Below are 445693 nucleotides of genomic sequence, written 5' to 3' on the forward strand. Positions count from 1 at the left end.
CGCGCCCACGTCCGTCGCCACCGGCCTGATCGCGGCGGGGGCGGTCGGCTTCAGCCTGCAACGGGCGAACCGTGAACTCCGCGAGACCGGTCCGGCGCTGGCCGGGCTGACGGCGGCGTTCGTCTTCGCGGTGCAGATGGTGAACTTCCCGGTCGGCGCGGGGACGAGCGGTCACCTGCTCGGCGGCGCGCTCGCGGCTGTGCTGGTCGGGCCGTGGACCGCCGTACTGGTGATGGCGACGGTGCTCCTGGTGCAGGGACTGTTGTTCGCCGACGGCGGGTTGACGGCGCTGGGTACGAACATCACGTTGATGGGCCTGATCACGGTGCTCGTCGGATATTTCCTGACGCGGTCCCTGCTGAAGGTGCTGCCGCGCCGGGTCGGCAGCGTCGTACCCGCGGCGACCGTCGGCGCGCTGGTGTCGGTGCCGATCGCGGCCCTGGCGTTCACCGGGCTGTACTCGATCGGCGGCGCGGTCGACATCCCGCTCGGCAAACTCGCGACCGCGATGGTCGGCTGGCACATCCTGGTCGGGATCGGCGAGGCCGTGATCACCGCGGCCGTGCTGAGCGCGGTCGTCGCGACCCGGCCGGACCTCGTGTACGCCGCTCGGCACCTGCAGCAGGACCTGGTCCTGGTCGATGCCGACGGCAACACTTCCACGGTGTCACCGGACAAGCCGATCGCCGCGAAGCCGGCCGGCCGCTCGCTCGGAGTCGGGATCGCCGTGACGCTGATCGTCGCGGGCGGGCTGAGCTTGTTCGCGAGTGCGCACCCGGACGGGCTGGAGTTCGTCGGCGCCAAACTCGGATTCGAGAGTGCGGCGAAGCACTCGGCGGTCGCGGGCAGTCCGCTGGCCGATTACGGCGTACACGGGATCGGCAACGCACAAGTATCCGGCGCACTCGCAGGGATCATCGGCGTACTGGTGACGATCGTCGTCGGCCTCGCGATCGCCAAGCTCGCCTCTCTCCGGACAAACAAGGCGTCATGAGTGGGGACGGCCTGCTTGTCGCGGTGGACAGCCCGGTTCACCGCGTCCCGGCGCAGGTGAAGGTCGTCGCGCTGTTCGTGTTCGTGCTCGCGGTCGTCTCCACCCCGGCCGCGATCTTCTGGGCGTTCGGCCTGTACGCCGTGATGCTCGTCGGGGCCGTTGCCGTTGCGAAGTTGCCGGCGACTGTGGTGTCGCGGCGGCTCGCGGTCGAGACGCCGTTCATCGTGTTCGCGTTGTTGCTGCCGTTCGTCGCGACCGGCCCGCAGGTCGACGTACTCGGGCTGCACCTGTCCCAGTCGGGTGTGCTCGGCGCCTGGAACGTGCTGGCGAAGGGCACGCTCGGGGTGATCGCGGCGATCCTGCTGTCCGCGACGACCGCGCCGCGCGACCTACTGGCTGGGCTCGAGCGGCTGCGCCTGCCGGCCACCCTCGTGGCGATCCTGTCGTTCATGGTTCGGTACCTGAGCGTGGTGTCGGACGACTTGCACCGGATGCGGGTCGCCCGGGAATCCCGCGGGTACACCGGCGGCCGGGTCGGTCATCTGAAGGCGGTCGCCGGGGGAGTCGGCGCCCTGTTCGTGCGGAGCTTCGAGCGAGGCGAGCGCGTCCATCTGGCGATGCGCTCGCGCGGTTACACCGGACGAATGCCGCTGCTCAGCGTCTCGGGCGCGACCCGGGCGCAGTGGCTCGAGGGTCTGGCGATCTCCCTGGCCGCGGTGACGATCGCGGTCGCGGCTAGGGTGGTGAGCTTGTGAGCGGTCCTGCGATTCAGGTCGAGCGGCTGGTGTTCGCCTATCCCGACGGGCGGCAGGCGCTGTTCGGCGTCGACTTCACCGTGGAGCGCGGCGAGCGCGTCGCGCTGCTCGGCCCGAACGGAGCGGGCAAGACCACGCTCGTACTGCATCTCAATGGCATCCTCGGGTCGGTCGCCGGTGGGACCGGGAGCGGACGCATTCAGATCGGTGGCACCGGCGTACATCGCGAACACCTGACGGCGATTCGACGCAAGGTCGGGCTGGTCTTCCAGGACCCGGACGACCAGCTCTTCATGCCGACAGTCCGCGACGACGTCGCCTTCGGGCCCGCGAACCTTGGCCTGCGCGGCTCCGAGCTCGCCGATCGCGTCCAGGAGGCTCTCGTTCAGGTCGGTATGCAGGACCACGCCGACCTCGCCCCGCACCACCTGTCGTTCGGTCAGCGCCGCCGGGTCGCCGTCGCCACGGTCCTCGCGATGCGTCCCGAAGTACTGGTCCTCGACGAGCCGTCGAGCAACCTCGATCCCGCGGCCCGCCGTGAGCTCGCCGACATCCTCGCCGGGCTCGACGTGACGCTGCTGATGATCACCCACGACCTGCCGTACGCGCTGCAGCTCTGCGAACGGAGCCTGCTGATGGACGGCGGCCGGATCGTGGCCGACGGCAAGACCCGGGACCTGCTCGGCGACGCCGACCTGATGGCCGCGCATCGTCTCGAACTGCCGTACGGTTTCGACCCCCTCTCCGTGCCCGGTCCGGAGCGTTCCTGAAGATCACCGCGGTTGGTGACAGCTAGTTGGTGACCGTCACCTGGAATCCACGGTGAATTTGTTACCAAGCCCTTGTGTGTTACTCGCGGGTCAGCGAAGGTGACGTTGAGTACTTCAGTCGCTACCTCCCGCTCAGGCAAAGGCGGTCCGCCCCCATGAAGTCATTCGCCAGTCTGCTTTCCGCCGCGGCCCTCGGCGCCGCAATCCTCCTCAGCCCGGGTGTCGCGCATGCCGCGGCGCCGAACTACGTCGCACTCGGCGACTCGTACGCCTCCGGTGTCGGGACCCGCACCTACATCTCGAGCAGCGGGTCCTGCCAGCGCTCCACGAAGGCGTACGCGTACATCGACGCCGGCCGGATGGGCGCGAACCTCACGTTCGTCGCCTGCTCCGGCGCCAGGGTCGCCGACGTCACCGCCAATCAGCTGTCCTCGGTGACCAGCTCCACCAACATCGTCTCCGTCCAGGTCGGCGGCAACGACGCCGGCTTCTCGTCGGTGATCACCGAATGCGCCAAGCCGTCCTGGCTCGGCGACTGCAACAGCGCGGTCGCGAACGCGAACTCGATCATCAACAACACGCTGCCGGGCCGGCTGAACAGCCTGTACTCGTCGATCCGGAGCCGGGCGTCGTCGGCGAAGGTCGTCGTGGTCGGGTACCCGCGCCTGTTCAACGGCACCGACTGCAACGCCGGCACGTTCTTCAGCCCGGACGAGATGACCAAGCTGAACGGGACCGCCGACCTGCTGAACTCGAAGGTCTCGGCGTCGGCGGGCGCGGCCGGCTTCACGTTCGTGAACCCGACGTCGAAGTTCATCGGGCACTCGGTGTGCGGCAGCCCGGAGTGGATCAACGGCCTGTCCAACCCGGTCAGCGAGTCCTACCACCCGAATGTGACCGGCCAGGCGGCGTACGCCGATCTGGTCGAGCCTGCCCTCTGACGACTTTTGTCTTTAGGGATGCGCACAGGCCCGGTTCGTGGTGTCATGCAAAGGTGGCGCGGAGGTCTGTGGACTGGTTACTGGCAGCCAGGATGCAGGCCAACTGCCTCGCGCGTCCGGTGAACGAGGCCGGCCCCGGAGGGGTGGCCGACGTCGTACGCCGGGCGGGGGGACTCCAGGCCCAGACCTGGCGAGGAGCGTCGTACGCCGTCCGCGCCCGATCGACCGCGACCACGCTCGCCGACGTCTCGACGGCCCAGGCGACCGACCGCTCCGTGATCCGCGGCTGGTTCATGCGCGGCACTCTCCAACTCGTCGCGACCGAGGACGCCGGCCCGCTGCTCGGCTTGCTCGGCCCGAAGGCGATCAAGGACACCGAACGCCGGTACGGCGAACTCGGCCTGCCGGAACGCATCCGCGCCGAGGCCGCCGACGTACTCGAGGACTGGCTGCTCGCCCACGGCCCGAGCAACCGCGCCGAACTGGCCGACGTACTGGTCCGCGCCGGCCTGGTCGCAGAACCGAAAGGGCAGGCGATCTACGCCCTGATCCGCCACACCGGACTCCTCGGCCGGCTCTGCTACGGCCCGGGGGAGAGCTGGGTCGCCGTCAGCGACTGGCTGGGCAAGCCATTGGTCCTCGAGGGCGATCCCGAGGACCTGGCCCGCCGCTACCTGACCGCTTACGGCCCAGCTACCGCACGCGACTTCGCGACCTGGTCCGGCTTGCCGTTACCGCTCGCTCGCCGAGCCGTCGAGGCGGTGGCCACAACCTCCTTCGAGGTCGAGACCACCGCCCTGCACGCCGTCGAGGACCTCCCGGGCTGCCAAGACATCCGCATGCTCGGCGAGTTCGACGCCTACCTGCTCGGCTATCAGAACCGCCACTTCGACCTGCCGACCTCGATCTTCCCGGGCGGCGGCATGCTGCGTCCCGCAATCGTGCAAGCAGGCCGCCCCATCGGCACCTGGCAGCACGCCACCCTCGCGGTCGACCTCTTCGAACCAGCGGACCTCACCCAGGAACTCGCAGACATCGACCGCTTCTCAGGCCACTGACACGTACTCGCGGAGATGCTCGGCCGTGATGGTCGGGCTGCTCTCGACCAGGTCCGCGGGGGTTCCGGTGAAGACGACCTGGCCGCCGTCGTGGCCGGCTCCCGGGCCGATATCGATGAGCCAGTCGGCATGCGCCATCACCGCCTGGTGGTGCTCGATCACGATCACCGTGTTGCCCTGGTCGACGAGCGTGTCGAGCATGCCGAGGAGCTTGTCGACGTCGGCGAGGTGCAGTCCGGTCGTCGGCTCGTCGAGGATGTAGATCGACCCGGTCCGGCCCATGTTGATCGCCAGCTTGAGCCGTTGCCGTTCACCACCCGAGAGTGTGGTCAGCGGCTGCCCGAGCCCGATGTACCCGAGCCCGACCGTCGCGAGCCGATCCAGGATGGTCCGCGCCGTCCGTGCTGTACTCGGTCCGAAGAACTCGCGCGCCTCGGCCACCGTCATCCGCAGTACTTCGCTGATGTTCTTGCCGCGCAACCGATACCCAAGCACCTCGGCCGTGAACCGGGCCCCGTTGCAGTCCTCGCACACCGACGCAACCTCGGCCATCATCGCGAGGTCCGTGTACACCAGCCCGATGCCCTTGCACGTCGGACAGGCGCCGACCGAGTTCGCGCTGAACAACCCGGGCTTCACCTTGTTCGCCTTCGCGAACGCCGCGCGGATGGGATCCAGCAGCCCGGTGTACGTCGCCGGATTGCTCCGCTTCGACCCGCGGATCGGTTCCTGACCCGCGATGATCACGCCGTCCCGCCCCGCCAGCGATCCGTGGATGAGCGAACTCTTCCCGGATCCCGCGACCCCGGTCACCACCGTGAGGACGCCGAGCGGAACGTCCACGCTCACGTCGCGCAGATTGTGCAGCGTCGCGTTCTCGATCGCGATCTTCCCGGTCGGGCGTCGTACGTCGTCCCGCACGGTCACGCGGTGATCGAGATACTGCCCGGTGAGCGTCCCGGAGGTCTTCAAACCGTCCACGTCGCCGGCGAAGCAGAGCCGCCCGCCGGACAGCCCCGCACCGGGACCGAGGTCGACGACGTGATCGGCGATCCGGATCGTCTCCGGCTTGTGCTCGACGACCAGCACCGTGTTGCCCTTGTCCCGCAGTTGGAGCAGCAGGTCGTTCATCTGCTGGATGTCGTGCGGATGCAGGCCGACCGTCGGCTCGTCGAAGACATAGGTGACATCGCTCAGGCTGGACCCGAGATGACGCACCAGCTTCACCCGCTGCGCCTCACCTCCGGACAGCGTCGACGACTCGCGATCCAGGCTCAAGTATCCGAGGCCGATCGTCACGAAGGACTCGAGCAGGTGCCGGAGCCCGTCCAGCATCGGCCCGACCCCCGAATGGTTGACCCCGGCAACGAACTGGGCGAGGTCGCTGATCTGCATCGCCGAACACTCACCGATCGTCCGGCCGTCCACGGTGACACTCCGGGCCGCTTCGTTGAGCCGTACGCCGCCGCAGTCCGGGCACGTCTCCTGCCGGATCGCGCGCTCGGCGAACGCTCGCGCGTGGCTCTGCATCGACTGCGGATCCTTGCTCAGGTACTGCCGTTTCAGCTTGCTGATGAGCCCTTCGAAGGTCAGATTGCTCTTGCCGACCCGGATCTTGATCGGCTCCTGGAAGAGGAACTGCTGCCACGCCTCGGCCGGGTAGTCCTTCAGCGGCAGGTCCGGGTCGAACAGGCCCGACTGCGCCATCAGTTGCCAGTGCCAACTGTCGACCGAGTACCCGGGCGCCTTGATCGGCCCCTGGTTGAGGGTCTTCTCGCGGTCCACGAGTTCGTCGAGGTTGAACTCGGTGGTCCACCCGAGCCCTTCACACACCGGGCACATGCCTTCGGCCCGGTTGAAGCTGAAGACCGAGGGCGGTCCGGCGTACGGCGTACCGGCGCGGCTGAACAACACTCGGAGCATGGTGTGGGCGTCGGTCGCCGTACCGATGGTGGAGCGGGCGTTGGCGCCGATCCGTTCCTGGTCGACGATGATCGCGGCGGACAGGTTCCGCAGCGCGTCGACGTCCGGCCGGCCGAGGCTCGGCATGAAGTTCTGCACGAACGCGGTGTAGGTCTCGTTGATCAGCCGCTGGGACTCGGCGGCGATGGTGTCGAAGACGAGTGAGGATTTGCCGGAACCGGAGACTCCGGTGAAGACGGTGAGCCGGCGTTTGGGGATGTCGAGCGAGACGCCGCTGAGGTTGTTCTCGCGGGCGCCGCGCACCTGGATGACGTCGTGACTGTCAGCAGGAAGCATCCTTCAATGGTCTCATTGAACCGCCCATGCGAACTTTGCTCTGCCGCTGCACCTCCAGCCTTGGAGAAAAGCTTCAAGGCCGTCAGGAAGGTTTGCGAGCGACCCGGGCGACTTCGTCGAGCAGACCCTGGAGCTGGCCCGCGAGCTGGGTGCGGGCGGTGGGGGAGAGCGACGCGACCAGCTCGGACTCTCGCGTGAGCACCTGGTCGACCGTCCTCTCGATCAGGTCGTGGCCGGCCTGAGTGAGCGTGACGACGACCGCGCGACTCCCGTCGTCCGCGGGTCGCCGCGTGACCAGCCCGCTGTCCTCGGCCCGGGTGACCCGCTGTGAGATCGCCCCGGCGGTGACGAGCGTACGGCGGGCCAGTTCGCGCGTACTGAGCTCGTACGGCGTACCTGCGCGCCGCAGCACGCTGAGCAGATCGAGCGTCGCGGGATCCACGCCGGCGTCGGCAAGGACGCGGCGCCGGTCGTCGGCGAACAGCTTCGCCAGCCGCCACAGGGGAGTGACGATCTCGATCGAGTCGGTCGGCGTACCGGGGCGTTCCCGCTGCCAGGCACGGGCGATCTCCGCGGCCGGGTACGGACTCGGGGCGTCCAGTGGGTAGTTGTCGCTCACCGGACCCATGCTACGTTTAGGTCTAAACATTTAGAGCTAAACGTGAGGAAGTCGAATGAGGACGATCGTGGTGACCGGGGGAGCGAGCGGGATCGGGCGGGCGACCGCGGAGCGGTTCCGCGCGGACGGCGACGAGGTGGTGATCACCGGCCGGCGCGCCGACGTACTCGAGAAGACCGCCGCGGACCTCGGAGCCAGGGGAGTGGTGTGCGACGCGACCGATCCGGCGCAGGTGGAGCGACTGCTGGACGAACTGCCCGAGCGGGTCGATGTTCTGGTCAACAATGCCGGCGGCAACACCGACTTCGGCCGTCCGGACGGCGATCTCGCACAACTGAAGGCGAACTGGCTGGCGAACCTCGACGCCAACCTGATCAGTGCAGTCCTCACGACGACGGCCCTGGCGCCCCGACTCACCACCGCCGTCGTGCATCTGGGCTCGATCGCGGGTGCCCGCGGGGCGGGTTCGTACGGCGCTTCGAAGGCGGCGCTGGCGATGTGGAACGTCGACGCGGCGACCGAGCTCGGGGCCCGAGGGGTGACCTCCAATGTCGTCGCGCCGGGCTTCACCGCGGAGACCGAGTTCTTCCAGGGCCGGCTCACCGCCGAGCGCCGCGAGACTTTGCTGCAGGCAACGTTGACCAAACGCGAAGGTCAGGTCGAGGACATCGCCGGCACCATCCACTTCCTCGCATCACCTGCCGCCCGCCACCTGACCGGTCAGGTCTTGCATGTGAACGGCGGTGCCCTGGTTACGCGCTGATGCGTGACAACGTGTGCCAGGTGTGACAATGGGCACCATGCGTCCCACCGTCAAAGATGTCGCCAAGCTCGCCGGGGTGTCGCCGAAGACGGTGTCGAACGTGATCAACGGCGTCGTGTTCGTGCGTCCCGAGACCCGGGCCCGGGTGGAGAGTGCGCTCGCCGAGCTCGACTACGTGCCGAACATGAGCGCACGTGGGCTCCGCAACGGCCGCTCCGGCATGATCGCGCTGGCGCTGCCCGACCTGCTCCGGCCGTACTCCGCTGAGATCGTGCACCTGGTCGTCGAGCTCGCCCACGAGCGCGGCTTGGGTGTGCAGATCGAGCAGACCGCGGCCGAGCCCAAGCGCGAGTTCGAGCTGCTCTCGAAGGCCCGCGCGTACCTGGTGGACGGTCTGATCCTGAACCCGGTGAACCTCGACGACAGCGCGGTGATGACGGCCGGTCCGCTGCCGCCGCTTGTGCTGATCGGTGACGTCGACCAGGACGTCGTGAGCCAGGTCGCCATCGACAACGTCGCGGCTGCGCGGGACCTGACGAAGCATCTGCTGGCACAGGGCTGCAGGCGCATCGCAGCCGTCGGTACGCCGGAGATCCCGCGCGGCTCCAGCGGCGCTGGAGTCCTCGGCGGCTCGGCCGAAGCCCCGGGTACGGCGGCGTCGCGGCTGCGGACCAAGGGGTACCGCGAGGCGCTCGAGGAGGCCGGCGTACCGATCGATCCGAGCCTCGAGATCAGCCTCGACCGCTGGCGGCCCGAGGGTGCCGCGACCGTGGTGGGGAAGTACTTGGCTGAGCACGAGTTGCCGGACGCGTTCTTCTGCTTCACCGACACGATGGCCTCCGGGACCTTGTCCGCACTGTGGAGCGCGGGTATCGACGTACCGAAGCAGACGCTGGTGGCCGGGTTCGACAACATCCTCGACAGCCAGTTCATGATCCCGCCGCTGACCACGATCGCCTTCGACCGGCGGGAGTTCGTCGCCGCGGCCCTCGACCTGCTGGCCGAGCGGATGGCGGACAAGGATGCGCCGCCGCGCAGGGTGATGATCCCGCACCGCGTGGTCGAGCGCGCCAGTACCGCACGTTAACGGATACGTTTCCACAAAATCCCACATCGGAGTCTTGTGCCGGTCATTCTAACGATGTAATTTTCGGGTCGCCCCCGAAGGAGACCGCATGAGTGAAGATTTCTCCCGGCGCAGCCTGCTCAAAGCAGCGGCCGCGCTGGCCGGTGGTGGGTTGCTCGTCGGCTGCGCGCCCGGTGCGTCGCGTACGACGACCAACCTGAACTACTGGCACCTCTTGACCGGTGGTGACGGCACGGTGATGGCAGGCCTGGTGGACGCCGTCAACGCCGCGAACCTCGGCTTTCGCACGACCCAGACGGTGCTCGCCTGGGGACCGCCGTACTACACGAAACTCGCGATGGCATCGGCCGGCGGCCGCGCCCCGGACGTGGCGATCATGCACGCGTCCCGAATCGCGGGCTATGCGCCGGGCGGCCTGCTCGAGCCGTGGGATCTCGACCTGCTCGCCGAGGCCGGCCTCCACAAGGAGGACTTCCCTGACCGCGTCTGGGAGAAGTGCCAGTACGACGGGAAGCTGTACGCGATCGCGCTCGACACGCACCCGTTCGTGCTCTACTACAACACCGATCACGCTGAGAAGGCCGGTGTCACGGAGGCTCTGCACTCGCTGAAGAGCCCGGAGGAGTTCACCGAGGTCGCGACCAAGCTGCAGAAGGTCACCGGGAAGCATGGCCTGTCGTACGGCTACCTCGGTGACGGCGCCCAGATGTGGCGGCTGTTCTACACCCTCTACAGGCAGACCGGCGCCGACATGAAGCTCGTACCCGGCCGGCAGGCCGAGGTCGACAAGGACGCCGCGGTGAAGACCCTGACCTTCATCCGGTCCCTGCTCAACGACACGATCGCCTCGCGCAGCGGCGACGGCGGTACGGCGACCAGCGAGTTCCTGCACGGCGAAAGCGGCATGTTCTTCGGCGGTGTCTGGGAGCTCCCGGTGCTGAAGGAAGCGAAGCTGCCCGTCGACGCGGTACCGATCCCGACCATGTTCGGGACGCAGGCGGCGTACGCCGACTCACACACGTTCGTGCTGCCGCGGCAGTCGAAGGTGTCGCCGGAGCGCCGCAAGCACGTCTACACGATGGTGGCCGAGCTGCTGAAGCGGTCGGTGAAGTGGGCCGGCGGCGGCCACATCCCGGCGTACCAGCCGGTCGCGACGAGCGCGGAGTACCAGGCGCTGAAGCCGCAGTCGAACTACGCGGGCATCCCGGCGTACGTGAACTACGACCCGGACGTGTGGTTCAGCGGCGCGGGCAGCGACTTCCAGAACTACTTCGCCGAGAACGTGCAGAACGTGTTCCTCGGCAGTGGTGATCCAGCGGCCGGGTTCGACGGGTTCGTCGGCCGGCTGAACAAGTTGCTCGACCGTCCGCAGCCGGTGTGAGAGGAGAGGCACAGATGTCTACTGCTATCGACACTCCGGCCGCGACGACGGCGGAGGTCACTGCTCAGGGCAAGGCTCGGGCGAAGCGTGGGGAGACCCTCGCCGGGTGGGCCTTCGCGGCGCCGTTCGCCGTACTGTTCGTGCTCTTTCTGGTGGTGCCGGCCATCTACGGCCTGTACCTCAGCTTCACCGGCGAGACGCTGACCGGTGCGGGGAGCGGACTGGTCGGATTCTCCAACTACGCCGACGCGTTGCGGGACCCGGACATGTGGAAGTCGCTCGGGAACACCGTGTGGTTCACGGTGCTGAGCACGGTCCCGCTCATCGTCCTGTCACTCGCGTTCGCACTGCTCGTGAACCTCGGCCTGCCGGGGCGCTGGCTGTGGCGGCTGTCGTTCTTCCTGCCGTACCTGCTCGCGTCGACCGTCGTGGTGATGTTCTGGAGCTGGATGTACAACCCGAAGCTCGGGTTCATCAACGGCGTCCTCGGCGAGTTCGGCATTGCGCCGGTGGCGTGGTTGCAGGACCCGAATGTGGCGATGATCTCGGTCGTGGTCACCACGCTGTGGTGGACGATCGGGTTCAACTTCCTGCTCTACCTGGCGGCGCTGCAGAACATTCCCGAGCAGCAGTTCGAGGCCGCGGCACTCGACGGCGCGGGCAAGTGGCGGCAGCTGTTCTCGATCGTGATCCCGCAGCTGGCACCGACCACGGCGCTGCTGGTCACGTTGCAGATCCTCGCGTCGCTGAAGGTGTTCGACCAGATCTACATGCTGACCAACGGCGGTCCGGCCGGGAAGACGCGGTCGATCGTGCAGTACATCTACGAGTCCGGCTTCACCGGCTACCGGTTCGGTTACTCGTCGGCCATCTCGTACCTGTTCTTCGCGCTCATCGTCCTGGTGTCGCTGGCGCAGTACAAGCTGATCAACCGCAGGAGCGCCTCGTGAGCACTTACACCCTGAGTCGTTCGATCAAACAAACGCACAAGCCAGGCGAAAACCCCTGGAGCGTGTCCAGAATGGCCGCGCTGCTCGTCCTTGCGGTCCTGGCCGTAACGTGGCTGGTGCCGTTCGCGTGGGCGGTGCTCACGTCGCTGAAGAGCGAAGCGGACGCCGGTGCGTCGCAGATCACGCTGAACCCGCCTGACGGTCTCAGCTTCGAGGCTTACCGCAAGGTGCTGTCCGCCGGCGACATCCCGTCCTGGGCGTGGAACAGCTTGATCACGTCGGTGGCGATCACGTTCATCACGGTCGCGACGTCGGCGCTGGCCGGGTACGCGTTCTCGCGGGTGAACTTCAAGGGCAAGCGATTGTTGTACGCCGCGATCATCGCGGCGATCATCATTCCGCCGCAGTTGCTGATCGTGCCGTTGTTCCGGCAGATGCTGGCGTTCAACCTGGTCGACACGTATTGGGGCATCATCCTGCCGCAGGCGTTCGCGCCCGCGATGGTCCTGATTCTCAAGCGTTTCTTCGACCAGATCCCGGTCGAGCTGGAGGACGCGGCGCGGGTCGACGGCGCGGGGCGGCTACGGGTGTTCTGGTCTGTCGTCCTGCCGTTGTCGCGGCCGATCCTCGCCGCGGTGGCGATCTTCGTGTTCATCGGGGCGTGGAACAACTTCCTGTGGCCGTTCATCGTGACCACGGACGCGGACCTGATGACGTTGCCGGTCGGCCTGCAGACGGTGAAGAGCGCTTATGGGCTGCAGTACGCGCAGAACATGGCGTCCGCGATCCTGGCCGCGCTGCCGCTGGTCGTGGTGTTCCTGTTCTTCCAGCGCCAGATCATCAAGGGCATTGCTACCACTGGCTTCGGTGGTCAGTAACGGTGGCCAGTAAGGATGGTCGTAACACAGGCTGGACAGGAGTTCCGGCACTCGGGATTCCGGTCACCATCCCTTGAAAAGACCGTCACTCTCAGCGAGGGTTGCCTGATCCAACACTCGGGGAGAGTAACGATGAGAAGGGGGAAGTGTGTCAGCGATGAGTAGGCTCGCCGAGCAGTGCCGTGATGTGAGGAGTCACGGCAACGCGGGACTCGGCCGGGCTTCGATCCAACCGGCGGTGTGTACCGGCATCCACGAGGTGAGCTCGTCGATTCCGTCGGTGCGGCCGCGACGCGTGGCGATGCTCAGACTGAGCAACGGAATGACGACCACGCTGCGACTCGGCGACGGTGCCCAGGCGCCGGCGCCCGGCACAACCGTCTACGTCCAAGGTGGCCGGGGCATGGGTGATCAACCCGCCTCAGGTGGGGTCATCCTCGCGTCCAACGAGCCAGTTCGGGCGTCGGCGGTCTGAGTCAGCGAATCGCCGGTCTCAGGTGTCCAACGCCCAGCTGAGGCCGGCTAGCTCTCCATCGGATCGGTGAACTCCCTGATCTCGATGGGTGAGTACCTTGCCTCCGGCAGCCGCGCGGCGATCTCCGTCGCCCGGTCGAGACTGCAGTCGACGATGTAGTAGCCGGCCAGGACTTCCTTGGCCTCCGTGAACGGCCCGTCGGTGACCGCCGCGACGCCGTCGTTCACCTTCACCACGCGCGCGTTCGCGGTGGTGAGCCCGATACCGTCGACGAGTTCGCCCTTCGCCTTCAACTCCTCCGAGAGGACCCGGTGCTGGTCCAGCACCTGCTCGATGCCTTCGGCGTGCAACGTGTCCCAGGTCTCGTCGTTCCCATAGATCAGCAGCATGTATTTCATCGCTTGCCTCCATTCACCCGGGTACGTCGGAGCCCCGGACATCTTCTCGACATCCGGGGCCCAGCGTAGTGACTACCAGGTGGCGCCGGCTGGCGCGCGCACCGTGGTGTTGAGCCGGTTGAACAGGTTGGTGAGCCCGATCATCAGGATGATCGCCGACAGTTCCTTCTCGTCGAAGTGGTCGGCGGCGGCGCTCCAGATCTCGTCGGTGACCGCGGTCGGGTTGTCGGCCAGCCGGGTCGCGGCCTCGGTCATCTCGAGGGCCGCGCGCTCGGCGTCGGTGAACAGGTCGGAGTCCCGCCAGGCCGCGACCTGGTGCAGCCGCTCGTCGGTCTCGCCGTTCTTCAGGGCCGACTTGACGCCGCCGAACACGCACGGCGAGCAGCCGTTGATCTGGCTGGCGCGCAGGTGCACGAGTTCGAGTGTCGTACCGTCGGTGCCGGACTGCCCGATCGCCTTGTAGATGTTCTGGATGCCCTTCGTGGCGTCGGGCAGAACCATTGCGGGGTTGGTCATCCGTGCTTGCATGGGAGGTTCTCCAAAGTGTGATCCGTTGATTTCACTCCCTTGACGGATGCTGTGCGGCCGATGTGACAGCGAACCGCAGATCTCTTTCCAGCCGGGTCTCCACCGGTACGGCGGGATCGGAGTACTGACCCGTCAGGCAGATCGGGCCGGTGTACTTGAGCTGCCGCAGCGTCGCGAACACGGCCGGCCAGTCGGACAACCCGTCCTCGGCCTCGACGAAGTTCGTCTTCCAGCCGCCGTCCGCGCGGACGTAGTGGACGTTCTTCAGGTTCACGATGCCGAGCCGGTCCGCGCCGAGTTCCAGTGTCACCGCAGGATGATCACCGGCGAGCGCGTCATGAGCCGCATCCCACACGAGCTTGAACCGGTCGGGCAGCCCGTCCAGCAGCTGCAGTACGCCGAGCGTCGACGACACGTACCGCCCGTGATGCGGTTGGACTCCGACCTGTACGTCGTACCGCTCGGTGAGTACGACGGCCTGTTCGAGCAGCTCGCGGTTGCGTCGTACGGACGCGGCGTACCCGTCGGGGCCGAGGTCGGACATGATCCGGATCATCGGTACGCCGGATTCCGCGCACGCGGCGAAGACCTGCTCGGACAGGTCGCTCGCCACGCTGATGGGTTCGATGCCCTCGGCCCGTAACTGGGCGGTGAACTTCGGCAGCTCGGCCTCGGCGGTCGCCGGTGTCACGTACGCCGTGTCGCGCACCGGGACCTCGGCGCCGGCGAATCCGAGTCCGGAGATCAGCCGGCCGAGCTCGTCACCGGGCAACCCGATCCAGGGTTTGGTGAAGACGGACCACAGATACGACATCAACGGCCTCCCAGGCCACTCATGGTGATTCCACGGACGAACCAGCGTTGGGTCAGGAAGAACAGGACGATCAGCGGGATCGTGGTGACGGTGGCTGCCATCAGGAGCAGGTTCCACTGGGTGCCGTTGGTGTCCTGGAACACCTGCAGGCCGACCGATGCGGTCCGGGTGGCGTCGCTGTTGGAGATCACCAACGGCCACAGCAGGTTGTTCCACTGGCCGATGAACTTGAAGACCGCCAGCGTCGCGATGGCCGGCACCGCGAGCGGCACGATGACGCGGACGAACGCCTGCCACCGGTTGGCGCCGTCCAGCCGGGCGGCTTCCTCGTAGTCGCGCGGGATGCCGAGGAAGAACTGCCGGAGCAGGAACACGCCGATCGCGGTGAACGCGTGCGGCAGGATCATGCCCGGCCAGGTGTCGATGCCGTGCAGCTTCGCGACCAGCACGAACTGCGGGATCAGCGTCACCTGCGACGGGATCATCAGGGTCGCGAGGTAGATGCCGAACAGCCAGCTCCGGCCGGGGAAGTTCAGCCGCGCGAACGCGTACGCCGCGAGCGCCGCGGTGACCGTTTCGAGCAGCGTCGTACCGGCCGCGAAGTAGATCGTGTTCAGCAGGTACTTGCCGAGCGGGACGAGCTCGAACGCGCGGGTCAGGTTCTCGGGGTGCCAGCTGCTCGGCCAGAACGACGGCTTCGCGGCCATCGACTCGCCGTCGGACTGGAACGCGACGAGCACCATCATGACGACCGGGACCAGCGTGATCGCGGTGACCAGGAAACAGGTGAAGACAACCAGCTTCCGGCGGATTTCAGTTGTCATAGTGCACCAGCCTCCGCTGGAACAGGAACTGACCTGCGGTGATCAGCACGATGAAGGCGAACAGCACGAGCGACTGCGCGGCGGCGTACCCCTGGTCGTAGTTCTCGAAGCCGGTCCGGTAGATGTACATGACCAGCGTGGTGGTGCGGGTGCCCGGGCCGCCGTTCGTCATGATCAGCGCCTGGTCGAAGACCTGGAACGATCCGATCACCGACGTGACGATCACGAAGAACAGCGCGGGGGACAGCATCGGCAGCGTGATGTGCCGGAAGCTCTTCCACGGCGACGTACCGTCCACACGGCCCGCTTCGTACAGCTGCTGCGGGATGGCCTGGAGGCCGGCCAGGAAGACGACCATGCCGAAGCCGAAGCTCTTCCAGACGCTCATCAGGATCAACGCGGGCATCGCCCAGGTGTCGGAGATGAGCCAGGCCGGCCCGTTGATGCCGAACCATCCGAGCACGGCGTTCACCAGGCCGTCGTGCGGGATGTACAGCCAGATCCAGACGAACGCGACCGCCACCGTGATGGTTGCGTACGGCAACAGCAGGAGGCTTCGGAAGATGGCGATCCGTTTCAGGCCCTGATGGAGGAGCAGTGCGAGCAGCAGGCTCACCAGGATCGTCAGCGGGACGCTCACCAGCGTGAAGTACGCCGTACTGCCGAGCGCCGTCCAGAACGTCGGATCGGGGCCGAGGCGGGCGAAGTTGTGCAGGCCGGCCCAGGTCGGTGCGCTGAACAGGTTCCAGTTCAGCAGCGAGATGACGCCGGCGGCGACGACCGGTCCGGCGGTGAAGATCAGGAAGCCGATCAGGCTGGGCAGGATGAAGAGCCAGGCGGTGAGCGCTTCGCGGCTGCGCCAGCGCGGCGGCGGGGCGTGCTTGACCGGTGCCGGTGCGGTGGTGACGGGTGCGGTGTCTGTCGTGGAGATGGCCATTGTGCTCACCCCTTTCTGGCTGTGGCTTGGCGGACGGTGTCGAGATGCTGCCGCATCAGTACGTCGAGACGGGGCGTCAGGCCGTTGATGGCGTCCGGGACGCTGACCTGGCCGAGGAACGTGCGCGGGAGATCCTGACCGAGCAGCTGCTTGACCTGGTTCCAGTTCGTGGTGACGTCGAAGGCGTGTCCGCCGGCGACCTTGCCGGCCAGGATGTCCTGGACGATCCCGAGGTTGTCGGGCGGCGGCTGGAACGCGCTCCCGGCGCTGAGCCGGGCCGGGTTGTTGCGGCCGGCCTTGGCGTAGATGTCGAGCGCGCCGGTACTGGTGAGCGTCTTGAGCAGCTTCCACGCGAGATCGAGCTGGGCGCCCTCGCGTACCCCCGATGGAATGGCGAAGCTGGACCCCGAGACGCGCGGCGTGCTTCCGTTCGCGCCGGCCGGGAACGGGATGATGTCCCAGTCGAACTTGGCCTTCCGGGCGTTCACGACCTGCCACGGCCCGTTCTGCATGAACGCGACGTTGCCCTGCATGAAGTTGGACAGTGAGCTCTCGGTGACCAGGTTCTTGATCGGCGGGGTGACCTTGTCCTTCACGAACAGGTCGATGACGAACTGCAGCGCCTCCATCGCCTCGGGGTCGCCGAGCGCGCTGCGGCTCGCGTCGGCGCTCATCACGTTCCCGCCGGCGCAGTAGATCCACGACACGAGGTCGTCGATGGCCGGCGCGCAGGTGAAGCCGTACTGCTCGCCGGGTTTGGTGAGCTGCTTGGCGAGGTCGCGGAACGTTGCCCAGGACATCGGTTCGGTGCGGGACGGCAGCGGGATGCCCTGTTTCTTGAGCAGGTCCTTGTTGTAGTACAGGACGGTCGGCGCGACGTCGAAGCCGATCGCGTACGTCTTGTTGTTGAAGCCCGAGATCTTCCGGCTGGTGTCGTAGAAGTCGTCGAGCTTGAAGTCGGGATCCGCGGCGATCAGGTCGTCGAGCGGCCGGTGCGCGCCGCGGGCGGCGTACGTCGGGATCAACTGGCCGTTGAGCGCGGTGACCAGGCTCGCCGTACCGCTGACGAGTTGCAGGTCGAGTTTGGTCGGGTAGCCGCTCGACGGGGTCAGCGTGGCGACCGACTTCACGCCGAGCTGCTGCTCGACGTACTTGCCGAAGTCCTCCCAGACCTTCTTCTCGGCGGCGCTGCTGGACCACATCGCCCAGGTGGCGGTGCCGGCCGGCGGCCCCGACGAACAGCCGGCCGCGAGCGCGATGCCGGCCAGACCGCCGAGCTGGAGCACGCTGCGGCGGGTCAGGTTGGTGCTCATGGTTCTCCTCACCGGTAGAGCAGGTCGATCGACTCGGCGCGGATGCGCTCCTCGTCGACCTCGACGCCCAGTCCAGGGGCGGTGGGGACCGTTGCGACGGCCTTGGTGATGCTCAGCCCGTCCACGTACAGATCGGTCAGCAGCTCCGGTCCGTTGAGCTCGGCGGGCAGGGCGAGCTCGAGCTGACTGAACACGTGCAGTGCGGCGGCGAACGCGATGCCGCAGTCGGTCAGGCCGCTGGCGAGGAGTTCTACGCCGCCCGCCAGCGCTGTCTGGGCGGTCTTGAGGGCGTTGCGCAGTCCGCCTGACTTGCAGACCTTGACGACGACGAGATCCGCGGCGTTCAGGCGGATCGCGCGGGCGAGGTCCTGCGCGGAGAAGCTTCCTTCGTCGATCGCGACCGGCAGGTCGATGAGCTCGCGCACACGCTGCATGGCGAGCGTGTCGGTGCTCGGGACGGGTTGCTCGACGCAGTGGATCGTGCGGATGTGCGCCGTCCGGTCGCGGAGTTGCTTGAGCGCCGCCGGGCGGTACGACTGGTTGGCGTCCAGCCACAGCGGTTTGCCGTCGGCAACTTCCGCGACGGTCTCGATCGCGGCGGTGTCCGCGTCCAGGTCGCCGCCGATCTTGACCTTGTACGCCGCATAGTCGGACGACTGGAGCGCGTGTTCGCGGACCGTTTCCTGGTCGCCGACGCCGATCGCGGAGCAGAGCGGGATCTCGTCGTAGATCTTGCCGCCGAGCAGCGCGTGCACGGGGACTCCGGCGAGTTTGCCGGCCGCGTCGTGCATCGCGACGTCGACGGCGGCGCGGGCGAACGGGAAACCGTTCGAGACGGCGGGGCTGAGGCGTTTGGCGGCGCGCTGGTGGAACAGCTCGACGTCGAACGGCGTGAGTTCGAGCAGGATCGGGGCGAGGTGGCGGCGGATGACGACCGCCATCGTCTCGGCGGTCTCGTAGCTCCAGCTGGGGAGCGCTCTCTGCTCTCCCCAGCCGACCACGCCGTCCTCGGTCGTGAGCTTCACGAAGATCACCGCGCCGGCCTGGTCCGGGGCGGCGTCGGGGGAGCCGACCGCGCCGCTTCCGAGCACGAACCGCCGCGCGAACGGCACCGCAACCGCAAAGACCTCAACCTGGGTAATGCGGGACAAGGAAATCAGTCCTCTCGCTGCTTGGCGTGGGCGGGTCAGGCGGCGATCGACCAGAGGGCGGGGTCGACGAAGCTGGGGCCGCGGGTGCCGTCTTCGAGCCACTGGAGGGCGTCCTTCAGCACGTAGCCCGCGAGCGCGAGGTGACCCTCGGCGGTGTCGCCGGCGATGTGCGGGGTGAGCAACAGGTTCTCGGCTCGGAGAGTGCTCTCGGCGAGTTTCGGCGGCTCCGGGTCGTAGACGTCGAGCGCCGCGTAGATCCGCCCGGAAACGGCGTGTTCCAGCAGTGCTTGCTGATCGATCGCCGGCCCGCGTGAGGAGTTGACCACGACCGCGCCGTCCGGGAGCCGCTCGATCAGCTCGCGCGTGATCATGCCCTTCGTCTCCGGCACATTTGGCACGTGGATCGTCAAGAAAGCGCTCTCGGACGTTTCCGGCAGCTCGGCCAGCCGAACCCCGAGCTCGGCGGCGCGCTCGGCACTCAGGTACGGGTCGTACACCACCACGTCGCAGCCGAACGGCTTGAGCAGTGTGATCAACGCACGCGCCGTACTGCTCGCGCCGATGATCCCCACCTTCGCGCCGGCCAGCTCATGCCCGCGGTACTCGGTCTGCTTCCACCCGCCGCCGCGAACCGCACCATCGAACCGGGGCTGCCTCCGGGCCAGCGTCAGCATCGACGCGAGGCAGTACTCGCCGACCGACCACGCGATCCGCGGACCTGCCGAGAACACCCCGACGCCTTGGTCGAGGATCACCGGATCGATCAGGTTCTTCACCGTCCCCGCGGCATGCGCGACGACCTTCGGACCGTTGCCGTCGGCCCACAGTTCCTTGTCGAGGTGCGGCGTACCCCAGCTGGTCAGCAGCACGTCGGCGCCTTCGGCGAGCCCCGGTACGGCGGCCGGGTCGAGCGCCGGCGGCCTCGCGGGCGAGCCGGGGCCGGTGGTGTGGTCGGCGGTTGCCCAGACGACGTCGAAGCGATCTTCGAGCAGGCGGCGGGTCTCCGGGTCGATCACGTCGGCGGCGCGTTCGGGGGAGAAGAGGGCAGCGAGTTTCGGCACCGTGTCGGCTCCTTCGGTGGGTGGTGCTCCGACGGTAGGCGCTTTCCGTTATGCCGGTCCAAGCCTATTTACGTATGGACCGATACCGTGCTTGCATGGCCGCCATGGACCTGTCGCTCCAGCAACTCCGTGGATTCGTCGCCGTCGCCGAGGAACTGCACTACGGCCGCGCCGCTCAGCGCCTGAACATGACCCAGCCGCCGTTGACCCGGCAGATCCAGGGCCTCGAGCGCACGCTCAACGTCCGCCTCTTCGATCGCACCGGCCGCGGCGTCCGGCTGACCGCAGCCGGGGGAGTCTTCCTCGAACACGCCCGCCGAGTGCTAGCACTGCTAGAAGTCGCGCCTGAGGCGACCCGGCGCGCGGCGGACGGGACCACCGGAACGCTCCGCCTCGCGTTCACCGCGATCGGCGCGTACGCCGTACTCGCGGACTTCCTGACCATGGTCGGGAAACGAACGCCGGGGGTCACGGCCGAGCTGACCGAGCTGGTGAGCCCGGCACAGTTCGACGCACTGGCGAATCTCGAGATCGACATCGGCCTCGTGCGGCCGCCGATCCCGGCGCAGTTCGAGTCGCTGCTGGTCCACTCGGAGGACCTGGTCCTCGCCGTGCCCGCCTCGCATCCACTGGCACAGGGCGACCGGGCGGTGTCGTTGGTGGACGTGACGGACGACTACATCGGGTACAGCCCGGAGGGATCGCAGTACCTGCACGACATCTGTGCGGCCATGATCGGCATGGATCGCTACGCCGTCAGCCAGTTGGCCTCGCAGGTGCCCACCATGCTCGCGCTGGTCCGCGCCGGCTTGGGCTGTGCGTTGATCCCGCGTTCGATCATGGCGATGGGCGTCGAAGGCGTCCGTTACCGCGAACTGGACGCGGCCGACGCGCACTCGGTCACCCTCCACGCCTGCTGGAGCCCCGACAACCCCAACCCGGCGCTGCAACGCCTGGCCGAATCTCTGCGGCTGGACCCGCACCTCGCGACTTGACCTAGAGCGAACTCTAATTCGTACGCTCGATGACATGAGTGCACAACACAAGATCGGCTCGGGTTTCGGGCACGACAGCACCGCGGACGACGTACTCGCCGGGATCGACCTGACCGGCAAGCTGGCGATCGTCACCGGTGGATATTCCGGTCTCGGTCTAGAGACCACCAAGGCGCTGGCGAAGGCCGGCGCGCATGTCGTCGTACCGGCGCGGCGGCCGGATGCGGCGCGGGAAGTTCTCGGCGAGGCCGAGGTGGATGAACTGGACCTCGGTGATCTGAAGAGTGTCGAGGCGTTCGCCGAGCGGTTCCTCGCCTCGGGGCGGTCCGTGGACATCGTGATCGACAACGCGGGGATCATGGCGGCGCCGGAGACGCGGGTCGGGCCGGGGTGGGAGGCGCAGTTCGCGACCAACCACCTGGGTCACTTCGCGCTGGTCAACCGGTTGTGGCCGGCGATCGCGGCTGACGGTGGCGCGCGGGTCGTGTCCGTGTCGTCGACCGGGCACCGGCGGTCGGACATCCGTTGGGACGACCTCGAGTTCCGGCTGGGGTACGACAAGTGGGAGGCGTACGGGCAGGCGAAGACCGCGAACGTGCTGTTCGCCGTCCAGCTCGATGCTCTCGGCAAGGAATCCGGCGTACGGGCGTTCGCGCTGCATCCTGGCGGGATCCTGACCCCGCTGCAGCGGCACCTGGAGAAGCAGGAGATGGTCGACTTCGGCTGGATCGACGAGGACGGCAACGAACTGAACCCGGCGTTCAAGAGCCCGGCGCAGGGTGCGGCGACCCAGGTGTGGGCGGCGACGTCCCCGCAGCTCGACGGGCTCGGCGGCGTTTTCCTCGAGGACTGCGAGGTCGCCGAGGTGTCGAGCGACGACGCGCCGGGAGTACGCCCGTACGCGATCGATCCCACCGAGGCGGAGCGGCTGTGGACGGTGTCGGCGCAGCTCACCGGGGTGAACGCGTTCGGGTAAGCTGACGCAGTTCTCAAAGGGGTTCGTTGGTCTGTGTCTGTTTCTTCTCCTGCCGAGCTCGGCCTCATCGTCGAGCGGTTGCGCGCGTCCGGATGTGTGTTCGCCGAGGACGAGGCTGCGCTGATCGTCGAGACCGCGCGCGACGCGGCCGAGCTCGCCGCGATGGTCGACCAGCGGGTTGCCGGGTCGCCGTTGGAGTACGTCGTCGGCTGGGCCTCGTTCCGCGGGTTGCGGATCGCTGTCGATCCCGGGGTGTTCATCCCGCGTCGGCGTACCGAGTTCCTGGTCGCCGAAGCGCTGCGGGTCACCCTTGCGGGTTCGGTCGTGTTGGACCTCGGCTGCGGCTCCGGTGCCTTGGGCGCCGCGGTCGCGGCCGAGCGCGAGGTGTCGTTGTACGCCGCTGACATCGAGCTGGCCGCGGTGCGATGTGCTCGCCGAAATCTGGAGCCGTTTGGCGGGACGGTCTATCAGGGCGATCTGTTCGCGGCGTTGCCGGAGCGGTTGCGTGGTGAGGTCGACGTACTGCTGGCGAACGTTCCGTACGTGCCAACCGACGAGATCCGACTACTCCCGCCGGAGGCCCGGCTGTATGAGCCGCACGTCACGCTGGACGGGGGACCGGACGGCCTCGCGACCTTGCGTCGCGTGGTCGCCGGCGCCGCGGAGTGGCTCAAGCCGGGCGGTCATCTGTTCGTCGAGATGAGTGATCAGCAGGCGCCGGTCGCGTGGGCGGTGATGGTCGACCACGGGCTGGATGCCGAGATCACCACGGACGACGACCTCGGCGCCAACGTCGTCCACGGCCGCTGCGGCTCAGGTTGTCGGGTAGTTGTCGAGGGCGGGACCGAGTAGGTCGAAGGCGCGATTGGCGTCTCCGGCAACGATGCCGGCGATCTCTGCGTTGGGAACGCCTGCCAACGTGAGTTCTTGGATGCGCTGGAACAGGATGCGGTGCACGGTACCGAGCAACCCGGCGGTCGTGCGTACGGCGATGTCCTCCGGCGCTGCGCCGACTTCCGCCGCGAGGGCAGCGGCCAGGGCCTGCTCGCGTTGATCGTGGAGACTGCGCAGGCAGACGGTCAGCGTAGGACTGTCGGCGATCATCCGGGTGAACTCCGGCCCGGCGAACCCCGCCACTGGGTCCTGCGCGGCGACCGCAGTGTCGAACGCGCGCCGCAGCGCCGCGTAGGCCGATTCGCCGTCCGGACGCGAGGTCACCGCGTCGGCCAGCGAGGCGACGAACGCGGCCTGGTGGTCGAGGGCCAGATCCTCCTTGCGGGCGAAGTAGTTGGTCACGGTCTTCTTCGCGACCCGGGCCGCGTCCGCGATCTCGGCGATGGTCGTCTCCTCGAAACCCCGCGCGATGAAGAGCCGGGTCGCCTGGTCGGAGATCAGTTGCCGGGTCTCCTGCTTCTTGATCTCGCGCAGCCCGAGCGGAGCGGTCGTCGTGGTGTCCATGAAGAAATCATACCCCCGACGTAAAAGTATGTTGACAGCACACTCAGACTCTGGTTAAAGTTACTCCCGTCGTAAAAATACTCCGAAGGGAAGTAGTGGATGCGCACTCCGAAACACGGTGCGGCCGGCTCGGCGTTCGATCGCCGGGGCAACCAACGGCAGACGGCGCAGACCCGCGTCGTGCGCTACCAGCAGCCGATGACCCGCCGCCTCAACGCGCGGCGCGGCAACCGCTGATCGCAGTTCGTCCGTACACCGAGTTCTCCGGAAGGAATCCCCTGAAGATCAACGCATCCACCCTGTCGCTCACCGTCGACGACGTCGCCGCCTCGCACGCCTTCTTCACCAAGCACCTCGGGTACTCCGAGGAGGTCGCGGCGGAAGGTTTCGCGAAGCTCACCCGTGACGACGACGCCGTCGATGTCGTCCTGCTGCAGCGCGGCATCGAGATCCTGCCGCCCGAGCAGCGTGACCAGCGCGCCGCGGGCCTGATCCTGGCGTTCACGATCAGCGGCATCGAGGCCGAGGAGCAGCGCCTGCGCTCCGAGGGCGTCACGATCTCGATGCCGCTGCGCGAGGAGCCCTGGGGCGAGAAGCTGTTCCAGGTCACCGACCCCAACGGCGTCGTCGTGCAACTGGTCGAATGGGCTTAGACCCGACGCTGTACGTGGAGTAGATACTCCCGGCGGTTCAAGGGGTCGTGGTCGGTGCGCGGCCGTTCCGGGATCAGGCCGGTCACCGGTTGGTAGCGCTCGAACGCCGACTCCAGGACCCCCTCGCCGCGGGTGAGGGCGGGGAGCTGCTGCTCGAGTTCGTACACGGCGGCCGCGGGAATTTCTCCTTCCAGGGTTGAGGTTTCCGCGGCCAGCGCCGGGACCTGCGGGATCGCCCGGAGCCGGGCGAGGGCCGCGAGGACGGCGCGGGTCGTGTCGGTCGGGATCTCCAGACGGAAGCGGTGCATCGGCTCATGCACCGTCGTACCCGCTTCCTGGAGTGCGGTCATCAGGACCAGCGGGGTGAGGAACCGGAAATCGCCTGCCGTACTGGACATGCTCTTGTCGAACACGGCGTGCGCGTGACTCTGGCGGGCGGAGTACCCCGAGTGCGTCATCACGACGCGGGCGTCCGGGATCTGCCAGCCGTGGATGCCCTGGTGCAGAGTTTCGCGGACGGTTTCCTCGACGGCCTTGATGAACGCGAACGGCATCGAGCCGAGTTCCACCTCGAGTTCGAAGCTGACGCCGGCGTTGACCGGGGCCGCTTGGACGCGGAGCCCGACGGTGGCGAGGAACGGGTTCGCGTCCTTCTTGTTGAACTCGACCGCCTGCCCGGTCCCGGCGATCCGCTCGATGCAGATCGTGGTGGTCTCGCGGAAGTCGACCTCGATCCCGAAGTCGGTGGCCAGCGTCGACTCGATGACCTCCTTCTGGACCTCGCCGTACAGCGAGACGTAGGTTTCCTGGCGCAGGTCGTCCTGGCGGAGGTTGATCAGCGGGTCCTGCTCCGCCAACTGCGTGAGCGCGACCCGGAGGTTGCCCTTGTCGGAGCGCTTCCGCGGGGTGATGACCGTCTCGAGCGTGGGCGGTGAGAACGCCGATCCCGAAACAATGTGCTGCTCTGTGGCGGAAACGTTCCGGAAATCGGTCAGGGTGTCGCCGATGCGGATTTCCGCGAGGCCCCAGAAGCGGCCGATCTGGCCGGCCCGGATCGTGGCCGCGGGGCCTTCGCCGACGACCTCGAGCGCGGTGATCTTCCCGTCCGCGTCGCCGTACCGCACACGCTCGCGCACCTGGGTCGTCCCCGAGAACATCCGTACGTAGGCGATCTTCTCGCCGGCCGGTCCGCGTTCGACCTTGAACACTGTGCCGTCGAGCGGTACGCCGGTGGTGCGGGCGCGGGGGAGCAGTTCCCGGATGCCGTCGGCGAGCGCTTCGGTGCCCGCGCCGGTGATCGCGGATCCGAAGTACACGGGGTGGACGATCGCCTGGTGCGTCTGGGCGATGAGCGCCTGGTGCAACGACAGTGGTTCGTTGTCGACGTACCGCTGCAGGAGCGCGTCGTCGTGCCGGGTGAGGACCTCCACGAGGGCGTCCTCCTGCACGATCGGCTTGAACGTCGCCTCGGGTGTGCCGAGGTACGCCGCTTCGCCCATCGGGACGATCTCCTGGGTGAGTTTCGCGGCGATCTCGCGCAGTACGCCGTCGTACCGCGCGCCGGCGCGGTCGAGTTTATTGACGAAGATCAGGGTGGGGATGCGCAGGCGGTGCAGGGTGCGCATGAGTACGCGCGTCTGCGCCTGGACGCCTTCCACCGCCGAGATGACCAGGACCGCGCCGTCGAGCACGCTCAGCGCGCGCTCCACCTCGGCGATGAAGTCCGGGTGCCCCGGGGTGTCGATCAGGTTGATGCCGACGTCGCCGATCGTGAACGCGGCGACCGCGGACTTGATCGTGATCCCGCGCTGCCGTTCGAGCGCGAGCGAGTCGGTCTGGGTGTTCCCGTCGTCGACGCTGCCGACCTCGTCGATGACTCCGGCGGCGTACAGCAGCCGCTCGGTCAGGCTGGTCTTTCCGGCGTCAACATGCGCCAGGATCCCAAGATTCAGTACTTCCACGCCGCTTCATGTCCTTAGAACAGGTGCCATCGGTCTCCGCAACAGCCATGAAGCGAGGTCGCATGACGGACTCCTTAACCAGACACCTGTTCTTCAGTACGCCCCGAGTACACCAACCCTGCCCACCCGCGAACAAACCATTTAGCCCCCACCTACACCCACCCGTAGGCTGACTCAGATGCTCGACGACCCCATCGCCCTCGCGATACCGCACGTTGGTCCCGTCGTCCGCGCGACCCCGGTCAACGGATTCGTCGGCAACCAGACGTTCCGCCTCGAAACGCGTGATGCCGTCTACTACCTGAAGGCCGGCGCGACGGTCGCGGAAGAGGCTGATGCGTGTCGGCTCGCGCGGTCGGTTGGCGTACCTGCGCCTGAGGTGGTGGCGTCGTCTGCGGAGTACCTGATCATGCGGGAGCTTCCTGGGCGGCCGCTTATGGCGGGCTCACCGGACCTCGGCGCGGTGCTGCGGGTGGTTGGGGAGAGCGTTCGGCGCGTGCACACGATCGTCGACCCGTCGGCGGTGTGGGGGAATCGGTTGTGGGGTGTGCTCGACGGGCTGGACGTGTTGCCGGTCGAGCTTGCGGCGCGGGTTCGGGAGGTGATGCCGGGCTTTGTGGACAGCGTGGCGGGGGTGGTGCCGGCGTTGCTGCACGGGGATTTGCATCTGCGGCACGTGTACGCCGCGGGTGCCGAGCTGGCCGGGATCCTCGACTGGGGCGACGCGGCGTACGGCGATCCGCTGTTCGACCTTGCGCGGTTGTCCATGGCCGGGCCGGAGGTGACGGCCGCGTTTCTGGCGGGGTATGGCGCCGTCGACGCACCGGCCCGGACGCTTTCGATGTACCGCGCGCTCTGGTCGCTGATCGCGTTACAGGCTGAGCATGCCGCGGGTGGCGACTGGATTCAGCCGCATCTCGACACGATCGCGCGCGAGGTCAGTTGATCAGGGTGCCCAACGGAGTGCCGTTGAGGATGGCGGAGGCGGCGCCGGGGCGGTCGATGTCGAAGACGTGCAGGGGGAGGTGGTGGTCGCGGGCGAGGATGAAGGCGGTCTGGTCCATCACGCCGAGGCCGCGGTCGATGACCTCGGCGTACGTCAGGTGGTCGAACCGCCGCGCGTCGGGGTGCTTGTTCGGGTCGGCGTCGTACACGCCGTCGGTGCCGTTCTTCGCGACCAGCAACGCGTCCGCGTCCAACTCCACGGCGCGCTGCACCGACGGGTAGTCCGTGGTGGTGAACGGCTGCCCGTTGCCGCAGGCAAGCAGTACGATCGAGCCCTTCTCCAGGTGCCGGAGCGCGCGCAGCCGGATGTACGGTTCGGCGAGGTTGTCGATCGGGATCGCGGTCATCAGCCGTACGCCGTGCGCACCGAGCGCCGCGAGCCGCCCGCGCAGCAGAACCGCGTTGATGACCGTGCCGAGCATGCCGATGTTGTCTGCCTCGACCCGGTCGATGCCCCAGTCGTCCGCCCGGTTGCCCCGGAACACGTTCCCGCCGCCGACGACGACCGCGACCTGGACGCCGGTGGCGCGCAGCGCGATCACCTCGGTCGCGAGATGCGTGAGCCGGTCACTGGCGAAACCGAACTCGTTCGGGCCGGCGATCGCCTGGCCGGACAGCTTGAGGACGAGCCTGCGGTACATGCCGCTCCGTTCTGAAGGCGGGAGGCACGTCCGAGCGCGGCGTACCGACAGCAGATCTATCACGGACCTGTTCCTCCGCGCGGCACGGTCTGGAAAGCTGGCGGCGTGACCGAGTTCAAGGCGCAGAATCTGACCGGGGCGCGCTTCGAGGAGTCGACGCTCCGGAACGCGGTGTTCCAGGACGTCGATCTCAGCGGCGCCTACTTCGACGACGTGGACCTGAGCGGTACGACGATCCGCAACGCGCGACTGGTCGACGTGTCGCTCGACGGCGACATCCGCAACCTGACGGTCTGGGGCATCGACGTCGTCCCGCTGGTCGACGCGGAACTGAACCGCCGGTACCCGGGCCGCGAGCTGATGCGCCCGACGGACGCCGACGGCTACCGCGAAGCGTGGGACCTGCTCGAACAACTGTGGTCCGAGACCGTGACGAAGGCCCGCCGGTTGCCGCCGGAGCTGCTGCACGAGTCGGTGGATGGCGAGTGGTCGTTCATCGAGACGCTCCGGCACCTCGTGTTCGCAACGGACGCCTGGGTACGGCGTGCTGTCCTCAGCGAGCCCGAGCCGTGGCACCCGCTGGACCTGCCCCACGACGAGATGCACGACATCCCATCCGTGCCGCGCGATCGCGCTGCCCGTCCGTCCCTCGACGAGGTGCTCGAACTGCGGACTGATCGGATGACGGCGGTACGGACGTTCCTAGCGGACCTCACCGACGATCAGCTGACCGAGCAGACGACGCCCGTGCCGGGGCCTGGCTACCCGGCGTCCGAGAGCTACGTGGTCGGCAGATGCCTCGGCACGATCCTCGGCGAGGAGTTCGAGCACCGCCGGTACGCCGAGCGCGATCTCGCGACCCTGCACGAGAGAACTGTCGGTGCGGGGTCCTAACCTCGGCCATTGACTGGATTGCAGGATTGGCGGAAGCTTGCGCAGAAGCTGCATGCGAGGTTCTTGATCGACGCTTATGCAGACGGCGTGCGCTTCGTCGCGGGAGTCGGCGAGGTGTGCCAGGACGCCGTACCTGACGTGCGGCTCGGCGCGTCCTTCGTGGATGTCGCCACTCGGGACGCGGACCTGGCGGGACGGATCGAGGCGGCGCTCGCGGCCGGGGGCAAGGTCGTGTACGACGAGGAGGCGCCGGCGTTCATCGTGCTCGCGGATCCCCAGGGCAACAAGGTCTGTCTGTGTACGTCGGAAGGCCGCTAAACCGGGAGCGCGGTACGGCGTGCTCTGCTACGGTCGTGCTGACTCGAGGAGGTGTGTGATGGCTTGCAAGGTTATTCGATCCCGCGCCATTCCCTCCTCGACTGCTGTCTGCTGACAGCTCTTCCCGGACCGATTGGTGCGTCGCGGCGTCTGGCCGCGGGTCACGTGCGCCCGCGAACTGGTGCGCACTCCGTGCCGATCGAACCGGAGATCCCTCATGTCCTCCGTGGACATTCAGCTGCATGCTGCCCTCGCGCGCGCCGTCGCCGGCGTGCCGCATGAAGAACTGCGCGGCCGCGTAGCCGCGCTCTCACACCGCTACCGCACCGAACAGGTCGCCGACACGAGCCCGGCGATCCGCGACGCGCTCGACGCCCTCGCGTACGCCGTCGTACGGATGCCGGCCACCTTCCGCGCGCTCCACGCGGCGCTCTCGATGGCCGAGCGTCACGTCGACTGGCCTTTCACCACGCACCTGGACTTCGGCGGCGGGACAGGGGCGGCGGCGTGGGCCGCCGCCTCTCTTTGGCCGGCGATCAGCACCGAGATCGTCGAACGTCAGTCCGCCGCCATCCGCCTCGGAAAGCAACTTGCCGCCGGCAACGTCCCGTCCAGCTGGCGCTGGACATCCGCCGACCTCCGCGACTGGAGCAGATCCGGGGGACCGGTGGACCTCGTCACCATCGGCTACGTGCTGAACGAGCTAGCCGACGTGAGCCGTCGCGACCTGATCTGGGCCGCCGCCCGACAGGCGACGACGATCGTCCTCGTCGAACCGGGTACCCCGAGCGGTCATCGCCGTACCCTCGCCGCCCGCGATCTCCTGATCGAGCAGGGATTCACGATCGCGGCGCCCTGCCCGCACCAGGGACCATGCCCGGTCGACTGGTGCCACTTCGCCGCACGCCTGCCGCGCACCGAACTCCATCGCGTCCTCAAGGACGGCACCCGCAACTACGAGGACGAGAAGTTCACGTACGTCGTCGCCACCCGGTGCCCGGTTCGCCCGGCGGCGGCGCGAGTGCTGACCCGGCCGATCCGTCGCAAGGGTCAGGTCGTCCTCGACCTCTGCACCGCGACCGGCACGGCGGAGCGGGTCGTCGTACCAAGATCCTCTCCGTCGTACCGGACCGCTCGCAGCGCATCGTGGGGTGATGAATCGCCGACCATCAGGCGATGACAAGCCGCGCGATCGATCCGTCGACCAGGGTGAAAGTGAAGTCCAGGTCGGCGGTGCCGCCCGGGAAGTTGCCTTCGAGGTGATGGGTCGCGACGTAGGTCTGTTCGTCGACCTGCCGGGCGCTGGTGAGTTCGGTCGTGTAGCTGTACTCACGGGCCGAGCTCGCCAGCCAGGCGCGGATCTCCTCCTGGCCGCGATAGGTCTTGCCGTCATCGGTGACCTCGGCGTCCTCGGCATACCAGCGCATCGCCGCCGGGACGTTCCGGGTGACGTGGCTGATCAGGTACTTCGTAATCGTGTCAGGCAGCATGCCGACGACGCTGCGGCCTCTCGGTGGGGGAGACGCAAGGAGTTGACTCTCTCCCCGGGGGAGGGTGCAGGCTGAACGGCGTGCGGAGCGGACTGACAATCGGCGAGTTCGCGCGGGCGACACATCTGAGTGTGCGCACGCTGCGGCGGTACCACGAGAACGGGTTGCTCGAGCCGGCGGCCGTCGACCCGTCCAGCGGCTACAGGTACTACGCGGTCGAGCAGATCCCGTCCGCGCAGGTCATCCACCGGTTGCGTCAGCTCGACGTACCGCTGGCAGAGGTCGGCAAAATCATCGCGACCGACGACCCGGACCGGCGCGCGGAGCTCGTCGCGGTGCACCTCGAACGGCTGCAGGACACGCTCGAACGGACCCGAGCGGCCGTGACCTCGCTGCAACGGCTGCTCAGGCCCGCTGCAGGGGACCTCGAGGTCGAGCTCCGCTCGCAGCCTGCCACGCTGGTTGCCGGCATCACCGACGTCCTGAGCCTGGACGAGGTTCTCCCGTGGTACGACGGTGCGATGGCCGAGCTGAACGCTGCCGTCGCCGTGCCGGCCGGTCCGCCCGGCGGGCACTACGACAACGAACTGTTCGCCGAGGGCCGCGGGAGGGTCCTCGTCTACTACCCCGTGGCCGAGGCGCCGTCACACGGCCGGGTGCGCCCGGTCGAACTGGCCGCCGTCGAACTCGCAGCGACGGTCCACCACGGACCCCACGACGACATCGACGTCACCTATGGCAGGCTCGCGACCTGGGTGCACGAGCACGCCTTGGCCGTTGCGGGTCCGGTGCAGGAGACGTACTCGATCGGCCCGCGAGACGACCCGGACCCGAGAACCTGGCGCACCGGCATCGCCTGGCCGGTCTTCCGCGTGAGCTGAGCGGTCTCAGAGCTCGTAGCCGCCGGAGGCTTCCAGGGTCTGGGCGGTGATCCACCCGGCGTCGGGGGAGCCGAGGAACGCGATGACCTTGCCGAGGTCGTCGGACTCGCCGATCCGGCCGAGCGCGGTGCGTTCGGCGATCGGCGGGATCAGCTCGGGGTGCTGGGCGAAGGCGTCGTCGCCCAGGCGGGTCCGGGTCACGCCGGGAGCGACGGCGTTGACCCGGATCCCGCGGGCGCTGAGCTCCTTCGCGAGATAGCGGGTGAGCACGATCTGCGCGCCCTTCACGCTCGCGTAGACGGAGTACCCGGGCGAAGGACGCGCCGACGCGAGTGCCGACGTACTGCTCGTGTAGACGATCGAGCCGTGGTCGGCGATCAGCGGGAGGAGGGTCTGGGTGAGGAAGTACGGGCCTTTCAAGTGGACGTTGACCATCTGGTCGAACAGGTCCGCGGTCGTGTCCTCGAACATCACCGGAGGTTGCCCGACACCGGCGTTGCTGACGAGGAAGTCGAACGACGTGCGGTCCCATTGCCGCAGTACGTCGGTCAGTGCGGTGCGGAAGTCGGCGAACGTGTCGGGGCGGCCGACATCCAGCGGCAGCGCGACCGCCGTACCGCCGTCCTTCTCGATCCGCTCGACCGTCTCCAGGCCGCGTTCGCGACTGCCGCGATAGGTGACGACGACGGCAGTGCCGCGTTTCGCGAGCTCGAACGCCGCGGCCTGGCCGATGCCGGAACTCCCGCCGGTGATCACAGCTACATGCATGATCGTGCACAACTCCTACTGGTCAGGAACAGGTACCTCACCAGTAGACGTTTAAATGCAGAGGGAGTGTTAGACCAATGCTCGCGACGACTTGCCTGATCCTGCTCGATCGCGGCTCGGCGGCGTGCCGAACTCGCGCCGGTACTCGCGGCTGAACTGGGACGGGCTGTCGTAGCCGACGGCGTACCCGGCACTCGTCACGTCCTCGCCGAGCCCGACCACGCGCAGCCGCGCCTCCTGCAGGCGGATCTTCTTCTGGTACTGGATCGGGGTCAGCTCGGTCACGGTGCGGAAGTGCCGGTGGAACGCCGACGTACTCATGCCGGCCATCGTCGCGAGATCCTCGACGCGGAACGGTTCGGTGTAGTGGTCGCGGATCCAGCGGATGACGCGCGCGACGTGCGACAGGCTGCTGTCGGCGAGGCCGATGTCGCGGACGGCGGCGCCTTGTGGACTGCGGAGCAGGCGCCAGAGGATCTCGCGTTGGACGAGCGGCGCGAGTACGGGCGCGTCCTCGGGTTGGTCGACCAGGCGGAGCATACGGATGACTGCGTCGATCAGGTCCGTCGACGCGCGGTCCACGCTCAGGCCGCGGACGGGTCCTCCCGGTTTCTCGGCCGCGTCGAGCAGAAGCTCCGCGATGACCTCGGGCTTCAATTCAAGACCGACGCCGAGGCAGGGTACGGCGGGCGACGCCTCGACGAAATGGCCCGTGACGGGCAGGTCGACCGACACGACGAGGTAGTCGCCGGCGCCGTACTCGAAGACCTGCTCTCCGAGGGCCAGCCGCTTCCGCCCTTGCGCCACTAGCGCGAACGTTGGCGAGGCGAGGCTGGACGTCGGCGGGGTCGGCGCGGTCACCACCGACAGCAGCAGTCCGTCGACAGCGCCTTCGCGCCCGATCGCTTTCACGATCAGGTCGCGCAACTCCGCCAATGCATCCATCGCGACGGGTCAGGCGTCGAGGAAGGTGGTGACGGTGTCGAGGACCAGGGGAGTGCGGGCGAGGCCGGTGAAGTGCGTCGTACCGGGGAAGATCGCCAGCTGCGAGGCCGGGACACCGACGAAGTCACCGTTGACGTCGCCGCCGCGGAGCTGGTGGAAGCGGACGACGTGCTCGAGCTTCACCGCGTCGGAGTCGCCGAACGTCAGCAGGGTGGGCGCCTCGATACCGCGGATGTCGTCGTCGCTCCATCCGGTCATGCCGCGGTCGTAGCTGCCGAGCTTGTCGAGCAGTGTCTGGAGGTGCTCGTGATCGGGGTGCGGGGACTTCGCCAGGTAGTCCGCCTCCATCGGCGTACCGGCGATCATCTCGACCTTCATCGCGCCGACCGCATCCGCGTTCTCGTCACGATCGCCGGACGGGTTGAACGAGACCGACGAGATGACGGCTTTCCGGACGAGCTCCGGGTATTCGATCGCGAGGTACAGCGCGACCGCGCCGCCGACGCTGAACCCGAACAGGTCAGCCCTCGGTACGTCGAGGCGCGCGAGCAGCGCCACCACGTCCGAGGCCAGCTCCGCCGTACCGAGTGGGCGGTCGATGTCGTTCGTGTACCCGTGACCCTGGAAGTCGGCGGCGATGACCTTCCGCCCGGCCGACAACCCTTCGAGCAGTTCACCGAACTGCAGGTCGATGTTGAACAGGCCGCCGTGCAGCAGCACCAACGGCGTACCGCCTTCGCCGTGCACCTCGTAGTACATGCGCAGCCCGTTGACGTCGGCGTACCCAGTCTGCTTTCTCACGGCTCTCCCACCAGTAGACAAAACGGATGTCCCGCCGGATCCGCCAGGACGAACAACGGCTCGTCCACCGACGGTACGGCGTAGTCGAGGTGCATCTGCATAGGCACGTCGGGGGACGGCCACGTGGACGGCGTCAGCTCATCGACCTGGTTGATCGCCAACTGCATGCGACGCGGGTAGGTGCCCATGGCGGTAACCCTAGTCAGTGCGGAACGAGCGTCGGTAGGTGTTTGGGGGTACGCCGACTACACGGTGGAAGTGGCGGCGGAGGGTGGTGGCTGTTCCGAGGCCGGTGGCGGCGGCAACCTCTTCTATTCCGTCGTCGGTGGACTCGAGGAGTTGCTGCGCTCGGCGGACGCGCTGGGTCAGGAGCCATTGGAGTGGCGTCTGGCCCGTGACCGAACGGAACTGCCGGCCGAGGTGCCGTGGGCTGGTGTTGGCGCGCTTCGCCAGGTCGGTGACGGTCAACGGCTGGTCCAGACGCTCCTGCGCCCAGGCCAGCAACTGCGCGAGCGAGTGATCGCCGTTGACCTGCACCGGAGTCGCCACGAACTGCGCCTGCCCACCAGCCCGATGCGGCGGTACGACGAGACGCCGGGCGACCGTGTTCGCGATCGTCGCGCCGTGGTCGAGATGGATCAGATGCAGGCACAGGTCGACCGCCGCAGCCTTGCCCGCCGCCGTCAGCACGTTGCCGTTGTCCGTGTACAGCACGTCCGGATCCACAACGGCCTTCGGATACCGCGCGCTCAGCACGTCGGTGTGCGCCCAGTGCGTGGTGGCCCGCCGTCCGTCCAGCAACCCGGCCGCACCGAGCACGAACGCGCCGGTGCACAACGACGCGATGCGCGCCCCGGCCTCGTACGCCGCCCGCACTGCCTCGGCCAGTTCGCCCGGCACCGGCTCGTCCACGTCCGCGAGGGCCGGCACGAGCACGGTGTCCGCCCGCGTGATGGCGTCGAGCGGATCGGTCGGCTCGACCATGAACGGTCCGACCTGTGCGGCGCGCGGTCCACACAGGCGTACGTCGTACCACTCGTCGACCCCGAGCGGCGGATTGCCGAAGATCTCGTACGCGATCCCGAGCTCGAAGTGGAGCAGGTGTCCGGCGGTGGCGAGCGCGACGGTGTGCATGTCCGAAAGTGTACGGATGGTGTCGTTCCGGACTCTCACGCCGGTCCGTGGAAACCGGCGAGACTCGTCTCCATGAACGCAATCGTGGTGTACGGCGCCACCGGTCACACCGGCCGCTTCGTCGTCGAGGAGCTCCTCCGGCAGAACCTTCCCGTCGCTGTCTCCGGACGCAACGCTTCCGCTCTCGCTGCGCAGTGGGGCGACCTCGACGTACGCCCGGCCGCTGTCGACGACCCGCACGCACTCGATGTGGCCCTGAAGAACGCCGTAGCCGTGATCAACGCCGCCGGACCGTTCGCCACGACCGCCGACCCGATCATCGACGCGGCCGCCCGCGCGGGCATCCCGTACGTCGATGTCGCGGCGGAGCTCGAGGCGAACGTGTCGACGTTCGCGCGAGAGAGCGCTCTGCCTGTGATCCCGGCGATGGCGTTCTACGGGGGACTAGGCGACCTGCTGACGACCGCGGCGCTGGGGCAGCTGACCAGCGCCGACGAGGTGCACGTGGCTTACGGGCTGAGCAGTTGGCATCCGACGCCGGGCACGCGCGCGGCAGGTCAGGTTTCGCATGACCGGCGGGACGGGCGCCGCGTGCGGTTCAGCGGAGGCAGGCTGCAGTACCACCAGGACCCGCCGGTGCAGGAGGACTGGGTGTTCCCGGATCCGCTCGGCCGGCGCCGCGTGATCGCCGAGTTCACGATGGCCGACGTGGTCACGATCCCGACGCACATCGCCGTACCTGAGGTCCGCACGTACATGACGCTCGAGGCCGCCGGTGATCTCGCGGACTCGGAAACGCCGGCGCCGTCCGCGGTCGACGAGCTGGGGCGGTCGGACCAGACGTTCGTGGTGGACGTCCGGGTGCGGACCGGCGGAGAGGAGCGGCGGGCGACGGCGACCGGGCAGGACATCTACGCGATCTCGGCGCCGCTCGTGGTCGGCGCGGTACGCCGGATCCTCGGCGGTGAGACGCGGTCGTCCGGGGTGGCGTCGGCGGGGGCGATGTTCGACGCGGTCGAGTTCCTCAAGGATTTACCGCTGACGCTCGACCTGCCGTAAATCGCTTTCCTGCGGGAGAATGTTACGCCTGCTGTGTTCTTCGATACCGCCCTTGAAGAGCTGGAGGCCGCCCGCCATGCCCAACATTCCCCACAGCAATCTCCATCGCCGTGACTTCCTCCGGCTGACGGCCGCCGGTGCCGTCGCGGGAACGGCGGGGAGCGCTCTCTCCGCGTTCCCTGCGTACGCCGGAGGCACCGACAGCATCGACTACACGGCGCGTAAGACCTTCGACGACTGGGATCGGCTGTTTCAGGAGGGTGGGCCGGGGCAGCCGGATCAGCCGAATGACAACACGAACCGGGACGGCCGGTCCGGCATGCTCGCCTGGAGCCAGTCGTACGTGCTGCTCGGTCTGGTCCGCATGTACGAGAAGTACCGCGACACCTACTACCTGGACCGCCTCATCGACAACGTCGACCAGGTCCTCGCGGTCCGCGACAGCCAGCGCGGTGTCACGGACTACCGGGGTCTCTCGCTCCCCGCCTGGCGAGCCGACCACCCCTACACGACCGGCTACACGACCCTTGCCGACAGCAACGGTCAGCCGCTGCTCGACCTCCGCGAGGCGCTCTCGTACGCCGAGGACACCACGGTCACCGTCACCGCCGGGACCCGCCCGGACACGTTCACCGTCCAGCTCGTCAACACGTTCGTGAACCGCACGGTCACGCTCTCCGACCTCTCTCTGGACCCGGCGAGCCCCGACTACGCCGTGAGTCGCATCTACGCAGCAGCCCCCGGACCGCTCCAGCTCACCGCCGCCGATCGACGGCAGACGCCGCGTGCAGGCGACGTACCGCAGCTCGGCACCTACGAGATGCACTGCAAGCCGGTGATCTTCGCCGTACACACCGGGATGATCACGTACCCGATCGCGAGCTTCGTCCGGCTCGTGGCCGGCTCCCCGGTACTCCGCCGGCGCTTCCACCGGAAGGCGGCCGAGTACCTCACCGCCTGCCGCGAAGCGGTCGCCGTGCACGACTGGGAGTACGAGAGCGACCAGAACGGCGGTCACCTGATCTGGCCGAAGGGGCAGCCACTCGCGTACGACGGGTGTGAGCAGCCGATCAACCAGTCGGTCGGCCTCGGGCAGACGCTGGTCGAGCTCGCGCTGGCAACCGGAGAGAGCGGTTACCGGCGGAAGGTCGCCGCGATGGGTCGGATGCTCGCCGATCAGCTGACGGTGGACGCCGGGGACGCCTACCTGTGGCATTACTGGCCGGCGGGCGGCCGCATCTACGAAGGGTTCACGAAGACGGGAAACCCGGAGAGCGATCTCTCGCTTTTCACGCCGTCGGGTGGACCGGCACGGCAGTTCGAGGACATCAGCCACGGCGCGATCGACGTCGAGTTCGCGGTCCGGGCGTTCCGCGCCCGGCTCGCGTTCACCGGCCGGGACATGGAGCGGATCGCCCGCACGTTCACCCAGAACGTCGTGACAACCGACGCCGACGGGCTCCCCGCCGTACACACAACTGTCGGCGGCACCGCGATCGGCGCGGCCTCGGTCGCACACCAGGCCCCGCGCTGGATGCAGGTGAGCCCGTGGGACCCGCAGGTCCACGCACACTGTCTCGCGCTCTACAACCGCTACCAGCCGACACCAGAGCGCGACGGACAGCAAGCGATCGGGTTCGGCTGGCTGCTCGCGAACGTCGCATACCTCAACTGGGGAGCCCGGTGACTACCCGTACCTGATACACGCTAGGTGTCGTGACCTAGTCTGGTGGGGTGGAGGGGGATCCGCTGCTGCGGCGGTCCGTGGGGATCGTGATCGCCGCATTGTTGCCATGGGCATGGTTCGTGCTGCGCGACCGGTTTGGCGTCGTCACTGACGTCATCGCGATCGTGCTGCCACTGGCTGTGCTCGCCACCGCTGTCCTCGCCCTCGTTGTCGCGGGCGCAGCGGGTGCCGGGGGCGCCTGGCGTGTCCCGCGTGACCAGCGGGTCTCGGTGCGCCGCCGGAGGCGCAGGGTGGCGGTCGTGTTCGCGCTGTCGGCGCTGATGGTCGGGATCGTCGCTACGTTCGGGCCGTGGATCCCGCACGGCACCGGCACCGTGGACAAGAGTCGCGCCGTGCGGATCGCCGCCGCCAACATCGGCAGCGGTGAGCTCGACGGCGCGGACAACCTGCTCGCGCTCAAGGCCGACGTACTCGTCGTCTCCGAGATCGGCCAGCCGCTGACACAACGGTTGTCGGAGTCGTACCCGGAGCACGTCGCCGTGTGGACGGGCCCGTCGATCGGCGTGTTCAGCCGCTGGCCGATGACGGTCCTCGAGCGGACCGGCCCGGATCTCCCCGGGTTCGTCCTTCGGGTGCACGCGCCGTCGGGCGAGTTCGATCTGATCGCGGCGCACGTGCCGCGTCCGTGGTGGCGGACCAGCGGTTCGACGTACAACTCGTCGACGGACGACGGGACGCCGTACGAGACGACCGTCGCCGGGCATCATCGGCTGATCGAACAGATCGCCGCCCGTATCCAACGCGACGATCACCCTGTCGTAGTGGCCGGCGATCTGAACACCACGGACCGCGGCCGCGACTACCGGGTCCTCACCGAACACCTCAACGACGCGATGCTCGACAGCTGGGGCCGCCCGTCGCAGATCGGCAAGTGGTCGGAGCTGCTGGTGCGGATCGACCACCTGTTCGTGAAGCCCGGCTGGTGCTCCGACGACAACGACTGGTACCCGATCCCCGCGTCGGATCATCATGGTCTGATCTCGACGATCGGACCCTGCGTATGACGACCGAACTCGACCAACTGGTAGCCACCCTCGACGGCCTGCGCGCCGGCGTACTGAAGAAGCTGGCCGGCCTCAACGAGACCGACGCACGCCGCAGCACAGTCGACTCCGGCACGAACGTCGCCGGGCTGATCCAGCACCTGACGTTCGTCGAGTCCCTGTGGTTCGAGGAAATCGTCGCAGGCGGTACGGCGACCCGCGGCAAACGCACGATGCAGGTCGAACCCGGCCTCTCGCTCAGGACGCTCCGTGCCGAGTACAAGGCTGCCTGCGCCGCGTCCAACGAGATCATCGCGAAGCTCGCCGACCCCGAGGCCCCGGTGACCCGCAACGGCAAGACACACAATCTCCGCTGGGCGATCCTCGCCGTGATCGGCGAGACCTCCCGGCACGCCGGCCACGCCGACATCATCCGCGAGCAGGTCGACGGCACCACCGGCCGTTGACCCGCTCCGTGTGGCATCTTGTCGTCGCCGATCCTCCGGAACGACAGAATGGACGCCGATGACGCAGTCGCCGACCGAACGAGCCTCGCACCGCAATCCCTCGGACGACGCCTGGTGGCGCAAGGCCCTCGACGCCACCGGAGCCACCATGCAGCTTCGCGCCTACGAGGACACCGGGCGGGACGCGAGCTGGTCCGATGCCGTGATGAACGCGAGCGCAGCGGTGAGCATGCCAGGACCCAACGGTCAACGCTGGACCGGCCTCCCGAAGGGTCCGCTGGGCAACCTCGCCGACGGGTTCGCGCAGCGACTCTCCGAGGAGTACATGTTCGAGAAGGGGCGCATGGGATTCCTGATCGACAACACGGACTTCCTGCCCAACGTCCGCGCCCAGATGGCCCGCGGGGACGTCGACAAGACCCTCGAGTCCGCGGCCAAGAACATCGTCACCTCGGCTGATCCGGGCGAGCACGGGGAGCGCTGGCACCACCCGGACCCCGACGCGGTCAGCGACGTGCGCAACGCGATGAGCCAGCAACTGCTCGACGGGCGGTACGGGAGCCCTCCGGCGGCCGGAAACGAAGCCGTCGCCGATCAGAACTTCGGCTTCCAGCTCGGCTACGCGACGGCCGACGCCGGAGTCAAGGCGATGAACGAGTTCCTCGCGGAACGCAAGGGCTCCGAGCTCGCTCGGAGCGTTCAGCACACGCTCGGGGCGCAGCCTTCGCCACGAGTTGCTGCCGAAGGCAAGCGAACCGACGGCGCGGCTGCCCGGCAGGCGACCGCCGGTGTGACGGCGGCGAAGGAAAGCGGCACCGGGCCTCGCGGCTGACTTCTTCGGGTTGGCATGGCACGATTCCGTTGATGGGGACCAGTACGACGGACGAGCAGCGCCTGCAGGACCTGGCGCGGCTGCGGCGTGTCAAGGACCGGATCGATCGGGAGTACGCGCAGCCACTGGACGTCGAGGCGCTCGCGCGGGGCGCGCACATGTCGTCGGGCCACCTGAGCCGCGAGTTCAAGCGCGCTTACGGAGAGTCGCCGTACGGCTATCTGATGACCCGGCGGATCGAGCGGGCGATGATGCTGCTGCGGCGCGGCGGGATGAGTGTCACCGACGTCTGCTTCGCGGTCGGCTGCCAGTCGCTGGGCACGTTCAGCACCCGATTCGCCGAGCTGGTCGGGATGCCGCCGAGCGTCTACAAGGAGAACGCCGGCGACGCCACGCTCGGCATCCCGTCGTGCGTGGCGAAACAGGTGACGCGACCGATCAGGAATCGAGAAGCATCTCCGTCGCCCGGCAGCTAGGTTGACGCCCATGGAGATCAAGATTCTCGCCAGCTTCCTGCCGCACACCGACCCTGAGGAGTCGCTGAAGTTCTACCGCGACATCCTCGGCTTCGAGGTCCGCACCGACGTCGGGTACGGCGGCATGCGCTGGCTCACCGTCGGCCCGGCCGGCCAGCCGGACACCGGGATCGTGCTCTGCCCGCCGTTCGCCGACCCCGGGATCACCGAGGACGAGCGCCGCACGATCGGCGAGATGATGGCGAAGGGCACGTACGCCACCGTGGTGCTCCAGACCGACGACATCGACGGCCTGTTCGAGCGGCTGCAGGCGACCGACGCCGAGGTGATCCAGGAACCGGTCGACCAGCCGTACGGCGTCCGCGACTGCGCGTTCCGCGACCCGGCCGGCAACCACATCCGGATCAACCAGGCTTCCTGAAACGACTCTGGGAGAAGACATGAGCCGCGAACACGTTGCCGACAGCCACGACCTGATCCGGGTGACCGGGGCTCGGGTGAACAACCTGAAGGACGTCAGCGTCGAGATCCCGAAGCGCCGGCTGACCGCCTTCACCGGGGTGTCCGGGTCGGGCAAGAGCTCGCTCGTGTTCGGCACCATCGCGGCCGAGTCGCAGCGGCTGATCAACGAGACGTACAGCGCGTTCGTCCAGGGCTTCATGCCGAACCAGGCCCGCCCGGAGGTCGACGTACTCGAGGGCCTGACCACCGCGATCATCGTCGACCAGGAGCGGATGGGCGCCAACCCGCGCTCCACGGTCGGTACGGCGACCGACGCGAACGCGATGCTCCGGATCCTGTTCAGCCGGATCGCGAAACCGCACGCCGGCCCGCCGACGGCGTACTCGTTCAACGTCCCGAAGCGGACCGCGACCGGGTCGATGACCGCCGACAAGGGCGCCGGGGAGAAGAAGGTCGTCCGCGAGGCTGTGTACGCCGGCGGCATGTGCCCGCGCTGCGAGGGCATGGGCTCGGTCACCGACTTCGACCTGACCGCGCTGTACGACGAGAACAAGTCGCTGAACGAGGGCGCGCTGACGATCCCCGGCTACAGCATGGACGGCTGGTACGGGCGGATCTTTCGCGGCGCCGGGTACTTCAACCCGGACAAGCCGATCAAGAAGTACACCAAGAAGGAACTGCACGACCTGCTGCACCGGGAAGCGACCAAGATCAAGGTCGAGGGCATCAACCTCACCTACACCGGCATCATCCCGGCGATCCAGCGGTCGTTCCTGTCCAAGGACGTCGACGCGATGCAGCCGCACATCCGCGCGTTCGTCGAGCGGGCCGTGACGTTCACGATCTGCCCCGACTGCAACGGGACCCGGCTCAGCGCCGAGGCGCGGGCGTCGAAGATCAAGGGCAAGAACATCGCGGACCTGTGCGCGATGCAGATCACCGACCTGGCCGCGTGGATCCGCGAGCTGAAGGAGCCGTCGGTCGCGCCGCTGCTGAAGGCGCTGGGCGACGCACTCGACTCGTTCGTCGACATCGGCCTCGGGTACCTGTCGCTCGAGCGTCCGGCCGGCACCCTGTCCGGCGGCGAGGCGCAGCGGACGAAGATGATCCGCCACCTCGGGTCGTCGCTGACCGACGTCACGTACGTGTTCGACGAGCCCACGATCGGCCTGCACCCGCACGACATCCAGCGGATGAACGAACTGTTGCTGCAGCTGCGCGACAAGGGCAACACCGTCCTCGTCGTGGAGCACAAGCCGGAGGCGATCGCGATCGCCGACCACGTGATCGACCTCGGTCCCGGCGCGGGCTCCGGTGGCGGCGAGGTGGTGTTCGAGGGGACGCTCGACAAGCTGCGTACCAGTGGCACGTTGACCGGGCGGCACCTGGACGACAAGGCCACGGTCAAGTCGTCCGTGCGGTCCGCCTCGGGTGCGCTGAAGGTCCGCGGCGCCTCGACGAACAACCTGCAGGACGTGGATGTCGACGTACCGCTCGGTGTCCTGGTGGTCGTGACCGGGGTCGCCGGGTCCGGGAAGAGTTCGCTGATCCAGGGGTCGGTCGCCGATCTCGAGGACGTGGTGGCGATCGATCAGGGCGCGATCCGCGGGTCGCGGCGGAGCAACCCCGCGACGTACACGGGGCTGCTGGAACCGATCCGGAAGGCGTTCGCGAAGGAGAACGGCGTGAAGCCGGCGCTGTTCAGCGCGAACTCCGAAGGCGCCTGCCCGGCGTGCAAGGGCGCAGGCGTGATCTACACCGAGCTCGGCGTGATGGCGACCGTCGAGGCACCATGTGAGGAGTGTGAAGGTCGTCGCTTCCAGGCGGCTGTGCTCGAGTACACGTTCGGTGGGAAGAACATCGCCGAGGTGCTCGCGATGCCGGTGTCGGAGGCGTTGCCGTACTTCGCCGAGGGGGACGCTCGCACCCCGGCGGCGGAGAAGATCCTGGAGCGGCTGGCCGACGTCGGGCTCGGGTACCTGTCGCTCGGTCAGCCGCTGACGACGCTGTCCGGCGGTGAGCGGCAGCGGTTGAAGCTGGCGACGCACATGGGGGAGAAGGGCGGCATCCTCGTCCTCGACGAGCCGACGACCGGCCTGCACCTGGCTGACGTCGAGCAGCTCCTCGCTCTGCTGGATCGCCTGGTCGACTCCGGCAAGTCGGTCATCGTCATCGAGCACCACCAGGCCGTCATGGCCCACGCCGACTGGATCATCGACCTCGGTCCCGGCGCCGGCCACGACGGCGGCAAGGTGGTGTTCGAAGGCACCCCGGCCAACCTGATCAAGAAGCCGAAGACACTGACCGGAAAGCATCTCGCGGAGTACGTCGCCTGACGCTACTTGGACTCGACGTCGGCACTCTTCCAGGCCGTGTCGTCGATCCCCAGCGCGTGCTGCAGGTACGCCAACGTCACGCGCCGAACCAGGTCGAGCCGTTCCGGACTCTCGTCGGTGGTCTCCCGGGCGTCGTACCCCGGGATACCGCCGAGCGAGTGCTCCCCGCCGGGCACCGTGAGCAGGCTCTTCGGGCCTGGGCTCAGGTGGTACGGATCCGTCATCCACTCCGGACCGCGGGTCGAGAGCGGTGAGTTGTCGTTGTCCCCGGCAACCACCAGCGCGGGCGTGCGCATGTGGTCGAACCGTGGGTTCATGAACGGGTAGTGCTCAGCGGCGTACGGCGTGAGGTCGCTCCCTCGTCCCGCGGTCGCGAGCAGCACGCCCGCCTTCACGCGTGGATCCGACAGGTCGGTCTCAGAGTCGCCCACTTGCAGCCCAAGCAGATTGCCCGCGGTCTGGCCGCCGAACGAATGGCCCGCCACCGCGATCCGGTCCCGGTCGATCGTGAGGGTCAGGGCCGCCTCGACGAGGCAGAACTGGTCGAGCACGCGCCGTACCTCGTCCACCCGCAAACGCCAGCCCCGCGGGTCCGCGTCGTGGGTGTGGTTCGGTTGCACGACGGCGAATCCGTGCGCGGCCCAGTAGTCCGTCAGCGGCCCGTAGGCCTCCATCGAGGAGCCATACCCGTGGGAGAACACCACCACGGCCAGCGCGCCGTCGCGCTCCGCCGGCGCCGTCACGCGCGCCTGCAGTTCGCCGCCGGTACTACGAGGAGCAGGAGCTGCTCGCGCCGGAACGCAGTACGAGCGGCCAGCGGCAGTACCCGGACGACGCGGTCGATCGCGTCGAGCTGATCCAGCAGCTGTACGCCGCCGGCCTGTCGAGCAAGGCGATCGTCTCGTTGCTGCCCTGCGTCGTCGACGGTGACGCCACGCCGGAGCTCCTCGACCGGCTCGCCGTCGAACGGGACCGGATCGACCGGCACATCGACGGCCTCGTGAGCGCGCGGAACCGGCTCTCCGCAGTGATGGCAGCCGCCGGGAAGAATCTGCGTACCGGCGAACGCTGCCGCAACTGATCAGGAATCGAGAAGCACCGGGCCGGGGTCCCGAAATAGCGTGAGAGTCACTGAACCACAGGGGTAAAAGCCCCCCGAAATTGGAGACGAAATGACTGGCACGCAAGGCGTCAACACGATCCTGCACCCCGTGACCGACCTCGAGAAGGCCAAGCCGGTGTACAACGCTCTGCTCGGGGTCGAGCCGATGGCCGACTCGCCGTACTACGTCGGGTACGAGGCCGAAGGCCAGCAGATCGGGCTGGTCCCGAACAGCGACATGACCTCCCCGATCGCGTACTGGCATGTGGCCGACATCGAGGCCAAGATCAAGGAGATCACCGAGGCCGGCGGCACGCTCAAGGACGCACCGAAGGACGTCGGCGCCGGGCGGCTCGTCGCCACCCTCACCGATCCCGACGGCAACGTTCTCGGCATTCTCCAGGACCCGTCTTGATCATGTGCCACGTCCCGGAGGAGTACCGCGCGGCGCTGTTCGGCGTACCGCACAAGCCGGAGGAGCCCGTCGACGAAATCCCGGTGTGCGCGGACGAGCAGCTAGGGCATGATCTGGTGCATGGGCGACCCGATCCGGCACGTGCTGTTCGACGCTGACGGCGTACTGCAGGATCTTCCCGGCGGTTGGTACGCGGCCATGGAGCCGTACCTGGGCGACCGGGCCCGAGACTTCCTCCACGAGACCTGGTCCGACGAGATGCCGATGCTCGCCGGGCGTGGTGACTATCTGCCGGTGCTCGCGGCGTCGCTGGAGAAGTACGGCGTGAGCACACCGGCGACCGAGGTGTACGACGCGGTGTGGAAGAACATCGTGCTGATCGAGGAGTCACTCGACATCGTGCGGACCCTGAAGCGGAACGGGTACGGCGTACACCTCGGCACCAACCAGGAGTGCTACCGCGGCGCGCACATGCGGGACGTCCTCGGGTACGACGACCTGTTCGATGTCAGCTGCTACTCGTACGACCTGGGCGTCGCGAAACCCGACCCGGCCTTCTTCACCCGCGCCGCGGAGCGCATCGGCGCCGACGTGGACTCGATCCTGTTCATCGACGACACCGCCAAGAACATCACCGGCGCCCGCACCGCCGGCCTCCACGCCGAACAATGGGACTTCACCCAAGGCCACTCCGTCCTCCACACCCTGTTCTCGCGACACGGCGTCGCGGCCGCCTAACCGAATCCACCTGCAACTGTGGTGGCTACTCGACGACGAGTTCGACAGGGATGTTGCCGTGGGTGGCGCGGGAGTACGGGCAGATGTTGTGGGCTGCTTCGATCAGTTTCCGGCCGGGTTCGCCTTGGAGGTGGTCGGGGAGTTCGATCCGGAGTACGGCGGCCAAGGTGAACCTCTGGCCGGTCGGTACGAGGCTGATCTCAGCGGTCACCGCGACGTCCTTGGCGTCGAGGTTCTGGGCTTGGCCGATGCGGTCGAGGACCGTGGAGAAGCAGGCGGCCCAGCCTGCGGCGAGCAGTTGTTCGGGGTTGAGGCCGTCGCCGGTGCCGCCGAGCTCCTTCGGCAGGGCGAGCTGGACATCCAGTTGCCCGTCGGCGGTGACGGCGCGGGCGTCGCGTCCGGACGAGGTCGCTGCGGCTGTGTACGTGGGGTTCAGCGTGGTGGGGTTCATGCGGACAACGATCCGGGGCGACAGGGGAGTGGCTCAATTACCTCTTTGTTAATGGATGCGCGGCGTGCGCCCGCCGTACGCTGATTGTGTGACCGTGCTGGAAGAGCCGCAGACCGTTGGGGAGATGCTCCGCTTCTGGCGGGTGCACCGTCGGTTGAGTCAGCTCGAGTTGGCACTCGATGCCGAGGTGTCGACCAAGCATCTGAGTTTCGTGGAGACGGGTCGCGCGCAACCGAGCCGACAACTGTTGGTCCATCTCTCGAACCATCTCGATCTGCCGCTGGCTGAGCAGAACCGGTTGCTGCTCGCGGGCGGGTTCGCGCCGCGGTACCTCGACGAGCCGTACCACTCCGACGCGATGCTCCCGCTCCGCGAACCGCTGCGCCAACTCCTCGATGCGCACATGCCGAACCCGGCGCTGATCGTCGACGGCCTCTGGAACCTGATCGACGCGAACGACGCCGCATCGCTGCTCTGGGAGGGCGTCGACCCCGAACTCCTGAAGCCGCCGATGAACATGCTGCGCCTGGCGCTTCACCCCGGCGGCCTACCCAGCATCTCGTCGATGACCGCGGCCTGCAGCGTCCCGCTCATCCACCAACTGAAACGCAAGAGCCGCGACACCGCCGACCAACCACTGGCAGACCTCCTCGAAGAACTCGAGCCCTACCTCCCCTCCGCACCACTCACCGGCGCGACCCAGCAGCCCATGGTCACCCTCGACCTCCAAACCCGCCTGGGCCCCGTCCGCCTCTTCACCCTGATAGCCACCATCGGAGCCCCCCTAGAAGTAACAGCCGCCAACCTAGCCATCGAAACCTTCCTCCCCACAGACAACACCAGCGCCCAACGCCTGCGCGCCCTGGCAGAACCGCAATGACTGCTGCCATGGATCAGGCCGTTCTGCGCACCGCTCGCGCCGCCCTCGTGGAACTCTGCGAATCCGGTTCACCGGTCGTACGCCCCGAAACCGTCGACAAAACCCTCGCGGTCGCCGTACGCCGCTGGCTGTCGCTCCACCGCCGGAGCGAACGCACCCAAGACATCAACACCCGCACCAACGACCTGGCCAAGGGCCTTCTCAACGCCTTCGAACCCGACCCCACGCTCGCCGGCCCCCTCAAATCCGACTACCACCACCTAGCCACAACCCTCGCCAACGTCTTCTCCACCGCGTAGCCGGATCTGAGGTTTCCGGAACGTTTTCGGCAGCAGGCGGCGAAAAAGTTCCGAATAGCCACGGTGCGAGCAGATCAACGGGTGGCGATCTCGGTTGCGGGCAACTCCACGCTCCTGGAACTCTGCACAGCTCCAGGAGCCGACGCCGCGACCGGGCGCCTCAGCCGTCCGTACGCCGACGTCGCGCGAATTGCCCGTACCGACGGAGGAACGCACCTTCAGCTCCCACCGGACAGATGATCACGCTCCTACGCGACGCGTATCTAGGCTCGGTGGCGTTGGAGGAGTTGGCGGGATGACTCGAAGCCGAGGCGCTCGTAGACAGGTACCGCCTTGCTGCCCGAGTGGACCGTTATGTGCAGGGCGCCGGCGTCCATTGCGTGGTCCGACGCGGCCTTCACGAGTGCTGACCCGATGCCTCGGCCTCGCGCATCCGGTAGGACGAAGACGCTCTGGATATCCGCGGACATCCGGCTCGTCGCCCCAGGTTTCGGAGGGCGTGCGACGAGCGCGACCCACGCCATGCCGACGAGCTCCGGCTGATCGAGCCGCGCGACATATGCTACGTGCGCGTCGTCACGAGCCGCCCACCACTGCCCGAACTCCGCCGCGAAAGCGTCGACCGCCCGCTCCTCCAGCTCCTCGTCACTGCTGTTCAACCACAGCAACCGCGCGAGCCCTGCAACATCATCTGCATCAGCCTGACTGATCCGCACGACCTGAAGTCTTTCATGGAACGAGATCCCAGTGCGGGCGGTCGGTTTCGAGCAGCCGGAGCCAGATCTCGCTGATCGTCGGGTACGCCGGGACCGCGTGCCAGAGGCGATCCAGCGGAACCTCACCGGCGATCGCTATCGTGGCCGCATGCAGCAGTTCGGCGACGTCGGGCCCGACCGCGGTGAAGCCGATCAGGATGTTGCGCTCGGCATCGACAACCATCCGTGCCTGACCTCGGTAGTCGTCGGCATGCAGCGCCGCCCCGGAGACCGCTCCGAGGTCGTAGTCGACGATCCGGATGTTCTTACCGGCAGCCGCTGCGGCTTCGGCAGACAGGCCGACCGCGGCGACTTCGGGATCGGTGAAGATCACCTGCGTCGCCGCACGCTCGTCGGCTGTGACCGCATGCCGTCCCCACGCACTCAGGTCGAGCTCCTCGCCACGAGCTCGTACGGCGATTGCGTCGCCCAGCGCGCGACCTTGGTACTTGCCGTGATGGGTGAGTAGGACACGCTTGTTCACATCGCCCGCGGCGTACAGCCAACCCTCGCCGACAGGATCACCGGCATCATCGACAACAGCGAGCGTGTCATCAACGCGCAGCCAGTCTCCCGGCGTGAGACCGACGTGATCCAAGCCGAGGTCTTTCGTGTTGGGCGTGCGTCCGGTCGCGACGAGAACCTCGTCAGCTTCTACAGCCGCGCCGTCGGAGAGAGTCAGATGTACGCCGTCCGCATCCCGACGAGCCTCATCGACCTCGACGTCCACGTGAAGTGAAACGCCCGCAGTACGGAGAGCGGCCGTCACATGTTCACTGGCGAACGGCTCCACCCCGGGCAGCAGCCGGCTCTGAGAAACGAGCGTCACCTGCGAACCGAGCGCACTGAAAGCGGTGGCCATCTCGGAGCCGACGACGCCGCCACCGATGATCGCCAACCTCGCCGGGATGTTCCGTACAGCGGCTGCCTCGCGACTCGTCCACGGTGCCACGTCGGCCAATCCGCGGATCGGCGGCACGTGGGCGCTGCTGCCGGTGGCGATCACGACCGCGTGACGTGCTTGCACGGTGATCGTCGTACCGTCGGTCTGGGTGACGGTGACGGTACGGGTCCCGGTGATGCGGCCGTGTCCGCGGACCAGGTTGATGCCGGCGTGGTTCAGCCACTCGACCTGGCCGGCATCGCTCCAGTTGGCCGCGAATCGGTCGCGTCGTGCGAGCACCGCGGCTGGGTCCAGTTCGCTGGTGACGGTTTGGCCGGCGGCCGGCAGTGCGCGAGCGGCTCGTACCGCCGCGGCGTCGCGGAGCAGGGCTTTGGTCGGCATGCAGGCCCAGTACGAGCACTCGCCGCCGACGAGTTCGTGTTCGACGATCGCCGCGGTCAGTCCGCCTTGCACCACGCGGTCGGCGACATTCTCACCGACCGGTCCGCCGCCGATGATCACGACGTCGAAGAGCGTCTCCGTCATGTCATTTCACCTTCGCGGCGAGGCGCTGCAGACGGATCGCGGAGATCAGGAAGAAGATGCCGCCCAGGATCGCGTACCCGGCAACGTTGGTGAGCGAGGCATTCGCGCCACCGGCCATCACGATGAAACTGCCGCCGGCGAGGACCGAGATGCCGCCGCTGAGAATCATCGCCCACTGACCACCGAGCCGGTAGCGCAGGATCGCGACGACCAACTGGACGATGCCCGCGGTGATCGCCCACGCGCCCCACACCCGCAGCACACTCGGGATCCCGGACCCGGCCGCGACGCCCAGCCCGATCGCGGTGAGCAGGCTCAACGCCATGTTGACGTAGAGCGGCGCCTTCGGGCGCGTCGTACCCGAGGAACGGAAGTCGATCACGGCCGCCGCGACGTCGAACAGCGGGTAGATCACCAGGAGAGCGGTTGCTCCCGGGTTGATCTTCTTGGCGATCGCCATCATCAGGACCGCCCAGACGATCGCGAACCCGAAGCGGACGTAGTACAGCGTGCGCAGCGCCTTCGTACTGTCGGCGGCGCCGGCCACCGGGCCGGCAGTGGCTGCATATGAACTGGACACCAGTTGCCTCTCATCTCACGTAGATAGAACGATCGGTACACCTGGAGCGTGCCGCACGCTGTCTCCCGTTGTCAAGACCGATCGTTCTATCTGCTAATCTCGGAGTACTTGAGGAGATCGGGAAGGAGAGGCGGTATGTCGGAAGCACGGTCGCGACTGCTCAGCACGGCCACTGGGCTCTTCTACGCCGAAGGCATTCGCGCTGTGGGCGTCGACCGCGTCATCTCCGAGGCGGAGGTGACACGCGCCACGCTCTACCGGCATTTCCCGAGCAAGGACGACCTGATCGTCGCGTACCTGACGCAGGCCGACGAGGCGATCCGGGCGCAGGTGAACACCGCGCGGGCGCAGGACGCGACCCCGGCCGACATCATTCGAGCGGTCAGCCGCTCCATCGCCGACGACATCCAGAGCGCCGGCTTCCGAGGCTGCGCCTTCCTCAACGCCGCCGCCGAGTACCCGGACCCGGCGTTCGCCGTACACCAGGCGGTCCTCAAACACCGTCAGTGGTTCCTGTGGACGATGGTCGAACTCTTCACCGGCCTCGGGAAGATTGACGCAGAACCCGCCGCCCGCCATTTCGTCATGCTCCGAGACGGGGCCATGGCCGCCGGCTGCCTGACTGACCCCAAACCCGTCTGCGAAACCTTCCTCCGCGGAATAGAAGGCCTCCTCACCTACCGCAGCCGCGAAGAACAGAAGGTCTAGCGCCGGGTGCTGTCAGGGATGGATGACGATCTTCAATTGGCGTTTGGTGTTGTGGGGTTGGCGGCTGAGGTTGCTGTTGGGTATTTCGGTGCTGGGGTCACGGCGACGTTGAAGGCTGACGGTACGCCGGTGACGGAGGCTGATCGGGCTGTCGAAGGGCTGCTTCGGGAGACGTTGTCGGCGGCTCGGCCCGGTGATGCGTTTCTGGGGGAGGAACTGGGGAAGCTGGGGGAGTCCGATCGGGTCTGGATTCTCGATCCGATCGATGGCACCAGGTTCTTCAGCGAGGGCGACCCGAACTGGCGGATCCAGATCGCTCTGGAGGTTCGCGGGGTCACCGAGCTCGCGGTCGTCGCGTCTCCCGCACTGGGGCGGTGTTGGTGGGCGACGCGAGGCGGCGGTGCGTTCGAGTCGTCCTGGCCGCGTGACGAGGCGCGCCGTCTGCAGGTCGGTACGACGGCGTCGCCGGAAAACGCCGTACTAGTTGCTCTGGACAACGGCTCCGGAGCACGCCTGCCCAACGCTCGTCCGCCGTCGAGCCCGCTGCCGTTGATCGAACTCGTTCACGGCGAGATCGACGCGTTTCTCGTCGAGCGCTACCACAAGTGGGACCACGCCCCGTGGATCCTGATCGTGGAAGAGGCCGGCGGCCGCTTCACGAACCCCGCCGGCGGCAACTCGGGCGACCAAGGCGGCGGCCTGTACTCGAACGCCGCCCTCCACAACCACCTACTCTCTGCCCTGCACTACCCATTCCATCGCTGACAGCGCACATCGGGGTGCAGCCGTCCTGCCTCAGCCGGCGCCGTCCTGCACTGGATAGTCGATGATGACCACACCGCCGGTGGCGTAGTTGACGACATCGGCGGACGCCCGCTGGCCTTGCGACGACGTCCGCGCCGCGGCCATGGCGGCGGCGTCAGCGAAGTCGCCTTCGAAGACCGCGAAATACGGCGTTTCTCCGTTGGTCGCCGCCACGTCGAAGCTGTAGCGCCACGCAAGCAGGCCGGGCATTTGCACGGCCAATGGAAGGTGGTTGGTCACGTAGTAGTCGCGGAAGTGGTCAGGGTCGGCGGGCTTGGGATACAGGACCAACAACTTATGCATGACTGCCTCCTGCATCGCTGGGTGCGGGACAGAGGGATTCGGGCGCCGACGGAGGTGGGTCCAGTACCGCGGTCAGTTGCATCGTCATATGCGCACGTTATGGCTTGATGTGCGGTCGAGGGAAAGACCGGTACGGGATAGACTCAGAACGAATCGTTATCAATCGGCAGGGAGGGTATGTGGCGCCGGATACGGTGAGCCTGCGGTACTTTCTGGTGCTGGCGCAGGAGTTGAATTTCACCCGCGCGGCCGCACGGATCGGTATCGCGCAGCCCGCACTCAGTGCCCGGATGCGCCGATTGGAGGCGGAACTCGGTACAGCCCTGCTGGTTCGCAGCACGCGTAGCGTCGTATTGACCACGGCCGGTGCGGCTTTGGCGGAGTCCGCGCCGCCCGCGCTGGCGGCGCTGGACCGGGCATGGGACACCGCCCGGAATGCGGGGGCCGGTGAACTGGGCACGCTGCGCATCGGATACAGCCTCAGCACGGGGGCCGAGACGGCACCGGCCCTGGTGGACAGGCTCATTCGCAGCAGCCCGGGACTCGAGGTCGGCGCGGTCCCGATGGCGACACCGGAGATCTCCCCGGCGGTGGCCGAAGGCCGCATCGATGCGGGGATCACCCGCGGTGAACAGCCTGGTCGTGGCGTGCGCCGGTTCCTGCTGCGGCGTCAGCGCGTCGGGGTCCAATTGGCACAGCATCATCCGCTGGCGGAACACCCGGAGATCGAGATCGCCGATGCGGCCGCGTATCCGCTGCGACTCCCCGACCGTGCGGCCAACCCCGTGATCCACGATCAGCTGTCCGCACTGTTCCGCGACACCTGGCCAGCCCCCCGATTCCACACGCTCGCAGTCTCTTTCGACATGTCTCAGCGCGACCTGCGCGACGGGCTCACCCTCGCCCCGGCCGGAGAAGCCGCGGCCACGGCACCACCGGCCGGTATCACCTGGCGACCGCTGCAGGGCGCACCCACCTTGACGATCCACCTGGTCCTCCCGCGCGTGCAGTCACCACTACACCGCCGCGTCCGCACCGTCGCCAAAACCCTGGCACACGAGCTGCACTGGCTGCCGGACTGACGCGCAGCAGGTCACGCGAGACGGACGTCTGCGGTGGCGAGGCAGTCACCGGACGAACCGTTCCGGGCGGAAGTCTGCGAGCAGTTCGGCTCGCTTCCCGCTGACGATCTCCGATGCGAGCAGCCGGCCGATCACTGGCCCGAGTGTGATGCCGACGCCCGGTTCGCGGCGCATCGGCAAATGGCGTGAGACGAGCTCGGCGATGTCGGCAGCACCGGGGCCTGCCGCGTTCACGACGACGTCGACGTCGAGACGGGTCCCATCGGCCAGCGCAACGGTCCAGGTGCTCCCGTCGGCGTCGAGATCACGGACCGCGGTGCCGAACCGGTGCTCGGCGCCGGACGCAACGGCCTGACGGATCAGGCAGTCGACGAGCTGACGTCCGTGCACCCAGGCTTCGTCGGGGTAGAACGCGACTGGAACCTCGTCAGGTATCGCGACAGCAGGTTCGAGGTGGCGGCGTACCTCAGCTCCTGTGCGCACCTCAATCCGGTAGTCCCAGCGTGCCAGCAGCTCTGCTGCTTTCAGGAGCTGTTCCGGATCGTCTGCCCAGCGCAGATGGCCGCTGGGATGCCACCACGAGCCCAGCCCGATGACCCCGGCGAGTTCACGATGCGCTGCCAGGCCCGCCACGTTCAGGTCGAAGTAGGACTTGCGCGCGGTCTTGTTGCTGGCGTTGACCCACGAGAACGACCAGTTCGTGACGCCTTCGCCCGGGCGGCCCGCGTCGATGAAGATCACCTTGGCGCCGAGCCGGGACAAGTTCCAGCCCACGCAGGCTCCGAGGATGCCGACCCCGATGACAGCAACGTGCTCCGTCATGGCCGACGGTCCTCTCCGTCCAGATTGTTGACAAGGGTTTTTGCCCAGTGATCGGCCTGCTTGCCGAGGAGGTTGTCGGTGAGCCGGCCCATCGCAACGAGCAGACCGATGGATCCGGCTGTGATGAGTACAGCGAGCAACATGTCCTTCATCGTCGAAGAGATCGACGTACTGAGACAGTGGCAAGAATGCCGATCTCCGATAGATTCTAGCCATGCATCGAGTGGCAGTTCTCGCGGTCGACGGGATCCACAGCTTCGACCTGGCGATGCCGTTGCAGGTGTTCAGTACGGCGCATTCGCTGCAGAAGGCGCCGGGGGAGTTCTTCGGTCCGCGGCTGTACGACGTACGGGTCTGCGGTGATGGTCGTGACCTGGTTGTCGCCGGCGTCGGGGGAGTAGAGATGTACCGGCTCACGCCGCCGTACCCCTTGGCTGCCGCGCTCGACGCGGACACGATCGTGGTCATCGGCGTACCTGCAGGCCGCGAGCCGCTGACCGAAGCGCTCGATCTGCTGCGAGAGGCGCACCGGCATGGCATCAGGATCGCCTCGATCAGTGCCGGCGGCGCCGGGGTGATGGCGGCGTCCGGATTGCTGGACGGTCGAAGGTTGGCGACGCACTGGTCCCGCGCGCACGTGCTGGCCGAGCGATACCCGCAGGTGATGGTCGACACCGACGTGCTCTACATCGACCACGGCGACGTACTCACGTCAGCCGGCGCGGCCAGCGGCATCGACATGTGCCTGCACATGATCCGTCAGGACTTCGGATCCGCTGTCGCCGCCGATGTCGCTCGGCACATGGTCGTGCCACCACAACGCGACGGCGGCCAGGCGCCGTACATCGCACATCCGGACCCCGGCGACGATCATGGATCGCTCGAGCCGACCATGCGCTGGCTGCGAGAACGCCTGGGGGAGCCGGTGACCTTGGCGGACATCGCGTCGTACGCCGGATTGAGCCCGCGCACGCTGAACCGGAGATTCCGCGAACAGACCGGTACGACGCCACTGCAATGGTTGCTGCGGCAACGAGTGCATCATGCGCAGGAACTGCTGGAAACCACCGACCTGTCCGTCGAGGAGATCTCCAGACACTGCGGTTTCGGTACGTCGATCGCGATGCGCCAGCACTTCGCCAAACACATCAGAACCTCACCGATGACGTACCGCCGGACGTTCCGCGCCCGCGCCGATCCTTGAGAGTCACTGCTGATGACGGAGCCCCGCCGCGACGTGCGGCGGGGCTCCGTACCTGGGACGACCTAGCGAGCGGTCGGCACCGGCTCACGATGGCCGGTGTCGATGGCGAGGTCACCGACGTAGTTGGAGCGCAGGGTGAAATGGTCCCGGCTGTTCGCCTTGACCCACTCCGCGGCCTTTGCGCCGGCTGTTTCAGCCTGCGCCCGGGTCTCCCAGGTGCTGATCGAGACGAAGGCGTTCTTCTCGACCTGGGCAACACCGTAGGACACGAAACCCTGGCTCTCCTTGAACAAGGGAACCATCCCGGACTTCGCCTGGCCGACGACCTCGTCGAAGGTGCCGGTCTTGATGTCGTACAGAGCGACGCGCGTACAGCGCATGGTGTGCCTTCCTGTGGTGGAGCGGCTCGGGTAATCCCGCGAACCAGTTCCACTACTGAACCTACGCTAGTAATCCAATACTGGCAATCTATTTCCTAGATCTGTCCATCTAGTATGCTCTGCGTCATGGCCTGGGGCTTCCTGACGAACCACGCGCAAGCACTGCTGTGCATCGCGCACGATCCGGGCGTGCGGTTGCGGGAGATCGCGATCGCGCTCGGCATCACGGAGCGTGCCGCCTTCGGCATCGTGACCGATCTGGTGGACGCCGGATACGTCATCAAAGACAAGAACGGCCGCCGCAACCGCTACGCAGTCCAGGTCGACAAGCCACTGCCGGAGGCTCTGCTCAACCAGCGAACGGTCGGCCAACTCGTAGACCTCCTCGCGCACACCGAACTGGAGACACACGACGACACCTGACGGAACCCCAGAGCAACGTCGACCGGTTGGTCAGGTTGTCTTGAGGACGTCTTCGACGATCCTGTTGAACGCGTCGCGGGCTGGGGCTTCGTCGTCCCTCAGCGTTGCCAACGCACAGGAGGAAGGCGGCAGGTCACGGAGCGGAACGGCGACCACGTCGGGGTGCTGGAAGTGCTGCGCGAACGGTACGACGGTGGGATGGACGAGTTGACCACGCGCCAGCAGGTAGAGGAGCTCGGCGTTGTCGTCGACGGGTGCGTCGACGAACCGGATGAGCCGGCCCGATGGCGTCCTTGCTGGACAAGTCGCCTCGGCCAGCTCGGCGGGGACGCCGTGGGGTCGCCGGACGTCGTGACCTACGAGGTCCTCCGTGGTGAGGTCGGTGCGGCCGGCGAGCGGGTGGGTTCTGCCGACCATGACAACGCGCTCGTCGGTACTCAAGACCGGACCGACTGCGATGTCGGGTTGGTCGAGGGGCAGCCGCGTCATGACCAGGTCGATCTCGCGTCGGCGCAGAGGACCGAGCCGGTCATCGAACGGCGTCGTGGTCAGCTGCACCTTGGCGCCCGCGTAGACCGCCTCGTACCGTTCGATCGCTCGGCTCAAGACGTCCACCCCGGAAGCAAAGTTGAGCAGGCCCAGACGCACCACACCTGGTCCGCGGCCTCGAGCTCGGGCCCTCCGCAGTACCCGGTCCAGACCGGCGACCGCAGGACCCAGCTCGGCGTACAACTCGCGTCCAGCCTCGGTGAGACTGACGACGCGACTGGTGCGGCGGAAGAGCAAGTCACCGCCGAGCTTCCGCTCCAGGACCCGCAGCGTCTGGGAGACGCGCGAGGTCGTCAGACCGAGCCGTTCGGCGGTGCGGCCGAAGTGCAACTCCTCGGCGAGCACCAGAAACAGGCGCACTTCTCGCAGCTCGACCTCGGGAATCATGTACCGACGCTACACGCTGCGTGGAACAGATCGTCGTTGATGCTGTCAGCTCGCGCTGCCAGGCTCAGAGCCATGAAGCCCGGGAGCGTCATCACGGTAGGCGTGCTCACACCACACGCCGCTGAGGGGCAGCGCGCAGAGTGGCGGTGCATGGCTGCGACGCACGTTCGCGTCCACGTCTCGAGGACGCAGAACCCCGCATCCCCTGGAGCTGAACCGCCGAACTCTGTAGCCGACCTGCTCGCGCGGACCACGCCGGCCGCGCTCGATGAGGCGGTATCGACGTTGCCATGGGCCGCACTGGATGCACTGGTACTCGCATCGACGAGCTCGGGCTACGCCATGGGCCACCGCGACGAATCGGCACTGGTACAGCGGCTCTCTGAGCGGTGGTGCCTGCCCACGTCCGCCACCGCGATGTCGGCGGTGTCGGTATTGAGGGCGCACGACATCAAGCGGGTCAGTCTCATTCACCCTCCGTGGTTCGGGTCCTCGCTCAACGATCTCGGCGCCGAATACTTCCGCAGCCAGGACTTCGAGGTCGTCGAGGCCGTGATAGCGGAGCTTCCGAACGACCCGGACCGGATCGAGCCGGCCTCGGTCGTCGACCGGATCTGTGACCATCTCAGCCCGCGCGCCGAAGGTGTGGTCATCGGCGGGAACGGGTTCCGGGCGGCTCGAGCCGTCCACGCGTTGGAGAGCAGGATCGGACGTCTCGTCCTGGAGGCGAACCAGGTCCTGCTGAGATCCGTCCTCGACAGCGTCGGGGCAACGATCGCCATCAACGGGTTCGGAAGGCTGCTCAACGATCTCCCTGACCCAGCACCACGAGGAACGAGAGGTAATCATGCGAAACGTCATCCTGTACATGTCCATGTCGCTGGACGGGTTCGTGGCCAGCGACCGCGAGCATCCCGGCGTCGCGGTCGCCGACCCTGAGGTGAAGGAGTGGAAGCTCGAACGGATCAGGAAGGCCGGCGCCCACCTGATGGGTCGCGTCTCGTACCAAGAGATGTCGTCGTTCTGGCCGCAGTCCGACGACCCGTACGCCGCGCCGATGAACGACATCCCCAAGGTCGTGTTCTCCAAGACGCTCAGCGACGCCGAGGCCACGTGGCCGATCACCCGCGTCGCGCGTGGAGACCTTGCAACCGAGATCGCCGGCATCAAGGCCGAGCCGGGCTCTGATGTCATCGTCTGGGGCGGAGCCGGCTTGGCCGGGGCGCTGGCCGCAGCGGACTTGATCGACGAGTACCGTCTCCTGGTCCAGCCGATGGTCCTGGGGCAAGGGAAGGCCCTCTTCGGCCAACTGCCGGAGTCGCGACACCTGGACCTGGTCGAAGCCACGCCGTTCCCCAGCGGCATTGTCGTACACATCTACCGGCCGCAGGACACCTGAGCCGCATGGTGCGGGTCTGCCGACTAGAAGGAGCGTTTGGTGCCGAAGACCGATTACGACGAATTCGCTGAGGTGTACTCCGCGGACAACGAGGTCAATCTGCTCAACGGCTACTACGAACGACCGGCGATGGTGAGCCTCGCCGGCGACGTGGACGGCCGTCGCATCCTCGACGTCGGCTGCGGCTCCGGCCCGCTGTCGGCGGCGCTGCGCGACAAGGGTGCGATCGTGTCCGGCTTCGACCTGAGTGCGGCGATGATCGAACTGGCCCGTCGAAGGCTGGGGGAGGACGCCGACCTGACCGTCGCCGACCTGGCCAAGCCGCTCCCGTACGACGACGCCGCCTTCGATGACGTCGTGGCTTCTCTCGTCCTGCACTATCTGGAGGACTGGACCGAGCCGCTCGCGGAGTTTCGCCGGGTGCTGAAGCCGGGCGGACGCCTCATCCTGTCGCTGAACCACCCGATCGTCTACACGGCGTTGAACCCCGACGGCGAGTACTTCGACGTTGCCGAGTTCACCTTCGACGCCGAGCACGCCGGCCGTACGGTCGTCTACTCGATCTGGCACCGGCCGTTGCAGGCGATGTCCGACGCGTTCACGGCGGCGGGTTTCCGGATCTCGGTCATCAGCGAGCCGCCGATCTCCGCGGACACGCCGGCCGAACTGCGTCCGAAGGACGTCGAGCACCCGGCGAGGTTCATCAGCTTCATCTTCTTCGTGCTGGAGGCGTGCTGACGTTCACGATCGGAGCGCCACGGTGCCGTAGGGTTCTGGCCGTGTCTCAAACCGACGTACTCGTCCTGCGGCCGGCTGCGGGTCCGCGGCGCCAGGTCCTCACGATTGCCGCCGTGATCGCCGTGGTCCTGGTTGTCGCTGGCGTCCTGGCCGGTGGCCGGCCCGCGCTGATCACCTGCATCGGCCTCGTCCTGCTGCTGGCCGTCACCATCGCCGTCTATCTGTGGCGCTCCCGCATCGTCGTCACCCCGGCCGATATTTCGGCGCGCGGCCTGACCTTCCACCGCCGTCGCGACCGCGCGCTGGCCGCCTCGGTGCTTCGGGCAACGGTGGTCCAGCCCGGAGCTGTCTCCGAGACCATCGTCGTCCTCGACGTCGGCGGACACGCCCTGCTGACCATCAACGGCGCCCTCTACGCACCCGCCGATCTCGACCGGCTGGTCAACCACCTCGGACTGCCCACCGGCAGGCCGGACGGGCCAGTCACCATGGCGCAACTGGCCCGCGAAAGGCCCGGGGCCGTGAGCTGGATCGGGCGGAACCTGATCGCGTTCACACTGCTGTGCGCCCTCGGCTTCGCCGTCGCCGCGGTGCTTCTCGGAACCGTGGTCGCAGCCCTGACAGACTGACGGCTAGCCGGTTGCGACTCGAACGGCGCTCAGGATGCTCGACAGGCTCTCCGGGTGGGCCATCTTCAAGTCTGCGAGATCACTCGGCCGGAACCAGCGAAGATCGTCGTGCTCCTCCGGTGCGGCGTTGACAGGTTCCCCGTCCCAGCTCGTGACGAGGAAGCCGTGCACGTCGAGGGTGGGGTCATTGACCGTCAACGGGATGGCCACGGGGTCGCGGACGCGGACCCCGAGTTCTTCGAGGCATTCCCGGCTGACGGCCTGGTGAGGCAACTCACCGGGCTCGACATGTCCGCCGGCGGAGAAGCTCCAGCTGTCGGGATACCACCGACGCGACGGGTGGCGATGCACCATGAGCACGAGACCGTCGCGCACCAGCACAGCAACTGAGATCGGAATCCGGGCGACCATGGCGGCACACTAGACGACGCCTCCGACAACCCTCGCTACGAGCGAACCGCCTAGAGCCAGGGCGGGTCGTATCGGCCCACATAGGCGCGTCCGCGTTCTGTCGGATCTGCCCAGGACTGCTGCGATTGCCGATGCACATGCACTTCAGACGCTGTCGGTGCCATCGGTAGGTCCTAGCCAAGCGGTCCGGACGACTCGCGCGTAACCTGCTGCGGGTGATCGACGTACCGGAGGTCTTCGCCCGATCCACGGTGGAGCGCGAAGGCGACGCCGGTACTGCGTGGCTCGCCGGGTTGCCCGCCTTGGTGGCTCAGCTGCTGGCTCGATGGGAGTGTGAGCCGGAAGGCGGGCTGCTGTACGGCGGGGTTGGGGTGATCGTCCCTGCGCGGCGGGGAGACGGGGGAGACGTCGTACTGAAGGTGTCGTTTCCTCATCCAGGCAACGAGTTCGAGCCCGACGCGTTCGTGGCGTGGGGCGGTCGTGGGGCCGTCGTACTGCACGAACGGGATGACGAGCATTTCGCGATGCTGCTCGAACGGGCTCAGCTGGCGACTCTCGCGATGGTCGACGACGAGGACGAGATCGCCGCTGTCGCCGGCCGGATCAGTCGTCGGCTCGCCGTCCCGGCGCCATCGCACCTACCTCGGCTGCAGGATCAGGCGGCTGCTTGGGCGGAGCAACTGGAACGAGACTCCAGCGAACTGACACATGGTTTGTCGCGCGGTGCAGTGGATGCCGCCCGGGCGACCGTTCGCGACCTGGCGCAGGCGCAGCCGGACGTGCTCATCCACGGTGATCTCAACGCGAGGAACGTCCTGCGAGCCGACCGCGAACCGTGGCTGGCCGTCGACCCCAAGGGCTACGCGGGCGACCCGGCGTACGACGCGGGCGTCTTGCTGAAGACCCGCGCGCTGACCATCCTCACCACTGCAGACCCGGCCGCCGGGTTGCGGCGCAGTCTCGACATCTTCGCCGAATCCGCGGAGCTCGACCGTGAACGCGTCGCACGCTGGGCTCAACTACACGCCGTACAGTCCGCCTTCTGGGGCCGGCGTCATGGCTTCCGCAGAGGCCGCATCGGCGCCGAGCAAGACCGGCTGATCGCGTTGGTCGACGGTCTGGTGGAGCTGCTGACGGCGTGAGTGGTCAGGTTTGGGCGTTCGGGTAGGTGACGGCTCGCAGGACCTTCGCCGGTGCGCCCGCCGCAACGGAGTACGGCGGAATGTCTTGCGTGACAACGCTGTTGGCGCCGATCACGCACCTCTCGCCGATCGTTACTCCGCTGGTGACGACCACGTTCGCTCCCAGCCAGACGTTGTCGCCGATCCGCGTCGGCCCCTTGGAATCGAACCCCTGCCACGGCACCGGCCGATCCGGATCGTCGAACCGATGATTGGCATCCGTCACGAAGCACCCGTTCGCCAGCATGCAGTGCGACCCGATCTCCACCAGGTCGAGAGCCGCGACCATCACCGCGATGTTCAGGAACGTTCCCTCACCGATCCGCACTCGCGCCTCGTCGCCCATGGTGATCCACACGTTGGGCTCGAACATCGTGTTGGCTCCGACCTCGAGCCGCCCGTCCTGCAAAGCTTCCAGCACGTTCCCGTGCAACGGCCACCGCGCGAACGCCCCGCGCCGCATCAGCTCCCAGTGGATCCGCCCCCGGTTCCACGGCAACGAACTCCGCTGATACCAACGCCACTTCTGCACCCAGACCGTCAGCTGCCCACGAAGCTCCTCCACAGTCGCCCAGGCTACGCGGCAAGGTCTGCTCTCAGTTGGAGTCGAAGGTCAGGCGCATGACGCTTCTGGCGCCGGCGGCGCGGATCGTGACGAACCCCCGCGCCTCGTATGAGGCGAGGCGTCCCATCCAACTGTCGTTCTCCTCAGCCCTGCGACTGGCCAGCGCGTGCGGCGCCAGACTGGTCTTCGGGAACGCATCAAGAGCCGTGGCGCCCGACTCCCGCGCATGCTCTCCATGGGCGGCCTACACCGGCAGCTTCCTGCCAGATCGGCCGCTAGGTAGGCCGACCTGGCAACGATGGCCCCGTGAGGTCATCGTTGCGGCTCGCGAACCCGGCCGGATTCCTGTGTGTACTCGCCCTGTTTCTCTTCCTCCCGTTGGTCGCCGTCTCGTGCGACACAGCGGATCAGACAGGCAACAAGCACCACGGGACGATCGAAGCGACGTACACCGGCACCGCGCTGCTCCGGAACGAGACAACCGTCAAGCCGACGGGGGAGTTCTCCGGCGAACCGGATCAGAACACCAGAATTTACAGACCCATCAGCAAGATCGGTACGCCGACCAGGTGCCTCGCCGTCGCGACGACAGTACTCCTGCTCGCCGGAGCCGCCACGACACTGATCCGCGCTCCCCGGGCGCGAACCCGGGCAGCACTGGCACTGGCAGCCACCGCCCTGGTGTGCGTGGTCCTCACTCAGATCGCGGCAACACATCACCTGAGAGCGGTCATCGAGCGGGACTTCACTCCATGGATGACGGAATTGGACGGCGTAGCACCGCTGCTCCGACGATCCGACGAGGTCGTACGGGTCAGGATGGGCTACCCGGCCACCGCGATCCCGCTGGCTGCCATCGTCGGTCTCAACACGTTCACCATGATCCGCCGCCGCAAAGCAACTACTCGGAGTTGAACCGCCGACCATGGACCCGTGAACAGCGTTTGCCGCAGCGGTTGCCACTCCAGGAGTTGTCGGGTACCGGCTTGTGTTCGACAGGTTCGAGATGGGGCCTGGCTCGGTGGAGGACAGACAGAAACTAGGTCGTGTCTCGGTCAGCACGCGGGATAGCCTCCGTCGCGTGACGCGGGACGAGGCACGGAGCTTGGTGGCGGCGCTGGCTAGCGGGCGGGCACGATGGTTGGCGGAGACCGTGCCGGCACTGCAGGCCGAGGGAGTATGGCTGGTTGGTTCACTCGGGTCCGGAAGGCACGATGAGTGGAGTGATGTGGACATCATCGTTGTCGGCAGGGAGCGTGTGCTCGACGAGACGCTGCTGACCCTCGAGATGCCGGGCAACGGGCCGGTCGGCGGTGGGTACGTCGGGGCGATGTACGACATTGGTTCGCTTCCACTGTGGGTCGACTGGTACTGGTGGCCGTCGGGTTCGCCGTTGCCTCGAGAATCTCGGCTGGTGGCCGGTGCGGGCACAGCTGGGAGACTCGATCTGTCGGAGACGCTCGAACTGGTGGGCCGAGGTCTGCCAGGGCCTGTACCGGACCCCGATGTGTTCGCCCTTGCCATGTTGCCTTTGGCGGCAAAGCACATCGCTCGTGGTGACTTGGAGAAGGCTGCGGCGATGGCGTCGATGCTCAACGCGCCCTCCGACGTCGGAGTCGGTGCCGGGCTGTCCGTCGTGCTCTCGCGGGTTGAAGGACACGAGACGGCTTCTGCTGCGGTTCGCCGCTATCTGGAGGTTGTGAAGGCCATCGCTGGCCCGGGTCCTTGGGAGTAGCTCGTCGAGCCGACGGTCGTGTGGCTGCGTAGGCGAGGAGAAGTTGTCGGAGGTTACTGCCAGACTTGCGAACCATGACTTCCACGGTCCTTGGCCCAGCACTGCTACCGTCTCACTTGAATCGCGGTGACCGCGTCCGTTTCGTCTCGCCAGCCAGCACACCCGACCGCGAACTGGTGGCGAACGGCGTGGACCTTGTCACGGGTTGGGGCCTCCAGGTCGAGCTCGGCGATCACGTCTTCGACAGCCTCGGTTACCTGGCCGGCGCCGACGAGGACCGGCTGGCCGACCTCAATGATGCCTTCCGTGATCCGGGAGTGCGTGCGGTCTTCGCGACCCGCGGCGGAAAAGGGGCCTACCGCATCGCCGACGGTCTCGACTTCGACGCCGTACGACGCGATCCGAAGCCGCTGATCGGCTTCAGCGACATCACCGTCTTGCACCTCGCGCTGTGGAAGCAGGTCGGCCTGGTCGGCATCCACGGGCCTTCCATGAGTTGGTACGAGCCGAACTGCGGTCCCGAGTGTGCCGAGGCCTTACGCCGCGCACTGATGACTACCGACGAGATCGTCGTCCGCCAGGATCCGAAGGAGCTGGGCGCCGGCCTGACCGTAGGCGAAGCTGCCACAGGGTTCCTCATGGGCGGCAACCTTGACACCGTTCGCTGTGCCATCGGCGCAGACCTGTGCAGCTTGGACGGCGGCATTCTGCTGATCGAGGTGAACCATGGCACAGGTCTTGGCATGGTCGACCGTCAACTGACCCAGCTGATGAGATCGGGCCTACTCAACGGCCTGCGCGGTGTCGCCGTAGGTCAGATCACCGGGTTCGAGGATGACCTGAGCAACGGATGGACCGTGCTTGACATCCTCCGCGATCGTCTGGCGAAGCTCGACGTTCCAATTCTCGCCGGCCTCCCCATCGGACACGGTCTCCAACCTGCCACCGTCCCACTCGGCACCCTGGCGACAATTGACCCGGCAGCAGGCACGCTGACCGTCGCGCCGGGCGTTCGCTGAGCGCCCGGCGAGTCCCTGCACCTGAAGCAACTCGCTCATCGGCGCGTGGCGACGTACTCAGCGTAGGTGGCAGCGGCGCCTCGGGCGTGGCGTTCGATGGTCTGGTTGGTGTAGCCGAGGGCTTCGGCGATGATCGCGATCGGGGCAAGCTTGGTGAGCTCGCGCAGTGTTCCCAGGCGGGCTGCTCGGGGGCTCAGGAACGGGAGTTCATGAGGCGGGAGTAGAGGGGAAGCGGACGCGCGGCTCATCCGGGCGGATTTGCTGACGGCTGCGACACCTATCCTCGACACTGAGCAGACGCGGGAATCGGCACAGATGAGGGGGACGGCTATGTACGCAGTAGTCGGTGTATGGGAGATGGACCCGGCCCGGGGTGAGGCGCAGCAGTCCGCGTTGGAGGGGATTGTTGCAGGCGTGAGCCAGCTGCCCGGCCTGGTGAAGGGCTATTGGAGCGACTGTGAGGACCCGGCACGTTCACACACGTTCATCGTCTTCTCCGACCGCGAGGCGGCCTTGGCCTTCGCGGACAGTGTTCGTGGCAACATCGCGAACCAGGCACGCTCCGGAGTTCGAAACATCAGCTTGGACATCGTGGCTGTCAAGGCCACGACCTGAACCTCCAGCGGTGCAATCCCGATCTTTGAGCGCCGATAATGGACATTATGTCAACTAGTAGTCTGCATATTGCATCAGATGAATCAGGTACGTAGCCGCGGAACCACTACCCCGCACAACGGCACCGGCGGGGCTCTGACCTGCCCAAACGGCGCCGCTGCCTGGCTGCTGTGGTGCCGATCGCCGGCCCCGCGGGGCCGAAACGCTGCGCGCGACGGCCGGTCGCGACAAGTCGATGACCTGCAGAAACACCCGTAACGATTCATCTGATGAATCGTTGATTCAACGGATGTAACCGGATCTTCGGGGTGTTTGATGCAGCTTGACGGCTCTGGCCGGATCCACCTGGTGCAGTCATTGCCGGTGCTCCGGCCCGACGAGCAGGTGCTCCAGATGATGCTCGACGGCTGGCGCAACCAGCAACTGTCGCGCAACCTGCAGTTCGCCACGATCGAACAGCGGTTGCGCTGCGTACGGCGCTTCACCGGCCACGTCAACGAGGACCCGTGGAACTGGACGCCGTCGATGGTCGAGGAGTTCTCCGCCGACCTGCGCGCGGTCAAGCACGTTACCCACTCGACTCTGCGTGGCTACCACTCCGCGCTTCGGGCGTTCACCTGCTACATCAGCAACCCGGACTACGGCTGGGACCGCGTTTGCGAGCAGTACTTCGGCACCCACCCGGCACAAGTCTTCTTCGACTGGAACACCGCTCCCCACGTCCAGGCCTATGACGGGCGGCCGTCCAAACGGCCGTACACGCGAGAGGAGCTCGACGCGCTGTTCGAGCATGCCGACAAGGAGGTCGAGCGCATCGGCAGGTCCGGTCGGAAGGGCTGGCAGGCCGCCTACCGTGACGCGGTCATGATGAAAGTTGCCTACGGCTACGGGCTCCGGTTCAACGAGCTGCGTCACCTGCAGACCGTCGATTTCGCCCGCAACCCCCATGCCCGCGAGTTCGGCTCCTTCGGCGTGTGCAAGGTCCGCTACGGCAAGTCCAGACGTTCCTCGCCATACAAGGGCCGGAGCGTGCTCACAGCCTGACGCCGGGCATCCTCGAGGACTGGCTAGCCAACGGCCGCGGCGAGCCTGGCACCCTGGACCTCTTCACGAGCGAACGGGGCGGACTCGTCGTCGAGTCGACCCTCCTGCGCCGGCTTCGGCGTTACTGCTCCGAGCTCGGGATCCCGGAAGGTGTCGATATTCACTCCTTCCGCCGCTCCTACGCCACTCACCTCCTCGAAGCAGGCTGGGATCCTCGGTTCGTCCAGGACCAGATGGGGCACGAGTACGCCTCGACCACTGGGATCTACCAGTTCACCTCCGACGAGTTCCGTCGATCCAGGCTTCGAACGGCCTTGGACCGTACGGTTGGTGAAGCACTGCGACGCACTGGGGACGGAACATCATGAGGCGCAAAGTCCACTACACCTGGCGCCTGGCCGAGCTGATGGCCGCCCGGGGCCTGCACAACACCACCGACCTCATTCCCCTGCTGGCCGAGCGCGGCATCGCTCTGTCGCGCCCGCAGGTCTACCGGCTCGTCAACCAGCGACCCGAGCGTGTCTCTCTCCAGGTGATCGCCGCGATCTGCGACATCTTCGACTGCGGCCCCGGCGACCTCCTCACCCTGACCGCCGCGGACGTCCGCGCCCGCAAGACCGGCACCACTACCCCACCCAATGTCGTCGAACTCGACCGCACTGTCCGTCCGCGCCGGGCGAACATCCTCGACGAGTAAGCCAGCCTGGGGACCGCCATGGACACCAAGCCGGTCGGCCTGACGCCTCGCTCGACCAGCCGCGGCCGGCCGCGGCTGACGTCCGGCTCCTGCACCTGCGCACGCTGCGGCAGAGAGACGACACGGCTGCAGGCACGCTGGCCCGAGGGCCAGATCTGCTTCACCTGCCGGTTCGACGCGATCCACAACCGCGGCAACTGCCCAGGTTGCGGCCAGGAACGTCTACTCCCGGGACCATCCGACGCATCCGGCACCCCCGTCTGCGGACCCTGTGCACGGATCCCCTACGACTTCCACTGCTCGCGCTGCGGCCATGAAGCCGGCCACCACCGCGCCAAACTCTGCGCCCGCTGCGCGCTCCACGACGACCTGACCGACATTGTCGGCGGCGCTCCGAGCGATCCCGCACTCGTCGCTCTGATCGACGCACTCTGCGCCTCAGCCCGCCCGGAGTCGATCATCGTCTGGAAACGCTCGCCGAAGTTCAAGCCCTGCTGCGTGGCCTCGGCGACGGAACCATCCCGCTGACACACGCGGGCCTCGACGGCGCGGCAACGCACGGGCCGGTGCACTCGGCCAAGCAGGAGATCACCGAGACCATCAAGTTCCTCGTCTGGCTCCACGAGACCTATCAGCGGACCGCAGCCACCTGCACCCAGCCTGACATCGACGAGTGGCTCGCGACCGGACCGACCACGAGGACCGCGATCCGCACCTTCTTCGTCGTGCCAAGATGTCCCGGCTCAACACCAAGGTCGCCGTCCAATACCGAGCAGCCCGCACCAGCCCATCACTGACGCAGGATCAACGGCTGGCATGGATCCGCGAGCTACTCACCGGCAACAGCGAGTCCCTCCCCTGCCGGGTGGCCGGAATGCTGCTTCTGCTCTACGCCCAGCCACTCGTCAAGGTCGTCACCCTCGAGTTGCGCGTCGTCGACGACCAGCCAAATGGCATGAGCATCACGCTCGGCCAACGACCAACCGACGTGCCCGCGCCGTTCGCTCAACTCCTGCGCGACCACATCGCGCAACGCCCGAACCTGCGCACCGGCTCCGGGCCAGACAGTCCCTGGCTGTTCCCCAGCACCCTCGCCGGACGACACCTCCACCCCAACACCGTGATGGGCCGGCTCCGTGGCCTCGGCGTCAACCTGCTCGGGGCGCGCAACCGAGCGATCGGCGAACTCGTGCTCGAGGCTCCGCCGTCACTCGTTGCCGAAGCACTCGGCTACAGCGCCAAGGTCGCTTTCCTGCACGCTGACAAGGCCGCCGAGCCATGGGCCCGCTACGCCGGCCGGCAGATTGACGGGCCTTGATCGGAGCGTCGAGGCCACGGTCGATGAGCGTTGCTGGACGACCGGACTACTGCCCGGCGGCGGTCAGAAGGCGGGTGCCGGCGAATGGCGCTCAGCTGTCGCGTTCGGCGCTAACGATCAGGAAGTTCGGCAGTGCGACGTAGGACTCGATCGCCTCGATTCCGCTGTCTCGTGCGACCTGTGGATCAAGTCTCGGTTCGCACAGTTCAGTCACGCGACACCCGAGACCGATGACCTCGTTGAGGTAGGCAGACAGCGGGCGGTGGAAGTCGGGTGCGTGGCCCTCTGGCAGCTCGTACTCATCCAGGTAGCGATCAAGTTGGTAATGACCGTGATCCCGCCACGTTGGGTAGAGATTCTCGAACGCCGGATGGGTGATCGAGAACACGAACCGGCCGCCCGGCTTCAGTGCGCCGACGCACGCCGCCATCGCCGACTGCCAGGCGGGTATGGCGAGCAGCACCATGCTGCAGACCACCGCATCGAACGGCTGACCAACCTCCGGCAACGTCGAGAGATCAGCCTGCACGAACCTGATGCCCTGACGCCGCTCCTGCTCGATCTTCTGAGCGCGCGCCAGCAGCGCGGCAGCCGGCTCCACACCAACGACCTCAGCTCCGCGTTCGGCCAACAGCCGGCTCAAATAGCCTTCGCCACTGCCTGCATCGAGGACTTTCCGACCATCGACGGGCCCCAGCATCCGGAGCAGGTTCCCATTCATCAAGTGGCGCTTGGGAAAGTCGCCCTGATCGTCGTACGCCTCAATCGCGTCAGTCGGCATCGCCGCCCAGGCTGCGATCGCCTCTGAGTTACTGATCGTGGACATGTGGACACACCTCTCCGACGACAGATGGGCAGGGACAGCCATGTAACCTACCGCCCCGCCAGCCAGCTCTGCATGCGGTTTCACCACCGGGCTGACGACCACCGGACGCCGAATGCGCACGATATTGATACGCAGAGTGTCGGGTACTGGTCTGCAACCGCGCGGTCCGGCCAGGGGCTGAGAGCCCGGTGTCTATACCTTGCTCGCGACCACCATGTAGTTCTCGGCCTCAAGATCGAAGGTGCTCACTTCCGTCCGGAGTCCGACCCGGTCCAGCTCGACTTCGAGTTCCTCGTACCGGTAGGGCCAGCACGACAGCAGTTCCGAGCGGACAAGAACCAACCCAGTCGCATCAACTTGCGCGATCGCAATCTCGATGTGGTGCTCCTCCTCCCAATGCGGCGCAATCTCCCAGCGGTAGACCACGACGGCATCGCGACCGTTCCGGCGGACGAGTCGGTCACTGATGTCGAGCCGGGAACCTCTGGCCCTCACGAGTTCCCAGGTGCGGGATGTGAGAACCAAGCGCCCGCCAGGGCGCAGAAGCCGTGACATCGACTCCAGAGCAGCACCCCTGCCTGTCGCGCCCGCGGCATGGTGAAGCGAGTTGCCAACGCAGAACACCATGTCGAACGTGTCGTCCTCGAAATGGTCGGGCAACTCTTCCCAGTTCGCCCGCACGGCCCGGACGGATGCCCCGAACTCCTCAGACAACTCTGCAGTCCGGCGAACCATCGCTTCGCTGGCGTCAGTTGCGACAACCTGCATGCCACGACCGGCGAGGCCAACCGCCAACTGTCCGGTTCCGCACGAACAGTCGAGGACGTGAGCGTTCGACGGCAGGAGACCGAGGACGTCATCGAACGACGCAGCGAACTCGGCTGGAGGCAACTTTGCATCTGAGATGAGCCATTCGTACACCTCGGCAAGCACGTCATAATCCGTCACAACCACCACCTCCGTCACGCGGCCGACTCACGGTGGGACGTCAGTCCATCAGCGGAGCGAGCCGGGCACCAACGGTTTTCGCAAGGACAACCCGTCCGCGCATGCCCGCGGATAGCGCCAGCTGATCCGCTCCGACCGCTCCCCGACCTGCCTGGCAGGGATCCTTCACCGGGCATCGTCAATATTCCACGCGCTCAGATTCGGGCGCAGTTCACGAGGGTCCGTTGTAGGCGCGAGGACGACCTACCAGACGAGCTCGTCGAGATAGTTATGGCCGGACAGCAGGCGGACAATGCGGTCGTGGGCCGCTTCGCGGTCGTCAGCATATGGATGGTGCGCGTAGAGCGTGAGCTCTCCGTACATGTCGTAGAAGTTCAACCGCTCACGCAGATGCTCGCGCTCGAACAGCTCCGGATACGCGCCGCGCAGCAATCCGGGAATCTCGGTGAGGGTGGTCTCGTCGAGCCCTTGCTCATTGGGCGTGGGTGGGATGTCTCGCGCCTTCGCACACCAGCGCAGAATGATATCGAGCTCGACATCAGCCGGCTGAGCCAACGCTTCGGCGAAGTCGATCAAACCGGTGACACGTCCTTGATCGACCATGAGGTTGGCCCCATGCAAATCACCATGAACGAGGACAGGTGCGTCGGCGGCGAACAACGCCAGACGTTCCCGGACCCAATCGGCAACATCGGCGAGCAGGCGCGCGTCATGACCGGGTACCCGCCGGGCAGCCTCGACCTGCTGAAGCGCCGCACCCACTACGGGTGGGTGGAATGCAGCCCACGGCTTCGTCCCGTCGAGCGCGGCGGCCAGCCAGGGCGGCAGCAGATCGGCCGGGACAGGCACCCTGTGCAGGGCACGCAACGCAGAGCCGAGACTTTCGATCATTGCTTGGCGGGTTGCCGAGTCCGCCGTCGGCCATGCCTCGTGCAGGGTTCGGCCGGGCAAGCGTTCGGAGACGTACCACGGACCGTCCGGCCCGTCGCCGTGGGCGAGGTGTCGGGCGTGTGGGACCTCGCTACCGGCAAGCAGGTTGATAACTGTTGCCTCGTGGCGATAGGCGTCGCGGTGTCTTTGGTCGTTGATCAGCCGCACGACGTATTCGTCCCCCACCCACACACGGCTGACCCAGCCAGCCTTGGAAAGAAAGCGCCCGGTTGCTGGCAGACCGGCGGCCGTCAGCGTCCTCATCAGCACCGGATCGGTAGCCGGCCCGACGAGCGATGTTGATCGGGTGATCGCAGTGCCCCTTAGAACGACTGGCAGGAACATCAACGTACCGACGTGATCCGAACAGAACGATCGGTTTTGCCCAAGCAGACCTCGTGGTGTGGCGCGATCGGAAACCGGTTGACGGCGGATGTCCCGATCGTTCGAATAGGGCAGTGAGCCCGCGCGCTGACCAGGCCACCATCGACACCCCGCTCGTCCGAGAGCTGGTGGATTCTCAGTTCCCGCGGTGGGCCACATTGCCGCTGGAACCGGTCGACTCCAGTGGATTGGTGAACGCGATCTACCGCCTCGGTTCCGACCTGTCCGTACGGCTGCCGCTCCGGCCCTCGATCGCCGACATAGTGCAACGGGAGCAGGCGAAACTCGTGGCACTCGCGCCGTTCCTGCCTGTGGCCATCCCTTCTGTCGAGGCGATCGGCTCACCCACCGACGCGTTCCCGGGCGAGTGGTCCGTCCACCGCTGGCTCGCCGGTACGCACCCCTCCCCCTACGCGCTGGTTGATCCGCGTGGGCTGGCGACGGACCTCGCAGCCTTCGTCGACGCATTCCGGCGGATCGACCTGCCAGACCGGCCGCCGGCCTATCCGGGCGAGCGCCGGACGCGAGCTCCGATGGTCTCGATGGACTCCTCAACGCGAGACGCGATCGGCCAGCTGGACGGCCTGATCGACACTCGCGCAGCACTGGCGTCGTGGGAGGAGTCGCTCGCGGCGCCGTACGACGGGCGCGAGGTGTGGGTGCACTCGGACCTGACGCCGAGCAACTTGCTCCTGTCGGCGGAGGGCCGGCTGACCGCGGTACTCGACTTCGAGACGTGCGGTGTCGGCGATCCGGCGTGCGACTTGTTTCCCGTGTGGTACCTGCTGCCCGCGACCGTCCACGACGAGTTCCGCGCCAGGCTGGACGTGGACGACGCGACATGGCTCCGCGGACGCGGGCGCGTGCTGTCCAGGCCGTGATCGTGTTGCGGTACCACAAGGACACCAACCCGGCGCTCGCGAACTACGCGCTGCACGCCATCAGCAAGGTGCTCACAGCTCCTCGATGAGGTCTCCGAGCGTCGAACGGACCAAAACTGAACCCGTTGATCAAGTCAGGGATGATCGCGAAACCGCGTGGCACTACAGTGCCCGGCGTAGAGCGGGAGTGATCGAGTTGAGCAATCGCAGCTCGGCGGCGAGGAATTCCAGGGAGCCTGCGGCGCCTGCCGCGTCGATCGGCCAGTGCTGCACCTGCTCGACGACCTTCAGCTTCGCCTGCTGCAGTGCGGGGATGATCGTCGGCCGGTCGTTGAGTCCGTAGGCGTCGACAAACACCCGAAGCCGGTGAGGCAGGTCGGGCAGCGGATCGAAGCCGGTCTCGGCGAGCTGACGGTCCGACTCGAGCGGCAGGAACGCCCAGGCGGCGGATGCGAGATCGAGCAGCGGGTCGATCGGCCCGGCCGCATCCCAGTCGATGAAGGCGACCGGCACACCGCCTCGATAGACGGTGTTCCACGGGCCCAGGTCGCCGTGCGACACAATCTCGCCGGGATTGGGCGCGTGGGGATGGAAGCCGTAGCCGGTGTGCTCTGGTTGGAAACCGCGGGACGCCTCATGCAGGTCGCGCAGCAGTTGCGCTGCAGCGGCCAGTGCGTCGTCGCTCCGTGCGTACGCCGGGAGTGGGTTGCCACGCCCCGGCTCCCACTCCGGATCCGCGAGTACGTCGCCTTCGAGGAACGTCAGCACCTCTTGGGACCCTTCGATGCCCACGACCCGAGGTGCTCCGAGGAAGCCGACGGACTCGAGGTGCTTCAGATACTCGTGCACAGCCGGCGTCCACGAGCCGACCGGGCGGAGCAGCTCGGAGCCGCGGCGCTCGAGACCGCTCGTCGTCCGACCGCCCGCAAGCTCATCCAAGGCTCGCTGGACCCGGCTTGATGTGGGAGGCCGCGACCCGAGCGGCGAACCCACCGAGGTTCGGGATGTTGATCGAGAAGCGCATGGTCACGCGCCCAACCGTAGTACGACGACGAGCGGGGATCGCGTCACCCGAGCATGAATCTCCGGTAATTCCGGTGCGGTGATGCGCTGCGCGGCCTAGATTGCGGGGCGTGAACCTTTCGCAGCTTGGTGTACCAGTTGGGCCGATGGTCCGCGTTCACGGCGGCTTCGCCAACCGGATGTATCGGCTCGACACCGACCAGGGCTCGTTCGCGGTGAAAGAGCTGAATCACGTCGATCGGCGCTGGACCTATCACATCGACGACGTGTTCAGGTTCGAGCGGGCGGCCTTCGCCGCCGGGATCCCGATGCCGGAGCCGATCTCGGCGAGCGACAACACGATCGTCCACCGGTGGGTCGACGGAGAGAAGTTGCCCGAAGCACCGGTGTCGGAGGCGTACGCGTTCGAGATCGGCGAAATCCTCGCCCGCATCCACGGTCTCGACGTCGAGTGGCCCCACCCGTCGGTCGAGGAGCCGACGGCACGGGACTGGCCCGAGCTCGCCGAACGGGCTGCGGCGACCGGACAGCCGTGGGCCGACGAACTCGCTTCCCACGTGGAGACGTTCCTCGCGATTGCACAGTTCGTCGACACGTGCGAACGGCCAGGTCCCGTCGTCCTGACCCACAAGGACATCCAGCCGTGGAACCTGCTCGCTCGAGACGGTCGGCCGGTGGTGCTCGACTGGGAACTTTCGGGGATGCTCGACGTGTCCAGCGAGCTCGGCTCGACCGCGCTGAGCATCGCGAAGGGGCCTGGCTTCGACCACATCGAGCCCACTGTCTTCCGCGCGGTTCTTGACGGGTACGTCGCAGGAGGCCGAACGTTGCCGCCGCCTGGTCCAAGCTGGTTCGTGTTCATGATCGGCGGCTGGCTGGGGCACACGAGATGGAACATCCTGCGCTGTCTCGCCGGCACCGAGGCGAGCACCGGTCCTGACCTCGCGCTGTCGGAGGAGTCGGCGGGCGACGGCGTACGCGGCCTCCCCGACATGTTCGCCCGACTCCCGGAACTCGAGACGCTGCTTGTTGGGTGAGACTTGGGTGATGGTGACTACGCCGCGCTCGATCATCGACTCGGTGGTGCGGTCAGTTTGTGGTCGCGACGTCGAACGGCTTGTTCCTCTGGCCGGTGGCGGGATGAACGAGACGTACCGCGTTGAGCTTGCCGGTGATCACGCGGTGGTCGTGCGGATCGCGCGTCAGGATGTGCCGTGGTTCGTCGACGAGGCGGACCTCATGACGCAGGCACGTGCGGTGGGCGTTCCGACAGCCGAGGTGTTAGGTCTGGAGCACCTGGATCACGACGGCCAGCTCCTGTCCTTCTCAGTCCAGCAGTTCCTGCCGGGCCGTTCGCTCGACGAGCTCATCGGTGAACTGAGTCCCGCTGAGCTCGAGCGGTTGGTCCTGGACGCCGGTGAGATTTTGGCGCGCGTGCACAGCGTGGACCTGGAGGACCAGCGAGGCGTCCGGCACGTACTGCGGTTGCCCGAAGAGCATGAGATCATCCAGGTTGCAGGCATTGTCAGGGACGCGCTCAGCTCGGCGGAGGCCGCTGTCGTGGAGCGCGGTGCTGACTTCCTGCGCCAACAATTGACGACCCGTGGGGCTCCCCCGGTGTCGCTCGTTCATGGCGACTTCTGCCCGAAGAACCTCCTGATCCACGACGGAGCGGTCGCCGGCATCATCGACTGGGAGTTCGCGGGCCGTACGGCGCCGGCGTACGACTTCGCCCAATGGGAGGTGGATGCCGGCGACGTGTTGCAGGACCGATTGGATCTCGTACGTCGTGGGTACGCGCGGATCGCTGATCCCGAGTCGGCCGAAGCGGGTTGGACGCCGGCCTTCGCCGTCGATTGGGCGCTCGAAAAGCTCGGATGGAAGAACCCTGCCTCGCCGGCACAGTTCCGACGCTGCTTGGACGTGATCGCTCGCTACACCACAGCGGTCAGAAGGTAGGTGGCGGGGATGCTCATGGCCTGCTCCCCCAGACCTGGGTACATCTCCTGAACCCGCCGTTCAAGAAGAACTCGACCGGCTCACCGTGACGATGCGGCGCCAGCCGTTCCCAGTACTCGCGGTTCTGGCTGACGACCTCGGAAACTCGCAGCTCAGACACAGCGCTGACCGTCTGACAAAGGCAAGAATGTTCGGCAGGCCTCGACGTTGTGGAGTTGGATGTCGTTTCTGCGGTGCGGTTCCCAGTTTTCTCTGGTCAGGCGCCAGCGGTTGATGAGGGCTGGTTCGCCTTGCCTGGTGTCCCAGTCCGAGCCGTTGGGCTCGTAGCCGAGGGATCTCGAGATCGCGTTGGAGCTGTGGTTGTCCACGAAGGCGTCGCTGCCCGCTTCCTTCGCACCGAGTCCGTCGAATCCGAGGTGCAGGATCGCTGCCCGCATCTCGCGTCCGAGCCCGCGGCCGCGGTGATCGGCGGACAGCCAGGAGAACGTCGTGAAGGTCCCGAAGGTCGAAAACTTCACCCCGCACAGGTCCTGCATGCCGACGGGCCGGCCGTCGACCATGACCACGAAGTACAGCCGCCAGGCGTCATCGTCGACCCTCCCCCGGCCTCGCCAGATCGACTGTAGCCACTTGGCCACCCGGTGGTCGGGATCGGGCTCGTAGAGCGACATCGGGTCGTCGTACGGCAGCGGGTCGGCGTGGGTCTTGCCCGCGCGTACGTCGTCCGCGAGCTGGTCCAACAGCTCGTCCGTGGCGCCGCGCAGTTCGAGCGTCGGCGTGCTCACCCGTACGTCGAAGGGAGGGTAGGACTTCATGGCGCAATCACTCTGTTCATCGACACGATGCGATCCAAGCGCATCCCGGAGCGATCACGCACGTGCTTTTGCGGTGTATAGGCTGCCTTGATGCAATCCGAGGGGCAATCGCGTTTGGCTGACGGCTGGGATGCCAATGCTGGGGCGTGGATCGAGTGGACCAGGCGAGGGCTCGACAGCTACAGCACTCACAAGTTGGGCTTCCTGCCGTTGATCCCGCCGCCTGGCCGGCTCACCGTGGACGTCGGCGCCGGCGAGGGCCGGGTCAGCCGTGAACTGCGGGCTCGCGGGCATCGCGTCCTGGCGATCGACCGGTCGCCGGCCATGGTTCGCTCCGCGGCGACACACCCTGAAGAACCTGTGCCGGCCGTTGTCGCTGACGCCGTGCACCTCCCGGTCCCCGATGCAGCGGCCGACTGTGCCGTGGCATTCATGAGTTTGCACGACATCGACAATGTCGTGCCGGCGATCGCGGAGATCGGCCGTATTCTCGCCGTCGGCGGCAAATTGGTGATGGCGATCGTGCATCCGCTCAATTCAGCGGGTGGTTTCGACCGAGATGCGGCCGGTGCGAATCCGCCGTACATTATTCCGGATTCATACACCGGAGCCAGGCACTACACGAACACGCGCACCCGAGACGGCCTGTCGATGACGTACCACGGAATTCATCGGCCGTTGCAGACCTACACCGAGGCCATCGCTGACGCCGGGCTGGTGATCGAGCGGCTTCGGGAACACGGGTCCGATGATCCCGGGGACAAGTGGTACCGGATTCCGCTGTTCCTGCACATCGTTGCTTCCGTTCAGCGTTGAGGTCCGCTGTGGACGTGAACGTGTAGGTGCTTGGAATCCTGGTACTCACCGAGATTGGTCAGCACCGCGGCTGCCCCGGTGGTTCGCTCGGTCTCGGCGGCGATCGTCTGCACGACCTGGAGCAACCGGCGTACGACGGGTTCGTCAGCCGAAGTCACCGTGGTGAAGGACGCGATGTGCCGTTTCGGCACGATGACGATGTGGTTCGTCCAGAACGGCCGGGTGTGATGAAACGCCAGCACCACTTCGTCCTCGTACACCACATCGAGGCTGCCTGGATCAGGAATCGCCACATCGCAGTAGAAGTCGTCGCCACTGTACGGGACTGATTGCACCCCCAGAGGATAGCCACTCCCCCTTGTGAAGGCGATCACAAGGGACGGTATGGTGATGCGATGACGCGCGACGGTGGCCGGCGACGTACGGCGCGCGTGCGCGAGTGGCTGGACCGGACGAGCGAGACAAGGAATCCGGCGACCACCAACGATCTGGCCGGACCGTTCCGCTTCCTCTTCTGGCTCGCGCGGTCGCAGTCCCGACAGATCGCGTTGGGCGGAGTGCTGGGCACTCTCTGGATGGTCGGCCTCGCGGTGCCTCCATGGGTCCTGTCCCGTGCAGTTGATCGAGGACTTGTCGCCGGCAACACCGGTGCCCTGATCAGGTGGGCAGTGGTATTGCTGGTCGTCACCGTCCTGAACGCGTTGCTGGGTATCGCTCGGCACCGAACGATGACCAAGGTCCGGATGGACGCATCGTTCCGCGCAGTCCGAGCCGCGGTCGAGCACACCTCCCGCTTGGGTGCCTCGCTGCCGGGGCGCGTCAGCACTGGAGAGGTCGTGACAGTCGGCATCTCCGATGTGTACACAGTCGCGATGGCGCTGACGGTCGCCGGTCCGGGCGTCGGCGCGGTCGTCGCGTACGCCGTGGTTGCCGTCGTACTGTTCACCACTTCCCCGCTGCTGGCCGCGGTCGTGCTCGCGGGCGTACCGCTGCTTGCTGTCGCAGTCGGACCGTTCTTGCACCGCATTGAACGGACCGGCGGCGAGTACCGCGTGCACCAGGGACGGTTGACGACTCGCCTGGTCGATGTGTTGGGCGGGCTTCGCGTGCTGAACGGCCTTGGCGGGAAGGAGTTTGTCGCAGAGCGGTACGAGCAGCAGTCGCAGGGACTGGTGGGCCATGGCTACCGCGTCGCCGGACCCGCGAGCTGGGTCGGTGCGTTGTCGACCGGTTTGCCGGCGCTGTTCCTGGCCGCGGTCGTGTGGTTGTCGGCGCGGATGGCTGCCACCGGCGCGATCACGATCGGCGATGTCGTCGCCGTCTACGGGTACGTCGCCGTACTGGTCGTTCCCGTGTCCGCCTTCATCGAGGGTGGTGGCGATATTGCCCGCGCTCGCGTGGCCGGGCGACGCATCATCGACCTGCTGAACCTGCCGGTTGCGCGTCGCAACGACGGGGTCGTCCCGGGCGGCTGCGGTCCGTTGGCCGATCCTGCCTCGGGAGTGATGGCTCGTGCCGGCCTGTTGACGGCTTTGGTCGCTGCCCGGCCGGCGGAGACGAGGACGGTGATCGAGCGGCTGGGCCAGCTGAGCACCGATGCGAGGGCGACCTGGGCGGGTGTGCCGATCGACGACGTCGCGCGGGAAGAGTTCCGGCGCCGGTTGGTTGTTGCCGACAACGATGCGGAGGTGTTCGCCGGCACCGTTCGAGACGTTGTCGCGGGCCGGCTCGAGCCTGACGACAGCCGGATCCGCGCGGCTCTCCGCGTCGCGGTGGCCGAGGACATTGTGGAGGCGCTGCCCGGCGGCCTGGACGCGACGATCGCCGCCGGCGGGAGTGATCTGTCCGGCGGGCAGCGGCAGCGGATCCGGCTCGCCCGCGCTGTCTATGCCGCACCGGACGTTCTGCTCGCCGTCGAACCGACGTCCGCGGTCGACGCGAATACGGAGGCGGCCATGATCGACCGGATCCGGGAAGCGCGGCGCGACACGACAACGGTGATCACGACGTCGTCGCCGCTCGTGCTGGACCGTGCCGACGAGGTCGTCGTACTGGTCGACGGCAAGACGTCATCGATCGGGACACATGCGGAACTCCTCCGCAGCGATTCGTACTATCGCGATCTCGTCTCCCGTGCCCAGGACGACCGATGAGCAGCCAGCTGCCGGTCGCCGGCACCGCCGAAGTCCGCGCCGCGGCGCGACGTGACCTCCGCGTGGAACGACGTACCGTGGCTGGCCTTGTCCTGGTCAACGGACTCGCCTCCGCGGCAGGTCTGATCGGTCCGTGGTTGCTCGGCCGCATCATCGACACGATCCAGTCGGGCTCCGGAGACGTGCTCAGCACGGTCGACCGCCTAGCCTTCGGCGCTCTCGTGTTCACCGTCGTGCAGACCATGCTGGCGTGGTGGGCGTTGAAGATCGGTTACCGGTTCGGCGAACGTACGGCGGCACGCGTTCGGGAACGGTTCTTGCGGCGGACTCTGGCGCTGCCTCCACGCGTGGCAGACCATCTTCCGGCCGGCGATTTGATCTCTCGCGGAAGCACTGATGCCTCCGTGGTGGCGTTCACCTTGCGATCGGCTGTGCCCGAGGTTCTCGTGGCGCTCGTCCACGCTCTGTTCCTCATCGTCGCGGTGCTCGTTCTGGACGTGCGGCTCGGGCTGTGCGGACTCGTGTCGTTGCTCGGCGTCGGAGCGGCGGTGCGCTGGTACGTGCGACGCGCACGGCCCGCTTATCTGGCGGTTGCCGCGACTGGTGCGGACATGGCCGACGTCGTCGCCAGCACGGCCAAAGGCGCCCGTACGGTCGAACTTCTCGGACTGGAACGTCGCCGGTCCGAGGTCACCGAAGCCGCGGTCACTCGAGCCCGGTCCGCGCGCCTGAGCGCACTGTGGTTGCGGACGGTGCTGTTTCCGTGGGCGGAGGTGTCGCTGGCGCTCCCGGTCGTGGGAGTCCTGCTGATCGGCGGTGCGCTGTACGCGAAGGATCTGGTCAGCCTCGGAGTCGTGGTGACTGCCACTGTGTACCTTCGCCAGCTCGTCGGCCCGCTCGACACGTTGATGCTCTGGATCGAGCAGCTCCAAGGCGCCGGTGCCTCCTATGCACGCGTCGAAGGCCTGGCGGATGTCCCCACTGAGTCCGAGCCTGCCGCGGCTCAGAACGCCGACGGCGATCGCATCCGGGTGGACAACGCCCACTTCAGTTACACGGGCGCACGCGACGTACTTCAAGGAATCGACCTCGTGGTGCAGCCCGGCGAACGGTTGGCGATCGTCGGCACTTCGGGAGCTGGAAAGTCGACGCTCGCGCGGCTGCTCGCCGGTCTCGACCGCCCGCACACAGGGTCGGTGACCATTGGCGGTACGCCGGTTGCGGACCTGCCGCCCGACCAGCTCCGCGAACACGTCGTGCTGATCACCCAGGACCATCACGTGTTCCACGACACCGTGCGGGACAACCTGCTGATCGCGAAACCGGACGCGACGGACGAGGAGTTGCGCGGCGCGCTCGCTGCGGTCGGAGCCACGTGGTGGGAAGACCTGCCGCACGGGTTGGACACCGAGGCCGAACTTGACGACGCCGCCGCCCAGCAACTCTCCCTGGCACGAGTTGTCCTCGCTGATCCGCACACCCTGATCCTGGACGAAGCCACCGCGCTCCTGGACCCGAAGACGGCACGGCAAACCGAGCAATCGCTGGCCGGGGTCCTCAATGGTCGGACCGTGATCGCGATCGCCCATCGCCTGCAGACAGCGCACGACGCCGACAGGATCGCGGTCATGGAAGCCGGCGAACTCGTCGAGCTCGGCACCCACGACGAACTCGTGAGCGCAGGCCACGTCTACGGCCGCCTGTGGCAGACCTGGCACAACCCTTAAGCCGGCAACCTGTTCCTTGGGCCTGATGGGCTGTAGAAACGTGACGTGCTGAGCAAACGTGTGATCGCGGGGTTGCAGCGGCGTGTGACTGGATTATTGGAGGAGCATCAGGTTCCGGGGATCGCGGTCGGGATATGTGATGGGAAGTCGATGCTGTGGTCGGCCGGGTTCGGGAGTACGCGGGCCGGTGGTGGTGAGCCGGTTACTCCGGAGACGATGTTCGGGGTCCAGTCGTGCTCGAAGATGTACACCGCGGCGGCGGTTCTTCTCGCGGTTGAGGAAGGGTTGGTCGACCTCGACATTCCGATCGTCGAATATCTGCCGGAGATTCGTCTCAACAGTTCCTTCGAAGCTCGACCCGAGCGTCGGATCACGCTGCGGCATCTCCTCAATCACACCGCTGGATTCACGCACGAGGCGCCGGTCGGTTCGAACTATCTGGTCGGCCGGGAGTCGTTCGAGGCGCATTGCCGCAGCATCTACGACACGTGGTTGCGGTTTCCCGTCGGTCATCACTTCCAGTATTCGAATCTCGGGATCGATCTGGCCGGCTACATTCTGCAGCGGCGCAGCGGAGTGCCGTTCGACCGCTTCGTACGCCGGACATTGTTCGAGCCACTGGGATTGACGCGTACGACGTTCAACGCACCGGAGATCCGGCGGGAAAAGGATCGGGCGATCGGGCATACCGCGGGCTATACGCGGATCCCGGTCCGGGTTCCGATGGTTGCCGCGGGCGGGCTGTACACGAGTGTCAACGACGCGTGCCGTTTCCTGCAGTTCCAGTTGGGAGATCCTGCGCACCTGGCCGAGATGCACCGACTGCCGGGCCGCGACCGCGGATACGGGCTCGGTCTCGCGGTCACCCACGCGCACGGGATCCCTGTGCGTGGGCACGGGGGTGGTGGGTTCGGGTTCCTGTCGGACATCTACTGGGCGCCGAACGCGGGCATCGGTGTCGTCGTACTGACGAATTCGACTGCGCACCCGTTCCAGTGGGAGCTCGCTGCTGAGATCTTCCGTGAGGTTGTGCCGCACAGCCCTCCGCGAAAGGTCGCCACTCCCCCGGAGGTGTCCGCTGGATCGTTGGCAGGTTTGGCGGGCAACTACAGCGGGAGCGGGGCGGATCAGGTCACGTTCGAGGTAGAAGGAGATCGTGGCGTCCTGGTCCAAGATGACGCCCGGCATCCAGTGCGGTTTGTCGGTCCCCTCGACTTCATGATCGAGCACGACGAGCTGTTTCGGTTCCGCGATCTGGATGACGCGGGACGTCCGGCGTACCTCGAGCGCGTCGAGGACGGACACGTTCGGTTTCGGAACGACGTACCGGAAGCCGCGCCGACCAAGCCGGCCAGGCCGGACGGGCCGTGGAACCGGGACTACGCGATTCGGGTGTCCGGCGTCCACGACGGGACCGCCCGGCTGCGCAAGGAGAACGGCGTACACCTTTTCGACGACTGGCGCGGTGGAACAGTCCGCCTGCGCCGCCACCGTCCCGGTCTGTACATCTCGGCAACCGGCGAAGCCCTCGACCTGACCCGCACGCCACCGACGTACGCCAACGTTCACCTCCACCAGCTGTGACAGGCTGCGCGGTAGGTGACGAAATTCTGGTGGGGTGTGTAGGAATGGCGGGGTGGGGTTCGTTGGGTGGGTGTAGGTAGGTCAGCAGAGTGGACTGGAGATCGTGATGCAGTATCTGATTTCTGTGCTTGACGACAGGACCGGGTCGTCTACTCCGGACGAGGACGCGGCGATTGACGCGTTCAACGAGCGGCTGGTGGCGGACGGGCACTGGGTGTTCGCGGGTGGGCTCAGCGCCCCCAGCGACGCGACCGTGATCGACGCTCGGGGTGACGGCGAGCCGATCTTCACCGACGGGCCGTATGTGGAGTCGAAGGAGCACATGGCCGGGTTCTGGGTGTTCGAGGCGCCGGATCTCGACGTGGCGCTGAAGCTCGCCACCGCGGCGTCGAAGGCGTGCAACCGCCGGCTCGAGGTGCGGCCGTTCCTGTGAGCGACGTCCAGGAAGCGATCACCCGGGTCCACCACGAGGAATGGGCGCGGGTGGTCGCCTCGCTGGCCAAGCGGTTCGGTGACCTCGACATCGCCGAGGAGGCGGCCGCCGAGGCGTTCGCGACGGCGGTCGAGCGCTGGCCCGCGGACGGCGTACCGCCGAACCCCGGCGCCTGGCTGACCACCACCGCCAACCGCAGGGCGATCGACCGGATCCGGCGCGAGAACAAACGTGACGACAAGCAGAAGGAGGCTCAGATGTCGTACGACGAACCGCCCGAGCCTCTCGGCGTGATCGACGACGAGCGGCTCCGGCTGATCTTCACCTGTTGTCACCCGGCGCTCGCGATGGAGACGCGGGTGGCGCTGACGCTCCGGCTGATCGGCGGCCTGACCGTGCCCGAGATTGCCCGTGGGTTCCTGGTCCAGGAGACCGCGATGGGCCAGCGGATCACCCGCGCGAAGGCGAAGATCAAGGCGGCCAAGATCCCGTACCGGGTCCCGTCCGCGGAGGACCTTCCGGGACGCGTGTCCGGCGTACTGTCGGTGCTGTTCCTCGTCTTCAACGAGGGCTACCTGGCGACCGGCCCGGACACGGATCCGGTCCGCCACGAGCTGACCGCCGAGGCGATTCGGCTCACCCGCCTGATCCGGGCGCTGCTGCCGGACGACGGCGAGGTCGCCGGTCTGCTCGCTCTCATGCTCCTCACCGAGGCCCGACGTACCGCCCGTGTTTCGGCGACCGGCGAACTCATCTCCTTGCGCGACCAGGACCGCGGCGCCTGGGACACGGCACTGGTTGCCGAGGGCCACCGTCTCGTCCGCGAACGCCTCGCGACCCGGATCGCTCCGGGCCGCTATCAGATCCTCGCGGCGATCAACGCCGTCCACACCTCGGCCCGCGACGCGGCGGACACCGACTGGTCGCAGGTCGTGGCGCTCTACGACCAGCTCGTCCGGGTCGACCGGTCACCGATCGTCGCGCTCAACCGCGCGGTCGCGGTCGCCGAGCTCGACGGTCCCGAGGTCGCGCTGGCGACGATCGATCGGCTGGGCGACCAGCTGTCCGGGTATCACGCGTACCACGCTGCCCGAGCCGACCTGCTGCGGCGGCTGGGTCGCAGTCAGGAGTCGCGGGCTGCGTACGACGCAGCGATCGAGCTGGCCGAGAACACTGCCGAGGTCGCGTACCTGAGCCGTCGACGCGATCAGTTGGTCAGCTGACGGCCGTACCGCGCAAGGTAGTGCCAGACGTACTTGATCGACTGCGCCGGATGGTCGCGGGCGGCCTTGCCGAGCAGGTCGGGGGTGAGTTCCGGGCCGAGCGAGCGGGCGAGGTCGACGATCTCGGGGCCGCGGTACGCCGGGTCGAGCCTGGCCGGCTCCGCGCGAAAGCCCGGGTGGTATTCGATCGGGCAGCCGAGCTCGCGAGCGGCATCCTCTACGGGCGTGCCGATGAACGACGGGTCCAGGAGCACCGCATCGACGTCGGTGGCTAGGTGGACCGGGCCGTGGACCTGCGCCTCGACGTAATCGTCCAGGTCGTCGAGACGCACCGCGTCGGCCAGCTGACACAGCTGCGGCAGGACGCTCCGGTCGCCGAAATCGGCCGGATCGCGCGCGGAGTCCGGGAAGCAGAAGGTCGCCCGCTCGATCGCGTCGGGTTTCAGGCGGAGGTACGACGACCCGAAGCGGATCGCTCCGCCGTACACGTCACGCCGCCGATTCCACACCCCGTACACGGGTCGATCCAGCTCCGGTCGCTCGTCGTATCGCCCGGAGAACAACCGGCTCTCCCACTCCCACCGGTCTCCCCCGCGGAACGCCGTCAGTCCGCCGTTGGAGATGCCCGTTGCGAACTGCGACCGGTAGACGCCGTCCTCAGCGATCGACTCGATCACCGTCCGCGCACCGTGCGGCCAATTGGGATGGAACTGCACGGTGATCATCAGAACGGGCCCGTCTCGCGGCCGTCGGCGTCGACCATGATGAAACGAAGCTGCTCGTCCTGCCGGCCGCCTGCGAGCCAGTGCGCGAACGCGATCCGTGCGGTCGGCGGCATGTCGAGCGTCGTCGGGTCCGTCGTCAGATCGAACCACCGCAGATCGCCCTCGGCGCATTCCGTCGGTACGGGCGCCGCGGGGCGGAGGTTGGCGGTGAAGTAGTACGTCGTACGCACCTCGTCGCCGGTGTCGCGTACGGCGACGTACCGCAGCGCGAGGTCGGTCAGTTGGTCGGCCGTGACGCCGATCTCCTCGTCCAGTTCCCGGAGCGCGGCCGCGGTCGGGTTGGTGAGTTCGTGTGGCTCGAGGTGACCGCCGATGCCGACCCAGGAGTCCGCGATCGCGCGTGATCCGCGGCGGTAGAGGAGCAGCACGCTCCCCTCCCGCACGAGGAAGACCGACGTCAGGTGCCGGGCCGACCGGAGTGGCACGTCAGACGTTGATGTTGAAGCCGAGGTCGAGGTCGGACGCGGCCTGGCCGCCGCGGATGCCCCAGTTCGAGGTCGGGTGGTCCCGGACGAGGATCGTCACGTGGTCCGCGGGGATGCCGAAGGGCTTCAGGTTGCCGACGATCTCGGCGTAGAGCTTGCGCTTCGCGTCGATCGAGCGACCGGCGAAGCAGTCGACCGTGACGAGCGTGAAGTACTCGGGCTCGGTCAGCCGCGGCGAGCAGGCGAACCGGTGCGGCGCGTGGACGACGAGACGGACGTCCTTGTCCTGCGGTGGAATCTGGAACGCCGTCACCAGCGCACCGTGCACCGCCTCGATCAGTCCGGCTTCGTCAGCCTCGGAGTACTCCCGACGAACTTCGATCTGCGCACTGGGCATCTACAAAATCCTTCCACAATCGACAACAACACCCCGACCCCACCACGAAGCCGACACTCCGGCGAGTGAATATTGTCGGTGGTGGCGGGGAGAGTCGGGTGTTATGAGTGCGAAGATTCCGCGTGGGGCTGCGGTTGTGGTTGAGGCGGGCCGGGTCCTGGTGGTGAAGCGGTACCTGCGGCAGGGGGCGTCGGCCGAGTGTGTGATGTGCGAGTACGGCGACGTACCGGGGCCGCGGTGTGCGGGGCATCGGTACGCCGTACTTCCTGGTGGGCATGTGGAGGCGGGTGAGTCGGCTGCGGGTGCTGCGCTTCGTGAGCTCGAGGAGGAGACGACGCTCACGGGCACGCTGGACCGGTTGCTGTGGACGGGCACGCACAACGGGCGGCCGGCGTACTACTTCCTGGTCAGCGACGTGAACGGCGTACCGGAACTGTCAGGTGACGAAGCGGTGGAGCATTCTGCGACGAATCATTTCGAATTGCGGTGGGCCGACGCGGCGGACCTGAAGGAGTTCGGGATCTACCCGGCCGAGCTGCGGCAGCATTTGACGCGCCTACTTGAGCTCAGAACGTAGTTTCGGCGACGGCGTCGGCGATCATGCGGTGTCCTTGCTGCTCGAAGGATTCGTCGCCAACCTGGTAGGCCCAGACGGCGGTGCTGATCGCCTCGCGGAGCCGGGCGCGCTGCCAGGCCGCGGGTTCGCGTGGGTCCGAACCGTAGCCGGTGAGGAACGCCGGCTCGAGGCTTGGCTCGGAGCGGAACTGCTGCGCGGCCAGGCGGGCGAGGTCGGTGTACGCCGGGCGCAAATCCGCCCGGCCGAAGTCGATGACGCGGACCGTGCCGTTGTCCATGAGCCAATTGCGGGGCTGCCAGTCGCCGTGCGTCGGTACGAGGGTCGCGGGCGGTGTCGGCCAGGCTTTGATCGTTGCCCGGAGCAGGTCAGCGAGGTCCGGCGCGATCCGGTGCGGCTTGTCGAGTCCTGCGAGCGTGCGCTGGTTCTCACGGGCTTCGTAGTTGTCGTCCGGTACGGCGGATTGCCGATGAAATGCCGCGAGCAGTTCGCCGGCCTGGTGATAGGTGCCGGGAGCCCATTCGTGCGGCGAACCTTCGACCAGTTCGCCGGGGAGGAAACGGGTCAGGAGGAGCTTCGCGTCCTCGTCTGCGTGGATCAGTTCGGACGCGCTCCCTCGCGTGGTCCACGGTCGCAACCAGTTGCGGTGGGCACGGATTTCGCGGGCGAGATGGTGGTCGGTGTGATCGCCGGCCTTCGCGATGTAGCGCTCCCCGTGGTGCTCGAGCTCCAGGACGAGCGTGCCGATGAGACCCCAGCTGTGGTCACGCACGATCGCCGCCGACGGTAGCCAGGCGTCAAGGAGCTGTTGCTGTCGCTCGGTGAGTCCCACGCGCACGAGAGTAGCGCAAGAAATGTGCCGGAAAAGGTGGACGAATTACTTGAAAGGATTTATCCTGGCCGAATGCAGAATTCACAGGAGAATGCGTCCCTACCAATTAATTTATCATTGGGAATTGCGGAAAGCAAGTCCGGCGAATTCTGGTCGCTCGGCGGGGTGCCGGTCCGGCGGATCGGGTTCGGTGCGAAGCGGCTCGCGGGCGGTGACGGCGGCGGGGCCGACGTACAGGACCGGGCGATCGCGCTGCTGCGGCGGGTCGTCGAGCTCGGGGTGAATCACGTCGACACCGCGGCGTTCTACCCGAGCCACGGGCTGGCCGGCGAGACGCGGTTCGAGAGTCTGGGGTGGGCGAACGACGTGATCCGTCGCGCGCTGGCGCCGTACCCGGACGAGTTCGTGCTCGCGACGAAGGTCGGGCCGACCGACCACGGACTGGCGCGGCCGGACGAGCTGCGGGAACTCGTGGAGAACGATCTCCGCGTTCTCGGGGTGGATTCGCTGGACCTCGTGTACCTGCGGCAGACGGGGTTGGAGTCAATCGCGGAACACTTCGGCGCCCTCGCCGAATTGCAGGCGAAGGGGATGATCCGGCACTTGGGTATGTCGAACGTGCGGGTAGCGCATCTTCAGGAGGCGCGGGAGATCGCGCCGGTGGTTGCGGTGCAGAACCGGTACAGCGTGGGATTCGGGCGGGCGAACGACGAGATCCTGGAGCTGTGCGGTGCGTTGGGGATCGCGTTCATCCCGTTCTTCACGCTGACCGCGGAGTCGCGGGAGGCCGGCGGGGTGCCTGATTCCGGGCCGGTGCAGGAGATCGCGGATCGCCACGGGGCGACGGTCGCCCAGGTGCGGTTGGCGTGGACCCTGAGCCGGGGCGATCACGTGCTCGCGATCCCGGGTACGTCGAGCTCGCGCCACCTGGAGGAGAACCTGCGCGCCGGCGAGCTCACGCTCTCCCCCGAGGACCTCGCCGTACTGGACGCGGTCGTCGACTGACCGATCCGGCTCGAGCGTCAGTTGTAGAACCGGCGGACGCTCGAGCCGATCCGGGTCACGTCGGTGCCGTAGATGTGCAGCGAGATCGCGGTCTCGGCGAAGGTGTTGTGGACCCGGTGGATGTCGCCCGGCGGCGCGAACGCGCTCACTTCGCCGACGTGGTTGTCACTCTCACCGATCCGCCGCAGATCGGCGTCGAACAGTTCCTCGTGCTCGACGCCCTGGAGCACCCCGACCACGCACCAGGTCACATGATCGTGGATCCGCGTCAGCTGCCCGGGCCGCCACACCACCGCGATGATCGAGAACGAACCGTCTGGCTCGACGTGCAGCGTGTGACTCTGGTAGCTGTCGGGAGATCCGAGGCGCTGTTCGGCCGTCAGTACGTCGGGGCTCGGAAAGTTCGCGCGCAGCTGAGCACCGACGTGTTGCGCCGTCTGGCTCCAGTCGGAGTGCTGCTCGATGGCGTCCCGGACGCCGGTGATCAGGTCGGTGAGTTCGCTGGTGGTGATTGCTGTTGTCGTCATGTCTTGAGCCTGCTCCGGTCAACCCATAACGTCTAATGCCAAGTTTCGTCCTCACTCATAGATAGAATTGATACATGCTCGATGTCACGAGGTTGCGCGTGATCGACGCGGTCGCCCGTCACGGCTCGGTGACCGCCGCCGCGCGCGAGTTGCACTACTCCCAGCCGTCCGTCACGCACCACCTCGCGCGTCTGGAAGCCGAGACCGGCGCGCAACTGCTGCAGCGGGTCGGGCGCGGCATCCGGTTGACCGAGGCCGGACGGCTGCTCGCGGACCGGGCGGCCGAGATCATCGGCCGGATCGACGCCGTGGATGCCGAGCTGGCGGCGCACGTCGGCCTGAGCGCGGGCCGGATCCGCCTGGCGGGCTTCTCGTCGGCGATCGGAGCGCTCGTTCCGGCCGCTTTGGCCCAATTGGCCGCGAAGCATCCCGGCCTGGAGGTCAGCCTCGTCGACACGCATCCGCCCGAAGCGTTCGAGCTGCTCCGGACCGGGAAGGTCGATGTGGCGATCGTCTTCCGGTACGACGAGACCGCGCCCGAGCCGCCCGGCGTACGGCTGCATCATCTGGTCGACGATCCGCTGTACGTGCTGTCGAGCGGACCGTCCACGCTGGCCGGCCTACGCGACGCGACCTGGATCGCCGGGTGCGATCGTTGCCGCAGCCATCTGATTGCGCTGTGTGCCGCGGAGGGCTACGAGCCGCGGATCGGTTACACGTCCGACGACATGGTCGTGATGCAGGCGCTCGTGGCAGCCGGACTCGGCGTGACGACGATGCCGGGCCTCGCGCTGCGCACCCACCACGTCGAGGGCATCACCGCGAGCGAACTGCCCGGCTCGCGCCGGCACGTGTACGCCGCGACGTACGGCGAACCACCCGACCCACCGCCGATCGCCGCCCTCGTCAACGCACTCCAGCAGTCAGCGCTGCAGGACTCAGCCGGGCGGTGACATACCTCCTGGAGCTGGTCAGAAGGTGACTTCGTCGGTTTTCTTTACGGCGGCGGTTCGGCCTGGGGCCCGGTGGTACTGCCAGTAGAGGTTGGTGTGGGCGATGACCTTGTCGGGGGTTGGGGCGCCGTACTCGGTCAGGTCCTCGGTGGTGTGTGCGTCGGCTACCAGGGTCACGTCGTAGCCGCGGACCATCGCGCCGTGGATGGTCGAGCGGATGCATTCGTCGGTCTGGGCGCCGCTGACGATGAGGTGGCCGATGCCGGCGCGGGCGAGGACGTCCTCCAGGTCGGTCGCTTCGAAGCTGTCGGCGTACGTCTTGTGGACGAGCGGCTCGGAGCCGTCACGGGACAGTTCGGGCACGAGTTGCCACTGGTCGCTGTCCTTCACGAGGTGCTCGCTGGAGTGCTGGACCCAGACGACCGGGACTCCCCCGGCGCGGGCCTTGCCGACGAGAGTGCTGATGTTGGCGACGACGCGATCGCGCTCGTACGACTCCCCCACGACACCGTTCTGGACGTCGACCACGAGCACCGCCGTGTGCGGCCGATCGGACAGCGTGGACATCCGGCACCTCCCTCTCGAACCCCTCACAAGCGTGTACGTCGAAACGCTAGACTCGGCCGTCGACAGTTTTCGTCACGTCTTCGTCCAGCTGCGCAACCGCAGCCGCACGGTCGGTACGTCGCCGTCGTCGAGATCCTCCGCCCGCCGTACGGCCGCCTTCACCGGCAGGACGTACCGCCCGTCTTTCGGGAACATCGACGTGTCCCAGACGCTCGCACCGATCTCGGCCGTCACCGGGATCATCCCCCACCCGTACGTGACGAAGTTCGACTCGGCCTCGAAGTACGCGCTCTCCTCGTCCGGGACCGTGATGAAGTACCAGGGCGCCGGCCCGCGCCAGTACCAGATCTCCCCCGCGAACTCGATGTCGTTCATAGCCACTCGTCCAGCACCTCCATGAACTCGTCGAGGTGTCCGTACCAAACCGAATGCCCCGCACCCGGCACCGACCGCACCCAGAATCCCATCTCCTCCAGCTCCCGGGCGCGCTCCGGCGACACGTAGCGGCTCGGATCCGCCCGAACCACCAACGACGGCACCACAGGCACCTCGACCGCCTGCCCGACATACGAGCGCTCGCGCAGCCCCGCGGCCGACGCAGGCGGGTCCGTGGACGTGCCAGAGAGGGGTACGTCGACATACACCGCCCGACCGGGCCGCAACCGAGGCAATCCGTGGGACAGCACGATCGCCCCGAGCGAGTGACCGATCGCGAGCGCAGGCGGAGCAGCATCCCGTGGACGAGGAGCGCCACGCGGTCACCGGATCCCCAGGTGAGCATCAGCCAGGAACGTCGTCACTGTGATGATCGCTCGCGGCGAGCAGGCGCTGAGCGACCAGCTGGCAGGCGGCTCGGAGTTCGGGGCCGCCGATGATCCGGAACGGGGCGCGGATCTCGGACAGTTTGCCGGCGTACCAGTCAGGTTCGTCAGTGCTGGCCAGGAGTCGCGTGCGGTTCTCGTCGATGGGTTCCAGGCGGCCCATGCTGCGCGGGATCCAGCACGCAGCGTCGTCGAGCGGCGCGTCGATCTCGACCTCGATCGGGTACCGCCAGCCCATCGCGAGGTGTTCCTCCACGGCGGCCAGCGGATCAAGATCGGCGGGTGGCACGAACGACGCCGGCTGCGCCTCGACCTTGGTGATCTTGTCGACGCGGAGCACGCGCCGGGCGTCCTTGGCGTGCGACCAGCACAACAGGTACCAGCGGCCCCGGCGTACGACGACCGCCCACGGGTCGACGTCCATCGGCCACTCGTCCTCGTGGCGGCGGTAGTGGATCGTCACGCGCCGCGAGTCCGCGCTGTGCGACACCAGAGCGGCGGTGATCTCGGGATCAGGGGTCCGGGCCCCGGGATCGGGTCCGCGCGCAGAGACCCGGCGGATCGCGTCGGTCGACCGGGCGACGGCCTCGGGCAGCACCCGGACGATCTTCCCGAGCGCGTCCTCGACCGGATCCGCAGTGCCGCGCGGTCCTTCGAGCACCGCCATCACCAGGCCCAGCGCCTCGGTCGGGCTGAACATCAACGGCGGCAGCCGCAAGCCACGTCCGACCCGGTAGCCGCCGTACGGTCCGCGGACCGACTCGATCGGGATGTCGGCCTCGCGCAGGATCGCGACATACCGGCGGGCCGCGCGTTCGGAGACCCCGAGCTTGTCCCCGAGTTGCTCCGCGGTGATCCCGGGACTGTTCTGCACCAGCTCCAGGACCATCAGGGTCCGCGCCGTCGGGCTCACGTCGTACGCCATCAGTCACCATTCCGGAAGAAGGCCGTCCGGAACTGAGGGTAGCCCGTTTTAACTGCTCATACCGTGAGCGGTTTGTCTGCGACGATCGGGGCATGCGGGCGGATCGGTTGGTGGCGGTGCTGTTGCTGATGCAGGCCCGGGGCCGGGTGACCGCGGCCGAGGTCGCGGCGGAGCTGGAGATCTCGGTGGCGACCGCGCGCCGCGATCTGGAGGCGTTGTCGACGGCCGGTATCCCGGTTTATCCACAACCGGGGCGCAACGGCGGCTGGCAGTTGGTCGGCGGTGCTCGGACCGACCTGAGCGGGCTGACGGCGACCGAGGCGCAGGCGTTGTTCCTGCTGGTGGGTCCGGCGGCGTCGATCGCTCCCGACGCGAAAGCGGCCCTGCGCAAGCTCGTGCGGGCGCTGCCGGACACCTTCCGCGAGCACGCGCAGGCGGCGGCCGAGGCGGTGGTGATCGACCCGGCCCGCTGGGGCGAGCATGTGAAGGAACGTCCAGAGCTGGTACGTCGTCTGCAGGACTCCGTCGTACGCCGGGAACGCGTCCGATTGGTCTACTCGGGACGCGGCCGGGATACGTCGGAGCGTGTTGTCGATCCGCTCGGTCTCGTGGACAAGGACGACGTCTGGTACCTGATCGCGTGGACCGAGAAGGGACAGCGGACGTTCCGCATCGACCGGGTGGTTGACACCGAAGGAACCGGCGAAACCTTCGAGCGGCCGGACGGATTCGAGCTGTCGACGGCGTGGGCCGAGATCGTCGAGCGGATGGAGGAACGGCGATCGGGGCTGACGGCAACTGTCCTGATGGACGAGCGGTTCGTGTGGGTGATGCAGGACCGGCTCGGCCGCAACTGCGAGGTCGACGGGACCGACGGCGACCGGGTCCGGCTCAAGGTCACCGCGCCCACTCCGCTGATGATCGCGCAGCACCTGGCCGGCTGGGGCGGGTCGATCGAGGTCGTGGACCCGCCGTCGGTGCAGGCGGAGCTGGCGCGTCTTGGCCGGGAATTGACGCAGCGCTATGCCGCGGTGGACCACCTGGATGAGTAAGGTGCCATGGTTCAAAGTGTCCCGAAACCGCCCCTCAATCAGCCTCAGGAACCATCCGTGACCACATCCCCTCCCCAGCCGCCGCAGAACCCGTACTCAGGTCAGCCGGCCGGCGGTCCCCCACAGCAGCAGCAATTCCCGCAGTACGGCCAGCCCCAGCAGCCGGGTCAGCCCGGTCAGGAGCAGTACGCGGGCCAGCAGTACGGCGGTCAGCAGTACCAGCAGCAGCCGGGCCAGACCTTCCCACAGGACGGCGGCCAGCAGTACCCGCCGCAGGGCCAGTACCCGGGTCAGCAGTACCAGGGCCAGCAGCAGTACCAGCAGGGCCAGGCGTTCCCTCAGCAGGGCCAGGCACCGCAGGGCCAGATGGCTTGCCGCTTCTGTGGCGGCTACCCGGCGGCCGAGGCCACCGTGCGCGGCCACCAGGGCCTGATCATCATCATGCGGTTCCTGAAGCTGCAGGGCCCGTTCTGCCGGACCTGCGGGATCGCGTCGGTGCGCGACATGACCGCGAAGAGCCTCTGGCAGGGCTGGTGGGGTATCGGTTCGTCGATCATCAACCCGATCACGATGCTGATGAACATCGGCCCGATGCAGAAGTTCAAGGGTCTCCCGGAGCCCACGCCGGGTCAGGGCCGGCCGATGGACCCGGGCAAACCGCTGTTCCAGCGGCCGGCGATCCTCGGTCTGCTGCTGCCGATCGCACTGATCGCGGTGATCGTGTTCGCGAACCTGAACTCGACCGAGTCGAAGGCCAAGATCGGCGCGTGTGTCGTCAACCAGGGCACGTCGGTCAACCCGGATGTGAAGGTCGTCGACTGCGCGTCCTCGGAGGCCGAGTACAAGATCGTCGACAAGATCGACGACTCGACCGACGACAGCCAGTGCGGTGAGGACGCCGAGGCGTCGTACGTCTACCGGAGCGGCTCGACGAAGTACACGCTCTGCCTGACCCCAGTGAAGTAGCAGTGAAGTAGCGAGTGCGGGGGTCCCGGCGACGGGACCCCCGGCCCTCAGCTGTAGTAGCCGTCCACCGGCACGCGCGCCTCGTCGTACAGCGCCGGTCCTTCCAGCGGTACGTCGGGGAAGCCGCCCGTCGACTTGAGCCCGTCGAGCTGCTCGCCCGACAGCGCGAACACGACCTTGCCGAGGCCGGACCTCGCGAGCGCTCCCGAGCACATGCCGCACGGCTGGCAGCTCGTGTACATGGTGGTGCCGGCCGCGACCTCGGGCGACAGTTGCTGGGCCGCCCACACCGCGAGCTTCAGCTCCGGGTGGAAGCTGATGTTCCCCTCGGTGATCGTCGTGTTCCGCTCCTCGATCAGCACGCTGCCGTCCGGGCCGACGAGCAGCGAAGCGAACGGCGGGTTCCCGTCCTTCCGTGCCTCCCCGGCGAGCGCGATCGCACGGCGCAGGAATCCTTCTGCCTCAGGTGTCACGTCGTCTCCAGTCCAGTTCGTTGTGCCGCGATCGTCGCCAGCGCCTGCCAGGCCGCCTCTGGCCGCTCGGTCTCAGTAGGGTCGCCGACGAACGGATCGAGTACGACGCTCTCCGCGCCGAGTTCCCGCAGTACGGCGAGATCCTGCAGCACCTGCTCGATCGAGCCCTCCCCCGCGACCCGATCATCCTCGCGCAGCGGCTTGTCCGTCAGCCGGAGCAGGATCCGCGGCGCGAAACCCGGCACCGGCCGGTTCTCCGACGCCGCGACGGTCCGCAGCCGATCCAGCCCGTCCCGCAACTGCTGAATCGTTTGCCGCAGCGGATGCCACGCGTCGCCGTACCGGACGGTCCGCCGCAATCCCGCCGTACTCGAACCGCCGACCCAGATCGGGATCGCGCCGTCGCCGTAGTCCGCCGAGTCGGCCCACACGCGCCGCACCTCGGCCAGCACCTCGTCCGTACGCCGACCGCGGTGCGCATGTTCCGCGCCGAGCGCCTCGAACTCCTGCCGGGCCCAGCCGACCCCGACGCCGAGCACCAGGCGACCGCCGCTCAACGCGTTGAGGTTGGCCGCCATCCTTGCCACCAGCAACGGATGCCGGTACGGCGCGATCAGCACCGTCGTGCCGAGCCGGACCCGCTCGGTGATCCCGGCCAGCCAGCTCAGCGTGGTGAACGGTTCGTAGAACGGCGCGGGGTACTGCTCCGCGACGTCCGGTGTGATCACCACATGGTCCGACACCATCAGCAGGTCGTACCCGAGCCCCTCGACGACGCGCGCCCAGTCCCGCAGCCGCGCCGGATTCGTCCCCGGGCCGAAGTTCGGCACATTCACCCCAATTTCCACGCCCTCAGGCTATCCAGGCGACGGCCCAGTTCTGAAGACAATCCTCCCGGCGTATGACGCCAGCAGCCGGGGAATCGCCGGTAGATTGTGCCCATGACCGAGAGTCTCGATCCGACCGACTGGGCGATCCTCACCGAACTGCAGGAGGACGCCCGGCTGTCGCTGACGCAGCTCGGCAAGCGGGTCAACCTGAGCGCCTCGGCCACCACCGAGCGGGTACGCCGGCTGGAGTCGATCGGTGTGATCACCGGGTACCGCGCCGAGGTAGACCTGACGAAGGTCGGGTACTCGGTGCTGGCCGTCGTACGGCTGAAGTACCCGGGCAACAAGCACGAGCCGCTGCACCGCCTGCTGGCCGAGCGGCGCGAGATCCTGGAATGCCTGCGCACCACCGGCGACGACTGCTACACCCTGAAGGTCGCCGCCGCGTCGATGCCTCACCTCGAAGAACTCGTCAACGAGCTCACCGACTTCGGCAGCACGACAACCAACCTCGTCTACTCGCAGACCCAGCGCTACCGCGGTCCGCAAAAGCCGGTGGCCGATCAGGGCTGAGGATGAGAGCGTGGCCCGGTGCTGACCGTGCTGGGGATCGACGTCTCGTCTGAGCTGTTGGATCGATGGGTCGATTGGCTCGCGCCGGATGAGCAGCCGTTCTTCGTGACGAAGAAGCAGGCGACTGCCTGGACGTTGGCGACGGACGATCGGGAGCCGAGTCGGGAGGACCGCGACACCTACCGCACGTACGCGGTCGACCGGAAGGCTGCGCGGACCGCGTGGCTGAGCGAGGCGGCGTACGACGACCTGCCGAAGGCAACGCGGGCGGCGTTGGTTCGGGCGCAGGTGGACTACGACCGCGGGGCCGTTCCGACAGTGCGGAAGTGGGCGCGGATCGTCGGACCGGAGGTTCGGCAGCAGGCGGACGGGCATCGGTTCGTCTGGTGGAAGTCGCTGCTGCGGGAGCCGGCGCGCGTGCTCCCCGAGGTCGTGAGTGAGGATCTCGGGCCGAGCCGGCATGCCGAGGTTCGCACCTGGCCCACATCGCTGCCGCGCGTGCGCGAGCTGGCCGGCACCTTTCCGGACGGCAGCGGACCGAACTGCTTCGGCACCGTGATGGCGGCGTGCGGTGTCGAAGGCGCCGAGTCTGTCTGGATGGTGCGCGAGCCGTTCGAGGAATGGCTTGCGAACCACACCGAGCTTGGCGGCAAGGACGACGTACCGGGCACTGTGTTCGTGTGGCGTGACACTGCGCGGCTGGTCCAGCACGCGGCCCTGACCATCGGCGACGGGTGGATGGTGCACAAGCCGTCGCAGTCCTGGATGACGCCGCGGAAGGTGCGCACGGTCGCCGAGGTGAAGCGCGCCACGCGCACCGCCGGCTGGCGGCTCGAACGCCATAAGCTGATCGGATGAGGTTGCTGGTCACTGGGGCCGCTGGCCTCCTGGGGCGCGAACTCCTGCGCACGGACGGGCACGAGATCGTACCGGCGTACCACTCGCAGGTCGTGCCGGGTGGAGTGCAGCTCGACGTACGGCGACATGACGCGGTGCGTGACGTGATCCGCAGCGTCCGGCCGGACGGCATCATCCACACCGCCTACAAGCAGGACGACTGGCGGACCACAGCCCATGGCGCGGTCAACGTCGCAGCGGAGGCGGACGGCGCGCGTCTGGTGTTCGTGTCCAGCGATGCGGTCTTCGGTCCGCGGGAGGCGCCGTACACCGAGCACGAGTTGCCCTGCCCGATCACGCCGTACGGCGCGGCCAAGGCGGCAGCCGAGACGGCGATCCGGGCGATCAGTCCCGACGCCGTCATCGCACGCACGTCGCTCATCGTCGGATCCGACGGTCACTCGGAGGAGGAGCAGCGCGTACGACGGTTGGCGGCCGGTGAACCTGGCGTGTTCTACACCGGCAACATCCGCTGCCCGGTGCACGTCTCCGACCTCGCGTCGGCGCTGCTCGAGTTACTCGTCTCCGATGTCATCGGCGTCACCCACGTGGCCGGCCCCGAGGCGCTCAGCCGCTTCGACCTCGGGCGGTTGATCGCCCTTCGCGACGGTCTCGACCCGCAGACGCTGCCGTCCGTGCCAGGTACGCCGTCGAACATCCGGCTCGACAGCCGCGGCACCCAGGACGTACTGAAGACCCGACTCCGGCCGGCGAGCGAGTTCCTGCTCCCCTGACCGCTGCAGGGCTCAGTCGTCGTTGACGGTTGTGGTGACCGGGGTGCCGAGTTCGACAGTGCGGCTGACCGTGCAGAGGCGGTCGTGGGACATCTTCACGGCGCGCGGGAGCGCCTCGCGGGCCTTGTCGCCGTCCTCGCCCTCGGGGAAGTGCACGGTGAACTCGACCGCGAGGTTCTCCATCCGGTTGCCTTCCTCGGCGTCCCGGATCTTGTCGCCGCGGACCACCGCGCTGAACTCGGTCGGCTCGGCCCGGCGGCTGACCACGATGTCGACGTCGATCGCCGAGCAGGTCCCGATCGCGGCCAGCAGCAGCTCGACCGGCGTGAAGTCGGTGTCCGCACCGCCCGAGCCGATCCGGATGCTTCCGCCGCGGGCGTTCCGCACCTCGTAGCTGCTGTTCGCCAGGCGCTCGAAGGTCACCTGCCGGAGTGTGTCTGCCATAGTGTCGCTGTCCCGTCGCATTCGGTTGCTTGTGGCAACTTCAAAGGTTCTCGAGGGCCTCGAGCACCGGGGTGTCCCCGGCGACGAGCTCGAGCGTCCGGCCGATCGAGGCCGGAGTGTCACAGAGGCCGGCCAGCACCAGCGCGACGTCGTCGCGGGTGATCCGGCCGCGACCGGTCTTGTCGGCGAGGTACACCGTGCCGGTCCCGGGGTCGTCGGTCAGGCTGCCGGGCCGCAGGACCGTCCAGTCCAGGTCCCTGGCGCGGAGGTCCTCCTCGGCGGCCCATTTGGCCCGGAGGTAGATCGTGAACGTCTCGTCATCGGTCAGCGACGGGGCGAGGTCCGCGCCCATCGAGCCGACCTGGATGTGCCGCCGTACGCCGGCCTGCTCGGCAGCGTCGGCGAACAGCGCGGCCGCACCGCGGTCGACGGTGTCCTTGCGCGCGTTCCCGCTGCCCGGCCCGGCGCCTGCCGCGAAGATCGCCACGTCCGCGCCCGCCAGCACCTTGGCCACCGCGTCGACGTCAGCCTGCTCGAGATCCAGTACGGCGGCCTGCCCGCCGGCCGCGGCGATGTCGGCCTCGTGATCCGGGTTCCGCACCACCCCGACCACCTGATGCCCGTCAGCGCTCAGCAACCGCGTCAGCCGGAGCGCGATCTGACCGTGTCCACCCGCAATCACGACTCGCATACCCCGAGCCTATCCCCGCACGTTCGACGATCTGCACCTCGACAGGACGTGTCCCTCCATCCGGCCGGGCCGCACGCTCAGCCGACCTGGCGATTCGTCGCAGTGGACGTATACGTACTGTCGAGCTGCCGGTTGCTACCCGCGCAGGATCGGCCGTAAGGCATCCAGAACGGCGGGGTCCTCGATGGTCGACGGGACCGGTTCGTCGCGGCCGTCGGCGATTCCGCGCATGGTGCGGCGCAGGATCTTGCCTGAGCGGGTCTTCGGTAGCGCGTCGACCACCGACACGTCCCGGAACGCCGCGACCGGCCCGATCTCCCGGCGTACGGCGGCCACCAGTTCGTCCCGCAGTACGTCGTCGGACACCGTCGCGCCTGCCTTGAGTACGACGAGTGCCCGCGGCAACTGCCCCTTCAAGGCGTCGTGTACGCCGATCACCGCGCACTCCGCGACCGCCGGGTTGGCCGCGACAACCGCCTCGATCGAGCCTGTCGACAAGCGGTGACCGGCGACGTTGATGACGTCGTCGGTGCGGCCCATCACGAAGATGTAGCCGTCGTCGTCGATGAACCCGCCGTCGCCGGTCAGGTAGTAGCCGTCGTACTCCTTGAGGTAGCTGTCGATGTAGCGCTGGTCGTCGCCCCACAGCGTCGGCAGCGCGCCCGGCGGCAGCGGCAGTTTGATCGCGATCGCGCCCTCCTCGTGCGGCAGCAACTCCTTGCCGTACGCATCGAGGATCTGCACGTTCCAGCCCGGCATCGGCACGGTCGCCGAGCCCGGCTTGGTCGGCAGCGGCTCGAGTCCGCGCGGGTTGGCCGCGATCGGCCAGCCGGTCTCGGTCTGCCACCAGTGGTCGACGACCGGTACGCCGAGATGCTCGTGCGCCCAGTGGTACGTCTCCGGGTCGAGCCGCTCCCCCGCCAGGAACAACGTCCGGAACGTGTCCAGCGCGTACTTCGCCAGCTCGGCCGCCTCGGGATCGACCTTCTTGATCGCGCGGATCGCGGTCGGCGCGGTGAACAGCGCCTTCACGCCGTGCTGGGAGATCACCCGCCAGAACGCGCCCGCGTCCGGCGTGCCGACCGGCTTGCCTTCGTACAGGACCGTGGTCGCGCCGGCCAGGAGCGGCGCGTAGACGATGTACGAGTGGCCGACGACCCAGCCGACATCGGACGCGGTCCACCACACGTCGCCCGGCCCGATGTCGTACACGTTGCGCATCGTCCAGGCGAGTGCGACCGCGTGGCCGCCGTTGTCGCGGACGACGCCCTTCGGCCGTCCCGTCGTACCGGAGGTGTAGAGGATGTAGAGCGGGTCGGTCGCCGCGACCTGCACCGGGCCGACCGGTTGGGCCGTCGCGGTCAGCCTGGTCCAGTCGAGATCGCGTTCGCCCAGTTCGGCCGGGGCCTGTTCGCGCTGGAACACGACGGTGTGCTCGGGCTGGTGCGACGAGATCTTCAGCGCCTCGTCGATGATCGGCTTGTACTCGACGATCCGGGTCGGCTCGATGCCACACGAAGCCGCGACGATCACCCGAGGCCCGGCGTCCTCGATCCGGGCCGCGAGCTCACGCGGCGCGAAACCGCCGAACACCACCGAGTGGATCGCGCCGAGTCGCGCGCAGGCCAGCATCGCGACGACCGCCTCCGGGATCATCGGCATATAGACGATGACGCGGTCGCCCTTGCCGACACCTAGCGCTGCTAGCGCGCCGGCGAACGTCGCCACCTCGTCCCGCAGTTGCGCGTACGTGTAGGTCCGCCCGGTCTCCGTGACGGGTGAGTCGTAGATGAGCGCCGTCCGGCCGCCGTCACCGGCCTCGACGTGGCGGTCGAGCGCGTTGTACGACGTGTTGAGCACCCCGTCGGGGAACCAGTGGAAGATCGGCGCATCGGTCGCGTCGAGCGCCCGGGTCGGCGGCCTCGTCCAGGAGATCGCCTCGGCCGCCTCGAGCCAGAACCCGTGCGGGTCGTCCAGGCTCCGCCGGTAGCTCTCGTCGTACCCGCCCATACCAGCGCTCATTCCTGGGCCTCCGTCCGTCGGCTGTTCACCATCGTGGCAGGGTTGAGGCATGACGGTAAGCCTCGACGACGTGAAGCAGGCCGCGGAGCGGATCGCAGGGCGGGTACGGCGTACGCCGGTGATCGAGGTGGCGCCGGGACTCACGTTCAAGCTCGAACTGCTCCAGCACACCGGCTCGTTCAAGCCGCGCGGCGCGTTCAACCGGCTGCTGACCGCGAAGGACAGCGGTGAACTGACCGGTCAGGGCATCGTCGCCGCGTCCGGCGGTAACCACGGGCTGGCGGCGGCGTACGCGGCGCGCGAACTCGGCGTACCCGCCCGGATCTTCGTCCCCGAGACGACCCCGGCCGCGAAGCTCGGCAAGCTGCGCACCCTCGACGCGGACATCGTGCAGGTCGGATCGGAGTACGCCGAGGCGTACCAGGCGGCACTCGCGGCGCGGGACGAGACGGATGCGCTGCTGGTGCACGCCTACGACCAGCCGGAGGTCGTCGCCGGGCAGGGCACGGTCGGCCTCGAACTGCTCGAACAGGCGGGCATGTTCGACACGGTCCTCGTCGCGGTCGGAGGCGGCGGCCTGATCGCCGGCATCGCCACCGCGATCGGCGACAACGCGCAGGTCATTGGCGTCGAGCCCGCGCAAGCACCCACCATGCACCGCGCCCTTCAAGCCGGAGCCCCGACCGACGGCCCGGTAGGCGGCGTAGCAGCCGACTCCTTGGGCGCACGCCGCCTAGGCACCCTCGCCTTCGAAGCAGTCCAGGGCCATCACGTGCAGTCCGTCCTCGTCGACGACGATTCGATCGTTGCCGCTCGCAAGCAGCTCTGGCACGAGTACCACCTGGCGACTGAACACGGAGGAGCAGTCGCCTGGGCGGCCCTCTCCTCAGGCGTCTACAAGCCCGCCGCCGGCGAGCGGGTGGTGGTCGTCGTCTGCGGGGCGAACACCGACCCCGCCACGCTCATTTGACGCGCTGCTGCTTGTCGTCGGCCAGGACCCAGGCCGCGAGTACACCGGCGATGCCGCCGAACAGGTGACCCTGCCAGGAGATCCCGTCCTGCGGGAGCAGCCCGCCGAGCAGTGCACTGCCCCAGACCATCACGACGATGATGCCCAGCAGCACTTGGCCGATCCGGCGGTTGAACAGGCCGCGGAGAATCAGGTACGACGCGTACCCGAAGACGAGCCCGCTGGCGCCGATCGTGATCGTGTTCGGCGGTGAGGCCAGCCAGGTCCCGAACCCGCCGATCACCGTCACGATCGCGGTCACCGCGAACAGCCGGGCCGCGCCGCTGACCGCGATCAGCGCGCCGAGCGTGACCAGCGGCAGCGTGTTCGAGATCAGGTGACCGAACCCGAGGTGCAGGAACGGCGCGGTCAGGATCCCGATCAGGCCGCGGGGCTCGCGGGAGATGATGCCGTACTGGTCGAGGGCGCCGTTCGTCGCGGTGTCGACGACCTCGCTGAGCCACATCAGCCCCACCAGACCGACGAGCAGCTTCAGCCCACTACCGATCCGGGCGGTGTCCACAGCCCGCCCGGTGCGCTTGGCCGGAGTCTGATAGCTCATACCTCAACGATGCCGTATCGGCTCAAATCTCAGCCTGTGACAGGCGCGGCGACAGCGGACAGTGATCCCTGAGATACTGCGAGTGGCACTCGTCGAGGTGAGGGGGAACGATGCCGATAGCCGTCTATGTCCTCGGACTGAGCATCTTCGCGCAGGGCACGTCCGAACTGATGCTCGCCGGCCTGCTTCCCGAACTCGCGACGGATCTGCACGTCACCATCCCCCAGGCGGGCCTGCTGATCTCCGCGTTCGCGATCGGCATGCTCGTCGGCGCCCCGGTCCTCACGGTCGTCACGCTCACCTGGTCCCGACGTACGGCGGGACTCGTCTTCCTGGCGATCTTCGTGCTCGCCCATGTCGCGGGCGCACTGACGTCGAGCTACGCCGTACTGCTCGCCACCCGGATCGTCGCCGCCTTCGTGTATTCCGGGTTCTGGTCGGTCGCCGCGGCGACCGTGGTCGTCCTTGTACCGGCGAACAGCCGCGGGCGCGCGATGAGCATCGTCACGGGCGGCCTCACGATCGCGACCATCGTCGGGCTCCCGCTCGGAACGGTTCTGGGTCAGCACCTCGGCTGGCAATCAGCGTTCTGGACCGTCGCCATCCTCTGCACACTGGCCATGGCGGGCATCCTCGCAACAGTCCCGGGCGAGCGGCCCGATCCCGCGGCCGCGCCGCGCCTCGCCGACGAGTTGCGGGTGCTGATCAACGCCCGGCTCTGGCTTGCCTTCGGCACCACCGCGCTGGTGACCGCCACCATCCTGGTCGTCTTCAGCTACCTGGCGCCGCTCCTCACCCAGACCACCGGCCTCCCGGACGGATCCGTCCCAGCCGTTCTCGCCCTCTACGGCCTCGGGTCGTTCATCGGGATCACCATCGGCGGCAGATTCGCCGACGCGCTGCCGTTCCACACACTGTTCATCAGCATCATCGGGCTGAGCGCGCTCTCCGCCGTACTGGCGCTGACGGCAACCGTTCCGGTGGCGGCGATCGCCGTGATCGCGCTGCTCGGCGGCTTCGGCTTCGCCGCGAACCCCGCCCTGAACGCCCGCGTGTTCAGCCTGGCCGGTGACGCGCCGAGGCTCGCGACCGCGACCAACTTCTCCGCGTTCAACGTCGGCATCACGGTCGGGCCGTGGCTTGGGGGCCTGGCGATCGACGCCGGTGCGGGCTACCCCGCACTCGGCTGGATCGCCGTCGGCACCGGCGCCGCGGCCCTCGCGACCGTACTGTTCGCTGCGTTCGTCCCGGTCAGTTCACCGGACCCTGCGGATCGAGGTGCGACGGGTCGAAGTCGGGGTGCCGGTTGAACACATACTTGTTCAGCAGCCAGGTGATGATCCACAGCCCGACCCCGACGAGCATCAGCCAGCCCGCGATCTTGTAGTCCGCCGACGCCCGCCCGGACAACGGGCTCGCCAGGTACACGCACAGGACCACGCCCAGCACCGGCAGCGCGGTCGGGGCGTGGAAGTGTTTGTGCTCGACCTGGTCCCGCCGCAGGACCAGCACGGCGACGTTCACAATCGCGAACACGCACAGCAGCAGGAACGCCGTCGTACCGCCGAGCGCGGCGAGGTCGGCGTACCCGATCAGGATGAACGCGAGCAGCGTGGTGAACAGGATCGCGATGTACGGCGTCCGGCGCCTGCGGAGCACCCGGCCGAGCGGACCGGGCAGCACCTGCTCGTGCGACATGCCGTACAGCAGGCGGCTGGCCATCAGCATGTTGATCAGCGCCGAGTTCGCGACCGCGAACATCGTGATCCACGCGAACAGCTCGAGCGGGAACCCGGGCGCGCCGGCCTGGACGACCTTGAGGAGCGGCGTCGCGCCCTTGTTGAGCTCGTCCGGCGAGACCAGCGCGACCGCCGAGATCGCGACCAGGACGTAGATGACGCCGGTGATGCACAGCCCGATCAGCATGATCTTCGGGAAGATCCGCACCGGGTCCTTGGTCTCCTCCGCCATGTTCACCGAGTCCTCGAACCCGACCATCGCGAAGAACGCCAGCGCGGTCGCGGCCGTCACCGCGCTGAACGGCGACTCGCCCTCGGGGACCTTGAAGTCGGTCAGCCGGGAGGTGTCGCCGTCGCCGCCGACCAGCGCCCAGGCGCCGATCCCGATCACGATCAGCAGACCGCTGAGCTCGACACAGGTGAGGACCACATTCGCCTTCACGCTCTCGCCGACGCCGCGCAGGTTCACCAGCGCGATCAGCGTCATGAACGCGAGCGAGGTGATCATCAGCAGCGCACCCCGGTCGGCGTCGATGTGCGCGGCGGAGAAGAAGTTCGCCGCGAACGCCTTCGACGCGCTCGACGCCGAGGTGAGGCCGGAGCACATCACCGCGAACGTGAGCAGGAAGGTGAGGAAGTGGATCCCGAACGCCTTGTGCGTGTAGACCGCGGCGCCGCCGGCCTTCGGGTACTTCGTGACGAGCTCGAGGTAACTGGTCGCGGTCAGCAGCGCGACCACGAACGCGCACAGGAACGGCAGCCAGACCGCGCCGCCGACCTCACCCGCTACCTTGCCGGTCAGCGCGTAGACCCCGGTGCCGAGAATGTCCCCGACAACGAACAGCAGCAGGAGCCCGGGCCCCATGACCCGCTTCAGCTCAGGACGGTCACCAGTCTGCGCCACGGCGGCGGATTCACTCATGAAGGCTCCCCGGAGTCGGTCTGACAGCATGTGGCCCGTGATGCACCTTCGACTCATCGTCCCACCGGACCGCACCGAGCGCGTCCTGAACACGCTCGTCGAGGACCCGCGGGTCACCAGCATCGTCCGGCTGCCCGGCGCTGCCCGGAGACCCGCGGGCGACGTGGTCGAGTGCGACGTCACCCGCGAGGCGACGTCCGACATCCTCGGCTTCCTCAAGGCCGAGGGGCTGTACGCCGACGGTGCCGTGGCGCTGGCAACCGTCGACGCGGCGCCGTCGCGGAACGCTCGGGCCGCGGAGAAGGCGGCGCCCGGAGCACCGGACGACGCGGTGATCTGGGACGCCGTCGTCGACCAGGCGTACAACGAGGCCGGCGGGTCCTGGGTGTACTACGCGTTCCTCACCTTGGCGACCATGATCGCCTCGGTCGCCGTGATCACCGACTCCGCGATCCTGGTCGTCGGCGCCATGGTGGTCGGCCCGGAGTTCGGCGTCGTCGCCGCCCTGGCCGTCGGTCTGTTCCTGCGCAAGGGCGGCCTCACTCGCAGGTCGTTGTCGCTGCTCGTGAAGGGCTTCGTGCTCGCGATCGCACTGACCGCACTCGCCGCGTTGCTGGCGCGTGCGGCCGGCTGGGTGGATGTCGGCGACGTCACGGCGGCGCGGCCGCTGACCGGATTTATCTGGCGGCCGGACAAGTGGTCCGCGGTCGTCGCCGTACTCGCAGGATGTGCCGGTGTGCTGTCGCAGACGGCCGGCCGCGGCAACGCGCTGGTCGGCGTGTTCATCTCGGTCACCACGGTTCCCGCCGCGGGCGACCTCGCGCTGTCCCTGGCGTTGTGGGCGCCGCACCATATCGGCGGGTCCGCGGCCCAGCTCGGCATCAACCTCGCCGGGATGACGGCCGCCGGCGTGGTCACCCTGCTGCTGCAGCGGGTGATCTGGCGCAGTTACCTGAAGGTGAAGCGAAGGACGGGCGCGCGCGTTGAGGCTTGACCAGACGTCCCCTGTCCGATCCGCGCGCGCCCGGCACCGTCAGACATACCCCACCTGAGGGGTTCCCGCACCTGACCGAGTGTTGACGTATCCCGGACATGGCGCGAAGTAGCCAAACCGGTCGAGTCGGTCCAACCGACGAGATAGCCTGATCGGATGCTGGAGTCGGTTGGGGTGGAGCCGTCCGATGAGGACGCCTACCGCGCGTTGTTGTCGGCCCCGGGCTGCGGCGTCCGGGAACTCGCCGAGCGCCTCGGTCGTGACGAGCAGGAGGTCGTCGCGACGATCGGCCGGCTCGAGAAGCTCGGTCTGCTGACCAGCACCTCCGACGACCCGGTCCGCCTGCTTCCGACCCGCCCGGACGTCGCGGTCGACGCGTTGGTCGCCGTACGCCGGGCCGAGCTCGACCGCGTGCGTGCTGAGGCCCGGGTGCTGTTGTCGGAGCTGAGTACGCAGGAGCAGTACCGGCCGGAGAACCTGGTCGAGGTGATCGTCGGTCAGGAGGCGATCGCCGCCCGGTTCGCGCAGCTGCTGAACGGCACCAGTCATCAACTCCTCGTCCTCGACCGGCCGCCATACGCCGCACAGTCCGCCGAATCCGACAGCACCGTGCGCGGACTGCTCGGCGACGGGGTCGTCGTCCACGGCATCTACTCCCCCGACTCGCTCGACATCCCCGGCGGCGTCGACGAGGCGTACAGCGCAGCCGATGCCGGTGAGACGTCGCGGGTGCATCCGCAGGTGCCGATGAAGCTGGCCGTGTTCGACGGGAAGATCGCGCTCCTGCCGCTGTCGGTGGATCAGTTGGTCGACAGCGCGCTCGTCGTACACCCGTGCGCGTTGTTGGACGCGCTGATCGAGATGTTCTGGCTGCTGTGGGACCAGGCGGTGCCTGTCGTGCCGGCCGCCAAGGCCGACCCGACGGATGCGCGGCTGATGACGTTGCTCGCGGCCGGGTTCAAGGACGACGCGATCGCGCGGCAGCTCGCTTTGAGCAGTAGGACCGTCGGCCGCCGGGTGGCCGAGCTGATGGAGACGCTGGGCGCGCGGACCCGGTTCCAGGCCGGTATCCACGCCCAGCGCCGCCACCTACTCGAGGATTAACAGGTGCCGAGCATTTGCGTGAGTGCTGTCTTCTCCGCGGACTGCAGCGACAGCTTGTAGGTGTACTTCACCCAGATCCATTCGCGGGCGTAGATGCAGTGCACCGAGGTGTTCGGCGGCTTCCACTCCGACGGGTCCTTGTCGCCCTTCGAGCGGTTGCTCGACGCCGTCACCGCGATCAGTTGCGAGATCGTCAGGTTGTTCGCGAACTCCTGACGCTTGGCGGTGGTCCACGCGCTGGCGCCCGACTTCCAGGCCTCCGACAACGGCACGATGTGGTCGATGTCGACGTCCGAGGAGTCGTTCACCCAGGTCGAGTCGTACACGCTGTACCAGCGGCCGGCCGTCGGCTGGCAGCTGCTGTCCACGGTCACGCCGGAGCCGTCGCGCTTCAGCACCTCTTCGCGGGTGTCGCAGGTCCCGGACTGGTTGATCCAGTGCGGGAACTTGTCCCGGCTGTAGCCGTCGCTCGAACCTTCCGTCTTCACGGTCAGGCTCGCCAACTGGGTCGCGGCGGTGCTCGCCGACGGCGGGGTCGGCGGGTACGCCAGCGCCGGTCCGGCACTCAGCGTCCACGCGGTCGCGGCCGCCGCCACAGTTGTCAGTACTGCAATCCTGCGTCGCATCGGTCAGGCCTCCGAGGGTTAGGGCGGATCCCCCCTGACGTTGCTGCCCTTCAGCCTTCCCCGATCACGCGCTGTAGGAAACCACTCACCAGTTACAGTCCAGTGAACGTAGGACGCTGCCCATCCGGCGGCTCGACGCGCGGCGCCTGCTCAGGGTGCGGTGGCGGCCGGCTCGAAGCCGGCGAGCATCTCCTCCAAGGCGTGCTGGTCCGGTCCGACGAACGCATCGGCCTGCGGCGCCGTCTCGAGCAGATCCAGGAAGTTCGTGGTGTGCCCGGGAGCCGGCGGCAGATGGCTGCTGAGAATGACGTCCGGGTTCATCTCCCGCAACGGCTGGACAGTACGCCGGAACGCTTCCTGGTCGACGTTGTGCACCCACGGGCTGTCGAGCGTGGCCCACAGCAACTGCCCGCCACGCAGCGCGTCCGGCGGGGCATCGCTGACATCGCCGCAGTCGGCGAGCTCCGATGTCGGCATCGGCGCCCCGAAGCAATCGGAGCTGAAGCAGGCCCGCGAGCGGTCGTCGTAGAAGCCCACGGTCGCCGGGCTGTCGTACAGCGGCGGCCGGAAGGCGGTCACGGTACGGTCCCCCAGCGAGAGCGACTGGCCCGGGTTCAGCAGGTACAGCCGGTCCATGGGCAGCGGCCGCTCGGTCGACATGATGCCGGCGCCGACGAACGTCGTGATCAGGCGTGCCTGCGGTGCCGCTTCCAGCAGGTCGAACAGCGAGCCGGTGTGGTCGCGGTCCGGATGGGTCAGCCAGATCCACCGCACATCGGCCGGATCGACCACCGAGCCGAGCGCGTCCATGAAGCCGCGGCCGGGCAGGCTCAACCCGGTGTCGACCACCAGCGGCTCGGCCGCGAGCACGACGAACGCGTTGACGGGCAGGAAGCCGATACCCGGTACCGGCAGTTGGTCACTGAGCACGCTGATGTCAGCGCCGACACGATTGATCCGCATGATTCCCCCTGTGGAGTGCCGCCGTCACCCACGGCGAGCGGCCCCGGACCTGGTCCTCTTCGGAGCGTCCGCCGCGATCCGGACCGTGTCAAGCGCAGGAGCGGAGGAGATGCCGACGGCAACAATCAGTCGCGTTCCACCACGGTCAGTGTCCAGCCGGACGCCGCGCGGTCGAGTTCGGCGTTCCAGCGGGCGCTGATCAGTTTGTGGAGTGACTTCGGCGTGCCCGGATCCTTGCCGGATTCAAGCAGATGCCGCGCGACCAGGCCGCGGGTGTGCTTCGCGTTGTGCGAGACGACCGACCGCACACCGTCGCGTTCCCGCACCACGTTCACCGACACCCATTTGTCCGCCTGGTCGCCGGACGGTCGCCACGCTGCGACGTACGTCGAGGACCGGCAGTCCACGATCACGCCGTCGACGTCGGTCAGTGCGGCGTTCAGCGGATCGCGCCAGACCGACGCCAGCGGTCCGTGGCCGGGCAGCGTCGTACCCATCGACAGCCGGTACGGCGGGACGCGGTCGGCGGGCCGGAGCGCGCCCCAGGCCGCCGAGATGACGAGCAGGCGATTCGCGGCGCGGCGTTTCGTGCCCGCGGAGAGCGTGGAGTAGCCGAGGGCGTCGTACAGGACACCTGAGTACAGCTCGGAGACCGGCACGGACGGTTCGGTGCGCCACCGGGTGTTGCGCTCGACCTCGTCGCGCAGCGAAGCCCCGACTTCGAGTACGTCGTGCGCGTCGGCGGACGCGGAAACCTTCGCCAGCGTCTCGAGCACCTGCTCGCGGACCGGGTTCAGCTCCGGGAACGACAGCGTGCCGAGGTCGACGGCACGACCGCGGGACCGCCCGGACTTGCCTTCGGACGGGGGGAGGAGAATCAGAGTCACGTCAGCTCGTCCAGGGCGGCCAGGTCGGCGGCCGTCGGGTCCCAGCGGCCGGCTGCGACATTCTGCGTGATCTGCTCGGGCGTGGTGGCGCCGGCGATTACCGAGGCGACCGCGGGCTGCGCCGCGAGGCCGCCGATCGCGACGTCGATCATCGACAGGTTGCGTTCGGCCGCGAACGTCTCGAGCGCCTCGATCTTGTCGAAGTCCGCGCGCGCCAGCCGCTCGGGCTGGGTCGCGAGCCGGGAGCCGTCGGGCGCCGCCGTACCGCGCTGGTACTTGCCGGAGAGCAGACCCGAGGCGAGCGGGAAGAACGGCAGGATGCCGAGGCCGAGGTGCTCACAGGCCGGGGCCAGCTCGTCCTCGACGTCGCGTTCGAGCAGCGAGTACTGGTTCTGGGCGCTGATGAAGTGCTCCAGGCCGTTCGACCGGGCGGTCCAGTCGGCGTCGACCACCTGCCAGGCCGCGAACTGGGAGCTGCCGATGTACCTGACCTTGCCCTCGGCAACCAGTTCGGACAGCGCCGACAGGGTCTCCTCGATCGGCGTCACCGGGTCCGGGAAGTGCAGCTGGTAGAGGTCGATCCAGTCGGTGCCGAGCCGCTGCAGGCTCGACTCGACCGCTTTGCGGATGTACCGGCGGGAGCCGCGGACGCCCCAGTCGGGCCCGTTCACGCCGCCCAGGTCGCCGCCGAACTTGGTCGCGATCACGACCTCGTCGCGGCGCGCACCGAGCGCCTTGCCGAGCAGTTCCTCGCTGAACCCGTGCTCGCCGCGGTAGATGTCCGCGGTGTCGAACAACGTGATCCCCGCGTCGACCGCGGCGTTCACCACCGCGTCCGTCCGGCCCGCATCGAGCCGCCGCCCGAAGTTGTTGCACCCCAGTCCAACAACGCTCACGGTAAGACCCGAGTCACCAAGCTGCCGGTACTCCATATCGCCCATGTGCTCAGCCTAGTCTCGGCATACAGTGGCCCTCATGCCGAGTCTCACCGTCGACGGCGCCCGCACTCGGGCCGCCGCGCTTTCCGTCCAGTCGTACGACGTCGACCTCGACCTCACCCAGGGCGAGCGAACGTTCGGGTCCATCACCGTGATCAGGTTCACCGCCTCCTCGCCGTCGAGCTGGATCGATGTGAAACCGGACGAGCTGATCTCCGTGACGCTCAACGGTACGGCGGTGGACGTCGCCGGACTGAACGACGGACGGCTCGAACTCGACGGCCTGCAGGCGGAGAACGAGCTCGTCGTGGTCGCCTCGATGCTGTACTCGCACGACGGCGAGGGACTGCACCGCGCGGTCGACGCCGCCGACGGTCTGGCCTACACGTACGCGATGTCGTTCCTGGACGCCGGCCCGCGGATCTTCGCGTGCTTCGACCAGCCCGACCTCAAGGCGCCGTACCGCTTCAAGGTGACCGCTCCGGAAGAGTGGCTGGTGCTCGGCAACGGCGCCGCGACTCAGGTCTCCCCCGGCCGCTGGGAGCTGGCCGAGACCAAGCCGCTGTCGACGTACTTCGTCACCGTGGTCGCCGGGCCGTACCACCAGATCACCGACGCGCACGACGGCATCGCGCTCAGCGTGGTCTCGCGGCAGTCGCTGAAGGACGCCCTCGACCGGGAGGCCGCGGACATCTTCGAGGTCACCAAGCAGTCCTTCGACGCGTACCACCGGATGTTCGGGTACCGGTACCCGTTCGGCGACTACCACCAGGCGTTCGTGCCGGAGTTCAACGCCGGCGCGATGGAGAACCCGGGCTGCGTGACGTTCCGGGACCAGATGGTGTTCCGCTCGGCGGTCACCGACGGCGAGCGCAGCCAGCGGGCCCGGACCATCGTGCACGAGATGGCGCACCAGTGGTTCGGCGACACCGTGACGATGAAGTGGTGGAACGACCTCTGGCTGAACGAGTCGTTCGCCGAGTACATGGCGCACCGGGTGTCGACCGAGGCGACCCGCTACACCGACAACTGGATCGACTTCGCCTACATCCGCAAGTGGTGGGGCCTGCAGGCCGACCAGCGGTCCTCGACGCACCCGGTCGCGGCCGACGCGGTCAAGGACGCGCTCGCGTCGCTCGGCGACTTCGACGGGATCTCGTACGCGAAGGGCGCCGCGGTCCTGAAGCAACTCGCGGCGTACCTCGGTGACGACGTGTTCTTGGCCGGCGTCAACGCGCACATCGCCGCCAACGAGTTCGGCAACGCGACGTTCGCGGACCTGGTCGCGAAGTGGACCGAGGCCGGCGCGGTCGGTCTGGACGACTGGGCGCAGGCCTGGCTGCGGACGCCTGGCGTCGACACGATCACCGTCTCCCGGACCGCGACCGGCATCAAGCTGCACCGCAAGGCGCCCGAGGCCTACCCGGCGGCGCGACCGCACAAGCTGACCGTCGGCGGGTACGACGCCGAGGGCCGCCGTACGACGGTCGACGTCCTGATCGACGCCGACGAGGTGGACGTCGACCTGGACCCGTCGCTCGCGGTCGTGATCCCGGACGCCGGCGACGACAGCTGGGCGAAGATCCGGCTCGACTCCGTGAGCCTGGAGAACCTGGCGGCGCTGCTGCCGAAGATCAAGGACGGTGTGACGCGGGCCGTCATCCTGAACAGCGTGCGGGACGCGGTCGCCGACGCAGAGCTCGACTCGAAGGTCGGTTTCGACGTCGTCCTCGGGATGCTGCCGACCGAGACCAGCGACATCGCGGTCGGGACGCTGCTCAACTGGTCCAACACCCACCTGCTCGGCGTCTACCTGCCGTACGAGCCGCACCGCGGGCAGCTGGCCGACGTACTGCGTGCGCGCCTGGAGACCGTCGAGGTCGGAAGCAGCGTGCAGCTGTCGGTGGCCCGCGGGTTCGCGCGGTTCTCCGACGACGTCGACCGGCTGAAGGGCTGGCTTGCGGACGACGGCGTACCTGCGGGCGTCACCATGGATGCTGACCTGCGCTGGATCGTGACGCTGCAGCTCGCCCGGCTTGGCGCGATCGGCGAGGCCGAGATCGACGCCGAGCTCGCTCGCGACTCGTCGTCCGAGGGCAACGTGCACGCCACCCGCTGCCGGGCCGCGCTGCCGACGGCGGCCGCGAAGGAGCGGGCGTGGGCGCAGATCACCACCGACGCCGACATCGCGAACTACGAGCTGTACGCCGCGAGCGAAGGGTTCTGGCACCCGACGCAGGCCGAGCTCACCGCGTCGTACGTCGACAGGTTCTTCGCGGAGATCCCCGGCACCGAGAAGCTCCGCTCCGGCTGGGTGGTGGGGACCAGCACGAAGCTCGCGTTCCCTCGGTACGCGGTCGAGCAGCGGGTGGTCGACAAGGCCGCCGACCTGATCGCCGACGAGTCCGTGGCGGCCGCGATCCGGCGGTCCGTCGGTGACAGCGCGGACGACCTGAAGCGTGCACTTGCGGTGCGTTCGGCGTTCTGAGCGAGCCGCGTGGTTAGCCGTCACACCGTGTTGTGACTAATGTGACTGGTGTGATCAGGAGGACCCTGGTGACCAGGCAAGATGTGGATTCGTGACGTAACCTCCACAATGACCGCGCGGCACGGCGCGCCGGTCTTGGTCAGGCCCAGCGTCCGGGAGAGACTGTCTAGAACCGCACAGGAGAACAAGGTCAATGCGCGAGGCGAGGCTCGTCGGTCTGAGCCAGGACGGTAAACAACTCGTCCTGGCGATGGCAGAGACGGGTGAGGAGTTCGCCGTACCGGTCGACGACCGGTTGCGTGCGGCCCTCCGCGGCGACCGTGCCCGACTCGGCCAGCTGGAGATTCAAATGGAGAGCGCGCTGCGCCCACGAGACATCCAGGCTCGTATCCGCGCCGGCGAAAGTCCCGAGGCGGTCGCTGCCATCGCCCAGATGCCGATGGAACGCGTGATGGCGTTCGCCGGCCCCGTTCTGGCCGAGCGGGACCACATCGCCAGCCTCGCGCAGCGTGCCTCCGTCCGTCGTCGCGGTGGCGGTGACGCGCCCACACGGAACCTCGGCGCCTGGGTCACCGACCGGCTGCGGACGCGGCAGGTCGACCCGGCCTCGGCCGAGTGGGACGCGTGGCGGCGCGAGGACGGCCGCTGGGCGGTCCGGGTCTCGTACTTCGTCGAGTCCGAGGACAGCGCGGATCCCGAGGCGGAGCAGAAGGAAGAGAAGATCGCGATGTTCGCGTACGACGCCCCCGGGCGGTACGCGGTGCCAGACGACGACGAGGCGCGGTGGCTCGTCGGCGAGCAGGCACAGGTCACGACGACGACGCCGGTGCAGCCGCAGCCTGGTGAGCGGCGGCTGGCCGCGGTCGCGGACATCGACCCACTGATTGCCCCCGACCACGGCGCCGACAGCTACGAAGCAGGCTTCGAAGACACCGTCGGCCTCCGCCGCCGAAACCACCCGGTTTCCGGCGACGGCCGCGAGTTCGGCCTGGAATCCCGCGAAGGAGCCCGCGATGGTGCGCGGGGTGCCCGCGATAGCTCGCGTGATGATGCTCGCGATGGCTCGCGTGACTACCCGCGGGAGGGTTCGCGGGAAGCGGATCGGGGTCCGCGGCGGGTGCATTCGGTGCCGAACCCGGACGAGGAGCCGACGCTGATCGACGTACCGGTCGACCAGCCCCCGGCCCCACGCCCCGCGGTCCGCGCCGTCGAACGCCCCGCCGACCCACCCGCCTTCGCCTCCCCCGCCACCCCGGACGACCGCCCTGAGCCCGCCCGCCCGGAACCAGCAGCCCGTACCTCGGAACCTCGCCGCCCGGACCCCGTCCGCGAGCCGGCACCCAGCAACTCCCCCGAGCCGACGACTCCCGAGCAGCCCGCAGCAACCAGCACCCAGCCGGACCTGCCCGACAGCACCGAAACCACCCAGCCAACAACCGACGACGCCGCGGCCGAGACCAAGAAGAAGCCCGCCCGCCGAGGCAAGCGCGCCAGCGTCCCCAGCTGGGACGAAATCATGTTCGGCAAGAAAGCCGACTGAACCCACGGTCCAGTAGTTTCGCGGACCGTGCCCACCGATCTCGAGCTGTCCGCGCTGGCGGCCGCGAAACTCGCCGTACGACGAGACCCGGCCGCCGTCGAGGCCGTGGAGAAATGCCGAGTAGCGCTCGCGGATCAGACGCCCGACGGACAGCGGATCGCGCTCCTGGTCGGCTGGGGCTACCTCGCACTCGGTGAACCGACCGAGGCTTGGGAATGCTTCCGCGCAGCCGTCTCCTACGAGACCGAGCCGCACCTCACGGACCGTGCCGCACTCCTCGCCGGCCTGCTGGCCGCCGGGGAGCTGGAAGCAGCGAAGGCCTGCCAGGAGGCTCTCGCCGCTGACGGACAGTTCAGCGCAAGGCTCCTGCTCGGACTGGCCGAAGGCCCGGAGCCCGACGTACAGACTCAGGCCGGCATCCTCCTCGGCACCTTGCAGCGCGACGCAGGCGACCTCGGCTCAGCCCTGGCAACCCTGACCACCGCGGCACAGGGCGATGATCCCGCCGCGCTTCTCGCCCTCGCGCAGACCCACGACCTCGCAGGCGACGCGGTGGTTCCGTCAGTACATCGAGGCGGGCTACGTGGCCCATCCGCTGGCGGCAGCGCATCTCGGCGAGCTGGCGTACTGGGTCGGCGACAAGCAGGCCGCACTCCACTGGTACCAGTACACGCTGGACCACACCGACCTCCCCGTCCTGGTGGAGGAGGCCGAGGAGCGCATGGCCGACCTGCTCAGGCGTTCAGGCGGCTGAGCGCCTGCATGGCGTCGCGCTCGATCCGAGCGAGATCGTCGAGCAGGGCGCCTGCCTTCACGACGTACTGCGCATCTCCTGACTCACCCGCCGTGCTGATCAGGGCCGCGACCTCGGTCCACAAGGCGGCTGCTTCGCCGTACAGCTGGTGGCCGGTGCGAAGGTGGGTGCTGTCGAGCAGGTTGGTGCATTCGCCGAGGAAGTCGCGGTAGAGGTTGCGGAACAGCGCGCCGCCGGTGCCTGCTTTCTCCATCAGGAGCGCGGCCTGCGGCAGGTCCCGTCGCGGGTCGTCGGTCCGCTGGAGCCACCTGGGCACCAGCTTGCCGGCCTTCTCGATGCCTCGGTGACCAACGTTGGCGATGGGCGGGTGGAGAAACGCGTCGGCGCACCTGGTGATGGCAGGCACGATCTGCACCGCCAGTGAACGCAGCTCTCGGGGAGCAGTGAGGGTGAACGACCGGTGCTTGGCAGTCATCGGGCCTCGGGCGGCCCTGGCCTCGGCGAGACTGGACAGGCTCGTGGAGACCGCGCCACCTTGCTGGTCGGTGTCGACCAGATACGCGTTCTGGTCGTCGTAGCCGTACATCGCCACGACGTGACCGCCGAACTGCACCTTCGAGCTGAAGTACTCCAGGTAGTAGCTGTCGAGCTGCAGCCCGACCGGGTGCCCGGCGTCGATCGAGCCCGCGACGTTCTCCCAGGCCCTCCTTGGCGAGGTGGTCTCCTGGACCAGCAGCTCCAGCTCGAGTGTCCCGGCCAGGTTCCTGGTGAGCTCGAACGGCTTCACCCGTCCCCCGAGGAAGGGAAAGCCCAGGCTCTTGCTGTCCCAGTAGATGAAGGACAGTCCGGAGCCGAGCCCGAAGAGCATGGCCTCGGACAGATCCACCCCTTGGTCGCGGAGCAGAACGCCTAGCGCTGTCGTCTCGCAGTGCTCGCCGCCGCGGGCCTCGATGTCTGTTCGCACACCCGCATCATGAACCCTCCGGCCACGGAAGGGTCCAGCCGCTCGCTGACACATCACGGACAGTTGTCCCACATCGCGGATGGTGTTTGGCGGTGGACCCTGGCTGCTGTCATGATCGTCCGCATGCAGATGCTGTGTTGTTGCTGTTGTCGCTGACGCGCGCCGACTCTCCGGCGCACGAGGCCCTGACCTTTCCGTGGCCCGCCCGCCGACACAGCACTCACAGGAATTCGCATGAATCTCCCGGCTCTCGCCGATCTGCTCGCATCCCGTGGTCTCCGGCTCCTTCCCGGTTCGTACGCCGTACCGGTCGAGCTGCTCGTCCAGCTGCCTGACGCCACGATCGTCCGGTTCACCGCCCGCGGCACGACGCTTCGGTTGCGCAGCTACTCCGCCGACGCGCTCACCGCGATCACGATCCCCGCCGAGTGCGGCTGCGGCGACCACCACCCGCAGACCGGCCCGTCCCGCGTGACGCTCAGCCGGTACGCCGTACCGCTCGACGAACGCACCATCGACGGCGAACTCGAGTTCGGCTGGCACCACCACGAAGCCGGCCTCCTCCCCCTGGCCGACGCCACCACCCACTTCCTCACCCTCGTCGAATCCCTCCGCACCCGAGACCTAGTCGGCGTCGCCTAACCACGCGAACGGATATCCCCTCCCGTTGGGGCTTCTCCGTTGGTATACGAGGGGAGAACCCACAACCCGAGGGGATGTCCCCTCGCGTGTGAACGGCGTGTCAGGGGCGGCGGTGGGCGGGTTCGTGGGTGTCGAAGGCTTCGCGGGCCGCTTCTACCTTGGCGAGGTTGGGGGACCATTCGGCGAGGGAGTGGAAGAGCGGAGCGAGGCTGCGGCCGAGGGGGCTGATCGCGTACTCGACGCGTGGCGGGACCTCGGCGTGGTACGTGCGGGTGACCAGGCCGTCGCGTTCCAGCTGGCGTAGTCGCTGCGTCAGGACCTTCGGCGTGATCACTCCGATCCGGCGCTGCAGCTCGACGAATCGCTGCTCGCCGTACTCGTTCAGCGTCCACAGGATCGGTGTCGTCCAGCGGCTGAACACCAGATCCACCACCGGTGCGATCGGGCAGGCCTGGACAGGTTCGACAGCCGCATCAGCTGCAGTGGTCTCGGTCACAAACCCAATACTATCCTCTAGGTACCTACTATCCCGCGGCCAGTAGCGTCATCACCATGATCGTGATCACCGGAGCAACCGGCAACGTTGGCCGCCCCCTCGCCCAGACCCTGACCGCCGCCGGCGAGGACGTCGTCCCCGTCTCGCGCCATATCGAAAACCATGGCGAAGGCCACGGAGCAGTTCACCGGGCCGACCTCACCAACCCCGAAAGCCTCAAGCCGGCCCTCGACGGCGCGAAGGCCGTCTTCCTCCTCACCTCCGCGGACTTCCTTGCCAACGGCAACCTCCAGGACGTCGTCGACGTGATCCGCGAGGCCGGCGTACCGCGCGTCGTCCTGCTCTCGTCGCAAGGCGTCGGCACCAACCGCCACCCCTCGATCCACGAAGACGCCGTCACCGGCTCCGGCCTGGAGTGGACGATCCTGCGCCCGGGCAACTTCGCCAGCAACGCGTTCGCCTGGGCCGACTCGATCCGCACCCAGCGGGCCATGGCCGCGCCGTTCGCCGACGTCGCCCTCCCCGCCGTCGACCCCCAGGACATCGCCGAGGTCGCCGCAGCCGTACTACGCGACTCGGCTCATGCCAACGCCGTCTACACACTGACCGGCCCCGCCGCGATCTCACCGCGCCAGCAGGCCGAGACGATCCAGACCGTGATCGGTGCGCCGATCCACTTCGCGGAACTCACCCGCGACCAGGCCCGCGCCAACATGCTCAACTTCATGCCGGCCCCGGTCGTCGAGGCAACGCTCGACGTTCTCGGTACGCCGTCAGCGGCTGAGCAGCAGGTCAGTCCCGACGTCGAGAACGTGCTCGGCCGCCCGCCGCACCCGTTCGCGGACTGGGTCAGCCGGAACGTCGAGGCGTTCCGCTGACCAATGGCAGGAACACGTCGTCGACCAGCGAGACGAGAGTCGAGGCCGGCACCGGTTCACGGGTGAACAGCATCTCGTGACGCAGCAGGTTGGTGGGCGCGGTGAGCACCCGTTCGGGAACGTCCGCGGTCGGGATCTCCCCGCGCTCCGCCGCCTGCTTCACGATGGTCGTCATCATGCCGACCATCCGCCGGAACGCCTCCGAATCCAGGTCGGGCGCCTCGGAGAGCAGCCCGTGAAAGATATCCGGCCCGATCGCAGCGAACCGATCGGCCATCCGCCGCAGCACTTCCAGTACGTCGTCCCGCAGGCTGCCCGTGTCCGGGATGTCGTCGATGATCGAGCCGGTGCGGTGCCGCATCGCCGCGATCACGAGCTCCGCGCGATTCCGCCACCGCCGGTACAGCACCTGCTTGCCGGTGTGCGCCCGCGCCGCGACAGCCTCCATGGTCAGCCGTGCGTACCCGGACTCCAGGACCTCGTCCCAGGCCGCGTCGAGTAGCGCCGCCTCGAGCTCCGCACCGCGCCGACGCTCCATGCACCCTCCAAAAAGAGACCTTGCGTCTCTTAACGGTTCGAGCCTACTCTGAAATCCGTAAGAGACGCAACGTCTCTAAGGAGCCGCTCGAATGACCACCACCACTGACCGCCTCGACCGGTCGGTCCTCAAACTCGCCGCCGTGCTCGTCCTCGGCGCACTCGCCCCACTGCTCGACAGCACGATCGTCACCGTCGCGATCCACACCCTCGGCGCCGACCTGCGCGCCTCGGTCGCCACGGTCCAATGGGTCAGTACGGCGTACCTGCTCGCGCTGGCGATGGCGGTCCCGATCACCGGCTGGTCGGCGAACCGCTTCGGCGCCAAACGGATGTGGATCCTCGCGCTCGGACTGTTCCTCGCGGGCTCGATGCTGTGCGGAGCGGCCTGGGACATCGGCTCGCTGATCGCGTTCCGCGTCGTCCAGGGCGTGGGCGGCGGTCTGATGCTGCCGATCCTGCAGACACTGCTGCTGCGCGTCGCCGGCCGCGACCGGATCGGCCGGTTGATGGCGGTCGTCACCCTGCCCGCGATGGTCGGCCCGATTCTCGGGCCGGTGATCGGCGGCGTCCTGGTCGGCCACCTCGACTGGCGCTGGATCTTCTACGTCAACGTGCCGATCTGCATCGCCGCGATCGCCTTCGCCGTACGTACTCTCCAGCCCGACCCGCCGGCGACCGCAGCACGGCTCGACGTCCTCGGTCTGCTGCTGGTCTCCCCCGCGCTCGCCGCGATCATCTACGGCCTCAGCCAGGTCGGCGATCATGGCTTCGGCCAATCCGCCGTACTCGTGCCACTCGCCGTCGGCGTACTGCTGCTGACAGCGTTCGTACTGCGACGCGCGGCCGAGCCGCTCATCGACCTGGCACTCTTCCGCACGAGATCGTTCGCCGCCTCGACCGCGCTCATGTTCCTCACCGGCTTCGGTCTGTACGGCGCGATGCTGCTGCTCCCACTCTTCTACCAGCAGGCCCGCGGCGAGACGGTGACCGCTGCCGGCCTGCTCCTTGTACCGCAGGGAATCGGCAGCCTGCTCGCCCGCACGGCCGGAGGCCTCACGGATCGCCTCGGCCCGCGCCCGGTCGTCCTCGCCGGCATCGTCCTGACCGCACTCGGAACCATCCCGTTCGCGGTCGCGGACGCGTCGTACTGGCTGCTCGGGATCGCGCTCGTACTTCGCGGCGCCGGGTTGAGCGCGGTCAATCTCGCGGTGATGGTCGGCGCCTTCCGCGACCTCGAACCGACGCAGATCCCGCACGCGAGCAGCACGACGCGCATCATGCAGCAACTCGGCGGCGCTTTCGGTGCGGCGACGCTCGCCGTCGTACTGCAGAGCCAGCTCACGGGGCACCACACGTCGACGGCGTATGCACACAGCTTCCTCTGGGCGATCGCGTTCACGGTGGTTGCCGCCGTACCTGCCGTCTTCCTCCCGGCCAGAGCTAGCCGTTGACTCGGAGTACGAGCTTGCCCGTGGTCGAGCCGGACTCGATCCGTCGATGCGCGTCCGCCGCCTGGTCGAGTGCGAGGACCTCGACCCGGACCTGAAGCTGTCCGGAGGCAGCGGCCTCGACCGCCCGACGCAGGCCGGCGCCGACCGTCTCCGGGAAGGCGCCGGCGAACGCGGCGAGGTTGAAGCCGGAGACCGTCTTGTTCGTGAGCCACAGCTCGTTGGCCGAGATGCCGACGTCCGCCGCACCCGAGGCGTTTCCCATCACCACCATCCGGCCCATCGGCGCCAGCCTGTCCAAGCTTGTCCGTCGGGTTGCACCACCGACCATGTCGACGACGATGTCGAACTCCCCCGCGCCGGCAACGTCGTCGCGCAGGATGACCTCGTCGTATCCGATGGCCTTCGCGATCTTCTCCGCACTCCCGACCGTGCCGACGATCCGCCCGGCGCCGAGCAGCCGAGCGGCCTGGCCGAGCTGACTGCCCACTCCACCGGCCGCGGCGTGCACGAGCACACTCTCGGTTGGCTCGATCCGGGCGACCCGATCGAGGACCAGGAAGGCCGTGGTGCTGTTCGACGGCAACGCCGCCGCGACGTCGAGCGGGAGGTTGTAGGCGGACAGCGGTACGACCAGTTCGGCGGCGGTTGTCACGACTTCGGCGTACCCTCCGCTGGCGACGATCGTCAACGCGGCGACCGGCTCCCCGACCGACAGTCCCTCGACGCCGGGCCCCAGCGCCCGGACCCGGCCCGAGACCTCGATCCCTGGCACGAACGGGAGGGGCACCTCCGCGATGCCCTGCCGGTAGAGGATCTCGGCGAAGTTGGCGCCCGCGTAGGCAACGTCGATCGCCACCTGACCGGGGCCGGGAGTCGGCACGGGTACGGCGTCCAGTCGCAGAACGTCAGCGCTGCCGAACTGAGGGATGGTGACTGCTTTCATGTTCATGGCCACGATGCTGCGAGTGGAACCGGCGAACAGGCAGTGTCAGTTCATCGTGGGTGTGGCACCACAGCCATCAGCCGGCTGAGCCGCCCCTCGGTGCCGGTCCCGGGGTACGGCGAGTCCCGGCCACCGGAAGCCCGACGTCGGCCGGTGTCAGCCGCTCCCGGCGGCTCCGCAGGAATTCGCGCAGTTCCGACTGCCGGGGAGTTCTTCGCTGATCGGGAATCCGGGGCACTCAGCCACGCTACCCCGACGGCCCGATCATGGGCTCTTGAATTAGTAACACGCTTGGTTTAACTTATCCGCGCAGTTGATCTTCCGGCCCGCCACCTGGAGGTTTCAGCATGTCCAGACGTCTGCTCGCGCGGGTCCTCCCCGCCGTGCTTCTCACCAGCGTTCTCGTCGTACCGACGGCCCGCGCTGCCACCATGTATCCCAGTGGGGTCGGTGCCGATCTCGGCCCGACCCCGACCACGCTCGGCGTGCAGCCCGCCGCCGGCGACGACCCGGCCGGTCTTCGGACCGGCAGCGAGCAAGGTCGCACGTACTGGCAGACCAACCAGGCCGCCGGCACGGGCTACCTGGAATTCGACGTCGACGGCGACTACGTCGACGAGATCGGCACCGACGACGTCCTGGTGACGGTGACCTATCTCGACAGCGGCTCGGGCACGCTAGAGCTCCAGTACGACGCCAAGGCCAATCCGCAGCAGGACACCACCGACGTCCAGCTCACGAACACCGGTCAGTGGAAGACCGGCGTCTTCGCGCTCACCGACATCACGTTCACGAACCGCCTCGGTGACGCCGACGTCCGGCTCTTCGGAGGCAGCAGCGACATCACGATCGCCGGCCTGCGGATCAGTACGGCGGGAGCCTCGGTACAGCTCGGCGCGACGCCGGTCCAGAACGGGATCAGCCCGCGGGCCGGCGACGACGCCTCGCACCTGATCACCGGCGTCCAGGACGGTCGCCCGTACTGGCAGACCGACCACACCGCTCCGCCGCCGGGCACGAACTTCTTCTACATAAACGTCGCCGACACCTACCTCTACGACAACCGCAGCCTCGTGCTGGTCAGCATCGACTACTTCGACGAGGGCAACGGGCAGTTCGGGCTGCACTACGACTCCCCCGGCGAGACGATCCCGGACAAGTTCAAGAACTCCGAAGTCGTTCGGTACGGCGACACCAAGACGTGGAAGACCTACACATTCGCGCTGCCGGATGCGGTGATGACGAACCGCTCGAACGGCGGCGACTTCCGGATCCACAACGGCGACGGCACCGTCGACCTCAAGGTCGCCGCGGTCCGGGTCGCCAAGGTCGCGACCACCCTCGATGTCACCGAAGGGCTCGTCGACCTGATCGGTCAGGCGACCCGCATCGAGAAGGCCGCCCGCGAAGGGACGCGCGACGGGCAGTACCCGGTCGGCAGCCGCGCCACCTTGCAGGACGCGATCGACAACGCTCAGGCGATCGCGTCCACTCCGGGCGTCACCGACGTACAGGTCAAGGCCGCGCTCACCGCGTTGCAGGCCAAGCTGGACGCGTTCACCGCGTCGGTCGTGGACACCAACTTCGCGGACGACGGTACGGCGACTGCGAGCGGTGGGACCGGGGTTGCTCAGGTCAACGACAACAACCATCAGACGGCCTGGACCGGTGGTGCGGACTCGTGGCTGCAGATCGATCTCGGTGCGCGGCGTCCAGTGAACGACGTGCGGGTCGAGTGGGCCGAGGCGTACTCCCCGGACTACTCCGTGCAGGTGTCGAACGACGGCCAGCAGTTCGTCAGCGTCGGCCGGACCGGATCGCCGGGCGGGAACCAGTTCAGCCGGACGCGGTTCGCGACGGTCAGCGCGCGATACGTCCGGGTTGCGATGACCGGGGCCGAATCCTTTGCAGTCAAGGAGTTGCAGCTGCGGCTGGTGCCGGTCGTGGCGCCGACGCCGCGGCTCGTGTCGACAAGCAATCCGACCGAGGACGGTGTGGTCGCGGACTTCGACGCTACGCAGTTCGGCGCCGACCGTAGCGGCCGGCGGGATTCCACGCAGGCGATCCAGCAGGCGATCTACGCCTGCCAGGATGCGGGTGGTGGCACGGTGTGGCTGCCTGCCGGGCAGTACAGGGTGACCGACACGATCGAGGTGCACGCATTCTGCAGTGTCCGCGGCGACCACGGTCAGAAGCTCGGCACGGGCACGGTGATCGTGGCCGACCTGCCGTCCGGTGACGACGGGCCGAGCCTGTTCCGGATCGGCGGCAGCGCGGGCGTTCTCGGCGTGACGACGTACTACCCGCATCAGAGCGCGAGTACGCCGGTTCCGTACAACTACACGTTCGAGATCCCCGGCGGCGCGTGGATCGGCAACGAGAACTACATGATGGCGACGGTCTCCGACGTCACCATGCTGAACTCGTACCGCGGGATCGGCGTCAGCACGATGCCGAACGACCACGGCAACGCCCCGAGCTCGGGTCAGGTGCACGAGTCGACGACGATCCGCAACGTCCGCGGTACGGCGCTGTTCGAGGGCGCCCGCGCCTACAACGGCGCCGACGTCGGCACCTGGGAGACCGTTGCCTTCAGCAATTCGTACTGGTCCTCCGCGCCGGCCGCCTTCCACCCGCCGGCCCGGGCCGTCCTCGACGCGTGGACCCGGGCGCACGGCACCGGCCTGGTCCTCGGCGACCTCGAATGGGACCAGTTCTACCGGATCGCGCTCTCCGACTACGCCGTCGGCATCCACGTCGTCGCGGGCCAGCGGGCCCAATTCACCGGCAGCTTCCTCGAGCCCGACGTACGCCGGGTCGGGACCGGGCTGCTCGTCGACGTGATGGACGACCGTTGGGGCATGACGCTCGCCGGTGGCCGTGTCGAGGGCGGCATCACGAACAACTCGCGCGGCTACGTGAAGATCACCGGGACAGCGCTCTCTGGCGTTCTCTCGGGCATCATCCACCGGATGTCGGGCACCGCGCCGAGTTACACCCAAAGAGCGCTTCCCCGGCCTGTGCAGAAGCTGTACGTCGTGGATGCGCCGCACGGGGTCGGGTATCTGCCAGCCGCCGACGCGACGCGTGAGGTGCAGAAGGTGCTCGATCGCGCTGGGCGTGAGGGTGGCGGGATCGTCTACCTGCCCGCCGGGTGGTACCGGATCAGTACGCACCTGAGCGTTCCGGCGAAGGTCGAGCTGCGCGGTGCGTCCGCCGTACCGAACCGGGATCAAGGTGGGGCGAGCGGCGGGACGGTGTTGCAGGCGTTCGAGGGACGCGGCGCGGGAGAGTCAGCAACCGCTCTCTTGACGCTCTCCGGGAAGGGCGCCGGCGTCCGCGGACTGCGGGCCTTCTACCCGGAGAACAACCCCGCGAACGGCCTGGTGCCCTATCCGTACGCCGTCCGCGGGCACGCCGGCGCGAACTACGTCATCAACGCCGGGTTCCCGAACGCGTGGAACGGCATCGACCTCAGCGGTGACGGTGTCGTGGTCCGCAAGGTCGCGGGCGCGTTCTTCGACCACGCGATCGCGATCGGCGCGGGGCGCGACGGCCGTGTCGAGGGCGTGCTCTCGAACGGGAACGCGGTCACCCGGGTCGGGTACCAGCAGCCGTACTGGATGAACGAGGGCCGCATCTTCGAGCTCGTCATCGACAAGTACATGCGGAAGACCGCGAAGATCGTCACCGTCGACGGGGCGCGCGGGCTGACGCTGCTGAACGTGTTCGCGTACGGGTTCCACGACGGCCTCGTGGTGAACTCCGGTCAGGTGGACGCGTTCAACCTGGGCACCGACAACCTCGGCGGCGACGGACACACCGTGCAGGTCGTGAGCGGAGACGTCGAGGCGACCAACCTCGCCCGCTACAACGGCGCGACGCTGAGCGGTCCGGCGACGTTGCACAACGTGATGGTGATCAACGTCGTCCAGCGCAGCATCGCCGTCGAGGCGAACGGGAACGGCACCGTGAAGATCGCGGGAAACGAGTCCGAACCGGGAACGTACGAGGTCGGCGCGCAGGTCACAGTGACGGCAGCGCCAGGATCGGATAGCGTTTTCCGGGATTGGACCGTGAACGGGACCGTGGTGTCGACAACGCCGTCGTACACGTTCACGGTCGGCACGGACCAGATACTGACCGCCAACTTCACACCGAAGTAGGAGCGAGATGGCTGACACACAACAGCAGGTCGCGATCGTCGGGTGCGGCATCATCGGCCGCACCCACGCCAAGACCATCGCGGAACGGCCGGACGCGATCGTCACCGCCCTGGTGGACGGTGACGCCGCGGCCCGGGAGGCACTCCAGGCACAGCTGGTGGAACTCGGCCAGCCGGAGCCAAAGGTGTTCGACGACCTGACCGCGGCGCTGGGTGGGTCGGACGTCTCCCTCGTCGCGATCTGCACCCCGAGCGGCACGCACGCGGCGCTGGCCGAGCAGGCGCTGAACGAGAAGAAGCACGTCGTGATCGAGAAGCCGCTCGACGTCGACCTGGTCCGGGCCCGCCGCCTCGGCGCGGCGGCCACCCGGGCCGGGAGCCACGGTGTGCTGTCGTCGGTGATCAGCCAGCACCGTTTCGACGCCGGCAGCGCCGTGGTGAAGCAGGCGATCGACGCCGGGCGATTCGGGCAGCTGACGTCGTCCGTCGCGACGGTGGCCTGGTGGCGCAGCGACGAGTACTACGCGTCGGCGGGCTGGCGCGGGACGTGGACCCAGGACGGCGGTGGCGCGCTGATGAACCAGGGCGTCCACACCGTCGACCTGATGCTGTGGTTCATGGGCCGCCCGGTGAGCATCCAGGCCCAGGCGCTGCGGGCCGCCCACCACGCGATCGAGGTCGAGGACACCGTCGTCGCCACGATCACCTTCGAGAACGGCGCCGTCGGCACACTGCACGCCACCACCGCGGCGTTTCCTGGCGGCCGCACCCGCGTCTCCGTCCACGGCACCGAAGGCGGCGCCGAGGTCGAGGACGACCGCCTCCGCCGGCTGAACGTCGACGGCTCGAAAGACGACCAGCCCGTCGACGTCGGCGGCCCCGGCGGCCATAAAGCGCAGTACGACGACATCCTCAAGGCGATCGCCGACGGCACCCCGCCCGCCATCACCGTCCAGGACGCCATCGACGCCCTGGCCACGGTGCGCGCTGTCTACATCGCCTCCACCCTCCAACGCCCGGTGAAGTTCGTCGACGTGCTCGAAGGGCGCTACGACGACGTGGATGTGTCCCGAGGCGTCGGGCTTCCCCCAAGCTGAGACCTTCACTGGTGAGCTGGGACCTGATATTTCAGGTCCCAGCCCGCCGCAACTGGTCTCAGGCGCCCGGCTCGCGCGAGTTCAGGATGCGTTGGTACAGGTTGCAGTCCTGCCAGTGGCCGTCGATGTGGAGGTACGTCGGGGCCATGCCGATCTGGTGGAAGCCGGTGCGTTCGAGGACTCGTTGGGAGGCGGAGTTGCCGGTGAGGGTGCTGGCTTCGATGCGGTGGAGTTTCAGGACCGTGTCGGCGATGTCGGCGACCGCCTCGACGGCGCGGGTGGCGAGGCCTCGGCCCAGTACGTCCGCGGCGAGCCAGTAGCCGAGGGCCGCGCTGCGGAACGGGCCGGGGACCAGGTCGCTCAACGTGATCTGACCGACGATCCGATCGCCTGAGGCCAGGACCCACGGCACGACCTGGCCGTTCTTGTAGCGCTCGAGCTGGTACGTCATCCGCTCGGCCTGTCCGGCGGCGGTGAACCATTTCTCGTTGCGAACCGGTTCCCACGGCCGGAGATGCTCGCGGCTCCGGGTCTGTGCGTCGGCGAGGGCGGGGGCGTCGTCGAGGGTCGCGATCCGGAGCTCGACGTCCGGCGTCAGCGGGCGGGGTTCGATCACTGCGTCATCACTTGGGCAGCCTACGTGCCTGACTCGATCCCGAGACCCGAGGGGTGAACGCGTCGTGGAAGATCGTCGACGCCGCCCCGACCGCGGCCGCGTCGGTCTGCAGCATCGACTCCTCGACCGCGACCGGCCGGGTCTCCCGGGCCACCGGATGCGCGTTCACCGCGCGCCCGATCTCGGTCAGCAGGATCTCCGAGATCTCCTTGCCGTACGCCGGCCCGCCGAGGACCACGAGATCGATGTCGAGCAGATCCACCAGACCGACCGCACCCTGGCCGATCACCCGGGCGACCTGCGTGACCGCCTTCACCGCCGCCACATCCCCGTCGGCCGCCGCCTTGCACACGGCCCGGTACCGCTTGGCCTCGTCCGTTGCCTGAGGATCGGTCTCGACGTACCCGAACTCGCCCGCGATCACCGGCAACGACGCCGTCGGGTTGCACTCGGGGATCATGCGGGGTCCGTCGACCGGGTCCCACTCCCCCATCCGCAGCGCCGCGATCTGCCCGAACTCACCGGCGTTCGCCGTGCCGCCGCGGTAGATCGAGCCGTTCAGGATCAGACCGCTGCCGACGCCGGTGCCGAGATAGAGGTACGCGAAGTCCCGCGCCCGCGCCGACCGGCCGATCCACCGCTCACCGATCGCGGCCGCCGTACCGTCCTTCTCCACGAGCACCGGATGATTCAGCTTCTGCTGCAGCAGTTGACGGATCTTCAACCCGCGCCAGGCCGGCTGCAACGGCAGCGCGAGCAGTGTCCCGTCCGCGTCGATCGGGCCTGGTACGGCGACGCCCACACCGAGCATCGACGCGAGGTCGACCTGGCTGATGCTGAGCGCCGCGTTCACCGTGGCCGCGGTCAGGTCGATCAGTTTGTCCGCCGCGAGGTCGTCCGCGAGGTCGACCGTTTCGCGCCGCACGATCGTGCCGTCCAGGTCGACCACGGCGACGGTGAGCAGTTCGGGATCGATGTGGATGCCGACCGCATGCGCGGCCTTGGACCGCAATCGCACTGGCGTCCGCGGCTTACCGAGCCGCTCCGCGCGCTCCTGCGCCTCCTCCACCAGCAACCCCTGCTGGAGCAGGAGACGCAGGATCCGCGACACCGACTGCTGCGTCAGGCCGGTACGGCGGGAGATCTCGGTCCGGCTGATGATGCCGGCCAGCCGGATCGTCTCGATGATCACGGCCTCGTTGAACGAGCCCAGGTCGTACTGGTTCGCGCCCGCGCGCCGCAGCTCGGCAAGTCCCTCGACCGAATCGCTCATCGAACTAGCTGCGGGGAAACCCCGTGCTTCAGGGCGGGGAAGAACCGCAACTCCCTCCCTTCACGTCTCAGAGACTGTCCGTGCCGACTGATTGAATGAGTGACATGCCCCGCTTTCATCTTGCTCCAACTCCGGTGCAGGAAGCGGCGTTGCTGGACCAGTGCGCACATGCCAGATACATCTGGAACCTTGCCTTGGAGCAGTGGTCGATGTGGTCGGCGGGACGCAGGACCTACCCGCCCCGTTACGTGCAGCAGGCGCGGCAGTTGACCGAGGCCAGGGCCGCCGGCGATTGGTTGAGGTCGGGGTCTCAGACGGTGCAGCAGCAGGCGCTGCGCAACTTCGACCAGGCCGTCACGAACTTCTTCGGCGGCACCCACCGGCGGCCGACGTGGCGCAAGGCCGGCATCCACGAAGGGTTCCGGATCGTTGGCCCGCAGGCCCAGCGGGTAGAGAAGCTGAACCGCAAGTGGGCACGGGTCCTGATACCGAAGGTCGGTTGGATCAAGTTCCGGCTGTCCAAGCCGCTGGCCGATGCGAAGTCGTACCGCGTCGCCCGTGACCGCTCCGGCCGGTGGCACATCGCGTTCGCAGTGGTCCCGGACCCGATTCCTGGACCAGGCACCGGCGAGGTTGTCGGTGTGGACCGTGGCGTGACCGTGTCGGCGGCACTGTCGACGGGTGACGTGCTGCGCGTGCCGACATTGACCACGGGCGAGAAGAGGCGGCTGCGGAAGCTGCAGCAACGGCTTGCCCGCTCCCAGAAGGGCAGTAACCGCCGCGCCAAGATTAAGGCCGCGATCTCCCGGCTGAAAGCCCGCGAGGTGGATCGGCGCAAGGATTGGGTCGAGCAAACCAGCACCCGGCTTGCCCGCGAGTTCGATGTGATCCGGGTCGAGGACCTGCGCATCGTCCAGATGACGCGGTCGGCCAAGGGCACGGTGGACGATCCCGGGAAGCGGGTTCGGCAGAAGTCCGGCCTGAACCGGGCCATTCTGGCCAACGGCTGGGGTCAGCTGGTCCAGCGGCTGGAAGACAAGGCCGCTGGACGGGTCGAGAAGATTCCTGCGGCCTACACGAGTCAGACGTGTTCGCGGTGCGGGATCAGGGATCGGGAGGCGCGCGAGAGCCAAGCCGTCTTCCGTTGCCGGACCTGCAGTTACAGCGCGAACGCCGACGTGAACGCTGCTGTCAACATCGCGGCCGGACGGGCCGTGAACGCACGTGGAGCGACTGCGGTCCTCGTCGCCGAGAAGCGTGAACCTCAACTCCCTACCTCCGCGTAGTTGGGTTGGAATCCCCATCCTTAGGGCGGGGAGGACGTCAACTCCGCCTCCCCGTCTCGTCCCTCACTGGCCGTGATCGTACTGCTGAATCACGGTGCTTCGAGCGCTCCGTCGATGCGCCGTACGCCGGCCGCCCACTCGTCGTGACCGGACAGCTCCGCCGGATAACGAGCCGCTGCCTCCAGATCGACGTCGATCCCCCAGCCCGGCGCCTCGTTCGGCCGCAGCCAGCCGTCCTCGATCCGCAGCGTCCCGGGGAACACCTCGTACGTCGCCTCGTTGTAGATGTGCCCCTCTTGGATGCCGAAGGCAACGGACGTCACGTCCAGCGCCACGTTCGCCGCGGCGCCGATCGGCGAGGTGTCGCCCGGACCGTGCCAGGCTGTCCGTACGCCGGAGATCTCGGCGAGGTCGGCCAGCTTACGGGCCGGGGTGAGACCGCCGATGTCCGAAACATGCGATCGGATGAAGTCGACGCCGCCGTCCCGGATCAGCCGGACCGCGTCACCGAACGACGTCGTGAGCTCGCCGACAGCCAGCGGAACCGGGGATGCCGCCCGGACCTCGGGCAGCCGGTCCCACAGCTCCGGCGCGAGCACGTCCTCGAGGAAGAACAACCGGTGCGGCTCGAGCGAACGAGCCAGCAGCACCGCCTCCTTCGGCGTCAGCCGGGAATGCACGTCGTGCAACAGTTCGGTGTTGTCGGGCAGCGCGTGCCGCGCCTCCGCGAACAGCTCCGGAGTCGTCCGCAGGTAGTCCCGCACCGACCAGCCGTTGTGGTACGGCGCATCCGGGTAGAGCGTCGGCACCTGCGGAGCGCCGTACCCGCCGCCACCCGGTGTCGAGACCTGCAGCCGGATGTGCCGCCAGCCCTGCGTGATCAGCTTCTGCGCGTGGTCGATCGTGTCGTCGATCGTCCGCCCGCTCGCGTGGATGTAGGTATCGGCGGCCGCGCGGACCTTGCCGCCGAGCAACTCGTACACCGGCATGCCGGCGCGCTTGCCGGCGATGTCCCACAGCGCCTGGTCGATACCGGAGATCGCGTTGTTCGTGACCGGTCCGCCACGCCAGTACCCGGAGTACGACGCCAGCCGGGTCAGGTCGCCGATGTCACCCGGGTAGCGCCCGACGAGCAGCCGGGACAGGTGCTCGTCGACGAACGTCTGGACGGCCTTCCAGCGCTGCGTGAACGTGGCGCACCCGAGCCCGTACAGGCCCGGTTCGGTGGTGTCGATCTTCACGACCACCAGCGGGATGCCTTGCGGCGCCGTGACGATCGCCTTCACCTCGCGGATCCGGACATCGTCCCGCGCGGGCCACGGCTGGTCGAAGTTCGAGGGCATTCAGTGCTCCAGGGAGAGGGTGGGTAGGTCGAGTTCGTGCCGGGCCTCGAAGCCGAGCACGGTCCGTACGGCGGTCAGGTCGATCGGCACCTCGCGTCCGGCGAACCGTCGCGACCGCGGCACGTCCGGCGCGTACGCGTCCAGCAGGTCCTCGGTTGGGTACGGCGCGTTGGTGGTGCTCGCGGTGACGAAGAAGGTGTGGGCGCCCGACAACGGCGCGGTCAGTCCGAGCTCGACGGCGTACGCCGCATCGCGAGTGTCCAGATAGCTCCAGCCCTCCCGCAGGCCGCTGCCCGGATGCTCCCGGACGTGGTCGGACATCTGCTGCAGCACCTCCGCCGAGTTCACGTGCGGGAACCGGAACGCCACCACGTCGATCCCCCACCGCCGCCACGCCATCCGCGCGGTGTTCTCGTCGTTCTGCTTCGACAGCGAGTACGGGTCGCCGATGTCGCTCGGCGCCCGCTCGTCCCACGGGAAGTACGGCGGCCGGATCTCGTGCGGGTTGAACGGTACGCCGGTCGCGTTGATGCTGCTCGCGATCACGGCCCGGTCGATGCCGAGGGCACCGGCCTGGGCCAGTACGTTGAACGTCGACACCACGTTGATCGAGTACACCTCGTACGGCGTACCCGCCGAGGGGTGCGGCAGCGCGGCCAGGTGCACGACGTACTCCGCGCCCTCCAGGGCATGCGCCACGTCGGTCTCGGACCGGGTGTCGCCGATCAGCACCCGGTCCGCCTTCAGATCCGGGTGCTCGACGTTCGACAGCGTGGTCACCTTCGCACCCAGCTCGTTCAGGTGCTCGACGGTGACCAGCCCGATCCGGCCGGCGGCCCCCGTCACCAAGACCCGCCGACCGTTCAGTTCATTCACTCTCGCCTCACTCTTTGATACCTCCGGCCATGCCCACGCCGCGCAGGAACTGTTTCTGGAACACCAAGAACAACACGACAGGTATCAGAACCGCGAGGAACAACGCGCTCATCTGCAGTGAGATCTCGGTGGTCTTCTGCACTCGCGGCAGCGCGACCGAGATCGGCTGCAGCCGTGGGTCCGGCAGGACGAGCAGCGGCCAGAGGTAGTCCTTCCACGAACCGATGACGGTCAGTAGCGCGACGACTCCGACGATCGGCTTCGACAGCGGCAGGATCAGCGCCGTGAACAACCTCAGGTTGCTCGCGCCGTCGATCCGGGCGGCCTCGATCAGTTCGCGCGGGATCGAGTCGAAGTACCGCTTCATCACCAGGATGTTGAACGCGCCGGCAGCCTGCGGCAGCCAGACCGCCCAGAACGTGTTCTGCAGACTGATCCCGAGCAACGGCATCTTCAGGACCGTCATGTACAGCGGGACCAGCGAGATGACACCGGGCAGGAACAGCGTCGCCAGTACGGCGCCGGTGACGACCGGTCCCCACTTCGGCCGCAGGATGCTGAGGACGAAGGCTCCCGTCGTACACACGAACAGCGTCGAGATCATCGAGCCGATCGCGATGAACGCGGTGTTGCCGAGGTACGCGCCGATCTGCACGCGGTTCCAGGCGTCGGGGATGTTCTTCAGCTGAATGCCCGACGGCCACAGCTGCATCGGGCCGCTCAGGATGTCCTGGCTCGTCGAGACACCGGACTTGAGCAGCCAGAGCAGCGGGCCGACGCCCGCGACCGCGACCGTGATGAAGATCAGCACCTGGATCGCCGGCAGGCCGTACCGGATCACCCCTCGCTGCCGGTCTTTGGTCGAGATGATTCCGCGCTCGTAGCTCATGGAGTGCTCCAGCGGCGAGTGGCGAAGTGGTAGACGAGCGACAGCACGCACAGCACCCCGGCGAGCAGCACGCTGAGCGCGGTTGCGGCGCCGAAGTCGCCGTTGATGAACGCGTACCGGTAGATCAGCAGCAGGACCGTCGTGGTGGCGTTGTTCGGGCCGCCGCCGGTGAACAGGAACGGCTCGGTGAACACCTGGAACGTCCCGATCAGCTGCAGCAGCATCATGATCAGGATGATTCCGCGGATCTGCGGCAGCGTGACGTGCCAGACCCGGCTCCAGATCCCCGCCCCGTCCAGCTCGGCCGCCTCGTACAACTCCGTCCGTACGCCGGTCAGCGCCGCCAGGTAGATGATCGACGTGGCACCGGCCCCGGCCCACGTCGCCTCGAGCACGATCGCGGGCATCGCCAAGGTCTGCGAGTTCAGCCAGGCGAACGGCCCGAGCCCGAACCAGCCGAGGATCGAGTTGAACACGCCCGCGCTGCTCGGGTCGTAGAAGAACGTCCACAACAGGATCGCGGCCACCGGCGGTACGACGGCCGGCAGGTACGAGAGCACGTTGTACAGCCAGCCGGTCTTGCGCAGCTCGCTGATGAACACGGCCAGGAACAGGGGCACCGGGAATCCGAAGATCAGTGCCAGGAGGGCGAAGTACAGCGTGTTGAGAGCCGCTTGCGGGAGTTGCGGGTCGGTCAGCACGTAGCTGAAGTTCGACCAGCCGACCCACTCGGCGGGCAGCACCAGGTTGTTCTTCTGGAAGCTGAGCACCAGTCCGCGGAGAATCGGGCCCCAGGAGAAGTACAGGAAGATCAGGACCAGGGGCAGGGCGAAGAAGATGGCGCTCAGCCCGCCGGAGCGGTACCAGGTGGCAACACTCCGGCCGGACTTCTGCGTTCGTTGCTGGAACATGGGCTACCGGGCCAGACGCGCGTCGATCTTCGAGGCCGTATCGCTCAGTAGCTTGTCGATGTCCGCGTCCTTCTTGGTGAGCACCTGCTGGACCACCGGGTCGAGCAGCGAGTAGACCTCCTGGCCCTTGTTCGACGGCTCGGGCAGCAGCTTCAGCGACGTCGTCGAATCGATGTAGCCCTGGAACTGCTTCACCGGCACGTTCACGTACGGCTCACGCCACTTGTTGAACTGGTCATACGTCGCCTGGCTCAGCGGCGTGATCCCCGGCCGGCCGACGAAACCCTTGTCGGCGATCGAGTTCTTGGCGTCCTGGACCGCGACCGACTCGGTCGTGTACTTGTCGAACACGTCGAACTTGATCCACTTCAGCGCGGCGACGACCTCGTTCTTGGTCGCCTTCGGGCTGATCATCTTCAGCGAGCCGCCGGTCAGCGTGCCATGCGGACCGCCGTCCTGCGGCAGCGCGCCCTCACCGAAGTCGGCGGGCTTCATGCCGAACTGCTTCACACTCATGTCGTACGCGTCCGGCGCCTGCAGGACCATGCCGATCTTGCCGGCCGCGAAGTCCTGGCGGACCTCCTCCTGGTTGTACAGGAACCGGCTGCCCATCGAGTTGTCGGTCCAGCGCATGTCCTTGAGCAGCTGCAGCGCCTTCTTGGTCGGGGCATCGTTGAACGTGCTCTTCTTGCCGTCCGGGCTCTCGACCGTGCCTCCCATGCTGTAGGTCATCGTGGTCAGCATCCAGCCACCGGTGTTGTTCGTGGTCAGCTGCGCGTACCCCGCCTTGCCGGTCTTCTCGGCGATCTGCTTGGCGTACTGCCGGACCTCGTCCCAGCTTGTCGGCGGCTTGTCCGGGTCCAGCCCGGCCTGCGTGAACAGCTTCCGGTTGTACGCGATACCGACCGAGAACACGTCGATCGGAACGCCGTAGATCCGGCCGTTGGCGTCCTGGACGATCTTCAGGACGTTCGGGTTCAGATCCTTGGTCAGGTCGACCAGCTTCAGCTCGTCGGTGATGTCCGGCAGCTGCTTGTTCGGGATCATGTTGGCCGGCTCGGTGAAGCTGATGTTCATCACCGTCGGCAGCGTGCCACCGGCCACCTGGGCCTGGAACGTCTGCGCCTGCCACGAGGTCTCGGTCGACTTCACCGTGATGTTCGGGTTCTTGGCCGTGAAGTCGGCGATCTTCTGGTTGAACGCCTTCAGGTCGTTCGGCTTGTCGGGGGTCGGACGGTCCCCGATCGTGATGGTGACCGGCGCGCTCTGGTCGATCCCGCCGCCGGCGCCACCGGACGACGTGGGCGTCGTATCCTTCGCGCACCCCGCCGCGAGCACCAGCCCAACCACGCCGAGGGCGGCGCCCCACCTGCTCACTCTCGTCATCGGAACTCCTCAGGTTTCCGGATGCCGCCGATGTGCTCTGAGCCACACACCGGCCAGGTCCCGAGTAAGTTAAACCAAGCGTGTTACTAACTCAAGACCTCGGTGGAATCCGCTGCGGTAACGCTTTCGCAAACGTCGAGCCGGGCGGCCGTGCTCCGATGTACCTGTGACGAGAGGAGACGGATATGGCCAACCAGGTCGTGCACTTCGAGATCATCGGCAGCGATCCGGCCGCACTGCGGGCCTACTACCGAGAGCTCTTCGGGTGGAGCTACGACGTCGGCGACACGGTCTCCGGACAGGTGTCGGAGCCCGGACAGTACGGGTTCACCGGTGACGCCGGGCTCAACGGAGGCGTCGGTGGCGGCGCTTCGCTCCCGGCAAAGGTGTTGTTCTACATCGGCGTCGATGACGTCGAGGCGGCACTGCTGCGGGCCGAGGAACTCGGTGGACGGCGGGTGTTCGGGCCGGACGGCGTACCGGGGAAGCTGGTCGTCGGGCAGTTCACGGACCCCGAAGGCAACCTGATCGGGGTCGCCGGACCCGGCTAAAGCGGTGGTGGACGCGGTCGCCGGCGAGGAATGATGAGCAGCATGCAGCTGCGACCGGCGACCCGTGGCGACCTTCCGTTCCTGATCGAGATGTTGCTTGAGGCGTGTAACTGGGACGGGACTCCGTGGTACGACGAGGGGAAGGCGCGGGGTGATGATCATGCGTGGAGGTACCTCGACGGGTGGCCGCGCGAGAGTGACTTCGGGGTGGTGGCGGAGGTCGATGGCTCGCTCGCGGGTGCGGCGTGGGCGCGGTGCCTCACCGCGGAGCGGCCCGGGTACGGGTACATCGCGGCCGACGTACCTGAGCTGACCCTCGGCGTGGCGGCCGGCTTTCGGCGGCGCGGCGTCGCCCGGGGCGTGCTGACTGAGCTGATCGCACAGGCGCGTGCGGCGTCGTACGGACAGCTCTCGCTCAGCGTGGATCCGGACAACCCGGCGCGGAAGCTCTACGAATCACTCGGGTTCCGGAAGGTCGGCGTCGTCGGCACCTCCGACACGATGGTGCTCGAGCTTTAGCCGAAGCCCCGGACGCGGAACTGCATGACGCGGTACGGCCAGCCGTTGTCGGTGTTCCACTGGCTGACGGACAGATGCATGTCCGAGAGCGTCGAGCCGGGGATGACGTACCCGCCGTACAGCTGGGCGACGTGATTGTCGTCCTCCGATCCCCACGCGCCGCCGTAGATCAGCGTCTGCCGGTATGCCGTATAGAGGTTGGAGGTCGGCGTGTCCATGATCATGCCGTCGATCCGGTAGTCGCCGGCGTTGAACCAGGTCAGCACCCACTTGCCGCCGAGCGGACGCAGGCTCATCTCACCGAAGCTCCCGGTCAGGATCGGCGTCGCGGGATTGCCCCACGCCCAGACCCCGTCCCGGTAACCCCACGGTTCGTAGGCCGCCGGGTCCGCGATCTGCTCCTGGCGGACGCGCTTGAGGATGATCGGCTTGTTGCGCTGGAATCCGGTCGAGTAGACGTACACGTACCCGTCGTTCCCCAGCCCCCACGTCAGCAACTGGAACATCCCGCCGTCGATGTTCGGGTCGAACTTCGCACCGGTGTGGTACCAGCTCGCACCCGAGTTGTCCGAGCGCCAGATCTCTGTCCAGACAACGTTTCCGAGGCCCTTGTTCACCATCGCGTGCAGGTACATCGACCCGCCGATCGTGATCACGTCCGACGGCAGCACGGTCGAGAACGTCGGATTGTCGTGCGGGTAGTCCCAGAGCTGCTGCGCCGCGTCTCCCCCGACGGCGCCGGACCACTGCACGCCGCCGTTCAGGTCCGAGGTCGTCGACCACAGCGCGACCGGTGACCGCCACCAGCCGCCGCCGACGCGCGCCTCCTCGAACGTGTCGCCGAACATGAACAGCAGCCGCCCGTCCGGCGTCCGCGCCGGAATCCCCAGGTCGGTCGCCGCCATCCGGAACCTGTCGGTCAGACCGGGCCCGGTCAGATCGGCCACCTTGTTGGTCAGCACAGCCTGGCTCCTCCCGAAAGCACGGCCAGGGACGGCGGTTGGTAGAGCGGCCAGTACGCCGGCGCCGACGGCCGCGCGCAGGAACGTGGATCGCTTCATCATCGACTGACTCCCAGGGGCGGTTGAGATGGGAAATCGATTTCTGACCCACAGTCCCGCACCACGCACGCGAAGTCAACCGTTCGTCCCCGGGCGACGGCCCCTCGCAGACGCCTGCCCCCGCCATCTTTGAGAAGCCACCGACCATATCCGGGGCCGCGAAATGGTCGGTGGCTTCTCAAAGATGGGTCAGACTGGCGGCTCGGAGCCCGTGGCGACGGGGCGGGTGGGGTCGGTGATCCATTCGGACCAGCTGCCGATGTAGACGGTGGCGGGGAGGCCGGCGGATTCCAGGGCGAGGGCTTCGTGGGCGGCGGTGACTCCGGAGCCGCAGTAGACCGCGGTTTCGGTCGACGGTGTGACGCCTAGTGCGGTGAAGCGGGCCTGGAGGTCGGCGGGAGGGAGGAAGTGCCCGGTCTCGTCGACGTTCGCGGTCGTCGGGGCGTTGACGGCGCCCGGGATGTGGCCGGCGACCGGATCCATCGGCTCGACCTCGCCCGCGAACCGCTCCGGCGCCCGCGCGTCCAGCAGGATGCCCTTCGCGGCCACGGCAGCAGCGCCGTCGGCGTCGAGAACCGGCAGGTGTCCGGGTGTGGCGGTGAAGGTGCCGGCACCATCAGCCGGCACTTCCACGGTGGCCTCTCCCCTGGCGGCCGTCCACGCGGCCAGGCCGCCGTCGAGGACGCGTACGTCGGCCAGCCCGAAGTACCTGAACACCCACCAGGCGCGGGCAGCGGACATCGAGTTCGCGGCGTCGTACACCACGACCGGGGTGTCGGCGGAGCTGATGCCGAGCCGGCGGAACGTCTCCGTCACTGTGGTTGCGGCGGGCAACGGATGGCGGCCGGGGCCGGGCGCGGACGCGAGCTCGGTGTCGAGGTCGACGAAGTACGCCCCGGGCAGGTGGCCGGCATCGTACGCCTCCTTGCCGGGCGGCCCGGCCAGGTTCCAGGTGACGTCGACCAGCACCGGAGCGGCGCCGAGCGCCCGCAGGTCGTCAACGGTGATCAACGGGCTCATGACGCAGCTCCTCCGAACGGCAGGACTTCGGGTGACAGGGTGGCGCGGGCGCGGGCCTGGGTGAGTCGGCGGCGGTGGTGCCGGCGGCAGAGGACCTCGTACGCGACCTCGTGGTCCAGCGACACGATGTCGCCCACCACCAGCTGCTCGCCCTCGGTCACCATCTCCCCACCGATCGTACGGGCGTTGTGCGTGGCCCGTTCACCGCACCAGCACAGCGCCTCGACCTGGAGCAGTTCCATCCGGTCCGCGAGCTCCACCAGCCGCGCCGATCCCGGGAACAGCGTGGCCCGGAAGTCGGTCAGGATGCCGAAGCAGAACACGTCGATCTGCAGCTCGTCGGTCAGCCGCGCGAGCTGCTCGATCTGCAGCGGGCTGTAGAACTGCGCCTCGTCGCACACCACGTAGTCGATCCGGCCGCCGCGGGTCAGCTCGTGGACGACGTAGTCCCAGAAGTCGAACTCCGGACGTACCTCGACCGCGTCCGCGGACAGCCCGAGCCGCGACGAGAGCACCGACTCGCCCGCCCGGTCGTGGCTGGTGAAGATCCTTCCGAGCCTCCCGCGCGCCTTGTGGTTGTGATCCATCTGCAGCGCCAGCGTCGACTTGCCGCAGTCCATGGTCCCGGTGAAATACAGGAGCTCCGCCACGGGCGAACATCCTGCCAAGTCAAGGGTCCGGAACGCACGCCGGGGTGTGTCGGAGGGGTGGGTTGGGTTCTGAGCCTCCGTTCAGCTTGAATGGATTGTGCGCAAAGCCCTGTTCCTCGTCCTCGCGGCCTTCCTGGTCGTCGCCTCCGCCACCCTTCCGGCCGATGCGGCGCCGACCCGGTCCGAGGCGGGACTCCGGGCGTACTTCGTGATCACCGCGCCGAACCAGACCGCCAAGGTGACCGGCGCGATCACGCAGAACGGTGGCACGGTGTATGCGACGTACGACGCGATCGGGGTGATCGTGGCGCACTCGACGGCCACCGACTTCGCGGACAAGCTGCGCGGCGTCGAGGGCGTGGAGAAGGCCGGCGCCACCCGTACCAGCGACCTGCCTGCGGACGTCGGCAGCCCGGCCGTCCCGCCGGCGGTCCCGGAGACCGCGACGACGCAGCCGGAGAACGACCGTTCGGACATGACCCAGATCGGCGCGGACCGCGCCTGGGCGAAGAACCCGGGCTCGAAGAGCATCACCGTCGGCGTCCTCGACACCGGGGTCGACGACCAGCACCCGGACCTGAAGGCGAACTTCGACGCGGCCCGGTCGGCGTCCTGCGCGTACGGCAAGGCCGACACCCGGCCGGGCGCGTGGCGGCCGGTCGGCGAGCACGGCACGCACGTCGCGGGCACGATCGCCGGCGTGAAGAACGGCATCGGGATGGTCGGGGTCGCGCCCGGCGTGAAGGTGTCGTCGATCCGGGTCGCCGAGGCCGGCAGCCAGCTGTTCTTCCCGGAGAACACGGTCTGCGCGTTCATGTTCGCCGCCGACAAAGGCGTATCGGTGACGAACAACAGCTACTACGTCGACCCGTGGCTGTACAACTGCCCGACCGACAAGGACCAGGACGCGATCGCGGAAGCGGTACGCCGGTCCGTCGCGTACTCGGACAGCAAGGGCGTGGTGAACATCGCCGCGGCCGGCAACGAGGACGACGACCTGGCCAACAAGACCGTGGATCCCTCCAGCCCGGACGACTCGACGCCGAGCGACCGGACCGTCACGAACGACTGCATCAGCCTCCCGACCGAGCTGCCGAACGTCGTCGTGGTCGCGTCGGTGGACCCGACCAGCGCGAAGTCGCCGTTCTCGAACTTCGGTGAGGGCAAGATCAGCCTCGCCGCTCCGGGCCAGGCCGTGTACTCGACGGTGCCGGGCGGCGGCTACAAGGTCCTCGACGGTACGTCGATGGCGTCGCCGCACGTCGCCGGCGTCGCGGCCCTGCTGCGCAGCGTCGATCCGAAGCTGAACCCCGAGCAGGTCCGCACCCGGCTCGCCCAGCAGGCCAACGACCTCGCGTGCCCGCCCGCGGCCTCCGGTGAGTGCTCCGGCTCCGCGGGGAACAACTCGTACTACGGCGAAGGTCTCGTCGACGCGGCCGAGGCGGTCGGCGCAGCGTCCGCGCAGCCGCAGGGCGCGATCTCGGTGACCCAGCCGTCCGAGCAGCTCGGCGTCGGCGGCATCCCGGCGGTCCCGCTGCTGCTGAAGGGCACCGGCGGCACTGGTGACATCAGCTACTCGGCCACGGGCCTGCCGCCCGGCCTCACCATCGACGCCGAGCGCGGCTGGATCACCGGCGTGCTGACACCCGGCGCCGGCCGGTACAAGGTGACTGTCACCGCCCGCGACGGCGAAGCGAAGACCGCCAGCACCAGCTTCTTCTGGGATGTCTGGAGCTTCTAGTACCCCGCGTCGACGAGCAGCGGGATCTCCATCTCGTCCGGGGTCAGTGAGCCGTGCAGGCCGATCAGCCCCGCCTCCTGGGCGTGTCGGCGGCTGGCTACCAGCGCGAGCGGTCCGAGCGCCGCGACGATGATGTCCCCGAGGCGCGGTGACACTCGGTCCTCGACAACCGGACCGAACCAGCCACGCGCGATCGCCTCGGAGCGGGTCAGTACGAGGGCCTTCTCGCCCAGCCGTTCCTTGTAGACGGCCAGTACGTCGGCCTCGGCGCCGGGAACGCAGTACAGATGACGGAAGCGCGACTCCCCGCCGATGAGGGTCAGGCCTTCGGTCAGGGCGGGCTCGGCGTCCAGGTCCACGCGGTGCTCGGGAGCGACGTCGATCATGCCGTGGTCGGCGACAACGAGCAGTACGGCGTCACGCGGCAGCGCCGAGCGCACCTGTTGAGCGAACGTGTCGGCTGCGCCGAGTTCCTTCTGCCACTGCCAGGAGTCGCAGCCCTGCTGGTGGCCGATGTAGTCGAGTTGCGAGTCGTACACGTAGACCAGCGACGACTGCCCTTCCCGGCTCGCGAAACGGGTCGCGTCCAAACGGTCTTCGACAGTGTCGGCGCCGCGGTGTGCGCTGCCCCGGAACGCGGCTGCGGTCAGCCCGGACGTGTCGAACCGCGCCTTGCTCACGTTGCGCGTCGCAACACCTGCTGCCGCAACCCGATCGAACACAGTCCCGTGCGGCTGCCAGCGACGTGGGTCGACTGGCGCGTCCCAGGACAGCGCGTTCAGCAGTGCGCCGGTCTCCGGGACGATCGACGTGTAGCCGACGATGCCGTGCGCACCTGGCGGCAGACCCGTGCCGAGACTCGTCAGGCTGACAGCAGTCGTCGACGGCACACCGGCGGTCAGACTGCGGCTCTTCGGGATCAGCGACGACAGGTACGGCGCGGCGTCGCCGTACCGCTGGAGCAGCTTCCAGCCGAGTCCGTCCAGCAGGAGGACGGCGTACCGGGAGGTGGGTGGCAGGCCGAGGAGGTTGGTCTCCCCCGGCACCGACAGCGCGCCGGCCACCGACGGCAGGACGTCGGCGAGCGCGCCGCCGCCGTACTGCGGCGAAACCGGCTCGATCACGGCGCTACCTGCTGGTGGTCGCGAACGAGAGTGCCTTCGCGAACTCGAGCACCTGCTGGATCCCGGCCGGCCCGTCGGCCGCGGCGCTGATCCGCAGCGAGATGTCGTCGGACGCGACCGAACCCGTGTACCCGTGGTCGGCCTCGCAGTTCGGGTCCGCGCAGACGGCCGGCTCCAGGTCGATCCGGTTCACCATGCCCCAGCCGATGGTCAGCACCACTTCACCGCTGCCCGCCACCGCCGGGTCGGCCTTGCCGGTGGCGTAGCCCGCCGGGTTCGGGACGACGCGGTTCACCACGACCGCGTTCACCCGGTGCAGCGGGATCGCCTCGGTCGAGGTGGACGCGTACGGCGCGCGGATCAGTTCGTCGGCGGCGTGCTCGTCGGTGTGCCCGACGATCAGCCGGGTCGGGGTGAGCGCCAGGATCGTGATGTGCCGCCGGACCTCGTCGCGGTCGAACGTCGGCTCGTGCTGGAGCACGTAGGCCCGGATCGGTTCGCCGGCGATCGCCACCTCGAGCGAGTCGGTCACCACGTCGGGGTAATAGCCGCACCGATCGATCGCGCCGCGCAGGTCCGCCGACGCGTCCGCGAGCTCCGGTGTATTCAGGTCACGCATACCCTCATCCTTGCACGATCGCGCCCCGGAGCGTTTGACCCTTGTGGACAACCGCGATCAGTTCGCACTTGCCTTCCGCAGGACCGGTGCGCCGGCAGCGCCGGCGACGGTGACGAGGACGAGCCCGGCGACGACCTGCCCGAGCAGCAGCAGTACGCCGGAGCTCCCCTGGGTGATCATCTTGCCGCCGCTCAACGCCAGCCCGCACAGCGCACCGAACCCGACCACAGGCAGGCCGACCCCGACGACCGGTACGACGGCCGCGACCCGGGCCGCTCGCTCGATCACCGACAGCGGTACTCCGGACCGTCGTAGCGCCCGAGCAGGAGCTGCCTGGTCCAGCGCCGTACCCACTGCTCCCGCAGCAGTCGAGGCAGCCACGGTCAGGAAGACCAGCGAGAGCAGTAGCGCGACACCGATCCGCATGTCGTTGAAGGTCGGGTCGTCTTCACCAGAGGGCATGAACACCGAGATGAACCCAGTGACGAAGCCGGACAGCACCAGTGCGGCCACAGGTCGGAAAGCGCCCTTCGGGTCGTCCACCAGGCGTCGACCGGCCAGCAACGTCACAGGTCCGTTTGCCGCCTTCGCCATCGCCTTGCCCACCAGTTGCACCGCCCACGGCCCGACCACGCGTACGGCGAGTGCCGCGAAGCCGACCGCGATCAGCAACGGCAGCACGGCCGCCTTCATCCCGTAGTACGCAAGCATCACCGGACCGATGACCAGCAACCCGATGCGCAGCACGCTGAGGCCCTTGCGCGTTTGACCGCGTACGACGCCCAGCGGAGTGATGCTGACGCGTCCGAGGCCGATGAGCGCACTGATGACAGACAGGACGGGTACGGCGACCAGTACGACGAGGACTGTCCACCACTGGACCGTGATGTCACCGACGTACCAGCGTCCACCGCCGAGTGGGATCTGCGCGATCAGTGGGCTCAGAACGGTGTAGCCAACCAGACCGACGACTGCACCTGCCGCAGCGAGCACCGCTTGTTCTACTGCGCTCAGCCAGAGCACCTGGGTCCGGGTGGCACCAGCGAGACGTAGTGCGGCTAGTCGGTGCTCGCGGCGCTTGGCTGCGACGCCAGCGGCCTGTCCGACGAGGCTCAGGATCGGGAACAGCACCAGGATGATGCCGAACGCCACTGCGATCAGCAGACCGAGCATGCGGCTGTCCCAAACCTTCTCGTTCCAGCTGCTGACGTACTGCGGATGCTGGTCGGCAGAGATCGTCTGGACGCCGCGGATGATGATGAACTCTTCTGGCGAGGACAGGCCTTTGTCGGTGATCACACCGGTCGGCTTGTCGACGCCGTACTGCTTGGCAAGGCTGGACCAGCGTTTGGCGACCTCAGGCGAGACGAAGACCTCACCCGGCTTGGGTGTGTGGTCGAGGCCGGGCGGTGGAGCGAGCTCGTTGGGGCGGAGGATCGCGAGGTCGAGAACGCTCAGGCGGTGGCCGTCGACGCGCTGGTCGTCGTCCAGGTTCAGCGAGCCGATCGCGGTCGCCGGATCGGCCTTGTCCGCACTCCGCCACCCGATCCGCTCGGACCGTTGCGACAAGCCGAGCGAGCCGGCAATCAGAAAGGTGACGAGCAGCGCGACCACCGCGGTCGCGCCGAACGCCGCCAGGTTCGCGGCACGTCCGCCAGGCCCGGGACGCCGCACGAACCGCAGGCCGAGCTCAGTCATCGGATTCATCGCACGGCTCCCATGGCGTCGCTGACTCGGCCGTCGACGATGTGGAGAGCCCGGTGGCAGCGGGCCGCTACGGCGTTGTCGTGGGTGACGACGACAACTGCGGCACCGCGGTAGGTCGCGGCGCCTACGAGCAGATCGATGACCTGTGAACCGGTGGCCGCGTCCAGCGCGCCGGTCGGCTCGTCGGCGAACACCACCTGCGGCTCGCCGACCAGCGCCCGGGCGATCGCGACCCGCTGTGCCTGACCGCCGGACAGCTCGCCCGGTCGACGACCGACCTCGGCGGCCAGCCCGACCTGGGCGAGGGTCGTGCGCGCCCGTCCGATCGCCTCGCGCCGGCTCAGGCCGTCGACCATCAGCGGCAGGGCGACGTTCTCGTCCGCGGGCAGCTCGGCGAGCAGCTGGTTGTCCTGGAACACGAAGCCGAGACGGCGACGACGCAGTACCGTCCGGGCGGCGTCGTTCAACTGGTCGACACGTTCACCGCCCAGCCACACCTCGCCCTGGTCCGGCGTGAGGATGCCGGCGAGCACGTGCAGCAAGGTGGTCTTGCCGTTGCCGCTCGGACCCATGACCGCGAGCGCTTCGCCGGACCGGACAGCGACGTCTACGCCGGCCAGGCCGACGACGCTGCCGTAGTGCTTGACCAGGTCGTGCCCGCTCAACACAATCTGCGGCTGGGAATTCTGAAAGTTCATGCCCAGAGCCTGTCGCGATCACCGCCTGCGATCGTCGGCCTGCGGACGGGTCTTGAAGACGCAATCGGGCGCCTTTCGACAGTACGGCGTACGACTCCGGTCGTACGTCAATCAGTCGGAAACGCCGACGGGTAGGCGTCGCGGTAGCTCGGGATCGTCCCGGCCTCGGTCTCCACCGACTCGGCGTTCAGCATCGCGTGCACGATCGCCCGCGACAGCGTCCGCGCGCCGGCGGCGTACACGGTCTCCAGCTGGCCGAGCGCGGTCGGATCGGTCACGCTCAGCCGCGGCTCGTCCGACGTCCGGGTCGAGAGCCCGAAGATGCTGTCGCCGTCGACGAGCGTATGGATCGGGTCGATCGCCCGCGCCAGCCCGTCGTGCGCGACCATTGCCATCCGCTGCGTCGCGGCCTTGTCCAGCGGTACGTCGGTGGCCACGACTGCGATCACCGTGTTCATCGACGGGCCTGGGATCACGTTGCGGCCCGGGGCGAACGGCGGGGGCGGCTCGACCGGGGTCCGGAGGTGCGCGAACTCGTCGCCGAGTCCGAGGCGGGCGCCGTACAGGTTGCCGTCGGCATCGACCGTGGAGCCGGCCGCGTTCACGATCACCAGCGCGCCGACCGTCGTACCGTCGTCCAGCCGGACGCTCGCCGAGCCGACGCCGCCCTTCAGCGACCGCGCCCGGGCACCGGCCCCGGCACCATGGTTGCCCAGGGCAACCGGACCGTCGGTGGCGGCGGCGATCGCGTCCGCTCCCCAGGACGGTTCCGGACGGGCCTTGAAGTCGCCGCCGCGGGCGAGGTCGAAGATCACCGCGGTCGGGACGATCGGCACCACGTCGTACTCGCCCTGGCCGACGCGGACGCCCTCACCGCGCTCCTCCAGCCAGCGCATCACACTGCCGGCGGTGTCGAGCCCGAACGCGCTGCCGCCAGTCAGGACGATCGCATTCACGCCGCCGTTCGAGTTCACCGGCGCGAGCAGGTCGGTCTCGCGGGTGCCGGGCGCGCCACCGCGGACATCGACTCCGGCGACGGCCGTCCCCGGCACGTGCACGACCGTCGTACCGGTCAGGTACGGCGGGTCCATGCGCTCGACCTGTCCGACCAGGATTCCAGGGACATCGGTGATCGCGCTGTGCGGTCCAGGCTGCATGCCGCCGATCCTAATCAGGTTGCGGTGAGCGTTAGCGTGAAAGGCATGAACGCCGATCAGCTCTGTGGTCTGCTGGCCGAACCGTCGAGGTTGCGGACGTACTCCGCCATCGTCCTCGGCGCCTCCACCCCCGACCAGGTTGCCGGGAGCACCGGGCTCCCCGCGCCGGTCGTGGTGAAGGCGCTGCAGCGGCTGACCAAGGGCGGACTGATCGCGGCGAGCCGGGACGGGTTCACGGCGGACGAGGCCGCGTTCAAGGACGCCGTACGGGAGAGCCGGCCGGAGCGAGTTCCACTGGATCCCGATCCGGCGCGCGACAACGTGCTGAAGTCGTTCATCCGCGACGGGCGGCTGACGCATTTCCCGACGTTCCCGGACAAGTATCAGATCGTCCTGGAGTACTTCGTGCAGTCGTTCGAGGTGGGCCGCCGCTACCCCGAGTCCGAGGTCAACGAGATCCTCAACCGCTGGCACCCCGACCACGCCGCCCTCCGCCGCGGGCTGGTCGACGCGAGACTTCTCGTCCGCGAGAACAGCATCTACACGCGCATGTGACGACGCGCGTTAGGTGAGGCGGCGGGCGGGGGTGTCTTGTCTTGGCTTTTCGTTCGGGGCGATGCGGATTCGGGTGTCGAGGACGGTGGCGCCTTGGGCGGAGACGAGGACTGAGCGGAGGTCGAGGCGGACTACCTCCTCGAGGTCGAGGGTGAGGCGGGAGACCCGGTGCAGGAGATCCTCGATCGCGGGGATGTCCACGGGGTCCGAGCCGCGGTAGCCGTACAGCAGCGGCGCGGCCTTGACCTCGCGCACCATCTCGGCCGCGTCGCGGGTGGTGAGCGGCGGCATCCGGTACGAGCGGTCGCCGAGCAGATCCGTCGCGACGCCGGACAGCCCGAACGTCACCACCGGCCCGAACGAGACGTCCTCGATCGTCGAGATCACCACCGGTACGCCGGGCGGCGCCATCTTCTGCACGACGAACTGCGCCCGCCCCGGATCCGACGCGACCCCGAACATGTGGGTCATCTCCGCCCAGGCCGCGCGCATGTCCTCCTCGTCGTGGATGTGCCGCCAGATGTCGGCGAGGTCCGGCCGCATCCGCCACTGCTCCGCGGTCGCCTTCAGGATCACCTCGAACCCGAGGTCCGCGGCCCGGTCGACGGCCTCGTCCGCGGACTGCACCGGGAACGCCGGCAGCACCGAGATGCCGTAGAAGGTGAGCAGCCGCTGCCGATCGGCCTCGTCGAGGTCCGCGCCGGTCGGGTGCCGCTGCAGGAAGTCCGCGACGAAGTCCTCTCCCCCGGCGGTGTCGATGTCCGGCAGGTCCGGGATCCGGCTGTCCGACCGGCGTCGCCACTCGGCGTACTGCGTCGCCTTCGCCAGCGCGCCGACGGCGTACTGCGGGTTGAGGAAGGACGGGATGGAGCCGCGTGCGGCACCGCCGTCCTCGTCCGGCACCTGCAGCTCGGCGGGCACACTCCGGGACGCGAGGAACGTCGACACCACCGGCTTGTCCGAACCCGCGGCCGCGGCGGCGAGCACCTGCGCGACCTCGCCGCCGTTCGACTGCACCGGCGGTGTGTAGATCACCACGACCGAGTGCACCTTGTCGTCGGCGAACACCTCGGACAGTGCGAGACCGAAGTCGGACGGGGTCGCGTCGGCCCTCAGGTTCCGCGGCTCGCCCGCGACGTCCAGGCCGCAGCCCGCCATGGTGTCGAGCGCGAGCAGCGTCAGCGCGTCCGAGTTCGAGACGATCGCGACCCGGCGGCCCTTCGGCAACGGCTGGTGGGCGAGCAACTGCGCGACGTCGAACAGCTCACCGGTGGTGTCCACACCGATCAGGCCGCTCTGCCGGAACATCGACTCGATGGTTGCCGGCGGCAAATGGCTGCGCCGGACCATCTGTCCGACCGGCACGCCCTGCGTGGCACGCCCGGACTTCAGCGCGATCACCGGTTTCCGCCCGGCCAGCCTCCGCGACACCCGGCTGAACTTGCGCGGGTTGCCGAGCGACTCCAGGTACAGCAGCACGACCTCGGTCGCCTCGTCGGAGTACCAGTACTGCATCAGGTCGTTGCCCGAGACATCCGCCCGGTTGCCCGCCGACACGAAGCTCGACAGCCCCAGGCCACGCCCCACCATGTCGGCGAGGATCGGTACGCCGAGCGCGCCCGACTGGCAGAAGAACGCGACCCGGCCCTTGCTCGGCATCAGCGGTGACAGCGTCGCGTTCAGCGAGACTCCGGTGGCCGTGTTGATCAGGCCGAGCGCGTTCGGCCCGATCACCCGCATGCCGTAGGACCGCGCGAGACCGACGAGGTACCGCTGCCGCTTGCGCCCCTCGTCACCGATCTCCGCGAACCCGCTCGACACCACGACCAGCCCGCGCACGCCCTTGGCGGCGCAGTCCAGGACGACGTCGGCGACCATGTCCGCCTTCACCGCGACCACCGCGAGGTCGACGGTGTCCTCGACCTCCCGGATTGTCGGGTACGCCGGGACGCCCTCGATCTCGGCCGCTTTCGTGTCGGTGTTCACGGCGTACAGCCGCCCAGGGAAGCCGCCGTCGCGGAGGTTGCGCAGCAGGGCGTTGCCGATCGTGCCCTCGCGGCGGCTCGCGCCGATCACAGCGACCGAGGACGGGGTCAGCAGCCGCGCGATCGACAGCGCCTCGGAGCGCTGCTCGCGGGCCTGCATCACCCCGAACGACGTGTCGGTCGGCGCGATGTCGAACTCGACCATGATCACGCCGTCCTCGAACTCGCGGGCGACCTTGTAGCCGGCCTCGGTGAAGACCGTGATCATCTTCCGGTTGTCCGGCAGCACCTCGGCGACGAACCGGTGGATGCCGTTCTCCCGGGCCGCCTGCGCCAAGTGCTCGAGCAGCAGCTGCCCGAGTCCGCGGCCCTGGTGCGCGTCCTCGATCAGGAACGCGACTTCCGCCGTACTGCGTCCGGTGCCCTCGTAGCGTCCGACGCCGATCATCTCGTCACCGACCGTGACAATCAGTGCCAGCCGCTGGTGGTAGTCGACCTGCGTGAATCTCGCCACATCGCGGTCGGACAGTTCCGGGTACGGGGCGAAGAAGCGGTAGTACTTCGACTGCTCGGACACCCGGGCGTAGAACGCCACCAGGAGCGCGGCATCGTCCGGCGTGATCGGCCGCAGGTGCGCGGTCGCGCCGTCCCGCAGGACGACATCGGCCTCGTACTCCGCCGGATAGCCGTCCGGAGGCTCGTGGTCATACTGGTCCGGCACCTAGACAGCGTACTCAAACAGCCACTGGAGAGGACCCGAATTTGGTCGAGCGGATCGCGCCGGTGCTCGTGTTCCTGGTCGCAGTGACCGTCATCGCCGAGCTGGCCGACCAGGCCAAGGTCTTCGACGTCGCGGCGCGGGAGGCCGCGCACCTCGCCCGCGGCCGGGTCTGGCGGCTCTGGCTGCTGGTCGTCGCGCTGGCCACAGGACTCACCATCGTGCTGTCTCTGGACACCTGTGCGGTGCTGCTGACACCTGTTGTGCTGTCGATGGCCCGCCAGCTGCAGATCCCGCCGAAGCTGTTCGCGTTCACCACCGTCTGGCTGGCCGGTACGGCGTCCCTCCTGCTGCCGGTGTCCAACCTCACGAACCTCCTCGCCCTGCACCCGTTCCGCCAGTTGGACGTCAACTACCTGTCCGTGAGCTGGCGCCCTGCGATCGCAGCGATCGTCATCACTGTCCTGGTGCTCGCAGCGCTCTTCCACCGCGACCTGCCGCGCCGGTATGTCGTCCCGCCGACACCTGCGGTCGAGGACAAGGTCCTGTTCTGGGGCTCGGCGGGTGTCTGCCTGCTGCTTGGCCCGGCGTTCGTGTCAGGCATCGAGGTGGCGTGGCCCGCGAGCATCGGGGCGCTCGTGCTGGTCGTCCTGTTCGCGGTACGGCGGCGCAGCGTCCTCAAGTGGTCGCTGATCCCGTTCAAGCTGGTCGGCACCGTCGTGGTGCTGTTCATCGTGGTCGGGTTCCTGAGCTCCCACGGGCTCGAGGACGTGCTGCGGCGAGTCGCCGGCACCACCTCCGAGCTGCGATTGAGCGCGACCGCTGCGCTCGGCGCGAACCTGTTCGACAACCTCCCGGCGTACCTCGCCATGGAACCGGTCGCCGCGGACAGCCCGCACCGCATGCTCGCACTGCTCATCGGCGTCAACTGCGGCTGCCTGCTCACCCTGTGGGGCTCGCTCGCCACACTGCTCTGGCGGGCACGCTGTGACGCCGCCCGCGTGGACATCTCCTGGTGGTCTTTCCTGTGGCGCGGACTCATCCTTACGCCACTGGTCGTCACGGGAGCCGTTCTCGCCCTCAATGGGTAGTGTGCGCAACATGTCGACGGAGCAGAGCACTTCGGAGGTCACCCGGGAGTTCCGGGCCGCGCGCGACTTCTTGGTAGCGCATCGGGACGACTACGAGACGGCGTACCGGGACTTCAGCTGGCCTGCGTTCGAGCGGTTCAACTGGGCGCGGGACTGGTTCGACGCGCTCGCGGTCGAGCAGGCCGAGGTGGCCGCGCTGACGATCGTCGAGGAAGACGGCGAGGTCAACTCGCGGACGTACGCCGAGATGGGCAAACGGTCCCGCCAGGTGGCCGGCTGGCTGACCGAGGCCGGCCTGAAGCCGGGCGACCGCGTGCTGATCGTCCTCGGCAACCAGGTCGAGCTGTGGGAGACGATGCTCGGCTGCATCCGCGCCGGTGCGGTAATGATCCCCGCCACCACCCTGCTCACCGACGCCGACCTCGCGGACCGCATCTCCCGCGGCAACGTCCGTGCCGTCGTCACTAGCGGCACCGACGCCGATCGGTATGCCGGGATCGCGGACCACTGCATCCGCGTCGCGGTCGGCGAGCCGACGGAAGGCTGGCTGGCCTACGCCGACTCCGAGATCTACGAAGGCCCCGTTCCGGAGGTCGACACCGCGGCCGACGACTCGCTGCTGCTCTACTTCACCTCCGGTACGACGAGCCAGCCGAAGCTGGTCGAGCACACGCAGGTGAGCTACCCGATCGGCCACCTGTCCACGATGTACTGGATCGGCCTGCAGCCCGGCGACGTACACCTCAACGTCTCGTCGCCCGGCTGGGCGAAGCACTCGTGGAGCAACGTGTTCGCGCCCTGGAACGCCGGCGCGACTGTCTTCCTCTACAACTACACCCGGTTCAACGCCGAGAAGATGCTGCAGGTGCTGCAGGAGTACGGCGTGACCACGTTCTGCGCACCGCCGACGGTGTGGCGGATGCTCATCCAGGCGGATCTGTCCGCGGTCGAGGTCCGGATCCGTGAGTGCATCTCGGCCGGTGAGCCGTTGAATCCCGAGGTGATCGAGCAGGTCCGTAACGCCTGGGGCATCACGATCCGGGACGGGTACGGACAGACCGAGACGACGGCGCAGATCGGGAATCCGCCCGGTCAGCCGGTGAAGCTCGGCTCGATGGGGCGCCCGCTGCCTGGGTACAGCATTGCGCTGATCGACCCGTCGACGGACGAGATCGGTGACGACGGCGAGATCTGCATCGAGTTGGCGCCCGCGCCGGTCCCGCTGATGCGCGGGTACCGGGACGCTGACGAGATGACCGCGGAGGTCATGCGCAACGGGTACTACCACACCGGCGACATCGCGAGCCGCGACGAGGACGGATACATCACGTACGTCGGGCGCTCGGACGACGTGTTCAAGGCCAGCGACTACCGCATCTCGCCGTTCGAGCTCGAGTCGGTGCTGATCGAGCACCCGGCCGTCGCCGAGGCGGCCGTCGTACCGTCGCCGGATCCGGTGCGGCTCGCCGTACCGAAGGCGTACGTCGTACTTGCTGCGGGCCACGCACCATCACGGGAGCTGGCTGGGGAGATCCTGGCGTTCTGTCGTGAGCACCTGGCGCCGTACAAGCGGATCCGGCGGATCGAGTTCGCTGAGCTGCCGAAGACCATCTCCGGGAAGATCCGGCGGGTCGAGCTGCGCGCGGACGAGGCGGCGAAGGTCGAGAGCGGGACGGGCGGCCAGACGTACGACGAGGCCGACTTCAAGTAAATGTCCCAATAAATGACACTTCACACCGGGCTCGGCTGGGCCGCCGTTGTCGTCCTGCCGTTGCTCATCGCGATCGGGGTCGGCGCCTCGCGGTACGCCGGGCTCCGGCACGACAAGGGCATCGTCACCGCGGCGTTACGTGCGGTCGTGCAACTCGCCGCAGTCGGGGCCGTGGTCGGGATCGCGCTGCAGCACACGCTCGGCGCGATCGCGTTCGTACTGCTGATGTTCGTGGTCGCGACGGTCACGAGCACGCGACGGCTGCAGCACACCGTAGTCGTTCCGCGGCAGTGGATGTACTGCGCCGCCGCGATCGGGAGCGGAGCGTTCGCCGTACTGCTGCTCCTGATCCTGCCGGGCGTCGTACCGCGCAACCCGGCGAGCATCCTGCCGATGGGCGGGATCATCGTCGGCGGCGCGATGACCGCGACCACGCTCGCCGGACGGCGCGTGCTGAGCGAGTACGGCACCCGGTACGGCGAGTTCGAGGCGGGACTGTCGATCGGGCTGCTGCAACCGGACGCATTCAAGCTCGTCGTCGGCCCGGTCGCGGGCGACGCCCTCCTTCCGGCCCTGGATCAGACCCGCACGGTCGGCCTCGTCACGCTGCCCGGCGCGTTCGTCGGCATGGTCCTCGGCGGCGCCTCACCGATCCAGGCAGCCGCTCTCCAACTCGTCGTACTGATCGGCCTGGTCGCGGCCGAGGCGATCGCGATCCTGGTGATCACGGAGCTCCTGTCCCGGTCCAAGCTTCCGGACGGCCGTACAGTTTCCTCATGAGCGACGACAAGAGCATCTTCAGCCGGATCGACGACTTGGTGGCCGAGGAGCACGAGCTGCGGACCAAGCACGCGGCGGGACAGGTGGACAACGCCGACGAGCAGACCCGGCTGCGGGCGCTCGAGGTCGAGCTGGACCAATGCTGGGACCTGCTCCGCCAGCGGCGCGCCAAGCGCGAGTTCGGCGAAAACCCCGACGACGCCACCGCCCGCTCCAGCGATACCGTCGAGGGCTATCTGAACTAGCTGCGCCGGATCAGAAACCGCGCAGTTTCTTCGGGGTGATCCGGATCAGGACCGAGTAGTCGGCGTGGAACTGGTCCGGGGTCATTCCGAGGCCGGCGATGTCGTCGGCGTACTTCGCGTTGTACGCCGCCAGCGCGTCGCCGCTGAGCGGGTCCGGGTCGATGACCGCCGTACCGGAGATGACGCCGACGTCTCCCCCGCCGTGCGTGGCGTTGAAGTTGACCGTGACCTGCGGGTGGCCGGCGACGTTGCGCAGCTTGGCCTTGTCCGGCTGGCTGCTGATCAGGACCTGGTCGTCGTGCCAGAGGAACCACACCGGAGTCGGCGCCGGCGTGCCTGACGGGCCGACGGTGGTCAGCCAGACCACCCGTTCGTCGTCGAGCTGCCGTGCGATCCGCTTGCCGAAGCCGGTGGACGTGTCGATCGTGAACATCACAGCCCTTCGGAAGAGATCGGTCCGAGGCGTCCCCACTCGATCGCCGGGCAGTGGTCCATCACCATCGTGAGACCCGCGTCCGTCGTTCGTGCGTAGGCGTCCTGATCCACTACATCGAGCTGGAACCACACCGCCTTCGCGTTGATTCCCACCGCCTGGTCCGCGATGTCCCCGGCCAGCTCGGACCGCACGAACACGTCCACGCAGTCCACCGGGAACGGGATGTCCGCGAGCGTCGCGTACCCCTGCTCGCCATGCACCGTCTCCGCCGCCGGATGCACGGGCACGATCCGCTTCCCGTGACTCTGCAGGAACCGCGCCACGCCGTACGCCGCCCGCTCGGTGTTGTTCGACAACCCCACCACGGCCCACGTCTCGCACTCGGCCAGGATCTTCCGAATCGCCTCGTCCATCACTAACCCCTCAAATACGTCAGCACTGCGGAAACGCGCCGGTCCAACCCTTCGTCCAACCGCAGCTTGGCGAAGATATTCCCGACGTGCTTGCGTACGGCGGCCTCGCTCACCACCAGCTGCTCCGCGATCGACCCGTTCACCCGGCCTTCCGCCATCAGGGCGAGCACCTCCAGCTCGCGCGGCGTCAGCGCCGCCAGCGGCCCGTCGTTCCGCCGCCGTGCCAGCAGCTGCCGCACCACCTCGGGGTCGACCACGGTCCCGCCGTCCGCGACCCGGTCCAGCGACTCGAGGAACTCGGTCACATGCCCGACCCGGTCCTTCAGCAGGTACCCGATCCCGCCGGTGGTTGTCTCCAGCAACGACGAGAGGTAGGCGTCGGCGACGTACTGCGACAGCACCAGGATCCCGATCGCGGGCAGCTCCGCCCGGATCGCCGCCGCGGCCCGCAGCCCCTCGTCGCTGTGCCCCGGCGGCATCCGTACGTCGGTGATCACCATGTCCGGCGGGTCCTTGCGGACGACGGCCAGCAACGTGTCGCCGTCTCCCACGGTGTCTCGTACCTCGTGTCCGGCGCGATCCAGGATGCTGGCCAAACCCTCCCGCAGCAGCAGTGAGTCTTCCGCCAGCACGATGCTCAGTCGCCGAGTCGGCACGGGCACTCCATCCTCAGTCGCGTCGGCCCACCAGGTGGGCTGTCGACGTCGAGTGTGCCGCCCAAGGCGTCCAACCGCGTCACCAACCCGGTGAGACCCGTCCCGGCGCCCAGCTGCGCTCCGCCGACGCCGTCGTCCTGCACTGTGATGACGAGCCGGTCGCGGTCCACCCAGCCAGTCACCTCGCATGTCGACGCCTGCGCGTGCTTCGCGACGTTCGCCAGCGCCTCACTGACCACGAAGTACGCCGCAGCCTCGATCGGCCCGGGCAACCGCGTCGGGACCGACAACTGCAGCGTGACCGGCAGCGGCATCCGATCCGCCACCTCCCGTACGGCGGCCTCCAGCCCGTGATCCACCAGCACCCGCGGATGAATGCCCCGTACGGCGGCCCGCAGATCCGCCAACGCCGCCTCCGCCTCGCCGTGCGCCTTCACCACCAACCGCTTTCCCTCACCCTCCGGGAGGTCCAGCTCGGCCAGGCCGAGCGTCATCGTGAGCCCGACCAGCCGCTGCTGTACGCCGTCGTGCAGGTGCCGCTCGATCCGCACCCGCTCGGTCTCGAACGCGTCCACCAGGTCCAGGCGGGAACGACGCAGCTCGGCGAGATTCCGCTGCAGCTCCTCCTGCCGCGGTCCGAGCATCGCCTTCGCGAGCGAGGCCTCCGCCCCGGCGATCACCCCGAGCAGGTACGAGCTGACCGCGTAGAACACCGGCCCGAACAGGACCAGGAACACGAGCCCTTCCCACGCCGTGCCCAGCGTCCACGGCCCCATGCCCATCTCGTCGCCGTCCGCGATCACCGGCGCGGCCAGCGTCGTCAGCAGGATGGTCGCGCTGAGTCCCGCGAAGGCTGCGCTCAACGGCCAGACGAACACGCCGAGCACGAAGCCGTACCCGAGCGCTCGCATCGACGCCTGCTCGCGCCGCCGGAACGTCAGCTTCGCCCGCCGCGTGAGCCCGGCCGGCAGCTTCGCGTGCGGGCTCTTGATGCCGTCGAGCAGCATGAGTCCGGCCCGCCGCCGCTCGACCCACCCGATCGCCGCGCCGATCAGCGGGAACGCCGTCAGCATCAGGATCCCGATCAGGATCGGGCTCAGCACCGCGCTCAACGCGGCCAGGCCGATCAGCACCACGATCGACACCCCACCCATCGGCACCGACGTGAGCAGGTAGGCATAGCTCCGCCACGGCCACGACGAGATGAGGTAGCGCGGCGACGCCAATGCGGCCCACACGGTCATGGCCCAACCCTAGGCGGGCTCTGGTCTCTGGGGCGGTAGCGTGCGCGCTACTGCAGGTCTCCCCCGTGGACCAGGGTTAAGAGCGCCGTACGACGGTTTGCTGGGACTATGACCGCTACCGCGCCCACTTATCCGTCCACCGCACCGGCCGAGCGGCCTGCGCTGCTACTGGACAGCATCACCAAGACGTACCGCTCCAAGGCCGGAGCGGTCGACGCGCTGCGCGGGGTGACCTACCACTTCGCGCGAGGCTCGTTCACTGCCGTGATGGGCCCGTCCGGCTCCGGCAAGTCGACACTGCTGCAGTGCGCGGCCGGACTCGACCATCCCACCACCGGGACCGTGGTACTCAACGGAGTCACGCTCCTCGGACTGAACGAGGTAGAGCTCACGAAGCTGCGCCGGGCCGAGATGGGCTTCGTATTCCAGGCGTACAACCTGCTGCCGTCGCTGACCGTCTACGACAACGTCGCGCTCCCGCTGCGCCTCACCGGTCGCCGCCCGGCGCGGAACGACGTACAGCGGGTGCTCGAACAGGTCGGTCTGGAGGGGAAGGCGAAGCGGCGGCCCGCGGAGTTGTCCGGCGGGCAGCAACAGCGGGTTGCGATCGCGCGGGCGCTGATCACCCGGCCCTCGGTGTTCTTCGCCGACGAACCGACCGGCGCACTGGACAGCGGCACCAGCCGGCAAATCCTCGGACTGTTGCGCGAGGCAACCGATCGCGCGGGACAGACCGTCGTGATGGTGACCCACGACCCCGTCGCGGCCGCGTACGCCGAGCGCGTGCTGTTCCTGTCCGACGGCCTGCTCGCCGGCCACCTCGACCGCGCCACACCCGCGCAGATCGCGGCGGCCATGAGCGATCTGGAGCGATGATGTTGTTCCTCAGCCGGCAAACCGTCGGCCGGCACCGATCGTTGTACGCCGGTTCGTTCGTGGCGCTCGCGGTCGGGGTGTTCCTGCTCGGGCTGGCCGCGACCGCGACTGCCGCCACGGTCGCGTACCACGGGCCGACCTCCGCGAGCATCAGCGTCACCACCCTCGGCGGCGACGGTACGGCGCCGCAGAAGGTGAAGGTGCCGTTGTCGGACGCCGACGTGTCCGGATTGCAGACCGTGCTCAGCATGGTCGGAGCGATCAGCGGATTCATCACGATCTTCGTGATCGCCAGCACGTTCGCGTTCGCCGTCGCATCACGGCGGCGGGAGCTCGGGCTGCTGCGGTTGATCGGCGCGACGCCGCGGCAGATCCGCCGGATGGTGCTCGGCGAGGCGGTCGCGGTCGCGGTCGCCGCGTCGCTGACCGGGGCGATCGCGGCCCAGCTCGCCACGCCGCTGCTGCTGCGCAAGGCGTCGTACACGGAGTTGGCACCCGTGAAGCTGGAGCCGGCGTCGCCGTGGGTCCCGCTCGCAATCGCCGTCGGGGCCGGGTTGCTGGTCGCGATGCTCGGTGCGCGTTCGGCGGCCCGGCGTGCGGGCAAGGTCGCGCCCATCGACGCGTTGCGGGAGGCTGCTCTGGAGCCGCCGCGGATCGGGCCGGTACGGGTCGTGTTCGGGGTGCTGTTCCTGGCCGGCGCGATCACCATGCTGACGCTGATCCGGCCGTCGAGCGGTGAGGGCGCCGTACCGCTCGCGATGTTCACGCCGATGGTGATGGTGATCGCGCTGACGTTGCTCGCGCCGCTCGTCGTACCCCTCGTCGGACGAGTGTGGGCGGTGCCGCTGGTCGCGTGGACGCAGGTCTCGGGGCGGCTGGCACGGAGCAATGTGCTCGCCGCACCGCGGCGGAGCGCGTCCCTCGCGGCGCCGATCCTCTCGATCTCGGCGATCGCCGGGTCTATGGTGCTGAGCCTCAGCTTTGCCGCAGACAGCGCGGCGGCGACCATCCGGGACGCGGTTCGGGCGCCGATCGTCGTCACCGGCTCTGCACCCGTTGACAGCGCAGGGACGAAGGCGGTTGATGCGGGGCTGCCGATTCAGGTGGTGCGGGTCGCGGCCGACTACGCGGAGCTCCAGGACGCTGAAGGGATCGATCCGGCCGTCGCGTCGCAGACGCGGGACCTGAGCGTGCGGTCCGGATCTCTCGCCGGGCTGACCGGCAATACGGTTGCCGTCAGCAAGGAGATGGCGGGGTTCGAGAGCTATCGCGTCGGTGACGAGATCCCGGTGGTGTTCCCCGACCGGACCGCGGTGAAGCTTCGGGTGGTCGCGATCGTGAAGGACGCGTTCGGCGTGAACCCGTCGTTCCTGATCCCGCTCGACGTCGCGCGCAAGCATGCACCGGAGGCGCAGGTCGAGCGGAGTTTCGTGCTGCCGGCCGACGGGGTGTCGGCCGCCGATCTTGTGCAGCGGATCTCCGGTGCGCAGCTGGCTGCCGATTGGGAGGCCGACCAGGCGGAGGGCGTTCGGGAGGGGAACCGGCTTGGGCTCGTCATGCTGCTCGGGCCGGCGGCACTCTACAGCGCTATCGCGATCGCCAACACGCTCCTGATGGGCAGCCTGCAGCGCCGCCACGAGTTCGTCACCTCACGGTTGCTCGGCGCGACGCCGGCACAGCTGCGGCGCATGGTGCTCTGGGAGTCGTCGCTGGTCGGGACGATCGCGCTCAGTCTCGGGACCGTCATCACGGTGACGGTCGGGGTGCTCATCCGGCACGCGATGACCTCAGGTCTGGCCGATGTACCAACGACCGTGCCGTGGGGCATCCTGCTGGGCATCGGCGCACTTTGCCTGATCCTGGCGGTAGGGTCCGCCCTGGCCCCGACGACGTACCTCCTACGCCGGTCGCAACCCTCCGCAGCAATGGACTAGTCCGCCACGCCGTGGCTGAAAGGACACCACCGGACACAAGCTCGACGGCGAAGCGGTGTCCTTTGTGCCGTTTGGCGGACTTTGTCTGAGGGTGGCGGTAGGGTCCGCTCTGGTCGCGGCGACGTAGCTTCTGCGGGTCGTGGCCAGGGAAACGACCGTTCACCAGGGAGAATGGGTGCGGCGCCGGACCGTCGCGGCGCGTGTACCGCTTGATCGAGGAGTTCGTAGACCCGCATGGCACGCCGTACCAGCACCGCCGAACCCGAGGACTTCGAGGAGCGCATCCTCGACGTCGACGTCTCCGACGAGATGCGTACCAGCTACCTGGAGTACGCCTACTCGGTGATCTACGCCCGGGCGCTGCCCGACGCCCGGGACGGGCTGAAACCGGTCCAGCGGCGGATCCTGTTCTCGATGGCGGAGAACAACATCCGCCCCGACCGCGGCCATGTGAAGTCGGCCCGCGTCGTCGGTGAGGTCATGGGTAAGTACCACCCGCACGGCGACGGCGCGATCTACGACGCCCTGGTCCGGACCGCGCAGCCGTGGTCGATGCGCGTCCCGCTGATCGACGGCCACGGCAACTTTGGATCTCTGGACGATGGTCCGGCGGCCATGCGCTATACGGAATGCCGGATGGCGCCGCCGTCGATGGCGATGACGACCGGTCTGGACGAGGACGTCGTCGACTTCAAGCCGAACTACGACGGCCGGGAGACCGAGCCGTACGTGCTGCCGGCCGCCTTCCCGAACCTGCTGGTCAACGGCGCCGCCGGGATCGCGGTCGGGATGGCCACCAACATGGCCCCGCACAACCTGGTCGAGGTGATCCAGGCGCTCCGGCACCTGATCAAGACGCCGGGCGCGGACCTCGACGACCTGATGCGGTTCATCCCCGGGCCGGACCTGCCGACCGGCGGAAAGATCGTCGGCCTGGAAGGCATCAAGGACGCGTACGCGACCGGCCGCGGCAGCTTCAAGATGCGCGCCACCGCCCGCGTCGAGAACGTCACGCCGCGCCGCAAGGGCATCGTGGTCACCGAACTGCCTTACTCCGTCGGCCCGGAGAAGGTGATCGAGAAGATCAAGACCCTGGTGCAGAGCAAGAAACTCCAGGGCATCGCGGACGTCAAGGACCTCACCGACCGCGCCCACGGCACGCAGCTCGTCATCGAGGTCAAGAACGGCTTCGTCCCCGAGGCGTTGCTCGAGCAGCTCTACAAGCTGACCCCGCTCGAGGACGCGTTCCACGTCAACAACGTCTGCCTGGTCGAGGGCCAGCCGCGCACGCTCGGCCTGAAGGAGCTGCTCGAGGTCTATCTCGAGCACCGGTACGACGTGACGCGCCGGCGCAGCGAGTTCCGCCGGAAGAAGGCCCAGGACCGGCTGCACATCGTCGACGGCCTGCTGATCGCGATCCTGGACATCGACGAGGTCATCCAGGTGATCCGGAGCAGCGACGACTCGGCCGAGGCCCGGGCCCGGCTGATCGAGATCTACGACCTGTCCGAGATCCAGGCGAACTACATCCTGGACATGCCGCTGCGGCGGCTGACGAAGTACTCGAAGCTCGAGCTGGAGACCGAGAAGGGCGAGCTGGAGCGCGAGATCGAGGCGCTGACCGCGATCATCGAGGACCCGGCGCTGCTCCGCAAGATGGTGTCCGACGAGCTCGGCGAGGTCGCGAAGACATACGGGACGCCGCGGCGGACCGTGCTGCTGGAGTCGTCCGGCGCGACCAAGACGGCCGCTGTGCCGCTCGAGGTCAGCGACGACCCGTGCTGGATCCTGATGAGCTCGGCGGGGCTGCTCGCGCGGACGAACGGTGTGGAGCCGTTCGGTTCCAGCGACGCGCGCGCGAAGCACGACGCGATTGTGTCGGCCGTGAAGAGCACCGCCCGCGGGCAGTACGGCCTGATCACCAGCGCGGGCCGGTTGATCCGGCTCGAGTCGCTCGACCTTCCCGCCGTACCGACGACCGCGAACGCGCCGAACCTGCAGGGTGGCGCGCCGATCGCGGAGTTCGTGTCGCTGGACCCGGGCGAGAAGGCGCTGGCGCTGACCACGATGGATCCGGACTCGGTCGGTGTCGCCCTCGGTACGACGGGTGGCGTCGTGAAGCGCGTCGTACCGGATCACCTGAGCAACCGGGACTCGTGGGAGATCATCGGCCTCAAGGAAGGCGACGAGGTCATCGGCGCGGTCGAGCTGACCACGGGCGACGAGGAGCTGTGCTTCATCACCTCCGACGCGCAGCTGCTGCACTTCCCGGCCTCGGCCGTGCGGCCGCAGGGGCGGACCGCGGGCGGTATGGCCGGCGTACGGCTCGCTGCGAAGGCGAAGGCGGTCTTCTTCGGCGCTGTCGACAGCGGGCGCGAGGCGCAGGTCGTCACCATCGCGGGCTCGTCGTCGGCGCTGCCGGGGACCGAGGTCGGTGCGGTGAAGGTGACTCCGTTCAGCGAGTACCCGGGCAAGGGCCGCGGGACCGGCGGTGTGCGTTGCCAGCGGCTGCTGAAGGGCGAGGACGGCCTGCTGCTCGGGTACGTCGGCGCGGCGCCGGTGAAGGCCAGCGCGAACAGCGGCGCACCCGTCGAGCTGCCTCCCGTCGACGTGCGGCGCGACGGCTCCGGCGTGCCGGTTGCTCAGCCCATCGCTGCATGCGCTCCCGATCTGGCAGGCTGACCTCTGTGAAGAGAGTGCTCGCGCTGTGCGCGATCGTGGTTCTTGCGGTGGCGGGCTGTAGCGACAAGAAGGAGTCCGGCGGCGGAGGCCAGTCCGGTGGCGACGCGGTCGCGCTGCTGACCGACGTCAAGAAGACCATCGACGAGGCCGCCAGTGTGCACATCGTGCTGACCGGGCGCGACCTGCCGGACAACGCGCAGACGCTCGCCAGCGGTGACGGCGTCGCGACGCACGCGCCCGCGTTCAAGGGCAAGCTGACCGTGCGGTCGTCCGGTTCGCCGATCGACGCCGAGGTCGTGGCGGTCGGGAGCAAGGTCTACGCCAAGGTGTCGTTCTCCCCCAGCTACATCGAGCTCACGCCGACACAGCTGGCCGGGCTCGGCGCACCCGACCCGGCGATCCTCCTCGATCCGGCGAAGGGCCTGACCGCCGTCCTGCCGACGCTCAAGGACGCCAAGGTGAAGGGCGAGACGCGCGAGGGCGCGAAGGTCCTCACCGAGGTCACCGGCTCCGTCGAAGGCAAGTCCCTCCAGGGCATCTTCCCGAAGGCCCCGGCCGACCAGAGCTTCCCAAGCACGTTCAAGATCGACAAAAGCAGCAAACAGCTGATCTCGGCGACCATCACCGGCCCGTTCTACTCCGGCGCCACCAGTAGCTACGACGTAACCCTGGACAAATACGGCGAGAAGATCGAAATCACGAAGCCGTGACCTCGAGGACTCGCCTCACGCTGGCTTCCATCGCGGTGGCGTTTGCGGCTGCTGATACGTACGTCGTCGTACTCGCATTGCCGGACATGATGGCTGGGGTCGGGCTGTCGGCGGACGAGCTACAGCGGGCGGCGCCGATCATCTCGGGGTTCCTGCTCGGGTATATCGCCGTACTGCCGTTGATCGGGCGGATTGCGGACGTTGCCGGGCGTACGCCGGTGCTCGTCGGAGCCCTGTTGCTGTTCGCGGTCGGGTCGCTGATCACGGCCGGCGCCTACGACCTGCCGCTGGTGGTAACCGGTCGGTTTCTTCAAGGGGTCGGCGGCGGTGGACTGGTGCCGGCCACGCTCGCGTTGGTCGCGGACCTGTGGCCGGCGGAGCGGCGTGGGTTGCCGTTGGGCGTGGTCGGGGCGGTGCAGGAGCTGGGCTCCGTGCTGGGGCCGCTGCTGGGTGCCGCCGTACTCGCGGTCGCTGACTGGCGGTACATCTTCTGGCTGAACCTGGTCGTCGCCGTCGTCCTCGCACTCCTCCTCCGCGGTCGCTGGCGGCCCCGGATCTCAGGCGCCGTCGGGCTACTCGCCTGCATCGCGCTAGGCCTGACGCTCACAGCACCAGATCGGCTCGCATCCGGCGTGACGCTCGGTCTGCCCTTCGTGCCCTTCACCGGAACGTCCCGCCTGCTCACGCCGATCGGCGTCGTCACGCTCGTACTAGCGCTTGTCTGGCTCGGCCTCGTGCTCCGGCAGACTCGTGGACACCTGGCTGCATTGCTCTCGCGAGTCGACCTCGTCGGCGCGCTGCTGCTCGCGATCGCACTGGCCGGTGTCGTGCTCGCTTTCGCGACGGCGGATCCCGAGCGCGAGCTGATGTCGCCGGCCGGGCCGTGGCTGCTGGTCGGCGCGGCCGTGTTCGCGGTCGGATTCGCGCTGTGGCAGCGTCGTACGGCGGCCGCGATCGTGCCGCGTGGCCTGTTGGGCGGTCGCCCGGCGTGGGGTTCGTTGGTGGTCAGTTTTCTGATCGGATGCGCGCTGATCGCGGCGCTGGTCGACGTACCGGTGTTTGCGCGCACAACACAGGGCGGCGGGCAACTCGCGGCCGCGCTGGTGCTCCTGCGCTTCCTGATCGCTCTGCCAGTCGGCGCGGTCGTCGGCGGGTGGCTGACGCGGCGGCACGGGCTCGGGCTGATCACCGGTGCCGGGCTCGGGTTGTCGGGTGCGATGTTCGTGGTGATGGCGTTCTGGAGCCGTACGGCGCTGGATCACTGGCCGGCGACCGTCGTACTGCTCGTCTGCGGCTTCGGATTCGGGCTGGCGCTCTCACCGTTGAACACCGCGATGCTCGGCGCGACGCCCGCCGACAGCCACGGTCTGGTGAGCGCGCTCGTGGTCGTGGCGCGGATGGTCGGAATGCTCGTCGGCGTCTCGGCCCTGACCGCGATCGGCCTCCGCCGGTACTACGCGATTGCCGACGGCATCAAATCGCCGAACGAGCTCTGCCCGACCTCCCCCGGCGACTGCCGCCCGTTCGTCGACGCGCTCCGCGACGCGGCCGTTTCACAAGTTCACGCGATCTTCGCCGGGGCCGCGGTCTGTGCATTCCTGGCAGCCGTCCTGGGCGTCCTGCTGCTCGGGCGGCGTGGCGCACCGCACACATGATGATCATCATGAGGGACAGCCGTCTCACGTCGCGTACCGTGAAGCTGTGACACCTGGGACCCCTGCTCCTCCCGCCGGCCTGTGCTCGACGTTCTGTCGAGTACTCCAGGAGCCGTTGCCCGGTACGGCGGTGGTCGCCACTGGATGGGTCGTCGTCGAGCAGCCCGGTCCCTGGGGTGCGAAGGCCCCGACGCAGAGTCACCTCGACCCGCGATTCGGCGGCGCCTTCGACGACGAGTGCAAGAAGGTCGACGTACGGTTCGGCCTGATCCGCTCCCCTGGCCGGCACGCGGACTCGGTCGAGCGGGCGCACCAGGTCTTCGTCGCCTCCACGAGGCCGGGCAATGCGTGGCTGCTCGGCGGCCGGGTCGTGGACCCTTCTGAGCTGAACGACCTCGACCTCGGCGCGGTCGCCCGCGGTGATCGCGCAGCGGTTGCTGCGTCACTACCTGTCCTGACGCCGGTCGACGAACCGATCGTGCTGGTCTGTACCAACGGGAAGCGCGACGAATGTTGCGCCGTACTCGGACGGCCGTTGGTGTCGGGGCTGGCTGAACGCGCGCCGGGTCGGGTGTGGGAGGCCAATCACCTGGGCGGGCACCGGTTCGCGCCAACCGCGACGTACCTGCCGGCCGGGACCATGCACGGACATCTCACGGTCGACGCTGCGGTGGAGGTGCTGGCCGCGGCCGACCGGGGCGAAACAGTACTGACCGGGTTGCGCGGCCGGTCCACGTGGACGAAGCGCGGTCAGGCCGCTGAGGTCGCCGTACGCACATTGATCGGAGATCTCTCACTGGATTCGTTGCTGGTTGTCGGCGAAGGCGCTGACACTGTCAGTGTCCAGCATGTCGACGGGCGGTCGTGGATCGTGCCGGTGACCAGCGCACCAGCCGATCCACCCCGTCCGGACTCCTGCGGAAAGGAACCGTTCGCCATGTCGATTCTGCAAGCCGGTACCCCAGTGTCAGGCCCAGTGTCAGGTCCAGCGCGATGAGCGGCGGGTTCGACGATCTGCTCGCCGCCAACGCCGAGTACGCCGCCGACTTCCACTACGGCGGTTTCGACGGGATCGCCCATGCCGGGATCGGCGTGGTCACCTGCATGGACTCGCGGATCCCGCCGCTGGAGATGCTCGGGCTGAAGCCCGGTGACGCGAAGGTCCTGCGGTCCGCCGGCGGGCGGGTCACCGAGATCACGCTGACCGGCCTGGTCCTCGGGGTCCAGCTGCTCGGCGTCCGGAGGATCATGATCATCCCGCACACCCGCTGCGCGATGGCCGCGATGTCCGAGGACGACCTCCGTGAGAAGGTCGAACTGGCCGCCGGGAAACCGGCCGGTTACCTGCCGATCTCGGTCATCCCCGACCAGCTCGAGGCCCTCCGCCGCGACGTCGCCGCGGTCCGCGAACACCCGCTGATCGGCGACGACATCCTCGTCGGCGGCTTCATGTACGACGTGGACAACGGCCGCCTCACCCAGATCGACTGACCCGCGAGCAGGAGACCGGTTATCCGGCTGTGACTGACGTTTGGGTGGTCGCCGGGTTCCAGGGCGGTGCCGCGGCCTGGTGTATCTGCAACTCGACAGGATGTGTCGAGTGGACGGGTAGTGCACCTGAGCGTGAACGGTTCCGCGCATACAGCGTCTCACCGGTGCACTACCTGTCGAGCGTGCACATCCCACCACGGCGGGCAGCCGCGCCGCCACCAACCCGATCACCTGCCGGCACCACAACACCCACCCATCGACAGAAGACCGGATATCCCCTGGTGTTGTGGGTTCTCCCCGCTAATGCCAACGGAGAAGGCACAACACCATCGGATATCCCGTCGTGCGTGCGTGCGAGCGAGCGGTGGGTGCGGTGGTGTGGTGCGGTGGGGACTGGAGACAGGAACTGGTGGGCGGAGACAGGAAATGTCCGGTTCCAGGCTTCCACGGTCTGTCTCCAGTCCCCGCTGGCCGCCACCAACACTCACACGTCGGACCGCAGAGCCGGTCATCCCCCGGGTTGCTCAAGGGTTGAGGGTGACCTTGCCGGTGTCGAGTTCGTAGTAGGCGCCGGTGAGTTGGAGTTTTCCGGACTTTTCCAGTGGGGCGATGACGGGTGACTGGCGGAGTTGGGCGAGGACGTGGGCGACGTTCGCGTGGACGGCGTTGGTGAGGCGGTCGCCGGGTTGGCCGGAGATCTGGCGGACGGCTGGGGCGAGGGTGTCCACGAGGTAGCCGAGCTTGCCGGGATGGGTGGTGGGCTTGTCCAGGGCCTTCATGGTGGCGTCCAGGGCGCCGCAGCGTTGGTGGCCGAGGACGAGCAGGAGCGGAGTGTGGAGTTCGGCGACTCCGAACTCCAGGCTGCCGATCACCGACTGGTCGAGTGCTCCGCCGGCGCTGCGTACGACGACCAGGTCGCCGAGACCCTGGTCGAAGACGAGCTCGATCGGCACGCGGGAGTCGACGCAGCCGAGGACTGTTGCAAACGGATGCTGTCCCTTGCTCACCGCGATCCGCCGGGCGATCCCCTCATCCAGATCCTGCTCCTGCGCGGCCACGAACCGCGCATTACCCGCCAGCAACCGCTCAACCGCCTGCTTGCCATCAGCAACCGACCCTGCGGTCTGCACGCCGCCCGATGTCGGCGGCCGGCTCCCGTTCACACCCACCGAGGCGCCGGACTCACCGCCTCCAGGCGACGTGCTGCAGGCGGCGAGTGCGCCGGCGCCCAGAGCTGCGCCGAAGGCGGTGAGAAGGTGCCGGCGGGAAGGGGTGTTCATGAGCGGGTCTCCTCACGCGCGGACGGCGGGGCGGTGCCGTCTCATCGACCGTAGCAGATTGCATACAGTCTGCAGTACCCACGAACACCGAGGTTCTCTCGGATCCCGACCGGAAATCTGATAGACACCCCTTATGAGACTCCGCCCCAGCTCATTCCACCGCTCCCTGGTCGCCGGCGCCTTGGCGTTGACCGCCGTACTCTCCGGCGCACCGATCGCCCAGGCGCTCCCAGCCACCGCACCGGCCTTCCGCGGTGGACCGGTCACCGGCTGCCTCGACCAGTCGATCGTCGGCACAGTCGAGGAGCAGCGACTGAGCCGGGGCGTCAACGGCGGCCCGTCGGTGCCAGCCGAGATCCTGCGCCGATCAGGCTTCGACCGCCAAGTCGACCTGTTCACACAGCTCCTGTGCCGTCTCCCCAACCGTCAGGCCGCGGCAACCCTCGTACGCACCCAAGGCGAGGCCCTCTGGCGTACGGCGACCCAACGCGCCCAGCGCCCCGCACACGGCACCGACGCGCTACCCGCAACGGACGACCGCGGCCTGTACTGGGCGCGCATCTCAATGGCCCTCGCCCTGCGCCAGTGGCAACCAGCCTTCGGCCTCGGTACGACGGAACGCGCCAACCTGATCCGCTCCTTCGAGTACGCCTCCCGCGGCATCACCCGCACCCGCTTCACCCCGGGCGTCCGCAAGATCCTCGTCACCGGCTTCGACCCGTTCACACTCGACGCGGACATCCGGATCGGCAACCCGTCCGGCGCCAACGCGCTGACACTCGACGGTCAACGCTGGCGGGTGAACGGCACGACGTACGAGATCCAGACGGTCATGTTCCCGGTCCGGTACACCGACTTCGACGAGAGCATGGTCGAGAACGCGCTCGCACCGCACTACCGCCCCGGTCCGCAGCACGCCGACCTGGTGATGACCGCGAGCCAGGGCCGGGTGGGCATCTTCGATCTCGAGGTCTTCAACGGACGCCGGCGTTCGGTCAGCTCGATCGGCGACAACAACAACCTCTGGGGCGGCGGAACGATCAGCGCGCCGGTCGTCTCCCCAAGCATGCCGGCAGGCCCGGAGTGGCTGACCTCGAGCCTGCCGCTCGCGCGGATGGCGCAGACCGCGGTCCCGCCGTTCCGCACCCGCGTCAATACCTCCGTGCTGGAGATCCCTGCCGGCGAGACCACACCGGTCCGCAGGCCAGACGGTCCCACGGACGGTTCGATCGCCTCCGAGGGCGCCGGTGGCGGCTACCTCTCCAATGAAGTTGCCTACCGCAACACTCTGCAGCGCGACCTGCTCGACCTGTCGATGCCGGCCGGCCACCTGCACGTCCCGGTGCTGTCGTTCGACCTTGCGAACAAGACCGCGATCACCGATCCGACGTACGAAGCCAACCGGGACGCGATCGTCACCGGAGCCCACGCGATCCTGCGATCCGCTCTTTCGTGATCAGAATAGTGATCACATGACCACTATTCTGATCACAGCTTGAGGACGTCGGCTGTCCGGACCGGCAGCCCGGTCTCGAAGGATCGGTTCGCGGCCAGTCCTGTGACCAGCGCCAACGCCGCCTGTCGCGCGTCGGCGATGTCCGCACCATCCGTCGGGTCGTCGTCGAGAAGCGCCGCGAGAACGCGCGCGTCGGCGCCTCCATGGCCCGCATGGTCATGGTCGACCGTGTGATCGACCGGTGGCTTCCACAACGGCCGCAGGGTGATGCTGGTCCGGCCCGCGGCCGGCGCGGCCACGTCCCCGTGAACCCATCCCTTGGCCGATTCGACCCGGTGGTGAGGCACGGTATATGTCGACTCTTCGACATTCAGTTCGAGCCGTCCGGCGGAGCCGTTGAACATCACGCGGTAGCCCTCGGCCGGCGAGTACGCGGTCAAGTGGTACGTCATCGTCGCCCCGCTGTCGTACGAGACGAGGAGCGCCATGTCGTCCTCGATCGAGACGCCTGGGGCGAAGACGTTGCGATCCCGGTAGTAGCCGTCCTCCGCCTCGGCCTCCAGGTACAGCTCGCGCAACGTCGTGTTGCCGGCCAGGTGCAGCGCGAACGGATCGTCCACAGCCTCCGCCGAACCGTTGACCCGCGAGTAGTCCCGCGCATACCCGTGCCGCTGCCCGGGCCCGTAGAAGGCCAATTGCCCTTGCCCATAGACGATCCGCGGTTCAGCGCCCAGCCACCAGTTCACCAGATCGAAGTGGTGGCTGGCCTTGTGCACCATCAGACCACCGGAGTTCGCCTTGTCCCGGTGCCAGCGCCGGAAGTAGTCGGCGCCGTGCGACACGTCGAGCAGCCACTCGAAGTGCACCGAGTGGATGTCACCGATCGCACCCTCGGCCAGGAGCTCGCGCACCCGGCGGTGGACCGGATTGAAGCGGTAGTTGTAGGCCACCGACAACGAGCCGCCGGTTTCCTCGACGACGTCGAGAATGCGCTGTGCCTTCACGGCGTCCGTGGTCATCGGCTTCTCGCTGATCACCCGTACGCCGGCCCGCAGGGCGGCCTGGATGTACTGGTTGTGGGTCGCGTCGACACTCGTCACCACCAGCAACCCGATCCGCTCGACCTTGAGCATCTCCTCGAACCGTGCCGGCGGCCACTGGTGCGCGGTGTGCCGGCCGGCCGCGAGCAGCATCCGGTTGTGGAACGCCATCCGCACCGAATTCGGGTCGCAGAACGCGACGACCTCGTAGCCGTCCCGCTTCGCCAGACCCTCGGTGAACAGCTGGGCCCGGTTGCCGGTGCCGACGATCGCGGTACGCACTGGATTGGGCATTCAGGACCTCCTATTGCTTGACGACTATTGGGTTGACGGCTATTGCTTGACGGCGCCGGCCAGGCCGTTGACGAAGAAGCGCTGCAGGAGAACGAAGAGCAGGATGATCGGCGCCAGGGTGATGACGGTCCCCGCGCAGAGGAGCGTCCACTCGGTCGAGTTCTCGCCGATGAACGCGTACATCCCGATCGCCAGCGTGCGCAGCTCGGGCCGGCCGAGCGTGAACACCAGCGGGATGAAGAAGCTGTTCCACGCGGTGATCGCGGTGAACAGCCCGACCGTGGCCAGCATCGGGCCGGACAGCGGCAGCATGATCCGCGCGAACGTCTGGTGGAAGTTCGCGCCGTCGACCTGGGCGGCGTCCTCGAGCTCGCGGTCGACGGCCATGAAGTAGCCCATGAACAGGAACGTCCCGAAGACCACTCCCCCGGACGCCTGGACGATGATCACCGACCACAGGCTGTTCAGCAGATGCAGCCGTTGCATCAGGTCGAACACCGGGATGATCGTGTACCCGTGTGGCAGGAACAGCGTCGCGGACACCAGCCCGAGACAGAGCCCACGCCCCGGGAACCGTGTACGGGCAAGTACGTATCCCGCGCAGGAAGTGACTACTAAAGTGATCACCACCATGCCTAGCGTGATCAGAATAGTGTTCATGAAGTACCGGCTGAACGACGCCTCCTGCCAGGCGTTCAGGTAGTTCGCCCAGAGGAAGTGCGACGGCATCGGATTCAGCCCGTCGGTGAAGAAGTCGTCGTCGCTCTTCAGCGAACTCCCGAGCGCCCAGAACAACGGATAGAGCCACGCGAGCCCACTGACCAGCAGCGCGACATGCGTCATCGCGGTCACTGCTCGCCGGCGCGTCATGCGAGACCTCCCGTCCCGCGGCGCTTCGCGAGAGAGCGCAGTACGACGACCTGCACGACCGAGAACGCGATGAGCAGTACGCCGTACACGAACGACGCGGCCGAGGCGAGGCCGATGTCCGGTTGTACTGCGTTCGCGTTACTCCCGCCGAACGCCAGGTGGTAGATGTAGGTGTTGACGACCTCGGTGGCGAAGAACGGCCCGCCGCTGGTGAGCACCTGGACGAGGTCGAAGATCTGGAACGTCCCGATCACCGCGAGGATCACGATCACCACGCCGACCGCGCGCAGCATCGGGATCGTGATGTACCGGAAGGTCGCGAACCGGCCCGCGCCGTCCAGCCGGGCGGCCTCGTACAGCTCCTCCGGGATGGTCTGCAGGCCCGCGAGGAAGTACACGAGGTTGTAGCCGAACGTGTGCCAGATCCCGACCAGGATGATGATCCCGAGCGCGAAGTGCGGATCCCCCAGCCAGTCGACGTGCTGGTCGATCACGTGCAACTTCAGCAGAACCGAGTTGATCGAGTCGCCGAAGTTCGACACGAGCAACTGGATCACGACACCGATCACTGCGGCGGACGTGACAACGGGCAGGAAGAACAACGTGCGGTAGAAGGACGCGAACCGCAACTTCTTGTTGTTCAGCACGAGCGCCAGCGCCAACGCCAGCACGAGCTGGATCGGTACGACGAACGCGGCGTACACGAAGGTGTGTCCGAGCGACCGCCAGAAGATGCTGTCGTGGACGATCTGCCGGAAGTTGCCCAGCCCCACGAAGTCGGACGGATCGCCGATGCCGTCCCATTTGTAGAAGGTGTAGCCGAGCGAGGCGATGATCGGGTACACCACGAACACCAGCAGAAGCACCATCATCGGCGCCAGGTACACGTACGACCACAGGTAGGTCCGGCGGCGCGCGCGACGCCGCCCGGCCGAGCGCGGTGGCTCGGCGTGGGTGACGTCGTCGCGAACCGTGGCGGTCATGACCATCAGGTGCCCGGCTTGGTGGTGTAAGGCTTGGTCAGGTCCCAGTCGGCGAACGTGAAGTCCTTCGCGCTGACTCCGGGAGCCTTCTTGATCGCGTCACCCAAAGCCTGGTTCATCTTGTCCGCCAGCTCGTTCAGCGCGGCCTGCGGATCCTTCAGCTGTCCGGTGTAGACGCCGGCGAGTACGTCGTTGATGTCCGGCTTCACCCCGGGCAGCTGAACGGCCGACACCTTCGGGTTCCGGATCGTGGGCTGCGGTCCGACGACGGCGGCGCCCGACATCGCGACGTACTGCGCGAACGGAGCGAAGGTCACGCTCTTCGGGTCGTTGTTCTTCGCGTACACCGAGAGACCCTGCCCCTGCTCGACCCACCGCTTCCCCGCGTCGGGGCTGTACAGCCAGTCGAACCACGCCCACGCCTCGTCGGCGTGCGGCGTCTTGGCGTTGACCGCGACGAACTTGCCGCCAGGCGGGCCGTAGAACAGCGCCTTCGGGTCACCGGCCGTCGGCGTCGGCAGCGTGACCAGGCTGTAGTCGGTGAACTTGTGCTTGGTCCACTCCGGCTGGTTCCACACTCCGCCGACGGTCATGCCGAACCGGCCGCGTTCGAAGAAGGCGCGGGCCTGCTCGTCGGAGATGCTCATCGAGTTCGGGTAGAACCAGTTCTTGTTCTTCCACTCGAGCAGCAGGTTGATGACGTCGAGGTAGTTCCGGTCCGTGCCGTACGTCCACTTACCGACCCGATAGTCCATCCCGTCGATGCCGCCGACGGCGGCGCCACCCGGCGTGCCGGCGCCGCGCACGAACAGATCCAGCCACCAGGCCAGGGTCGTGTTCGTCGAGTTGCCGAACCCGAACGGCGCCACCTTGCCACCGCTCTTCGACGCGATCGCCTCCGCGGCGCTGGTGACGTCGTCCCAGGTCTTCGGGAGCTTCACGCTGCCGTCCGCGTTCGTCAGTCCCGCGTCCTTGAACACGCCGTGGTGGACGTACAGCTGGAGCGACGGAGCCGGCGCGGCGAACGGCGCCGTGTAGACCTTCCCGCTGAAGACGTCGACACCTTCGACGAAGCTGTTCTCCGGGAACCGTCCCTGCCAGGAGCCGGTCGCCCACTTGTCCAACGGCAGCAGCCAGCTCTGCGAGATCTGCTGGCTCAGCTGCGGGCTCTTCGGCACCATCAGGATGTCCGGCGCGTTGTTGCTCCGGTACGCCAGCGATACCAGGTCGGCGTACTTGTCGCTGACCTGCGTGGTCTTCTTGACCGCGATCCCGGGATGCGCCTCCTGGAACAGCTTGATCTCGTTGTCGACCCAGCCGGCCTGGCTGGCGTACCAGTCCCAGTACGTGATGGTCGTCGCGGCCTTCGACCCCTTGGAGTCCCCGCCGGACGAGCAGCCGGCCAGTGCGCCGGCGCCGGCCAGACCGGCCGCCCCGCGGAGCAGTGTCCGGCGTGAGATGCGTGATGACATGAGTGTTCCTCCAGTGACTTAGCTGCAGGCCGGCGTGGTCGACGACGCGGTCTGGGTCAGTGCGCCGAGCCGCCAGGTGAGTGGGCTGCCGTCCCAGGTGACCGCCACGCGGCGCGGTCGCTGGTAGGGCAGGAACGAGACGGTCTGGCCGCGATCGGACGGTCCGGGGCTGAAGGCGTTGTCCGCGCCGACGGGGACCGGGATGTAGTAGTTGTTCGCGTTGGAGTACCCGAAGTACGCCGTGTACGTGTTGTCGACCGTGTTGTGTACGACGCAGGCCGCGGTCGGCTGCACCGGGTTGAAGGTGGTCTCCGCAGGACCGGTGCCCGGATCGGTGACGGTCTTCGCCATCGGGGCGAACGACGCATCGTCCACCAGCAGGTCGCCGGCACCGGTCGTCGTACTGATCCACCACTCGGCCTTGCTGAGCGTGCCGGTCCAGCTCACCTGCGCGTTGGCGGCCGACAGTTGGGTCCACCCGGTGCTCGTGACTGGAGCTGTGCCGAGGCGGACCGTGGTCGATCCAGTCGAGGTAGTCAGCTTCAGACTCACCATCGCGGTGTCCGAACCACTGGCCAGGCGCACCCACGCCGACGAGTCGTACAGACCGCCGTTCACCACCGACACGCCCTGCGCCGGACCGGCCCATGCGGCCGCCCTGGCAGTCACCGAGAGATCACCACTGCCGCCGTGCGGAGTCGTCGACGCGTTCTTCAATGTGCACGTCCCCAGGCAGTACCAGCCCGTGGTGTTCGACTGGTTCTCCAACGACCCGTTCGCAAGGACCGAAGGCGTCGGCAGGTACGGCGCTGTCGGCGGCGGCCCCTGGGCCGGCGGTGGTGTGCCGTCCGTGGGTGTGATGGCGAGGTCATCGAGGGTGCACTCGGTCGACGTGGTACCGGGGTTCGACCAGGCGAACGCCTGAACCCACTTCGTCCCTGTCGGTGGCGTGAAGGCGGCCAGCTTCTGTGTGTACGCGCGTTCGTCGGCGTAGGAGAGGACGTACTGGAAGGTCGGCGTACCTGCGGTCGCTCCCCCACGTACGCCGACGTAGCACTGGGTGCCGCCGCCGTTCAGACGCCCCCATCCCGAGAGCAGGTAGCTCGTGCCCGGCGTGATGCCAGTCAGGTTCTGCGTGACGCCAGAGCCGGGGCTGAGCGACAGCGCGGTGTGGCCGCTGTGCGCGTTCGCTGCGGTCGCAGGGCCGGTGCCGAGTGGCGTCCAGCCGCGGACACCGCTCTCGAAGTCGCCGTCGCCGATCGGGTTCGGCTGATCCGTGCGCACAGTGGTGGCGATGCCGTCGGCGATCACCTTGACCGACGCGCCGGCCGTGGTCGGCATCGCGACCTTGACCTGCTTGGAGACGCCGTTCACGGTGACGGTCACCAGGTAGTCACCGAGGAAACCGCGCGTTCCGTACGTTCCGGCCGCGCTGGTCTGACCGCTCGCGCTCGTGTGCCATTGGCGGGTGATCAGGTCCTCCCACACGAGTGCGTTCGGCTTGGGCGACCAGTCGTCGTTGTAGAGCGCGACGCGCGGGTTGTAGATGTTCTTCGTCCAGAGGCCGAAGTTGCTGATCTGGTTCACGTTCGGGTTCGAGAACATCGCGATCATGAAGTCGCGGGTGTAGTCGGCCTGCAGTTGCAGGTCGTCGGTGTCCACGTCGAACTCCGTGATCGCGACCTTCACCCCGAGTCCGGCGAACTGGTCCACGATCGACAGCAGATCGTCGGGCGATGTCAGCTGCACCCCGTTGAAATGGCTCTCGAAACCGACCAGGTCGATCGGCGCCCCGGCAGCCTTGAGCGACTGCACGATGCCGTAGACATGGTCGCGGTGGCGCGTCTCCCAGCCGTTGTTCTCGACCAGGCCGTAGTCGTTGAGGGCGAGCTTCGCGTTCGGGTCGGCCTGGCGCGCGAGCCGGAACCAGGACTCGATCTCGTTCGGCCCGAGGATGTCCTGCAGGCTGTGCTCCGAGTACGGCTCGTTCACCACGTCCCACTCGTCGACGATCCCGGCCAGTGCGCCGGCCTCGTCCAGGACATGGTTGTTGACACGGGTCCGCAACGCGGCCGGATCGTTCTGCAGCGTGCTCAGGTCGGGCGGCAGGTATCCCCACGACGGCCAGACCAGGTTGTGCCCGCGGATCCGCAGTCCGCGCTCGCGCATCCACTGCATCGCGGGGAGCGTGATCGTGTCGCGTTCGGTCGGGTTCTCCCAGTGGTTCCACTTCAGGTTGTTGCCCAGGGCCCCTTGGTTGAAGATCGTCGAGGCCTTGCTCTGGTACTGCGCGAGGTCGGCCGCACTGATCCCGCTGGACGGATCACCGATCAGCCGCGAGCCGTCCGACGCGGCCCCGAACTTGAATGCACTGGTCTGCTGTACGGCGGAAACGGTCGCGCCACTGACCGGGTTGCCGGCCGGGTCGACGACCGAGACCGCGAGATTCCCCTTGCGGTACTGGTCGATCCGCGCGTTGGCCGCCGTACGCCAGGCCGCGTTCGTGTCCCGGCCGTCGTAGGTCACCTGCGGGTAGCCGGCCGGCGTTCCGGGGCCCCAGTTCTGCACGGAGACGCCGGCGATCTGGAAGGTCTGCGCGCCGTACCCGAGCCAGAGGTTCAGATGCGCCGCCGTCGTGGTGCCGGCCGTGTACGTCGTGGTGGCGCGGAACGGGAACTGGAACTTCTGCCACTCGGTGCCGTACCGCAGCGCGGCGTTGAGCGACTTCTTGTACGGCGCCCCGTCGGTCTCGAACACCACGTGAGCGTTGCCGGCCGAGGGCGAGATCGACCGCGCCCAGAGCGTGGCGACGAGCGCATCGCCTTCGGTCACCGTCGCGGCAGCCGGTACGCCGAGCGTGATCTCGTACTCGCCGTCGAGACCGGGACTCTGCGGACCGTTCGGGACGGCGATCTGGAGGGCCTTGGTGAAGTTGGGGTTGCCGGTGATCGGGACCTGTTGGGTCGCGTCGGCGGGAAGGCTCTTGAACTCGGTGAAGTTGGCGACGGCATCAGGCGGGAGAACTTCGACGGGGGCGGCGTCGGCGCGCGCAGTGGGGGCGACCACTGCGACGGCCGCGACCAGAGCGACAGTCACCCCGGTGGCCAGTTTTCTGATCACTGGACGTTCCTTCCAGAGGGCGCACAGCAGCGCGGACCCACCGGCGGTACGCCGGGGTCCTGAACGGGGACTGCTGCGATCGGGCGGTCGGGCGGGACCTCGATCCGTGACGGATCAGGCCTTGGACGGTGTCTTGGTCGTCTGCGAGCGTCCGCGCGGGGATCGGATCACGGGCACCGGCCCGCAACTCGCCCGGACGATCAGGCTGGTCGGCATCACGAGCCGGGGGCGCTCATCGGCCGGTTCTTCTGTGGGAGGTTCGTCGGTCGGACCGATGGCTTCGAGCAGCATCTCGGCGGCGCGTTTGCCCATGTCCACGAACGGTTGCTGGATGGTGGTCAGCGGCGGCCGGATCTGGGCCGCCGACTCGATGTCGTCGAAACCGATCACCGAGACGTCCTCCGGGACCCGCAGTCCGGCCTCGGCCGCGGCGGTCATCACGGCGTACGCCGTCACGTCCGAGTGCGCGAACACGGCGGTCGGCCGCTGGTCCGGGGGCAGCGCGAACAGCTCCCGCGAACGGGCGCGGATCTGCTCGGGCAGGAAGTCACCGGGTTTGGTGAGCTCGGGATCGGGCTGGATGCCGGCCGACCGGAGCGCGTCCAGGTAGCCGCGGTAGCGGTCCTGGCAGCACCGGTAGACCATCCGTCCCTGGACACAGGCGATGCGCTCGTGTCCCAGCTGGAGCAGGTGGTCCATCGCCGTCAGCGCACCGTCGTAGTTGTCGGCGGTGACCGACGGCAGCGCGACATCGGCGTCGACGGTGTTCACGAGGACGACCGGCAGGCCGTCGGAGTGCAGTTGGACGAGCGGTTCCAGCGGCTGCTCGTGGCTGACCACGAGCAGGCCGGACACCATGCTCGACGTGAGGATGCGGTCGATCAGCGAACCGTAGTCACGGTCGTTGGTCGCGGTGTACAGGATGATGTCGAACCCGCTGCGCTCGGTCACCGCGGCCACCCCGATGTTGATCGAGGCAACCATGTGCCAGGACAGGCCCGGCACGACCATCCCGATCAGCCGGGTACTGCCCTTGGCCAGCGCGGTCGCCGCGAAACTCGGGACGTACCGGTTCCGGCGCATCACCGCGAGCACGTGCCGCCGTGTCGCCGGGTCGACCTTCGGGCTGTTGTTCAGCACCAGGGAGACCGTCGATTTGGAGACGCCGGACAGCGCGGCGATATCACGAATCGTCAGCTTCGCCATCCGGAGGTTCCTTTGCTCTGTCCGTTGGACTGGTCCAACGGGCTGGTTCTCCGGAACGTAACAGCGGCCCGCAACCCCGTCAACACCTCACCCGAAAACGGTTTCCCGCCAGGGGATTGCGCCGTACGGCGCCCGCGTGCCACGATCGCTCCACCGTGTTGGACCGGTCCTACGCAGGCCGGGATCACCTGCCCGGACCGGTCCACCACGCCTGCCCCCGGCAGATCAGGAAGGCCGCCCATGCCGCCGTACTCCCTCGACGACTTCAGCTTCGACCTCCGCCGCGCCGCACCGCCCGCCCAACTGTGGGTGCGCAGCGCGACTGGCACCGTCACCCAGCTCGCCAACACCGTCTGCGGTGTCGGCGGCTGGTTCGCTCCCCCACTGGCCGCGCCCGACAGCCGGCTGACGATCTCGTTCGAGGTCGACGGGCGGCGCATCGTCGACGCCGCACGACCCGGAGCCGGGGACCGCGGTCTACTCCCGTCCGGCGGCACCTGGCGGCCGGATCGCCTGGTCCGCCACGGCACATACCACCAGTACGCCGACAGCCGTCTGACGTCGCTCGCCGTCGAGTCCACGCTCGTACCGGGCGCGGCCGGCTACGAGCTCACGCTGACAATCACCAACCGCTCCACGAACACCCACGAGGTGTCGATCCAGCCCGATCTCGCCGCGGCCAAAACCCACCGGGTACCGCTCTCCGAATGGGGCTGGGTCCCACCCGGGCCAGGCACGGATGACGAGATCCTCTTCCTCCACAGCGATCTCACCGCGACTCTCCGACCCCGCGGCACGACCACCTTCACCGTGACAGTCGGCCACACACCGCCGTCCGGCACACTCGCCGACGTGCTCGGGCGGCTCCCGGTGCTCACGTCCGACATTCCTGGGCTCGAGCAGTACTACCGGCGTTCGCTGGCCAGCGGCCTCGTCTGCTGGTGGGATCACCCGGACTTCGTCACCCGGCCGTTCATCGCAACCTCCGGCCTCGACGGCGGCGCGCTGTGCGCATATGCGTGGGACACCGGCGGCTACGCGCCCAACCTCCTCAGCCTGATGCTCGGCGACCGCGTCGTCGACGTCATCGAGTCGTTCCTCGACGCCGACCTGACCGACCGGTATGCGATCGCCCCCGACGGCACCGGCCTCGGCGTCGCCTACGCGTACAGCGGCTGGTCGCTCGTGTCCCTCGCCCGCGCCGCCGCCGCGGAACGTCCGCTCGATCCGACGCTGGTGTCCCGGCTGTACGACGTACTGATCGCGCTCGACAAGCGGTTCCAGCCCGACGACCAGACCGGCGTACTGCGGGACTACGGCGATCAGAGCAACCTTCTCGAGATGCGAAGTACCGGATGGGAGCACGTGGTCGCGAGCCCCAACGCCGAACGCGCATGGGCCCTCGACACCCTCGCCGACCTGTCCGACCTGACCGGCGCCGCACTACCAACCGCTGACCTCCGGGAGTCGGCACAACAGATCCGCACCGAGGTGATCCGGCAGCTGTGGGACGCCGACGCCGGCTGGTTCCGCAGCCGCTACCCGGACGGCCACACCGAGCTCGCGTACTCGATTCAGGCGTACGACGTATTTCGCGCCGGCGCCTGCCCACCCGACGTCGCCGCCGCGTTGATCAGCCACCTGCGTCCGGGCGCGTTCCTCGGCGAGTACGGCGTCAGCAGCGTCAGCGCCGAGGATCCACTGCACTACGAGACCGCCGACATCGACTGGTCCGGTGCCGGCGCCTACACCGGCGAGGCCCCGCAACTCGCGCTCACTCTCTGGGAACACGGCGAACCCGACCGTGCGTGGGATGTCCTACGCCGCCTGTTCTGGATGGGCGAGCACTACCCGTACTTCCCTCAGGACCACTACTCCGACAAACCCGGCGCGCCCGCCAGCGGCCGCCGCATCAACATCATCGCCGGCCTCACCGGAGCCGAATCCCTCCTCACCGGCCTCCTAGGCATCCACCCCCAACCCGACGGGTCGTTGACCATCACCCCCAGCCCAGTTGCTGCAGGCAACGTCAGGCTCACCAACCTCAACTACCGCGGCCACGCGATCGAGATGACCGTCGAGCCCCGTCGTACGACAATCACCGTCGACGGCCGCGAGGTCGCACCAGGTCAGGTCATCCCGCCAAGATGACGGGGAACGCCTTCACTACCGAGTCGAACTGATGATCCGCGGCCGGTGTGTCTGGCACTTGCCGGCTCCCTATTTGGATCGTGCGGAGGCCTGCTGCGATGCCGCCGGCGATGTCGTGGGAAGGGTGGTCGCCGACCATCCAGCCGTCGGTCAGGGTTGTGCCGGTTTGGTGTGCGGCCAGTTCGAAGATTCGGCGGTCGGGTTTGCGGACGCCGACTGTCTCGGAGACGCAGGCGTAGTCGATGACGTCGGCGATCTGGGTGTACTCCAGTTTCAGGTTCTGCTGGACGGTGCCGCCGTTCGTCACCACCGCGATCCGCCAGCCGGCCGCGCGCAGGTCTGCCAGTCCGTCGAGCACGGGCTGCTCCACCCAGGCGAACAACGGATGTTCCTCGTCGTACGACGCCACCAGCTCGTCCACCGAAGCCGCGAGCCCGAACCGCACCCGCGCCAACTCGAACAACTCCGCCCGCGGCCGAAACCCACCGTTGTCATGAGCAACCAACCACTCAACCCCAGCCTCCCCCAGCCCAGCCGAGTCCGCCCACCAACGAGCCCACCTCAGAAACGCCCCGTCCCGATCAATAAGCGTGTTGTCCAGATCGAAACAAGCCAACCGAGGCATCCGCTCCACACCCCCACCCTCACACACCCGACCCGCTCCGCCATCGGCTACCCTCGTCACGTTGCGTAGGGGTGCGCAGCTTCAGATGGGGGGCTCCATGAATCAGCCTGTGTTCGACAAACAGGACCAGCTCGACAAGATCGGTGCCGGCTTGCTCAACGGTGAGAGCATCATCGCCGTGTACGACGGACTTGGTGTCGGCACTGGGTTCATCGGTCTCACCAACCTACGCGTGATCGTGCAGGACAACTCGTTCGTCGGCAAGAAGACCGCCTTGACGAGCATTCCGTACAGCAAGATCCAGTCGGTGTCCTACGTATCCGACAAGTCCGTGTTCGGGAAGTTCGCGTCCACGAGCACGATCGCGGTACAGGTGAGCGGCACTACGTACGAGGTCCAGTTCCGTGGGAACGAGAAGGCCGCGCACGCACACAACATCGTGTTGTGGAACATCATGCGATAGCCACCAACAGTTCGCACCCCGTCAACCACAGGTCGCGGCGCCGCAAACACCGGCGACTCCACCACCTCGCGCGCCGCCACCAAAGGTGGCTGAAAGGTTGTCGCCGCGGAGCGGTGGCGTTTAGATGTCGATGCGGTTTTCGTCTAGTTCGTAGGCGCCTTGGACCAGGAACTCCTTGCGGGGGGCTACGTCGTTGCCCATCAGGAGGTCGAAGACCTGGGCGGCGGCTTCGGCGTCGTCTACCGTGATGCGGCGGAGGGTGCGGTGCCGGGGGTCCATGGTGGTTTCGGCCAGCTGGTCGGCGTCCATTTCACCGAGGCCCTTGTAGCGCTGCGGCGGCTCTTTCCAGCGGACGCCCTTCTTCATCAGTTCGGCGGTCTTCCGCTGGTACTCCGAGTCGCTGTACGTGTACAGGTACTTGTCCTGCCCCTTCTTCGGGTTCGTCAGCTCGAACCGGTGCAGCGGCGGTACGGCGGTGTAGACGCGCCCCGCCTCCACCAGCGGCCGCATGTACCGGAAGAACAGCGTCGCGAGCAGCGTGCGGATGTGGGCGCCGTCGGAGTCGGCGTCCGCCATGAAGATGATCTTGCCGTAGCGCGCCTGCTCGAGGTCGAACGTGCGGCCCGACCCCGCCCCGACCACCTGGATGATCGACGCGCACTCGACGTTCTTCAGGACGTCGCCGACGGACGCCTTCTGCACGTTCAGGATCTTGCCCCGGATCGGCAGCAGCGCCTGGAACTCCGAGCTCCGCGCCAGCTTCGCCGTACCGAGCGCGGAATCACCCTCGACGATGAACAGCTCGGACCGGTCGACGTCGTTGCTCCGGCAGTCCGCGAGCTTCGCCGGCAGCGCCGACGACTCCAGCGCGGTCTTCCGCCGCTGCAGCTCCCGGTGCTGACGGGCAGCGACCCGCGTCCGGGACGCGGCGACGATCTTCTCCAGTACGGCGCGCGACTGCGCCTTGTGCTCCCGTTTCGTCGACGTCAGGAACGACTCGAGCTCGGACTGCACGACCTTCGCCACGATCCGCGACGCCGCCGGCGTACCCAGCACCTCCTTCGTCTGCCCGTCGAACTGCGGCTCGGCCAGCCGCACCGTCACGACCGCGGTCAGACCTTCGAGTACGTCGTCCTTGATGATCTCCTCGCCGCTCTTCAGCAGCCGGGTGCCATCTAGTGCGTTCGTGAAACTCTTCGACAGCGCGCGCTCGAACCCGGCGACGTGGGTGCCGCCCTTCGGGGTCGCGACGATGTTCACGAACGAGCGCAGCTCGGTCTCGTACCCGTCGCCCCAGCGCACCGCGATGTCGACGTCGAGGTCCCGCTCGACGTCGGTCGGCGTCATGTGGCCGGCGTCGTCGAGCATCGGGACGGTCTCGGTGAAGTGACCGGTCCCGGCCAGCCGGACGACCTCGGTCACCTTCTGGTCGGTCGCCAGGAACTCGCAGAACTCGCTGATCCCGCCGTCGTGCTTGAAGGTCTCCTCGGTGGCCTCGTCGCCGCGCTCGTCGCGGATCACCAGCTCGAGCCCCGGCACCAGGAACGACGTCTGCCGCGCCCGGGTGACCAGCTCGTCGTAGTTGAAGGTCGCGTCCTTGGTGAAGATCTGCCGATCCGCCCAGTACCGGATCCGGGTGCCAGTAACACCCTTCTTCGCCCGGCCGGCCTTCCGCAGCCCCTTCGCCGGGGTGAAGCCGGCCGCGGCTCCTTCGCCGTCGAACTCACCGGCGACACCGCGCCGGAACGACGTCGTCCAGATCACGCCGCCGCGGTCGACCTCGACGTCCAGCCGCGCGGACAGCGCGTTCACCACCGACGCGCCGACACCGTGCAGACCGCCGGACGCGTTGTACGACCCGCCGCCGAACTTGCCGCCGGCGTGCAGCTTGGTGAACACGACCTCGACACCGCTGAGCTTGGTCTTCGGCTCGATGTCGACCGGGATGCCACGCGCGCGGTCGACCACCTCGACCGAGCCGTCCTTGTGGAGCACGACGTCGATCCGCTCGCCGTGCCCGGCCAGGGCCTCGTCGACGGCGTTGTCGATGATCTCCCACAGGCAGTGCATCAGGCCGCGGCTGTCGGTGGAGCCGATGTACATACCGGGCCGCTTCCGGACCGCCTCGAGACCTTCGAGGACGAGCAGATGGCGGGCGTTGTACGCCGGGTCGATCTCGGTACTGCGAGGCGTCGGGGCGGCCACAGGGCTCCTTCACTGGATTGCCACACTTACACACGACAGCCTATGCGGCCGGACCCCCAAAACGTGGCAGGCGGGGCCCGTGACGACTGGCCGGTGGGTACCGGTGATACATGTCGCGACAGGTATCGATCCGGACTCGATTAAGAGTGGCGTACGACACTCCGATTCCGAGCAGACGGTGACGGTTCCATGGCGCACAGTGAGAGAAGAAGCACCCCGCCTCCGTGTCTCACCAGAAAATCGCCCGGCGAAGAAACGATTCCGCGTCAGCAAGCGTCATACGAAGACAGGTGGTTCGTCTCACATACGGACACGTTGTCCCCACCGGGAAGCGATCCACGTGTCAGGATGTTGCTATCTGGTGAGTACGGAACTAGATGAGATGAGGCCTCAATGACTACAGCACTCGCCCCGAGTTCGGCGCTGTCGGCCGCGGATCGTTGTGACCGCTGCGGTGCGCAGGCCTACGTCCGAGTCACCCTGACCAGCGGTGGGGAGCTACTTTTCTGCGCCCACCACGGCCGCGAGCACTCGGAAAAGCTGCGCGACATCGCGATCACCATCCACGACGAGACCGGTCGGCTCGAAGCCACCCCCTCCACGGTCGCCGTAGACGACGAGCGGTGACCCACACGCTGTAACAAACGCGCCAGCGTCGGCGCCAAAGTCATCACAGGCTTCGATGGCGGTTCACCCGAGACGGTGAACCGCCATCCCTCTTTTTGCCCAAAAGGCTTACACGACAGGTACGCCGGGACCGGGCCCGTGCCGCCGCAGTTCCTGCCAGGCCCGCGACAACCGCGTGACCGCATCATCGAGCACTTGCTCGGAGTAGGCGAACGGCACCCGTAGGTAGTCGTCGTGCGCACCCGACGGATCCATCGCCTGCCCGGCCACCACCTCGACGCCGTGCCGCAAGGCGACTTGCGCGAACACCCGCGCGTCTGTGTCCGGCAACCGGACCCACAGCGCCGACCCGCCCACCGGCGACGACCATTCCCAGTCCGGCAGTCGTTCGGTCAGCAACTCCCCCATCAGCTTCTTCCGTACGGTCGCCAGCCGCGCCCGCGCCGACGTCAGCTCGGTGAGCCGCGGCAGCAGCCGCGCGGTCAGTGCCTGGTCGATGACGGGACTCCCGAGATCGGCCAGCGCCTTGTGCCGCGCCAGCCGCTCAGCCAACGGCCGCGACGCGCGGATCCATCCGATCCGCAGTCCACCCCACGCGGCCTTCGACACCGACCCGATCGTCAGCACCTCCGCATCGTCCGGCGCGTACGCCGCCAGCGGCGGCGGGATCTCCGGACCGGCCGGATCCCATGCCGAGTACGCGTTGTCCTCGACCACGACGACCTTGTGCCGCGCCGCCAGCTCCGCGACCTGCCGACGACGGTTCGCCGACATCAGCCCGCCGGTCGGGTTGTGGAACGTCGGCATCACGAACAGCATCGCCGGCTGGTGCTCCGCGAACGCGGCCTCGAGCAGATCCGGCCGGATCCCGGCGTCGTCCAGCGGTACGCCGACCACTCGCCCGCCGGCCGCGCCGAACAGGTCGAAGCATCCGGGCCAGCTCGGCTGCTCGATGGCGACCGCGGCGCCCTGGCGCAGGTACATCTGCGTCGCCAGCGCGATCGCCTGGTGCGCGCCGGTCGTCACCACGATCTCGTCCGGCGACGTCGGCAGTCCGCCCTCGGTGAAGTGTTCCGCGATCCGCTCGCGCAGCACCGGCAGACCGCGCGGGTGGTACCCGACATCGCCGAGCAGCGCGGGCAGCTCGTCGGACGCCAGCTCGATGAGCTCCGACGAGAGTTCGGGCAGCCCGGGATCCACGGCGTACGTGAGCGAGATGACCTCACCCGGTCCGACCGTGATGCGGTGGAACAGCGACTCGCCGTACCCGGCCGGCATCTGCTTGTCCGATCGTGAACGACCACGTCCGGCCGCGCGGGCGACCGTCGTACCGCTGCCGCGCCGGCTCTCGACCAGGCCGCGGGCGCGGAGTTCGTCGTACGCCGCGACGACCGTCGAGCGACTGATCGCCAACGAGTCGGCGAGCCGTCGTTCGGCCGGGAGGCGGGCACCGACCGGGAGCTCGGCGGAGCCGATCAGAGCGGCGATCTCGTCGGCCAGCCGCCGGTACAGGCCGCCGCTACGGGTGCTCAGCCGATGGCCGATCAGGTCGGCCAGTGCCGACGGGTCTCCAGAACGGTCCACTTCTCCTCGGATTGGCTCGGGTGGACTGCTTCTCGCGCCGCCAGGCTAGTACCGGAAGGCAGTCCAGTTCGAGAGCAGGAGTGAGAAGACATGATGATCGGTCAGCTGCTGGGGTTCACCGGCGCGACGGTGGTGCTGGTCGGAATGCCGGGGCCGAACAACCTGTACATCTCGCTCCGCAGCCTCACCCAGGGCCGTCGCGCGGGCGTCGTCTCGGCACTGGCCATCGAGACCGGGACGCTCGTGTACATCGTCGTCACGGCGCTCGGTCTCGCGACCCTCGTGCAGGCGTCGCCCACGCTCTTCACCGCGATCACCGTCGCCGGGGCGCTCTACCTCGCGTACCTCGGTCTCAAGCTGCTCAAGGCTCCCGCGAACGACCACGCAGCCGATATCCAGGCCGCGCCACTCGGCCGCGTGTTCCGCGACGGCGTCGTGGTGAACCTGCTCAACCCGAAGGCCGCGCTGTTCTTCCTGGCGTTCCTGCCGCAGTTCGCGACCCGCGGCGCCGATCCCGCTCAGCTCCGCACCGAACTCCTGCTGCTCGGCGTCGGCGCCTTGCTGATCGGCCTCACGCTCGACCTCTGCTACGCGGTCGGCGCGGACGCCGTCGGTCGCCGCTTCCGCGGGGTCCGTACGACGAGCCGCCGCCGCAACCTGATCGTCGCGGCGATCTACCTCGGGCTGTCCGCGTTCGCGCTGATCACGGCACTCTGAGGGGCCTCCACCACCACGACTGAGCCGTTCTCGAACCGCACCGACAACGTCTCGCCGCCGACCCACAACCCGCCGAGTTCGAGCACCTGCCAAGGCACCGAGTCAGCGGCATTGATCGTCAGCGTGCCACCAGGTACGTCGGGCTCGATGCCGAACGCGGCCACCAGGACAGCAACCGCCGAGGCTGCAGCCCACGCCTGCGGACTGCACGAGAGCGGGTACGGCGTCGGCGTACTCTCGGCGCTCGTCCCGCGACCGCCGTACAACTCCGGCAGGCGGTAGTCGAACGCCTCCGCAGCACGAACCAGCCCTTCGACGTACGACGACGCCACGTCGGACTGACCGCTCGCGAACAGGCCTTCGACCGTCATCGCGGTGTCGTGCGGCCACACGCTGCCGGTGTGGTAGCCGAGTGGGTTGAAGCGGGTCATCGCGGTCGACAACGTGCGCAGCCCGAAGCCACTGTTCAGGTCGTCGCCGGCCAGCACGTCGGCGACCGTCTGCTCCTCGTCCGCGTCGAGCAGCCCCGTGCCGAGCAGGTGGCCCATGTTCGAGGCACGCCCGACGACCGGGTTCTTCGCGCCGTCGAGCGCGATCGCCGGGTAGCCGTCGACCCAGAACGCGGCGCGGAAGCGTTCCTGCAGTGCGGCCGCCCAGGCGCGCCACTCGTCGCCGGACTCGCCGTACGCCTCGAGCAGCTCGGCGCCCTTCACGGCAGCGGCGTACGCGTATCCCTGCACCTCGCACAGCGCGATCGGTGCCGTCGCCAGGGTCCCGTCCGGCCACTGCACGGCGTCGTTGGAGTCCTTCCAGCCCTGGTTCGCCAACCCATGGCCCGACTCGTCGACGTACTCGAGGAAGCCGTCGCCGTCCGGGTCGGCGTACTCCTTCATCCAGGTGAGGGCGCGCTTCAGGTTCGGCAGTAGGTCGCGAACCTCGTCGGCGGGCATGCCCCAGCGCCACGCCTTGTGCAGCGTCATGATCCACAGCTGGGTCGCGTCGTGGGTGCCGTAGTACACGGCCGGGAGGACCAGTCCGCCACCGTGGTCGGCGACCTCGGCGCGGAGCTCGTGCGGGATCTTGCCCGGCTGCTCGGCGGACCCGGCGTCGACCTTGGTGCCTTGCCGGGCGGCCAGCGCACGCAGCGTGCCGGCCGCGAGCGTCGGGTCGACGGGGATCAGCATGCCCGACGAGATCAGCGAGTCGCGGCCGAAGAGCGTGAGGTACCAGGGCGGGCCGGCGCCGAGGTAGCGGTCGGCGTCCGCGGCGAGCTGGAGCGCGCGGACGTCCTCCAGGGAACGGTCCAGCCAGCGTTCGACGCGTTTGTCGTCACAGCGGACAGTGACGTCGTACGGCGTGCGCTCGGCCGGCGGCTCGATCGAGAAGCCGGTGTTCGACTTCGGGAAGTCGGCCGTCACGCGCACGGTGATGGTGAACTCCTCCCCCGGCTCGACACGCGGTGTGGCCGAGACGCCGGGGTCGGCGGTGACGACGACGCGGGTGTCGTCGCTCTCCCAACGCGTGCGTCCAGGGCCGTCCGGGAGCGGTGCGAGTTGCGGCAGGCCGGCGGCGGCGCCGCTGCGGACCGCCGCCGTACCGGCGAGATCGGTGCCGAGGGCAACATCCAGCCGGCCTTCGATCGCGGACCGGGAACGGTTCACCAGCGTGATCCGCTCGGTCAGACCTTCGGAGTCGACGGTCCTTGTCCGGTACAGCATCACGGTCGGGTCGTGCCGGGTGTCGCCGAGCCCCTCGACCATCGCGACGTACTGATGGGTGGCCGCGTCCCGTTCGTCGACATGCACCGGGAGCGGCTCGCGTCCGTCGACCGTCACGCTCAGGTGGGACAGGATGCGGCGGTCCCGGGCGTACACGCCCTCGGCGCCGGAACCGGTGAGCTGACCGGACCGGGGCGACAGGACCACCCACGGGGCAGCAAGGGCGGTGACCAGTTCGTGCAATGGGGACATGTCTCCACCCTAAAGGTGCCCTGATGCGAGAGAGTGTGGGTATGGAGACAGGGGTGACCGTACTGGTCGGGATCGCGATCTTCGTCGGGATCGTGGGCATCGTCGTACCGATCCTGCCCGGGGCGATCCTCAGTCTGGCGGCGATCCTGGTCTGGGCGCTCGTCGAGCGCAGCGCGATCGGGTGGGTGGTGTTCGCGATCGCCGTGGTCCTGATCGGTGCGAGTCAGGTGGTGAAGTACGTCGTACCGGAGCGGCGGCTCCGCGAGGCCGGCGTTCCGCGGCGGTCGATGGTCTTCGGGATCCTGCTCGGCATCGTCGGGTTTTTCGTGATCCCGGTGGTCGGCATGTTCGTCGGCTTCCCGATCGGCGTCTACCTGTCCGAGCTGCAGCGCCAGCGCGACAACGCCGCCGCCTGGACCTCGACCAAGCACGCGCTGCGGCAGACCGGCGTGTCCATCCTGATCGAGCTCGTCGGCACCTCCCTCGCCGCTGCTGTCTGGCTGATCGCGGTCCTGTTCATCGTCTGAGCCGTTGGCCGTGCACCGTTTCTTAGGTGATTGCCAGGCTGTTCTTATCCGCAGCAGAGGTTTGTCTAAGCTCCGCGCGCCACCGTGGGAAGGAACAGTGCCGGGTGACGTCCCGGTACGCAGTACGGAAGGCACAGCAGGATGAAGCTCTCACAGAAGCGATGGCGGCTGCTCGGCACCGTGGCCGCCGTGGCCGTGACCACCACGGCCGGCGGGGTCGCTTGGGCCACCAGCAACGCGGACCCGACGCCGTCGCCGTCGGCCTCCCCCTCCAGCCCGGCGACACCCGGCCAGCAGAAGCCTGGTGAACCTGGTGGACCCGGCAAGGGCTTCGGGCATCGGGGCGAGTTCGGGCTCGGCGGGGCGCTGCACGGCGAGTTCGTCGTACCGAAGGACGGCGGCGGGTACCAGACCGTCGCGACCCAGCGCGGCGAGGTCACCGCGGTCAGCAAGGACTCGATCACCGTGAAGAGCGAAGACGGGTACAGCCGGACCTACACGCTGACCGAGGACACGCTGGTGAACGCGGCCCGCGACGGGATCGACGACGTCAAGACCGGGAACACCGTGACCGTAACGGCCGTGGTCACCGACGGTAAGGCGACCGCCAGCTCGGTGAACGACGGGACCGTCCGTGACGCGGCGGGCCAGAAGTGGGGGTTCAAGCACGGTCCCCGGTGAGTTCGCTCTGGGTAGTCGCGGACGACTCACAGGTGATTGCCAGGAACCTTCCAGGGTTCGCATGGGAATCGCCTGCACACTGAGACCATGAGTCCGCATCTGCTGGTTGTCGACGACGAGCCGAACATCGTCGAGCTGCTGTCCGCAAGTTTGCGTTTCGCCGGGTACGACGTGACCACGGCGACCCACGGCGCCGAGGCGCTGCGCAAGGCGCGGGACGTGGAGCCGGACCTGGTCGTGCTCGACGTGATGATGCCGGGGCTGGACGGTTTCGAGGTCGTACGCCGCTTGCGCGGTGAGGACCGGCACGTGCCGGTGCTGTTCCTCACCGCCCGGGACGCGGTCGAGGACAAGGTGCTCGGCCTGCAGACCGGCGGCGACGACTACGTCACGAAGCCGTTCAGCCTCGACGAACTGGTCGCCCGTGTCCGTGCGCTGCTCCGCCGTTCCGGTCACCGCGAACAGACCACGACCGAGGCCGCCGTACTGCGTTATGCGGACCTGGAGCTGAACGAGGACAGCTACGAGGTCTTCAAGTCCGGTCAGGCCGTCCAGCTGTCGTTGACCGAGTTCAAGCTGCTGCGGTGCCTGCTGGAGAACGCCGAGCGGGTGATGTCGAAGGGCCAGATCCTGTCCGCGGTGTGGAACTACGACTTCGCCGGAGACGCCGGCGTGGTCGAGTCGTACATGTCCTACCTGCGCCGTAAGGTCGACACCGGCGACCAGAAGCTGCTCCACACCGTCCGCGGGGTCGGCTACGTCCTGCGTACTCCGCGAGGCCCCAACTGATGCAACTGAACCACCGGCGGTTCGCCGACCGGTACCCGCTGCGCGTCACCATCGTCGTGGTCCTGCTGGCGCTGGTCGCGCTCGCACTGGCCGCATCCGGTGTGCTGGCGACCACGATCATGCGCGGCTACCTCATCGACCGCGTCGACGAGCAACTGCAGCAGACGGCCTCGCAGCTCGCCCACGTCGGGAAGGACCGGCGTCCGCCGCCTCCGGGAGGCTTCGGGGACCGACGGCCGCTACCGAGTGCTTTCGTCGTGCAGTTCAACGAGGCGGACGGGAGTAGCGCCGACGGTGCGTACGGTGCGCGGCTCGCCGATCCAGATCCGCTGCCGAAGCTGCCCGTTCTGAACCTCAACCAGGTCCGTGCGCGCGACGGGCGGCCGTTCGTGGTGGATGCAGTCTCTGGTGGTGCTCGATGGCGGGTGCTTGCGGTCGAGAATGCCAACGGCGACGGATCGGTCATGGTGGCGCAGAGTCTCAAGGACATGGACCACACGATCCAGCGGCTCGTCGGGATCCAGGCCGCGGCCGGGGTGATCCTGCTGGTGCTGCTCGCAGGCCTCGGGACTTACGTCGTACGGCGAAGTCTGCGCGGGCTGGAGGACGTGGAGCACACCGCTGTCGCGATCGCCGGCGGGGATCTGAGCCGACGGGTGCCGCAGCGCGACCCGCGGACCGAGGTCGGGCGGTTGTCGCTCGCCCTGAACCAGATGCTCGGGCAGATCGAGACGGCGTTCGCGCAGCGCACCGCGTCGGAGTTCGCGGCGCGGCGCAGTGAGGATGCGGCGAGGCAGTCGGAGGAGGCCGCTCGGCAGTCCGAGGACCGGATGCGGCGGTTCGTGGCGGACGCTTCCCATGAGTTGCGTACGCCGTTGACGTCGATCCGGGGGTTCGCGGAGCTGGCCCGGCACCGGGGTGACGTGACCGACGCCGACACGATGCGCCGGATCGAGGACGAGGCCAAGCGGATGGGGCTGCTCGTCGACGACCTGCTGCTGCTCGCGCGACTGGACCAGCAACGACCGTTGCGTTCGGAGTCCGTGGACCTGCTCCCGATCGCGGCCGACGCACTGCACAACGCGCAAGCCGTCCAGCCCGACCGCCACATCTCTTTGACGATCCTGCCCGACTCGGAGGCGCCGGTCGTCTCCGGCGACGAGGCACGGCTGCGGCAGGTCCTCGGGAACCTGGTGAGCAACGCCCTCCACTACACCCCCGTCGACGCGCCCATCACCGTCTCCGTCGGCACCCGCGGCTCCGAAGCCATCCTCGAGGTCAGCGACACCGGCCCCGGCCTCACCGACGAACAGAAGGCCCGCATCTTCGAACGCTTCTACCGAGTAGACACCGCCCGAACCCGCTCCACCGGCGGCTCCGGCCTAGGCCTCTCCATAGTCGCCGCCCTGGTAGCCGCCCACCACGGCCACGTAACCACCACCGACACCATCCCCCACGGCGCCACCTTCACCGTCCACCTCCCCCTCACCACCTAAGCCCCCCGCGTACGGCGTACCGGGTGGTTACAGCTTCGGGAAGGTTCGGTTGGCGGACTCGCCGTGTTCTAGGACTTGGGCGGCGGGGCCTAGGAGTTTGGGGTCGGGGTGGCCTACTAGGTCTTCGTCCTTGTCGGTGTAGTTGTAGAGGGAGAGGACGTGGCGCATGGCTTCGAGGCGGGCGCGTTTCTTGTCGTTGCTTTTGACAACGGTCCAGGGGGCGTGGGGCGTGTCGGTGTAGTGGAACATCGCCTCCTTGGCCTCGGTGTACGCCTGCCACTTGTCGAGCGAGGCAAGGTCGGTCGGTGAGAGTTTCCACTGCCGCACCGGATCGATCTGACGGATCGTGAACCGCGTTTGCTGTTCCGCCTGCGACACCGAGAACCACAGCTTCACCAGCAGAATCCCGGACCGCACCAGCATCCGTTCGAACTCGGGCGCCTGCCGCATGAACTCCTCGTACTGCTCCTGGTCGCAGTACCCCATCACGTGCTCGACGCACGCGCGGTTGTACCAGGAGCGGTCGAACAACGCCATCTCACCAGCCGCCGGCAGATGCGCGACGTACCGCTGGAAGTACCACTGCGTCTGCTCACGCTCCGTCGGCTTCTCCAGCGCAACGATCCTCGCCCCGCGTGGATTGAGGTGCTCCATGAACCGCTTGATCGTCCCGCCCTTGCCGGCTGCGTCACGCCCCTCGAACACGATCACCAGCCGCTGCTTCGACCGCTTCACCCAGTACTGCAGCTTCAGCAGCTCGATCTGCAACAGCCGCTTGTCCCGGTCGTAGATCTCCCGCGCCAGCCGCTCGCCGTACGGGTATCCCTCGCGCCAGGTGTCCACCGATGTACCGTCGGCGCGCAGCAGCACCGGGTCGTCGTCCTCCTCGTCCAGCACGCGGAAGCCGAACTCTTGCACCAGATCAGGCGTGTTCATGAGCACAGACTCGGCCCCGCGGATGACGCCCAGGTGAACAAGGCCCAGTGACGGCTCAGTGACGGCGCAGCTTGACCGTGCAGTCGCGGCGATTGATCGGTACGCCGTCACGCAGCACCTGCGCCCGGTCGTGCACGCGACTGACCAGCGTCTCCCATTCACCGTCCGGAAGCGCCAGGCTCTCGATCACCTCATCGGGCTCCGGGAAGTGAATGTCGGGATGCGGGTTGTGCTCTCCAGGCGGGAAGCCCAGGTGGCCCTCGATCAGCAGTACGCCGCCTCGCGCGACAGCGGCCGCCGCGCTCCGCAAGATCCCGTCGCGCGGCAGCTCGGTCTTGGAGTGCAGGAACTGCGCGGACACCAGGTCGAACTCGCCGTCCGGGAACGACTTCCCCAGCTCGTGCTGCTGCCAGTCGATCCGGTCGCCGACCCTAGCCGCCTTCGCATGCTCAGCCGCACGCCCCAACGCGACCGTCGAGATATCAACGGCCGTCACTGTCCAGCCCCGCCCAGCGAGCCAGATCGCGTCGGCCCCTTCGCCGCAGCCGAGGTCGAGCGCCCGGCCCGGCGTCAGGCCGGACACCTCGTCGACGAAGGCGACGTTCGGCTTGCCGCTCCAGATCTGCTCGTGCTCGGTGTAGAACGCGTTCCAGTGCTCGTCAGGGAGCTGTTCGGTGGTCATGCACCGATGGTGCGCGACCTCGGCACGAAGCGGCAAACAATCTTGCCGGGTTGGCAAAACCTAGTTGTCGCGGACCGGCAGCGGCTCCGCCTTCCCGACCACGAACGCGTACGTCAGCGCGCCGATCACCGCCACCACCCCCGCGACGGCGAACGACGGCAGGTACGACCCGTGGTAGATGTCGAGCAGCAGGCCGAAGACGTACGGGCTGATGATCCCCGCGATGTTCGACGCGAAGTTCTGGATGCCTCCGATCGACGCCACGTGCCGCGACGACGGCGCCACGTCACCCGGCAAGGACCAGATCCCCGTCGCCGCGATCGCCAGGCTCGCGTACGAGATCGCCAGGAACAGCAACGCGACGTACACCGACTTCGCGGGCGCCGCGAACACGATCGCCGCACCGCCGAGCAGCCCGCCGACCATCACGGTCTTCCGCACGCGCGTCACGTCCGCGCCGGCCCGAATCCGCCGGTCGGCGACGATGCCGGCGATCCACCCGCCGGCGATCGCGGTGATACCGGGCAACGTGCCGAGCGTCCCGAGCTCCTTCAGGTCGAGCCCGCGGGCGTCCTTCAGGTACCACGGGAACCAGGTGAGGAAGAAGTAGATGACGAAGTTCAGGCAGAAGAACCCGAGCATCATGCCCCGGATCGTCCGGTACCGGAACAGGTCCCGCCAGCGCACCTGCGCCGCGGCCTCGGAGTCGTTCTCGTCGAGCCGCGCACCGTTCGAAGCGATGTAGGAATGCTCCTCGGCGTTCGCGTGCCGGTGCTCCATCGGGTCGCGGTAGTACCAGTACCAGACCGCCGCGATCATGATCCCGAGGACGCCGAGGACGACGAACGAGAAGTGCCAGCTGACCAGCGCGATCAGCCCGGTCACGACCGGCAGCGACAGCACCGTCCCGACCCGCGAACCCGAGTCGATCACCGCGCTCGCGAACGCCCGCTCGTGCGCCGGGAACCACCGCGACGCGGCCTTGGTCGCACTCGGGTACGCCGGTGCCTCCCCCGCGCCGAGCGCGAACCGGAACGCGAACAACGACCAGAACCCGCGCGCCAGCGGCGTCAGCGCGGCCACAGCGCGGCGAACGTGAACGCCTTCCGCGCGCCCACCTTGTCCGCGAACCGGCCCGCCGCCAGCATCGCCCCGTCGTACGCCCAGAAGAACGCGCCGAGGATCAGGCCCTTCTCGGCGTTGCTCAGGTCGAGGTGCAGGTCGTCCTCGATGAACGGCAGCGCGACGCTCAGGTTCGCGCGGTCCAGTTAATTCAGTGAGAGCCCGGATCGTGGCACGCTACCGTGCAGGCCTTCTTTGTGCAGACAAACGTTTCATCCAGCGGAATGAGGCTTTGAGTGATCGAGGACGGCGAAGAGATCCCGCTGCTCGGCGGCGACGTGACCGAGGGCCTGGTGCGCGTCGGCGACACGGTACGGCGCCCGCCCGGCGAGCGTGCCGAACTTGTCCAGGACGTCCTGCTGCACCTGGAGAAGGTCGGGTTCGACGGCGCACCGCGGTTCCTCGGCATCGACTCCGCCGGCCGGCAGGCGCTCACGTACGTCGAGGGTGAGGTCGCGGGCCGCCCGCGGCCGCCGTGGATCGCCGACGAGGAGCGGATGGTCTCGGTCGCGCGGCTGCTGCGTGCGTACGACGACGCCGTCGAGGGATTCGGGATCCCGGAGAACCTGCCCGCGCCGATCGAACCGCCGGGCTTGCCGGACCTGAACGATCCGCCGGAGCTGGTCGGGCATCAGGACGTGACGCCGGAGAACGTGGTCTTCCGGGAAGGTCGCGCGTACGCCCTGATCGACTTCGATCTCGCCCGCCCGGTGAGCCGGGCTCGTGAGTTCGTGAACCTGATGCTGTGGTGGGCCCCGCTCGGCGTCGACGCCGATCTCGACCCCGAGCTCCGCGGCCTCGACCGTCCGCGCCGCTGCCGGCTCCTCGCCGACGCCTACGACCTCTCCCCCGCCGACCGCGCCCGCACACTGGAGCTGACGATCGGATTGAACGAGCGCGCCTGGCACACGATGAAGTACCGCGCCGAAACCCTCGGCGGCGGCTGGCAGCGGATGTGGACCGAGGGAGTCGGCGACAAGATCCGCGCCCGCCAAACCTGGCTCGAACAAAACGCCAACTCCCTCACCACCGCCCTACTCAACTGACGGCAACCTCGTCCTTGATCTGTTCGTCAGCTGTCGCCTTCTTGTCCCGCAGGAGCGCGAGCGCCAGCACCGCAGACCCCAGCACCGCGACGGCGCTCACCACGAAGGTGCCCGACATCGCCTCCGCAAAGGCCTTCCGGGCGATGTCGGCCAACCCCGCGTCTCCGACAGCGAATGCTTCGCCGATCGAGCGTCGCGCGACGGCCGGCGCCGACTCCGGCATCTTCGCGGTGAAGTTGTTCGCCAGTGCCGACCCGAGGATCGCGATCCCCAACGCCGCACCCGCCTGCTGCACGGTGTCGTTCAACGCCGACCCGACACCGGCATGCTCGTGCGGCACGGCGCCCATCAGCGCCGCCGTCGCCGCAGGCTGAGCCAGACCCGCACCCACACCGAACACACCCAACGCCAGAGCGACCATCCCGAACCCGTCGTCCGCGGTCAGCCTCGACATCACCCAGAAGCCGCCGGCCAGCACGACCAACCCTGCAACCGTCATCGGCCGGTTCCCGATCTTCTGACCGAGCGTCACCCCGACACCGTTCACCAGGATGACGGCCACCGCCATCGGCGCCATCGCCAGACCAGCCTTCGTCGGCGAGAACCCGAGCACGAACTGCAGGTACTGCGTCAGCGCCAGAATCAACCCGCCGTTGGCGATCTGCAGCAGCACGAGCGACAGGCTGCCGCCACTGAAGTTCCGGTCGCGGAAGAGCGCCAACGGCACCATCGGCACCGGCGTCCGCAGCTCCCACACCACGAACAACGTCAGTCCGGCAACGGCAACTACGAGCATGGGCCACGAAACCCCGTGCTCCGGCAACTCGATGATCACCCAGACCAACGACACCAGCCCGACCATCGACAGCAGCGCACCGATCGGGTCGGGCTTGCGCCACGGCCCCTTCGACTCCGGCATCAGGACCACGGCCGCCGCGATCGCCAGCACCGCCACCGGCACGTTGATCAGGAACACCGAGCCCCACCAGAACTTCGCGATCAGCGCCCCGCCGAGCACCGGCCCGCCGATCAGCCCGACCATCAGTACCGAGCTCCAGATCGACATCGCCTTGCGGCGCTCGTCGTCATCGAAGACCGTGATCAGCACCGACAGCGTGCTGGGCATGACGACCGCGCCGCCGACGCCCATCAGCACCCGTCCCGCGATCAGCATCTCCGGAGTCCCAGCGTACGTCGCCAGCAGGGACGCGGCCCCGAAGATCGCCAGGCCGGCGATCATCACCTTCTTGCGCCCGTACCGGTCGGACAGGCTGCCGGCCGTCAGCAGCAGCCCGGCGAACACCAGGATGTAGCTCGCGACGATCCACTGGATCTCCTGCGCGCTCGCACCGAGATCCTCGGTCAGTACCGGGATCGCGACGTTCAGGACCCCGTTGTCCAGCACCAGCACCATCGTGCTCAGGCAGAGCACGATCAGAATCAGCCACCTGCGCGGATGCCGAGCGGTCATCGCGCACCTCCTCGAGTCATCTTCTTGAACAGCGTTCAGCTTGCCTGAACAGTGTGCAATTAGAATTGAACATCGGTCAAGTCCTGCACAGTGTTCAATCATCGGCTAGGGTGGAGGCATGGCGAGCGAGGAGTACACATCGGTCTGGACCCGGCCGAAGCGCGGCCGGCGTCGTGAGCAGCCCGCGCTGACCCAGGAGCAGATCGTCGCGGAGGCGATCAAGCTGCTGGACGCCGACGGGCTGGAGGCGCTCACGATGCGCAAACTCGGCGCGGCGCTCGGCGCGGTGGCGACGGCGGTGTACTGGCACGTCGCGAACAAGGACGAGCTGCTCGAACTCGTCGTCGACGAGGTGTACGGCGAGGTCGAGGTGCCGCGCGTGACCGATCCGTCGGCGTGGCGCCCGGCAGCAGAAGCCGCGGCGCGCAGCGTGCGCGCGATGATCGTCCGGCACCCGTGGGTGGCGCCCACCCTCGCCGACGTGGGCATGAACTACCTGGGCCCGAACCTGATGCGGATCTCCGACGACCTGCTCGGCACCTATCTGGCCGCCGGCTTCGAGCTGATCGAGGCAGACCAGGCCGCCAACACCGTGCTCGGCTACGTGATCGGTGTCGCGTCGGTCGAGGCCGCGACCGTCACCAAGCTCAAGCGCAGCGGGAAGGACATGGCTGCGTGGCAGGCCGAGGTCTGGCCGGCAGCGGTCAAGGCCGCCGAGCCGTATCCGCACATGCGAGCGCTGTACGCCGCCAACAGCAACACCGACCTCGAGGCGGGCGGCGAGGACAGCTTCAGCTACGGCCTCGCCAGAATCCTGGACGGCCTCGAAGCTCGCCTGTGACGCGGACCGGTTGCCCGGGGTCGACCACCCCGGGCAACCGACCAGGTCAGCGGGTGATCTTCACCTCGGCGCCGCTCTTCGCGGACTCGTAGATCGCGGTCAGCATCCGGGCCATCTCCAGGCCCTGCTCCGCGGTCGCGTCGGCCGGGATCTCGCCACGGCAGATCCGCAGGAAGTGGTCGATCTGGTTCGCGAACCCGACCTTGAAGTCGAACCCGAGCGAGTCGATCTGCGGCTGGACGTGCAGCAGTGTGTCGTGCCGCTCGGTGACCATCAGCAGCTCCGGCTCGATCTCCGCGCCGCCCTTGTCACCGTGGATCCGGACGCTGATCTCGTTACGCGCGTGCAGCGAGAAGGACGTGGCCACGTCGAGGACCGCCCCGCCCTCGAACCGGATCTGCGCCGTCGCGAAGTCCTCGACCGTGTTCGGCCGCGCCGCCGACGCCGCCTTGTACCGGGTCAGGTTCTGGATGTTGTCGCGGGCGCCCAGCGGCGCGAACGTCGCCCCGGACGCGGACACCGCCTTCGGCATCCCCATCAGGTACCAGCACAGGTCGATGATGTGGACGCCGAGGTCGATCAGCGGACCGCCGCCGGACAGCTCCACGTCACCGAACCAGCCGCCGGGGTTGCCGGCCGTCCGCAGCAGCGTGGCCCGCGCCGCGTAGATGTCACCGAACTCGCCCGCGTCCAGGAACCGCTTCGTGACCAGGGCGTTCGGCGCGTACCGCCGTACGTAACCGACCTGCAGCGCCTTCCCGGTCTCCTCGACCGCCTTCACCAGCGCCTCGGCCTCGGGCACCGTCACGGTCATCGGCTTCTCGACCAGGACGTTCTTTCCGGCCCGCAGCGCCGCCTCGGCGATCGGGGCGTGCAGCGTGTTCGGTACGCACACGCTCACCGCGTCGACGTCCGGGTCCGAGAAGATCTCCTCGGCGGAGCCGGTCACCCGCTCCACGCCGAACTGCTCACCGCGCGCCTTCGCCCGCTCGAGGTCCACGTCGCACACGGCCACGAGCTCGGCCTGCGGGTTCGTTTGGTACGCCTTCAGGTGCTCGACGGCGATCGAGCCGAGCCCGATCACTGCAATCCGCGTCGTCATGTCACGCCACGCTTTCGGTCAGTCGGATGATGTTGGCGAGCGAGCGCTCGATGGCCGGCAGCGGTGCCTCCATGCCCTCGAACTCCAGGCTCACCGGTACGTCGGGCTTGGTGGCGACAAGTGCCAGCAGACCGGGTACGTCGACGTCGCCGTGGCCCGTCACCGTCCCGAGCAGGTAGTCGCCGGCCAGCGTCTTGAGCCAGCCGTCACCCGCCGAACGGCGGATGTGGAAGTCCTTCACGCCGATGGATGCCGCGACGTCGATCAGTCCGGCGGCGGTCTTGCCGGGCACCTCGCCGACGCACAGGCCGTTGCCGAGGTCGAGCGTGACCCGGAAGTTCGGGCGATCCACGGCGTACACGAGCCGGGCCAGCCGGTCGCTGCCGTTCATGAAGAAACCGTGGTTCTCGATCGTCGACACGATGCCCAGGTCCGCGGCGTGGTCGGCGACCGCGCGGCAACCCTCGACGACCTTCGCGAACGTCGTCTCGAACTCGCCCGGGTCCTGCTCACGCCACGCCCACGGCGCGACGTCGTGCCGGAAGATCCGCGCGCCGAACCGGTGCGCGACGTCCAACTGCTTGCGGAGGCGGTCGATCTCCGCGGTGTCGGCGGTCCGCAGGTCGCCGCTGACCAGGTAGTTCACGATCGGTACGCCGATCTCCTCGGCGTGCTTGGCCGTGTCGCGGACGACGTTCTCGTTCTCCAGGTAGTACTCGCCGTCCATCGCGGCGACCTCGATGTGCCCGGCCGAGGAGGCCGCGACCCAGTCCAGGACCCCGATCAAATCCATTTCGCCGCTCGTCATGAGCTGGCGGAAGCAATACGAGCTGACTCCTAGCTTCACTGCGTGGTCCTCTCGAGTTCGTGAGTGATGTGGGCCCACGGACTGGGGTAGTCGTGGACACCGTAGATACCTGAGCTGCACCGGTCGAACGCATTGCCGACCGCCCCGAGCACCACCGCCTCGCGCCCCAGCGCCGAGGCGACGAAGGGTGGACGTTCGGGGAAGACCAATTCCTGCTCGACCGCTGTCGCGAGCGGACGAAGCAGAGCGCCGCTGTCCTGCAAGGCCCCGCCGCGCACGACCACGACCTCGGGATCGACGACCAGCAGCACGGTCGCGATCCGCCCGGCGATCTGCGCGCAGAAATCCTCGAGCTCCGCCTGCGCGTCGGCGTCGCCTGCCGCGGCCGCGCTCAGGACTTCCGCGCTGGTCGGTCGCACGGACCACACCAGCTGTCCGCGCTGCGCGTTGCGCGTCCACCGCATGCCGCGCTGCGCGCCGAGCTCACCCGCGAGCCGGTGGCGGCCCTGCCGGATGACTCCGTTCAGAACGATCGACACGGACAGCCGATGACCGATCTGGAGGTAGACGACATCGGAGTACCCACGACCCGCGCCGCCACGTTGCTCCGCCAGCGCCGCGAGCTTGATGTCGTTGTCCACGACGATCGGCTGTCCAAGCTCCTTCGCCAGCAACTCCGCCACAGGCAGACCAACCAGATCCGGCATCGCCAGACTCGCCCGCAACCGCCCATCCGCCTCAACCACCCCCGGCAGCCCAACCCCAACCGCCCGCAGCCGCCCAAGGTCGAGTTCGGCGGGGGTGATCGAGTTGGCCGCGGCTTGGAGGGCGCGTGGGATTAGCGATAGGTCCGCTTGCTTGGCGGGCTGTATCTCGGCGTAGCCGACGCGGCGGCCGGAGAGGTCGCAGATGATTGCGCGGGCTCCGCGGGGGCCGAGGTCGACGCCGGCGACCAGTCCGGTCTCGCGCGCGAACCGGAAGGCACGAGCAGGTCGGCCTGGACCGGCCGTCGCCGGGCTGGCCGCCTCGACCAGCCCGGTCTCGAGGAGATCGTCCAGGACGGCATGCACAGTCGGACGCGACAGGCCGGTGCCTTCACTGATCGCCCCGACCGTACGCGCCTCGTCGGCGTCGGCGAGGAAACGCAGGCACGCGACCTGGTTCGCAGATCGCTCCGCCTGGGCGGCGCCGCGTGCAGTGTCCATCGACCCCAACCCATTATGGAACCGGCTTTAATAAAGACGGTAACAGAATGGATTGCCGGAAGGCAACGGCTATTGCCGGCGGCGACTAGCGTTGGAGGATTGTGCGTTCGGCGAGGGTCCAGGTGGTGGTTGTGAGGAGGTAGAGGCCGGCGGCGAGGGGTACGAAGGCGGCCGTCAGGAGCGTGCCGAAGGGCAGCAGTTGGGCGAGGCGCCGTGACAGCGTGGTTGCCGATGGGTCCAGCTGGCGTAGCTGGAGTCGGGCTGAGAACCATGCGACGACAGTGAGCAGTACCGCGATCACGACGTACGCCGGGGTGCCGGTGAGGATTGGCCAGTGCACGCCGAGTGGGGCGCCGAGAAGGCTGCCGCTGATGAGCTGGTTCGACTCCCCCGCTACGACGGTCCGCGAGAACAGCGTGTACATCAGCCAGAAGAACGGCAGCTGCGCGAGCATCGGCAGGAAGCCGGCGAACAACGACGTACCGGATTCCGTCTGCAGCTTCGCAACTTCACGTTGCAGGCGCTCCGGGTTGTCGCGATGCCGCTCGGTCAACTGCTTCAGCTGCGGCATCAACTCCGCGCGGGCCTTCAACCCGCGGTGCGCCCGCACGCTCAGCGGGACGAGGGACAGCCGTACGGCGAGGGTGCACAGCACGATCGCGATGACCGCGGCGTACGCACCGGTGAGCGGTTCGAGGGTGGCGACGAGGGACGTGAGCAAGTGATAGGCACCGGCGACCGGTGCCTCCAGAAAGGAAGGCACAGCAAGACTCCACGAGTGTGTAGGAACAGGTAGCGAGGTGGAGCGCTACTGTCCCGGGGCTCGTGGTCGGGGTCTGCCGGCGGCGTCGGGATCCCGGAGGGAGAGATAGGCGGTGCGCCGGGCATTGGCCCGGGTGGCGCTGACCCGCGCCGGAAGCGGCGAGACGAGCGGGGAGCGCGCCGCGGACCGCGCGACGACGACCAGCGCCAACAGCAAGGCCGCCGCCGTGAGAACGGCGGCGGCCAGTGAAGCCGTGTCGAGCGCAGGGATCACCGACGCAACCACGCCGGCGATCCACTGCGTCATGACATCAGTCCAGGTAATCCCGGAGGACCTGCGAGCGCGACGGGTGCCGGAGCTTCGACATGGTCTTGGACTCGATCTGGCGGATCCGCTCGCGGGTCACGCCGTACACCTTGCCGATCTCGTCGAGCGTCTTCGGCTGGCCGTCGGTGAGACCGAAGCGCATCGAGACCACACCGGCCTCGCGCTCGGACAGCGTGTCGAGGACCGCGTGCAGCTGCTCCTGGAGCAGCGTGAACGAGACGGCCTCGGCCGGCACGATCGCCTCGGAGTCCTCGATCAGGTCACCGAACTCGGAGTCGCCGTCCTCGCCGAGCGGCGTGTGCAGCGAGATCGGCTCGCGACCGTACTTCTGCACCTCGATGACCTTCTCCGGGGTCATGTCGAGCTCCTTGGCGAGCTCTTCCGGAGTGGGTTCGCGGCCGAGGTCCTGCAGCATCTGCCGCTGGACGCGGGCGAGCTTGTTGATGACCTCGACCATGTGCACCGGGATGCGGATGGTGCGGGCCTGGTCGGCCATCGCGCGGGTGATCGCCTGCCGGATCCACCAGGTCGCGTACGTCGAGAACTTGTAGCCCTTGGTGTAGTCGAACTTCTCCACCGCGCGGATCAGACCGAGGTTGCCCTCCTGGATCAGGTCCAGGAACAGCATGCCGCGGCCGGTGTAGCGCTTGGCCAACGACACCACCAGGCGCAGGTTGGCCTCGAGCAGGTGGTTCTTGGCGCGCCGGCCGTCCTCGGAGATCCACTCGTACTCGTCGCGGACCTTCTCCTTGAGCTTGGCGGCCTCGTCGGCGGTCTGCTCCTCCGCGAACAGGCCGGCCTCGATCCGCTTGGCGAGCTCGACCTCCTGCTCGGCGTTCAGCAGCGGGACCTTGCCGATCTGCTTCAGGTAGTCCTTGACCGGGTCCGCGGTGGCTCCCGCGACCATCACCTGCTGCTCGGGCTCGTCGGTCTCGTCGGCCTCGGAGACGATGAAGCCCTGGTCCTCGGTGAGCTCCTTCTCCAGCGGCTTCACCGCTTCCGGGCTGAAGTCGGACTCGTCCACGTCGTCGAGCGCGCGCGGCTTGCCGGTCTTCGGGTCGATCGCCAGACCCGCCTCGGACACTGCCTTCTTCGCCGTAGCCTTCTTGGCAGCGGCCTTCTTCGCGGGGATACCGTCCTCCTTGGTGCCGGCGGCCTTCACCGCCGCCTTCTTCGCGGCCGCCTTCTTGGCAGCGGGGTCGGTCACTCGGGCGCTGGTCCTCGGAGCCGTGCTACGGGCCGTGGCGGCCACGGTCCGGGCCGGCTCGGCGGGAAGATTCTCGGACGAGCTGGACGACACGAATTACCTCTCGTCTGACGCAGGGTTTGTACGACGGTACGACGTTGTGTTGCTGAGTCTTGGGGTACTGCGGTTCGCGGCTGCTCGCTGGTCAGGCGGCGGCAACAGTCCATTGTAATCCGCGAACCAAGCCCAAGCGTCGCGCGACCCCCCGCTGACGTCATTTCAGGGGGGCCGCCGCCGTCGATCGTCTCACCCGTTGCGGGTCTGCCGTAGTGGACGCGCCACCACCCGCTGCCGAACCATCTGCTGCTCCTGCTTGAACTGCCGCACCTTGACCAGCGACGCCACGTCGATGACGTCCGCGACCGACTTGAACGCGCCGTCCTCGCCGTACGGCTCGGAGGCTTCGCGCCAGCCGCGCGGCCGGACCTTCAGCTGCTTGCCGAGCAGTGCGACGAAGATCTTCGCCTTCTGCGCACCGAACCCCGGCAGCGCCGACAGCCTGGCCAGCAGGTCGTCCCCCGATTTCACGTCGGACCACAGGCCCGACGCGTTCCCTGCGTACTGGTCGTCGAGGTGCTTTGCGAGCGTCTGGATCCGGGCCGCCATCGCGGTCGGGAACCGGTGCACGGCCGGCGGACCGGCCACCACCTCGACGAACGCGTCCGGGTCGTAGTGCGCGACCGTCTGCGGGTCGAAGGGACCGATCATCCGCTTCGAGATCGCGACCGGGCCGGCGAACGCCCGCTCCATCGGAATCTGCTGGTCGAGCAGCATGCCGACCAGCAGGGCGAACGGATCTCTGCTCAGCATCTCGTCGGCGTCGGGCTGCTGCGCAAGGCACAGCTTCCTGCTGCGTGTCGAAGTCACCTCAGTCCTCCTCCCCATCTAACAACTCAGGCTCGGCCTTCACGGCCAGCACCGGACACGGAGCATCGAGCAGCACCCGCTGCGCGTTGCTGCCGAGGATGAGCTTGCCGACCGGGGAACGGCGCCGCAGCCCGATCACGATGAACTCCGCATGCACCTGCTCGGCGACGGCCACCAGGTCCTCCGCCGGGTCCAGGCCACGCACCAGCTGCCGCACCTCGTACGGCACACCGGTCGAGTCGAGCTGCTCCCGTACTTCCGTCAATGCGGCGTCACTCGCCGCAGCCTCGTCGCTGTCGAAGCTGCGCCCACCTCGGTGCGAGTTCACCACCACCAGCTTGGCGTCTCGCAGCGTTGCCTCCTCCGCTGCGCGCCGAAGGGCCGCACGGCCTTCCGCCTTCGGCACATAACCCACGACGATGGTCGTCATCGCCCTGCCTCACCTCCGGGTGTGTGTCGACCCGTCTCGAACGATACTGCTCCCGACCGCAGTCGGCATCCGCTGCATTTGCACCTGTTGTGTCGCACCGGTGACGGAGGGCTGCCGGTGCCCGGGTCCTACCCGCGGCGGGCCCGCCTAACCTTCCGGTGGCCACACCTTTGCAGGGCTGTCACCAAATGCGCCACCCCTGTAGTCCGGGTCGTTATCGAACTCGCCCGGAAACCGTCGATCCCGTTGCCTTGGGCAAGCGCGAACGGGTTCCGCCAGAAGGACCGGGGTTCCGCGACCACGGTCTCCGCACTGTCCTACGTTGTCCTGCGTATACCGGCGTACGAACCGGTTCAGTCGACCGGCCATTCGTGCACCGGCGTGTTGTCGTGCATGTGGTCGCGGTACCGGCGGAGCATCCCGCGCAACGCGTCCTTGCGGCCGTGCGATCCCTTTGTATACAGGCGGTGGAACTCGTCGGCCTGCCACGACGCACCGTTGCGGCCGGTCAGACAGCGCTGCTCGATGATCCCGAGCAGGCGGTCCCGTACGGCGACGTCCACGCCCCACGCGTCGAGGCCGCGAACCGCCAACGGGAGCAGGCGTCTGAGCACCAGCTCGGTCGCACGCGCCGTACCAACGCCGGGCCAGAACACCTCTGCCTCGATGCCGTTGCGGGCCGCGTTGTGGAAGTTCTCCTCGGCGGCGCTGAACGACATCTGCGACCAGATCGGCCGCTCGTCGTCGGCCAGCGCGCGCACCAGCCCGAAGTAGAAGGCGCCGTTGGCAATCGTGTCGACCACGGTCGGGCCGGCCGGCAGGACACGATTCTCCACGCGCAGATGCGGCTTCTCCCGGACAACGTCGTACACCGGCCGGTTCCAGCGATAGATCGTCCCGTTGTGCAGCCGCAACTCCGAAAGGGCCGGCGTGTCACCGCGGTCCAGTACGGCGATCGGGTCCTCGTCGGAGGTGACCGGCAGCAGCGCCGGGTAGTACCGCGAGTTCTCCTCGAAGAGGTCGAAGATCGAGGTGATCCATCGTTCACCGAACCAAACCCGCGGCCGGACGCCCTGCGTCTTCAGTTCGTGCGTGCGCGTGTCGGCAGCCTGTTCGAACAACGCGATGCGCGTCTCGCGGAGCAGCTCCTTGCCGAACAGGAACGGCGAGTTCGCGCCGACGGCGAGTTGTACGCCGGAGATCGCCTGCGCCGCGTTCCAGTACCGCGGGAACGCCTCCGGTGTCACCTGGAGATGGAACTGCGTCGACGTACAGGCGGCCTCGGGGACGATGCTGTCCGCGGTGACCTGCAGCCGTTCGACGCCGTCGATCGAGATCTGCACGTCCTCGCCGCGGGCGGCGAAGATCTGGTCGTTGAGCAGCGCGTACCGCGGGTTGGTGCTGAGCGCCTCGCGGCGGATGTGCTCGGTGAGCAGCGTCGGCAGGATGCCGATCACCACCATCGAGGAGCCGGTCCGGGCGGCCTTGTCCTCGGCAGCGTTCAGGCTCTCCCGGATGCTCGACTCCATGTTGTCCAGACCGAGTCCGTCGATCTGGCCGGGCGGCACGTTGATCTCGATGTTGAACTGGCCGAGCTCGGTCTGGAACGCGTCGTCCTCGATCGCGCTCAGCACCTCGGAGTTCTTCATCGCCGGGTCGCACCGCTCGTCGACCAGGTTCAGCTCGATCTCGATCCCGGTCATCGGCCGCTCGGGCGCGAACCGGTCCTCGCGCAGCATCCGCGCGAAGGCGTCCAGATTGCGGTGCACCTGCTCGCGGAACGCGGTCCGGTCCGCCCGGGTGAACTCGACCCGGTCGACTTCCTCACCCATCAGCGCCTCCCCTGGTGGCTCCCCCAGCTAGGACATGGCCTCAGTGTGCACGAAGGTGCCCGTTGATGGGCGGTTCAATCGCGTCGTGGACTCAGACCGGGTACACGATGAAGTCGTCGCGCTCGATCCGCACCGGCTCCTCCCCCGCCCCGGCGACGACCTCGGCCAGCTCGGTCAGTACGTCGGGACGCAGCTGGAGCACGTGCTCGTCCGGGTGCCTGGCCTCGCCCATCTCGTAGTCCTGCCCCGGCGTGCTCGTCAGCTCGATGTGCGCGCCCAGGATCCACTCGACCGGATTGCCGTCAGCAACAAACGCCGCGAGCCGCGCGACGCTCGCGCGGAACGCCGGCCAGTCGAAGACGTACAGCCGCCCCGGGTAGAGCGAGTCGCCGCTCAGCAGCAGCCGCGTGTCCCGGTCGTACACCGCGATGTGCGACGCATGGTGGCCTGGAATCGGCAGTACGTCGAGCACCCGTCCGCCGAGGTCGACCTGCACCACGCCGTTCGGCCAGTCGGCGAACCCGAAGTACGCCGCGACCTCCTCGGCGGACCTGCCGACGGGCTTGTCGAACTCGCCGTCGCCGCCGACGTGGTCGCCGTGGCCATGGGTGTGCGCGACGACCAGGTCCCGCTCCCCCGCCAGCTCCTCGATCAGCGGTCGCAACGGCACATGCCCGGTGCCGGTGTCGAGCAGCAGCGCGCGCTCCTCACCGAGCAGCAGGTAGAGGAACGGGCCCTCGAAGTTGGTGCGGAGCGACTGGCGGATGATCGCCGTGCGCTCGTCGTACCAATGCACCTGATGGTCGGGAGTGGACGGATCGGTGCCGTCGTCCCACTGCTCGGGGAAGGTCATGCGGAAATTGTCGGTGACGGCAGGGACACTGGGGTCGTGCGAGGGGATCCGTCGGTGCTGCATGTCGATCTGGACGCGTTCTTCGCGGCGGTCGAGCAGCGGGACAAGCCGTCACTGCGGGGCAAGCCCGTGGTCGTCGGCGGCATCGGCGTGCGCGGGGTCGTGTCCACCGCGTCGTACGAGGCACGCAAGTACGGCGTGCGGTCGGCGATGTCGACGGCCGAGGCGCGATCGCGTTGCCCGCACGCGGCGTACCTGAGCCCGCGCTTCGAGGTCTATCGGCAGAGCAGCCGAGCCGTGATGGCGGAGATGCGGGCGTTGTCGCCGCTGGTCGAGCCGCTGTCGCTGGACGAGGCGTTCATCGACCTGGCGGCGAGTGGGCTGACCGGGCTGACGGTCGAGGACGTGCAGGCGATCGCGGACGATCTGAAGGCGGCGATCCACAAGGTGTCCGGCGGGCTGACCGCGTCGGTCGGTGCGGGGACGTCGAAGTTGATCGCGAAGATCGCCAGCGATCTCGACAAGCCGGACGGCGTGGTCGTCGTACCGGCCGGGACCGAGGCCGAGTTCCTTGCGCCGATGCAGGTCACGGTGATCCCGGGCGTCGGCCCGGCGACCGCACAGCGGCTGAGCATGGCCGGCGTCCGCACCGTCGCGGACCTGCAGCAGCTGGACGAGGACGAGTTGATCCGCCAGGTCGGATCCGCGCACGGCTCCAGCCTGCACCGGCTCGCGGTGGCGGCCGACGACCGGCCCGTCGTCAGCGATCGGGAGACCAAGTCGGTCAGCGTCGAGGACACGTTCGAGACCGACATCATCGACCGCGCGCTGCTGACCGCGATCAGCGACCGGATGGCGCACCGCGTCGCCGAGCGCCTGCAGAAGGCGCAGCTGTCCGGCCGGACCGTCACGGTCAAGACGCGGATGCACGACTTCACGACGCACACCCGCTCGTCGACACTGGCCGGACCGACCGACGACGCGCGGGTGGTCGCGCGGGTCGCCCGCCGGCTGCTCGAGGAGAGCGACATCGGCGGCGGCATCCGATTGCTCGGCGTAGGCGTCTCGTCACTCGCCGACTGGATCCAGGACGACCTCTTCACCGAGGGCGAGCACGCCGAGAACCCGGTCGAGGTGGTCGAGCTGCCGGCCCGGCCGCGGGACCAGCTCGGATTCCATCCCGGTCAGGACGTCGCGCACCCGGACTACGGCCGCGGCTGGGTCTGGGGCTCGGGACGCGGCCGTGTCACGGTCCGGTTCGAGACCGCGGACACCCCGCCCGGCCCGGTCCGGACGTTCTCCGTCGACGATCCGGCGCTGACAAAAGTGCAGCACACCGGTGCGGATGCAGACGAAGAACCCGAAACTCAGCAGAATGTGTCGAATGAGGGATGAGCGGCGGGGGGTGTACCCGTTCTGTGCTGCGTGCACGGCAACGTCCGAGGTCTGGCGCGCCGCCGAGGTAGCGGGACCGACGGGTGGCCGGTTCTACGGGCACCGCGACGTGTGCGAGAACTGCGGGTCGTCGGTGCGGACGCTCTACAACACGGTGCTGTGGCTACCGGTGTCGAAGGTCGGGCGGTTCCGGATCATTCCGACCGGGGGTCGCACGTACATCGGCCGCAAGGTGGTCGATCAGCCGGTGCAGACCGTCGTACGGCGGGAGCCCGTGTCGGCGATCGTGCATCATCCAGAGCTCGACGGCGCCCCGGCGTACAAGCAGGCCGAGGCGTACTGGGCCGAGAGTGAGCCCGGGCAGGCGTTGCCGTTCTACCAGTCGGCGCTGGCCGAGCGGGAGCAGGTGCTGGCGGCTGACGACCCGGCGACGTTGCGGGTCCGGTTGCGGGTGGCCCAGGGACTGTTGGCGACCGCGAACTACGGGCGGGCGATCGCCTGGTTCGAGTTGGTCACGCCGCAGCTGGTCGAGGTGTTCGGGCCGCATCACGAGCTCACCCGAGCGGCGACCGAGGCCATCACCGGCGCACGGTTGATGGTCGGTGGTCCGCGGTCGGAGGCTCAGTTGCTCGCGGACATCGTCGCGGCCGACGGGGTGGTGGACGACGATGCGCAGTTGTTGCGTGATCGGGCCGCGCTCGGGAAGGCGTTGCTCGCGTGCGGCGACATCGCGGAGGCGGTCGAGGCGCTGACCCAGGTCGTCCGGGACGCTCCGCCTGGTCATCCGGATACGGCGATCTACCGCACGGCACTGGTGGAGGCGTGCGGAGTCGCCGAGGCGCGAGGGAAGAGACGCGACGTGCAGCTCGCCGAGACCGCGCGACGGTTGCTCAGCGGCGCAGACGCACCGACAAGCACGTGACACAGCCCTCGAGCTTCTCGAACTCGCTGATGTCGACCACGACCGGCCGATAACCCAGGCCCTCGAACAACTGCGCCGACTTGGGCGCCGACGCCGCCATGAGCAGCTGGTCGTCATTCAGCAGTACGACGTGCGCGCCCGCTTCCTCGGGCACCGCACGGAACTTGTCGAACGCGGCTGGGTCGTCGACGAGCGGCTCGTATCCGACGACCGTGCCGTCGGGTAGTGCGGTCACGGCCGACTTCAGGTGCAGCACTTTCTGCACCGGGACCGCGCGCACCTCCGCACCGAGTGGTGCGAACGCTTCGCGCAGTTGCTGGATGCCGGCCGCGTTCGTTCGGCCGCCCTGCCCGACGTAGATCGTCGAGCCGATCTTCAGTACGTCGCCGCCGTCGAGCGTCCCGGGCTCGTTGATCTTCGCGATCCGGTACCCCTGAGCCGCGACGGTCTCCTCGGCCGCTGCCGCCTCCGCGCGTCGCTCGTCCGCGCCCGCCCGGGCGATCACCGCGAGGTCGCCGTACACGACCATCGTGTCCTCGATGAACACGCTGTCGGGGCACTCGTCGATCGGCGGTACTTCGACTGTGCGCCAGCCGGTGGCGTGCAGCGCGTCGACGTACCGCTGCCATTGCTCGAACGCCAGGCCGAGATCCACCGGCCGGCGCTCGATGTGCGTGACGAGACCTTCGGCGAGCCGCGTGCTCGGGCGGCGGATCAGGGCTGTCGGCATGACCGCAGGTTATCCGGGCTAGAGCGTCAGCGTGAGACCTTCTTCGGCGGCGATCACTTCGCCGGCGAACACTCGCTTCGCCTCTGCCACGGACACTGATCGATCCGAGCCCGGCCAGAAGTGCGTCAGCAACAACCGCGACGCTCCCCGCGCACCCTCGGCCGCTTCCGCGGCAGTCATCACGTAGCGGGGCTGGGTCTGCGGTGCCGGGCCTTGCAGCGTGGCATCGGAGATGAAGAGATCAGTTCCGTCGGCCAGTCTCGCGAGGTCAGGCGACGGGCCGCTGTCTCCCGTGTAGGCGATCGAGACGCCTGGCGCTGTCAGCCGTACGCCGAGATTCGTCTTGTAATGCGGCAGTTCCACCGTCAGAACGTCGAACGGCCCGATCCGCGTCGTCGACGCCAGGTCGTGGACGGCGAAGACGTCGGCCGGGTCCGGGTGTGGCTCGAGTGCTCGCAGTACGTCGAGTACGCCAGGTGCGCAGTGCAGCGGAACCGGGGGTGCGCCCGGCGCCTCGTAGTACCGCACGCGGGCGAGACCGCTCACGTCGACGCAGTGGTCCGGGTGCTGGTGGGTCACGACGACCGCGTCGACCTCGCCCTTAGGACCGTGCTCGAGCAGTCGCGGCAGGGCGGCGTACCCGAGATCCAGGACGACCCGGAAACCGTCGTACTCCAGCAGGAATCCCGCGCAGGCCCGGCCGGCCTCCGGCCAGGCGCCGCAGGAACCGAGGACGGTCAGCGACCTCACGCGAACGGCCGATCCGTCGGCACGATGTGCTTGCCGAGCGGAACCAGCGAGACCGGGATCAGTTTGAAGTTCGCGACACCGAGCGGGATGCCGACAATCGTCAGGCACAGCGCGATGCCGGTGGTCAGATGGCCGAGCGCGAGCCACCAGCCCGCGACGACGATCCAGATCAGGTTGCCGATCAGCGCGCCCGCTCCGGCGCTGCGCTTGTCCACGATGGTCCGCCCGAACGGCCACAGGGTGTACGCCGCGATCCGGAACGACGCGATCCCGAACGGGATCGTGACGATCAGCACGCAACAGATGATCCCGGCGACCGCGTAACCGACCGCCAGCCAGAACCCGGCCAGAACCAGCCAGATCAAGTTGAGGAGCGTCTTCATGTCCTCCAGCGTGCCACCTGGCCGGTGTGTTCCAGGACTAGTTGCGCGACAAGTCCGGGATCGTTCCGGGGCATCCAGTGGCCACCCCTGATCACCTTGACCGTGAGGTTCGGGGCCCAGCGTGCGATGTCGGTCTGCAGCGGGGTGGTGACGAACGGGTCGGCATCCGGTGACACCGCGAGCACGGGTACGTCGGTACGTCGTTGCGCCGGGCGGAGGAGCCGTGGGACGACGTTCGCGCGGTAGAGCTTGATGCCGTTCACGTAGTCGCCGAGAGAGCGGTTGTCGTCGGGTTGCTGCTTCTCGAGGCGACTGAAAGCGCGGTGCGCCCAGCCTTTCCGCCAGCCGAGCTCTGGGAGCCATGGGAGGTGGAAGTAGAAGATGTACCAGGAGTGGATGAGCTGCTTGAGCGTCGCAAGAGAGCGCTTTCTGAGGAAGTAACCGGCGTGATCGAGTGACGGGCCGGAGATGGACGTGAAGGAGGCGATGCGGGGTTGCAGTTCTGGCGCGGTGACGAAGTGCCAGGCCTGGATGGAGCCCCAGTCGTGCGCCAGCACGTGCACCGGCCTGTCGGGCGACACCTGGTCGATGACCGCCCGGAAGTCCTCCTGCAAGCGGTCCAGTTTGTACGCCGCGTTGCTGGCCGGATGGTCGGATTCGCCGGCACCACGGACGTCGTACGCCACCACCTGAAAGTCGTCGGCGAGCAACTCAGCCACCGGCTCCCAGAGCGACGCGTTGTCCGGGTACCCGTGCACACAGACCAGCACTGGAGCTGCGCTGTTGTTGTAGTTGTAGACGGCGAGGGTGGTGCCGTCTTGGCTAGTAGTTGTCGACTTCGAGGGTGGCAAAGGTCATCCCCGCTTTCACCAGGCGCTCGCGCAGAGCGGGTCCCATGGCCGCGGCCGTCGTGGTCTGGCCGGCGGTCTCCGGCAGATCGTCGAGCGCCAGACAGAGAGCGCTCTCCCCGAGCATCTTCGCGGTCTCGTCGTACCCGGGATCCCGGCCCGCGACCTCGGTGATCACCTGCTTGCCGCCGCCGCGGCCGACGAACCGCACGTTGAACCACGACTTCGCCCGGCGTTCCGCACTCGGTCCGTCACCGGGCTGGAGCCGCTTCAGCAACGCGTTCCGGACCGGCGGGACCTGGGCGCCCGTGATCAGCAGACCCACCCCACCGATGCCTGCGGCAACAGTCGGGAGATGCTTCACCGCGGCGTAGTGCGAGTACCGGAAGTCCGGCCCGTAGCGATCGAGCAGCCGGCCCGAGTACCCGACGATCTGTGGATCGATCGTCGGCAGCGGAACCGCCCAGAACCCTTGCTGGCGGTGGATCTTCCCGGCAACCGCCCGCGCCCGCCGGTCCGCCGGCCGGGGCTCGGCCGCACGCCGCGCCCGGTGCGCGTCCAGGTTCTGCTTCGGCCGCGAGAACGCGGTGATTGCGGTGTGGAACGTGCCACCGGACGGGCGGCCACCGGCTCGGACCAGTCCGTCGACCTGGATGGGCACGTTCTGCGGTAGTTGTTCGACTGTGTACTGCACACCGAGGTCGTACGGGATCGAGTCGAAGCCGCACGCGTGGATGATCCGGGCACCAGTCTGCGTCGCGCGCTCGTGGTAGCGCACGTACATCCGGTCCAGGAACTCCTGCTCGCCGGTCAGATCGAGATACCCGGTCCCGGCTTCGGCGCACGCGGCGACGAGCGGCTCGCCGTACTCGACGTACGGGCCGACGGTGGTGGCGACGACCTTGGTGGACTCGGCCAGTTCGCGCAGCGAGTTTGCGTCGGTCACGTCCGCGACGAGGATGTCCCGGCCGAACCGCTCGAGCTTCTGTTTGTTGCGTCCGGCAACGGCCCAGCGCAGGCCCTGCGGTGCGTTCTGCTCCAGGTACTCCGCGGTGAGCGCTCCCGTGAATCCGCTCGCCCCCAGCAGGACAACGTCGTACTCGCGGCTCATTTCTGCACTCACCTCTGCGCAGCCTCGGCGTCCGCCAGACCGCCGGCGCCGCTCGGTCGCGAGGACGTCTCGGCGCCGCGTGCCTGGACGTCGGCCAGCGCCGCCGCGTCCGCCTTCGGCACGCTGAACCGCGACCCGGCCTCGATGACATGCGGGATCACCCAGCGGAACACCTTCAGCGCGCCGATCCAGCCCGGCACGTGAACGGTGCGAGAGCGCTTTCTGATGCCCTCGACGAACTTGCCCACCGCGAACTCCAGCGAGTACGTCTTGCCCACTCCCGGGATCCCGGTCCGCACCTTGCCGAACACCGGGTGCGCGTCGACCCCGCGCACCATGTCGGTGTCGACGAACGTCATGTGCGCGACGCCGACCCGGACACCGAGGTGCTTCAGCTCCGGCCGCAGTGTGTCCCCCATCGCCTCGACTCCGGCCTTGGACACGTTGTACGACGCGAGGCCCGGGATGTGCACGATCGCGGCGAGGGACGAGACGAGCAGCAGGTAGCCCTTGCTCTCCAGCAGATACGGCAGCGTCAGGTGCACCGTGCGCCAGACGCCGATCAGGTCGACGTCCAGAACGCGCTCCCAGACCTTCGGGTCCATGCTCCGGCTGAAGCCCGGCGCGGCGATTCCCGCGTTCGCCATCACGACGTCGATCCGGCCGTACCGCTCGGCGATCGCCTCGACCGCGGTCCGCAGCGAGTCCGTGTCGGTGACGTCGGCCTCCCACCAGCCGGCGTCCGGGCCGCAGTCCTCCGCGACCTTCTTCAGCTCGTCAGGCTCCAGGCCGACCAGCGCGAGCTTCGCGCCGTCCTGCGCCAACTTCCGGGCGACCGCGGCGCCGATCCCCCGGGAGGCGCCGGTGATGAGCACGACTTGACCGGCCAACGGACGCATCTGGGACCTCCAGCTTGTTGAGTGGGTACTCAACAGTAAGTGCTTGTTGACCGAATACTCAATAGACTGGCGGTATGAGCCAGACCTCCTCCTCCGGTGCCCGGTTGCGGCCCGATCAGCGGCGCGCGCAGATCCTCGCGGCCGCGCGCCGGGTGCTGCTCGCGGACCCGCACCGCGAGCTCACGGTCGAGCTCGTCGCCGCCGAGGCCGGCGTCTCCCCCGCCCTGCTGTTCCACTACTTCAGCTCGAAGAAGAAGTTCCAGTACGCCGTCATCGAGGAGGCGGCCGCCGAAGTCATGCTGCGCACCGCCCCGGACCCGTCGCTGCCTCCCGACGAGCAGCTGCGTGCCGGGATCCGCGCGTTCGTCCGCGCCGTACTCGAGGCTCCTCAGCTGTACCGGGCGACGCTGCTGATGTCGGCCGCCGGCGACCCCGAGATCAGAGCGCTGCACTCCGACCTCCGCCGCGTCTTCAGCCAGTGGGTGATCAGCGCGGTCGCTGAGCGTGGCATCGAGATCACCCCCGTCGTCGAGCTCGCGTGCCACGGCTGGCAGGGTTACGTCGAACAGACCCTGCTGGTGTGGATCGACCACCCGACCGTCTCGCCGGAAGCCCTCGAGCATCTCTGCGAGCAGTCCTTGGACGCCATCCTGTCGACAACCAGCCTCACGCCGACCTCCGAGTGAGTGTGAATGAACAAGTTCTTCCTGACGGTTCATGTTCTTGCCGCGATCCTCTGCGTCGGTCCGGTCACCGTCGCGGCCAGCATGTTCCCGCCGATCGCCCGCAAGATGCTGAGCTCCGAGACGTCAGCGACGCCGGTTGCGGGCGGGCTCGACGTACTGCACCGGATCACCCGGGTGTACGCGTGGGCCGGCCTCGCCGTACCGGTCTTCGGGTTCGCGGTCGCGGGCGGCATGCAGGTGATGGACGAGGCCTGGCTCATCGTCTCGATCGTCCTGACACTGGCCGCCGCACTCGTGCTCGCGTTCCTGGTCGTGCCGGCGCAGTCCGCCGTACTCGCGGTCGCCGACCAGGCTGCCGAGGCGCGGAGCGGGATGCTGTCAAAGGCGAAGTTGCTGTCGATGACGAGCGGGATCTTCAGTCTGCTCTGGGTCGTCGTCCTGGTCCTGATGGTGGTCAAGCCGGGGCACACCAAGGGGTAGGGTTTCGGCCGTGCTGACGGTTGCCACGGTGAATGTGAACGGGATCAGGGCCGCCTTCCGGCGCGGGATGACGCCGTGGCTGGAGAGCACGGATCCGGACCTGTTGCTGATGCAGGAAGTTCGCGCGTCGGACGACGTACTGCGGGAGCTCCTGGGCGGCGACTGGAACGTCGCGCATGCCGAGCCCGCGATCGACGGGCACAAGGGTCGCGCGGGCGTCGCGGTCGCGAGCCGGCGGCCGATCAAGGACGAGCGCGGCGAGATCGGCCCCGAGCGGTTCGCCGGGACCGGGCGCTGGGTCGAGGCGGATGTGGTGCTGGACGACGGTACGACGTTGACCGCGATCAGCACGTACGTGTTCACGGGCGAGTTCGAGACCCCGCCGCGGCAGGAGGAGAAGTACGCGTTCCTGGACGCGATCACCGCACGGCTGACGGAACTGCGGGCGGACGGACGGCATGTACTGATGTGCGGCGACCTCAACATCGCGCACCGCGAGGAAGACCTGAAGGCCTGGAAGGCGAACCGCAAGAAGAGCGGCTTCCTGCCCGAGGAACGCGCCTGGCTGGACCGCCTGTTCGAGGCCGGCTGGGTCGACCTCGGCCGGCGCTTCGGTGGCGAAGGCCCCGGCCCGTACTCGTGGTGGTCCTGGCGCGGCAAGGCCTTCGACAACGACGCCGGCTGGCGCATCGACTACCAGATCGCCTCCCCCGAACTAGCCGCCTCCGCCACCACCTGCGTCGTCCACCGAGCCCCGACGTACGCCGAACGCTGGAGCGACCACGCCCCGGTGGTGGCTACGTACGACGTCTAGGGTGGCGGCGTGCCAACAGATCCGCCCTTCGTCCTGCCGACCCCGGACGTCAGCCACGCCACCCATGAGGATCTTGAGCTCTACCTCCCGACCAGTTCTGAGCCGTCGCCTGCAGTTCTGCTGATCCACGGAGTTCCGTACTCCGCTGAGGGCAGGGAACTCCCCAGCGCGTGGCAGATCTACCGCGGTTACGCCAGCCAACTGGCCGACCGGGGCTGCGTCGCGACCGTTGTTGATCACAGCCCCGATGGACTGCCCGACCAGGACCGCTCCCTGACGGCCCTGTCGAAGGCGATCGCCGCTGTGCGGGCGCACCCGCGCGTGGATGAAAGCCGCGTCGCCCTGTGGTTCTTCTCCGGCGGCAGTCCGCTGTCGGCCGGCTTCCTGCAGAGTCCCCCGGACTGGCTGCGGTGCATCGCCCTGACCTACCCGGTCCTCGGCGACTCCGAACTCGTCACCATCCGCGGCGTACATCCGATCGACGCAGTCGCCGGCGCCCGAGACCTCCCGCTCGTGATGACAGTCGTCGGCAACGAACTGCCGGACGTGGCCCTCACCCAACCGCCGTTCATCGAGGCGGCCCGGGCGGCCGGGGTCGACCTCGAGCTCATCGAAGTACCTGACGGCCGGCACGGTTTCGACGTACTCGACCACACCGAAGAGTCGCGCCGGGCGGTGGCAGCTGCGTTGTCGGCGGTGACGGAACGCGTGCGGTCTTAGGCCTTGTCCGGGGGCGCGGGTAGTCTCGCGGCATGTCTGAGATTTCTTCTTCTGTGACGCCGCCGGTTGCTGCGCGGAAGCCGGTTGAGCGGGTGCATCACGGTGATGTGTTCGTGGACGAGTACGAGTGGTTGCGCGACAAGAGCGATGACGAGGTGCTGGGGTACCTGCGCGCCGAGAACGCGTACACCGAGGCGCGGACGGCGCACCTGGAATCGTTGCGTGAGGCAATCTTCAAGGAGATCTCGGATCGGACGCTGCAGACCGACCTGAGCGTGCCGGCGCGGCGCGGCGGGTTCTGGTACTACTCGCGCACGATCGAGGGCAAGCAGTACTCGCTGCACTGCCGGGTCAAGGTGGACGGCGACCAGCCGCCGGCGACGGACGGCGAGATCGCCGGCGAAGAGGTCATGCTGGACGGCAACGAGGTGGCCGGCGACTCCGAGTTCTTCTCGCTCGGCACCGTCGACGTGTCCCCCGACGGCCGCCTGCTGGCGTACTCGGTCGACCTCAAGGGCGACGAGCGGTTCACGCTGCGGATCAAGGACCTCGACACCGGTGAGCTGCTGCCGGACGAGCTGCCCGAGGTGCACTACGGCTCGGCCTGGTCCGCCGACGGCTCGACGATCTTCTACACGAAGGTCGACGACGCCTGGCGCCCGTACCAGGTCTGGCGGCACACCCTCGGCGCCACTGACGACGTCCTGGTCATGGAGGAGCCGGACGAGCGCTTCTGGGTCGGCGTCGACCTGACCCGCAACGAGCAGGCGATCATGATCGCGCTCGGCAGCAAGCTCACCAGCGAAGTCTGGCTGCTCGACGCCCAGAACCCGACGGGCGACCCGGTCGTGGTCGCGGCCCGCCGCGAGGGCGTCGAGTACGACGTCGAGCATGCCGGCGGCCAGCTCCTGATCACCCACAACGCCGACGCCGCGAACTTCTCGCTGGCCTCCGCGCCGCTCGACTCCCCCGGCGACTGGACGACGCTGATCGAGGGCGACGAGACCAGCCGTCTGCTCGGCGCGGACGCGTTCGCCGACCACGTCATCCTCTACCGGCGCCGCAACGCGCTCACCGAACTCGCGATCATGCGGCGCACCGCAGAGGGTTTCGGCGATCCCGAGGTACTGGAGTTCGACGAGCCGATCTACACCGTGTCCCCCGGCCGCAACGACGAGTGGCATGACACCCGGTACCGCTTCGGCTACACGTCCCTCGTCACTCCAGGTTCGACGTACGACGTGGATGTTGCGACTGGTGAGCGGCGACTGCTCAAGCAGCAGCCAGTGCTCGGGGACGTGGACCTCACCGCCTACACGCAGTACAGAGAGTGGGCGACCGCGCCGGACGGGACGAAGGTGCCGATCTCGATGGTCGCGCGCAAGGACGTCGCGAAGGACGGGAACGCTCCGGTCGTGCTGTACGGGTACGGCTCGTACGAGACGTCGGTCGACCCGTGGTTCTCGATCCCGAGGCTGTCGTTGCTCGACCGCGGCGTGGTGTTCGCGATCGCGCACATCCGCGGCGGCGGCGAGCTCGGCCGGCACTGGTACGACGACGGCAAGATGCTCACCAAGCGGAACACGTTCACGGACTTCGTGGCGGCCGCGGAACACCTGGTGCAGGCCGGCTGGACCAGGCCGGAACGGATCGTCGCGCAGGGCGGCAGCGCCGGCGGACTGCTGATGGGCGCGGTCGCCAACCTGGCCCCGCAGGCATTCGGCGGAATCGTCGCGGAGGTCCCGTTCGTGGACGCGCTGACCACGATTCTCGACCCGTCACTGCCGCTCACGGTGATCGAGTGGGAGGAATGGGGTAATCCGCTCGAGGACCCAAAGGTCTACGAGTACATGAAGTCGTACTCGCCGTACGAAAACGTCACCGCGCAGCACTATCCGCGCATCCTGGCGATCACCAGCCTGAACGACACCCGGGTGTTCTTCGTCGAGCCGGCGAAGTGGGTGGCGAAACTCCGGGCGACCGCGACCGGTGACACCGACGTACTGCTCAAGACCGAGATGGACGCCGGGCACGGCGGCCGCAGCGGGCGGTACGACGCCTGGCGCGAGATCGCGTTTTCGCTGTCGTGGGAGCTCGACACCCTCGGGCTGAGCTGACACCAGCTGACCCAGCCGGGAATATCCGCCCCCGGACGTGTGTTGTGCAACACATCCGGGGGCACCGGAACACGATGATTCTGGACGAATTCTCAGCTTCCGCAGCGCGTGTTGTGCCGAATAGTCCCGTCAGCCTGAGGGACACCGGTTTCCAGCGCGAAATCGCTGCCAGGAACTCTCAGGGAACGTTCAGGGTGTTTACACACTCGTCCTGGAATCTTGAACCCTACTCGAGCGTTGCTCTCCATGTAACGACGAAGGGAGTTTCGGTGGCTCGCATGGCTCGTGTCCGGTCCACGGACGACGGTATCGACGGCAAGGACAGCGTCGGTCTCTACCTCGAGGAGATCGCTCGCACTCCTTTGCTGACGGCTGAGGAAGAAGTCGAGCTCGCTGAGACGGTCGAAGCAGGACTCCTCGCGGAGCAACTGCTGGCCGAGGGGCGGGTTGGACGTAAGAAGGGCGGAGCGCCCAAATATGCCACGGAGGAGGAGCTGGAGTGGCTGGCCGAAGAGGGCCAGCGCGCGCAGCAGCGGTTCGTGACCGCCAACCTCCGGCTCGTGGTGTCGATCGCCCGCCGCTACGGGCGGTCCCAGATGCCCTTGCTGGACCTGGTCCAGGAAGGCAACACGGGACTGATCCGCGCGGTGGAGAAGTTCGACTACCGGAAGGGTTTCAAGTTCTCGACGTACGCGACCTGGTGGGTGCGGCAGGCCATCACCCGCGGTATCGCGCAGCAGGCCCGAGTGGTCCGGCTGCCGGTGCACGTGGTGGAGCAGCTGAACCAGATCGGGTCGGCACGGCGCACGCTGGAGCGCAAGCTCGGGCGGGAGCCGGAGATCGACGAGATCGCAGCCGAGCTGAACCTGGATCCGGAGCGGGTCACCGAACTGATCCGCATCGGCCGGGACCACATCAGCCTGAACAGCCCGGTCGACGACGAAGGTGAGACCTCGCTGGGTGACCTGATCGCGGCCGAGACCGCGCCGGGTCCGGACCAGCTGGTCGCCGACGCGTCGGACCGTTCGGGCCTGTTCAGTCTGGTCGACCAGCTCGACCCGCGGTCGGCGGACGTGATCCGGCGCCGCTACGGTCTGCACGACGGCCGCCAGGCCAAGCTGGCCGACATCGGCGCGGTGCACGGCATCTCCGCCGAGCGGGTCCGTCAGATCGAGCGCGAGGCACTGGGCCGCCTCCGCCTGATGGCAGACCCGACGCTGGCCGCGTAACACCCACCCCGAAACCCCTCAGGACCCCCGAGCCACGATCTGGCTCGGGGGTCCTTTCGGTTGCCGGCCCAGCGTCAGCCCAGGTGGATCCAGGACTCGACCGGAAGGTGGTCACTCGGGAACTGCCCGTCCTTGCTGAAGGTGTTGATGCTCGCCTTCGAGACGCGCAGGCCCGGGGTGGTGAGGATCCAGTCGATCCGGTCCCCGTTCGGCGTCAGCGGCTTGTACCCGTGGAACGTCGCGTACAGGGCGCTGCGGCGCTCGGCCGTCACCCAGCTGTCCGCGAACTTCCCGCTCGTCACGAGCTTGTCGTACACGGTCAGCCCCGGCTTCGCGGCCTCGTTGTAGTCCGCGGTCATGATCACCGGCAGCGTCGGGTCGAACCCGGTGATCCGCTGCAGGATCAGGTCGGCGGACTTGGAGCGCGTGGTCGCGTCGTACGCCTCCAGATGAGTGTTGACCGCATAGAACTCCTTGGACGTCACCTTGTCCTTGAAGCGGACCCAGGTGACCATCCGCGGGCAGCAGCCGGCCCAGGTCTTCGAGCCGATCACGTCCGGGGTGTCCGACAGCCAGAAGTGGTCGTACTCGAGCGGCTGCAGGCGGCGCTGGTCGAAGAAGATCATCATGAACTCCCCCTTGCTGCCGCCCTCCCGCCCCAGCCCGATCGAGTCGTACGCCGGGCCGAGGTCGGAGGCGATGTCCTGGAGCTGGGAGTACAGGCCTTCCTGGGTGCCGATGAGCTGCGGGCGGGCCTGCCGCAGCTGCTCGCGCATCACCGGACGCCGGTCCGCCCAGGTGTTCGGCGGGGTGTCGCTCGCGTACCGCAAGTTGTACGACATCACGTGCAGCGGACCAGCGGCTGTTGCGTCAGCTGAGGTTGGCGCGGCCTGTGACACACCGCTGGTGAGCGTCAGGCCGGCGACGGCCGCCGCGACGAGCGCGGCGAGCCGACGGCGCGTGGTGAACATGTCAAAAACCTCCAAGGGCGGTTTGCAAGGAGGTTGGACGTTAACCAGATCGGGTGACGCGTCGCTAGCCGTAGCGCGTCGCGGACGTGACTTGCTGAGAGACCTCTCAGGCGGCTGCTTCGTTCCAGGAGTCGATCAGCGGGAGCAGCTCGGACAGGCGCTGGACGGTCGCGTCCGGCGTACCTTCCGTGTGCCCGATCTGCTCGATCGGGATCGCGCTGTGCGGCAGGTGCGCCGCGCGCATCCCGACGTTCTGCGCGCCCCAGACGTCGTCGAACAGCCGGTCGCCGACGAACAGGCACCGAGACGGCTCGGACACCCCGACCGCCCGCATCGCGGCCAGGAACGCCTCCGGGTGCGGCTTGGTGTGCGCGATCTCGCTGGTGTAGACGGCGCCGTCGAGCAGGTCGAGTACGCCGTCGCGCGCGAAGACCTCCTCGTGCCGCCGCCGCGGCCAGAGGGTGTTCGACAGGACGCCGACCTTGAGACCGCGGTCCCGGAGTGCCTGCAGCGTGTCGACCGCGTCCGGCTCCAGCTCCGTGTGCGGATCCCACTGGCGCTCGTACTCCGCCAGCGCCGCGGGCGTCATCACCACCTCGGCCAGCGCGCACACCTCCTCGAAGGTGCTGCTGCGATGCTCGTCGCGCGAGCGCCGCCACACGGAGCCCTCGGCCTCGACCAGCCGGGCTGCCAACTGATCAGCGTTGTCCTTGTCGACCAGCACAGACACCGCCCGCCAGGTCTCATACAGAGAGATGTGGTGCCAGGTTGCCAGCGTGCCGCCCCAGTCGAACAGGACGGCTTCGATCTTCGCGTTCATCACCCGGCAAAGCCTGCCAGACCCGACCGACAGTTCTCCTGTGCTTTTCAGCTCAGCCGGCGGATCTCCTGGCGGCGCGCCAGCCAGGTGACGGCTATCGCATAGAACGCCAGGCACGGAATGTCCGCGACGAACAGCGTCCACGGGGCGCTGCCCTGGACGTCCCACTGATCCCCGCGGCCAGTTGCCGCCGGCAACAGAAAGGCGATGAGGTTGTTCAGCACGTGCAGAGCGATCGCGGCTTCGAGTCCCCCGGTCCGGACGGTCAGCCAGCCGACCACCACCGCGAACATGAAGATGTCCGCCATCGCCCAGCCGATGTACCCGTGGGCGGACGCGAAGGCGACACCTCCGACGACGATCCCGGGCCACGGCGAGCGGAACAGCCTCCGCAACCAGCCCGCCCGTCCGTTCGGGTCGTTCGGCCCGTAGGCGCCGACCGCCTGGATCAGCCAGCCGCGGAACACGAACTCCTCGGCCGCCGACTGGAACGGCACCAGGACCAGGATCACCAGCGCCGGTACGACGAACGCGCTGAAGCCGATCCAGTCTCCGCCGGCGGTCCCGATCGAGTCGTCGGACGGAAACACCGCGTCGACCAGCACGCCCATCGCGAACGAGAGCGCGATGTACCCGAACGCCGGCAGGCAGCACCACAGCAGCCAACGCCAGCGGATCCGGTTCAGCACCGAGGCGACGCTCCAGAACGGCCGGCGTTGGACCAGCCACGCGACCAGGCCGACGAGCGGAGTCAGGATGCCGAGCATCACCAGCGTCACGGCGAGGTTCTCGGTGTCGCTCGGGAAGATGTCCGTGCCGCTCGGCGCCGGGAACGGTCCGGCCAGGGCCCGATGCACGATCACCCAGACGACCACGACGAGCGAGGTCAGGACGAGCGCGAAGAGGCCGAGCAGGAGGGTTCCGACGAAGGGCCGCCACCACGCGTGCTTCGGCGTACGGGCGAGCCGGTGGTACGGCGTACCTGCCGGTGCCGGGACCGTGCGCGGCTCGCGGTTCGCGTACGGCGACGGGTAGGCGCCGTACGGCTGCTGGTACGGCGGCGGGTATTGGGGCGGATATTGGGCCGGGTACTGCTGCGGGTACGGGCCGGGGTGGGGCGGCAGTGGTGGTGGCTGCCCCGGCTGGGAGTATGGGCCCGGTTGCGGAGACGGCCCGGGCTGCTGCGGGTCCATGACTGGACTCTAGAAGATCGAGCCAACTGGACGGAGGGAGAACGCGGTGGTTACTGAATCGACGCCGGCCGATCGGCAGACGGACGCCTTGCCGCAGTCCGTGCTGATGCCGTTGAGCGGCTCCGCCATCTTCCTGGTGGTCCACGTGGAGCCGGGTGGCGAGGACCGCACCCGCGACCTGCTGGAGCGGCTGAGTGGTCTCGTGCGTTCGGTCGGGTTCCGCGTGCCGGCCGGCAACCTCTCGTGCGTCACCAGCATCGGCTCCGACGTCTGGGACCGCTTGTTCAGCGGCCCGCGCCCGGCCGAACTGCACCCGTTCGTCGAGCTCAAAGGCGCCACGCACCACGCGCCGTCGACCGCGGGCGATCTGCTCTTCCACATCCGGGCCGCGCACCAGGACCAGTGCTTCGAGCTGGCCGGCCAGATCATGAACGTGCTCGACGGCGCCGCGACGGTCGTCGACGAGGTGCACGGCTTCAAGTACTTCGAGATGCGTGACCTGCTCGGCTTCGTCGACGGCACCGAGAACCCGACCGGCAGCGAGGCCCACGCCGCCGTCCTGATCGGCGACGAGGACCCGGACTTCCGCGGCGGCAGCTACGTGATCGTGCAGAAGTACCTGCACGACCTGAAGGCCTGGAACGCGCTGAGCGTCGAGCAGCAGGAGCTCGCCGTCGGCCGGACCAAGCTCGACGACATCGAGCTCGACGACGCCAAGAAGCCCGGCAACGCGCACATCGTGCTGAACGTGGTCGAGGACGAGGACGGCAACGAGCTGCAGATCCTGCGCGACAACATGCCGTTCGGCACCATTGGCACGCAGGAGTTCGGCACCTACTTCATCGGGTACGCCAAGACGCCGGCGGTGACCGAGCTGATGCTCCGGCGGATGTTCATCGGGGTGCCCGAGGGAAACCACGACCGGCTGCTCGACTTCTCCACCGCGGTCACCGGCTGCCTGTTCTTCACGCCGCCCGCGGACTTCCTGGACGACCTGCCGCCGGCGCCCTGATCCCACTGTCACTCACCCCGCCCGGAACTGTCGGCTGGGTGAGTGACACTGGGAACATGTTGCTCACCGAGGTGGTCGAGACGTCGGCCGCGCTGGCCGGGACCCGGTCGCGGCTGAAGAAGGCCGAGTTCATCGCCGGGTTGTTGTCCAAGGCCACCGAACCGGCCGAGATCGAGATCGTCGTGACGTACCTGTCGGGCGAGCTCCGGCAGCGGCGCACCGGGGTGGGCTGGCGCACGTTGACGGACACGCCGGATCCGGCCGCCGAGCCGTCGGTGACGGTCGAGGAGGTCGACGCCACGTTCGCGGAGCTGGCGGAGATGTCGGGCACCGGCGTACAGGCTCGCCGACGGGCGGCCGTGGACGGGTTGTTCGGGCGGGCGACGGCGGAAGAGCAGCGGTTCCTGCGGCTCCTCGTCGGGGGTGAGCTGCGCCAGGGCGCGCTCGACGGCGTGATGGCGGATGCGGTCGCGCGGGCGACGGGCATCCCGCTGGACAAGATCCGGGCCGCGGCGATGTTGCGCGGGGCGGCCGCTCCGGTCGCGGTCGCCGTACTGACCGAGGGTGAGGCGGGGCTCGCGCAGTTCGGGCTCGAGGTCGGTCGCGGGGTGCAGCCGATGCTCGCGCAGTCGGCGACGAGTGTGGCGGAGGCGTTGGAGAAGACGGGTACGCCGGCTGCGCTCGAGTGGAAACTGGACGGGATCCGGATCCAGGCGCACCGAGACGGCGAGAAGGTCGTCGTCTACACGCGGACGCTGGACGACATCACCTCGCGGGTGCCTGAGGTGGCGACTGCCGTTCTCGCGCTCGATGCACAGCAGGTCGTGCTCGACGGCGAGCTCATCGCATTGCGGAGCGACGGGCGGCCGGAGCCGTTCCAGGTGACGGGGTCGCGGACGGCGACCCGAGCTGCGACGGGGCCGGAGTCGGTGCCGCTGACGCCGTACTTCTTCGACATCCTGCATCAGGACGGTGAGGATCTGCTCGGGCTCGGCGGGGCCACGCGCCAGGCGTGGCTGGCGAAGCTGGTGCCCGAGGAGCGCCGGGTGCCGCGGCTCGTGACCGATGACGCGGAGGCCGGTCATGCGTTCTTCGCGGAGGCCGTACGTCGTGGGCACGAGGGTGTGATGGTGAAGTCGTTGACCGTGCCGTACGAGGCCGGCCGGCGCGGTTCGGGATGGGTCAAGGTCAAGCAGACGCACACGCTCGACCTGCTCGTGCTGGCGGCGGAGTGGGGTCACGGGCGGCGGACGGGCTGGTTGTCGAACCTGCATCTGGGCGCGCGGGACTCCGTCACCGGAGAGTTCGTGATGCTCGGGAAGACGTTCAAGGGGCTCACGGACGAGCTGCTGCGGTGGCAGACGGAGCGGTTCCAGGAGATCGCCGTACGGCGGGACGACTGGGCCGTGTACCTCAAGCCGGAGGTGGTGGTGGAGATCGCGTTCGACGGCGTACAGACCTCGCCGCGGTACCCGGCTGGGATGGCGCTGAGGTTCGCCCGGGTGATCCGGTATCGCGAGGACAAGCGGCCCGACGACGTTGATACCGTGCAGACGGTGCGCGAGATCCACACCGGTGCTGATATCGGTGCTGATACCGGTTCTGATGGGGTGAACGATGACTGAAGATCCCGATGTCGTGTCGCGGCGGATCGCGCGCGAGTCGCTCGACCGGGACGATCCGACCGGCTGGTTCGAGAACCTGTACGCCGCGGCAGCCGAGGGCTCCGCAGTCGTCCCGTGGGATCGCGGCACGGCGCACCAGTTGCTGCTCGAATGGGTCGAGGAGTCCGCGCCGGACGGTGCCGACAAGACAGCGCTGATCGTCGGAGCGGGCACCGGGTGGGACGCGGAGCTAATCGCTGACCGCGGGTACGACACGACCGCGTTCGACATCTCCCCCACCGCGATCGAGACCGCGCACGGCAACCACCCTGACTCGAGGGCGCACTATCTCGTCGCCGATCTGCTTGCGCCACCAGCTGATTGGCACCAGGCGTTCGACCTCGTCGTGGAGATCTACACCGTGCAGGCGCTCCCGATCGCACTCCAGCCGGAGGCCGTCAAGCACGTCACATCATTCGTGGCCCCCGGAGGCACCTTGCTGGTCATCGCCGCCGCCCGGCCGGACGACCAGCCCGACGACGACATCCAAGGTCCGCCCTGGCCGCTCACCCTCGCGACCATCCAGTCGTTCGCCACCGCGGACCTCCAGCTCATCCAACTCACCCAGTCCCCGAGCCCGGCCGACCCGACCGTCCTCCGCTGGCGAGCCGAATACCTGCGCGACTGAGACCTCATGGCCGACTTGCCAGCGCTCGTCCAGCGAGCCCAGGACGCGGCCATTGAAGTCGGGATGCCGCTGCGGCGGGAGGGAACTGGACCGTCCTGTTGCCTGCCGGACGTGGGCCGATTTCTCGCCGTGCTGGCGGCTGGGTGCGTCGACGGCCTCATAGGCGAGGCGGGTACCGGCATTGGCTACGGGGCCGCATGGATGGCGTCGGCGATGCCGGCCGCCTGCCGTCTGGTGACAGTGGAGCTGGACGAGACACGTGTGGCTGCGGCTCGGCGGGTGTTCGCGGACGAGCCGCGGGTTGAAGTGGTGCACGGGGACTCGTTCGACGAGTTGGCGCGGCGGGGGCCGTTCGATCTGCTCTTTGCGGACGGCGGAAGTCATCCCGCCGCGATCGTCGACCTGGTGCGGATCGGCGGGCGGCTGGTGAACGACGACGTGACGCCGGTGGACGTGCTGCCGGCCGATTCGCCGTACCGGGAACACGATCCGAAACGGGAGTTCTTCTTCGGCGACCCGCGCCTCGTGGCGGCCGAAGTGGTACTTCCGGACCTCCGAAACTCCCTGCTCGTGGGTACTCGAGTGCGCTGACACTGCATGGGAACATTTGTTCGATAATCATGTAGACTCGGGGTATGGCGGGGCGAAGTGTGGTGGGGCCGACGGCGTTGCGGATGATGCTCGGGAGTCATCTGCGGGAGCTGCGTGAGCGCGCCGGCGTCACTCGCACCGATGCCGGCTGGGCGATCCGGGCCTCGGAGTCGAAGATCAGCCGCCTCGAGCTCGGCCGGGTCGGATTCAAGGAACGCGATGTGTCCGACCTGCTGACGTTGTACGGCGTGCAGGATGCCCGCGAGCGCGATCGGCTGCTGCAGCTCGCCCGCGAGGCCAACGACCCGGGCTGGTGGCATCGGTACGGCGACGTCACGCCGGAGTGGTTCGACTCGTATCTCGGGCTCGAGGCGACCGCCGAGCTGATCCGGACGTACGAGATCCAGTTCGTGCCCGGCCTCCTGCAGACCGCGGACTACGCGCGCGCCGTCGCGCAGCTCACGCCCAGTGGAGCACGCACCGACAGTGAGATCGAGCGGGTCGTCGCCTTGCGCACCCGACGGCAACGGGTGCTCGACCGCGAGCCGCCACTCAAGCTCTGGGCAGTGATCGAGGAGTCCGTCCTGCACCGGCCGATCGGCGGCACCGACGTACTGCGCAGCCAGCTCGACGCCCTCCGCGAAGCCGTCACCCGCCCGAACGTGACCGTCCAGATCATCCCCCTCGAAAGCGCCGGCCACGCCGCGACCGGGGGCGCCTTCAGCCTGCTCCGCTTTCCGCAGCGCGACCTCCCCGACATCGTCTACCTGGAACACCTCACCAGCGCGCTCTACCTGGACAAACGCGACGACGTAGAGGCCTACACCCAGGCCCTGGACCTCCTGGCCTCCACCAGCCCGTCCCCCCAGCAAACCGAGCAAGAACTAACCCGCCTGCTCGCACGCTTGCCATAGCCACCGCGAACCCCGGCGCACCGCGCCCGAGCAGTCGTCCGCGAGCGACCAACCACCACCTCACGAGCCACCCTCACCGCACCGTGCGCGTGGCAGCTCAGTCGGGCGTCGGCGCTCCAGGCCCTTGCCGTCGTCGGCGTGATGCGGCACCTACTGCTGTTCGTCACTCGGCGGGGCTGCCCCCGGTCCGTCCCGCCGTACGGTCCTACACCGCGCCCCTCGGTTCGCAGCGGGTGAGCTCCCAACACGCGAGACGAGCGCCCGCCGAGCCGGTGTCCTGTTCGGCGCGGACGGCGCGTCGCAACACCAAGGGATATCCGCCGGCGTTGTGCCTTCTCCGTCGGTATGCGAGGGGAGAACCCACAACGCCAGTGGATATCCCCGCCTGTGTAGGTGACGTGTTGCATGCCGACACAACGCTGCCCCACCGGGAGCAGGCTGGACGATCGGGGGGCAGCTGGGCGATCGGGTTGGTGGCGGTCAGCTGCTCGCGACCGTCGGATCGACAGCTCGACAGGTAGTGCACCGGTGAGACGCTGTACGCATAGACACGTTCACGCTCAGGTGCACTACCCACCCCCCTGACACGTCCTGTCCTCCTGCAGATCCCACCAGGACCAGTCGCCCTGGAACCGGTCGGCCCGGGCCGCGTGTACTGCCGGCTGGCTGACAGCTCAGCAGGCGGGCACCGCCCGCATCCGCTGGTCCGCGGATGCGGGCGGTGCCGCCAAGGCGTACGGCGTGTTAGATCTCGATCTCCTGCTTGTGGCTGGTGATGGCGAGGTCTGGGTGGTGGAGGTCGAAGGCTGGGGACTCCGAACGGATCCGGGGGAGTTTCACGAAGTTGTGGCGGGGTGGTGGGCAGCTGGTCGCCCACTCGAGTGAGCGACCCCAGCCCCACGGATCGTCGACCTGTACCCGAGGAGTGCGGCGTGACTTGTAGATGTTGTAGAGGAACGGCAGTGTCGACAGCCCGAGGATGAAGGCGCCGACCGTCGACACCTGGTGCAGGACGGTGAAGCCCTCGTTCGCGCGGTAGTCGGCGTACCGTCGCGGCATCCCCTCGACGCCCAGCCAGTGCTGCACCAGGAACGTCGTGTGGAAGCCGACGAACAGCATCCAGAAGTGCAGCTTGCCCAGCCGCTCGTCGAGCATCCGCCCGGTCAGCTTCGGCCACCAGAAATAGAACCCGGCGAACATCGCGAACACCACGGTGCCGAAGACGACGTAGTGGAAGTGCGCGACCACGAAGTACGTGTCCGACAGCTGGTAGTCCAGCGCCGGCGACGCGAGGATGACGCCGGTCAGACCGCCGAACAGGAACGTGGCGAGGAACCCCACCGACCACAGCATCGGCGTGTCCAGCGAGACCGACCCGCCCCAGATCGTGCCGATCCAGTTGAAGAACTTCACCCCGGTCGGGACCGCGATCAGGAACGTCATGAACGAGAAGAACGGCAGGTTCACCGAGCCGGTGACGAACATGTGGTGCGCCCAGACCGCGATCGACAACGCCCCGATCCCGAGGGTCGCGGCGACCAGACCGTAGTACCCGAAGATCGGCTTGCGGCTGAACACCGGGAGGATCTCGGTGATGATGCCGAAGAACGGCAGCGCGATGATGTACACCTCGGGATGCCCGAAGAACCAGAACAGGTGTTGCCAAAGTATCGCCCCGCCGTTCGCGGCATCGAATACGTGCGCGCCCAACGTGCGGTCCGCCTCCAGAACGAGCAGCGCCGCGGCGAGGATCGGGAACGCGATCAGCACCAGGATCGACGTCACCAGAATGTTCCAGCAGAAGATCGGCATCCGGAACATCGTCATCCCGGGTGCACGCATGGTGATGATCGTGGTGATGAAGTTGACGCCGCCGAGGATGGTCCCGAGACCGGCCATCCAGAGCCCCATGATCCACAGGTCTCCCCCGATCCCTGGCGACCGCGTGCCACCCGACAACGGCGCGTACGCCGTCCAGCCGAAGTCGGCTGCCCCGCCCGGGCTCATGAACGCGCTGAGCGTGATCAACCCGCCGAACAGGAACAGCCAGTAACTGAACATGTTCAGCCGCGGGAACGCGACGTCCGGCGACCCGATCTGCACCGGCATGATGACGTTGGCGAACCCGACGAACAACGGGGTCGCGAACAGCAGCAGCATGATCGTGCCGTGCATGGTGAAGAGCTGGTTGTACACCTCTTCGTTCACGATCTGCAGACGCGGCTCGGCCAGCTCGGCGCGAACGATCAGCGCCATCACGCCGGCGATCAGGAAGAACGCGAACGACGTGACGAGGTACAGCTGGCCGATCACCTTGTGGTCGGTCGTCGACAACAGCCGGCCGATCACCTGCCCCAGCGGCCGCCGCCCCACCTCGGCAGCGGTCGAGGAGCGCTCGGTGACTCCGGCGTGCCCGCTGACACTGACCATGCGACCTCCCGTCCTACCGCGTCCCTTCGATTAGACACCTATGAATCGTCATCAGCTACCTCTGAGGACCCGCCGCGATCATCACGCGTACGTCGGCCAGGCGCAGCGTCGCCGGGTCGACGTCCATCAGGCACCAGGTCGCCCCCGCCTCGGCGTACGGGCGTGGATCGACCGACGGCTCCAGCGCCACCGCGATGTCGTAGTCGTCCAGGTTGCCGCGGAGTTCACGCAGTACGGCGGCCGGCTCTGCCACCTGATCCGGTGACGTGAGGTTGACCGGGAAGAATCCGTCGTACCGCGCCGCCCGGCGGATCGGCTTCGCGTTGCCCGGGAACCCGGCGAGCCAGACCGGCACTCGGCCGGCCACCGGGCGCGGCAGGAACTGTACGTCGTCGACCAGGTAGTGCTTGCCGTGGTGGTTCACCGGCTCCCCCGTCCACCCGGCCGTCAGGATCTCGAGCGTCTCGTCCATCCGCTCGGCGCGCGCCCGGTCGTCCACCTCCTCGCCGGTCTTGGAGTACTCCTGCGCGAACCGGTCGCTGCCCAGCCCGACCCCGAGGATCAGCCGGCCGCCCGAGAGCCGGTCCAGGGTCGTTGTCTCACGCAACAACTTGGTCGGCCGCCGGCGCGCGATCGGCGAAACCATCGGCCCGATCCGCAGCTGTTCCGTTGCGGTCGCCATCGCGCTCATCGTGATCCACGGATCCGACACCTCGCGGATCGGTTCCCGCCACCACAGCTGATCCCACAGGAAGAACCCGTCCCACCCGGCCTCCTCGGCCGCCGCCGCGAGCCGCGCGACCTCCACCGGATCGGACAACTCGTCGAACAGCGGCAGCCAGACTGCGTACTTCATCATCGCTCCTCGGTGTGGTTGATCAGCTCATCGACAAAGGTCGTCCAGTACGGCGCCGACAGCCCGTGCCCCATGCCCGCTAGCACTGCTAGCCGAGCGCCCGGCACCGCGTCCCGGATCGACTCGCCGTGCGGCAGCGGAAGCAGCGGATCCGCATCGCCGTGCAGTACGAGAACCGGCATCGCCAGGTCGCCGAAGCCGCCGTTCCGCGGTCCGTCGAACGTCATCGCGAAGTGGTTCGTCAGCGAGCCCTCGTAGTTCCTCGCCCGCCCCATGTCCTCCCGCACCAGAGCGCGGGCCTCGGTCTCGTCGAAGTGACCCGCCGCCTCGGCCTCGATCGACCGTACGACGTACTCCTCGACCGCAGCGGTGTCGCCGAAGTCCGGCCAACCCAACCGTGGCATGTCGGCCGATGGCGGCGGAAGTCCGTCGTCGCCGGTGCTCGTGGACACGAACGTCAGCGACGCGACTCGCGACGGGTGGTCGACGCCCAGTATCAGCGCCGTACCGCCCGACATCGACTGCGCCACCACGTGCGCCCGATCCACACCAAGCGCGTCGAGCAGACCGACAGCGTCGCCCGCCAGGTCGCTCATCGCGTAGCCCGGCGCACCGGTCGGGAACGACGTCGACTGGCCGGTGTCGCGCTGGTCGTATCGGATCACGAAGCGGCCGCGCGCCGCCAACTCGGCACACAGCCGCGCGTCCCACCAGACCATCGACGCGCCGGCGCCGTGGATCAGCAGGACCGCGGGATCGGCAGGATCGCCGTACGTCTCCGCGCAGAGTTCGACGTCGTTGACTGGGTAAGTGGTCATGCTTCGACCGTAGAAGCGAATGATCATCGTGAAAAGCGATGGATTCTTATCAAAGCGATCGCCATCAGCGATAGAGTCTCTCCATGTACGAGTTGCGTCATCTGGCGACGCTGGCCGCTGTCGCCGACGAGGGGTCGTTCGGCCGTGCCGCGAGCAGGCTGAGGTACACCCAGTCGAGCGTCAGCCAGCAGATCGCGATTCTGGAGAAGGCGGCCGGCGGTCCGCTGTTCGACCGGCCCGGTGGACCCAAGCCGGTCCGGATCACCCCGCTGGGCACGGTCGTCCTGCAGCACGGACGCGAGCTGCTGCGTCGCGCCGACGAGATGCGCGACGGCATCGAGCGGTTCCGGGCAGGCGACAGCCGGATCGACATCGGCACGTTCCAGACGGTCTCGAACACGCTGCTGCCGCAGGTGATCCGTGAACTCCGCGACGCCCATCCGGGGTGCGACATCCGGCTGTTCGAGGAGGAGACCGATGATCCCGACCTCGCCGGGCTCGACCTGATGTTCTTCGACGGCCGGGGCGGTGACGGCATCGAGGACCTCAAACTGCTCGACGACCCGTACTTCCTGGTCGCGCGGCCCGGCGACTTCCCGGCCGGGCCGGTCGCCCTCGAGAGGCTCGACGGGCAGGCGCTGGTCGCGCATCCCGCGATCTGCCACCAGGCCGTCGTCGAAGACTTCCTCAACGCCCGCGGCATCCGCCCGCAGGTCGTGTTCCGCACCGAGGGCAACGAGGCACTGCTCGCAATGGTCCGCGCCGGCCTCGGCGCGGCACTGATGCCGCGTCTCGCCGTACTCCGGGACGACGAGAGTCTGGCGCTGCATCAGCTCACGCCAGAACTCCCGCCGCGGGAGATCTTCTTGCTGTGGCAGGCCGGCCGCACGCACTCACCGCTTGCGGCACACGCGATCGAGCTCGCGCGGAGTGCGGCGGCCGCCCTCATTTAGCTGACCGTCAGGACCTTCGACGCCGTCTGCGTGCCTTGGTGGTCGGCGTCCGCCAGCCACACCACGCGGTACGTGTACGTGCCGCGCGCGGTCGGCTTGATGCTGAACGCGTACTTCCCGTTCGTCGTCAGCTTCCCGGTCGTCACGGCCACCCACGACGTACCGGAACGACGCTGCAGGTACGCCGTCGTACCGGCATGCGGCGGGTTCAGGTAGCCGTACAGCAAGGTCGAACCGCCGAGCGTGATCGCCGCCGGAGTCAGGTACGCCGACATCGCCGGGTGGACCTGCACAAGTGCCGCCGCGCTCCGCGTCCCGAGCACGCCGGTGGTGCCGTTGTAGCCCCACATGTAGTACGTCGACACGGCCGGCTTCTGCGACGTCGTCGCCACACCGTTCGCGTCCGAGGTGAACGTGCCGACCGTCGACCACTTGCTGGCGTTCTTCGCCTTCGAGTACAGCACCACCGGTACGCCGGCCAGCTTCGCGCCGTCGAGCCGGGTCACGGCCGTCGAGAGCGTCACCGCGCCCGTGTACATGATGGAGGCCGCACTCGCCCCGATCGTCGCCTTCGAACCGACCAGCCGTACGTCGACGCCCGGACCGATCTTGCCCTTGCTGTCCTTCACCCACACGCGATACGCGTAGCTGGCCGAGTTCGCCAGCCCGGTGTGGGTGAACAAGCTCGCCGTGCCGTTGTAGATCGGCGTACCCGACGTCGGCAACGGCGGCGGCGTCGAACCCGACGCGGCGCGGACCATGATCTGCCCGAGCGTCGTGTTGGCGGGCTTCGTCCACCGCAGCGTGGCGGCCGCCACCCCACCCGACACGGTGAAGCTGGTCACCGGAGGCGGCGGAGCGGTCAGGTTGAGGTAGTCCTTGTCGATGTTCAGCGTCACGCCACCGTTGGTCTCCGTGACGTTGTCGTACTGATGAACCCGCTGGTGGTTGCTCCAGTACGTCGCCGGGATGGACATCGTGCCCGGCGTGCGGTTCCACTGCGCGACCCAGATGTTGTCGGGCCGCGTGTACGCCGTGTTCGCGTACGAGCCGACCAGCGCCTTCGCACCCGAATTGGCGCCGACGTACGCACCGCCGACGTACCCACGCGAGTTGAGCTCCTGCGTCCAGCCGCTCAGGTAGGACACCACTGCCGCGTCACAGGCGGCCGTCGGCGTGTACGCCTCGATGTCGCTGTAGATCGCACTCCGCTGCGCGAACCCGAGCGCCTGCGCCGCGGCGACCGCGTTGGCCGCAGCGTTCTTGCCCTGGATGAACGACGTCGCCGGCCGCGACGACATCACGCTTGTGTACTTCGTGCACGGCGCCTGATATCCGACGTCGATCAGCAGGAATTGCCAGCCCTTGGCGGCGTTCGTCGATACCCAGTTCGGGGTCAGGTTCGGCTGGGTTGCGCAGGCGCGCAGGCCGCCGCTGATGTAGATGCCGATTCCCTGGTACTTCGGCCGCCAGGCATCCATCGTGGCCTGGGTCGGCGCGTCGCAGGCGTCGAAGCCGTTGCCCGCGAAGTTGCCGGTGGCAACCACCGACGGCGTGACCGCGGCCGGCTGCGCGACCTGCGCCGACGAGGTCTTCGCGACCACACGCCCTGTGGCGAGCACGTCCTTCGCGGCGCTCTCGTCGCCTGGTGGGTAGTACGCGGTTGCGAGCACGCCGGCGTCGGCGATCGCGCGACGGAGCAGTCCGTCCGTCGACGGCTGTGCTGTGGTCAGCGGCTCCAGAACGAGGCCGGAGCTGCGGCCGACGAGGTGCGCCGGGCAGTTGGCCTGCGCCGTGCTGCGGCCCAGGTATACGGCCGGCTGATCGAGCCGCACACAGGCGGTCGGGTTTGCGGCCAGGTCGACGACCGGCCAGCTGGCTGGGACCGTCACTTGGTAGCCGCGGTACGAGACGGTCTTGGTGTCTTCAGCGGTCGCCGGTCCGCTCAAAGCGACTCCGGCGACCAGGCCAAGGGCAAGCGCGAGCCCCCCAGATCTGAACAACCTCACATTGCTCCCCAGTTCCATCGTTGGACGGTGCCCCCAAGTGAAGGCGAGCGCCTGCGCTCCTGTCGAAGAGCTTCCGGCACTCGCCTCGATGCCCAGATGCTATCGGCGCAGCAAGTCCAGCCATCAGGAGGTGTTTTGGATCGATCAGTACATAACGTGCTAGGCTCGGCGTCATGCCGAGACCGAGGACCTTCGACGAGGACCACGCCGTGGATGCCGCGATGCGGGTGTTCTGGACCTCGGGCTACGAGGCCACCTCGACCCAGGACCTCTGCGAGGCGACCGGTCTCGGCCGGAGCAGCATCTACAACACCTTCACCAGTAAGCGCGATCTGTTCGACCGCGCGCTGCGCCGGTACGCCGATCGCTTCACTGCCGCGCAGCTCGAGGTGATCCAGGACGCGACACTGCCGATCCGCGAGCGCGTCCGGCAGATCCTGTGGAGCGCGGTGGAGCCGGATCCCGGTGATCCGGCCGGCTGCTTCGTGATCAACACGATCGTGGAGCTCGGCCCGAAGGACGCCGAGGTCCTCGACCTCCTCGATCGCGACCACGAGGTCAAACTCGCCGCGCTGACGACCGCCATCCAGGCGGCGCAAGCGGCCGGTGAGCTGGACCCGGAGCAGGATGCGGCCGGGCTCGCGACGTACGTCTTCACCGTTCTCGGCGGCCTGCGCGTGGCCGCCCGCCGCGGCGCGACACCCGAGAGCCAACGGATCGTCGTCGAGGCAACGCTGCGCAGTTTCTGACTTCCCGCGGTTCATCATGCCCAAGTTGTGAACCGATCGATCTAATACTTGAGAGGCCCTCATGCCCCGCGCTGTCTATCTGCTCGGCCTGGCGATCTTCGCCCAGGGCACGTCCGAGCTGATGCTCGCCGGTCTGCTCCCCGAGATCGCGACCGATCTGAACGTCTCCATCCCCGCGGCCGGCCTGCTGATCTCCGCGTTCGCCATCGGCATGCTCGTCGGCGCGCCGATCCTGGCCGTCACCACGCTGCGCTGGTCCCGGCGCGCCGCGATGCTCGTGTTCCTCACGATCTTCGCGCTCACCCACGTGGCCGGCGCCCTCACCTCGTCGTACGGCGTGCTGCTCGCGACCCGGGTCGCGGGCGCCTTCGTGTACGCCGGATTCTGGGCGGTCGCGTCCGTGACCGCGATCGAGCTGGCCGGACCGGAAGCGCGCGCGAAGGCGATGAGTGTCCTGGCGAGCGGTCTCACCGTGGCCACGATCGTCGGGCTGCCTGCCGGGACGTTGCTCGGCCAGCACCTGGGTTGGCGATCGGCGTTCTGGGCGGTCGCCGTGCTGTCGGTCCTCGCGATCGCCGGTGTCGTCGCGACAATCCCCCGGGGACGCGCAGAGAGCGCTCCCCAGCTGCGTCTCGAACTGCGCAGTATGGCTAACCCGCAGCTCTGGCTCGCGTACGGGACGACGGCTCTGTCGACGGGCGCGATCCTGGTGATCTTCAGCTATCTCGCTCCCCTGCTCACCGAGACCACAGGGCTGTCCGCGGCCTGGGTACCGGTGATCCTGGCGCTGTACGGCGTCGGCGCACTGGCCGGGATCACGATCAGCGGACGCACCGCGGATCAGCGGCCGTTCAGCACGCTCGTGATCAGCCTGGGCGGAGTGATCGCCGCAGCGATCGTGCTTGCTCTGGCGACCGGTACGCCGTGGCTCGCCATCCCGGCGATCATCGGTGTCGGGACGTTCGGCTTCGCCACCAACCCCGCCGTGAACTCGCGGGTGTTCGGAGTGGCCGGATCTGCGCCGACGCTCGCCGCCGCCTTCAACATCTCGGCCTTCAACGTCGGCATCACCGTCGGCCCGTGGCTCGGCGGCCTGGCGCTCGACGCGGGCGCGGGCTATTCCGCGGTCGGCTGGATCGGCGCCGGACTCGGAGTACTTGCCTTCGGCACCATTCCGCTCGCCGTCCGGGCCGCGGGCCGGACGACTCAGCCGGCGTACGAGAGCGCGGGCTCGACTACCGGCGCCTAGGCCGCGTCAGGCGGCGTACGAGAGTGCGAGCTCGATGACCGGCGCGTAGGCCGCGCGGCGGGCGTCCGTCCAGGTCGCGACGCCGCCGGCGAGGTCGTCGGTCGTCATGCGGTAGATCAACGCGCGCACAAGCATCTGACCCCACTCGGGCAGCTGCGCCCAGCGCGCCGCGAGGTCCGGTTCGGCGCCGTACCAGCACAGTGCGTCGGCGACAGCGACAGCCGCCGCCCAGGACGGCGGTCGCCAGTAGACCGGCCAGTCGATGATCGCCGGCGGGAGACCGTCGGCGAACATCACGTTCCCCGGCAGATCACCATGCACCACCTGCGCCGCCAGCTCCACCGGCCGCCACGCGGCGACGAGCGGCCCGACAAGGTCGACGTACGCCGGACTTCCCTCGACGGACTGTTCTCGCCAGGCGACTCGGTCGCCGTCCGCCCACGGATCGTGGCGGGCGTCGATGAACCCCGGCCGAGGCAGCCCGGCCACGGCCTCGTGAAACGCGGCCGCCGCGGTGAGAACCTCATCCTGCCGCCGCACATCCGTCGCGCCGATCAGCAGTTCACTGGCTTCCCATTCGAACGCGACCCACGCACCGCCCCGAGCCTGCACCGGCCGCGCCACCCGGAAATCCCCGGACTCCGGCAAGGCGCTCAGCACCTCGGCGCGCCACGTCGACTCCGCGTCGGCGCGCTTGAGGACGACCGCCCCGGAGCGCCAGGTCTCCCCCTGCCCGCCGGCCAACCGAACGGGCGGCTCAGTCAGGCTGAAGGCATCCAGCACCTGACGCGACGGTCCCTGCATGCCTGCACTCTTTCATCGCTAGGGTTGACGCGTTGGTGGGAGGCTGCATGGCTGGTGACTCGAGGCAGGTCGAGGTCAGGCTCCTCGGCGCGTTCGGCGTCCTCGTGGACGGGGCCGAAGTCCGAGTCTCGGCGCCCCGATTGCGGGACTTGCTAGCAGTGCTCGCGTTGTCGACCGGTGACCCGGTGTCGATCGCGACGATCGGCGACCGGGTCTGGAGCGAGCAGCCGCCCGACCGTCTGCGCCCGACCGTCCAGACCTGCATCTCCCGGCTGCGCACACTGCTCGGCCCCGAGGTCATCCGCGCGCATCCCGAGGCCTACGCGCTCACACTCCCCCGCCAGAACATCGACGTACTCCGCTTCACCGACGAACTCGAGCGCGCGCACCAACTCCCCGTGCCGGCCGATGAACGCACTGCGACTGCGGCGGCGCTCGACCTCTGGACCGGCACGCCGTTCTCCGATCTGACCGCCGACTGGTTCACCACGGCCGCTCTCCCCGGTCTGGTAGAGCGCTATCTCGCGGCCCGCGAACGGCGGATCGACCTGGACATCGCCGGCGGTGCCCTCGAGTCACTGCTCATCGAGGTCCGCGACCTCACCACGCAGTACCCGTTCCGCGAACCACTCTGGGAGCGGCTCATCCGGCTGCTCGACATCACCGGTCGCCACGCAGAGGCACTCGCCTGCTACGACGACGTACGCCGGCTGATCGGCGACGAGCTCGGAGTCGATCCGGGTGCCGAGCTCCGCGCCCTGTACGCCGAACTGCTCGCCGCCGACGCGGAACCGGACTCAGAGCCAACCACGCCCGCGCCCGCACGCACCGTCGTACCCCGGCAGCTCCCGGCCGAGAACAGCAGGGTCACCGGCCGCGAGGACGAGCTGAAAGAGCTCAACGAACTCCTGCCCGCGCCCAACGAGAAGGATCCGGCGACCGTGATCGCGGCGATCTGCGGCATCGGCGGCGCTGGAAAGACGAGTCTCGCGGTCAGATGGGCGCACCGGGTGCGGCATCTGTTCCCGGACGGCGACCTCTACCTCAACCTCCGGGGGTTCGGTCCGGGCGACGCGATGCCGACGACCGCGGCGCTGCGGCTGCTGCTCAGCGGCCTCGGCCTGCGCGCCGAACGCATCCCCGCCGACGAAGCGGCCCAGTCCGCGTTGCTCCGCAGTACCCTGCACGGCCGTCGCATGCTGTTCCTGCTCGACAACGCGCGCGACGCCGACCAGCTCCGGCCGCTGCTGCCTGCCCGAGGCTGTCTGGTGATCGCCACCAGCCGGGACCGGCTCCGCAGCCTCGTGGTCCGCGACGGCGCCCACCGGATCACCCTCGGCGAACTCCCGCCGGTCGAGTCCGGACGGCTGATCCGATCGATCGCACCCGACACCGATACCGACCAGGTCAGTGAACTCGCACGAAGCTGTCAGCACTTGCCGCTCGCGCTCGCGATCATCGCGGAGCATGCCGCCGGACGCTCGCCGCAACAGGTCGCCGAACTGCTCACGCAACTGCACGCGGAACAGTCGGTCCTCGACACCTTCGACGGTGGTGACGAGGCGACCGATCTACGCGCGATCTTCTCGTGGTCACACCGGGCACTGCAGGACTCCACGGCGCGGTTGTACGAGCACCTCGGCCTGCTCCCGGTCAGCGACTTCGCCGTACCGGCCGTCGCTGCGTTGCTCGGGGCAACGGTCTCGGATACCCGTCGCCTGCTCGCGCGGCTGGCCGACCTGCACCTGGTCGAGGATCTCGGCAACGGCCGCTTCGAGATGCACGACCTGGTCCGCGCACACGCCGCCGAGCTGGGCCGACTGCGTCCGGACCGCACCGAGGCGCTGGAGCGGCTGTTCAGCTGGTACACGCATACCGGCTTCAACGCACGGGTGCTGCGCGACGACCGCGGATCCGACCGCAAGATCGTTCCGCCGGTAGACGGTGTGACGCCGGGACAGTTCGCGGACGCGGCCGCGGCGATCCAGTGGTACGACGACGAGCGGCAGACGCTCGCCGCGGTGATCCGGCTCGCCCACGCCACCGGCCACCACCGGTACACGTACGAGCTCGTCGAGTCGTGCGAAGGCGATCTCAGTGGCCGCGACCTGGACCTGCTCACCGAACTCCTGATGCTCGCCCAGGACAGCTGCAACCGGCTCGACGATCCCTTGCCCGAAGCCTTCATCAACAACACCCTCGGGCTGCGCTACATGGATCAGCGCGACGACTGCGAACGCGCGATCGTCCACTTCGAACGATCGGCGGAGATCTTCCGCGCGGCCGGCATGGACATCCAGGTCTCGCGGGCACTGGGCAATCTCTCTGTGTCCCACGACATCCTCGGCCGGAGCAGCAAGGCGCTCGACGTCGCCGAGCAGGCACTGGCGATCAAGCGGCGACTCGGAGACGAGCGAGGACAGGCGCACTCGCTCGGGAACATGGCCGCGATGTATCACGCAGCCGGCCGCCTCGACGAAGCGGCCGGGGCCGCCGGGGAAGCGATCCGCTACTACCGCACCATCCACAGCCACCGGGGCGAAGGCGCGGTCCTCGACACGCTCGCCGGCATCGAGCGCTCCCGCGGCCGGTACGACGAAGCGCTGAGCTGTCACCTGGAGTCGGTCCGCCTGCACCGCGACCTAGGGTTCCCGTGGGGCGAGGCCGTCGTACTGACGAACCTCGGGCATACGTACCGCGCAGTCGGCCGCACCGCCGAGGCCAAGGCCGCCTGGCAACAGGCCCTCACCATCTGCGACCGCATCCACGCTCCACGATCCGACGACCTCGACCGCGAGCAGCTCATCGCCCTCGTGAGTCAGGACTGATGCGCACGCCAGACGCCACCTCGTGTCGCCGACTGGGAAGTCGGTCCCACCACGGCGGTGGCGTCAAGGGGCGGGTCGGAGCGCGCTCTCCGGGTGGCTGCGCTCTAGGATTTCGCGGTGACTGATCTCGACCTGTTCGGCGACCTCGACACCGGGGCGCTTCCGGAACGGCAGCAACGCATTCTGGTGGTGATCCGGGACTGGGTGACGCGGCACGGGTACCCGCCGAGCAGCCGGCAGATCGGGGACGCGGTCGGGCTGCGCTCCTCGTCGTCGGTGTCCAAGCATCTGGCGAGTCTGGAGGAGAAGGGGTTCCTCCGCCGGAGCCCGTCGGTCTCCCGGCCGATCGACGTCCGGATGTTCCTCCAGGAGCCTTCCGCCGGGTCGACCAGTGACGACAACGTGCCTGTGCCGGTGGTCGGTGACATCGCGGCCGGTACGCCGATCTCCGCGATCGAGCACGTCGACGACGTACTCCAACTCCCCCGCGGGCTGACCGGCCGCGGCACCGTGTTCGGCCTGCGCGTCCGCGGCGAGTCGATGATCGACGCCGCGATCTGCGACGGCGACATCGTCGTGGTCCGCCAGCAGTCCGAAGCCCACTCCGGCCAGATCGTCGCCGCAATGCTGGACGAGGAGGCCACGGTGAAGGTCTACCGCCGCCGCAACAACCACGTCTACCTGGAACCCCGCAACCCCGCCTACGAAGTCATCGACGGCGACAACGCAACCATCCTCGGCGTAGTCGTCTCAGTCCTCCGCAGCGTCTAACGCTTCACACCGAACAACTGGTTGACCACCGGGGTGGATGACAGCAGCCAGGCGAGAAGTGCGGATGCTGCGAAGGCGGTGGGTAGGAGTACGGCGTACTTGAGCCAGAGGTTGGTGTGCCAGGTGACGACGAAGTAGGCGATCGCGAGGATGATCGGTTGGTGGACGATGAAGTAGGGCATTGCGGCTCGGGCCAGGCGGGGCGGTAGCGGGCGTTGGAAGGCGGGGGCGCGGAGGCCGAAGCCCAGGACGGCGACCAGCCAGCCCCACACGGCGAGGGTGATGAGCGGCGAGTACCAGACGTACTGCCACGAGTAGCCCGGGTTCGGCCACCAGCCGTCGAGGAAGTCGATGATGCCGGTGACGACACCGAGCACGAACGCACCGGCGCCGAGAAGCAGTCCTGGTACGGCGTCCCGTCGTACCGCGGCCAGGAGACGATCGTCCGACATCACGAGATACCCGACGACGAAGAAGTCGAAGAAGAACACGAACTCGCCCCACCCGTGCTCCGGACCGGGCGCGGCGAGCAGCAGCAGGTGAATCGGCACCAGCGGTATGGCGAGCAACAGGATCGAACCGCGCCGCTGAAACCGTCGCGCGATCCAGTCAGTTGTGCCGCGCAGCAACAGAAACACCGGCAGACCGAGTACGGCGAACTGGATCAGATACACGAGGAACCACAGGTGGTACGTGTCCCGTAACCACAGCGGCGCATCGCCGGCGAGATCGCTGAAGAACGTCCGCACATCGCCGAAGAACGAGGCCGTCGACCGGCCTTTGTGGTGCTCCTCGATGAAGTACTGCAGCGGCGACAGCAGCACGTACGCGACGAAGAACGGGACGAGCAACCGCAGAGAGCGTTCTCTGAGGAACTCGAGCGCACTCCGCCACCGCAGCGCCAGCCACGCGGCCGAGCCCGAGATCATGAAGAAGAACGCCAGCCCCCACAACCCCAGGAACGCGATCGCGACCGAGATCCCCTCGCTCGTCTGCGCGTTCTTCACGTGCCAGTCGCCGTCGTCGAACGGCCGCAGGGTGTGGAACACGAACACCCCGAACACCGCGATCACCCGCAACCAGTCCAGAAACCACAGCCGTTCGCCCCGCCCCTCCGCACTCATGGAGTAAGGATGGTGGCTCAGCGGGCCAGGCGCTCGTTGAGCAGCCCGAGCTGTGCCGGATTGGCGGTCAGCTCGGCTGCCCGCTCGTCGGCGTCATGGGCCTCGGCAAAGCGGCCGAGGTCGCGCAGGAGCTGTGCGCGGGTCGCGTGGAACAACGAGTACTGCTGAAGCTCGGTGGCCATTCCGTCGAGTTCGGAGAGAGCCTCCGAAGGTCCACGTACGTAGGACAGTGCGATGGATCGGTGCAGGCCGGCGACGGGTGTCGGCTGCAGCGTGAGGAGCATGTCGTACAGGACGAGGATCTGCGGCCAGTCCGTGTCGGGCCAGGTGGTTGCCTCGCTGTGGCAGGCGGCGATGGCGGCCTGGAGCTGGTACGGGCCGGGTGCGTGGAACCGGCGGGCGGTGCGGGTCAGCAACGCCGTCGCGTCGGCGATCGCCGCGTGGTCCCACGCCGTACGGTCCTGGTTCTCGAGGAGGATGAGGTCGCCGGCCGGCGTGAAGCGCGCCGCCGTACGGGCGCGATGCAGTCTGATCAGGGCGAGCAGGCCTGCTACCTCGGGTTCGTTGGGCAGGAGACCGTGGAGCAGCGCGGTCAGCCATTCGGCGTCGTCGACGAGATCACGCGAGTGCGCGCGTTCCGCCGTACTCGACAGGTAGCCCTCGTTGAAGAGCAGGTAGATGACTGTCAGTACTTCGTTCAGGCGCTCGGGGAGCTCGTCGTCGCGCGGGATCCGGTACGGGATGCCGGCGTCGGTGATCTTCCGCTTCGCCCGCGTGATCCGCTGCGCGACCGCGGACTCGGACGCCAGGAACGCGGCCGCGATCTGGGCCGTCGTCAGACCGCACACCACCCGGAGCGTCAGCGCCACCTGAGCCTCGCGCGCCAACGCCGGGTGGCAGCAGGTGAAGATCAAGCGCAGCCGATCATCCGGCGGCGACGACTCCAACGGTTGCAGGAGCGCAAGCTTCGCGCGGTAGTTCTGCTGCCGACGCAGTACGTCGAGACCGCGGCGCTTCGCGACCGTGAACAGCCACGCGTCCGGCCGCTCCGGGATCCCTTCGACCGGCCAGCGCTTCAGCGCGATCTCGACCGCGTCCTGGACCAGGTCCTCGGCCGCGGAGAAGTCACCGAGCAACGACACGAGCGCACCGGCCAACCGCCCCGCGTGATCACGCACCACGCGGGACAGCTCCTCGTCGGTGCTCACATCTCCGCGACCGGCCGGATCTCGATCACCGGGCAGGCCGGCCACGTCTTCACCATCCGCAAGGCCTCGTCGAGATCCTCGACCTCGATCTCGGTGAACCCGGACACGACCTCCTTGCCCTCGATGAACGGCCCGTCGGTGGTCAGCTGCCCGCTGTCCAGCCGGACCGTCGTCGCGGTCTCCCGGCCTTGCAGCTTGCTCCCCCGATTGGTGATCTTGTCCGCGTGGTCGTCGAACCACTGGTACACCCGCCGGTACGCCTCCTCCTTCTCGGCCGGCCCCAGCGCCGCGAACTCCGTCGCGAACTCCTCGGTCTCGATGAACATCAGTACGTACTTCACCCGCACACCTCCTTGAGGACAGTCTCGCTCAGGAGACGATCAGCCCGGGCCGCGATCCGACAGTCTGCGATGGTGGGTTCATGAGACGTCCGTTGTTCGCCCGGATGTACGCGCGGGTGCGGCCCGCCATGGACGAGCAGGGAGCGGCCGATCATCGGCGTCGGCTGCTCGCCGGGGTGCAGGGCCGGGTGATCGAGGTCGGAGCGGGAGACGGCGGCAACTTCGCCCACTACCCCACCGACGTAGTCAGCGTCCTCGCCGTCGAACCCGAGCCCTACCTCCGCGCCCAGGCCCAGCGCCACGCCGCCGCGGCCTCCATCCCCGTCGAGGTCGTCGAGGGTACGGCGGACCACCTGCCGGCACCTGATGCATCAGCCGACGCCGTCGTGGTCTCACTCGTACTCTGCTCGGTCCCCGATCAGGCGCAAGCCCTAGCCGAAGTGCGACGGGTACTGCGTCCCGGCGGCGAACTCAGGTTCTACGAGCACGTCGCAGCCGCTGCCGACCGCACCCTCGCAACCGTCCAGCGCATCTCCGACGCAACCCTGTGGCCGCTCTTCGTCGGCGGCTGCCACACGCACCGCGACACCGCCGCCGCGATCACCGCCGCGGGTTTCGAGATCGAGGAACTCGACGAGTTCGAGTTCCCGCCGAATCACAAGACCCCAGCCAGCCCGCACATCCTCGGGCGCGCCCGGCTCAGGGCATGAGATCCATGGCCGCGCTGCCGTCCTGGAAGTTCGTCGGGACCGAGACCTGGTCGTGCACGATCAGCCACTGCCCGTCGATCTTCTGCCAGGCGGCGGTCCAGCGCAGCCAGTAGTCGATCTTGCCGCCCAGCTTCATCACGGCATTCATGCGGTTCAGCGAGTACACGACCGCGAGATCGCCGTCGACGAGGACGGTCAGGTCGCGCACCTCGTACTCGAGCGGCAGCTCGAAGGCCTCGAAAACGAGCTCCCAGTTCTCCCATTTCGTCTCGGCGCCGAGGTGCCGCAACGGCGGCTGGATGTCGAACGAGACGATGTTCGGGGCGAAGATCGTCCGGACGGCGGCCCGGTCGCCGGTCCGGATCGCGTCGAGCAGGATGTCGATGCGTTCCCGGATGTCGACTTCGGATACAGCGTTCTGTGTGGTCATGATCGGTACGACGAGACGCCTGGATGAACTGTCAGGCCTCACACTCCGCCCAGGTGTTTCGTCGTACCAGGTATGAACGAGGAGAGGACCGATATGAGCGACCCGGGTCTGAGCGCGATCATGAGCGAGCGGCGGCAGCTGATCAATCTCGCGTACCGGCTGCTGGGGTCGCTGGCCGACGCCGAGGACGTGGTCCAGGAGACGTACGCGCGCTGGTACGCGATGACTCCGGACGAGCAGCAGGCGATCGACAACCCGGCGGCGTGGCTGACCAAGGTCGCGAGCCGGATCTGCCTCGACCTGCTGCGGTCCGCCCGCGCCCGGCGGGAGCGGTACGTCGGTGAGTGGATCCCCGAACCGCTGCCCGAGACCACCGAGTGGCACACCGGATCCACCGACCCGGCCGACCCTGCCGATCGGGTGACGCTGGACGAGTCGGTGAACATGGCGTTCCTCGTCGTACTCGACGCGATGACGCCGGCCGAGCGGGTGGCGTTCATCCTGCACGACGTGTTCCGGTACCCGTTCCCGGAGGTCGCCGAGATCGTCGGCCGGACGCCGGCGGCGTGCCGTCAGCTGGCCTCGTCGGCCAGGCGGCGGATCCGGGACGCCGAGCACCCGGCGGCGCCGTCGGCGCGGCGGGCGGAGCTGGTCCGCGAGTTCAAGGCGGCCTGGGAAGCGACCGATATCGCGGCGCTCGTCAACCTGCTCGATCCCGAGGTCACCGCAGTCGCCGACGGCGGCGGCATCGTGTCGGCCTCGCTCGCGCCGGTGCACGGCGGCACCGACGTCGCGCAGTACTTCGCCGGGCTCCCGGTGTTCAACCTCGGCCGCACCCTCGTCGAGCGCACGGTCAACGGTCAGCCCGGGCTGGTGATCGAGTTCGAAGGTGCCGTCGAGACCGTGATCGCGTTCGACGTGGACGGCGATCACATCACGAACATCTGGGCGATCAGGAACCCGGAGAAGCTGCAGCCCTGGAAGAGCTGACCAGCATCGCCACGGTCTCCTGGGCGCAGGCCTTGTTCACGCCGATCCCGCCGCGCGCGCCGCGTTTGATCCAGCCCGCCACGTAGTGACCGGGCCGGCCGACGACGGCGCCGCGGACGTTCGGGACGATCCCGCGCTCCGCGTCGAACGGCAGCCCGTCGATCGCCTGCCCCTCGAACCCGATCGCGGTGAACAGGTTGCCCGCCGCAATCGTCTCGCCGGACCCGAGCGTCAGCCCGTCAGAGCTCCAGGCGGTCGGCCGGGCGTGGTACCGGAGCTCGACGCGGTCACCCACCGCGGCCAGCAGCTCATGCAGCGCGGCCTGCGTGTACGCCGCCTCCTCGGGACCGCGCCGGCCCAGCAGCACGACCTCCTTCACACCGCTCGCGGCGAGCGTCGCGCGTACCTCAGTCGGGACATCCATCGAACGCAACCGCTGCTCGTCACTCAGCAGGATGCGCGCGAGGTCGAGCGCGACATTCCCGTTCCCGACGATCACAGCCCGCGGCCCGGCCAGCCCGACAGGCGCCGGCGCGCCCGGCCGCCCGTTGTACCAGGCAACAAAATCCTCCGCGGTGCACGCGGCCTCCTCACCGGCAATCCCAAGCCGCCGGCTCCGCCGGGCCCCAACCGCATGTACCACCGCGTCGAACCCATCAGGCGGCAGCCCCGTCGCGTCGGTTCCCGGACGCCACTGCACTCGTGGATGCTGGATGACTCTCTCGAAGGTGCTGATGATCTGCTTCGTCTGCGGGTGATCCGGTGCGACGCCGTACCGCACGAGCCCTCCGACCTGTTCCAGGCGGTCGACGAGCGTGACCTCGGCTGTTGTCCGCAGCAACAACTCGCGTGTCGCGTACATCCCGGCCGGACCCGCGCCGACGACCAGCACCCGGCGCGGCCCGTCGCCCCAGACCTGGTACGACGGCGGCTCCCAGCTGTCCAGGTCCATCGCCTCGAGCGGCTCCCGTTCCGCGAAGTACGCCGCGTTCCGCTCGACGTCCTCAGGCGCCGCCTGGTCGACCGGTTGCGCCGCGTCGACCGGACAGATGTCGGCGCACGCCCCGCAGTCGATGCAGGTCCGCGGATCGATGAACAGGCTCGCCCCGGCGCCGAACCCGGGCTCGCCGGGCGACGGGTGGATGCTGTTCATCGGGCAGACCGCGACGCAGCTCGCGTCCGAGCAGCACTCCCCCGAGATCACGTAACTCACAGCAGGCCGGTCCGCCGATACACCCGGGCCGCGGCGGGCGTCAGCAGCCCGACCGACCCGAGGAAGTCCATCAGGTTCGCGCAACTTGTCCGCAGCAACGACCGGTGATGCTCGTTGCGCTGCGCCTCACGTACGGCGCGCTCGGCGTCCAGCCCGACGTTCGCGTAGACCTCGCGGCTCACCATGCTCGACACGATCATGTCAGCGGCGATCGCGATCACCAGCGCGCTCACCCAGCGCCGCCCACGCCCCGCACCGGCCAGCCGTTCGCGAGTCTCCTCACGCGCGAACACCATGTGCCGCGACTCCTCCACCACATGAATGTGGTTCACGGTCCGCACCAACGGCTCGACCCGCCGGTCCCGCATCCAGTCGCGCTGCATGACGTCCAGCACCTCCTCGGCGACCAGAATCGCGGCGTACGCCGTCTCACCGGTGGCGACCGTCTTGAACACCCGGCCGAGCTCGCGCGCGAGCAGCCGCGGGCGGTACGCCGGCTCGACCAGGCGGCCGGACGCCTTCGCGAACATGATCGAGTGCCGGCACTCGTCAGCGATCTCGGTCAGCGCCCACTGGAACTCGGCGCTCCGCGGCGGCTTGTCGTACACGTCCCGCAGAATCATCTGCTGCAGGATCAGCTCGAACCAGATCCCGGTCGTCGCCACCGACGCGGACTCGTGCCGGGTCAGCTCCCGCTGCTGCGCCTCGGTCAGTTCGTCCCAGTACGGCGTGCCGTAGAGCGTGCTCCACTCCGGCGACATCCCGTACCCGTCGCCGAGCGGCGCGTCCCAGTCGATCTCGGTCTCCGGGTCCCGGGACAACCGGCTCGCCGACCCCAGCAACCGCTCAGCGGTCTCGTCCATCGGGCACACACCTCCGAGTCGATACGACATCGTCTATGTAACATAACTGATGGCTCGAATCCTGTCGAGGACTACATTCCTGCCTGTGACGGATCGAGCAACGACGATGTGGCCGCTCTACGCGGCCGGGTTCACGACCGCGTTCGGCGCCCATGCGGTGGCGGCGAACCTCGGCGGATCCTCCTCCGACGCGGTCACCTCGCTGCTCACCCTCGGCCTCCTGCTGGCCTTGTACGACGGGGCGGAGGTGCTGCTGAAGCCGGTGTTCGGCACGATCGCGGACCGGATCGGCGCCCGCCCGATGCTGCTGTTCGGTCTCGCCGGGTTCGCCGTCGCCTCAGGCATCTATGTGCTCGTGGACCGGCCCGGCTGGTTGTGGGTCGCGCGCCTCGGTCAGGGTGCCGCAGCCTCGGCCTTCTCCCCCGCCGCCTCGGCGTTGGTTGCCCGATTGAATCCGTCGGCGAAGCACGGCCGCGCCTTCGGGAGCTACGGGTTCTACAAGAGCGTCGGGTACACCGCCGGACCATTGCTCGGCGGTGGACTGGTGTGGCTCGGGGGATTCCGTCTGCTGTTCGGGGTGATGACCGTTCTCGCCGCGGGCGTTGCCGTCTGGGCGCTGATCGCCGTACCGGCCGTGCCGCCGTTGCCGCGGTCCCGGCAGACCGTGCTGGATCTTGCCCGGCGGATCACCGACCCGGTGTTCCTTCGTCCGACCGCGGCGCTTGCGGCCGCTACGGCGGCGTTGTCGGTCGGCGTCGGGTTCCTGCCAGTCACGGGCGCGGCCGACGGGCTCGGCACGGTCGCCACCGGTGCAGCCGTATCACTGCTAGCGGCGACGGCTGCGGTCGTGCAACCGCGGACCGGCCGTGCGCTCGACGCGGGCAAGCTGACGACGCGAGCCGGCATCGCGCTAGGGCTGGGGCTAGCAGCGCTAGGTTTCGTATCGGCCGCTCTGCCCGGCGTCGCGTTCCTGCTGATCGCGTCCGCGTTGATCGGTGCGGGCACGGGCGTGATCACGCCGCTCGGGTTCGCGGCGCTGGCTGCGAGCACACCACCCGAGCGACTCGGTCAGACCATGGGCACCGCCGAACTCGGACGCGAGCTCGGCGACGCGGGCGGCCCGTTGCTCGTCGCCACGATCGCGACAGTCGCCGTACTGGATGCGGGCTATCTCGCCCTCGCCGTACTCCTCGCGCTCGGGCTGCTCACGCTCCGCCCGGTACGAAACTGAACAGGCTCTGACCGGTCACCAGCGGATCCGGTACGCCGGTGAACCGGTGCGCGCCGACGCCGAAATCGGCCTCCGGATCGGACACCCAGACCCGCTCGAAGCCGCGTGCCTCGAACCAGTCGCAGATCGTCGGCACCAGGTCCGGCTCACCCCGATGACGGGTCCAGATCACCGTCGCGCCGGTACGGCAGAGCTGCGGGCTCGTCGCGATCGTGCGCTGGATGTCCGCGGACGTGATGTTGCCGAAGATCCCGCACAACAGGACCAGCTCGGCCGGCGCCAGGCCGACGTACTGATCGGTCAGCGACGCGTCGCCCGTGATCACCTCGACCTGATCGAGACCGCTCGCCCGCTCCCGCGCGAACGCCGCCAACTCCGGATCAAGCTCGACCAACCGCGCCTGTACGTCGGCACGCCGCGGGTGATCCTCCAGTACGTCGATGAGGTCGCGGCCCTGCCCCGCGCAGAGGCTGATCACCGGAACCGGGCCGGCCGGAGCCCGATCGAGCGCCGCACGTACCTGCTCCTGCACCGCCTCCAACCGCCGCGACAGTCCGGACCCGGGATCGTCGTACTTCGTGTGCCACGCCTGCCAGTCCATGTCCCGCAGCCTAGACAGAGGTTGGGGAGGATTTCCTCCGCGATCCGGGAAGGAATCCTCCCCAGGCCCGGTGATCCGATGCGCGATCTGTAATCTCTCGGTGACGGAGAGGCAGGAACTTCCGGGGGCGATGGATAGTTGTCCTTCAGGAGCCTGCGCGCGATCAGAGGAGAGTCATGGCACGGCGTGTCGAACAGAAGGCTGCGGCCCGCGAGCGGATCGCGGCGCAGCTGGCCGCCCAGCAACAGGCGGAGCGGCGGCGGCGTCTGCTGCTCGCGGTCGGCGCGGTCGTCCTGGTCGTGGTGATCGTCGGCGGCCTGGTGACGATCCGGCTCGTCGGCGGCGGCAAGAAGACCGCGACCGGTCCGACCGGCGCGGCGGACACCGGCCTGATCACCGCGCTCTCCTCGATCCCGGACTCGACGTTCGCCACGGTCGGCACCGCCGACGTCAAGGCCGCCCCGTCCGCGATCAACGGCGCACCGGCGCTGACCGCGGGCGGCAAGCCGAAGGTGCTCTACATCGGCGCCGAGTTCTGCCCGTACTGCGCCGCGGAGCGCTGGCCGGTCACGGTCGCGCTGTCCCGGTTCGGCACGTTCAGCAACCTCGGTACGACGCATTCGGCATCCGAGGACGTGTTCCCGAACACGCCGACGCTGTCCTTCCACGGAGCGACGTACACGAGCCAGTACCTCGCGTTCACGGGCGTCGAGACGACGACGAACGAGATGGTCGGGAACGGGTACAAGCCGCTCGACAGCCCGACGGCCGAGGACCAGAAGACGTTCGACACGTACAACAAGCCGCCGTACGTCGAGAGCGACGGCTCGATCCCGTTCATCGATCTCGGCGGCAAGTACGTCGGGTCCGGGGCGACGTACAGCCCGGACCTGCTGGCCGGTAAGACGCAGACCGAGGTCGCGGACGCGCTGAAGGATCCGTCGAGCCCGATCGCGAAGGCGGTCGACGGGTCGGCCAACGTTTACACGGCTGCGATCTGCAAGCTGACGAACAACCAGCCGGCCAAGGTCTGCTCGACCGACGCGGTGACTGCGGCGGCCGCGAAGCTCGGCGCGGCGAAGGGCTGAGCGTGACCGCAACCGCACAGCGCCCGTCCCGTACCTCGTTGGGCTGGATCCCCTGGGCCACGTTGGTGGTGTCGGTGGCCGGTCTCGCGGTGGCGGCGTACCTCACCTATGAGCATTTCACCGCCGGTACGACGCTCGCCTGCCCGGACACCGGCGTGGTCAACTGCGCCAAGGTGACGAGCAGCCACTACTCGAAGGTCCTCGGCATTCCGGTCGCGCTGCTCGGCCTCGCGTTCTTCGTCGGCATGACCGCGCTGTCGGTGCCGCCGATGTGGCGTACGCCGTCCCCGTGGCCGAGCCGCCTCCGGTTGGTCGGCGTGCTGACCGGCGTCGTGTTCGTCTGCTACCTGATCTGGGCCGAGCTGTTCCAGATCAACGCGATCTGCCTGTGGTGCACAGTCGTCCACGCACTCACGCTCATCCTGTTCGCACTCGTCATCATCCGCCTGGCCCTGGTGCCGCCCGCGTCATGAAATAGCGTCACAGCGGGTACCAGGGTCACATGCGATGGCTGCGACTCCGTGGGCTGCTGCTGGCCAACCTGGTGCTGTTCTTCGGCTTCCTGGTCGGCCTCGCGTTCGTCGGGCACGCCCACGAGAACTCCGAACTCGCCGATCACGGGCAGGCTCCGCAGACGTTCGCGCAGTACGTCGGCTCGTCGTCGTTCGGCGAGGCGGTGTTCGAGAACTGGGAGTCCGAGTTCCTGCAGATGTTCATGTACGTGCTGCTCACGGCGTACCTGGTGCAGAAGGGCTCGGCCGAGTCCCGGCCCATCGACGAGCCGGCTCCGCAGGACGAGGATCCCCGCGACCATCGCACCGACCGGAACGCGCCTTGGCCGGTACGCCGCGGTTCCGAGCTGATTCTCACGCTGTACGAGAACTCGCTGGCGATTGCGTTCGGGCTGGTGTTCGTGCTGTCGCTCTGGTTGCACGCGGCAACCGGCGCCGCGACGTACAGCGAGGACCAGGAGCTGCACGGCGGTGCCGCGGTGACGACCTGGCAGTATCTCGGGACGTCGCAGTTCTGGTACGAGTCGCTCCAGAACTGGCAGAGTGAGTTCCTGGCCGTCGCGGCGATCATCGGCGGCTCGATCTACCTCCGGCAGCGGCGCTCGGCGCAGTCCAAGCCCGTCCACGCGCCGCACTCCGAAACGGGTGGGTGATGAGCAAACATCCCGGAGCTGAGAAGTGGGTGCCGCAGAAGGGCGGCATGCGGAAGGTACGCGCGGAGCTCGGCAGCTGCCGCGGCTGCGACCTGTGGGAGGACGCCGAGCGGGCCGTGGCGGGCGAACGACCGGTGCGGGCGCGGATGATGTTCGTCGGCGAGACGCCCGGGGATCACGAGGACAAGGAAGGGCACGTCTTCGTCGGGCCGGCCGGGCATCTGCTCGACAAGGCACTGGTCGAGGCCGGGATCGAACGGTCGGAGGTGTATCTCACCAATGCCGTGAAGCACTTCCGGTTCGAGCTGCGGGGAAAGCGCCGGATCCACAAGACGCCGACGGCGAGTCAGATCACTGCCTGCCGTCCGTGGCTGGTGCGGGAGCTCGAGATCGTGAAGCCGTCGGTGGTCGTCGTGATGGGGTCGGTCGCAGCCAAGGCTCTCCTGGGCTCCACATTCCGGGTGACGCAGGAGCGCGGCAAGCGGCTGGAGCTACCGGGTGGCGTGGCGGCCGTGGCGACCGTACATCCGTCGGCTGTGGTCCGGTCCGAGGAGTTCCGGCGCGACTTCGCCCGCTTCGTCGACGACCTCCGCGTAGCCGTGAAGCTACTCGGTCAGGAGGATGTGTAGTCGACCACCGAGACAGACGCCACGATTTGGCCGTCAGTCCGGGTCATTTGCTGGATCGGCATGCCCGGCAGGCTCGTTGCGAACCAGAAGACCTCATCGGTCCCGCCGTCCCGCACGGTGTAGCGCAGGCAGTCCAGTGCGCCGATCGCGGTCTCGATTCGCTCCGGCTCGATGGTCGTGTCGGCCGCCGGGAACGAGGCGTGGCCCTGCAGGTCCAGCCAGGTCGCCTTCATCAGCTGCGGCTCGCCGAGCGGCGCGCCGTCGAGCGTCCGCCGCGAACGTTCCAGCGTGGCGCCGGCCTCGTCGCACTCGACGTACGTGCTGATCAGCAGGAACGGCTCCGCACCGATCGACTCGACGCGGCGCGTGATGGACTTCCCCACGCTCGTCGCATTCCGGATCTCGGCGGCGGTGAACGGTGTCGGAGCGTGCCCGGCCGCCAGCACGTGCTCATCCCCCATCTGGGCCCCTCTCCGACCGGTACCGGGTGCCGGTCTGCAACATTCGAGCCAAGACAGGTAGCATAGGTTCTCGATCGCGCACACAGGAGCGGTGCATTCTGAGCCGTTTTCCTGGGGGACCCTCTGGACGGCCCTCTGCACGTCATTGGGCACGTCATGTGGGCACGTCACGAGGTCGCGCCTCGTCGGCGGGTCGGTCCTCGCGTGATCCGCAATTCCGTCACGGCTCCGCCGTGGCACGACACAGGAGGAAATGTTGGCCCGACGAGGTCAGCGCCAACCCGGCGCTACCCGTTCCGCTCCCCGTCGCCGGCGTCGCGTCCGTGACGGCGAGTCCGACGGTCTGATCCAGGTTCTCGCGCAGGCTGTGCGCGAGGTCGAGGCCGCGGTCACCCGCGGCGCGATCAAGCCGTCGACCCGGACGAAGTTCCAGATCGTCGCCCTGCTGGTCCGCGAGGAGCGGTCCCGGGTGAACGGCGCCGAATCCGCGACCGAGGCGTACCGCACCGAGCAGCTCCGGCGGCTCGACGGGATCGCGACGATCCTGGCGAAGACCGCCGCGCTGGAGCCCTCGCTGCTCGGCCTGCTGGCCGAGGACGCAGTGATCTCCGAGGCCGCGGCCGCGCTCAAGCGGCAGATGCTGGAGGACGCCGGGATGGAGGCGCCCGAGGAGCCGGAGCCAGAGCGACCGACCGCTCCCCCGGAGACGCAAACCCGTCGGGTGGTCCCGCAGGCAGTCGTGTCCCGGCAGCTCGCGAACCCGTTCCTCCCGCCGGACTTCTCCAACGCCCCGGCGCGCGCGGCCAAGCCGAGCCGGCTGGGCGGCTGGGAGCTGATCGGGCCGCTGCTGCGCTCCTTCGAGCACGCAGCGGCCTCGGCCACCATGCACCTGCCCGACCCGACGCCGCTGCAGCTGTCCGGTGGCATCGACGCGCTTCGCCTCCGCGGCCTCGAGCTGATGCCGCACCAGGCCGGCCTGATCGAAGCCGCGGCCGAGGGCCACCGGACGTTCCTGCTCGCGGACGAGCCCGGTCTGGGCAAGACCGCCCAGGCGCTGCTCGCCGCGCAGGCCGCCGACGCCTATCCCCTGCTGGCCGTCGTGCCGAACGTCGTGAAGACGAACTGGGCCCGCGAGGCCGGCCTCTGGACACCCCGCCGTACGCCGACCGTGATCCACGGCGACGGTGACACGATCGACGGTTTCGCGGACATCGTGGTGGTGAACTACGAGATCCTCGACCGGCACGTCGGCTGGCTCGGCGACCTCGGGTTCCGCGGCATGGTCGTCGACGAGGCTCACTTCATCAAGAACAAGAAGTCGCAGCGGTCCCGGAACGTGCTCGACCTGTCCAACCGGATCCGCAGCCGGACCGCCCGGCCGCTCCTGATGGCCTTGACCGGTACGCCGCTGATCAACTCGATCGAGGACTTCACCGCGATCTGGGAGTTCCTCGGCTGGATCGACGAGAAGGCGCCACGGGCCGAGCTGATGGAGAAGCTCGACGCGACCGACCTGACCCCGGCCGACCCCGGGTTCAACGCGGCCGCGCGGGCCAGCGTGATCGACATGGGCATCGTCCGGCGCCGCAAGGTCGACGTCGCCGCGGACATCCCGGCCCGCCGGATCGCCGACCTCCCGGTCGAGCTCGACGGCGCCGTCGGCCGCTCGATCCGGGCCGCGGAGCGGGAGCTCGCGGACCGTCTCGTCGAGCGGTACCGGACCGCGCTGGAGACCCGCCGGCTCGGGATCGTCGTGGACGGGATCGACCACGACCTCGTCCGTCAGGTGGCCGGCTGGGAGCGGACCGAGATGGCCGCCAAGAAGTCCGGCGACAATGTGTTCAACCTCTTCCGCCGGATCGGTCAGGCGAAGGCGGGCCTGGCCGCGGACTACGCGGCGCAGCTCGCGCAGAACGTCGGCAAGGTGGTGTTCTTCGCCCGCCACATCGAGGTAATGGACACCGCCGAGGAGCTGTTCGCCGAGCGCGGCATTCGGTACTCGTCGATCCGCGGCGACCAGACCGCACGCACCCGGCAGAAGAACATCGATGCCTTCGTCAACGATCCTGAGGTCTCGATCGCGGTCTGCTCGCTGCTGACCGCGGGCGTCGGCATCAACCTGCAGGTCTCGTCGAACGTCGTCCTCGCCGAACTGTCCTGGACCAACGCCGAGCAGACCCAGGCCATCGACCGCGTGCACCGCATCGGGCAGGACGAGCCGGTCACCGCGTGGCGGATCATCGCCGCGCAGACCATCGACACCCGGGTGGCGGACCTGATCGACGCCAAGGCCGGTCTCGCCGCCAAGGCGCTCGACGGCTCCGACGAAGAGGTCGGCTCTTCGGCCGACTTCCAGCTCGAGGCCCTGGCCGCGCTCCTCACCCGGGCGCTGGAAGCCTCAGCCTGACAACTCGCCCACCGGCAGCTCAGCACCCAGCGTGTTGGCTGCCGGTGCCAGCGGGCAGGTCCATTCCGGGCTGTACGCGCAGGACGGGTTGTACGCGAAGTTCAGGTCGACGACGAACTCGTGCAGGTCGCCGCCCAGGTCCGCGCCCTTCACCGTGTCGATCAGGTAGCGGCCGCCGCCGTACGTCGACTTGCCGGCCAGCGCGTCCTTCACCGGGACGAACAGACCGCCGCCGTACGACTCCAGCCACCACACGTCGAGATCCCCCACCGGCAACTGCAGTACGCCGACGCGCGAGAACGGAATCACGCCGTCGGTCGCGGATTGGAACTCCCAGCTGAACGGCTTCACGTCGGTCTCGATGATCGCCTCGAAACGGAACTCCGGGCGGTACGGCGCGACCGGCGCACCGGCGTACGTCGCGCGCTGTTCCGGCGGGACCGGTGAGGCCGGGTGGTTCGTCAGGAGCTCGTTGCGGCCGGACTGCCAGCGGGCGTGGGCGGCGGCTGGATCTGGTTCGGCGCGGATGTCTCGGTAGAGGGCGAAGATCTGTCGGCGCCAGTCGGCGACGGCCAGGGCGGGTGCCCCGAAGTTCCCTAGGTTCACAGCGTCTCCTGTCAGCTCTTCAGCGCTTCGGCGGATTTCGCCCAGTTGTCGTGCAGGCGGTCGACGTACGACTGGGCCTGCGAACCGGCCTTGCGGCCGCGGGCGAAGATCCGCATGTTGCCGCCGCCCGCGTTGTAGCCGAGGGCAAGCAACTCGTCCTTGGTGTAGAGGTCGGCGCGTTTGCTCGGCAGCCGCTTCGCGAGGTCGTGCAGGTGCCAGGCCGCGGCCTGGATCGCCAGCGCGGGGTTGTCGGGCAGCTCTTCCCACTTCCGCTTCGCGAAGTCGCGGCCGCGTTTGGTCTCGTCGAACGCGGGCTTGTGCATGTTCGCGATCCCGAACGCCGGATCGGAATCCACCTCGGCCCACTGGCGCTCGAACTTCGGGTCGTGCGGCTTGTACGACTCGTTGTACAAGATTGCCATCAGCAACTGCGGGTTGATCCCGGCCTGCTTCGCGTACCGCCGTACGTCGGGCGCGAAGTGCGCCGGATCGTAGTCGTCGTACCACGGCTTCGTCGTCGTGGTGCTCTTTGCGGTCGGCTTGGTTGTTGTGGCGGTTGGCTTGGCGGTGGGGTCTGTTTTGGCGGTGGTGTCCTTGTCGGAACAGGCCGCCCAGACCCCTACGAGCAGTACTCCGACCGCCACCCACGACCAGCGTTTCGCCACCCCACCACCGTAGTCAGTCCGGGCAACGCGCCGACCCGCGACACTTCCGGAAAGCGCTTGCTACGGTGGTATGGTGATCTACGAGCTGAACCATGTCGGTGGCCGGGTACAGGATCTCGAGGCGAGCTTGTCGTTCTACGGCGGGCTCGGGGCGGAGGTGGTCGACCGGTTGTTCATGCCCGGTCCGCGCGTCAACCGGGTACACATCCAGCTGGCGACCGGCCTGGTCGAGCTGCTCCACCACGAGAAGCCCGACGCGCAGGCGACGTACGGGCTGAACCACATCGGCTTCATGACCGACGACCTCGACGGCGACTACGCGCGGCTGATGGCCCTCGGGTACGCCGAACTCTCGTCGCCCCGCGTTGCCGGGAGTGGGCAGGGCCGGCTCGCGTTCGTCTCAGATCCGAACGGCGTCCGCGTCGAACTGCTCCAGCGCTCGGAAGAGTTCCGCGTCCCACCGATCACGACGGGCCCGGTGGTCGACTTCGCCCACGTCGCCGTCGCGGCACCCGACCCCGAAGCGGCGGCTGAGTTCTACGGCACCCACCTCGGCATGGAACGCGTATCCGACGACACGTTCCGCCTGGGTCACGACACCCTCAAACTCGTACCTCCACCGGCCTCCACCATCGCCCACCTGGCCGTCACCACCACCTCCCCCACCGCCGCCACCCAGGACCCCGACGGCACCCCTGTCACCTTCGTCTCCGCTTGAGCCGCTGTAAGCGGATCCCCAGCACTCACCAACGCGCCTGTAGCACGTCGATGACCAGCGAGCACACGAACGGATATCCCCTGCAATTGGGGGTTCTCCGCTGGTATGCGAGCAGAGGACCCCCAATGCGAGGGGATATCCCCCGCCGTCCGCCCGGCGCCTCGCATCTGCTGGGCGGGTGGGAGCGGGCGGTGGCGCGAGGAGGCGCCTGTCTTCGGTTGAAGCTCTAGCCTGGGGGCGTGTTCGACTATGACGGCGAGATGCGGTTCTTGCAGGGGCGGTTCCGGGCTGCTTGTGGGGTGCGGGACGGGGATCGGGTGCTTGATGTCGGGTGTGGGGGTGGGCAGACGACGCGTGAGGCGGCCGCGGATGCAGGGCGGGGGCAGGTGGTTGGGGTGGATGTGTCGGAGCAGATGCTCGAGCAGGCGCGACGACGTACGGCGGAGGAACACGTCAGCTATCTGCTCGCGGACGCGACGACGTACGACTTCGGGGAAGCGGCGTTCGACGTGTGCATCAGCCGGTTCGGGGTGATGTTCTTCGACGATCCGGTGGGTGCGTTCACGAACTTGCGGAAGGCGTTGCGGCCTGGTGGCCGGCTCGTCGCGATGGTCTGGCAGTCACGGGCGGAGAACGAATGGGCACAGGTGATCCCGGCGACGCTCGGCGGAGGCGCGGCGGCTCGGGATGAGTCGCCGTTTTCGCTTGGGGATCCGGACGTCGCGCGGGGCGTTCTGAGGTCTGCGGGGTTTGGTGAGGTGACGTTTGTCGAGGTGCGCGAACAGTTGTACTACGGGCCTGATGTCGAGACGGCGTACGAGAACGTGCTCCAACTGCGCGAACCGCTAGCACTGCTAGCGGAGCTGACCCCGGCCGACGCCGAGCGTGCGCGGGCCGATTTGCGTGCGTTGCTCGCGGCGCACGACACCGGTGACGGCGTCCTGTTCGACTCCGCAACCTGGATCATCACCGCGGAGTGACCGGCGTCACATTCCACTAGTGTCGACTCCACCGACACCGGCACGACGCACAGGCATAAGCAAAGGCACGAGCACCTCACACCACTTGATCAAGGAGCACCAGATGCGTTCCCTCATCACCACCGCGTTCATCTCCCTCGACGGCGTCGTGGACTCGCCCGGCGGCGAGGTCGGTTACCGCAACACGGGCTGGACCTTCAAGGACATCGCGTTCGAGGAGGCGGCGTACGCGCTCAAGGGCGAGGAGCAGAACGAAGCCACCGCGCTGCTGCTCGGCCGGGTCAGCTACCAGGCGTTCTCGCCGGTCTGGCCGGGGATGACCGAGGAGTTCGCCCGCTACAACGCGATGCCGAAGTACGTCGTCTCGACCACGCTGAAGGACAGCGACCTGGTGTCGAACTGGGGCGAGACCACCATCCTCCGCTCCCTCGACGACGTCGCCGCGCTGAAGGAGACCGAGGGCGGCCCGATCATCATCAACGGCAGCGCGACCCTCAACCGCAACCTGTCCGACGCGGGCCTGATCGACCAGTACAACCTGCTCGTCTTCCCCGTCCTCCTCGGCGCCGGCAAGCGGCTGTTCAGCGACGCCGACCGCGACAAACTCAACCTCAACCTCACCTCGAGCGAGTCGTACGCGAACGGCATCCAGAAGCTCGTGTACGCCGTCCAGCACTGAGCCCGACCAGCTTTGTCGGATCGCTGTACTACGGTTCGCGCATGGGTGTACTGGGGTGGCACGAAGACGAGCACTACATGCCCGAGGACGGGATTCTCGTGGTGCAGGATGTGCGGGCAGGGTCTTGGTACGAGGACCTGACCGCGAACGATGCGCATCCGGTCGGCACCCTCGGGCGGTCGGGACGCGGGTGGTTGTACGCAGCGGGCGGCGACGGGCCGTGCGTCGTCCGCCTGCAACTGCGCGACGACCGCCCGGCCGACGACGACCTGTGGAGCGATGTCTTCGAGGCTCCGTACCTGAGTCCGAGCGGAGCGGTCAGTCTGACAGGACTCACGACCGGTCCCGGCGATGAACATCTGCGGCTGGGTGAGCCCGGGATGTACCGCATCCGCGCGGCTCACCGCCCGCTGCCTGCTGCGCCGGAACCTCCCGAGGACGAGGACGATCTGAAGCCGACCGACCTCTGGCAGCTCGACTTCTGGCCGGACAAGGAGCCCGCGAACCCACCCCGCTGGCTCCGCCGCCACCGATCACCGGTACGCAAGGCCGATCCGGGATGGAGGTCGCTGCTCGGGCTCGACGTACCCGAGGTCGCGAGTGTCGTCGAATGGACCGGCCCGGCCGAGGGTATGACCGTCGACGACATCAACTCCTGGGGCGCCGACCACCACCGCGGTCCCAACTGGCTCGGCAAACCGTTCTATGTCGGACCGAGCCGAGAGGGATGGCCGACGCTCGCCGACGTCGCCCGGCAGGTTCGCGTCCCGGAGCCGAGGGTCCGACGTGACCTGCTGCCGCTGTACGTCGCCCTTCAGATTCTGACCTTCGACGGCACTCGGTACGCCGCCGTCAAGGACAAGCCCCTGGCGCAGGACGTCCTGCAGCTGCCAGACCACGTCACCGCGGGGCTCGAACTCTCCCAGGCGATGGGTCAATTCACGGCCCATGCCGCGGACCTGGTGTCGGTTGTGTTCTGGGGTGGGAGCGAGCAGACGATCGCGTCCCTCGCCGAGCGCACCTTGGCGTCGGAGGACGACGTACGCAGGACTCTTCGGTACGCCGAGGATCGCAAGCTGCTCGAGGTGGAGCAGCGTGGTCCGGACGAGGTTTCCTTGACCATGTGTCCTGCGGCGAGGCCGAGGTAGCTCCATGAGTATCGACGTGCGGCCGGCCAGTGTCTTCGAGGACGTGCGGGCGGTGATCGGGCCGAAGAAGCCGACGTCCAACGTGTGTTTCTGCCTGAGCTATCGGATTCCGTCCAAGCTCAACAATGCGCTGCTTGGACCAGCGCGTGGCGCGTACGTCGAGGAGCTCTGCCGGGCGACGCCTGCTCCGGGGGTCCTTGCGTACGACGGTGATACGCCGGTCGGATGGGCCGCGATCGCACCGCGCGCTGCGACGACGTTCGCCCGGAACCGGAAGATCCCGCACGTCGACGAGCTGCCGGTGTGGTCGTTGTGGTGCATCCGGGTACGGCCAGGGCACCGCGGCCAGGGGATCTCGCATGCGCTGATCGCCGGCGCGGTCGAGTTCGCGCGCGAGAACGGGGCGCCGGTGGTCGAGGCCTATCCGCTCGACAACGGCGACAGCAAGGTCGATCTCACGATGGCGTACGCCGGGATCCGCAAGAACTTCGAGCACGCCGGGTTCACCAAGGCCGCCGACACCACGTCGACACTGGCCGGCCACCCCCGCATCCTCATGCGCCTCGATCTGCGCTGAGCCAGCGCGCCGCCGCTTGGTACGTGTCGTCTGGCCTGCTGTTGAACGCTATTGCCGCATCGGGAGCGAGCTGCCGGGTCAGGTTGACGATCCGTTCGAACAGCTCGAGCTGATCTTCGTTCCTCCGGATCCCGCCACCGATCACCACGCACTCCCACGGCTGAGCCGCCAACGCCGCACTCACCACCGCCTCGATGTCGTCGCTGCCGTCCAGCCCGACGAGGCAGGTCTGGGCGCCGACGCCGTGCGCGGCGAAGTCCGCCATCCCGACCTGGATCCCGGTCACGACCGGCTCCGGGTCCCACGGCCCGGGAACGCGGTACGGGTCAAGACCGATCACCAGCACCCGCGCGTTGCCGTCCATGTTCGCGACACTACTCCTCGGCGATCGGCGAGATCTCCGACAACGGGTCGACGTGAACAGCAGCGGGACCGTGTGATCGGCTAGCTCAGGTCGAAGGACAGCAGCGTGATGCTGTGGGGTGGGAAGTCGTAGCTTGCGTCGGTCAGTTCGACGGTGCCTAGGTCGCGCAAGCTCACGGCGTCCGGGGCGGTCAGGCTGTTGGACGCGAGTACGTCGTCCGCGGTCAGTTCCTTCACCGCGGCCCGTGCCGGCAGGGTGTCTCGACTCGCGTCGAGGGTCAGGCCGGCGCGGATCGCGGTGTCGCGGTGGCGGTTGATGACGGTCATGCGGAGCGAGCTGCCGTCGGCAGTCTGGGTCGCGGAGACGTCCAGATCCGGGACGGTCGCCGGATAGGTGCGGAACTCACCGCGGTGGTCGCGTTCGTCGCCCTGCCGTACAGCGGTCAGCTTGCCAGGCGACCGTACGTCGGCGGCGAGCGCGATCGGGCCGAGGTGGTTCTGGTACAGGTCCCAGACGTGGTACGTCGCCGCGCGCACGGCACCGTTGGGACGGGCAACGATCACGCCGTTCGCGTTCAGCAGGTTCACCGTGTTCGCCATCGCGACTGGGACCTCGCGACCGCCCGCGCGGTGCAGGGCGTGGAAGACGCCGGCGTAGAAGAGCGCGTCGGAGAGCGTTCTCGGACTCCACCGGTTCACGCGGTGAGCGGGACTGGTCGGTAAGCCGTCGACCTCGCGGGCGACCGTCCCGCCGTCGTCCGACGGCTGCGGCTCCGGCCAGGTCGCGGGCTCGACGTGCCGGATGTTCCACTCGTCGAGAGAGAGCGCCAGAGAGCGCTCGCCGGCGTTTCTGGCCGCGATCCCGCCGACCAGATCCGAGTACTCGACGATCTGCTGCTCGAAGTAAAGCGACTGGGCGACGATCGCGTCGTACTCCGCCTCGCCGTCGACCAGTTGCGTCGTGGCACCATAGAGGTGGAACGACAGGTAGTCGATCTGGTTGCCGACGGCACCTAGTACGGTCTCGGTCCAGCCGTCGCGGTCGTCGGTCTTGCCGACCGCGATGAACTTGAGCGATGGGTCGACAGCTCGCAGGAAGCGGGCGTGCTCGGCCGCGTCGGCGGCGTACGCGGCGGCGCTGCGGTGGCCCATCTGCCAGTCGCCGTACACCTCGTTGCCGAGTCCCCAGTACTTCACTCCGTACGGCGCCGGATGGCCGTTGCGCGCCCGCCGCCGGGTGTACTCGGTGTCGCCGTCGTGGTTGGTGTACTCGACCCAGCGGACCGCCTCGTCGACGTCGCGGCAGCTGTGTGCGAGGTACGGCTCGGTCCCGACCTCGGCGCACCAGGCGAGGAACTCGTCGGTGCCGAAGTGGTTGCTCTCCTCCGATCCCCACGCGAGCTCGAGCCGCCGCGGCCGGGAGGCGCGCGATCCGACGCCGTCTTCCCAGTGGTACGCCGACGTGAAGTTGCCGCCCGGCCAGCGGACCACGGGGAGACCCAGTTCCCGGCAGAGCTGGATCACGTCGGTTCGTAGACCGTTCCGCGGACCGTCGCCGCCGTACGCGAGCGGTGAGCCTTCGTCGAAGACGCCGCCCTCGATGTTGCCGAAGAACGCGGACTCCAGGAAATGCCCGTAGATCATCGGGTCGATGGCGTGCCGCCGGTTCCGGTGGACATCGATCGTCGCGGCGGGAGTCACGGGCGGACGGCCTCCTGGTCGAGTGCGGTTCGCCACTCGGTCCCCGGTGGTGATGTTGTGAGTACGAGGGCGATGCCGCCGCGGGCTGCGGCGTCGGGGCCGAGTGCTGCGCGGGTGACTCGTACCGTGCGGTGGACCTGGCTGTGCGTGTATCGGCGGAGTGCGGCTTGCAGTGGCTTGAACAGGTGGTCGCCGGTCTCGGCCAGTTCGCCGCCGATCACGACGACTTCCGGGTTGACGGTGTTGCAGGCTGCGGCCAGAACCTCGCCGATGCGTGTGCCGGCCTCCGCCACCAGGTCGCGGGCCTTCTCGTCGCGGGCGTCGAGGATGTCGTTGCATTGCGCCTGGAGGGTTGTCAGCGACACGTAGCGCTCGAGGCAGCCGCGCCCGCCGCAGGAGCAGGACGGTCCGTCGCGGTTCACGCTGATGTGCCCCAGCTCCCCTGCCGCGCCGCCGGCTCCCGCGAACAGCCGCCCACCGAGCACGAGCCCGCCACCGACGCCGTACGACAGCCGCAAATACAACGTGCTGTCCACGCCCGAGCCAGCACCCCACACAGCCTCCGCTAGCGCCGCTAGCCGCGTGTTGTTGTCCACATAAACAGGTACGCCGAACCTCGCACGCAGCGTGTCCCGCACCAACGCGATCCGATCGGAACGCACAAGTCCCGCCGAGTCTGCGCCAACTGGTACCGGGCCGACGATGCCGACGCCGACTCCGGCGAGTGCGGTCAGCGAGACGTCGTGGCGGGTGGTCAGGTCGTCGACCAGGTCCAGCGCGAGCTGCAGGCGGCGGGCCCACGGCGTACGTTCCGCGCAGGCCACCGCGCCCGAGGCGACGAACTCGTGCGCGACGTTCGAGATCGTCACCTGAATCCGGCGCTGCCCGAGATCCATCCCCAGCGCGAGCCCACCCGCCGGATTCAACATCACCACCGAAACCGGCCGCCCCCGCCCCCGCACCGCCTGCTCCGCCAAAGTGTGTTCAGGGCGCTCGACCAGGGCCTGGTTGCTGAGGAGGGTTTGGACAATCGACGAGAGTGTCGCGCGGGAGAGGTTTGTTTGTTCGGCCAGTTGGGCGCGGGTGAGCGGGCCTCGGGTGCGCAGGACCGAAAGGACCCGTTCCTCGTGTGTCTCCCGGAGCAGCCTGAGCGGTCCGGACGTTTCCCTACCCACGGGACCCGACTCTGACCGCCCGACCATATTATTGTCAACCCTCGAGATTTAATACACTGATTCGCATGCGGCCGAACGTTCTGCTCCTCTGCACCGGGCCCACGACGATCCCCGCCGGCACTCGCAGCGCCGAGCTCGTTCAGTTGATCGACCTCGGCGCCACGATCCTCACCGCCGTCGGACTGCGGCCCCTCGGCGAGGGACAGGATCTGTTGCCGTTGGCCACCAATCGCGCAACGGGCCGCGGCTGGGCGCTGAGCGAGTACCGCAACAGCGGCCACCCGTACCCAACCCCGATCCACCTCACGATGCTGCGCCGCGACCACTGGAAGCTCGTCGTCCAGCACGCCTCCCCCGCGACCGCCAGGACAGGTGAGCTGTACGACCTCGCCGCCGATCCGAACGAGTTGCAGAACCTCTGGGACGACCCACTCCACCGAGACATCCGAACCGAGCTCCAGGAGTTCCTCCTCGACGTCCTGGTCGCCACCGAGGACCGCAGCCAGGAACGCGTCGCAGACTGGTGAATCGAGGTGCTAGGACGTGGCGAAGCGCTGTTCGATGGTGTCGAGGAAGCCCTCGACGTGGCGGTACGTCTCCGAGCTGTACACCCCGATACTGCGTTCGGTCCCGAGGGCTTCGCGCATCGCGTCGAGGTAGCGGCGCTGCAGGATCTCCATCTGCTCGCGCGTGTCCGCCTTGGTCTCCCGGAGCTGCTGGCTCCCTGAGACAAGGCGCGGCACGATCCGGTCCTTCAGCGTGCTGACCACGACCGGATCGAGGGGTTCGCCGTCGACGGTCTGCTCCTCGAGCGGGCCGACCGCGTCGATCGCGGCCTCGCCGATCTGCCGCATCAGCGCCTGCACCGAGTCGCGCTTGTCCTCACTGCTCTCCGGCCGGAACCGCATCTTCGCGATCACCGCAGGCAGCGAGATCCCGAACACCACCAGCGTGATCAGCGCGACGATGAACGCCGCCAGCACGACCGTGTCGCGGTGCGGCGTACCGGCCGGGATCGTCTGCGCGGCCGCGACCGTCACGACGCCGCGCATCCCGGCCCACGCGAGCACCAGCAGGCCGCGGCCGGTGATCGGTTCGCGCTCCTCGAAGTCCGCGTCCGCCCGGCCGCGCGCGAGCCGTTTGCGCGCCCAGGCGACGCGGTTCTCCTCGCGCGCACCCGCCGGCTCCATCGAGTCCAGGTGCTCCTCGAACTGGTCCAGCTGAGCCCGGACCTGCTCGCTCCTGCCGTTCCGGCCGAACCGGCTCTGCAGCCAGGGCCAGGCCAGCCCGAGGAAACGCAGGACGACCAGCAGGCCGATCACCAGCAGGACGAGCCCGGTGATCTCGCCGATCGTCGTCTCCGCGCGGGCGTCGTCGACGAGCTCCGGCAGCTGGTACCCCATGGCGAGGAAGACACCGCTCTCCAGGATGAAGCTGATCGTCGTCCAGGTGGTCGCCTGCGTCTGCCGGTCGCGGGCACTGAACTTCCGGCTGCCGAGCGCTCCTGTCAGCAGGCCGGCGATTACCACGGCGAGTACGCCGGACGCGTGCGCCTCCTCGGCCGGGAAGTAGGCGAGGAACGGTACGGCGAACGAGATCGTCGTGTTGAGTACCGGGTCGTCGAGGCGCTGCCGCAGTACGGCGGTCAGCAGGCCAACGGCCGCACCGATGAGGATCGCGCCGACGACTGCCCACGCGAAGTCGAGAGCCGTGTGACCGAGACTGAAATGGCTGGTGACCGCGAGCGCGGCGACCGCCGTCCGCAGGACGACGAGCGCCGAGGCGTCGTTGACGAGACTCTCGCCTTCGAGAACGGTCATGAGGCGTGGCGGGAGCCCGACCCGGTGCCCGATCGCGGTCGCCGCGACCGCGTCCGTCGGGCTCACGACCGCGCCGAGTGCGGTGGCGAGCGCGAACGGGATGCTCGGGAACAGCGCGTGCACGACCGCCCCGATCACCAGCGCGGACACGATCACCATCACGATCGACAACCACGAGATCAGCCCGAAGTTCCGCCGTACGTCGAGCACCGGGAGCTGGACCGCCGACGCGTAGAGCAGCGGCGGCAGGACGCCCGCGAGGATGATCTCGGGCTCGATGTGGATGGCCGGCGTACTCGGCAGGTAACTGGCCCCGATGCCCAGCGCAACGAGCAGCAGCGGCGCAGCGACGCCGGTCCGGCGCGCGAACACCGAGGCCGCGATCATGATCGCGAGCCCGGCTCCGGCGATCAGAACGATCTGATGGTCCACGTGACAGCACTCTAGAGCCGGTCACCGGTGTGCCCGGGTAATGACCAGGGATTCTCACTGGTGTCACGGGGGCGCCCGACCGGCATTGTGGAGGTCAATGAACGAGTCGAATCCCCTGGAGGAAGTCATGAGCACCGATCTGAAGCTCGAAGCCGTCGTCATCCCGGTCGCGGACGCCGAACGGTCCAAGGAGTTCTACAGCGGCCTCGGCTGGCGGCTGGACGCGGACTTCGCGTTCGACAACGGGTTCCGCGTCGTCCAGTTCACCCCGCCGGGCTCCCCCGCCTCGGTCCAGTTCGGCACCAACATCACCTCGGCCGAGCCCGGCACCGCGCAAGGGCTCTACCTGGTCGTCACCGATGTGGAGGCCGCGCGGTCCGAACTGCTGACGCACGGCGCCAAGGTCAGCGAGGTCTTCCACCCCGCGGCTCCCGGTGCGCAGTTCGAGGCCGGCGACACCAGCGGTCGGGTGACCGGACCGGCGGACGAGCGGTCGAGTTACGGGTCCTTCGCGACGTTCACTGACCCCGACGGCAACACCTGGCTGCTGCAGGAGGTCACCAAGCGCCTGCCCGGCCGGGTGGACGATGCGACGTACACCTCCGTCGACGACCTCGAAGCGGCTCTTCGACGCGCCGCGGCGGCCCACGGCGAGCACGAGGCTCGCACCGGCCAGGCCGACGAGAACTGGCCGACCTGGTACGCCACGTACATGCTCGCCGAGCGCACCGGCGCCGAGCTCCCGCAGTAAATATGTCGGTGGCCGCGCCTAGCCTGCGGGCATGAACCGGATCGATCGTCTGTATGCGCTCGCGGAGGAGTTACGCGCGGCGGGGCCTCGGGGGCGTACGGCGCGGCAGTTGGCGGCACGTTTCGAGGTGAGCGTGCGGACCATCGAGCGCGATCTCAGTGCGCTCGGGCAGGCTGGCGTACCGCTGGCGACGAAGCAGGGCCGCACCGGCGGGTATTCGGTGGACCGGTCGATGAGCCTCCCGCCGCTGAACTTCACCGCGCGGGAGGCGATGGCGGTCGCGGTGGCGTTGAGCCGCAGCAACCATGTGCTGTTCTCGCGTGACTCTCGGACCGCGCTGCAGAAGATCGTGGCCGCGATGCCGCAGCGGGATCTGGACGAGGCGCGGACGGCGGCGGCGAAGGTGCGGCTCCTGGTGCAGCCGGTGCCGGATCCGGACGGGGAGGTCGCCGAGCAGATCTGGCGTGCGGTGCGGGACAACCAGGTCCTGCGGATCGAGTACACCGACGTGGGCGGTGTCGGGACCGAGCGCGACGTCGAGCCGCAACACGTTGTCGTCGGGCCGAACGGCTCCTACCTGACCGCGTGGTGCCACCTGCGCCAGGAGGAGCGGGTATTCCGGATGGATCGGATCACCCGGGCCGAGCGCACTGCGACACCACCCTCCCGGCCACTCTCGACCGGCGAGCTGAGAGTCGACGGCTACGAAACCAAACTGCCGGCCGCCGCGCTCCGTCCCGAGGATCTTTTCCCAACTCCGACATAGGGCTGTCGCGAACCGCTGAAACCGTGGGGTTCATTGTTCCTCGGATGAAAGAGAGAGATCGATGAGTGCTCCGGCCCCTGGCACGCTGGCCTGGTTCGAGGTCGCGACCGACGACCCCGAGACCACCCAGAAGTTCTACGGCAGCCTGTTCGACTGGACCTTCGAGTCCGACGGCGCCCTCGCCGCCACCGGCCTCGAGTACCGCAACATCAAGGCCTCCGGCGCCGACCAGCCGATGGGCGGCATCTTCGGCACCAACGGGCAGCTGCCGAACCACGCGGTGTTCTACATCCTGGTCGCCGACGTCGAAGCCACCTGCGCCGACGCCGAACAGCTCGGCGGCACCGTGATCAACAAGAGCCTCGACGGCCCCCTGGCGTTCGCCTACCTGCGCGACCCGGCCGGCAACCAGTTCGGGGTCTTCACCCCGCCCGCCGCATGACCCGACCCACGCACCGCACGTCCCCGCCGGCCAACACCGGCGGGGACGCCGCGCGCGAGCTGTACGACGAGCTCACCGACGACCTGCTCTACGACCCTGCCATCGGGCACGGCACGATCATGGGACACCCCTGTATCCGTCTCGCCGGGCAATTCGTCGCCTGCCTCGAGAGGAACGGCACGGCCCTGATCCTCAAACTCCCCGCCGACCGAGTGACCGCGCTCATCGCCGAGGGCACCGGAAGCCCGTTCGCCCCGACCGGCAACCCGATGCGCGAGTGGGTCACCATCCCCACCCCTGACCGCGCCCGCTGGCAGTCGCTCCTCACCGAGGCCATTGCCTTCGCCCGCCAGAACCTCCCCGCGCGGTCAGACGGCTAGCCGGCCGCCGTCGATGGGGAGGGTGGCGCCGTGGATCAGGGAGGCGGCGTCGGAGGCGAGGAAGACGATGCCTTCGGCTACTTCGTCCGGGGCGCCGACGCGCTGCAGGGGTGTCGTGCCTGCCAGGTTGTCGAGGTTCTCGCCCATGCTCGCGGTGCCTTCGGTGCGGGTCGGTCCGGGGCTGACCGCGTTCACCCGTACACCCGCCGGCCCGAACTCGGCCGCCCAGGCCCGGGTCAGCAGCTCGACGGCCGCCTTGCTCGAGCCGTACGCCGCCATTCCAGTCATCCCGACGTACGCGACGATCGTGGTCACGTTGACGATCGCGCCCGTCCCCCGCGCCGCCATCAGCGGAGCCAGCTCGGCGACCAGGTAGAACGGCGCCCGCACGTTCACGGCGTACACGGCGTCGAAGTCGCTCTCCGACACCTCGGCAGTCGCCCCGAACGGGAAGATCCCCGCGTTGTTGATCAGTACGTCGACCTGCCCGCCGCCGAGCTCGATCGCCTGCTTCGCCAGCGACCGCACACTTGTCACGTCCGCCAGGTCCGCCTGGGCGAAGTCCGCCGTACCGCCCGCGGCCCGGATCTCCTCGACCGCCCTGCTCCCCCGGGCCACGTCCCGGCCGCTGATCACCACGTGCGCGCCGCGCCGCGCGAGCTGCCCGGCCACGGCGCGGCCGATCCCGCTGTTGCCGCCGGTCACGAGTGCGGTCCGGCCGGCGAAATCCTGCGTCATATCGGTCCCATCCACTAGTTGGAGTCGTTGCCACCGATAGTTCGCCGACCAAATTGGAGTATCAACTCCAAAATCCGTACGGTGGGTGGCATGACAGGGCTGACCAGGAAAGGCCAGGCGACCAGGGACCGGATCGTCGTAGCGGCGGCGCGGCTGATGCTCGAGCACGGCGTCGCCCGCACCACGATCGATGACATCCAGGCCGCGGCCGGCGTGAGCCCGTCGCAGCTGTACCACTACTTCCCCGGCAAGGACGCTCTGGTCTCGGCGGTCATCGACCACCAGGCGGCGCAGGCGCTTGACGTCCAGCAAGGCTGTCTGGAGCGGCTGGACACGATCGACTCGCTGGGCCGGTGGCGGGACGTGATGGTCGGCATCCTCACCGAGATGCAGTGCGTCGGCGGCTGCCCGCTCGGATCGCTGGCGAGCGACCTCTCGGACAGCGACCCGGTCGCCCGCACCCAGCTCGCCGCCGCGTTCGCGCGCTGGCAGGAGCTCATCCGTGAAGGCCTCGCCGAAATGCAGGAACGCGGCGAGCTGGCCGCCGACGCCGACCCGGGGAACCTCGCCGTCGCGATGCTCGCGGCGGTGCAGGGCGGGCTGCTGCTGAGCCAGGTGAATCGCGATCCCGCGCCGCTGCGGATCGCGGTCGACACCATGATCGACCACCTGCACGCCTTGACGAGCCCTGCGGTTCCGTAGGGTTCGCGGTATGGGTAGCAGTGTCTACGTTGCTTCGGTGGAGGGCACGACCGGGAAGTCGACGGTGGCTCTCGGGGTGCTCCACCAGTTGTCCCGACGTGTCGGACGGGTGGCGGTGTTCCGGCCGATCGTCCGCGCGGACACCGCGACACACGGCGGACGGGACTACGTTCTCGATCTGCTGATCTCGCAGGACGCGGTCGAGCAGTCGTACGACGACGGCGTCGGGGTCACGTACGACGAGGTGCACGAGGATCCCGACGCGGCGCTCGACACCATCGTCCAGCGGTACCACGCGGTCGCCGAGCAGGCTGATGCGGTGCTGATCGTCGGCAGCGACTACACCGATGTCGGCACGCCGACCGAGTTCTCGTTCAACGCCAAGATCGCGGCGAACCTCGGCGCGCCGGTGCTGCTCGTGCTGAACGGGTTCGGCCGTACGCCGGACGACGTACGGGCGATCGCCGACATGGCCGCGGCCGAGCTCGCCGCGAACCACGGCTCGCTGTTCGCGGTCATCGCGAACCGCGTGGACGACGGCGAGGGCAAGCTTCTCGTCGCGGCGCTCGACGGCATCGGCGCGCCCGCGTTCGCGATCCCCGAGGAGCCGGTGCTGAACCAGCCGCTCGTCGCCGACCTGATGGCGCCGATCGACGGCCGGCTGCTGAGCGGCGACCCGCAACTGCTGACCCGCGAGGTCACCGGTCTGATGATCGCCGGGATGACGATGCCGAACGTGCTGGACCGGTTGTTCGACGGCGCCGCGGTCGTCACCGCCGGCGACCGCCCCGAGGTCGTGCTCGGCGTCCTGATGGCGCACGCGTCCCGGACCTTCCCGCAGATCGCCGCCATCGTGCTCAACGGCGGCTTCGAACTCCCCGGCCAGGTGCAACGGCTGATCGAGGGCCTCGGTGTCACGTTGCCGATCATCGAGACCGATCTCGGTACGCAGGCCACCTCCGCCAAGCTCACCGCCGTCCGCGGCCGGCTCACGAAGGACGCGCCGCGCAAGATCGACACGGCCCTGGCGCTCTTCGACCAGTACGTCGACGGTACGGCGCTGCTCGACCAGCTCGCGCTCGCCCGCAGCAGCGCGGTGACGCCACTCATGTTCGAGCACCAACTCGTCGACCGGGCCGTGTCCGACCGCAGGCACATCGTGCTGCCGGAGGGCGAGGAGGAACGGATCCTGCGCGCTGCCGACGTACTGCTGCGGCGGGGCGTCGCCGAGCTCACCCTGCTCGGCGATCCGACCGCGATCAGCGCAAAGGCCGCGGCGCTCGGCGTCGACCTGGCCGCGGCGCACGTCGTACATCCCGAGAACAGTGAGTTGACCGAGCAGTTCGCCGCCGAGTACCACCGGCTGCGGCAGCATCGCGGCGTCGACCTCGACCGCGCGCGCGAACTGGTCCGGGACGTGTCGTACTTCGGCACGATGATGGTCCAGCTCGGACTCGCGGACGGGATGGTGTCGGGCGCCGTCCACACCACCGCGCACACCATCCGGCCGGCCCTCGAAGTGGTGAACACCATCCCGGACGTCTCCGTCGTCTCGTCGGTGTTCTTCATGTGCCTGCAGAACCAGGTCCTGGTGTACGGCGACTGCGCGGTGAACCCGGACCCGACGGCCGAGCAACTCGCCGATATCGCGATCTCGTCCGCGGCGACCGCCGTCTCGTTCGGCGTCGAGCCCCGGGTCGCGATGCTGTCGTACTCGACCGGCACGTCCGGCGCCGGCACCGACGTCGAAAAGGTGTCCAAGGCAACGAACATCGTCCGCGAACGCGCACCGCAACTGCCGGTCGAGGGACCGATCCAGTACGACGCCGCGATCGACAGCGCCGTGGCACGGACGAAACTCCCGGATTCCCCCGTCGCCGGACGGGCGACTGTCTTCGTGTTCCCGGATCTGAACACCGGCAACAACACGTACAAGGCAGTGCAGCGCTCGGCGAACGCCGTCGCGGTCGGCCCGGTCCTGCAGGGTCTGCGCAAACCGGTCAACGACCTGTCGCGAGGAGCGACCGTCCGGGACATCATCAACACGGTCGCGATCACCGCGATCCAGGCACAGCAGGGTGGCGCGCGATGAGTGGACATGTGCTGGTGATCAATGCCGGTTCGTCGTCGCTCAAGTACAGCCTGGTCGACGGGAAAACGGGTCTGGCCGCGGCGACCGGGCTGGTCGAGCGGATCGGCGAGGAGCAGAGCCACCACGTGCATCACGGGCCCGCGGGCGACTTCGACGACGAGCGGGCGGTGGCCGATCACGAGGCCGCGCTGGAGGCCGCCGTACGGGCGTTTGCGACGCATGGTCCCGCGCTCGCCGAGGTGGACATCGTGGCCGTCGGGCACCGGGTCGTCCATGGCGGCGACCGGTTCGCGGCGCCGGCGCTGGTCGACGACGAGTTGATCGCGGCGGTGACCGACCTGGTGCCGCTGGCTCCGTTGCACAATCCCGCGAATCTCGAGGGCATCGAGGTCGCGCGGCGGCTGCTGCCGGACCTTCCGCATGTGGCGGTGTTCGACACCGCGTTCCATCAGACGTTGCCGCCGTACGCCTACACGTACGCGGTGCCGAGTTCCTGGCAGGACGAGTACGGGATCCGGCGGTACGGGTTCCACGGGACGTCGCACTCGTTCGTGTCCGGACAGGCCGCCGCACTGCTCGGGCGCTCGTTGGAGGACGTGAACTTGATCGTGCTGCACCTCGGCAACGGTTGCTCCGCGACCGCCGTACAGGGCGGCAGGTCGGTGGACACGTCGATGGGGCTGACGCCGTTGGAGGGTCTGGTGATGGGTACCCGGTCCGGCGACCTCGATCCGGCGATCCACGGGCATCTCGCGCGGGTCGCGGGGCGGTCGGCCGAGGAGACCGACCGCGCGCTGAACTCGGAGTCCGGGCTCAAGGGCCTCACCGGCGCTAACGACTTCCGCGAGGTGTCGCGCCGCCGGGCGGCCGGGGACGAGCGGGCACAGCTCGCGTTCGACATCTACTGCTACCGCTTGAAGAAGTACATCGGCGCGTACTACGCCGTACTGGGAAGAGTCGACGCCATCGTCTTCACCGCCGGCGTCGGCCAGCACTCGGCCGAGGTCCGCGCGGCCGCCCTGAGCGGTCTGGAGGGTCTGGGCATTCACCTAGACACAACCCGGAACGCCAACAACGACCAGATCGCCTCCACCGGGGACAGCCCGGTCGCCGTCCTGGTCATCCCCACCAACGAGGAATGGGAGATCGCCCGGCAGGCCCTGGACGTCGTCCCCGGTTAGCGCGGCGTCGATGACACGGCCGGCCGCCCCGGCTAGCTGTCCGGTGGTTCGTTGCGGAAGGCTTCTACCGCGGTGGGGAGGGTGTAGAAGACACGGTTGGGGCCCAGGCGGTCGAGGAAGCCGGCGTTGGCCAGGTCATCGCGGAGTTCTTGTTTGACGCGGGCGAGGGCCAGGACGATGCCGCGGGACTTCAGGTCCTCGCGGAGGGCGTCGAGCGCGTCGAGGGCAGTGATGTCGATCTCCACGTTCGCCTCGGTGTTCAACAAGAACCAGCGCACCGGAGTCGTCGACTCGTCGGCCGCGGCCAGGGCGCGGCGGTGGAAGTCCTCGGCGTTCGCGAAGAACAATGGCGAGTCGTACCGGTACACGACCAGACCCGGCACCGGCCGCGCATCCGGGTAGTCGTCGAGGTCGTGCATCCCCGCGATCCCGGGCACGTAGCCGAGGATCCCGTCGTGCGGCCGGGCGACGCGGCGCAGTACGTCGATGACGGAAAGAGCGACCGCGACGAGTACGCCGTACAGCACGTCGAGCGCGACCACGCCGACGGTCGTCGCCACCGCCAGCAGGAACTCGCTGCGCCGGAACGACGCGATGCGGCGGAACTCCCCCAGTTCGATCAGGCGCAGCGCGGCGTACACGACCAAGGCGCCGAGCGCGGGGATCGGGAACGTCTCGAGCAGCGGGCCGGCGAAGAGGAGCGTCGCGACGATCGTCAGCGCGGCGACCAGCGAGTAGACCTGGCTCTTCGCGTTGGAGGCGTCGGCGAGGGCGGTACGGCTGCCGCTGCTGCTGATCGGGAAGCCGCGCAGGAGGCCGGCCGAGACGTTGGCCAGTCCGAGGACCAGCAGCTCGCGGCCTGGTTCGATCCGCCCACCGCCGCGGCTCTCGAAGGCGCGGGCGGTGAGCACGACGTCCGTGTAGCCGACCAGAGCGACGCCTACCGCGGGTAGTACGAGCAGGCCGAGGTCATGCATCGACAGCGCGGGCACGTGCGGCACGGGCAGACCGCTCGGAACCGAACCGACCAGTGCCACTCCCCTGTCGCCCAGGTCAGCCGCCCAAGTAACTAGCGCTGCTAGCGCCACCACGACGAGCGGGCCAGGTAGGCGCGGCGTCCAGCGCGCCAGGGCGAGCAGCAACGCGAGAGCCGCCACCGACAACAGCACCGGAGCAGGCTCCCAGTCGCCGATCAACCGGAGCGCTGACACCACCTCCGCCGGCGGCGAGTCACCCTCGACGGGCGCGCCGGTGAGTCGGCCCAACTGGCCGGTCATCATGATCACCGCGATACCGGTCAGGTAGCCGATCAGCACCGGCTTGGACAGCAGATCCGCCAGAAACCCGAGTCGCGCCGCCCACCCGAGCAGACAGATCGCTCCTACTAGCAGCGCTAGTACGGCGGCCAACCCGGCGTACCGCACCGGATCACCAGCGGCGAGCGGCCCGATCGCGGTAGCCGTGAGCAGCGCCGTCGTCGACTCTGGGCCGAGCGACAGCAGCCGTGACGACCCGAGGAAGAAGTAGAGCACCAGCGGACCGAGCGCGACCCACAACCCGGTCACCGCCGGCAGCCCAGCGAGCTGTGCATACGCCATCACCTGCGGAACGAAGTACGCCGCGACCGTCAGGCCGGCGAGTACGTCGGACCGCAACCAGCCTCGCTGATACTGCCGCAGCGTTTCGACACCCGGAATCGTCAAGCTCCACCCCTTTCGGCAAACAGTGTCCTTCCAGCCGATTGCCGACGTACATTAACTGGTGGTGATGCACCGATGCCCCAGGTGAGATTCCACAGCGACGAATTGACCGCCGTCCGGCGGGGTCACCTTGTGCCTGCGCAGTTGGAGGACTGGGTTCCCTCGGCGTGTGCAGTCGTGGCCGAGCACCTGCGTCACCGCGGCATCGCTCCGACCGGCTACCCGTTCGCCCGCTGGCATCCGCTGCCCGGCGGCGAGATCGAGGCCGAAGCGGGCTTCCCGGTGGGTGCGCTGATCGCGGCCGGCGGAGAGGTTGAAGCATCCTCACTTCCGGCCGGACCGGTGCTGGCCGTCTGGCACACGGACCCGGACGAGAAACTCCCGCTCACTTACCACGCCGTCCAGGACTGGCTGGAAACCGAGCATGCGGTCGCGACCGGGGACAGCTGGGAGGTCTACCACGATCTGCCGACCTGCGACCACGTCGGAACCCGCATCGAGATCGTCCAGCCGATCATTTTCCCAACCAGCTGACCGTCAGCGGGTGATGGTTTGGGCGGCTTCTGCCAGTTCGGCGAGGCGGTGGGCCCGGGCGGACTCGGCCGGGGTGAACGGTTCTCCGGGACGGCTGAACGCGAACAGGCCGGTCCACGGCGAAGGCACCTTCAGCACCGTCCCGTCGTCGGGCAGCTGACCCGCCAGCGTGGCCCGATTCGTGACCAGCTGGGCGCCCAGCAACTCGGCAACCGCGTGCGGCAGCTCGGCCGGATCCGCCACCACGCGTGCGGACAGACTCAAAGCCTTCGTCTGACCGTCCACCAACGCCAACGCGGTCGTCGGCCACACGTGCGTCTCGCGCCCGCCGGCCGACTCGATCGCCAGCTCCAGATCAGCGGCCGTGATGTCATCCGGCGTCGAGACCACCAGCTCGTCCCGCACCCCGTCGTCGATCGGATGAACATGCAGCCCCAGGATGTTCGCGTCCAGGACCGAGAGCTGCCGGGTGACGCTCTCCAGCGTTCCCGCCCGATCGTCGAGCGTCAAACGAATACGCCACAGTGTCCCGATCCCGTTCCGCGGACGAGCCTTCGGAGCGTGCAGCCAGGACCGCAGCAGCCGCATCGTCGACGGCTCGACCACCCAGACCACGAGCGCCGTCGTCACGCTCGCCAGCACGGCGACCGCGACCAGGTACGGCGGATGCGCGGCGAGCACCACCGCATGCAACGCCAACTCCACCGGAGCAATCGCCACCAGCTTCGCCAGCGTCAGCCGGAGCCGCCGCGGATGCGGCAACCGTCCACACACATCGCAGGCGGTCCCACCCGTGAGCGTCGTACGCAACGAGTCCATGCTTCATAGCGTCCCCGGCCCAGATTGCCCACCTGTTGCGCCGGCGTGACGTTGGCGTGGGATCGCTCACACGACCCGCTCAGGCTCGGTCGGCCGACAGTTCTTCGGCGATGCGGTCTCCGATGACGAGGCAGGCGGTGGCTGCTGGCGACGGCGCGTTCAGGACGTGCAGGGCGCGCCCGTCGCGGAGGAACAGGAAGTCGTCGACGAGCTTGCCGTCACGCGTCACGGCCTGAGCGCGGACACCGGACCCGGACCGCCGAACGTCGGAAACCTGCAACTCCGGCAGCATCCGCCGCGCCTCGCGGACCAGCGCCCGACCGGTGAGCGAGCGCACGATCTCCTTCGCGCCAGTGCGCGCGTACCGGCGCGCAAGCTTCCAGGACCCGCGGTACGTCGCCGCCTCCCACACATCCCGTATGACGATCTTCGACCACGAGTACCCCTCGCGGGACAACGCCGGGACAGCGTTCGGACCAACGTGGACACTGCCGTCGATGCCCCGAGTCAGATGAACACCGAGGAACGGCAGGTCAGGGTCAGGCACCGGATAAACCAGCCCCTTCACCAGGTACTCCCGCTCCGGCACCAACTCACTGAACTCCCCGCGGAACGGGAGAATGCGGACCCCAGGCTCAAGACCCGATGCCCGAGCCAGCCGGTCACTGTGCAGCCCCGCACACACAGCCACCCGGTCGGCCTCGATCACCTCGTCCGTCGTCCGCACGCGCACCACGGACCCCGCGTTCTCGACCGCCGTCACCGACACGCCGGTCCGGATCTCACCGCCCGCCGCCTGTACGTCGTCGGCGAGCGCGGCAGCAACCAGCTTGAAGTCCACGCGCCCCGTCGAGTCGACCGCGAGCGCACCCTTCACCCGCAGGTGCGGTTCACGCTCCGCGACCTCGTCCAGGGTCAGCCGCCGTACCGGGACGCCGTTCTCGCGACCGATCCCGAACAGGCGATCGAGCTGCGGCAGTTCGGCCTCCGTCGTCGCGACGACCAGCTTGCCCGGTACGTCGAGCGGGATGCCCTTCTCCTCGCAGTACTCGCGCAGCGCCGTACCGCCCGCCACCGCGAACCGCGCCTTCAGCGAGCCCGGACGGTAGTACAGCCCCGAGTGCACCACGCCCGAGTTGTGCCCGGTCTGGTGCGCGCCGACGGCCGGTTCCTTCTCCAGTACGACGACCGGCGTACCGGGATCGAGCCGCTGCAGGCTCCGCGCCACAGCCAGCCCCACGATCCCGCCACCGACCACCACTGCAGATCTCGTCACCTGTGAAAAGAGCGCGAACCTACGGCCGGAAATACAGCCACTTACGCAACTCCGTCGCCAGCGCGACCGGCACGTCGTACTGCATGAGACAGTTCACAATGGCTAGGCAGTGTGGGCGATCTGCTCCTGGATCCGGAATTCGAGACCGTCGGCGACCGCCAGGTACACGTCCTGGTCGACGAGATTGCCGTCGAGCCGCAGCAGGCCGCGAGGGCTGTCGTAGAAGTGGCCGCTCGGGAGGGCGGCCGACATCGCGATGGAGCCGCTGATCTCGCCGAGCCGGGCGAGGAAGCGGATCGCCTCGTAGCAGGACTCACCGACCGCGTTCAGTGCGGGCGCGAAGGCTCCGAAGCGCGCGTAGTACTGCTGGGCGAACTCGCTGCTCTCGACGGTCGTGAGCTTGTCGAAGTACGCCGCGGCCGCGTAGACGCCATGGTTCGCGCCCGATCCGGCGCCGAGCAGCGTGTTCTCCTCGATCGCCGGGCTGAGACGGAGCAGCCTCTCGCTCAGTCCACCGGCCGCGAACTGGCGGTTGAAATGCACCGCGTCCTGGCCCATCAGGAGCATGATCACGCCGTCGGCATCGGTCGCCCGGAGCCCGTCGATCACGTCCCGGAAGTCCGCCGTACCGAGTGGGACGTACGCCGAGTGCACGATCTCGGATCCCGTTCCCTGCAAGGCTTCCTGCGCCACCGAACCGGTGACCCGCGGATAAACGTAGTCGTTGCCGACGACAACCCAACGCCGCGCGCCGAGGTGCTCGCGCAACCAGTGCGCCGCCGGCAGCAGCTGGTTGACCGGCCGCTCGCCGAGCATGAACACGCCAGGCGTGTCGTCACCGCCCTCGTGCATCGCGGCGAACGCGTACACGACCCGCCCACCGATCCGTCGGGTCAGTGCGACCCGGACCGCGGAGATGTGCCACCCGGCCACGGCCTCGACGCGACCCGCGTCGACGAGTCGCCCCACCTCCTCGGCGACGACCGCGGGCGGGCGCCCGGCGTCGACCTGGACGAGCTCGACCCGACGGCCGGCGATTCCGTTCCGCGCGTTCAGCTGCTCGACCGCGAGCTGACCGCAGGCAACACACGACGGACCGTAGATCCCGGTCGGACCCTGCAGCGGCACGACGAAGGCGATCGGCAGTACGTCGGAGCGCCGCACTGTCACCTCCTCCCGCCGTACATTCGGTCCAGTGTGGACGAACCGGAGGCGGAACATCGACCGAACGGCTATATTTCCCACCACCTGAACCGATGAGGGGGTCCTGCGTGCTCCTCTTGCTGAAGCGGATCGAGCGGCAACTCGAGCTGGGTCTGCAGCCGTTGCTCGACGAGTTCGGCCTGACGATCGAGCAGTGGCGGATCATGGCCGCGCTCCACGAGGAGGCCGGGCAGCCGATGTCCGTGCTCGCGGAGTCCGCCGTACTGCCGGCCGCGAGCCTGACCCGGCACGTCGACAAGCTGGTCGAACGCGGCCTGGTGCTGCGGCGCATCCACCCGGACGACAAGCGCCGGATCGTCACGGCGCTCTCCCCCGTCGGCGGAACGGTCGCCGATCGCCTCGCGGCGGCCCAGCGCGAGCTCGAGGCGGACGTAGCGAAGTACTTCCAGATGGAAATACACGAACGTAGCGGATCGGCAACACCCCGGTAACACGGCGTTCCTAGGTTCCTTCCATTCGGGTGCATCCCCCGCCGGCAGCGTCGCCGGTCCGCCGGAGCACCGCTCGCCCGAAGGTGCCGCCAGGAGTTCGCCCATGTCTGTGGAGCCCTCGCTCGACCACCGCACCACCGCTGAACCCCCCGCCCCGACCACCGCGACCCGCGAGACCCTGGAGGACTACACCCTCCGGTTCGCGCCACGCAGCTACCGCAAATGGTCGACCGGCGTCGTCGCCGTCTCGGCCCTCGGCGGGATCGCGTACCTCGCCGACTTCGCGATCGGCGCGAACATCGGGATCTCGTACGGGACCACGAACGCGCTGTGGGGTATCGCGATCTTCGCCGTGGTGATCTTCGCGACCGGCCTGCCGCTCGCGTACTACGCCGCGCGCTACAACATCGACCTCGACCTGATCACCCGCGGCAGCGGCTTCGGGTACTACGGCTCGGTCGTCACCAACGTGATCTTCGCGTCGTTCACGTTCATCTTCTTCGCGCTCGAAGGCTCGATCATGGCGCAGGGCCTTCAGTTGGGGCTGCACGTGCCGCTGTGGCTCGGGTACGCCGTCTCGACGCTGGTGATCTTCCCGTTGGTCATCTACGGGATGAAGGTGCTGTCCACGCTCCAGGTGTGGACGACGCCGCTGTGGCTGATTCTGATGGTGCTGCCGTTCTGCTACCTGCTCATCTCGCATCCGTCGTCGGTGTCGACGTTCTTCGACTACGGTCCGGACGCCGATTTCGGTTCGATGCTGCTGGCGGCCGGGGTGTGTCTTTCGCTGATCGCGCAGATCGCCGAACAGATCGACTACCTGCGGTTCATGCCGCCGAAGACCCCGGAGAACTCGCGCCGGTGGTGGACCGCGATGCTGCTGGCCGGGCCGGGCTGGGTGATCTTCGGCGCCCTGAAGCAGGTGATCGGTCTGTTCCTGGCCGTCTACCTGATCGCGAACGTCGCCGATTCGTCGTCGATCGCGAACCAGCCGGTGCACCAGTTCCTGGAGATCTACCGCGGATTCCTGCCCGGGTGGCTGGCGATGACGCTGGCCGTCGTACTGGTCGTCATCAGCCAGGTGAAGATCAACGTGACGAACGCGTACTCCGGTTCGCTGGCCTGGACGAACTCGTACACGCGGCTGACCCGGCACTACCCCGGACGGCTGGTGTTCCTCGGGTTCAACCTCGTGATCGCGCTGGTGCTGATGGAGGCGAACATGTTCGACTTCCTGAACACCATTCTCGGGTTCTACGCGAACTGCGGGATGGCGTGGATCGTGGTCGTTGCCTCGGACATCGTGTTCAACAAGTACCTGCTGGGGTTGTCACCCAAGGCTCCGGAGTTCCGGCGCGGCATGCTGTACGCCGTCAACCCGGTCGGCTTCGGATCAATGGCAGCGGCCGCGGGCGTCTCGATCATCGTGTTCTTCGGTGGCCTCGGCTCGGGGATCAAGCCGTACTCGCCGCTCGTCGCGATCGGGCTCGCCCTCGTCCTGCCGCCGGTGCTCGCCGTTCTCACCCGCGGGAAGTACTACCTGCGGCGCGTCGACGACGGGCTGGACCTGCCGATGTACGACGAGCACGGGAACCCGTCCGGCGAGGTGCTGACGTGTCACGTGTGCCGGCAGCAGTACGAGCGCCCCGACATGACCGCCTGCGAGACGCACTCCGCAGCGGTGTGCTCGCTGTGCCTGAGCACGGACAAGGTCGCCGACCACGTCCTACCGTTGCAAGCATGACTTCCTCGTGGGAGGCCGCCGCGCCAGGAGACGTCGCGACCTCCCGCCCCGTCGCCCCCTCTGCGCCGAATACCTGGAGGACTTCGCGCTCCATCTGCGGAAAATCCTCCAGGTTCCGCGGAGAAACCTCCTCCGTCAGCGACCCAACCCGCTGCCTCACCTCACGCTGGCTGCCATGATGCAACTTGGGGAGGATTACTTCCCCAATCGGGTACAAAATCCTCCCCAACCCGGCGTGTGGAGCGGGGTCTCGGCTCCATTGAGGCTGCTGTCTCTACAGCCCCTGACCTGTGAAGGGAGTCAGCGGCGGTTGCTTCCCGCGTCGATGCGGCCCCGCACCACCACACCATGAACTTCACTCCCGCCGACGTCGAGAAGCTGCTGCTCTCCGTGGCCGGCATGGTCGCCCGCGACCGGCTGGCCCGGGGAGTGCTTCTCAACCACCCCGAAGCCGTCGCCCTGCTCAGCACCTGGGTGATCGAACGCGCCCGCGAAGGCGCCCGCGTCGCCGACCTGATGGAATCCGGCCGCACCGTCCTCACCCGCGACCAGGTCATGCCCGGCGTCGCCGAACTCCTGCATGACGTGCAGGTCGAGGCGACGTTCCCGGACGGCCGCAAACTCGTGACTATCCACAGCCCGATCATTTGAAGGCAGAAACCATGGCCGACGACGATAGACTTAGCAAGGAAAGACAGGGCGCGGACAACCCAGCCGCACCGGCACTGCCCAGTGACACGGCGGCTGGAGCGGTCCGGGTGCGACCGGGGACCATCCGACTGAACGCCGACCGCTCCGACGACGAACGTTTACAGCTGGTGATCGTGAACGCCGGCGACCGGCCGATCCAGATCGGCTCGCATCTGCATCTGCCCGACGCCAACAGCGCGCTCGCCTTCGACCGGGAGGCTGCGCAGGGATTCCGGCTGGACATCCCGTCGGGTACGTCGCAGCGGTTCGAGCCGGGCGCCTCACGTGAGGTGGCGTTGGTCGCGCTCCGCGGTAGACGGCGGGTGCCCGGGATCCAACTGAAGCCGGCGCCATCGGCCGGAACCGGCGAGGTGGATCGTGGTTGAGATCTCGCGCGCGGCGTACGCCGCGCTGTACGGACCGACTGCTGGCGATCAGGTGCGGCTCGCGGACACGGATCTGTGGGTCGAGGTCGAGCAGGACTACACCGTCGGCGGCGAGGAAGTCGTCTTCGGCGGCGGCAAGTCGATCCGCGAGTCGATGGCGCAAGGTACGACGACCCGCGCGGAGGGTGCGCCCGACACCGTCATCACCAACGTGCTGGTCGTGGACTGGTGGGGCATCGTCCGCGCGGACGTGGGCATCCGCGACGGCCGGATCGTCGCCCTCGGCCGCGCGGGCAACCCGGACATCGCGGACGGCGTACATCCCGACCTCCAGATCGGGCCGTCCACCGACGTGATCGCCGGCGAGGGTCGGATCCTCACCGCCGGCGCGATCGACTCGCACGTCCACCTGCTGTCCCCGTCGCAGCTCCACGAGGCGCTCGCGACCGGGATCACCACGATCGTCGGCGGCGGCACCGGCCCGAGCGAGGGCTCGAAGGCGACCACGGTCACCCCCGGCGCGTGGCATCTCGAGCAGATGCATCGCGCGCTGGACGCCGTACCGCTCAACATCCTCCTGCTTTGCAAGGGCAACACGGTCAGCACCGAAGCCCTCGCCGAACAAGCGCTCGCCGGCGCCGCCGGGTACAAACTGCACGAGGACTGGGGCTCGACCCCGGCCGCGATCGATGCCGCCCTGCGCGCCGCGGACGAGTGGGGTCTTCAGGTCGCGCTGCATGCCGACAGCCTGAACGAGGCCGGGTACGTCGAGTCGACGCTCGGCGCGATCGCGGGCCGCGGGATCCACGCGTTCCACGTCGAGGGCGCGGGCGGTGGTCACGCGCCGGACATCCTCACGATCGCGTCGTACCCGCACGTCATCCCGGGCTCCACGAACCCCACGTTGCCGCACACCGTCAACACGATCGCCGAGCACCTCGACATGCTGATGGTCTGCCACCACCTCAGCCCCAATGTTCCCGAGGACCTCGCGTTCGCCGAGTCCCGGATCCGCGCCACCACGATCGCCGCCGAGGACATCCTGCACGACCTCGGCGCGCTCTCGGTCACCTCCTCCGACGCGCAGGCGATGGGCCGGATCGGCGAGGTCATCACGCGCACCTGGCAGGTCGCTCACGTGATGAAACACCGCCGCGGTGCGCTGACGGGCGGCCTGCCGGCCGACAACGAGCGGGTACGCCGGTACGTCGCGAAGTACACGATCAACCCGGCCATTGCCCACGGCATCGATCACGTCGTCGGCTCGGTCGAACCCGGCAAACTCGCGGACCTCGCGCTCTGGGACCCGCGGTACTTCGGCGTCCGCCCCAGCCTCGTGATCAAGGGCGGCGCGATCGCCTGGGCCGCGCTCGGCGATCCGAACGCGTCGATCCCGACACCGCAGCCGGTGCTGATGCGGCCCGCGTTCGGCGATGCGATCGGGGCGGATCTCTCGTACACGTTCGTGTCTCCGGCCGCGCTCGAGAACGGGCTGGCCGAGCGGCTCGGTCTGCGTCGGGGCCTGCTCGGCGTACGGCCGACACGAGAGCTCACCAAGGCCGATCTGAAGAACAACGACGCGCTGCCGGCGATCGACATCGACCCGGAGACGTTCGCGATCAAGGTCGACGGTGATCTGGTCGAGCCGGCGCCGGCGTCGGTCCTCCCACTCGCTCAGCTCTACGCGATGTTCTGATGGGCAACGCGGAACTGGTCGCGATGATGCTCGCCGACGGCCGGCTGCCGACCGGCGGGCACACCCAGTCCGGCGGCCTGGAACCCGCCGTACGCGCGGGCCTAGGTGCCGACGGCAAGCAACTCGCCGACGTCGCGGCCTACGCGCGGGATCGCCTCCGTACGACGACCCGCGTCGAAGCAGCCGTCGCCGTACTCACCCGCCACCTGTCCCTTTGCGGAACAAAAGTTGCACCAGGCGACGAAAATGTTCCGCAAACCGCGTTGGTCGAGGCTGCGTGGGCGGCCCGCGTGCCCAGTCACGTAGTGCGGGGCGTCTCGCGACGCCAAGGGCGACTGTTGTTGCGCCTCGCGCGCCGCGTCTGGCCCGACGTGTCGACGTACCTGCCGAACGACGGTGAGATCGCGAGACCCGTCGTGCTCGGGGTCGTCGGCGCAGTGACCGGGCTGTCCGCCGAGCAGGTCGCGCGCACCGTCGCGTACGACGACGCGCAGACCGTCATCGCCGCGTCCCTGAAGTTGCTGCCCGTGGACCCGGCCGACGCCGCGACCTGGTTGGCCGGTCTGCACGACGACATCGAGCGGCTCGTCAAGGACGTCGCGCCCCTGACCCGAATCGACGAGATCCCGGCCGACGGCGCGCCGCTGATCGACGTGTTCGCGCACAACCACGCCATCGAGAGAATGAGGTTGTTCCATGCCTGACGTGCATGACGCGCCTGAGACCCGCTCCTTCCGGCTCGGTGTCGCCGGACCGGTCGGCACCGGCAAGAGCTCGCTGATCGCGACCGTCTGCCGCGAACTCGCCGACGAGCTCCGGCTCGGTGTCATCACCAACGACATCTACACCGACGAGGACGCGCGGCTGCTGCGCTCGGCCGGCGTACTCGACCCGGAACGGATCCGCGCCGTCGAGACCGGCGCCTGCCCGCACACCGCGATCCGCGACGACGTCACGCCGAACCTGATCGCGGTCGAGGACCTCGAACGCGACTTCGCGCCGCTCGACGTCGTCCTGGTCGAGTCCGGCGGCGACAACCTGACCGCGACGTTCTCCCCCGCACTCGTCGACGCGCAGATCTTCGTCCTCGACGTGGCCGGCGGCGGAGACGTCGCACGCAAGGGCGGCCCCGGTATCGCCCGCGCCGATCTCCTCATCGTGAACAAGACCGACCTCGCGCCGTACGTCGGAGTCGACGTCGAGCAGATGGTGAAGGACGCCGAGACGGCCCGCGACGGGAAACCTGTGATAGCGCTCTCTCGCACGGATCCCGCCTCGGTCGCCCGCCTCACGGAATGGGTGCGATCCATGGCGCACGCCGTACACACCGGCGACCACACACCCGTCGATCCCGGACCGATGGCCCCGCACTCGCACGTCGGGGAGAACGGCGAAGTCATCACCCATGTCCACGCGCATTGAGGTCGTCGCCGACCCCGTCCGCGACCGCTGTCTGCTGACGACCGACCACCTGTCACCGCGGCAACTGCCCGGTGATGACGGCGTGGTGCGGGTCGCCCTCGTCGCCGCGGGCGCGTTGCTGCTCGCCGGCGACGACGTGCGCATCGAGATCGCGGTCTCCGGCGCCGTACGGCTGGAGATCGTGGAGACCGCCGGAACTGTTGCCTATGGCATGCGCGGCGGCTCGGCGCGCTGGGACATCGACATCCGGCTCACCGACGGCGCGAGCCTCCAGTGGTACGCCGAACCGTTCGTCGTCTCCGCCGACGCCGAGGTCACCCGTACGACGACCGCACGCCTCGCGACCGGCTGCACCGCACACGTTCGCGAGTCACTCGTCCTGGGCCGCCACGGCGAAACCGGCGGCATCCTGCGCACCGCGACCCGCGCCTGGCTCGGCGAGGACCTGCTCCTCGCCGAGGATCTCGACCTCTCCCCCGAAACTCGCACCGGCTGGGCAGTCCTGGGCACGAACCGTTGCCTCGACACCGTGACCACACTCGGCTTCCGGCTCCCCGACGACCCGCAAACTCTGCAGCTCGAGGGTCCCGGCTCGATCGCACGCCGACTGGTCCACGAACAACATCTGAGCACCCTGAACCACCCAGCCTCCGCGAGCTACGCCCGGTAAGCGCTCCACATGTCGCTCATGCGGGCGCTCTGGTCCGGGGTGAACTGGTTGTAGCAAGAGTCGTACGAGTAATCCATGTAGTTGTGGATCGGGTCCAGGCCCGGCAGCGAGCACGAGTCCCGTCCGGTCGGGCAACCGCTGCTCGGACTGCTCTGCGCGGGCGTGTCGGCCACCTCGTCGTTCGTCGCCGTACAGCCGCCCTGGAAGGTGTGGTACAGCCCGAGCCAGTGGCCCGCCTCATGCGTCGCGGTCTCACCGAGGTCGTAGTTCGTCGCCGAGCCACCGGGCAGCGACGTGTACTGCACCCGGATCCCGTCGATGCCGGGCTGCCGCGCGTAGTCCCACGGGAACGTCGCGATCCCGAGGTACGCGAAGTCGACCAGCCAGATGTTCAGCGCGTTCTTGCCGCCCTGACGGGTCTTCTTGCGGTACGTGCTGCTCTGCTTGTCCTTGTGCCACTGGTTGTTGTCGTATTTGTTGACGCCGGCCAGCGTGAACGTGAAGCCGGTGTTCGCGGCCTGCGACGACTCCTGACCGCCGTACGTCTTGTTCAGTACGTCGATCTGCTGCGTGATCTGGGTGTCGGTGACGTCACCGTTGCCGCTGGCATCGCGCATCACGTGAACGTAGACGGGCACGTTCACCGCCGCTGCGACGCTGCGAGCAGTCTTTGCCTTCAGCAACTTCGCCGTCTGGACCTCGATGGCCTTCTGCTCGGCGGCCGAGATATCTCGGGTGTCGGCGCCGTGCCCGCCCTTCGCGGACGCGCCGGCCGGCGGTACGAAGCAGTCCGGCGCCTCGCCGACCGGTGTTCGCGCGGTGGCTTGACCGCTCAGCGGAGTCAGGAGCAGGGCCGAACCGGCAATCAGAACCGCCACGGCACGGGAACGAGGGATGAGAGATCGCATAGCTGCGCTCCTCCGGGTCGGGCCGCTGGGCGGGCGGCCGGTTGCCCCGAATACTGCCCAGCACATACCTGACGCGGAAGGAGTCACCTCACGAACCAGGGGAAACCTTCGAGACTCGGCAATGACTCGATGATTGCTATATACCGATCATCAGACTATTGTCTGGGTCATGTCCTCTTCCGAGATGCGCGAGCCGACGTTCCTCGTCCTGGCCGCGCTCGCCGATGGCCGCAAACACGGTTACGCGGTGATCAGCGAAGTGTCAGGCCTGTCCAGCGGCCGCGTCACCCTTCGACCGGGCACGCTGTACGCCGCCCTCGACCGCCTCCGCGACGAAGGGCTGGTCCGCCCGGCCGGCGAGGAGATCGTCGACGGCCGCCTCCGCCGGTACTACGAACTTACGGACGCCGGCGCCGAGGCGCTGGCCACCGAGGCAGCTCGCCTTCAGTCCAACGCCGACCAGGCTCTCCGCAGGCTCCGGCTCCGGCTAGGCCCGGCGGCCGGAGGTGGTGTCGCGTGAGCGCCCTGTACCGCGCAGTACTGAAGTGCTACCCGCGCTGGTGGCGCGACCAGCACGGGGAAGAGGCTCTCGGTCTCTTGCTTGACTCCGCCGAGGCCCGCGGCCGCGCCGACTTCAGGGACTTGCTCAATCTGGCGGCCCACGCCGCTCGGCTCCGCCTGACGCAGGCAGGTCCGCCCACCCTGGCCCAGGGGATCCGCAACCGGGTATCGGTGATCGCGCTGGCGCTGCTGGCCGCGATCAGCAGTACCTTCCTGGTCTTCGGCGAATGGGCGCCCTGGGATCCGCGAACGAGTATGGAGGGCTCGCCGATCGGCAACGTGACCACCGGATCGATCTGCTTCCTCGCCGGGCTGCTCGCCGCGATCGCGATGGTCCTCGGCCGGGCGGCCTCCGCGCGGTGGCTCGCGGCCTTCAGCGCACTGAGCGCGCTGGCGATCATGGTGCCGCCGATCGAGCAGTTCGCGCACAGCTTCGGCTTCACCCGGCCGCCAGGCGGCGTCCTCGCCTTCGTCATCATGGTCGGCGCCCTCGCGGCGACCGGCGAGCCGCGGCGACCCCGCAGCAGCTCCCGGGGCCTGTTCGCGCTGCTGGCGGCCGGTCCGACCATCGCCGCGATACTCATCCTCGCACCGTCACTCGGACCCGAGCCGTGGTTCTACTACCGCCTGCCTGACCAGATCTCGCTCCGGATCGGCCTCGGGATCCTGCTGGGCACCGGCCTGATCGTGCTCGCCACCGTCCTGCTGATCGCGGGTCACCGGATCTGGGGAGCGGCACTCGCGGTGAACTCGGCGCCCTGGCTGCTGTTGTTCGCTCTCGATCCGACGGTGCGCGGCGTGGGAGCGGGGCCGGTCGGCGGCCTGAGTCTCCTGGCCCTCGTGATCACGGCCGCGCTGCTCGCCGGCCTGATCGTGGTCCGAATCAGCCGGCACCGGGAGGCGGCCGAAGAAGTAGAGCGTGCTGCGGCAGGCTAGCGCTGGAGCCCAGGTCGCGAGGCTAGATGAAGATCGACAGGAGTAGCGTCATGGCCAGGCCCATGATCGAGATGAGGGTTTCCATCAGCGACCAGGTCTTGATGGTCTCGCCGACGGTCATGCCGAAGTACTCCTTGACCAGCCAGAAGCCGGCGTCGTTGACGTGCGAGAAGAACAGCGAGCCGGCGCCGATCGCCAGCACCACCAGCGCGAGATAGGTCGTACTCTCGCCGGCCGCGAGCGGCGCGACGATGCCGGCCGCGGTCACCGTCGCGACCGTCGCGGAACCGGTCGCCAGCCGGATCAGCACCGCGACGATCCAGCCGAGCAGGAGCGCCGACAGGTTCGCCGCGATGGCGATCTTCGCGATCGCCGTACCGGTGCCGCCGTCGACCAGGACCTGCTTGAAACCGCCGCCGGCGCCGACGATGAGCATCACGCCGGAAATCGGGAGAAGGCTCTCTCCGATCTTTCTGCTCAGCTCCGGGATGCCGAAACCCACCCCCGTGCCGAAGGTGAACATCGCGAGCAGTACGGCGATCAGCAGCGCGACGACCGGGTCGCCGACGAACTGGAGCACCGGATAGAGCGCGTTCTCCTTGCTCATCCAGACGTCGGACGCGGCCTTGAGCAGCATCAGCGCCACCGGGAACAGCACCGTCACGATCGTCGCGGTGAAGCTCGGCGTCCGGGTCCGGACCGAACCTGGCGCAGCATCCTTGGGTGTGCTGTGCTCGCCTTCGATCTCGTGGTGCCCTTCGCCGACCTCGAGCGCCGTACCCGCGGCCCCGATCGGGACCCACTTCGCCGCGAGCCGCCCGAACAGCGGACCGGCGACGATCACCGTCGGAATCGCCACCAGCAGACCCAGCGCCAGCGTGATGCCCACATTTCCCCCGAGTACGCCGATCGCGGCCAACGGCCCGGGGTGCGGCGGCACGAAACCGTGCAGGACGGACAGGCCCGCGAGTGCCGGGATCCCGAGCAGCATGGCTCGCGCGCCCGTGCGCCGTACCGCCAGGACCACCACGGGAATCAGCAGTACGAGGCCGATCTCGAAGAACATCGGGATCCCGATGATGAAGGCGATCAGCGCCATCTTCCACGGGAGCGCGCCGGACCTGCCACGCAGGATCGTGTCGACGACCTGGTCCGCTCCGCCGGAGTCGGCGAGCAGTTTGCCGACCATCGCGCCGAGGGCGATCAGTACGCCGACGTACCCGAGGACGCTGCCGACGCCGTTCTCGTACGACTTCGTGACCGCACCGGCGCCGATCCCGGACGCAACGCCGACGAACAGCGCCCCGATCGTGAGCGACAGGAACGCATGCACCTTGAACGCGACGATCAGCGCCACGATCACCGCGATCCCCAGCACGGCGACGATCAGCACCCGGGTGTCGTGCCCGTTCCACGGCGCGTTCACATCCGCCTCAGCGACCAAACCGATTCCGTACGCGAGACCCATCGCTCCACCGCCCTCGAACCAACCCCCGGTTTCTTCGCAGTCTCCCACCACCCCACCGATTCGGGCGGCCAACCCGGCGCGTTCCGGAGGCTGAGGTCTTGCGGTCGAATTATCGATCACTCACCGTCTGGGTGATCGATCACTCGACTGCTTCGCCAGACACCTCCCCCGCCCAGTGAGGACCCGTCGCCATGCCTCGAACTGTGTCCTTCCGTCTGCTCCTCGCCGGCCTGGTGGCGGCGCTGATCGCCTCCGCGGGATTGCTGCCGGTCGGCGCCGCGCCCGCGCAGCACCTGATCCCGATGGTGCGCTCCACCGATCTCGTGCACTGGGAGTTCCTCGGCGACGCGTTCAGCGCCGAGAGCCATCCCGAGTGGGCGCCCTGGCCGCAGAAGGGGTATTGGGCGCCGGACGTCCGGTACGTCGACGGCCAGTACTACATGTACTACTCGGCACCGAGCTCCACGCCGCTCGGCGCCGCGATCGGGCTCGCGATCTCGTCGTCGCCCGCCGGGCCGTGGAAGGACATCGGTCATCCGGTCGTGGACTTCGTCGCCGACAGCGAGGTGATGGAGATCGACCCGATGATGTTCATCGACGACGACGGGACGAAGTACCTGTACTACGGCTCGTTCCGCCGCGGCGGGCTGCACGTCGTACGACTGTCGCCCGATGGCCGCAGTACGGTCGGTACCTCGCAGCAGGTCGTCGCCGGTGAGCGTGGAGAGGGCGGGTGGGTGGCGAAGCGCGGGCCCTGGTACTACCTGTTCTACTCAGGCTACGGCTGCTGCAACGGCAACGTCGGAGGCGGTGGTTACCCGGTGCTGGCCGGGCGCTCGACCTCCCCCACCGGCCCGTTCGTCGACGAGAACGGTGTGTCGCTGACCGCCGCTCAGCCCGGTGGGACGATCGTGAACTCGTTCAACGGGAACTCGCTCTCTGCCACTGGACACAATGCCACCTTGCGTTGGATATCGGGACCGCGGACAGCCCGCTGGTGACGGGCTACGCGCGGGTCTCCCCCGGCACGACCTGGAACACGACGCGCGGCTACGGCTGGGTCGGTACGGCGCCGCAGGGTCGCGATCGCGGCAGTACGTGGGATGCGCTCCGGCGGGACTTCTGCGGCGACTATCCTGCACGCACGCTGCGGATCACGCTGCCGCCTGGTCCGGTCCGCCTTTTGGCGCTCGTCGGCGACGGCGGCCCGGACTGTCCTCCGACGATCATCGCCGAGGGCAACAAAGTCCTTGCCACGTCCGCCGATCTCCCCGGCGGCATCTTCACCTGGCTCCACGCCGACCTCGACGGCGGCCCCACCGGCCGGTCCGCCGACCTGACCCTCGACAGCGAACCCGACCGCTTCTGGCACCTAGGCGCCCTCGTCCTCACCTGACCTCACCGCTGGCGGGGTGGGACTGTGGTGTCGCGGAACATGATCTCGGTGGGGGCTGCGGGGAGGGGGTCCGGTTCGGGTTCGTTGCGGATGGCTGCGATCAGGCGTCGCATCCCGTGCCGGCCCGACGTCTCGCGGTCCACACGAACCGTCGACAACGCGGGAGTCCCGTAGCGTACGAGCATCAACGACTGCACAGCCTCGACACCGGTATCGGGATGCCACGGCCCGTCGTACACACCGTGCGACCGCAACCCCAACCGCTCACAAGCCTTCAGATACCCGGACTTCCGCAGCTGCGCCGACTTCCAGTCCTGCGGCCCCGCCGCATGGAAGAAGTCGCGATGCCCCAGGTCGGCGAGCCGCGACAGGATCTCTTCCATCGTCGCCTCGTCCGCCGCCACCCGCCTCGACCGCGTGCAACCGATGGTCGAACTCAGCAGTCTGTACGACGACACCACCCGGCTTGACCGTCAACGGGGTCACCGACAGCACCCCGTCCACTTGACCACGCGAAAGGATCTCGTCGGCGAGCCGGCTCAACGCCGCCGGGTCCTCGTCGACGCCGATCACGATCTCGACCTGGTACCCGAGCCGCTGCGCCTCCTCACACGCCGCGGCAACGGTCCGCTCCGGCCCGGTCCACCCCGGCAGGATGATCGCGACCGCCCCGGTACTCCGCGTCCGCATCGCCCGTGCCATTAGGTTCGGCCGGTACCCCAGCTCGTCGACCGCGGCCTTGATCCGCACCGACGTGTCCGGCCCAACGGTCGGATCGGCCCGCAGGTACCGCGACACCGTCTGATGCGACACCCCGGCCAGCGCAGCCACGTCGTACATCGTCGGCCGCCGCTGCACACTCATACCGCCACGATACTTGCGAGCGGTGTGATTGCCTTCGCGGCGTGGTCAGTCGGGGCGGACGGTGAGGAGGCGATCGAGGACCTCGGCGGCCTCGTCGTACCCGGCGTCCGTGATGCGTTGCAGTTCGCGGAGATCGTGCGCGGCCGCCGCTCGGCGGGTCAGCAGCTCGCCTGCGTGCAGGCACCCCTCGTCCAGCAGATCGCTCAACTCCTGGACGTCGCCGCGCGCCTCGGCCAGGTCGGCGAGCCGGTCCATGGCCCGCTCGTTACCGTCGTCAGCGAGCGCTCTCAGGGTTTCCCGATCGTTCTCGAAACTGGTCATACCCCGATCGTGCGCCATGGCCCCCAGTGAGGCAACGTCAGCCGACGTGAACCCAGGGGCGGTTCGAGCGTTTGGGTTCGGCTCGGCGGAGGACCTCGCGGGTGACCGGCGGTACGTCGCCCTCGCCGGAGATGAGGTAGCGGAACAGGAAGTAGAACGGGTTGCCCTCGGCCCAGGCGAAGTAGATGTGGGGCATCACGTGCCAGTCGTCGCGCATCTTCAGCAGCAGTGCCGCGATCGCGTTCGGGACGCTGGGGCTGTCGACGCGCAGGATCTTGTAGCCGAACCGTTCCTCGCCGCGCACGTCCAGCTCGGTCTCGAACTGTGACGCGTCGGTGAGCGTGACCTCGAGGAACAGGATCGGCAGGCCTTCCGGCAGGTTGCGTACCTCGCGCTGCTCGGCCTCCTTCTCCTGGTACTCCGCCTCGTCCCGGGCGTCCGGCTCGTTCGCGATGATCCGGAGTTCACCATGCTTGGCGGCCGCCGCGATCAGCCGGCACGCTTCCTCGTCGAACCGGATCTCGGTGGCGCGCAGCTCCAGCGAGCGGGTGGCGCGAGAGATCAGCGAGGTGAGGACGATCGCGACGATGAAGAACGAGGCGATCTGCACGCCGTCCGGCCGCTCGATGATGTTCGCGACGGTCGTGTAGAGCAGCACCACGCTGATCACGCCGAACCCGACGGTCTTGGCCCGCTCCCCCTTCCGCCGGGCGGACAGCGTGACCGCGATCGACGCGGACATGATCAGCACCAGTACGCCGGTCGCGTACGCACCGCCCTGCGCGTCGACGTCGGCCTTGAACAGGATCGTGATCACGAACGCGATCAGCCCGAACACGATCACCAGCGGCCGGGTGGCCCGGGCCCAGTCCGGGACCATGCCGTAGCGGGGCAGGTAGCGCGGCACGATGTTCAGCAGGCCGGCCATCGCGGACGCCCCGGCGAACCACAGGATGAGAATGGTGCTGACGTCGTACACCGTCCCGAAGATGTTGCCGAGGTGCTCGTGGGCAAGGTAGGCGAGCGCTCTCCCGGAGGCCTCGCCGCCGTCCTTGAACTCGTCCTCGGGGATCAGCACGATCGTCGTGAAGCTGCTGGTGATCAGGAAACCGCTCATGATCAGCGCGGCCGTGGTCAGCAGCTTGCGGGTGTTCCGGATCCGCGTCGCCGGGTGGGCCGGGTCGTCCTCGGCCGCACCGTCGACCTGCGGCATCACCGCGACACCGGTCTCGAAGCCGGACAGGCCGAGAGCGAGCTTCGGGAACACCACGAGCGAGATGCCGATCATCACCCAGATGTTCGAGTGCTCGGTGGTCAGCATGCCGCGCCAGTTCGTGACCAGCTCCGGCGCGGTGATCACGTTCCAGAGCGCGTTCCCGACCACGATCAGGTTCAGGCCGAGGTACACGACGACCAGGGCGACCGCGATCCCGATCGCCTCGCCGAAGCCGCGCAGGAACACACCCGCCAGCAGTGCCAGCAGGACGAGAGTGATGATCACCTCTTTGCCTTCGAACCAGTGCGGCATGTACGGGTTCTCGATCACGTGCGCGGTGGCGTCTGCGGCGGACAGCGTCATCGTGATGATGAAGTCGGTGGCCATGAAGCCGAGCAGGACCAGGATCGTGAGCTTGCCCTTCCAGCGGCCGAGCAGCCGGTCGAGCATCGCGATAGAGCCCTCTCCGTGCGGGCTCTCGGCCGCGACCCGGCGGTAGACCGGCAGGGCGCCGAACAGGGTCAGCAGGACCAGGATCAAGGTCGCGACCGGTGAGAGCAGACCGACCGCGGCCGCGGCGATCGCGGGCTGGTAGCCGAGCGTCGAGAAGTAGTCGACACCGGTCAGGCACATCACCTTCCACCAGCGGTGGGTCGGGTGCGGCGCCGGCCGGTGCGGGCCCGGGTGCCCGGACGGACGGTCGTGCAGCAACCAACGAACCGCCCGCCCATGGGTGGGCGGCGGTACGCCGACCGTCTCGTTCTCACGCGTTTCTGTCACCGCCCGGAGCCTAACCAGCGGTCAGCGGCCGACCCGGTCCTTCTAACGCGCTTCTAACAACCCCACCGTGAGAGCCGTGCCACGTTCACGCGGCGGAGTTGAACCAGGTTCTCAGTCGTGGGAGTCGGCGGAGTAGGAGTTGGTCGAGGAGGAGTACGGCGGCCAGGGTGAGGCCGAAGAGGGGTAGGAAGAGGGCGAGGGCGATGACGAGGACGGCCAGGGCGGGGGTGGCGCGGAGTGGGAGGCGGCCGCGGGGTGCGCCGAGGGAGTTGCCCTTGGGGCGGCGGCGCCACCACATCAGCGGTCCGCTGACGCACATGAACATCACGCCGAGGCAGAAGACCGTGGTCAGCCAGAAGTTGAGCGTGCCCAGGCGCCTGCCTTCGTGCAGTGCGATGCCTTGGGCAACGACCTTCGCCAGGGCCGGGTAGTCGCTGTACCCGTACGTCGACACCACGCGGCCGCCGTACCGGTCGACGTGCAACGTGCGCTCCTTGCCGGGGTCGTTGAACGCGTACCCGATCGCCGAGAAGACTCCCTCGTCGTCAGCGGGCAGCGCGATCGTCATCGGGCGCCGCAGCCCGTTGCGCTGGCCGACTGCGATCGCGGTGTCGACGGTGGCGACCGACCTTTTCCCGTCGGCCGGGTTCGAGCGCGGTACTTCGGTCTTGCCCAGACCCCACGCCACCGAGTGGCTGTGCGGGAGCGACTCGTCCAAGGTCGAGGTCGGGTTCGACAGCGCACCGGGATCCTCGCCCCAGAACGACGTATCTTGATGGGTCGCGAGTTCCTGGGTCTTCGCGCCCCAGAATCCGGTCCACGGCAGGCCTGACACGATCAGGAAGAGCAGTCCGAGTCCGAGGAACGCGCCGGTGCGGCCGTGTCGTGAGCGCAGTACGGCGCCCGCCGCTCCAGCGGCCCGTCGGCGCGCTCGCGCGACCCTTCCCCGGATGAACAGGTAGTAGCCGGTCAACGCCATCACGATCGCCCAGCAGGCGGCGATCTCGATCACGTAATCGCCCCAGCGGCCCGCCATCAGTTCTCCGTGCAGCAGGATCGCGGCGCCCGACAGCGTCGTGTCGGGGTTGAGCGAGCCCAGCACCTTGCCTTCGTACGGGTCCACGAACACGTCCCGCGGCCCGTCTGCCGTGTCGACGGAGAACACCGTCGAGCGGTCCGGCGCGGAGGGCTCGGTCATCGACACAACGGTCGCGTCGGGGAAGGCCCGGCGTACCTCGTCGAGCTGCGTCTCGTACGGCTGCGCGACCAGGCCGGCGGGCTGGTCGACCTTCATCACGTCGGCGTGCAGAACCGGTTCGATCTGGAAGCGGAACAGGTAGATCAGGCCGGTCGCGGCCAGGATCAGCAGGACCGGGATCACCAGGAAGCTGGCGTAGAAATGCCATCGCCAGAACGCCCGGAACAATCCGGTGCCGCGGCTGCGCCCAGCGTTGTCCGGCTTCGCCGGGGCCTCCAGAACTGCGCTCACGTCCACTCCTTCTCCGCACGGTCCAGTTGAGGAGTCGGCTCGCGGGGACGATCAGTTCCAGCGGTTCCATGTGGCGTGGGACACAGATGCGGCGTCAGGGTCTGTCGGAGCGGGATGCGACGATGGTTCGGCCATGCAGCAGACCTGGGGGTTTCGAGGGACGCGGGCCGCGATGTTCGCGGTCACCTGCGTGCTGCTCGCCGCCCTCGGCCACGTCGTGATGTCCGGTGCGGGCCTTCCGTGGTGGGCGATACCGATGGGCTTCGGCTGGATCGGCGTCACCGCGTGGATCGTCGCCGACCGGGAGCGCGGCGTACCGTTCGTCGTCCTCAGCACGCTGGTGGCGCAAGGAGCGCTGCACCTGGTGTTCTCGCTCGCGCAGTCGATGGCGGTCCCGCACGCGATGCACACCGGCGCTGGGCATGACATGACCGGTACGTCGTCATACGGCATGCTCGGCGCCCACCTGCTCGCGGCGCTCCTGTGCGGTCTGTGGCTCGCGTACGGGGAGCGGGCCGCGTTCGCCGTACTGCGATCCGTCGCCCGCCTGATCCTGCTGCCGTTGCTGCCGTTCGCGCGTCCACAGGTCATCGCGCACCAGCCACGGATCCGGCCGGCTGACTCCCCCACGCCGTACGACGACCTGCTGCTCGTTCACGCCATCACCTCCAGGGGTCCACCCCGCGGAATCGCTGCTCTCTGACAGCACGATTCACCCCGGGCGTTCGCCGTCCGGGGCTGTGCCATGCCATTCGGCAGGCCTCCGCTCACCGGTGTCGCGTTTCCACGCGCCGCCGGATCTTCGGACTTCAGAAGGACTCAATCCATGGCTTCTGCCTTGATCGACGACCGATCAACACAATGGGCGATCGCCGCACGTGACGGTGATCTCGTTGCCCTCGACCACTTCGTCCGCGCCCTGCACCACGACGTACGGCGCTATGTCGCGCACCTGAGCGCCGATCCGCACTCGGCCGACGATCTCACCCAGGAAACGTTCCTGCGGGCGCTGCAAAGCCTGCACCGGTTCGAGGGACGGTCGTCGGCGCGGACGTGGCTGCTTTCGATTGCCCGCCGTACCGTCGCCGACGACCTGCGCCGCAAGGCCGCACGCCCGCGAATCTCCGGGCACGACTGGCAGCGCGCCGCCGAACAGACCCAGCCGCGGGACCTCCCCGGTTTCGAGGACGGCATCGCCCTGACCGAACTGCTCGACAAGATCCCCGGCGACCGCCGCGAGGTCTTCGTGCTCACCCAACTCGCCGGCGTCCCGTACGCCCAGACCGCGGCCCACCTCGGCTGCCCGGTCGGCACCGTTCGCTCCCGGGTGTCCCGGGCGCGAACGACCCTCGCCGACCTGCTCACCGCCTGACCGATCCCGGCTGCCTCCCGGTTCATGCGGGAGGCAGCCGGGCCTAGGATCGGCGGTATGGCGACACGGCTGGTACAGATCTCGATCAAGGCTGACGACAGCTCCGCGCTCGGTAGGTTCTGGGCGGACGCGCTCGGCTGGGAGGTGACCGAGGACAACGCCGAGGAAACCAACCTCGAGCCCAAGGGCTTCAGCTATCCGGACCCGAGCGCCGTCTGCATCGACCTCATCCCCGTACCTCTTCACAAGACGGCGAAGAATCGCGTTCACGTCGACCTCGCCACGACGTCCCCGGCTCATCAGGCGGAGCTGATCGAGCGCCTCCAGAACCTCGGCGCGACGCCGGCCGACATCGGCCAGGGCGATGTCCCGTGGACGGTCCTCGCCGACCCGGAGGGCAACGAATTCTGCGTGCTGGAGCCGCGGCCGATCTACAGGGACACCGGCCCGATCGCCGCAGTCGTCGTGGACTGCGCGGACCCGCGAGCCATGGCCCGGTTCTGGTCCGCCGCCATGGACTGGGTGCTGCACGAGGTCAACGACGACCACGCCGTACTGCGGTCCGCCAAAGGCGTCGGCCCGTACCTCGAGTTCCTCCGCAGCGCCGATCCGAAGACCGGGCTCGACCGCATCCACCTCGACCTTCGCCCGTACCCCACCGACGACCACGCGGCGGAGGCGGATCGACTGCGCTCCCTCGGCGCCACCGACCTCGACATCGGCCAGGGCGACGTACCGTGGACCGTCCTGGCAGACCCCGAGAACAACGAGTTCTGCCTCCTCACTCCCCGCTAGGTATTGAGGTCCGCGACCAGTTTCTCGATGCGGGTGCGGATCTCGTCGCGGACCTCGCGGACGACCTCGATCGGCTGTCCGGCGGGGTCGGTGAGTTCCCAGTCCTCGTACCGTTTGCCGGGGAAGATCGGGCAGGCGTCGCCGCAGCCCATCGTGATCACCACATCGCTGGCGCGGACGTCCTCGGTCTCGAGCACGTGCGGGACGTTGCCGGCGATGTCGATGCCGACCTCGCGCATCGCCTCGACCGCGGTCGGGTTGATCCGCTCCCGCGGTTCGGATCCGGCCGAACGGACCTCCACGGTGTCGCCGGCCAGGTGCCGCAACCACCCCGCAGCCATCTGCGAGCGCCCGGCGTTGTGGACGCAAACGAACAACACGACAGGCTTACTCACGACGCAACTCCAGATTCGGTACGGCGAGCTCCTCCGCGGAGTCGCCTTCGGGATAGAGCACGACGACCAGGCCGGCGCCTATAACCGCGCCGATCACCTGGAAGAACGCGAAGCCAGGGACGGATCCAGGTGCAATCCCGGCGAAGGTGTCGCTGAACGCGCGGCCGATGGTCACGGCAGGGTTCGCGAACGATGTGGACGAGGTGAACCAGTAGGCCGCGCCGATGTACGCGCCGACAGCAGCAGGTGCGGCGGCGGAGCGACCGGTCCGGACCAGCGCGAAGATCAGCAGGATCAGCCCCGCGGTGGCGACCGTCTCTCCGATCCACAAATGACCTGCTGAGCGGTGCGTCGTCGACCACGACACTGCGGCCTGACCGAACATCACATTGGCCAGCATCGCGCCCGCGACCGCGCCGACGACCTGCGCAGCGACGTACGCGGACAAATCCCGCAGACTCAGCCCGGCACCGTTTCGTCGGCCGAGCCACCAAGCGACGACCGACACGACCGGGTTGAAATGCGCACCGGACACCGGTCCGAGCATCAGGATCAGAACAGCCAGCCCGAGCGCGGTCGCGAAGGAGTTCTCCAGCAACTGCAGCCCGGTGTCACCGGGTGAGAGCTTGGCGGCCGCGATCCCCGAACCGACAACAACCGTCACCAGCAACCCGGTCCCGAGCCCTTCCGCAACAACCCGCCGCCACAACACTCGGCTCATCCGTTGCTCACCGGCACCGCCAGCTCGCTGAGGAGAACCCGGACGCGGCGCTCGATCTCGTCGCGGATCGGGCGTACGTCGGCCACATCGAGGCCGGCCGGGTCGTCGAGCTCCCAGTTCTCGTACCGCGTGCCGGGAAAGATCGGGCAGGCGTCGCCGCAGCCCATCGTCACCACCACGTCGGCGGCCCGCACGACCTCGTCGGTCCACGGCTTCGGGTACTCCGTGGAGATGTCGATCCCGCGCTCGGCCATCGCGGACGTCGCGGCCGGGTTGACCTCGATCCCAGGCTCGGAGCCGCCCGACCAGGCGACCGCTTGATCCCCGGCCAGGTGCTGGAAGAACCCCAGGGCGATCTGCGAGCGGCCGGCGTTGTGCACACACAGGAACAACACGACCGGCTTGCCGTCGTCGTGGTGCCCCTCGACGCGCGCGAGTGCGTTGAGCCGTTGCCGCGCGAACCGTTCGGCCAGCAGCGGAAGGAAGTTCGGGACCGTGCTGCCGGACGCGAACTGGTCGTAGCTGGAATGCAGGAACCGCTCGATCGTCTCCGGGCCGTAGATGCCCGAGAACTCGTCGGTCAGTCGCGCGGCCGCGGTGCGCAGGGCGAGGCTCTGGTCGATGGACAGGTCTTCGCGGCGGTGCCAGGCAACTTCGGTCATCGCGCGCTCCCCTCAGGTGACAATGCAGGTGTCAGGGCAGGCGCCAGCCGGTCGATTCGGTCGGCGATTTCGGAGTAGGCGGCCTCGAAGGCCGCGTCGGTGTCGGTCGGTGCCGGGTCGGGGATCGACCAGTGCAGGCGGGTTTCGTGCTCGAGATGTTCGTACGCGTTGTCGCACACCGCGATCAGCAGATCGTCACGCCGTACGACGTCCCGTAGCCGCGCGGTGCGCCACCCGGCCGGATCGAGGCCGTGCCGCCGGGCGACCTGCACGGCTCGTGGATGTACACGCTCTGCCGGCTGCGTGCCCGCGGACAGCGCCGGGAGCCGGCTGCGCCGCGACCAGATCGCAGCGGCCAGCTGTGAACGCGCCGAGTTCTGCGTGCACACGAACACGACGCGCTTCGCGCCGCTCAGCGCGGGTGTCGAGATCGACGCCAGCGCCTCAGGGCGGAGCCGCACATAGGTACGCCGCCTGTCGCCCTCAGACCGCGTCCGCGCGACGACGCCGGCCGCTTCCAGGACCTTCAGATGATGAGCCACCAAGTTCGTCGGCAATTCCAGCGCGGTGGCGAGCTCACCCGGCGCCGCGTCACCGGCCACCAGGGTGTCCACGATCGCGAGTCGCGCCGGATCACCGAGCGCCGCATGAATCCGGGCTCGCTCTGCGACGGTGAATCTCTCAGCGTTCATTGACTCAATGATTGCTGAGCTATTTCAATGCGTCAAGCCGTGGCTCAGGTCAGCGGCGCCGGCGTCGCGAGGAGGGTGCCGATCCACTCCAGGCGTTGCGGGACGGACCAGTAGTAGACCCAGGTCCCGCGGCGTTCGCAGTCGACCAGGCCGGCCTCGCGGAGAACCTTCAGGTGGTGCGAGATCGTCGGACCACTGACCTCGAACTGCGGCGTCAGGTCGCAGACGCAGATCTCGCCGGCGGCCGACGTGATCATCGACAACAGCCGCAGGCGGATCGGGTCCGCGAGCGCCTTGAACACCACGGCCCCTTCAGTGGCGGCGGCCGGCTCGAGGGCCGCGTCGGAGATCGGCGTACAGCAGGCGCCGCCCGAGATCGGCGTCAGGGTGATCTCCTGTTTCGACATACGTCTATCTTGACTGTTGTCGAATCAAGAGGCAAGGTGGGACTCGTTGATTAGATGATCGTCGAGACAGGGAGTGGATCGTGGGCGTGCAGATGGCGGCACCCGTGGTGGTCGTTGGGGCAGGTCCGGTCGGGCTGGCTGCGGCGGCGCATCTGGCCGAGCGTGGGCTGGACTTCGTCGTACTGGAATCCGGTCCGGGCGTTGCGGCGGCGATCGGGGAATGGCGGCATGTGAAGCTGTTCAGCCCGTGGCGCTACGACCTCGACAACGCGGCACGGCGGCTGCTCGAGGCGGCCGGCTGGAGCGCGCCGGATCTCGGTACGCTGCCGACCGGCGGCGAGCTGATCGACGCGTACCTCGAACCGCTCACGAAGGTCCCGCAGCTCAACGACAAGATTAGGTACGGCGCTGAGGTGGTCGCGATCACCCGCGTCGGATTCGACCGGATCCGCACTGCTGGACGTGAGGACGCACCGTTCCTGATCCGCCTCGCCGACGGCACCGAACTACTCGCGTCGGCCGTAATCGACGCCTCCGGCACCTGGCGCAAACCCAACGTCCTCGGCGGCTCAGGCATCCCCGCCCGGGGCGAGACGTTCGCGATAAACCACACTGCTCATGCGCTGCCCGACGTACTTGGGGCTGATCGGGAGCGGTATGCCGGACGTCGGACGGCCGTCGTCGGCGCCGGCCACTCCGCGGCGACCACTCTGCTGGACCTCGGTCGCCTTGCGGACGAGGTGCCAGGAACCGAGATCGTGTGGGTCGTCCGCGGCACGGACCAGGCCCGCACATACGGCGGAGGCGACGCCGACGAGCTCCCCGCCCGCGGCGCCCTCGGATCCCGCCTGAAGAAGCTCGTCCAGTCCGGACAGGTCGAACTGGTCAGCTCCTTCCGCATCGAGTCCATCAGTACGCCGAACGGACGCATCGAACTGCGCTCCGGCGACCGCACCGTCACCGCCGACACAGTCGTGAACTCCACCGGGTTCCGCCCGGATCACGACATCGTCGCGGAACTGCGCCTCGACCTCGACCCGGTCCTCGGCTCCACCCGCGCCCTAGCCCCGCTGATCGACCCGAACCAGCACTCCTGCGGCACGGTGCCGCCGCACGGCGTCGACGAACTGGCCCATCCCGAACCGGGCTACTACGCGATCGGCGCGAAGTCCTACGGCCGCGCGCCGACGTTCCTGCTCGCCACCGGATACGAACAGGCCCGCTCCGTCGTCGCCGCACTCGCCGGTGACTGGGAAGCCGCCCGCGACGTCCAACTCGACCTCCCCGAAACCGGCGTCTGCTCCTCCAACCTCGCCTTCGGCGAATTCGCCGACGAAGCGAGCAGCTGCTGCGGCCCCACGCCGCAACCCGTCGAGCTCACCACACCAGCCGCCCGCGGCCTCGCCACCGGGATCAGCGGCGGCCTGCTCACAGTGATCGAGGACAAACAATCCGGCTGCTGCAACTGATGTCCGCGCCCGCCACCACGACCGGCCGCACCGGCTCCGGTCGTGGTGGTGTGCGACGCGAGGTCATCGCCGCGCTAGCGATCACCACCACCGTCAGCTACGGCGTCCTCTACTACGCCTTCAGCGCCCTACTCGAACCGATGCGCCAGGACCTGCGCATCTCCCCCACCACCGCGACCGGCGCCCTCACCCTCGCCTCACTCATCAGCGCCGTCCTCGCCGTACCCGTCGGCCGCCGGCTCGACAACCGCGGCGGCCACGGAATCATGAGCATCGGCTCCGTCATCGCAACCGTGGCAGTCCTCGCCTGGTCGCAGGCCCAGAACACGATCCAGCTGTACGCCGCTTTCGTTGCCATCGGCATCGCTTCGGCGATGGTGCTCTACCCACCCGCGTTCGCTGTCGTCGTCGCAGTCACCGCACCACAACGGCGTACCGCCGCGCTCCTGGCCATCACCCTCGTCGCCGGATTCGCCAGCTCGATCTTCATCCCACTGACCGGCCAGCTCGTCCACGCCCTCGGCTGGCGGCACGCCCTCCTCGTCCTGGCCGCCGTACTCGCCGTCGCCACGATCCCCTTGCACGTCCTCGCCCTGCGCCGAACCCAACCAAACAGCACGCACCTCGAAGCTCTCCAGACGTCACCGACCCGCGTTCTGCGCGACGTCGGCTTCTGGCTGCTCGGGGTCGTGTTCGTCCTCCACAGCGCCGCCCTCGCGATCATCGGCGTGCACCTCGTCACCTACCTCACGAAGCTAGGGCACTCCCCCACCACCGCCGCCACCCTCGCCGGCCTGCTCGGTCTGCTCTCCGTCACCGGCCGGATCACCGTCTCTGTCCTCCGTCGATGGTTGCCGATGACATCGATCACTGCCGCGGTCATCACGCTCCAAGGCATCGCCCTGGCCGTCCTACCCGCCGCCGGTAGCAGCACCGCAGGCGCCGCCGGCTGCCTGATCGCGTTCGGGCTCGGCTTCGGTGTCGCGTCGATCGCGAAGCCAGCGATCATTCTCGACCGGTACGGCGACCAGGGCTACGCGACCATCGCCGGCCTTCTCGGTACGCCGACCACGCTCGCAGCCGCGACCGCTCCACTGGCCGCCGCAGCCCTGGCCACCGCGCTCGGCTACACGCCTCTCATCCTGAGCGCGGCCGCCGCCTGCACCCTCGCAGGCCTCACCCTCGTCGCCACCCACTTCCTTCCCACGCGCATCACGCCGGCCGCACGTCGCTAGTCGCGTTCTTGCGGGCCCTCGGCTTGCGAGGTTTAGGACGGTTGCCATTGCCGTTGCCCGCGGTCTCCGGCTCGGGCTCGGCCGCGAACGGGATGAACGGCATGGTCAGTGGAAGGGCGGCCAGCCGCATCAGCAACAGGACGTTGTCGTCGCCGGCGGTCTTGTTGAGGCGGAGACGCCCGCAGTTGGTGCACCGGTGGATGAGGACCCAACGGCCCTCGCCGCGGACCGTGACCGCGATCGGCTCCATGCCGCCGGCACAGTCGGCCTTGCGATCACCCGGCACGTTGCGGTCGAGATGACGCGACCACAAACAACTCGGGCAATGATTGCGATGGGTAGTTCCAGGGGCGTCGAGGGAAACCTCTACGCCGCAATGTTCACAGCTGAACGAACGTGCGAATACCAAACCGAAGAACCTTTCAGAGCAAACCTGCAGGACAGAGCAGACATACGCGTCCCTCCTTCCGGTCCGCACCGACTGATCCGGCGCACGTCCCCCCAGCAGATCAGCCCACCTCCAACACCGTCAAACAATTAACCGCCCTCGCTCCGATCACCTCGGCTGGTCTGCTGATTTGTGCAGCTCGACAGTACGTATACGTCCACTGCTGGGCGATTCGGTCTGCCACGCGGTGCGCGGTGGCGGGTAGTAGGCATGTACGTACTGTCGAGCTGCAGTTCTCGGGCGGACTGCGGCTACAGGTGAGTGCGGTCGGTTGCGGAGGAGAGACAAGACACCTGCTGGGGGCTGCGGACTTGACCTTGACGCTGGGTCAACCCTGCAGGCTGATCGCTATGACAGTTCAATCGACCGCCGGCCCGGCGATTCGCGTGCAGGGTTTGGAGAAGGCGTACGGGAAGAAGGCGGTACTGCGTGGCGTGGAGTTCGACGTCGCGCGGGGCAGCATCTTCGCGTTGCTCGGGTCCAACGGGGCGGGTAAGACCACGACGATCAGGATCCTTTCCACGCTCCTCAAGGCGGATGCGGGGACGGCCGCCGTCAACGGGTTCGACGTCGCCACGCAGCCGGCCGACGTACGGGAATCCATCAGCCTGACCGGGCAGTTCGCCGCCGTCGACGAGATCCTCAGCGGCCGGGAGAACCTCGTACTGGTCGCCAAGCTCCGGCACGTCAAGGACCCCGGCGCGGTCGCCGACGACCTGCTCGACCGGTTCTCGCTGACTGAGGCGGCCGCCCAGAGAGCAGCGACGTACTCGGGTGGTATGCGCCGCCGCCTGGACATCGCGATGAGCCTGATCGGCAACTCGCCGGTGATCTTCCTGGACGAGCCGACCGCAGGGCTCGATCCCGAGGCGCGGATCGAGGTCTGGCAGACGGTGAAGGAACTCGCCGGCCACGGGACGACGGTGCTGCTCACCACGCAGTACCTGGAAGAGGCCGAGCAGCTCGCCGACCGGATCGCGATCCTGCACCAGGGCCGGATCATCGTGAACGGCACCCTCAGCGAGCTCAAGCAGCTCCTCCCGCCCGCCGAGGTCGAGTACGTCGAGAAGCAGCCGACCCTCGAGGACGTGTTCCTCGCGATCACCAAGGACCGAGCATGACCAGCCACTTCCTCAGCGACACCGGCGCGCTCACCGGGCGCAGCCTGCGCCACGTCACCCGCAGCGTGGACACGATCATCACGACCGTCCTCACCCCGATCGCGATGATGGTGATGTTCGTGTACGTCTTCGGTGGTGCGATCGACACCGGGACGGACGCGTACGTGAACTACATGCTGCCCGGCATCCTGCTGATCACGGTCGCGTCCGGCGTCGCGTACACGGCGTTCCGGATTTTCATGGACATGAAGAGCGGGATCTTCGAGCGGTTCCAGTCGATGCCGATCGCACGGTCGGGCGTGCTCTGGGCGCATGTCGTCACCTCGCTGGTCGCCAACCTGATCTCGCTGGTGATCGTCTCGGGCGTCGCCCTGATCATGGGATTCCGGTCGAGCGCCGGCGTACTCGACTGGCTTGCCGTCGCAGGCATCCTGTTCCTGTTCACGCTGGCCCTCACGTGGATCGCCGTCATCCCGGGACTCTCGGCCGCGACGGTTGAAGGAGCCGGCGCGTTCGCGTACCCGCTCATCTTCCTGCCGTTCGTCAGCTCGGCGTTCGTGCCCACGCAGACCATGCCGGGCCCGGTGCGCTGGTTCGCCGAGAACCAGCCGGTGACCTCCATCGTCGACACGATCCGCAACCTGTTCGCGCAGCAACCGGTCGGAGACGACATCTGGACCGCGCTGGCGTGGTGCGTCGGCATCCTCGTCGTCGCGTACGCCTTCGCAGTGGCTGCCTATCGCCGGAAGATCGCCTGAGGCAGGCTGGGACCCATGCTCACGATCAGCCAGCTGGCGGCGCACGCCGGGGTGACGGTGCGAGCGGTACGGCACTATCACAAGATCGGGCTACTGGCAGAGCCCGGGCGCGACCAGTCCGGGTACCGCTCCTACGACGCGGCCGCCGTCGTACGGCTGATCCGGATCCACACCTTGGCCGACGCCGGCGTACCGCTGGCACGGGTGCAGGATCTCCTCGACGCCACCCCGGAGGACTTCTCCGGTGGCGTCGAAAAGATCGACAAGGAACTGCGCAGCGAGATCCGGCGGCTGCAGGACACCCGGAAACGGCTGGCCCGACTGGCTGCCGGGGAAAGCCTGGCGCTCCCCCAGAGCGTCGTCGGCTACCTCGACGCGCTGCGCGGTCTCGGGATGAGGGAGGAGTACATCGAGATGGAGCGGGACGGCTGGATCCTGGTCGCCGCCCAGGCGCCCGACCTGATCGACGCCGTGATCGTGCAGAAGCATGAGGCGCTGCAGCACCCTGACATGCTGAAGCTCTACAGCCTCGTGAACGAAGCGCTCGACTGGCCGTTGGACGACCCACGGATCGTCGAGATCGTCGACCTCATGGAGCGCATGCTGATCGCCGCCGTCGAGGCCGGCGTCACGGGCAACTTCGGCCTCGACGACGAGCTGGTCTCATTGATGGACACAGCAATTCTCGAGACCTCCCCCGGCGCCGAGCGGCTCCTGGCTTTGCTGGAGGAGCGCGGCTGGAAAGGCTGGACCCGCATCGAGCAGGTCCCCGCCAACCTGGCCGAGCGGGCTGCCGCCCTAGGAGACCCGGGCGCCGGCGTGTAGGGCGAGGCCGTCGGTGGCTGCGATGTCGGCGCGGAACCAGCCTGACGAGTCGACGGTGTACGTCGGACCGCTGCAGCTGCCCGCGGAGAAGTCGCCGTGGAAGACGTCGCAGTACACGCCGGCCGGCAACTGGGTGTGGAAGCTCCGGCCGGTCAGCGCCGAGCTCTCGTCGTTGAGCACGAGGTAGCCCTTGTCGCCACGGCCGAACGCGATCGCGTCGTTCCCGTTGTCCCACCACTCGTTCACGGCGGTCCCGCGTACGGCGTTGTGGAACCCGACCATGTTGGCGATCACCCGCCACTCGTGCTCGCACCGCCAGCGGTTGCTGAAGCAGGTCGTGTCGACAGTCTGCCCTGCGCTCGTCGAGGGCGGTCCCTCGTCGTTCGACGTGTACTCGTAGCTCGACATCACCTTCGGCGTGCCGTACGTCCAGGCCAGCATGAACGCGTTCGCCATCGCGTACCGGCCGTTGTCGCGGAACGTCAGTACGCCGCTACCGCGCTGGGTGTCGTGGTTGTCGGTGAACACCACGGCACGGTCCGACGGCAACGGCTCCGCGAACGTCTTCAGGTAGGCGAGGCGCTCGGTGTTGAAGATCTTGGCGAGATCCTTCCCGTACCGGAACTCGAGCACATCGCCGTTCCCGACGTACTCGTCCGGGGTGATCGGCTCGCCGGCGCCGTAGATGACCTCCTGGTACAGGTACGCCGGACGCGACAGCCGGGACTTGATCGCGGCGATATCCTCGGCCGGCATGTGCTTGGAGGCATCCAGGCGGAACCCGTCGACCCCCATCGACAGCAGATCGTTCAGGTACGCCGCGATTCGCCCGCGCACGTAGTCGGTCCCGGTCGCGAGATCGGCCAGGTCGACGAGCTCACAGTTCTGCACCTCGTACCGGTCGCCGTAGTTGACGATGTCGTCGTTCCCATTGCGCCCGCAATGATGGAAGTCCTGCGTCTGGTACGTCCCCGGATAGTCGTAGTGCGTGTACGACGACCCCGCGCTGCCGGTGCCGCCCGAGGAGCCGCCGGTCATGTGGTTGATCACGGCATCGACGTACACCTTGACACCGGCCGCGTGACAACTGTTGACCATGGCAACGAACTGGCTGCGCGTTCCGCGGCGGGTGCTGTCCAGCTTGTAGCTCACCGGCTGGTAGTCCTGCCACCACGGATACCCGGATCCCGGCAGTACGACATGCTCCTGCGGAGGCGAGACCTGGACCGCGCCGTACCCCTTCGGGCCGAGCACCTGGCCGCACTCCCGCCCGACCGACGTCCAGTTCCATTCGAACAGCTGCACGATGACGTCCCGGTCCCCCGTCGGCGCCGCCTGCGCACTCGCGCCGGTCAACCCGGCCATCGACAGACCCAGCAACAGGACCAGTAATTTGCGCATGATCGGACTCCCTCGGGGCGGCGGGTACCTCATGAAACCACGGAGGCGGGTGGCTCCGAGGGGGTCCCGTGTCGCAGAGTCGGCGAAAACGGCGCATACTTGAGGTCTGATGCTGCCCTATCGCGCGACGACGCGTCGTCACCTGTCCACCAGTCCTTTCAAGGCCCAGGTTTCTGACTCGCTCAAGAGTTACGAAGTCGGTGAGCGGGTCTCTCACGACAGGGAAGGACTCGGCCGCGTCCACTCAGTTGAGACTGATGGCACGGTCATCATCGACTTCGGGGCCGGACGACTCCTGCGGGTCGTCGCCCCGTTCTCCAAACTTCACTCCCTCGGCCAGGCCGACGCCTGACCTGCTCACGCCGCGCAGCGGGTGTTGTGCGGCGGCACCGTCAGCGACGCCAGGTAGTCGGCGACGTGTCGGTTGATGCAATCGTTACGGCCCACCGCGGTATGCCCCTGACCCTCCCAGGTCAGTAACTCCGCGTTACCCAGGCTCGCAACCATCGCGACGGCCCCGTCGTACGGCGTCGCGGGGTCGTGACGGGTCCCGACGACGATGATCGGGTGCGCCGTGGCGGCGACGGGTGGCTGCAGGGTGTGCCGGGGCGGCTGCCAGAACGCGCACCCGAACAGCTGCCACGATCCCCACACCCCGAACAGCGGGAACTCCTTCGCGAACCGGGCCCCGGCCGCCCTGATCTCGCCCTCGCTCGGCCCGGGCGCGCTGTCGTTGCAGTTGATGACCAGCAGGGCGTCCTCCTCGCCGCCGCCGCGTCCCGCGTCAGCCAGTTCGCGCAGGGTGCCCGAGTCGCCGTCAGCCGCCTCCCGGAGTCCGTCGGCGAGATCGGGCCAGCGTGCGTCGTCGTACAGCGAGGCCGCCACAGCATCGACGACATCGACGCCGTACGTCGGTACGTCGTCACCTGGCCGCCCGCTCGGAATGGGCGACGCCTGCGCCTTGCGGACGAGCTCGCCGACAAACTTGCGCACATCGTCCTCACAACTGTCCTGCGTCGCGCACCAGGCCGCGAACTGATCGAACGCTCCCTCGAAGCCAGCGATCTGGTGTTCGACCGTCTCGATCCAGGTCGTGCCGGGGGCGGTCGGGGCGTCCAGTACGGCAGCCCGCACCTTGTCCGGGTAGAGGCGCGCGTACTCCGCACCGAGTTTGGCGCCGTACGACCAGCCCAGGTAGGTCAGCGTCGACTGGCCGAGAGCTTCCCGAATGCGGTCGATGTCGACAGCCGTCGCCGTCGTACTGAACAAGCCCGCCTTCGCGCCCAGCGCCGCAGCGCATTCGTCAGTAATCCCACACATCACACCCGCAGCACGCGCATACCCCGCGTCGGTCAGTAGATCGGGAAATGTCGGAGTACCGGTCTCGGCGTGCTCACACCGGATGGGCTGCGAACGCCCAACCCCACGCGGATCGAACCCAACCAGATCAAACCGGTCCAGCACAGCCTCAGGCAGCAGACCCGCCGCAACCACGGCGTACTCCACACCGGATTGCCCAGGCCCACCGGCAATCAACATCAACGGCTCCTTGGACGCCGCCCCGCCCGACCGATGCACCCGAACAACCTGCACCCCAACCGTCCCCGCCTCCTTGTGAGCAGGGTCAAGCTCAACCTCCACAACACCACACCGCAGCTCAAACCGATCCGCAGGCAAATCCACCCCGCCCACGCCAGCATCAGCCGAGCAGTCCCCCCACTCAAAGTCCACCGCCTCACGAGCCGACGAACACGAGCCAAGTCCCACCACGGCAACTAATCCGAAAACCACACCCACCCGCCCCACACCACCAGTAAGCACCCGTCCCAAGCCACCGGCAAGACCGGAATCGTGCATCCAGCACGACGCGTTGGCGCGGGCGTATCAATCGCCGTTCTCGGGCCTCCTATAGGCGAGAGAAATCATCTCGAACGCGTCGGCACGCATTAGTGCTGATGAACCCGGGGGTGGAGCACATGGCGATTCTTCTGGATCCGCCGGAAGACGGACTCAAATCGGTAACGGATGTCTCCTTTCACTACGGGCGGCGGGTGGTGTTGCTCATTGTCGGCATCGTCGTCGTCGCGCTTGGCGTCGTGTTTTTCGGCGACCGTGCCGGAGACGACGCCTTACCGCAGGCCGTCTGGGTCGCATTCCTGGTGCTCGCCATCGCACTGGTGATCGTTCTGCTCGTTACAGACATGCCGCGCCGCGTGCGCGCCGGAATGCGCTGGCTTGCACTGATCCTGAGTGCGCTCGTCGCCGCACACTTCGGTGACCTCGCGAGTCTCAAAGGTCAGGCAAGGTCGATCGTCGACATCGAGCTCGCCGGCAGCAGCCAAGCATTCGAGGCCTGCGCGTGCGAGCCAGTCTTCACAAGGGCGGTTCAACAGGACTTCTGGTTCATCGCCTCCTATGTGTTCCTGCTCGGCCTACTGGCGTCATGGGCCGGCAACTACTTCCGCCTGCCGGCGCTACGGCGGGCGCGTACCACGGTGGTCATCGCAGTCGTCGTCGCGGGCGTCTTCGACGTCGCCGAGAACATCCTCATGCTCACCGCGGGATCGTCGAACGGCTCATGGCGGTTCGTCGCGGTCTGCGCCTGGGCCAAGTTCACGTTGCTGCTCGTCGTCATCGTCTACATCGCGGCAGGTTCCTTCGCCTGGTGGTCGACGCCACGCTGGGTCAGGATCGCCTCGTTGAAGCTGCCGAAGTACGCCCAAAAGGCGGCCGGCATGGATCCGACGGAGAAACCTTCGGAAGAGGTCACCCAAGCCGCAGAGGGCACCCAGATGCGACGCGCCGACCCCCCGCCCGGACGGGCGAGGTATGGCATTGCCCTTTCCGGCGGGGGCATCCGGGCGTCGTCGATCAGCCTCGGCGCCCTCCAGGCGCTCGACGGTGAGATCCTCGGCTGGTCCGGGGCACGCGCTGTCACCGCGGTGTCGGGTGGATCGAACATGGCGGCCGGCTGGAGCATCTCGCGATCCAGCCACCAGACGACGGATGCGGAGACAGCGCTCCTCCAACAGTTGGCACCTCATCCGTGGCAGCAGCAGGAGAACGGGTGGCTCACCGTCGAGGAGCGTCATCTGGTCGACAACCTCGGGTACCTCGGGTCGAACCAGCCTCGAGGATCCGACACCGATCCGGCCGCCGCGAAGACGACCAGACAAGCCGGTCCCGAGGGCAGCCAGACGTCCACGAAGGCGTCGTACCGTCCAGCTGTATTCGCAACGGTGATCGCCGGGCTGACAGTCAATGTGGTGGTGCTGCTGAGCATGCTCTGGGCAATCACCCGTCCCGTGGGCTGGGCCCTGCGCAGCCTCACGGACCGCGGCGGCGAGCTGCCGAAGGGCGCGATGCATGCGCTCGTCAAGGACCATTCGCTCGCGCTGCCGGGACTCATTTTCCTCGTCGCGGGATTCGCCGTCCTGATGCTCTGGGTCCTGGCCGGTCAGTTTCTCGTCGGCTACGCCCAGAACAACTCAGCGGCGCGCGTCACGCTGCAGACGCTGAAGCGGGCGTCGTACAGCGCGCTCGCCCTCGGGGCGGTCCTCGCACTCACTCTGTGGGCCTTCGTCGAACTGGTCGGCGCGGTCGCCCATCTGTCGTTGGCCACGTTGATCGCGACAGCCGGTGCGAGCGCAGGTGTCGTCGGCTCGGTCGTCCGTATCCTCAGGAAGCCGGCAGCGCGCTTCGCGCCCATGCTCGGCGGCTTTGCGTTCGTCGTGGTCGCGCTGGGTGTGACAGCGCTGGCCACGTGGACTGCGGCCAAGCACGAGGTGACGTGGTCCTGGCACGATCTGGTCAGCTGGCAATCCGGCTGGAACTGGGTTCTCGCGCTGGTAGTCCTGACTCTTGTGCTCCTGGGACCCAGCTCGGAAAGCTGGTCGCTGGCGCCCTTCTACCGAGGCAAGCTGCGGCTGGCCTACGCGACGTACCGGACCGCGAGCGCGGAAGAAGGGCTCCGTGTGCAGCCGTACGAGAACGACGTCGCCGGTACAGACCCGGCCAAGCGTGAACCCGGCCTGTTCGCCTTCAAGTACGACGAGACAGACGAGACAGACGAGACTGCGGTGCGTACGCCGTTGGTGGTGTGCACGACCAGCACCGTGACCTCGCGTGCGGTCCGTACCCGCTACGGCACTCCGGCTCTGAGCGTGACGTTCGACCCGAAGCGGACAATCTTGCATCTGCCCCAGGACGGGCGCGGCAACACCTTGCAGTTCACCGCATCCACCCGAGTGCTCGACCGGCTCGGCCAGAAGTTCCACAAACGGATCACAACGATGATGGCGGTCGCCATCTCCAGCGCGGCGGTGTCGCCCGCGATGGGGCGGTACCAGATCGGGCCGACCAGCATGCTGCTGGCCTTCTTCAACATCCGGCTCGGCGTGTGGATCGCCAACCCGCGTTTCATCACCCAGCTCGAAGCCGCCGGCCTGCACAAGGAGACCGTCGAGGAGGAGGACGGGACCGTTGTGGAGGTGGAGACCGACCCGTCGTACGCCCGGACCGGGCTCGGGTACCTGTTCAAGGAGTTCTTCGGGATCCACGACCTCGACGACCCCTACCTCTACCTGACCGACGGCGGGCACTGGGAGAACACCGGACTCGTCGAGCTGCTCCGAATCCCCGAAATCACGGAGATCGTCTGCGTCGACGCCGACTCCGGTCCGGGTGACGCGACGAGCTCGCTCGGCAAGGCCATCGCGATCGCCCCCAGCGAGTGTGACATCCGGATCGACATCAGCCTCGACCCCCTCCGGGCGACACCAAGCAGCTCGCGCGTCCCGGCGTACTCGCCGCGAACCGTCAACATCGGGTTCTTCACCAAAGGCGCAGGATCCTTCACCGCCGAGACCCCGGTCGGTGTCCTCTGGTACGCCAAACCCGGCCTGGCCAAGGAGATGCCCGCGGCGTTGCTCGCATTCCACGAGCGGTACCCGACCTATCCGCGGGAGTCGACCCTCAACCAGTTCTTCGACACGGCCAGCTTCGTTGCCTACCGCAACTTCGGCCGCTACAACGCCCGCCAGATCCTGCTGGCGCGCGAGAAACTTCAGGACGCCCTGGACGAACTCCTCGCGATCGCCGACGACGCCGATCTCGACGAGCAACTCAAAGCGATGGCCACTGGCCACTGGGCCATCACGGAACTCTCCCGCGCCGCCCACAGCGCAGTCTCCACAACATCTCTCATCAGGTCCTACTGCACCGCGGTAAGGAGGTCCCTCGTACAACCCACGTGAGATCAATCGGATGGTTCTTCCAGGATCTTCTCGGCCCGAGTCATGTCGGCGTCGATGCGTCGCGGTGGGAAGCGTTTCTGGATTGAGTCGTGGACCTGGTGGACCATCCAGTGCGCCTCGTAGCTGCGTCTGGTGGCGGGGTTGAGGTGCGCGAGCTTCTCCTCGACCTGCTGTAACTCCTCGGCGCCGACCGTTCTCCGGCCGACGCTGCCCCAGTGGAGGCCGACGAGCGCGTAGTACCGATCGCCGCGTGCTGCACCGGCGTTCCAGTCGACTACTCCGGTGACGTTGCCGGCGTCATCGAACAGCACGTTGCCGGGCGTGTAGTCGGTGTGCACGAGATCGTCGCCCTGCATACGAAAGGGTCGCCCGCCGTCAATTTCAAGCAATCGCGCCAGCAGCCGGCGGCCACGCTCACTATGCTGGCCTACGGAGTTCTCGAACACGCCGGTGATGTCGGGAAAGGCGCTTGGCCGCGGGACCTGTGGATAGTCACGGAGCACCCCAGCGAAACGGTCGTTCATCGCCACGAACGACGCGGCCGTGGTCGAATCGAGCTCGCTCACATGACGGCCGGGCAACCGCTCTTGCACTACGGCGACGTACCCATCAGAAAGCTCCAGCACCAACTGGTGTTCCGGAACGGGCAAACCTCGCCCGCGTACGTCGTTCAGCACACTTGCGGTCTGTCGCATGACCGCTAATGGTGTGCGAGTGCGCGTGATCGCGGACTCCCGCCCATCCGCCCACTCCACGAACGCCGCGCTACTCGACCCACCGACCTGATCAGCCAGCCCAGTGAGCACCAGACCGCTGCCCGTGCGCGCGTTCACCTCTTCGATCACCGCGGTCGGCGCCCACGGATTCTCCGACAACCGAAACTCAAGCTTGTGCGACATCACGGCCTCGCCTGCGACACGTTCTTGACCAGCCACTGCGCCAGCGGACGTAGTTGGGAGAAGGCGGCGAGCACGTGGTCGGCTGCGGTGGGAGTGTGGATCCATTCCTCGCAGCCCAGTGGACGGGTTGCGATCAGCGATTTGTGCCGCAACAGGTCCGCCCGCGGATGATCAACCGGATAACCGCGCAACGGCCGCTTCAGCAAGTCGCCCGAGAGCACGAATCCCTCCCGCTCGAGCTTCCGCACAATGGCGACCAAACGCGCCCCAGAACCGTCGTCCGCGACCGCAGCCCGATAGCGCTCAATCTGCACCGACGGCGCATACCACCACGCCAAGCTGACCTCTAACCCATCCAGATCGAACCGAACACCAAGCTCGACGTTCCGCCCCAACCGCACAATCGCACTCTGGCGCTGCCAGGCCCGCACCAGCACATCGCCGTACCCCCAGACCGAGAAGTCCTCGTACGCCGAATCCGCATCCGCCACGACGTTCAGCAGCGAGATCATCGGCCGCCGAACCAGCTCCTCCCGCTCCCGCCGGCACTCCCGCCTAACCCCGGCCGAGGGCTCCCCCTCAAGCCGCAGCAGCACGTCGAACGCACCCCGCGGCCACCCTTCGAACTCCCCGCTCACGACAGGCAGCTTAACGAGAGCACCCCGCGCAGCGGGCCGCGTCGGAGGATTCGGCGGCGCACCGGGTGGATGCGCTCGATCGGCTCTACACCTGGTACTACCGCGGTAAGTAGACAGCGGCGGGATTCTTGATCTCCTGGCGTTTACAGGCGCCGCTGCCCCCGCTGCCCGACGTACCGGAAGTCCTGCTTTCCGCCCCCGGCGAGGCCGTCGCGTGGTTGAAGGCCGAGTTCGACAACGTCGTCGCGGCGATCCGGGCCTGCGCTGACCACGGCCCCCTCCACTGGTGCTGGAACCTCGCCATCGGCGTCATCCTCGACATGACCCGCCACGGTCGCGGCCGCGATGTCCTGCCACTGGTGGAGGTCGTCGCCGAGGCGGCGCGACGATCCGGCGAGCCGCAGGCGATCGTGCTGGCGCTCGGCGAGGTCGGCCGCCTGTGGAGTGCGAGCGGCCGACCTGTGCCCGACGAGCTGATCACCGAGATGCTCACCGCCGCCGAGGCCTCCGCGAGCGCAGTCATGGCCGGACATGCGCAGTACATCACCGGGGTAGTCCACCTGCGGAGCAACAACCAGGCCGAGGCGATCGGGTACTTGAGACGAGCGCGGGACACCCAGGAACGGGCCGACGACGCGGCCGGCCTGGCACTCACCCTCCAACAGCTCGGGAACGTCCATTACGACCACGGCGACCTGCGGGCGGCGCTCGCGGCGTACGAGCGGATGGTCGAGATCGGCGGCGACACGTTGCCTTCGCTCACCGCCGCCGGCCTGATGAGCGTCTGCCTCATCCGCATCACCATCGGCGAGGTGGACGGGGCCAGACGGCCGCAGCGGTCGAGTCCGGCGAGCGGGCGCTGGCCATCCATCAGGAAACCAGTTCATTCCTCGGCGCCGCACGCGCCCACCACGTGCTCGGCCAAGCGCTGTCCTCCGAAACGCATCTCAACGAGGCACTACGACGTTTCACCACGTTCGGCTCGAACGAGGCCGCCGACGTACGCCGCACACTCAGGTCGTCCAGCTGACGGAGCCAGCCCACTTTCCGTTCACTTATTGCGCATGTCCCCGTAACGCTGGGTCGCGGTGCGCCGATAATCGGAGCGGGGGTTCCAGGCACCAAGGCGGAGGCATGATGCGAGCCTGTGAAGGCTACTGTCCGAAACAGATCGTTCGACAGCTGGATTTGCTCGGATTCACATCCTGTCGACCTGTCACGCCCTATGGTGCCGTCCAGTTCTACCTCTCTCGACCGACCGCCGAACGCACCTGCACCCTCCTGCTGCACGGCGCCGCGGCGGATGCCAGCACCTGGACGCCGATGCTGCAGTGCGCTCGTGACCTCGGCATCGATCTCGGCAACCTACTGGTCGTCGACCTGCCGGGCTTCGGCCGGTCCGAGAACCGCCTCGACACGATGGATATCCACGAAGTCGGAAACATGTTGATGGATCAGGTGACGGCCATCGGCTTCGAGCGAGTCCGCCTTCTGGGTCACTCCATGGGAGGCTTCCTCGCCTTGGACATGGCCTCCAGGTACCCCGATCGGGTGACATCCGTGCACGTCGCCGCAGGCGCCTACTTCGGAATTCTGAACACCATCAAGGCGCCCTTCAAAAGCTTGGTCAGGATTCCACGTACGGCGATTCTCTGGAACTCGTATCACGCCTTGTGTCTCGCGGGTCCCGCCGGAACGGCCGTCGTGCGGGCAGCGAGTGCTGTACTCGGCCCGCAGTGTGTCATCGCACCGTTCGTGGCTGAGCCCGCGCGGATGCAGCGCCAAGTAGTCGAAACCCTCATCACACAACTGAATCCAAGGGGCGTGGTGCTGACCGCGCGCAACGGGCCGGATTACGACGCGACAGAAACCTGGGGTGCCATCAAAGTGCCGCTGACGGCAGTATTCGGTAGCGCCGACCGACTGGTCACAGAAAAGGACGCAAGCGAATTGAAGCGCACGAATCCGCACGCGAGAATTGAAACCGTCCAAGACGTCGGGCACTTGATGATCCTCGAGCGCCCGGCAACCGTCCTGCGTGCCTTGGATCTCTAGCATGATCGCACGGGCCTACCGGGGAACTCATGAGAAGTTCATGACTCTCGCCAGGACGTTACTGCCGATCAAGGGGTCCAGTCGGAGACTCGACAATCTCAGGCTCGCACTGTGGCCACTCGGAACCTTCCTCGCCACCTTGATCCTGACCGGCGCCTACGGTGTCGCTCGGGAAGACGGTTGTCAGGGGTTCAGGGTCTTCCTGGCCTCCCTGTTCCTGCGCCAAGGAGAACCTCCGAACTGCCAGAGCGTCCCCTTCCTGGTGGATATTCCGACAGTTCTCCTGTCGTTGACAGCGCCCTTCGCAGCCATCTCGTACCTGGTCATCATCCGAAGGCTCGAGACCTTGATCCAGGACTTGCAGCGCACCGGATTGGCTCCGCGAGACAGTGCCAGCAGAGCGGGCCGCCGCAGCATCAAAGAGGCCCTCGACAGATATCTTCCCCGCGGTTGGCGAACTGCCTTGATCTTCGCCGCGTCGCTGCTGATGACCATGTGGTTGTACAGCCGGAATCTGGAGTCGGGTGGAATATTCCAGGCGCTGGCAAATCCTGCCGCTCCGGAAGCCACACTCAGAGATCGCTGGTGGGCCGACTACCACCATCACGTGATCCTGGCGGTCTATTGCGTCGGCGTCGGCACGATCGGTGTGCATTTCACGCTGACGAGCGCCTGGCTCTATGCGTTGGTGGGCCGCTATTTCGTGTCCGCCAGAAATGAGCCCAGATTCCACGCACGGTACGTACCCCGCTGGCGCGACCGCAGCTTCGGCTGGTCACCCGCCATCACTTTGATCATGCTGAGCTACGCAACGACCATCAATTTCGCAATATCCATGATCGCGGTGTTCGACATGCTGCAGACAGGGTCGCTCAATCGATCGGTCGCGGGCGTCTTCGCAGTCATCGGGGTGATCACCGACCTGGCCTTTGTCATCTTGACCCTGCGCGCTGTGATTCAGTCGCACAAGCGCGTGCGGGCCGAAGTCCGGGAGTTCGTCGCCGGGCGGATCTCGCAGGCGGAGCTCTGGCGCCGGCAGTCCTCGCGCAACCGCAACGGGCGCGCGTCCCGGCACAAGGTTGTCGGCTCCGACGTGGACGTTGTGCTGGCCGCGAGAGATGCAGAGACCTGGCCGCTCTTGCCGATCTCGAATCCGGCGCTCGGTCTGCTGAAGATCGCGCCCGGCCTCTACGCGATCTTCCAGCTCACGCGCACGCTGGGTGGCAGCTAGCTCGACCAACAGCCGAGAACTAGGCAGGGACCATGGCACGACGCAACGACCAGGTGGTTCTGGGACCGAACTGGGATCACCTCACCATTCGGCCACTGAGACGGCCGATGGCCAAGCTGGTGCTGGCGGCGTTTTCCAGAACGATGGACCGTCACCGGCACGTGATGCTGTCCGGGCCAGAACCGCTCCGCGACCAAGGCGTTCCGGCGATCACGGTCATGGAGGCCGGCGATTTCAGTGCCCGGCTGCTCCGTGACGGACTGCTGGGATTCGGGGAGGCCTTCATCGCCGACTCGTGGCGCGGCGGTGCCGGTGGCGCCGATCTGCGCGGCGAGACCGACGAGATCGTGGACTGGCTGACCATCTATGCCGATGCTCTCGCGGCAACGGAGAGCGTGCGCGCCATGGCATCGAAAGTGGGTTGGCGTTGGCGGATGCCCACCTCCGCCAGCAATTCGAGGGAAGGGGCCCGGAAGAACATCGCCCGGCATTACGATCTTCCGGTCGAGTTCTTCCGGCTCTTCCTGGACGACGATCTCACGTATTCGTGCGCGGACTACCGGCACGCCGCCACACTCGAGGCCGCTCAGGCAGCGAAGATCAACGCGGTCCTCGATCTGGCGGAAGTACGCGCCGGCAGCCAGGTTCTGGACATCGGTTGCGGATGGGGAGCCTTGGTGTCCGCGGCAACCCAGCGAGATGCCCGCGCCGTAGGTCTCACGATCTCCCGCAGACAGTACGACTACTGTTCGGCGCGACTGGCAAATTCAGGCAGCACGAACGCAGCGAGCGTCATCCTCGAGGACTACCGGGATCACCACGACGCCTACGACTCCATCGTCTCGGTGGAGATGCTCGAGGCGGTGGGATCGAAGCACTGGGCCGCCTACTTCAAACAACTGGACCGTCTCCTCAAGCCCGGTGGGACGGCCGTGATTCAGACGATTACCTTTCCCGACCATCGCATGAAACGCTCGCTGGGAAATTACTCATGGGTCGACCGGTACATCTTTCCAGGCGGCGAGCTGATCAGTGTCGAAGAGATGGACCGGATCGTTGCTCGCGAAACCTCGCTGGAACTGACCGCGACCGTCCGCTTGACGTCCTCGTACGCAACGACGTTACGCGAGTGGCGGCACCGGTTCTGCGCCAATCTCGACTCGGTTCATGCTCAAGGATTCGACGTCGGATTCGCCCGGATCTGGGCACTGTACTTCGCATATTTCGAAGCTGCCTTCCGCGCACGCTTCCTCGACGTCTGGCAGTGTCAACTGAAGGCCCGCTGAACCGCGGCTAACGGTAGCGACGCGCCTTGTTCTCCGTCTTGGATTCGCCGGGTTGCCATTGGGCGATCCAGGGGCCGGTTCCTTCGGAGGGGTCCACGATGCCGGACTCGAGCCAGGTGTGTTTGCCGTCGAGGACCTGTCGGGCCAGTCGTCGGTCGGTGTCGTCGGTGTTGTTCCACAGTTGCTCGAAGAGGTGGTCGACCCGGAGTCGCGACTGCTCGCAGAAGACCGCTGCCAGTTCGTACGCCGACTCGCCTTGGGCGGCGTCCTGGTCGCGCAGGGTTTCGGCTCGCGAGCAGGATGCGGCAATCGCGAACAGTTCGGCGCCGATGTCCACGATCCTGGCCAGGAAGCCCTGCCGGTATTCGAGTTTCGCCTGCCAGCGCCCCATGCCGTAGAAGGTCTGGCGCGCGAGCTTGCGCGACGCGCGTTCGACGTACCGCAAGTGCTTCGCGAGCGGCCCGAACTCGCGGTACGACCTGGGATCCGATCCCTTACCGACGGCCAACTGGGGCAACCACCGCGCGTAGAACCCGCTCGCGTTGACCGCGGCCTTCGCCTTGGCCTGGAGGTCGGCGTCCGGTGAGGCGAGGTCGCCGGCCGCGGACAGGTGGGCGTCGACCGCCTCCCGGGCGATCAGCAGATGCATGATCTCGGTCGAGCCCTCGAAGATCCGGTTGATCCGCAGATCGCGCAGGATCTGCTCCGCCGGCACCGCCCGTTCGCCCCGGGCCGCCAGCGAGTCGGCGGTCTCGTACCCGCGTCCACCGCGGATCTGCACCAGTTCGTCGGCGATTTGCCAGGCCATCTCGCTGGACCACAGCTTGGCCAGTGCCGCTTCGATCCGGATGTCCTTGGTGCCGGCGTCGGCCAGGTTCGCCGACAGGTCGAGCACTGACTCGAGCGCGAACGTGGTGGCCGCCATGAACGAGATCTTCTCGGCTACGGCCGCGTGGGCGCCGATCGGCCGACCCCACTGGACGCGCTCCGCCGACCACTCGCGCGCGATCTTCAGGCACCATTTGGCCGCCGCCGTGGTAGTCGCCGGGATGGACAGCCGGCCGGTGTTCAGCGTGGTGAGCGCGATCCGCAGGCCGTCGCCCTCCCGACCCAGCCGGTTCTCGACCGGTACCCGGACCTGGTGGAATCGGGTCACGCCGTTCTCGATCCCGCGCAGGCCCATGAAGGCATTGCGATTCTCCACCGTGATTCCCGGCGCGTCGGCCTCGACCACGAATGCGCTGATGCCGCCCCGCCCGCCATCGTGCTTGGGTACGCGTGCCATCACCACGACCAGTTCGGCGATGACGCCGTTCGTCGTCCAGAGCTTCACGCCGTCGAGGAGGTACGCCGTACCGTCGTCGGTCGGGGTCGCGATCGACGCCATCCGGGCCGGATCCGAACCCACATCAGGCTCCGTGAGCAGGAACGCGGTCACCGCACCGGCAGCGCAGCGGGGCAGGAACCGCTGCTTCTGCTCGTCGGTCCCGAACATCTTCACCGGCTCCGGCACACCGATCGACTGATGGGCGGACACCAGCGCGCTCAGGCTCGGATGCACCGACGAGACCAGCATCAGCGCCTTGCCGTAGTACGACATCGGCAGGCCCAGTCCGCCGTACTCGGTGGGGATCTTGATGCCGAAGGTCCCCAGCTCAGCGAGTCCTCGTAGGTACTCGTCCGGGATCTTCGCCTCCCGCTCGATCAGCAGGCCGTCGAGAGTCGCGCAGTACGCCGCCAGCCGGGCGATGAACTCCTCGCCTCGCGCAGCGTCGTCCTCCGCAATGGCGTGCGGTTGCGGGTGGATCAGCGACAAGTCGAAATCGCCGAGGTACAGCCTCTTCGCGAAGCTCGGCCGGGTCCACTCGGTCTCCCGGGCCGCCTCCGCAACCTCTCGGGCCTCACGCTCGCCTACCTGCCGGGTCGTAGCCGTCACGGGTATCCCTCCTCGCCTGGGGACTCCTACTACCGGCTAGTACCCCAAACGAGCTCCGCGGAACTCAGAGACCGACCATCGCCATCCCGGCCGGGTTGTAACGGTCCCCCTGGACGCCGATCCGAGCGGCGAGCGCGTCGAGATCGGCGATCTCGTCGGCCGACAGCGCGACCTGAGTCGCGGCGGTGTTCTCGTCGATCCGGGAGCGGCGGCGCGTGCCGGGGATGGGGACGATCCACGGGTGTTGGGCCAGCAGCCAGGCGAGAGCGATCTGGCCGGGCGTGCAGCCCTTCGGCTCGGCGAGGGCGCGGACGTAGGCGACCAGGGCCTCGTTGGCGGTGAGGTTGCCGGCCTCGAAGCGCGGGACCCGCGACCGGATGTCGTCGGCGGTGAACTCCGTCGACGTACTCACGGTTCCGGTCAGGAAGCCCTTGCCCAGCGGGCTGAACGGCACGAACCCGATCCCGAGCTCAGCGCACGCCGGCAGCACCTCCGGCTCCGGATCCCGCGTCCACAGCGAGTACTCACTCTGGACAGCCGTGACCGGATGTACGGCGTGCGCCCGGCGGATCGTGTCCGCTCCGGCCTCGGAGAGCCCGAAATGCCGCACCTTGCCGGCCTGTACAAGTTCGGCCACCGCCCCGGCGACGTCCTCGATCGGTACGTCGGGGTCCACCCGGTGCTGGTAGAACAGGTCGATCACGTCGATCCCGAGCCGCTGCAACGACTCGTCCGCGACCCGCCGGATCTGCTCGGGACGCGAGTTCGTCCCGGCCATCCGTCCGTCCTGGATGTTCCACCCGAACTTCGTCGCGATCACGACCTGGTCGCGCAGCGGCGCCAGCGCCTCTCCGACCAGTTCCTCGTTGACGTACGGCCCGTACACCTCGGCCGTGTCGAAGAACGTGACGCCCGCGGTCTCCACGGCGTACCGGATCACACCGATCATGTCGTCGCGGTCACCAGGGTTCGGTCCGTAACTCTGCGACATCCCCATGCAGCCGAGACCGACCGCGGAGACCTCGAGGCCTTGACCGAGCGTACGCGTGTACATGATGCCTCCTCAGGCCTCGGGGATTTCGATGCCGCCGAACTCTCGGGTGATGGTCTCCGGCGCCGGGCCGCCGCGGATCCCGGTGTCGAGTGCATCGATCGCCGCGAGCTGGTCGCCGGTGAGTTCGAAGTCGAAGACGGCGAAGTTCTCCGCGATCCGGGATGGGGTGACCGACTTCGGAATCGGCTGCCGCCCCTCCTGCAGGTGCCAGCGCAACATCACTTGCGCAGGCGTACGGCGGTGCGCCGCGGCGGTCTCCAGAATCGTCGGATCCGCCAGCGTCGACCCCTTCGAGCCGCCCCGGTAGAAGGTGATCCCGCCGATCGGCGACCAGGCCTGGTTGAGGATGCCCCGCTCGTTGTCGTAGGCAAGCAGCTCGGACTGCTGGAAGTACGGGTGGATCTCGAGCTGGTTGACCGCGGGCACGACTTCGGTCTCGGCCAGCAACCGCTCCAGGTGCGGCGGCATGAAGTTCGACACTCCGATGGCCCGGACCTTGCCGTCGGCAAGCAACTTCTCCAGGGCCCGGTAGGCGCCGATGGTGCGCTCGAAGTCGCTGGGAACCGCCTGGTGCAGGATCAGCAGGTCGATCTGCTCGACGCCGAGCTTCCCGGCGCTCTTGTCGAACGCATGCAGCGTCTCGTCGTACCCGTAGTCGACGACCCAGATCTTCGTCTCCACGAACACGTCGTCCCGGCCGGAGCGCCGGATCGCCTCGCCCACCTCACGCTCGTTCCCGTACGCCGCCGCGGTGTCCACGTGCCGGTAACCGACATCCAGCGCGGACTCGACTGCCGCGATCGTCTCCTCAGGCGGCGTCTGGAACACACCGAACCCGACGGCCGGCATCTCCACCCCGTTGTTCAACTTGATCGTCGGAACGCTCATGCCGCCACCGTAGGCCCGCACGGCACGCCCAGGGAGTCACTGTCGTTCCAGGTACCGCCAGTGCCTCCCTCACCGCCTTGACGTAACCCGATTTCCATCGTCCCATGAGCCATGGGTGGGCGCGTGGGAGCTTCTTGGACCTCGAGGTCGCTCAGGCTGCGCCTCCCGGCGGATCTGGGCCGCACGGGCGCGGCCATTGTCCTGGTCGGCGCGGCCTACTATCTCGGTGCGCGTCTGGGTCTGAGCCTGTCGCTGGTCGAGCGGAACGTCACGCCGCTGTGGCCGCCGAGCGGCATCGCGCTGGCGGCGTTCCTGGTACTGGGGAGGTCGATGTGGCCGGCTGTCGCTCTTGCAGCTCTGGCTGTCAATCTGCCGATCAGCGCCGGTCCCGTGCCCGCGCTGTTCACCGCCGTGGGCAATACTCTCGCACCGCTGGTCGCGGCGATCGTCCTCGAGCGCGTCGGCTTCCGCCGGCAACTGGACAGCCGGCGTGATGCGCTGGCGATCGTCTTCCTGGGGGCGCTCGCGAGCATGACGATCAGCGCGACCGTCGGCGCCACCACGCTCGTAGCCTCGAAAGCGATCAGCATCGATCAGTTGGCCGGTGCGTGGGCGGTCTGGTGGACCGGCGACGCGATGGGCGTTCTCGCCGTGGCGCCGTTCCTTTTGTGCATCCCTCTGTTCTGGGAGCTCGAGCCGTGGCCCGTCGCGCGCTGGCTCGAGGCCGCGGCAATCCTCGTGCTCACCACGGCGCTCGCGTTGTGGACGGCGACCACCGACCTGGCCCTGTTGTTCCTGGTGCTGCCGTGCCTGGGCTGGGCCTCATGGCGTCTGCACTTGCGCGGAGCTGCACCTGCCGCGCTGATCGCCTCACTGATCGCAACCTGGTCGGCAACACACGAGCTCGGCCCCTTCGCGGGCACGTCGCTGCTGGAGAAGATGTTGACCCTCCAGGCGTTCAACGCCACTGTCGCGCTCACGTCGTTCTTCCTCGCCGCGCTCGTGGCCGAGCGTGTCCGGTTCGCTCGCGCGCTGATGTCCGCCGCTACCAACCTGGAGGAGCGCGTCAAGACTCGCACTGCGCAGCTCACGGCGACCAACGACCGCCTGCGCCGCGAGATCCACCAGCGGTACGAGACCGAGCAGCAGTTGACCCTGGAGGAGGCACGGACCCGGCGCGAGCACCACATCGCGGAAACGCTGCAACGCAGCCTGCTCCCGGAGAGGCTGCCGGACATTCCTGGCGTGGCCGTGGCCGCCCGATACGTTCCAGCGACCGCGGATCTGCATCTCGGCGGCGACTGGTACGACGTGATCCAACTGCGCGGCGGTCTGGTCGGTCTCGTCATCGGTGATGTTGCCGGGCACGGTCTGCAGGCCGCGGCAGCCATGGCACAGCTGAGAATGGCGGTCCGGGCGTACGCCGTACACGATCCCGCACCGGTTGCGGTGATGAACGGCCTGCACGAGCTGGTTCGCGAGCTGCCGATGGCCGAGATGGTGACCTTGCTCTACGTCCTGTACGACCCGGACACCGGCACGATTCGATTCACGAACGCCGGACATCCGCCCGCGCTCGTGATCGACGACGAAGACACGCGGTACCTCGAGGGTGGGCTGGCCCCGCCGCTCGGCGTACTCGCGCAACAGGACTATGCCGAGAAAACTCAACAACTGCGGCCTGGAGCCACTCTGCTGCTCTACACCGACGGGCTGGTCGAGGAGCGCACGCTGTCGATCCAGGACGGTCTCGATCGGCTGCTCGCCGAAGCGTCCGGCAGCGGGCGGGCCGACCTCGACGCGCTCTGCGACCGGATCCTGTCGACGCTCCGGGACGGCGAGGTTGCCGACGACATCGCACTGGTCGCGCTTCGGCCCTTGGTGCTGGCCGGTGCACCGCTGTTCCTCGACGTACGGGCCGATGCGCGCACGCTCTTTCAAGTCCGGCACGCGTTCGGTCGCTGGCTACGCGAGTCAGGTGTCGACGGGCGGCACGCCGGCGAGCTCACGATCGCCTGCGGTGAGGCTTGCAGCAACGTCGTACGACACGCGTACGGCGCCTCATCGGGCGACATGCAGGTCGAGGCGCGACTTGTGGACGGCGCGGTTGAGCTAACCGTGCGCGACCAAGGTCAATGGCGGAGCCCAGCCGACCGCGGCGGCGGCCTGGGCCTGACACTGATCCGCGGACTCACGGACTCGGTGGACGTCGACAGCGGTCCAGACGGTACGACGATCCTGATGCGCCGCAACGTGGTGGAGCCGTGACCGAGTACGCAGTAGTGGATGCTCGAACAAGCAACGGCGTCCATGCTGTGCGGATCTGCGGCGAAGTCGACCTCACCAACGCCACCGACGTACGAGAAGCCATCAGCCGCCTCGCCTCCCCCGACGCGCCCGTCATCATCGTCGACCTGACCGAGACCGGCTACCTCGACAGCTCCGGCATAGCCATGCTCTTCCGCCTAGCCGAACGCCTCACCGAACGCCGCCAGCAACTCCGCATCGTCGTCCCCCCGAACTCCCCACTCCGAACCGCCCTCGACCTGACAAACCTCCCCCAAGCCATCCCAGTCCAACCCACCCTCGAATGACGCAGGTGTCGCTACACAGGCGTGGTGTCTACCGGCGTCGCGGTCGACCGGCGCATCATCCGCTCGTACCAGTTGGTGAACTTGACGTCGTCGCGGACGAGCTCGTCGTAGAGGGCGACGGCCTGGCGGCGCAACGGTTCGAAGTCCCACCGCTCGGCGAGGGCGGCTAGTGGGGCCTCCCGCACGCTCCCGAGCGCGTAGTCGCGACCGAAACCGTACGACAGCGGGACCACAGTCCCATCGGTCTCGAGGACCAACGGAGTCAGCCAGCTCCCCAACGAGGCTCGCGGATCTCGCGGGGCGATCAGGAAGCGTTCGGGGGCGGACCGCAGATCCTTCTGGGTGACGAGGTCGATCTGGACCGGGATGTCGTGAACGACGCTCAGTCGCGTCGCCTCGAAGAACGCGAAGCCGAGCTCGGTCGAGTCCGGCACGGAGGCCTGGAGGTCGGCCCCGGCGCCGTCGGGCTCGAGCGGGTGGACCTGTACGAGGGCAGCGTCATACTCGGCTGCCTGCTCGAACACGAACTCGAGCTCGTGGGCGTTGTGCATCGTGAGTGTCGTGATGAAGGCGAAAACAAGACCCGAGTCACGTACCGCGGGCAGGCGTGAAGACATCTGGCCGAACGCCCGTCGATCACCGCGCATCCAGTTGTGCGTTTCGGGTCGGCCGTCGAGCGAGATGGCAAGGACGTCGACGAGGCCCACGAGCTCGGACAGCCGCCTTTCAGTGAGCAGCAGCCCGTTGGTCGTCACGGCTGTGCGCATGCCCAGGTCGTGCGCGTGCCTCAGCAGTGGCAACAGGTCCCGGAACAGAAGCGGTTCGCCGCCTGACACGGCGAGCACGTCGTACCCGAGGCTGCGAGCGTCGGCCACAGTACGTCGCACAACCTCGAGGTCGGTCGTGTCCGCTACCCAGGGGCCGGACGACGAGTAACAGTGACGGCAGCGAAGGTTGCACCGCCGTGTGGGGTGAACCTGGAGGATCGCACTTGCACCAGTGAGACCCATGACGGTCCGGAGTCAGCGCTTGCCGATATCCAGCTGCACGCTGAAGGCCTCCGGCCAAGGGATCCCCTTCGGGAAAACCTTCACCACGCCTGGAATGCCCGTGGCCCCTCGCTTGCCGAGGATCTCGGTGATCCCTTTGACGATGGTCCCGCAGCGGTCGATGTCGTCGGCATCGACCGTGATGTGTAGGTAGTCCGGCTTGGGGAGGCCCTTGATGAACACGTGACGGAGTTCGAACTCGTCGAGGACAGTGGCCAGTTCCTCGATCATGCCGTCATCGAGCGTGAAGCCCCCGGACTCGTACTGCGCTTTCAGAACCTCAGATCCACGCCGTTCCATGACTTTCCCTCCCCGGGCGAGCCTGAACATCAGGTCTAGTCGAGTATGACCCAGGTCACATTGCCTGGGAAGGTGTCCATCGTCAGGGGTCGACGAGGGGCATCCGGGCGTCGGCGGGGTGAGCCAGGTCCGCGGCGAGGGCCGCGACGCCCGGTTCCCCGGCGAAGAGGCTGTCGCGAACGTCCGGGCGAACCCGGGTGATGACCTCCGCCGCACCTTCGGCGAGCCGACGGCTGGACTCCAGCCATCGCGCCTCGCCGCTGGCCCGGTACAGAGCGAGCAGCGCGTAGGCCTGGCCGCCGAGACCACAGCAGAGGTCGCCGGACATCGTGTCCAGGCCGTGCTCGACCGACGTACCTGCTTGCTCGGCGAGGTGGCGCCACCGGTCGTCGCCGAGCACTCGGTACGCCGCTAGCCAGACGTGCACGAGTCCGGCAAAGCCGTTGCACCAGCTGGCGACGAGTGAGTGAGGTGCACCCGCGTAAGCCCACTGCCTGCGCCGCGTCGCGCCCGCGACTGCACCAGCCAAGGTGTCGAGGCGCTCCACCACTCTCTCGCCCGGGGGAACTCCCGTCACTTCCGCCCACCGAAGAAGGGCGAGCAGCCGGCCCGCGATCCCGTGCGCAACGCCGTACGGGGCATTGGCATCTGCCTCGAGGCCGTCGGCGAGTCGAGCCCCGAGCCCGGCCAGCAGACGGCGTTCCGCGGGAGGGGCATCCCGGAGCGCTGTGCAACACCCAAGCAGCAGGCCCGCGCGTCCGTGCGTGACGTCCGCGCCTACCGAGGGCTCGGACGCTGCGTCGACGAACGCAGCCAATGCCGCCGCCTGCTCCGCCTCGTCGGCGCGCGCCCGCGCGACGGCGAGACGTACGACGTGCACACCGGCGGCGCCGTACAGCAACGAAGGCTTGTCGGCAGCTGCGGCGGCCGCTTCGGTCGCCCAGAGGTCCGCCACGGCCAGCAACTCGGGATCGCCGCGTGACTCCGCGCACCGCAATATCGCCCAGGCTCGTCCCGCCAGGCCATGCATCGCCATCGGATCAGCAACCGACGGCGGGTCGAACCGCGCACGCTGCGGCGCCAAGCGGTCGAGGACAGCCGTCATCAGGCGGTCCGGACCCGACGATCGGGACCTGGGGCCGCTCGTCGGGCGGGCATCGGCTCGCGGCCGCGCCGCCCGGAATGCGTCGAGCAGGGCAGCTGTAGAAGCGTGACGATCTCCGGGGTGCCGCTGCAGCGCGCGGCGGATCACAGGCTCAACTCCTGCGATGCCGGACAGCCGGTCGTCGAAGGACGGTGGCCGGTCGATGATGCGGCGGAGCAACTCGCGAGGGTCGGCCGTGAAGCCGTAGGGATGGTCGCCCACCAGGAGCACGGACGCGAGCACGCCCAACGCGAACTGCTCGCCGGCGATTGTTGGCGCGGGCAACGGCGCGCCCGCCAGTGCCGCCTCGGCGACCTCGGGCTCCGCATAGAGATCGACGCCGGGACGGCTGCCCGCGTGGCCATCCGCGCAGGCGCCGTCGAGCACGGCTGTCCCGAAGTCGAGCACGGTGACGATGCCGGCGTCGTCGACGACGAGGTTGCGGGGATGCACGTCACCGTGGACGACGCCGTGGGCGTGGAGTCGGCAATAGGCATCCAGGACGGCCTCAACGAGGCGGAGCAGGGCGCCTGGCGTTGCATCGGTGCCACGCAGGGCCGCCGCAGCCGTTGCGGCGTCGACGCCCTCGCACCACCGGGTGGCGATCCACGGACGGCCGTCCAGATCGCCGGACGCCACCAGCTCGGGCGCGACGTCTCCCCCAAGCCGGTCGAGGACGCGGGCCTCATGGGCAAGGGCTGTGAGTGCGTTGGTGTCGGCCGCCCGACGCGCGAGCTTGACCGCGACCGGAGTGCCGTCGGCCGCCCGGCCACGGTGCACCTCGACATCGACGAGCACCTGAACCGGCTCGAGCACCTCGATCTGGCCGAGCCGGTCCCCGCGGGCGAGCTCGGAGACGATCGGCGCAGCGAGCGGACTGTCCGCGGGAGCGAGCACGCCCTCGTCGGCGAAGCGCCGTACCATCTGCGCGGCGTCATCAAGGATCGCGCGCGGGTCGAGACCCTCGGTCAGGCTGAGCTCGAGCACCGCGTCGACGATCGTCTTGGGTTGCCGGAACCGCTCCAACAGCGCTGCGGTCCGTGCGTCGACCACGGTCGAGGGGAGCCGTGACCTGGGCCGCGTGACGGCGTAGTCGCCTGCCCCGGCGTCGATCTTCTCTCGGTACGTCGCCGGCAACCTGGACAGGGGCGTGATGAGGGCGTCCGCAGGAAGCACGTACGGGTCGAGATAGCCCATCAGAGCTTCACCGGCGCCCAGCGCACCGTGTCGACACCGTCGAGCCCGAGGCGGTCAAGGGCAAAGGTTGCAGGACCGAGCTCCCCCGCGTCCACGGCGGCATGCAGGTGACGGGCCAACCGGGCAGTCAGCCACTGTCGCCAACTCGCCCCCGACGGACGGTCAACCGCCCACGACAACATGCCGTCCGGCGTCACTGCGGCGGTGAATGGCACACCGTCTGCCGGACACCCTGCGAGCCGCCCGCGCAGGAGAGTGCCGAGCGGCAGGAGATCCTCGAACGCCGAGACGTAGACGACCAGCCGGTCCGGGCGGCAGATGCCGGCAGCATCGGCGCCGACCTTGAAGGCGGCGATGTTCGACGCTCGGGCCAGGGCCGCGACCACGGCGACGGCTTCGGGCAGTGCTTCGGGAACGACACTGACGTAGAGCTTGCCCGCGATCCGGCCCGATGTGCCTACGGCCGCCCAACGCCGCCAGTGCGGTGTGTCGGGGAGCTCATGCCAGTCCCGTTGCAGAGCCGGTCCGCACGACGACTCGACAAAGGCGGTCACCGCGGCAGCGTCCGGGAGCTGACGGCGGAACCGGGCGTCGAGCGGCCGACGGCCGAAGTTGTAGATCCGCCCCGCAAGCGTGGCTTCCGGGAGCGCCACGAGACGCTCGCCGTAGCGCACGGCAGAGCAGGACAACTCAGCGATCCGGCCGCCGCCGGCAGCGTCCGGCTCGTCGAATGTCGGTGATGACTCAGCCGCGGTCAATGCCGGCGGGCAGGTTCCCGCGCTCGGCCTCGTCGAGCTGACCAAGCCGCTCCTCGAGCTGGGCTCGCATCGCCGGGATCTGTCCAGCGTCGAACGCGAACGCCCCCTTTACCAGCAGAGCAGTCGTGAAGAAGTCCAGGCAACTACCGACGACGTTGCTGGCCCAGTCCAGGCACTGGCCCTTGATGATGGGTTCGTCGGCGGCGACGGCCGCCCCCTCATCACCCTCCCACGGAACCTCAATGCGCAACCGTTTCGCCTCGAATGACATGGCCCCCACCGCTTCTCGAGTCGTGCGTTCATTTGAGCGTACGACAGCGAAGTGGTCTGGGACAGATGCAACGGTGTTATCGAGCTTTCGTGCCGAAGACGCGGCGGATCTGCTCGAGGTGTCCGTGGCGGTGCAGGGTGTCCGGCTCCAGGTAGCTGCCCTCGGTCCACTCGTTCCAGGCGTTGATGGTGACCAGCGGAACGTTGGTCTGTTCAACGAATTCCCGGACCTGCTCGAGGGCTCGTCCGAACTGTTCAGGGGACGCGTCCGAGATGATGTTGGTGTGCGGGTATCCGAGCGCCGGGTTGTACCGGTCGGACTGCACAGTCCGCGGCGACGAGTCCCAGCCGACCGTGATGTTCGGGTAGTACGGCTGCTCGTAGTCGGCGGCGTACCGCTTCCACCCGTCGGCGGCCTGCTCGAGCATGTCGGCGTACGGCGTGAGCAGTGTCGGCATCGGGTGGTGATGCACCCAGACGTACGACGTGACGCTGTCGAAGCCGAGGCGGCTGATCAAGCTCGGGCCGTCGAGCGAGACCCCGTCATCCGGAAGCACCTGTCGCTCGCGGGCGACCGCGTTCAGGTGGATGTCCGGGAACCCGGCCCGCGCGGCGCGTTTGCGGAGACCGTCGAGCGCGGCCTTCGCGGCGTCGACACCGCCGAGCCCTTCCACGAGGGTCGCCAGCTCGTAGATCGACAGGTACGGGTCGCCGTCGATCCGGAGGTACGCCGGGTGCCCGAAGTACCGCTCGATGATGTAGTCGGTGGCCGCCTCGAACTGCCCCGCGTCGACGGTGCCGGACTCGAGCTGCGTCGCCGGCGTGGCGGACTTCCACGGGTGGATGTTGCTCCAGTGGTGATTGGCCCACATCAGCGCAAACTTCATGTCGCCGGCCACCGCGTTCGGCATGAACGCCGCCTCCAGCGGACGCTGCAGGTACGGGCGGCCGTCGTACCAGTACCAGTCGAAGAGGAACGCGTCGACGCCGTACTCGGTCGCCATCGCGATCTTGCCCGCCATCACCTCCGGATCCGCCTCGTCCAGGTAGCCGTCGAGCGGCACCCGCGGCTGCAGGTGACCCTCGAACCGGGACTCGGCGCGCTTCACCAGTTCCCACTCGGTCCAGGCCTCGCCGTGCCACTGTTCGTTGCGCGGATCGACGTGGTAGTTGGGAAAGTAGTACGCCGCGATCGTGACGTCGCGTTGGGACACAGGGGTTCACTCCTCGCGCTGTCAGAGCTGCTGGTGATGTGATTTTATTGACGACCGAAGCGCCGCGCCTCCGCACAGATTGAGGGAAAGTAGGACAAAAGTGGCCAGCCGCCCGAAGCGCAGCAAGCCCCGCTACGAGCGCGCCGCGGTCTTCAACCCGGACGGCCTGCCGGTGTGGGCGGACCGGCACCGGCTGCCCGGCGACGTCGCCGCGCACGACCACGACTTCTTCGAGATCGCACTCGTCACGCAGGGCCGCGGGCTGCACATCGCGGCCGACGGCGACCACCCGATCGGTCCCGGCAGCGCCGTCGTCGTACCGCCGAACCAATGGCACGGCTACGCGCGGTGCGAGGACCTGGTGGTGTTCGACTGCTTCGTCGCGCCTGAGCTCATCGACGGCACACTGTCGTTCCTGGACGCCGAGCTCCCGCTGATGCAGACCGTGCACAAGTCGAGCCTGCCGTTGCCGCAACGCATCGAGTTGGGCAAGTACGACGTGAGCTTGGCGATCGCCGAACTGCACAGCATGAGCGACACGACCCCTGCGCGGCGGACGCGGATCGAACTGGTCGGCCACCTGCTGATCTATCTCAACATCCTGAATCGCTGCTGGGCACCGGAACAGGCGATCCATCGCCGGTCGATCGCCCCGCTGCATCCCGCGGTGTCGCGCGCCGCGCAACTGATGGAGGACGATCCCGGCCGGCCGTGGACGCTGGCGCAGCTTGCCACCGCGACGACCACCGAGCGGACCCACCTGGTTCGCCTGTTCCAGCGCGAGCTCGGTTCGCCGCCGATCGCCTACCTCAGCCGCCTGCGGGAGCAGACTGCCGCCAGGCTCCTCGTTCAGACCGACGATCCGGTAGCGCAGATCGGTGCCCGCGTCGGTTGGGAGGACGCCGGGTATTTCGCGCGCCGGTTCAAGACGGCGTACGGCCTCAGCCCATCCGCCTATCGCAACCGCGCCCGCACCGGCGAGGCCCGGTACCACCCGTCCGCACCGGCTCTTCCCGTGAGCGGCGCACGCTTCGGACGGCAGGTCGTCAGCTGAACGGTGCCGTCGGCAACTGTTCCGTGACGTTTTGCGCCCGCTGACCGGGCCATACTGGTTGCTGTGAACCGCTATCTGCTCGACAACCGCAAGCCGGAGGCCGGCGATCGGTTCGTGGCGCTCGCCGAGCTGTTCGCGAACCGACTCCGAACCCAGATCCGCGCCCTGATGGCCGAACGCGGCGCCGATCTCGCATACGGCCGAACGCTGCCCCGACTCCTGCGTGAGTCAAATCTGCAGGGCGTCAGCGCCGAGGCCTACTTCCCCATCGCATCCCCCGCGTGCTCAACCTTGGAGGCAGCCACGGTGCAGCACGTCCGCGACCAGCTGCTGGCCGCAGAACTGGCGACGCCGGAAGAGATCGACACGCACCTCGAAAACCTCACCCGCGGCGACCTAGACCTCATGCTCGCCCCAATGATCACCGCCTGGGCCCGCAAGCCGGACTAGCGGAATGGGCAGACGACCGGACCTCAGCGACCTCGATCTAGGCACGCTTGCAAAGGAGTTGCTCGAAAGCGACCAAGTGGTCCTCTCCCCGGTGCAAACAGAGGGCATTGAGACCCACGCATACCGCGTCGCGAGCAACGGCCGCATCGCTTGCCTTCGCATCAGCCGCTCGACCCGGGCCTTCGCCAAGGACCAATGGGCACACGAGATGCTAGGCGACAGACTGCCAGTACCTCGCATCTGGGAGCTCGGCGTACTCGACAACAACCGTGCGTTCTGCCTCAGCGAATGGATGCCGGGCAAGACCCTGCAAGACCTCACCCCAACGGAGGTCAAACGAGCCTTGCCGGCCGTCTTCGACGCGTGGTCGTCCATCGCCAACTGCAATCTCGACAACATCTCCGGCTACGGCGACTTCGACGCCGAGACCCAGCTCGCCCCTCATGAAACCTGGCAAGAGGTCCTTCAAGCACCCACCCTCAAAGCCACGTCCTGGGACCCAACCTGGACCGCCCCCAGATCCAAACAACTCACAGAACTCTTGGACACCTACAACACACTCATCGCCGACTGCCCCGACAAGCGACAACTAGTCCACGGCGACTGGGGATCCAACAACCTTCTCATCGCCGACGGCCGAGTAACCGCAGTACTCGACTGGGAGAACGCAACCATCGGCGACCCGCTCTACGACGTAGCCACCCGTTTCTGGACAACCTGGCCACCAGTAACCACCTGCATGACCCTCCAAGCCGCACACTCCGACACCCTCTTCGCCAACCAACCCCATTACCACAAACGAGCCCGCTGCTACGACCTACACCGCGGCCTACAAACCATCGAAACCGCCCTAACCACCAACGACCACACACTCGCCAACTGGGCCTTCAACCGCTCCCTCGACCTAGCCCAACAAACGCCATAGTGGAGTAGTCGCGGCGAGCGGTCTGGAGTTGTTCGGTGCTCTTGAGGGCCGGTGCGGTCATGATGGTGCTGTGACCAGCTCGAAGGAGTCGACGACGCCGTCAGCGGTGAAGTGTTGGTGTTGTGACAGGGATCAATCGTCATCTTCCGTGACAGGGTCGTCGCTCAAGAGCTGGCCGAAGAGTTGGTCAGCAAGGGTCTCGGCCTGCTGCTGATCGAGGATCTGGCCGGGTACGGCGGGATGCGCGTCGGCCCACGCCTGCGCAGCTGAGCGATCGCTGAAGAAGTTCAAGTAGTCGCAACAGCAGTCCGCGGACGGGCCGCCGCCGGCGTCCGCACCGACGAACACGACTGCCCCAGCAGGCTCCCAGGTACGGCGGCCATCGCGATCGCGAGTGCCGTCTGGTCATGTCCGAGCGCCTGGGAGAACAAGCCCTGCAGACTCGCCCTCATGCCGAGCAGGGCGTGAGCCTTGCCGACCGTCCGGATGTCTGCATACTTCGCGCCGAGATCGAGCGCGACCCGTGCCGGTGCCTCCGCCTCGTCCCAGCGTGAGCAGGTGCCGAGCGCCATCGCCTGGCAGGCGCAGATCCTGGCCCACGTCGGCTCGTCATCGGCGGACACCAATCGCTGCGCAAGCTCGACGTCGCGCAGTGCCTGCGCGGTGTCCCCCACTGTTGTTCCGAGCCAGCAGCGTGTCAGCGCTGCGCGCAGCACCTCTTCGCGCGTATCGGACATGGCCGTCAGATCGCCCTCCAGCAACGCCAAGGCCCTGGCCGTTTGGCCAACGGCGGCCAAGTGGGTCGCTGCCGATACAAGTAGCGGCAGCTTCTCGGGTACGTCGGCCGATGCTGTGCGGGCGGAACCCCGCAGGGACGCGGCTACGGCGTACCAGTGACCAGCCTCGGCGATCGCGTATCCCTGCTCGGCCGCCACAGCAGCGCGTACCGACCAGACCAGCCCGTCGTCGACGTTCCCCGCGCGGCGATATTGCTCGGCGATCTCCCCGACCGCGGCCGCACCCGGTCGCTCGGGCAGAGCGAGACCAGCACCTGGCGCAGCGACTCCGACGGCTCCGCAGCACCGCGGGCCAGCTCGGCGTTGAGATATGGGTTGCCAGAGCTAGCGCGTACACCGCTGCCACGAGCTCAGCGGAACATTCCGGCAGTTGCCGAGCGGTCTCCTCCAGCGTCAGCCGGCGAAGGGGTACGTCGGAAACCGACAAGATGCGCAGCTGTTCTCCGAGCCAGCGCGTGTGCTCTGGGTCAGTGTCCTCGTCCCGCCAAGTCAGCAAGACCAACAGACCCGTCGCGGGGAGGTTGCGGCTCAGGTGGGCCAGGAAATCCAGGGTCGACACATCCGCCCAGTGCACGTCCTCGACGACGAGCACCGCGCCGCCCGCGGCGATCTCACCCCACCGTGCGCATCATCGACTCGACGGCCCAGGCCCGACCCGCGGCGACCGACGTGAACGCCTCGCCGTCGGCACTGAGACCCACCCCGAGTACCGTGTCCAGTCCGCCGTACGCCACCGCGCCGGACAACGGCGCACACGCACCACTCAGGATCCGTAACCCGGCGGAATCGGCATCCGCCACCGCCGTACGCACCAGCGTCGTCTTGCCGATCCCCGCTTCACCCCGCACGACTGCAACGGCCGACTCTTTCGGCAGTCCGGCCGTCAGCTCCCCGAGCAGCACGAGCTCCCTCTCGCGCCCGATCAGCTCCCCGCCCACACCACCATCATGCGCCCGACCGCATGGCTGGGTCAGCTAAGGCAACTGCAACGGCCTTCTAAGGAAGACACCGCGGCGATCTGCGCGCGGATGCCCGATGTGCTCAACACACCCGCGGACGGATTGTGAGTGAAACACCAAAGTCTCCACCAGGAGGAGCCATGAAGCACAAGCGTTTCATCATCACCGCACCCGTCCTCGCGGTCACCGCCCTCGCGGTCACATCAGCCGAGTCGAGCGCCTCGGTCCCACCCCACGACCCCCAGCCCACTGCGGTCGTGCCGCACGAACCCGGCCCGCCGAACTACCCGACCTACGACCCGGCCTACGCAGTCCCGACCCAGCCCAGCACCGGATCCACCCTCGCCTCGAACGACGACACCACAACCGAGGCCCTCCAAGCCGCCACATCAGCCCTCGGCGGAGCCGGCATCGCCCTCGCCTGCACCTGGCTGTACCGACGCCGCCAGACCCACATCGCCTAGAAACATCCAACAGCACCGACCCGCAACCACCGAACCGGAACGAAGCCGACCTCTGAATTTCAGAGGTGCCTTCGAAGATGGTTGTAGATCTTCTTCAGCCTGGTGAGTGTCTCGACTGGGACACGCGTATCTGGCATTGACCTGCGGTTTCGTTCTTCGTCGATGATCAACAGTGACCAACGTTTGTCGGAGTCTCACGGAGCTGTGACGGAGCAAGAATTTGCCCGAAGCAACATTTCGAGCCGGCTGGCGTCTACGACGGCGATCACTACTACAAGGTTCTAGACGTCTGGGGGCGGGACCTCTACGACTCCGTCGACGCCGAGCTGCGCCGGCGATGCTGCACCGGCCGAAACGGGACGCGCTGTTCAGGCTCGGCGACTGGCTCGGCCGAGCCGAGCCCGCGGCCTGGTTCGGGGAGACCGGGTTCAAGAAGGCTACATGGGAGTTCCGCGACCGGCCGGTGACCGCCCGGCATATCGGTCGCGGCTATTGCCATGTCAGTGCGACTATCGGTTACCAACTTATGTCTGGAAGCGGGATTCGATGAACGCCGTCACCCCCGAGCAGTACCAAGAACGCTTGCTGGAGCTATTCGCCAAGGCCGACGAAGTCCAGGCGATCCTGGATGATCCTCAGCGGGAAAGGTTCGCCGTCAAGCCAGGCACCGCCCTGTTCGGCGACGATCAGGGTTCGATGCCGTATTACGTCTCGCACGACGTCAATCGGCTGCTGGGCGTCGGGTTCCAGCATGTACATGCACTTGGTTGCCTAATCCGGAGCGGTGCACTTCATCCCAGCGCTCCTTTCACGCTGGCTCGAGCTGCGATCGAGACCGGGGCTATGGCCTACTGGGTTCTCAGCCCGGCGGCTCGACGAGACCGGATTCTTCGGCGGCTGCAGCTGGCCCGGAAGGACATTATGGACGGGGACTCGGCTGCGACCGGCGCTGGGATCCCGGTCAACCGACCCCGTGATGAGCGTCTCACGGAGCTGGAAGATCTGTCCGAGCGCGTTTGCGGTACTCGAACAGTTCCCGGACTGAACCCGAGCGCGATCATCGAGCAAGTCGAGTCCCAGCTCCAACCCGAGCAGCAGATGCATCAACTGCTCGCCTGGAAAGTCTGCTCGGGTTTCACCCACGGCCGACTGTGGCCGGAGACCTCCCTGCTTAAGCAGGAGATCATCCAGACCGACGGCGACGTCGTTCGACTGCGGCTGACGAACGATTTAAGTCGGGTCTTATGGGTCACCACTGCCGGATGGCGGGTCCTCAACGCCGCTCTCAGAGGGCTGCTATTCACGCACCCTCGTTTGGCAGTTCGGTGCACAGGATCCTCTTCTGCGGGTACGGCTGGTGGCGCACCGACGCATCGCAGGAGAGCGCTCCCGTGCTAGAACCCTGTTCATGAATGGAGTTCCCCGGCCGACTCGATACCGGCAGATCAGTGACGAAGCTCAGGAGATGCTCGAGTGGGGCGAGTCAGGGCGGTTCGAGTTCAAGCGTGACGCTGAGGCAGTGTCCCCCGCCGTTCTTGCCACGCTTGCCAACTGCGTCGCCTCCGACGAATCGCGCGTGGCAGCCCACCTGCTTGTCGGGGTCGATGAGCGGGAGGACAGCGAGACCGGTCTGGTGTCCGGCGTGCCGCACGGTCTGGCGAAAGGTCTTGACCGGGCTGTGGCGAGGATTCAAGACGTGGCTAGCAAGACCCGACCCATCCCGGTCGATCTGTTCATCGTCGAGGAGGCGGTCGGAACGGACTGCCCGTTCCTTCGTATCGAGGTGCGGCCAACCATGCCGCCGCATTTCGACGACCAGGGACGGCGCCAAACTCGCCAGGGCAGGTCCACTCGAGCACTCACCGATGACGAGCTGCTACGGATCTATCTCGACCGTGAGGCCGGCAGCTTCGCTGCGCGCTTCCGTCAGACGGCCCGAGAGCTTCACGAGGCAGTCGGCGGAGTCGGAACCCAGATCGATCAGATCGCTGCCGCGATCGAAGACACCATCGCCCAGCCTGTGCGGGACCTGACGGACACCGCTGAGTCTGCGGCTCTCAGTGCGAGCGCGGCGGAGTCCGCTGCGGAGGATGTGGCCTACAGCGTCAGTAATCTCGACGCCCGACTCGCTCTCCTGCACAGCTTGATCGCTGACGTCCATGGAGTCTCTCCGGAAGCTCTTGCCGCACGTGTTGCCACCCTGCGCCGCGAGGTGTGGTTGGCGTTCGCCGTTGACACGTGGGAGCGCACCTCCGCCCAGGCAACACGCCTAGAGGAGACTCTGCGGAACCTTCTCGCCCGCGACATCGCCGTCGCCGTAGAACACAACGCCCACGAGATTCGTGTCTGGAGCGACCTACTCGAAGATCGAAAGGCGCTCCGCAAAGGTCACGGCGCCCTCAACTGGTGGCGAAGCGCGCTCGACGAAGCCACCAGATGTGTAACTGAGCCAGCATACGGAGCGCCCGACCTTCCCAACCTGAGAGCGGAGATGAAAGCAGATATCGACAAGGCGCTAGACGACCCTGAGAGCCTCACCCGGAGGTTCGTCGACCTGTTGGACTGAGCGAGCTCAGTGAAGAGACACCGCTCGGCGTACAGGTGATCCTCGCTATCCGGCGATCATGCGCCGAGGAAGTCGCCTAATGCAGTAGGGACCTCGTTGTCAGTGCAACTGATCCGCTGGCTGACGGACATGGTCCTCGAGCGCTGGCCGCAGCAGACGGCGGCGGGCGGAATCTATCGACATCGGACTCACCAGCGTCTCATCACGAGGAGGAACGCGCTAATCATCGTCGAGCAGCCGCTGAACTGATTGCGCGGCTTCTGATGCGCCAGCTAGGTTGAAGGCCTCGACAGCTTGGGTCCATGTCTCACGGGCGTCTTGTGGACGATCCGAGGCGTCGTAGGCGCTGCCGAGGTTAGCTAGTGCCGAACCTTCGCCGTGCGCGTCGCGGGTGTCTCGGTATATCCGAACGGCCTCCTTCAGGGCATTGATTGCTTGGTCGACGCGATCGTCTTGCAGCAGGGCGCCGCCGAGGTTGTTAAGAGCGGTAGCTTCGTCGTGGCGGTCGAGGGTCTCTCTGAAGAAGTCCAGAGCCTGTTGGTGAACAGTGACCGCTTCGGCATATCGCTCCGCCTTTTGCAGGGCGCTGCCGAGGTTGTCTCGCGCAGTGGCCTCGCCGTACCCGTCCTCAACCTCGCGGTAGATCTCTGCTGCCTGTTCGTGGGCGCTGATCGCGTCCGCCACGACGGTTGTTTGTGGCATGTCTCGTGCTGGCAGCTCTTGCAGGACCAGGCCGAGGTTGTTTAGCGCCTTGGCTTCGCCACGACGGTCGCCGAGCTCGCGGGAGATAACGACGGATTGTTCGAGGACCTCGATTGCGCGTTCATTCTGGCCCGCTTCGCGTAGCGCGGCTGCGAGGTTGCTCAGTGCCATGGCCGTGCTCCGCCGGTCGGGCGTGTCGCGCAATCGGGCAACTGCCTGGTCATGGGCAACGACGGCCTCGTCGAAGCGCCTTAGACTGCGAAGGGCCAGGCCGAGGTTGTTGAGCGCGATGCCTTCAGTATGTTCTTCGCCCGCCTCATGGGCGATCTCGATTGCTTGGCGTCCAACGCTGATCGACTGTTCGAACTGACGGGTCGCGCGCAGAGCCGCGGCAAGGTTGCCAAGTGCCATGGCTTCGGGGACCTGGTCACCGGACGTGCCTAGTCGGGCAGCTTGCACCCCCGTGGTCGCCACCCGTATCGCATCGCCGAAATGGCGACTCCGCAGTAGGAGGTCGGACAAGGCCACGGCCAGCTTCCATGCGCGCTCAGGCTGGTTCGTGTCCGCAGCAAGGTCGACTGCGGCTACCAAGTTTGGGCGTTCCATGTCCAGCCACGCCAAGGCGTCGGTGTGATCGAGGAATTGATATGACTCGGGCCCACCAAGCGTGAAACCGAGACGACCGCCCGCAGCGATCGTCATGGCTAGGTAGTAATCCAGCAGTCGTCCGGTCGCGGCGGATTGCTCCTCGGGATCGTCCTCGACCCGCAGGAGACTTTTGGCGTACGCGCGAAGAAGATCATGCATGGTCCAGCGGCCTGCGGCCGTTCCGGGCTCGATCAGACGTGCTCGCCGCAGAGTTCGGAACTGTCGTCTCACGACCGACTGCGACTCATCGTGCAGCGCTGCAGCGGCAGGAAGGCTAATCTCTGGGCCGGGATTGATCGATAGCTCCAGGAACAAACTGGAGGCTCGCCTGTCGCGAGAGACGAGGCGCTGCCAAGACAGCTCGAATGCGGCCGCCACGCCACGCTCTCCGTACTCTAGGCCGTCGAGTCGCGTGGACAAATCCGATAGATCCTCGACCAGCGCAGCGATCGTCAGGTCGGGATCATCCGCCAGCAGAGAAGCGGCGATCTGCAACGCCATCGGCAAGTCGCCGCACAGTGCTGCGAGTTCATCGGCATGAGTGGGCTCGTCCACGACTCGTCGGTCTGCTGGAGTCCGCTGGAGCAGAACGCCCTCGATCACTGCAACGGCTTGCCGCCTCTCCAGCGTTCCCAGGTCAAAGACGCGAACACGGGGAAGGTCGTCGAGGCTGTCGCGCGATGTCACCAGGACACGGTGGACCCCGACCGAGGGCAAGAGGTCCACGATCTGCCTGACGCTGGAGACGTTGTCAAAGACAAGTAGGACCGGCAGCCCATCGCTGGCAAGCCGAACCAGGACCTGACTGTAGGTCAGGGCTTGCTCGCCAACTGTGGGCGGGATCTGATCACCAGCAACTCCGAGAGCCCGCAGCAACGGGGGGTACAACTGCTCCGCAGTTGTACCCCCGTCTGGATCGTAGCCGTGCAGGTCCGAAAAGAATGCTCGGTCAGCGAACCAACCTCGCTCCACAGCGATCGACGCGGCTCGATGCGCTAAAGAGGTCTTGCCGACCCCGGGCAAGCCAACCACGAGCGGGATTACGGTATCGTTCACGCTTCCCGCCGGATTAAGCAAGTGCAGTACGAGGTCGAGTTCGGCGTCGCGTCCGGTAATGGAGTCCGTCGACGTTTGGCTCAAGGCAGGAACTGCCAACACGACGCCCGTCGCCCGCGCTTTCGTTGCGTCGGCGTTGGTCGGCTGCACTGCATACCTACTCTGACCTGCGCTGCCCAGCGTTCCCGAGAGGCTGGCGTCGGCCGAAGGCTGCCGGTCAAGAGATGCGCGGAAGGCCAGCAGGCTGACAATACTGCCGCCAACAGCCAGCACGGCTAGGCCGATCCACACGGCGGCCTGATGCTTGTCGAGTAACGAGTCCAACCATCTCGGCTGGTTAGCGGTGGCCCAGTTGCCGACGACGGCAACGCAAATCCCCACCAGGAACAGCAGGGCCGTGAGACCCGCTGCGACCCGCCATCCAGATCGCCTCAACTTCCCCATCCATGCATCGTGCCAGCATCGCATCGCTCTGACACGCGACCGAACCCGCCAGTGCAGAACCGACCAATGGTGCCTGTGGATAACTCCAGCGGCACCTCGTGCAGATCATTGGTCGCGTGGTCGGTGTTGGGGTGGTCCAGGCTGTGCACAGCAACGGCCAAGGCAACGGCGCTGGGGCAGCGAGCGCGTCCAGCGCCTTGACCTCCTCGACGGCGTCGCAGTCAGCAGATCGACTAAAGATCGCCCGCGTCGAGGAGGTTTGACTACGCCACGAACTCGCACGCGTAGCCGCGCCGCCCGCTACTTGTACCTCCACCCGATCGGATTCATGGTTCAGCTCGTGCCAGGTGCCCAGCACGCTGCTGCCACCAACCAGCGCGGCATTGGCGCCTGACCTGTAGGTGAAGCCTCAACAGCTCGCCACACGGTCCAAGCCGCGTACATACGCTCGACCCGCCGAGACGAGGACAGCACCACCGGCACACTTCTGGCATTCGAGGCGTTTCAGCCATCTGCAACGAGAGATCCGGGACGTTCACGCGACGGACGTTGAGCATGTATGGATGACTTCCCACCACCGTTCGGGCGTGATCTGACTGCGCGCCAACACGTCTGCGAGCACTGCAGCGACACCTACACCGCAGCCAGATCCGACCAACGCTTCTGCTCGGATCGCTGCCGGCTCCGACACTGGCGAAGCCGCCAACGGATGCGCTCGGCAGAGGCGATCGAAGCCGAAAGCGTGCGCACGCTGACGGCAGAAGTCGCCCGGTTGCAGCATCAAGTCGCCGAGCTTCAGCACGCAAACGCGACGCTGCGCGAGGCACTTTCCCGCGCGCAGATGCGCTTGGCCACCGGCCTAAGCAGGTCCGACCGGCGGGCTCTGTTCGACGGTTCCTGGCGCTGATCGGGCGGCATAGGCCGCGCACACAGGACACGAGCGTTCCTGCGGTCGGCTACGGGGCCGGTGGTCGGAGCCGATGCCCGCCTTGGCACATCAGCGTTCGCCCACGTCGTCCACGCGGCGCCGCTCCTGAGAGTGGAACTTGCGAAACGACCGCTTAGTCGCGCGTAACGCCGGCCGGCCAGACGACTGTCACCGGTAGGTCTTTGTCACGTGCTGCTTGAACGACGTCGGCGGTTCCGCCGTAGCCGCGGGCTGCTTGCCCGTCCCAGACGGCGATCAACTCGTCGGCTCGGTCGAGCATGCGGAGGCTCGCATCCATGTGCGCGTCAGAGTCGGAGACACCTCGATCAAGGACGATCGTTTCCGAGGCCGCGGATAGGAGCGCATCGTAGGTTGGGTGGTAGGAGGCTGGCAGGCCTTCGCGGTATGTGGTTGCCGGGATGACCGCGATCAGGCGACCGCCGAGGTCGAGGATTGTCCGGGCGAAGAGCGCGTCGGCCCCGTCCGCGAGACAAGAGATTCCGACGAGGTCCGCCGCTCCTTTGGACTCGACAGTGCGGCGCAGCTCGGCTGCGATCCAGGCTTCTGTTGATTCGGATAGCCCACGATGACCGGAGACTGCGAGGTGCAGCACTAAACCTCCCCTTTCAATGCCCGAGCCAGCGAGCGGGCCTCGCTGCTGCCAGGCGGTATGTCCTCGATGAACAGCTCAACCTGATTCACGATTCGCCTGCTGCCGAGACGCTGACCTGTGCGAAGTGCGGGTTGGACAGCGCCGCAGGCCTCGTCAATGCGACCGGCAGCGACCAAGACCCGGGCATGGTCGATCAGTCCGAGCGCACGGGGTTTCGGCCCGGTGAGATGCGGATCTGCCTCTGCGAATGCGGTCCGGGCACCTTCGATATCGCCTAGCCGGCCGAGAGCGATGGCACGAGCTGAGGCGAGCTTGCCGCGATCGAACTGGAAGACCCAGGGCCACACCGGCTCGCCTCTTGGATGATCCGTCAAGGTGTCCGCGAGCTTAAGTGCAGCCAGCGTTGCTTTCTGATCCTGCAGCTTTCCTGCGGTGACTGCACGGACAGACGAGAGCCATGCGCGCGCGGCGTCAGGGGCTGAGCCGTCGAGGAGCGCCTCAGCGCGGGCGATGTGTTGGAGGCCGATTCGCGGGTTGCCGGACTCGGTTTCGAACTGGCCGAGGCTTGCGGCCATGTACGCCATCAACAACGAATGTCCGGCTTGCTCTGCGCGCCGGATCGCCTCCTTGTACCGCGCTCGAGCGGCTGCAGGTTCACCGCGGTCAATCGCAAGCCAGGCGGTCATACCTGCAATCTCGGCTAGCACGCTGTAGCCGCCGCTGGTTCGAAGGCTCTGATCCACCGTCACTCGCGCCAGCGACAGGTGAGCCTCGACGGCCGGCGCGAGGTGTTCCGACGAAACTGCGTGTTCCATCCGCCGGTAGTGAGTGATCGGCCCAGCAAGGGCCGATCGGAGATCTGACGATGCGTGGTCGTCCATGGAGATGTACCGCGCTGCGGCGATCCCAGCGCCTGCTCCGAGCGCTACTCGCAAGAACTCCTTGCGCTCCACGTCGTCGTCACCTGTCCCATCAACCCCGTGCTCGACCTCGTGCCGGGGCAACTCGTCCCGATGTCGCGGCGCCAGGCCGAGGAGTTCCCGCTCGCGCTTGGGCATCGAGAGCCCGTCCGCGATGCGCTCCAGCACATTGAGCCGCGACACTCTCCGGGTACCCCGGACTATCTCACTGACTCTGCCTTGACTGAAACCGGCAGCCGATCCGATTCGCGTCTGGCTGATTCCCCTAGCGCCAGCCTCGCGGAACAGGCCGCCAACGTCGCGCTGGTGAAGCGCCTGTTGCACGGCTGCCGCGCGCCAGAACGACAGAGGGAGCCTGATCACCTCTGCCGCCTCATCGCGCATAGAAATCCTAGCTGGAAGTCCCGGATTCAGAAGGAAATCGTATCCGACAGTACGCACATCATGACTGCTCGTACGAGCCTCCCGTGAAGTCATATCCCCAAAGGGGATAGCTGCCAGCGAAGCACATCAGTCACTGTGGCTACTCAGAGCTACTGATCTACACCAGATAGTCAAAGGCGACTGAGGATGTGACTGAGAGTGATTGCGGAGATGTGGATGTTGATTGCCGTCACCGGCGCGGCAGCCATCGCCATGGTTGCCGACATCGTCCGGGATGTGATGGACCGATGACCTCGTCGAGGATCTGCTCGCTGCGTCGCATCCGGCTGTGGTTCGGTGACACGGTCATCACGACGTTCGGAGGCGACGCACACACGGCCAGTCGGTACGCCGCTGCCATGCGTCGCCGGTTTCCGGGTCTGCGGGTCAGCGATGATCCGGTTGCCGAGCGCCAGTGACACACGAGCTCTGGCGGGTGCAACTCTGGCTCGCCGACGAGCTGATCGAGGAACACATCGCTCCTGCTGCCTTGGCCGAGCAGTACGCCAACGTCATCCGGCTCCGCATCCATGGGTTAGCCGGACGCCGCTTGCATTGCGCCCCAATCACAAGTCCCGGCAGCCACTCCATCCATCTTCCTAGTACGCCCGAAACCGGCACGCGGCACCCGCTGTCTGGCGGCACCGGCGCCTAACGCCGACGCGAAGTCGACCGCAGGCCGGCGAAGGCACGGCTCGAAGGCAGGAAGACGATCAGAGAGATCCGGCCTTCGTTCCCACCAGCGAGCCTGCCTTGATCGCAAGCAAGTCTCGCCAAGTCCGGTGGGCCGGCGTATTGATCCCTGCATCTGCGCCGGTCCGCCGTTCCACCTTGCCGCACCTTTCGGAGGACCGAATGGTCACGTTTGTACCGCTGCTGCCTGCCGAGATCGTTGCCGCGCTACCTGAGCGCGCCCAGGAGGTCGTCGAGTACCGCAAGTCCGGGCTGTCGCTCAACCATGTACAGGGCTGTCCGCTCGGGTGCGCCTACTGCATCCGCCACACATACGGACTGTGGGACGCCAACACGCCGGCTGCCCTGATGACCGATGCTGAAGCGGTCGAGCAACTGGTCAACCACCGCTACTTCAAGCCGCACAAGACACCATTGCAGATCTTCAACAGATCGACCGATCCGTTCCTCGCCGGCGTCCGCGACCACCTCTTCGCCGTACTCGAAGACCTCGATGCCCGCGGCCTCACCAACCACGTACTCGTGATCACCCGCGCGGTCGTCCGCGACACCGACTGCGCCAGGCTCAACGCGTTGAAGAACCTCAAGGTGACGTTGCTGTTCACCTACTCCGGCATCGAAGACCGCCGCGTCGAGCCCTACCCGAGCTCCGTAGCCGCCGCATCCCTTCGCCGCGCGACCGCGTACGGCTCAGCCCAGGAACCTCGTCGCTATCGGACCATCCTGTACTGGCGTCCGCTGGTACCGGGCCTCAACGACACCGACGACCACCTACAGCGGGCCGTCGAACTGTCCAGGTCGGCGGACGCTACCGTATTCACTGGCCTGTTCTACCGCGATCAGATCGCCGAGTACTACAAGGCCAACGGGATCCCCGAGCCATACGAGGGAACGGCGCGACGCAAGATCGTGCCCGAAGCCCTCGATCGCCGCGTCATCGACGCCTTCGCGGCTCGGCCAAAGGGCGCGTCGCCCTTGTTCCGCAAGACCTCCTGCGCCGTGTCGTACACGCATGGCCTGCCTGACTACAACGGCCACTATGGGATCCGCGAGCTGTGTGACATCTGCCCGATGGCGCAGTTGAAGCTGTGTGCCGGCTCCCACCAGGTTCCGACGACGCGCGCGTTCCTGGATGCAGCCGCTGAACTTCCGGAGGCGGCAGACTTGGAGGTGCTCGACATCACTGGCCGCGCGGTCCAAGTAGAGGGGCTGGCCTCGGAGCAGCCCCGATACTTCCTGCAGCACGCCTTTGCGTTCCAGGTCCACGATGCAGGGCACCCGCACCACCTCAACCGGCACGGCCGCGCAGACATCGGATGGGAGGCGACGACAAATGATTGAACCCACGAACTCGTGGACCGCGTTCGACTACGCCGTCGTCGACGTCGAGGGCAACGGTCAGCAACCACCGAACCTGGTCGAGATCTCGATCGTCGCAATCCGGCAGGGCACCATCGGCCCAGCGAATACCTGGCTGGTTCGGCCGCCACGTCCGATCACTCCAATGGCGCGGCGATTCCACAGGATCACAGACGAGCAAGTCGCTGGCGCTCCGACGGTCGCCGACGTTGACGCCGATCTGCGCACCGCGCTGGGCGACATGGTGTTCGTCGCACACAACGCTGGCGTTGATCTTGGCGTAGTCGGCCGCGAACTCCAGGGCTATCAACCCACCCAAGTTCTGGACACACTCAAGCTTGCCCGCAGGCTCCTGCCCGGCCGCGACTCTTACAAACTCGGTGCCCTAGTCGATGCATTCGATCTAGCCAAGGGCCTCTCCACCGACTTGGCACCGCACCGCGCAACCTATGACGCCATCGTGTGTGCCCGGCTCCTCGTCCACCTGGCTGCGCCATCCGACCGGGAGCCGCTCACGCTCGCCGAGCTGCTCAACATCACATCTGGCAAGACCACCGCGGACGTGGCCGATGAATCGGCCGCGACGCTCTTCTGAGCCCGACGCCGGACTCTTCGTCACCATCGACGGCCCGTCCGGCGTGGGCAAGACCACGACCATCACCCACCTTGCTCAACTCCTCCGAGCCGACAACATCGCAGTCCACCTCACCGCCGAACCCTCTCGTGGCCTCATCGGGCGACTCGCCTATGACCTCACCGAGACAGTCGCCGGGCCTGCCCTCGCATGTCTGTACGCCGCTGATCGATACCACCACCTAGAGACCGAGGTCCGGCCACATCTCGACTCCGGCCATCTCGTGCTCTGCGACCGGTACGTCCCGTCAGCGCTCGTGATGCAACGCCTCGACGGCATCGAGGCCGACTTCCTCTGGAACCTCAACTCCCTCGCCGACCGACCACAACTGTCGATCATCCTGACCGCAACCCCAGACGTAATCGCTGCCCGCCTTGCAGCCAAAGGGCCACACAACCGGCTACAACGGCAAGACGGCAGCAGCAACACCGAGGTCCGCCTCTACGACGACGCATACGAACGGCTCGAACATGGCGGCTATCGGACGATCCGCATCGACACTAGCGAAAAGCCGCCCCGACTGATCGCTGCTCGACTTCGACGCGCGATCCGGCGCCAGTGGGAGCAGCGCCGGCAAGCGATGTGCCCGCGTAGCCAGCGACAGCCGTGACGCACCAGCTATGTGCTCGCGCAGCCTTGAACTGGACACTTTGGAAGAACTTTGACGCCCACCGGCCTGTGATGCTTCCAGATCTGGGCCATATCGAGCGTCTCCTGTGCCTGTCGCATCTTGCGCAGTGCGTTGTCGGAGAATCGAGGAATCCTCTGCGAGTCGAAAACGAAGACATGGCGCGATGTCGGGTCGTCATCGACGCCGAGGTGGCGACGCAACGCCGTGCTACGCGGCTCTGACAGATCTAGAGACCTCGCTAAATCGCGGGCCGACATGTGGAACTTCTTCTCCAGATCGACTTCTCGGATCGCGGCTGCCGGGACGGATTCGTCACTCACATATCGCACAGGCGCGCCAGCCTTCTTAGCGAAATGAACCTTTAGCGTAACCCCCTCACCGTCGAGCTGCGTTGCAATATCAACCAGTCGAGGAAAAACCTCGATGCACGGCCGACCCTCCTTGATTCCCCTCGCCACACGATTCACGTCCCGCGTTGAGACTCTGACATCGGGCTCAACATGCGCCTCCATTGCAAGGAGCGTACGGATCCGAGCCTGGGCTTCGTGCCTCGCTCTCCGTCCAGGTTTCAACAGCGCAGCGATCTGCGAGTATTCCTCGTCCACAAGTACGTCGAGATCCCGTGGGGGATCGACCGAGAGCGGAAGTACGCGTTGAGGAAGGTGATCGGCCAATTTCTCATCGAACACGCGATCCAGCAAGTCATCAAATAAGGTCAAGCCAGCACGGGTGCGGAGGTACAGCAATTGTTCGCTAACCTCGTTGAACCAGTGCTGCTCGTCGTCCCGCATCGCATCGATTGCTCGCAGCGTGCCCGCATCCGCCTCGCCGAGCTTGACGTGCGGCGAGTTACTGGCCTGACGGACGCACGCCTCGAAACCGATAGAGCGCCCGGACTTGCGATCGAATACTGAGATGGACTCATGCACAAGCGCAGCCTTCAAAAGCATCTCAAAAGAATGCTGAAGGCACAGGAGGACCTGTGTTACACGACCTTCATCGTGGGGAGAATTGAAAGCAGCAGTCGTTGCTTTCAATGACTCAACAGCCTTGCGGCGAAGGACCCGGGTCTCTTGCTTCAGCTTCACTACGCTGGCCGCCCGCGGGATACTGCGCTGTGGTGACCCCAGAAGTCGACGATCAGGTCAACTCCGCGCGGCGTGCAGTACGCAACGGGAAACACTTGGCTGTTCTTGGTCTCAGTCTTCACTTTGAAGTGACCTGAACTCTGGTAACCAGTCCGCGGCATGTTACGCCCGCCACCGTTCGCAGACACCTGCTTGCGGAACAGGTTGATCTCCACCAGCCAACTGGTCAGCGTCTGGACATTGAGGCCGAGGATGTCTGCTACCTCAGTCATACCGATAAGGCCCTCAGAGTTGCAGTATGAATCCCATCTGCCAGCCTTCGGTGCCGCGACCGCGAGTTCCTTGGTGAGCTGCTGCTCGCGCTCGAGCACGGCAACATACTTCCGAGCCATCTCAAGCTCATCCATCGGCTTGGTCGTGGCAGCCTCGGCCTCGCGCGTACGCATCGCGAAGTAGGCCTGCGCCGCAGCAACCGGTGGCTTGTTCGGATCGCCGTTCATCGCGACCAGGTAGGCGGCGTACCTACTCAATCTGTAGTCCAGCTGAGCAGAGGCGTCGCTGCCGATCCCCCGAATCTCGGAGAAGGCCTGGCCAGAGAAGGTACCTGTGTTCTCTGAGGACCTGATGGCTCGGTTGATCACCAGACTGAACCTGTCCCAGGCGTCGTAGCCCATCAACGCTTGCATGTCTCGGGCTAGCCAATACTCGCCGAACTCATCCTCCTGACGGACCTGATCGAATGGTGATACGCCTTCACGTGCAGCACTTGCCGATTCCGACACGACTGAGATCCCCCCACAGGTTGTGGACTGATCATCGTCCAACCCGCACTGATCGTTACAGGTTGTGACCGATTCCGTCGCAGAGTCCTGCGCTTCAGACCGTCGCAGCGTGTCAGCCCCGTACCAGTCGGTGATCTGCAGGCGCTGGGGCTTAGAAGACCCTCCGCCGCCTACCGTCCCGGGGCCCTTAGCCTCCCGGTTAGCCGAGCCGTCGGCGAGGTTGAGCTCCCCATGGGCCCGGCGCGGGTGGACCCGCATCCGCCTCCGCTGACGCGTCGAGCTGCCACACATCAACGTGACGGAGGTGCGATGCGGTGGCTTATGTCAGGGATCAGTGGGCTCGGCCGGTGGAGCAGGCTGACGGAGCCTGGTTCGGGTGCGGAATGAGCGGTGGGGCAGGGGAAGCGGTGGTTCGCGGGGTGCGTGGATCCGGAGGGGCGGGTGCGGACTAAGGCGCTCGGTGCTAAGGGCCCGACTAAGCGGCATGCGAATGCTATGGAGACGGATCGGGAGCGTTGGGGACTACATCGATCCGGAGGCTGGGAAGGTTCGGTTTCGGGAGGATCCGGCGTCGGTGATCAGGTACGAGTCATCGTTGAGGCCGTATGTGGATCCGACGTTTGGACGGCGGCAGTTGCGGACGATCATGCGCTGAGGCAATGACCGAGTATGAGTCACAGGCAAGCCTCGAAGCCCGCTGTGCCAAGGACGCCGGCTACACCAGAGTTAACGCCCAGCTCGAATCACCCACAGCCAACGTCCACAACCACCTTCGACAAACTCCTCGCCGGGGCCACGCTGTCCGTCTCGCCATCTGCTCGGCACAACCGCCGCTCACCATATGCGTGGCGCATCCTGACGGCCCTTGCCCGTTGCTGGGCGCAGAATTTTCTTCCCTGAACGAACTGACATTGGAGGCAAACGGAGTCCTGAATGTCGTTCACACAATTGGTCCCGCCGGCGGTAATTCATACCGATACTTGCGATCTTCCGGTGAGAGGAGCATGGTCTTGTTTGCGGAGTTTGGGGGGCCGTTGTCGCCGATCGGCGACAACGCCAGACTCTGCGTTCTCGCAGGGGGTATCAGCCAGCAAGTCCGAGCGGTTTCACATCACTGGCCCTTGGCACAGCCAAGCATGCGTGGACCCATCTTGCCCCGATGCCAGAAGTTCAACAGCTAGAGGGGACCGCAAATGGACGAATGCAGGAAATGCCACAACTCGCTACACGAATGTCCCGACTGCGATGGCCAAACGAGAACAAGCATCCTTGGAGACAAGCTCACCTGCAGCACCTGCCGCTCAACCGGCAAGTTGTGCTCCACACACGGCGGCTTTTGGGACTAGAGACGATCGCCTCCGAGCCCAGGCCCAGGGTCAGTCAATTGCTTCAAGCGATGGCTCACTTAATTGTTTCCGAATCAAATGTGCGAGTTCGTGCGAGGCATCGAGTCATCTTTGTCGTTTGACATGCGGGACGATTCTGGACGTGGCGCGGCACGATGGTGAATCTAGTGCCACACAACGTCAAAATCACCTCGCATGCACGAACGGAGCGCGTCGCCCCATCGATGATGAAGGGGCGACGCGCGGCGCTCGCAGCCATACACCTGCTTGCAGTTGCGACCGCGACCACCACACTCGCCGGTTCCATTGGTCCGAGGACAAGCCCGGCAAACCGTCGCCGCTGAACTATTGAGGCGCCAACAGCGAGCTAGGTTTCCAGGGCAGACGCTCCGCTCCGATGTTATGTAACGGCCAGACTGCGGCTGCTACTAGTCAGGTCCGCGTTGGCTCACTCTGGGCGGCGGTAAGCCGGCAGCTTCGAAGAGCTCATCCTGGCGCGAATCGCAGCTGTCCATATGTCGGGATATCGCCTCCGCGCGGAGAGCGACATGAAGCGAGTGAATGAATCACTCATTTAGTTGAGGTCCCCTCCGCGAGTGCGCCGTGATCAACTTGGAATGCTGTCGTACGTTACTACCGATCAGGGAGGGGCAGACTTCCTGCAAGCCGACCTGCGGTTTAGCCTGCCGAGGACTGGTGGTTGCCGTCGAATACGGGATTCTCGCGTGCTGGAGCAGTCCCGTCTTGTGAGAACACAAACCCTCGCCGAATCGCCTCGCACTGGCAAACCGACGCCCGCGGCCCGTCGAGAGCGCCTATTCTGCCATCAATCGAGCTCTCAATCGCGGCGATCCGTAACGGCCATCGGCCGCGGACGATAGACACTCAAAAGGCTGGCACCGAATCGGGGGGCGATGGCGGGAATGTATGCTCAATGGTGGTTCTTCGCAATTGGCGCGGCCGCCGTCTTGGCCGAATCTGCGCTTGCCTTGCGTGTCTGGTCTCGGAACCGCTTGGTCAGCGCGGTCGCCCTAATACTGCTTGTGGGCAGCGGCGTCGCGGCTGCGTATGTATCGATGGATTCGCCGGACCTGGCCACGGTCGCTGTGGCGCTGCTCGCAGCCATCCATGTCGCCTTTCTTCTCCTCTTACTCCTCATGGTCGGCAGCACCAGAGGCGAGATAACGGAGTCTGGCATGGCCACGGCACATGCCTTCGGCGCTGTCGCAGTGCCCATCATGGCGACCCGAGCTAACCTTGCGGGTTGGGGGCCGGACTCGGCGAGTGCAGTGCCTGCTTCCGTCGTGGCACTACTGGCCGTCGCCTTCTTCGTTGGTCGTCGAGCATATCGACACATGATGGCCCTTGAACGCCGCGCACCGTCAGAGCAGGCTCCGGACTTGCTGGCGATCACGTGGTTCGTTGCCCTAAGCACCGTTGTGGCCGGCATCTTGTCGATCGTCCTGGTGGCTGGCCAATTGGGCTTCGACGTAGAAGGTGGTAGGCGACAACTGGACGTCACTCCCGTCCTGGTCTACGCGCTTGTTGGCAGCGCAGGGCTGTGCCTTTTCGCTGCGGCGATCGGGTGGTTTCGGCGCCCGACCAGCGCCCACGACGACAAGCTAAGAGTCTCTAGGACAGCAGTGGTACTGAGCGCGCTCGGTCTGACCTGCTCTGCCGGCGTTCTAGTGGCGGACTTGGTGCGGAACCCTTGGGGCTGGACGATCGCCGTCCCGTATTTTGTCGTGCTTGGCCTCTTCAATGCCTTCCATTATCTCGAAGAGATCATCCAGACCCAGGTGCGGATCCATTGCCTCGACGGAGAGTGGCCGGCGTGGGTGCTCGGCTGCCTGTGCGCCCTGAACATCGTTATCGCTGTGGTTTGGCTCGGCGAGCGGGTGCTCTGGGGACCTGGCCGCCAAGGCGCCCTCCTTGTCGTGACCGCGAAGGGGATTGGCGTCGTTGCCATCTTGCTCGGTGCGATATTCGCCGCGAACCTCGTCGTAGCCACTGGGTCAGGTCCACACCAGCAGTTGTCCGTCAAAAGCTCGGCCAGCAACGCGGTCCAGTCCCAATTGTTGTACGGAGCTCAGTTGATCGTCACCACCTGCGTACCCAGCATCGTTGTGTCGATGTTCAGACAAGACCCCGTCGCGAACTGGAAACCGCTCGTGGTCGCGGCCGCGTTCGCAGGTCTAATGTGGAGCGTCGCCAACTTCGCTCACAAGAACAACAGCAGCCACCTGGCAAGCGAGAGACGTCGCCCCTTGTCCGAATCTGTTACACGACGTCAGTCACCTGAGGAACGACGTCAACTCCAGGCCCAGTTCGTCGCACGGCTCTCGAGTCACATCGCGTTGCAGGAGAAACTCAGCCGCTGGACGTTCAAGGCCTCGCTCTTGTGGCCGTTCGTCCTCATCGCACGCCTATTCGACTGGGTCAAAGAGACCGACGACCCGCCGACGCCCTCCGGCGCTTCCGTCTGAACCAGGCGCCAGCGGCCACACCACCGACGCTCAGGGCGGCCGCACCAGCTAGCGCGGCGAGGGTCGACGCAGACGACGGCCGATCTGTCGTGTACTGGTTGTCGACAACCAGCAGGCCAGCGAAACCCAACCCGCTCGCCAACGCGGTACCTAAGGCCCAGTCAACCCGCCAATCCTGAACCTCGGGGTTGTGTGCCCACCGCAGCAATGATCCAGACCAAGCCGCGCCAAACGCCGCCGCCGCCGCGGTGAGAAACACCGCGTGATATAACCCCGCTCCGTTGAATACGTGCGGCGCCGGCAAGGTCCAGTTCAATTGCGGATCGTCGTCCCGAAGCCATTGCACCTGAGTTAGCAGACCGCCAACCGCTCCACAAAGGCCGCCCACCAGGACGAGGACGCGATCACCACGTGTCGCGGGCAGCGCGTGATACGCATAGACGAGTGTCCCGATCGAACTAGGAAGTAGCACGCTGTCTCCCCAGGTCGCGCTGAGGTAGTCGGTGAATCCCAGGACTCCCTCCGGCTTGCCATAGACCGCCGACAATGTCGCCATCGCGCCGAATCCTGCCGCGAATAGCGTGCTGCTGGCGAGTAGCGCCTTCCGAGCCGGGGTCACGCTTGAGGCTACCGCGCATCGGGGCGCGTGCCGATCCACAGTAGCCACGACCGAGGCTTCGGCGCACGCGGCTTCCGCGTTACCCAGGTGTCTGGGGCGTGCATCCGCGGGCGGGTGAGGCGACCGTTGCCGTGGGATCAATCGTGGCATCCGTCCGCGAGGGATCTCGATCGCGTCGGCGATACGATCAATGACGTCGCACGCTTTGACCTGGCGGCCGTTGAGGATTTCCGAGACCTCGCCCTGAGATTGATAGGTCCGAGCTCCGATTTGTTCTGGCTCCCGCCGTGCCGCTGCAGCCAGCGGAAGGTGCCCGCCACGACACGCGACGCGATGACAGAACCCAGGTCCGCGTGTTCCCACAAACATGAGTCGAACTGCGGCTGCGGTGCCGTCATCGGCACTCCTTGTGTCTAGGCGGCACTGTGAGGTGAGCCCGAGCACATCCGGTGCGTCTATCGGCACGGCCGACAGGTCGGTTCGACGAGCACAGCCTGTAGTGGTGACCGCGTCACTGCGCCATGGTGTGGACGCAGAGTGTCATATCCGCTGCCAAGTTACCTGGATACGTAGAAGAGCTTGGACCGCCCAGCGCGGCCTTCGACCTTCTCGAATCGCTCCCGGAGTCCGACGGGCAACCTCTCGTCGTGCCGACGCTGCACCACCTCGCCGTACTCGGGCACCCCGCGCAGATCAGAGACCACCTCCGCCACTGCACCCACGAGGTCCTGATCGCCACCAAGCAGGCGGAGCGGACGTGCTGAGGGGACATCCCTCGTTCTCCTAAAGTCCCCTGCACCCCGCGTCCGTTCCGCCGCTCCGCGCCATACGCCCGGACGACGGTCGGTTCTCTCCACACTCCAAACGTTGAGCTGCCGCACATGGACACGATGGAGGTGCGGCGCGATGGCGTATGTAAAGGATCAGTGGACTCGGGCTGTGAGGCAGGCGGATGGGACGGCTGGGCGGGTTCGGACTGCCAAGTGGGGGCGGGGGAAGCGGTGGTTGGCGGGGTGGGTGGATCCGGAGGGGCGGGAGCGGTCGAAGGCGTTTGGGACGAAGACGGCTGCGGAGCGGCATGGGGCTGCGATGGAGACGGATCGGGAGCGTGGGGAGTACATCGATCCGGAAGCTGGGAAGGTTCGGTTTGAGGAGGTTGCCGGGAGGTGGCTTGCTTCGCGGGTGGTGGATCCGGCGACAGCGATGAAGTACGAGTCGTCTTTGCGGCTTCACGTCGTACCGGTGTTTGGACGGCGGCAGTTGCGGACGATCAAGCCTTCGGAAATCGCAGCGTGGGTTGCGGGGCTGGATGCGCGGTTCGGGTCGTCTACGGCGCGTACGGCGTACCTCGTGTTGCACGGGACGCTGGAGGTTGCCGTTGATGATGAGGCGATCAAGCGGAATCCGGCGAAGGCGCGAGTGGTCAAGGTGCCGGCCGAGAAGGGCGGGAAGACCACTGCCTGGAGCGACGAGGTTCTGCTGCGGATCGTCGAGGGGCATCCGCCGCAATACAGGCCGATCGCCTCAATCGGTGCTGCGTGCGGGCTGCGGCAGGGTGAGTTGTTCGGGCTCGCCGAGGAGGACGTCGACTTCGACGAGATGGTGATGCGAGTCCGGAGACAGGTGAAGAAGCTCGGAAGGGAGTTCGTCTTCGCGCTGCCCAAGAACGACACCGAGCGGACCGTGCCGATGTCAGAGGGCGTCGCCGTGATGCTCACGGAATACATCCAGACCGCGAAGCCGCGGGCCTACACGTTGCCGTGGGAGAAGGTTGACGGGAAGCCGCACACGGTCAACCTGCTGTTCCGCTGGACTGACGACAAGCACATCCGGGCGCGGACGTACGACGAGCTCGTGTGGAAGCCGGCGCTCTTCCACGCTGGCGTCATACCGGAGCCGACGAAGGACGCACGGGGCAGGCGGCAGTACTACTCCAGCCGGGAGAACGGGATGCATGCTCTGCGGCACTACTACGCGAGCATCACCCTGGCGGACGGCGTGAACATCAAGGAGCTGGCGCAGTACCTGGGGCACGGCGACCCAGGCTTCACGCTCCGGCTCTACACCCACCTGCTGCCGTCATCCCACGAGCGGGCGCGCAAGGCTGTCGACTCGCGACTGTCCCGGCTGTTCGCGATGGAGGCTCACGGAGCTGTGACGGAGCTGGCCGCCGGCCGGTCCCCCACGACCCACTGGGAACCCGACGGCGGCCAGTCCCTTGACGACCCCGGAATCAGCCTCTGACCTGCGGAAACAGCTACCGGATGCGCATGCCCGAGATCGCGCGGGCGATGACCAAACGCTGGATCTCGGAGGTACCTTCGAAGATGGTGTAGATCTTGGCGTCTCGGTGCATTCGTTCTACTGGGTATTCGCGGGTGTAGCCGTTGCCGCCGAGGATTTGGATGGCTTCTTCGGTTACCTTGACGGCTACTTCGCCAGCTTTGAGTTTGGCCATGGAGCCTTCGCCGTGGCGGTAGTCGGGGGTTTCGCCGCGCATGAGGGCGGCGGACATGTTGGCGGCTCGCCAGACCAGGAGTCTTGCGGCGTCGATTTCCATGGCCATGTCGGCGAGTTTGAAGGCGATGCCCTGGTTGTCGATGATCGGGCGGCCGAACTGTTCGCGGGTCTTGGCGTAGTCGAGGGCTACCTCGTAGGCGGCGCGGGCGATGCCGATGGCTTGGGCGCCGACGATGTGGCGGGTCATTTCGAAGGTCGCCATCGAGGCGTTGCGGCCCGCCGTACCCGAGCCAGAAGCAGAACCAGAGCCGGCAGCCCCGGCAGCGGATCCGGAGCCGGAAGCGGAGGCAGCAGCAGCGGCGGCGCGGGATTCGTGGGCTCGGGCTATGCGGGCGTCTAGTTTTTCTTTGCCGCCTAGGACGTTTTCGGCGGGGATGCGGACGTTGTCGAAGAAGACGTCGGCGGTGTGGGAGGCGCGTAGGCCGTGTTTGCGGAGTTTGGTGCCCTGTTCCAGGCCGCGGACCTCTGACTTCGGTACGACGAACGCCGCCTGACCCTTCGTGCCGAGCGACGGGTCGATGGTCGCGACGACGACGTGGATGTCAGCGATGCCGCCGTTCGTCGCCCATGCCTTCTGCCCGTTGATGACCCACTCGGAGGTCCGCTCGTCGAAGACGGCCCGCGTACGGATCGCGGACACATCGGATCCCGCACCGGGCTCGGACGAGCAGAAAGCGGCGACCCGTACGTCGTCCGGCGTGCCGTAGCAGCGGCCCATCCACTGGCTCCACTGCTCCGGCGTGCCGTTCGAGAAGATCGCGGACGACGCCAGGCCGGTGCCCTTCAGGGACATCGCGATGCCGGCGTCGCCCCAGAACAGCTCCTCGTGGACCAGCGGCATCAGTAGGCCGGTCGGGTCGACGAACAGATTGATGTTCATGTCGAGGCCGTAGATGCCGACCTTCGCCGCTTCCTGGATGATCGGCCAGGGGGTTTGCTCGCGCTCGTCCCATTCGGCAGCGGCGGGCCGGATGACGTCGGCGGCGAACGTGTGCGCCCAGTCCCGGATCTCGCGCTGGTCGTCGTTGATCGCCAGCGAGAAGGTGCTCCAGTCGGGCTTCGAGCGCTCGGCGCCGAGCTCGCCGGCCAGAGACATCACGTCTGCGGAGACAACAGGGTCGCTCATCAACTTCCTCACAGAGCCGGGTCCAATGTTACTGACGAGTGTAACTGTCGTTTGCACCAAGGGGTACCACTGTGGCTAAGATCGATTCATGAGCTCCGCGCTGCTCGCGATCGGACGCCGCCGCACCACGGCGGAGCGTCGGCGCGACCGCGAGCGGGACATCATCCGCGCCACCCGCGAGATCTTCGACGAGCGCGGCACGATCGACGCCCAGATCGACGATATCGCCAAGCGGGTCGGGATCAACAAGGCCCTGATCTACCGGCACTTCGCCGGCAAGGAAGAGCTGTTCGCGCTCACGCTCGTCGACTACCTCCAAGAGCTCGACGAACGGCTGCAAGAGAAAGACGGCCCACGAAGAGCGCCGCTCAACCGGCTCAGGGCCCTCAGCGAGACGTTCGTGGACTTCTGCCTGGAGTACCCGGCGTTCACCGACTGCGCGATGAGCCTGCTCCGAAGGACCGGCGAGCAGTTGTTCGGCGAGATCACCGAGCCGGTGATGGTCAAATTGGGTACGGCGATGGCCGCGCCGCTGGACCGTATCGCCGTGATCCTCAAAGCCGGCCAGCGTGCGGGCGTGTTCGACGAGGTCGACACGGCGTACCTGGCCAACCATCTCTACACGCAGACGCTCGGATCGTTGCACATGGCAAGGGTCGGGCTGATCGTGTCGGGTAGCCAACCGGGCCACCCGGTGGTGCATCATGCCGATGTCGGCACCGTCCGGTCGACCGCGATCACCGCGACGCTGGCTACCGCGGTGGGACAGAAAGCCCTGACAACCAAGAAGACCCGCTCCGCTAGAGCAGGAGACATATCGTGACCGAACCGCGCAAGGTGGCCGTGGTCGCCGGCAACCGGATCCCGTTTGCCCGGCAGGACAAGACCTACCGGCACGCCTCAAACTCCGACATGCTCACCGCCGCCCTGAACGGTCTCGTCGACCGCACCGGCCTCGGTGGCCAGGAGGTGGGTGAGGTGGTCGCCGGAGCCGTCCTCAAGCATGCCCGCGACTGGAACATGGTGCGCGAGGTGGTCCTCGGGTCCAAGCTCGCCCCGACCACCCCGGCGTACGACATCCAGCAGGCCTGCGGTACCGGTCTCGAGGCGGCCATCCTGGTCGGTAACAAGATCGCGCTCGGCCAGATCGACGCGGGGATCGCTGGTGGTGTCGACACCGCCTCCGACGCGCCGCTCGCGGTCAACGACCACCTGCGCAACGTTCTGCTCGACCTCAACCGCGCCAAGACGTACCCGGACCGCTTGAAGGTCCTCGCCCGCGTCCGCCCGAAGGACGTCGTACCGGAGATCCCCCGCAACGCCGAGCCGCGCACGGGCAAGTCGATGGGCGACCACGCCGCGCTGACCGCGCTCGAGTGGGGCATCACCCGGGAGGCGCAGGACGAGCTCGCGTACAACTCCCACATCAACCTCGCGAAGTCGTACGACCGTGGTTTCCAGAACGACCTGATCACGCCGTACGTGGGCCTCGAGAAGGACCAGAACCTGCGCCCGGACACCACGCTCGAGAAGCTCGCGAAGCTGCGGACCGTGTACGGCAAGGGCGAGACCGCGACGATGACGGCCGGTAACTCGACCCCGCTGACCGACGGCGCCTCGGCCGTCCTGCTCAGCACCGACGAGTGGGCGGAGCAGCACGGCCTGCGGCCACTCGCGTACCTGACCCACTCGCAGACCGCCGCGGTCGACTACGTGAAGGGCGCCGAGGGCCTGCTGATGGCTCCCGCCTACGCCGTACCGCGCATGCTCGCCCGCGCCGGGATCAGCCTCCAGGACTTCGACTACTACGAGATCCACGAAGCGTTCGCCTCCCAGGTGTTGTCCACGTTGAAGGCGTGGGAGGATCCGATTTTCTGCAAGGAGCGGCTCGGCCTGGACGCGCCGCTCGGGGAGATCGACCGGGACAAGCTGAACGTGAACGGCAGCTCGCTCGCCGCGGGTCACCCGTTCGCGGCGACCGGCGGGCGGATCGTCGCCGCGCTGGCCAAGCAACTGGACGAGAACGGCGGCGGCCGGGGCCTGATCTCGATCTGCGCCGCGGGCGGCCAGGGTGTCGTCGCCATCCTCGAGAAGTAGGAGCTGAGATGACGGATCGCTACCAGACCTTCACCACGACGCCGCTCGGCAAGACGCTGGTGAAGAACCTGGGTCTGCCCGACCCGACGCCGCTGCCCCGCTGGACCGAGGGCAGCCCGGTGATCGACGGGCCGGTCGTCTTCGGGGCGATCGGCGAGACCGACGCCGGCAAGGCGGTCCAGGCGCTGCTGCGGGACATCGGCGCCTCGTTCAGCACCGTGACCGAAGGCGTCGCGTCGAGCACGATCCGGCCGAAGGCGATCGTCTTCGACGCGACCGGCGCGGCCTCGACCGCCGACCTGACCAGCCTGCAGCGCTTCTTCTCCCCCGTCGTCCGTCAGCTCGCTCCGGCGGGCCGCGTGATCGTCGTCGGCCGTACGCCGGAACTCGCGAGCTCCCCCGAGCAGCAGGTCGCCCAGCGCGCACTCGAGGGCTTCACGCGCAGCCTCGGCAAGGAGGTGAAGCGCGGCGCCACGGTCAACCTCGTGTACGTCGCCCCGGACGCCCACGAGCAACTCGACTCGACGCTCCGCTTCTTCCTCTCGCCCAAGTCGGCGTATGTCGACGGCCAGGTCGCCCGAATCGGGACCGGACCGCTGGTGAGCAACGACCCGAGCCGACCCCTCGCCGGGCGTACGGCGCTGGTGACGGGTGCGGCTCGTGGCATCGGCGCCTCGATCGCGGACACGCTCGCCCGAGACGGCGCAACGATCATCGGTGTCGACGTACCGCAGAACGCGGACCCGCTGCGCAAGGTGATCTCCAAGATCGGCGGTACCGAGCTCCTCCTCGACGTCACCGCGGTCGACGCGGCGCAGCGGATCGCGGCGCACGCGCAGGAGCAGCACGGCGGGCTCGACATCGTCGTCCACAACGCGGGCATCACCCGCGACCGGCGGCTCGTCAACATGCGCACCGACGCCTGGGACGCCGTACTCGACGTGAACCTGCGCGCGCCGGAGCGGATCACCAAGCATCTGGTCGAGTCCGGGGCGCTTCGCGACGGCGGCTCGATCATCGGGGTGTCGTCGATGGCCGGGATCGCGGGCAACAACGGCCAGACGAACTACGCGACCTCGAAGGCCGGTGTGATCGGTCTCGTGCAGGCATTGGCGCCCGCGCTGGCCGAGCGGCAGATCCGGATCAATGCGGTCGCGCCCGGGTTCATCGAGACCGAGATGACCGCGAAGATCCCGTTCACGATCCGCGAGGTCGGGCGGCGGATCAACTCGCTGCAGCAGGGCGGGCTGCCGATCGACGTGGCCGAGACGATCGCGTGGTTCGCGGATCCGGCCTCGGCGGGTGTGACCGGCAACGTGGTCCGGGTCTGCGGCCAGAGCATGCTGGGCGCCTGAGATGCCGACCCGACGGTACGACGACTCCCCCGGGCTCGGCTCGCTCTACGCGCGGACCGTGCGGGCCACGCTCCGGCGGGCCGACTACGAGCCGGACGCGGACGGGCTGACCCTCGAGCTGCCCCGGTCGGCGATCGACCAGGACCACCTCAGCGCCTACCGCGAGGTGACCGGGTTCGCGGCGGGTCCCGCGCTGCCCCCGACGTACCCGCATGTGCTTGCCTTCCCGCTGCATCTGGACCTGATGTCCGACCCCTCGTTCCCGTACAAGCCGATGGGGATCGTGCACCTGTCCAACACAATCACGCAGAAGCAACCGATCCCGTTGCATGCGGAGCCGGCGATCCGCGTGCACAGTACGGCGGAACGCCCGCATCCGAAGGGCACCGTCTTCGACGTGATCAGCGAGGTCTTCGTCGATCACGAGCTGGTGTGGAGCGATCTCACCACGCTGCTCAGCCGCACGTCCGGGACGGAAGGTGCGCACGCAAATCTGCTGTCCGATCCGGTGCTGAGCCCGAGCGCGTGGTGGGACCTGCGCGGCAACCTCGGCCGCCGGTACGCCGCGGCGTCCGGCGACCGGAACCCGATCCACCTGTTCAAGCTGACCGCTCAGGCGTTCGGGTTCCCGCGCCAGATCGCACACGGGATGTGGGCCAAGGCTGCCGCGCTCGCGTCGATCCAGCGCGCCGGCGCGTTGCCGGACGCGTTCACGGTCCGCGTGGACTTCCGTAAGCCGTTGCTGCTGCCGTCCCGGGTCGGGTTCGGGTACCAGCAGACGGGCAAGACGGTCGACTTCGCGCTGTACGACGAGGGCCACGACGTGACCCACCTGATCGGGCAACTGCAGGCGAACTAAACCGCCGCGCAGGCAGAACCCCCTCGGACACGCTCATTTCTCGTCCGAATCGTGGTTTCTGCCTGCATGGGGATCCGCCTCCACCCGGATCCGATCCAGCACCTCGCCGATCGGAGCCGCATCCCACCGGCGGCCGTCGCGTTCCCGGACCGCGAGCTGGCCGGCCGCAGCTTCGCGGGAGCCGATGACGGCCTGGTACGGCGCCAGCCGGTTCTCGCGGATCCGCGCGCCCAGGCTGCCCTCGTCCGCGTGCGCGATCTCGACCCGGAGACCGCGATCCGACGCTCTCCGGGCAACCTCCGCGGCGGGTTTCTCCTCGTCGTCGGAGATCGGCAGTACGACAACCTGTACCGGGGCCAGCCACGCCGGGAACGCGCCACCGTGGACCTCGATCAGCTGAGCAACCGCTCTCTCGATGCTCCCGACGATCGCGCGGTGCACCATCACCGGACGGTGCTTGTTGCCGTCGGCACCGATGTACTCGAGCCCGAACGCCTGCGGCTGGTGGAAGTCGATCTGGACGGTCGACAGACTGAACTCGCGGCCCGCCGAGTCCTCCATCTGGATGTCGATCTTCGGCCCGTAGAACGCCGCGTCGCCCGGCGCGTCCTCGTACTCGACGCCCGCGTTCTCGAGCACCTGACGGAGCAGTACGACGGCCTGCGCCCAGCTCGCCGCGTCACCGACGTACTTGCTCGCCGGGCTGTTGAACTCCGCATCAAGAGCCGGGAGCGCGAGGACGTACTGCGATGCGCTGATGCCCATGTCGGCGTACGCCTGCTTGATCAGCTTCAAAGCTCCGGCAGCCTCTTCTGCCACCTGGTCCAGGCGGCAGAAGATGTGGGCGTCGTTGAGTTGCATGGCGCGGACTCGGCTGAGGCCGCCGATCGCTCCGGAGAGTTCGGCGCGGTACTGCCCGCCGAGTTCGGAGTAACGCAGTGGGAGTTCGCGGTAGCTGTGTGAGCGGGACCGGAACATCAGCGCGTGGTGCGGGCAGATGCTCGGCCGCAGGACCAGTTGCTCACCGCCCATATCCATCGGTGGGTACATGTCCTCGTGGTACTTGGCCCAGTGGCCCGAGATCTCGTACAGCTCGCGCTTGCCGAGGACCGGTGAATAGACCTGCTGGTAGCCGGCTCTTCGTTCCACGTCGGCGATGTAGCTCTCCAACGCGTGCCGGACGGCGGCGCCGGCGGGCAACCAGTAGGGCAGTCCCGCACCGATCAGCGGGTCGGAGTCGAACAGGCCGAGTTCGCGGCCGAGTTTGCGGTGGTCGTACATGATTCCTCCATGGGTTGAGGCGAGCCACCCAGGGAGCACGACAAAGCCCCGGGGCACTCGCCCCGGGGCTTGGTCAGACAGTCAGATGTCAGCGCGCCAGGACGAGGTCCGGCGTCGTCGTGACTACTGCGCGCTTGATCACGTCTCTACGTTAGCAGATCGGAGTCCAGCCCGACGGGGCGGATCAGGCCCTCCTGGGCGACGGAGGCAACGAGGCTGCCTGACTCGTTGTAGAGGCGGCCGGTGGCGAAGCCGCGGGCTCCGGAGGCGGACGGTGACGACTGGTCGTACAGCAACCACTCGTCGGCGCGGAACGGCCGGTGGAACCAGAGTGCGTGATCGAGCGACGCCGGCTGGATGCGGCGGTCGCCGATGACGATGCCGTGTGGCAACAAGCTTGCCCCGAGCAAGGTCAGGTCGCTGGCGTAGGCGAGAACGCACGCATGCAGGGCCGGATCGTCGGGAAGCTTGCCGGCAGCCCTTATCCAGAATTGCCGGCCGGTGACTCCGGCCAGGCGTACGTCGAGCGCCGCCCACTCCTTGTCCCAGTCGGCGGCCGGTCTGCCGGACCGCGCCTCGAGAACGGTCGCCAGTCGCGGCGCCTCCTCCGGCGGTACGGCGTCGTCCGGCATCGGATCCTGGTGATCCAGACCGGCTTCGGGGCGCTGGTAGGACGCGGACATGTAGAAGATCGGCTTGCCGTTCTGCGACGCGACCACCCGCCGGCTGCTGAACGATCCGCCGTCGCGGGTCGGCTCCGGGCGATACACGATCGGTACGGACGTGTCGCCCGCGCGCAGGAAGTAGCCGTGCAACGAGTGCACCAACCGCTCCGGGTCGACGGTGCGGCTCGCGGCGGCCAGCGCTTGTCCTAGCACCTGACCGCCGAACACCCGTTGCATCGAGGTCTGCGGCTGACGGCCCCGGAACAGGTCGACGTCGATCATCTCCAGGTCGAGCAACTCGACCAGATCCTCCAACGACTCAGGCATGCCTCATCCTGACAGCCCCGGCCGCACAACAAGAACCGGGGCGCTACTCGTTGTCTTCGCGGTTGAGTTCGGCGAGGAATTGTTCTACCTCCGCGCCGAGCTCATCTGCGGAGGGGGTGGAGTCGGCGAGGAGGCTCTTGCGGGTCAGGGAGCCTTCGGCGGCGTCGTACTGGGTTTCGAGTGCCTTGACGACTGCGCTTGCGTCCTCGGAAGCCTCGACCTGCTCGTCGACCAGCCGGCCGGTAACGGCGGCCTCGTCGAGCAGGGCCTTGCTAGGGAGGAGCAGGCCCGTCGCGGCCGAGATCGCGTGCACGAGAGCCAGCGCGGCGCCCGGGAAACGGTTCTCGGCCAGGTAGTGCGGCACGTGGACGGCGAAGCCCATCGCGTCCTTGCCCGCCTCGCCGAGGCGGACCTGCAGCATCGTCCCGGCGCTCGCGGGCAGCTGCATCTCGCCGTCCCAGATGTTCGAGCGGGTGACCAGCTCGGGCCGCGTCGCGTGCGCCGTCAGGCCGAGCGGCCGCGTGTGCGGCACACCCATCGGGATGCCGTGCACACCGATCGTGAGCGTCACGTTGTAGAGCTCGTTGAGCTGCCGGATCGCCCCGGCGAACCGGTCCCAGTGGCTGTCGGGCTCGGCGCCCTCGAGCAGCAGGAAGTCAACACCGGCGTCGTCCGTCACCAGATGGAGCGAAAGGTGAGGCGGCGTGTAGTCGGTGAACCGGTCCTCGGCGAACGTCACCTCGGGCCGCCGGGCCCGGTAGTCGTGCAGGAGGTCGACGTCGAACCGCGCCAGCAGCCGGTGGTCCAGCACCTCGAGCAGGTGGTCCGCGGTCACGCGCCCGGCCTGGCCGGCGTCCATGAACCCGTCCAGCGAGTGCACCAGCACCTTCGGCGTCGCCGCCGGGCCGGTCGCCACCGACTCGTCGACGATCTCGTAGAGGTCGTCCGGTCGCAGCATCGTCGTCTCCTTCGCAACTTCCAACAGCTTCCAACAGACTGACAGGCAGTTCTACCTTCCCCAACGCCGCGATGTCGCGGAGTAATTCCGACCCTGGGGAACTTGCCGGAAAGTTTCAGGATGTTCCAAGACTCGGCCGTCGGCGCGACAGCGGTGGAAAGCGCTTGCTAGGTTGTCGTCGTGAGCCCTGAGCCAAACCCCGCCCTGACCGTCATGCTGGCGATGCACGACGACGCCAGGTCCCGCGTCCTGGTGCCGCGGGTCCGGCAGCGCCTCGACGCGATCGCGACCGTGCTCCCGGTCGGCCCCGGGGCCAGTTTCCTCACCGACCCCGCCGTACGGGCGGCGCTCCCGGACGTCGACGTACTGCTCACCGGCTGGGGCTGCCCGCGGATCGGGCCGGAGGTTCTCGAGGCGGCGCCGAAGTTGCAGGCGATCCTGCACGCGGCCGGCTCGGTCAAGGCGATCGTTGATCCGGCGGCGTTCGACCGCGGTATCCAGGTCTCGTCGGCGGCCACGGCGAACGCGCAGCCGGTCGCCGAGTTCACGGTCGCGGCGATCGTGCTGGCCGGGAAGCGGGCGTTCCGGCTCGCGGCGCAGTACCGGCTGGAGCGGCGCAAGGCCGACCCGCACGGGATGCCGGGCAGCTACGGTACGACGGTCGGCCTGCTGGGGGCCTCGCGGATCGCGAAGATGGTCGCGGAGCGGTTGCGGGGGTACGACCTGGAAGTGCTGATCAGCGATCCGTACCTGACCACCGACGGGGCCGCGGCGCTCGGCGCGGAGCTGGTCGACAACGACACCCTCTTCCGCCGCAGCGACATTCTCAGCGTGCACGCGCCGCTGCTGCCCGAGACGGTCGGCCTGGTGGACGCGCGGCTGCTCGCGCTGCTGAAGGACGGCTCGTCGCTGATCAACACCGCCCGCGGCAAGATCATCGACTCCGAGGCGCTGACCCGCGAGTGCGTGACCGGCCGGATCGACGCGATTCTCGATGTCACCGACCCCGAGCCGCTGCCGCCGGACTCGCCGCTGCTCGACCTTCCGAACGTCTTCGTCACCCCGCACGTCGCCGGTGCCGTCGGCAACGAGATCGCCCGCCTCGGCGAACTCGCGGTCAGCGAACTCGAACGCCTGACCGCCGGCGAACCCCTCCAACACGCCATCAGCCCCGCCGAGATCGGAAGACTTGCATGACCCGCTTGATCCTGCCGGACACCGACCGTGAACTGTCCCGCCAGACCGGATGGGTGCGGGCGCACTGGGAGGCGCTCGCGGACCATCTGCTCGACTCGCTCGTGCCGTACTTCTCCCCCGGCGCCTCCCTGGTCGAGCTCCCGGGCCGGCCGAGCCGGTCGGGTACGGCGTCCGACGCGCTGGAAGGATTCGCCCGGTCGTTCATGCTCGCCGCGTTCCGGATCGCCGGCGTCCAGGGCAAGGGCTGCGAGGAGCTGATCGAGCGGTACGCGCGGGGCGTCGCGAACGGCGCCAACCCGGACCACCCCGAGGCGTGGCTGCGGCTCACGCCGAGGTCGCAGCAGATGGTGGAGGCCGCGGCGATCGCGGTGTCGCTGCACGAGACCCGCGAATGGATCTGGGACCGCCTCGACCCGCGGGCGCAGGAGCACGTCGCGGAATGGCTCGGCGGCTTCAACGGGTCGACGACGCACGACAACAACTGGCGGTTGTTCCAGGTCGTCAGCGAGCAGTTCCTGGCATCTGTCGGAGCGACCTTCGAACAAGACGACATCGACGCAGGTCTCGACCGGATCGAGGACTGGTACGTCGGCAACGGCTGGTACTCCGACGGCGACGGGCAGAACTTCGACAACTACATCGGTTGGGCGATGCACCTGTACCCGGGCCTGTGGGCGCGGATGGCCGCCGCGACGCCGGGAGCGCAGTACGAGGACCGGCTCAAGCTCTACAAGGAGCGGATCAAGCTCTTCCTCGAAGACGCCGTACACCTTGTCGGGAACGACGGGGCGCCGATCTACCAGGGACGGTCGCTGACGTATCGGATGGCGGCCGCGGCGCCGTACTGGATGGGCGCACTGCTCGACTCGACACCGTTGACGCCGGGTGAGACGCGGCGGCTGTGCTCGGGGATCGCGCGGCATTTCGTGCAGCACGGGGTGCCGGACGAGCGTGGCGTGCTGACGCTCGGGTGGTACGACACGTTTTTGCCGACAACGCAGCAGTACTCCGGTCCTGGATCGCCGTACTGGGCCTCGAAGGGGTTTGTCGGGCTGATCCTGCCGCCGGAGCACCCGGTGTGGGCGGACCCGGAGGACTCGATTCCGCTGGACAACGCGGACCAGCTCCGAGGGATGCCGGATCCGGGATGGATCGTGCACGGGAGCCGTCACGACCAGGTGGTGCAGCTGGTGAACCACGGCGCCGACCACGCCCCGGTGACCGAGCCGCAGGGCGTGGAGCCGGCGGGCGATCCGCATTACAACCGGCTGGCGTACGCGAACCACGCCGGTCCGGACCTGTCGGACCGTGAGCCGGGGATCGACAACCTGATCTCGTTGGTCTCGACCGACGGCGCGGCGAGTGGGCGGGGGCGGATCCGGCGGCTGGGTGTCGACGGCCGTACGGCGTCCTCCTGGCACAACGCGTGGCTCGGGGAGGACGGGCCGTGGGCGATCGAGATCGCGTCGGTCGCGTGGAACGGCTGGGAGATTCGGTGCGCGCTGGTCGAGGGTCCGGAGGGCGCGCTGGTCCGCAGCGGCGGCTACGCCGTCGCGGGCGACTCCTTGCCAGAGGCAACCGTCGGCGCGGGGTCGGCCTCGGCGACGGTGCCGGCTGCTGCTGCGCGGAACGCGGATGGGTTGCTGTCGGCCGTGGTCGGGTTGCACGGATACGACACGGCGGGTCTGCATCGGGCGGTGGGGGTCAACCCGTTCGGCGCGCACTCGGCGACGCCGTACCTGACGTCACCGCATCGCGGGGAGCCGTTGGTGCTCGTGAACGCCGTACTGCTGACCCGCGACGCGCTCCGGCCGGAGGCGCTTGCCGAGGGCATCGATGTGGCCGTGGACGGTACGACGGTGCGGATCAGCCTGCCCGGCGGCGGTGCCGAGGTGGTCGAACTGGGACGGAACCGAGCCGGTTAGGTCAGGCTCGCCAAGGGTGTGGATTCGGCGGATGGCCGTTAGATTGACGGAATGAGCACGTACGAGAAACTCCTGCAGGAACAGATCCGTAACGAATTCACGGCCGCTCAGCAGTATGTGGCAGTCGCTGTCTGGTTCGACGACCAGGACCTGCCGCAGCTGGCCGCGCACTTCTACAAGCAGTCCCTGGAAGAGCGCAACCACGCGATGATGATGGTCCAGTACCTGCTCGACAAGGACATCCGGCCGCACATCCCGTCGGTCGGCGAGGTCGAGTCGGACTTCAAGACCGCGCTGGAGCCGCTCGAGCTCGCGCTGGCGCAGGAGATCACGGTCACCAAGCAGATCGAGATGCTCGCGCGCACGGCCCGTGACGAGAGCGACTACATCGGCGAGCAGTTCATGCAGTGGTTCCTGAAGGAGCAGGTCGAGGAGGTCGCGGCCATGAACACCCTGGTCAACGTCGCCAAGCGCGCCGGCGACAACCTCTTCCACCTCGAGGACTTCCTGGCCCGCGAGACCGTCGGCGAAACCGGCACCGACCCCACGGCCCCGACCGCCGCAGGCGGAACGGTCTGACCTACCAGCTTCCCCCGCCACCGCCTCCTCCACCGCCGCCGGACGAGCCCGAGGACGATGACGAGGAGCCGCTGTACGAGCTGAAGCCTGAGGAGCTGCCGCCGCCGGATCCTGGCGCGGGCGCCGGAGGTGGCGGCGGTACGAATGTGCTCTGGACCGCGGTGCTGATCGAGCTGGCCGACCAGTTGGAGTGGTAGTACGACGGGCCGACGTACCAGGTCGGATCGGGTGTCAGGCGGCCCGCCTCCACGAGCTCGCCGCACACCCGCTGCCAGCGCGTCGCGAGACCGAAGGCGATAGCCCAGGGCAGGTACTTCGAGAAGATGTCTTCACCCTCCTCGAAGCGCAACTGGTCCGCCTCGGCGGTGGCGAGGTACTCGCGGAACCCGATGACCTGGTCCGTGATCGCGCGGCCTTCCGCGCTCCGCTGCCCGCGCCGCCTCCGCCCGATCCACCTCCAGAGCAGCGTCAGCAGTGCGCTGCCGGGAATGATGATCGCGATCACGCGGCCCGCGGTGGCCGGGCCGGACCCCATCTGCGCGAGACCGAAACCGACGAGGACGAGCGCGATCGTGAGCATCCAGCCGAGGGCGTTCGAGCCGTCGCCGTTGCCGGACGAGGCGGGCAGTCTGAGGTACCACTGCTGCTGCTTGATGCGGGTCCACGCGGCGTCGTACATCTTGTCGGCTGCCTGAACCAGCGTGTAGTCGCCGACCTCGGCGCGTTCGAGCGCCCGCTCCTCGCCCGGCTCCTGCTTCGGGAACAGTCCTTTGAGCAGCACCTTCTCGTGCTGCGCCGTCGCGACCTCCAGATCGACCAGCACGGCCTTGCGCGCGCCCTCGTCGCTGTTGTCGAGGCGGATCGCGCCGCGGACGGCGAGGTGGATCAGTGTGGCCGCGAGGGCGGTGGACTTGTCCGCGGCGTCGGCGAGCAGCGCGCCCTCGGCGACCGTGACCTCGGGCGGCGCGAACGCCACCGGGATCTGGTCCTCGGTGAGCTGGTCTTTCCCAATCTGAGCGCCCGTAGGCGGGACGGTCCCCGGCGGCGCGCCGACGTACCGCAGGTCGCGGAGGCCGTGCCGGTTGTAGAGGAACGCGGCGGCGATGCCGGCCGCGGTCACCAGGGCGGATCCGGCGAGCGCGAGCCAGGACAGTCCGCTGCGCTCCAGCCAGTTCGGCGGGTCGACGACGATCGGGGTGTCGTTCTGTACGGCGCCGGCCTTGATGCCGGCAACGATCGTCAACTGGCTCCCGGTAAGCAGCTTGGAGTCGGTGAAGAGCCCGATGCCGCCGGTGACGGTCTTCTTCTCACAGGGGTTGGTGGAGCCGGCCTTGCCGCTGTAGCACTCGACCTGCTGCACGCCCTCCGGCGCCTGGACACTCACGGTGACCTTCGCAATGTGCGCGTCCCACGCCGAACCGGTGGCGTCCCAGTACAGCTCGCTGTGGTCCGCGAAGTGCCGCAGCGCGCCACGCACGTCGTACGAGATCACGTACTTCGCGCTGGTCCCCCAGATCGTCTGGTCCTTCGAGCCGATCTTGATCCGCAGCGTCTGGTCCCGGTCGAGGTTGTACTTCGCCGTCTCGGTCGTGAACTGGTCCGGCGCGGTTGGCGACGACACCAGGATGTTCGAGACCTCGTACTTCTGGTCCTTCGTCTTGTCGTCGGCGTACGGCTCGCGGATCACCAGGTCGCGGTAGATCCCGTGACGTCCGGACTCCGCGAAGGTGTAGTCGATCGTCTCCGTGACGTGCAGTACGCCGTCCTCGGAGACCGTGTAGGCGATCGTGAACGACTCGATCTCGTCGCCGTACGCCGTGGTCGCGGCCCCGGCCGGTGCAGCGAAACCCGCCACCGCGAGAACGGTGAACAGTGTGCTGATGACGACCCCGAGCGCCCGACGCATAGCGGGAATGTAGCCGCCCCGAAGGCCACTCCTACCAGCTGCCGCCGCCTCCGCCGCCGCCACCGCCGCCGGAGGACCCGCCGCTGAAACCGGACGAGCCGCCGCCGCCACCGCCCGAGCTGGACGGCGTGGGCGGCGGGTCGAAGCTGCTCGCGACGGTCGCGCCGACCGCGCCCGCGGTCCAGCCCGAGGTGTAGTACGACGGTCCGGAGTACCAGTACGGGTCGGGCGTGATGCGGCCGGCGGCGACGAGTCGCTCGCAGACCTTCTGCCAGCGGTCGGCGAGGCCGAAAGCGATCGCCCAGGGCAAGTACTTCGAGAAGATGTCCTCGCCCTCCTCGAAGCGCACCTGGTCCGCCTCGGCCGTGGCCAGGTACTTCCGGAAGCCGATCAGCTGGTCGGCGACCGCGCGGCCGGCCGGGTTCCGTTGCCCGCGGCCCCGGATCGCGATCCAGATGCCGATGGCAACGATGACCGCGATCACCGGCACCGCGACGACCACCGCCCGGCCGAACCCGCCGGTCGCGGCACTGATCACGGTGCCCATCAGGCCGGCGCCGACGACCCAGATCCCGATCATCGCCATGCAGGCGCAGCCGAAGCCGTTCTTGAACGCCGAGCCGCCGCCGGCGCGCGGCATCCGCAGGTACCACTGGCGGTCCTTCACCTGTTGCCGCAGCGCCTTGATCATCTCGTTGTGCGCGTTTCGCATGGTGTTGTCGCCCACCGCGCCGCGCTCGAGCAGCACCTCCGTGCCCGGCTGTAGCCCCGGGAACAGGCCGAGCATCAACGCCTGCTCGTGCGGTGCGGTCGCGGCCGCCGGGTTCAGCAGCACTGCCTTCTGCGACTCGCCGTCGTTGTCGATCCGGACGCCGCCGCGCACCGCCAGGTCGATCAGCGTCGCGGCCGTCTCGGTCGTGTTCGCCTTCGCGTCGATCAGCAGGCCGCCCTCGGCGACCGGGATCCGCGGCGGGGCGAATGCGACCGGGATCTGGTCCTCGGTGAGGTCGTCTTTCACCGGCTGCGCGGCGACCCCGTCCGGCGGGAACGCGCCCGGCGGCATTCCGGCGTACCGCTGGTCCTTGTTGCCGAACCTCGCGTAGAGCGCGGCGAGCACGATGGCGGCCACGGTCGCGATGCCCGAGCCGATCAGCGAGAGCCAGGACACCCCGTTGCGCTCCAGCCAGCTCGGCGGGTCGACCAGGATCGGGGTGTCGTTCTGGACGGCGCCGGCGGTGATCCCGGCGACGATCGTCAACTGTTCGCCGCGGTCGAGGTTGGAGGCGCCGAACACGCCCTTCTCCCCGACGACGGACTTCTGCGGGCACGTCCGGTTCGATCCGGCGGTGCCCATGAAGCACTCGGTCTTGGTCACGCCCTTCGGTACGTCGACGTTGACCGTGACCTGATTGATGACCGCACTCCACGCGCTGCCGGTGGCGTCCCAGTACAGCTCGCTGTGGTCGTCGAAGTGCCGGAGCGCCCCGCGCACGTCGTACGAGATCTTGTACGTCGCCTCGGTGCCGGGCACCGTCTTGTCCGGGTCGCCGATCTTGACCTGCAGCTCCCCGTAGCGGCCCTTGTTCCCCTCGTACGTGTCGACGGTGAACTCGTCCGGGGCGCCGCTCGGGGACGACACGTCGATGTTCGAGACCTGGTACTCCTGGTCCTTCGAGTCGTCGTCCTTGTAGGGCTCGCGGGTGACCAGGTCCCGGTAGATCCCGTGCCGTCCGGAGTCCCCGAAGTGGTAGTCGATCGTCTCCTCGACGTGCAGCACGCCCTCGGCCGAGACCGTGTAGTCGATCCTGAAGTTCCTGATCTCGTCCCCGGCCTCCGCCGTACCCGCGCTCGCCGGTACGGCGAAACCGGCCAACGCCAGAACGGCGACCAACATGGTGATGACGACCCCGAGTGCCCTACGCATGCCCGCGACACTATCGAGGGGCGGGGTCCGGGGTTCGCGCGGCCGACACGAATCCGCGAGCTGAGGGGCCTTGTGCGAAGTGTCGGTTAGGGGAATCGTGGGTGGACCAGGAGGAACGTCATGGCAGACAAGACGAACACTTCCCAAGGCACCGGGGCCGCGCCCGCTGTGGACAGCCCGGCCGCCATCCGCAACGTGGTCCTGGTCGGCCCTTCGGGTTCCGGCAAGACCACCCTCGTCGAGGCCCTGCTGGTGGCCTCCGGAGTCCTGAACAGACCCGGCACCGTCCTGGACGGAACCACGGTGTGCGACTTCGACGACGCCGAGATCCGGCAGCAGCGCTCGGTCGGCCTGTCGCTCGCCTCGCTGCCGCACGACGGCGGCCAGGGAAAGGTCAAGATCAACCTGATCGACACGCCCGGGTACGCCGACTTCGTCGGTGAGCTGCGGGCCGGGCTGCGCGCCGCCGACTGTGCGCTGTTCGTGATCTCGGCGAGCGAGGGCGTCGACGAGCCGACCCGGACGGTCTGGCAGGAGTGCGACCAGGTGGGAATGCCGCGCGCGGTCGTGATCACCAAGCTCGACCACGCCCGCGCGAACTACCAGAACGCGCTCGCCACGGCGCAGAACGCGTTCGGCGACAAGGTCCTGCCGCTCTACCTGCCCGCTGGTGACGGGCTGATCGGGCTGCTCTCCCAGTCCTACTTCGAGTACGCCGGCGGCAAACGTTCGACCGCGGCGCCGGACCCGTCGTACGCCGACGAGATCGAGGAACTGCGCGGCACGCTGATCGAGGGCATCATCGAGGAGTCCGAGGACGAGTCGTTGATGGACCGCTACCTCGAAGGCGAGGAGATCGACCAGAAGGTGCTGATCGAGGACCTCGAGCGCGCGGTCGCGCGGGGCTCATTCTTCCCGGTGATCCCGGTCTGCAGCGCTTCCGGGGTCGGCACGCTGGAGCTGCTCGAGGTGATCACCAGCGGTTTCCCGTCGCCGCTCGAGCACAAGGTCCCGGACGTCTTCACCCCGCACGGGGTCGCCCGCCAGGGCCTCACCTGCGACACCGCCGGACCGCTGCTCGCCGAGGTGGTGAAGACGACGTCGGACCCGTACGTCGGGAGGGTCAGCCTGGTGCGGGTGTTCTCCGGCACCATCAGGCCCGACACGACGGTTCACGTGTCGGGCCATTTCACGTCGTTCTTCGGTGACCACAACGGCGCGTCGCACGGGCACGAGGACCACGACGAGGACGAGCGGATCGGCACGCTGTCGTTCCCGCTCGGCAAGACGCAGCGTCCGGCGGGGCAGGTGGTCGCCGGTGATCTGTGCGCGATCGGCCGGCTGACGCGGGCGGAAACCGGTGACACGCTCTCCGACAAGGCGGATCCGCTGCTGCTGCGGCCGTGGAACATGCCCGAGCCGTTGCTGCCGATCGCCGTCCAGGCGCATGCGAAGACCGACGAGGACAAGCTCGGGGCAGGCCTGCAGCGGTTGGCGGCCGAGGATCCGACGCTGCGGATCGAGCAGAACCCGGAGACGCACCAGATCGTGCTGTGGTGCATGGGCGAGGCGCATTCGGACGTCGTACTGGACGCGCTGTCGAACCGGTACGGCGTGACTGTGGACACCGTCGAGCTACGGGTGCCGCTCCGGGAGACGTTCGGCGGGCCGGCGAAGGGTCACGGACGGCACGTGAAGCAGTCCGGCGGGCACGGCCAGTACGCCGTGTGCGACATCGAGGTCGAGCCGCTGCCTGGAGGGTCGGGCTTCGAGTTCGTCGACAAGGTGGTCGGCGGTGCGGTGCCGCGGCAGTTCATCCCGAGCGTCGAGAAGGGCGTCCGGGCACAGATGGAGAAGGGCGTCGGCGCCGGGTACCCGATGGTCGACATCCGGGTCACGCTGCGCGACGGGAAGGCGCACAGTGTCGACTCGTCCGACATGGCGTTCCAGATGGCCGGCGGGCTGGCGCTCCGCGAGGCGGCGGCCGCGACCCGGGTCAACATGCTCGAGCCGGTGGACCTGGTGTCGGTACTGGTGCCGGACGATCTCGTCGGTGCGGTGATGAGCGACCTGTCGGGCCGTCGCGGGCGGCTGCTCGGGACCGACAAGGTCGGCGAGAACAGGACGCTGGTGAAGGCCGAAGTACCGCAGGTGGAGATCACCCGCTACTCCATCGACCTCCGCTCGCTGTCCCACGGCTCGGCGTCGTTCACCCGCGAGTTCTCCCGCTACGAGGCAATGCCGGAGTCTGCCGCGTCCAAACTGAAATGAGTTAGCTGAGGCGGCGGCGTACGTCGCGGGACTTGAGGTACGCCGCCACGTCGTCGTACCGCTCGCTCTGGTTGGCGAACTCGATGTACGAGCGCACGCGGTGCAGCCAGTCGAGGGTCGACGGCTTCACCGCGGTCAGCGCGTCGGTGAGGTGCCGCATCGCGAGCGGCGGCTCGCCACCGGTCGAGAGCGCCTCGTCGATCACCTTGTCGACGCCGCGCTCGATCAGCGCGCGCAGGTCGGCGCCGCTGAACATCGCCGTCTGCCCGGCGAGAGCCTTCAGGTCGAGGCCGTCGGCCGGGACCTCCTTCGTCAGCACGGACAGGATGTCGGCGCGAGCCGGTTCGTCGGGCGGCGGTACGAAGATCACCCGGTCGAATCGGCCGGGGCGCAGCATCGCCTCGTCGACGTCCCACGGCGCGTTGGTCGCGGCGAGCACCAGCAGGCCCTCGTTCTCGGAACCGATCGCGTCGAGCTCCTGCAGCAGTACGTCGACCAGCCGGCGCGCCTCGGACCCGCCGTGCTTGTGCCGCGCGAACGCCAGCGCGTCGAGCTCGTCGAGGAACAGCACGCACGGCGAATTGGCGCGGGCACGCTCGAACGCGGCGTGCAGATTGCGCTCGGAGACCCCGAGGTACGGGTCCATCACGTCCTCGATCCGGACGTTGATGAATGGCAGCCCGCACTCCCCCGCGGTCGCCCGTGCCAGCAGTGTCTTGCCGCAACCAGGCGGCCCGTACAGCATCACGCCGCCGCCGGACTTCCGCCCGTACGTCTCGTACAGCTCCGGCCTGCTCAGCGGGAGGATCACCATCCGGTGGATGACCCGCTTGATCTCCTCCATCCCACCGACCTGGTCGAAGGTGGTGGTCTCCTTGGGCGTGTCCGGGATCAGCGGATCCTGCTCGTCCTCCGGCCCGACCTTGATCCGTACGCCGCTGCGCTCGGCGATCATGCCGTCGACGAGCTGCTGCAGCCGCCCGGTCCCCTCGACCACACCGCGCTGACGAGCCGCTTCGAGCAGGTTCCGCAGCAGGGCGAGCCGCCCGTTCGCCGCGGCCAGCTCACCGACCGGCACGAACTGATCGTCGGGTAGCCCGTGCTGATCCAGCAGTACGACGTACTGGTCGAGCGCCTCCTCGGTCTCACCGGCCGTCGCCAGCGACTCCGCGAGCACGAGCCGCAGCAGTACGTCGTCCGGGGCCGCCTCGACCGCCTTCCGCAGGGCCTCGATCCGGTCGTTGCTCATGAACCCCACTTTCGGTTGATCCAGCGGCGGACCAGCGGTGGGACCACCCACGAATACACGCAGAAGCCCAGCCAGACCATGGCGAAGGCGAACGACAGCGGTGCCAGGCCGGCCGCGCGGAGACCGTAGATGACCGCGACCGCGCCGACCCAGACGACCAGCGGATTGATGCGGGCGAACGGGCGCAGCGGAACCATCAGCGGGTGGTTGAACATCTTCGCCTCGCGGGCGGCGGCCCGCAGATCCGCGTCACCCGGTTGCGAGGCGGCGGCCGATCGCAGCGAGTTGTATCCGGCGCGCGAGTCGCCGGTCAGCATCGACGCCGTACCGTGCAACGCCCGCGCGTTCGGGTCCTCGGGGTCGTACGACAACGCTTCGGTGCTGTGCCGGTGCATGTCCCGGTCCTTGCCGAGCGCGAACGCAACCTGCGCACGGGCAGCCGAGACCGCCACGCTTTCCGGCGCATGCGACGCGGCACGCTCGACCAGAGCGCTCGCCTTCTCGGCCTGCCCGGCCGCCAGGCAGACGTGGGCGTACCCGAGCAGTAGATCCGGGTCGTTCGGGTCGAGGCTCAGGCCTTGCAGGAACGCGGCCTCGGCCTCGGGCAGACGCCCCTCCGAACGCAGCGCGGACCCGAGGACGTGCAGCATCGCGGGGAACGGCCCGTGCTGGGCCAGGCCGTCCCGCAGTACGTCGACCGCCTCGGCGTCCCGGTCCAACGCGTGCAACGCGGCACCGCGGAACAGGTACGCGCGGTAATCCACCGCCGCGTCGCCGGACAGGCCCTGCAGTTCGTCGAGCACGCGTTCGGGGCGGCCGATCTGCAGCCAGTGCGCGGCCATCCGCAGCCGAGCCTCACTCGGTTCGTTCACAGCACCACCGTCACCAGGAGGAGGATCAACGCCTCAACGAGAGCGCCGCCGATCGTCACCGCGATCCCCCAGCCCCACAAGGATCCGTAGTCCGCGCCCCGCAACTGGAACGCGCGGTCCATCGGACGCTGCAGCCGCAACTGGACCAGGCAGCACAGTACGGCGACCACGCGGATGCTCACCCGGAGACCCGACGTGACGCCGGCGTCGTCGTACAGCAGGACGAACACGCCGATCACCGCGAGCAGGCCGACCAGGCCGGTCAGCAGGATCAGCCGGCGCTTGGCGGCGTCGACACCGAGCCGGCCCGCGTTCAGGAAGGCCACTGCCGTGGACGCGAGCACGCCGCCGAAGAACGCGACGTACGTCTGGGACATCAGGCGCCACGGGCGCGCGGACATGTCCACGCCGGCGCCGACGGTCGGGCGCAGGAGTTCGTCCGGCATCGGGCTCCAGATGTGAATGGGCAGAGGGTTCGGCTCGCGCAGTGTATAGCCTGTTCCGATGAGCGAGAACTGCCTCTTCTGCGGGATCGTGGCCGGAACCATCCCCTCGACGCGGGTCGCCGAGACCGACCGGGCGATCGCGTTCATGGACATCAACCCCGCGACGGCCGGGCACCTCCTGGTGGTGCCGCGGGTGCACTCGACCGACCTCCGGGAGGCCGCGGCCGAAGATCTCACCGCTGCGACCCTGCTCGCCCAGTCGCTCGTCTCCCGGGTGATCGACCGCCTGGACGCCGACGGCGCCAACCTGCTGAGCTGCATCGGCGCCGAAGCGTGGCAGTCCGTGTTCCACACCCACCTGCACGTCATCCCCCGCTACAAGGACGATCCCCTCCAGCTCCCTTGGCACCCGACTCCTGGGGACCTGGAGGAGATCAACGCGACGGCCGCCAAGCTCACCTGAGCCCGGAGAAGAACTCGCGGAGGTCCTCGACGAGCAGGTCCGGCGCGTCCTGGGTGGCCCAGTGGCTGCCGCGGTCGAACTCGTGCCAGGACACGATGTTCGCGTGGTCCCGCTCTGCGAAGCGGCGGAGCGGCCGGAAGTCGAACGCGAAGCTCGCCAGCGCAGTCGGCGCGGTGGTCGGCTCCTTCGGATGGTCGGCGTGCTTGTCCTCGTAGTAGAAGCGCGCTGACGACGCGGCGGTGTTCGTCAGCCAGTAGATCGTCGCGTTGGTCAGGACGTGCTCGTCGGCGCAGGAGCTGAGGAGCTGCGCGATCCACGCGAGCTGACCGGTCGGCGAGTCTGCCAGCGCATGGGCGATGTTCTGCGGCGCCTGCTCTTGCAGCTTCGCGTACGCGCCCAGGTTCTCGTTGAAGAACTGCAGGAACTGCAGGTACCCCTGCTCCTCCTCGGTGAGGTTCTCCAGCTCCGCCGGGTCCCCGCTCGGGAACGAGAACAGCTGGGTCACGTGTACGCCGATCACGTGCTCCGGATCGACCCGCCCGACCTCCGGGGACACGTAGGACCCGCCGTCGTTGCCGTGAGCGCCGTACCGCTCGTAACCGAGCCGGTGCATCAGCTCGGCCCACGCCGCCGCCACCCGGTACCTGTTCCAGCCGCGGTCCTTCGTGGGGCCGGAGAACCCGAAACCCGGGACTGTCGGGATGACCAGATGGAACGCCTGCCCGCCGTTCTGCGGGTTGCTGAGCGGCTCGATCAGGTCGACGTACTCGAGCGACGTGTTCGGCCAGCCGTGGGTGAGGATCAGCGGGATCGCGTCCGGGTCGGCCGAACGGATGTGGAAGAAGTGCACGTTCTGACCGTCGATCTCGGTGACGAACTGCGGGTAGGCGTTCAGCCGCTCCTCCCACTTCCGCCAGTCGTACGACGTCAGCCACTGCTCGGTCAGGCGCCGCACGTAGGACAGCGGCACGCCGTACTCCCACTCGGGCGGCAGCGGTCCGGTCTGGACCTCACCGGAGTAGTCGATCTCGAGCTCGCTCGCCCACCGGGTGCGGGCGAGCCGATCACGCAGGTCGTCCAGGTCGGTCTGCGCGATGTCGATGCGGAAGGGTCGGATCTCGGTGTTGTTCGTCATGTCTTCACGCTAGAAGCCCATTAGGCGAGTTAGCTTCCTAATGGTCTGGGAGACTTTCGAGCATGATCGAGACGTCGGCGAGGCTCCTGAAACTGCTCACCTTGTTGCAGTCGCCGCGCGACTGGACCGGTGCCGAGCTGGCAGAGAAGTTGCAGATCAGCCCGCGGACCGTGCGGGCTGATGTGGAGCGGCTGCGGTCGCTCGGCTACCCGGTAGACGCCACCCGCGGCTCCGTGGGTGGTTATCGGCTAGGAGCGGGAGCTGCGCTGCCGCCGTTGCTGCTGGACGATGACGAGGCCGTGGCGGTGGTGGTCGGGCTCCGGAAGGCAGCCGGCGTCGCTGGGGTGGAGGAGATCTCGCTGCGTGCGTTGAGCAAGCTGGAGCAGGTGCTGCCGTCGCGGCTGCGCCGGCGGGTCAACACCCTCGCCAGCTACACAGTGCAGGTGCCGCCGGACGAGGTGGGTCCACAGGTCGATCCAGAGCTGCTGACGCAACTGGCCGCGCTCTGTCGGGACCGGGAGCAGTTGAGATTCGACTACCTGGCGCATGGCGGGTCGGAGACGCTCCGGCGCGTCGAACCGCACCGGCTGGTCAACTGGGGTCGGCGCTGGTACCTAGTCGCGTTCGACCTGGAGAGAGACGACTGGCGGACCTTTCGGGTGGATCGGGTGCGGCCGCGGATTCCGACCGGACCGCGGTTCGCTCCACGCGAGCTACCTGAGGACGGTGACGTGGCGGCGTACGTGTCTCGGCGGGTGTCTGCTGCGGCCTGGCGGTACCGGGCGGCCGTGGAGGTCGACGTACCTGCGTCGATGCTTGCTGAGCAGCTCACGCCTGCCGTTGGGGTGGTCGAGCCGATCGATGAGGAGCGGTGTCTGCTGCAGACAGGTGCTGACAGCGTTAAGAGTCTCGCCGTACACCTCAGTCTGCTCGACGCAGACTTTGTCGTGCTCGAGGGTCCTCCGGAGTTGACGGCGTACCTGGAGCGGCTGGCCGAGCGCTACCGGCGCGCAACAAGCTCGTAGACAGACAGCAGCTCCGGCAGCAGGACAGACCAGTCGTACTTCGCTACGGCGGCCAGCCCCAGGGACCTGAGCTGCTCACGCTCGTCGGGCCGACGTAGCAGCCGCAGCGCACGGGCAGCGAGCTCCCCGGCGTCCCCGGGCTCGAACAACTCCCCCAGGTGCCCGCCCTCGAGCACCTGCCGGAACGCGGGCAGGTCACTCGCCAGCACCGGCGCACCCGCCGCCATCGCCTCCAGCAGGACGATGCCGAAGCTCTCGCCGCCGAGATGCGGGGCGATGTAGACGTCCGAACCGGCCAGCATGTCGGCCCGAGCCTCGTCGTCGATCGCGCCCAGGAACAGCACGTTGTCTTGATACCGCCGCCGCAACGCCTCGTCAGCTTGACCTGATCCGGCGACCAGGACCTTCAACCGCGGACGCTCGGCGATCAATGCAGGTACGGCGTCCAGCAGCACGCCGAGGCCCTTGCGCGGTTCGTCCAGCCGACCCAGGAAGCTGATCGTGCCGTCCTCGCCCATCCACTCCGGGCGGGGACTGCCCTTGAACCGGGCGGTGTAGAGCCCGTTCGGGATCACCACGGCCTCACCGCCGATGTGCTGGACCATCATCGAGCGGGCGTTCTCGGACACCGCGATCCGGGCGTCGATCTTCTCCAGCGCCGGCCGGAGCAGGCTGGACGCGACGCTCATTGCCCGGGACCGGACCTGCCAGGTGTGGAACGTGGCGACGAACGGTCCGACGGCGGACCACAGCGCGATGATCGACGCGCTCGGAGTCGTCGGCTCGTGAACGTGGACGACGTCGAAGTTCCCATCGGCGAGCCAGCTCTTCACGCGCGCCGCCGTCCGCGGCCCGAACGTCACGCGGGCGACCGATCCGTTGTACGGGACGCCGACAGCCCGTCCCGACGAGACGACGTACGGCGGGACGGCGCTCTCGGGCCCGGCATCGTCGACCGGGGCCAGGACCGAGACCTCGTGGCCGAGAGAGAGCAGTGCCTCGGCGAGGTCACGGACGTGGTTCTGCACCCCGCCGGGCGTGCCCAGCGAGTACGGGCACACCACGCCGATCCTCACGGCTCAATTCTCACCCGAGGAAGATGCGCTGCAGCATGTGCCAGTCCTGCGGGTGCTCGGCGATCCCGAGCGCGAAGGCGTCGGCGCACCGCTGGGTCATCGCCGCCGCGCCGCCGTCGGGCTCGACCACGGCGTGGAAAGTGATGACGAGGTCCGGGCCGTCGTAGTGCAGCGTCGCCGGGACCAGCGGTGCGCCGGTCTTCAGACTCAGCGCGGCCGGTCCGGCCGGCATCCGCGACGGCCGGCCGAAGAACGTCACCGGGACACCGCGCTCGGACAGGTCCCGGTCGGCGACCAGGCACACGAATCCCCCGGCCCGCAGGCGTTCCGCGAGTACGCCGGTGACGTCGTCGTCACCGCCCGTCAGCGGGAGCACCTCCATACCGAGCTTCTTCCGGTACGCGATGAAGCGGTCGAACAGCGACTCCGGCTGCAGTCGTTCCGCGACCGTCGACACCGGCATCCCGGTCAGCCCGGCCCAGGCGCCCGCGTGGTCGTAGTTCGCCAGGTGCGGCAGCGCGCAGATCACGCCCTGCCCGGCGGCGTACGCGTCGCGCAGCACCTTCTCGTTGACCGTTCGGACGCGGCCGACGATCTGCTCGTCGGTCCACTCGGGCAGGCGGAACGCTTCCTGCCAGTAGCGCAGGTACGACCGCATCCCGGCGTGCGTCAGGTCGTCGACCTCGGCCGGGGTGGCCTCTGGACGTACGGCGGCCAGGTTGCCGCGCAGTCGCCGTACGCCGCGGCCGTTGCGGCGGAACGTGCGGTCCGCGGCACGCTGGAACAGCCAGGTGACGGTTCGCTCGGGCAGGCGTCGTACCAGGGTCCAGGAGAGCGCGAAGGCCAGGTCGACGACCCGGTGCCGGACCCTTTCCATCAGGCCTTGGGGTCCGGCGGCGGCGTGTCGAGGCCTGAGTTGGCCGGGTCGGCCAGGACCTGCTTGCGGACCGACAGCGACCGCTGCACAACGGTGATCGTGCTCGCCGCGGCGACGTACCAGATCACGATCTCCAGCAGGATCGGCAGGTTCAGCACGTCGGAGAAGAACGCGGTGACCAGCGTGAAGACCAGGCGGTCCGCGCGCTCGGCGAGGCCGCCGCTCGCCTTCAGGCCGAGGCTTTCCGCCTTGGCCCGCGCGTACGACGTGACCGCGCCCATCACCAGTGCCCACAGCGTCACGGCCGCCATCAGCGTCGAGTCGCCGGCCCGTGAGTTCGCGTAGTACATCACCAGGCCGCCGTAGACCGCGCCGTCGGCGATCCGGTCCAGCGTCGAGTCCAGGAACGAGCCCCATTTCGACGACGTCCCCGACGTCCGGGCCATGTGGCCGTCGATCAGGTCCGAGAACACGAAACAGGTGATGACCACCGCGCCGATCCACAGCTGGCCGCGCGGGAAGAAGATCAGCGCCCCGGCGGACACACCGATGGTGCCCACCAGCGTGACCACGTCGGCGCTCACGCCGAGTTTGAGCAGGAGGGTGGCGATCGGCGTGATCACCTTGGTCCAGAACTGCCGGAATCTGTTAAGCATGGCGACGCGATCGTAGTTCACCCGCAGGGAGATCAGGTGACAACCCACGGTTTCGCTCTGCGGCAGAGCTGAACTTTCCGGTCCAGACCAGCGTCAAACCACCATCTATCAGCGATGGGGGTGGTGGTAATGCGCACACTTCTCAGGTACGGCGGGTTGATGGCCGCCGCGACGCTCACCACGGGACTGCTCACGGCCGGCACGGCGACGGCGGAGCAGAGCGGGACGACGGCGCCGTGCAGGATCTCGGTCGGCTCGGTGACGGCCGGCGGGGATCACCGGATGCAGACCTTCTCGGCGACAGCGCCGGTCACGAAGGTCAGCGACAAGATCGTCGCCAAGGACGTCTACCCGGACGGCCAGGCCAAGATGAGCGCAGCCGTCCGGTACGGGCCCAGCGGCAGCTCGGAGCTGCACACCAGCCAGGTCGTCGTCGGATCGGTGCTCTACGACCACTCGTACCGGACGCCGGTCGGCGGCGGGACGGTGTCGCAGAACGTGCTGGCCCGGGTCGGTCCGGGGTGGGACGGCTACAAGACCCTCGACCGGTCGACGGTCGGCTCGCGGACCGTGGAGTGGTCGATGCGGAAGGACGGCTACGAGCTGGATCGCCGTACCCTCAGGACCGACGCCAACGGGCGGATCTACCGGCACCACGACGGCTGGGTGTCGAACTTCCGCGGGGTGAAGGGCATGGCGCTGATCAGCCAGACGGCGACGTACGACACGTTCCTGATGACGCACACCACCGGCCGGCTCTACACCGCACGCCTCGCACGCGTCAGCGGGCACATCATCCCGTCGGTGGTGAAACCGATCCGGATGTCGACGTGGCAGGTGTTCGAGACGCTGGTCGCGGCGCCGTGCGGTCAAGGCACGATCGTCCTCGCGATCGACCGCGACACCGGTAACGGCTACCTGTACTCCGTTGGCCACGCCAACGGACTGTCGACGGTCGTCAAGGGCCTCGGCAAGGCCCCCGGCACCTTCACCGACCCGGTCTACTTCCAGTGGACCAAGTTCACCGACCCGCTGCTCGCGGGCGACTGATCGCAGGGGGACCAGATGCACAAGTGGAGAAGGTACGGCGGGTTGCTCGCCGCCGGCGCCCTCAGCGCCGGGATGCTGGCAACCGGGCCCGCCTCGGCGCAGCCGAGCAGCACGACGAGGACCTGCGGGCTCAATCTCGGATCGGTGACCGCCGGCGGCGACCACCGCCAGCAGGTCATCACGGACGACGGCCTGGTGGTCGACAACTGGATCGTTGCCAAGGACCTCTATCCGGACGGGCAGGTCCGACTGAGCGCGACCGTCCGGTACGGGCCGTCCGATGTCGGCGGCATGGCACGCCAAGGTCCGGTCATCATGGGCTCGACCATGTACGACAGCAACTATGTGACGGCTGACGGCACGGGCGCCGTGACGCACAAGCAGGTCACAAGGGTCGGGCCCGGCTGGCAGGTCTACCGGAGTCTCGACCGGTCGACGTACGTCACCGCGACCACACAACGCGACACCGAGTACTCGCTGCACAACGACGGCACGCTGTACCGCCGCAACGTCACCTACAAGAACGGTGTGGCGAGCCGGCAGATCACCGGCTGGCAGTCCGGCTACCGGGGTGTGAAGGCGATGACGCTGATCAGCCAGACAGCGACGTACGACACGTTCCTGATGACGCTGACCTCCGGCAAGCTGTACACGGCCCGGCTGCCGCTGGCCGGCGGGCACATCATCCCGGGTGTGGTGAAGCAGGTCCGGGGCTCGACGTGGCAGGGGTTCGAGACGCTGATCGCGGCGGCGTGCGACACCGGCGTACTGCTGCTCGGCATCGACAAGGACACCGGGTCCGCGTACCTGTACAAGGTTGGGCACGCCAACGGTGCCGCGACCTCGATCAGGATGATCCGCAAGGTGCCGGGCTCGTTCAAGGAGCCGGTCTACTTCCACTGGCAGTTGTTCACCGGCGAGCGGCTGGCGGGCGACTGAGGCCCTGTAACAGCGACTGATTGAGGGTTCGGCCCGGCTCTTCGGAGCCGGGCCGAACTTTTTCGGTCATGACCGCATCCAACCCGCTGTCCGATCCAGAGAGCAGGGGGAGAACCAGAATGATCAAGTGGGCCAGGTACGGCGGAGCGCTCGCGGCCGGGGTTGTCAGCGCGGCCTTGCTGAGCGGTGGTTTCGCCGCAGCGCAGTCCACCGGTGGCGCGAGTACGTCCGGCGCCACGTGCAGCATCAAGGTCGGTTCGGTGACGGCGGGTGGGGACCACCGGCTGCAGACGTTCGCGACCGACGGTTCGAAGGTCGAGGACAAGATCGTTGCCAAGGACATCTACCCGGACGGGCAGGTGCGGTTGAGCGCGACGATGCGGTTCGGTGCGACGGAGGTCGGCGGTGACGCGCACACCGGTCCGGTCATCATGGGGTCGAGCTTGTACGACACGTCGTACCTGACGCCGGCCGGTGGGGGCACTGTCTCGGAGAAGCGGGTCACCCGGGTGGGTGGCGGCTGGGACGTGTACCGGTCGCTCGACCGTTCGACCGTGGTCACCGCGACCACGCAGCGGGACACGGAATACTCGCTGCACAACGACGGCACGCTGTACCGGCGCAACGTCGTCGACAACGACGGCGTACAGAGCCGGCAGGTCACCGGATGGCAGTCCGGGTACAGCGGGGTGAAGGCGATGACGCTCATCAGCCAGACCTCGACGTACGACACGTTCCTGATGACGATGACCAGCGGCAAGCTCTACACCGCCCGGCTGCCGCTCGCCGGCGGACAGGTCATTCCGGGTGTGGTGAAGGAGGTCCGGAGCTCGACCTGGCAGGGGTTCGAGTCGCTCGTCGCGGCGCCGTGCGGCGACGGCACGCTGCTCCTGGGGATCGACAAGGACAGCGGCTCCGGCTACCTGTACCACGTGGGTCACGCCAACGGCACCGCCACGACGATCCAGTCGCTGGGCAAGGCCGCAGGCAGCTTCACCGACCCGACGTACTTCCTGTGGAAGAACTTCAGCGGCCAGGACCTCAACGGCGAGTGAAGCATCAGATCGCCCTGCCCGACGCCTCGGGCAGGGCGATCTGCCGTTTACGGCCAGGATTTCGCGAGGAGCGCGCGGGTGTCCGGGAGGAGCTGGGGCAGGACCTTCGTATGGGCGATCGCGGGCATGAAGTTGGTGTCGCCGGCCCATCTCGGGACGATGTGCTGGTGCAGGTGGGCGGCGATGCCGGCGCCGGCGATCTCGCCCTGGTTCATGCCGATGTTGAAGCCGTGCGCCCCCGACACCGTGCGGATCGCCTGCATCGCCTGCCGGGTCAGCCTGGAGACGTCGGCGACCTCCGCGTCGGTCAGCTCGGTGTAGTCGGCGACGTGCCGGTAGGGCACGACCATCAGGTGACCCGGGTTGTACGGGTACAGATTCAGGACGGCGTACGCCGCCTCGCCGCGGTGCACGATCAGCGCATCCGCGTCGGGCAGACCCGGCAACCGGCAGAACGGGCAGCCCGCCCCGGCCTCGTCATTGGTGGGCTTGTTCTCCCCCTCGATGTACGCCATCCGATGCGGCGTCCACAACCGCATGAACGGATCGGGCACCCCGACCCCATCCTGCCCCACCAGTTCTTCAGGTGTGTACGGCGAGTCGGGGGTGTCCGTCATACCTGAACGCGCTTCTGCACGGACTCGACGATCTCGGCCACGGCGTCGGCGATCGGTACGCCGTTCTTCTGCGTGCCGTCGCGGTACCGGAAGGAGACCGATCCGGCCGACATGTCGTCGTCGCCGGCGATCAGCATGTACGGCACCTTGGCCTTCTGGGCGTTCCGGATCTTCTTCTGCATCCGGTCGTCGGACGCGTCGACCTCGACCCGGATCCCCTGCGCCTTCAGCTGCCGGGCGATCTCGAACAGGTAGTCCACGTGCCCGTCGGTGATCGGGATGCCGATCACCTGGACCGGGGCCAGCCAGGGCGGGAACACGCCGGCGTAGTGCTCGGTCAGGACCGCGACGAACCGCTCGATCGAGCCGAACAGCGCGCGGTGGATCATCACCGGCCGCTGCCGGGAGCCGTCGGGCGCGGTGTACTCCAGCTCGAACCGCTCCGGCAGGTTGAAGTCCAGCTGGATCGTCGACATCTGCCAGGTCCGGCCGATCGCGTCCTTGACCTGGACGGAGATCTTCGGGCCGTAGAACGCTGCGCCGCCCGGGTCCGGGACCAGCTCGAGGCCGGAGCCCTCGGCAACTTCGCGGAGCGTCTCGGTGGCCTCCTCCCAGACGTCGTCGGAGCCGACGAACTTGTCCGGGTTCTTGGTGGAGAGCTCAAGGTAGAAGTCGTCCAGGCCGTAGTCGGCGAGCAGGCCGAGCACGAACGTCAGCAGGTTGCGCAGCTCGTCGCGCATCTGCTCACGGGTGCAGTAGATGTGCGCGTCGTCTTGGGTGAACCCGCGGGCGCGCGTCATGCCGTGCACGACACCGGACTTCTCCAGCCGGTAGACCGTGCCGAACTCGAACAGTCGCAGCGGCAGTTCCCGGTACGACCGGCCGCGGGCCGCGAAGATCAGGTTGTGCATCGGGCAGTTCATCGGCTTCAGGTAGTAGTCCTGGCCCTGCTTGCGGATCTGCCCGTCCGCGCCGCGCTCCTCGTCCAGGTGCATGGGCGGGTACATGCCGTCGGCGTACCAGTCCAGGTGACCGGAGGTCTCGAACAGCTGGCCCTTGGTGATGTGCGGTGAGTAGACGAACTCGTAGTCGTCCTCGACGTGCCGCTGGCGGGAGTAGTCCTCCATCACCTTCCGCAGTACGCCGCCCTTCGGGTGGAATACCGCGAGACCGGAGCCGATCTCGTCCGGGAAGCTGAACAGGTCGAGCTCGGTGCCCAGCTTGCGGTGGTCACGCTTGGCGGCCTCTTCGAGCCTGGTCAAGTGCGCCTTGAGCTCGTCGCGCGATTCCCAGGCGGTGCCGTAGATCCGCTGCAGCTGCGGGTTCTTCTCACTCCCCCGCCAGTACGCCGCCGCCGTACGCATCAGCTTGAAGTTGCCGAGGTAGCCCGTGGCCGGGACGTGCGGGCCGCGGCACAGGTCCTTCCATGCGACGCTGTCGTCGCGCCGGACGTTGTCGTAGATCGTCAGCTCGCCGCCGCCGACCTCCACCGAAGCGCCCTCGGCGGCGTCGGCCGCGGAGCCCTTGATGCCGATCAGCTCGAGCTTGTAGGGCTCTTGGGACAGCTCGCTGCGCGCGTCGTCGTCGGAGACCACCCGGCGGCTGAACCGCTGCCGCTCCTTGATGATCTGCTGCATCTTCTTCTCGAGCTTGGTCAGGTCCTCCGGCGTGAACGGCGTCGGTACGTCGAAGTCGTAGTAGAACCCGTTCTCCACCGGCGGGCCGATACCGAGCTTGGCCTCCGGGAACAGGTCCTGCACCGCCTGCGCGAGGACGTGCGCCGTCGAGTGCCGGATGATCGCCCGGCCGTCCTCCGACGCCGCCTTGACCGGCTCGATCTCGTCGCCGTCGGCGATCACCCGGGACAGGTCCCGCAGCTCACCGTTGACCCGGGCGGCGATGGCGGAGCGGTCCTGGCCGAAGATCCCGGCGAACAGCTCCCCGATCGTCGTCGTCTCGGTCACACTCCGCTCAGCCTCGCCCTCGACGCCGATCAGGTGGACCTTGACTTCCGACACGTTCACTCCTCAGGTCTCGACCAGCCGAATACCGGTCACGGACAGATGGTATCGACACACCTGACGAAAGTAGGGGTCGGGACCAGCCGCTCGTCCGATGTGCCGGGGTGCCCTGCATTTCTAGGTTCTAGGTATGAGCGACGCCATCCTGCACTTCGCCGACGAACTGATGTCCTCGTGGTGGATCTACCTCGCGCTGTGGGGTTTCGCCGCGCTGGACGGGTTCTTCCCCGCGATCCCGAGCGAGACCCTGGTCGTCACCGCCGGCGTGTTCGCCGCGGCCACCGGGGAGCCGAACCTGTACGCCGTGATCGTGGTGTCGGCGATCGGCGCGTTCATCGGCGACCACGTCTCGTACGCCTTCGGCCGCGGCGCCGGCGGCCGGCTGCTCGACCGCGTCAAGCCAGGCACCAAACGCCACGCCGCCGTACTGTGGGCCCGCCGAGCCCTGGCCGAACGCGGCGGCCTGGTCCTCGTCGTCGCCCGCTACGTCCCCGGCGGCCGCACGGCCGTCACCTTGACGATGGGCTCGGTCCGCTTCCCACTCCGCCGCTTCACCCCGTACGCCGCCCTCGCCGCCATCAGCTGGGGCATCTACTGCACCCTGGTCGGCTACATCGGCGGCAAAGCCTTCGAAGACAACCCCCTGAAGGGCGTCGCCCTAGGCATCGGCCTCGCCCTAGCAGTCACCCTCATCGTCGAACTGATCCGCCACCGCCTCCGCAAACCTGAACCTCAGGTCGAGCTCGATAGTGAAGTCGTGAAAGCGGGTTGAAAGTGCCGCGCCGATCACTGCCGGCGGTCAGTCCGAGATCTGGGACACGAAGTGGGATTGGAGCCAGGCACAAGCCACCGCCTGGGTGAACCGGTGTCCGGCCGGCCGGTTCTGCACCTGGATCAGGGACACCAGTTCCGCCGGCACCAGCTACTCGCTGTTCCAGTTCTACCGGTGCCAGGTCTACAGCCTCACCAACTTTCTCGGGACGACGAACTACTTCAACAACCAAACCCGTCGCGTCCAACTGCTCGGCTCGCGCCATGAGCACCTGCGGTACCTGTCGGTCGGCAAGAAGTTCATCACCAACTGGAACGACGTCTGGTACATCAACCTCTGCGGCTGAACGTGACTCGGCGGCGCCACGTCCTGGACGTGACGCCGCCGGCAGGTGTTCAGCGGGGCGTGTTGAGGGCGGTGGTGATCTGCTCGGAGACCCGGGCGGCCAGTTCCAGGGCGGCGCGGCGGGTGGCGGGCTGCAGGGCGTTGTGGTCCAGCGGACCTTCCGCCGCGACGTGCATGTCGGTCGGGATGTCGATGACGGCGGCGGCGCGGGAGTCGAAGTACGGCCGGAGCTGCTTCTCGACCTCCTTGTTGACGTCGCCGGGGCCGTTCGAGACCGCGATCACCGCGCGGCGGATCAGCCGCTGCGCCTCCGGGCCCTGGTTGTCGAGCTCCTCGAGCATCTGCACGGCGGCCGCGCAGGACAGGCTCTTCCACTTGATCGGGATGACGAGGGCGTCGGCCGCCTTCATCGCCTCGCGCCAGTTGCTGGAGCCCTCGTTGTTCCCGGTGTCGATCACGAGCACCTTGTAGAACCGGCTCAGCAGGCGGTGGATCTGGTCGAAGTCCTTGGCCTCGATCTGCGCGTACGTCGTGGTCGCCGACGTGAGGACGTCGTACTGACCGGCGACCTGGTGCCGCAGGTACGCCGCGACGTCGCCGAGCCGGGCGTCCGGCTGGGTCAGCATCGGCATCGCCTGCAGCATGTCCGTGACGGTCGACCGCGAGTTCGTGTCGTGGGTCCGCAGGTGCATGTTGCCGCGCAGCTCGTTGTTGTCCCAGGCGACGACACCGCCGCCGCGGGCCTGACCGAGCGCACCGGCCAGCATCAGGGTGGTCGGCGTCTTGCCCGAGCCGCCCTTCGGGTTCGCCACGACGATCGTCACCGGACGGCGGAAGGCCGTCGCCGCAGTGGCCCGCGCGATCCGCTCGGAACGCTCCGAGCTACCCGGACGCAGCTTCAGCATGCTCCGCATACCGCGCTCGGCGGGAGCTTCCCGCGGCAACGGCAACGCCTGGATCAGCTCGTCCGCGCGGTACGACAGGTTCTGCGGGGGCTGCTGCGCCTGCTGACCGGGGACGCCCTGCGGGAAGAAGTGCTGAGCGGCCGGCGACAGCGGCTGACCGCCCTGTCCCGGCTGGGGCGCCGGAGCGGCCTGCGGCGGCTGGGCAGGCGGGAACTGGCCAGCCTGCGGCTGCGCGCCCTGGTCCTGTCCGGAGCCGTGGAACGACGAGCCGCCGAACACCGGGCTGTTCGGACCGGCCTCCTGAGCGGGAGCAGCGTCCTCAGTCGCTGCAGGCTCGACCTCATCGTCCTGCTCTTCCGGCTGGCTCCACGACGCGGCACCGGACTCGGCGGCAGGCTGCGTCCACGACGGGGTCGGTGCGCTCGGCTGCGGCTGGGCCCATGGGGCCGGCTGGTCGGCGGGCTTGGTGGCCGGTCCGGACCACGAGTCGCCCGGGAAGTCCTGCGACAAGGCGTCCGCCTGTTCTTCAGTTTCCTCGACGGGTTCGGCGTCGGCGGTCTGGTTAGGGTCCGGCTGAGACCAGGAGGGGGTCGGCTGCCACATTCTCCGGACCTCGGCCGCCGCTGCTTCCCGGTCCTTGTGCTGTCCGGAGTTGTGCGAGTCGGTCACGACCTGGATCCCCGATTCTGTACGAGGGGGCGGGTGGCCCCTGGAGGCTTGCTGGGTGGTCCGGAGAGGTGAGGTCCCCGGGAGCGTCCACTATCCCATGACACGGTGTCCACACCATGTCACGACCCGGTGACCAGACCGGCTTCGTAGGCGACGATCGCCGCCTGGACCCGGTTCTTCACGCCGAGCCGCAGCAGAACGGCACTGACGTACGCCTTCACGGTCCCCTCGACCAGGTACAGCCGGCCCGCGATCTCAGCGTTCGACAGACCGGCACCGACCAGTCCGAGCACCTCCAGCTCCCGGGGAGTCAGTACGGCGACCTGCTCCTTGGCGGCCGCCGCACGCGCCATCGCACCGCCACCTGCTCCGGCGCTCAGCTCGGCGATCACCCGCTGCGCGACCTTCGGGGACAGGTAGGCAGCGCCCTCGGCTACTGCCTTCAGCCCCGCGATCAGCTCCCGCGGGTCGCCGGACTTCAGCAGGAAGCCGCTCGCGCCGTCGCCGAGCGCACGGGCGATGTAGGCGTCTTCCGAGAATGTCGTGAGGATGACGACCGCCGTGTCCGGGACGGTCCGCCGGATCTCTGCCCCGGCAGCCAGTCCGTCCATCCGCGGCATCCGGATGTCCAGTACGGCGACGTCCGGCCGGTGCCGACGTACCGCTTCGACGGCCTCCACGCCGTCGGCTGCCTCGGCAACGACCTCGATCTCGTCGTCGGTGCCGAGGATCGCGCGGACACCGGCCCGCACCATCGCCTCGTCGTCGGCGAGCATCACCCTGATCATCCGTTGCCTTCCGGGGTCGGTGGGACAGAACCACTTTGTACGACGGCCTTGGCGACCAAAGCGCCGTTCGCGAAGCACAGGCGGTAGACGTAGTTGCTGGAGAACGGCGCGGCCGGCCGGTAGTACCTGCAGCTCCAGCCCGCCGGTGGCTGGTACCCCTCCCCCGGCGCGTCGATCATCTGCATCCGCGGCAGCACTTTCGCCACGTCCGCTTCGGGCTGGCCGATGGTGAGTGCGTCGTACTGCGCAGGTCGCAGGATCGCGCTGTAGCCGGCGACGAGGTAGTAGCCGAGGGCAACCGTGCCGACCAGCGCACCTAGTAGTACCGGCGCGGCAATGGCAGTGATCAGGCCACGCTGTGCGCTCCGTCGTACCGTGGCTCGCTCAACCGCGGCAGTCGGCGGCTCCGGTCGGCCACCCGCGCGCGGCATCGTGGCAGTGACCTGGAAACCACCACCTGGTCGTGCAGCTGCAGTGAACGAGCCGCCAGCGAGCCGGACGCGTTCACGCAGGCCGTCGAGGCCGCGCCCGCCTGACGGCGCAGCCACTGGCTGGCTCGCTCCGGTGTCCAGAACCTCTACCTGTACGTCGTCCTCGAGTGTGGTCACGCTGACTGTCACGGACGCGCCAGGTGCGTGTTTGCTCGCGTTCGTCAACGACTCCTGCACCACGCGGTGCACAGCACGGTCCACCATCGGTGCCAGTACGCCGTCGACGTCCTCGGTCAGCTGCACCGCCAGACCGGACGCAGCAGCCCGGTCCACCAACGCACGTACGGTTTCGTCGTGCGGCACGGTCGGTGCGTCCTGGTCACGCAGTACGCCGACGATTTCGCCGAGCCGCTCCGTCGCAGTGGCGGCTGACTCGCGTAGCTCGCCCGCAGCGCGGCGGTGCTCCTCCGGCAGGGACGGGTCGAGCTCGAGGGCTGCCGCGCGCAGTGCGATCAGGCTGAGCTCGTGACCGACCGAATCGTGCATGTCCTCGGCGATCCGGGACCTCTCGCGCAGGCGCTCCTGGTCGATCTCCATCTGCTGCTCGCGCTCGATCCGCTCGGCGCGCTCCCAGCCAGCCGTTGCCAGCAAGGCCTGCTGCGCCCGGTAGCGGCCGATCAGCCACGGCAGCACGACCAGGAGTAGTGCGAGCAGGAGCAGCAGGAGCCACGTCAACACCGCTTCTGTCGCCTGAGCTCCCCGGCGCATCGTCAGGGCGAGCAGAAGCATCCCGAGCAGCGACCAGCTGCACAGCAGGACGAAGTGCTTGAGCTGCGTCTCCCGTCGTCCGGCCAGGTAGCTCAGCAGGCTGATCGCCGGTACCAGGGCAATCTGCACGCCGTTCGTCGTACCGAGCGCGAAGGCGAGGACGACGATCTCCGTCCATGCCACGACCCCGAGGGCCACCAGAGGCCACCTGCGTCGCCCGAAGACCGCAAACGCCAGTACGGCGAGGCAGACAGCGCGGAACCAGTACGGGTCGTGCCGTGCACCGCTCTCTGCGAGCACCAGGAAACTCAACGCGGCCCACAGACCCACGTCCCCCAGGCGCCGCCACTTCATGACGTAGACGCTACACAGCCGCACTGCGCGCGCCGTACTGCCGAAAGTCAGGTCTGCGCGTCGATCAGCTCGAACGGAACGTATGACAGGTTCGGCACCTGCTCGCTGCGCAGCTGTGCCAGTAGTAGGTCCACGGCACGTCGGCCCATCTCCGTCTGGTTCTGCCGGACGTGCAGGTATGGCGGTCCGCCGATGGAGTCACCCGGTGAGTCGAAGCACGCCACCACATGGTCGCCGCCGCCCAGCGCCCGGTCGACCATACGGGCCAGGTTGTACTCACAGGCGAAATACGCCGTCACCTCGGGTCTCTGGTCACGGAACACCCGGATGGCATCCATGTCCGCCCGGACGCTCTCGGTGCTGGTCGACCCGGGCAGCGTGCTGCGCAGATTGATCAGCTCGTGCGGCTGACCGCGCTCAGCGAAGGCGGACCGGAAGCCCTCGAGGCGATCCTCGATGGAGGACGTGTTCACCGGTGGCGGCGACACGAATGCGATGTGTTCGTGCCCCTGGTCCAGCAGCCGCTCCGTGAGTGCCCGAGCGGCGGCGACGTTGTCGGTCAGGACGGCGGACACCGGGATACCGGAGAGATGACGGTCGACCAGGACCACGGGGAAGCCGTCGAGCACCTGCCGCAACAGGCTGGCGTTGTAGAAGTCGCCGTACACCGGGAACACGATCAGACCGTCCACTGTGGCCACCAGCGAGTCGACAGCTTTCTCCTCGTCGGTCTGACGCCCATGGGTACGCCGTACCACCAGATGTGCGCCATGCTCCGCGCAACGCTCCTCGATGGTGTTGAGGAGGTCCAGCCCGAACGCCTCCGACATGGACGGCACGATGTACGCGATCGACAGCGCGTCACGCCGTGGGTTCGAACGGAGCGGGACGGTCAGATCGGTCAGGTCCGGCAACCGGCGTACGACGAACGTCCCCTTGCCCCGGACGCGCTCCACCAGACCGGCTTCCCGCAGTACCTCCAAGGCGCGCTTGGACGTGATCCGGCTGACCGCGAACTGCGCCGCCAGCTCCATCTCGGACGGCACCCGGTCCCCCGGCCGCAACGCGCCCCGGCGGAGCTGCTCCAGCACGTGAGCACAGATCCGCTCGTACAGCAGTGCCACAGCGCCTACCCCTCGGAGGTTCCGGTTGACATATCCAATCATCCCGCAAACTGTCGGCGCGGTGGTGGAGGTCGGCCCGACGGCCAGATCGCTCGCCTGTTGAACTAGTCGCGGCCCCGTTCGGCTGACACCATGCCGCCATGACCCGCCCACCGGTGCCTGCGTTCGCCGTACGGCCTGTGACGACCGTCGCGTTGATCGTCGGTGCGGTGCTGACCGCGCTGTCCGGACGCTACGGCTACCACCGCGACGAGCTGTACTTCATGGTCGCCGGGCGGCATCTCAGCTGGGGGTACGTCGACCAGCCGCCGCTGACGCCGTTCCTCGCGCGTGTCTCGACGGCTGCCTTCGGCGACACCGTGATGGGTCTGCGCGTGCTGTCTACGCTGAGCACCGTCGCCACGATCATCGTGGTCGCGCTGATCGCGCGGGAGTTCGGCAGCGAGCGGCGCGGACAGATCCTGGCCGCGGTCTGCGCCGCGGTGTCCGGCTTCGTACTCGGCGTCGGGCATTTGGTCTCCACGGCGACGTACGACTTGCTTGCCTGGATGCTGATCGGTTTGTTCGCGGTGAAGCTGCTGCGGACGGGCGACGGCCGCTGGTGGCTCGCGCTGGGGCTGACGGCCGGGATCGCGTTGGAGAACAAGTACCTCGTCGTGCTGCCGATCGGCGCGCTGCTCATCTCGCTTCTGATCGTGGGACCGCGTGGGGTGCTGCGGTCCTGGTGGCTGGTCGCGGGTGTCGCGGTCGCGGGGCTGATCGCGTTGCCGAACGTGCTGTGGCAGTTCCAGCACGATTGGCCACAGCTCACGGTTGCCAGCGGCATCAGCCAGGACGACGGCACCGAGAACCGGATCATGTTCGTTCCGCTCCAGCTCTTGCAGCTGTCACCGTTTCTGGTTCCTGTGTGGGTGGCCGGGTTCCGTCGGATCTGGCGTGAGCTCCGCTGGGCTCGATCCGTCGCGCTGGCGTATCCGGTGTTGTGCGTCGTCGTGCTCGTGTCTGGCGGGAAGTCGTACTACGCGTTGCCGCTGCTGCTCGTCCTGGTGGCCGCAGGTTGTGAGCCCACGCTGCGCTGGGTCGATCGTCATCGGGCCCAGGCTGTCGTCGGTCTCGTGCTGACTGCCGTGACGTCTGCCGTCTTCACCCTGCCGGTCCTGCCCGCGTCAGCAGCCGACTTCGTCATCCCGGTGAACAAGGAGCAGGGCGAGCAGATCGGGTGGCCTGCGTTCGCCGCGTCGGTCGCGAATGCCTGGAGCCAGATCCCGTCCGCGGAGCGATCGACGGCGACTCTCTTCACCGGCAACTACGGCGAGGCCGGAGCGCTCGTGCGCCACGGGCCTGCGCTCGGCCTGCCAGCGCCGTACTCCTCGCACATGAGCTTCTGGGACTGGGCGCGGCCGCCTGACACCAACACCGGCCCGGTGCTGCTCGTCGAGATCGAACGGAACCCGGGCTTCGAGTCGTACTTCCGGGACTGCAAGCAGGTCGGCACGGTCGACAGCATCGTCTCGAACGACGAGGACGGCACCGCCTTGGTCCTGTGCACCGGGCCCGGTGAGCCGTGGTCCACCTTGTGGCCGAAGATCCGGCAGTTCTATTGATCCCCTTACGGTTGGACGATGCCCGACCTTGCTGACCTACCTGCTGGGCTTCTGTTTCTGCGCGACGACCGGGTCGGCAAGCGGTGGCATGTGAACCTGCCCGCCTTCCGGCTGGCCCGGTACCCGATGACGCGGGGCAGCCTGCCGCTCACGGGCGTGAGCTGGTACGACGCGGTTGCCTTGTGCAACCAGTTGTCGTCGGACGCCGGCCTGCCGCTCGCCTACACGATCGCGGGCGAGCAGGTCGATTGGGACCAGTCCTCCCCCGGCTACCGGCTGCCCACCGAGGCCGAGTGGCAGTACGCGTGCACCGCAGGCACACCCGGCTATCGGTACGGTCCGCTCGACGAGATCGCCTGGTACGCCGAGAACTCCGACGGCCACGCGCATCCCGTCGGGCAGCGAACTCCGAACGCGTGGGGGCTGCACGACATGCTCGGCAACGTGTGGGAGTGGTGCTGGGATCTGTACGACCCGGAGTCCTACGGCTCGTACCGCATCTTCCGCGGCGGCGGCTTCGCCGACGAAGAGCGCTCTCTCGGCTCCACGGTCCGCCGCCGATCACACCCGACCTTCGCGATCGAGGACCTCGGCTTCCGGATCGCGCAGTCAGTCCTCGACTGACGGTCTGAGGGCGAGCTTGCCGACGGTGGCGCGGGCCTCGAGCTCGGCCACGGCCTTCGGACCGTCTGCGAGTTCGTAGACGGTCGGGCGGCCGGGTGGGTACGCGCCGGCTTTGATCAGTTCGTCCAGCTCTTCGAGGACCTCAGCGAACAGTTCGGGCGCATGCTGGATCGTGGTGGTCAGGTGCTGGCCGATCACGTGCACGGGATGCTTGAAGTTGAGCTCCCAGTTGCTGATCGACGATTCACCGGCCGCCGCCCCGATCACGACGACCTTCCCAGTCACCCGGCGCGCAACCTCGACACTCTGCCGGAACGTGTCACCGCCAACGGATTCGAGCACGATGTCGACACCACGCCCGCCCGTCAACCGACGTACCTCGGCGACCAGATCCGGACCCCGGTAGTCGATCACGTGATCCGCGCCAAGCCGCCGTACGACGTCATGCTTCGACGCGGACGCCGTGGCGATCACCGTTGCGCCGTAGTGCTTGGCGATCCGCACCGCGGCCTGCCCGACACCGCCGGCGGCCGCGTGGATCAGCACGATGTCGCCAGCGGTCAGGCGTCCGAGGGGCCGGAGAGACGCGAGAGCGGTTGCCCAGTTCAGAACCAGGCCGAGCGCTTCGTCGTCGTTCCAGCCGGCCGGCACAGGTACGACGGAGTTCGCGGGCATCAGCATGTACTCCGCGAACGCACCGGCGCCCGTGCCGATGACGTGGTCGCCGAGGGCCACGTTCGTCACGCCCTCCCCCAGGGCGACGACTTCTCCGGCTGCCTCGAAGCCCGCGAGGTACGGCGGCTTCGGACCGCCGTCGTACGTGCCTCGCGTCTGCATCACGTCGGCGAAGTTCACCCCGGCGGCACCAACTTTCACGAGGACCTCCCCCGGCCCAGCAACCGGCACGGCGACGTCCACGAGCCGCATCGCACCCGGACCGTCCAACGAAGCCTGTTCCAGCGCCCGCACGACCTTCACCACCCTCAGATTGTTTGATGCTGATCGTACATCTGTTTGCCCGCTATCGAACTCCTTCCCGAAAATCCGTCGCCTTACGACGACGTCCGCGGCTAGCTTGCCGGGATGGAGCTGCCACTCATCACCCGCAGGCTGGCTCTCCGCTGGCCGATCGAGTCCGACTTCCAGACCCTCGTCGAGCTCTGGACCGACCCCCGCGTCGCCCGCTTCATGGACGACTTCGGCCCTCGCGACGAACAGGCCGTCCGCGAATGGCTGGACCTCCACAGCACCGCCGCCACCCAAGACGGCACCCACCTCCAACTGATCCTCACCCGCCGAACCGACGCCACCCCCGTCGGCTGGCTAGGCCTGGGCGTCAGCGACGACCCCACCGCCGACTGGAGCTTCGGCTACGCCATCCACCCCACCCACCGCTCCAACGGCTACGCCACCGAGGCCCTAACCGCCGCGCTAACCCACCTGGACGTAACAGTCTGGGGCGAATGCCACCCAACCAACGACGCCTCAGCCCACGTAATGCAATCCGCCGGCATGCAAGAACTAACCCCCACCACCAACCGCCGCTTCCGCCACCCCGCCCCCACCCCCTAGCCCCCGTGGCGAGTGACGCACGACCCCACCCCGCGCCGACGGGCTGCGCGGCAAGCGGAGCGCAGCCGCACAAATGACGAAGGCGAGCCGGTTCGCGCTTTCCGCGAACACGACTCGCCTATCGGCTTCGTGGACGATACTGGGATCGAACCAGTGACCTCTTCCGTGTCAGGGAAGCGCGCTACCGCTGCGCCAATCGTCCAAGGGAACCTGTTGGGGTTCTCGAGGTGGAGACGGGATTCGAACCCGTGTACACGGCTTTGCAGGCCGTTGCCTCGCCTCTCGGCCACTCCACCACTGAGAAAGCTGGCCTGCCGAACCCTCTCCGAGCGGACGACCGGGTTCGAACCGGCGACCTCAACCTTGGCAAGGTTGCGCTCTACCAACTGAGCTACGTCCGCAGTGCGACCGGTTTTCGATGTCCCCGACGCGAGAAGAACATTAGCCCATCTCCGCCGGAGTTCAAAAACCGGGGTCCCCGGTACGTCGACGTACCGTCATCAACTGCTCACCTTCGGACTCCCGCGCGGGCCGGGATCACCTGCGCACTAAGGTGTTCCGCGGAAGGAGCACCACATGCGTATCTGGCTCAACGGCGCCTTGCTCGACGACGAGGCGACGGTCTCGCCGCTGGACCACGGGCTGACCACCGGTGACGGCGTTTTCGAGACGATCAAGATCGAGAGCGGCCGCCCGTTCGCAGTACGGCGGCATCTTGAGCGGCTCGTCCGCTCGGCGGTCGGACTCGGCCTCCCGGCGCCGGACGTCGCCGCGATCGAGGCGGGTATCGACGCGGTGGTCGCGGCCGATCCTGATATCCCGTTCGGGCGGCTCCGGATCACGTACACGGGCGGTGTCTCGCCGCTGTCGTCGGACCGCGGTACGTCGGGCCCGACCGTCGTGATCGCGACGCAGGAGATCAAGCGCCCGTCACCCGTGTCCGCGATCGTCACCGTCCCGTGGGTGCGCAACGAACGCAGCGCAGTCGCCGGCCTCAAGACCACGTCGTACGCCGAGAACGTCCGCGCCCTCGCCTACGCGAAGGAGCGCGGCGGCAGTGAGGCGATCTTCGCCAACACGATCGGCAACCTCAGCGAAGGCACCGGCTCGAACATCTTCTGCGTGTACGACGGTGAACTCGTCACGCCGACCCTCGAGTCGGGCGCACTGGCCGGCGTAACCCGCGGACTCGTCCTCGAATGGTTCGGCGGCGTCGAGCGCGACGTACCCCTGGAGCAGCTCTTCGAGGCGGAGGAGATCTTCCTCACATCCACAACCCGTGACGTCCAGGCCATCCAGCGTGTCGACAACCGCGACCTCCCCGCCCCCGGCACCATCACCGCCCAGGTAGCCAAAATCTTCACCGAACGCTCCACCGAAAACCCCAACCCATAATGGCCGCCCTTTCCGGAACATAACTGCCACCAGACGCACAAAAGGTTCCGGAAAGAACTCCGCCCCGCGCCAACCCGACCCTCCGGCGCCACAACACGACCACCGAGCGGGCCGCCAAGCCCGCTCCAACGCGAGGGGATATCCCCTCGCGTTGGGGCTTCTCCCCTCGTACACCAGCAGAGAACCCCCAACGGCAGGGGATATCCGTCCGCGTTGTCAGGCGACGCCGACCAGGTCGCCGGCAGGCGCGCGCCGTGCTGGATGAGCCGGATAGGCGGTCGGCTGGTGTGCTCTGGCGCGTGTTGCGCCGGTTGGGGTTACTCGCCGGAGGCTTTGCGGCGTTCGCGGTAGGCGGCTACGTGCAAGCGGTTGCCGCAGGTGCGGGCGTCGCAGTAGCGCTTGGAGCGGTTGCGGGACAGGTCGATCAGGGCGTCGTCGCAGTCCGGCGCCTCGCATCTGCGGAGGCGTTCCCGTTCGCCTGCCGAAATCACCTGGGCAAGCGCGATCCCGCACTCCACCGTGATCCGGCACGCCAGCGACGCGCCCGCGCGGGAGTAGTGGATGTGCCACGGGTGCCCGTCGTGGTTGGTCAGCCGCGGAGTCGACGTACCGCGCGCGATGATCGCGTTGATCATCGTCGCCGCGGACGCGTCGGAATCCGTGGTGAACACCGGCGCGAACAACGGCCGCAGATCACGCACCTCGGCCAGGTCCTTGTCCGACAGCGTGTCGACCGCGCTGAACTCCCGTTCCTGGACGAACTTCTCCAGTTCCTCCAGGGTCTCCAGCGAATCGACCTGGCTGTTCGGCCCGGGCAGCGTGTTGACGAGCCGGACCAGCGTCCCGAGCGCCTGCTCGGTGTCGTGCGAGAAAGTCACAATCACGTCTCCAACGTGACGGGGTCTCCGTCCTGCAGCAAGAGTAGCCCGGCCCGATTAGATCGTCGCTTCATCATGCGCTATGGTTTCACCCGCAACACCACACAAGAAACATCAGCACCACCCCGGGCGATTGGCGCAGTGGTAGCGCGCTTCGTTCACACCGAAGAGGTCACTGGTTCGAACCCAGTATCGCCCACGAAGCCGATAGGCGAGGTGTGTCGCGCAGTTCCTGCGCTGACCGCCTCGCCTTCGTCATTTGTGCGGCTGCGCTTCGCTTGCCGCGCGGCGGGGGCTCCGCCACCCGCACCCCCTGTGCGCCTTCGCTTCGCTCGGCTCCGGGGGTCGGGTTGGGCAGTTCGCTCGCCAGTGCGGGTCGGGTTCGTACGTCGCTCACCACATCCCCAACCGGCCCGTCGGTGGGTGCCTTTCGCTTCGGTTGGGTGCGGGGGTTAGGCGTTGTCTAGGTGGGTTATCAGGTCTGCTTCGAGATGTAGGTCTGCGGCGGCTAGGGCTTCTTCTAGTTGGGGGATTGTGGAGGCGCCTATTAGGGGGACTGCGCCGTGGTGGATCAGCCAGGCTAGGACTACCTGGTTTGGGGTTGCGTTGAGGTCTTGGGCTGTTTGGCGGAGGGTTTCGTAGCGGGCGTAGGCCGTTGGGTGCGCGTAGCCGCGTTGGGGCCAGAAGGGGCGGTCCGGGCGTACGTAGGAGCCTCCTAGGAGGGACTGGTACGCGACCAGGGTTAGGTCTGGGTTCTCTGACAGGTAGTCCCAGTGTTCGATGCCGGCGTGTTGGAAGTGTGGGGTGCCGTGGCGTTGGACGCCTTGTAGTGCGGGGGGATTCGGCCAGAGGTAGCTCGAGTGCTGCTGGATTACGGAGTACGGCGTGACTCCCTGAGCGAGCGCACTCTGGCGTGCTCGGTCTAGGCGCCAGGTGGCGGTGTTGCTGCAGCCGACGAGGTCCACGACGCCGTCCGTGGCGAGTTGGCCGAAGGCGGTGACGGTTTCGTCCAGCGGCGTACTGCGGTCGTCGATGTGTGCGTAGTACAAGTCGATCCGGTCGACGCCGAGGCGGGCGAGGCTTCCCTTGACTGCTGACGCGACGGTCGATGCGCTCAGGCCCTCCCAATGCGCGTCGCCTGGATCGCCCGGGACAGTCGTTCGGGCGCCGCACTTGGTCGCGATCACGAGGGAGTCGCGGTTGCCGCGGGAGCGCATCCACTGGCCGAGCAGTTCCTCGCTCTCACCGCCGTGGCCGACCCATTGGTTGTAGTTGTTCGACGTATCGATGAACGTTCCACCGGCCGCCACGAATCGGTCGAGAATCGCGAAAGCGGTGTCCGCGGGTGTCGATGTACCGAAGTTCATCGCACCCAGACACAAAGGACTGACGGTCCGGCGGTTCCCCAGAGACCCCATGCCCCCACCTTGCCTGCTGGACCGCACTCCAGGTCAACACCAGGGCACAATGGCGCGATGACAAGAGAACCGGGTGAGGTTGCGCGGGAGTGGCAGGAGGCCGACGAGGCCGGCGACACCGAGCGTGTCGGCCAACTCGTCCGCGAGCTCACTGAACTCGTGCCGGACTCCTTCGGCGCCTGGTTCGAGGCTGCCATGCACTCGAAGGCACGCTGCGAGTGGACGGACGCCGCCGAGCGGAATCGGCGGGCGATGGCGCTGTTCTCCGATCAGGAGCGGCAGGAGTTCGAGGGCGCGAACCCGGCCGCCTGGAACCTCGGGATCGCCGCCACCGCGCTCGCTGACTGGGAGACCGCGCGATGGGCGTGGTCCGAGTACGGCATCGGCATGATCGAACCCGGTCAGGGACCCATCGACCAGGACTTCGGCCTGACGCCGATCCGGGTCAACCCGGACCGGCCGAGTCTTCGGCACCAGGTGGTTCCGGAGTACGGCGACACCGAGGTCGTCTGGTGCTGGCGCCGCAGTCCCGCGCACGCGGTGATCTCGAGCGTGCCGCTGCCCGAGTCCGGTCATCGCTTCCGCGACGTCGTACTGCACGACGGCGAACCGAAGGGCGAACGGGAGTTCGGCGGCCGGCAGCTGGCAGTCTTCGACGAGCTCGCGCGGCTCCAGGACTCCGGGCTGGCGACCTGGCAGGCGCAAGTGGTCGGCGCCGAGACCGAGGACGTCCACGTGCTCGCCGACCTCGCCGGACCTGCGGGCCTCGGCGTCGACAACTGGTCGGGCATCAGGGTGATGTGCTCCGACTGCTCGCACGGTTCGCCGGACGCACACGACCACGCACCTGCCCCGACGGACGCGGCCATGCTCGGCCTGGCCGGCTCCGAAGCCGAGCTGCGGTCCTGCCTCGACAACTGGACGGCGCAGCGGCCGCATCTCACGATGTCGGAGCTGACGTTCCTCTGGTGAGTCAGACGACCCAGGTGCCGTTGTCCATCAGTACGCGGTCCTTGAGTTCGTTGACCTCGCGCCAGGCCTGGATCCTGGTCGGGGTGACGCGGAAGAACGGGTAGTTCGGCAGCGGACGCGGGTCGAATCCGGCCTTCGCCGCGAACGCCGCACCCTCGGCCTCCGACACCTCCACAACCGAGACCGTGCCGGCCACGTGGATCACGTCGCGCACCTCCCCCAGCGTCAGCTGTACGACGGGATTCGCCAGCAGGTTCCGCGCCGTCGGGTTGGTCCGCGACGTCGACAGCAGCAAGGTGCCGTCGCTCCACAAGAACGAGAGCGGCATCAGGTACGGCGTACCGTCGAGCGACGCCGTCGACACCCAGGCGTCGACGTCCTTCTCCAAACGGTTCAGCGTGTCCTGCTTGCGGACCTCCAACGGGCGGGCCTCGGCCGTCATCGCTCACTCCCCTGTCACATGTGGTGCTCGTACTCCGTCAATCGGATGACGGCGCTCGGCCGGTCCGTGTGACAGTTCAACATATGAAGGATGTGATCCGGATGGGCGGCGACGACTGGCTCGCGACGCGGTTCGAGCAGAACCGGGACCGGCTGCGGGCGGTCGCGTACCGGATCCTGGGCTCCGAGCCCGAGGCCGAGGACGCGGTCCAGGAGACCTGGATCCGCCTCAGTCGCAGCGATACCGCGACGATCGACAACCTGGGCGGCTGGCTGACGACCGTGGTCGGGCGGATCTGCCTGGACATGCTGCGGACCCGGCGCGGGCGGCCTGAGCTACCGGTCGGCGACCACTCCCCGGTCCTCGCGGACGACGTCGTCCCGGATCCCGAACTCGAAGCGATACAGGCCGATTCGGTCGGGCTGGCACTGCTAGTGGTTCTCGAGACGCTGTCGCCGGCCGAGCGCCTCGCGTTCGTGCTGCACGACCTGTTCGCCGTACCGTTCGAGGACATCGCGCCGATCATCGGCAAGTCCCCCGCCGCCGCGCGCCAGATCGCCAGCCGGGCGCGACGACGGGTCCGCGGTACGCCGGAACCGACCGAGGTCGACGTGGTGCGGCAGAAGGAAGTCGTCACCGCGTTCCTCGCCGCGGCACGTGGTGCGGACTTCTCCGGGCTGCTCCAGGTGCTGGATCCGGAGGTCGTCGTACGTTCGGATGCGGGAGCCGCGGCGTACGGCGGACCGGCGGCCCACGCACTCGCGGGTGCTGCGCGCGTCGCGCAGGAGTTCTCCGGCCGGGCGGCCGCGGCGAAGCTGGTGCTCGTCGACGGAATGCCTGGCCTGGTGTGGATGCGGCGCGGCGAACCGGTGGTTGTGTTCTCTTTCACCGTGGTCGACGGGCGTGTCGCCGCGATCGATCTCCGGGCCGATCCGGAGTACCTCGAAAACGTCGATCTGGTGTCGCTGAAGGGGTGACCGGACGGCGTGGCGAGTGGACAGAATCGATGGGACTCGTGTGACGGATGAGGTGCGATTCAGGCTCGTCGCGACCCGGTGAAATCGGGTTTTTGTCCGGGCGGAAAGTGCGCTACTGTTCTGCTCTCGCACCGAGCGGAAACGCGACGGAGCGCAGTGCGGACGTAGCTCAGTTGGTAGAGCGCAACCTTGCCAAGGTTGAGGTCGCCGGTTCGAACCCGGTCGTCCGCTCGGAGAAGATTCGGCAGGCCACCGTCCTCAGTGGCGGAACGGCCACACGGTGGAGTGGCCGAGAGGCGAGGCAACGGCCTGCAAAGCCGTGTACACGGGTTCGAATCCCGTCTCCACCTCGAGGACGATTGGCGCAGCGGTAGCGCGCTTCCCTGACACGGAAGAGGTCACTGGTTCGATCCCAGTATCGTCCACGAAGCCGATAGGCGAGGTGTGTCGCGCAGTTCCTGCGCTGACCGCCTCGCCTTCGTCATTTGTGCGGCTGCGCTTCGCTTGCCGCGCGGCGGGGGCTCCGCCACCCGCACCCCCTGTGCGCCTTCGCTTCGCTCGGCTCCGGGGGTCGGGTGGGGCAGTCCGCTCGGCTGCGGTGGTTGGGTTCAGCTGCGGCTCTGGGCCGCGACCGCTAGCAGGAGTACTGCGGCGCCTAGCAGTGCTAGCGGGGTGAGGTGTTCGTGAAAGGCGAGGACGCCGATCGCTGCGGCTACTACTGGTTCTAGCAGTGCTAGGACTGCTGCTGTTGAGGCTTTGAGGGTTCTTAGGCCGGCGTAGAAGAGGGTGTAGGCGACGGCTGTGGGGACCAGGCCGAAGTACGCGATCAGTAGCCAGCCGGTGAGGGTGGTGGGTAGTGCGGCGAAGGGTGCTAGGAACACGGCGCCTGTGGTGAAGCCTAGGAGTGCGGTGGTTAGGGGGTCTGGTGTGTTGCGGTTCAGGAGGGTTGTGAGGGAGTAGCCGGCGGCTGATATGACGGCTGCTGCGATGCCGGTGAGGTTGGCTGTGCCGTTGGTGGTGGACAGGAGGATCAGGCCGGCTATGGCAGCGAAGAGGGCTGGGGTGAGCCGTTCGCGGGCGGCGAGGGTGATGAAGATCGGGGCTGCTCCCAGGGCGATCACGGTGGCTATGCCGACGCCGACGCGTGGGATCGCGGTGAAGTAGCCGAGTTGGCACACGGCCAGACCCAAGCCGCTCAACACGTGGCGGAGCGGGCTAGCCGCCAGCACTGGCCGGAGCCGGCCGGCCGTTAGTGCGGGTCGGCGAGAGGCGAGGTGTACGGCTAGGCGGGCGGTGGCGAGCCACGTGGCGGCTGCGGCTAGGCGCCAGAAGGATGTGGCCAGGGGTGTGAGGCCGGCGTACTGGGACAGGAGGGCGCCGGTCGGGCCGCCGGTGCCCCAGGCGAGGGCGGCGAGAACGACGTAGACGAGGGCACGCCTCGTCGAGAGACGATGATGCATCGGACACTCCGGGAAGGTGTTCGCAACGAATGGTCGGGGCGTCTGCGAACAGCCCGAAGAAGCCCAGGCCGGAAGACCTGAGCGCGAGGATGCCGTCCGCTAAGCGGCGGCCGGCGGAGTGATGATGCGATGCACGAAGAGGACCCTAGCCAGTCCCCCGGCGTCGAGCGAACGGATTTACATCCGCAGGTACGAGCCGCCGTTGAAGTCGAGGACGGTCCCAGTGGCGAACTCGGCCTCGGGCGACGCCAGGTACAGGATCGCGGCCGCGACCTCGGACGGGTCGGCCACGCGTTCGAGCGGGCTCTCCAGCCGGCGCCGGTCGTATCCCTCGCCGGCCAGGTTCACCGCGGCCATGTCGGTGACGGTCCAGCCCGGCGCGATCGCGGTCACCGCGATGCCCTCCGGCCCCAACGCCCGCGCCAGTGACTGCGTGAACGAGACGATCGCCGCCTTCGAGGCGCCGTACGCGGGCTGGTTCGGCTCGCCGCGGAACGCGCCGCGCGACGACACGTTCACGATCCGGCCGCCGCGCGCCATGTGCCGCACCGCGCACCACGTGACGTTGGACGGACCAACGAGATTCACCGCGAGCGTGTCCGCCCACGCCTGCTGCCATTCGGCGTACGTCGTCTCGCGGATCCGGTGCGGGTGATACACGCCGGCGTTGTTCACGAGTACGTCGATACTCCCCAGCGCCGTGGCGGCGTCCGACACCATCGCCTCGATCGCGGCCGGATCCGCCAGATCCGCCTGCACCGTCAGATGCCCTGAGCCCGGGAGCTCCTTCAGCACCTGCGCCGCGGCGTCCGCGGAGGCGCTGTAATGGATCGCCACCCGGTCGCCCGCGGCAGCGAACGCCCGCGCCGCCGCCGCACCGATCCCCCGCGAAGCCCCCGTCACCAGCACCGATCGGTTCATACGACCGATCCTGCCATCAACGGCACAGCATCACGGTCGCGGCCTGTGGTCGCGGCGGTAGGACTTGCTGGCGCGGACCCATTCCTTCTTCGCCTCGGTCCGGAGCCGGATGTCCGCGCGACGGGCCATGTACGCCGCCTCGCGCTGCAGCTTCACCCAGCTCTCGTAGCGCCGGTACGGCAGCGACCCGTCCTCCAATGCCGCCCGTACCGCGCACTCTGGCTCCATCACGTGCGAGCAGTCCGTGAACTTGCACTGCGCTGCCAACGCCGTGATGTCCGGGAACGCCGCGGCCAGGCCCTCCCCGCTCTCCTGCAGACCGATCCCCCGCAGCCCAGGCGTGTCGATCACGACCCCGCCCTGAGGCAGCGCGATCAGCTCGCGCCGTACCGAGGTATGCCGGCCCTTCCCGTCCTCACGGATGTCCTGCACGTCCAGCAGTTCCACACCCGCCAGCGCGTTCACCAGCGACGACTTGCCCGCGCCACTCGAACCTAGCAACGCTAGCGTCGCGTTCCCGTCCAGCAGCGCCCGTACGTCGTCCATACCCGCGCCCGTGGTCGCGCTGCACACCAGTACGTCGGCACCCGGCGCAGCGACCGCGACGTCCTCGGCCACCGACTCGGCGTCCCCGACGAGGTCGGACTTCGTCAGTACGACGACCGGCCGCGCACCGCTCTCCCAGGCCAACGCCAGGAATCGCTCGATCCGCACGATGTTCGGCTCCGGGACGAGCCCGACGACGATTGCGATCACGTCGACGTTGGACGCGAGCACCTGCCCGCGCGACGAGCCGCCGACCTCGGCCCGGACGATCGTCGTACGGCGAGGCAGCACCGATTCGAGCGTGATCCGGTCGTCCGGCCAGAACCGCAGGACGACCCAGTCCCCTGTGCAGGGGCCGGCCTGCGCGTCGGCGGCCATCTCGGCGAGCAGCGCTCCGGACCAGCTGGCGCGGACCGGACCGTCCTCGGTGAGAACCGTCGCCAGGCCCTTGTCGACCCGGGCGACGCGTCCCGGGACGAGGTCCTCCGGGACGGACTGCAGAAACTCGGCCGTGGAACTGTCGAGTCCCAGGGCCTGAAGCGTGGCTGACATGCGGCGAACCTTTCAGAGGGTCCGGCCGCGAGATCAGCTCAGCGGACGGACGGTGCGGGAGACAACGGCCCAGTAGGCCTCTTGCAAGCTCATGGCAGGTGCCTCCCTTCCGAATCCCAGCGGTCCCGAGCCGGAACCGTGTGTCGCGATGCCGTCAGCCTAGGTCGTCGGTGTCCCCCTGCGCACCGGATTTTCCGACCGACGCGGGCTTCCGCGAAGCCTCAGGCTCAACTTGAGCTTCAGGCTCACGCTCAGGTCCAGGCGCAGCCGAGGGAGCAGCCTTCCGGGGCCGCTTGGCGAGCCTCTCCACCTTCCGCCCGACAGCCGCCTCCGGCCGCTCCTCCGACTCCACGGGCGTCGGCACGTAGCCGTCCACGTGGTGCGGATCCGGCTCCGCCTTCATCACCGGCTCGACCTCGTCCTCGTCGCCAGGCTCCACCTCGACCTCGGCCTGCTTCACCTCCGCGACGTGCTGCTTGTGCGGCCACAGCCGGTCAACGACCGCGTTCAGCGCCGCACCGATCAGTACGGCGATGGCGGTCATGTAGAGCCACATCAGTACGGCGATCGGCGCCGCCAGCGGGCCGTAGATCGACGTACCGCCGACCGTGCTCTGCAGGATCCACCGGAGCACGAAGCTGCCGAGGATCCAGATCGACAGCGCGAGGAACGACCCGGGGAGGTCCGAGACCCACGGCGTACGGATCGGGACCGAGAGGTGGTACAGGGTGTTCAAGAAGCCCGCGGACAGGATCGTGACCACCGGCCAGTACAGCTGGTTCAGGAAGTCCAGCCGGTGCGGCAGCAGGGCGTCGACCGCGTCGGGGCCGGCCAGCACCAGCGGCAGGACGATCACGCCGATCACCAGTGCCGCGCAGTACAGCGAGAACGACAGCGCGCGGGTGCGGACGATGCCGCGCTTGCCGCCCATCCCGTACATGATCGTGATGGTGTCCACGAACACGTTCAGCGCGCGGCTGCCGGACCACAGCGCCAGCACGAAACCGATCGAGATGACGTCCGGGCGGCCGCCGTTCAGCACCTGGTCCAGCGTCGGCGCGATGACGTTCTTGATCGAGTCGTCGGTCAGCGCCCGGGCGGCCAGGTCGACGATCTGCTGCTTGATGTCGTTGATCGTCTCGACCTCGAACCACTTGCTCGCGATGTAACCGAGCGAACCGGCCAGCCCGAAGATCAGTGGCGGCAGCGAGAGGATCGCGAAGAACGCCCCCTCGGCCGCGAGTCCGGTGACCCGGTAGCGCAGACAGACCCCGATCGTCTGGGTGAGCAGCTTCCAGGTCGTCGCGGGGATCCTGCGAACCCATGCCAATGAGAGGGAGCTCCCACCAGTGGGTCCTGCCCCAGAACGTGCCATACCGCTTACCGTACTGACATGGCGGACCCATTCGCGGTAACGAATCAGGCTCCCCCACTGCGGGGCGTGAACTTCTTCACCCGGGACCCGGCCCTCGGTGACGCTCTGCGTCCGTACGCCGACCTCGCCGACGATCCCGGTCTGCACCGGATCGGGGAGCTCGCGGGATCCGAGGAAGCGCTCTCTCACGTTCTCCCGGCGAACCAGAACCCGCCGGTGCTGCGCACCCACGACCGCTACGGGAACCGGATCGACGAGGTCGAGTTCCACCCGTCGTGGCACTGGCTGATGGAGCAGGCCGTCGGGTTCGGGCTGCAGGCGGCGCCGTGGACCAGCGAGCGCCCGTCGCCGCACCTGACCCGCGCGGCCGGGTTCTTCCTGTGGTCGCAGGTCGAGCCGGGCCACGGCTGCCCGATCTCGATGACGTACGCCGCAGTGCCGGCGCTCAAGGCGGACGCGCAACTCGCGAAGGAGTGGGTCCCGCAGCTCGCCGCCACGCAGTACGACGTACGCCGGCTGCCCGCTGCGGCCAAGAACGGTGTCCTCGCCGGGATGGGAATGACCGAGAAGCAGGGCGGTTCCGACGTACGGGCGAATCTCACGACGGCGACGCCCGCCGGCGATGTGTACCAGCTGAACGGGCACAAGTGGTTCTGCTCGGCGCCGCAGGTGGACGTGTTCCTGGTACTGGCGCAGGCGCCGGACGGGCTGAGCTGCTTCGTCGTACCGCGGGTTCTTGCCGACGGCAACCGGAACCCGTTCGCGTTGCAGCGGCTGAAGGACAAGCTCGGCAACCGCTCGAACGCGTCGTCCGAGGTCGAGTTCCACGGCACCATCGGATATCGGTTGGGCGAGGAAGGCACCGGCGTACGCACGATCATCGAGATGGTGGCCGCGACCCGGCTGGACTGCGTGCTCGGCTCGGCGGCGCTCCAACGACGGGCCCTGGTCGAGGCGATCTGGCACACGCAGCACCGCGCGGCGTTCGGCGGCCTGCTCGCCGACAAGCCCGCGATGCAGAACGTGCTGGCAGACCTGGCGATCGAGAGCGAGGCAGCAACAGCCCTGGGCATGCGCCTCGCCGCAGCAGTTGACGCGTCGCTCGCGGGCGACGAACGGCAGGCCGCGTTCCGGCGGATTGCCCTGCCGCTCGCGAAGTTCTGGGTGTGCAAGCGGACGCCGTTCATGGTGGCGGAGGCGCTGGAATGCCTCGGCGGCAACGGGTACGTCGAGGAGTCCGGGCTGCCGCTGCTCTACCGGGAGTCGCCACTGAACTCGATCTGGGAAGGATCGGGCAACGTCAACGCACTCGACGTACTGCGTGCGCTCCGCCGCCCGGAGTCGCTCGAGGCGTGGCTGCTCGAGGTCGGCTCGGTCCAGGGTGCCGATGCGCGGCTCGATGCGGCGGTCAACGACGTACTGCAAGCGCTTGCTGATATCGAGAACGCCGAGGCCGGGGCGCGGCGACTGGCTGCGCGGATGGCCCTGTGCCTGCAGGCGTCGCTGCTGATCCGGAACTCGACGCCGGAGGTCGCGGACGCGTTCGTGGCGTCCCGGCTGGCCGGCGACTGGGGCGGTGTGTTCGGGACGCTCCCGCGGACTACGCCGTTCGAGCAGATCGTCAGCCGCGCGATAGGGTGACTGTGCCTTTCTTTTGGCAGTCGCGACTGGCGCGCTGAAGGTGGAGAACCACCGGGGAGCGAAACCCGTCGGCACCGTGCGCCTGGGTGCCTTCGACCCACTGCAACCGCAGGAGAGACAACGATGACTCAATCCTTCGACGCTGCCGCCGCGTCGGCCGCGTACAACAACGCGCTGCAGGTGATCGCCGCGGTGGAACCCACCATCGCCGGCGCGATCAAGGCCGAACTCGCCGACCAGCGGTCCTCGCTGAAGCTGATCGCGAGCGAGAACTACGCCTCCCCCGCCACCCTGCTCACGATGGGCAACTGGCTGTCGGACAAGTACGCCGAGGGCACCATCGGGCACCGCTTCTACGCCGGCTGCCAGAACGTCGACACCGTCGAGCAGACCGCCGCCGACCACGCCCGTGAGCTGTTCGGCGCCCCGCACGCGTACGTCCAGCCGCACTCCGGCATCGACGCGAACCTGGTCGCGTTCTGGGCGATCCTGGCGCAGCGGATCGAGTCCCCGGCGCTGGCCGAGGCGGGCGCGAAGCACGTCAACGACCTGTCCGACGAGGACTGGACCAAGCTCCGCAAGGCGCTCGGCGACCAGAAGATGCTCGGCATGTCGCTGGACGCCGGCGGTCACCTGACGCACGGGTTCCGGCCGAACATCTCCGGCAAGATGTTCAACCAGCACTCCTACGGCACCGACCCGGAGACCGGGCTGCTGGACTACGACAAGGTCGCCGCGACCGCGCGCGAGTTCAAGCCGCTGATCCTGATCGCCGGCTACTCGGCGTACCCGCGCAAGGTGAACTTCGCCAAGATGCGCGAGATCGCCGACGAGGTCGGCGCGACCCTGATGGTCGACATGGCGCACTTCGCCGGCCTGGTCGCGGGCAAGGTGTTCACCGGCGACTTCGACCCGGTCCCGCACGCGCACGTCACCACGACCACGACCCACAAGTCGCTGCGCGGCCCGCGCGGCGGCATGGTGCTCTGCCAGCCGGAGTACGCCGACGCCGTCGACCGCGGTTGCCCGATGGTCCTCGGCGGCCCGCTCAGCCAGACGATGGCGGCGAAGGCAGTCGCGCTGGCCGAGGCGCGGCAGCCCTCGTTCCAGGACTACGCGCAGTCCGTCGCCGACAACGCGGTCACACTGGCCGAGGGCCTGATGAAGCGCGGCGTGAAGCTGGTGACGGACGGCACCGAGAACCACCTGGTGCTGCTGGACGTCTCGTCGTACGGCATCACCGGCCGGCAGGCCGAGTCGGCGCTGCTCGACGCGGGCATCGTCACCAACCGGAACGCCGTACCGCGGGACCCGAACGGCGCCTGGTACACGTCCGGTGTCCGGATCGGTACGCCGGCCCTCACCACGCGCGGCTTCGGCGGCGACGAGTTCGACCGGGTCGCGGAACTGATCGTCGACGTCCTGTCCGCGACGACGCCGACCACGACCGCGGCAGGCGCCCCGTCCAAGGCGAAGTACGTCCTGGCCGACGGCGTCGCCGACAAGACCAAGGCCGCCTCGGCCGAGATGCTCGACAAGTTCCCCCTCTACCCGGGCCTCGTGCTCAACTGACACACCTCACAGCGCCCGCTCCTCGATTCGGGGAGCGGGCGCTGTGCTGTCTGGTCAGGCGTCCTGCTTGACGCCCATCAGGGCCTCCTGCGAGGGCTTCTTGGCTCGCGCGGGCATCAGGACGGCGGCGAGGATCGCACCGGCGACGGCGATGCCGGCCGAGACCCACATCGTCGTGTTGAGGCTGTTGATGAAGGCGTCCCGGACGTTGTTCAGCAGCGCCGGCGAACCTGCCTTCTCGGCCACCGCGAGCCCACCGGCCAGGCTCTTCTCCACCGCGTCGGCCGCCTGCGCGGGCAAGCCGCTGGTGTCGACGTTGTGCCGGTAGACCGAGTTCAGGATGGTGCCGAGTACGGCGACGCCGACCGTGCCGCCGACCTGCCGGAACGCCTGCAACAAGCCTGATCCGGTGCCGGCCCGCTCCGGGTCGAGCACGCCCAGCGCGGCATTCATTGCCTGCGGCATCGAGCACCCGAGGCCGAAGCCGACCACGGCGAACCAGGTCGCGGTGTAGCCGTACCCGGTGCCGAGATCGGTGAATGCGCCGAGCACGAATCCGGCCGCCATCACCGCGAACCCGGTCATCACCACCAGCCGCGTACCGGCCTTCGCCTCCACCGGCTCGGCCAGCTTCGCGCCGACCGTCATACCGCCGATGAACGGCAGCAACTTGAGACCGGTGTGCAGCGCGTCCGACCCGTTGATGCCCTGGAAGTACTGCGGCATCGTGAACAGCAACCCGAAGATCGCGAACACGGACACCGTCAGAATCACGGCGCCACCGGTGAACACCCGCTCGCTGAACAGCCGCAGCTCGATCAACGGTTCGCTGTTGCGCCGCTGCCACACCAGGAACCCGGCGATCAGTACGACGGCCAGCCCGAGGAACACGATCGTGACGGCGTCGCCCCACGACGACTCCCCCGCCTTGGTCACGCCGTACACGAGGGCCGCGAGACCGGCGCTCGACAGGATCATGCCGAGCCAGTCGATCGCCGGGCGGTTCGCGCTCCGGCTCTCCGGCACGAGCAGCGTGACCGCTAGCGCTGCCAGGAACGCGATCGGGACGTTGATCACGAAGATCCACTGCCAGCCGGCGTGGTCGAGCAGCAGACCGCCGACGATCGGGCCGAGCGGCATACCGATGCTGTTGGCGACGACGAAGAACCCGATCGCCTTCTTCCGCTCCTCCGCGGTGCGGAACAGCACGGCGATCAGCGAGAGCGCGACCGGGACGATCATCGCCGCGCCGATCCCGAGGAACGCGCGGGCGGCGATCAGCTGGCCGGCCGAGTCCGCCAGCGCGCAGGCCAGGGACGCGAGGCCGAACAGGGAGAGCGCTATCGCGATGATCTTGCGCCGCCCGTACCGGTCGCCGAGCAGACCGGCCGGCAACAGCAGCGCGGCGAGCACCAGGTTGTAGCTGTTCGCCATCCACTGCAACTGGCTGGTGGACGCCTCCAGGTCCTTGGCCAGCGTCGGCAGCGCGACGTTGAGCACGGTGGTGTCCAGACCGAGCACGAGCACGGCGAGACACAGTGCGATGAGCACACCGAAGCGGCGGGCGCCGGTCAGCGTCTGCCCTCCGGTATCGATGGTCGAGGTCATGAATTCAAATTATCAGAAGTCTGTGATAGTTGCGATAGATCAAATTACTGTAAGCTTCAACCGTGGGTGAGGAACCGAGCCGGGAGGCCGTCAGCCAGTTCGTCGAGCGCTTCGCGGGGGTGCTGGCGAACAGCGGCGTACCGACGATGTCGGCTCGGGTGATGGGCGCGATGCTCGTCAGCCCGAACGGGACGCTGACCGCGGCCGAGCTCGCCGAGTTGCTGCAGATCAGTCAGCCGGCCGTGTCCGGCGCCGTACGCCAACTGCTCCAGGTCTCGTTCATCTCCCGCGAGCGACTGCCGGGATCTCGCAAGGACCACTACCGGATCCGCGAGGACGTCTTCGCCGCGATCCTGGAACGCCGCAACCTCGCACTCACCGAATGGGAATCGACCAGCCGCTCCGGCGCGTCCCTGTTCGGCGAGGATTCCCCCGTCGGCCAACGGCTCACCGAAGCCGCCGACTTCTTCGCCTTCATCCACGCCGACATGGACCTCATGATCAAGAACTGGCGCGCGGAACACCCGGGATGAACCGCCGCGAGGCCAGCCGACTCGTCGGTACGGCGTGGTTGGACAGCGACTACCGAACCGAGTGGGAGACACGCGTGATGCGCCGGCGCGTCCCGCTCTACCGCGTCGGAATCGCCGCCCTGCGTGCGCTGAACGCCGTGACAGGCGGACCGAACCGGCCGTCGCTGAAGGTGACCCGGTGGGACCGGGTCGGGCCGCACGGCGGAACCTTCGTGATGGACAAGCTCGAGACGATGACCGGGCGGACCGATCATCCGGTCACCTCCCGCGAGGAGCTGCGCGCCCGTACCTCGTTCGCGTCCCGGCTGGCTCGGGCCGTGTCCGCGGACGAGTGGCCGCAGATCATCGCCGAGTACGAACGGCGCCGGCGGGGTGAGCGACCGCAGTACCGGTATGTCGGGCATCGGCCGCTGAACGCGACGTCGCACGCGCTGATGGACGAGGCGTGGGTACGGGGCGAGCTGCCGACGGATGAGTACCGGGCCTGGAACGTGCTGAAGCACGAGGACGAGGGGGCGTTCTACAGCGAGTTCTTCACCGACGGCGGCGCGCGGGGCTATCCCGGCGGCGAGACGAATCCCGGCTTCCGGCGCGGGCGGATCATGTTCGACGTCGGTTGGCGGGAGAAGGCGTCGCTGGCGGGTGAGCTCCACGTACTCCGTCGCAGCCGGCTCCTCCGCGCGAAGGAGCTGGTCAAGTTCCTCCGCACCGAGCTCAAGGAAGCTGTCCGGCCGCCCGTATCGTCCCCGGCGAAAGCCCAGTCGACGCAAACCCCCACGGGCCAGGACGTCTACACCCCGCCAGTTGTTGCCGCGATCGCCGACTTCACCAAACCCGAGGACCTGCGCTCCTCCACCGCCCGCGGCGAAACCACGCCGGATCGCAAGCGCGCCGCTGCGATCGACGTAGCGAACACCGTCGCGAAGGCGCTACCGCCGCCTGTCAATCGCATGACGGCGGCGGACAACGGACAGCTGGTCGGGGAAGGTCGGTCAGGACCTGGCGAGCGACCGCCAGGGCAACCTCGTCCCTCCCATGCGGCGCAACAATCTGCGCGCCCACCGGCAGCCCGTCCGCCAGTCCCGCCGGAACGGTCACCGCGGGATGCCCAGTCACGTTGAAGACCCAGCACGGATCTCCGGTGACGATGGTCTCCTCGTGCTGGTCGTAGCCGTGGGCAACTGTCAGCGTCGTTGGCGTTACCAGCGCATCGACCCCGGCGAAGAGGTCGGCGAGCGCTGTGTTGTTGAAGTCCCGAACCTCCCGCGCGCGGTTGGCTGCTCCCGCCTCCGCACCCCGCCCGTTGTCCAGCCCCGACAACACCGGCCACGCCTCATCCGTCGGCGCAAGCTCCAGCGGTACGTCGACCACCTCGACCCCACACGCCGACAGCCGCTCCCGCACCACCCGATCCACGTCATCATCCGCAGCCCACCGCCCGAGCGTCGAGAAATACGCAACCCGCCACCGCCGCCCGACCGTCCCGCGCTCGGTTGGGATGGGCCAGTGGGGTAGGGCTGTGGGGTCTAGGCGGTGGGGGCCGCTGGCGATGCTGGTGGCGAGGATTACGTCGTCTAGGTCTGCGCCGATCACGCCGGCCGTGGTCAGTCCGCCGAGGGTGCGTCCGCCCGGGCGCGGGATGCGACCGTACGTGCCCTTGAAGCCGACGATCCCGCAGAACGCTGCCGGGATGCGCAACGAACCGCCGCTGTCACCACCGGTCGCCAGCGGTACGACGCCTGCCGCGACGGCCGCCGCACCACCCGCGGTCGAGCCGCCGGGTGACCGCTCCAGATCCCACGGGTTCCGCGTGTACTCGCGCCCGTTCCACCCGAACGTCAGCGAGATCGCACCCGGCCGCGCCCGCGTCGCCCAACCGATCGGGATGGCACCAGCGGCGATCAGCCGGGTCAGGATCGGCGACTCAGGCGGCGTACGCGCCTTGATCAGAAACGGTACGCCGGCCAACGCCCCGCCCGGCTCCACCCGCTCGGCGGCCCGACGTGCCCCATCAGCGTCCAGTTCGTCCAAGAAATGCAGCACCGGATCAAGCTCCCGAGCCGCCCGCAGAGCACCCTCGACGATCTCCAACGCAGACACAGCCCCCGACCGCACCCGCTCAGCAATCAACCGAGCCGTCACCCGCCGAGCCCCACCAAGACCGTCGCCCCCGCCAGCGCAGCGCGGACGTTCTCCCAGCCGGACACCCGCGCGAGTTTACGTCAGCGGGTGAGCGCGTACACGGCGATCGCCGCGAAGTCGTCGGCCGGTTCCGAGGCCTGCCACGAGCGCACGTCGTCGACGTACCGCGAGCCGTGGCCGGTGAACTCGGCGTACCGATCGACGCCGTCGGCCGGGCACGGGTTCATCCCGTCGAGGTGATCCCCGAGCCCTTCGTCGAACAACGACGCCGAGTTCGGCCCGTTGACCACCGCGCCGGTCAGCTCGCGGCCGGTGATGTTCGCGATCTGGTGGTGCGGGCACCGCTCCGCGTTCTGGCCGACGCCGACCATGAACGAGACGCCCCACGCGTTCGCCCCGAAGTTCCAGTCGAGCTGCTGCTGCCCGAAGGCGTCGTACCGCCGGTCGCCGGTCACCTTCCGGTACAGCCGCGCGGTAGCGGCCAGCCCGAAGGCATGCGGTACGGCGTCGAAGTTGTCGTACTGCGCTCCGGCCCGGAACGGATCGGCCGCGGCCCGCGACGCCCCGATCTCCAACTGCGCCCGCAGATCGCCTGCGAGCTTGGAAACCAACGGCCGATCGGTGCGCGCTGCCCGGATCAGATCCGCATGGGCCAACGCGCTCACGTCGTACAGGTTGAGCGTGTCGCCGCCCGCCTCGTGCTCGATGTACTGCGTCGCCCAGTACGCCGCCTGCTTCAGCCAGGACCCGCCCCGCTGGTCCCCCAATCGCCGAGCGGCCAGAGCCAGCTCGGTAGCACCCAGCTCGAGGTCGTCCCGCCACGCCGTCTCCGGGTAGAACGCGAACGGCAGCGAGGTCACCAATTGCCCGACATCGGTCGTCTTTGCCTGCGCGTAGATCTGGGCAGCCGTCTCGAGATGCCGGCGAGCCGCCGCGCGGTCCGGCTCGACCTGCGCGGCCAACGCGAACGCAGCCGCCGTACGACCGGCAAGGTTCGGGCTGATCGGCTTCCCCGGCGCCGCGGCCCGGAACACGGGCCGGTTCCGCAGGAAGCGTTCGGACGGATCGGTGAGGTTGTCGTCGACACCCGGCAGCCGCCAGATGTCGTGGTCGCCGATGAACGTCTCCTCGACGTTCCCGGCTCCGACACCGACCTGGATGTAGAGCGTCTTGGTCCGCTCGTCCCACATCTTGTCCAGCCAGTCCAGCCCGTGCCGCGCCTCTGCCAGCACCTTCCGGTCGGGCCGCCGCGCATCGCGGGCCGATGCCCACAGCAACGATTCCGAGTACGCCGCGATGTGCGTGAACTTGAGGTAGTCCCCGGCGTCGTACCACCCACCGGTGACATCAACCGGCCCACCGAGCTGCTGCAGTTCGCCGACCGTCTGGTCGCTGTCCGGATCCACGAACTCAGGGATTTCGTAGACCAGCGCCCGAGCGTCATTGCGGTGCGCGGTGTCGCGCTGAGCCGTGAAGAAGTTGACGGCCTTGTCCTTGGCGCCGGTCAGCAGCCGCTCCGACGACGCCCGTACGTCGAAGGTCGCCGACGCCACGCCGGGCACCTCGAGCCGATAACTCCCCGGGATCTTCAGCGCGGACAGATCCAGCTGATAGACGTGCCGGTACGTCGCGTTCCACTCCCCCGCGTCGTCGCCGATCCGCCCGCTCAACACCCGCCGACCATGCCGGTCCACAACCTGATAGCGCACACCGGCCGCGACGTCATGAGTCATCACGTACGCCGCCTTGCCGTCGAAGGCGCCGTACCCGAGCTGACTCACCCAGATCGCCCCGCCCGTCGCACCATCCGCTGCACTCACCGGACCCACCAGACCAACCACCAGACCCGCTGCCAGAACCACCGCTCCGACCCGACGCCAGGACCTCACGATTGTCTCCCTCCGGCCAATCGTTAGGAAAGTTTCCTATTACTCGAACGGACGGTAGCGCACCGGACTCCCGGAGTACAGACCTCAGCGATTCACCCGGACCGCCGCCCACAAAACCAAGGCGGCCAACAGGACGGCGACCAGCACGCAGGCGACCGGGATGCTCGACAGGCTGATCAGCGCACCGAAGCCGACCATCGCGAGCGGCATCATCGCCTCGTCGGACAGGTTCACGATGCTGAAGCTGCGACCGAGGTACGTCGGGTCCACACTCTGCTGGAACGCCGCGGACAGCTGCGCCGACGCGATCCCCGCCGTACAGCCGATCATCGCCATTGCGACGAAGACGCCGAGCTTCGGCATCAGCCCGATCATCGCGCAACCGGCCGCCTGGACGACCAGCGCCAGCAGACCGGACCGCGCCAGATCGGCCGGCTTCCACCGCATCGCGACCAGCGCTCCCACCGCGGCCGCGACCCCGGAGCACGCCTCGAACCAGCCGTACCAGGCCGAGCCCCAGCCGGCGGAGTGCGTGCGTTGCACCAGGCCGACGGCGAGGATCGGGCCGACGCACAGGTTCAACCCGGAGAACGCGATCACCAGCGTCCGCGCGCGGGCGTCCCGTTTGAGGTAGGCGAACCCGTCGCGCAGGTCGGCACGGATCGAGTGACCCGTCGAGACGGGCTGCGGGAGCCGCGGCTTGACCAGGAACGCCAGCGCCACCGCGATCACCACGAACGACGCCGCGTCGACGATCATCACCGTGACCAGGCCGCCGTGTGCGACCAGCAGGCCACCAAGCGGGGCACCAGCGAAGATCGCGAGCCGCTGCGCCAGCTGAGTTCCGGCCGACAGCTTCACCAGGTCCTCCGAGCGGACCATTCGTCGCGGCAGCGTTCCGGAGGCCGGGGTGTAGAGCGCGTCGACCGCACCGAACACGACCGCGACCGTCGCTAGCAGTGCTAGCGAAAGTCCCCAGATCGCCACGGCCGTCGCGGCGACCGCGAGTACGACGATCCGCGCGAGGTTGGCGAGGATCATCGTCCGGCGGCCGTCGAAACGGTCCGCGAGCGCCCCGCCGTACAGCAGGATGAGCGCCTTGGGCGCCGCGCCGATACCCATCACCAGACCCGCGCCGGCCGGGCTCGTGACCTGTGCGGCGCTCCAGGCGAGGCCGACGTACCAGGCCATGTCGCCGGCCTGCGACACCGCGGCCGACGCGATCCACCCATGCACCCGACGGTCTCTCCGGAGCGGCGGGAAGACCGTCGTACTCATGGCCGGGCCGGTATGGCGTGGGCGAAGAAGAAGACCCGCTGCGCGTCGTCCCCCGCGCCGGGGTTGTCGTAGTACGACCGGACCAGGTCCTCGATCCGCTCGCTCAGCTCGGTGAGCTGCTCAGGCGTCAATGTGAGCCATCTCTCGGTGGCGTACGCCGCCCGCACCCAGGGCTCGTCGAACTCGTACCGCATGTCGAACCACTGCCGCACTTTGCCGACGTGATGGGCCAGGTTCGCGTCCTCGGCGGTGGCCGCGACCAGCTCGGCCGCCGGGTCGCCCTTCGCGTCCGCGATCGACCACGAGTACTCCGACGTGTCGCCGAGCTTCCACCACCGCTCGCGGCGGTTCTTGGCCAGCTCCGGAGCTTCGACGATCACGCCCGCGGACGCGAGAACCTTCAGGTGATGGCTGACATTGCCGACAAGTTCTCCGGTGGCCGCGGCCAATCGGGACGCAGTCGCGGGGCCGTCGACGTACATCAGGTCGAGCAGCCGGCGGCGCAGCGGGTGGTGCATGGCGGCGAGCACGGACGGCGTCACCGTCCGGCGGTTCGGAGGCGTCATGAAGAGCACCGTAGCTTCCACAAGAACTCTTGCACAAGAGTTCTTGTACGACGTATTCGCCGCCGGAATCAATCTCCACCAGACTGGTGGAGATAGCCACATCGTGAGATTGGATCTCAGGATGTAGGAATGGGAGTTGATTTGTCAGCGGTTCGCGCTGACGCTTGTGGACATGCTCGCTGCGTTCACCACCCACCTCGTAGGTCGGCTCCATGTCGACCTCGGGCGGATGCGCAGTGCCATCTGTTGTCCTTCGATGTTCTGACAGCCACCCTGCCAGGGCCAACGACGGCCCCCTGATCACCCCGATCACCGCTGGGTGCGCACCGCGCGGAACGCATCGAACCGACGACGCTTCGATCCTGCCGCCCTCGGTGAGCACCTGTCACGAGGACAAGGACACGCCCCCCGATGACTGCCGGCGTCACCTCCCCCGCCCGCAAACCGGCCCGGCCCCGTAAGGGCAAGGGCGAAGGTCAGTGGGCGCTCGGATACCGCGAGCCGCTGAACAAGAACGAAGAGAACAAGAAGAACGACGACGGCCTGAACGTCCGGGCGCGGATCGAGAACGTCTACGCGCACCGCGGCTTCGACTCGATCGACCCGGCCGACCTGCGCGGCCGCTTCCGCTGGTGGGGTCTGTACACCCAGCGCAAGCCCGGGATCGACGGCGGCAAGACCGCGACGCTCGAGCCGGAGGAGCTGGACGACCGCTACTTCATGTTGCGGGTCCGGATCGAGGGCGGCCAGCTGACCGCCGAGCAGCTGCGGGTGATCGCCCACATCTCCACGACGTACGCGCGCGACACCGCGGACATCACCGACCGGCAGAACATCCAGCTGCACTGGATCCGGATCGAGGACGTGCCGGCGATCTGGCAGCAGCTGGAGGCGGTCGGGCTCTACACGACCGAGGCGTGCGGCGACGTACCGCGGGTCGTCATCGCGAGCCCGGTCGCGGGCATCGCGGCGGACGAGATCATCGACCCGACGCCGGCCATCGACGAGATCGTCTCGAAGTACATCGGCTCGGACGAGTTCTCGAACCTGCCGCGGAAGTTCAAGACCGCGCTCACCGGGCACCCGTCGCACGACGTCGTACCGGAGGTCAACGACATCGCGTTCGTCGGTGTCGTGCACCCGCTGCACGGCCCGGGCTTCGACCTGTGGGTCGGCGGCGGCCTGTCGACGAACCCGATGCTCGCGCAGCGCCTCGGCACCTGGATCCCGCTGGACGAGGTCGCCGAAGCCTGGTGGGGGGTCACCAGCATCTTCCGCGACTACGGCTACCGCCGGCTGCGGACGCGGGCCCGGCTGAAGTTCCTGCTGGCGGACTGGGGCGTGGAGAAGTTCCGCGAGGTCCTCGAGGAGAAGTACCTCAAGCGGAAGCTGATCGACGGGCCGGCGCCCGAGGTCCCCGCGATCCAGGGTGACCACGTCGGCGTCCACAAGCAGAAGGACGGCAAGTACTTCGTCGGCGTCGCCCCGGTCGTCGGCCGGGTATCGGGCGCCAAGCTCGCGCAGGTCGCGGACGTGGTCGCGGCGCACGGGTCGAACCGGATCCGGACGACCGCGCAGCAGAAGCTGCTCGTGCTGGACGTCGAGGAGGCGCAGGTCGAGTCGCTGGTGGCTGAACTCGCCGCACTCGGGTTCCAGGCGCGGCCCTCGGCGTGGCGGCGGAACACGATGGCCTGCACCGGGATCGAGTTCTGCAAGCTGGCGATCGTCGAGACCAAGGCGAAGGCGGCGCAGCTGATCAACGAACTCGAGGAGCGGATCCCCGACCTCGACGTACCGATCACGGTAAACGTCAACGGCTGCCCGAACTCGTGCGCCCGGATCCAGGTCGCCGACATCGGTCTGAAGGGCCAGCTGGTACTGGATGCCGACGGCAACCAGGTGCCGGGCTACCAGGTGCACCTCGGCGGCGGCCTCGGGCTGGACGCCGGGTTCGGCCGGAAACTGCGCGGCCACAAAGTCACCGCGGACGGGCTCACCGACTACGTGGAGCGCGTCACCCAGAACTACCTGAAGGAGCGCAACGAGGGCGAGCGCTTCGCCCAGTGGGTCACCCGAGCGGACCAGGAGGCACTTCAGTGAGCGAACGTGCGGCGCCGATGTACTGCCCTTACTGCGGGGACGAGGACCTTCGTCCCTCTGAAGAAGGCCATGGCGCGTGGGAGTGCCGGCCGTGTGCACGGGTGTTCCAGCTGAAGATGATCGGACTGCGGGTGACGGTGGAATGAGTACGGATCTGAAGACGATCGCCGAGGAGGCGAACGAACGTCTCGCCGACGCGTCGGCGGTGGAGGTGCTCGCGTGGGCGCGGGAGACCTTCGGTGACGAGCTGGTGGTGACCGCCTCGATGGCCGACGGCGCACTCCCCCATCTCGCGGCCGCCGCGGCGCCCGGGGTCGACGTACTGTTCCTCGACACCGGCTACCACTTCGCCGAGACGATCGGGACCCGCGACGCGGTGGCGGCGACGCTGCCGATCCACCTGATCAACGCGACTCCTCGCCAAACGGTCGCTGAGCAGGACGCCGAGTACGGCGAGAAGCTCCACGACCGCGACCCGAACAAGTGCTGCGCGCTCCGCAAGGTCGAGCCGCTGAACCGGTACCTGTCCGGCTACAAGGCCTGGGTCACCGGCATCCGCCGCGAGGAGGCGCCGACCCGCGCCAACACCCCGGTCGTCGAGTACGACGAGAAGCGCGACATGGTGAAGCTCAACCCGATCGCGCCGTGGACGCAGGAAGACCTGGACAGCTACATCCAGGACAACGGCGTACTGGTGAACCTGCTGCAGTACGACGGCTACCCGTCGATCGGTTGCGAGCCGTGCACGCAGCAGGTCGCGCCCGGTGAGGACCCGCGCAGCGGCCGCTGGGCGGGCACCGGCAAGGTCGAATGCGGGCTGCACACATGACCGCCCCAGTGATCAACACGGTGACGGAGCTCGATGCTCTCGAGAGCGAATCGATCTTCGTGTTCCGTGAGGTTGCGGCGGAGTTCGAGCGGCCGGTCATCCTGTTCTCCGGCGGCAAGGACTCGATCGTGATGCTGCACCTGGCGCGGAAGGCGTTCTCGCCGGCCGCGGTGCCGTTCACGTTGCTGCACGTCGACACCGGCCACAACTTCCCCGAAGTACTCGCCTATCGCGATGCGGTCGTCGAGCAGCTCGGGTTGCGGCTCGAGGTCGCGAAGGTCGAGGACTACATCGCCGACGGCCGGCTGCGCGAGCGCACCGACGGCACCCGGAACCAGCTGCAGACCGTTCCGTTGCTCGACGCAATCAACGCGCACCGGTTCGACGCCGTCTTCGGCGGCGGCCGGCGTGACGAGGAGCGGGCGCGGGCGAAGGAGCGGATCTTCAGCCTGCGCGACGAGTTCGGTCAGTGGGACCCGCGCAACCAGCGCCCCGAGCTGTGGTCGCTGTACAACGGGCGGCACCGGCCGGGCGAGCACGTACGGGTGTTCCCGCTGTCCAACTGGACCGAGCTGGACGTGTGGAACTACATCGAGCGCGAGCAGATCCCGCTGCCTTCGATCTACTACGCGCACGAACGGGACGTGTTCGAGCGCGACGGCATGCTGCTTGCCGTCGGCCCCTACTCGCAGCCGCGCTCGGGTGAGACCGTCGGCAAGCGCGTGGTCCGGTACCGGACCGTGGGCGACATGTCCTGCACCGGCGCGGTGGCCAGCGACGCGACGTCGGCGGCCGAGGTCGTCATCGAGGTCGCGGCCAGCGAGATCACCGAGCGGGGCGCCACCCGCGCCGACGACCGGGCCAGCGAGGCCGCGATGGAAGACCGTAAGCGAGAGGGGTACTTCTGATGAGCACCCTGTTGCGTCTGGCAACAGCCGGATCGGTGGACGACGGCAAGTCGACACTGGTCGGGCGGCTGCTGCACGACTGCAAGGCGATCCTCGCCGACCAGATCGCGCACGTGAAGACGGTCTCCGAGGCCCGCGGCGGCGACTTCGACTTCGCACTGCTCACCGACGGCCTGCGGGCCGAGCGCGAGCAGGGCATCACGATCGACGTCGCCTACCGGTACTTCGCCACCGACAAGCGCTCGTTCATCCTGGCCGACTGCCCCGGGCACGTGCAGTACACCCGGAACACCGTGACCGGTGCCTCGACGGCGGACGTGGTGATCATCCTGGTGGACGCCCGCCACGGCGTACTCGAGCAGACCCGCCGGCACCTCGCCGTCGCCGGTCTGCTCCGGGTGCCGCACGTCGTACTCGCGGTGAACAAGATCGACCTGGTCGGCTACGACGAGGCCGTGTTCACCAAGATCGCCAAGGACGTCAACGAGGTCGCCGATCAACTCGGCATCGCGGACATCCAGGCCATCCCGGTCTCGGCTCTCGCCGGCGACAACGTCGTCGAACACTCCACTCAGACTCCGTGGTACGACGGGCCGACACTGCTCGATTTCCTGGAGAACGCGAACGGGCGGATCGACAACTCTGCGCAGCCGCTGCGGTTCCCGGTGCAGTACGTGATCCGCCCGCAGACCGACGAGTACCGCGACTACCGCGGCTACACCGGAACCGTTGCCTCCGGCACCGTCACGGTCGGCGACCCGGTGATCGTGCTGCCCGCGGGACGCCGTACGTCGATCGCCGGCATCGACCGGCCGGTCGTCACCGCCACCTCGACCGCGGTCGTCGAACGGCCGTCCGCGATCGCCGGCGAAGCCGTCACGGTCCGGCTCGCCGACGACATCGACGTCGCCCGCGGCTCGGTGATCGTGGCCGCCGAGCACTCCCCCGGCACCCGCCGGGAACTGGCGGCCACCATCAGCTGGTTGTCCGACCGGCCACTGACCGTCGGGGCCCGGGTGCTGATCAAGCACACCACCACCACCGCGCAGGCGATCGTCACCAAGATCACCGGCGCGCTGGACCTCGACACGCTCGGAGTCATCGACGCCGCCGAGCTCGATCTGAACGACATCGGCAAGGTGCAACTCAAGATCGCCGCACCGCTCGCCGCCGACCCGTACTCCAGCAACGCCATCACCGGATCCTTCCTGCTCATCGACGCCCACGACGGGTGGACGCTCGCGGCCGGAATGATCGACGACGAAGAAGGGGAACTGCTGTGACTGCTCCAGCGCTCGTGATCCTCGCCCACGGCAGCCGCGATCCGCGTTCGGCCGCCACCGTCCACTCGCTCGTGAAGTGCCTGCGCGAGATGCGTGACGACCTGCGGATCGAAGCCTCCTTCCTCGACCACTGCCCGCCGACGCCGTACCAGGTGATCGGCAAGCTCGCCGCCGAAGGCGTCGAGGAGATCGTCGTCCTGCCGCTGCTGCTGTCGGCCGCGTACCACGCGCGGATCGACGTACCGGCCGTCCTCGACGAGGCGCGCAGCCGGTTCCCGAGCCTGCGGATCATCGCGTCCGACGTGCTCGGGTACGACGACACGCTGCTCGACGTCCTCGACCGCCGGATGCGCGCCGAGCTGAAGGGCGGCCGGGTGCGTGAGCTGGACGCGCTGGTGCTCGCGGCGGCCGGTTCGAGCGACTCGCACGCGAACGCGAGCGTCACCCGCCTCGCGCGGCTGTGGGGCCAGCGTCACCGCCTCCCCGTGACTGCCGCGTTCGTCTGCGCCGCCTCGCCATCACCGGCCGAGGCCGTACTGCAGTGGCGCCTGGAGGGCCGCCGCCACGTCGCGGTCGGCTCCCTCTTCCTCGCCCCCGGCGTACTCCCCGACCGAGCCGAAACCACGTCCCGCCGCGCCGGCGCGGTCGCCGTCTCGGCCCCCCTCGGCGTCAGCGCCGAGGTAGCCCGCCTGGTCCTCCTCCGCTACGGCGTAGCCGGCCTAGACCTCCTCACCCTCGACCCGGCCCCCCGCCCAGTCATCGCCCGCCCCGAGCTGGTCCGTACCGCCTGAACCTCCCCGCAGGCAGAACCCTCTGTTTGGACCCTTAAGCGGCCCACTTCCGGGGGTTCTGCCTGCGTGCCCGTCCGCTCAAGACACCCGCCAGCGCCTGAGCGACCCATCCCTCGTCGAACACCACGTCCTCCCACGAGAACCGCAGCAGGGTCCAACCGCGCATGGCGAGATTGACGTAGCGGCGGCAGTCGCGCCGCAGCGCCTCGCGGGACGCGTGGTACGCGAACGAGTCGGCCTCCAACACCAGCCGCAGCTCGGGGTGGCCGAGGTCGACACGCGCGAAGAACTCGTCGTCCGCGATCACGAACTGCGGCACGAAACCGCGCCACCCGGCCTCGATGACGCGACCCCGCAGCACCGACTCAAGGGCCGACGCCGCGCGCGCATCGCCTGCCTCCGCGAGCCTCATTCCCCGTGCCCGCCCTGGCCCCCGAAGAGCGATCGCCGCGGCGAGCAGCTCGTCCCGCGTCACGAGGCCCTTGCGCAGTGCCGAGTCGGCGACCGCGAGGGCCTCGCAGAACGGGAGGCTCCGCGCGCAATCGAGGACGGTGCGCAGCGGTGTGGTCGCGCCGTCGAGTTCGGGAGCATCGGACCAGTGCAAGGTGCACGGGAGCCTCGTCTCGCGCCTGCGCTGGCGGCGCGCGACGGTGACATGGGGGTTGAGCGGCATCGTGACGACGTCGAGCCCGTGGTGTTGCGCCGCGCTCTCGTGTGACAGCACGCCGCCGTACGCGCGGGCGACCGTCAGCGGCGACGGATCGAGCGGCAGGGCGTACAGGCCCTTCGCGACCCGCTTGATCTGCCCCTGCGCGAGCGCGAGCCGGATCGCACGCGCCGGGACGAGGCCGCGCAGTTGCGCGAACGTCGCGCTCCCACCCGCCTTCTGCAGGACTTCAACCACGTCGGTCACGGAACCAGCGTGGCAGGAATCGCGCCATCGCCGCGGCCGTCGTCCACAGGCGGACCGCCACGCAGGCACAACCCCCCTCGGAAGGGTCCAACCGGCCGTTTCGAGGGGTTCTGCCTGCACGGCGGTCCGGGCTGCATCTAGCGTGATATCTTGATATCTATGGCGAAGGATGGCACGAAGAACATCTTGTTGCGGCTTGATCCGGTGTTGGCTGAGCGGTTGCAGACTGTGGCTTCGGTGGAGGGGCGTTCGGTTTCGGACGTGGCGCGGGAGGCGATTGCTGCGTTGGTGGATCAGCGGCGGCAGGATGCGCAGTTCAGTGAGTTGCTCGAGCGGAACCTCGTGCGGCACGAGGAGTCGTTGCGCCGGCTGCGTGGAGACGACTGATGCGTTACCTCGGCCGGTACGACGTGCTCGCGATCGCCGCGCGTGTGCTGCGGTGCGACTCCGACGACGTCGTACGCCGATCGAACCTCGACGCGATCGATCGCGTGCTGGACGGCGTACGGCTGACCGGAGGTCTTGCGGAGTCGGCTGGGGTGCTGCTCGCGGGTCTGGTCCGGGCACGGCCGTTCGGCGGAGCGAACCGAGTCGTGGCGGTCGCGGTCGTGCTGCAGTTCGTCTCGCTGAACCGCGCCGAGCTAGAACTCGAGCCGGTGGCCGACGTGGACGACCTGCTCGATCGGATCGCGGCCGGTGACGCCGGGCACCACGAGGCCGCCGCCTTCATCCGGAGCCGGCTCGAGCATCACCCGGTGTCGGCCGAGGACCTGCAGGAACGCCTTCGGGTCGAGCTGGTACTCGACGAGGAGGCGCTGACCTTCGATCTCGTGCAGGACTGGTGGAGGGGAGATCCCATGTACGAACAGTTCAGCGAGCCGGCGCGGCGCGTCATCGTGCTGGCCCAGGAGGAGGCGCGCAGCCTCGACCACGTGTACGTCGGCACCGAGCACCTACTGCTCGGGCTGATCACCTTGGGGCAGGGCGTCGCGACCCGTGTGCTCGCCGACCTGGGCATCACGGCTCCGGCTGTGCGGGATCTGGTCGTCGAGATCATCGGCCGCGGCCGGAGCGGTGCGGCCGCCGGGACGATCCCGTTCACGCCGCGCGCGAAGAGCACGTTCGAGTTCGCGTGGGGCGAGGCGCGGGCCCGTGGCGCGGAGCAGGTCGGCCCGGAACATCTGCTCCTCGGCGTACTCCACGACGGCGACGGGGTCGGCGGACAGATCGTCACCAAGCTCGCCGAGAGCACCGACGAGGTACGCCGGAAGCTCGAGAAGCGGATGAACTGGCGCCAGCGGTCGGAGGACCTCGTCACGGGCATGCTGGCCGAGGATCCCGCCAACACGTGGACGACGTACGGCCGCCGGCATCACCTGCTCGCCGAGCTCAACGCCGTCCTCGAAGAGAACGAGCGCCTGCACGAGCAGGTCGCGAAGCTCCGCGACCTGCTCCGTCGGCACGACATCGACCCGGACAGCTGACGCTCAGGTCGCGGCGAGCCGCTGCTTCTCCTTCTCGACGTCGAAGTCGGCCGCGGGCCACTCCGGGTTCAGCTCCTTGAGCGTCTCCAGGAGGATCGTGGTGACGGCCCAGTTGCGGTACCACTTGCGGTCACTCGGGATCACGTACCAGGGCGCGTCAGGGGTGTTGCAGCGCTCGAGCGCTGCGTGGTACGCCTCCATGTAGTCCGGCCACAGCTGCCGCTCGTCGACGTCGCCCGGGTTGTATTTCCAGTGCTTGGTCGGGTCGGCGAGACGCTCCTCGAGCCGGACCCGCTGCTCGTCGGACGAGATGTGCAGGTAGCACTTCACGATCGTCACGCCGCTCGCGGTCAGCTCGGCCTCGAACTCGTTGATCTGGTCGTACCGCCGGGTCCACACGTTCGGCGTGACCAGCTCGCGCACGCGGGCGATCAGCACGTCCTCGTAGTGCGACCGGTCGAAGACCCCGATCATCCCGTGCCCGGGCACCGCCTGCCGGATCCGCCACAGGAACCCGCGGCGCTTCTCGGCCGGCGTCGGCGCCTTGAACGACGTGATCTTCAGGCCCTGCGGGTCCATCAGCCCCGCGCCGTGCCGGATCACGCCGCCCTTGCCGGAGGTGTCCATCCCCTGCAGCACCAGCAGAATGCTCCGCTCGCCGCCGGTCCGGCCCTCGGCGAACAGCCGCTCCTGCCAGTCCGAGACCTCGGCCCCGAGGTTCTCCAGCGCGAGCTTGCCGTCGTCCTTGGTCCCGCTGAACCCTGCCGTCGCACGCGTGTCGTACGTCGTCAGGTCCACCTCGCCGGCCGGCACCCGCAGCTGCTCTCGCAGTCCCCCACCGGCTGCCTTCTGGCCCTTCTTCTGCTTCGCCATCTCCACATCCTGCCTCATCCACCCCCGAGTTCGACGGAAGTCAGGCTGCGCGCGCGAGGGCAATCAGGCGGGAGAGTGCACGGAGGTACTTCTTCCGGTAGCCGCCCTTCAGCATCTCGGCCGAGAACAGCTGGTCGAGCGGTACGCCGCTCGCGAGGAGCGGCAGGTTGCGGTCGTACATCCGGTCCGCGAGCACCACCATCCGCAACGCCACGTTCTCGTCGGTCAGCGGCCGTACGTCGGTGATCGCCACCGTCTCGATCCCGTCGAGCAGAGCGCCGTACTTGCTCGGATGCAGCTCGGCCAAATGCCGGTGCAGGTCGACGAAGTGGTCGCACGACGCGTTCGCCCGTACTGCGGCCTCCTGCTCGACCTTCTCGTCCGGCCACGGGTCCGGCGCTACCGGGAGCCCTCGATGGCGGTAGTCGGGCCCGTCCACCCGCCGTACGTCGAAACGCGCGGCGAGGCCCTGGATCTCGCGGAGGAAGTCGACCGCCTGGAAACGGCCCTCGCCGAGCTTGTCGGGCAACGTGTTCGAGGTCGCCGCGAACTCGACGCCGGCCTCGACCAGCTGGCCGAGCAACCGCGAGATCAGCATCGTGTCGCCGGGATCGTCCAGCTCGAACTCGTCGATGCAGATCAGCCGGTACGACGACAGCGCCTCGACCGCCGTCCGCAGCCCGAGGGCGCCGACCAGGTTGGTGAGCTCGACGAACGTGCAGTACATCTTCGGGCTGGCCGCTTCGTGCCAGAGCGAGGCGAGGAGGTGCGTCTTGCCGACGCCGAATCCGCCGTCGAGGTAGATGCCCGGTTTGTCCGGGGACTCGTTCCGTCCGCGCAACCGCGACCACAACGACGGCGCCGGCCGCGGCCCGGCCAGCTTCTCGGCCCGCGCCGACAGCACCGCGAGCGCCTCCGCCTGCGACGGCTCATCCGGATCCGGGCGGTACGTGCCGAACCGGACCTCGGCGAACCGCGGCGGCGGCACGCACTCGGACAACAACCGGTCCGGACTCACCTCCGGCGTCCGCTCACTCAACCGCACCACCATGCGCCCAACCCTAGATCAGGGAAAACTCCGGAAACTCCGCTGTGGCCTTGACCACTTTCTTACTTTCAGTTAGGAAGTTGTGAGTGAGGTTCGTGAGGCCGAACAACGAGGAGTCTCCGATGGGCGAACAGCACGTGCGGCGGCGGACGGTTCTGAAAGGGGCAGTGGGTGCGCTCGGCCTCGGGTCGGCACTGGCTGCCTGCGGCGGGAGTGACAGCGGCGGCGGCACCACGAGCGGCGGGAAGGCCGTGGTCCGGATGTGGTCCTGGTACAACGACCAGGAGGACCAGTTCCCGAAGCTGATCAGCGCCTTCGAGGCCGCGCACAGCAACATCAAGATCGAGAACCGGATCTTCGGCACCCCGGACCAGTACCTGCCCGCGCTGCAGGCGGCGGTCGCGGGCGGCGACGTACCGGAGATCTTCGCGCCGCACACGCGGGCGCTGACCTACGGCACCGGCGGGGTGTCGGCCGACCTGAAGCAGGAGCTCGGCGACGACTTCCTGAAGGACTTCTTCGACTCGGCCAACCAGGAGTACACGCTGGACGGCAAGCAGTACGCCGTCGGCTGGATGGCGCAGACGTTCGGGCTGTTCTACAACCCGGACCTGCTGAAGAAGGCAGGTGTCGCGGAGGACGGCATCGAGACCTGGGACGACCTGATCGCAGCGGCCGCGAAGATCAAGGCGATCGGCAAGTTCCCGGTGGCGCTCAGCTGCAACCCGACCACGAGTTCGCTCGACTTCTTCCTGCCGCTGATCACGCAGGTCGCCGACGACCCGACGTACTACCTGAAACTCGACCAGCTCAAGGACGGCGCGACATACGAGGACCCGAAGGTGGTCCAGGCGATCGAGCTGCAGCAGAAGATCGTCAAGGCCGGCGTGTTCCAGCCCGGTACGACGGGTACCAGCGGCGACCAGGCGCCGCAGATCTTCTACACCGGGAAGTCCGCGATGCTGTTCAACGGCAGCTGGACGCCGCAGGGGCTGACCAAGGACGCGACGCCGGCGTTCAACAAGTTGTACAAGGTGATGAAGACGCCGGCGATCGCGCCCGGCAAGCGGCACTGGACGGCGAACCAGGCCGGCGCCGGGTGGGCGGTGTCGGCGACCAGCAAGAACAAGAACGCCGCGCTGGAGTTCCTGAAGTTCATGTACTCCGCCGAGCAGTACTCCCCCACCATGAACGGCTCGAACTCGATGCCGGCCACGAAGAGCGCGGCGGCCCGGATCGAGCTGCCGATCATGAAGCAGATGACGTCCTGGCTGCTCGACGGCGACGGCTGCCCACACATCCCGTTCGGACCCGGCTCGGTCGCGGCCGGCGATCCGCTCGCGAAGATCTTCGACGGCAGCGGCGAGCCGGCGGCGGTCGCGAAGGCGATGCAGCAGGCGGTGCAGAACGCCAAGGGCGGCTGATCGGATGGCGACAGCCCAATTCTTCGGGACGCCGCTGAGAAAATCACAAAGAGTCGCAGGCTATCTCTTCGTGCTTCCCACGTTCGTCCTGTTCCTGGGTTTCGTGCTGTGGCCGATCCTCTACACGGCCTACCTGAGCCTGACCTCGTGGGGCGGGTTCGGGGCGCCGCGGTTCGTGAACTTCGACAACTACAGCCGGATGCTGCACGATCCGGTGGCCCGCCGGGCGCTGATCGTCACGCTGGTGCTGACCGGCGTGACGACGGCGATCCTGACGTTCCTCGGCCTGGTCACGGCGGTGCTGGTGAACGTGGTCTGGCCGAAGGTCGGTGTCGTCGTCCGGACCATCCTGTTCATCCCCGGGATCGTCTCGTTCGTCGTGTCCGCGGTGCTCTGGAAGCTGATTTACGACCCGAACATCGGCACGCTCAACCGGTTGCTCGGGGCAATCGGTCTGGACAGCCTGCAGCACCCCTGGCTGGCCGACCACAAGACCGTGCTGCCCGCGATCGTCGTGGTCACGGTCTGGGGCGGGCTCGGGTTCAACATGCTGATCTACTTCGCCGGTCTGCAGAGCATCGATCCCAACCTGTACGAAGCCGCGGCGATGGACGGGGCCAACACGGTCCAGCAGTTCCGCCACATCACGGTCCCGAGCCTGCGGATCGTGACCGGCCTGATCGTCAGCCTCGGGCTGCTCAACGGATTCAAGGCCTTCGACATCATCTTCGTGATGACGGGCGGCGGGCCTAACCACGCCAGCGAAGTACTCGGCACGTACTTGTACTCGCTGGCGTTCGGGTCGACGTCCGGCTCGATCCCGCAGCTCGGGTACGCCAGCGCGTTCAGCGTCGTGACGATGGTGCTCTGCACGCTCGCGGTGATCGCGCAGCTCTGGCTGACCCGGAGGGCGGACCGATGAAGAAGAGTCTGCTCGGCAGGTCGTTCGCGACGTTCGTGCTGCTGCCGTTCTGCCTGCTGATGGCGTTCCCGTTCGTGTGGATGCTGCTCACCTCGCTGCGCGAGCAGAACACGATCTTCAACGGGCCGATCATCCCGCGGAAGTTCACCGGTACGGCGTACCGGGACGCCTGGACGTCGATCGAGTTCCCGCTGCATTTCTGGAACAGCGTGTGGATCACGTCGGTGACGGTGATCGGCGTCCTCGTCTTCGCCACCCTCAGCGGGTACGCGTTCGCGAAGCTGGACTTCCCGTTCCGCAACACCCTGTTCGTGCTGCTGCTGACGACGCTGATGATGCCGTCGACAGCGCTGATCATCCCGCTCTACCTCGAGCTCAAGTCGTTCGGTCTGCTCGACAGCCAGGCCGGTCTGCTGGTGCTGTACATCTCCGGATCGGCGCCGTTCGCGATGTTCCTGATGCGGGCGTTCTTCCAGACATTGCCGGACGAGCTGATCGAGGCCGCGCGGGTGGACGGCGGCAGCGAGCTGACGATCTTCCGGCGGGTGATCCTGCCGCTCACGCGACCCGGGATCGCGACCGTGGTGATCTTCCAGTTCCTGTCCACTTGGAACGAGTTCCTGATCGCCAACACGGTCCTGCGGAACACCGACTCGCTGCCGCTGCAGCCGGTGCTGTTCACGCTGATGGGTCAGTACTCCACGAACTGGCCGGCGCTCACCGCCGGCCTCACGTTGTCCGTCGTACCGGTCGTGATCGTCTACGTCCGGATGCAGCGGCAGTTCGTCGCCGGGATGATGCTCGGCGCCGTCAAGAACTGAGCGCCGTCAAACTGAGAGAGGTGCTATGCCGATCAAGAACGTCGTGGTCAACTGCACGGATGTCCCCCGCTCGGTCGAGTACTACACGCGGTTTCTCGAGCTCGAGGTGATCGGAGAGGTTTCGCCGGAGCGGGCCGTGCTCGACGCGGTGACCGCGACCGTCGAGTTGCGAGCAGTGCAGCGCGGTCGGGAGCAGAGCACCTGGTCGCCGGACGACCTGCAGAAGGGGTTCCGGCACATCGGCTTCAAGGTGGACCGGCTGGACGAGCGGGCCGACACGTTGAAGGCCGGCGGCGTCGAGTTCAAGCTCGACCCACTCGATGCCGAGGGCAACGTCCGGATCTGCTTCTTCTACGACCCGGACGGGACGCTGCTGGAAATGATCCAGGGCGATCTGGAGTACGCCGAGGTCCTGGACGCGGCCGGCGTCGCCAGAGAGCGCTCTCTGGGCGTTCCCGAGCGGCCGCGGTTCGACCACGTCGCCGTCACGATCGAGGACCGCGATGCCACCGCCGCCCACTACCACGACCGCCACGGCTTCGACTTCATCGGAACCATCGAACAGCCGCACGACAGCCGCGGCTTCCACATCGGCTACCTGAAGGGCGGCGACACCGTTCTCGAGGTCTTCACGTACGACGTTCCCAAGACATCGCGGGACCCGCAGCTCGACGTCGCGGGGTTCGCGTACGCCGAACTCGCGGGCGACCCGCCGGACCTGCCGGTCGCGATCTCGCCCGACGGGACGAAGGTCTACGTCGACCCTGACGGGTTCGCGTACGCCGTAGGCTCCGGCGCATGACTGAAGACAACAAGGGAAAATGGCTCCGTCCGCTGGGCTCGACCGGTCTGACCGTCTCCGCCGCGTGCGCCGGCGGCAGCGGAATCGCCGGCATGCCCGCCGTCTTCGGGTACGACGTCACGCCCCAGGAAGCGGTCGACCTGGTACTGCGCGTGTTCGACAGCCCCATCACCTGGATCGACACCTCCAACGGGTACGGCGACGGCTCCAGCGAGACCCGGATCGGCCAGGCGATCCGCGAGTACGGCGGACTGCCCGAAGGTTTCCTGGTCGCGACGAAGGTCGACGCGAAGGACGGTGACTACTCCGGCGCGCGGGTCCGGGCGAGCGTTGCCGAGAGCAAGGAGCGGCTCGGGCTGGACGACCTGCCGCTGGTGCACCTGCACGATCCGGAGTTCCACGACTTCGACTCGATGCGGGAGGCGGTCGACACCCTGATGCAGCTGCGCGCCGACGGGGAGATCGGGCACGTCGGCCTGGCGGGCGGCAACACCCGCGAGCTGTCCCGGTACCTGGATCTCGGCGGGTTCGAAGTACTGCTCGTGCACAACCGCTGGAGTCTTGTCGACCACTCGGCCGACGGCATCTTCCAGCGGGCTCGCGCGGAGGGCATCGCGGTGCTGAACGCGGCGGTCTACGGCGGCGGGATCCTCGCGAACCCGGCGGGCGCGACGAAGTACGCCTATCGCGAGGCGCCGGCGGCGGTCCTGCAGGCCGTGGCGGACATGGACAAGGCGTGCCGCGACTACGGCATCGACCTCGCGACGGCCGCGCTCCGGCACTCGATGGACGACCCCGGCATCGCCGGCACGGTCGTCGGCATCACGAAGCCGGCCCGCGTCGACGCGCTGATCGCTGCCCGGGATGCGGACCTGCCCGAGGAGCTGCTTAACCGGTTAGGTAGCCTGCTGCCGGACAAGCAGTACTGGGTCGAGAAGGAGACGACGTGACGAACGGCTTCCCGAGCGGGTTCACCTGGGGCGCGGCGACCGCGTCGTACCAGGTCGAGGGTGCGGTCTCCGCGGACGGCCGCGGCCCGAGTATCTGGGACACGTTCGCCCACACGCCGGGCCGGATCGCGGACGGCACCACCGGCGATGTGGCCGACGAGCACTACGTCCGGTTCGCCGACGACGTCCGGCTGCTGGCGGACCTCGGGCTGAACGCCTACCGGTTCTCGATCGCGTGGCCGCGGATCATGCCCGCGGGCGCGGTCAACACTCCTGGGCTCGACTTCTACCGGCGGCTCGCCGAGACGTGCCTGGAGAACGGCGTCACGCCGTACGCGACGCTGTATCACTGGGACCTGCCGCAGCCGCTCGAGGACGCCGGCGGCTGGCTGGTACGCGACACGGCCGAGCGTTTCCGCGACTACGCCGCCGTCACGCACGACGCGCTGTCGGACGTGGTCAAGCACTGGATGACGCTGAACGAGCCGTGGTGCTCGGCGTTCCTCGGGTACGGCAACGGCGAGCACGCGCCCGGCCGGACCGAAGGCGCCGATGCGCTGAAGGCGGTGCACCACCTGCTGCTCGGGCACGGCCTGGCCCTGGACGCGATCCGGTCCGAGGGCGGGACGTACGGCATCGCGCTCAACCCGGCGCCGATCCACGCCGCGTCCGACTCCCCCGCCGACCGTGACGCCGCGCGCCGGATCGACGGCCTGCGGAACCGTCTCTTCCTGGAGCCGTTGCTGTCCGGGCAGTACCCGGCGGACGTCCTGGAAGACACCGGGATGTCGGAGTGGTTCGCGGCGCAGGAAGCCGACCTCCCGCTGATCGGGGCGCCGCTCGACTTCATCGGCGTCAACTACTACTGCCCGACCACGGTGGCCGCGCCGGACGGGCCGATCTCGTCGCCGGGCGCCTCTACGCAACCGGGCAGCGAGAACGTCGTTGCCGTCGACACCGGTCTCCCGCGGACCCAGATGGGCTGGCCGATCCAGGCGACCGGCCTGCGCGACATCCTGGTCACGATCAACAAGCTCGCGCCTGAGCTGCCGTTGTACGTGACGGAGAACGGTTCGGCGTACCCGGACTTCGTTACCGCGGAAGGCGAGATCGAGGACGACGAGCGCCTCGACTATCTGCAGCAGCACGTCGCCGTCTGCCAGGAACTGGTCACCGAAGGCTTCCCGCTGAAGGGGTACTTCGCCTGGTCGCTGCTCGACAACTTCGAGTGGGCGTGGGGTTACAGCCGCCGCTTCGGCATCGTGTACGTCGACTACGCGACGCAGGCGCGCATCGTGAAGAAGAGCGGCCGCTGGCTGCAGAACTTCCTCAGCTAACCCCGCCTTACGAGCGCGCGTTCTGGTGCGGAGTGAGCTGACTGTGCAGGACGAGTGAGGCGGCGCCCAGCGCCGCCGCACTCGGGCCGAGTTTGGAGAGCTCTACGCGGGTCGGGTGCATCGCGCGGACGAAGGACAGCCGGTTGAGCTCGGTCGACGCGACGCGCACGTAGATGTCGCCGGCCTCGCTGAAGCCCGGGCCGGCCAGGATGATCTGGTCCAGATCCAGCAGGTTGGTGATCGAGAGCAGGGCCTTGGCCAGGTACGTCGCGGACTCCTCGATCAGCTCGACGCACCGCGCGTCACCAGCGGCGGCGAGTCGGGCGATCTTCGCGAAGTCCGCGCGTACCGACGTTTGACGGCCACGGAGACCGAGCTTCTCGGCCAGTGACGCGTCCTGTTCGGCGCGGGCCACCACGGCCCTCGGCGCGGCCAGGCTCTCCAGGCACCCCTGCCCGCCGCACCAGCACATCGGCCCGTTCACGTCGAGCACCATGTGGCCGATCTCGCCGACGTTCGACGACGAGCCGCGGTACACATCGCCGTTCGTCACCAGGCCGAGCCCGAAACCGGCCGCCAGGTACACGGTCGCGAAGTCGTTCACCGACGGGATCTTCCCGGCCCAGAACTCGCCGATCGCCGCGCAGGTCGAGTCGTTCTCCACCACGATCGGGTGATCGATCGCCGCCTTCAGCGTGTCCCGCACCGCGAACGGCTCCCACGCGTACTTCTCCGAGTCCGTCCGCAGCAGCCGCGTCCCGCCCCGGCCCTGCCGGCCGGCCAGCGCGACGCCGACCCCGACCAGCGTGGACGGCTCGATCTCCGCCTTCACGATCAGGTCCTCGAGCTCGGCGGTGATCCGCTGCACCGCGGTCGCCGGCGCGTCCTTCCCGATCCCCCGCGACGACAGCTGCTCGATCACCCGGCCGCTCATGTCGGTGACGACGTACGTCGTACTCGGGGTGTCGACCGCGATACCGACCGCGTGCCGCGCGCGCGGGTTGAACTGCAGCAGCGTGGCGCGTTTCCCGCCGGTCGGGTCGCCGTACCCGGTCTCGATGATCAGGCCGTCGGCGAGCAGTCGTTTGACCACCCGAGAGATCGACGCGCCGGTCAGGCCGGAGCGGTCGGCGAGGTCGACGCGGGTCACCGTCCCGCTGGAACGGATCAGGTCGAGGATCGCGCTGTGCGTCTCCTGCGCGGTCGCACCTCTCAGCATCTTGGCCACGTCACCCTCCCTCGGAGCGCACTTTAGTACACAACGTAAGGAAGTGGCAGAGGTTGACCTCAATCATTGTTGAGGTTCTAGCGTGTGCGACGTGAAAGCGATCAGATTGCATGCATTCGGCCCGGCGGAGAACCTGGTGTACGAGGAGGTGCCGGACCCCGCTCCCGGCAGCGGCATGGTGCTGGTCGAGGTCGAGGCCGCCGGCGTCCACCTCGTCGACACGATGATCCGCGCGGGCACCGCCGGGGGCGGCCCGTTCCCCGTCCCGGAGCTGCCGACGATCCCGGGGCGCGAAGTCGCGGGCCGGGTCAGTGCGACCGGACCGGACGTCGACCCGACGTGGATCGGCAAGCGGGTCGTGGTCCATCTGGGCATGGTGCCAGGCGGGTACGCCGAACGCGCACTGGCGAAGGTCGAGTCGCTGTACGAACTTCCCGACCACGTCGACGCCGCGCAGGCGGTCGCCGCGATCGGCACCGGCCGGACGACGGCGGGCATCTTGCGGCAGGCGCATCTCACCGCGGACGACGTCGTACTGATCACGGCTGCCGCGGGCGGGATCGGCAGCTACCTGGTCCAGGCGGCGCGGAACGCCGGCGCGATCGCCATCGGGCTGGCCGGCGGCCCTGCCAAGGTCGAGACGGTCCGCTCGCTCGGTGCGCAGTACGCGATCGACTATCGCGACCCGGAGTGGGCCGCGCAGCTGAAATCCGAGCTGGGCGACCGGGACATCACGCTGCTCTTCGACGGGGTCGGCGGCGGCAACGGTCAACAGGCCTTTGACCTACTCGGCGTCGGCGGCCGCGCCCTCATGTTCGGCTGGTCGGGCGGCGGCCCCATCGAGTTCACCCACGAAGACCTGATGACCCGCGGCCTGACCGCAGGCTGGGCCATCGGCGCCAAACTAACCCGCCACCTCCGCACCCTCGAGTCAGCAGCCCTGGAAGAAACCATCTCCGGCCGCTGGACGGCGCTAACCACCCCGTTCCCCCTGTCCGAGGCAGCCGCCGCCCACCAGTCCCTAGAAGACCGCCAAACCACCGGAAAGGTAGTCCTCATCCCCTGACCGCAGCCCGACCAGCTTGGGGAGGATTACCTGCCCGATTCGGGACAGAATCCTCCCCAACTCCCTCAATCGCCCTCGAGGTGCAGGGCCGCTCTGATGTCTCGATGGACCATGACCTTGGCCGAAAGTTCAGATCGAACAATTTGGCCGAGGCTCTCGAGGTCGACCACTCGTTCCAGAATCTGCACCAGTGGATCGATCAGGTCCCTCCTGACCCGCTCCTGCCAGTCCTCGTGGCCGGCTGAGCTCAGTCCTGCCTCGCTCAGCAACGCCAAGCCGGCGGGCGAAACCGACCGTATGGCGTCAGCTCTGAAGCGAACCTGGCATTTCGACTCGGGAAGCCATCCCCGATTCGCCTGCTCTACAGGCGAGAGTCCGACATTCACGTAGACGGAGCTGTCCCAGCTCGACCGCTGAAGGCTGACAACGGCGTAAACGTACTTCCCCGCACGATACCAACTGTTGCTACGTCGCCCGAATCCCAGCCGCGCGAGATCGGCGCTCACAACCTCCGCCAGCTCATCTTGCAACTCCACTAGTACCTCTTGTGGTCAGGTGTTGCGGGGGGTGTACATGATGACTAGGACGCCTAGGAGGCAGATGGTGGCTCCTAGGAGGTCGTAGCGGTCGGGTTTGTAGTGGTCTATCAGGACGCCCCAGGTCAGGGAGCCGGCTACGAAGATGCCGCCGTACGCGGCGAGGATGCGGCCGAAGTGGGGGTCGGGCTGGAAGGTGGCCACGAAGCCGTAGGCGCCTAGGGCAACTATTCCGCCGGCGATCCAGAGGAGGCCACGGTGTTCGCGCCAGCCTTGCCAGATGAGCCAGGCTCCCCCGATCTCGGCGAGTGCCGCCAGCAGGAACAGTCCGACGGACTTCAGTACGGTCACAGAACGATCTCCGACTCGCTCGGTCTCATCGGGGTAGGCGTTCGGACAGGGCGTCGAGTACGGCGGTTTGGGTTGGGGGGACTGTGATGCGGAGGGTCGTGTCGGTCAGGGTGAAGGTGAAGAAGGAGCAGCACTCGGTCTCGCGGGCGGTGAGGTTCTCGACCGTCGTACGGGCGTCTGCGTCGAGGGTCAGGTCGAGGGTTTGCGGATCCACGCGGACGGCGGACCGCAGGTAGGTGCTGAACAGGTCGTCGAACTCGGCCACGCGGAACGGCCGCTCCGCGTGGGGCAGGGTGCAGGCTTCCGGGGCCCAGGTTTCGTCCATGGATCGACGGTAAACCTGTACCGACGTACCGGATGCAAGAGCTACTTGGTTGTCTGCTGTCCGCCGCGGGCCGCGGCCTTTCCGGTGGTTCGCAGCCGCAGGTCCTGCTCGGACAACGCGGCGGTCGACTGGGCGGACTCGGGACTGTCCGTTTCCGGAGAGTACTGGTCGAGTTTGGTCGCGAGCCCGTCGACCTGGGACGAGACCGTGTCGATCCGGCCGGCGAGTTCGCCGCGCACGTTGTCGGTCCACCGGATCGACGGTGCCGCATCCCTGATCTCGTTGTGCCAGTTCGACGGAGGATTCTCGGCCTTGTCCAGAACGAAGTGCTCCAGGGTCGTCCTGTCGTCCTGAAGCCTTTCGCCGAGGGAGGCCGCCCGCTGCTGCGCGGTCTCGACGCCGCTCGTCATGGTGGCCAGATTGTGCTCGGGCGCCGAGCTGCTCGGAAGCATTCCAGGTGTCTCGGCCGCGTCGCGCTGCTGGGTCGCGGTATCGAGGGCTGTCTTGGCGGCGTCGAGGTGGGTCACCACCTGCGCGAGTTGCTCCTGGCCGCGCTCCAGCCGGCCGTTCCAGTCCTGGACGATGTCGACGAGGCGCTGGTGGCCCTCGGGACTGCGGTCGTCGAGCATCCGCTGGAGCTCATACGATTCCCGACGGAGATTGTCGTCGAGCAGATCGACTTCGGCCATCGAACGGCCCGCGGCGCCGAGTGAGTCCCTGGCGGTCCTGATCGCGTCGACGTACTCCGGCGCGTTCTGCACCGCGGCCGCGACGCGCTGCTCGAAGGTGCGGGGCTCGGTTCGCGGCTGCTCGGGCGCGGCCGGTGCGCGCCGCGGCAGAGGTTCGCCGACGCCGCTCATCGTCCTGTCGATCATCCGCCGCAGTTCGTCGAGATCGCTCTCTTGCGCCATTGTTCTGACCGCTCCTGCTGCCACTTGGTCCTCTGAGCCCCGGGTCGGACCTTATCCACCGTGCCGGGTCAACCGCCGCCGCACGGTCACGGTGCGTTCCTGGTGGCTGTCGGTCGGGTGGGACACAATGCAGGAATGCGACTGCCTGTGATGCCGCCGGTCAAGCCGATGCTCGCCAAGCCGGTCAAGGAGATCCCGCGCGGGGACCTGTCCTACGAACCGAAGTGGGACGGGTTCCGGTCGATCATCTTCCGCGACGGGGACGAGGTGGAGATCGGCAGCCGGAACGAGAAGCCGATGACGCGGTACTTCCCCGAGCTGGTCGAGGCGGTGAAGGCGAATCTCCCGGAGCGCTGCGCGATCGACGGCGAGATCATCGTGATCGGCGAGTCCGGCGACCGGCTCGACTTCGAGGTGCTGCAGCAGCGGATCCACCCTGCCGCGAGCCGCGTGAACATGCTGTCCGAGAAGACCCCGGCCCGGTTCGTCGCGTTCGACCTGCTGGCGCTCGGTGACGACGACTACACCGAGCGCCCGTTCAGCGAACGCCGTACGGCGCTGATCGACGCGCTCGCGAACGTGAAGGAACCCATCCACGTCACCCCCGCCACCGCCGACCACGACACGGCCGCGCAGTGGTTCCAGCAGTTCGAGGGCGCCGGCCTGGACGGGCTGATCGCCAAACCGCTGGACGGGATGTACCAGCCGGACAAGCGGGTGATGTTCAAGATCAAGCCGGAGCGTACGGCGGACTGCGTGGTGGCGGGCTATCGCCTGCACAAGAGCGGCCCGGACCGGATCGGCTCGCTGCTGCTCGGGCTGTACAACGACGACGGCACGCTGGCGAGCGTCGGCGTGATCGGCGCATTCCCGATGGAGCGCCGCAAGGAGCTCTTCGAGGAGATGCAGCCGCTCGTCACGACCTTCGACGAGCACCCGTGGGCGTGGGCGAAGCAGGAAGAAGGCGTCCGTACGCCGCGCAACGCCGAGGGCAGCCGGTGGCAGGCAGGCAAGGACCTGTCCTTCACTCCCCTGCGCCCCGAGCGGGTCGTCGAGGTCCGCTACGACCACATGGAAGGCATCCGCTTCCGGCACACCGCACAGTTCGTCCGCTGGCGCCCGGACCGCACCCCCGAGTCCTGCACGTACGAGCAGTTGGAGGAGCCGATCAAGTTCGACCTGGCCGACGTACTGTCGAGCGCCCAGCGCTGATGCTCTACAGCCTCTACACGCGCCGCCTCCGCCGCCAGCTCGTCGGCCTGCCGAAGCCGGAGCACGTCGCGATCGTGATGGACGGCAATCGCCGCTGGGCCCGCGGCGCCGGGTACGACGACGTACGTATCGGTCATCGCTTCGGCGCCAAGCACCTGGAGCAGTTCCTGCAGTGGAGCTCGGACGCCGGAGTCACCTGTGTCACGGCGTGGGTCGCGTCGGCCGACAACCTGCGCAAACGCGACTCGGCCGAGGTCGACTACCTGATGGAGCTCACCGAGAGCGTGCTGGCCGATCACGTACGCCGTGACCACCGCTGGCGGCTGCACGTCGCGGGCCAGCTGGACCTGTTGCCTGATTCAACGGCCCGCGCGTTGAAGGAAGCGGTCGAGTTGAGCCGCGACCGCAACGCCGGTGACCTGACGCTCGCGATCGGGTATTCGGGCCGGCTCGAGGTGGTCGACGCCGTACGGTCGGTGCTCGACGACGCGGCGGCGGAAGGGCGTTCGCTGGAGGAGATCGCGGACGGGCTGACCGAGGAAGAGATCGGCCGGCACCTGTACGTACCCGGCCTGCCTGACCCGGATCTGGTCATCCGGACCAGCGGCGAGCTGCGGATGTCGGACTTCCTGCTCTGGCAGGCAACCCGCTCGGACATCGAGTTCTGCGACCTCTACTGGCCGGCGTTCCGCGAGGTGGACCTGCTCCGGGCGCTCCGCACCTACGGACGGCGCAGACTGGAACGATCCAGTTGAATACTTCGCGCCGCTGAAGAGGCATCATGGGGGTATACCGACTGGTAAGCACGGAGGTGGCACGATGTACGACGTCGTACTGCTCGTCGAACAGGAACTGTCCGAGCCCGACGCGAAGCGCGTCGTCGAACTGCATCAGGACATGCCCGATCCGGTCACGTACCACGTGCTGGTGCCCTGCCACAACGCGGAGGCCGGAGTCGAGGCCTCGATCAGCGCCCTCGGGACCGCGGACCTCTACGGGCCGGGCCTGGCCGGTCAGCGTCAGGACCTCGCCGAGGCGCAGAAGGCGATCGACTCCGAGGCCAAGGGCTGCAGCGGGCGGAGCGTCCAGCGGCTCCGCGATCTCGGCCAGGCCGCCGAGGGTGGCATCACGCACGACCGGCCGATCGACGCGCTGGTCGCGACCGTGCAGCACGTCCACGGCCAGGAGGTCATCATCCTGACGCGGCCGCACATCGTGGCGGAGTTCTTCCACCTCGACTGGACCAACTCGGCCCGCCGACACCTCGGCGTACCGGTTCTCCACCTACTGGAGCACGACTCCCGGCCGGCCACGGCCACGTAGTACCGCTCACCAAAAACCGGGTGCGAGCCACCCGGACCGGCTCTACCCTCCGGGCATGGATCTTCGCGAAGAACGTCGGAGCGACCGACAGGCCGTGCGGGATGTTCATCTGCAGGCATTCGGTGACCACGGGCCTGTAGTGGCTGACCTGGTCGACACCCTGCGGGACACGATCACATCTGAGGGCGGCCTCTCGCTGGTCGCCGAGCACGACGGCCAGGTGGTCGGCCATGTCATGTTCACGCGCAGTCTTCTCGATGCAGATCGCCGGCTGGTCGATGTCCAGGTCCTCAGCCCCCTGGGCGTGCTACCTGAGTTCCACCGGCGCGGTATCGGCTCTGCCCTCGTCCGGCACGGTTTGGCGGTCCTTGCCGAGCGGGATGTTCCGCTTGTCTTTCTGGAGGGCGATCCGGGCTTCTACTCGCGGCTCGGCTTCGAGCCCGCCGGTGCCCTGGGTTTCCGAAAGCCGTCCCTGCGCATCCCGGACGGCGCCTTCCAGGTGATCAGGTTCCCGGCGCATGAACCATGGATGACCGGCACCCTGGTCTACGCGGAGGCCTTCTGGCGGCACCACTCGGTCGGCCTCCGCACAGTTTAGTGCTGGAGCAGAGCCGCGTACGTGACGCCGCCGGCGAGGCTGGCGATGAGTAGTGACAGCGTGGTGCGGATCGCGCGCTCGCCGGTTCGGCCGTAGTGGCGGCCGTCCTCGGAGTGGTACGCGACCTTGAAGCCGGCGTACCCGGCCGCCAGAACGAGCCCCAGCTTGATCATCAGACACCTGCCGCTGTGCCGGTGATTGTGTCGGAATCCGCGAACTGCGTGTGGTACAGATCAGCGTACTCGCCGCCGGCCGCGAGCAACTGCTCGTGCGTGCCGCGCTCGACGATGTTGCCGTGGTCAACCACCAGGATCAGGTCCGCGTTCCGCACCGTCGACAACCGGTGCGCGATCACCAGCGACGTACGCCCTTCGAGCGCGGTGTCCAGCGCCCGCTGAACGGCGACCTCGGACTCCGAGTCGAGGTGCGCGGTCGCCTCGTCGAGTACGACGATCTTCGGGGCCTTCAGCAACAACCGGGCGATGGCGAGTCGTTGCCGCTCGCCACCGGACAGCCGGTGACCGCGATCGCCGACCACGGTGTCCAGCCCGTCCGGCAACGCGGACACCAACTCCCAGATCTGCGCGGCCTGTAACGCGGCGACCATCTCGTCCTCGGTCGCGTCGGGTTTCGCGTAGCCGAGGTTGGCGCGGATCGTGTCGTGGAACATGTGCGCGTCCTGCGTGACGTACCCGATCGTGTCGTGCAGGGACTGCAGCGTGACGTCGCGGACGTCCTGACCGCCGACGCGCACCGCTCCCCCGGTCACGTCGTACAGGCGCGCGACCAGGTTGGTGATGGTCGTCTTGCCGGCTCCGGACGGGCCGACCAGCGCGACCATCTGTCCGGGCCGTACGACGAAACTCACGTCCTCCAGCACCTGCGCCGACACGCGCTTGTCCAGGACCGCGACGGACTCGAGGCTGGCCAGCGAGACCTGCTCGGCCGTCGGGTACGCGAACGCGACATGCTCGAACTCGACGCTTGCCGCGTCGGCCGTCAGGTCCTTGGCGTCCGGGGCGTCCTTGATCATCGGTTCGAGGTCGAGCACCTCGAAGACCCGCTCGAACGACACCAGCGCGGTCATCACGTCGACGCGGACGTTGGAGAGTGCGGTCAGCGGACCGTACAGCCGGCCGAGCAGGGCGACGAGCGCGAGCAGCGTGCCGATCGTCAACGTCTCGCGGACGGCCAGGTTGCCGCCCACGCCGTACACGAGGGCTGTGGCCAGCGCGGCGACCAGGGTCAGCGCCGTGAAGAATACGCGGCCGAGCATCGCGATCCGGATGCCCAGGTCGCGGACCCGCCCAGCCCGCTCGCCGAAGTCGGCGTTCTCGAGTCGCGGCTGGCCGAACAGGGTGACCAGGAGCGCGCCGCCGACACTGAAGCGCTCGGTCATCGAGGTGGACATCTCGGCGTTGAGGTTCATCTGTTCCCGCGTCATCGCGGCCAGGCGGCGGCCGAGGACGCGCGCGGGGATCAGGAAGATCGGCAGCATCAGGATCGCGACCACGGTCAGCTGCCAGCTCAGCACGAGCATCGCGCCGATGACCAGGATCAGGCTGATCACGTTCAAGACGACACCGGACAGTGTCGACGTGAAGGCCTGCTGGGCGCCGATCACGTCGTTGTTGAGCCGCGAGACCAGCGCTCCGGTCTGGGTCC

Annotated in this window: 448 protein-coding genes, 7 tRNA genes, 1 pseudogene and 1 riboswitch (2 of these 457 running past the window's edge); of the genes and pseudogenes, 235 read left to right on the forward strand and 221 right to left on the reverse strand. The window is 68.0% G+C overall.

The genetic code is table 11. The annotated features are described in order from the left end of the window. From ACLJOO_RS35140 to ACLJOO_RS35160, 5 genes are all read left to right on the forward strand, one after another. Positions 1 to 994, forward strand: partial view of an energy-coupling factor ABC transporter permease gene (locus tag ACLJOO_RS35140; RefSeq protein ID WP_410791987.1) — the 3' portion only. It extends 26 nt beyond the left edge of the window; 994 of the gene's 1020 nt are visible here — the last part of the coding sequence; its start codon lies beyond the left edge, outside the window; it ends in the stop codon at positions 992 to 994. Beyond that, on the forward strand, positions 991 to 1749 hold the full coding sequence (gene cbiQ / locus ACLJOO_RS35145; RefSeq protein WP_410791988.1) for a cobalt ECF transporter T component CbiQ: 759 nt from the start codon (positions 991 to 993) through the stop codon (positions 1747 to 1749). Before ACLJOO_RS35140 ends, cbiQ begins: the two co-directional genes overlap by 4 nt. Next, positions 1746 to 2519, forward strand: coding sequence for an energy-coupling factor ABC transporter ATP-binding protein (locus ACLJOO_RS35150; protein ID WP_410791989.1), 774 nt, complete (start codon positions 1746 to 1748; stop codon positions 2517 to 2519). The genes cbiQ and ACLJOO_RS35150 overlap by 4 nt, the downstream gene beginning before the upstream one ends. Positions 2520 to 2674: 155 nt before the next feature. Next, positions 2675 to 3460, forward strand: coding sequence for an SGNH/GDSL hydrolase family protein (locus ACLJOO_RS35155; RefSeq protein WP_410791990.1), 786 nt, complete (start codon positions 2675 to 2677; stop codon positions 3458 to 3460). 68 nt (positions 3461 to 3528) lie between these two features. Then, the gene (locus ACLJOO_RS35160; RefSeq protein WP_410791991.1) at positions 3529 to 4518 is read left to right on the forward strand and encodes a winged helix DNA-binding domain-containing protein; all 990 of its coding nucleotides are present in this window, start codon (positions 3529 to 3531) and stop codon (positions 4516 to 4518) included. Here the strand turns inward: ACLJOO_RS35160 and ACLJOO_RS35165 are convergent. After that, positions 4507 to 6777 (reverse strand): ATP-binding cassette domain-containing protein, encoded by a 2271-nt coding sequence (locus tag ACLJOO_RS35165; RefSeq protein WP_410791992.1) that lies wholly within the window; start codon positions 6775 to 6777, stop codon positions 4507 to 4509. The genes ACLJOO_RS35160 and ACLJOO_RS35165 overlap by 12 nt on opposite strands. A gap of 82 nt (positions 6778 to 6859) precedes the next feature. After that, positions 6860 to 7405, reverse strand: coding sequence for a MarR family winged helix-turn-helix transcriptional regulator (locus tag ACLJOO_RS35170; protein WP_410791993.1), 546 nt, complete (start codon positions 7403 to 7405; stop codon positions 6860 to 6862). Positions 7406 to 7451: 46 nt separating this feature from the next. On the opposite strand from ACLJOO_RS35170, the gene ACLJOO_RS35175 reads away from it, so the two are divergent. From ACLJOO_RS35175 to ACLJOO_RS35200, 6 genes are all read left to right on the forward strand, one after another. Further along, positions 7452 to 8159, forward strand: coding sequence for an SDR family NAD(P)-dependent oxidoreductase (locus ACLJOO_RS35175; RefSeq protein WP_410791994.1), 708 nt, complete (start codon positions 7452 to 7454; stop codon positions 8157 to 8159). Between the two features lie 37 nt (positions 8160 to 8196). Continuing rightward, positions 8197 to 9246 carry a LacI family DNA-binding transcriptional regulator gene (locus ACLJOO_RS35180; protein WP_410791995.1) on the forward strand — a complete coding sequence of 350 codons (1050 nt, stop codon included), beginning with the start codon at positions 8197 to 8199 and terminating at the stop codon, positions 9244 to 9246. A gap of 88 nt (positions 9247 to 9334) precedes the next feature. Further along, entirely contained in the window at positions 9335 to 10627 is a 1293-nt protein-coding gene (locus ACLJOO_RS35185; protein WP_410791996.1) for an extracellular solute-binding protein, read from the forward strand. A gap of 14 nt (positions 10628 to 10641) precedes the next feature. Next, on the forward strand, positions 10642 to 11577 hold the full coding sequence (locus ACLJOO_RS35190) for a carbohydrate ABC transporter permease (protein WP_410791997.1): 936 nt from the start codon (positions 10642 to 10644) through the stop codon (positions 11575 to 11577). Between the two features lie 71 nt (positions 11578 to 11648). Next, positions 11649 to 12455 (forward strand): carbohydrate ABC transporter permease, encoded by an 807-nt coding sequence (locus ACLJOO_RS35195; RefSeq protein ID WP_410791998.1) that lies wholly within the window; start codon positions 11649 to 11651, stop codon positions 12453 to 12455. A 157-nt stretch (positions 12456 to 12612) separates the two neighbouring features. Beyond that, positions 12613 to 12930: a hypothetical protein gene (locus ACLJOO_RS35200; protein ID WP_410791999.1), complete on the forward strand. Its 318-nt coding sequence runs from the start codon at positions 12613 to 12615 to the stop codon at positions 12928 to 12930. A 47-nt stretch (positions 12931 to 12977) separates the two neighbouring features. Here the strand turns inward: ACLJOO_RS35200 and ACLJOO_RS35205 are convergent, their stop codons facing one another. From ACLJOO_RS35205 to ACLJOO_RS35240, 8 genes are all read right to left on the reverse strand, one after another. Then, positions 12978 to 13328, reverse strand: a complete 351-nt coding sequence (locus tag ACLJOO_RS35205; protein WP_410792000.1) for a YciI family protein — start codon at positions 13326 to 13328, stop codon at positions 12978 to 12980. 72 nt (positions 13329 to 13400) lie between these two features. Next, positions 13401 to 13844, reverse strand: a complete 444-nt coding sequence (locus ACLJOO_RS35210) for a carboxymuconolactone decarboxylase family protein (RefSeq protein WP_241998548.1) — start codon at positions 13842 to 13844, stop codon at positions 13401 to 13403. 43 nt (positions 13845 to 13887) lie between these two features. Next, on the reverse strand, positions 13888 to 14670 hold the full coding sequence (locus tag ACLJOO_RS35215; RefSeq protein ID WP_410792001.1) for a sugar phosphate isomerase/epimerase family protein: 783 nt from the start codon (positions 14668 to 14670) through the stop codon (positions 13888 to 13890). After that, positions 14670 to 15494, reverse strand: coding sequence for a carbohydrate ABC transporter permease (locus ACLJOO_RS35220; RefSeq protein ID WP_410792002.1), 825 nt, complete (start codon positions 15492 to 15494; stop codon positions 14670 to 14672). The genes ACLJOO_RS35215 and ACLJOO_RS35220 overlap by 1 nt, the downstream gene beginning before the upstream one ends. Next, positions 15484 to 16431, reverse strand: coding sequence for a carbohydrate ABC transporter permease (locus tag ACLJOO_RS35225; RefSeq protein ID WP_410792003.1), 948 nt, complete (start codon positions 16429 to 16431; stop codon positions 15484 to 15486). The genes ACLJOO_RS35220 and ACLJOO_RS35225 overlap by 11 nt, the downstream gene beginning before the upstream one ends. A 5-nt stretch (positions 16432 to 16436) precedes the next feature. Then, complete coding sequence (locus tag ACLJOO_RS35230; protein ID WP_410792004.1) at positions 16437 to 17744, reverse strand: ABC transporter substrate-binding protein; 1308 nt, start codon at positions 17742 to 17744, stop codon at positions 16437 to 16439. An 8-nt stretch (positions 17745 to 17752) separates the two neighbouring features. Continuing rightward, positions 17753 to 18895, reverse strand: a complete 1143-nt coding sequence (locus ACLJOO_RS35235) for a mandelate racemase/muconate lactonizing enzyme family protein (RefSeq protein WP_410792005.1) — start codon at positions 18893 to 18895, stop codon at positions 17753 to 17755. 35 nt (positions 18896 to 18930) lie between these two features. Beyond that, positions 18931 to 19956 carry a hydroxyacid dehydrogenase gene (locus ACLJOO_RS35240; protein WP_410792006.1) on the reverse strand — a complete coding sequence of 342 codons (1026 nt, stop codon included), beginning with the start codon at positions 19954 to 19956 and terminating at the stop codon, positions 18931 to 18933. A gap of 95 nt (positions 19957 to 20051) precedes the next feature. Here ACLJOO_RS35240 and ACLJOO_RS35245 point away from each other — a divergent pair, with 95 nt between their 5' ends. The 3 genes from ACLJOO_RS35245 to ACLJOO_RS35255 are packed head-to-tail and all read left to right on the forward strand — an operon-like array spanning position 20052 to position 22779. Beyond that, on the forward strand, positions 20052 to 20951 hold the full coding sequence (locus ACLJOO_RS35245) for a LysR family transcriptional regulator (RefSeq protein ID WP_410792007.1): 900 nt from the start codon (positions 20052 to 20054) through the stop codon (positions 20949 to 20951). A gap of 34 nt (positions 20952 to 20985) precedes the next feature. Further along, positions 20986 to 21927: an SDR family NAD(P)-dependent oxidoreductase gene (locus ACLJOO_RS35250; RefSeq protein ID WP_410792008.1), complete on the forward strand. Its 942-nt coding sequence runs from the start codon at positions 20986 to 20988 to the stop codon at positions 21925 to 21927. A gap of 33 nt (positions 21928 to 21960) precedes the next feature. Then, the gene (locus ACLJOO_RS35255) at positions 21961 to 22779 is read left to right on the forward strand and encodes a putative protein N(5)-glutamine methyltransferase (protein WP_410792009.1); all 819 of its coding nucleotides are present in this window, start codon (positions 21961 to 21963) and stop codon (positions 22777 to 22779) included. On the opposite strand, the gene ACLJOO_RS35260 is transcribed toward ACLJOO_RS35255, so the two are convergent. Then, positions 22741 to 23385, reverse strand: a complete 645-nt coding sequence (locus tag ACLJOO_RS35260; protein WP_410792010.1) for a TetR/AcrR family transcriptional regulator — start codon at positions 23383 to 23385, stop codon at positions 22741 to 22743. The two genes, ACLJOO_RS35255 and ACLJOO_RS35260, sit on opposite strands and share 39 nt — an antisense overlap. Before the next feature lie 95 nt (positions 23386 to 23480). Here ACLJOO_RS35260 and ACLJOO_RS35265 point away from each other — a divergent pair, with 95 nt between their 5' ends. Further along, entirely contained in the window at positions 23481 to 24038 is a 558-nt protein-coding gene (locus ACLJOO_RS35265) for a VOC family protein (protein WP_410792011.1), read from the forward strand. Here ACLJOO_RS35265 and ACLJOO_RS35270 read toward each other — a convergent pair. Next, positions 24035 to 25999, reverse strand: a complete 1965-nt coding sequence (locus ACLJOO_RS35270; protein WP_410792012.1) for a GTP-binding protein — start codon at positions 25997 to 25999, stop codon at positions 24035 to 24037. The two genes, ACLJOO_RS35265 and ACLJOO_RS35270, sit on opposite strands and share 4 nt — an antisense overlap. A gap of 178 nt (positions 26000 to 26177) precedes the next feature. Between ACLJOO_RS35270 and ACLJOO_RS35275 the strand changes: the two genes are divergently transcribed. Beyond that, positions 26178 to 26945 carry a phosphotransferase family protein gene (locus ACLJOO_RS35275; RefSeq protein WP_410792013.1) on the forward strand — a complete coding sequence of 256 codons (768 nt, stop codon included), beginning with the start codon at positions 26178 to 26180 and terminating at the stop codon, positions 26943 to 26945. Here ACLJOO_RS35275 and pyrH read toward each other — a convergent pair. Next, positions 26938 to 27645: a UMP kinase gene (gene pyrH / locus ACLJOO_RS35280; RefSeq protein WP_410792014.1), complete on the reverse strand. Its 708-nt coding sequence runs from the start codon at positions 27643 to 27645 to the stop codon at positions 26938 to 26940. The genes ACLJOO_RS35275 and pyrH overlap by 8 nt on opposite strands. 105 nt (positions 27646 to 27750) lie before the next feature. On the opposite strand from pyrH, the gene ACLJOO_RS35285 reads away from it, so the two are divergent. From ACLJOO_RS35285 to ACLJOO_RS35295, 3 genes are all read left to right on the forward strand, one after another. Next, entirely contained in the window at positions 27751 to 28539 is a 789-nt protein-coding gene (locus ACLJOO_RS35285; RefSeq protein WP_410792015.1) for a DinB family protein, read from the forward strand. A gap of 9 nt (positions 28540 to 28548) precedes the next feature. Then, on the forward strand, positions 28549 to 28857 hold the full coding sequence (locus tag ACLJOO_RS35290; RefSeq protein WP_410792016.1) for a VOC family protein: 309 nt from the start codon (positions 28549 to 28551) through the stop codon (positions 28855 to 28857). 217 nt (positions 28858 to 29074) lie between these two features. Next, positions 29075 to 30037, forward strand: a complete 963-nt coding sequence (locus ACLJOO_RS35295) for a small ribosomal subunit Rsm22 family protein (protein WP_410792017.1) — start codon at positions 29075 to 29077, stop codon at positions 30035 to 30037. Here ACLJOO_RS35295 and ACLJOO_RS35300 read toward each other — a convergent pair. After that, positions 30027 to 30347, reverse strand: a complete 321-nt coding sequence (locus tag ACLJOO_RS35300) for a nuclear transport factor 2 family protein (RefSeq protein ID WP_410792018.1) — start codon at positions 30345 to 30347, stop codon at positions 30027 to 30029. The two genes, ACLJOO_RS35295 and ACLJOO_RS35300, sit on opposite strands and share 11 nt — an antisense overlap. 80 nt (positions 30348 to 30427) lie before the next feature. Between ACLJOO_RS35300 and ACLJOO_RS35305 the strand changes: the two genes are divergently transcribed. Continuing rightward, complete coding sequence (locus ACLJOO_RS35305) at positions 30428 to 31228, forward strand: MerR family transcriptional regulator (protein WP_410792019.1); 801 nt, start codon at positions 30428 to 30430, stop codon at positions 31226 to 31228. A 6-nt stretch (positions 31229 to 31234) separates the two neighbouring features. On the opposite strand, the gene ACLJOO_RS35310 is transcribed toward ACLJOO_RS35305, so the two are convergent. From ACLJOO_RS35310 to ACLJOO_RS35330, 5 genes are all read right to left on the reverse strand, one after another. Further along, positions 31235 to 31996, reverse strand: coding sequence for an SDR family NAD(P)-dependent oxidoreductase (locus ACLJOO_RS35310; RefSeq protein ID WP_410792020.1), 762 nt, complete (start codon positions 31994 to 31996; stop codon positions 31235 to 31237). 69 nt (positions 31997 to 32065) lie between these two features. Next, positions 32066 to 32941, reverse strand: coding sequence for an AraC family transcriptional regulator N-terminal domain-containing protein (locus tag ACLJOO_RS35315; RefSeq protein ID WP_410792021.1), 876 nt, complete (start codon positions 32939 to 32941; stop codon positions 32066 to 32068). A gap of 9 nt (positions 32942 to 32950) precedes the next feature. Then, positions 32951 to 33742, reverse strand: a complete 792-nt coding sequence (locus ACLJOO_RS35320) for an alpha/beta fold hydrolase (protein ID WP_410792022.1) — start codon at positions 33740 to 33742, stop codon at positions 32951 to 32953. Then, a complete protein-coding gene (locus tag ACLJOO_RS35325; protein ID WP_410792023.1) occupies positions 33739 to 33930 on the reverse strand; it encodes a hypothetical protein in 192 nt (63 codons plus the stop codon). The genes ACLJOO_RS35320 and ACLJOO_RS35325 overlap by 4 nt, the downstream gene beginning before the upstream one ends. Before the next feature lie 10 nt (positions 33931 to 33940). Next, complete coding sequence (locus ACLJOO_RS35330; RefSeq protein ID WP_410792024.1) at positions 33941 to 34876, reverse strand: helix-turn-helix domain-containing protein; 936 nt, start codon at positions 34874 to 34876, stop codon at positions 33941 to 33943. A gap of 72 nt (positions 34877 to 34948) precedes the next feature. Here ACLJOO_RS35330 and ACLJOO_RS35335 point away from each other — a divergent pair, with 72 nt between their 5' ends. The 8 genes from ACLJOO_RS35335 (at position 34949) to ACLJOO_RS35370 (ending at position 43238) form a co-directional block, all read left to right on the forward strand. Continuing rightward, the gene (locus tag ACLJOO_RS35335; protein WP_410792025.1) at positions 34949 to 35935 is read left to right on the forward strand and encodes an NAD(P)H-binding protein; all 987 of its coding nucleotides are present in this window, start codon (positions 34949 to 34951) and stop codon (positions 35933 to 35935) included. A 76-nt stretch (positions 35936 to 36011) separates the two neighbouring features. Beyond that, positions 36012 to 37622: a hypothetical protein gene (locus ACLJOO_RS35340; RefSeq protein WP_410792026.1), complete on the forward strand. Its 1611-nt coding sequence runs from the start codon at positions 36012 to 36014 to the stop codon at positions 37620 to 37622. A 47-nt stretch (positions 37623 to 37669) separates the two neighbouring features. Continuing rightward, positions 37670 to 38686 (forward strand): endonuclease/exonuclease/phosphatase family protein, encoded by a 1017-nt coding sequence (locus ACLJOO_RS35345; RefSeq protein ID WP_410792027.1) that lies wholly within the window; start codon positions 37670 to 37672, stop codon positions 38684 to 38686. Next, positions 38683 to 39132, forward strand: coding sequence for a DinB family protein (locus ACLJOO_RS35350; RefSeq protein WP_410792028.1), 450 nt, complete (start codon positions 38683 to 38685; stop codon positions 39130 to 39132). Before ACLJOO_RS35345 ends, ACLJOO_RS35350 begins: the two co-directional genes overlap by 4 nt. Before the next feature lie 58 nt (positions 39133 to 39190). Beyond that, complete coding sequence (locus ACLJOO_RS35355) at positions 39191 to 39964, forward strand: hypothetical protein (RefSeq protein ID WP_410792029.1); 774 nt, start codon at positions 39191 to 39193, stop codon at positions 39962 to 39964. Positions 39965 to 39996: 32 nt separating this feature from the next. Next, a complete protein-coding gene (locus ACLJOO_RS35360) occupies positions 39997 to 40440 on the forward strand; it encodes a helix-turn-helix transcriptional regulator (RefSeq protein WP_410792030.1) in 444 nt (147 codons plus the stop codon). Between the two features lie 10 nt (positions 40441 to 40450). Further along, positions 40451 to 40861: a VOC family protein gene (locus ACLJOO_RS35365; protein WP_410792031.1), complete on the forward strand. Its 411-nt coding sequence runs from the start codon at positions 40451 to 40453 to the stop codon at positions 40859 to 40861. A 19-nt stretch (positions 40862 to 40880) separates the two neighbouring features. Next, positions 40881 to 43238, forward strand: a complete 2358-nt coding sequence (locus tag ACLJOO_RS35370; protein ID WP_410792032.1) for an ATP-binding cassette domain-containing protein — start codon at positions 40881 to 40883, stop codon at positions 43236 to 43238. 2 nt (positions 43239 to 43240) lie between these two features. On the opposite strand, the gene ACLJOO_RS35375 is transcribed toward ACLJOO_RS35370, so the two are convergent. After that, positions 43241 to 43981, reverse strand: a complete 741-nt coding sequence (locus ACLJOO_RS35375) for an alpha/beta hydrolase family protein (protein ID WP_410792033.1) — start codon at positions 43979 to 43981, stop codon at positions 43241 to 43243. Between the two features lie 41 nt (positions 43982 to 44022). On the opposite strand from ACLJOO_RS35375, the gene ACLJOO_RS35380 reads away from it, so the two are divergent. The 3 genes from ACLJOO_RS35380 (at position 44023) to ACLJOO_RS35390 (ending at position 45493) form a co-directional block, all read left to right on the forward strand. After that, positions 44023 to 44319 (forward strand): MerR family transcriptional regulator, encoded by a 297-nt coding sequence (locus tag ACLJOO_RS35380; RefSeq protein WP_410792473.1) that lies wholly within the window; start codon positions 44023 to 44025, stop codon positions 44317 to 44319. Between the two features lie 91 nt (positions 44320 to 44410). Continuing rightward, entirely contained in the window at positions 44411 to 44755 is a 345-nt protein-coding gene (locus ACLJOO_RS35385; RefSeq protein WP_410792034.1) for a VOC family protein, read from the forward strand. Between the two features lie 120 nt (positions 44756 to 44875). Then, positions 44876 to 45493 (forward strand): HAD family hydrolase, encoded by a 618-nt coding sequence (locus ACLJOO_RS35390; RefSeq protein ID WP_410792035.1) that lies wholly within the window; start codon positions 44876 to 44878, stop codon positions 45491 to 45493. A 25-nt stretch (positions 45494 to 45518) separates the two neighbouring features. On the opposite strand, the gene ACLJOO_RS35395 is transcribed toward ACLJOO_RS35390, so the two are convergent. After that, positions 45519 to 45944, reverse strand: a complete 426-nt coding sequence (locus tag ACLJOO_RS35395; protein WP_410792036.1) for an Ohr family peroxiredoxin — start codon at positions 45942 to 45944, stop codon at positions 45519 to 45521. A gap of 88 nt (positions 45945 to 46032) precedes the next feature. Here ACLJOO_RS35395 and ACLJOO_RS35400 point away from each other — a divergent pair, with 88 nt between their 5' ends. Both ACLJOO_RS35400 and ACLJOO_RS35405 read left to right on the forward strand, forming a co-directional pair. Continuing rightward, positions 46033 to 46824: a helix-turn-helix domain-containing protein gene (locus tag ACLJOO_RS35400; RefSeq protein ID WP_410792037.1), complete on the forward strand. Its 792-nt coding sequence runs from the start codon at positions 46033 to 46035 to the stop codon at positions 46822 to 46824. Positions 46825 to 46832: 8 nt separating this feature from the next. Further along, complete coding sequence (locus ACLJOO_RS35405; RefSeq protein ID WP_410792038.1) at positions 46833 to 47123, forward strand: hypothetical protein; 291 nt, start codon at positions 46833 to 46835, stop codon at positions 47121 to 47123. A 263-nt stretch (positions 47124 to 47386) separates the two neighbouring features. Here ACLJOO_RS35405 and ACLJOO_RS35410 read toward each other — a convergent pair whose 3' ends face one another. Genes ACLJOO_RS35410 through ACLJOO_RS35420 form a run of 3 tightly spaced genes read right to left on the reverse strand, consistent with a single transcriptional unit; the run spans position 47387 to position 49887 of the window. Continuing rightward, on the reverse strand, positions 47387 to 47839 hold the full coding sequence (locus ACLJOO_RS35410; protein ID WP_410792039.1) for a GNAT family N-acetyltransferase: 453 nt from the start codon (positions 47837 to 47839) through the stop codon (positions 47387 to 47389). Positions 47840 to 47852: 13 nt separating this feature from the next. Then, positions 47853 to 49307 carry a dihydrolipoyl dehydrogenase family protein gene (locus tag ACLJOO_RS35415; RefSeq protein ID WP_410792040.1) on the reverse strand — a complete coding sequence of 485 codons (1455 nt, stop codon included), beginning with the start codon at positions 49305 to 49307 and terminating at the stop codon, positions 47853 to 47855. A 1-nt stretch (position 49308) separates the two neighbouring features. Then, positions 49309 to 49887, reverse strand: a complete 579-nt coding sequence (locus ACLJOO_RS35420; RefSeq protein ID WP_410792041.1) for a hypothetical protein — start codon at positions 49885 to 49887, stop codon at positions 49309 to 49311. Positions 49888 to 50022: 135 nt separating this feature from the next. On the opposite strand from ACLJOO_RS35420, the gene ACLJOO_RS35425 reads away from it, so the two are divergent. Next, positions 50023 to 50595, forward strand: a complete 573-nt coding sequence (locus ACLJOO_RS35425; RefSeq protein ID WP_410792042.1) for a TetR/AcrR family transcriptional regulator — start codon at positions 50023 to 50025, stop codon at positions 50593 to 50595. A gap of 18 nt (positions 50596 to 50613) precedes the next feature. Then, positions 50614 to 51360: an inositol monophosphatase family protein gene (locus ACLJOO_RS35430; protein WP_410792043.1), complete on the forward strand. Its 747-nt coding sequence runs from the start codon at positions 50614 to 50616 to the stop codon at positions 51358 to 51360. A gap of 30 nt (positions 51361 to 51390) precedes the next feature. Here the strand turns inward: ACLJOO_RS35430 and ACLJOO_RS35435 are convergent, their stop codons facing one another. Further along, entirely contained in the window at positions 51391 to 51702 is a 312-nt protein-coding gene (locus ACLJOO_RS35435; protein ID WP_410792044.1) for an EthD family reductase, read from the reverse strand. Between the two features lie 179 nt (positions 51703 to 51881). On the opposite strand from ACLJOO_RS35435, the gene ACLJOO_RS35440 reads away from it, so the two are divergent. Further along, positions 51882 to 52784, forward strand: coding sequence for a LysR family transcriptional regulator (locus tag ACLJOO_RS35440; RefSeq protein ID WP_410792045.1), 903 nt, complete (start codon positions 51882 to 51884; stop codon positions 52782 to 52784). Between the two features lie 45 nt (positions 52785 to 52829). Here ACLJOO_RS35440 and ACLJOO_RS35445 read toward each other — a convergent pair whose 3' ends face one another. Both ACLJOO_RS35445 and ACLJOO_RS35450 read right to left on the reverse strand, forming a co-directional pair. Then, complete coding sequence (locus ACLJOO_RS35445; RefSeq protein WP_410792046.1) at positions 52830 to 53606, reverse strand: NAD(P)/FAD-dependent oxidoreductase; 777 nt, start codon at positions 53604 to 53606, stop codon at positions 52830 to 52832. Continuing rightward, positions 53603 to 53749: a hypothetical protein gene (locus ACLJOO_RS35450; RefSeq protein ID WP_410792047.1), complete on the reverse strand. Its 147-nt coding sequence runs from the start codon at positions 53747 to 53749 to the stop codon at positions 53603 to 53605. The genes ACLJOO_RS35445 and ACLJOO_RS35450 overlap by 4 nt, the downstream gene beginning before the upstream one ends. Positions 53750 to 53820: 71 nt before the next feature. Here ACLJOO_RS35450 and ACLJOO_RS35455 point away from each other — a divergent pair, with 71 nt between their 5' ends. Then, positions 53821 to 54810 (forward strand): GlxA family transcriptional regulator, encoded by a 990-nt coding sequence (locus ACLJOO_RS35455; protein ID WP_410792048.1) that lies wholly within the window; start codon positions 53821 to 53823, stop codon positions 54808 to 54810. A gap of 62 nt (positions 54811 to 54872) precedes the next feature. Here the strand turns inward: ACLJOO_RS35455 and ACLJOO_RS35460 are convergent, their stop codons facing one another. Beyond that, positions 54873 to 55190 carry a hypothetical protein gene (locus ACLJOO_RS35460; RefSeq protein ID WP_410792049.1) on the reverse strand — a complete coding sequence of 106 codons (318 nt, stop codon included), beginning with the start codon at positions 55188 to 55190 and terminating at the stop codon, positions 54873 to 54875. Positions 55191 to 55316: 126 nt separating this feature from the next. Here ACLJOO_RS35460 and ACLJOO_RS35465 point away from each other — a divergent pair, with 126 nt between their 5' ends. Continuing rightward, positions 55317 to 55613 carry a helix-turn-helix transcriptional regulator gene (locus tag ACLJOO_RS35465; protein WP_410792050.1) on the forward strand — a complete coding sequence of 99 codons (297 nt, stop codon included), beginning with the start codon at positions 55317 to 55319 and terminating at the stop codon, positions 55611 to 55613. Between the two features lie 30 nt (positions 55614 to 55643). Here ACLJOO_RS35465 and ACLJOO_RS35470 read toward each other — a convergent pair whose 3' ends face one another. Continuing rightward, complete coding sequence (locus ACLJOO_RS35470; RefSeq protein WP_410792051.1) at positions 55644 to 56549, reverse strand: LysR family transcriptional regulator; 906 nt, start codon at positions 56547 to 56549, stop codon at positions 55644 to 55646. A 150-nt stretch (positions 56550 to 56699) separates the two neighbouring features. Between ACLJOO_RS35470 and ACLJOO_RS35475 the strand changes: the two genes are divergently transcribed. The 4 genes from ACLJOO_RS35475 to ACLJOO_RS35490 are packed head-to-tail and all read left to right on the forward strand — an operon-like array spanning position 56700 to position 59315. Then, positions 56700 to 57488 (forward strand): hypothetical protein, encoded by a 789-nt coding sequence (locus ACLJOO_RS35475; protein ID WP_410792474.1) that lies wholly within the window; start codon positions 56700 to 56702, stop codon positions 57486 to 57488. Further along, on the forward strand, positions 57397 to 57948 hold the full coding sequence (locus ACLJOO_RS35480; protein WP_410792052.1) for a dihydrofolate reductase family protein: 552 nt from the start codon (positions 57397 to 57399) through the stop codon (positions 57946 to 57948). Before ACLJOO_RS35475 ends, ACLJOO_RS35480 begins: the two co-directional genes overlap by 92 nt. A 39-nt stretch (positions 57949 to 57987) precedes the next feature. After that, positions 57988 to 58686 carry a class I SAM-dependent methyltransferase gene (locus ACLJOO_RS35485; protein WP_410792053.1) on the forward strand — a complete coding sequence of 233 codons (699 nt, stop codon included), beginning with the start codon at positions 57988 to 57990 and terminating at the stop codon, positions 58684 to 58686. Positions 58687 to 58727: 41 nt separating this feature from the next. Further along, positions 58728 to 59315: a hypothetical protein gene (locus ACLJOO_RS35490; protein ID WP_410792054.1), complete on the forward strand. Its 588-nt coding sequence runs from the start codon at positions 58728 to 58730 to the stop codon at positions 59313 to 59315. 3 nt (positions 59316 to 59318) lie between these two features. On the opposite strand, the gene ACLJOO_RS35495 is transcribed toward ACLJOO_RS35490, so the two are convergent. After that, on the reverse strand, positions 59319 to 59726 hold the full coding sequence (locus ACLJOO_RS35495; protein WP_410792055.1) for an NUDIX domain-containing protein: 408 nt from the start codon (positions 59724 to 59726) through the stop codon (positions 59319 to 59321). Positions 59727 to 59941: 215 nt separating this feature from the next. On the opposite strand from ACLJOO_RS35495, the gene ACLJOO_RS35500 reads away from it, so the two are divergent. Continuing rightward, complete coding sequence (locus ACLJOO_RS35500) at positions 59942 to 60868, forward strand: aminoglycoside phosphotransferase family protein (protein ID WP_410792056.1); 927 nt, start codon at positions 59942 to 59944, stop codon at positions 60866 to 60868. Positions 60869 to 60872: 4 nt separating this feature from the next. On the opposite strand, the gene ACLJOO_RS35505 is transcribed toward ACLJOO_RS35500, so the two are convergent. Next, positions 60873 to 61472 carry an acyltransferase gene (locus tag ACLJOO_RS35505; protein ID WP_410792057.1) on the reverse strand — a complete coding sequence of 200 codons (600 nt, stop codon included), beginning with the start codon at positions 61470 to 61472 and terminating at the stop codon, positions 60873 to 60875. A gap of 306 nt (positions 61473 to 61778) precedes the next feature. Between ACLJOO_RS35505 and ACLJOO_RS35510 the strand changes: the two genes are divergently transcribed. The 3 genes from ACLJOO_RS35510 to ACLJOO_RS35520 all read left to right on the forward strand — a co-directional run bounded on the left by ACLJOO_RS35510 (position 61779) and on the right by ACLJOO_RS35520 (position 64226). Further along, a complete protein-coding gene (locus ACLJOO_RS35510; protein WP_410792058.1) occupies positions 61779 to 62387 on the forward strand; it encodes a hypothetical protein in 609 nt (202 codons plus the stop codon). Positions 62388 to 62613: 226 nt separating this feature from the next. Continuing rightward, positions 62614 to 63207 (forward strand): nucleotidyltransferase domain-containing protein, encoded by a 594-nt coding sequence (locus ACLJOO_RS35515; protein ID WP_410792059.1) that lies wholly within the window; start codon positions 62614 to 62616, stop codon positions 63205 to 63207. A gap of 74 nt (positions 63208 to 63281) precedes the next feature. Beyond that, positions 63282 to 64226: an LD-carboxypeptidase gene (locus tag ACLJOO_RS35520; protein ID WP_410792060.1), complete on the forward strand. Its 945-nt coding sequence runs from the start codon at positions 63282 to 63284 to the stop codon at positions 64224 to 64226. Positions 64227 to 64261: 35 nt separating this feature from the next. On the opposite strand, the gene ACLJOO_RS35525 is transcribed toward ACLJOO_RS35520, so the two are convergent. After that, entirely contained in the window at positions 64262 to 64474 is a 213-nt protein-coding gene (locus tag ACLJOO_RS35525) for a hypothetical protein (protein ID WP_410792061.1), read from the reverse strand. An 82-nt stretch (positions 64475 to 64556) separates the two neighbouring features. Here ACLJOO_RS35525 and ACLJOO_RS35530 point away from each other — a divergent pair, with 82 nt between their 5' ends. From ACLJOO_RS35530 to ACLJOO_RS35555, 6 genes are all read left to right on the forward strand, one after another. After that, on the forward strand, positions 64557 to 64841 hold the full coding sequence (locus ACLJOO_RS35530; protein WP_410792062.1) for a hypothetical protein: 285 nt from the start codon (positions 64557 to 64559) through the stop codon (positions 64839 to 64841). A 315-nt stretch (positions 64842 to 65156) separates the two neighbouring features. Beyond that, the gene (locus ACLJOO_RS35535) at positions 65157 to 65885 is read left to right on the forward strand and encodes a hypothetical protein (protein ID WP_410792063.1); all 729 of its coding nucleotides are present in this window, start codon (positions 65157 to 65159) and stop codon (positions 65883 to 65885) included. Next, complete coding sequence (locus ACLJOO_RS35540; protein WP_410792064.1) at positions 65816 to 66253, forward strand: tyrosine-type recombinase/integrase; 438 nt, start codon at positions 65816 to 65818, stop codon at positions 66251 to 66253. The genes ACLJOO_RS35535 and ACLJOO_RS35540 overlap by 70 nt, the downstream gene beginning before the upstream one ends. Further along, positions 66250 to 66582, forward strand: coding sequence for a helix-turn-helix domain-containing protein (locus tag ACLJOO_RS35545; RefSeq protein ID WP_410792065.1), 333 nt, complete (start codon positions 66250 to 66252; stop codon positions 66580 to 66582). The genes ACLJOO_RS35540 and ACLJOO_RS35545 overlap by 4 nt, the downstream gene beginning before the upstream one ends. 18 nt (positions 66583 to 66600) lie before the next feature. Continuing rightward, a complete protein-coding gene (locus tag ACLJOO_RS35550; RefSeq protein WP_410792066.1) occupies positions 66601 to 67110 on the forward strand; it encodes a hypothetical protein in 510 nt (169 codons plus the stop codon). Between the two features lie 145 nt (positions 67111 to 67255). Next, on the forward strand, positions 67256 to 67900 hold the full coding sequence (locus tag ACLJOO_RS35555; RefSeq protein WP_410792067.1) for a hypothetical protein: 645 nt from the start codon (positions 67256 to 67258) through the stop codon (positions 67898 to 67900). A 91-nt stretch (positions 67901 to 67991) separates the two neighbouring features. Here ACLJOO_RS35555 and ACLJOO_RS35560 read toward each other — a convergent pair whose 3' ends face one another. The 3 genes from ACLJOO_RS35560 to ACLJOO_RS35570 all read right to left on the reverse strand — a co-directional run bounded on the left by ACLJOO_RS35560 (position 67992) and on the right by ACLJOO_RS35570 (position 70868). Further along, entirely contained in the window at positions 67992 to 68726 is a 735-nt protein-coding gene (locus tag ACLJOO_RS35560; protein WP_410792068.1) for a class I SAM-dependent methyltransferase, read from the reverse strand. Positions 68727 to 68918: 192 nt separating this feature from the next. Beyond that, positions 68919 to 69692, reverse strand: a complete 774-nt coding sequence (locus ACLJOO_RS35565; protein ID WP_410792069.1) for a class I SAM-dependent methyltransferase — start codon at positions 69690 to 69692, stop codon at positions 68919 to 68921. Between the two features lie 225 nt (positions 69693 to 69917). Next, on the reverse strand, positions 69918 to 70868 hold the full coding sequence (locus ACLJOO_RS35570) for a phosphotransferase family protein (RefSeq protein ID WP_410792070.1): 951 nt from the start codon (positions 70866 to 70868) through the stop codon (positions 69918 to 69920). A 194-nt stretch (positions 70869 to 71062) separates the two neighbouring features. Between ACLJOO_RS35570 and ACLJOO_RS35575 the strand changes: the two genes are divergently transcribed. Then, the gene (locus ACLJOO_RS35575) at positions 71063 to 71869 is read left to right on the forward strand and encodes an aminoglycoside phosphotransferase family protein (RefSeq protein ID WP_410792071.1); all 807 of its coding nucleotides are present in this window, start codon (positions 71063 to 71065) and stop codon (positions 71867 to 71869) included. Between the two features lie 162 nt (positions 71870 to 72031). Here the strand turns inward: ACLJOO_RS35575 and ACLJOO_RS35580 are convergent, their stop codons facing one another. After that, positions 72032 to 72808 carry a phosphotransferase family protein gene (locus tag ACLJOO_RS35580; RefSeq protein WP_410792072.1) on the reverse strand — a complete coding sequence of 259 codons (777 nt, stop codon included), beginning with the start codon at positions 72806 to 72808 and terminating at the stop codon, positions 72032 to 72034. Positions 72809 to 73002: 194 nt separating this feature from the next. Between ACLJOO_RS35580 and ACLJOO_RS35585 the strand changes: the two genes are divergently transcribed. Further along, a complete protein-coding gene (locus tag ACLJOO_RS35585) occupies positions 73003 to 73929 on the forward strand; it encodes a phosphotransferase (RefSeq protein WP_410792073.1) in 927 nt (308 codons plus the stop codon). Positions 73930 to 73939: 10 nt separating this feature from the next. Continuing rightward, positions 73940 to 74851, forward strand: a complete 912-nt coding sequence (locus ACLJOO_RS35590) for a phosphotransferase family protein (protein WP_410792074.1) — start codon at positions 73940 to 73942, stop codon at positions 74849 to 74851. A gap of 152 nt (positions 74852 to 75003) precedes the next feature. Here the strand turns inward: ACLJOO_RS35590 and ACLJOO_RS35595 are convergent, their stop codons facing one another. Continuing rightward, positions 75004 to 75666, reverse strand: a complete 663-nt coding sequence (locus ACLJOO_RS35595) for a GNAT family N-acetyltransferase (protein ID WP_410792075.1) — start codon at positions 75664 to 75666, stop codon at positions 75004 to 75006. Positions 75667 to 75756: 90 nt separating this feature from the next. Here ACLJOO_RS35595 and ACLJOO_RS35600 point away from each other — a divergent pair, with 90 nt between their 5' ends. After that, positions 75757 to 76482, forward strand: coding sequence for a class I SAM-dependent methyltransferase (locus tag ACLJOO_RS35600; protein ID WP_410792076.1), 726 nt, complete (start codon positions 75757 to 75759; stop codon positions 76480 to 76482). On the opposite strand, the gene ACLJOO_RS35605 is transcribed toward ACLJOO_RS35600, so the two are convergent. Beyond that, entirely contained in the window at positions 76473 to 76817 is a 345-nt protein-coding gene (locus ACLJOO_RS35605) for an HIT domain-containing protein (protein ID WP_410792077.1), read from the reverse strand. The two genes, ACLJOO_RS35600 and ACLJOO_RS35605, sit on opposite strands and share 10 nt — an antisense overlap. A gap of 60 nt (positions 76818 to 76877) precedes the next feature. Here ACLJOO_RS35605 and ACLJOO_RS35610 point away from each other — a divergent pair, with 60 nt between their 5' ends. The 5 genes from ACLJOO_RS35610 (at position 76878) to ACLJOO_RS35630 (ending at position 83602) form a co-directional block, all read left to right on the forward strand. Next, positions 76878 to 78635, forward strand: a complete 1758-nt coding sequence (locus tag ACLJOO_RS35610; RefSeq protein ID WP_410792078.1) for an ABC transporter transmembrane domain-containing protein — start codon at positions 76878 to 76880, stop codon at positions 78633 to 78635. Continuing rightward, complete coding sequence (locus ACLJOO_RS35615) at positions 78632 to 80362, forward strand: ABC transporter ATP-binding protein (RefSeq protein WP_410792079.1); 1731 nt, start codon at positions 78632 to 78634, stop codon at positions 80360 to 80362. The genes ACLJOO_RS35610 and ACLJOO_RS35615 overlap by 4 nt, the downstream gene beginning before the upstream one ends. Positions 80363 to 80407: 45 nt before the next feature. Further along, positions 80408 to 81946 carry a serine hydrolase domain-containing protein gene (locus ACLJOO_RS35620; RefSeq protein ID WP_410792080.1) on the forward strand — a complete coding sequence of 513 codons (1539 nt, stop codon included), beginning with the start codon at positions 80408 to 80410 and terminating at the stop codon, positions 81944 to 81946. 106 nt (positions 81947 to 82052) lie between these two features. Then, on the forward strand, positions 82053 to 82379 hold the full coding sequence (locus tag ACLJOO_RS35625) for a YciI family protein (RefSeq protein WP_410792081.1): 327 nt from the start codon (positions 82053 to 82055) through the stop codon (positions 82377 to 82379). After that, positions 82376 to 83602 carry an RNA polymerase sigma factor gene (locus tag ACLJOO_RS35630; protein ID WP_410792082.1) on the forward strand — a complete coding sequence of 409 codons (1227 nt, stop codon included), beginning with the start codon at positions 82376 to 82378 and terminating at the stop codon, positions 83600 to 83602. The genes ACLJOO_RS35625 and ACLJOO_RS35630 overlap by 4 nt, the downstream gene beginning before the upstream one ends. On the opposite strand, the gene ACLJOO_RS35635 is transcribed toward ACLJOO_RS35630, so the two are convergent. Genes ACLJOO_RS35635 through ACLJOO_RS35645 form a run of 3 tightly spaced genes read right to left on the reverse strand, consistent with a single transcriptional unit; the run spans position 83587 to position 85209 of the window. After that, entirely contained in the window at positions 83587 to 84327 is a 741-nt protein-coding gene (locus ACLJOO_RS35635; RefSeq protein ID WP_410792083.1) for a DUF3626 domain-containing protein, read from the reverse strand. The genes ACLJOO_RS35630 and ACLJOO_RS35635 overlap by 16 nt on opposite strands. Beyond that, the gene (locus ACLJOO_RS35640; RefSeq protein WP_410792084.1) at positions 84327 to 84812 is read right to left on the reverse strand and encodes an NUDIX domain-containing protein; all 486 of its coding nucleotides are present in this window, start codon (positions 84810 to 84812) and stop codon (positions 84327 to 84329) included. Before ACLJOO_RS35640 ends, ACLJOO_RS35635 begins: the two co-directional genes overlap by 1 nt. Position 84813: 1 nt before the next feature. Continuing rightward, positions 84814 to 85209, reverse strand: a complete 396-nt coding sequence (locus ACLJOO_RS35645) for a tautomerase family protein (RefSeq protein WP_410792085.1) — start codon at positions 85207 to 85209, stop codon at positions 84814 to 84816. Positions 85210 to 85312: 103 nt separating this feature from the next. On the opposite strand from ACLJOO_RS35645, the gene ACLJOO_RS35650 reads away from it, so the two are divergent. Next, positions 85313 to 85786, forward strand: a complete 474-nt coding sequence (locus ACLJOO_RS35650; RefSeq protein ID WP_410792086.1) for an NUDIX domain-containing protein — start codon at positions 85313 to 85315, stop codon at positions 85784 to 85786. Here ACLJOO_RS35650 and ACLJOO_RS35655 read toward each other — a convergent pair. After that, entirely contained in the window at positions 85776 to 86615 is an 840-nt protein-coding gene (locus tag ACLJOO_RS35655; RefSeq protein WP_410792087.1) for a phosphotransferase, read from the reverse strand. The two genes, ACLJOO_RS35650 and ACLJOO_RS35655, sit on opposite strands and share 11 nt — an antisense overlap. 117 nt (positions 86616 to 86732) lie before the next feature. On the opposite strand from ACLJOO_RS35655, the gene ACLJOO_RS35660 reads away from it, so the two are divergent. Beyond that, complete coding sequence (locus ACLJOO_RS35660; RefSeq protein WP_410792088.1) at positions 86733 to 87620, forward strand: aldo/keto reductase; 888 nt, start codon at positions 86733 to 86735, stop codon at positions 87618 to 87620. Positions 87621 to 87637: 17 nt separating this feature from the next. Here ACLJOO_RS35660 and ACLJOO_RS35665 read toward each other — a convergent pair whose 3' ends face one another. Beyond that, positions 87638 to 88147, reverse strand: coding sequence for a hypothetical protein (locus ACLJOO_RS35665; RefSeq protein ID WP_410792089.1), 510 nt, complete (start codon positions 88145 to 88147; stop codon positions 87638 to 87640). A gap of 74 nt (positions 88148 to 88221) precedes the next feature. Here ACLJOO_RS35665 and ACLJOO_RS35670 point away from each other — a divergent pair, with 74 nt between their 5' ends. Continuing rightward, positions 88222 to 89100, forward strand: coding sequence for a LysR family transcriptional regulator (locus ACLJOO_RS35670; protein WP_410792090.1), 879 nt, complete (start codon positions 88222 to 88224; stop codon positions 89098 to 89100). A gap of 18 nt (positions 89101 to 89118) precedes the next feature. Here the strand turns inward: ACLJOO_RS35670 and ACLJOO_RS35675 are convergent, their stop codons facing one another. The 4 genes from ACLJOO_RS35675 to ACLJOO_RS35690 all read right to left on the reverse strand — a co-directional run bounded on the left by ACLJOO_RS35675 (position 89119) and on the right by ACLJOO_RS35690 (position 91413). Next, positions 89119 to 89667 (reverse strand): isochorismatase family protein, encoded by a 549-nt coding sequence (locus tag ACLJOO_RS35675; RefSeq protein ID WP_410792091.1) that lies wholly within the window; start codon positions 89665 to 89667, stop codon positions 89119 to 89121. Between the two features lie 72 nt (positions 89668 to 89739). Continuing rightward, positions 89740 to 90042, reverse strand: a complete 303-nt coding sequence (locus ACLJOO_RS35680; RefSeq protein WP_410792092.1) for a DUF1905 domain-containing protein — start codon at positions 90040 to 90042, stop codon at positions 89740 to 89742. Beyond that, complete coding sequence (locus ACLJOO_RS35685; RefSeq protein WP_410792093.1) at positions 90039 to 90329, reverse strand: alpha/beta fold hydrolase; 291 nt, start codon at positions 90327 to 90329, stop codon at positions 90039 to 90041. Before ACLJOO_RS35685 ends, ACLJOO_RS35680 begins: the two co-directional genes overlap by 4 nt. A 118-nt stretch (positions 90330 to 90447) precedes the next feature. Next, a complete protein-coding gene (locus tag ACLJOO_RS35690; RefSeq protein ID WP_410792094.1) occupies positions 90448 to 91413 on the reverse strand; it encodes a helix-turn-helix transcriptional regulator in 966 nt (321 codons plus the stop codon). Between the two features lie 92 nt (positions 91414 to 91505). On the opposite strand from ACLJOO_RS35690, the gene ACLJOO_RS35695 reads away from it, so the two are divergent. Then, positions 91506 to 92465 carry a helix-turn-helix transcriptional regulator gene (locus ACLJOO_RS35695; RefSeq protein WP_410792095.1) on the forward strand — a complete coding sequence of 320 codons (960 nt, stop codon included), beginning with the start codon at positions 91506 to 91508 and terminating at the stop codon, positions 92463 to 92465. 96 nt (positions 92466 to 92561) lie between these two features. Here ACLJOO_RS35695 and ACLJOO_RS35700 read toward each other — a convergent pair whose 3' ends face one another. After that, on the reverse strand, positions 92562 to 92888 hold the full coding sequence (locus tag ACLJOO_RS35700; RefSeq protein ID WP_410792096.1) for a hypothetical protein: 327 nt from the start codon (positions 92886 to 92888) through the stop codon (positions 92562 to 92564). Here ACLJOO_RS35700 and ACLJOO_RS35705 point away from each other — a divergent pair. After that, positions 92877 to 93431: a hypothetical protein gene (locus ACLJOO_RS35705; protein ID WP_410792097.1), complete on the forward strand. Its 555-nt coding sequence runs from the start codon at positions 92877 to 92879 to the stop codon at positions 93429 to 93431. The genes ACLJOO_RS35700 and ACLJOO_RS35705 overlap by 12 nt on opposite strands. 47 nt (positions 93432 to 93478) lie before the next feature. On the opposite strand, the gene ACLJOO_RS35710 is transcribed toward ACLJOO_RS35705, so the two are convergent. Together ACLJOO_RS35710 and ACLJOO_RS35715 are read right to left on the reverse strand one after the other, a co-directional pair. Further along, positions 93479 to 93904 carry a nucleoside deaminase gene (locus ACLJOO_RS35710; RefSeq protein ID WP_410792098.1) on the reverse strand — a complete coding sequence of 142 codons (426 nt, stop codon included), beginning with the start codon at positions 93902 to 93904 and terminating at the stop codon, positions 93479 to 93481. Continuing rightward, a complete protein-coding gene (locus ACLJOO_RS35715) occupies positions 93901 to 94752 on the reverse strand; it encodes an LLM class flavin-dependent oxidoreductase (RefSeq protein ID WP_410792099.1) in 852 nt (283 codons plus the stop codon). The genes ACLJOO_RS35710 and ACLJOO_RS35715 overlap by 4 nt, the downstream gene beginning before the upstream one ends. A 93-nt stretch (positions 94753 to 94845) precedes the next feature. On the opposite strand from ACLJOO_RS35715, the gene ACLJOO_RS35720 reads away from it, so the two are divergent. The 3 genes from ACLJOO_RS35720 to ACLJOO_RS35730 are packed head-to-tail and all read left to right on the forward strand — an operon-like array spanning position 94846 to position 96938. Then, entirely contained in the window at positions 94846 to 95307 is a 462-nt protein-coding gene (locus tag ACLJOO_RS35720) for an Lrp/AsnC family transcriptional regulator (RefSeq protein WP_410792100.1), read from the forward strand. An 18-nt stretch (positions 95308 to 95325) separates the two neighbouring features. Beyond that, positions 95326 to 96165, forward strand: coding sequence for a hypothetical protein (locus tag ACLJOO_RS35725; protein ID WP_410792101.1), 840 nt, complete (start codon positions 95326 to 95328; stop codon positions 96163 to 96165). Continuing rightward, positions 96162 to 96938, forward strand: a complete 777-nt coding sequence (locus ACLJOO_RS35730) for an SDR family oxidoreductase (RefSeq protein ID WP_410792102.1) — start codon at positions 96162 to 96164, stop codon at positions 96936 to 96938. Before ACLJOO_RS35725 ends, ACLJOO_RS35730 begins: the two co-directional genes overlap by 4 nt. 12 nt (positions 96939 to 96950) lie before the next feature. Here the strand turns inward: ACLJOO_RS35730 and ACLJOO_RS35735 are convergent, their stop codons facing one another. The 3 genes from ACLJOO_RS35735 to ACLJOO_RS35745 form a co-directional block, all read right to left on the reverse strand. Then, the gene (locus tag ACLJOO_RS35735; protein ID WP_410792103.1) at positions 96951 to 97361 is read right to left on the reverse strand and encodes an OsmC family protein; all 411 of its coding nucleotides are present in this window, start codon (positions 97359 to 97361) and stop codon (positions 96951 to 96953) included. Positions 97362 to 97422: 61 nt separating this feature from the next. Beyond that, positions 97423 to 98073, reverse strand: coding sequence for an SDR family oxidoreductase (locus ACLJOO_RS35740; RefSeq protein WP_410792104.1), 651 nt, complete (start codon positions 98071 to 98073; stop codon positions 97423 to 97425). A gap of 135 nt (positions 98074 to 98208) precedes the next feature. After that, complete coding sequence (locus ACLJOO_RS35745) at positions 98209 to 100095, reverse strand: propionyl-CoA synthetase (protein WP_410792105.1); 1887 nt, start codon at positions 100093 to 100095, stop codon at positions 98209 to 98211. 49 nt (positions 100096 to 100144) lie between these two features. Here ACLJOO_RS35745 and ACLJOO_RS35750 point away from each other — a divergent pair, with 49 nt between their 5' ends. Continuing rightward, on the forward strand, positions 100145 to 101065 hold the full coding sequence (locus tag ACLJOO_RS35750; RefSeq protein WP_410792106.1) for a threonine/serine dehydratase: 921 nt from the start codon (positions 100145 to 100147) through the stop codon (positions 101063 to 101065). On the opposite strand, the gene ACLJOO_RS35755 is transcribed toward ACLJOO_RS35750, so the two are convergent. Then, positions 101058 to 101666: a rhomboid family intramembrane serine protease gene (locus ACLJOO_RS35755; protein WP_410792107.1), complete on the reverse strand. Its 609-nt coding sequence runs from the start codon at positions 101664 to 101666 to the stop codon at positions 101058 to 101060. The two genes, ACLJOO_RS35750 and ACLJOO_RS35755, sit on opposite strands and share 8 nt — an antisense overlap. A gap of 110 nt (positions 101667 to 101776) precedes the next feature. Between ACLJOO_RS35755 and ACLJOO_RS35760 the strand changes: the two genes are divergently transcribed. Next, positions 101777 to 102976: a Cmx/CmrA family chloramphenicol efflux MFS transporter gene (locus ACLJOO_RS35760; RefSeq protein ID WP_410792108.1), complete on the forward strand. Its 1200-nt coding sequence runs from the start codon at positions 101777 to 101779 to the stop codon at positions 102974 to 102976. Here the strand turns inward: ACLJOO_RS35760 and ACLJOO_RS35765 are convergent. After that, positions 102918 to 104327: an APC family permease gene (locus tag ACLJOO_RS35765; protein WP_410792109.1), complete on the reverse strand. Its 1410-nt coding sequence runs from the start codon at positions 104325 to 104327 to the stop codon at positions 102918 to 102920. The genes ACLJOO_RS35760 and ACLJOO_RS35765 overlap by 59 nt on opposite strands. Positions 104328 to 104367: 40 nt before the next feature. On the opposite strand from ACLJOO_RS35765, the gene ACLJOO_RS35770 reads away from it, so the two are divergent. Both ACLJOO_RS35770 and ACLJOO_RS35775 read left to right on the forward strand, forming a co-directional pair. Beyond that, positions 104368 to 105321, forward strand: coding sequence for a DUF389 domain-containing protein (locus tag ACLJOO_RS35770; RefSeq protein ID WP_410792475.1), 954 nt, complete (start codon positions 104368 to 104370; stop codon positions 105319 to 105321). Between the two features lie 156 nt (positions 105322 to 105477). Then, positions 105478 to 106425 carry a transcriptional regulator TrmB gene (locus tag ACLJOO_RS35775; protein ID WP_410792110.1) on the forward strand — a complete coding sequence of 316 codons (948 nt, stop codon included), beginning with the start codon at positions 105478 to 105480 and terminating at the stop codon, positions 106423 to 106425. Here ACLJOO_RS35775 and ACLJOO_RS35780 read toward each other — a convergent pair. From ACLJOO_RS35780 to ACLJOO_RS35795, 4 genes are all read right to left on the reverse strand, one after another. After that, the gene (locus ACLJOO_RS35780; protein WP_410792111.1) at positions 106422 to 107051 is read right to left on the reverse strand and encodes an HNH endonuclease family protein; all 630 of its coding nucleotides are present in this window, start codon (positions 107049 to 107051) and stop codon (positions 106422 to 106424) included. The genes ACLJOO_RS35775 and ACLJOO_RS35780 overlap by 4 nt on opposite strands. 150 nt (positions 107052 to 107201) lie before the next feature. After that, positions 107202 to 108014: an MBL fold metallo-hydrolase gene (locus ACLJOO_RS35785; RefSeq protein ID WP_410792112.1), complete on the reverse strand. Its 813-nt coding sequence runs from the start codon at positions 108012 to 108014 to the stop codon at positions 107202 to 107204. Between the two features lie 125 nt (positions 108015 to 108139). Then, positions 108140 to 108901 (reverse strand): YaaA family protein, encoded by a 762-nt coding sequence (locus tag ACLJOO_RS35790; protein WP_410792113.1) that lies wholly within the window; start codon positions 108899 to 108901, stop codon positions 108140 to 108142. After that, the gene (locus tag ACLJOO_RS35795) at positions 108898 to 109797 is read right to left on the reverse strand and encodes an aldo/keto reductase (protein ID WP_410792114.1); all 900 of its coding nucleotides are present in this window, start codon (positions 109795 to 109797) and stop codon (positions 108898 to 108900) included. Before ACLJOO_RS35795 ends, ACLJOO_RS35790 begins: the two co-directional genes overlap by 4 nt. Positions 109798 to 109876: 79 nt before the next feature. On the opposite strand from ACLJOO_RS35795, the gene pepN reads away from it, so the two are divergent. The 3 genes from pepN to ACLJOO_RS35810 all read left to right on the forward strand — a co-directional run bounded on the left by pepN (position 109877) and on the right by ACLJOO_RS35810 (position 114621). Continuing rightward, positions 109877 to 112327, forward strand: a complete 2451-nt coding sequence (gene pepN, locus ACLJOO_RS35800; RefSeq protein WP_410792115.1) for an aminopeptidase N — start codon at positions 109877 to 109879, stop codon at positions 112325 to 112327. A gap of 193 nt (positions 112328 to 112520) precedes the next feature. Then, on the forward strand, positions 112521 to 113867 hold the full coding sequence (sepH, locus tag ACLJOO_RS35805) for a septation protein SepH (RefSeq protein WP_410792116.1): 1347 nt from the start codon (positions 112521 to 112523) through the stop codon (positions 113865 to 113867). Between the two features lie 496 nt (positions 113868 to 114363). Continuing rightward, the gene (locus ACLJOO_RS35810) at positions 114364 to 114621 is read left to right on the forward strand and encodes a hypothetical protein (protein ID WP_410792117.1); all 258 of its coding nucleotides are present in this window, start codon (positions 114364 to 114366) and stop codon (positions 114619 to 114621) included. Here the strand turns inward: ACLJOO_RS35810 and ACLJOO_RS35815 are convergent. Next, positions 114602 to 115585, reverse strand: coding sequence for a BtrH N-terminal domain-containing protein (locus ACLJOO_RS35815; RefSeq protein WP_410792118.1), 984 nt, complete (start codon positions 115583 to 115585; stop codon positions 114602 to 114604). The genes ACLJOO_RS35810 and ACLJOO_RS35815 overlap by 20 nt on opposite strands. 234 nt (positions 115586 to 115819) lie before the next feature. On the opposite strand from ACLJOO_RS35815, the gene ACLJOO_RS35820 reads away from it, so the two are divergent. After that, complete coding sequence (locus tag ACLJOO_RS35820) at positions 115820 to 116227, forward strand: hypothetical protein (RefSeq protein ID WP_410792119.1); 408 nt, start codon at positions 115820 to 115822, stop codon at positions 116225 to 116227. 100 nt (positions 116228 to 116327) lie between these two features. Here ACLJOO_RS35820 and ACLJOO_RS35825 read toward each other — a convergent pair whose 3' ends face one another. Beyond that, complete coding sequence (locus tag ACLJOO_RS35825; protein WP_410792120.1) at positions 116328 to 116723, reverse strand: winged helix-turn-helix transcriptional regulator; 396 nt, start codon at positions 116721 to 116723, stop codon at positions 116328 to 116330. 56 nt (positions 116724 to 116779) lie between these two features. On the opposite strand from ACLJOO_RS35825, the gene ACLJOO_RS35830 reads away from it, so the two are divergent. Next, positions 116780 to 117601: an NAD(P)H-binding protein gene (locus tag ACLJOO_RS35830; protein ID WP_410792121.1), complete on the forward strand. Its 822-nt coding sequence runs from the start codon at positions 116780 to 116782 to the stop codon at positions 117599 to 117601. Here ACLJOO_RS35830 and ACLJOO_RS35835 read toward each other — a convergent pair. Next, positions 117573 to 118139: a TetR/AcrR family transcriptional regulator gene (locus tag ACLJOO_RS35835; protein ID WP_410792122.1), complete on the reverse strand. Its 567-nt coding sequence runs from the start codon at positions 118137 to 118139 to the stop codon at positions 117573 to 117575. The two genes, ACLJOO_RS35830 and ACLJOO_RS35835, sit on opposite strands and share 29 nt — an antisense overlap. Before the next feature lie 91 nt (positions 118140 to 118230). Between ACLJOO_RS35835 and ACLJOO_RS35840 the strand changes: the two genes are divergently transcribed. Then, entirely contained in the window at positions 118231 to 119592 is a 1362-nt protein-coding gene (locus ACLJOO_RS35840; RefSeq protein WP_410792123.1) for an MDR family MFS transporter, read from the forward strand. Here ACLJOO_RS35840 and ACLJOO_RS35845 read toward each other — a convergent pair. Next, the gene (locus tag ACLJOO_RS35845; protein WP_410792124.1) at positions 119582 to 120541 is read right to left on the reverse strand and encodes a quinone oxidoreductase family protein; all 960 of its coding nucleotides are present in this window, start codon (positions 120539 to 120541) and stop codon (positions 119582 to 119584) included. The genes ACLJOO_RS35840 and ACLJOO_RS35845 overlap by 11 nt on opposite strands. Before the next feature lie 341 nt (positions 120542 to 120882). Here ACLJOO_RS35845 and ACLJOO_RS35850 point away from each other — a divergent pair, with 341 nt between their 5' ends. Further along, positions 120883 to 124701, forward strand: coding sequence for a discoidin domain-containing protein (locus tag ACLJOO_RS35850; RefSeq protein ID WP_410792125.1), 3819 nt, complete (start codon positions 120883 to 120885; stop codon positions 124699 to 124701). 7 nt (positions 124702 to 124708) lie between these two features. After that, positions 124709 to 125797: a Gfo/Idh/MocA family protein gene (locus ACLJOO_RS35855; protein ID WP_410792126.1), complete on the forward strand. Its 1089-nt coding sequence runs from the start codon at positions 124709 to 124711 to the stop codon at positions 125795 to 125797. A 58-nt stretch (positions 125798 to 125855) separates the two neighbouring features. Here ACLJOO_RS35855 and ACLJOO_RS35860 read toward each other — a convergent pair whose 3' ends face one another. Then, positions 125856 to 126413: a GNAT family N-acetyltransferase gene (locus ACLJOO_RS35860; protein ID WP_410792127.1), complete on the reverse strand. Its 558-nt coding sequence runs from the start codon at positions 126411 to 126413 to the stop codon at positions 125856 to 125858. Between the two features lie 7 nt (positions 126414 to 126420). Then, positions 126421 to 127686, reverse strand: a complete 1266-nt coding sequence (locus ACLJOO_RS35865; protein WP_410792128.1) for an ROK family protein — start codon at positions 127684 to 127686, stop codon at positions 126421 to 126423. 104 nt (positions 127687 to 127790) lie between these two features. Between ACLJOO_RS35865 and ACLJOO_RS35870 the strand changes: the two genes are divergently transcribed. Further along, positions 127791 to 128972 carry an RNA-guided endonuclease InsQ/TnpB family protein gene (locus tag ACLJOO_RS35870; protein ID WP_410792129.1) on the forward strand — a complete coding sequence of 394 codons (1182 nt, stop codon included), beginning with the start codon at positions 127791 to 127793 and terminating at the stop codon, positions 128970 to 128972. 89 nt (positions 128973 to 129061) lie between these two features. Here ACLJOO_RS35870 and ACLJOO_RS35875 read toward each other — a convergent pair whose 3' ends face one another. The 5 genes from ACLJOO_RS35875 to ACLJOO_RS35895 are packed head-to-tail and all read right to left on the reverse strand — an operon-like array spanning position 129062 to position 134377. Continuing rightward, positions 129062 to 130315: an enolase C-terminal domain-like protein gene (locus ACLJOO_RS35875; protein ID WP_410792130.1), complete on the reverse strand. Its 1254-nt coding sequence runs from the start codon at positions 130313 to 130315 to the stop codon at positions 129062 to 129064. Further along, a complete protein-coding gene (locus ACLJOO_RS35880) occupies positions 130316 to 131191 on the reverse strand; it encodes an NAD-dependent epimerase/dehydratase family protein (protein ID WP_410792131.1) in 876 nt (291 codons plus the stop codon). A gap of 7 nt (positions 131192 to 131198) precedes the next feature. Further along, positions 131199 to 132080, reverse strand: a complete 882-nt coding sequence (locus ACLJOO_RS35885) for a carbohydrate ABC transporter permease (protein WP_410792132.1) — start codon at positions 132078 to 132080, stop codon at positions 131199 to 131201. Then, complete coding sequence (locus ACLJOO_RS35890) at positions 132077 to 132991, reverse strand: carbohydrate ABC transporter permease (RefSeq protein WP_410792133.1); 915 nt, start codon at positions 132989 to 132991, stop codon at positions 132077 to 132079. The genes ACLJOO_RS35885 and ACLJOO_RS35890 overlap by 4 nt, the downstream gene beginning before the upstream one ends. A gap of 3 nt (positions 132992 to 132994) precedes the next feature. Next, on the reverse strand, positions 132995 to 134377 hold the full coding sequence (locus tag ACLJOO_RS35895) for an ABC transporter substrate-binding protein (RefSeq protein ID WP_410792134.1): 1383 nt from the start codon (positions 134375 to 134377) through the stop codon (positions 132995 to 132997). 185 nt (positions 134378 to 134562) lie between these two features. On the opposite strand from ACLJOO_RS35895, the gene ACLJOO_RS35900 reads away from it, so the two are divergent. Continuing rightward, entirely contained in the window at positions 134563 to 134928 is a 366-nt protein-coding gene (locus ACLJOO_RS35900; protein ID WP_410792135.1) for a VOC family protein, read from the forward strand. Between the two features lie 42 nt (positions 134929 to 134970). Then, entirely contained in the window at positions 134971 to 135447 is a 477-nt protein-coding gene (locus ACLJOO_RS35905; RefSeq protein WP_410792136.1) for a GNAT family N-acetyltransferase, read from the forward strand. On the opposite strand, the gene ACLJOO_RS35910 is transcribed toward ACLJOO_RS35905, so the two are convergent. The 3 genes from ACLJOO_RS35910 to ACLJOO_RS35920 all read right to left on the reverse strand — a co-directional run bounded on the left by ACLJOO_RS35910 (position 135444) and on the right by ACLJOO_RS35920 (position 138178). Next, positions 135444 to 136511, reverse strand: coding sequence for a DUF4185 domain-containing protein (locus ACLJOO_RS35910; RefSeq protein WP_410792137.1), 1068 nt, complete (start codon positions 136509 to 136511; stop codon positions 135444 to 135446). The genes ACLJOO_RS35905 and ACLJOO_RS35910 overlap by 4 nt on opposite strands. Positions 136512 to 136697: 186 nt before the next feature. Beyond that, on the reverse strand, positions 136698 to 137528 hold the full coding sequence (locus ACLJOO_RS35915) for a sulfurtransferase (RefSeq protein WP_410792138.1): 831 nt from the start codon (positions 137526 to 137528) through the stop codon (positions 136698 to 136700). After that, entirely contained in the window at positions 137525 to 138178 is a 654-nt protein-coding gene (locus ACLJOO_RS35920) for a thymidine kinase (RefSeq protein WP_410792139.1), read from the reverse strand. Before ACLJOO_RS35920 ends, ACLJOO_RS35915 begins: the two co-directional genes overlap by 4 nt. Positions 138179 to 138275: 97 nt before the next feature. Between ACLJOO_RS35920 and ACLJOO_RS35925 the strand changes: the two genes are divergently transcribed. Then, positions 138276 to 139919: a S8 family peptidase gene (locus ACLJOO_RS35925; protein ID WP_410792140.1), complete on the forward strand. Its 1644-nt coding sequence runs from the start codon at positions 138276 to 138278 to the stop codon at positions 139917 to 139919. Here the strand turns inward: ACLJOO_RS35925 and ACLJOO_RS35930 are convergent. From ACLJOO_RS35930 to ACLJOO_RS35950, 5 genes are all read right to left on the reverse strand, one after another. Continuing rightward, on the reverse strand, positions 139916 to 141043 hold the full coding sequence (locus ACLJOO_RS35930) for an alkaline phosphatase family protein (RefSeq protein WP_410792141.1): 1128 nt from the start codon (positions 141041 to 141043) through the stop codon (positions 139916 to 139918). The genes ACLJOO_RS35925 and ACLJOO_RS35930 overlap by 4 nt on opposite strands. A 4-nt stretch (positions 141044 to 141047) precedes the next feature. Then, positions 141048 to 141662, reverse strand: coding sequence for a DUF5998 family protein (locus ACLJOO_RS35935; protein WP_410792142.1), 615 nt, complete (start codon positions 141660 to 141662; stop codon positions 141048 to 141050). A gap of 57 nt (positions 141663 to 141719) precedes the next feature. Further along, entirely contained in the window at positions 141720 to 143369 is a 1650-nt protein-coding gene (locus tag ACLJOO_RS35940) for an FtsX-like permease family protein (RefSeq protein ID WP_410792143.1), read from the reverse strand. Then, positions 143366 to 144067 carry an ABC transporter ATP-binding protein gene (locus ACLJOO_RS35945; RefSeq protein ID WP_410792144.1) on the reverse strand — a complete coding sequence of 234 codons (702 nt, stop codon included), beginning with the start codon at positions 144065 to 144067 and terminating at the stop codon, positions 143366 to 143368. Before ACLJOO_RS35945 ends, ACLJOO_RS35940 begins: the two co-directional genes overlap by 4 nt. 107 nt (positions 144068 to 144174) lie before the next feature. Beyond that, the gene (locus ACLJOO_RS35950) at positions 144175 to 145224 is read right to left on the reverse strand and encodes a P1 family peptidase (RefSeq protein WP_410792145.1); all 1050 of its coding nucleotides are present in this window, start codon (positions 145222 to 145224) and stop codon (positions 144175 to 144177) included. A gap of 45 nt (positions 145225 to 145269) precedes the next feature. On the opposite strand from ACLJOO_RS35950, the gene ACLJOO_RS35955 reads away from it, so the two are divergent. Beyond that, complete coding sequence (locus ACLJOO_RS35955; RefSeq protein ID WP_410792146.1) at positions 145270 to 145779, forward strand: DUF2087 domain-containing protein; 510 nt, start codon at positions 145270 to 145272, stop codon at positions 145777 to 145779. 9 nt (positions 145780 to 145788) lie between these two features. Here the strand turns inward: ACLJOO_RS35955 and ACLJOO_RS35960 are convergent, their stop codons facing one another. Continuing rightward, entirely contained in the window at positions 145789 to 148485 is a 2697-nt protein-coding gene (locus ACLJOO_RS35960) for a GNAT family N-acetyltransferase (protein WP_410792147.1), read from the reverse strand. A 41-nt stretch (positions 148486 to 148526) separates the two neighbouring features. On the opposite strand from ACLJOO_RS35960, the gene ACLJOO_RS35965 reads away from it, so the two are divergent. From ACLJOO_RS35965 to ACLJOO_RS35980, 4 genes are read left to right on the forward strand one after another with little or no spacing between them, the layout of a single operon-like run. Then, entirely contained in the window at positions 148527 to 149573 is a 1047-nt protein-coding gene (locus tag ACLJOO_RS35965) for an SLC13 family permease (protein WP_410792148.1), read from the forward strand. 10 nt (positions 149574 to 149583) lie between these two features. Then, entirely contained in the window at positions 149584 to 151284 is a 1701-nt protein-coding gene (locus tag ACLJOO_RS35970; RefSeq protein WP_410792149.1) for an AMP-binding protein, read from the forward strand. A 12-nt stretch (positions 151285 to 151296) separates the two neighbouring features. Continuing rightward, positions 151297 to 152064 carry an ABC transporter permease gene (locus tag ACLJOO_RS35975; protein WP_410792150.1) on the forward strand — a complete coding sequence of 256 codons (768 nt, stop codon included), beginning with the start codon at positions 151297 to 151299 and terminating at the stop codon, positions 152062 to 152064. Continuing rightward, a complete protein-coding gene (locus ACLJOO_RS35980) occupies positions 152061 to 152309 on the forward strand; it encodes a DUF2630 family protein (protein WP_410792151.1) in 249 nt (82 codons plus the stop codon). Before ACLJOO_RS35975 ends, ACLJOO_RS35980 begins: the two co-directional genes overlap by 4 nt. Positions 152310 to 152319: 10 nt before the next feature. On the opposite strand, the gene ACLJOO_RS35985 is transcribed toward ACLJOO_RS35980, so the two are convergent. Genes ACLJOO_RS35985 through ACLJOO_RS36000 form a run of 4 tightly spaced genes read right to left on the reverse strand, consistent with a single transcriptional unit; the run spans position 152320 to position 155058 of the window. Continuing rightward, positions 152320 to 152742 (reverse strand): TIGR03667 family PPOX class F420-dependent oxidoreductase, encoded by a 423-nt coding sequence (locus ACLJOO_RS35985; RefSeq protein WP_410792152.1) that lies wholly within the window; start codon positions 152740 to 152742, stop codon positions 152320 to 152322. Then, positions 152742 to 153158: a CoA-binding protein gene (locus ACLJOO_RS35990; protein WP_410792153.1), complete on the reverse strand. Its 417-nt coding sequence runs from the start codon at positions 153156 to 153158 to the stop codon at positions 152742 to 152744. The genes ACLJOO_RS35985 and ACLJOO_RS35990 overlap by 1 nt, the downstream gene beginning before the upstream one ends. Before the next feature lie 2 nt (positions 153159 to 153160). Further along, entirely contained in the window at positions 153161 to 153814 is a 654-nt protein-coding gene (locus ACLJOO_RS35995) for a response regulator (RefSeq protein WP_410792154.1), read from the reverse strand. Then, positions 153796 to 155058 (reverse strand): sensor histidine kinase, encoded by a 1263-nt coding sequence (locus tag ACLJOO_RS36000; RefSeq protein ID WP_410792155.1) that lies wholly within the window; start codon positions 155056 to 155058, stop codon positions 153796 to 153798. The genes ACLJOO_RS35995 and ACLJOO_RS36000 overlap by 19 nt, the downstream gene beginning before the upstream one ends. Before the next feature lie 108 nt (positions 155059 to 155166). On the opposite strand from ACLJOO_RS36000, the gene ACLJOO_RS36005 reads away from it, so the two are divergent. The 7 genes from ACLJOO_RS36005 to ACLJOO_RS36035 all read left to right on the forward strand — a co-directional run bounded on the left by ACLJOO_RS36005 (position 155167) and on the right by ACLJOO_RS36035 (position 164406). After that, on the forward strand, positions 155167 to 155934 hold the full coding sequence (locus tag ACLJOO_RS36005; RefSeq protein ID WP_410792156.1) for an ABC transporter ATP-binding protein: 768 nt from the start codon (positions 155167 to 155169) through the stop codon (positions 155932 to 155934). Then, the gene (locus ACLJOO_RS36010; protein ID WP_410792157.1) at positions 155931 to 157868 is read left to right on the forward strand and encodes an FtsX-like permease family protein; all 1938 of its coding nucleotides are present in this window, start codon (positions 155931 to 155933) and stop codon (positions 157866 to 157868) included. The genes ACLJOO_RS36005 and ACLJOO_RS36010 overlap by 4 nt, the downstream gene beginning before the upstream one ends. Positions 157869 to 158102: 234 nt before the next feature. Then, positions 158103 to 160550, forward strand: a complete 2448-nt coding sequence (locus ACLJOO_RS36015; protein WP_410792158.1) for a DNA topoisomerase (ATP-hydrolyzing) subunit A — start codon at positions 158103 to 158105, stop codon at positions 160548 to 160550. A 5-nt stretch (positions 160551 to 160555) separates the two neighbouring features. Further along, positions 160556 to 161260, forward strand: coding sequence for an LppX_LprAFG lipoprotein (locus tag ACLJOO_RS36020; RefSeq protein ID WP_410792159.1), 705 nt, complete (start codon positions 160556 to 160558; stop codon positions 161258 to 161260). Beyond that, positions 161257 to 162915 carry an MFS transporter gene (locus ACLJOO_RS36025; RefSeq protein ID WP_410792160.1) on the forward strand — a complete coding sequence of 553 codons (1659 nt, stop codon included), beginning with the start codon at positions 161257 to 161259 and terminating at the stop codon, positions 162913 to 162915. Before ACLJOO_RS36020 ends, ACLJOO_RS36025 begins: the two co-directional genes overlap by 4 nt. 46 nt (positions 162916 to 162961) lie before the next feature. After that, positions 162962 to 163912, forward strand: a complete 951-nt coding sequence (locus tag ACLJOO_RS36030; protein WP_410792161.1) for a sucrase ferredoxin — start codon at positions 162962 to 162964, stop codon at positions 163910 to 163912. Further along, a complete protein-coding gene (locus ACLJOO_RS36035) occupies positions 163909 to 164406 on the forward strand; it encodes a beta-class carbonic anhydrase (RefSeq protein WP_410792162.1) in 498 nt (165 codons plus the stop codon). Before ACLJOO_RS36030 ends, ACLJOO_RS36035 begins: the two co-directional genes overlap by 4 nt. A gap of 524 nt (positions 164407 to 164930) precedes the next feature. On the opposite strand, the gene ACLJOO_RS36040 is transcribed toward ACLJOO_RS36035, so the two are convergent. Further along, positions 164931 to 165686, reverse strand: a complete 756-nt coding sequence (locus tag ACLJOO_RS36040) for a carbonic anhydrase (protein ID WP_410792163.1) — start codon at positions 165684 to 165686, stop codon at positions 164931 to 164933. Positions 165687 to 165819: 133 nt separating this feature from the next. Here ACLJOO_RS36040 and ACLJOO_RS36045 point away from each other — a divergent pair, with 133 nt between their 5' ends. Next, the gene (locus ACLJOO_RS36045; protein ID WP_410792164.1) at positions 165820 to 167142 is read left to right on the forward strand and encodes a hypothetical protein; all 1323 of its coding nucleotides are present in this window, start codon (positions 165820 to 165822) and stop codon (positions 167140 to 167142) included. A gap of 32 nt (positions 167143 to 167174) precedes the next feature. On the opposite strand, the gene ACLJOO_RS36050 is transcribed toward ACLJOO_RS36045, so the two are convergent. The 6 genes from ACLJOO_RS36050 to ACLJOO_RS36075 all read right to left on the reverse strand — a co-directional run bounded on the left by ACLJOO_RS36050 (position 167175) and on the right by ACLJOO_RS36075 (position 176127). Continuing rightward, positions 167175 to 168476: a Gfo/Idh/MocA family oxidoreductase gene (locus tag ACLJOO_RS36050; protein ID WP_410792165.1), complete on the reverse strand. Its 1302-nt coding sequence runs from the start codon at positions 168474 to 168476 to the stop codon at positions 167175 to 167177. Positions 168477 to 168515: 39 nt separating this feature from the next. Beyond that, positions 168516 to 169346: a carbohydrate ABC transporter permease gene (locus ACLJOO_RS36055; RefSeq protein ID WP_410792166.1), complete on the reverse strand. Its 831-nt coding sequence runs from the start codon at positions 169344 to 169346 to the stop codon at positions 168516 to 168518. Continuing rightward, positions 169343 to 170329 carry a carbohydrate ABC transporter permease gene (locus tag ACLJOO_RS36060; RefSeq protein ID WP_410792167.1) on the reverse strand — a complete coding sequence of 329 codons (987 nt, stop codon included), beginning with the start codon at positions 170327 to 170329 and terminating at the stop codon, positions 169343 to 169345. The genes ACLJOO_RS36055 and ACLJOO_RS36060 overlap by 4 nt, the downstream gene beginning before the upstream one ends. Positions 170330 to 170334: 5 nt before the next feature. Further along, positions 170335 to 171801, reverse strand: coding sequence for an extracellular solute-binding protein (locus tag ACLJOO_RS36065; protein ID WP_410792168.1), 1467 nt, complete (start codon positions 171799 to 171801; stop codon positions 170335 to 170337). Positions 171802 to 171819: 18 nt separating this feature from the next. Then, positions 171820 to 174921 carry an endo-1,4-beta-xylanase gene (locus ACLJOO_RS36070; RefSeq protein ID WP_410792169.1) on the reverse strand — a complete coding sequence of 1034 codons (3102 nt, stop codon included), beginning with the start codon at positions 174919 to 174921 and terminating at the stop codon, positions 171820 to 171822. A 114-nt stretch (positions 174922 to 175035) separates the two neighbouring features. After that, entirely contained in the window at positions 175036 to 176127 is a 1092-nt protein-coding gene (locus ACLJOO_RS36075; protein ID WP_410792170.1) for a LacI family DNA-binding transcriptional regulator, read from the reverse strand. 240 nt (positions 176128 to 176367) lie between these two features. On the opposite strand from ACLJOO_RS36075, the gene ACLJOO_RS36080 reads away from it, so the two are divergent. After that, positions 176368 to 178278: an MGH1-like glycoside hydrolase domain-containing protein gene (locus tag ACLJOO_RS36080; protein ID WP_410792171.1), complete on the forward strand. Its 1911-nt coding sequence runs from the start codon at positions 176368 to 176370 to the stop codon at positions 178276 to 178278. Here the strand turns inward: ACLJOO_RS36080 and ACLJOO_RS36085 are convergent. Then, positions 178262 to 178903, reverse strand: coding sequence for an HAD family hydrolase (locus tag ACLJOO_RS36085; protein WP_410792477.1), 642 nt, complete (start codon positions 178901 to 178903; stop codon positions 178262 to 178264). The genes ACLJOO_RS36080 and ACLJOO_RS36085 overlap by 17 nt on opposite strands. 97 nt (positions 178904 to 179000) lie before the next feature. On the opposite strand from ACLJOO_RS36085, the gene ACLJOO_RS36090 reads away from it, so the two are divergent. Continuing rightward, positions 179001 to 179366 carry a PH domain-containing protein gene (locus tag ACLJOO_RS36090; protein ID WP_410792172.1) on the forward strand — a complete coding sequence of 122 codons (366 nt, stop codon included), beginning with the start codon at positions 179001 to 179003 and terminating at the stop codon, positions 179364 to 179366. Between the two features lie 120 nt (positions 179367 to 179486). Here the strand turns inward: ACLJOO_RS36090 and ACLJOO_RS36095 are convergent, their stop codons facing one another. Beyond that, the gene (locus tag ACLJOO_RS36095; protein ID WP_410792173.1) at positions 179487 to 181571 is read right to left on the reverse strand and encodes a type IIA DNA topoisomerase subunit B; all 2085 of its coding nucleotides are present in this window, start codon (positions 181569 to 181571) and stop codon (positions 179487 to 179489) included. A 393-nt stretch (positions 181572 to 181964) separates the two neighbouring features. Here ACLJOO_RS36095 and ACLJOO_RS36100 point away from each other — a divergent pair, with 393 nt between their 5' ends. After that, on the forward strand, positions 181965 to 182198 hold the full coding sequence (locus tag ACLJOO_RS36100; RefSeq protein WP_131337995.1) for a hypothetical protein: 234 nt from the start codon (positions 181965 to 181967) through the stop codon (positions 182196 to 182198). A gap of 108 nt (positions 182199 to 182306) precedes the next feature. On the opposite strand, the gene ACLJOO_RS36105 is transcribed toward ACLJOO_RS36100, so the two are convergent. Continuing rightward, positions 182307 to 183782 (reverse strand): PLP-dependent aminotransferase family protein, encoded by a 1476-nt coding sequence (locus tag ACLJOO_RS36105; protein ID WP_410792174.1) that lies wholly within the window; start codon positions 183780 to 183782, stop codon positions 182307 to 182309. Between the two features lie 90 nt (positions 183783 to 183872). Here ACLJOO_RS36105 and ACLJOO_RS36110 point away from each other — a divergent pair, with 90 nt between their 5' ends. After that, positions 183873 to 184499, forward strand: a complete 627-nt coding sequence (locus tag ACLJOO_RS36110) for a LysE family translocator (protein ID WP_410792175.1) — start codon at positions 183873 to 183875, stop codon at positions 184497 to 184499. Here ACLJOO_RS36110 and ACLJOO_RS36115 read toward each other — a convergent pair. After that, positions 184457 to 186469 (reverse strand): glycogen debranching N-terminal domain-containing protein, encoded by a 2013-nt coding sequence (locus ACLJOO_RS36115; RefSeq protein WP_410792176.1) that lies wholly within the window; start codon positions 186467 to 186469, stop codon positions 184457 to 184459. The two genes, ACLJOO_RS36110 and ACLJOO_RS36115, sit on opposite strands and share 43 nt — an antisense overlap. A 23-nt stretch (positions 186470 to 186492) precedes the next feature. Here ACLJOO_RS36115 and ACLJOO_RS36120 point away from each other — a divergent pair, with 23 nt between their 5' ends. The 4 genes from ACLJOO_RS36120 (at position 186493) to ACLJOO_RS36135 (ending at position 189962) form a co-directional block, all read left to right on the forward strand. Next, entirely contained in the window at positions 186493 to 186996 is a 504-nt protein-coding gene (locus ACLJOO_RS36120; protein WP_410792177.1) for a DUF456 domain-containing protein, read from the forward strand. A gap of 141 nt (positions 186997 to 187137) precedes the next feature. Continuing rightward, positions 187138 to 187677 (forward strand): hypothetical protein, encoded by a 540-nt coding sequence (locus ACLJOO_RS36125; protein WP_410792178.1) that lies wholly within the window; start codon positions 187138 to 187140, stop codon positions 187675 to 187677. A gap of 87 nt (positions 187678 to 187764) precedes the next feature. Further along, on the forward strand, positions 187765 to 188466 hold the full coding sequence (locus ACLJOO_RS36130; RefSeq protein ID WP_130385800.1) for a response regulator transcription factor: 702 nt from the start codon (positions 187765 to 187767) through the stop codon (positions 188464 to 188466). Beyond that, positions 188466 to 189962 (forward strand): sensor histidine kinase, encoded by a 1497-nt coding sequence (locus ACLJOO_RS36135; RefSeq protein ID WP_410792179.1) that lies wholly within the window; start codon positions 188466 to 188468, stop codon positions 189960 to 189962. Before ACLJOO_RS36130 ends, ACLJOO_RS36135 begins: the two co-directional genes overlap by 1 nt. Positions 189963 to 189989: 27 nt before the next feature. Here the strand turns inward: ACLJOO_RS36135 and ppk2 are convergent, their stop codons facing one another. The 3 genes and pseudogenes from ppk2 to ACLJOO_RS36150 form a co-directional block, all read right to left on the reverse strand. Then, a complete protein-coding gene (gene ppk2 / locus ACLJOO_RS36140) occupies positions 189990 to 190898 on the reverse strand; it encodes a polyphosphate kinase 2 (protein ID WP_410792180.1) in 909 nt (302 codons plus the stop codon). A 55-nt stretch (positions 190899 to 190953) separates the two neighbouring features. After that, positions 190954 to 191580 carry a class I SAM-dependent methyltransferase gene (locus ACLJOO_RS36145; protein WP_410792181.1) on the reverse strand — a complete coding sequence of 209 codons (627 nt, stop codon included), beginning with the start codon at positions 191578 to 191580 and terminating at the stop codon, positions 190954 to 190956. Positions 191581 to 191640: 60 nt separating this feature from the next. Continuing rightward, a pseudogene (locus ACLJOO_RS36150) lies at positions 191641 to 192848 on the reverse strand (MFS transporter). Between the two features lie 90 nt (positions 192849 to 192938). On the opposite strand from ACLJOO_RS36150, the gene ACLJOO_RS36155 reads away from it, so the two are divergent. Continuing rightward, positions 192939 to 193748 (forward strand): phosphotransferase, encoded by an 810-nt coding sequence (locus ACLJOO_RS36155; protein ID WP_410792182.1) that lies wholly within the window; start codon positions 192939 to 192941, stop codon positions 193746 to 193748. On the opposite strand, the gene ACLJOO_RS36160 is transcribed toward ACLJOO_RS36155, so the two are convergent. Continuing rightward, the gene (locus tag ACLJOO_RS36160) at positions 193741 to 195219 is read right to left on the reverse strand and encodes an MFS transporter (RefSeq protein ID WP_410792183.1); all 1479 of its coding nucleotides are present in this window, start codon (positions 195217 to 195219) and stop codon (positions 193741 to 193743) included. The genes ACLJOO_RS36155 and ACLJOO_RS36160 overlap by 8 nt on opposite strands. Before the next feature lie 118 nt (positions 195220 to 195337). Here ACLJOO_RS36160 and ACLJOO_RS36165 point away from each other — a divergent pair, with 118 nt between their 5' ends. Further along, positions 195338 to 196060 (forward strand): TetR/AcrR family transcriptional regulator, encoded by a 723-nt coding sequence (locus ACLJOO_RS36165; protein ID WP_410792184.1) that lies wholly within the window; start codon positions 195338 to 195340, stop codon positions 196058 to 196060. Between the two features lie 46 nt (positions 196061 to 196106). Here ACLJOO_RS36165 and ACLJOO_RS36170 read toward each other — a convergent pair whose 3' ends face one another. From ACLJOO_RS36170 to ACLJOO_RS36215, 10 genes are all read right to left on the reverse strand, one after another. After that, positions 196107 to 197162: a Gfo/Idh/MocA family protein gene (locus ACLJOO_RS36170; RefSeq protein WP_410792185.1), complete on the reverse strand. Its 1056-nt coding sequence runs from the start codon at positions 197160 to 197162 to the stop codon at positions 196107 to 196109. Between the two features lies 1 nt (position 197163). Then, the gene (locus ACLJOO_RS36175) at positions 197164 to 197955 is read right to left on the reverse strand and encodes a sugar phosphate isomerase/epimerase family protein (RefSeq protein ID WP_410792186.1); all 792 of its coding nucleotides are present in this window, start codon (positions 197953 to 197955) and stop codon (positions 197164 to 197166) included. A 50-nt stretch (positions 197956 to 198005) separates the two neighbouring features. Further along, positions 198006 to 199175: an ROK family protein gene (locus tag ACLJOO_RS36180; protein WP_410792187.1), complete on the reverse strand. Its 1170-nt coding sequence runs from the start codon at positions 199173 to 199175 to the stop codon at positions 198006 to 198008. 85 nt (positions 199176 to 199260) lie between these two features. Further along, positions 199261 to 199938 carry a YidC/Oxa1 family membrane protein insertase gene (locus ACLJOO_RS36185; protein WP_410792188.1) on the reverse strand — a complete coding sequence of 226 codons (678 nt, stop codon included), beginning with the start codon at positions 199936 to 199938 and terminating at the stop codon, positions 199261 to 199263. 45 nt (positions 199939 to 199983) lie between these two features. Then, on the reverse strand, positions 199984 to 200244 hold the full coding sequence (locus tag ACLJOO_RS36190; RefSeq protein WP_410792189.1) for a DUF6412 domain-containing protein: 261 nt from the start codon (positions 200242 to 200244) through the stop codon (positions 199984 to 199986). Positions 200245 to 200248: 4 nt separating this feature from the next. Further along, positions 200249 to 201565 carry an RNA polymerase sigma factor gene (locus ACLJOO_RS36195; protein ID WP_410792190.1) on the reverse strand — a complete coding sequence of 439 codons (1317 nt, stop codon included), beginning with the start codon at positions 201563 to 201565 and terminating at the stop codon, positions 200249 to 200251. 192 nt (positions 201566 to 201757) lie between these two features. Continuing rightward, the gene (locus tag ACLJOO_RS36200; RefSeq protein ID WP_130385813.1) at positions 201758 to 202378 is read right to left on the reverse strand and encodes an HhH-GPD-type base excision DNA repair protein; all 621 of its coding nucleotides are present in this window, start codon (positions 202376 to 202378) and stop codon (positions 201758 to 201760) included. 1 nt (position 202379) lies between these two features. Further along, complete coding sequence (locus ACLJOO_RS36205; RefSeq protein WP_327634693.1) at positions 202380 to 202808, reverse strand: universal stress protein; 429 nt, start codon at positions 202806 to 202808, stop codon at positions 202380 to 202382. Between the two features lie 353 nt (positions 202809 to 203161). Further along, a complete protein-coding gene (locus ACLJOO_RS36210) occupies positions 203162 to 204640 on the reverse strand; it encodes a glutamate--cysteine ligase (RefSeq protein ID WP_410792191.1) in 1479 nt (492 codons plus the stop codon). A gap of 91 nt (positions 204641 to 204731) precedes the next feature. Continuing rightward, complete coding sequence (locus ACLJOO_RS36215; protein WP_410792192.1) at positions 204732 to 205493, reverse strand: MBL fold metallo-hydrolase; 762 nt, start codon at positions 205491 to 205493, stop codon at positions 204732 to 204734. A 36-nt stretch (positions 205494 to 205529) separates the two neighbouring features. On the opposite strand from ACLJOO_RS36215, the gene ACLJOO_RS36220 reads away from it, so the two are divergent. Both ACLJOO_RS36220 and ACLJOO_RS36225 read left to right on the forward strand, forming a co-directional pair. Further along, positions 205530 to 206888 carry a DNA polymerase IV gene (locus tag ACLJOO_RS36220; RefSeq protein ID WP_410792193.1) on the forward strand — a complete coding sequence of 453 codons (1359 nt, stop codon included), beginning with the start codon at positions 205530 to 205532 and terminating at the stop codon, positions 206886 to 206888. Further along, complete coding sequence (locus tag ACLJOO_RS36225; RefSeq protein ID WP_410792194.1) at positions 206878 to 207810, forward strand: hypothetical protein; 933 nt, start codon at positions 206878 to 206880, stop codon at positions 207808 to 207810. The genes ACLJOO_RS36220 and ACLJOO_RS36225 overlap by 11 nt, the downstream gene beginning before the upstream one ends. Here the strand turns inward: ACLJOO_RS36225 and ddaH are convergent. The 6 genes from ddaH to ACLJOO_RS36255 are packed head-to-tail and all read right to left on the reverse strand — an operon-like array spanning position 207779 to position 212531. Beyond that, the gene (gene ddaH, locus ACLJOO_RS36230; protein ID WP_410792195.1) at positions 207779 to 208540 is read right to left on the reverse strand and encodes a dimethylargininase; all 762 of its coding nucleotides are present in this window, start codon (positions 208538 to 208540) and stop codon (positions 207779 to 207781) included. The genes ACLJOO_RS36225 and ddaH overlap by 32 nt on opposite strands. Positions 208541 to 208558: 18 nt before the next feature. Further along, positions 208559 to 209290, reverse strand: coding sequence for an MBL fold metallo-hydrolase (locus tag ACLJOO_RS36235; RefSeq protein ID WP_410792196.1), 732 nt, complete (start codon positions 209288 to 209290; stop codon positions 208559 to 208561). Continuing rightward, the gene (locus ACLJOO_RS36240) at positions 209287 to 209673 is read right to left on the reverse strand and encodes a YccF domain-containing protein (RefSeq protein WP_410792197.1); all 387 of its coding nucleotides are present in this window, start codon (positions 209671 to 209673) and stop codon (positions 209287 to 209289) included. Before ACLJOO_RS36240 ends, ACLJOO_RS36235 begins: the two co-directional genes overlap by 4 nt. Next, on the reverse strand, positions 209670 to 210524 hold the full coding sequence (locus ACLJOO_RS36245) for an alpha/beta fold hydrolase (RefSeq protein ID WP_410792198.1): 855 nt from the start codon (positions 210522 to 210524) through the stop codon (positions 209670 to 209672). Before ACLJOO_RS36245 ends, ACLJOO_RS36240 begins: the two co-directional genes overlap by 4 nt. Next, entirely contained in the window at positions 210496 to 211632 is a 1137-nt protein-coding gene (locus tag ACLJOO_RS36250; protein ID WP_410792199.1) for a saccharopine dehydrogenase family protein, read from the reverse strand. Before ACLJOO_RS36250 ends, ACLJOO_RS36245 begins: the two co-directional genes overlap by 29 nt. Before the next feature lie 8 nt (positions 211633 to 211640). Further along, positions 211641 to 212531, reverse strand: a complete 891-nt coding sequence (locus ACLJOO_RS36255) for an SDR family oxidoreductase (protein ID WP_410792200.1) — start codon at positions 212529 to 212531, stop codon at positions 211641 to 211643. 74 nt (positions 212532 to 212605) lie between these two features. Here ACLJOO_RS36255 and ACLJOO_RS36260 point away from each other — a divergent pair, with 74 nt between their 5' ends. The 6 genes from ACLJOO_RS36260 (at position 212606) to ACLJOO_RS36285 (ending at position 218577) form a co-directional block, all read left to right on the forward strand. Further along, positions 212606 to 213217, forward strand: a complete 612-nt coding sequence (locus ACLJOO_RS36260) for a TetR/AcrR family transcriptional regulator (protein ID WP_410792201.1) — start codon at positions 212606 to 212608, stop codon at positions 213215 to 213217. A gap of 6 nt (positions 213218 to 213223) precedes the next feature. Further along, on the forward strand, positions 213224 to 213697 hold the full coding sequence (locus ACLJOO_RS36265) for a hypothetical protein (protein ID WP_410792202.1): 474 nt from the start codon (positions 213224 to 213226) through the stop codon (positions 213695 to 213697). Positions 213698 to 213707: 10 nt separating this feature from the next. Beyond that, the gene (locus ACLJOO_RS36270; protein ID WP_410792203.1) at positions 213708 to 214511 is read left to right on the forward strand and encodes an exodeoxyribonuclease III; all 804 of its coding nucleotides are present in this window, start codon (positions 213708 to 213710) and stop codon (positions 214509 to 214511) included. A gap of 9 nt (positions 214512 to 214520) precedes the next feature. Beyond that, positions 214521 to 215231, forward strand: a complete 711-nt coding sequence (locus tag ACLJOO_RS36275) for an alpha/beta hydrolase (RefSeq protein WP_410792204.1) — start codon at positions 214521 to 214523, stop codon at positions 215229 to 215231. A 32-nt stretch (positions 215232 to 215263) separates the two neighbouring features. Continuing rightward, positions 215264 to 217348, forward strand: coding sequence for a S9 family peptidase (locus tag ACLJOO_RS36280; protein WP_410792205.1), 2085 nt, complete (start codon positions 215264 to 215266; stop codon positions 217346 to 217348). Positions 217349 to 217617: 269 nt separating this feature from the next. Next, positions 217618 to 218577 (forward strand): RNA polymerase sigma factor RpoD/SigA, encoded by a 960-nt coding sequence (locus ACLJOO_RS36285; RefSeq protein ID WP_130385833.1) that lies wholly within the window; start codon positions 217618 to 217620, stop codon positions 218575 to 218577. A 74-nt stretch (positions 218578 to 218651) separates the two neighbouring features. On the opposite strand, the gene ACLJOO_RS36290 is transcribed toward ACLJOO_RS36285, so the two are convergent. The 3 genes from ACLJOO_RS36290 to ACLJOO_RS36300 form a co-directional block, all read right to left on the reverse strand. Further along, positions 218652 to 219548 (reverse strand): endonuclease/exonuclease/phosphatase family protein, encoded by an 897-nt coding sequence (locus ACLJOO_RS36290; RefSeq protein WP_410792206.1) that lies wholly within the window; start codon positions 219546 to 219548, stop codon positions 218652 to 218654. Positions 219549 to 219654: 106 nt separating this feature from the next. Continuing rightward, positions 219655 to 220368 carry an HAD family hydrolase gene (locus tag ACLJOO_RS36295; protein ID WP_410792207.1) on the reverse strand — a complete coding sequence of 238 codons (714 nt, stop codon included), beginning with the start codon at positions 220366 to 220368 and terminating at the stop codon, positions 219655 to 219657. 47 nt (positions 220369 to 220415) lie between these two features. After that, positions 220416 to 221561 (reverse strand): CPBP family intramembrane glutamic endopeptidase, encoded by a 1146-nt coding sequence (locus ACLJOO_RS36300; RefSeq protein ID WP_410792208.1) that lies wholly within the window; start codon positions 221559 to 221561, stop codon positions 220416 to 220418. Positions 221562 to 221607: 46 nt separating this feature from the next. Between ACLJOO_RS36300 and ACLJOO_RS36305 the strand changes: the two genes are divergently transcribed. Genes ACLJOO_RS36305 through ACLJOO_RS36325 form a run of 5 tightly spaced genes read left to right on the forward strand, consistent with a single transcriptional unit; the run spans position 221608 to position 226370 of the window. Continuing rightward, a complete protein-coding gene (locus tag ACLJOO_RS36305; RefSeq protein ID WP_410792209.1) occupies positions 221608 to 222573 on the forward strand; it encodes a Dyp-type peroxidase in 966 nt (321 codons plus the stop codon). A 38-nt stretch (positions 222574 to 222611) separates the two neighbouring features. Further along, positions 222612 to 224198 (forward strand): ATP-dependent DNA ligase, encoded by a 1587-nt coding sequence (locus ACLJOO_RS36310; RefSeq protein WP_410792210.1) that lies wholly within the window; start codon positions 222612 to 222614, stop codon positions 224196 to 224198. Further along, positions 224191 to 224865: a class I SAM-dependent methyltransferase gene (locus tag ACLJOO_RS36315; RefSeq protein WP_410792211.1), complete on the forward strand. Its 675-nt coding sequence runs from the start codon at positions 224191 to 224193 to the stop codon at positions 224863 to 224865. Before ACLJOO_RS36310 ends, ACLJOO_RS36315 begins: the two co-directional genes overlap by 8 nt. 6 nt (positions 224866 to 224871) lie before the next feature. Further along, complete coding sequence (locus ACLJOO_RS36320; protein WP_410792212.1) at positions 224872 to 225456, forward strand: O-methyltransferase; 585 nt, start codon at positions 224872 to 224874, stop codon at positions 225454 to 225456. Positions 225457 to 225500: 44 nt separating this feature from the next. After that, positions 225501 to 226370 carry a helix-turn-helix domain-containing protein gene (locus ACLJOO_RS36325; protein WP_410792213.1) on the forward strand — a complete coding sequence of 290 codons (870 nt, stop codon included), beginning with the start codon at positions 225501 to 225503 and terminating at the stop codon, positions 226368 to 226370. A 744-nt stretch (positions 226371 to 227114) separates the two neighbouring features. Here the strand turns inward: ACLJOO_RS36325 and ctaD are convergent. The 3 genes from ctaD to ACLJOO_RS36340 are packed head-to-tail and all read right to left on the reverse strand — an operon-like array spanning position 227115 to position 230474. Then, a complete protein-coding gene (gene ctaD, locus ACLJOO_RS36330) occupies positions 227115 to 228800 on the reverse strand; it encodes a cytochrome c oxidase subunit I (protein WP_410792214.1) in 1686 nt (561 codons plus the stop codon). Between the two features lie 55 nt (positions 228801 to 228855). Beyond that, a complete protein-coding gene (locus ACLJOO_RS36335) occupies positions 228856 to 229659 on the reverse strand; it encodes an LLM class flavin-dependent oxidoreductase (RefSeq protein WP_410792215.1) in 804 nt (267 codons plus the stop codon). Next, a complete protein-coding gene (locus tag ACLJOO_RS36340; RefSeq protein WP_410792216.1) occupies positions 229656 to 230474 on the reverse strand; it encodes an alpha/beta fold hydrolase in 819 nt (272 codons plus the stop codon). Before ACLJOO_RS36340 ends, ACLJOO_RS36335 begins: the two co-directional genes overlap by 4 nt. 83 nt (positions 230475 to 230557) lie before the next feature. Here ACLJOO_RS36340 and ACLJOO_RS36345 point away from each other — a divergent pair, with 83 nt between their 5' ends. Next, positions 230558 to 231427: a LysR family transcriptional regulator gene (locus ACLJOO_RS36345; RefSeq protein WP_410792217.1), complete on the forward strand. Its 870-nt coding sequence runs from the start codon at positions 230558 to 230560 to the stop codon at positions 231425 to 231427. Here ACLJOO_RS36345 and ACLJOO_RS36350 read toward each other — a convergent pair. Continuing rightward, positions 231424 to 233430, reverse strand: coding sequence for a glycoside hydrolase domain-containing protein (locus ACLJOO_RS36350; protein ID WP_410792218.1), 2007 nt, complete (start codon positions 233428 to 233430; stop codon positions 231424 to 231426). The genes ACLJOO_RS36345 and ACLJOO_RS36350 overlap by 4 nt on opposite strands. Before the next feature lie 179 nt (positions 233431 to 233609). Here ACLJOO_RS36350 and ACLJOO_RS36355 point away from each other — a divergent pair, with 179 nt between their 5' ends. Beyond that, positions 233610 to 234185 (forward strand): TetR/AcrR family transcriptional regulator, encoded by a 576-nt coding sequence (locus ACLJOO_RS36355; protein ID WP_410792219.1) that lies wholly within the window; start codon positions 233610 to 233612, stop codon positions 234183 to 234185. Between the two features lie 61 nt (positions 234186 to 234246). Continuing rightward, positions 234247 to 235434, forward strand: coding sequence for a Cmx/CmrA family chloramphenicol efflux MFS transporter (locus ACLJOO_RS36360; protein WP_410792220.1), 1188 nt, complete (start codon positions 234247 to 234249; stop codon positions 235432 to 235434). A 6-nt stretch (positions 235435 to 235440) separates the two neighbouring features. Here ACLJOO_RS36360 and ACLJOO_RS36365 read toward each other — a convergent pair whose 3' ends face one another. Beyond that, on the reverse strand, positions 235441 to 236238 hold the full coding sequence (locus tag ACLJOO_RS36365; RefSeq protein WP_410792221.1) for a TIGR02569 family protein: 798 nt from the start codon (positions 236236 to 236238) through the stop codon (positions 235441 to 235443). 47 nt (positions 236239 to 236285) lie between these two features. Between ACLJOO_RS36365 and ACLJOO_RS36370 the strand changes: the two genes are divergently transcribed. Beyond that, positions 236286 to 239066 carry a BTAD domain-containing putative transcriptional regulator gene (locus ACLJOO_RS36370; RefSeq protein ID WP_410792222.1) on the forward strand — a complete coding sequence of 927 codons (2781 nt, stop codon included), beginning with the start codon at positions 236286 to 236288 and terminating at the stop codon, positions 239064 to 239066. A gap of 117 nt (positions 239067 to 239183) precedes the next feature. Next, the gene (lexA, locus tag ACLJOO_RS36375) at positions 239184 to 239837 is read left to right on the forward strand and encodes a transcriptional repressor LexA (protein ID WP_410792223.1); all 654 of its coding nucleotides are present in this window, start codon (positions 239184 to 239186) and stop codon (positions 239835 to 239837) included. On the opposite strand, the gene ACLJOO_RS36380 is transcribed toward lexA, so the two are convergent. Genes ACLJOO_RS36380 through ACLJOO_RS36390 form a run of 3 tightly spaced genes read right to left on the reverse strand, consistent with a single transcriptional unit; the run spans position 239834 to position 242510 of the window. After that, on the reverse strand, positions 239834 to 240961 hold the full coding sequence (locus tag ACLJOO_RS36380; protein WP_410792224.1) for an acyltransferase family protein: 1128 nt from the start codon (positions 240959 to 240961) through the stop codon (positions 239834 to 239836). The genes lexA and ACLJOO_RS36380 overlap by 4 nt on opposite strands. 17 nt (positions 240962 to 240978) lie before the next feature. Continuing rightward, positions 240979 to 242169 (reverse strand): RNA polymerase sigma factor, encoded by a 1191-nt coding sequence (locus ACLJOO_RS36385; RefSeq protein WP_410792225.1) that lies wholly within the window; start codon positions 242167 to 242169, stop codon positions 240979 to 240981. After that, positions 242166 to 242510 carry a YciI family protein gene (locus tag ACLJOO_RS36390; protein ID WP_131292147.1) on the reverse strand — a complete coding sequence of 115 codons (345 nt, stop codon included), beginning with the start codon at positions 242508 to 242510 and terminating at the stop codon, positions 242166 to 242168. Before ACLJOO_RS36390 ends, ACLJOO_RS36385 begins: the two co-directional genes overlap by 4 nt. Before the next feature lie 80 nt (positions 242511 to 242590). On the opposite strand from ACLJOO_RS36390, the gene ACLJOO_RS36395 reads away from it, so the two are divergent. Continuing rightward, on the forward strand, positions 242591 to 243220 hold the full coding sequence (locus ACLJOO_RS36395; RefSeq protein WP_410792226.1) for a class I SAM-dependent methyltransferase: 630 nt from the start codon (positions 242591 to 242593) through the stop codon (positions 243218 to 243220). Here ACLJOO_RS36395 and ACLJOO_RS36400 read toward each other — a convergent pair. Continuing rightward, complete coding sequence (locus ACLJOO_RS36400) at positions 243210 to 243650, reverse strand: YybH family protein (RefSeq protein WP_410792227.1); 441 nt, start codon at positions 243648 to 243650, stop codon at positions 243210 to 243212. The two genes, ACLJOO_RS36395 and ACLJOO_RS36400, sit on opposite strands and share 11 nt — an antisense overlap. A 93-nt stretch (positions 243651 to 243743) precedes the next feature. Between ACLJOO_RS36400 and sigJ the strand changes: the two genes are divergently transcribed. Next, a complete protein-coding gene (gene sigJ / locus ACLJOO_RS36405; RefSeq protein WP_410792228.1) occupies positions 243744 to 244640 on the forward strand; it encodes an RNA polymerase sigma factor SigJ in 897 nt (298 codons plus the stop codon). Here sigJ and ACLJOO_RS36410 read toward each other — a convergent pair. Beyond that, positions 244603 to 245853 (reverse strand): FAD-dependent oxidoreductase, encoded by a 1251-nt coding sequence (locus ACLJOO_RS36410; protein WP_410792229.1) that lies wholly within the window; start codon positions 245851 to 245853, stop codon positions 244603 to 244605. The two genes, sigJ and ACLJOO_RS36410, sit on opposite strands and share 38 nt — an antisense overlap. Next, a complete protein-coding gene (locus ACLJOO_RS36415; protein WP_410792230.1) occupies positions 245850 to 246716 on the reverse strand; it encodes an AurF N-oxygenase family protein in 867 nt (288 codons plus the stop codon). Before ACLJOO_RS36415 ends, ACLJOO_RS36410 begins: the two co-directional genes overlap by 4 nt. An 85-nt stretch (positions 246717 to 246801) precedes the next feature. On the opposite strand from ACLJOO_RS36415, the gene ACLJOO_RS36420 reads away from it, so the two are divergent. Continuing rightward, entirely contained in the window at positions 246802 to 247947 is a 1146-nt protein-coding gene (locus ACLJOO_RS36420; protein ID WP_410792231.1) for an MFS transporter, read from the forward strand. On the opposite strand, the gene ACLJOO_RS36425 is transcribed toward ACLJOO_RS36420, so the two are convergent. Next, on the reverse strand, positions 247922 to 248548 hold the full coding sequence (locus ACLJOO_RS36425; protein WP_410792232.1) for an SAM-dependent methyltransferase: 627 nt from the start codon (positions 248546 to 248548) through the stop codon (positions 247922 to 247924). The two genes, ACLJOO_RS36420 and ACLJOO_RS36425, sit on opposite strands and share 26 nt — an antisense overlap. A gap of 176 nt (positions 248549 to 248724) precedes the next feature. On the opposite strand from ACLJOO_RS36425, the gene ACLJOO_RS36430 reads away from it, so the two are divergent. Genes ACLJOO_RS36430 through ACLJOO_RS36445 form a run of 4 tightly spaced genes read left to right on the forward strand, consistent with a single transcriptional unit; the run spans position 248725 to position 251430 of the window. Then, positions 248725 to 249636 carry a DUF929 family protein gene (locus tag ACLJOO_RS36430; RefSeq protein WP_410792233.1) on the forward strand — a complete coding sequence of 304 codons (912 nt, stop codon included), beginning with the start codon at positions 248725 to 248727 and terminating at the stop codon, positions 249634 to 249636. A gap of 2 nt (positions 249637 to 249638) precedes the next feature. Continuing rightward, positions 249639 to 250109, forward strand: coding sequence for a vitamin K epoxide reductase family protein (locus ACLJOO_RS36435; RefSeq protein WP_410792234.1), 471 nt, complete (start codon positions 249639 to 249641; stop codon positions 250107 to 250109). 29 nt (positions 250110 to 250138) lie between these two features. Further along, on the forward strand, positions 250139 to 250801 hold the full coding sequence (locus ACLJOO_RS36440) for a DUF6766 family protein (RefSeq protein ID WP_410792235.1): 663 nt from the start codon (positions 250139 to 250141) through the stop codon (positions 250799 to 250801). Continuing rightward, complete coding sequence (locus ACLJOO_RS36445) at positions 250801 to 251430, forward strand: UdgX family uracil-DNA binding protein (RefSeq protein WP_410792236.1); 630 nt, start codon at positions 250801 to 250803, stop codon at positions 251428 to 251430. The genes ACLJOO_RS36440 and ACLJOO_RS36445 overlap by 1 nt, the downstream gene beginning before the upstream one ends. Here the strand turns inward: ACLJOO_RS36445 and ACLJOO_RS36450 are convergent. Continuing rightward, positions 251415 to 251891 carry a hypothetical protein gene (locus ACLJOO_RS36450; protein ID WP_410792237.1) on the reverse strand — a complete coding sequence of 159 codons (477 nt, stop codon included), beginning with the start codon at positions 251889 to 251891 and terminating at the stop codon, positions 251415 to 251417. The genes ACLJOO_RS36445 and ACLJOO_RS36450 overlap by 16 nt on opposite strands. 253 nt (positions 251892 to 252144) lie before the next feature. On the opposite strand from ACLJOO_RS36450, the gene ACLJOO_RS36455 reads away from it, so the two are divergent. Next, the gene (locus ACLJOO_RS36455; protein WP_410792238.1) at positions 252145 to 254298 is read left to right on the forward strand and encodes a DEAD/DEAH box helicase; all 2154 of its coding nucleotides are present in this window, start codon (positions 252145 to 252147) and stop codon (positions 254296 to 254298) included. Here ACLJOO_RS36455 and ACLJOO_RS36460 read toward each other — a convergent pair. Continuing rightward, entirely contained in the window at positions 254290 to 254904 is a 615-nt protein-coding gene (locus ACLJOO_RS36460) for a DUF1684 domain-containing protein (RefSeq protein ID WP_410792239.1), read from the reverse strand. The genes ACLJOO_RS36455 and ACLJOO_RS36460 overlap by 9 nt on opposite strands. Before the next feature lie 11 nt (positions 254905 to 254915). Further along, positions 254916 to 255569: a transglycosylase SLT domain-containing protein gene (locus ACLJOO_RS36465; RefSeq protein WP_410792240.1), complete on the reverse strand. Its 654-nt coding sequence runs from the start codon at positions 255567 to 255569 to the stop codon at positions 254916 to 254918. A 70-nt stretch (positions 255570 to 255639) separates the two neighbouring features. On the opposite strand from ACLJOO_RS36465, the gene ACLJOO_RS36470 reads away from it, so the two are divergent. The 5 genes from ACLJOO_RS36470 to ACLJOO_RS36490 all read left to right on the forward strand — a co-directional run bounded on the left by ACLJOO_RS36470 (position 255640) and on the right by ACLJOO_RS36490 (position 259671). Then, the gene (locus tag ACLJOO_RS36470) at positions 255640 to 256287 is read left to right on the forward strand and encodes a VOC family protein (protein WP_410792241.1); all 648 of its coding nucleotides are present in this window, start codon (positions 255640 to 255642) and stop codon (positions 256285 to 256287) included. A 239-nt stretch (positions 256288 to 256526) separates the two neighbouring features. Next, positions 256527 to 257267 carry a class I SAM-dependent methyltransferase gene (locus tag ACLJOO_RS36475; RefSeq protein ID WP_410792242.1) on the forward strand — a complete coding sequence of 247 codons (741 nt, stop codon included), beginning with the start codon at positions 256527 to 256529 and terminating at the stop codon, positions 257265 to 257267. Between the two features lie 103 nt (positions 257268 to 257370). Beyond that, complete coding sequence (locus tag ACLJOO_RS36480) at positions 257371 to 257946, forward strand: dihydrofolate reductase family protein (protein WP_410792243.1); 576 nt, start codon at positions 257371 to 257373, stop codon at positions 257944 to 257946. Positions 257947 to 257987: 41 nt separating this feature from the next. Further along, positions 257988 to 259094, forward strand: coding sequence for a hypothetical protein (locus ACLJOO_RS36485; RefSeq protein ID WP_410792244.1), 1107 nt, complete (start codon positions 257988 to 257990; stop codon positions 259092 to 259094). 4 nt (positions 259095 to 259098) lie between these two features. Beyond that, the gene (locus tag ACLJOO_RS36490; RefSeq protein ID WP_410792245.1) at positions 259099 to 259671 is read left to right on the forward strand and encodes a GNAT family N-acetyltransferase; all 573 of its coding nucleotides are present in this window, start codon (positions 259099 to 259101) and stop codon (positions 259669 to 259671) included. On the opposite strand, the gene ACLJOO_RS36495 is transcribed toward ACLJOO_RS36490, so the two are convergent. The 3 genes from ACLJOO_RS36495 to ACLJOO_RS36505 form a co-directional block, all read right to left on the reverse strand. Beyond that, a complete protein-coding gene (locus ACLJOO_RS36495) occupies positions 259649 to 260035 on the reverse strand; it encodes a hypothetical protein (protein WP_410792246.1) in 387 nt (128 codons plus the stop codon). The two genes, ACLJOO_RS36490 and ACLJOO_RS36495, sit on opposite strands and share 23 nt — an antisense overlap. Before the next feature lie 80 nt (positions 260036 to 260115). Next, a complete protein-coding gene (locus ACLJOO_RS36500) occupies positions 260116 to 261735 on the reverse strand; it encodes an alpha-L-arabinofuranosidase C-terminal domain-containing protein (protein WP_410792247.1) in 1620 nt (539 codons plus the stop codon). Beyond that, positions 261732 to 262910, reverse strand: coding sequence for an ROK family protein (locus ACLJOO_RS36505; protein WP_410792248.1), 1179 nt, complete (start codon positions 262908 to 262910; stop codon positions 261732 to 261734). Before ACLJOO_RS36505 ends, ACLJOO_RS36500 begins: the two co-directional genes overlap by 4 nt. Before the next feature lie 65 nt (positions 262911 to 262975). Between ACLJOO_RS36505 and ACLJOO_RS36510 the strand changes: the two genes are divergently transcribed. Beyond that, positions 262976 to 263437 carry a sulfatase/phosphatase domain-containing protein gene (locus tag ACLJOO_RS36510; RefSeq protein WP_410792249.1) on the forward strand — a complete coding sequence of 154 codons (462 nt, stop codon included), beginning with the start codon at positions 262976 to 262978 and terminating at the stop codon, positions 263435 to 263437. Between the two features lie 9 nt (positions 263438 to 263446). Here the strand turns inward: ACLJOO_RS36510 and ACLJOO_RS36515 are convergent, their stop codons facing one another. After that, complete coding sequence (locus ACLJOO_RS36515; protein WP_410792250.1) at positions 263447 to 265162, reverse strand: cation:proton antiporter; 1716 nt, start codon at positions 265160 to 265162, stop codon at positions 263447 to 263449. A 127-nt stretch (positions 265163 to 265289) separates the two neighbouring features. On the opposite strand from ACLJOO_RS36515, the gene ACLJOO_RS36520 reads away from it, so the two are divergent. The 4 genes from ACLJOO_RS36520 to ACLJOO_RS36535 all read left to right on the forward strand — a co-directional run bounded on the left by ACLJOO_RS36520 (position 265290) and on the right by ACLJOO_RS36535 (position 267501). Continuing rightward, complete coding sequence (locus tag ACLJOO_RS36520) at positions 265290 to 265913, forward strand: VOC family protein (protein WP_410792251.1); 624 nt, start codon at positions 265290 to 265292, stop codon at positions 265911 to 265913. A gap of 31 nt (positions 265914 to 265944) precedes the next feature. Beyond that, positions 265945 to 266679: a helix-turn-helix transcriptional regulator gene (locus tag ACLJOO_RS36525; protein ID WP_410792252.1), complete on the forward strand. Its 735-nt coding sequence runs from the start codon at positions 265945 to 265947 to the stop codon at positions 266677 to 266679. A gap of 61 nt (positions 266680 to 266740) precedes the next feature. Continuing rightward, on the forward strand, positions 266741 to 267121 hold the full coding sequence (locus ACLJOO_RS36530; RefSeq protein ID WP_410792253.1) for a VOC family protein: 381 nt from the start codon (positions 266741 to 266743) through the stop codon (positions 267119 to 267121). Then, the gene (locus ACLJOO_RS36535) at positions 267118 to 267501 is read left to right on the forward strand and encodes a hypothetical protein (RefSeq protein ID WP_410792254.1); all 384 of its coding nucleotides are present in this window, start codon (positions 267118 to 267120) and stop codon (positions 267499 to 267501) included. The genes ACLJOO_RS36530 and ACLJOO_RS36535 overlap by 4 nt, the downstream gene beginning before the upstream one ends. Here ACLJOO_RS36535 and ACLJOO_RS36540 read toward each other — a convergent pair. Continuing rightward, on the reverse strand, positions 267490 to 268239 hold the full coding sequence (locus ACLJOO_RS36540) for an SDR family NAD(P)-dependent oxidoreductase (protein WP_410792255.1): 750 nt from the start codon (positions 268237 to 268239) through the stop codon (positions 267490 to 267492). The genes ACLJOO_RS36535 and ACLJOO_RS36540 overlap by 12 nt on opposite strands. Before the next feature lie 90 nt (positions 268240 to 268329). On the opposite strand from ACLJOO_RS36540, the gene ACLJOO_RS36545 reads away from it, so the two are divergent. From ACLJOO_RS36545 to ACLJOO_RS36555, 3 genes are read left to right on the forward strand one after another with little or no spacing between them, the layout of a single operon-like run. After that, the gene (locus ACLJOO_RS36545; RefSeq protein WP_410792256.1) at positions 268330 to 268941 is read left to right on the forward strand and encodes a TetR/AcrR family transcriptional regulator; all 612 of its coding nucleotides are present in this window, start codon (positions 268330 to 268332) and stop codon (positions 268939 to 268941) included. Between the two features lie 10 nt (positions 268942 to 268951). Continuing rightward, the gene (gene pta, locus ACLJOO_RS36550) at positions 268952 to 271033 is read left to right on the forward strand and encodes a phosphate acetyltransferase (RefSeq protein ID WP_410792257.1); all 2082 of its coding nucleotides are present in this window, start codon (positions 268952 to 268954) and stop codon (positions 271031 to 271033) included. Continuing rightward, positions 271030 to 272214 (forward strand): acetate/propionate family kinase, encoded by a 1185-nt coding sequence (locus ACLJOO_RS36555; RefSeq protein ID WP_410792258.1) that lies wholly within the window; start codon positions 271030 to 271032, stop codon positions 272212 to 272214. Before pta ends, ACLJOO_RS36555 begins: the two co-directional genes overlap by 4 nt. A gap of 32 nt (positions 272215 to 272246) precedes the next feature. On the opposite strand, the gene ACLJOO_RS36560 is transcribed toward ACLJOO_RS36555, so the two are convergent. Continuing rightward, positions 272247 to 273917, reverse strand: coding sequence for a SulP family inorganic anion transporter (locus ACLJOO_RS36560; protein ID WP_410792259.1), 1671 nt, complete (start codon positions 273915 to 273917; stop codon positions 272247 to 272249). Between the two features lie 129 nt (positions 273918 to 274046). Here ACLJOO_RS36560 and ACLJOO_RS36565 point away from each other — a divergent pair, with 129 nt between their 5' ends. Further along, the gene (locus ACLJOO_RS36565; RefSeq protein WP_410792260.1) at positions 274047 to 274448 is read left to right on the forward strand and encodes a hypothetical protein; all 402 of its coding nucleotides are present in this window, start codon (positions 274047 to 274049) and stop codon (positions 274446 to 274448) included. A gap of 3 nt (positions 274449 to 274451) precedes the next feature. Here ACLJOO_RS36565 and ACLJOO_RS36570 read toward each other — a convergent pair whose 3' ends face one another. The 3 genes from ACLJOO_RS36570 to ACLJOO_RS36580 all read right to left on the reverse strand — a co-directional run bounded on the left by ACLJOO_RS36570 (position 274452) and on the right by ACLJOO_RS36580 (position 277707). Continuing rightward, positions 274452 to 275267: an amino acid-binding protein gene (locus tag ACLJOO_RS36570; RefSeq protein WP_410792261.1), complete on the reverse strand. Its 816-nt coding sequence runs from the start codon at positions 275265 to 275267 to the stop codon at positions 274452 to 274454. A 79-nt stretch (positions 275268 to 275346) separates the two neighbouring features. Then, the gene (gene lhgO, locus ACLJOO_RS36575; protein WP_410792262.1) at positions 275347 to 276543 is read right to left on the reverse strand and encodes an L-2-hydroxyglutarate oxidase; all 1197 of its coding nucleotides are present in this window, start codon (positions 276541 to 276543) and stop codon (positions 275347 to 275349) included. Between the two features lie 102 nt (positions 276544 to 276645). Next, positions 276646 to 277707: a substrate-binding domain-containing protein gene (locus ACLJOO_RS36580; RefSeq protein ID WP_410792263.1), complete on the reverse strand. Its 1062-nt coding sequence runs from the start codon at positions 277705 to 277707 to the stop codon at positions 276646 to 276648. Positions 277708 to 277814: 107 nt separating this feature from the next. On the opposite strand from ACLJOO_RS36580, the gene ACLJOO_RS36585 reads away from it, so the two are divergent. The 8 genes from ACLJOO_RS36585 to ACLJOO_RS36620 all read left to right on the forward strand — a co-directional run bounded on the left by ACLJOO_RS36585 (position 277815) and on the right by ACLJOO_RS36620 (position 284806). Then, complete coding sequence (locus tag ACLJOO_RS36585; RefSeq protein ID WP_410792264.1) at positions 277815 to 278198, forward strand: MarR family winged helix-turn-helix transcriptional regulator; 384 nt, start codon at positions 277815 to 277817, stop codon at positions 278196 to 278198. Between the two features lie 103 nt (positions 278199 to 278301). Continuing rightward, positions 278302 to 279942, forward strand: coding sequence for a purine-cytosine permease family protein (locus ACLJOO_RS36590; protein WP_410792265.1), 1641 nt, complete (start codon positions 278302 to 278304; stop codon positions 279940 to 279942). A gap of 348 nt (positions 279943 to 280290) precedes the next feature. Further along, on the forward strand, positions 280291 to 280593 hold the full coding sequence (locus tag ACLJOO_RS36595; protein WP_131337901.1) for an urease subunit gamma: 303 nt from the start codon (positions 280291 to 280293) through the stop codon (positions 280591 to 280593). 74 nt (positions 280594 to 280667) lie between these two features. After that, positions 280668 to 281018, forward strand: coding sequence for an urease subunit beta (gene ureB / locus ACLJOO_RS36600; protein WP_410792478.1), 351 nt, complete (start codon positions 280668 to 280670; stop codon positions 281016 to 281018). Continuing rightward, complete coding sequence (locus ACLJOO_RS36605; protein ID WP_410792266.1) at positions 281011 to 282714, forward strand: urease subunit alpha; 1704 nt, start codon at positions 281011 to 281013, stop codon at positions 282712 to 282714. Before ureB ends, ACLJOO_RS36605 begins: the two co-directional genes overlap by 8 nt. Beyond that, complete coding sequence (locus tag ACLJOO_RS36610; protein ID WP_410792267.1) at positions 282714 to 283418, forward strand: urease accessory protein UreF; 705 nt, start codon at positions 282714 to 282716, stop codon at positions 283416 to 283418. The genes ACLJOO_RS36605 and ACLJOO_RS36610 overlap by 1 nt, the downstream gene beginning before the upstream one ends. Further along, a complete protein-coding gene (ureG, locus tag ACLJOO_RS36615; RefSeq protein ID WP_410792268.1) occupies positions 283411 to 284136 on the forward strand; it encodes an urease accessory protein UreG in 726 nt (241 codons plus the stop codon). Before ACLJOO_RS36610 ends, ureG begins: the two co-directional genes overlap by 8 nt. Continuing rightward, positions 284120 to 284806, forward strand: coding sequence for an urease accessory protein UreD (locus tag ACLJOO_RS36620; RefSeq protein WP_410792269.1), 687 nt, complete (start codon positions 284120 to 284122; stop codon positions 284804 to 284806). The genes ureG and ACLJOO_RS36620 overlap by 17 nt, the downstream gene beginning before the upstream one ends. Here ACLJOO_RS36620 and ACLJOO_RS36625 read toward each other — a convergent pair. Further along, complete coding sequence (locus tag ACLJOO_RS36625; protein ID WP_410792270.1) at positions 284794 to 285684, reverse strand: zinc metalloprotease; 891 nt, start codon at positions 285682 to 285684, stop codon at positions 284794 to 284796. The genes ACLJOO_RS36620 and ACLJOO_RS36625 overlap by 13 nt on opposite strands. Positions 285685 to 285883: 199 nt before the next feature. Between ACLJOO_RS36625 and ACLJOO_RS36630 the strand changes: the two genes are divergently transcribed. Beyond that, positions 285884 to 286234 (forward strand): PadR family transcriptional regulator, encoded by a 351-nt coding sequence (locus ACLJOO_RS36630; protein WP_410792271.1) that lies wholly within the window; start codon positions 285884 to 285886, stop codon positions 286232 to 286234. After that, positions 286231 to 287211: a hypothetical protein gene (locus tag ACLJOO_RS36635; RefSeq protein ID WP_410792272.1), complete on the forward strand. Its 981-nt coding sequence runs from the start codon at positions 286231 to 286233 to the stop codon at positions 287209 to 287211. The genes ACLJOO_RS36630 and ACLJOO_RS36635 overlap by 4 nt, the downstream gene beginning before the upstream one ends. A 22-nt stretch (positions 287212 to 287233) precedes the next feature. Here ACLJOO_RS36635 and ACLJOO_RS36640 read toward each other — a convergent pair whose 3' ends face one another. Next, positions 287234 to 288679 (reverse strand): gluconate:H+ symporter, encoded by a 1446-nt coding sequence (locus ACLJOO_RS36640; protein ID WP_410792273.1) that lies wholly within the window; start codon positions 288677 to 288679, stop codon positions 287234 to 287236. A 191-nt stretch (positions 288680 to 288870) separates the two neighbouring features. Between ACLJOO_RS36640 and ACLJOO_RS36645 the strand changes: the two genes are divergently transcribed. Then, positions 288871 to 289680, forward strand: coding sequence for a family 43 glycosylhydrolase (locus ACLJOO_RS36645; RefSeq protein ID WP_410792274.1), 810 nt, complete (start codon positions 288871 to 288873; stop codon positions 289678 to 289680). After that, positions 289677 to 290075 carry a hypothetical protein gene (locus tag ACLJOO_RS36650; RefSeq protein ID WP_410792275.1) on the forward strand — a complete coding sequence of 133 codons (399 nt, stop codon included), beginning with the start codon at positions 289677 to 289679 and terminating at the stop codon, positions 290073 to 290075. The genes ACLJOO_RS36645 and ACLJOO_RS36650 overlap by 4 nt, the downstream gene beginning before the upstream one ends. Positions 290076 to 290077: 2 nt before the next feature. On the opposite strand, the gene ACLJOO_RS36655 is transcribed toward ACLJOO_RS36650, so the two are convergent. The 5 genes from ACLJOO_RS36655 to ACLJOO_RS36675 all read right to left on the reverse strand — a co-directional run bounded on the left by ACLJOO_RS36655 (position 290078) and on the right by ACLJOO_RS36675 (position 294745). Further along, positions 290078 to 290260 (reverse strand): hypothetical protein, encoded by a 183-nt coding sequence (locus tag ACLJOO_RS36655; protein WP_410792276.1) that lies wholly within the window; start codon positions 290258 to 290260, stop codon positions 290078 to 290080. 79 nt (positions 290261 to 290339) lie between these two features. Then, positions 290340 to 290939, reverse strand: a complete 600-nt coding sequence (locus ACLJOO_RS36660; RefSeq protein ID WP_410792277.1) for a LacI family DNA-binding transcriptional regulator — start codon at positions 290937 to 290939, stop codon at positions 290340 to 290342. Positions 290940 to 290984: 45 nt separating this feature from the next. After that, on the reverse strand, positions 290985 to 291260 hold the full coding sequence (locus ACLJOO_RS36665) for a hypothetical protein (RefSeq protein ID WP_410792278.1): 276 nt from the start codon (positions 291258 to 291260) through the stop codon (positions 290985 to 290987). A 37-nt stretch (positions 291261 to 291297) separates the two neighbouring features. After that, the gene (locus tag ACLJOO_RS36670) at positions 291298 to 293256 is read right to left on the reverse strand and encodes an amino acid transporter (RefSeq protein ID WP_410792279.1); all 1959 of its coding nucleotides are present in this window, start codon (positions 293254 to 293256) and stop codon (positions 291298 to 291300) included. Between the two features lie 85 nt (positions 293257 to 293341). After that, the gene (locus ACLJOO_RS36675) at positions 293342 to 294745 is read right to left on the reverse strand and encodes a PepSY-associated TM helix domain-containing protein (protein ID WP_410792280.1); all 1404 of its coding nucleotides are present in this window, start codon (positions 294743 to 294745) and stop codon (positions 293342 to 293344) included. 133 nt (positions 294746 to 294878) lie between these two features. Here ACLJOO_RS36675 and ACLJOO_RS36680 point away from each other — a divergent pair, with 133 nt between their 5' ends. From ACLJOO_RS36680 to ACLJOO_RS36690, 3 genes are all read left to right on the forward strand, one after another. Then, a complete protein-coding gene (locus tag ACLJOO_RS36680) occupies positions 294879 to 295448 on the forward strand; it encodes a hypothetical protein (protein WP_410792281.1) in 570 nt (189 codons plus the stop codon). Between the two features lie 123 nt (positions 295449 to 295571). Further along, positions 295572 to 296117 carry a sigma-70 family RNA polymerase sigma factor gene (locus tag ACLJOO_RS36685; RefSeq protein WP_410792282.1) on the forward strand — a complete coding sequence of 182 codons (546 nt, stop codon included), beginning with the start codon at positions 295572 to 295574 and terminating at the stop codon, positions 296115 to 296117. Positions 296118 to 296174: 57 nt separating this feature from the next. Then, complete coding sequence (locus ACLJOO_RS36690) at positions 296175 to 296912, forward strand: VOC family protein (RefSeq protein ID WP_410792283.1); 738 nt, start codon at positions 296175 to 296177, stop codon at positions 296910 to 296912. On the opposite strand, the gene ACLJOO_RS36695 is transcribed toward ACLJOO_RS36690, so the two are convergent. From ACLJOO_RS36695 to ACLJOO_RS36715, 5 genes are read right to left on the reverse strand one after another with little or no spacing between them, the layout of a single operon-like run. Then, entirely contained in the window at positions 296909 to 297307 is a 399-nt protein-coding gene (locus tag ACLJOO_RS36695) for an arsenate reductase ArsC (protein WP_410792284.1), read from the reverse strand. The two genes, ACLJOO_RS36690 and ACLJOO_RS36695, sit on opposite strands and share 4 nt — an antisense overlap. Then, a complete protein-coding gene (locus tag ACLJOO_RS36700; protein WP_410792285.1) occupies positions 297300 to 298028 on the reverse strand; it encodes an aquaporin in 729 nt (242 codons plus the stop codon). The genes ACLJOO_RS36695 and ACLJOO_RS36700 overlap by 8 nt, the downstream gene beginning before the upstream one ends. Further along, entirely contained in the window at positions 298025 to 298690 is a 666-nt protein-coding gene (locus tag ACLJOO_RS36705) for an arsenate reductase ArsC (RefSeq protein WP_410792286.1), read from the reverse strand. The genes ACLJOO_RS36700 and ACLJOO_RS36705 overlap by 4 nt, the downstream gene beginning before the upstream one ends. Next, on the reverse strand, positions 298687 to 299382 hold the full coding sequence (locus ACLJOO_RS36710) for a helix-turn-helix domain-containing protein (protein WP_410792287.1): 696 nt from the start codon (positions 299380 to 299382) through the stop codon (positions 298687 to 298689). Before ACLJOO_RS36710 ends, ACLJOO_RS36705 begins: the two co-directional genes overlap by 4 nt. 44 nt (positions 299383 to 299426) lie before the next feature. Beyond that, positions 299427 to 299789 carry an ArsR/SmtB family transcription factor gene (locus ACLJOO_RS36715; protein WP_410792288.1) on the reverse strand — a complete coding sequence of 121 codons (363 nt, stop codon included), beginning with the start codon at positions 299787 to 299789 and terminating at the stop codon, positions 299427 to 299429. A gap of 80 nt (positions 299790 to 299869) precedes the next feature. Here ACLJOO_RS36715 and ACLJOO_RS36720 point away from each other — a divergent pair, with 80 nt between their 5' ends. Both ACLJOO_RS36720 and ACLJOO_RS36725 read left to right on the forward strand, forming a co-directional pair. Then, the gene (locus ACLJOO_RS36720) at positions 299870 to 301258 is read left to right on the forward strand and encodes an FAD-dependent oxidoreductase (protein WP_410792289.1); all 1389 of its coding nucleotides are present in this window, start codon (positions 299870 to 299872) and stop codon (positions 301256 to 301258) included. Next, positions 301258 to 302493 (forward strand): MFS transporter, encoded by a 1236-nt coding sequence (locus tag ACLJOO_RS36725; RefSeq protein ID WP_410792290.1) that lies wholly within the window; start codon positions 301258 to 301260, stop codon positions 302491 to 302493. The genes ACLJOO_RS36720 and ACLJOO_RS36725 overlap by 1 nt, the downstream gene beginning before the upstream one ends. Here ACLJOO_RS36725 and ACLJOO_RS36730 read toward each other — a convergent pair. After that, positions 302471 to 302971, reverse strand: coding sequence for an RNHCP domain-containing protein (locus ACLJOO_RS36730; protein WP_410792291.1), 501 nt, complete (start codon positions 302969 to 302971; stop codon positions 302471 to 302473). The genes ACLJOO_RS36725 and ACLJOO_RS36730 overlap by 23 nt on opposite strands. Before the next feature lie 320 nt (positions 302972 to 303291). Between ACLJOO_RS36730 and ACLJOO_RS36735 the strand changes: the two genes are divergently transcribed. From ACLJOO_RS36735 to ACLJOO_RS36745, 3 genes are read left to right on the forward strand one after another with little or no spacing between them, the layout of a single operon-like run. Then, positions 303292 to 304062, forward strand: coding sequence for an ABC transporter ATP-binding protein (locus ACLJOO_RS36735; protein WP_410792292.1), 771 nt, complete (start codon positions 303292 to 303294; stop codon positions 304060 to 304062). After that, complete coding sequence (locus tag ACLJOO_RS36740; protein ID WP_410792293.1) at positions 304059 to 304820, forward strand: ABC transporter permease; 762 nt, start codon at positions 304059 to 304061, stop codon at positions 304818 to 304820. The genes ACLJOO_RS36735 and ACLJOO_RS36740 overlap by 4 nt, the downstream gene beginning before the upstream one ends. A 15-nt stretch (positions 304821 to 304835) precedes the next feature. After that, positions 304836 to 305645, forward strand: a complete 810-nt coding sequence (locus ACLJOO_RS36745; protein WP_410792294.1) for a MerR family transcriptional regulator — start codon at positions 304836 to 304838, stop codon at positions 305643 to 305645. Here the strand turns inward: ACLJOO_RS36745 and ACLJOO_RS36750 are convergent. After that, the gene (locus ACLJOO_RS36750) at positions 305619 to 307046 is read right to left on the reverse strand and encodes an alpha-amylase (protein WP_410792295.1); all 1428 of its coding nucleotides are present in this window, start codon (positions 307044 to 307046) and stop codon (positions 305619 to 305621) included. The two genes, ACLJOO_RS36745 and ACLJOO_RS36750, sit on opposite strands and share 27 nt — an antisense overlap. Positions 307047 to 307155: 109 nt before the next feature. Between ACLJOO_RS36750 and ACLJOO_RS36755 the strand changes: the two genes are divergently transcribed. Continuing rightward, a complete protein-coding gene (locus ACLJOO_RS36755) occupies positions 307156 to 307398 on the forward strand; it encodes a hypothetical protein (protein WP_410792296.1) in 243 nt (80 codons plus the stop codon). A gap of 5 nt (positions 307399 to 307403) precedes the next feature. Here ACLJOO_RS36755 and ACLJOO_RS36760 read toward each other — a convergent pair whose 3' ends face one another. Beyond that, complete coding sequence (locus tag ACLJOO_RS36760; protein WP_410792297.1) at positions 307404 to 308585, reverse strand: alpha/beta hydrolase; 1182 nt, start codon at positions 308583 to 308585, stop codon at positions 307404 to 307406. 437 nt (positions 308586 to 309022) lie between these two features. Between ACLJOO_RS36760 and ACLJOO_RS36765 the strand changes: the two genes are divergently transcribed. Further along, the gene (locus ACLJOO_RS36765; RefSeq protein ID WP_410792298.1) at positions 309023 to 312301 is read left to right on the forward strand and encodes a hypothetical protein; all 3279 of its coding nucleotides are present in this window, start codon (positions 309023 to 309025) and stop codon (positions 312299 to 312301) included. A 2-nt stretch (positions 312302 to 312303) separates the two neighbouring features. Here ACLJOO_RS36765 and ACLJOO_RS36770 read toward each other — a convergent pair whose 3' ends face one another. Together ACLJOO_RS36770 and ACLJOO_RS36775 are read right to left on the reverse strand one after the other, a co-directional pair. Beyond that, on the reverse strand, positions 312304 to 313236 hold the full coding sequence (locus ACLJOO_RS36770; RefSeq protein WP_410792299.1) for a phosphotransferase: 933 nt from the start codon (positions 313234 to 313236) through the stop codon (positions 312304 to 312306). Then, positions 313200 to 313712, reverse strand: coding sequence for a DUF2461 family protein (locus tag ACLJOO_RS36775; protein ID WP_410792300.1), 513 nt, complete (start codon positions 313710 to 313712; stop codon positions 313200 to 313202). The genes ACLJOO_RS36770 and ACLJOO_RS36775 overlap by 37 nt, the downstream gene beginning before the upstream one ends. A gap of 254 nt (positions 313713 to 313966) precedes the next feature. Between ACLJOO_RS36775 and ACLJOO_RS36780 the strand changes: the two genes are divergently transcribed. The 4 genes from ACLJOO_RS36780 (at position 313967) to ACLJOO_RS36795 (ending at position 318410) form a co-directional block, all read left to right on the forward strand. Continuing rightward, positions 313967 to 314914: a tetratricopeptide repeat protein gene (locus ACLJOO_RS36780; protein WP_410792301.1), complete on the forward strand. Its 948-nt coding sequence runs from the start codon at positions 313967 to 313969 to the stop codon at positions 314912 to 314914. Positions 314915 to 314972: 58 nt separating this feature from the next. Next, positions 314973 to 315893 carry an alpha/beta fold hydrolase gene (locus tag ACLJOO_RS36785; RefSeq protein WP_410792302.1) on the forward strand — a complete coding sequence of 307 codons (921 nt, stop codon included), beginning with the start codon at positions 314973 to 314975 and terminating at the stop codon, positions 315891 to 315893. Between the two features lies 1 nt (position 315894). Beyond that, complete coding sequence (locus ACLJOO_RS36790) at positions 315895 to 317124, forward strand: hypothetical protein (RefSeq protein WP_410792303.1); 1230 nt, start codon at positions 315895 to 315897, stop codon at positions 317122 to 317124. 107 nt (positions 317125 to 317231) lie between these two features. Beyond that, positions 317232 to 318410, forward strand: coding sequence for a class I SAM-dependent methyltransferase (locus tag ACLJOO_RS36795; protein ID WP_410792304.1), 1179 nt, complete (start codon positions 317232 to 317234; stop codon positions 318408 to 318410). Between the two features lie 7 nt (positions 318411 to 318417). Here ACLJOO_RS36795 and ACLJOO_RS36800 read toward each other — a convergent pair whose 3' ends face one another. From ACLJOO_RS36800 to ACLJOO_RS36810, 3 genes are all read right to left on the reverse strand, one after another. After that, the gene (locus ACLJOO_RS36800) at positions 318418 to 320346 is read right to left on the reverse strand and encodes an acyl-CoA dehydrogenase family protein (RefSeq protein WP_410792305.1); all 1929 of its coding nucleotides are present in this window, start codon (positions 320344 to 320346) and stop codon (positions 318418 to 318420) included. A gap of 64 nt (positions 320347 to 320410) precedes the next feature. Beyond that, complete coding sequence (locus ACLJOO_RS36805; RefSeq protein ID WP_410792306.1) at positions 320411 to 321400, reverse strand: aldo/keto reductase; 990 nt, start codon at positions 321398 to 321400, stop codon at positions 320411 to 320413. A 9-nt stretch (positions 321401 to 321409) separates the two neighbouring features. After that, positions 321410 to 322288, reverse strand: a complete 879-nt coding sequence (locus ACLJOO_RS36810) for an aldo/keto reductase (RefSeq protein ID WP_410792307.1) — start codon at positions 322286 to 322288, stop codon at positions 321410 to 321412. Positions 322289 to 322411: 123 nt separating this feature from the next. On the opposite strand from ACLJOO_RS36810, the gene ACLJOO_RS36815 reads away from it, so the two are divergent. After that, positions 322412 to 324556, forward strand: a complete 2145-nt coding sequence (locus ACLJOO_RS36815) for a SpoIIE family protein phosphatase (RefSeq protein ID WP_410792308.1) — start codon at positions 322412 to 322414, stop codon at positions 324554 to 324556. Next, positions 324553 to 324882 carry an STAS domain-containing protein gene (locus tag ACLJOO_RS36820; protein ID WP_410792309.1) on the forward strand — a complete coding sequence of 110 codons (330 nt, stop codon included), beginning with the start codon at positions 324553 to 324555 and terminating at the stop codon, positions 324880 to 324882. Before ACLJOO_RS36815 ends, ACLJOO_RS36820 begins: the two co-directional genes overlap by 4 nt. An 11-nt stretch (positions 324883 to 324893) precedes the next feature. Here the strand turns inward: ACLJOO_RS36820 and ACLJOO_RS36825 are convergent, their stop codons facing one another. The 6 genes from ACLJOO_RS36825 to ACLJOO_RS36850 form a co-directional block, all read right to left on the reverse strand. Next, positions 324894 to 325892, reverse strand: coding sequence for a radical SAM protein (locus tag ACLJOO_RS36825; protein WP_410792310.1), 999 nt, complete (start codon positions 325890 to 325892; stop codon positions 324894 to 324896). Between the two features lie 12 nt (positions 325893 to 325904). Next, complete coding sequence (locus ACLJOO_RS36830; protein WP_410792311.1) at positions 325905 to 326261, reverse strand: hypothetical protein; 357 nt, start codon at positions 326259 to 326261, stop codon at positions 325905 to 325907. A gap of 52 nt (positions 326262 to 326313) precedes the next feature. Next, positions 326314 to 328572, reverse strand: a complete 2259-nt coding sequence (locus ACLJOO_RS36835) for a lanthionine synthetase LanC family protein (RefSeq protein WP_410792312.1) — start codon at positions 328570 to 328572, stop codon at positions 326314 to 326316. Continuing rightward, on the reverse strand, positions 328572 to 329225 hold the full coding sequence (locus ACLJOO_RS36840) for a hypothetical protein (protein ID WP_410792313.1): 654 nt from the start codon (positions 329223 to 329225) through the stop codon (positions 328572 to 328574). Before ACLJOO_RS36840 ends, ACLJOO_RS36835 begins: the two co-directional genes overlap by 1 nt. Before the next feature lie 91 nt (positions 329226 to 329316). Then, positions 329317 to 329601 (reverse strand): hypothetical protein, encoded by a 285-nt coding sequence (locus ACLJOO_RS36845; RefSeq protein WP_410792314.1) that lies wholly within the window; start codon positions 329599 to 329601, stop codon positions 329317 to 329319. A gap of 76 nt (positions 329602 to 329677) precedes the next feature. Beyond that, complete coding sequence (locus ACLJOO_RS36850) at positions 329678 to 330814, reverse strand: glycoside hydrolase family 99-like domain-containing protein (protein WP_410792315.1); 1137 nt, start codon at positions 330812 to 330814, stop codon at positions 329678 to 329680. A 100-nt stretch (positions 330815 to 330914) separates the two neighbouring features. Between ACLJOO_RS36850 and ACLJOO_RS36855 the strand changes: the two genes are divergently transcribed. The 3 genes from ACLJOO_RS36855 (at position 330915) to ACLJOO_RS36865 (ending at position 333243) form a co-directional block, all read left to right on the forward strand. Further along, positions 330915 to 331868: a helix-turn-helix domain-containing protein gene (locus ACLJOO_RS36855; protein ID WP_410792316.1), complete on the forward strand. Its 954-nt coding sequence runs from the start codon at positions 330915 to 330917 to the stop codon at positions 331866 to 331868. Between the two features lie 63 nt (positions 331869 to 331931). Then, positions 331932 to 332318, forward strand: coding sequence for a hypothetical protein (locus ACLJOO_RS36860; protein ID WP_410792317.1), 387 nt, complete (start codon positions 331932 to 331934; stop codon positions 332316 to 332318). 4 nt (positions 332319 to 332322) lie between these two features. Next, positions 332323 to 333243 (forward strand): phosphotransferase family protein, encoded by a 921-nt coding sequence (locus ACLJOO_RS36865; RefSeq protein WP_410792318.1) that lies wholly within the window; start codon positions 332323 to 332325, stop codon positions 333241 to 333243. Positions 333244 to 333375: 132 nt separating this feature from the next. Here ACLJOO_RS36865 and merB read toward each other — a convergent pair whose 3' ends face one another. The 3 genes from merB to ACLJOO_RS36880 all read right to left on the reverse strand — a co-directional run bounded on the left by merB (position 333376) and on the right by ACLJOO_RS36880 (position 334978). Continuing rightward, entirely contained in the window at positions 333376 to 333591 is a 216-nt protein-coding gene (gene merB, locus ACLJOO_RS36870; RefSeq protein WP_410792319.1) for an organomercurial lyase, read from the reverse strand. Continuing rightward, positions 333531 to 334178: a hypothetical protein gene (locus ACLJOO_RS36875; RefSeq protein WP_410792320.1), complete on the reverse strand. Its 648-nt coding sequence runs from the start codon at positions 334176 to 334178 to the stop codon at positions 333531 to 333533. Before ACLJOO_RS36875 ends, merB begins: the two co-directional genes overlap by 61 nt. 473 nt (positions 334179 to 334651) lie before the next feature. Continuing rightward, the gene (locus ACLJOO_RS36880) at positions 334652 to 334978 is read right to left on the reverse strand and encodes an AAA family ATPase (RefSeq protein ID WP_410792321.1); all 327 of its coding nucleotides are present in this window, start codon (positions 334976 to 334978) and stop codon (positions 334652 to 334654) included. A 161-nt stretch (positions 334979 to 335139) separates the two neighbouring features. Here ACLJOO_RS36880 and ACLJOO_RS36885 point away from each other — a divergent pair, with 161 nt between their 5' ends. The 3 genes from ACLJOO_RS36885 (at position 335140) to ACLJOO_RS36895 (ending at position 338029) form a co-directional block, all read left to right on the forward strand. Next, entirely contained in the window at positions 335140 to 335463 is a 324-nt protein-coding gene (locus ACLJOO_RS36885; RefSeq protein WP_410792322.1) for a hypothetical protein, read from the forward strand. 546 nt (positions 335464 to 336009) lie between these two features. Then, the gene (locus ACLJOO_RS36890) at positions 336010 to 336861 is read left to right on the forward strand and encodes a hypothetical protein (RefSeq protein WP_410792323.1); all 852 of its coding nucleotides are present in this window, start codon (positions 336010 to 336012) and stop codon (positions 336859 to 336861) included. 67 nt (positions 336862 to 336928) lie between these two features. Next, positions 336929 to 338029: a helix-turn-helix domain-containing protein gene (locus tag ACLJOO_RS36895; RefSeq protein ID WP_410792324.1), complete on the forward strand. Its 1101-nt coding sequence runs from the start codon at positions 336929 to 336931 to the stop codon at positions 338027 to 338029. A 219-nt stretch (positions 338030 to 338248) separates the two neighbouring features. On the opposite strand, the gene ACLJOO_RS36900 is transcribed toward ACLJOO_RS36895, so the two are convergent. Beyond that, positions 338249 to 340879 carry a tetratricopeptide repeat protein gene (locus ACLJOO_RS36900; protein ID WP_410792325.1) on the reverse strand — a complete coding sequence of 877 codons (2631 nt, stop codon included), beginning with the start codon at positions 340877 to 340879 and terminating at the stop codon, positions 338249 to 338251. 559 nt (positions 340880 to 341438) lie between these two features. Between ACLJOO_RS36900 and ACLJOO_RS36905 the strand changes: the two genes are divergently transcribed. Next, complete coding sequence (locus tag ACLJOO_RS36905) at positions 341439 to 341786, forward strand: hypothetical protein (RefSeq protein ID WP_410792326.1); 348 nt, start codon at positions 341439 to 341441, stop codon at positions 341784 to 341786. Between the two features lie 154 nt (positions 341787 to 341940). Here ACLJOO_RS36905 and ACLJOO_RS36910 read toward each other — a convergent pair whose 3' ends face one another. Both ACLJOO_RS36910 and ACLJOO_RS36915 read right to left on the reverse strand, forming a co-directional pair. Next, positions 341941 to 342420 carry a hypothetical protein gene (locus tag ACLJOO_RS36910; RefSeq protein WP_410792327.1) on the reverse strand — a complete coding sequence of 160 codons (480 nt, stop codon included), beginning with the start codon at positions 342418 to 342420 and terminating at the stop codon, positions 341941 to 341943. Then, positions 342420 to 343724, reverse strand: a complete 1305-nt coding sequence (locus ACLJOO_RS36915; protein WP_410792328.1) for a helix-turn-helix domain-containing protein — start codon at positions 343722 to 343724, stop codon at positions 342420 to 342422. The genes ACLJOO_RS36910 and ACLJOO_RS36915 overlap by 1 nt, the downstream gene beginning before the upstream one ends. 287 nt (positions 343725 to 344011) lie before the next feature. On the opposite strand from ACLJOO_RS36915, the gene ACLJOO_RS36920 reads away from it, so the two are divergent. The 4 genes from ACLJOO_RS36920 to tmk all read left to right on the forward strand — a co-directional run bounded on the left by ACLJOO_RS36920 (position 344012) and on the right by tmk (position 347059). After that, positions 344012 to 344182, forward strand: coding sequence for a hypothetical protein (locus ACLJOO_RS36920; RefSeq protein WP_410792329.1), 171 nt, complete (start codon positions 344012 to 344014; stop codon positions 344180 to 344182). Positions 344183 to 344618: 436 nt separating this feature from the next. Further along, complete coding sequence (locus ACLJOO_RS36925; protein ID WP_410792330.1) at positions 344619 to 345797, forward strand: hypothetical protein; 1179 nt, start codon at positions 344619 to 344621, stop codon at positions 345795 to 345797. Next, the gene (locus ACLJOO_RS36930; protein ID WP_410792331.1) at positions 345790 to 346410 is read left to right on the forward strand and encodes an exonuclease domain-containing protein; all 621 of its coding nucleotides are present in this window, start codon (positions 345790 to 345792) and stop codon (positions 346408 to 346410) included. The genes ACLJOO_RS36925 and ACLJOO_RS36930 overlap by 8 nt, the downstream gene beginning before the upstream one ends. After that, positions 346385 to 347059 carry a dTMP kinase gene (tmk, locus tag ACLJOO_RS36935; RefSeq protein WP_410792332.1) on the forward strand — a complete coding sequence of 225 codons (675 nt, stop codon included), beginning with the start codon at positions 346385 to 346387 and terminating at the stop codon, positions 347057 to 347059. The genes ACLJOO_RS36930 and tmk overlap by 26 nt, the downstream gene beginning before the upstream one ends. Before the next feature lie 8 nt (positions 347060 to 347067). On the opposite strand, the gene ACLJOO_RS36940 is transcribed toward tmk, so the two are convergent. Continuing rightward, the gene (locus tag ACLJOO_RS36940) at positions 347068 to 348168 is read right to left on the reverse strand and encodes a DUF3644 domain-containing protein (RefSeq protein ID WP_410792333.1); all 1101 of its coding nucleotides are present in this window, start codon (positions 348166 to 348168) and stop codon (positions 347068 to 347070) included. Then, positions 348168 to 348950: a phage antirepressor KilAC domain-containing protein gene (locus tag ACLJOO_RS36945; RefSeq protein WP_410792334.1), complete on the reverse strand. Its 783-nt coding sequence runs from the start codon at positions 348948 to 348950 to the stop codon at positions 348168 to 348170. The genes ACLJOO_RS36940 and ACLJOO_RS36945 overlap by 1 nt, the downstream gene beginning before the upstream one ends. A gap of 2260 nt (positions 348951 to 351210) precedes the next feature. On the opposite strand from ACLJOO_RS36945, the gene ACLJOO_RS36950 reads away from it, so the two are divergent. Beyond that, positions 351211 to 352782: a hypothetical protein gene (locus ACLJOO_RS36950; protein ID WP_410792335.1), complete on the forward strand. Its 1572-nt coding sequence runs from the start codon at positions 351211 to 351213 to the stop codon at positions 352780 to 352782. On the opposite strand, the gene ACLJOO_RS36955 is transcribed toward ACLJOO_RS36950, so the two are convergent. Then, complete coding sequence (locus ACLJOO_RS36955) at positions 352736 to 353338, reverse strand: hypothetical protein (RefSeq protein WP_410792336.1); 603 nt, start codon at positions 353336 to 353338, stop codon at positions 352736 to 352738. The two genes, ACLJOO_RS36950 and ACLJOO_RS36955, sit on opposite strands and share 47 nt — an antisense overlap. Before the next feature lie 1152 nt (positions 353339 to 354490). Here ACLJOO_RS36955 and ACLJOO_RS36960 point away from each other — a divergent pair. Next, on the forward strand, positions 354491 to 355645 hold the full coding sequence (locus ACLJOO_RS36960) for a tyrosine-type recombinase/integrase (RefSeq protein WP_410792337.1): 1155 nt from the start codon (positions 354491 to 354493) through the stop codon (positions 355643 to 355645). Positions 355646 to 355658: 13 nt separating this feature from the next. Here the strand turns inward: ACLJOO_RS36960 and ACLJOO_RS36965 are convergent, their stop codons facing one another. After that, a complete protein-coding gene (locus tag ACLJOO_RS36965) occupies positions 355659 to 357047 on the reverse strand; it encodes an acyl-CoA dehydrogenase family protein (protein WP_410792338.1) in 1389 nt (462 codons plus the stop codon). 88 nt (positions 357048 to 357135) lie between these two features. Between ACLJOO_RS36965 and ACLJOO_RS36970 the strand changes: the two genes are divergently transcribed. The 4 genes from ACLJOO_RS36970 to ACLJOO_RS36985 are packed head-to-tail and all read left to right on the forward strand — an operon-like array spanning position 357136 to position 361358. Beyond that, positions 357136 to 357870 carry a TetR/AcrR family transcriptional regulator gene (locus tag ACLJOO_RS36970; protein ID WP_410792339.1) on the forward strand — a complete coding sequence of 245 codons (735 nt, stop codon included), beginning with the start codon at positions 357136 to 357138 and terminating at the stop codon, positions 357868 to 357870. Next, entirely contained in the window at positions 357867 to 359144 is a 1278-nt protein-coding gene (locus ACLJOO_RS36975) for an acetyl-CoA C-acetyltransferase (protein ID WP_410792340.1), read from the forward strand. The genes ACLJOO_RS36970 and ACLJOO_RS36975 overlap by 4 nt, the downstream gene beginning before the upstream one ends. An 8-nt stretch (positions 359145 to 359152) precedes the next feature. Further along, a complete protein-coding gene (locus ACLJOO_RS36980) occupies positions 359153 to 360499 on the forward strand; it encodes a 3-oxoacyl-ACP reductase (protein ID WP_410792341.1) in 1347 nt (448 codons plus the stop codon). Position 360500: 1 nt separating this feature from the next. Beyond that, on the forward strand, positions 360501 to 361358 hold the full coding sequence (locus ACLJOO_RS36985; protein ID WP_410792342.1) for a MaoC family dehydratase: 858 nt from the start codon (positions 360501 to 360503) through the stop codon (positions 361356 to 361358). A gap of 33 nt (positions 361359 to 361391) precedes the next feature. Here the strand turns inward: ACLJOO_RS36985 and thrS (ACLJOO_RS36990) are convergent, their stop codons facing one another. The 3 genes from thrS (ACLJOO_RS36990) to ACLJOO_RS37000 all read right to left on the reverse strand — a co-directional run bounded on the left by thrS (ACLJOO_RS36990) (position 361392) and on the right by ACLJOO_RS37000 (position 364589). Continuing rightward, positions 361392 to 362639, reverse strand: coding sequence for a threonine--tRNA ligase (thrS, locus tag ACLJOO_RS36990; protein ID WP_410792343.1), 1248 nt, complete (start codon positions 362637 to 362639; stop codon positions 361392 to 361394). A gap of 146 nt (positions 362640 to 362785) precedes the next feature. Then, the gene (locus tag ACLJOO_RS36995; RefSeq protein WP_410792344.1) at positions 362786 to 363631 is read right to left on the reverse strand and encodes an acyl-CoA thioesterase; all 846 of its coding nucleotides are present in this window, start codon (positions 363629 to 363631) and stop codon (positions 362786 to 362788) included. 43 nt (positions 363632 to 363674) lie between these two features. Further along, on the reverse strand, positions 363675 to 364589 hold the full coding sequence (locus tag ACLJOO_RS37000) for a proteasome assembly chaperone family protein (protein ID WP_410792345.1): 915 nt from the start codon (positions 364587 to 364589) through the stop codon (positions 363675 to 363677). Positions 364590 to 364769: 180 nt separating this feature from the next. Between ACLJOO_RS37000 and ACLJOO_RS37005 the strand changes: the two genes are divergently transcribed. From ACLJOO_RS37005 to ACLJOO_RS37015, 3 genes are read left to right on the forward strand one after another with little or no spacing between them, the layout of a single operon-like run. Next, entirely contained in the window at positions 364770 to 365786 is a 1017-nt protein-coding gene (locus ACLJOO_RS37005) for a hydroxyacid dehydrogenase (RefSeq protein ID WP_410792346.1), read from the forward strand. Next, positions 365783 to 367711: a DUF2264 domain-containing protein gene (locus ACLJOO_RS37010; protein WP_410792347.1), complete on the forward strand. Its 1929-nt coding sequence runs from the start codon at positions 365783 to 365785 to the stop codon at positions 367709 to 367711. Before ACLJOO_RS37005 ends, ACLJOO_RS37010 begins: the two co-directional genes overlap by 4 nt. A 51-nt stretch (positions 367712 to 367762) precedes the next feature. Continuing rightward, positions 367763 to 368290, forward strand: coding sequence for a ferritin (locus tag ACLJOO_RS37015; RefSeq protein WP_410792348.1), 528 nt, complete (start codon positions 367763 to 367765; stop codon positions 368288 to 368290). 1 nt (position 368291) lies between these two features. Here ACLJOO_RS37015 and ACLJOO_RS37020 read toward each other — a convergent pair whose 3' ends face one another. Both ACLJOO_RS37020 and ACLJOO_RS37025 read right to left on the reverse strand, forming a co-directional pair. Then, complete coding sequence (locus ACLJOO_RS37020) at positions 368292 to 370196, reverse strand: DUF2207 domain-containing protein (RefSeq protein WP_410792349.1); 1905 nt, start codon at positions 370194 to 370196, stop codon at positions 368292 to 368294. A 31-nt stretch (positions 370197 to 370227) separates the two neighbouring features. Beyond that, complete coding sequence (locus ACLJOO_RS37025; protein ID WP_410792350.1) at positions 370228 to 372120, reverse strand: DUF2207 domain-containing protein; 1893 nt, start codon at positions 372118 to 372120, stop codon at positions 370228 to 370230. 120 nt (positions 372121 to 372240) lie between these two features. On the opposite strand from ACLJOO_RS37025, the gene ACLJOO_RS37030 reads away from it, so the two are divergent. Continuing rightward, complete coding sequence (locus ACLJOO_RS37030) at positions 372241 to 374391, forward strand: elongation factor G-like protein EF-G2 (protein WP_410792351.1); 2151 nt, start codon at positions 372241 to 372243, stop codon at positions 374389 to 374391. A gap of 1 nt (position 374392) precedes the next feature. Here ACLJOO_RS37030 and ACLJOO_RS37035 read toward each other — a convergent pair whose 3' ends face one another. The 3 genes from ACLJOO_RS37035 to ACLJOO_RS37045 are packed head-to-tail and all read right to left on the reverse strand — an operon-like array spanning position 374393 to position 376958. Continuing rightward, a complete protein-coding gene (locus ACLJOO_RS37035) occupies positions 374393 to 375640 on the reverse strand; it encodes a tetratricopeptide repeat protein (RefSeq protein ID WP_410792352.1) in 1248 nt (415 codons plus the stop codon). Further along, positions 375637 to 376512, reverse strand: coding sequence for a tetratricopeptide repeat protein (locus ACLJOO_RS37040; protein ID WP_410792353.1), 876 nt, complete (start codon positions 376510 to 376512; stop codon positions 375637 to 375639). The genes ACLJOO_RS37035 and ACLJOO_RS37040 overlap by 4 nt, the downstream gene beginning before the upstream one ends. Beyond that, on the reverse strand, positions 376509 to 376958 hold the full coding sequence (locus tag ACLJOO_RS37045; RefSeq protein ID WP_410792354.1) for a hypothetical protein: 450 nt from the start codon (positions 376956 to 376958) through the stop codon (positions 376509 to 376511). Before ACLJOO_RS37045 ends, ACLJOO_RS37040 begins: the two co-directional genes overlap by 4 nt. Positions 376959 to 377016: 58 nt before the next feature. Here ACLJOO_RS37045 and ACLJOO_RS37050 point away from each other — a divergent pair, with 58 nt between their 5' ends. Beyond that, complete coding sequence (locus tag ACLJOO_RS37050) at positions 377017 to 377421, forward strand: HIT family protein (protein ID WP_410792355.1); 405 nt, start codon at positions 377017 to 377019, stop codon at positions 377419 to 377421. Here the strand turns inward: ACLJOO_RS37050 and ACLJOO_RS37055 are convergent. After that, on the reverse strand, positions 377414 to 378556 hold the full coding sequence (locus tag ACLJOO_RS37055; protein ID WP_410792356.1) for an epoxide hydrolase family protein: 1143 nt from the start codon (positions 378554 to 378556) through the stop codon (positions 377414 to 377416). The genes ACLJOO_RS37050 and ACLJOO_RS37055 overlap by 8 nt on opposite strands. A 62-nt stretch (positions 378557 to 378618) precedes the next feature. Between ACLJOO_RS37055 and ACLJOO_RS37060 the strand changes: the two genes are divergently transcribed. Next, a complete protein-coding gene (locus tag ACLJOO_RS37060) occupies positions 378619 to 379581 on the forward strand; it encodes a helix-turn-helix transcriptional regulator (protein ID WP_410792357.1) in 963 nt (320 codons plus the stop codon). On the opposite strand, the gene ACLJOO_RS37065 is transcribed toward ACLJOO_RS37060, so the two are convergent. Genes ACLJOO_RS37065 through pgsA form a run of 3 tightly spaced genes read right to left on the reverse strand, consistent with a single transcriptional unit; the run spans position 379557 to position 382190 of the window. Next, a complete protein-coding gene (locus tag ACLJOO_RS37065; RefSeq protein WP_410792358.1) occupies positions 379557 to 380657 on the reverse strand; it encodes a glycosyltransferase family 4 protein in 1101 nt (366 codons plus the stop codon). The two genes, ACLJOO_RS37060 and ACLJOO_RS37065, sit on opposite strands and share 25 nt — an antisense overlap. Before the next feature lie 10 nt (positions 380658 to 380667). Next, on the reverse strand, positions 380668 to 381534 hold the full coding sequence (locus ACLJOO_RS37070) for a phosphatidylinositol mannoside acyltransferase (RefSeq protein WP_410792359.1): 867 nt from the start codon (positions 381532 to 381534) through the stop codon (positions 380668 to 380670). Beyond that, on the reverse strand, positions 381534 to 382190 hold the full coding sequence (gene pgsA / locus ACLJOO_RS37075) for a phosphatidylinositol phosphate synthase (protein WP_410792360.1): 657 nt from the start codon (positions 382188 to 382190) through the stop codon (positions 381534 to 381536). Before pgsA ends, ACLJOO_RS37070 begins: the two co-directional genes overlap by 1 nt. Before the next feature lie 129 nt (positions 382191 to 382319). Between pgsA and ACLJOO_RS37080 the strand changes: the two genes are divergently transcribed. From ACLJOO_RS37080 to ACLJOO_RS37090, 3 genes are all read left to right on the forward strand, one after another. Next, a complete protein-coding gene (locus ACLJOO_RS37080) occupies positions 382320 to 383240 on the forward strand; it encodes a hypothetical protein (RefSeq protein WP_410792361.1) in 921 nt (306 codons plus the stop codon). 15 nt (positions 383241 to 383255) lie between these two features. Beyond that, positions 383256 to 384179, forward strand: coding sequence for a hypothetical protein (locus tag ACLJOO_RS37085; RefSeq protein ID WP_410792362.1), 924 nt, complete (start codon positions 383256 to 383258; stop codon positions 384177 to 384179). Between the two features lie 119 nt (positions 384180 to 384298). After that, positions 384299 to 385234 carry a hypothetical protein gene (locus ACLJOO_RS37090; protein WP_410792363.1) on the forward strand — a complete coding sequence of 312 codons (936 nt, stop codon included), beginning with the start codon at positions 384299 to 384301 and terminating at the stop codon, positions 385232 to 385234. A gap of 47 nt (positions 385235 to 385281) precedes the next feature. Here the strand turns inward: ACLJOO_RS37090 and ACLJOO_RS37095 are convergent, their stop codons facing one another. Beyond that, positions 385282 to 385851 carry an HIT family protein gene (locus ACLJOO_RS37095; RefSeq protein ID WP_410792364.1) on the reverse strand — a complete coding sequence of 190 codons (570 nt, stop codon included), beginning with the start codon at positions 385849 to 385851 and terminating at the stop codon, positions 385282 to 385284. Further along, positions 385848 to 387869: a threonine--tRNA ligase gene (gene thrS / locus ACLJOO_RS37100; RefSeq protein ID WP_410792365.1), complete on the reverse strand. Its 2022-nt coding sequence runs from the start codon at positions 387867 to 387869 to the stop codon at positions 385848 to 385850. The genes ACLJOO_RS37095 and thrS (ACLJOO_RS37100) overlap by 4 nt, the downstream gene beginning before the upstream one ends. Before the next feature lie 133 nt (positions 387870 to 388002). Here thrS (ACLJOO_RS37100) and ACLJOO_RS37105 point away from each other — a divergent pair, with 133 nt between their 5' ends. Both ACLJOO_RS37105 and ACLJOO_RS37110 read left to right on the forward strand, forming a co-directional pair. Beyond that, on the forward strand, positions 388003 to 388644 hold the full coding sequence (locus tag ACLJOO_RS37105) for a DedA family protein (RefSeq protein ID WP_410792366.1): 642 nt from the start codon (positions 388003 to 388005) through the stop codon (positions 388642 to 388644). An 85-nt stretch (positions 388645 to 388729) separates the two neighbouring features. After that, complete coding sequence (locus ACLJOO_RS37110; RefSeq protein ID WP_410792367.1) at positions 388730 to 388990, forward strand: hypothetical protein; 261 nt, start codon at positions 388730 to 388732, stop codon at positions 388988 to 388990. A 49-nt stretch (positions 388991 to 389039) separates the two neighbouring features. Here ACLJOO_RS37110 and ACLJOO_RS37115 read toward each other — a convergent pair whose 3' ends face one another. The 4 genes from ACLJOO_RS37115 to ACLJOO_RS37130 all read right to left on the reverse strand — a co-directional run bounded on the left by ACLJOO_RS37115 (position 389040) and on the right by ACLJOO_RS37130 (position 394028). Then, positions 389040 to 390563 carry an AAA family ATPase gene (locus ACLJOO_RS37115; protein ID WP_410792368.1) on the reverse strand — a complete coding sequence of 508 codons (1524 nt, stop codon included), beginning with the start codon at positions 390561 to 390563 and terminating at the stop codon, positions 389040 to 389042. A 119-nt stretch (positions 390564 to 390682) separates the two neighbouring features. Further along, positions 390683 to 391351, reverse strand: a complete 669-nt coding sequence (locus ACLJOO_RS37120; protein ID WP_410792369.1) for a response regulator — start codon at positions 391349 to 391351, stop codon at positions 390683 to 390685. After that, a complete protein-coding gene (locus ACLJOO_RS37125) occupies positions 391348 to 392904 on the reverse strand; it encodes a sensor histidine kinase (RefSeq protein WP_410792370.1) in 1557 nt (518 codons plus the stop codon). The genes ACLJOO_RS37120 and ACLJOO_RS37125 overlap by 4 nt, the downstream gene beginning before the upstream one ends. A 47-nt stretch (positions 392905 to 392951) precedes the next feature. Continuing rightward, complete coding sequence (locus ACLJOO_RS37130; protein WP_410792371.1) at positions 392952 to 394028, reverse strand: GntR family transcriptional regulator; 1077 nt, start codon at positions 394026 to 394028, stop codon at positions 392952 to 392954. A gap of 140 nt (positions 394029 to 394168) precedes the next feature. Between ACLJOO_RS37130 and ACLJOO_RS37135 the strand changes: the two genes are divergently transcribed. Then, positions 394169 to 395632 (forward strand): ArnT family glycosyltransferase, encoded by a 1464-nt coding sequence (locus tag ACLJOO_RS37135; protein ID WP_410792372.1) that lies wholly within the window; start codon positions 394169 to 394171, stop codon positions 395630 to 395632. 18 nt (positions 395633 to 395650) lie between these two features. Continuing rightward, positions 395651 to 396256, forward strand: a complete 606-nt coding sequence (locus tag ACLJOO_RS37140) for a formylglycine-generating enzyme family protein (protein WP_410792373.1) — start codon at positions 395651 to 395653, stop codon at positions 396254 to 396256. Here ACLJOO_RS37140 and ACLJOO_RS37145 read toward each other — a convergent pair. After that, the gene (locus tag ACLJOO_RS37145) at positions 396242 to 397237 is read right to left on the reverse strand and encodes an NADPH:quinone oxidoreductase family protein (protein ID WP_410792374.1); all 996 of its coding nucleotides are present in this window, start codon (positions 397235 to 397237) and stop codon (positions 396242 to 396244) included. The genes ACLJOO_RS37140 and ACLJOO_RS37145 overlap by 15 nt on opposite strands. A 102-nt stretch (positions 397238 to 397339) precedes the next feature. Between ACLJOO_RS37145 and ACLJOO_RS37150 the strand changes: the two genes are divergently transcribed. Further along, complete coding sequence (locus ACLJOO_RS37150; protein WP_410792375.1) at positions 397340 to 397828, forward strand: GNAT family N-acetyltransferase; 489 nt, start codon at positions 397340 to 397342, stop codon at positions 397826 to 397828. A gap of 130 nt (positions 397829 to 397958) precedes the next feature. Here ACLJOO_RS37150 and ACLJOO_RS37155 read toward each other — a convergent pair. From ACLJOO_RS37155 to ACLJOO_RS37165, 3 genes are all read right to left on the reverse strand, one after another. Beyond that, positions 397959 to 398030, reverse strand: a tRNA-Val gene (locus ACLJOO_RS37155). A gap of 23 nt (positions 398031 to 398053) precedes the next feature. Further along, positions 398054 to 398124: transfer RNA gene (locus ACLJOO_RS37160), tRNA-Cys, on the reverse strand. Between the two features lie 32 nt (positions 398125 to 398156). After that, a tRNA-Gly gene (locus ACLJOO_RS37165) sits at positions 398157 to 398229 on the reverse strand. Between the two features lie 175 nt (positions 398230 to 398404). On the opposite strand from ACLJOO_RS37165, the gene ACLJOO_RS37170 reads away from it, so the two are divergent. Next, complete coding sequence (locus tag ACLJOO_RS37170; protein WP_410792376.1) at positions 398405 to 399223, forward strand: aminotransferase class IV; 819 nt, start codon at positions 398405 to 398407, stop codon at positions 399221 to 399223. A gap of 317 nt (positions 399224 to 399540) precedes the next feature. On the opposite strand, the gene ACLJOO_RS37175 is transcribed toward ACLJOO_RS37170, so the two are convergent. Continuing rightward, positions 399541 to 400107 carry a CGNR zinc finger domain-containing protein gene (locus ACLJOO_RS37175; RefSeq protein ID WP_410792377.1) on the reverse strand — a complete coding sequence of 189 codons (567 nt, stop codon included), beginning with the start codon at positions 400105 to 400107 and terminating at the stop codon, positions 399541 to 399543. A 121-nt stretch (positions 400108 to 400228) separates the two neighbouring features. Here ACLJOO_RS37175 and ACLJOO_RS37180 point away from each other — a divergent pair. After that, a tRNA-Val gene (locus ACLJOO_RS37180) sits at positions 400229 to 400300 on the forward strand. Positions 400301 to 400553: 253 nt separating this feature from the next. On the opposite strand, the gene ACLJOO_RS37185 is transcribed toward ACLJOO_RS37180, so the two are convergent. Further along, on the reverse strand, positions 400554 to 401519 hold the full coding sequence (locus ACLJOO_RS37185; RefSeq protein ID WP_410792378.1) for an aldo/keto reductase: 966 nt from the start codon (positions 401517 to 401519) through the stop codon (positions 400554 to 400556). A 57-nt stretch (positions 401520 to 401576) separates the two neighbouring features. Between ACLJOO_RS37185 and ACLJOO_RS37190 the strand changes: the two genes are divergently transcribed. Next, positions 401577 to 402491, forward strand: a complete 915-nt coding sequence (locus ACLJOO_RS37190; RefSeq protein ID WP_410792379.1) for a hypothetical protein — start codon at positions 401577 to 401579, stop codon at positions 402489 to 402491. 1 nt (position 402492) lies between these two features. Here ACLJOO_RS37190 and ACLJOO_RS37195 read toward each other — a convergent pair whose 3' ends face one another. Continuing rightward, a complete protein-coding gene (locus ACLJOO_RS37195; RefSeq protein WP_410792380.1) occupies positions 402493 to 402933 on the reverse strand; it encodes a pyridoxamine 5'-phosphate oxidase family protein in 441 nt (146 codons plus the stop codon). A gap of 83 nt (positions 402934 to 403016) precedes the next feature. On the opposite strand from ACLJOO_RS37195, the gene ACLJOO_RS37200 reads away from it, so the two are divergent. The 4 genes from ACLJOO_RS37200 (at position 403017) to ACLJOO_RS37215 (ending at position 404335) form a co-directional block, all read left to right on the forward strand. Further along, positions 403017 to 403910, forward strand: a complete 894-nt coding sequence (locus tag ACLJOO_RS37200; RefSeq protein WP_410792381.1) for a sigma-70 family RNA polymerase sigma factor — start codon at positions 403017 to 403019, stop codon at positions 403908 to 403910. A gap of 158 nt (positions 403911 to 404068) precedes the next feature. Then, positions 404069 to 404141, forward strand: a tRNA-Gly gene (locus ACLJOO_RS37205). A 48-nt stretch (positions 404142 to 404189) separates the two neighbouring features. Further along, positions 404190 to 404260 (forward strand) — tRNA-Cys (locus ACLJOO_RS37210). 3 nt (positions 404261 to 404263) lie between these two features. Further along, positions 404264 to 404335, forward strand: a tRNA-Val gene (locus ACLJOO_RS37215). Positions 404336 to 404518: 183 nt separating this feature from the next. Here ACLJOO_RS37215 and ACLJOO_RS37220 read toward each other — a convergent pair. From ACLJOO_RS37220 to ACLJOO_RS37235, 4 genes are all read right to left on the reverse strand, one after another. Then, a complete protein-coding gene (locus ACLJOO_RS37220; RefSeq protein ID WP_410792382.1) occupies positions 404519 to 405370 on the reverse strand; it encodes an EamA family transporter in 852 nt (283 codons plus the stop codon). A 177-nt stretch (positions 405371 to 405547) separates the two neighbouring features. Continuing rightward, a complete protein-coding gene (locus ACLJOO_RS37225; protein WP_410792383.1) occupies positions 405548 to 406291 on the reverse strand; it encodes an SDR family NAD(P)-dependent oxidoreductase in 744 nt (247 codons plus the stop codon). Positions 406292 to 406321: 30 nt separating this feature from the next. Beyond that, on the reverse strand, positions 406322 to 407389 hold the full coding sequence (rsgA, locus tag ACLJOO_RS37230) for a ribosome small subunit-dependent GTPase A (protein ID WP_410792384.1): 1068 nt from the start codon (positions 407387 to 407389) through the stop codon (positions 406322 to 406324). A gap of 154 nt (positions 407390 to 407543) precedes the next feature. Then, entirely contained in the window at positions 407544 to 408764 is a 1221-nt protein-coding gene (locus tag ACLJOO_RS37235) for a YhjD/YihY/BrkB family envelope integrity protein (RefSeq protein ID WP_410792385.1), read from the reverse strand. Between the two features lie 18 nt (positions 408765 to 408782). On the opposite strand from ACLJOO_RS37235, the gene ACLJOO_RS37240 reads away from it, so the two are divergent. Further along, positions 408783 to 410405: an acyl-CoA dehydrogenase family protein gene (locus tag ACLJOO_RS37240; RefSeq protein ID WP_410792386.1), complete on the forward strand. Its 1623-nt coding sequence runs from the start codon at positions 408783 to 408785 to the stop codon at positions 410403 to 410405. 12 nt (positions 410406 to 410417) lie between these two features. Next, a riboswitch (ZMP/ZTP riboswitch) is annotated at positions 410418 to 410500 on the forward strand. A 28-nt stretch (positions 410501 to 410528) separates the two neighbouring features. Further along, complete coding sequence (locus ACLJOO_RS37245) at positions 410529 to 411977, forward strand: glycine hydroxymethyltransferase (RefSeq protein ID WP_410792387.1); 1449 nt, start codon at positions 410529 to 410531, stop codon at positions 411975 to 411977. Between the two features lie 54 nt (positions 411978 to 412031). On the opposite strand, the gene ACLJOO_RS37250 is transcribed toward ACLJOO_RS37245, so the two are convergent. Further along, positions 412032 to 413585, reverse strand: a complete 1554-nt coding sequence (locus ACLJOO_RS37250; protein WP_410792388.1) for a DHA2 family efflux MFS transporter permease subunit — start codon at positions 413583 to 413585, stop codon at positions 412032 to 412034. A gap of 62 nt (positions 413586 to 413647) precedes the next feature. On the opposite strand from ACLJOO_RS37250, the gene ACLJOO_RS37255 reads away from it, so the two are divergent. Further along, positions 413648 to 414118 (forward strand): GbsR/MarR family transcriptional regulator, encoded by a 471-nt coding sequence (locus ACLJOO_RS37255; protein ID WP_410792389.1) that lies wholly within the window; start codon positions 413648 to 413650, stop codon positions 414116 to 414118. 942 nt (positions 414119 to 415060) lie between these two features. Here ACLJOO_RS37255 and ACLJOO_RS37260 read toward each other — a convergent pair. From ACLJOO_RS37260 to ACLJOO_RS37275, 4 genes are all read right to left on the reverse strand, one after another. After that, entirely contained in the window at positions 415061 to 416218 is a 1158-nt protein-coding gene (locus tag ACLJOO_RS37260) for an amidase (RefSeq protein WP_410792390.1), read from the reverse strand. Positions 416219 to 416340: 122 nt separating this feature from the next. Continuing rightward, the gene (locus ACLJOO_RS37265; protein ID WP_410792391.1) at positions 416341 to 418080 is read right to left on the reverse strand and encodes a glycoside hydrolase family 9 protein; all 1740 of its coding nucleotides are present in this window, start codon (positions 418078 to 418080) and stop codon (positions 416341 to 416343) included. A 153-nt stretch (positions 418081 to 418233) separates the two neighbouring features. After that, on the reverse strand, positions 418234 to 419427 hold the full coding sequence (locus ACLJOO_RS37270) for an MFS transporter (protein WP_410792392.1): 1194 nt from the start codon (positions 419425 to 419427) through the stop codon (positions 418234 to 418236). Then, entirely contained in the window at positions 419424 to 419993 is a 570-nt protein-coding gene (locus ACLJOO_RS37275) for an ArsR/SmtB family transcription factor (RefSeq protein ID WP_410792393.1), read from the reverse strand. Before ACLJOO_RS37275 ends, ACLJOO_RS37270 begins: the two co-directional genes overlap by 4 nt. Positions 419994 to 420404: 411 nt before the next feature. Between ACLJOO_RS37275 and ACLJOO_RS37280 the strand changes: the two genes are divergently transcribed. From ACLJOO_RS37280 to ACLJOO_RS37300, 5 genes are all read left to right on the forward strand, one after another. Further along, positions 420405 to 422093 carry a nitrite/sulfite reductase gene (locus ACLJOO_RS37280; protein ID WP_410792394.1) on the forward strand — a complete coding sequence of 563 codons (1689 nt, stop codon included), beginning with the start codon at positions 420405 to 420407 and terminating at the stop codon, positions 422091 to 422093. 142 nt (positions 422094 to 422235) lie between these two features. After that, the gene (locus ACLJOO_RS37285; RefSeq protein WP_410792395.1) at positions 422236 to 422922 is read left to right on the forward strand and encodes a phosphoadenylyl-sulfate reductase; all 687 of its coding nucleotides are present in this window, start codon (positions 422236 to 422238) and stop codon (positions 422920 to 422922) included. Next, positions 422919 to 423830, forward strand: coding sequence for a sulfate adenylyltransferase subunit CysD (gene cysD / locus ACLJOO_RS37290; protein ID WP_410792396.1), 912 nt, complete (start codon positions 422919 to 422921; stop codon positions 423828 to 423830). The genes ACLJOO_RS37285 and cysD overlap by 4 nt, the downstream gene beginning before the upstream one ends. Then, the gene (locus ACLJOO_RS37295) at positions 423830 to 425113 is read left to right on the forward strand and encodes a sulfate adenylyltransferase subunit 1 (RefSeq protein ID WP_410792397.1); all 1284 of its coding nucleotides are present in this window, start codon (positions 423830 to 423832) and stop codon (positions 425111 to 425113) included. The genes cysD and ACLJOO_RS37295 overlap by 1 nt, the downstream gene beginning before the upstream one ends. Then, a complete protein-coding gene (locus tag ACLJOO_RS37300; protein WP_410792398.1) occupies positions 425110 to 425904 on the forward strand; it encodes a sirohydrochlorin chelatase in 795 nt (264 codons plus the stop codon). The genes ACLJOO_RS37295 and ACLJOO_RS37300 overlap by 4 nt, the downstream gene beginning before the upstream one ends. Before the next feature lie 34 nt (positions 425905 to 425938). Here the strand turns inward: ACLJOO_RS37300 and ACLJOO_RS37305 are convergent, their stop codons facing one another. Continuing rightward, positions 425939 to 426817 (reverse strand): DUF559 domain-containing protein, encoded by an 879-nt coding sequence (locus tag ACLJOO_RS37305; protein ID WP_410792399.1) that lies wholly within the window; start codon positions 426815 to 426817, stop codon positions 425939 to 425941. Between the two features lie 159 nt (positions 426818 to 426976). Between ACLJOO_RS37305 and ACLJOO_RS37310 the strand changes: the two genes are divergently transcribed. Continuing rightward, entirely contained in the window at positions 426977 to 427204 is a 228-nt protein-coding gene (locus ACLJOO_RS37310) for a hypothetical protein (protein WP_410792400.1), read from the forward strand. Next, positions 427204 to 428301 carry a Clp protease N-terminal domain-containing protein gene (locus ACLJOO_RS37315; protein WP_410792401.1) on the forward strand — a complete coding sequence of 366 codons (1098 nt, stop codon included), beginning with the start codon at positions 427204 to 427206 and terminating at the stop codon, positions 428299 to 428301. Before ACLJOO_RS37310 ends, ACLJOO_RS37315 begins: the two co-directional genes overlap by 1 nt. 3 nt (positions 428302 to 428304) lie before the next feature. On the opposite strand, the gene ACLJOO_RS37320 is transcribed toward ACLJOO_RS37315, so the two are convergent. Next, positions 428305 to 429174 carry a polyphosphate kinase 2 family protein gene (locus ACLJOO_RS37320; RefSeq protein ID WP_410792402.1) on the reverse strand — a complete coding sequence of 290 codons (870 nt, stop codon included), beginning with the start codon at positions 429172 to 429174 and terminating at the stop codon, positions 428305 to 428307. Positions 429175 to 429214: 40 nt separating this feature from the next. Beyond that, positions 429215 to 430225: a cell division protein ZapE gene (gene zapE / locus ACLJOO_RS37325; protein ID WP_410792403.1), complete on the reverse strand. Its 1011-nt coding sequence runs from the start codon at positions 430223 to 430225 to the stop codon at positions 429215 to 429217. A gap of 119 nt (positions 430226 to 430344) precedes the next feature. On the opposite strand from zapE, the gene ACLJOO_RS37330 reads away from it, so the two are divergent. The 6 genes from ACLJOO_RS37330 to ACLJOO_RS37355 all read left to right on the forward strand — a co-directional run bounded on the left by ACLJOO_RS37330 (position 430345) and on the right by ACLJOO_RS37355 (position 436478). Beyond that, positions 430345 to 431646 (forward strand): ABC transporter substrate-binding protein, encoded by a 1302-nt coding sequence (locus ACLJOO_RS37330; protein WP_410792404.1) that lies wholly within the window; start codon positions 430345 to 430347, stop codon positions 431644 to 431646. A 70-nt stretch (positions 431647 to 431716) separates the two neighbouring features. Beyond that, entirely contained in the window at positions 431717 to 432568 is an 852-nt protein-coding gene (locus ACLJOO_RS37335) for a carbohydrate ABC transporter permease (RefSeq protein ID WP_410792405.1), read from the forward strand. Continuing rightward, positions 432565 to 433389, forward strand: a complete 825-nt coding sequence (locus ACLJOO_RS37340) for a carbohydrate ABC transporter permease (RefSeq protein ID WP_410792406.1) — start codon at positions 432565 to 432567, stop codon at positions 433387 to 433389. The genes ACLJOO_RS37335 and ACLJOO_RS37340 overlap by 4 nt, the downstream gene beginning before the upstream one ends. 25 nt (positions 433390 to 433414) lie before the next feature. Further along, positions 433415 to 434191 (forward strand): VOC family protein, encoded by a 777-nt coding sequence (locus ACLJOO_RS37345; RefSeq protein WP_410792407.1) that lies wholly within the window; start codon positions 433415 to 433417, stop codon positions 434189 to 434191. Further along, positions 434188 to 435141 carry an aldo/keto reductase gene (locus ACLJOO_RS37350; RefSeq protein ID WP_410792408.1) on the forward strand — a complete coding sequence of 318 codons (954 nt, stop codon included), beginning with the start codon at positions 434188 to 434190 and terminating at the stop codon, positions 435139 to 435141. Before ACLJOO_RS37345 ends, ACLJOO_RS37350 begins: the two co-directional genes overlap by 4 nt. After that, positions 435138 to 436478, forward strand: coding sequence for a GH1 family beta-glucosidase (locus tag ACLJOO_RS37355; protein WP_410792409.1), 1341 nt, complete (start codon positions 435138 to 435140; stop codon positions 436476 to 436478). Before ACLJOO_RS37350 ends, ACLJOO_RS37355 begins: the two co-directional genes overlap by 4 nt. A gap of 7 nt (positions 436479 to 436485) precedes the next feature. On the opposite strand, the gene ACLJOO_RS37360 is transcribed toward ACLJOO_RS37355, so the two are convergent. Beyond that, positions 436486 to 437697 (reverse strand): ROK family protein, encoded by a 1212-nt coding sequence (locus tag ACLJOO_RS37360; RefSeq protein ID WP_410792480.1) that lies wholly within the window; start codon positions 437695 to 437697, stop codon positions 436486 to 436488. Between the two features lie 100 nt (positions 437698 to 437797). On the opposite strand from ACLJOO_RS37360, the gene ACLJOO_RS37365 reads away from it, so the two are divergent. After that, complete coding sequence (locus ACLJOO_RS37365; RefSeq protein WP_410792410.1) at positions 437798 to 438772, forward strand: zinc-binding dehydrogenase; 975 nt, start codon at positions 437798 to 437800, stop codon at positions 438770 to 438772. A gap of 65 nt (positions 438773 to 438837) precedes the next feature. Here ACLJOO_RS37365 and ACLJOO_RS37370 read toward each other — a convergent pair whose 3' ends face one another. Genes ACLJOO_RS37370 through ACLJOO_RS37385 form a run of 4 tightly spaced genes read right to left on the reverse strand, consistent with a single transcriptional unit; the run spans position 438838 to position 440895 of the window. Then, positions 438838 to 439308, reverse strand: a complete 471-nt coding sequence (locus ACLJOO_RS37370) for a DUF4304 domain-containing protein (protein WP_410792411.1) — start codon at positions 439306 to 439308, stop codon at positions 438838 to 438840. 15 nt (positions 439309 to 439323) lie between these two features. Then, positions 439324 to 439659: a YnfA family protein gene (locus tag ACLJOO_RS37375; protein WP_410792412.1), complete on the reverse strand. Its 336-nt coding sequence runs from the start codon at positions 439657 to 439659 to the stop codon at positions 439324 to 439326. A gap of 25 nt (positions 439660 to 439684) precedes the next feature. Then, entirely contained in the window at positions 439685 to 439984 is a 300-nt protein-coding gene (locus tag ACLJOO_RS37380) for a hypothetical protein (RefSeq protein ID WP_410792413.1), read from the reverse strand. Between the two features lie 41 nt (positions 439985 to 440025). Continuing rightward, a complete protein-coding gene (locus ACLJOO_RS37385) occupies positions 440026 to 440895 on the reverse strand; it encodes a hypothetical protein (RefSeq protein WP_410792414.1) in 870 nt (289 codons plus the stop codon). Between the two features lie 135 nt (positions 440896 to 441030). Between ACLJOO_RS37385 and ACLJOO_RS37390 the strand changes: the two genes are divergently transcribed. From ACLJOO_RS37390 to ACLJOO_RS37405, 4 genes are all read left to right on the forward strand, one after another. Next, positions 441031 to 442107 carry an ATP-dependent DNA ligase gene (locus ACLJOO_RS37390; protein WP_410792415.1) on the forward strand — a complete coding sequence of 359 codons (1077 nt, stop codon included), beginning with the start codon at positions 441031 to 441033 and terminating at the stop codon, positions 442105 to 442107. Further along, positions 442107 to 442862: a polyprenyl diphosphate synthase gene (gene uppS, locus ACLJOO_RS37395; RefSeq protein WP_410792416.1), complete on the forward strand. Its 756-nt coding sequence runs from the start codon at positions 442107 to 442109 to the stop codon at positions 442860 to 442862. Before ACLJOO_RS37390 ends, uppS begins: the two co-directional genes overlap by 1 nt. Positions 442863 to 442926: 64 nt before the next feature. Continuing rightward, positions 442927 to 443430 (forward strand): hypothetical protein, encoded by a 504-nt coding sequence (locus ACLJOO_RS37400; RefSeq protein ID WP_410792417.1) that lies wholly within the window; start codon positions 442927 to 442929, stop codon positions 443428 to 443430. Positions 443431 to 443485: 55 nt separating this feature from the next. Beyond that, positions 443486 to 444028 carry a GNAT family N-acetyltransferase gene (locus ACLJOO_RS37405; protein ID WP_410792418.1) on the forward strand — a complete coding sequence of 181 codons (543 nt, stop codon included), beginning with the start codon at positions 443486 to 443488 and terminating at the stop codon, positions 444026 to 444028. On the opposite strand, the gene ACLJOO_RS37410 is transcribed toward ACLJOO_RS37405, so the two are convergent. Further along, the gene (locus tag ACLJOO_RS37410; RefSeq protein WP_166679771.1) at positions 444025 to 444201 is read right to left on the reverse strand and encodes a hypothetical protein; all 177 of its coding nucleotides are present in this window, start codon (positions 444199 to 444201) and stop codon (positions 444025 to 444027) included. The genes ACLJOO_RS37405 and ACLJOO_RS37410 overlap by 4 nt on opposite strands. Then, positions 444201 to 445693, reverse strand: the 3' portion of a protein-coding gene (locus tag ACLJOO_RS37415; protein WP_410792419.1) for an ABC transporter ATP-binding protein. The gene runs 406 nt beyond the window's last position; only the last 1493 of its 1899 coding nucleotides appear in the window; its start codon lies off the right edge, out of view; its stop codon occupies positions 444201 to 444203. The genes ACLJOO_RS37410 and ACLJOO_RS37415 overlap by 1 nt, the downstream gene beginning before the upstream one ends.

Source organism: Kribbella sp. C-35 (genome assembly GCF_046549195.1).
GTDB lineage: Bacteria > Actinomycetota > Actinomycetes > Propionibacteriales > Kribbellaceae > Kribbella.

What these genes read in the sequence shown, in the direction of transcription:
- cbiQ (WP_410791988.1), top strand. Translation starts at nt 991, where the DNA reads ATGAGTGGGGACGGCCTGCTTGTCGCGGTGGACAGCCCGGTTCACCGC.
- ACLJOO_RS35155 (WP_410791990.1), top strand. Translation starts at nt 2,675, where the DNA reads ATGAAGTCATTCGCCAGTCTGCTTTCCGCCGCGGCCCTCGGCGCCGCA.
- ACLJOO_RS35165 (WP_410791992.1), bottom strand. Translation starts at nt 6,777, where the DNA reads ATGCTTCCTGCTGACAGTCACGACGTCATCCAGGTGCGCGGCGCCCGC.
- ACLJOO_RS35170 (WP_410791993.1), bottom strand. Translation starts at nt 7,405, where the DNA reads ATGGGTCCGGTGAGCGACAACTACCCACTGGACGCCCCGAGTCCGTAC.
- ACLJOO_RS35175 (WP_410791994.1), top strand. Translation starts at nt 7,452, where the DNA reads ATGAGGACGATCGTGGTGACCGGGGGAGCGAGCGGGATCGGGCGGGCG.
- ACLJOO_RS35180 (WP_410791995.1), top strand. Translation starts at nt 8,197, where the DNA reads ATGCGTCCCACCGTCAAAGATGTCGCCAAGCTCGCCGGGGTGTCGCCG.
- ACLJOO_RS35185 (WP_410791996.1), top strand. Translation starts at nt 9,335, where the DNA reads ATGAGTGAAGATTTCTCCCGGCGCAGCCTGCTCAAAGCAGCGGCCGCG.
- ACLJOO_RS35190 (WP_410791997.1), top strand. Translation starts at nt 10,642, where the DNA reads ATGTCTACTGCTATCGACACTCCGGCCGCGACGACGGCGGAGGTCACT.
- ACLJOO_RS35195 (WP_410791998.1), top strand. Translation starts at nt 11,649, where the DNA reads ATGGCCGCGCTGCTCGTCCTTGCGGTCCTGGCCGTAACGTGGCTGGTG.
- ACLJOO_RS35200 (WP_410791999.1), top strand. Translation starts at nt 12,613, where the DNA reads ATGAGTAGGCTCGCCGAGCAGTGCCGTGATGTGAGGAGTCACGGCAAC.
- ACLJOO_RS35205 (WP_410792000.1), bottom strand. Translation starts at nt 13,328, where the DNA reads ATGAAATACATGCTGCTGATCTATGGGAACGACGAGACCTGGGACACG.
- ACLJOO_RS35210 (WP_241998548.1), bottom strand. Translation starts at nt 13,844, where the DNA reads ATGACCAACCCCGCAATGGTTCTGCCCGACGCCACGAAGGGCATCCAG.
- ACLJOO_RS35215 (WP_410792001.1), bottom strand. Translation starts at nt 14,670, where the DNA reads ATGTCGTATCTGTGGTCCGTCTTCACCAAACCCTGGATCGGGTTGCCC.
- ACLJOO_RS35220 (WP_410792002.1), bottom strand. Translation starts at nt 15,494, where the DNA reads ATGACAACTGAAATCCGCCGGAAGCTGGTTGTCTTCACCTGTTTCCTG.
- ACLJOO_RS35225 (WP_410792003.1), bottom strand. Translation starts at nt 16,431, where the DNA reads ATGGCCATCTCCACGACAGACACCGCACCCGTCACCACCGCACCGGCA.
- ACLJOO_RS35230 (WP_410792004.1), bottom strand. Translation starts at nt 17,744, where the DNA reads ATGAGCACCAACCTGACCCGCCGCAGCGTGCTCCAGCTCGGCGGTCTG.
- ACLJOO_RS35245 (WP_410792007.1), top strand. Translation starts at nt 20,052, where the DNA reads ATGGCCGCCATGGACCTGTCGCTCCAGCAACTCCGTGGATTCGTCGCC.
- ACLJOO_RS35250 (WP_410792008.1), top strand. Translation starts at nt 20,986, where the DNA reads ATGAGTGCACAACACAAGATCGGCTCGGGTTTCGGGCACGACAGCACC.
- ACLJOO_RS35260 (WP_410792010.1), bottom strand. Translation starts at nt 23,385, where the DNA reads ATGGACACCACGACGACCGCTCCGCTCGGGCTGCGCGAGATCAAGAAG.
- ACLJOO_RS35275 (WP_410792013.1), top strand. Translation starts at nt 26,178, where the DNA reads ATGCTCGACGACCCCATCGCCCTCGCGATACCGCACGTTGGTCCCGTC.
- pyrH (WP_410792014.1), bottom strand. Translation starts at nt 27,645, where the DNA reads ATGTACCGCAGGCTCGTCCTCAAGCTGTCCGGCCAGGCGATCGCCGGC.
- ACLJOO_RS35295 (WP_410792017.1), top strand. Translation starts at nt 29,075, where the DNA reads ATGTCCTCCGTGGACATTCAGCTGCATGCTGCCCTCGCGCGCGCCGTC.
- ACLJOO_RS35300 (WP_410792018.1), bottom strand. Translation starts at nt 30,347, where the DNA reads ATGCTGCCTGACACGATTACGAAGTACCTGATCAGCCACGTCACCCGG.
- ACLJOO_RS35310 (WP_410792020.1), bottom strand. Translation starts at nt 31,996, where the DNA reads ATGCATGTAGCTGTGATCACCGGCGGGAGTTCCGGCATCGGCCAGGCC.
- ACLJOO_RS35315 (WP_410792021.1), bottom strand. Translation starts at nt 32,941, where the DNA reads ATGGATGCATTGGCGGAGTTGCGCGACCTGATCGTGAAAGCGATCGGG.
- ACLJOO_RS35325 (WP_410792023.1), bottom strand. Translation starts at nt 33,930, where the DNA reads ATGGGCACCTACCCGCGTCGCATGCAGTTGGCGATCAACCAGGTCGAT.
- ACLJOO_RS35330 (WP_410792024.1), bottom strand. Translation starts at nt 34,876, where the DNA reads ATGCACACCGTCGCGCTCGCCACCGCCGGACACCTGCTCCACTTCGAG.
- ACLJOO_RS35335 (WP_410792025.1), top strand. Translation starts at nt 34,949, where the DNA reads ATGAACGCAATCGTGGTGTACGGCGCCACCGGTCACACCGGCCGCTTC.
- ACLJOO_RS35340 (WP_410792026.1), top strand. Translation starts at nt 36,012, where the DNA reads ATGCCCAACATTCCCCACAGCAATCTCCATCGCCGTGACTTCCTCCGG.
- ACLJOO_RS35350 (WP_410792028.1), top strand. Translation starts at nt 38,683, where the DNA reads ATGACGACCGAACTCGACCAACTGGTAGCCACCCTCGACGGCCTGCGC.
- ACLJOO_RS35355 (WP_410792029.1), top strand. Translation starts at nt 39,191, where the DNA reads ATGACGCAGTCGCCGACCGAACGAGCCTCGCACCGCAATCCCTCGGAC.
- ACLJOO_RS35360 (WP_410792030.1), top strand. Translation starts at nt 39,997, where the DNA reads ATGGGGACCAGTACGACGGACGAGCAGCGCCTGCAGGACCTGGCGCGG.
- ACLJOO_RS35365 (WP_410792031.1), top strand. Translation starts at nt 40,451, where the DNA reads ATGGAGATCAAGATTCTCGCCAGCTTCCTGCCGCACACCGACCCTGAG.
- ACLJOO_RS35370 (WP_410792032.1), top strand. Translation starts at nt 40,881, where the DNA reads ATGAGCCGCGAACACGTTGCCGACAGCCACGACCTGATCCGGGTGACC.
- ACLJOO_RS35385 (WP_410792034.1), top strand. Translation starts at nt 44,411, where the DNA reads ATGACTGGCACGCAAGGCGTCAACACGATCCTGCACCCCGTGACCGAC.
- ACLJOO_RS35390 (WP_410792035.1), top strand. Translation starts at nt 44,876, where the DNA reads ATGGGCGACCCGATCCGGCACGTGCTGTTCGACGCTGACGGCGTACTG.
- ACLJOO_RS35395 (WP_410792036.1), bottom strand. Translation starts at nt 45,944, where the DNA reads ATGAACCCCACCACGCTGAACCCCACGTACACAGCCGCAGCGACCTCG.
- ACLJOO_RS35405 (WP_410792038.1), top strand. Translation starts at nt 46,833, where the DNA reads ATGGATCAGGCCGTTCTGCGCACCGCTCGCGCCGCCCTCGTGGAACTC.
- ACLJOO_RS35415 (WP_410792040.1), bottom strand. Translation starts at nt 49,307, where the DNA reads ATGACGGAGACGCTCTTCGACGTCGTGATCATCGGCGGCGGACCGGTC.
- ACLJOO_RS35425 (WP_410792042.1), top strand. Translation starts at nt 50,023, where the DNA reads ATGTCGGAAGCACGGTCGCGACTGCTCAGCACGGCCACTGGGCTCTTC.
- ACLJOO_RS35430 (WP_410792043.1), top strand. Translation starts at nt 50,614, where the DNA reads ATGGATGACGATCTTCAATTGGCGTTTGGTGTTGTGGGGTTGGCGGCT.
- ACLJOO_RS35435 (WP_410792044.1), bottom strand. Translation starts at nt 51,702, where the DNA reads ATGCATAAGTTGTTGGTCCTGTATCCCAAGCCCGCCGACCCTGACCAC.
- ACLJOO_RS35445 (WP_410792046.1), bottom strand. Translation starts at nt 53,606, where the DNA reads ATGACGGAGCACGTTGCTGTCATCGGGGTCGGCATCCTCGGAGCCTGC.
- ACLJOO_RS35450 (WP_410792047.1), bottom strand. Translation starts at nt 53,749, where the DNA reads ATGTTGCTCGCTGTACTCATCACAGCCGGATCCATCGGTCTGCTCGTT.
- ACLJOO_RS35455 (WP_410792048.1), top strand. Translation starts at nt 53,821, where the DNA reads ATGCATCGAGTGGCAGTTCTCGCGGTCGACGGGATCCACAGCTTCGAC.
- ACLJOO_RS35460 (WP_410792049.1), bottom strand. Translation starts at nt 55,190, where the DNA reads ATGCGCTGTACGCGCGTCGCTCTGTACGACATCAAGACCGGCACCTTC.
- ACLJOO_RS35465 (WP_410792050.1), top strand. Translation starts at nt 55,317, where the DNA reads ATGGCCTGGGGCTTCCTGACGAACCACGCGCAAGCACTGCTGTGCATC.
- ACLJOO_RS35470 (WP_410792051.1), bottom strand. Translation starts at nt 56,549, where the DNA reads ATGATTCCCGAGGTCGAGCTGCGAGAAGTGCGCCTGTTTCTGGTGCTC.
- ACLJOO_RS35475 (WP_410792474.1), top strand. Translation starts at nt 56,700, where the DNA reads ATGGCTGCGACGCACGTTCGCGTCCACGTCTCGAGGACGCAGAACCCC.
- ACLJOO_RS35480 (WP_410792052.1), top strand. Translation starts at nt 57,397, where the DNA reads ATGCGAAACGTCATCCTGTACATGTCCATGTCGCTGGACGGGTTCGTG.
- ACLJOO_RS35495 (WP_410792055.1), bottom strand. Translation starts at nt 59,726, where the DNA reads ATGGTCGCCCGGATTCCGATCTCAGTTGCTGTGCTGGTGCGCGACGGT.
- ACLJOO_RS35520 (WP_410792060.1), top strand. Translation starts at nt 63,282, where the DNA reads ATGACTTCCACGGTCCTTGGCCCAGCACTGCTACCGTCTCACTTGAAT.
- ACLJOO_RS35525 (WP_410792061.1), bottom strand. Translation starts at nt 64,474, where the DNA reads ATGAGCCGCGCGTCCGCTTCCCCTCTACTCCCGCCTCATGAACTCCCG.
- ACLJOO_RS35530 (WP_410792062.1), top strand. Translation starts at nt 64,557, where the DNA reads ATGTACGCAGTAGTCGGTGTATGGGAGATGGACCCGGCCCGGGGTGAG.
- ACLJOO_RS35535 (WP_410792063.1), top strand. Translation starts at nt 65,157, where the DNA reads ATGCAGCTTGACGGCTCTGGCCGGATCCACCTGGTGCAGTCATTGCCG.
- ACLJOO_RS35545 (WP_410792065.1), top strand. Translation starts at nt 66,250, where the DNA reads ATGAGGCGCAAAGTCCACTACACCTGGCGCCTGGCCGAGCTGATGGCC.
- ACLJOO_RS35550 (WP_410792066.1), top strand. Translation starts at nt 66,601, where the DNA reads ATGGACACCAAGCCGGTCGGCCTGACGCCTCGCTCGACCAGCCGCGGC.
- ACLJOO_RS35560 (WP_410792068.1), bottom strand. Translation starts at nt 68,726, where the DNA reads ATGTCCACGATCAGTAACTCAGAGGCGATCGCAGCCTGGGCGGCGATG.
- ACLJOO_RS35570 (WP_410792070.1), bottom strand. Translation starts at nt 70,868, where the DNA reads ATGAGGACGCTGACGGCCGCCGGTCTGCCAGCAACCGGGCGCTTTCTT.
- ACLJOO_RS35590 (WP_410792074.1), top strand. Translation starts at nt 73,940, where the DNA reads ATGGTGACTACGCCGCGCTCGATCATCGACTCGGTGGTGCGGTCAGTT.
- ACLJOO_RS35595 (WP_410792075.1), bottom strand. Translation starts at nt 75,666, where the DNA reads ATGAAGTCCTACCCTCCCTTCGACGTACGGGTGAGCACGCCGACGCTC.
- ACLJOO_RS35600 (WP_410792076.1), top strand. Translation starts at nt 75,757, where the DNA reads ATGCAATCCGAGGGGCAATCGCGTTTGGCTGACGGCTGGGATGCCAAT.
- ACLJOO_RS35610 (WP_410792078.1), top strand. Translation starts at nt 76,878, where the DNA reads ATGACGCGCGACGGTGGCCGGCGACGTACGGCGCGCGTGCGCGAGTGG.
- ACLJOO_RS35615 (WP_410792079.1), top strand. Translation starts at nt 78,632, where the DNA reads ATGAGCAGCCAGCTGCCGGTCGCCGGCACCGCCGAAGTCCGCGCCGCG.
- ACLJOO_RS35625 (WP_410792081.1), top strand. Translation starts at nt 82,053, where the DNA reads ATGCAGTATCTGATTTCTGTGCTTGACGACAGGACCGGGTCGTCTACT.
- ACLJOO_RS35635 (WP_410792083.1), bottom strand. Translation starts at nt 84,327, where the DNA reads ATGATCACCGTGCAGTTCCATCCCAATTGGCCGCACGGTGCGCGGACG.
- ACLJOO_RS35645 (WP_410792085.1), bottom strand. Translation starts at nt 85,209, where the DNA reads ATGCCCAGTGCGCAGATCGAAGTTCGTCGGGAGTACTCCGAGGCTGAC.
- ACLJOO_RS35650 (WP_410792086.1), top strand. Translation starts at nt 85,313, where the DNA reads ATGAGTGCGAAGATTCCGCGTGGGGCTGCGGTTGTGGTTGAGGCGGGC.
- ACLJOO_RS35665 (WP_410792089.1), bottom strand. Translation starts at nt 88,147, where the DNA reads ATGACGACAACAGCAATCACCACCAGCGAACTCACCGACCTGATCACC.
- ACLJOO_RS35670 (WP_410792090.1), top strand. Translation starts at nt 88,222, where the DNA reads ATGCTCGATGTCACGAGGTTGCGCGTGATCGACGCGGTCGCCCGTCAC.
- ACLJOO_RS35675 (WP_410792091.1), bottom strand. Translation starts at nt 89,667, where the DNA reads ATGTCCACGCTGTCCGATCGGCCGCACACGGCGGTGCTCGTGGTCGAC.
- ACLJOO_RS35680 (WP_410792092.1), bottom strand. Translation starts at nt 90,042, where the DNA reads ATGAACGACATCGAGTTCGCGGGGGAGATCTGGTACTGGCGCGGGCCG.
- ACLJOO_RS35690 (WP_410792094.1), bottom strand. Translation starts at nt 91,413, where the DNA reads ATGGCGTACGACGTGAGCCCGACGGCGCGGACCCTGATGGTCCTGGAG.
- ACLJOO_RS35695 (WP_410792095.1), top strand. Translation starts at nt 91,506, where the DNA reads ATGCGGGCGGATCGGTTGGTGGCGGTGCTGTTGCTGATGCAGGCCCGG.
- ACLJOO_RS35720 (WP_410792100.1), top strand. Translation starts at nt 94,846, where the DNA reads ATGACCGAGAGTCTCGATCCGACCGACTGGGCGATCCTCACCGAACTG.
- ACLJOO_RS35730 (WP_410792102.1), top strand. Translation starts at nt 96,162, where the DNA reads ATGAGGTTGCTGGTCACTGGGGCCGCTGGCCTCCTGGGGCGCGAACTC.
- ACLJOO_RS35740 (WP_410792104.1), bottom strand. Translation starts at nt 98,073, where the DNA reads ATGCGAGTCGTGATTGCGGGTGGACACGGTCAGATCGCGCTCCGGCTG.
- ACLJOO_RS35745 (WP_410792105.1), bottom strand. Translation starts at nt 100,095, where the DNA reads ATGAGCGCTGGTATGGGCGGGTACGACGAGAGCTACCGGCGGAGCCTG.
- ACLJOO_RS35750 (WP_410792106.1), top strand. Translation starts at nt 100,145, where the DNA reads ATGACGGTAAGCCTCGACGACGTGAAGCAGGCCGCGGAGCGGATCGCA.
- ACLJOO_RS35755 (WP_410792107.1), bottom strand. Translation starts at nt 101,666, where the DNA reads ATGAGCTATCAGACTCCGGCCAAGCGCACCGGGCGGGCTGTGGACACC.
- ACLJOO_RS35760 (WP_410792108.1), top strand. Translation starts at nt 101,777, where the DNA reads ATGCCGATAGCCGTCTATGTCCTCGGACTGAGCATCTTCGCGCAGGGC.
- ACLJOO_RS35765 (WP_410792109.1), bottom strand. Translation starts at nt 104,327, where the DNA reads ATGAGTGAATCCGCCGCCGTGGCGCAGACTGGTGACCGTCCTGAGCTG.
- ACLJOO_RS35770 (WP_410792475.1), top strand. Translation starts at nt 104,368, where the DNA reads ATGCACCTTCGACTCATCGTCCCACCGGACCGCACCGAGCGCGTCCTG.
- ACLJOO_RS35775 (WP_410792110.1), top strand. Translation starts at nt 105,478, where the DNA reads ATGCTGGAGTCGGTTGGGGTGGAGCCGTCCGATGAGGACGCCTACCGC.
- ACLJOO_RS35780 (WP_410792111.1), bottom strand. Translation starts at nt 107,051, where the DNA reads ATGCGACGCAGGATTGCAGTACTGACAACTGTGGCGGCGGCCGCGACC.
- ACLJOO_RS35785 (WP_410792112.1), bottom strand. Translation starts at nt 108,014, where the DNA reads ATGCGGATCAATCGTGTCGGCGCTGACATCAGCGTGCTCAGTGACCAA.
- pepN (WP_410792115.1), top strand. Translation starts at nt 109,877, where the DNA reads ATGCCGAGTCTCACCGTCGACGGCGCCCGCACTCGGGCCGCCGCGCTT.
- sepH (WP_410792116.1), top strand. Translation starts at nt 112,521, where the DNA reads ATGCGCGAGGCGAGGCTCGTCGGTCTGAGCCAGGACGGTAAACAACTC.
- ACLJOO_RS35810 (WP_410792117.1), top strand. Translation starts at nt 114,364, where the DNA reads ATGATCCCGCCGCGCTTCTCGCCCTCGCGCAGACCCACGACCTCGCAG.
- ACLJOO_RS35820 (WP_410792119.1), top strand. Translation starts at nt 115,820, where the DNA reads ATGAATCTCCCGGCTCTCGCCGATCTGCTCGCATCCCGTGGTCTCCGG.
- ACLJOO_RS35830 (WP_410792121.1), top strand. Translation starts at nt 116,780, where the DNA reads ATGATCGTGATCACCGGAGCAACCGGCAACGTTGGCCGCCCCCTCGCC.
- ACLJOO_RS35835 (WP_410792122.1), bottom strand. Translation starts at nt 118,139, where the DNA reads ATGGAGCGTCGGCGCGGTGCGGAGCTCGAGGCGGCGCTACTCGACGCG.
- ACLJOO_RS35840 (WP_410792123.1), top strand. Translation starts at nt 118,231, where the DNA reads ATGACCACCACCACTGACCGCCTCGACCGGTCGGTCCTCAAACTCGCC.
- ACLJOO_RS35845 (WP_410792124.1), bottom strand. Translation starts at nt 120,541, where the DNA reads ATGAACATGAAAGCAGTCACCATCCCTCAGTTCGGCAGCGCTGACGTT.
- ACLJOO_RS35850 (WP_410792125.1), top strand. Translation starts at nt 120,883, where the DNA reads ATGTCCAGACGTCTGCTCGCGCGGGTCCTCCCCGCCGTGCTTCTCACC.
- ACLJOO_RS35855 (WP_410792126.1), top strand. Translation starts at nt 124,709, where the DNA reads ATGGCTGACACACAACAGCAGGTCGCGATCGTCGGGTGCGGCATCATC.
- ACLJOO_RS35865 (WP_410792128.1), bottom strand. Translation starts at nt 127,686, where the DNA reads ATGAGCGATTCGGTCGAGGGACTTGCCGAGCTGCGGCGCGCGGGCGCG.
- ACLJOO_RS35870 (WP_410792129.1), top strand. Translation starts at nt 127,791, where the DNA reads ATGCCCCGCTTTCATCTTGCTCCAACTCCGGTGCAGGAAGCGGCGTTG.
- ACLJOO_RS35875 (WP_410792130.1), bottom strand. Translation starts at nt 130,315, where the DNA reads ATGCCCTCGAACTTCGACCAGCCGTGGCCCGCGCGGGACGATGTCCGG.
- ACLJOO_RS35885 (WP_410792132.1), bottom strand. Translation starts at nt 132,080, where the DNA reads ATGAGCTACGAGCGCGGAATCATCTCGACCAAAGACCGGCAGCGAGGG.
- ACLJOO_RS35890 (WP_410792133.1), bottom strand. Translation starts at nt 132,991, where the DNA reads ATGTTCCAGCAACGAACGCAGAAGTCCGGCCGGAGTGTTGCCACCTGG.
- ACLJOO_RS35895 (WP_410792134.1), bottom strand. Translation starts at nt 134,377, where the DNA reads ATGACGAGAGTGAGCAGGTGGGGCGCCGCCCTCGGCGTGGTTGGGCTG.
- ACLJOO_RS35900 (WP_410792135.1), top strand. Translation starts at nt 134,563, where the DNA reads ATGGCCAACCAGGTCGTGCACTTCGAGATCATCGGCAGCGATCCGGCC.
- ACLJOO_RS35905 (WP_410792136.1), top strand. Translation starts at nt 134,971, where the DNA reads ATGCAGCTGCGACCGGCGACCCGTGGCGACCTTCCGTTCCTGATCGAG.
- ACLJOO_RS35910 (WP_410792137.1), bottom strand. Translation starts at nt 136,511, where the DNA reads ATGATGAAGCGATCCACGTTCCTGCGCGCGGCCGTCGGCGCCGGCGTA.
- ACLJOO_RS35915 (WP_410792138.1), bottom strand. Translation starts at nt 137,528, where the DNA reads ATGAGCCCGTTGATCACCGTTGACGACCTGCGGGCGCTCGGCGCCGCT.
- ACLJOO_RS35935 (WP_410792142.1), bottom strand. Translation starts at nt 141,662, where the DNA reads ATGCGTGACCTGAATACACCGGAGCTCGCGGACGCGTCGGCGGACCTG.
- ACLJOO_RS35940 (WP_410792143.1), bottom strand. Translation starts at nt 143,369, where the DNA reads ATGAATCCGATGACTGAGCTCGGCCTGCGGTTCGTGCGGCGTCCCGGG.
- ACLJOO_RS35945 (WP_410792144.1), bottom strand. Translation starts at nt 144,067, where the DNA reads ATGAACTTTCAGAATTCCCAGCCGCAGATTGTGTTGAGCGGGCACGAC.
- ACLJOO_RS35950 (WP_410792145.1), bottom strand. Translation starts at nt 145,224, where the DNA reads ATGCAGCCTGGACCGCACAGCGCGATCACCGATGTCCCTGGAATCCTG.
- ACLJOO_RS35955 (WP_410792146.1), top strand. Translation starts at nt 145,270, where the DNA reads ATGAACGCCGATCAGCTCTGTGGTCTGCTGGCCGAACCGTCGAGGTTG.
- ACLJOO_RS35970 (WP_410792149.1), top strand. Translation starts at nt 149,584, where the DNA reads ATGTCGACGGAGCAGAGCACTTCGGAGGTCACCCGGGAGTTCCGGGCC.
- ACLJOO_RS35975 (WP_410792150.1), top strand. Translation starts at nt 151,297, where the DNA reads ATGACACTTCACACCGGGCTCGGCTGGGCCGCCGTTGTCGTCCTGCCG.
- ACLJOO_RS35980 (WP_410792151.1), top strand. Translation starts at nt 152,061, where the DNA reads ATGAGCGACGACAAGAGCATCTTCAGCCGGATCGACGACTTGGTGGCC.
- ACLJOO_RS35985 (WP_410792152.1), bottom strand. Translation starts at nt 152,742, where the DNA reads ATGTTCACGATCGACACGTCCACCGGCTTCGGCAAGCGGATCGCACGG.
- ACLJOO_RS35990 (WP_410792153.1), bottom strand. Translation starts at nt 153,158, where the DNA reads ATGGACGAGGCGATTCGGAAGATCCTGGCCGAGTGCGAGACGTGGGCC.
- ACLJOO_RS36000 (WP_410792155.1), bottom strand. Translation starts at nt 155,058, where the DNA reads ATGACCGTGTGGGCCGCATTGGCGTCGCCGCGCTACCTCATCTCGTCG.
- ACLJOO_RS36005 (WP_410792156.1), top strand. Translation starts at nt 155,167, where the DNA reads ATGACCGCTACCGCGCCCACTTATCCGTCCACCGCACCGGCCGAGCGG.
- ACLJOO_RS36010 (WP_410792157.1), top strand. Translation starts at nt 155,931, where the DNA reads ATGATGTTGTTCCTCAGCCGGCAAACCGTCGGCCGGCACCGATCGTTG.
- ACLJOO_RS36015 (WP_410792158.1), top strand. Translation starts at nt 158,103, where the DNA reads ATGGCACGCCGTACCAGCACCGCCGAACCCGAGGACTTCGAGGAGCGC.
- ACLJOO_RS36035 (WP_410792162.1), top strand. Translation starts at nt 163,909, where the DNA reads ATGAGCGGCGGGTTCGACGATCTGCTCGCCGCCAACGCCGAGTACGCC.
- ACLJOO_RS36040 (WP_410792163.1), bottom strand. Translation starts at nt 165,686, where the DNA reads ATGAACACCCCTTCCCGCCGGCACCTTCTCACCGCCTTCGGCGCAGCT.
- ACLJOO_RS36045 (WP_410792164.1), top strand. Translation starts at nt 165,820, where the DNA reads ATGAGACTCCGCCCCAGCTCATTCCACCGCTCCCTGGTCGCCGGCGCC.
- ACLJOO_RS36050 (WP_410792165.1), bottom strand. Translation starts at nt 168,476, where the DNA reads ATGCCCAATCCAGTGCGTACCGCGATCGTCGGCACCGGCAACCGGGCC.
- ACLJOO_RS36055 (WP_410792166.1), bottom strand. Translation starts at nt 169,346, where the DNA reads ATGACGCGCCGGCGAGCAGTGACCGCGATGACGCATGTCGCGCTGCTG.
- ACLJOO_RS36060 (WP_410792167.1), bottom strand. Translation starts at nt 170,329, where the DNA reads ATGACCGCCACGGTTCGCGACGACGTCACCCACGCCGAGCCACCGCGC.
- ACLJOO_RS36065 (WP_410792168.1), bottom strand. Translation starts at nt 171,801, where the DNA reads ATGTCATCACGCATCTCACGCCGGACACTGCTCCGCGGGGCGGCCGGT.
- ACLJOO_RS36075 (WP_410792170.1), bottom strand. Translation starts at nt 176,127, where the DNA reads ATGGCGAAGCTGACGATTCGTGATATCGCCGCGCTGTCCGGCGTCTCC.
- ACLJOO_RS36080 (WP_410792171.1), top strand. Translation starts at nt 176,368, where the DNA reads ATGCCGCCGTACTCCCTCGACGACTTCAGCTTCGACCTCCGCCGCGCC.
- ACLJOO_RS36085 (WP_410792477.1), bottom strand. Translation starts at nt 178,903, where the DNA reads ATGCCTCGGTTGGCTTGTTTCGATCTGGACAACACGCTTATTGATCGG.
- ACLJOO_RS36090 (WP_410792172.1), top strand. Translation starts at nt 179,001, where the DNA reads ATGAATCAGCCTGTGTTCGACAAACAGGACCAGCTCGACAAGATCGGT.
- ACLJOO_RS36100 (WP_131337995.1), top strand. Translation starts at nt 181,965, where the DNA reads ATGACTACAGCACTCGCCCCGAGTTCGGCGCTGTCGGCCGCGGATCGT.
- ACLJOO_RS36110 (WP_410792175.1), top strand. Translation starts at nt 183,873, where the DNA reads ATGATGATCGGTCAGCTGCTGGGGTTCACCGGCGCGACGGTGGTGCTG.
- ACLJOO_RS36115 (WP_410792176.1), bottom strand. Translation starts at nt 186,469, where the DNA reads ATGTCCCCATTGCACGAACTGGTCACCGCCCTTGCTGCCCCGTGGGTG.
- ACLJOO_RS36120 (WP_410792177.1), top strand. Translation starts at nt 186,493, where the DNA reads ATGCGAGAGAGTGTGGGTATGGAGACAGGGGTGACCGTACTGGTCGGG.
- ACLJOO_RS36125 (WP_410792178.1), top strand. Translation starts at nt 187,138, where the DNA reads ATGAAGCTCTCACAGAAGCGATGGCGGCTGCTCGGCACCGTGGCCGCC.
- ACLJOO_RS36130 (WP_130385800.1), top strand. Translation starts at nt 187,765, where the DNA reads ATGAGTCCGCATCTGCTGGTTGTCGACGACGAGCCGAACATCGTCGAG.
- ACLJOO_RS36135 (WP_410792179.1), top strand. Translation starts at nt 188,466, where the DNA reads ATGCAACTGAACCACCGGCGGTTCGCCGACCGGTACCCGCTGCGCGTC.
- ppk2 (WP_410792180.1), bottom strand. Translation starts at nt 190,898, where the DNA reads ATGAACACGCCTGATCTGGTGCAAGAGTTCGGCTTCCGCGTGCTGGAC.
- ACLJOO_RS36145 (WP_410792181.1), bottom strand. Translation starts at nt 191,580, where the DNA reads ATGACCACCGAACAGCTCCCTGACGAGCACTGGAACGCGTTCTACACC.
- ACLJOO_RS36160 (WP_410792183.1), bottom strand. Translation starts at nt 195,219, where the DNA reads ATGACCGCTCGGCATCCGCGCAGGTGGCTGATTCTGATCGTGCTCTGC.
- ACLJOO_RS36165 (WP_410792184.1), top strand. Translation starts at nt 195,338, where the DNA reads ATGGCGAGCGAGGAGTACACATCGGTCTGGACCCGGCCGAAGCGCGGC.
- ACLJOO_RS36170 (WP_410792185.1), bottom strand. Translation starts at nt 197,162, where the DNA reads ATGACGACGCGGATTGCAGTGATCGGGCTCGGCTCGATCGCCGTCGAG.
- ACLJOO_RS36175 (WP_410792186.1), bottom strand. Translation starts at nt 197,955, where the DNA reads ATGGATTTGATCGGGGTCCTGGACTGGGTCGCGGCCTCCTCGGCCGGG.
- ACLJOO_RS36180 (WP_410792187.1), bottom strand. Translation starts at nt 199,175, where the DNA reads ATGGACACTGCACGCGGCGCCGCCCAGGCGGAGCGATCTGCGAACCAG.
- ACLJOO_RS36190 (WP_410792189.1), bottom strand. Translation starts at nt 200,244, where the DNA reads ATGACGCAGTGGATCGCCGGCGTGGTTGCGTCGGTGATCCCTGCGCTC.
- ACLJOO_RS36205 (WP_327634693.1), bottom strand. Translation starts at nt 202,808, where the DNA reads ATGACGACCATCGTCGTGGGTTATGTGCCGAAGGCGGAAGGCCGTGCG.
- ACLJOO_RS36210 (WP_410792191.1), bottom strand. Translation starts at nt 204,640, where the DNA reads ATGGGTGAGGAAGTCGACCGGGTCGAGTTCACCCGGGCGGACCGGACC.
- ACLJOO_RS36215 (WP_410792192.1), bottom strand. Translation starts at nt 205,493, where the DNA reads ATGACCTTCCCCGAGCAGTGGGACGACGGCACCGATCCGTCCACTCCC.
- ACLJOO_RS36225 (WP_410792194.1), top strand. Translation starts at nt 206,878, where the DNA reads ATGAGGGATGAGCGGCGGGGGGTGTACCCGTTCTGTGCTGCGTGCACG.
- ddaH (WP_410792195.1), bottom strand. Translation starts at nt 208,540, where the DNA reads ATGCCGACAGCCCTGATCCGCCGCCCGAGCACGCGGCTCGCCGAAGGT.
- ACLJOO_RS36240 (WP_410792197.1), bottom strand. Translation starts at nt 209,673, where the DNA reads ATGAAGACGCTCCTCAACTTGATCTGGCTGGTTCTGGCCGGGTTCTGG.
- ACLJOO_RS36250 (WP_410792199.1), bottom strand. Translation starts at nt 211,632, where the DNA reads ATGAGCCGCGAGTACGACGTTGTCCTGCTGGGGGCGAGCGGATTCACG.
- ACLJOO_RS36255 (WP_410792200.1), bottom strand. Translation starts at nt 212,531, where the DNA reads ATGCGTCCGTTGGCCGGTCAAGTCGTGCTCATCACCGGCGCCTCCCGG.
- ACLJOO_RS36260 (WP_410792201.1), top strand. Translation starts at nt 212,606, where the DNA reads ATGAGCCAGACCTCCTCCTCCGGTGCCCGGTTGCGGCCCGATCAGCGG.
- ACLJOO_RS36265 (WP_410792202.1), top strand. Translation starts at nt 213,224, where the DNA reads ATGAACAAGTTCTTCCTGACGGTTCATGTTCTTGCCGCGATCCTCTGC.
- ACLJOO_RS36280 (WP_410792205.1), top strand. Translation starts at nt 215,264, where the DNA reads ATGTCTGAGATTTCTTCTTCTGTGACGCCGCCGGTTGCTGCGCGGAAG.
- ACLJOO_RS36290 (WP_410792206.1), bottom strand. Translation starts at nt 219,548, where the DNA reads ATGTTCACCACGCGCCGTCGGCTCGCCGCGCTCGTCGCGGCGGCCGTC.
- ACLJOO_RS36295 (WP_410792207.1), bottom strand. Translation starts at nt 220,368, where the DNA reads ATGAACGCGAAGATCGAAGCCGTCCTGTTCGACTGGGGCGGCACGCTG.
- ACLJOO_RS36300 (WP_410792208.1), bottom strand. Translation starts at nt 221,561, where the DNA reads ATGGACCCGCAGCAGCCCGGGCCGTCTCCGCAACCGGGCCCATACTCC.
- ACLJOO_RS36315 (WP_410792211.1), top strand. Translation starts at nt 224,191, where the DNA reads ATGACTGAAGATCCCGATGTCGTGTCGCGGCGGATCGCGCGCGAGTCG.
- ACLJOO_RS36320 (WP_410792212.1), top strand. Translation starts at nt 224,872, where the DNA reads ATGGCCGACTTGCCAGCGCTCGTCCAGCGAGCCCAGGACGCGGCCATT.
- ACLJOO_RS36325 (WP_410792213.1), top strand. Translation starts at nt 225,501, where the DNA reads ATGGCGGGGCGAAGTGTGGTGGGGCCGACGGCGTTGCGGATGATGCTC.
- ctaD (WP_410792214.1), bottom strand. Translation starts at nt 228,800, where the DNA reads ATGGTCAGTGTCAGCGGGCACGCCGGAGTCACCGAGCGCTCCTCGACC.
- ACLJOO_RS36335 (WP_410792215.1), bottom strand. Translation starts at nt 229,659, where the DNA reads ATGATGAAGTACGCAGTCTGGCTGCCGCTGTTCGACGAGTTGTCCGAT.
- ACLJOO_RS36340 (WP_410792216.1), bottom strand. Translation starts at nt 230,474, where the DNA reads ATGACCACTTACCCAGTCAACGACGTCGAACTCTGCGCGGAGACGTAC.
- ACLJOO_RS36345 (WP_410792217.1), top strand. Translation starts at nt 230,558, where the DNA reads ATGTACGAGTTGCGTCATCTGGCGACGCTGGCCGCTGTCGCCGACGAG.
- ACLJOO_RS36355 (WP_410792219.1), top strand. Translation starts at nt 233,610, where the DNA reads ATGCCGAGACCGAGGACCTTCGACGAGGACCACGCCGTGGATGCCGCG.
- ACLJOO_RS36360 (WP_410792220.1), top strand. Translation starts at nt 234,247, where the DNA reads ATGCCCCGCGCTGTCTATCTGCTCGGCCTGGCGATCTTCGCCCAGGGC.
- ACLJOO_RS36365 (WP_410792221.1), bottom strand. Translation starts at nt 236,238, where the DNA reads ATGCAGGGACCGTCGCGTCAGGTGCTGGATGCCTTCAGCCTGACTGAG.
- ACLJOO_RS36370 (WP_410792222.1), top strand. Translation starts at nt 236,286, where the DNA reads ATGGCTGGTGACTCGAGGCAGGTCGAGGTCAGGCTCCTCGGCGCGTTC.
- ACLJOO_RS36380 (WP_410792224.1), bottom strand. Translation starts at nt 240,961, where the DNA reads ATGAGTGCGGAGGGGCGGGGCGAACGGCTGTGGTTTCTGGACTGGTTG.
- ACLJOO_RS36395 (WP_410792226.1), top strand. Translation starts at nt 242,591, where the DNA reads ATGAGACGTCCGTTGTTCGCCCGGATGTACGCGCGGGTGCGGCCCGCC.
- ACLJOO_RS36400 (WP_410792227.1), bottom strand. Translation starts at nt 243,650, where the DNA reads ATGACCACACAGAACGCTGTATCCGAAGTCGACATCCGGGAACGCATC.
- sigJ (WP_410792228.1), top strand. Translation starts at nt 243,744, where the DNA reads ATGAGCGACCCGGGTCTGAGCGCGATCATGAGCGAGCGGCGGCAGCTG.
- ACLJOO_RS36415 (WP_410792230.1), bottom strand. Translation starts at nt 246,716, where the DNA reads ATGGACGAGACCGCTGAGCGGTTGCTGGGGTCGGCGAGCCGGTTGTCC.
- ACLJOO_RS36425 (WP_410792232.1), bottom strand. Translation starts at nt 248,548, where the DNA reads ATGGACTGGCAGGCGTGGCACACGAAGTACGACGATCCCGGGTCCGGA.
- ACLJOO_RS36430 (WP_410792233.1), top strand. Translation starts at nt 248,725, where the DNA reads ATGGCACGGCGTGTCGAACAGAAGGCTGCGGCCCGCGAGCGGATCGCG.
- ACLJOO_RS36440 (WP_410792235.1), top strand. Translation starts at nt 250,139, where the DNA reads ATGCGATGGCTGCGACTCCGTGGGCTGCTGCTGGCCAACCTGGTGCTG.
- ACLJOO_RS36445 (WP_410792236.1), top strand. Translation starts at nt 250,801, where the DNA reads ATGAGCAAACATCCCGGAGCTGAGAAGTGGGTGCCGCAGAAGGGCGGC.
- ACLJOO_RS36450 (WP_410792237.1), bottom strand. Translation starts at nt 251,891, where the DNA reads ATGGGGGATGAGCACGTGCTGGCGGCCGGGCACGCTCCGACACCGTTC.
- ACLJOO_RS36455 (WP_410792238.1), top strand. Translation starts at nt 252,145, where the DNA reads ATGTTGGCCCGACGAGGTCAGCGCCAACCCGGCGCTACCCGTTCCGCT.
- ACLJOO_RS36470 (WP_410792241.1), top strand. Translation starts at nt 255,640, where the DNA reads ATGGTGATCTACGAGCTGAACCATGTCGGTGGCCGGGTACAGGATCTC.
- ACLJOO_RS36480 (WP_410792243.1), top strand. Translation starts at nt 257,371, where the DNA reads ATGCGTTCCCTCATCACCACCGCGTTCATCTCCCTCGACGGCGTCGTG.
- ACLJOO_RS36485 (WP_410792244.1), top strand. Translation starts at nt 257,988, where the DNA reads ATGGGTGTACTGGGGTGGCACGAAGACGAGCACTACATGCCCGAGGAC.
- ACLJOO_RS36490 (WP_410792245.1), top strand. Translation starts at nt 259,099, where the DNA reads ATGAGTATCGACGTGCGGCCGGCCAGTGTCTTCGAGGACGTGCGGGCG.
- ACLJOO_RS36495 (WP_410792246.1), bottom strand. Translation starts at nt 260,035, where the DNA reads ATGGACGGCAACGCGCGGGTGCTGGTGATCGGTCTTGACCCGTACCGC.
- ACLJOO_RS36510 (WP_410792249.1), top strand. Translation starts at nt 262,976, where the DNA reads ATGCGGCCGAACGTTCTGCTCCTCTGCACCGGGCCCACGACGATCCCC.
- ACLJOO_RS36520 (WP_410792251.1), top strand. Translation starts at nt 265,290, where the DNA reads ATGAGCACCGATCTGAAGCTCGAAGCCGTCGTCATCCCGGTCGCGGAC.
- ACLJOO_RS36525 (WP_410792252.1), top strand. Translation starts at nt 265,945, where the DNA reads ATGAACCGGATCGATCGTCTGTATGCGCTCGCGGAGGAGTTACGCGCG.
- ACLJOO_RS36530 (WP_410792253.1), top strand. Translation starts at nt 266,741, where the DNA reads ATGAGTGCTCCGGCCCCTGGCACGCTGGCCTGGTTCGAGGTCGCGACC.
- ACLJOO_RS36535 (WP_410792254.1), top strand. Translation starts at nt 267,118, where the DNA reads ATGACCCGACCCACGCACCGCACGTCCCCGCCGGCCAACACCGGCGGG.
- ACLJOO_RS36540 (WP_410792255.1), bottom strand. Translation starts at nt 268,239, where the DNA reads ATGACGCAGGATTTCGCCGGCCGGACCGCACTCGTGACCGGCGGCAAC.
- ACLJOO_RS36545 (WP_410792256.1), top strand. Translation starts at nt 268,330, where the DNA reads ATGACAGGGCTGACCAGGAAAGGCCAGGCGACCAGGGACCGGATCGTC.
- pta (WP_410792257.1), top strand. Translation starts at nt 268,952, where the DNA reads ATGGGTAGCAGTGTCTACGTTGCTTCGGTGGAGGGCACGACCGGGAAG.
- ACLJOO_RS36555 (WP_410792258.1), top strand. Translation starts at nt 271,030, where the DNA reads ATGAGTGGACATGTGCTGGTGATCAATGCCGGTTCGTCGTCGCTCAAG.
- ACLJOO_RS36570 (WP_410792261.1), bottom strand. Translation starts at nt 275,267, where the DNA reads ATGGACTCGTTGCGTACGACGCTCACGGGTGGGACCGCCTGCGATGTG.
- ACLJOO_RS36590 (WP_410792265.1), top strand. Translation starts at nt 278,302, where the DNA reads ATGTCTGTGGAGCCCTCGCTCGACCACCGCACCACCGCTGAACCCCCC.
- ACLJOO_RS36595 (WP_131337901.1), top strand. Translation starts at nt 280,291, where the DNA reads ATGAACTTCACTCCCGCCGACGTCGAGAAGCTGCTGCTCTCCGTGGCC.
- ACLJOO_RS36610 (WP_410792267.1), top strand. Translation starts at nt 282,714, where the DNA reads ATGGGCAACGCGGAACTGGTCGCGATGATGCTCGCCGACGGCCGGCTG.
- ureG (WP_410792268.1), top strand. Translation starts at nt 283,411, where the DNA reads ATGCCTGACGTGCATGACGCGCCTGAGACCCGCTCCTTCCGGCTCGGT.
- ACLJOO_RS36620 (WP_410792269.1), top strand. Translation starts at nt 284,120, where the DNA reads ATGTCCACGCGCATTGAGGTCGTCGCCGACCCCGTCCGCGACCGCTGT.
- ACLJOO_RS36630 (WP_410792271.1), top strand. Translation starts at nt 285,884, where the DNA reads ATGTCCTCTTCCGAGATGCGCGAGCCGACGTTCCTCGTCCTGGCCGCG.
- ACLJOO_RS36640 (WP_410792273.1), bottom strand. Translation starts at nt 288,679, where the DNA reads ATGGGTCTCGCGTACGGAATCGGTTTGGTCGCTGAGGCGGATGTGAAC.
- ACLJOO_RS36645 (WP_410792274.1), top strand. Translation starts at nt 288,871, where the DNA reads ATGCCTCGAACTGTGTCCTTCCGTCTGCTCCTCGCCGGCCTGGTGGCG.
- ACLJOO_RS36655 (WP_410792276.1), bottom strand. Translation starts at nt 290,260, where the DNA reads ATGCTCGTACGCTACGGGACTCCCGCGTTGTCGACGGTTCGTGTGGAC.
- ACLJOO_RS36660 (WP_410792277.1), bottom strand. Translation starts at nt 290,939, where the DNA reads ATGAGTGTGCAGCGGCGGCCGACGATGTACGACGTGGCTGCGCTGGCC.
- ACLJOO_RS36665 (WP_410792278.1), bottom strand. Translation starts at nt 291,260, where the DNA reads ATGACCAGTTTCGAGAACGATCGGGAAACCCTGAGAGCGCTCGCTGAC.
- ACLJOO_RS36680 (WP_410792281.1), top strand. Translation starts at nt 294,879, where the DNA reads ATGCAGCAGACCTGGGGGTTTCGAGGGACGCGGGCCGCGATGTTCGCG.
- ACLJOO_RS36685 (WP_410792282.1), top strand. Translation starts at nt 295,572, where the DNA reads ATGGCTTCTGCCTTGATCGACGACCGATCAACACAATGGGCGATCGCC.
- ACLJOO_RS36690 (WP_410792283.1), top strand. Translation starts at nt 296,175, where the DNA reads ATGGCGACACGGCTGGTACAGATCTCGATCAAGGCTGACGACAGCTCC.
- ACLJOO_RS36700 (WP_410792285.1), bottom strand. Translation starts at nt 298,028, where the DNA reads ATGAGCCGAGTGTTGTGGCGGCGGGTTGTTGCGGAAGGGCTCGGGACC.
- ACLJOO_RS36705 (WP_410792286.1), bottom strand. Translation starts at nt 298,690, where the DNA reads ATGACCGAAGTTGCCTGGCACCGCCGCGAAGACCTGTCCATCGACCAG.
- ACLJOO_RS36710 (WP_410792287.1), bottom strand. Translation starts at nt 299,382, where the DNA reads ATGAACGCTGAGAGATTCACCGTCGCAGAGCGAGCCCGGATTCATGCG.
- ACLJOO_RS36715 (WP_410792288.1), bottom strand. Translation starts at nt 299,789, where the DNA reads ATGTCGAAACAGGAGATCACCCTGACGCCGATCTCGGGCGGCGCCTGC.
- ACLJOO_RS36725 (WP_410792290.1), top strand. Translation starts at nt 301,258, where the DNA reads ATGTCCGCGCCCGCCACCACGACCGGCCGCACCGGCTCCGGTCGTGGT.
- ACLJOO_RS36735 (WP_410792292.1), top strand. Translation starts at nt 303,292, where the DNA reads ATGACAGTTCAATCGACCGCCGGCCCGGCGATTCGCGTGCAGGGTTTG.
- ACLJOO_RS36740 (WP_410792293.1), top strand. Translation starts at nt 304,059, where the DNA reads ATGACCAGCCACTTCCTCAGCGACACCGGCGCGCTCACCGGGCGCAGC.
- ACLJOO_RS36745 (WP_410792294.1), top strand. Translation starts at nt 304,836, where the DNA reads ATGCTCACGATCAGCCAGCTGGCGGCGCACGCCGGGGTGACGGTGCGA.
- ACLJOO_RS36750 (WP_410792295.1), bottom strand. Translation starts at nt 307,046, where the DNA reads ATGCGCAAATTACTGGTCCTGTTGCTGGGTCTGTCGATGGCCGGGTTG.
- ACLJOO_RS36755 (WP_410792296.1), top strand. Translation starts at nt 307,156, where the DNA reads ATGCTGCCCTATCGCGCGACGACGCGTCGTCACCTGTCCACCAGTCCT.
- ACLJOO_RS36760 (WP_410792297.1), bottom strand. Translation starts at nt 308,585, where the DNA reads ATGTTGATTGCCGGTGGGCCTGGGCAATCCGGTGTGGAGTACGCCGTG.
- ACLJOO_RS36765 (WP_410792298.1), top strand. Translation starts at nt 309,023, where the DNA reads ATGGCGATTCTTCTGGATCCGCCGGAAGACGGACTCAAATCGGTAACG.
- ACLJOO_RS36775 (WP_410792300.1), bottom strand. Translation starts at nt 313,712, where the DNA reads ATGATCTCGCTGCTGAACGTCGTGGCGGATGCGGATTCGGCGTACGAG.
- ACLJOO_RS36785 (WP_410792302.1), top strand. Translation starts at nt 314,973, where the DNA reads ATGATGCGAGCCTGTGAAGGCTACTGTCCGAAACAGATCGTTCGACAG.
- ACLJOO_RS36790 (WP_410792303.1), top strand. Translation starts at nt 315,895, where the DNA reads ATGATCGCACGGGCCTACCGGGGAACTCATGAGAAGTTCATGACTCTC.
- ACLJOO_RS36795 (WP_410792304.1), top strand. Translation starts at nt 317,232, where the DNA reads ATGGCCAAGCTGGTGCTGGCGGCGTTTTCCAGAACGATGGACCGTCAC.
- ACLJOO_RS36805 (WP_410792306.1), bottom strand. Translation starts at nt 321,400, where the DNA reads ATGTACACGCGTACGCTCGGTCAAGGCCTCGAGGTCTCCGCGGTCGGT.
- ACLJOO_RS36810 (WP_410792307.1), bottom strand. Translation starts at nt 322,288, where the DNA reads ATGAGCGTTCCGACGATCAAGTTGAACAACGGGGTGGAGATGCCGGCC.
- ACLJOO_RS36825 (WP_410792310.1), bottom strand. Translation starts at nt 325,892, where the DNA reads ATGGGTCTCACTGGTGCAAGTGCGATCCTCCAGGTTCACCCCACACGG.
- ACLJOO_RS36830 (WP_410792311.1), bottom strand. Translation starts at nt 326,261, where the DNA reads ATGTTCAGGCTCGCCCGGGGAGGGAAAGTCATGGAACGGCGTGGATCT.
- ACLJOO_RS36835 (WP_410792312.1), bottom strand. Translation starts at nt 328,572, where the DNA reads ATGGGCTATCTCGACCCGTACGTGCTTCCTGCGGACGCCCTCATCACG.
- ACLJOO_RS36845 (WP_410792314.1), bottom strand. Translation starts at nt 329,601, where the DNA reads ATGTCATTCGAGGCGAAACGGTTGCGCATTGAGGTTCCGTGGGAGGGT.
- ACLJOO_RS36865 (WP_410792318.1), top strand. Translation starts at nt 332,323, where the DNA reads ATGGGCAGACGACCGGACCTCAGCGACCTCGATCTAGGCACGCTTGCA.
- ACLJOO_RS36885 (WP_410792322.1), top strand. Translation starts at nt 335,140, where the DNA reads ATGAAGCACAAGCGTTTCATCATCACCGCACCCGTCCTCGCGGTCACC.
- ACLJOO_RS36890 (WP_410792323.1), top strand. Translation starts at nt 336,010, where the DNA reads ATGAACGCCGTCACCCCCGAGCAGTACCAAGAACGCTTGCTGGAGCTA.
- ACLJOO_RS36895 (WP_410792324.1), top strand. Translation starts at nt 336,929, where the DNA reads ATGCTCGAGTGGGGCGAGTCAGGGCGGTTCGAGTTCAAGCGTGACGCT.
- ACLJOO_RS36900 (WP_410792325.1), bottom strand. Translation starts at nt 340,879, where the DNA reads ATGGGGAAGTTGAGGCGATCTGGATGGCGGGTCGCAGCGGGTCTCACG.
- ACLJOO_RS36905 (WP_410792326.1), top strand. Translation starts at nt 341,439, where the DNA reads ATGGATGACTTCCCACCACCGTTCGGGCGTGATCTGACTGCGCGCCAA.
- ACLJOO_RS36915 (WP_410792328.1), bottom strand. Translation starts at nt 343,724, where the DNA reads ATGCGCGATGAGGCGGCAGAGGTGATCAGGCTCCCTCTGTCGTTCTGG.
- ACLJOO_RS36920 (WP_410792329.1), top strand. Translation starts at nt 344,012, where the DNA reads ATGACCTCGTCGAGGATCTGCTCGCTGCGTCGCATCCGGCTGTGGTTC.
- ACLJOO_RS36925 (WP_410792330.1), top strand. Translation starts at nt 344,619, where the DNA reads ATGGTCACGTTTGTACCGCTGCTGCCTGCCGAGATCGTTGCCGCGCTA.
- ACLJOO_RS36930 (WP_410792331.1), top strand. Translation starts at nt 345,790, where the DNA reads ATGATTGAACCCACGAACTCGTGGACCGCGTTCGACTACGCCGTCGTC.
- tmk (WP_410792332.1), top strand. Translation starts at nt 346,385, where the DNA reads ATGAATCGGCCGCGACGCTCTTCTGAGCCCGACGCCGGACTCTTCGTC.
- ACLJOO_RS36950 (WP_410792335.1), top strand. Translation starts at nt 351,211, where the DNA reads ATGGCGGGAATGTATGCTCAATGGTGGTTCTTCGCAATTGGCGCGGCC.
- ACLJOO_RS36955 (WP_410792336.1), bottom strand. Translation starts at nt 353,338, where the DNA reads ATGGCGACATTGTCGGCGGTCTATGGCAAGCCGGAGGGAGTCCTGGGA.
- ACLJOO_RS36960 (WP_410792337.1), top strand. Translation starts at nt 354,491, where the DNA reads ATGGAGACGGATCGGGAGCGTGGGGAGTACATCGATCCGGAAGCTGGG.
- ACLJOO_RS36965 (WP_410792338.1), bottom strand. Translation starts at nt 357,047, where the DNA reads ATGAGCGACCCTGTTGTCTCCGCAGACGTGATGTCTCTGGCCGGCGAG.
- ACLJOO_RS36970 (WP_410792339.1), top strand. Translation starts at nt 357,136, where the DNA reads ATGAGCTCCGCGCTGCTCGCGATCGGACGCCGCCGCACCACGGCGGAG.
- ACLJOO_RS36980 (WP_410792341.1), top strand. Translation starts at nt 359,153, where the DNA reads ATGACGGATCGCTACCAGACCTTCACCACGACGCCGCTCGGCAAGACG.
- ACLJOO_RS36985 (WP_410792342.1), top strand. Translation starts at nt 360,501, where the DNA reads ATGCCGACCCGACGGTACGACGACTCCCCCGGGCTCGGCTCGCTCTAC.
- thrS (WP_410792343.1), bottom strand. Translation starts at nt 362,639, where the DNA reads ATGTACGACCACCGCAAACTCGGCCGCGAACTCGGCCTGTTCGACTCC.
- ACLJOO_RS36995 (WP_410792344.1), bottom strand. Translation starts at nt 363,631, where the DNA reads ATGCCTGAGTCGTTGGAGGATCTGGTCGAGTTGCTCGACCTGGAGATG.
- ACLJOO_RS37000 (WP_410792345.1), bottom strand. Translation starts at nt 364,589, where the DNA reads ATGCTGCGACCGGACGACCTCTACGAGATCGTCGACGAGTCGGTGGCG.
- ACLJOO_RS37010 (WP_410792347.1), top strand. Translation starts at nt 365,783, where the DNA reads ATGACCCGCTTGATCCTGCCGGACACCGACCGTGAACTGTCCCGCCAG.
- ACLJOO_RS37015 (WP_410792348.1), top strand. Translation starts at nt 367,763, where the DNA reads ATGAGCACGTACGAGAAACTCCTGCAGGAACAGATCCGTAACGAATTC.
- ACLJOO_RS37020 (WP_410792349.1), bottom strand. Translation starts at nt 370,196, where the DNA reads ATGCGTCGGGCGCTCGGGGTCGTCATCAGCACACTGTTCACCGTTCTC.
- ACLJOO_RS37025 (WP_410792350.1), bottom strand. Translation starts at nt 372,120, where the DNA reads ATGCGTAGGGCACTCGGGGTCGTCATCACCATGTTGGTCGCCGTTCTG.
- ACLJOO_RS37030 (WP_410792351.1), top strand. Translation starts at nt 372,241, where the DNA reads ATGGCAGACAAGACGAACACTTCCCAAGGCACCGGGGCCGCGCCCGCT.
- ACLJOO_RS37035 (WP_410792352.1), bottom strand. Translation starts at nt 375,640, where the DNA reads ATGAGCAACGACCGGATCGAGGCCCTGCGGAAGGCGGTCGAGGCGGCC.
- ACLJOO_RS37045 (WP_410792354.1), bottom strand. Translation starts at nt 376,958, where the DNA reads ATGCCGGACGAACTCCTGCGCCCGACCGTCGGCGCCGGCGTGGACATG.
- ACLJOO_RS37050 (WP_410792355.1), top strand. Translation starts at nt 377,017, where the DNA reads ATGAGCGAGAACTGCCTCTTCTGCGGGATCGTGGCCGGAACCATCCCC.
- ACLJOO_RS37055 (WP_410792356.1), bottom strand. Translation starts at nt 378,556, where the DNA reads ATGACGAACAACACCGAGATCCGACCCTTCCGCATCGACATCGCGCAG.
- ACLJOO_RS37060 (WP_410792357.1), top strand. Translation starts at nt 378,619, where the DNA reads ATGATCGAGACGTCGGCGAGGCTCCTGAAACTGCTCACCTTGTTGCAG.
- ACLJOO_RS37070 (WP_410792359.1), bottom strand. Translation starts at nt 381,534, where the DNA reads ATGGAAAGGGTCCGGCACCGGGTCGTCGACCTGGCCTTCGCGCTCTCC.
- pgsA (WP_410792360.1), bottom strand. Translation starts at nt 382,190, where the DNA reads ATGCTTAACAGATTCCGGCAGTTCTGGACCAAGGTGATCACGCCGATC.
- ACLJOO_RS37080 (WP_410792361.1), top strand. Translation starts at nt 382,320, where the DNA reads ATGCGCACACTTCTCAGGTACGGCGGGTTGATGGCCGCCGCGACGCTC.
- ACLJOO_RS37085 (WP_410792362.1), top strand. Translation starts at nt 383,256, where the DNA reads ATGCACAAGTGGAGAAGGTACGGCGGGTTGCTCGCCGCCGGCGCCCTC.
- ACLJOO_RS37090 (WP_410792363.1), top strand. Translation starts at nt 384,299, where the DNA reads ATGATCAAGTGGGCCAGGTACGGCGGAGCGCTCGCGGCCGGGGTTGTC.
- ACLJOO_RS37095 (WP_410792364.1), bottom strand. Translation starts at nt 385,851, where the DNA reads ATGACGGACACCCCCGACTCGCCGTACACACCTGAAGAACTGGTGGGG.
- ACLJOO_RS37105 (WP_410792366.1), top strand. Translation starts at nt 388,003, where the DNA reads ATGAGCGACGCCATCCTGCACTTCGCCGACGAACTGATGTCCTCGTGG.
- ACLJOO_RS37120 (WP_410792369.1), bottom strand. Translation starts at nt 391,351, where the DNA reads ATGATCAGGGTGATGCTCGCCGACGACGAGGCGATGGTGCGGGCCGGT.
- ACLJOO_RS37125 (WP_410792370.1), bottom strand. Translation starts at nt 392,904, where the DNA reads ATGAAGTGGCGGCGCCTGGGGGACGTGGGTCTGTGGGCCGCGTTGAGT.
- ACLJOO_RS37135 (WP_410792372.1), top strand. Translation starts at nt 394,169, where the DNA reads ATGACCCGCCCACCGGTGCCTGCGTTCGCCGTACGGCCTGTGACGACC.
- ACLJOO_RS37140 (WP_410792373.1), top strand. Translation starts at nt 395,651, where the DNA reads ATGCCCGACCTTGCTGACCTACCTGCTGGGCTTCTGTTTCTGCGCGAC.
- ACLJOO_RS37150 (WP_410792375.1), top strand. Translation starts at nt 397,340, where the DNA reads ATGGAGCTGCCACTCATCACCCGCAGGCTGGCTCTCCGCTGGCCGATC.
- ACLJOO_RS37170 (WP_410792376.1), top strand. Translation starts at nt 398,405, where the DNA reads ATGCGTATCTGGCTCAACGGCGCCTTGCTCGACGACGAGGCGACGGTC.
- ACLJOO_RS37185 (WP_410792378.1), bottom strand. Translation starts at nt 401,519, where the DNA reads ATGGGGTCTCTGGGGAACCGCCGGACCGTCAGTCCTTTGTGTCTGGGT.
- ACLJOO_RS37190 (WP_410792379.1), top strand. Translation starts at nt 401,577, where the DNA reads ATGACAAGAGAACCGGGTGAGGTTGCGCGGGAGTGGCAGGAGGCCGAC.
- ACLJOO_RS37195 (WP_410792380.1), bottom strand. Translation starts at nt 402,933, where the DNA reads ATGACGGCCGAGGCCCGCCCGTTGGAGGTCCGCAAGCAGGACACGCTG.
- ACLJOO_RS37200 (WP_410792381.1), top strand. Translation starts at nt 403,017, where the DNA reads ATGAAGGATGTGATCCGGATGGGCGGCGACGACTGGCTCGCGACGCGG.
- ACLJOO_RS37220 (WP_410792382.1), bottom strand. Translation starts at nt 405,370, where the DNA reads ATGCATCATCGTCTCTCGACGAGGCGTGCCCTCGTCTACGTCGTTCTC.
- ACLJOO_RS37225 (WP_410792383.1), bottom strand. Translation starts at nt 406,291, where the DNA reads ATGAACCGATCGGTGCTGGTGACGGGGGCTTCGCGGGGGATCGGTGCG.
- rsgA (WP_410792384.1), bottom strand. Translation starts at nt 407,389, where the DNA reads ATGTCAGCCACGCTTCAGGCCCTGGGACTCGACAGTTCCACGGCCGAG.
- ACLJOO_RS37235 (WP_410792385.1), bottom strand. Translation starts at nt 408,764, where the DNA reads ATGGCACGTTCTGGGGCAGGACCCACTGGTGGGAGCTCCCTCTCATTG.
- ACLJOO_RS37240 (WP_410792386.1), top strand. Translation starts at nt 408,783, where the DNA reads ATGGCGGACCCATTCGCGGTAACGAATCAGGCTCCCCCACTGCGGGGC.
- ACLJOO_RS37245 (WP_410792387.1), top strand. Translation starts at nt 410,529, where the DNA reads ATGACTCAATCCTTCGACGCTGCCGCCGCGTCGGCCGCGTACAACAAC.
- ACLJOO_RS37250 (WP_410792388.1), bottom strand. Translation starts at nt 413,585, where the DNA reads ATGACCTCGACCATCGATACCGGAGGGCAGACGCTGACCGGCGCCCGC.
- ACLJOO_RS37270 (WP_410792392.1), bottom strand. Translation starts at nt 419,427, where the DNA reads ATGAGTACGACGGTCTTCCCGCCGCTCCGGAGAGACCGTCGGGTGCAT.
- ACLJOO_RS37275 (WP_410792393.1), bottom strand. Translation starts at nt 419,993, where the DNA reads ATGACGCCTCCGAACCGCCGGACGGTGACGCCGTCCGTGCTCGCCGCC.
- ACLJOO_RS37280 (WP_410792394.1), top strand. Translation starts at nt 420,405, where the DNA reads ATGACTGCCGGCGTCACCTCCCCCGCCCGCAAACCGGCCCGGCCCCGT.
- ACLJOO_RS37285 (WP_410792395.1), top strand. Translation starts at nt 422,236, where the DNA reads ATGAGTACGGATCTGAAGACGATCGCCGAGGAGGCGAACGAACGTCTC.
- cysD (WP_410792396.1), top strand. Translation starts at nt 422,919, where the DNA reads ATGACCGCCCCAGTGATCAACACGGTGACGGAGCTCGATGCTCTCGAG.
- ACLJOO_RS37295 (WP_410792397.1), top strand. Translation starts at nt 423,830, where the DNA reads ATGAGCACCCTGTTGCGTCTGGCAACAGCCGGATCGGTGGACGACGGC.
- ACLJOO_RS37310 (WP_410792400.1), top strand. Translation starts at nt 426,977, where the DNA reads ATGGCGAAGGATGGCACGAAGAACATCTTGTTGCGGCTTGATCCGGTG.
- ACLJOO_RS37315 (WP_410792401.1), top strand. Translation starts at nt 427,204, where the DNA reads ATGCGTTACCTCGGCCGGTACGACGTGCTCGCGATCGCCGCGCGTGTG.
- ACLJOO_RS37320 (WP_410792402.1), bottom strand. Translation starts at nt 429,174, where the DNA reads ATGGCGAAGCAGAAGAAGGGCCAGAAGGCAGCCGGTGGGGGACTGCGA.
- zapE (WP_410792403.1), bottom strand. Translation starts at nt 430,225, where the DNA reads ATGGTGGTGCGGTTGAGTGAGCGGACGCCGGAGGTGAGTCCGGACCGG.
- ACLJOO_RS37330 (WP_410792404.1), top strand. Translation starts at nt 430,345, where the DNA reads ATGGGCGAACAGCACGTGCGGCGGCGGACGGTTCTGAAAGGGGCAGTG.
- ACLJOO_RS37340 (WP_410792406.1), top strand. Translation starts at nt 432,565, where the DNA reads ATGAAGAAGAGTCTGCTCGGCAGGTCGTTCGCGACGTTCGTGCTGCTG.
- ACLJOO_RS37345 (WP_410792407.1), top strand. Translation starts at nt 433,415, where the DNA reads ATGCCGATCAAGAACGTCGTGGTCAACTGCACGGATGTCCCCCGCTCG.
- ACLJOO_RS37350 (WP_410792408.1), top strand. Translation starts at nt 434,188, where the DNA reads ATGACTGAAGACAACAAGGGAAAATGGCTCCGTCCGCTGGGCTCGACC.
- ACLJOO_RS37360 (WP_410792480.1), bottom strand. Translation starts at nt 437,697, where the DNA reads ATGCTGAGAGGTGCGACCGCGCAGGAGACGCACAGCGCGATCCTCGAC.
- ACLJOO_RS37380 (WP_410792413.1), bottom strand. Translation starts at nt 439,984, where the DNA reads ATGGACGAAACCTGGGCCCCGGAAGCCTGCACCCTGCCCCACGCGGAG.
- ACLJOO_RS37385 (WP_410792414.1), bottom strand. Translation starts at nt 440,895, where the DNA reads ATGGCGCAAGAGAGCGATCTCGACGAACTGCGGCGGATGATCGACAGG.
- ACLJOO_RS37390 (WP_410792415.1), top strand. Translation starts at nt 441,031, where the DNA reads ATGCGACTGCCTGTGATGCCGCCGGTCAAGCCGATGCTCGCCAAGCCG.
- uppS (WP_410792416.1), top strand. Translation starts at nt 442,107, where the DNA reads ATGCTCTACAGCCTCTACACGCGCCGCCTCCGCCGCCAGCTCGTCGGC.
- ACLJOO_RS37400 (WP_410792417.1), top strand. Translation starts at nt 442,927, where the DNA reads ATGTACGACGTCGTACTGCTCGTCGAACAGGAACTGTCCGAGCCCGAC.
- ACLJOO_RS37405 (WP_410792418.1), top strand. Translation starts at nt 443,486, where the DNA reads ATGGATCTTCGCGAAGAACGTCGGAGCGACCGACAGGCCGTGCGGGAT.
- ACLJOO_RS37410 (WP_166679771.1), bottom strand. Translation starts at nt 444,201, where the DNA reads ATGATCAAGCTGGGGCTCGTTCTGGCGGCCGGGTACGCCGGCTTCAAG.